437 protein-coding genes, 5 tRNA genes, 7 pseudogenes and 2 riboswitches are annotated in these 458,589 nt (G+C 63.5%); of the genes and pseudogenes, 183 read left to right on the forward strand and 266 right to left on the reverse strand.

The window, feature by feature from the left end:
• Positions 1-72: 72 nt before the first annotated feature.
• Positions 73-1,203 carry a GTP 3',8-cyclase MoaA gene (moaA, locus tag ABD884_RS15410; protein ID WP_345047451.1) on the forward strand — a complete coding sequence of 377 codons (1,131 nt, stop codon included), beginning with the start codon at positions 73-75 and terminating at the stop codon, positions 1,201-1,203.
• A gap of 4 nt (positions 1,204-1,207) precedes the next feature.
• A complete protein-coding gene (locus ABD884_RS15415; RefSeq protein ID WP_028266606.1) occupies positions 1,208-1,474 on the forward strand; it encodes a MoaD/ThiS family protein in 267 nt (88 codons plus the stop codon).
• Positions 1,475-1,501: 27 nt separating this feature from the next.
• Here the strand turns inward: ABD884_RS15415 and ABD884_RS15420 are convergent, their stop codons facing one another.
• The 9 genes and pseudogenes from ABD884_RS15420 to truB form a co-directional block, all read right to left on the reverse strand.
• A complete protein-coding gene (locus tag ABD884_RS15420) occupies positions 1,502-1,963 on the reverse strand; it encodes a DUF1579 family protein (protein ID WP_345047456.1) in 462 nt (153 codons plus the stop codon).
• Between the two features lie 278 nt (positions 1,964-2,241).
• Entirely contained in the window at positions 2,242-3,585 is a 1,344-nt protein-coding gene (locus ABD884_RS15425; protein WP_345047459.1) for a M16 family metallopeptidase, read from the reverse strand.
• A 153-nt stretch (positions 3,586-3,738) separates the two neighbouring features.
• Positions 3,739-5,991, reverse strand: a complete 2,253-nt coding sequence (locus tag ABD884_RS15430) for a polyribonucleotide nucleotidyltransferase (protein WP_345047462.1) — start codon at positions 5,989-5,991, stop codon at positions 3,739-3,741.
• Between the two features lie 254 nt (positions 5,992-6,245).
• Positions 6,246-6,515 carry a 30S ribosomal protein S15 gene (rpsO, locus tag ABD884_RS15435; protein ID WP_028266602.1) on the reverse strand — a complete coding sequence of 90 codons (270 nt, stop codon included), beginning with the start codon at positions 6,513-6,515 and terminating at the stop codon, positions 6,246-6,248.
• 286 nt (positions 6,516-6,801) lie between these two features.
• Positions 6,802-6,996, reverse strand: a pseudogene (locus tag ABD884_RS15440) (tryptophan 2,3-dioxygenase family protein); the annotation flags it as partial.
• A 26-nt stretch (positions 6,997-7,022) separates the two neighbouring features.
• Entirely contained in the window at positions 7,023-8,006 is a 984-nt protein-coding gene (locus ABD884_RS15445; RefSeq protein WP_345047470.1) for a bifunctional riboflavin kinase/FAD synthetase, read from the reverse strand.
• Positions 8,007-8,126: 120 nt separating this feature from the next.
• Positions 8,127-8,576, reverse strand: a complete 450-nt coding sequence (locus ABD884_RS15450) for a hypothetical protein (RefSeq protein WP_376953552.1) — start codon at positions 8,574-8,576, stop codon at positions 8,127-8,129.
• 2 nt (positions 8,577-8,578) lie between these two features.
• The gene (locus tag ABD884_RS15455; RefSeq protein WP_345047474.1) at positions 8,579-8,932 is read right to left on the reverse strand and encodes a hypothetical protein; all 354 of its coding nucleotides are present in this window, start codon (positions 8,930-8,932) and stop codon (positions 8,579-8,581) included.
• A gap of 2 nt (positions 8,933-8,934) precedes the next feature.
• Positions 8,935-9,855 carry a tRNA pseudouridine(55) synthase TruB gene (truB, locus tag ABD884_RS15460; protein WP_345047477.1) on the reverse strand — a complete coding sequence of 307 codons (921 nt, stop codon included), beginning with the start codon at positions 9,853-9,855 and terminating at the stop codon, positions 8,935-8,937.
• Between the two features lie 86 nt (positions 9,856-9,941).
• Between truB and ABD884_RS15465 the strand changes: the two genes are divergently transcribed.
• A complete protein-coding gene (locus tag ABD884_RS15465; protein WP_345047479.1) occupies positions 9,942-11,096 on the forward strand; it encodes a pyridoxal phosphate-dependent aminotransferase in 1,155 nt (384 codons plus the stop codon).
• Between the two features lie 30 nt (positions 11,097-11,126).
• On the opposite strand, the gene ABD884_RS15470 is transcribed toward ABD884_RS15465, so the two are convergent.
• From ABD884_RS15470 to rimP, 6 genes are all read right to left on the reverse strand, one after another.
• On the reverse strand, positions 11,127-11,612 hold the full coding sequence (locus tag ABD884_RS15470; protein WP_345047482.1) for a nucleoside deaminase: 486 nt from the start codon (positions 11,610-11,612) through the stop codon (positions 11,127-11,129).
• A gap of 115 nt (positions 11,613-11,727) precedes the next feature.
• Complete coding sequence (gene rbfA / locus ABD884_RS15475) at positions 11,728-12,237, reverse strand: 30S ribosome-binding factor RbfA (protein ID WP_345047484.1); 510 nt, start codon at positions 12,235-12,237, stop codon at positions 11,728-11,730.
• Between the two features lie 331 nt (positions 12,238-12,568).
• A complete protein-coding gene (infB, locus tag ABD884_RS15480) occupies positions 12,569-15,454 on the reverse strand; it encodes a translation initiation factor IF-2 (RefSeq protein ID WP_345047489.1) in 2,886 nt (961 codons plus the stop codon).
• A gap of 152 nt (positions 15,455-15,606) precedes the next feature.
• The gene (locus ABD884_RS15485; protein WP_345047491.1) at positions 15,607-15,918 is read right to left on the reverse strand and encodes a YlxR family protein; all 312 of its coding nucleotides are present in this window, start codon (positions 15,916-15,918) and stop codon (positions 15,607-15,609) included.
• Between the two features lie 271 nt (positions 15,919-16,189).
• A complete protein-coding gene (gene nusA, locus ABD884_RS15490; RefSeq protein ID WP_028266593.1) occupies positions 16,190-17,170 on the reverse strand; it encodes a transcription termination factor NusA in 981 nt (326 codons plus the stop codon).
• Entirely contained in the window at positions 17,170-17,793 is a 624-nt protein-coding gene (gene rimP, locus ABD884_RS15495) for a ribosome maturation factor RimP (RefSeq protein ID WP_345047494.1), read from the reverse strand. The genes nusA and rimP overlap by 1 nt, the downstream gene beginning before the upstream one ends.
• A gap of 30 nt (positions 17,794-17,823) precedes the next feature.
• On the opposite strand from rimP, the gene ABD884_RS15500 reads away from it, so the two are divergent.
• The 3 genes from ABD884_RS15500 to ABD884_RS15510 are packed head-to-tail and all read left to right on the forward strand — an operon-like array spanning position 17,824 to position 20,855.
• Positions 17,824-19,017: a ferritin-like domain-containing protein gene (locus ABD884_RS15500; protein WP_345047496.1), complete on the forward strand. Its 1,194-nt coding sequence runs from the start codon at positions 17,824-17,826 to the stop codon at positions 19,015-19,017.
• A 51-nt stretch (positions 19,018-19,068) separates the two neighbouring features.
• Positions 19,069-19,797 carry a VIT1/CCC1 transporter family protein gene (locus ABD884_RS15505; protein WP_028266590.1) on the forward strand — a complete coding sequence of 243 codons (729 nt, stop codon included), beginning with the start codon at positions 19,069-19,071 and terminating at the stop codon, positions 19,795-19,797.
• A 35-nt stretch (positions 19,798-19,832) separates the two neighbouring features.
• Positions 19,833-20,855, forward strand: coding sequence for an aminoglycoside phosphotransferase family protein (locus ABD884_RS15510; protein WP_345047499.1), 1,023 nt, complete (start codon positions 19,833-19,835; stop codon positions 20,853-20,855).
• A gap of 12 nt (positions 20,856-20,867) precedes the next feature.
• Here ABD884_RS15510 and ABD884_RS15515 read toward each other — a convergent pair whose 3' ends face one another.
• The gene (locus tag ABD884_RS15515) at positions 20,868-21,665 is read right to left on the reverse strand and encodes a sulfite exporter TauE/SafE family protein (protein WP_345047502.1); all 798 of its coding nucleotides are present in this window, start codon (positions 21,663-21,665) and stop codon (positions 20,868-20,870) included.
• A complete protein-coding gene (locus ABD884_RS15520; RefSeq protein ID WP_345047506.1) occupies positions 21,662-23,473 on the reverse strand; it encodes a proline--tRNA ligase in 1,812 nt (603 codons plus the stop codon). Before ABD884_RS15520 ends, ABD884_RS15515 begins: the two co-directional genes overlap by 4 nt.
• A gap of 636 nt (positions 23,474-24,109) precedes the next feature.
• On the opposite strand from ABD884_RS15520, the gene ABD884_RS15525 reads away from it, so the two are divergent.
• From ABD884_RS15525 to ABD884_RS15535, 3 genes are read left to right on the forward strand one after another with little or no spacing between them, the layout of a single operon-like run.
• Positions 24,110-24,901: an ABC transporter ATP-binding protein gene (locus ABD884_RS15525; protein WP_425548291.1), complete on the forward strand. Its 792-nt coding sequence runs from the start codon at positions 24,110-24,112 to the stop codon at positions 24,899-24,901.
• Between the two features lie 8 nt (positions 24,902-24,909).
• Positions 24,910-25,653, forward strand: a complete 744-nt coding sequence (locus ABD884_RS15530; protein ID WP_345054893.1) for an ABC transporter permease — start codon at positions 24,910-24,912, stop codon at positions 25,651-25,653.
• Positions 25,650-26,267: a TetR/AcrR family transcriptional regulator gene (locus tag ABD884_RS15535; protein ID WP_345047509.1), complete on the forward strand. Its 618-nt coding sequence runs from the start codon at positions 25,650-25,652 to the stop codon at positions 26,265-26,267. The genes ABD884_RS15530 and ABD884_RS15535 overlap by 4 nt, the downstream gene beginning before the upstream one ends.
• A 61-nt stretch (positions 26,268-26,328) precedes the next feature.
• Here ABD884_RS15535 and ABD884_RS15540 read toward each other — a convergent pair whose 3' ends face one another.
• From ABD884_RS15540 to dxr, 5 genes are all read right to left on the reverse strand, one after another.
• Positions 26,329-27,222 (reverse strand): GNAT family N-acetyltransferase, encoded by an 894-nt coding sequence (locus ABD884_RS15540; RefSeq protein WP_345054896.1) that lies wholly within the window; start codon positions 27,220-27,222, stop codon positions 26,329-26,331.
• Positions 27,185-28,351: a flavodoxin-dependent (E)-4-hydroxy-3-methylbut-2-enyl-diphosphate synthase gene (gene ispG / locus ABD884_RS15545; protein ID WP_028266582.1), complete on the reverse strand. Its 1,167-nt coding sequence runs from the start codon at positions 28,349-28,351 to the stop codon at positions 27,185-27,187. The genes ABD884_RS15540 and ispG overlap by 38 nt, the downstream gene beginning before the upstream one ends.
• 66 nt (positions 28,352-28,417) lie before the next feature.
• Positions 28,418-28,711 (reverse strand): YciI family protein, encoded by a 294-nt coding sequence (locus ABD884_RS15550; RefSeq protein ID WP_345047513.1) that lies wholly within the window; start codon positions 28,709-28,711, stop codon positions 28,418-28,420.
• An 84-nt stretch (positions 28,712-28,795) separates the two neighbouring features.
• Positions 28,796-30,127 carry a M50 family metallopeptidase gene (locus tag ABD884_RS15555; protein WP_345047516.1) on the reverse strand — a complete coding sequence of 444 codons (1,332 nt, stop codon included), beginning with the start codon at positions 30,125-30,127 and terminating at the stop codon, positions 28,796-28,798.
• Between the two features lie 17 nt (positions 30,128-30,144).
• Positions 30,145-31,329: a 1-deoxy-D-xylulose-5-phosphate reductoisomerase gene (gene dxr / locus ABD884_RS15560; protein ID WP_345047519.1), complete on the reverse strand. Its 1,185-nt coding sequence runs from the start codon at positions 31,327-31,329 to the stop codon at positions 30,145-30,147.
• Positions 31,330-31,367: 38 nt separating this feature from the next.
• Between dxr and ABD884_RS15565 the strand changes: the two genes are divergently transcribed.
• Complete coding sequence (locus ABD884_RS15565) at positions 31,368-32,837, forward strand: lipase maturation factor family protein (RefSeq protein ID WP_345047523.1); 1,470 nt, start codon at positions 31,368-31,370, stop codon at positions 32,835-32,837.
• A gap of 18 nt (positions 32,838-32,855) precedes the next feature.
• Here ABD884_RS15565 and ABD884_RS15570 read toward each other — a convergent pair whose 3' ends face one another.
• Genes ABD884_RS15570 through ABD884_RS15600 form a run of 7 tightly spaced genes read right to left on the reverse strand, consistent with a single transcriptional unit; the run spans position 32,856 to position 40,680 of the window.
• Positions 32,856-33,692 (reverse strand): HpcH/HpaI aldolase/citrate lyase family protein, encoded by an 837-nt coding sequence (locus tag ABD884_RS15570; RefSeq protein ID WP_345047526.1) that lies wholly within the window; start codon positions 33,690-33,692, stop codon positions 32,856-32,858.
• Positions 33,689-34,237, reverse strand: a complete 549-nt coding sequence (locus ABD884_RS15575) for a MaoC family dehydratase (RefSeq protein WP_345047530.1) — start codon at positions 34,235-34,237, stop codon at positions 33,689-33,691. The genes ABD884_RS15570 and ABD884_RS15575 overlap by 4 nt, the downstream gene beginning before the upstream one ends.
• Positions 34,234-34,986: a CoA transferase subunit B gene (locus tag ABD884_RS15580; RefSeq protein ID WP_345047533.1), complete on the reverse strand. Its 753-nt coding sequence runs from the start codon at positions 34,984-34,986 to the stop codon at positions 34,234-34,236. The genes ABD884_RS15575 and ABD884_RS15580 overlap by 4 nt, the downstream gene beginning before the upstream one ends.
• A 2-nt stretch (positions 34,987-34,988) precedes the next feature.
• Complete coding sequence (locus ABD884_RS15585) at positions 34,989-35,756, reverse strand: CoA transferase subunit A (protein ID WP_345047536.1); 768 nt, start codon at positions 35,754-35,756, stop codon at positions 34,989-34,991.
• Positions 35,757-35,775: 19 nt separating this feature from the next.
• A complete protein-coding gene (locus tag ABD884_RS15590) occupies positions 35,776-36,951 on the reverse strand; it encodes an acyl-CoA dehydrogenase family protein (RefSeq protein ID WP_345047540.1) in 1,176 nt (391 codons plus the stop codon).
• 2 nt (positions 36,952-36,953) lie between these two features.
• Positions 36,954-39,068, reverse strand: a complete 2,115-nt coding sequence (locus tag ABD884_RS15595; RefSeq protein WP_345047543.1) for an acetyl/propionyl/methylcrotonyl-CoA carboxylase subunit alpha — start codon at positions 39,066-39,068, stop codon at positions 36,954-36,956.
• Between the two features lie 4 nt (positions 39,069-39,072).
• On the reverse strand, positions 39,073-40,680 hold the full coding sequence (locus ABD884_RS15600) for a carboxyl transferase domain-containing protein (protein WP_345047547.1): 1,608 nt from the start codon (positions 40,678-40,680) through the stop codon (positions 39,073-39,075).
• Positions 40,681-40,833: 153 nt separating this feature from the next.
• Between ABD884_RS15600 and ABD884_RS15605 the strand changes: the two genes are divergently transcribed.
• Positions 40,834-41,463, forward strand: coding sequence for an SACE_7040 family transcriptional regulator (locus ABD884_RS15605; RefSeq protein ID WP_345047549.1), 630 nt, complete (start codon positions 40,834-40,836; stop codon positions 41,461-41,463).
• A gap of 76 nt (positions 41,464-41,539) precedes the next feature.
• Here ABD884_RS15605 and ABD884_RS15610 read toward each other — a convergent pair whose 3' ends face one another.
• From ABD884_RS15610 to pdhA (ABD884_RS15620), 3 genes are read right to left on the reverse strand one after another with little or no spacing between them, the layout of a single operon-like run.
• The gene (locus ABD884_RS15610) at positions 41,540-42,958 is read right to left on the reverse strand and encodes a dihydrolipoamide acetyltransferase family protein (protein WP_345047551.1); all 1,419 of its coding nucleotides are present in this window, start codon (positions 42,956-42,958) and stop codon (positions 41,540-41,542) included.
• Positions 42,955-43,965 carry an alpha-ketoacid dehydrogenase subunit beta gene (locus ABD884_RS15615; RefSeq protein WP_345047555.1) on the reverse strand — a complete coding sequence of 337 codons (1,011 nt, stop codon included), beginning with the start codon at positions 43,963-43,965 and terminating at the stop codon, positions 42,955-42,957. Before ABD884_RS15615 ends, ABD884_RS15610 begins: the two co-directional genes overlap by 4 nt.
• Entirely contained in the window at positions 43,965-45,131 is a 1,167-nt protein-coding gene (gene pdhA, locus ABD884_RS15620) for a pyruvate dehydrogenase (acetyl-transferring) E1 component subunit alpha (RefSeq protein WP_376953520.1), read from the reverse strand. The genes ABD884_RS15615 and pdhA (ABD884_RS15620) overlap by 1 nt, the downstream gene beginning before the upstream one ends.
• A gap of 194 nt (positions 45,132-45,325) precedes the next feature.
• On the opposite strand from pdhA (ABD884_RS15620), the gene ABD884_RS15625 reads away from it, so the two are divergent.
• The 3 genes from ABD884_RS15625 to ABD884_RS15635 all read left to right on the forward strand — a co-directional run bounded on the left by ABD884_RS15625 (position 45,326) and on the right by ABD884_RS15635 (position 46,994).
• Positions 45,326-45,805 (forward strand): Lrp/AsnC family transcriptional regulator, encoded by a 480-nt coding sequence (locus ABD884_RS15625; protein WP_345054902.1) that lies wholly within the window; start codon positions 45,326-45,328, stop codon positions 45,803-45,805.
• 168 nt (positions 45,806-45,973) lie between these two features.
• Positions 45,974-46,387, forward strand: a complete 414-nt coding sequence (locus ABD884_RS15630; protein ID WP_345047557.1) for a DUF4383 domain-containing protein — start codon at positions 45,974-45,976, stop codon at positions 46,385-46,387.
• Between the two features lie 28 nt (positions 46,388-46,415).
• Positions 46,416-46,994, forward strand: a complete 579-nt coding sequence (locus tag ABD884_RS15635; RefSeq protein ID WP_345047560.1) for a hypothetical protein — start codon at positions 46,416-46,418, stop codon at positions 46,992-46,994.
• A gap of 171 nt (positions 46,995-47,165) precedes the next feature.
• Here ABD884_RS15635 and ABD884_RS15640 read toward each other — a convergent pair whose 3' ends face one another.
• The 7 genes from ABD884_RS15640 to ABD884_RS15670 form a co-directional block, all read right to left on the reverse strand.
• Complete coding sequence (locus tag ABD884_RS15640) at positions 47,166-47,750, reverse strand: DivIVA domain-containing protein (RefSeq protein WP_345047563.1); 585 nt, start codon at positions 47,748-47,750, stop codon at positions 47,166-47,168.
• 21 nt (positions 47,751-47,771) lie between these two features.
• Positions 47,772-48,695: a phosphatidate cytidylyltransferase gene (locus ABD884_RS15645; protein ID WP_345047566.1), complete on the reverse strand. Its 924-nt coding sequence runs from the start codon at positions 48,693-48,695 to the stop codon at positions 47,772-47,774.
• Complete coding sequence (gene frr, locus ABD884_RS15650; protein WP_028266563.1) at positions 48,695-49,252, reverse strand: ribosome recycling factor; 558 nt, start codon at positions 49,250-49,252, stop codon at positions 48,695-48,697. Before frr ends, ABD884_RS15645 begins: the two co-directional genes overlap by 1 nt.
• Positions 49,253-49,354: 102 nt before the next feature.
• Positions 49,355-50,092, reverse strand: coding sequence for a UMP kinase (gene pyrH, locus ABD884_RS15655; RefSeq protein WP_028266562.1), 738 nt, complete (start codon positions 50,090-50,092; stop codon positions 49,355-49,357).
• 159 nt (positions 50,093-50,251) lie between these two features.
• Entirely contained in the window at positions 50,252-51,088 is an 837-nt protein-coding gene (gene tsf / locus ABD884_RS15660) for a translation elongation factor Ts (RefSeq protein ID WP_028266561.1), read from the reverse strand.
• Positions 51,089-51,209: 121 nt separating this feature from the next.
• Positions 51,210-52,073, reverse strand: coding sequence for a 30S ribosomal protein S2 (gene rpsB / locus ABD884_RS15665; protein ID WP_028266560.1), 864 nt, complete (start codon positions 52,071-52,073; stop codon positions 51,210-51,212).
• Positions 52,074-52,149: 76 nt separating this feature from the next.
• Positions 52,150-52,407, reverse strand: a complete 258-nt coding sequence (locus ABD884_RS15670) for a hypothetical protein (RefSeq protein ID WP_345047573.1) — start codon at positions 52,405-52,407, stop codon at positions 52,150-52,152.
• Positions 52,408-52,652: 245 nt separating this feature from the next.
• Between ABD884_RS15670 and ABD884_RS15675 the strand changes: the two are divergent.
• A pseudogene (locus ABD884_RS15675) lies at positions 52,653-52,913 on the forward strand (M23 family metallopeptidase); the annotation flags it as partial.
• Between the two features lie 117 nt (positions 52,914-53,030).
• On the opposite strand, the gene ABD884_RS15680 reads toward ABD884_RS15675, so the two are convergent.
• Positions 53,031-54,221 carry an acyl-CoA dehydrogenase family protein gene (locus ABD884_RS15680; RefSeq protein ID WP_345047576.1) on the reverse strand — a complete coding sequence of 397 codons (1,191 nt, stop codon included), beginning with the start codon at positions 54,219-54,221 and terminating at the stop codon, positions 53,031-53,033.
• A gap of 237 nt (positions 54,222-54,458) precedes the next feature.
• On the opposite strand from ABD884_RS15680, the gene ABD884_RS15685 reads away from it, so the two are divergent.
• The 3 genes from ABD884_RS15685 (at position 54,459) to ABD884_RS15695 (ending at position 56,992) form a co-directional block, all read left to right on the forward strand.
• Entirely contained in the window at positions 54,459-55,571 is a 1,113-nt protein-coding gene (locus ABD884_RS15685; protein WP_345047578.1) for a hypothetical protein, read from the forward strand.
• Between the two features lie 97 nt (positions 55,572-55,668).
• Positions 55,669-56,541, forward strand: coding sequence for an SGNH/GDSL hydrolase family protein (locus tag ABD884_RS15690; RefSeq protein WP_345047582.1), 873 nt, complete (start codon positions 55,669-55,671; stop codon positions 56,539-56,541).
• Positions 56,542-56,671: 130 nt separating this feature from the next.
• On the forward strand, positions 56,672-56,992 hold the full coding sequence (locus ABD884_RS15695) for a hypothetical protein (RefSeq protein ID WP_345047586.1): 321 nt from the start codon (positions 56,672-56,674) through the stop codon (positions 56,990-56,992).
• Positions 56,993-56,994: 2 nt separating this feature from the next.
• Here ABD884_RS15695 and ABD884_RS15700 read toward each other — a convergent pair whose 3' ends face one another.
• Both ABD884_RS15700 and ABD884_RS15705 read right to left on the reverse strand, forming a co-directional pair.
• On the reverse strand, positions 56,995-58,266 hold the full coding sequence (locus tag ABD884_RS15700; RefSeq protein ID WP_345047589.1) for an MFS transporter: 1,272 nt from the start codon (positions 58,264-58,266) through the stop codon (positions 56,995-56,997).
• Positions 58,263-58,721: a MarR family winged helix-turn-helix transcriptional regulator gene (locus tag ABD884_RS15705; RefSeq protein WP_345047591.1), complete on the reverse strand. Its 459-nt coding sequence runs from the start codon at positions 58,719-58,721 to the stop codon at positions 58,263-58,265. The genes ABD884_RS15700 and ABD884_RS15705 overlap by 4 nt, the downstream gene beginning before the upstream one ends.
• 287 nt (positions 58,722-59,008) lie before the next feature.
• On the opposite strand from ABD884_RS15705, the gene ABD884_RS15710 reads away from it, so the two are divergent.
• Positions 59,009-59,905 carry a prephenate dehydratase gene (locus tag ABD884_RS15710; protein ID WP_345047593.1) on the forward strand — a complete coding sequence of 299 codons (897 nt, stop codon included), beginning with the start codon at positions 59,009-59,011 and terminating at the stop codon, positions 59,903-59,905.
• 235 nt (positions 59,906-60,140) lie between these two features.
• Here ABD884_RS15710 and ABD884_RS15715 read toward each other — a convergent pair whose 3' ends face one another.
• A complete protein-coding gene (locus ABD884_RS15715; RefSeq protein ID WP_345047595.1) occupies positions 60,141-60,305 on the reverse strand; it encodes a hypothetical protein in 165 nt (54 codons plus the stop codon).
• Positions 60,306-60,396: 91 nt separating this feature from the next.
• Between ABD884_RS15715 and acsA the strand changes: the two genes are divergently transcribed.
• From acsA to ABD884_RS15740, 5 genes are read left to right on the forward strand one after another with little or no spacing between them, the layout of a single operon-like run.
• Positions 60,397-62,241 (forward strand): acetate--CoA ligase, encoded by a 1,845-nt coding sequence (gene acsA, locus ABD884_RS15720; RefSeq protein WP_345047598.1) that lies wholly within the window; start codon positions 60,397-60,399, stop codon positions 62,239-62,241.
• Positions 62,238-63,239: a pyruvate dehydrogenase (acetyl-transferring) E1 component subunit alpha gene (gene pdhA / locus ABD884_RS15725; RefSeq protein ID WP_345047601.1), complete on the forward strand. Its 1,002-nt coding sequence runs from the start codon at positions 62,238-62,240 to the stop codon at positions 63,237-63,239. Before acsA ends, pdhA (ABD884_RS15725) begins: the two co-directional genes overlap by 4 nt.
• On the forward strand, positions 63,236-64,216 hold the full coding sequence (locus tag ABD884_RS15730) for an alpha-ketoacid dehydrogenase subunit beta (RefSeq protein WP_345047605.1): 981 nt from the start codon (positions 63,236-63,238) through the stop codon (positions 64,214-64,216). The genes pdhA (ABD884_RS15725) and ABD884_RS15730 overlap by 4 nt, the downstream gene beginning before the upstream one ends.
• 7 nt (positions 64,217-64,223) lie before the next feature.
• On the forward strand, positions 64,224-65,588 hold the full coding sequence (locus ABD884_RS15735; protein ID WP_345047609.1) for a dihydrolipoamide acetyltransferase family protein: 1,365 nt from the start codon (positions 64,224-64,226) through the stop codon (positions 65,586-65,588).
• Complete coding sequence (locus ABD884_RS15740; RefSeq protein ID WP_028266550.1) at positions 65,585-65,827, forward strand: acyl carrier protein; 243 nt, start codon at positions 65,585-65,587, stop codon at positions 65,825-65,827. The genes ABD884_RS15735 and ABD884_RS15740 overlap by 4 nt, the downstream gene beginning before the upstream one ends.
• On the opposite strand, the gene ABD884_RS15745 is transcribed toward ABD884_RS15740, so the two are convergent.
• Positions 65,799-66,101, reverse strand: coding sequence for a hypothetical protein (locus tag ABD884_RS15745; protein ID WP_345047613.1), 303 nt, complete (start codon positions 66,099-66,101; stop codon positions 65,799-65,801). The two genes, ABD884_RS15740 and ABD884_RS15745, sit on opposite strands and share 29 nt — an antisense overlap.
• A gap of 285 nt (positions 66,102-66,386) precedes the next feature.
• Here ABD884_RS15745 and ABD884_RS15750 point away from each other — a divergent pair, with 285 nt between their 5' ends.
• Together ABD884_RS15750 and ABD884_RS15755 are read left to right on the forward strand one after the other, a co-directional pair.
• A complete protein-coding gene (locus tag ABD884_RS15750; RefSeq protein WP_345047615.1) occupies positions 66,387-67,175 on the forward strand; it encodes a TetR/AcrR family transcriptional regulator in 789 nt (262 codons plus the stop codon).
• Positions 67,176-67,216: 41 nt separating this feature from the next.
• Positions 67,217-68,041: a glucose 1-dehydrogenase gene (locus ABD884_RS15755; RefSeq protein ID WP_345047618.1), complete on the forward strand. Its 825-nt coding sequence runs from the start codon at positions 67,217-67,219 to the stop codon at positions 68,039-68,041.
• 426 nt (positions 68,042-68,467) lie between these two features.
• Here the strand turns inward: ABD884_RS15755 and ABD884_RS15760 are convergent, their stop codons facing one another.
• The 5 genes from ABD884_RS15760 to ABD884_RS15780 form a co-directional block, all read right to left on the reverse strand.
• Positions 68,468-69,826 (reverse strand): phosphoribosyltransferase family protein, encoded by a 1,359-nt coding sequence (locus ABD884_RS15760; RefSeq protein WP_345054907.1) that lies wholly within the window; start codon positions 69,824-69,826, stop codon positions 68,468-68,470.
• 84 nt (positions 69,827-69,910) lie between these two features.
• Positions 69,911-70,585, reverse strand: a complete 675-nt coding sequence (locus tag ABD884_RS15765) for a BON domain-containing protein (protein ID WP_345047624.1) — start codon at positions 70,583-70,585, stop codon at positions 69,911-69,913.
• A 104-nt stretch (positions 70,586-70,689) separates the two neighbouring features.
• The gene (locus ABD884_RS15770; protein ID WP_345047629.1) at positions 70,690-70,827 is read right to left on the reverse strand and encodes a hypothetical protein; all 138 of its coding nucleotides are present in this window, start codon (positions 70,825-70,827) and stop codon (positions 70,690-70,692) included.
• Between the two features lie 174 nt (positions 70,828-71,001).
• Positions 71,002-71,409: a DUF302 domain-containing protein gene (locus ABD884_RS15775; RefSeq protein ID WP_345047632.1), complete on the reverse strand. Its 408-nt coding sequence runs from the start codon at positions 71,407-71,409 to the stop codon at positions 71,002-71,004.
• 33 nt (positions 71,410-71,442) lie between these two features.
• Positions 71,443-71,700 (reverse strand): metal-sensitive transcriptional regulator, encoded by a 258-nt coding sequence (locus tag ABD884_RS15780; protein WP_345047634.1) that lies wholly within the window; start codon positions 71,698-71,700, stop codon positions 71,443-71,445.
• A 121-nt stretch (positions 71,701-71,821) separates the two neighbouring features.
• On the opposite strand from ABD884_RS15780, the gene ABD884_RS15785 reads away from it, so the two are divergent.
• The 7 genes and pseudogenes from ABD884_RS15785 to ABD884_RS15815 all read left to right on the forward strand — a co-directional run bounded on the left by ABD884_RS15785 (position 71,822) and on the right by ABD884_RS15815 (position 76,911).
• Entirely contained in the window at positions 71,822-72,439 is a 618-nt protein-coding gene (locus ABD884_RS15785; protein ID WP_345047637.1) for a rhodanese-like domain-containing protein, read from the forward strand.
• Positions 72,436-73,176 (forward strand): sulfite exporter TauE/SafE family protein, encoded by a 741-nt coding sequence (locus ABD884_RS15790; protein WP_345047642.1) that lies wholly within the window; start codon positions 72,436-72,438, stop codon positions 73,174-73,176. Before ABD884_RS15785 ends, ABD884_RS15790 begins: the two co-directional genes overlap by 4 nt.
• A 21-nt stretch (positions 73,177-73,197) precedes the next feature.
• A complete protein-coding gene (locus ABD884_RS15795; RefSeq protein WP_345047645.1) occupies positions 73,198-73,539 on the forward strand; it encodes a rhodanese-like domain-containing protein in 342 nt (113 codons plus the stop codon).
• A 32-nt stretch (positions 73,540-73,571) separates the two neighbouring features.
• Entirely contained in the window at positions 73,572-73,868 is a 297-nt protein-coding gene (locus ABD884_RS15800) for a rhodanese-like domain-containing protein (protein WP_345047648.1), read from the forward strand.
• Between the two features lie 40 nt (positions 73,869-73,908).
• Positions 73,909-74,037: pseudogene (locus ABD884_RS15805) on the forward strand (thiol reductase thioredoxin); the annotation flags it as partial.
• Positions 74,038-74,121: 84 nt separating this feature from the next.
• Positions 74,122-75,534: an MBL fold metallo-hydrolase gene (locus tag ABD884_RS15810; protein ID WP_345047653.1), complete on the forward strand. Its 1,413-nt coding sequence runs from the start codon at positions 74,122-74,124 to the stop codon at positions 75,532-75,534.
• Between the two features lie 108 nt (positions 75,535-75,642).
• A pseudogene (locus ABD884_RS15815) lies at positions 75,643-76,911 on the forward strand (MFS transporter).
• Positions 76,912-77,187: 276 nt separating this feature from the next.
• Here ABD884_RS15815 and ABD884_RS15820 read toward each other — a convergent pair.
• The 4 genes from ABD884_RS15820 to ABD884_RS15835 all read right to left on the reverse strand — a co-directional run bounded on the left by ABD884_RS15820 (position 77,188) and on the right by ABD884_RS15835 (position 82,229).
• Complete coding sequence (locus ABD884_RS15820) at positions 77,188-79,488, reverse strand: transglycosylase domain-containing protein (protein ID WP_345047660.1); 2,301 nt, start codon at positions 79,486-79,488, stop codon at positions 77,188-77,190.
• A 7-nt stretch (positions 79,489-79,495) separates the two neighbouring features.
• Positions 79,496-79,765: a hypothetical protein gene (locus ABD884_RS15825; RefSeq protein ID WP_345047666.1), complete on the reverse strand. Its 270-nt coding sequence runs from the start codon at positions 79,763-79,765 to the stop codon at positions 79,496-79,498.
• Positions 79,765-80,652: a prolipoprotein diacylglyceryl transferase gene (gene lgt, locus ABD884_RS15830; RefSeq protein WP_345047668.1), complete on the reverse strand. Its 888-nt coding sequence runs from the start codon at positions 80,650-80,652 to the stop codon at positions 79,765-79,767. Before lgt ends, ABD884_RS15825 begins: the two co-directional genes overlap by 1 nt.
• 62 nt (positions 80,653-80,714) lie before the next feature.
• On the reverse strand, positions 80,715-82,229 hold the full coding sequence (locus ABD884_RS15835; protein WP_345047673.1) for a DHA2 family efflux MFS transporter permease subunit: 1,515 nt from the start codon (positions 82,227-82,229) through the stop codon (positions 80,715-80,717).
• Positions 82,230-82,270: 41 nt separating this feature from the next.
• Between ABD884_RS15835 and ABD884_RS15840 the strand changes: the two genes are divergently transcribed.
• Entirely contained in the window at positions 82,271-82,804 is a 534-nt protein-coding gene (locus ABD884_RS15840) for a MarR family winged helix-turn-helix transcriptional regulator (RefSeq protein ID WP_345047677.1), read from the forward strand.
• Between the two features lie 49 nt (positions 82,805-82,853).
• On the opposite strand, the gene ABD884_RS15845 is transcribed toward ABD884_RS15840, so the two are convergent.
• Complete coding sequence (locus ABD884_RS15845) at positions 82,854-83,069, reverse strand: hypothetical protein (RefSeq protein ID WP_345047679.1); 216 nt, start codon at positions 83,067-83,069, stop codon at positions 82,854-82,856.
• Between ABD884_RS15845 and ABD884_RS15850 the strand changes: the two genes are divergently transcribed.
• Complete coding sequence (locus ABD884_RS15850) at positions 83,069-83,302, forward strand: hypothetical protein (protein WP_345047682.1); 234 nt, start codon at positions 83,069-83,071, stop codon at positions 83,300-83,302. The genes ABD884_RS15845 and ABD884_RS15850 overlap by 1 nt on opposite strands.
• Before the next feature lie 91 nt (positions 83,303-83,393).
• Here ABD884_RS15850 and ABD884_RS15855 read toward each other — a convergent pair.
• The 5 genes from ABD884_RS15855 to ABD884_RS15875 all read right to left on the reverse strand — a co-directional run bounded on the left by ABD884_RS15855 (position 83,394) and on the right by ABD884_RS15875 (position 87,292).
• Positions 83,394-83,467, reverse strand: a tRNA-Ile gene (locus tag ABD884_RS15855).
• A 90-nt stretch (positions 83,468-83,557) separates the two neighbouring features.
• Positions 83,558-84,754, reverse strand: a complete 1,197-nt coding sequence (locus ABD884_RS15860; RefSeq protein ID WP_345047685.1) for a glycosyltransferase — start codon at positions 84,752-84,754, stop codon at positions 83,558-83,560.
• Positions 84,755-84,864: 110 nt separating this feature from the next.
• A complete protein-coding gene (locus tag ABD884_RS15865; RefSeq protein ID WP_345047687.1) occupies positions 84,865-85,770 on the reverse strand; it encodes a DMT family transporter in 906 nt (301 codons plus the stop codon).
• On the reverse strand, positions 85,770-86,393 hold the full coding sequence (locus tag ABD884_RS15870; protein ID WP_028266538.1) for a CDP-alcohol phosphatidyltransferase family protein: 624 nt from the start codon (positions 86,391-86,393) through the stop codon (positions 85,770-85,772). Before ABD884_RS15870 ends, ABD884_RS15865 begins: the two co-directional genes overlap by 1 nt.
• Before the next feature lie 50 nt (positions 86,394-86,443).
• Positions 86,444-87,292 (reverse strand): phage holin family protein, encoded by an 849-nt coding sequence (locus ABD884_RS15875; RefSeq protein WP_345047692.1) that lies wholly within the window; start codon positions 87,290-87,292, stop codon positions 86,444-86,446.
• Positions 87,293-87,468: 176 nt separating this feature from the next.
• Between ABD884_RS15875 and ABD884_RS15880 the strand changes: the two genes are divergently transcribed.
• From ABD884_RS15880 to ABD884_RS15890, 3 genes are read left to right on the forward strand one after another with little or no spacing between them, the layout of a single operon-like run.
• Positions 87,469-88,698, forward strand: coding sequence for a multidrug effflux MFS transporter (locus ABD884_RS15880; RefSeq protein WP_345054911.1), 1,230 nt, complete (start codon positions 87,469-87,471; stop codon positions 88,696-88,698).
• Positions 88,699-88,741: 43 nt separating this feature from the next.
• The gene (locus ABD884_RS15885) at positions 88,742-88,921 is read left to right on the forward strand and encodes a hypothetical protein (protein ID WP_028266535.1); all 180 of its coding nucleotides are present in this window, start codon (positions 88,742-88,744) and stop codon (positions 88,919-88,921) included.
• Between the two features lie 59 nt (positions 88,922-88,980).
• Positions 88,981-89,388 carry a hypothetical protein gene (locus ABD884_RS15890; RefSeq protein WP_345047698.1) on the forward strand — a complete coding sequence of 136 codons (408 nt, stop codon included), beginning with the start codon at positions 88,981-88,983 and terminating at the stop codon, positions 89,386-89,388.
• Positions 89,389-89,436: 48 nt separating this feature from the next.
• On the opposite strand, the gene ABD884_RS15895 is transcribed toward ABD884_RS15890, so the two are convergent.
• Positions 89,437-89,509: transfer RNA gene (locus ABD884_RS15895), tRNA-Asn, on the reverse strand.
• A gap of 305 nt (positions 89,510-89,814) precedes the next feature.
• Here ABD884_RS15895 and ABD884_RS15900 point away from each other — a divergent pair.
• The gene (locus tag ABD884_RS15900) at positions 89,815-92,823 is read left to right on the forward strand and encodes a fibronectin type III domain-containing protein (RefSeq protein ID WP_345047704.1); all 3,009 of its coding nucleotides are present in this window, start codon (positions 89,815-89,817) and stop codon (positions 92,821-92,823) included.
• A 65-nt stretch (positions 92,824-92,888) separates the two neighbouring features.
• Here the strand turns inward: ABD884_RS15900 and ABD884_RS15905 are convergent.
• The 13 genes from ABD884_RS15905 to ABD884_RS15965 form a co-directional block, all read right to left on the reverse strand.
• A tRNA-Asn gene (locus ABD884_RS15905) sits at positions 92,889-92,961 on the reverse strand.
• A gap of 63 nt (positions 92,962-93,024) precedes the next feature.
• Positions 93,025-95,004, reverse strand: a complete 1,980-nt coding sequence (gene dnaG, locus ABD884_RS15910) for a DNA primase (protein ID WP_345047707.1) — start codon at positions 95,002-95,004, stop codon at positions 93,025-93,027.
• A gap of 55 nt (positions 95,005-95,059) precedes the next feature.
• The gene (locus tag ABD884_RS15915; RefSeq protein WP_345047709.1) at positions 95,060-96,370 is read right to left on the reverse strand and encodes a deoxyguanosinetriphosphate triphosphohydrolase; all 1,311 of its coding nucleotides are present in this window, start codon (positions 96,368-96,370) and stop codon (positions 95,060-95,062) included.
• A gap of 135 nt (positions 96,371-96,505) precedes the next feature.
• On the reverse strand, positions 96,506-97,687 hold the full coding sequence (dusB, locus tag ABD884_RS15920) for a tRNA dihydrouridine synthase DusB (protein ID WP_345047713.1): 1,182 nt from the start codon (positions 97,685-97,687) through the stop codon (positions 96,506-96,508).
• A gap of 46 nt (positions 97,688-97,733) precedes the next feature.
• Positions 97,734-98,345: a response regulator transcription factor gene (locus ABD884_RS15925; protein WP_345047717.1), complete on the reverse strand. Its 612-nt coding sequence runs from the start codon at positions 98,343-98,345 to the stop codon at positions 97,734-97,736.
• Positions 98,342-99,541, reverse strand: a complete 1,200-nt coding sequence (locus tag ABD884_RS15930) for a sensor histidine kinase (RefSeq protein ID WP_345047721.1) — start codon at positions 99,539-99,541, stop codon at positions 98,342-98,344. The genes ABD884_RS15925 and ABD884_RS15930 overlap by 4 nt, the downstream gene beginning before the upstream one ends.
• Positions 99,534-100,310: an ABC transporter permease gene (locus ABD884_RS15935; RefSeq protein ID WP_345047727.1), complete on the reverse strand. Its 777-nt coding sequence runs from the start codon at positions 100,308-100,310 to the stop codon at positions 99,534-99,536. The genes ABD884_RS15930 and ABD884_RS15935 overlap by 8 nt, the downstream gene beginning before the upstream one ends.
• On the reverse strand, positions 100,307-101,245 hold the full coding sequence (locus ABD884_RS15940) for an ABC transporter ATP-binding protein (RefSeq protein WP_345047729.1): 939 nt from the start codon (positions 101,243-101,245) through the stop codon (positions 100,307-100,309). Before ABD884_RS15940 ends, ABD884_RS15935 begins: the two co-directional genes overlap by 4 nt.
• Positions 101,246-101,349: 104 nt before the next feature.
• Complete coding sequence (locus tag ABD884_RS15945) at positions 101,350-102,774, reverse strand: YibE/F family protein (protein ID WP_345047733.1); 1,425 nt, start codon at positions 102,772-102,774, stop codon at positions 101,350-101,352.
• Positions 102,775-102,940: 166 nt separating this feature from the next.
• The gene (locus ABD884_RS15950; protein WP_345047736.1) at positions 102,941-104,314 is read right to left on the reverse strand and encodes an FAD-binding oxidoreductase; all 1,374 of its coding nucleotides are present in this window, start codon (positions 104,312-104,314) and stop codon (positions 102,941-102,943) included.
• 215 nt (positions 104,315-104,529) lie between these two features.
• Positions 104,530-105,504, reverse strand: a complete 975-nt coding sequence (locus tag ABD884_RS15955) for a GNAT family N-acetyltransferase (protein WP_345047739.1) — start codon at positions 105,502-105,504, stop codon at positions 104,530-104,532.
• A 2-nt stretch (positions 105,505-105,506) separates the two neighbouring features.
• Complete coding sequence (locus ABD884_RS15960; RefSeq protein ID WP_028266524.1) at positions 105,507-106,892, reverse strand: glycine--tRNA ligase; 1,386 nt, start codon at positions 106,890-106,892, stop codon at positions 105,507-105,509.
• 114 nt (positions 106,893-107,006) lie between these two features.
• Entirely contained in the window at positions 107,007-108,080 is a 1,074-nt protein-coding gene (locus tag ABD884_RS15965) for a DMT family transporter (protein ID WP_376953483.1), read from the reverse strand.
• A gap of 24 nt (positions 108,081-108,104) precedes the next feature.
• Here ABD884_RS15965 and ABD884_RS15970 point away from each other — a divergent pair, with 24 nt between their 5' ends.
• Positions 108,105-108,335 carry an RNA-binding S4 domain-containing protein gene (locus tag ABD884_RS15970; protein ID WP_345047751.1) on the forward strand — a complete coding sequence of 77 codons (231 nt, stop codon included), beginning with the start codon at positions 108,105-108,107 and terminating at the stop codon, positions 108,333-108,335.
• 65 nt (positions 108,336-108,400) lie between these two features.
• On the opposite strand, the gene ABD884_RS15975 is transcribed toward ABD884_RS15970, so the two are convergent.
• On the reverse strand, positions 108,401-109,069 hold the full coding sequence (locus ABD884_RS15975) for an alpha/beta hydrolase (RefSeq protein WP_345047753.1): 669 nt from the start codon (positions 109,067-109,069) through the stop codon (positions 108,401-108,403).
• 69 nt (positions 109,070-109,138) lie between these two features.
• On the opposite strand from ABD884_RS15975, the gene ABD884_RS15980 reads away from it, so the two are divergent.
• Together ABD884_RS15980 and ABD884_RS15985 are read left to right on the forward strand one after the other, a co-directional pair.
• Positions 109,139-109,981: an SGNH/GDSL hydrolase family protein gene (locus tag ABD884_RS15980; RefSeq protein ID WP_345047757.1), complete on the forward strand. Its 843-nt coding sequence runs from the start codon at positions 109,139-109,141 to the stop codon at positions 109,979-109,981.
• A 66-nt stretch (positions 109,982-110,047) separates the two neighbouring features.
• Positions 110,048-110,443, forward strand: a complete 396-nt coding sequence (locus tag ABD884_RS15985; protein WP_345047759.1) for a hypothetical protein — start codon at positions 110,048-110,050, stop codon at positions 110,441-110,443.
• Between the two features lies 1 nt (position 110,444).
• On the opposite strand, the gene metX is transcribed toward ABD884_RS15985, so the two are convergent.
• Entirely contained in the window at positions 110,445-111,566 is a 1,122-nt protein-coding gene (metX, locus tag ABD884_RS15990; RefSeq protein WP_345047763.1) for a homoserine O-acetyltransferase MetX, read from the reverse strand.
• A 13-nt stretch (positions 111,567-111,579) separates the two neighbouring features.
• Positions 111,580-111,695: riboswitch (SAM riboswitch) on the reverse strand.
• A 123-nt stretch (positions 111,696-111,818) separates the two neighbouring features.
• On the opposite strand from metX, the gene ABD884_RS15995 reads away from it, so the two are divergent.
• Complete coding sequence (locus ABD884_RS15995) at positions 111,819-114,269, forward strand: S8 family serine peptidase (protein WP_345047767.1); 2,451 nt, start codon at positions 111,819-111,821, stop codon at positions 114,267-114,269.
• 58 nt (positions 114,270-114,327) lie between these two features.
• Here the strand turns inward: ABD884_RS15995 and ABD884_RS16000 are convergent, their stop codons facing one another.
• Positions 114,328-115,644 carry a bifunctional o-acetylhomoserine/o-acetylserine sulfhydrylase gene (locus ABD884_RS16000; protein ID WP_345047770.1) on the reverse strand — a complete coding sequence of 439 codons (1,317 nt, stop codon included), beginning with the start codon at positions 115,642-115,644 and terminating at the stop codon, positions 114,328-114,330.
• Between the two features lie 246 nt (positions 115,645-115,890).
• Here ABD884_RS16000 and ABD884_RS16005 point away from each other — a divergent pair, with 246 nt between their 5' ends.
• Positions 115,891-116,529, forward strand: a complete 639-nt coding sequence (locus ABD884_RS16005; RefSeq protein ID WP_345047773.1) for a VOC family protein — start codon at positions 115,891-115,893, stop codon at positions 116,527-116,529.
• Between the two features lie 191 nt (positions 116,530-116,720).
• On the opposite strand, the gene ABD884_RS16010 is transcribed toward ABD884_RS16005, so the two are convergent.
• Positions 116,721-117,485, reverse strand: a complete 765-nt coding sequence (locus ABD884_RS16010) for a CPBP family intramembrane glutamic endopeptidase (RefSeq protein WP_028266516.1) — start codon at positions 117,483-117,485, stop codon at positions 116,721-116,723.
• Positions 117,486-117,656: 171 nt separating this feature from the next.
• Here ABD884_RS16010 and ABD884_RS16015 point away from each other — a divergent pair, with 171 nt between their 5' ends.
• On the forward strand, positions 117,657-118,337 hold the full coding sequence (locus ABD884_RS16015) for a histidine phosphatase family protein (RefSeq protein WP_345047777.1): 681 nt from the start codon (positions 117,657-117,659) through the stop codon (positions 118,335-118,337).
• A gap of 18 nt (positions 118,338-118,355) precedes the next feature.
• Here the strand turns inward: ABD884_RS16015 and ABD884_RS16020 are convergent, their stop codons facing one another.
• The 11 genes from ABD884_RS16020 to tdh all read right to left on the reverse strand — a co-directional run bounded on the left by ABD884_RS16020 (position 118,356) and on the right by tdh (position 129,754).
• A complete protein-coding gene (locus tag ABD884_RS16020) occupies positions 118,356-119,147 on the reverse strand; it encodes a DeoR/GlpR family DNA-binding transcription regulator (RefSeq protein ID WP_345047781.1) in 792 nt (263 codons plus the stop codon).
• A gap of 23 nt (positions 119,148-119,170) precedes the next feature.
• Complete coding sequence (locus ABD884_RS16025; RefSeq protein WP_345047783.1) at positions 119,171-120,010, reverse strand: class II fructose-bisphosphate aldolase; 840 nt, start codon at positions 120,008-120,010, stop codon at positions 119,171-119,173.
• Positions 120,007-120,960: a 1-phosphofructokinase family hexose kinase gene (locus ABD884_RS16030; RefSeq protein ID WP_345047786.1), complete on the reverse strand. Its 954-nt coding sequence runs from the start codon at positions 120,958-120,960 to the stop codon at positions 120,007-120,009. The genes ABD884_RS16025 and ABD884_RS16030 overlap by 4 nt, the downstream gene beginning before the upstream one ends.
• Positions 120,957-121,913, reverse strand: a complete 957-nt coding sequence (locus ABD884_RS16035; protein ID WP_345047789.1) for an ROK family protein — start codon at positions 121,911-121,913, stop codon at positions 120,957-120,959. The genes ABD884_RS16030 and ABD884_RS16035 overlap by 4 nt, the downstream gene beginning before the upstream one ends.
• A gap of 8 nt (positions 121,914-121,921) precedes the next feature.
• Complete coding sequence (locus ABD884_RS16040; RefSeq protein ID WP_345047792.1) at positions 121,922-122,869, reverse strand: SIS domain-containing protein; 948 nt, start codon at positions 122,867-122,869, stop codon at positions 121,922-121,924.
• A gap of 205 nt (positions 122,870-123,074) precedes the next feature.
• Positions 123,075-124,298: an imidazolonepropionase gene (hutI, locus tag ABD884_RS16045; protein ID WP_345047796.1), complete on the reverse strand. Its 1,224-nt coding sequence runs from the start codon at positions 124,296-124,298 to the stop codon at positions 123,075-123,077.
• Between the two features lie 11 nt (positions 124,299-124,309).
• On the reverse strand, positions 124,310-125,407 hold the full coding sequence (locus ABD884_RS16050; protein ID WP_345047799.1) for an NAD(P)/FAD-dependent oxidoreductase: 1,098 nt from the start codon (positions 125,405-125,407) through the stop codon (positions 124,310-124,312).
• An 80-nt stretch (positions 125,408-125,487) separates the two neighbouring features.
• On the reverse strand, positions 125,488-125,958 hold the full coding sequence (locus ABD884_RS16055; protein WP_035741678.1) for a pyridoxamine 5'-phosphate oxidase family protein: 471 nt from the start codon (positions 125,956-125,958) through the stop codon (positions 125,488-125,490).
• A gap of 80 nt (positions 125,959-126,038) precedes the next feature.
• The gene (locus ABD884_RS16060; RefSeq protein ID WP_345054915.1) at positions 126,039-127,439 is read right to left on the reverse strand and encodes a 6-phospho-beta-glucosidase; all 1,401 of its coding nucleotides are present in this window, start codon (positions 127,437-127,439) and stop codon (positions 126,039-126,041) included.
• A gap of 5 nt (positions 127,440-127,444) precedes the next feature.
• Complete coding sequence (locus ABD884_RS16065) at positions 127,445-128,653, reverse strand: glycine C-acetyltransferase (protein WP_345047807.1); 1,209 nt, start codon at positions 128,651-128,653, stop codon at positions 127,445-127,447.
• 54 nt (positions 128,654-128,707) lie between these two features.
• On the reverse strand, positions 128,708-129,754 hold the full coding sequence (gene tdh / locus ABD884_RS16070; protein WP_345047811.1) for an L-threonine 3-dehydrogenase: 1,047 nt from the start codon (positions 129,752-129,754) through the stop codon (positions 128,708-128,710).
• A gap of 114 nt (positions 129,755-129,868) precedes the next feature.
• On the opposite strand from tdh, the gene ABD884_RS16075 reads away from it, so the two are divergent.
• A complete protein-coding gene (locus tag ABD884_RS16075) occupies positions 129,869-130,801 on the forward strand; it encodes a LysR family transcriptional regulator (protein ID WP_345047814.1) in 933 nt (310 codons plus the stop codon).
• A gap of 84 nt (positions 130,802-130,885) precedes the next feature.
• Here ABD884_RS16075 and ABD884_RS16080 read toward each other — a convergent pair whose 3' ends face one another.
• The 5 genes from ABD884_RS16080 to ABD884_RS16100 form a co-directional block, all read right to left on the reverse strand.
• Positions 130,886-131,497, reverse strand: a complete 612-nt coding sequence (locus ABD884_RS16080) for a hypothetical protein (RefSeq protein ID WP_345047816.1) — start codon at positions 131,495-131,497, stop codon at positions 130,886-130,888.
• Positions 131,498-131,689: 192 nt separating this feature from the next.
• A complete protein-coding gene (gene gatB / locus ABD884_RS16085) occupies positions 131,690-133,198 on the reverse strand; it encodes an Asp-tRNA(Asn)/Glu-tRNA(Gln) amidotransferase subunit GatB (protein WP_345047819.1) in 1,509 nt (502 codons plus the stop codon).
• Entirely contained in the window at positions 133,198-134,793 is a 1,596-nt protein-coding gene (gatA, locus tag ABD884_RS16090; protein ID WP_345047825.1) for an Asp-tRNA(Asn)/Glu-tRNA(Gln) amidotransferase subunit GatA, read from the reverse strand. Before gatA ends, gatB begins: the two co-directional genes overlap by 1 nt.
• A gap of 4 nt (positions 134,794-134,797) precedes the next feature.
• Complete coding sequence (gene gatC / locus ABD884_RS16095) at positions 134,798-135,094, reverse strand: Asp-tRNA(Asn)/Glu-tRNA(Gln) amidotransferase subunit GatC (RefSeq protein WP_028266499.1); 297 nt, start codon at positions 135,092-135,094, stop codon at positions 134,798-134,800.
• A gap of 145 nt (positions 135,095-135,239) precedes the next feature.
• Positions 135,240-136,742, reverse strand: coding sequence for a CitMHS family transporter (locus tag ABD884_RS16100; protein WP_345047830.1), 1,503 nt, complete (start codon positions 136,740-136,742; stop codon positions 135,240-135,242).
• Positions 136,743-136,962: 220 nt separating this feature from the next.
• On the opposite strand from ABD884_RS16100, the gene ABD884_RS16105 reads away from it, so the two are divergent.
• Positions 136,963-138,762 carry a sensor histidine kinase gene (locus ABD884_RS16105; protein ID WP_345047838.1) on the forward strand — a complete coding sequence of 600 codons (1,800 nt, stop codon included), beginning with the start codon at positions 136,963-136,965 and terminating at the stop codon, positions 138,760-138,762.
• Complete coding sequence (locus ABD884_RS16110) at positions 138,759-139,433, forward strand: response regulator (RefSeq protein WP_345047843.1); 675 nt, start codon at positions 138,759-138,761, stop codon at positions 139,431-139,433. Before ABD884_RS16105 ends, ABD884_RS16110 begins: the two co-directional genes overlap by 4 nt.
• A gap of 51 nt (positions 139,434-139,484) precedes the next feature.
• Here the strand turns inward: ABD884_RS16110 and ABD884_RS16115 are convergent, their stop codons facing one another.
• Together ABD884_RS16115 and ABD884_RS16120 are read right to left on the reverse strand one after the other, a co-directional pair.
• Entirely contained in the window at positions 139,485-139,877 is a 393-nt protein-coding gene (locus ABD884_RS16115) for a RidA family protein (protein ID WP_345047846.1), read from the reverse strand.
• 64 nt (positions 139,878-139,941) lie between these two features.
• A complete protein-coding gene (locus tag ABD884_RS16120; protein WP_345047849.1) occupies positions 139,942-140,454 on the reverse strand; it encodes a GNAT family N-acetyltransferase in 513 nt (170 codons plus the stop codon).
• Between the two features lie 342 nt (positions 140,455-140,796).
• Between ABD884_RS16120 and ABD884_RS16125 the strand changes: the two genes are divergently transcribed.
• On the forward strand, positions 140,797-142,152 hold the full coding sequence (locus tag ABD884_RS16125; protein WP_345047854.1) for an LLM class flavin-dependent oxidoreductase: 1,356 nt from the start codon (positions 140,797-140,799) through the stop codon (positions 142,150-142,152).
• A gap of 35 nt (positions 142,153-142,187) precedes the next feature.
• Here ABD884_RS16125 and ABD884_RS16130 read toward each other — a convergent pair whose 3' ends face one another.
• From ABD884_RS16130 to ABD884_RS16175, 10 genes are all read right to left on the reverse strand, one after another.
• Entirely contained in the window at positions 142,188-143,345 is a 1,158-nt protein-coding gene (locus ABD884_RS16130) for an AAA family ATPase (RefSeq protein WP_345047858.1), read from the reverse strand.
• Positions 143,342-144,175, reverse strand: a complete 834-nt coding sequence (locus tag ABD884_RS16135; RefSeq protein ID WP_345047861.1) for an inositol monophosphatase family protein — start codon at positions 144,173-144,175, stop codon at positions 143,342-143,344. Before ABD884_RS16135 ends, ABD884_RS16130 begins: the two co-directional genes overlap by 4 nt.
• A complete protein-coding gene (gene ligA / locus ABD884_RS16140; RefSeq protein ID WP_376953458.1) occupies positions 144,172-146,433 on the reverse strand; it encodes an NAD-dependent DNA ligase LigA in 2,262 nt (753 codons plus the stop codon). The genes ABD884_RS16135 and ligA overlap by 4 nt, the downstream gene beginning before the upstream one ends.
• Positions 146,434-146,504: 71 nt before the next feature.
• Positions 146,505-147,164, reverse strand: a complete 660-nt coding sequence (locus tag ABD884_RS16145; protein ID WP_345047864.1) for a dihydrofolate reductase family protein — start codon at positions 147,162-147,164, stop codon at positions 146,505-146,507.
• A gap of 35 nt (positions 147,165-147,199) precedes the next feature.
• Positions 147,200-147,814, reverse strand: coding sequence for a hypothetical protein (locus ABD884_RS16150; protein WP_345047867.1), 615 nt, complete (start codon positions 147,812-147,814; stop codon positions 147,200-147,202).
• A gap of 91 nt (positions 147,815-147,905) precedes the next feature.
• A complete protein-coding gene (locus ABD884_RS16155; RefSeq protein WP_345047870.1) occupies positions 147,906-148,715 on the reverse strand; it encodes a PP2C family protein-serine/threonine phosphatase in 810 nt (269 codons plus the stop codon).
• 106 nt (positions 148,716-148,821) lie between these two features.
• A complete protein-coding gene (locus tag ABD884_RS16160; RefSeq protein ID WP_345047875.1) occupies positions 148,822-149,985 on the reverse strand; it encodes an adenylate/guanylate cyclase domain-containing protein in 1,164 nt (387 codons plus the stop codon).
• Positions 149,975-150,610, reverse strand: coding sequence for a PH domain-containing protein (locus ABD884_RS16165; RefSeq protein ID WP_345047881.1), 636 nt, complete (start codon positions 150,608-150,610; stop codon positions 149,975-149,977). Before ABD884_RS16165 ends, ABD884_RS16160 begins: the two co-directional genes overlap by 11 nt.
• Entirely contained in the window at positions 150,603-151,511 is a 909-nt protein-coding gene (locus tag ABD884_RS16170; RefSeq protein WP_345047886.1) for a biotin--[acetyl-CoA-carboxylase] ligase, read from the reverse strand. The genes ABD884_RS16165 and ABD884_RS16170 overlap by 8 nt, the downstream gene beginning before the upstream one ends.
• A gap of 47 nt (positions 151,512-151,558) precedes the next feature.
• Entirely contained in the window at positions 151,559-152,464 is a 906-nt protein-coding gene (locus ABD884_RS16175; protein ID WP_345047888.1) for an SDR family oxidoreductase, read from the reverse strand.
• Between the two features lie 211 nt (positions 152,465-152,675).
• On the opposite strand from ABD884_RS16175, the gene ABD884_RS16180 reads away from it, so the two are divergent.
• The 13 genes from ABD884_RS16180 (at position 152,676) to ABD884_RS16240 (ending at position 168,001) form a co-directional block, all read left to right on the forward strand.
• Positions 152,676-154,259 carry an acyl-CoA carboxylase subunit beta gene (locus ABD884_RS16180; RefSeq protein ID WP_345047893.1) on the forward strand — a complete coding sequence of 528 codons (1,584 nt, stop codon included), beginning with the start codon at positions 152,676-152,678 and terminating at the stop codon, positions 154,257-154,259.
• A complete protein-coding gene (locus ABD884_RS16185; protein WP_345047898.1) occupies positions 154,256-154,510 on the forward strand; it encodes an acyl-CoA carboxylase epsilon subunit in 255 nt (84 codons plus the stop codon). The genes ABD884_RS16180 and ABD884_RS16185 overlap by 4 nt, the downstream gene beginning before the upstream one ends.
• A 136-nt stretch (positions 154,511-154,646) precedes the next feature.
• Positions 154,647-156,332, forward strand: a complete 1,686-nt coding sequence (locus tag ABD884_RS16190) for a DUF885 domain-containing protein (RefSeq protein WP_345047900.1) — start codon at positions 154,647-154,649, stop codon at positions 156,330-156,332.
• A gap of 230 nt (positions 156,333-156,562) precedes the next feature.
• Complete coding sequence (locus ABD884_RS16195) at positions 156,563-157,981, forward strand: dicarboxylate/amino acid:cation symporter (RefSeq protein WP_345047903.1); 1,419 nt, start codon at positions 156,563-156,565, stop codon at positions 157,979-157,981.
• Between the two features lie 98 nt (positions 157,982-158,079).
• Positions 158,080-158,556: a YbjQ family protein gene (locus ABD884_RS16200; RefSeq protein ID WP_345047906.1), complete on the forward strand. Its 477-nt coding sequence runs from the start codon at positions 158,080-158,082 to the stop codon at positions 158,554-158,556.
• Between the two features lie 105 nt (positions 158,557-158,661).
• Positions 158,662-159,303, forward strand: coding sequence for a TetR family transcriptional regulator (locus ABD884_RS16205; RefSeq protein ID WP_345047908.1), 642 nt, complete (start codon positions 158,662-158,664; stop codon positions 159,301-159,303).
• A gap of 45 nt (positions 159,304-159,348) precedes the next feature.
• Complete coding sequence (locus ABD884_RS16210) at positions 159,349-161,871, forward strand: MMPL family transporter (RefSeq protein WP_345047910.1); 2,523 nt, start codon at positions 159,349-159,351, stop codon at positions 161,869-161,871.
• Between the two features lie 256 nt (positions 161,872-162,127).
• Complete coding sequence (locus ABD884_RS16215) at positions 162,128-162,799, forward strand: Maf family protein (RefSeq protein WP_345047913.1); 672 nt, start codon at positions 162,128-162,130, stop codon at positions 162,797-162,799.
• Positions 162,800-162,960: 161 nt separating this feature from the next.
• Complete coding sequence (locus tag ABD884_RS16220) at positions 162,961-164,607, forward strand: exosporium protein (protein WP_345047915.1); 1,647 nt, start codon at positions 162,961-162,963, stop codon at positions 164,605-164,607.
• Between the two features lie 3 nt (positions 164,608-164,610).
• Positions 164,611-165,048: a hypothetical protein gene (locus tag ABD884_RS16225; RefSeq protein ID WP_345047918.1), complete on the forward strand. Its 438-nt coding sequence runs from the start codon at positions 164,611-164,613 to the stop codon at positions 165,046-165,048.
• Positions 165,045-165,551, forward strand: coding sequence for a phage tail protein (locus ABD884_RS16230; protein WP_345047920.1), 507 nt, complete (start codon positions 165,045-165,047; stop codon positions 165,549-165,551). Before ABD884_RS16225 ends, ABD884_RS16230 begins: the two co-directional genes overlap by 4 nt.
• 11 nt (positions 165,552-165,562) lie before the next feature.
• The gene (locus tag ABD884_RS16235; RefSeq protein ID WP_345047923.1) at positions 165,563-166,054 is read left to right on the forward strand and encodes a GNAT family N-acetyltransferase; all 492 of its coding nucleotides are present in this window, start codon (positions 165,563-165,565) and stop codon (positions 166,052-166,054) included.
• 138 nt (positions 166,055-166,192) lie between these two features.
• Positions 166,193-168,001 carry an acetyl/propionyl/methylcrotonyl-CoA carboxylase subunit alpha gene (locus ABD884_RS16240; protein WP_345047927.1) on the forward strand — a complete coding sequence of 603 codons (1,809 nt, stop codon included), beginning with the start codon at positions 166,193-166,195 and terminating at the stop codon, positions 167,999-168,001.
• Positions 168,002-168,105: 104 nt separating this feature from the next.
• On the opposite strand, the gene ABD884_RS16245 is transcribed toward ABD884_RS16240, so the two are convergent.
• Positions 168,106-169,527 carry an MFS transporter gene (locus ABD884_RS16245; RefSeq protein ID WP_345054920.1) on the reverse strand — a complete coding sequence of 474 codons (1,422 nt, stop codon included), beginning with the start codon at positions 169,525-169,527 and terminating at the stop codon, positions 168,106-168,108.
• Positions 169,528-169,829: 302 nt separating this feature from the next.
• Between ABD884_RS16245 and ABD884_RS16250 the strand changes: the two genes are divergently transcribed.
• From ABD884_RS16250 to ABD884_RS16265, 4 genes are all read left to right on the forward strand, one after another.
• The gene (locus tag ABD884_RS16250) at positions 169,830-171,236 is read left to right on the forward strand and encodes an MFS transporter (protein WP_376954259.1); all 1,407 of its coding nucleotides are present in this window, start codon (positions 169,830-169,832) and stop codon (positions 171,234-171,236) included.
• Position 171,237: 1 nt separating this feature from the next.
• Complete coding sequence (locus tag ABD884_RS16255) at positions 171,238-173,466, forward strand: molybdopterin oxidoreductase family protein (RefSeq protein ID WP_345047929.1); 2,229 nt, start codon at positions 171,238-171,240, stop codon at positions 173,464-173,466.
• On the forward strand, positions 173,463-175,025 hold the full coding sequence (locus ABD884_RS16260; protein ID WP_345047931.1) for an FAD-dependent oxidoreductase: 1,563 nt from the start codon (positions 173,463-173,465) through the stop codon (positions 175,023-175,025). The genes ABD884_RS16255 and ABD884_RS16260 overlap by 4 nt, the downstream gene beginning before the upstream one ends.
• A 246-nt stretch (positions 175,026-175,271) precedes the next feature.
• On the forward strand, positions 175,272-175,418 hold the full coding sequence (locus tag ABD884_RS16265) for a lmo0937 family membrane protein (protein WP_155854367.1): 147 nt from the start codon (positions 175,272-175,274) through the stop codon (positions 175,416-175,418).
• Between the two features lie 111 nt (positions 175,419-175,529).
• On the opposite strand, the gene ABD884_RS16270 is transcribed toward ABD884_RS16265, so the two are convergent.
• Positions 175,530-176,945: an NAD(P)H-quinone dehydrogenase gene (locus ABD884_RS16270; RefSeq protein WP_028266470.1), complete on the reverse strand. Its 1,416-nt coding sequence runs from the start codon at positions 176,943-176,945 to the stop codon at positions 175,530-175,532.
• Positions 176,946-177,089: 144 nt separating this feature from the next.
• On the opposite strand from ABD884_RS16270, the gene ABD884_RS16275 reads away from it, so the two are divergent.
• From ABD884_RS16275 to ABD884_RS16290, 4 genes are all read left to right on the forward strand, one after another.
• Positions 177,090-177,890, forward strand: coding sequence for a purine-nucleoside phosphorylase (locus ABD884_RS16275; protein ID WP_376954264.1), 801 nt, complete (start codon positions 177,090-177,092; stop codon positions 177,888-177,890).
• Between the two features lie 104 nt (positions 177,891-177,994).
• Positions 177,995-178,603 (forward strand): hypothetical protein, encoded by a 609-nt coding sequence (locus tag ABD884_RS16280; RefSeq protein WP_345047940.1) that lies wholly within the window; start codon positions 177,995-177,997, stop codon positions 178,601-178,603.
• A 111-nt stretch (positions 178,604-178,714) separates the two neighbouring features.
• Positions 178,715-179,449 (forward strand): YcnI family copper-binding membrane protein, encoded by a 735-nt coding sequence (locus ABD884_RS16285; protein WP_345047943.1) that lies wholly within the window; start codon positions 178,715-178,717, stop codon positions 179,447-179,449.
• 143 nt (positions 179,450-179,592) lie between these two features.
• The gene (locus tag ABD884_RS16290; protein WP_345047946.1) at positions 179,593-181,359 is read left to right on the forward strand and encodes a phospho-sugar mutase; all 1,767 of its coding nucleotides are present in this window, start codon (positions 179,593-179,595) and stop codon (positions 181,357-181,359) included.
• Here ABD884_RS16290 and nirD read toward each other — a convergent pair.
• Positions 181,356-181,727, reverse strand: a complete 372-nt coding sequence (gene nirD, locus ABD884_RS16295) for a nitrite reductase small subunit NirD (RefSeq protein ID WP_345047948.1) — start codon at positions 181,725-181,727, stop codon at positions 181,356-181,358. The genes ABD884_RS16290 and nirD overlap by 4 nt on opposite strands.
• Before the next feature lie 292 nt (positions 181,728-182,019).
• On the opposite strand from nirD, the gene nirB reads away from it, so the two are divergent.
• From nirB to ABD884_RS16325, 6 genes are all read left to right on the forward strand, one after another.
• Positions 182,020-184,635: a nitrite reductase large subunit NirB gene (nirB, locus tag ABD884_RS16300; RefSeq protein ID WP_345047950.1), complete on the forward strand. Its 2,616-nt coding sequence runs from the start codon at positions 182,020-182,022 to the stop codon at positions 184,633-184,635.
• Between the two features lie 12 nt (positions 184,636-184,647).
• Complete coding sequence (gene cobA, locus ABD884_RS16305; protein WP_345047953.1) at positions 184,648-185,682, forward strand: uroporphyrinogen-III C-methyltransferase; 1,035 nt, start codon at positions 184,648-184,650, stop codon at positions 185,680-185,682.
• Positions 185,683-185,701: 19 nt separating this feature from the next.
• A complete protein-coding gene (locus ABD884_RS16310; protein WP_376953212.1) occupies positions 185,702-186,868 on the forward strand; it encodes a uroporphyrinogen-III synthase in 1,167 nt (388 codons plus the stop codon).
• A gap of 162 nt (positions 186,869-187,030) precedes the next feature.
• Entirely contained in the window at positions 187,031-187,933 is a 903-nt protein-coding gene (locus ABD884_RS16315; protein WP_345047958.1) for an FAD-dependent oxidoreductase, read from the forward strand.
• A 136-nt stretch (positions 187,934-188,069) separates the two neighbouring features.
• Positions 188,070-188,774 carry a deoxyribose-phosphate aldolase gene (gene deoC, locus ABD884_RS16320; protein ID WP_345047960.1) on the forward strand — a complete coding sequence of 235 codons (705 nt, stop codon included), beginning with the start codon at positions 188,070-188,072 and terminating at the stop codon, positions 188,772-188,774.
• Positions 188,775-188,842: 68 nt separating this feature from the next.
• Positions 188,843-189,070 carry a hypothetical protein gene (locus ABD884_RS16325; protein ID WP_028266460.1) on the forward strand — a complete coding sequence of 76 codons (228 nt, stop codon included), beginning with the start codon at positions 188,843-188,845 and terminating at the stop codon, positions 189,068-189,070.
• Between the two features lie 66 nt (positions 189,071-189,136).
• On the opposite strand, the gene ABD884_RS16330 is transcribed toward ABD884_RS16325, so the two are convergent.
• Together ABD884_RS16330 and mfd are read right to left on the reverse strand one after the other, a co-directional pair.
• A complete protein-coding gene (locus ABD884_RS16330; protein ID WP_345047963.1) occupies positions 189,137-189,949 on the reverse strand; it encodes a metal-dependent hydrolase in 813 nt (270 codons plus the stop codon).
• A 4-nt stretch (positions 189,950-189,953) separates the two neighbouring features.
• Entirely contained in the window at positions 189,954-193,694 is a 3,741-nt protein-coding gene (mfd, locus tag ABD884_RS16335) for a transcription-repair coupling factor (RefSeq protein WP_345047966.1), read from the reverse strand.
• 157 nt (positions 193,695-193,851) lie between these two features.
• On the opposite strand from mfd, the gene ABD884_RS16340 reads away from it, so the two are divergent.
• The 3 genes from ABD884_RS16340 to nhaA all read left to right on the forward strand — a co-directional run bounded on the left by ABD884_RS16340 (position 193,852) and on the right by nhaA (position 196,015).
• Positions 193,852-194,349 (forward strand): DUF2505 domain-containing protein, encoded by a 498-nt coding sequence (locus ABD884_RS16340; RefSeq protein WP_345047969.1) that lies wholly within the window; start codon positions 193,852-193,854, stop codon positions 194,347-194,349.
• A gap of 1 nt (position 194,350) precedes the next feature.
• The gene (locus ABD884_RS16345) at positions 194,351-194,572 is read left to right on the forward strand and encodes an SCO4848 family membrane protein (protein WP_345047973.1); all 222 of its coding nucleotides are present in this window, start codon (positions 194,351-194,353) and stop codon (positions 194,570-194,572) included.
• Positions 194,573-194,710: 138 nt separating this feature from the next.
• The gene (gene nhaA / locus ABD884_RS16350) at positions 194,711-196,015 is read left to right on the forward strand and encodes a Na+/H+ antiporter NhaA (protein ID WP_345047978.1); all 1,305 of its coding nucleotides are present in this window, start codon (positions 194,711-194,713) and stop codon (positions 196,013-196,015) included.
• 350 nt (positions 196,016-196,365) lie between these two features.
• On the opposite strand, the gene ABD884_RS16355 is transcribed toward nhaA, so the two are convergent.
• The 4 genes from ABD884_RS16355 to ABD884_RS16370 form a co-directional block, all read right to left on the reverse strand.
• Positions 196,366-196,494, reverse strand: coding sequence for a hypothetical protein (locus tag ABD884_RS16355; RefSeq protein ID WP_345047982.1), 129 nt, complete (start codon positions 196,492-196,494; stop codon positions 196,366-196,368).
• A 77-nt stretch (positions 196,495-196,571) separates the two neighbouring features.
• Entirely contained in the window at positions 196,572-197,069 is a 498-nt protein-coding gene (gene sufU / locus ABD884_RS16360; RefSeq protein ID WP_345047987.1) for a Fe-S cluster assembly sulfur transfer protein SufU, read from the reverse strand.
• Complete coding sequence (locus ABD884_RS16365) at positions 197,066-198,400, reverse strand: SufS family cysteine desulfurase (RefSeq protein WP_345047989.1); 1,335 nt, start codon at positions 198,398-198,400, stop codon at positions 197,066-197,068. Before ABD884_RS16365 ends, sufU begins: the two co-directional genes overlap by 4 nt.
• A 138-nt stretch (positions 198,401-198,538) precedes the next feature.
• Complete coding sequence (locus ABD884_RS16370) at positions 198,539-201,199, reverse strand: LuxR C-terminal-related transcriptional regulator (protein ID WP_345047994.1); 2,661 nt, start codon at positions 201,197-201,199, stop codon at positions 198,539-198,541.
• Positions 201,200-201,630: 431 nt separating this feature from the next.
• On the opposite strand from ABD884_RS16370, the gene ABD884_RS16375 reads away from it, so the two are divergent.
• Entirely contained in the window at positions 201,631-202,707 is a 1,077-nt protein-coding gene (locus ABD884_RS16375; RefSeq protein WP_345047998.1) for a hypothetical protein, read from the forward strand.
• A gap of 129 nt (positions 202,708-202,836) precedes the next feature.
• Here ABD884_RS16375 and ABD884_RS16380 read toward each other — a convergent pair whose 3' ends face one another.
• Together ABD884_RS16380 and ABD884_RS16385 are read right to left on the reverse strand one after the other, a co-directional pair.
• The gene (locus tag ABD884_RS16380) at positions 202,837-204,210 is read right to left on the reverse strand and encodes a glycosyltransferase family 2 protein (protein WP_345048001.1); all 1,374 of its coding nucleotides are present in this window, start codon (positions 204,208-204,210) and stop codon (positions 202,837-202,839) included.
• Positions 204,207-205,616 (reverse strand): polysaccharide deacetylase family protein, encoded by a 1,410-nt coding sequence (locus ABD884_RS16385; protein WP_345048005.1) that lies wholly within the window; start codon positions 205,614-205,616, stop codon positions 204,207-204,209. Before ABD884_RS16385 ends, ABD884_RS16380 begins: the two co-directional genes overlap by 4 nt.
• A 516-nt stretch (positions 205,617-206,132) precedes the next feature.
• Between ABD884_RS16385 and ABD884_RS16390 the strand changes: the two genes are divergently transcribed.
• The gene (locus ABD884_RS16390; protein WP_345048007.1) at positions 206,133-207,308 is read left to right on the forward strand and encodes a chitinase; all 1,176 of its coding nucleotides are present in this window, start codon (positions 206,133-206,135) and stop codon (positions 207,306-207,308) included.
• Positions 207,309-207,496: 188 nt separating this feature from the next.
• Here ABD884_RS16390 and ABD884_RS16395 read toward each other — a convergent pair whose 3' ends face one another.
• The 5 genes from ABD884_RS16395 to ABD884_RS16415 form a co-directional block, all read right to left on the reverse strand.
• The gene (locus ABD884_RS16395; RefSeq protein ID WP_345048011.1) at positions 207,497-208,117 is read right to left on the reverse strand and encodes a hypothetical protein; all 621 of its coding nucleotides are present in this window, start codon (positions 208,115-208,117) and stop codon (positions 207,497-207,499) included.
• A gap of 305 nt (positions 208,118-208,422) precedes the next feature.
• Positions 208,423-209,427 (reverse strand): dTDP-glucose 4,6-dehydratase, encoded by a 1,005-nt coding sequence (locus ABD884_RS16400; RefSeq protein ID WP_345048015.1) that lies wholly within the window; start codon positions 209,425-209,427, stop codon positions 208,423-208,425.
• A gap of 29 nt (positions 209,428-209,456) precedes the next feature.
• Positions 209,457-210,839 (reverse strand): nucleotide sugar dehydrogenase, encoded by a 1,383-nt coding sequence (locus tag ABD884_RS16405; protein ID WP_345048020.1) that lies wholly within the window; start codon positions 210,837-210,839, stop codon positions 209,457-209,459.
• Positions 210,840-211,329: 490 nt separating this feature from the next.
• On the reverse strand, positions 211,330-214,011 hold the full coding sequence (locus ABD884_RS16410; protein WP_345048024.1) for a helix-turn-helix transcriptional regulator: 2,682 nt from the start codon (positions 214,009-214,011) through the stop codon (positions 211,330-211,332).
• On the reverse strand, positions 214,008-216,584 hold the full coding sequence (locus ABD884_RS16415; RefSeq protein ID WP_345048028.1) for a LuxR C-terminal-related transcriptional regulator: 2,577 nt from the start codon (positions 216,582-216,584) through the stop codon (positions 214,008-214,010). The genes ABD884_RS16410 and ABD884_RS16415 overlap by 4 nt, the downstream gene beginning before the upstream one ends.
• Before the next feature lie 37 nt (positions 216,585-216,621).
• Between ABD884_RS16415 and ABD884_RS16420 the strand changes: the two genes are divergently transcribed.
• Positions 216,622-216,834, forward strand: coding sequence for a hypothetical protein (locus ABD884_RS16420; RefSeq protein ID WP_345048031.1), 213 nt, complete (start codon positions 216,622-216,624; stop codon positions 216,832-216,834).
• Positions 216,835-216,992: 158 nt separating this feature from the next.
• Here the strand turns inward: ABD884_RS16420 and ABD884_RS16425 are convergent, their stop codons facing one another.
• From ABD884_RS16425 to ABD884_RS16460, 8 genes are all read right to left on the reverse strand, one after another.
• A complete protein-coding gene (locus tag ABD884_RS16425; RefSeq protein WP_345048035.1) occupies positions 216,993-219,752 on the reverse strand; it encodes a helix-turn-helix transcriptional regulator in 2,760 nt (919 codons plus the stop codon).
• Positions 219,730-222,426 carry a helix-turn-helix transcriptional regulator gene (locus ABD884_RS16430; protein WP_345048039.1) on the reverse strand — a complete coding sequence of 899 codons (2,697 nt, stop codon included), beginning with the start codon at positions 222,424-222,426 and terminating at the stop codon, positions 219,730-219,732. Before ABD884_RS16430 ends, ABD884_RS16425 begins: the two co-directional genes overlap by 23 nt.
• 273 nt (positions 222,427-222,699) lie before the next feature.
• Complete coding sequence (gene pth, locus ABD884_RS16435; RefSeq protein ID WP_345048042.1) at positions 222,700-223,284, reverse strand: aminoacyl-tRNA hydrolase; 585 nt, start codon at positions 223,282-223,284, stop codon at positions 222,700-222,702.
• 118 nt (positions 223,285-223,402) lie between these two features.
• Positions 223,403-223,972, reverse strand: coding sequence for a 50S ribosomal protein L25/general stress protein Ctc (locus ABD884_RS16440; RefSeq protein WP_345048046.1), 570 nt, complete (start codon positions 223,970-223,972; stop codon positions 223,403-223,405).
• Positions 223,973-224,112: 140 nt separating this feature from the next.
• Positions 224,113-224,274, reverse strand: coding sequence for a hypothetical protein (locus tag ABD884_RS16445; RefSeq protein ID WP_345048050.1), 162 nt, complete (start codon positions 224,272-224,274; stop codon positions 224,113-224,115).
• A gap of 52 nt (positions 224,275-224,326) precedes the next feature.
• Entirely contained in the window at positions 224,327-225,307 is a 981-nt protein-coding gene (locus ABD884_RS16450; protein WP_345048052.1) for a ribose-phosphate diphosphokinase, read from the reverse strand.
• Positions 225,304-226,809: a bifunctional UDP-N-acetylglucosamine diphosphorylase/glucosamine-1-phosphate N-acetyltransferase GlmU gene (gene glmU, locus ABD884_RS16455; RefSeq protein WP_345048056.1), complete on the reverse strand. Its 1,506-nt coding sequence runs from the start codon at positions 226,807-226,809 to the stop codon at positions 225,304-225,306. The genes ABD884_RS16450 and glmU overlap by 4 nt, the downstream gene beginning before the upstream one ends.
• A 155-nt stretch (positions 226,810-226,964) precedes the next feature.
• Positions 226,965-227,036 (reverse strand) — tRNA-Gln (locus tag ABD884_RS16460).
• Between the two features lie 243 nt (positions 227,037-227,279).
• Between ABD884_RS16460 and ABD884_RS16465 the strand changes: the two genes are divergently transcribed.
• Positions 227,280-227,933, forward strand: a complete 654-nt coding sequence (locus ABD884_RS16465; RefSeq protein ID WP_051423334.1) for a TetR/AcrR family transcriptional regulator — start codon at positions 227,280-227,282, stop codon at positions 227,931-227,933.
• Positions 227,934-228,018: 85 nt separating this feature from the next.
• On the opposite strand, the gene ABD884_RS16470 is transcribed toward ABD884_RS16465, so the two are convergent.
• From ABD884_RS16470 to ABD884_RS16500, 7 genes are all read right to left on the reverse strand, one after another.
• Positions 228,019-229,854 (reverse strand): ABC-F family ATP-binding cassette domain-containing protein, encoded by a 1,836-nt coding sequence (locus ABD884_RS16470; RefSeq protein WP_345048060.1) that lies wholly within the window; start codon positions 229,852-229,854, stop codon positions 228,019-228,021.
• A 66-nt stretch (positions 229,855-229,920) separates the two neighbouring features.
• The gene (locus ABD884_RS16475) at positions 229,921-230,898 is read right to left on the reverse strand and encodes a 4-(cytidine 5'-diphospho)-2-C-methyl-D-erythritol kinase (RefSeq protein ID WP_345048062.1); all 978 of its coding nucleotides are present in this window, start codon (positions 230,896-230,898) and stop codon (positions 229,921-229,923) included.
• Positions 230,895-231,776, reverse strand: a complete 882-nt coding sequence (gene rsmA, locus ABD884_RS16480; protein ID WP_345048067.1) for a 16S rRNA (adenine(1518)-N(6)/adenine(1519)-N(6))-dimethyltransferase RsmA — start codon at positions 231,774-231,776, stop codon at positions 230,895-230,897. Before rsmA ends, ABD884_RS16475 begins: the two co-directional genes overlap by 4 nt.
• Positions 231,777-231,893: 117 nt before the next feature.
• Positions 231,894-232,700: an IS3 family transposase gene (locus ABD884_RS16485; protein ID WP_345048069.1), complete on the reverse strand. Its 807-nt coding sequence runs from the start codon at positions 232,698-232,700 to the stop codon at positions 231,894-231,896.
• Between the two features lie 44 nt (positions 232,701-232,744).
• Positions 232,745-233,233, reverse strand: coding sequence for a helix-turn-helix domain-containing protein (locus ABD884_RS16490; RefSeq protein WP_241711087.1), 489 nt, complete (start codon positions 233,231-233,233; stop codon positions 232,745-232,747).
• 92 nt (positions 233,234-233,325) lie between these two features.
• Positions 233,326-234,495, reverse strand: a complete 1,170-nt coding sequence (locus ABD884_RS16495; RefSeq protein WP_345048072.1) for a resuscitation-promoting factor — start codon at positions 234,493-234,495, stop codon at positions 233,326-233,328.
• 267 nt (positions 234,496-234,762) lie between these two features.
• The gene (locus ABD884_RS16500; RefSeq protein ID WP_345048075.1) at positions 234,763-235,665 is read right to left on the reverse strand and encodes a TatD family hydrolase; all 903 of its coding nucleotides are present in this window, start codon (positions 235,663-235,665) and stop codon (positions 234,763-234,765) included.
• A gap of 244 nt (positions 235,666-235,909) precedes the next feature.
• Here ABD884_RS16500 and ABD884_RS16505 point away from each other — a divergent pair, with 244 nt between their 5' ends.
• From ABD884_RS16505 to ABD884_RS16515, 3 genes are all read left to right on the forward strand, one after another.
• Positions 235,910-236,986 carry an AAA family ATPase gene (locus ABD884_RS16505; RefSeq protein WP_345048077.1) on the forward strand — a complete coding sequence of 359 codons (1,077 nt, stop codon included), beginning with the start codon at positions 235,910-235,912 and terminating at the stop codon, positions 236,984-236,986.
• A 22-nt stretch (positions 236,987-237,008) separates the two neighbouring features.
• A complete protein-coding gene (locus tag ABD884_RS16510; protein ID WP_345048081.1) occupies positions 237,009-238,427 on the forward strand; it encodes a DUF58 domain-containing protein in 1,419 nt (472 codons plus the stop codon).
• 134 nt (positions 238,428-238,561) lie between these two features.
• Positions 238,562-240,814 carry a transglutaminase TgpA family protein gene (locus tag ABD884_RS16515; protein WP_345048084.1) on the forward strand — a complete coding sequence of 751 codons (2,253 nt, stop codon included), beginning with the start codon at positions 238,562-238,564 and terminating at the stop codon, positions 240,812-240,814.
• A gap of 69 nt (positions 240,815-240,883) precedes the next feature.
• On the opposite strand, the gene ABD884_RS16520 is transcribed toward ABD884_RS16515, so the two are convergent.
• Together ABD884_RS16520 and rsmI are read right to left on the reverse strand one after the other, a co-directional pair.
• On the reverse strand, positions 240,884-242,365 hold the full coding sequence (locus ABD884_RS16520; protein ID WP_345048090.1) for an NAD-dependent succinate-semialdehyde dehydrogenase: 1,482 nt from the start codon (positions 242,363-242,365) through the stop codon (positions 240,884-240,886).
• 209 nt (positions 242,366-242,574) lie between these two features.
• Positions 242,575-243,420, reverse strand: a complete 846-nt coding sequence (rsmI, locus tag ABD884_RS16525; protein WP_345054930.1) for a 16S rRNA (cytidine(1402)-2'-O)-methyltransferase — start codon at positions 243,418-243,420, stop codon at positions 242,575-242,577.
• Between the two features lie 145 nt (positions 243,421-243,565).
• On the opposite strand from rsmI, the gene ABD884_RS16530 reads away from it, so the two are divergent.
• On the forward strand, positions 243,566-245,212 hold the full coding sequence (locus tag ABD884_RS16530; protein WP_345048096.1) for a dolichyl-phosphate-mannose--protein mannosyltransferase: 1,647 nt from the start codon (positions 243,566-243,568) through the stop codon (positions 245,210-245,212).
• Between the two features lie 37 nt (positions 245,213-245,249).
• Here ABD884_RS16530 and ABD884_RS16535 read toward each other — a convergent pair whose 3' ends face one another.
• Together ABD884_RS16535 and ABD884_RS16540 are read right to left on the reverse strand one after the other, a co-directional pair.
• Positions 245,250-246,413: a TIGR01906 family membrane protein gene (locus tag ABD884_RS16535; RefSeq protein ID WP_345048098.1), complete on the reverse strand. Its 1,164-nt coding sequence runs from the start codon at positions 246,411-246,413 to the stop codon at positions 245,250-245,252.
• A gap of 145 nt (positions 246,414-246,558) precedes the next feature.
• Positions 246,559-247,551: a stage II sporulation protein M gene (locus ABD884_RS16540; RefSeq protein WP_345048101.1), complete on the reverse strand. Its 993-nt coding sequence runs from the start codon at positions 247,549-247,551 to the stop codon at positions 246,559-246,561.
• A 140-nt stretch (positions 247,552-247,691) separates the two neighbouring features.
• Between ABD884_RS16540 and ABD884_RS16545 the strand changes: the two genes are divergently transcribed.
• Complete coding sequence (locus ABD884_RS16545; protein WP_345048103.1) at positions 247,692-248,492, forward strand: RDD family protein; 801 nt, start codon at positions 247,692-247,694, stop codon at positions 248,490-248,492.
• Positions 248,493-248,555: 63 nt separating this feature from the next.
• Here ABD884_RS16545 and ABD884_RS16550 read toward each other — a convergent pair whose 3' ends face one another.
• The 5 genes from ABD884_RS16550 to ABD884_RS16570 all read right to left on the reverse strand — a co-directional run bounded on the left by ABD884_RS16550 (position 248,556) and on the right by ABD884_RS16570 (position 253,572).
• Positions 248,556-249,788 carry a L,D-transpeptidase gene (locus ABD884_RS16550; protein WP_345048108.1) on the reverse strand — a complete coding sequence of 411 codons (1,233 nt, stop codon included), beginning with the start codon at positions 249,786-249,788 and terminating at the stop codon, positions 248,556-248,558.
• Positions 249,789-249,882: 94 nt separating this feature from the next.
• Positions 249,883-251,142, reverse strand: a complete 1,260-nt coding sequence (locus tag ABD884_RS16555) for a L,D-transpeptidase (RefSeq protein WP_376955029.1) — start codon at positions 251,140-251,142, stop codon at positions 249,883-249,885.
• 155 nt (positions 251,143-251,297) lie between these two features.
• Positions 251,298-252,779: an adenosylhomocysteinase gene (gene ahcY / locus ABD884_RS16560; RefSeq protein WP_345048116.1), complete on the reverse strand. Its 1,482-nt coding sequence runs from the start codon at positions 252,777-252,779 to the stop codon at positions 251,298-251,300.
• A gap of 42 nt (positions 252,780-252,821) precedes the next feature.
• The gene (locus ABD884_RS16565) at positions 252,822-253,025 is read right to left on the reverse strand and encodes a Trm112 family protein (RefSeq protein WP_345048119.1); all 204 of its coding nucleotides are present in this window, start codon (positions 253,023-253,025) and stop codon (positions 252,822-252,824) included.
• Between the two features lie 172 nt (positions 253,026-253,197).
• The gene (locus ABD884_RS16570) at positions 253,198-253,572 is read right to left on the reverse strand and encodes a DUF3499 domain-containing protein (RefSeq protein WP_345054937.1); all 375 of its coding nucleotides are present in this window, start codon (positions 253,570-253,572) and stop codon (positions 253,198-253,200) included.
• Positions 253,573-253,669: 97 nt separating this feature from the next.
• Here ABD884_RS16570 and ABD884_RS16575 point away from each other — a divergent pair, with 97 nt between their 5' ends.
• Positions 253,670-254,188, forward strand: a complete 519-nt coding sequence (locus ABD884_RS16575) for a metallopeptidase family protein (RefSeq protein ID WP_345048123.1) — start codon at positions 253,670-253,672, stop codon at positions 254,186-254,188.
• On the opposite strand, the gene ABD884_RS16580 is transcribed toward ABD884_RS16575, so the two are convergent.
• The 3 genes from ABD884_RS16580 to ABD884_RS16590 are packed head-to-tail and all read right to left on the reverse strand — an operon-like array spanning position 254,182 to position 259,713.
• The gene (locus ABD884_RS16580) at positions 254,182-255,837 is read right to left on the reverse strand and encodes a DUF5719 family protein (RefSeq protein ID WP_345048127.1); all 1,656 of its coding nucleotides are present in this window, start codon (positions 255,835-255,837) and stop codon (positions 254,182-254,184) included. The genes ABD884_RS16575 and ABD884_RS16580 overlap by 7 nt on opposite strands.
• A complete protein-coding gene (locus ABD884_RS16585) occupies positions 255,830-259,168 on the reverse strand; it encodes a glycosyltransferase (RefSeq protein WP_345054942.1) in 3,339 nt (1,112 codons plus the stop codon). Before ABD884_RS16585 ends, ABD884_RS16580 begins: the two co-directional genes overlap by 8 nt.
• Complete coding sequence (locus tag ABD884_RS16590; protein WP_345054947.1) at positions 259,168-259,713, reverse strand: WhiB family transcriptional regulator; 546 nt, start codon at positions 259,711-259,713, stop codon at positions 259,168-259,170. The genes ABD884_RS16585 and ABD884_RS16590 overlap by 1 nt, the downstream gene beginning before the upstream one ends.
• 364 nt (positions 259,714-260,077) lie before the next feature.
• Between ABD884_RS16590 and ABD884_RS16595 the strand changes: the two genes are divergently transcribed.
• Positions 260,078-260,776: a TIGR03089 family protein gene (locus ABD884_RS16595; RefSeq protein ID WP_345048129.1), complete on the forward strand. Its 699-nt coding sequence runs from the start codon at positions 260,078-260,080 to the stop codon at positions 260,774-260,776.
• Here ABD884_RS16595 and ABD884_RS16600 read toward each other — a convergent pair.
• Positions 260,763-261,317, reverse strand: a complete 555-nt coding sequence (locus ABD884_RS16600; RefSeq protein ID WP_345048132.1) for a GtrA family protein — start codon at positions 261,315-261,317, stop codon at positions 260,763-260,765. The two genes, ABD884_RS16595 and ABD884_RS16600, sit on opposite strands and share 14 nt — an antisense overlap.
• A gap of 197 nt (positions 261,318-261,514) precedes the next feature.
• Between ABD884_RS16600 and ABD884_RS16605 the strand changes: the two genes are divergently transcribed.
• The 4 genes from ABD884_RS16605 to ABD884_RS16620 are packed head-to-tail and all read left to right on the forward strand — an operon-like array spanning position 261,515 to position 265,509.
• Positions 261,515-262,702, forward strand: coding sequence for a 5-(carboxyamino)imidazole ribonucleotide synthase (locus ABD884_RS16605; protein ID WP_345048135.1), 1,188 nt, complete (start codon positions 261,515-261,517; stop codon positions 262,700-262,702).
• The gene (gene purE, locus ABD884_RS16610; protein ID WP_028266415.1) at positions 262,699-263,262 is read left to right on the forward strand and encodes a 5-(carboxyamino)imidazole ribonucleotide mutase; all 564 of its coding nucleotides are present in this window, start codon (positions 262,699-262,701) and stop codon (positions 263,260-263,262) included. Before ABD884_RS16605 ends, purE begins: the two co-directional genes overlap by 4 nt.
• Positions 263,263-263,319: 57 nt before the next feature.
• Positions 263,320-264,570, forward strand: a complete 1,251-nt coding sequence (gene manA / locus ABD884_RS16615) for a mannose-6-phosphate isomerase, class I (protein ID WP_345048141.1) — start codon at positions 263,320-263,322, stop codon at positions 264,568-264,570.
• A 3-nt stretch (positions 264,571-264,573) separates the two neighbouring features.
• On the forward strand, positions 264,574-265,509 hold the full coding sequence (locus ABD884_RS16620) for a lipid II:glycine glycyltransferase FemX (protein ID WP_345048146.1): 936 nt from the start codon (positions 264,574-264,576) through the stop codon (positions 265,507-265,509).
• Positions 265,510-265,550: 41 nt separating this feature from the next.
• Here ABD884_RS16620 and ABD884_RS16625 read toward each other — a convergent pair whose 3' ends face one another.
• Together ABD884_RS16625 and glpX are read right to left on the reverse strand one after the other, a co-directional pair.
• Positions 265,551-266,504, reverse strand: coding sequence for a hypothetical protein (locus ABD884_RS16625; RefSeq protein WP_345048149.1), 954 nt, complete (start codon positions 266,502-266,504; stop codon positions 265,551-265,553).
• Positions 266,505-266,651: 147 nt separating this feature from the next.
• Positions 266,652-267,671: a class II fructose-bisphosphatase gene (gene glpX / locus ABD884_RS16630; RefSeq protein WP_028266412.1), complete on the reverse strand. Its 1,020-nt coding sequence runs from the start codon at positions 267,669-267,671 to the stop codon at positions 266,652-266,654.
• Positions 267,672-267,872: 201 nt separating this feature from the next.
• Here glpX and ABD884_RS16635 point away from each other — a divergent pair, with 201 nt between their 5' ends.
• The 6 genes from ABD884_RS16635 (at position 267,873) to ABD884_RS16660 (ending at position 273,628) form a co-directional block, all read left to right on the forward strand.
• Positions 267,873-268,592: a DUF4245 domain-containing protein gene (locus tag ABD884_RS16635; RefSeq protein ID WP_345048151.1), complete on the forward strand. Its 720-nt coding sequence runs from the start codon at positions 267,873-267,875 to the stop codon at positions 268,590-268,592.
• 9 nt (positions 268,593-268,601) lie between these two features.
• Positions 268,602-269,216: a carbonic anhydrase gene (locus ABD884_RS16640; RefSeq protein WP_028266411.1), complete on the forward strand. Its 615-nt coding sequence runs from the start codon at positions 268,602-268,604 to the stop codon at positions 269,214-269,216.
• Positions 269,217-269,313: 97 nt separating this feature from the next.
• On the forward strand, positions 269,314-270,750 hold the full coding sequence (locus ABD884_RS16645) for a class II fumarate hydratase (protein ID WP_345048155.1): 1,437 nt from the start codon (positions 269,314-269,316) through the stop codon (positions 270,748-270,750).
• 125 nt (positions 270,751-270,875) lie between these two features.
• A complete protein-coding gene (locus ABD884_RS16650) occupies positions 270,876-271,577 on the forward strand; it encodes a TetR/AcrR family transcriptional regulator (protein ID WP_376955011.1) in 702 nt (233 codons plus the stop codon).
• Positions 271,574-273,295, forward strand: a complete 1,722-nt coding sequence (locus ABD884_RS16655; RefSeq protein WP_345048159.1) for an MDR family MFS transporter — start codon at positions 271,574-271,576, stop codon at positions 273,293-273,295. The genes ABD884_RS16650 and ABD884_RS16655 overlap by 4 nt, the downstream gene beginning before the upstream one ends.
• Before the next feature lie 132 nt (positions 273,296-273,427).
• Positions 273,428-273,628, forward strand: coding sequence for a hypothetical protein (locus tag ABD884_RS16660; RefSeq protein WP_345048161.1), 201 nt, complete (start codon positions 273,428-273,430; stop codon positions 273,626-273,628).
• Here ABD884_RS16660 and ABD884_RS16665 read toward each other — a convergent pair.
• Both ABD884_RS16665 and ABD884_RS16670 read right to left on the reverse strand, forming a co-directional pair.
• Positions 273,616-274,089 (reverse strand): NUDIX hydrolase, encoded by a 474-nt coding sequence (locus ABD884_RS16665; RefSeq protein WP_345048163.1) that lies wholly within the window; start codon positions 274,087-274,089, stop codon positions 273,616-273,618. The two genes, ABD884_RS16660 and ABD884_RS16665, sit on opposite strands and share 13 nt — an antisense overlap.
• Positions 274,090-274,204: 115 nt before the next feature.
• A complete protein-coding gene (locus ABD884_RS16670; RefSeq protein WP_345048166.1) occupies positions 274,205-274,786 on the reverse strand; it encodes a prepilin peptidase in 582 nt (193 codons plus the stop codon).
• A 59-nt stretch (positions 274,787-274,845) separates the two neighbouring features.
• Here ABD884_RS16670 and ABD884_RS16675 point away from each other — a divergent pair, with 59 nt between their 5' ends.
• The gene (locus ABD884_RS16675) at positions 274,846-275,616 is read left to right on the forward strand and encodes a hypothetical protein (protein ID WP_345048168.1); all 771 of its coding nucleotides are present in this window, start codon (positions 274,846-274,848) and stop codon (positions 275,614-275,616) included.
• A gap of 279 nt (positions 275,617-275,895) precedes the next feature.
• Here ABD884_RS16675 and phoH2 read toward each other — a convergent pair whose 3' ends face one another.
• Both phoH2 and ABD884_RS16685 read right to left on the reverse strand, forming a co-directional pair.
• The gene (gene phoH2 / locus ABD884_RS16680; protein WP_376955026.1) at positions 275,896-277,170 is read right to left on the reverse strand and encodes an RNA 5'-3' helicase PhoH2; all 1,275 of its coding nucleotides are present in this window, start codon (positions 277,168-277,170) and stop codon (positions 275,896-275,898) included.
• A 372-nt stretch (positions 277,171-277,542) separates the two neighbouring features.
• The gene (locus ABD884_RS16685; RefSeq protein ID WP_028266402.1) at positions 277,543-278,304 is read right to left on the reverse strand and encodes an isoprenyl transferase; all 762 of its coding nucleotides are present in this window, start codon (positions 278,302-278,304) and stop codon (positions 277,543-277,545) included.
• Positions 278,305-278,557: 253 nt separating this feature from the next.
• On the opposite strand from ABD884_RS16685, the gene trhA reads away from it, so the two are divergent.
• The gene (gene trhA, locus ABD884_RS16690) at positions 278,558-279,199 is read left to right on the forward strand and encodes a PAQR family membrane homeostasis protein TrhA (RefSeq protein ID WP_345054962.1); all 642 of its coding nucleotides are present in this window, start codon (positions 278,558-278,560) and stop codon (positions 279,197-279,199) included.
• A gap of 5 nt (positions 279,200-279,204) precedes the next feature.
• Here trhA and ABD884_RS16695 read toward each other — a convergent pair whose 3' ends face one another.
• The 3 genes from ABD884_RS16695 to mca form a co-directional block, all read right to left on the reverse strand.
• Positions 279,205-281,421 carry a thioredoxin domain-containing protein gene (locus ABD884_RS16695; RefSeq protein ID WP_345048174.1) on the reverse strand — a complete coding sequence of 739 codons (2,217 nt, stop codon included), beginning with the start codon at positions 281,419-281,421 and terminating at the stop codon, positions 279,205-279,207.
• A complete protein-coding gene (locus tag ABD884_RS16700; protein WP_345048177.1) occupies positions 281,399-281,752 on the reverse strand; it encodes a hypothetical protein in 354 nt (117 codons plus the stop codon). The genes ABD884_RS16695 and ABD884_RS16700 overlap by 23 nt, the downstream gene beginning before the upstream one ends.
• 70 nt (positions 281,753-281,822) lie before the next feature.
• Positions 281,823-282,728 (reverse strand): mycothiol conjugate amidase Mca, encoded by a 906-nt coding sequence (mca, locus tag ABD884_RS16705; RefSeq protein ID WP_345048182.1) that lies wholly within the window; start codon positions 282,726-282,728, stop codon positions 281,823-281,825.
• 114 nt (positions 282,729-282,842) lie between these two features.
• On the opposite strand from mca, the gene ABD884_RS16710 reads away from it, so the two are divergent.
• A complete protein-coding gene (locus ABD884_RS16710) occupies positions 282,843-283,301 on the forward strand; it encodes a DUF4307 domain-containing protein (RefSeq protein WP_345048185.1) in 459 nt (152 codons plus the stop codon).
• Positions 283,302-283,454: 153 nt separating this feature from the next.
• Positions 283,455-283,949: a transcription elongation factor GreA gene (gene greA / locus ABD884_RS16715; RefSeq protein WP_028266397.1), complete on the forward strand. Its 495-nt coding sequence runs from the start codon at positions 283,455-283,457 to the stop codon at positions 283,947-283,949.
• Between the two features lie 78 nt (positions 283,950-284,027).
• On the opposite strand, the gene ABD884_RS16720 is transcribed toward greA, so the two are convergent.
• Genes ABD884_RS16720 through ABD884_RS16735 form a run of 4 tightly spaced genes read right to left on the reverse strand, consistent with a single transcriptional unit; the run spans position 284,028 to position 288,236 of the window.
• The gene (locus ABD884_RS16720; protein ID WP_345048193.1) at positions 284,028-284,651 is read right to left on the reverse strand and encodes a rhomboid family intramembrane serine protease; all 624 of its coding nucleotides are present in this window, start codon (positions 284,649-284,651) and stop codon (positions 284,028-284,030) included.
• A gap of 10 nt (positions 284,652-284,661) precedes the next feature.
• Positions 284,662-285,900 (reverse strand): threonine ammonia-lyase, encoded by a 1,239-nt coding sequence (gene ilvA, locus ABD884_RS16725; RefSeq protein WP_345048196.1) that lies wholly within the window; start codon positions 285,898-285,900, stop codon positions 284,662-284,664.
• A 3-nt stretch (positions 285,901-285,903) separates the two neighbouring features.
• Positions 285,904-287,244: an AI-2E family transporter gene (locus tag ABD884_RS16730; RefSeq protein WP_345048199.1), complete on the reverse strand. Its 1,341-nt coding sequence runs from the start codon at positions 287,242-287,244 to the stop codon at positions 285,904-285,906.
• Positions 287,245-287,285: 41 nt separating this feature from the next.
• Positions 287,286-288,236, reverse strand: coding sequence for an aldose 1-epimerase family protein (locus tag ABD884_RS16735; protein WP_345048201.1), 951 nt, complete (start codon positions 288,234-288,236; stop codon positions 287,286-287,288).
• A gap of 101 nt (positions 288,237-288,337) precedes the next feature.
• Here ABD884_RS16735 and galT point away from each other — a divergent pair, with 101 nt between their 5' ends.
• From galT to ABD884_RS16750, 3 genes are read left to right on the forward strand one after another with little or no spacing between them, the layout of a single operon-like run.
• Positions 288,338-289,492: a galactose-1-phosphate uridylyltransferase gene (gene galT, locus ABD884_RS16740; protein ID WP_345048204.1), complete on the forward strand. Its 1,155-nt coding sequence runs from the start codon at positions 288,338-288,340 to the stop codon at positions 289,490-289,492.
• Positions 289,489-290,655: a galactokinase gene (gene galK / locus ABD884_RS16745; protein WP_345048207.1), complete on the forward strand. Its 1,167-nt coding sequence runs from the start codon at positions 289,489-289,491 to the stop codon at positions 290,653-290,655. The genes galT and galK overlap by 4 nt, the downstream gene beginning before the upstream one ends.
• A gap of 53 nt (positions 290,656-290,708) precedes the next feature.
• Positions 290,709-291,947: an acetyl-CoA C-acetyltransferase gene (locus tag ABD884_RS16750; RefSeq protein WP_345048209.1), complete on the forward strand. Its 1,239-nt coding sequence runs from the start codon at positions 290,709-290,711 to the stop codon at positions 291,945-291,947.
• A 16-nt stretch (positions 291,948-291,963) separates the two neighbouring features.
• On the opposite strand, the gene ABD884_RS16755 is transcribed toward ABD884_RS16750, so the two are convergent.
• From ABD884_RS16755 to ABD884_RS16895, 29 genes are all read right to left on the reverse strand, one after another.
• Complete coding sequence (locus tag ABD884_RS16755) at positions 291,964-292,851, reverse strand: Bax inhibitor-1/YccA family protein (RefSeq protein WP_345054967.1); 888 nt, start codon at positions 292,849-292,851, stop codon at positions 291,964-291,966.
• 133 nt (positions 292,852-292,984) lie between these two features.
• The gene (locus ABD884_RS16760; protein ID WP_028266388.1) at positions 292,985-293,698 is read right to left on the reverse strand and encodes an ABC transporter ATP-binding protein; all 714 of its coding nucleotides are present in this window, start codon (positions 293,696-293,698) and stop codon (positions 292,985-292,987) included.
• On the reverse strand, positions 293,685-294,572 hold the full coding sequence (locus ABD884_RS16765) for an ABC transporter ATP-binding protein (protein WP_345048216.1): 888 nt from the start codon (positions 294,570-294,572) through the stop codon (positions 293,685-293,687). The genes ABD884_RS16760 and ABD884_RS16765 overlap by 14 nt, the downstream gene beginning before the upstream one ends.
• On the reverse strand, positions 294,565-295,770 hold the full coding sequence (locus tag ABD884_RS16770) for a branched-chain amino acid ABC transporter permease (protein ID WP_345048220.1): 1,206 nt from the start codon (positions 295,768-295,770) through the stop codon (positions 294,565-294,567). The genes ABD884_RS16765 and ABD884_RS16770 overlap by 8 nt, the downstream gene beginning before the upstream one ends.
• Positions 295,767-296,786, reverse strand: a complete 1,020-nt coding sequence (locus ABD884_RS16775; RefSeq protein ID WP_345048224.1) for a branched-chain amino acid ABC transporter permease — start codon at positions 296,784-296,786, stop codon at positions 295,767-295,769. Before ABD884_RS16775 ends, ABD884_RS16770 begins: the two co-directional genes overlap by 4 nt.
• An 81-nt stretch (positions 296,787-296,867) precedes the next feature.
• Positions 296,868-298,097: a branched-chain amino acid ABC transporter substrate-binding protein gene (locus ABD884_RS16780; protein ID WP_028266384.1), complete on the reverse strand. Its 1,230-nt coding sequence runs from the start codon at positions 298,095-298,097 to the stop codon at positions 296,868-296,870.
• A gap of 243 nt (positions 298,098-298,340) precedes the next feature.
• A tRNA-Leu gene (locus ABD884_RS16785) sits at positions 298,341-298,414 on the reverse strand.
• Between the two features lie 40 nt (positions 298,415-298,454).
• A complete protein-coding gene (locus tag ABD884_RS16790) occupies positions 298,455-299,393 on the reverse strand; it encodes an N-acetyltransferase (RefSeq protein ID WP_345048227.1) in 939 nt (312 codons plus the stop codon).
• A gap of 123 nt (positions 299,394-299,516) precedes the next feature.
• Positions 299,517-300,956 carry an NAD(P)/FAD-dependent oxidoreductase gene (locus ABD884_RS16795; RefSeq protein WP_345048230.1) on the reverse strand — a complete coding sequence of 480 codons (1,440 nt, stop codon included), beginning with the start codon at positions 300,954-300,956 and terminating at the stop codon, positions 299,517-299,519.
• A gap of 70 nt (positions 300,957-301,026) precedes the next feature.
• Positions 301,027-302,403 carry a S8 family serine peptidase gene (locus ABD884_RS16800; RefSeq protein WP_345048232.1) on the reverse strand — a complete coding sequence of 459 codons (1,377 nt, stop codon included), beginning with the start codon at positions 302,401-302,403 and terminating at the stop codon, positions 301,027-301,029.
• Positions 302,403-303,350 (reverse strand): Ppx/GppA phosphatase family protein, encoded by a 948-nt coding sequence (locus tag ABD884_RS16805; RefSeq protein WP_345048235.1) that lies wholly within the window; start codon positions 303,348-303,350, stop codon positions 302,403-302,405. Before ABD884_RS16805 ends, ABD884_RS16800 begins: the two co-directional genes overlap by 1 nt.
• Positions 303,347-304,063, reverse strand: coding sequence for a DUF501 domain-containing protein (locus ABD884_RS16810; RefSeq protein ID WP_345048238.1), 717 nt, complete (start codon positions 304,061-304,063; stop codon positions 303,347-303,349). Before ABD884_RS16810 ends, ABD884_RS16805 begins: the two co-directional genes overlap by 4 nt.
• Positions 304,064-304,119: 56 nt before the next feature.
• Positions 304,120-304,806 (reverse strand): FtsB family cell division protein, encoded by a 687-nt coding sequence (locus ABD884_RS16815; RefSeq protein ID WP_345048240.1) that lies wholly within the window; start codon positions 304,804-304,806, stop codon positions 304,120-304,122.
• 156 nt (positions 304,807-304,962) lie between these two features.
• Positions 304,963-306,243 (reverse strand): phosphopyruvate hydratase, encoded by a 1,281-nt coding sequence (gene eno, locus ABD884_RS16820; protein ID WP_345048242.1) that lies wholly within the window; start codon positions 306,241-306,243, stop codon positions 304,963-304,965.
• Positions 306,244-306,336: 93 nt separating this feature from the next.
• The gene (locus tag ABD884_RS16825) at positions 306,337-306,975 is read right to left on the reverse strand and encodes a MazG nucleotide pyrophosphohydrolase domain-containing protein (protein WP_345054970.1); all 639 of its coding nucleotides are present in this window, start codon (positions 306,973-306,975) and stop codon (positions 306,337-306,339) included.
• An 85-nt stretch (positions 306,976-307,060) separates the two neighbouring features.
• Positions 307,061-308,179: an adenosine deaminase gene (locus tag ABD884_RS16830; RefSeq protein WP_345048244.1), complete on the reverse strand. Its 1,119-nt coding sequence runs from the start codon at positions 308,177-308,179 to the stop codon at positions 307,061-307,063.
• A gap of 28 nt (positions 308,180-308,207) precedes the next feature.
• A complete protein-coding gene (locus ABD884_RS16835; protein WP_345048246.1) occupies positions 308,208-308,915 on the reverse strand; it encodes a DedA family protein in 708 nt (235 codons plus the stop codon).
• A gap of 221 nt (positions 308,916-309,136) precedes the next feature.
• The gene (locus ABD884_RS16840; protein ID WP_345048249.1) at positions 309,137-309,787 is read right to left on the reverse strand and encodes a DedA family protein; all 651 of its coding nucleotides are present in this window, start codon (positions 309,785-309,787) and stop codon (positions 309,137-309,139) included.
• Positions 309,788-309,852: 65 nt separating this feature from the next.
• Entirely contained in the window at positions 309,853-311,163 is a 1,311-nt protein-coding gene (locus tag ABD884_RS16845) for a thymidine phosphorylase (RefSeq protein ID WP_345048252.1), read from the reverse strand.
• Positions 311,160-311,570 carry a cytidine deaminase gene (locus ABD884_RS16850; RefSeq protein WP_345048255.1) on the reverse strand — a complete coding sequence of 137 codons (411 nt, stop codon included), beginning with the start codon at positions 311,568-311,570 and terminating at the stop codon, positions 311,160-311,162. Before ABD884_RS16850 ends, ABD884_RS16845 begins: the two co-directional genes overlap by 4 nt.
• A 2-nt stretch (positions 311,571-311,572) precedes the next feature.
• Positions 311,573-313,084, reverse strand: a complete 1,512-nt coding sequence (locus tag ABD884_RS16855) for an ABC transporter permease (RefSeq protein ID WP_345048257.1) — start codon at positions 313,082-313,084, stop codon at positions 311,573-311,575.
• On the reverse strand, positions 313,081-314,454 hold the full coding sequence (locus ABD884_RS16860; RefSeq protein ID WP_345048261.1) for an ABC transporter permease: 1,374 nt from the start codon (positions 314,452-314,454) through the stop codon (positions 313,081-313,083). The genes ABD884_RS16855 and ABD884_RS16860 overlap by 4 nt, the downstream gene beginning before the upstream one ends.
• Positions 314,447-315,997 carry an ABC transporter ATP-binding protein gene (locus ABD884_RS16865; RefSeq protein WP_345048264.1) on the reverse strand — a complete coding sequence of 517 codons (1,551 nt, stop codon included), beginning with the start codon at positions 315,995-315,997 and terminating at the stop codon, positions 314,447-314,449. Before ABD884_RS16865 ends, ABD884_RS16860 begins: the two co-directional genes overlap by 8 nt.
• 164 nt (positions 315,998-316,161) lie before the next feature.
• On the reverse strand, positions 316,162-317,268 hold the full coding sequence (locus tag ABD884_RS16870) for a BMP family lipoprotein (RefSeq protein ID WP_345048269.1): 1,107 nt from the start codon (positions 317,266-317,268) through the stop codon (positions 316,162-316,164).
• Between the two features lie 275 nt (positions 317,269-317,543).
• A complete protein-coding gene (locus ABD884_RS16875) occupies positions 317,544-318,563 on the reverse strand; it encodes an NADP-dependent oxidoreductase (protein ID WP_345048271.1) in 1,020 nt (339 codons plus the stop codon).
• On the reverse strand, positions 318,560-318,991 hold the full coding sequence (locus ABD884_RS16880; RefSeq protein ID WP_345048274.1) for an organic hydroperoxide resistance protein: 432 nt from the start codon (positions 318,989-318,991) through the stop codon (positions 318,560-318,562). Before ABD884_RS16880 ends, ABD884_RS16875 begins: the two co-directional genes overlap by 4 nt.
• Positions 318,992-319,024: 33 nt before the next feature.
• Positions 319,025-319,459, reverse strand: coding sequence for a MarR family winged helix-turn-helix transcriptional regulator (locus ABD884_RS16885; RefSeq protein WP_345048277.1), 435 nt, complete (start codon positions 319,457-319,459; stop codon positions 319,025-319,027).
• 125 nt (positions 319,460-319,584) lie between these two features.
• On the reverse strand, positions 319,585-320,784 hold the full coding sequence (locus ABD884_RS16890; protein ID WP_345048278.1) for an amidohydrolase: 1,200 nt from the start codon (positions 320,782-320,784) through the stop codon (positions 319,585-319,587).
• An 89-nt stretch (positions 320,785-320,873) separates the two neighbouring features.
• On the reverse strand, positions 320,874-321,971 hold the full coding sequence (locus ABD884_RS16895; protein ID WP_155854443.1) for a mannose-1-phosphate guanylyltransferase: 1,098 nt from the start codon (positions 321,969-321,971) through the stop codon (positions 320,874-320,876).
• Between the two features lie 274 nt (positions 321,972-322,245).
• Here ABD884_RS16895 and sdhC point away from each other — a divergent pair, with 274 nt between their 5' ends.
• The 5 genes from sdhC (at position 322,246) to ABD884_RS16920 (ending at position 326,619) form a co-directional block, all read left to right on the forward strand.
• The gene (sdhC, locus tag ABD884_RS16900; protein WP_241709464.1) at positions 322,246-322,626 is read left to right on the forward strand and encodes a succinate dehydrogenase, cytochrome b556 subunit; all 381 of its coding nucleotides are present in this window, start codon (positions 322,246-322,248) and stop codon (positions 322,624-322,626) included.
• Between the two features lie 3 nt (positions 322,627-322,629).
• Entirely contained in the window at positions 322,630-323,094 is a 465-nt protein-coding gene (locus tag ABD884_RS16905) for a succinate dehydrogenase hydrophobic membrane anchor subunit (protein WP_345048282.1), read from the forward strand.
• A 93-nt stretch (positions 323,095-323,187) separates the two neighbouring features.
• Positions 323,188-324,987, forward strand: coding sequence for a succinate dehydrogenase flavoprotein subunit (sdhA, locus tag ABD884_RS16910; RefSeq protein WP_345048284.1), 1,800 nt, complete (start codon positions 323,188-323,190; stop codon positions 324,985-324,987).
• 1 nt (position 324,988) lies between these two features.
• On the forward strand, positions 324,989-325,771 hold the full coding sequence (locus ABD884_RS16915) for a succinate dehydrogenase iron-sulfur subunit (protein ID WP_028266362.1): 783 nt from the start codon (positions 324,989-324,991) through the stop codon (positions 325,769-325,771).
• Between the two features lie 83 nt (positions 325,772-325,854).
• Positions 325,855-326,619 carry an alpha/beta hydrolase gene (locus ABD884_RS16920; RefSeq protein ID WP_345048288.1) on the forward strand — a complete coding sequence of 255 codons (765 nt, stop codon included), beginning with the start codon at positions 325,855-325,857 and terminating at the stop codon, positions 326,617-326,619.
• Here the strand turns inward: ABD884_RS16920 and ABD884_RS16925 are convergent.
• The 13 genes from ABD884_RS16925 to glyA form a co-directional block, all read right to left on the reverse strand.
• Positions 326,616-327,578, reverse strand: coding sequence for a YihY/virulence factor BrkB family protein (locus tag ABD884_RS16925; RefSeq protein WP_376955021.1), 963 nt, complete (start codon positions 327,576-327,578; stop codon positions 326,616-326,618). The two genes, ABD884_RS16920 and ABD884_RS16925, sit on opposite strands and share 4 nt — an antisense overlap.
• Positions 327,579-327,678: 100 nt before the next feature.
• Complete coding sequence (locus tag ABD884_RS16930; RefSeq protein WP_345048290.1) at positions 327,679-328,353, reverse strand: 2'-5' RNA ligase family protein; 675 nt, start codon at positions 328,351-328,353, stop codon at positions 327,679-327,681.
• 4 nt (positions 328,354-328,357) lie between these two features.
• Complete coding sequence (gene trpS, locus ABD884_RS16935) at positions 328,358-329,401, reverse strand: tryptophan--tRNA ligase (RefSeq protein WP_345054979.1); 1,044 nt, start codon at positions 329,399-329,401, stop codon at positions 328,358-328,360.
• 60 nt (positions 329,402-329,461) lie between these two features.
• A complete protein-coding gene (locus ABD884_RS16940) occupies positions 329,462-330,295 on the reverse strand; it encodes an exodeoxyribonuclease III (protein ID WP_345048291.1) in 834 nt (277 codons plus the stop codon).
• Between the two features lie 9 nt (positions 330,296-330,304).
• Positions 330,305-330,877 carry a hypothetical protein gene (locus ABD884_RS16945; protein ID WP_345048294.1) on the reverse strand — a complete coding sequence of 191 codons (573 nt, stop codon included), beginning with the start codon at positions 330,875-330,877 and terminating at the stop codon, positions 330,305-330,307.
• A 67-nt stretch (positions 330,878-330,944) separates the two neighbouring features.
• Positions 330,945-331,778 (reverse strand): ABC transporter permease, encoded by an 834-nt coding sequence (locus ABD884_RS16950; RefSeq protein WP_345048296.1) that lies wholly within the window; start codon positions 331,776-331,778, stop codon positions 330,945-330,947.
• Positions 331,775-332,629, reverse strand: coding sequence for an ABC transporter permease (locus tag ABD884_RS16955; RefSeq protein WP_345048299.1), 855 nt, complete (start codon positions 332,627-332,629; stop codon positions 331,775-331,777). Before ABD884_RS16955 ends, ABD884_RS16950 begins: the two co-directional genes overlap by 4 nt.
• Positions 332,630-332,652: 23 nt before the next feature.
• Positions 332,653-333,582: an ABC transporter ATP-binding protein gene (locus tag ABD884_RS16960; RefSeq protein WP_345054984.1), complete on the reverse strand. Its 930-nt coding sequence runs from the start codon at positions 333,580-333,582 to the stop codon at positions 332,653-332,655.
• A 238-nt stretch (positions 333,583-333,820) separates the two neighbouring features.
• Positions 333,821-334,138 carry an SHOCT domain-containing protein gene (locus tag ABD884_RS16965; protein WP_345048302.1) on the reverse strand — a complete coding sequence of 106 codons (318 nt, stop codon included), beginning with the start codon at positions 334,136-334,138 and terminating at the stop codon, positions 333,821-333,823.
• Positions 334,139-334,252: 114 nt separating this feature from the next.
• On the reverse strand, positions 334,253-334,918 hold the full coding sequence (locus tag ABD884_RS16970) for a response regulator (RefSeq protein WP_345048306.1): 666 nt from the start codon (positions 334,916-334,918) through the stop codon (positions 334,253-334,255).
• Positions 334,915-336,060 carry a sensor histidine kinase gene (locus tag ABD884_RS16975; RefSeq protein ID WP_345048311.1) on the reverse strand — a complete coding sequence of 382 codons (1,146 nt, stop codon included), beginning with the start codon at positions 336,058-336,060 and terminating at the stop codon, positions 334,915-334,917. Before ABD884_RS16975 ends, ABD884_RS16970 begins: the two co-directional genes overlap by 4 nt.
• A gap of 100 nt (positions 336,061-336,160) precedes the next feature.
• Positions 336,161-337,057, reverse strand: a complete 897-nt coding sequence (locus ABD884_RS16980; protein WP_345048314.1) for a bifunctional methylenetetrahydrofolate dehydrogenase/methenyltetrahydrofolate cyclohydrolase — start codon at positions 337,055-337,057, stop codon at positions 336,161-336,163.
• 33 nt (positions 337,058-337,090) lie between these two features.
• Positions 337,091-338,386, reverse strand: a complete 1,296-nt coding sequence (gene glyA / locus ABD884_RS16985; RefSeq protein ID WP_345048319.1) for a serine hydroxymethyltransferase — start codon at positions 338,384-338,386, stop codon at positions 337,091-337,093.
• Between the two features lie 106 nt (positions 338,387-338,492).
• Positions 338,493-338,577: riboswitch (ZMP/ZTP riboswitch) on the reverse strand.
• Positions 338,578-338,612: 35 nt separating this feature from the next.
• Between glyA and purU the strand changes: the two genes are divergently transcribed.
• From purU to ABD884_RS17050, 13 genes are all read left to right on the forward strand, one after another.
• Complete coding sequence (purU, locus tag ABD884_RS16990) at positions 338,613-339,473, forward strand: formyltetrahydrofolate deformylase (protein ID WP_028266349.1); 861 nt, start codon at positions 338,613-338,615, stop codon at positions 339,471-339,473.
• A 74-nt stretch (positions 339,474-339,547) separates the two neighbouring features.
• Positions 339,548-340,135, forward strand: a complete 588-nt coding sequence (locus ABD884_RS16995) for a class I SAM-dependent methyltransferase (RefSeq protein ID WP_345048323.1) — start codon at positions 339,548-339,550, stop codon at positions 340,133-340,135.
• Between the two features lie 82 nt (positions 340,136-340,217).
• Positions 340,218-340,742 carry a gamma carbonic anhydrase family protein gene (locus tag ABD884_RS17000; RefSeq protein ID WP_345048327.1) on the forward strand — a complete coding sequence of 175 codons (525 nt, stop codon included), beginning with the start codon at positions 340,218-340,220 and terminating at the stop codon, positions 340,740-340,742.
• Positions 340,743-340,829: 87 nt separating this feature from the next.
• Positions 340,830-342,020: an ROK family transcriptional regulator gene (locus tag ABD884_RS17005; protein WP_345048329.1), complete on the forward strand. Its 1,191-nt coding sequence runs from the start codon at positions 340,830-340,832 to the stop codon at positions 342,018-342,020.
• A 160-nt stretch (positions 342,021-342,180) separates the two neighbouring features.
• On the forward strand, positions 342,181-343,737 hold the full coding sequence (gene mmsA, locus ABD884_RS17010) for a multiple monosaccharide ABC transporter ATP-binding protein (protein ID WP_345048332.1): 1,557 nt from the start codon (positions 342,181-342,183) through the stop codon (positions 343,735-343,737).
• A 44-nt stretch (positions 343,738-343,781) separates the two neighbouring features.
• Positions 343,782-345,050: a multiple monosaccharide ABC transporter permease gene (gene mmsB, locus ABD884_RS17015; protein ID WP_345048334.1), complete on the forward strand. Its 1,269-nt coding sequence runs from the start codon at positions 343,782-343,784 to the stop codon at positions 345,048-345,050.
• A 51-nt stretch (positions 345,051-345,101) separates the two neighbouring features.
• The gene (locus tag ABD884_RS17020; RefSeq protein WP_345048336.1) at positions 345,102-346,202 is read left to right on the forward strand and encodes a substrate-binding domain-containing protein; all 1,101 of its coding nucleotides are present in this window, start codon (positions 345,102-345,104) and stop codon (positions 346,200-346,202) included.
• Positions 346,203-346,402: 200 nt separating this feature from the next.
• On the forward strand, positions 346,403-347,851 hold the full coding sequence (locus ABD884_RS17025) for an ABC transporter permease (RefSeq protein WP_345048338.1): 1,449 nt from the start codon (positions 346,403-346,405) through the stop codon (positions 347,849-347,851).
• 2 nt (positions 347,852-347,853) lie between these two features.
• Positions 347,854-348,555 carry an ABC transporter ATP-binding protein gene (locus ABD884_RS17030; protein WP_345048341.1) on the forward strand — a complete coding sequence of 234 codons (702 nt, stop codon included), beginning with the start codon at positions 347,854-347,856 and terminating at the stop codon, positions 348,553-348,555.
• Positions 348,556-348,693: 138 nt separating this feature from the next.
• A complete protein-coding gene (locus ABD884_RS17035; protein WP_345048343.1) occupies positions 348,694-348,945 on the forward strand; it encodes a hypothetical protein in 252 nt (83 codons plus the stop codon).
• Between the two features lie 56 nt (positions 348,946-349,001).
• Positions 349,002-350,072, forward strand: coding sequence for a Gfo/Idh/MocA family protein (locus ABD884_RS17040; protein WP_345048346.1), 1,071 nt, complete (start codon positions 349,002-349,004; stop codon positions 350,070-350,072).
• A gap of 179 nt (positions 350,073-350,251) precedes the next feature.
• The gene (locus ABD884_RS17045; protein ID WP_345048349.1) at positions 350,252-351,046 is read left to right on the forward strand and encodes a hypothetical protein; all 795 of its coding nucleotides are present in this window, start codon (positions 350,252-350,254) and stop codon (positions 351,044-351,046) included.
• 125 nt (positions 351,047-351,171) lie between these two features.
• Positions 351,172-352,008 carry a hypothetical protein gene (locus ABD884_RS17050; protein WP_345048351.1) on the forward strand — a complete coding sequence of 279 codons (837 nt, stop codon included), beginning with the start codon at positions 351,172-351,174 and terminating at the stop codon, positions 352,006-352,008.
• A gap of 101 nt (positions 352,009-352,109) precedes the next feature.
• Here ABD884_RS17050 and ABD884_RS17055 read toward each other — a convergent pair whose 3' ends face one another.
• Positions 352,110-352,556, reverse strand: a complete 447-nt coding sequence (locus tag ABD884_RS17055; protein WP_345048353.1) for a DoxX family protein — start codon at positions 352,554-352,556, stop codon at positions 352,110-352,112.
• Between the two features lie 154 nt (positions 352,557-352,710).
• Entirely contained in the window at positions 352,711-354,930 is a 2,220-nt protein-coding gene (locus ABD884_RS17060; RefSeq protein WP_345048356.1) for an NADP-dependent isocitrate dehydrogenase, read from the reverse strand.
• A 210-nt stretch (positions 354,931-355,140) separates the two neighbouring features.
• Between ABD884_RS17060 and ABD884_RS17065 the strand changes: the two genes are divergently transcribed.
• From ABD884_RS17065 to ABD884_RS17075, 3 genes are all read left to right on the forward strand, one after another.
• Positions 355,141-356,073 (forward strand): trypsin-like serine peptidase, encoded by a 933-nt coding sequence (locus ABD884_RS17065; protein ID WP_345048358.1) that lies wholly within the window; start codon positions 355,141-355,143, stop codon positions 356,071-356,073.
• A gap of 236 nt (positions 356,074-356,309) precedes the next feature.
• Positions 356,310-357,326, forward strand: coding sequence for a trypsin-like serine peptidase (locus ABD884_RS17070; protein ID WP_345048360.1), 1,017 nt, complete (start codon positions 356,310-356,312; stop codon positions 357,324-357,326).
• A gap of 257 nt (positions 357,327-357,583) precedes the next feature.
• Positions 357,584-358,783, forward strand: a complete 1,200-nt coding sequence (locus ABD884_RS17075) for an IS110 family RNA-guided transposase (RefSeq protein WP_345054988.1) — start codon at positions 357,584-357,586, stop codon at positions 358,781-358,783.
• 132 nt (positions 358,784-358,915) lie between these two features.
• On the opposite strand, the gene purH is transcribed toward ABD884_RS17075, so the two are convergent.
• Positions 358,916-360,598, reverse strand: a complete 1,683-nt coding sequence (purH, locus tag ABD884_RS17080; RefSeq protein ID WP_345048363.1) for a bifunctional phosphoribosylaminoimidazolecarboxamide formyltransferase/IMP cyclohydrolase — start codon at positions 360,596-360,598, stop codon at positions 358,916-358,918.
• 120 nt (positions 360,599-360,718) lie between these two features.
• Between purH and ABD884_RS17085 the strand changes: the two genes are divergently transcribed.
• Both ABD884_RS17085 and murQ read left to right on the forward strand, forming a co-directional pair.
• Positions 360,719-361,645 (forward strand): N-acetylglucosamine kinase, encoded by a 927-nt coding sequence (locus ABD884_RS17085; RefSeq protein WP_345048366.1) that lies wholly within the window; start codon positions 360,719-360,721, stop codon positions 361,643-361,645.
• Positions 361,629-362,582 (forward strand): N-acetylmuramic acid 6-phosphate etherase, encoded by a 954-nt coding sequence (murQ, locus tag ABD884_RS17090; RefSeq protein ID WP_345048368.1) that lies wholly within the window; start codon positions 361,629-361,631, stop codon positions 362,580-362,582. The genes ABD884_RS17085 and murQ overlap by 17 nt, the downstream gene beginning before the upstream one ends.
• Positions 362,583-362,676: 94 nt before the next feature.
• Here the strand turns inward: murQ and purN are convergent, their stop codons facing one another.
• Complete coding sequence (purN, locus tag ABD884_RS17095; protein ID WP_345048371.1) at positions 362,677-363,249, reverse strand: phosphoribosylglycinamide formyltransferase; 573 nt, start codon at positions 363,247-363,249, stop codon at positions 362,677-362,679.
• Between the two features lie 38 nt (positions 363,250-363,287).
• Between purN and ABD884_RS17100 the strand changes: the two genes are divergently transcribed.
• Positions 363,288-363,710, forward strand: a complete 423-nt coding sequence (locus ABD884_RS17100; RefSeq protein ID WP_345048374.1) for a hypothetical protein — start codon at positions 363,288-363,290, stop codon at positions 363,708-363,710.
• 31 nt (positions 363,711-363,741) lie between these two features.
• On the opposite strand, the gene ABD884_RS17105 is transcribed toward ABD884_RS17100, so the two are convergent.
• Positions 363,742-365,073: a cell division protein PerM gene (locus ABD884_RS17105; protein WP_345048376.1), complete on the reverse strand. Its 1,332-nt coding sequence runs from the start codon at positions 365,071-365,073 to the stop codon at positions 363,742-363,744.
• A 331-nt stretch (positions 365,074-365,404) separates the two neighbouring features.
• Here ABD884_RS17105 and ABD884_RS17110 point away from each other — a divergent pair, with 331 nt between their 5' ends.
• A complete protein-coding gene (locus tag ABD884_RS17110) occupies positions 365,405-365,878 on the forward strand; it encodes a DUF4383 domain-containing protein (RefSeq protein WP_345048379.1) in 474 nt (157 codons plus the stop codon).
• A gap of 156 nt (positions 365,879-366,034) precedes the next feature.
• Here ABD884_RS17110 and ABD884_RS17115 read toward each other — a convergent pair whose 3' ends face one another.
• From ABD884_RS17115 to ABD884_RS17130, 4 genes are all read right to left on the reverse strand, one after another.
• On the reverse strand, positions 366,035-366,772 hold the full coding sequence (locus ABD884_RS17115) for a maleylpyruvate isomerase family mycothiol-dependent enzyme (protein ID WP_345048381.1): 738 nt from the start codon (positions 366,770-366,772) through the stop codon (positions 366,035-366,037).
• Complete coding sequence (locus tag ABD884_RS17120) at positions 366,772-367,596, reverse strand: fumarylacetoacetate hydrolase family protein (protein WP_345048384.1); 825 nt, start codon at positions 367,594-367,596, stop codon at positions 366,772-366,774. The genes ABD884_RS17115 and ABD884_RS17120 overlap by 1 nt, the downstream gene beginning before the upstream one ends.
• On the reverse strand, positions 367,593-368,723 hold the full coding sequence (locus tag ABD884_RS17125; RefSeq protein ID WP_345048386.1) for a cupin domain-containing protein: 1,131 nt from the start codon (positions 368,721-368,723) through the stop codon (positions 367,593-367,595). Before ABD884_RS17125 ends, ABD884_RS17120 begins: the two co-directional genes overlap by 4 nt.
• 187 nt (positions 368,724-368,910) lie before the next feature.
• Complete coding sequence (locus tag ABD884_RS17130) at positions 368,911-369,711, reverse strand: IclR family transcriptional regulator (RefSeq protein WP_028266322.1); 801 nt, start codon at positions 369,709-369,711, stop codon at positions 368,911-368,913.
• Between the two features lie 47 nt (positions 369,712-369,758).
• On the opposite strand from ABD884_RS17130, the gene ABD884_RS17135 reads away from it, so the two are divergent.
• The 4 genes from ABD884_RS17135 to ABD884_RS17150 all read left to right on the forward strand — a co-directional run bounded on the left by ABD884_RS17135 (position 369,759) and on the right by ABD884_RS17150 (position 374,112).
• Complete coding sequence (locus tag ABD884_RS17135; protein WP_345048389.1) at positions 369,759-371,066, forward strand: MFS transporter; 1,308 nt, start codon at positions 369,759-369,761, stop codon at positions 371,064-371,066.
• The gene (locus ABD884_RS17140; RefSeq protein WP_345048392.1) at positions 371,059-372,315 is read left to right on the forward strand and encodes an FAD-dependent oxidoreductase; all 1,257 of its coding nucleotides are present in this window, start codon (positions 371,059-371,061) and stop codon (positions 372,313-372,315) included. Before ABD884_RS17135 ends, ABD884_RS17140 begins: the two co-directional genes overlap by 8 nt.
• A gap of 109 nt (positions 372,316-372,424) precedes the next feature.
• A complete protein-coding gene (locus ABD884_RS17145; RefSeq protein WP_345048396.1) occupies positions 372,425-373,861 on the forward strand; it encodes a flotillin family protein in 1,437 nt (478 codons plus the stop codon).
• An 8-nt stretch (positions 373,862-373,869) separates the two neighbouring features.
• Positions 373,870-374,112 (forward strand): hypothetical protein, encoded by a 243-nt coding sequence (locus tag ABD884_RS17150; RefSeq protein WP_345048400.1) that lies wholly within the window; start codon positions 373,870-373,872, stop codon positions 374,110-374,112.
• A gap of 58 nt (positions 374,113-374,170) precedes the next feature.
• Here the strand turns inward: ABD884_RS17150 and ABD884_RS17155 are convergent, their stop codons facing one another.
• A complete protein-coding gene (locus ABD884_RS17155; RefSeq protein WP_345048402.1) occupies positions 374,171-376,063 on the reverse strand; it encodes a polysaccharide deacetylase family protein in 1,893 nt (630 codons plus the stop codon).
• Between the two features lie 372 nt (positions 376,064-376,435).
• On the opposite strand from ABD884_RS17155, the gene ABD884_RS17160 reads away from it, so the two are divergent.
• Complete coding sequence (locus ABD884_RS17160; RefSeq protein WP_345048406.1) at positions 376,436-377,650, forward strand: glycosyltransferase family 4 protein; 1,215 nt, start codon at positions 376,436-376,438, stop codon at positions 377,648-377,650.
• Positions 377,647-379,086: a UDP-glucose dehydrogenase family protein gene (locus ABD884_RS17165; protein ID WP_345048409.1), complete on the forward strand. Its 1,440-nt coding sequence runs from the start codon at positions 377,647-377,649 to the stop codon at positions 379,084-379,086. The genes ABD884_RS17160 and ABD884_RS17165 overlap by 4 nt, the downstream gene beginning before the upstream one ends.
• 23 nt (positions 379,087-379,109) lie before the next feature.
• Here the strand turns inward: ABD884_RS17165 and trxA are convergent, their stop codons facing one another.
• Positions 379,110-379,544 carry a thioredoxin gene (gene trxA / locus ABD884_RS17170; protein WP_345048412.1) on the reverse strand — a complete coding sequence of 145 codons (435 nt, stop codon included), beginning with the start codon at positions 379,542-379,544 and terminating at the stop codon, positions 379,110-379,112.
• A gap of 300 nt (positions 379,545-379,844) precedes the next feature.
• On the opposite strand from trxA, the gene ABD884_RS17175 reads away from it, so the two are divergent.
• A complete protein-coding gene (locus ABD884_RS17175) occupies positions 379,845-380,123 on the forward strand; it encodes an uberolysin/carnocyclin family circular bacteriocin (RefSeq protein ID WP_345048418.1) in 279 nt (92 codons plus the stop codon).
• Between the two features lie 130 nt (positions 380,124-380,253).
• Here the strand turns inward: ABD884_RS17175 and ABD884_RS17180 are convergent, their stop codons facing one another.
• Positions 380,254-380,526 (reverse strand): hypothetical protein, encoded by a 273-nt coding sequence (locus tag ABD884_RS17180; protein WP_345048421.1) that lies wholly within the window; start codon positions 380,524-380,526, stop codon positions 380,254-380,256.
• Between the two features lie 37 nt (positions 380,527-380,563).
• Here ABD884_RS17180 and ABD884_RS17185 point away from each other — a divergent pair, with 37 nt between their 5' ends.
• Genes ABD884_RS17185 through ABD884_RS17200 form a run of 4 tightly spaced genes read left to right on the forward strand, consistent with a single transcriptional unit; the run spans position 380,564 to position 383,606 of the window.
• A complete protein-coding gene (locus ABD884_RS17185; protein WP_345048424.1) occupies positions 380,564-381,031 on the forward strand; it encodes a hypothetical protein in 468 nt (155 codons plus the stop codon).
• Between the two features lie 35 nt (positions 381,032-381,066).
• Entirely contained in the window at positions 381,067-381,474 is a 408-nt protein-coding gene (locus ABD884_RS17190) for a hypothetical protein (RefSeq protein WP_345048426.1), read from the forward strand.
• Positions 381,475-381,480: 6 nt separating this feature from the next.
• Positions 381,481-383,010: a hypothetical protein gene (locus ABD884_RS17195; RefSeq protein ID WP_345048428.1), complete on the forward strand. Its 1,530-nt coding sequence runs from the start codon at positions 381,481-381,483 to the stop codon at positions 383,008-383,010.
• Positions 382,962-383,606, forward strand: coding sequence for an ABC transporter ATP-binding protein (locus ABD884_RS17200; protein ID WP_345048432.1), 645 nt, complete (start codon positions 382,962-382,964; stop codon positions 383,604-383,606). Before ABD884_RS17195 ends, ABD884_RS17200 begins: the two co-directional genes overlap by 49 nt.
• A gap of 21 nt (positions 383,607-383,627) precedes the next feature.
• Here the strand turns inward: ABD884_RS17200 and ABD884_RS17205 are convergent, their stop codons facing one another.
• Complete coding sequence (locus ABD884_RS17205) at positions 383,628-386,210, reverse strand: LuxR C-terminal-related transcriptional regulator (protein ID WP_345048435.1); 2,583 nt, start codon at positions 386,208-386,210, stop codon at positions 383,628-383,630.
• A 659-nt stretch (positions 386,211-386,869) separates the two neighbouring features.
• Here ABD884_RS17205 and ABD884_RS17210 point away from each other — a divergent pair.
• The gene (locus tag ABD884_RS17210) at positions 386,870-387,487 is read left to right on the forward strand and encodes a hypothetical protein (RefSeq protein WP_345048437.1); all 618 of its coding nucleotides are present in this window, start codon (positions 386,870-386,872) and stop codon (positions 387,485-387,487) included.
• Between the two features lie 3 nt (positions 387,488-387,490).
• On the opposite strand, the gene ABD884_RS17215 is transcribed toward ABD884_RS17210, so the two are convergent.
• From ABD884_RS17215 to cspE, 3 genes are all read right to left on the reverse strand, one after another.
• A complete protein-coding gene (locus tag ABD884_RS17215) occupies positions 387,491-387,637 on the reverse strand; it encodes a hypothetical protein (RefSeq protein ID WP_345048440.1) in 147 nt (48 codons plus the stop codon).
• Between the two features lie 95 nt (positions 387,638-387,732).
• The gene (locus ABD884_RS17220) at positions 387,733-387,894 is read right to left on the reverse strand and encodes a hypothetical protein (protein WP_345048442.1); all 162 of its coding nucleotides are present in this window, start codon (positions 387,892-387,894) and stop codon (positions 387,733-387,735) included.
• A gap of 98 nt (positions 387,895-387,992) precedes the next feature.
• Positions 387,993-388,196 (reverse strand): transcription antiterminator/RNA stability regulator CspE, encoded by a 204-nt coding sequence (cspE, locus tag ABD884_RS17225; protein ID WP_028266315.1) that lies wholly within the window; start codon positions 388,194-388,196, stop codon positions 387,993-387,995.
• Positions 388,197-388,530: 334 nt separating this feature from the next.
• Between cspE and ABD884_RS17230 the strand changes: the two genes are divergently transcribed.
• Both ABD884_RS17230 and ABD884_RS17235 read left to right on the forward strand, forming a co-directional pair.
• On the forward strand, positions 388,531-388,911 hold the full coding sequence (locus tag ABD884_RS17230; protein WP_345046359.1) for an ArsR/SmtB family transcription factor: 381 nt from the start codon (positions 388,531-388,533) through the stop codon (positions 388,909-388,911).
• The gene (locus ABD884_RS17235) at positions 388,908-390,581 is read left to right on the forward strand and encodes a SulP family inorganic anion transporter (RefSeq protein ID WP_345048446.1); all 1,674 of its coding nucleotides are present in this window, start codon (positions 388,908-388,910) and stop codon (positions 390,579-390,581) included. The genes ABD884_RS17230 and ABD884_RS17235 overlap by 4 nt, the downstream gene beginning before the upstream one ends.
• On the opposite strand, the gene ABD884_RS17240 is transcribed toward ABD884_RS17235, so the two are convergent.
• Entirely contained in the window at positions 390,547-391,395 is an 849-nt protein-coding gene (locus tag ABD884_RS17240) for a DUF427 domain-containing protein (RefSeq protein ID WP_345048449.1), read from the reverse strand. The two genes, ABD884_RS17235 and ABD884_RS17240, sit on opposite strands and share 35 nt — an antisense overlap.
• Here ABD884_RS17240 and ABD884_RS17245 point away from each other — a divergent pair.
• From ABD884_RS17245 to ABD884_RS17255, 3 genes are read left to right on the forward strand one after another with little or no spacing between them, the layout of a single operon-like run.
• Positions 391,388-391,594 (forward strand): hypothetical protein, encoded by a 207-nt coding sequence (locus tag ABD884_RS17245; RefSeq protein WP_345048450.1) that lies wholly within the window; start codon positions 391,388-391,390, stop codon positions 391,592-391,594. The genes ABD884_RS17240 and ABD884_RS17245 overlap by 8 nt on opposite strands.
• On the forward strand, positions 391,594-392,382 hold the full coding sequence (locus tag ABD884_RS17250; protein ID WP_345048454.1) for an ABC transporter ATP-binding protein: 789 nt from the start codon (positions 391,594-391,596) through the stop codon (positions 392,380-392,382). Before ABD884_RS17245 ends, ABD884_RS17250 begins: the two co-directional genes overlap by 1 nt.
• The gene (locus tag ABD884_RS17255) at positions 392,375-393,148 is read left to right on the forward strand and encodes an ABC transporter permease (protein WP_345048456.1); all 774 of its coding nucleotides are present in this window, start codon (positions 392,375-392,377) and stop codon (positions 393,146-393,148) included. The genes ABD884_RS17250 and ABD884_RS17255 overlap by 8 nt, the downstream gene beginning before the upstream one ends.
• Before the next feature lie 33 nt (positions 393,149-393,181).
• On the opposite strand, the gene ABD884_RS17260 is transcribed toward ABD884_RS17255, so the two are convergent.
• The 3 genes from ABD884_RS17260 to ABD884_RS17270 all read right to left on the reverse strand — a co-directional run bounded on the left by ABD884_RS17260 (position 393,182) and on the right by ABD884_RS17270 (position 396,174).
• Positions 393,182-394,129: a 3-hydroxyacyl-CoA dehydrogenase NAD-binding domain-containing protein gene (locus ABD884_RS17260; protein WP_345048460.1), complete on the reverse strand. Its 948-nt coding sequence runs from the start codon at positions 394,127-394,129 to the stop codon at positions 393,182-393,184.
• 1 nt (position 394,130) lies between these two features.
• The gene (locus tag ABD884_RS17265) at positions 394,131-395,429 is read right to left on the reverse strand and encodes an MFS transporter (protein WP_345048462.1); all 1,299 of its coding nucleotides are present in this window, start codon (positions 395,427-395,429) and stop codon (positions 394,131-394,133) included.
• A gap of 238 nt (positions 395,430-395,667) precedes the next feature.
• Entirely contained in the window at positions 395,668-396,174 is a 507-nt protein-coding gene (locus ABD884_RS17270; protein ID WP_345048465.1) for a MarR family winged helix-turn-helix transcriptional regulator, read from the reverse strand.
• Between the two features lie 85 nt (positions 396,175-396,259).
• Between ABD884_RS17270 and ABD884_RS17275 the strand changes: the two genes are divergently transcribed.
• Positions 396,260-397,513 carry an MFS transporter gene (locus ABD884_RS17275; protein ID WP_345048468.1) on the forward strand — a complete coding sequence of 418 codons (1,254 nt, stop codon included), beginning with the start codon at positions 396,260-396,262 and terminating at the stop codon, positions 397,511-397,513.
• A gap of 55 nt (positions 397,514-397,568) precedes the next feature.
• Here the strand turns inward: ABD884_RS17275 and ABD884_RS17280 are convergent, their stop codons facing one another.
• Both ABD884_RS17280 and ABD884_RS17285 read right to left on the reverse strand, forming a co-directional pair.
• Complete coding sequence (locus tag ABD884_RS17280; RefSeq protein ID WP_345048470.1) at positions 397,569-397,748, reverse strand: YegP family protein; 180 nt, start codon at positions 397,746-397,748, stop codon at positions 397,569-397,571.
• A complete protein-coding gene (locus tag ABD884_RS17285; RefSeq protein ID WP_345048472.1) occupies positions 397,748-398,149 on the reverse strand; it encodes a hypothetical protein in 402 nt (133 codons plus the stop codon). The genes ABD884_RS17280 and ABD884_RS17285 overlap by 1 nt, the downstream gene beginning before the upstream one ends.
• A gap of 176 nt (positions 398,150-398,325) precedes the next feature.
• On the opposite strand from ABD884_RS17285, the gene ABD884_RS17290 reads away from it, so the two are divergent.
• The 3 genes and pseudogenes from ABD884_RS17290 to ABD884_RS26220 all read left to right on the forward strand — a co-directional run.
• Entirely contained in the window at positions 398,326-398,781 is a 456-nt protein-coding gene (locus ABD884_RS17290; protein WP_345048474.1) for a hypothetical protein, read from the forward strand.
• Positions 398,778-399,557 (forward strand): GAF and ANTAR domain-containing protein, encoded by a 780-nt coding sequence (locus ABD884_RS17295; protein WP_345048476.1) that lies wholly within the window; start codon positions 398,778-398,780, stop codon positions 399,555-399,557. Before ABD884_RS17290 ends, ABD884_RS17295 begins: the two co-directional genes overlap by 4 nt.
• A gap of 16 nt (positions 399,558-399,573) precedes the next feature.
• A pseudogene (locus ABD884_RS26220) lies at positions 399,574-399,693 on the forward strand (ANTAR domain-containing protein); the annotation flags it as partial.
• A gap of 21 nt (positions 399,694-399,714) precedes the next feature.
• Here ABD884_RS26220 and mgtA read toward each other — a convergent pair.
• On the reverse strand, positions 399,715-402,402 hold the full coding sequence (gene mgtA / locus ABD884_RS17300; RefSeq protein WP_345048481.1) for a magnesium-translocating P-type ATPase: 2,688 nt from the start codon (positions 402,400-402,402) through the stop codon (positions 399,715-399,717).
• A gap of 268 nt (positions 402,403-402,670) precedes the next feature.
• Here mgtA and ABD884_RS17305 point away from each other — a divergent pair, with 268 nt between their 5' ends.
• From ABD884_RS17305 to ABD884_RS17315, 3 genes are all read left to right on the forward strand, one after another.
• Entirely contained in the window at positions 402,671-402,820 is a 150-nt protein-coding gene (locus ABD884_RS17305) for a hypothetical protein (protein WP_345048483.1), read from the forward strand.
• 155 nt (positions 402,821-402,975) lie between these two features.
• Positions 402,976-403,899, forward strand: coding sequence for a hypothetical protein (locus ABD884_RS17310; protein ID WP_345048485.1), 924 nt, complete (start codon positions 402,976-402,978; stop codon positions 403,897-403,899).
• A gap of 22 nt (positions 403,900-403,921) precedes the next feature.
• A complete protein-coding gene (locus tag ABD884_RS17315; RefSeq protein ID WP_345048487.1) occupies positions 403,922-404,152 on the forward strand; it encodes a hypothetical protein in 231 nt (76 codons plus the stop codon).
• Between the two features lie 47 nt (positions 404,153-404,199).
• Here the strand turns inward: ABD884_RS17315 and ABD884_RS17320 are convergent, their stop codons facing one another.
• Together ABD884_RS17320 and ABD884_RS17325 are read right to left on the reverse strand one after the other, a co-directional pair.
• On the reverse strand, positions 404,200-404,460 hold the full coding sequence (locus ABD884_RS17320) for a cation-transporting P-type ATPase (RefSeq protein ID WP_345048489.1): 261 nt from the start codon (positions 404,458-404,460) through the stop codon (positions 404,200-404,202).
• Positions 404,461-404,559: 99 nt separating this feature from the next.
• The gene (locus ABD884_RS17325) at positions 404,560-404,961 is read right to left on the reverse strand and encodes a hypothetical protein (protein WP_345048490.1); all 402 of its coding nucleotides are present in this window, start codon (positions 404,959-404,961) and stop codon (positions 404,560-404,562) included.
• Between the two features lie 305 nt (positions 404,962-405,266).
• On the opposite strand from ABD884_RS17325, the gene ABD884_RS17330 reads away from it, so the two are divergent.
• The 5 genes from ABD884_RS17330 to ABD884_RS17350 all read left to right on the forward strand — a co-directional run bounded on the left by ABD884_RS17330 (position 405,267) and on the right by ABD884_RS17350 (position 408,168).
• Positions 405,267-405,398 carry a hypothetical protein gene (locus tag ABD884_RS17330; protein ID WP_345048491.1) on the forward strand — a complete coding sequence of 44 codons (132 nt, stop codon included), beginning with the start codon at positions 405,267-405,269 and terminating at the stop codon, positions 405,396-405,398.
• Positions 405,399-405,438: 40 nt separating this feature from the next.
• Entirely contained in the window at positions 405,439-405,888 is a 450-nt protein-coding gene (locus ABD884_RS17335) for a hypothetical protein (RefSeq protein WP_345048493.1), read from the forward strand.
• A gap of 33 nt (positions 405,889-405,921) precedes the next feature.
• Positions 405,922-406,620, forward strand: a complete 699-nt coding sequence (locus ABD884_RS26345; protein WP_376954328.1) for a sporulation delaying protein family toxin — start codon at positions 405,922-405,924, stop codon at positions 406,618-406,620.
• 91 nt (positions 406,621-406,711) lie between these two features.
• Positions 406,712-407,224 (forward strand): SdpA family antimicrobial peptide system protein, encoded by a 513-nt coding sequence (locus tag ABD884_RS17345; protein ID WP_345048498.1) that lies wholly within the window; start codon positions 406,712-406,714, stop codon positions 407,222-407,224.
• A gap of 2 nt (positions 407,225-407,226) precedes the next feature.
• The gene (locus ABD884_RS17350) at positions 407,227-408,168 is read left to right on the forward strand and encodes a sporulation-delaying protein SdpB family protein (protein ID WP_345048501.1); all 942 of its coding nucleotides are present in this window, start codon (positions 407,227-407,229) and stop codon (positions 408,166-408,168) included.
• Between the two features lie 71 nt (positions 408,169-408,239).
• Here ABD884_RS17350 and ABD884_RS17355 read toward each other — a convergent pair whose 3' ends face one another.
• Positions 408,240-408,416: a hypothetical protein gene (locus ABD884_RS17355; protein ID WP_345048503.1), complete on the reverse strand. Its 177-nt coding sequence runs from the start codon at positions 408,414-408,416 to the stop codon at positions 408,240-408,242.
• A 385-nt stretch (positions 408,417-408,801) separates the two neighbouring features.
• Between ABD884_RS17355 and ABD884_RS17360 the strand changes: the two genes are divergently transcribed.
• Positions 408,802-409,230: an HNH endonuclease signature motif containing protein gene (locus ABD884_RS17360; protein ID WP_345048505.1), complete on the forward strand. Its 429-nt coding sequence runs from the start codon at positions 408,802-408,804 to the stop codon at positions 409,228-409,230.
• 134 nt (positions 409,231-409,364) lie between these two features.
• Here the strand turns inward: ABD884_RS17360 and ABD884_RS17365 are convergent, their stop codons facing one another.
• Positions 409,365-412,442 (reverse strand): DEAD/DEAH box helicase, encoded by a 3,078-nt coding sequence (locus ABD884_RS17365; RefSeq protein WP_345054991.1) that lies wholly within the window; start codon positions 412,440-412,442, stop codon positions 409,365-409,367.
• Positions 412,443-412,657: 215 nt separating this feature from the next.
• Between ABD884_RS17365 and ABD884_RS17370 the strand changes: the two genes are divergently transcribed.
• A protein-coding gene (locus ABD884_RS17370) for an IS3 family transposase (protein ID WP_345048507.1) occupies positions 412,658-413,805 on the forward strand; the annotation gives its coding sequence in 2 pieces (ribosomal slippage) (positions 412,658-412,931 and positions 412,931-413,805; 1,149 coding nt in all).
• A gap of 106 nt (positions 413,806-413,911) precedes the next feature.
• Here the strand turns inward: ABD884_RS17370 and ABD884_RS17375 are convergent.
• The 7 genes and pseudogenes from ABD884_RS17375 to ABD884_RS17405 form a co-directional block, all read right to left on the reverse strand.
• Positions 413,912-414,685, reverse strand: coding sequence for a nuclease-related domain-containing protein (locus tag ABD884_RS17375; RefSeq protein ID WP_345048510.1), 774 nt, complete (start codon positions 414,683-414,685; stop codon positions 413,912-413,914).
• A gap of 302 nt (positions 414,686-414,987) precedes the next feature.
• Positions 414,988-415,908 (reverse strand): 2-hydroxyacid dehydrogenase, encoded by a 921-nt coding sequence (locus ABD884_RS17380; protein WP_345048513.1) that lies wholly within the window; start codon positions 415,906-415,908, stop codon positions 414,988-414,990.
• Between the two features lie 100 nt (positions 415,909-416,008).
• Positions 416,009-416,281 (reverse strand): annotated as a pseudogene (locus ABD884_RS17385) (NAD(P)H-dependent oxidoreductase); the annotation flags it as partial.
• A 44-nt stretch (positions 416,282-416,325) separates the two neighbouring features.
• Complete coding sequence (locus tag ABD884_RS17390; RefSeq protein WP_345048516.1) at positions 416,326-417,327, reverse strand: alcohol dehydrogenase catalytic domain-containing protein; 1,002 nt, start codon at positions 417,325-417,327, stop codon at positions 416,326-416,328.
• A gap of 83 nt (positions 417,328-417,410) precedes the next feature.
• On the reverse strand, positions 417,411-418,088 hold the full coding sequence (locus tag ABD884_RS17395) for an NADPH-dependent F420 reductase (RefSeq protein ID WP_345048518.1): 678 nt from the start codon (positions 418,086-418,088) through the stop codon (positions 417,411-417,413).
• 43 nt (positions 418,089-418,131) lie between these two features.
• Positions 418,132-418,746 carry an NADPH-dependent F420 reductase gene (locus ABD884_RS17400; protein WP_345048521.1) on the reverse strand — a complete coding sequence of 205 codons (615 nt, stop codon included), beginning with the start codon at positions 418,744-418,746 and terminating at the stop codon, positions 418,132-418,134.
• 30 nt (positions 418,747-418,776) lie between these two features.
• A complete protein-coding gene (locus tag ABD884_RS17405; RefSeq protein ID WP_345048523.1) occupies positions 418,777-419,487 on the reverse strand; it encodes an SDR family oxidoreductase in 711 nt (236 codons plus the stop codon).
• A 130-nt stretch (positions 419,488-419,617) separates the two neighbouring features.
• On the opposite strand from ABD884_RS17405, the gene ABD884_RS17410 reads away from it, so the two are divergent.
• Positions 419,618-420,196 carry a TetR/AcrR family transcriptional regulator gene (locus tag ABD884_RS17410; RefSeq protein WP_345048526.1) on the forward strand — a complete coding sequence of 193 codons (579 nt, stop codon included), beginning with the start codon at positions 419,618-419,620 and terminating at the stop codon, positions 420,194-420,196.
• Between the two features lie 172 nt (positions 420,197-420,368).
• Positions 420,369-421,343, forward strand: a complete 975-nt coding sequence (locus ABD884_RS17415; protein WP_345048530.1) for an aldo/keto reductase — start codon at positions 420,369-420,371, stop codon at positions 421,341-421,343.
• A gap of 49 nt (positions 421,344-421,392) precedes the next feature.
• Here the strand turns inward: ABD884_RS17415 and ABD884_RS17420 are convergent, their stop codons facing one another.
• Together ABD884_RS17420 and ABD884_RS17425 are read right to left on the reverse strand one after the other, a co-directional pair.
• Positions 421,393-421,956 (reverse strand): YceI family protein, encoded by a 564-nt coding sequence (locus tag ABD884_RS17420; protein WP_345048533.1) that lies wholly within the window; start codon positions 421,954-421,956, stop codon positions 421,393-421,395.
• Between the two features lie 102 nt (positions 421,957-422,058).
• The gene (locus ABD884_RS17425) at positions 422,059-422,598 is read right to left on the reverse strand and encodes a flavodoxin domain-containing protein (protein WP_345048537.1); all 540 of its coding nucleotides are present in this window, start codon (positions 422,596-422,598) and stop codon (positions 422,059-422,061) included.
• A gap of 158 nt (positions 422,599-422,756) precedes the next feature.
• Here ABD884_RS17425 and ABD884_RS17430 point away from each other — a divergent pair, with 158 nt between their 5' ends.
• Positions 422,757-424,091 carry a DUF2254 domain-containing protein gene (locus ABD884_RS17430; RefSeq protein WP_345048540.1) on the forward strand — a complete coding sequence of 445 codons (1,335 nt, stop codon included), beginning with the start codon at positions 422,757-422,759 and terminating at the stop codon, positions 424,089-424,091.
• 20 nt (positions 424,092-424,111) lie between these two features.
• On the opposite strand, the gene ABD884_RS17435 is transcribed toward ABD884_RS17430, so the two are convergent.
• Positions 424,112-425,479, reverse strand: coding sequence for an MFS transporter (locus tag ABD884_RS17435; protein ID WP_345048544.1), 1,368 nt, complete (start codon positions 425,477-425,479; stop codon positions 424,112-424,114).
• Positions 425,480-425,548: 69 nt separating this feature from the next.
• Positions 425,549-426,469 (reverse strand): glycoside hydrolase family 25 domain-containing protein, encoded by a 921-nt coding sequence (locus tag ABD884_RS17440; protein ID WP_345048548.1) that lies wholly within the window; start codon positions 426,467-426,469, stop codon positions 425,549-425,551.
• Here ABD884_RS17440 and ABD884_RS17445 point away from each other — a divergent pair.
• Positions 426,450-426,596 carry a hypothetical protein gene (locus ABD884_RS17445; protein ID WP_345048550.1) on the forward strand — a complete coding sequence of 49 codons (147 nt, stop codon included), beginning with the start codon at positions 426,450-426,452 and terminating at the stop codon, positions 426,594-426,596. The genes ABD884_RS17440 and ABD884_RS17445 overlap by 20 nt on opposite strands.
• Before the next feature lie 45 nt (positions 426,597-426,641).
• On the opposite strand, the gene ABD884_RS17450 is transcribed toward ABD884_RS17445, so the two are convergent.
• On the reverse strand, positions 426,642-427,148 hold the full coding sequence (locus ABD884_RS17450) for a mycothiol transferase (RefSeq protein WP_345048554.1): 507 nt from the start codon (positions 427,146-427,148) through the stop codon (positions 426,642-426,644).
• 120 nt (positions 427,149-427,268) lie between these two features.
• On the opposite strand from ABD884_RS17450, the gene ABD884_RS17455 reads away from it, so the two are divergent.
• Positions 427,269-427,592: a hypothetical protein gene (locus tag ABD884_RS17455; RefSeq protein WP_345048556.1), complete on the forward strand. Its 324-nt coding sequence runs from the start codon at positions 427,269-427,271 to the stop codon at positions 427,590-427,592.
• Between the two features lie 732 nt (positions 427,593-428,324).
• On the opposite strand, the gene ABD884_RS17460 is transcribed toward ABD884_RS17455, so the two are convergent.
• From ABD884_RS17460 to ABD884_RS17470, 3 genes are all read right to left on the reverse strand, one after another.
• Positions 428,325-429,560 (reverse strand): SGNH/GDSL hydrolase family protein, encoded by a 1,236-nt coding sequence (locus ABD884_RS17460; RefSeq protein ID WP_345048559.1) that lies wholly within the window; start codon positions 429,558-429,560, stop codon positions 428,325-428,327.
• 265 nt (positions 429,561-429,825) lie between these two features.
• Entirely contained in the window at positions 429,826-430,140 is a 315-nt protein-coding gene (locus ABD884_RS17465; RefSeq protein ID WP_345048562.1) for a carboxymuconolactone decarboxylase family protein, read from the reverse strand.
• A gap of 123 nt (positions 430,141-430,263) precedes the next feature.
• Positions 430,264-430,965: an SDR family oxidoreductase gene (locus ABD884_RS17470; RefSeq protein ID WP_345048565.1), complete on the reverse strand. Its 702-nt coding sequence runs from the start codon at positions 430,963-430,965 to the stop codon at positions 430,264-430,266.
• A 171-nt stretch (positions 430,966-431,136) separates the two neighbouring features.
• Here ABD884_RS17470 and ABD884_RS17475 point away from each other — a divergent pair, with 171 nt between their 5' ends.
• On the forward strand, positions 431,137-431,892 hold the full coding sequence (locus tag ABD884_RS17475; RefSeq protein ID WP_345054994.1) for an ArsR/SmtB family transcription factor: 756 nt from the start codon (positions 431,137-431,139) through the stop codon (positions 431,890-431,892).
• Between the two features lie 48 nt (positions 431,893-431,940).
• Here the strand turns inward: ABD884_RS17475 and ABD884_RS17480 are convergent, their stop codons facing one another.
• The 3 genes from ABD884_RS17480 to ABD884_RS17490 all read right to left on the reverse strand — a co-directional run bounded on the left by ABD884_RS17480 (position 431,941) and on the right by ABD884_RS17490 (position 433,893).
• Positions 431,941-432,294, reverse strand: a complete 354-nt coding sequence (locus ABD884_RS17480) for a GNAT family N-acetyltransferase (protein ID WP_345048568.1) — start codon at positions 432,292-432,294, stop codon at positions 431,941-431,943.
• Between the two features lie 132 nt (positions 432,295-432,426).
• Positions 432,427-433,512, reverse strand: coding sequence for a Fic family protein (locus tag ABD884_RS17485; RefSeq protein ID WP_345048571.1), 1,086 nt, complete (start codon positions 433,510-433,512; stop codon positions 432,427-432,429).
• Between the two features lie 231 nt (positions 433,513-433,743).
• The gene (locus tag ABD884_RS17490) at positions 433,744-433,893 is read right to left on the reverse strand and encodes a hypothetical protein (protein ID WP_345048573.1); all 150 of its coding nucleotides are present in this window, start codon (positions 433,891-433,893) and stop codon (positions 433,744-433,746) included.
• Positions 433,894-433,977: 84 nt separating this feature from the next.
• On the opposite strand from ABD884_RS17490, the gene ABD884_RS17495 reads away from it, so the two are divergent.
• Entirely contained in the window at positions 433,978-435,213 is a 1,236-nt protein-coding gene (locus ABD884_RS17495; RefSeq protein ID WP_345054997.1) for an IS110 family RNA-guided transposase, read from the forward strand.
• 8 nt (positions 435,214-435,221) lie between these two features.
• On the opposite strand, the gene ABD884_RS17500 is transcribed toward ABD884_RS17495, so the two are convergent.
• The 9 genes from ABD884_RS17500 to ABD884_RS17540 all read right to left on the reverse strand — a co-directional run bounded on the left by ABD884_RS17500 (position 435,222) and on the right by ABD884_RS17540 (position 441,941).
• Positions 435,222-435,818 (reverse strand): universal stress protein, encoded by a 597-nt coding sequence (locus ABD884_RS17500; protein WP_345048577.1) that lies wholly within the window; start codon positions 435,816-435,818, stop codon positions 435,222-435,224.
• Entirely contained in the window at positions 435,808-436,368 is a 561-nt protein-coding gene (locus ABD884_RS17505) for an MFS transporter (protein WP_345048580.1), read from the reverse strand. Before ABD884_RS17505 ends, ABD884_RS17500 begins: the two co-directional genes overlap by 11 nt.
• Positions 436,329-437,009, reverse strand: a complete 681-nt coding sequence (locus tag ABD884_RS17510; RefSeq protein WP_345048583.1) for an MFS transporter — start codon at positions 437,007-437,009, stop codon at positions 436,329-436,331. Before ABD884_RS17510 ends, ABD884_RS17505 begins: the two co-directional genes overlap by 40 nt.
• Positions 437,010-437,012: 3 nt before the next feature.
• Positions 437,013-437,435, reverse strand: coding sequence for an arsenate-mycothiol transferase ArsC (locus ABD884_RS17515; protein ID WP_345048586.1), 423 nt, complete (start codon positions 437,433-437,435; stop codon positions 437,013-437,015).
• On the reverse strand, positions 437,432-438,109 hold the full coding sequence (locus ABD884_RS17520; RefSeq protein ID WP_345048588.1) for an arsenate reductase ArsC: 678 nt from the start codon (positions 438,107-438,109) through the stop codon (positions 437,432-437,434). Before ABD884_RS17520 ends, ABD884_RS17515 begins: the two co-directional genes overlap by 4 nt.
• A gap of 45 nt (positions 438,110-438,154) precedes the next feature.
• Positions 438,155-439,540: an FAD-dependent oxidoreductase gene (locus ABD884_RS17525; protein ID WP_345048591.1), complete on the reverse strand. Its 1,386-nt coding sequence runs from the start codon at positions 439,538-439,540 to the stop codon at positions 438,155-438,157.
• Between the two features lie 169 nt (positions 439,541-439,709).
• On the reverse strand, positions 439,710-440,684 hold the full coding sequence (gene trxB, locus ABD884_RS17530; protein WP_345048594.1) for a thioredoxin-disulfide reductase: 975 nt from the start codon (positions 440,682-440,684) through the stop codon (positions 439,710-439,712).
• 9 nt (positions 440,685-440,693) lie between these two features.
• The gene (locus ABD884_RS17535) at positions 440,694-441,116 is read right to left on the reverse strand and encodes an arsenate reductase ArsC (protein ID WP_345048598.1); all 423 of its coding nucleotides are present in this window, start codon (positions 441,114-441,116) and stop codon (positions 440,694-440,696) included.
• A gap of 150 nt (positions 441,117-441,266) precedes the next feature.
• Positions 441,267-441,941 (reverse strand): arsenate reductase/protein-tyrosine-phosphatase family protein, encoded by a 675-nt coding sequence (locus ABD884_RS17540; RefSeq protein ID WP_345048602.1) that lies wholly within the window; start codon positions 441,939-441,941, stop codon positions 441,267-441,269.
• A gap of 45 nt (positions 441,942-441,986) precedes the next feature.
• Between ABD884_RS17540 and ABD884_RS17545 the strand changes: the two genes are divergently transcribed.
• The 4 genes from ABD884_RS17545 to ABD884_RS17560 all read left to right on the forward strand — a co-directional run bounded on the left by ABD884_RS17545 (position 441,987) and on the right by ABD884_RS17560 (position 444,009).
• A complete protein-coding gene (locus ABD884_RS17545) occupies positions 441,987-442,727 on the forward strand; it encodes an aquaporin (protein ID WP_345048604.1) in 741 nt (246 codons plus the stop codon).
• A gap of 102 nt (positions 442,728-442,829) precedes the next feature.
• Entirely contained in the window at positions 442,830-443,180 is a 351-nt protein-coding gene (locus tag ABD884_RS17550) for an ArsR/SmtB family transcription factor (RefSeq protein ID WP_345048607.1), read from the forward strand.
• On the forward strand, positions 443,177-443,701 hold the full coding sequence (locus tag ABD884_RS17555; protein ID WP_345048610.1) for a GNAT family N-acetyltransferase: 525 nt from the start codon (positions 443,177-443,179) through the stop codon (positions 443,699-443,701). Before ABD884_RS17550 ends, ABD884_RS17555 begins: the two co-directional genes overlap by 4 nt.
• A 74-nt stretch (positions 443,702-443,775) precedes the next feature.
• Complete coding sequence (locus ABD884_RS17560) at positions 443,776-444,009, forward strand: hypothetical protein (protein ID WP_345048612.1); 234 nt, start codon at positions 443,776-443,778, stop codon at positions 444,007-444,009.
• Between the two features lie 49 nt (positions 444,010-444,058).
• Here ABD884_RS17560 and arsA read toward each other — a convergent pair whose 3' ends face one another.
• Positions 444,059-445,822 carry an arsenical pump-driving ATPase gene (arsA, locus tag ABD884_RS17565; RefSeq protein WP_345048616.1) on the reverse strand — a complete coding sequence of 588 codons (1,764 nt, stop codon included), beginning with the start codon at positions 445,820-445,822 and terminating at the stop codon, positions 444,059-444,061.
• Between the two features lie 8 nt (positions 445,823-445,830).
• The gene (arsD, locus tag ABD884_RS17570) at positions 445,831-446,223 is read right to left on the reverse strand and encodes an arsenite efflux transporter metallochaperone ArsD (RefSeq protein WP_345048620.1); all 393 of its coding nucleotides are present in this window, start codon (positions 446,221-446,223) and stop codon (positions 445,831-445,833) included.
• Positions 446,224-446,504: 281 nt separating this feature from the next.
• Between arsD and ABD884_RS17575 the strand changes: the two genes are divergently transcribed.
• Both ABD884_RS17575 and ABD884_RS17580 read left to right on the forward strand, forming a co-directional pair.
• Entirely contained in the window at positions 446,505-446,726 is a 222-nt protein-coding gene (locus ABD884_RS17575) for a three-helix bundle dimerization domain-containing protein (protein WP_345048622.1), read from the forward strand.
• Positions 446,727-446,995: 269 nt separating this feature from the next.
• On the forward strand, positions 446,996-447,577 hold the full coding sequence (locus tag ABD884_RS17580) for a recombinase family protein (protein WP_345048625.1): 582 nt from the start codon (positions 446,996-446,998) through the stop codon (positions 447,575-447,577).
• 49 nt (positions 447,578-447,626) lie between these two features.
• Here ABD884_RS17580 and ABD884_RS17585 read toward each other — a convergent pair.
• Positions 447,627-448,861, reverse strand: a pseudogene (locus tag ABD884_RS17585) (IS110 family RNA-guided transposase).
• Positions 448,862-448,945: 84 nt separating this feature from the next.
• On the opposite strand from ABD884_RS17585, the gene ABD884_RS17590 reads away from it, so the two are divergent.
• Entirely contained in the window at positions 448,946-449,095 is a 150-nt protein-coding gene (locus ABD884_RS17590; protein WP_345048573.1) for a hypothetical protein, read from the forward strand.
• Between the two features lie 203 nt (positions 449,096-449,298).
• Here ABD884_RS17590 and ABD884_RS17595 read toward each other — a convergent pair whose 3' ends face one another.
• The gene (locus ABD884_RS17595; protein ID WP_345048628.1) at positions 449,299-450,102 is read right to left on the reverse strand and encodes a pullulanase X25 domain-containing protein; all 804 of its coding nucleotides are present in this window, start codon (positions 450,100-450,102) and stop codon (positions 449,299-449,301) included.
• A gap of 285 nt (positions 450,103-450,387) precedes the next feature.
• Between ABD884_RS17595 and ABD884_RS26225 the strand changes: the two genes are divergently transcribed.
• The 3 genes from ABD884_RS26225 to ABD884_RS17605 are packed head-to-tail and all read left to right on the forward strand — an operon-like array spanning position 450,388 to position 452,014.
• Positions 450,388-450,777: a DUF6318 family protein gene (locus tag ABD884_RS26225; RefSeq protein WP_425548293.1), complete on the forward strand. Its 390-nt coding sequence runs from the start codon at positions 450,388-450,390 to the stop codon at positions 450,775-450,777.
• Positions 450,774-451,049 carry a hypothetical protein gene (locus ABD884_RS26230; protein ID WP_376953400.1) on the forward strand — a complete coding sequence of 92 codons (276 nt, stop codon included), beginning with the start codon at positions 450,774-450,776 and terminating at the stop codon, positions 451,047-451,049. Before ABD884_RS26225 ends, ABD884_RS26230 begins: the two co-directional genes overlap by 4 nt.
• A complete protein-coding gene (locus tag ABD884_RS17605; protein WP_345048630.1) occupies positions 451,046-452,014 on the forward strand; it encodes a hypothetical protein in 969 nt (322 codons plus the stop codon). The genes ABD884_RS26230 and ABD884_RS17605 overlap by 4 nt, the downstream gene beginning before the upstream one ends.
• 7 nt (positions 452,015-452,021) lie before the next feature.
• Here the strand turns inward: ABD884_RS17605 and ABD884_RS17610 are convergent, their stop codons facing one another.
• A complete protein-coding gene (locus tag ABD884_RS17610) occupies positions 452,022-453,047 on the reverse strand; it encodes an adenosine deaminase (protein WP_345048633.1) in 1,026 nt (341 codons plus the stop codon).
• A gap of 56 nt (positions 453,048-453,103) precedes the next feature.
• On the opposite strand from ABD884_RS17610, the gene ABD884_RS17615 reads away from it, so the two are divergent.
• A complete protein-coding gene (locus ABD884_RS17615; protein ID WP_051423108.1) occupies positions 453,104-453,340 on the forward strand; it encodes a PLDc N-terminal domain-containing protein in 237 nt (78 codons plus the stop codon).
• Positions 453,341-453,407: 67 nt separating this feature from the next.
• A complete protein-coding gene (locus ABD884_RS17620) occupies positions 453,408-454,313 on the forward strand; it encodes an MSMEG_6728 family protein (RefSeq protein ID WP_345048636.1) in 906 nt (301 codons plus the stop codon).
• A 372-nt stretch (positions 454,314-454,685) separates the two neighbouring features.
• Here ABD884_RS17620 and ABD884_RS17625 read toward each other — a convergent pair whose 3' ends face one another.
• Positions 454,686-457,073, reverse strand: a complete 2,388-nt coding sequence (locus ABD884_RS17625; protein WP_345048638.1) for a Tex family protein — start codon at positions 457,071-457,073, stop codon at positions 454,686-454,688.
• A gap of 115 nt (positions 457,074-457,188) precedes the next feature.
• Between ABD884_RS17625 and ABD884_RS17630 the strand changes: the two genes are divergently transcribed.
• Complete coding sequence (locus ABD884_RS17630; protein ID WP_345048641.1) at positions 457,189-457,485, forward strand: hypothetical protein; 297 nt, start codon at positions 457,189-457,191, stop codon at positions 457,483-457,485.
• Between the two features lie 69 nt (positions 457,486-457,554).
• On the opposite strand, the gene ABD884_RS17635 is transcribed toward ABD884_RS17630, so the two are convergent.
• The gene (locus ABD884_RS17635; protein WP_345048644.1) at positions 457,555-457,992 is read right to left on the reverse strand and encodes a CBS domain-containing protein; all 438 of its coding nucleotides are present in this window, start codon (positions 457,990-457,992) and stop codon (positions 457,555-457,557) included.
• 64 nt (positions 457,993-458,056) lie between these two features.
• Positions 458,057-458,515 carry a nucleoside deaminase gene (locus ABD884_RS17640; RefSeq protein WP_345048646.1) on the reverse strand — a complete coding sequence of 153 codons (459 nt, stop codon included), beginning with the start codon at positions 458,513-458,515 and terminating at the stop codon, positions 458,057-458,059.
• Between the last annotated feature and the right edge of the window lie 74 nt (positions 458,516-458,589).

Raw genomic sequence — 458,589 nt, forward strand, 5'->3', positions numbered from 1 at the left:
CGTTGAGCCCGCACACGGACATGAGCAGTGGTCGATATCACGCTTCGGGCCTGCCTGGCGTAGCCTGAATCCATGAGTGTTCAGCTAGGCATGCCGTTGCCCGCTCCGGGCGACGGGACGGGAACCAGCGTTTCTGCGCCCCCGCCGCGCCCTGCAGGAACTCCGGCGGGCCTGTTCGACCGTTACGGACGCCGCGCCACCGATATGCGTTTGTCCCTGACCGACAAATGCAATCTCCGGTGCACCTACTGCATGCCTGCCGAGGGCCTCGAATGGTTGTCCAAACAGGCCGTCATGACCGCCGCCGAGATCGTCCGGATTGTGCGAATCGGTGTCGAACAACTCGGCGTCCGCGAACTACGCCTGACTGGCGGTGAGCCCTTGGTCCGTGCCGACCTCGTAAACATCATTGCGGCCCTGCGCAAGGCGCACCCCGAGCTGCCGATCTCCATGACCACCAACGGCGTCGGACTCGACAAGAAGGCGGCAGCGCTCAAGGAAGCCGGGCTGACACGCATCAACGTCTCGCTCGACTCTTTGCACGAAGAAACGTTCAGCAAGCTGACCCGGCGGCCGTTTCTGGACAAGGTGCTGGCCGGCGTCGATGCGGCCTGGGCTGCGGGCTTGGGACCGGTCAAGATCAATGCCGTCCTCATGCGCGGGATCAACGACGCCGAGTCACCCGATCTCCTGGCCTGGGCTGTGGACCGCGGCTATGAGCTGCGTTTCATCGAACAAATGCCGCTGGACGCCGATCACGGTTGGACCCGGCGGAACATGATCACCGCGACAGAGATTCGGGAGCTGCTATCCCGCGACTTCGTGTTGGGTCCGGACCCGCGCGAACGCGACGGCGCTCCGGCGGAACGCTTCGAAGTACGACGCCGGGACGCCGCATCCGCTGAAGCCACGGGTCCGGTGCTGGGCACCGTCGGCATTATCGCCTCCGTCACCGAGCCGTTCTGTTCCGATTGCCGGCGCACACGGATTACCGCCGAAGGCAAGATCATGAGCTGCTTGTTTTCCCGCGAGGAATTCGACCTCCTCGGCTTGCTTCGGCAAGGAGCCAGCGACGACGAACTCGCCCAACGCTGGCAGGACGCCATGTGGATCAAGCCCAAGGCGCACGGCATGGACCACACCGGACTGGGCGCGCCGGACTTCGTCCAGCCCGACCGCAGCATGAGCGCAATCGGAGGCTAGGACTGTGCTCGTACGTTACTTCGCCGCCGCACGGGCCGCGGCAGGCCTTGAAGAGGAACACCACGACCTTCCGGAGGGAACCAGCCTGGAGGGGCTGCTCACCGTCCTGCTCGCCGTCGAACGTCCGGAACCCCCCGCGGGCACTCCGCCCCTGGCGCGGATCATTTCGCGCAGCAGCTTCCTGCGTAATGAGGTAGCCGTCCGCGACCGTTCGGCACCCCTTGGTGCGGACGACGTCGTCGACGTCCTCCCGCCGTTCGCCGGCGGCTGACGTAGGGCTGTTGTACCGGCTAGCGCACTAGACGCGCCGGCAAACGGAAATCATGAAGGGGCTGAATATTGCGGCATCCCCGAGCCTCACTTCCGCTATGTGCGTCAGCACGCCACCATCCACTTTGAAAGTGTGTCGCGCGGTCCCGCGAGGGCTACGGCGCTCAAGGCTCAACGTGCCGTCCTGCCAATGTCCCCGAGCCGGGGCTTCCGGTGGCCGGCCCATGCTGTCGACGTAGTACCACAAAGTGTCTCCATGCTCCGGGTCAACGGTGAAGACGCCATGCCCCTCGAAGTGTGTGCCGTCAGGCTCGACATGCCGGTAGCTCTGCACCAGCGCGTATCCTCCGGCAGCCCGCGAGAAGGTCACTTCGGCGACGGCGGTCCGGGCAGGGCCCCACGGGGAAGCGGCGAGCTCGGTACTCCCCCGCCAATGCCCCAGGAACGCCTCCAGCGCAGTGTGTGCATGACTTTTCAGTGGCTCGTTCATGGCGGCTCCCGCGCAACGACGATGGATACGTCACCATCATGTTCCCGATCGAGCAGACGCGTCCACCCTCCACCACTGGACATGCCCCCTCTTTCAAGGCAGGAATGGGCATATCAGGGTTATGTCCACTCCTAGGCTCGACCGGGGCGCATGTCCCATGGGAGCATCCAACGCGCACCACCGGACATGCCCCCAGTTCCAAGCCAGGAATGGGCATATCAGGGTTATGTCCATTCGTAGGTTCAAGCGGGGGGCATGTCCATGGGTGGGTGCTGCGTTCAGAGGCCGAACGTCTCAGTTTCGTCGAAGGGTCCGACGACGGTTACCGTGCGCGGAGCTACAGCGAGCACACGGGCGAGTTCCTGGACTTGCCCGGCTGTGACGGCCTTGATGCGGGCAAGGGTTTCGTCGATGTCCTGGAATTCGCCGGAGACGAGTTCGGCGCGGCCAAGGCGGGACATCCGGGAACCCGTGTCCTCAAGGGCCAGAACGATTCCACCGCACAGTTGGCCTACGGCCTTGCGCAGTTCTTCATCGGTGATCCCGTCAGAAGCAAGCTTGTCCAGTTCGGCGCCCAGGAGTTCCAGGACCTGTTTGACCTTCGACGGCGTGCAGCCGGCGTACATGCCGAAGTAACCTGCGTCCGCATAGGCGGAGGCAAAAGAGTAGGTCGAATACACGAGGCCCCGCTTTTCGCGGATCTCCTGGAAGAGCCGCGAGGACATGCCGCCACCCAGGACCGCGTTGAGGACGCTCATGACAAAGCGGCGGTCGTCGGTGGCAACGATGGACGGGCAACCCATGATGATGTTGGCCTGCTCCACGGGACGCTTGATCACATGTAACCCAGCGGTGCCCGTAATTTCGGCACGCTCGGTGGAGCGGCGTTCAACGGGGGCAACGGTGTCCTTCAGCTCCCAGCCGGCCGTCCGCAAGGCATCGAGCACCAGGCGACAGACGACGTCGTGGTCCAAGCCGCCGGCGGCAGTGATGACGATCTCGTCCGGACGGTAATAGCGCCGGTAGTGCTCCCACACCGAGTCGCGGGACACCGCCTTGATGGCGGCAGGGGTACCACCGATCGGGCGGCCAAGCGGATGCAGCCCGAGGACGGCGGCGACGAATTTTTCATGCGCGACGTCGGTGGGGTCGTCGCTGTCCATCGCGATTTCCTCGAGGATCACGTCGCGTTCCTGCTCGAGTTCTGCAGGATCCAGCACGGCGCCGGTGATCATGTCCGCAATGACGTCAATAGCCATGGGCAAGTCCGTATCCAGCACCCGCGCAAAGTAGCAAGTGCTTTCCTTCGCTGTGGCGGCATTCGATTCACCGCCCACCTCGTCGAAGGCAGAAGCGATCTCCAAGGCCGTCCGTCTCTTGGTGCCTTTGAACAAGAGATGTTCCAGGAAATGGGTGGAGCCATGTTGGCCGTCCGCTTCGTCCCGGGAACCGACACCCACCCAGAATCCGATGGTTGCCGAGCGCTGCCCCGGCATGGCCTCGGTGAGCACCCGAACGCCCCCCGGAAGCACTGAACGCCGGACAACGGAGCCGCCTTCGGCACCATGGATCAGTTCGCCGCCGGGCACGGTCTGCGCCAGGGGGAGGGGTACGACAGTCATCAAGACCTTTCAGTTCTGCGAGAATTCACGGGTGCCAAATCTGGCTGCAATCGTACCAGCGGGTTCATCGCCCTTGGGACGGGGTTTCGTTGTTAAGACCGGCAGGACCGGTAGACATGTCCACCGGTCCTGCCGCATGCGTGCCGTTTCAGGCTACTCTGCGGATACTTCAGCCTCTTCGACGGAAGCTTCCTCTGAAGCAGCGCCTTCTTCCTCGGCCACCACCGGGGAGAGGGAGAGCTTGCCACGGTCATCGATCTTGGTGATCTCGACCTGGATCTTCTGGCCCACGGAGACGACGTCATCAACGTTGTCCACGCGCTTGCCGCTCGCGAGCTTGCGAAGCTCGGAGATGTGCAGCAGGCCGTCCTTGCCCGGGGTCAGGGATACGAACGCGCCGAAGGTAGTGGTCTTGACGACTGTACCCAAGTAGCGCTCACCGATTTCCGGGATCTGCGGGTTGGCGATGGCGTTGACCGCGGCGCGTGCTGCCTCGGCAGACGGACCATTGGTAGCACCGATGTAGACCGTGCCGTCGTCCTCGATCGAGATGTCGGCGCCGGTGTCTTCCTGGATCTGGTTGATCATCTTGCCCTTCGGGCCGATGACCTCGCCGATCTTGTCAACGGGGATGTTGACGGCGATCACGCGCGGTGCGAACTCGGAAAGCTCGTCCGGAGTGTCGATGGCGGCGTTGATGACGTCCAGGATGTGGAGGCGGGCTTCGCGGGCCTGCTTCAGGGCTGCTGCCAGGACCGACGCCGGGATGCCGTCGAGCTTGGTGTCCAGCTGGATGGCCGTGACGAACTCGGACGTACCGGCAACTTTGAAGTCCATGTCGCCGAAGGCGTCTTCGGCGCCGAGGATGTCGGTCAGTGCAGCGTAGCGGGTCTGGCCATCAACCTGGTCGGAAACCAGGCCCATGGCGATACCGGCAACAGCGGCCTTCAGCGGCACACCTGCGTTGAGCAGGGACAGCGTTGAGGCACAGACGGAACCCATCGACGTCGAACCGTTGGAGCTAAGGGCCTCGGACACCTGGCGGATGGCGTACGGGAATTCCTCGCGGGACGGCAGCACCGGAACCAGGGCGCGCTCGGCGAGTGCACCGTGGCCGATTTCGCGGCGCTTCGGGGAACCGACGCGACCGGTCTCACCGGTGGAGTACGGCGGGAAGTTGTAGTTGTGCATGTAGCGCTTGCGGGTGACGGGAGACAGCGAGTCGATCTGCTGTTCCATCTTGAGCATGTTCAGCGTGGTGACACCCAGGATCTGGGTTTCGCCGCGCTCGAAGATGGCGGAGCCGTGAACGCGCGGCAGGACCTCCACCTCGGCGGTCAGCTGGCGGATGTCCGTCAGGCCACGGCCGTCGATGCGGATCTGGTCCTTGAGGATGCGCTGGCGCACAACCTGCTTGGTCAGGGAGCGGAAGGCTGCGGACAGTTCCTTCTCACGGCCCTCGAACTGGCCGGCGAGGGCACTGAGGACCTCGTCCTTGAGCTCGTCGGATGCGTTGTCGCGGTCCTGCTTGTCGGCAATCTGGAAGACAGCAGCAAGCTTCTCGGCGGCAGCGGCTTCAACGGCGGCGTAGGCATCGTCCTGGTAGTCCAGGAAGATCGGGAACTCAACCGTCGGCTTGGCAGCGCGGGCAGCCAGGTCGGCCTGGGCTTCGCACAGGGCCTTGATGAACGGCTTGGCGGCCTCGAGGCCCTCGGAGACGACCTCTTCGGTGGGAGCGGTTGCGCCCTGTTCCTTGATGAGGTTCCAGGAGTTGTCGGTGGCTTCGGCTTCAACCATCATGATGGCGACGTCGTCACCAGCAACACGCCCGGCGACGACCATGTTGAAGACGGCGTTCTGGAGCTGGGAGTGCTTCGGGAACGCAACCCATTCGCTGCCCTGTTCGTCGGCGACGAGGGCAACGCGGACGCCACCGATCGGGCCGGAGAACGGCAGTCCGGAAAGCTGGGTGGACATGGACGAAGCGTTGATGGCGACGACGTCGTAGAGCTCGTCCGGGTTGATCGCCAGCACAGTGACGACAATCTGGACCTCGTTGCGAAGGCCCTTGACGAAAGCCGGGCGCAAGGGGCGGTCCATGAGGCGACAAGCCAGGATGGCTTCGGTGGACGGGCGGCCTTCACGGCGGAAGAACGAGCCCGGGATGCGGCCGGCAGCGTACATGCGCTCCTCGACATCCACGGTCAGCGGGAAGAAGTCGAAACCTTCACGCGGAGACTTGCCCGCGGTGGTTGCGGACAGCAGTGCGGTGTCTTCGTCGATGTAGACCATCGCTGCGCCGGCTGCCTGCTTGGCAAGGCGGCCTGTTTCGAAGCGGATAACACGCTTGCCGAAGCGGCCATTATCGATGATGGCTTCTGAGAACTGGATTTCGGGACCCTCCATTGAGAGTCACCTCCGTTTCTTGTTGAGCGGAAGTCCTCCCGCATCGACCCAGGCCAGCGTCTGTTCCTGGCCTGTACGACACCCGGTCATCGATCGAGACCCACGGGCTGCGCCTTCGTCACAGAAGGCCGCTCCCGGAGATCACTACCGAGGACCGCGAATGCGCGATGCGGTTGAACTCCTGTTAAAAGTTGGATGTAGTTATGGAGAAAAGGCGGCCCGTTCCGCGGAGGATCGGGCCGCCCGAAGTCAAACTAGCGGCGCAGGCCGAGGCGCTCGATGAGCGCACGGTAGCGGGCAATGTCAGTCTTCTTGAGGTAGCCCAGCATGCGCTTGCGACGACCCACCATGGCCAGCAGGCCACGCTGGGTGTGGAAGTCGTGCTTGTGCTCCTTCATGTGCTCAGTCAGATCTTTGATCCGCTGAGTGAGGACTGCAATCTGGACCTCCGGCGAACCGGTGTCGCCCTTGGACGTTGCGTATGCCTCGATGATGGACTGCTTGACAGCGGCTTCAAGTGCCACGTGAACTCCTAGAGTTGTGCCGTGCGTCCCGATTCAGCGCCTCGCTGCCGGGTTGTTTGTGCCAAAGACTTCACACAAAACAGGTCCAGCCGCCACGGACTGCAGCCGGATCCATCCCCCAGTTTACCGGCAGCCCGGCGATGTTGTCGAAAGCTGCAGTGTGACCCTCCTCAAAGACCGGAGCGGATCACTGCCCGATCTCGGTGCGGACGGCGAACAGTTCCGGGACGAACGTCGGTTCAAGGGCCTTCTGAAAGAAGGAAACGCCGCTGGAACCTCCGGTTCCGGTCCGGAGTTCATGCAGGACCGGCTTCAGCCAGAGCTCGATGGTCTGGTGCTGGAGGATGAACAAAAGTTCGTCATGGTGCCCCGGCTGACTGACAGCTTGCTGGGCGCTGAGCAGCACAGGAAGCTTCAGGGAGGAGCCGTAGCTCATGCGTGAGCGGAAATCCTTGACGATACCGTCGCCAAGTGGCCTGATATTTCCCCAACGCTCACTTTACGCCGCTACTTATTCAACAAGAGATCGTGGGCCTGGATGACGTCCAGGCCCATCTGGTCGACAAGTGCCTCGGGTCCGCGGTAGGCCACCATGCCTCGGAGCCGCGCAGTAAATTCCACGACCACGGTCTGGCCGTATAGGTTGAAATCCTCCACGGCCTCTTCCGGACGGTCGATCACGTGGGCTTCCACTTGTCGGCTCACACCGTCGAACGTGGGGTTGGAGCCCACGGAAATCGCGGCGGGCCACCGGGTTCCGGACTCGTCAACAAGCCAGCCCGCGTAAATTCCATCCGCGGGAACATAGCCCGTTGCGCTATGGTCGAGGTTCGCCGTGGGAAAGCCAAGGGCGCGTCCGCGCGCGGCCCCATGGACCACTTCACCCCGCATTCGGTGCGGGCGTCCGAGGATGACGGCTGCGGTCTCGACGTCGCCTTCCGCGAGGGCCTCGCGTACCCAGGTGGAAGAACAGCGGCGGGGGGTGCCGCCGTCGTCGTGCACTGGAAAATCCTCCGCACCAAACTCATTGATGACCTGAACACCGAATCCCAGCTTCTTGCCGAGGGCCTGCATCGTGCCGACGTCGCCGGAGTTGCCTACGCCGAAACGGAGATCGTGGCCCACCACGACGTGCGCCGCGTGAAGCCCATCCAGCAGAACGGTCCCGACGAATTCCTCGGGGGTCATGCCGGCAAGTGCAAGATTGTACTTCATGACGAGGACGGCATCCAAGCCAGCGGCGGCCAAGGCATCGAGTTTGTCCTGCAACCCCATGATGAGCTCGGGCGCGGAGTCGGGTTGGTGGACTTGGGCGGGGTGCGGATCGAAAGTCACGACGACGGACCGGTTACCGTGCTGCCCTGCCGTGCGCAACAGCTGCGCCAGCACTTGCTGGTGTCCGCGATGGACGCCGTCAAAATTCCCGATGGTGACGACGCAGGGACCGAAATCCTCGGGGACTTCGGTGGGATCGTTCCAAATGTGCACCATCAACCTCGCCTTTTTGCTGCTGGTAATCGCTATGCTCTGGCGGCCTGTTCCGGCGCCGGAATTCTCTAAGGTTACCTGTTCTCCAGGGCTCTCCTGCCCGGGAGCCAAGGCCCGCCCTTCCTACTCCGTCAGCCGTGCCGGACGTCGGCGGTAGAGCCAAAGCAGGCCGAGAACCGGCAGGATCAACGGGACAAAGCCATATCCGCGGCCGAACAAGGACCACACGGTGTCGTGCGGGAAAGCCACGGGATCGAAAAGGCTGATGGCACCAACCACGATCACTCCGAGCAGCTCCACAAGGACGGCGGCCAACGAAACTTTGAACCAGGTGCGGCCCGGTTTCGCGAGTGAGACGGTCGCCACGATGTACACAACGGCTGCGAAGGCCGAGAGGATGTGGGCCAAGGGTGCGTCCGAGAACTTGGTCAGGATCTGGTAACCGGCACGGGCCGTGGCCGAGATCGCAAAAACCCCGTAGACCGCAATCAGCAGCCTCCCAGGGCCGGTGTTGCGGGTGTCCCGGTTCTTCTTCTGGGTGGTTTCAACAGTCACTTCGTGTGCTTCTTCCAATGTCAGTACCAGATCTGGTTCATGCGGGCCGCCATGACCAATGCGGTGACGCCCACGGCGCCCATGACGAAATTACTCCAACGGGTCCGTTCCAGGATGGACCAGTACACGGCAACCACGGGAAGCATGAGGGCCGTGATGATGTAGCCCCAGAACTCCCATGGCTCCCCCGCGATCTTTTCACCCATCGCCACGCGGATGATCGATCCCACGAGATAGACCAGCAGGACGAGTTCGACGGCGGCGACGGACAGGATGGTGACGTCATTCGGGGCCTTCTTCATGATGCCCGCCACGACGCAGATGATGCTCGACAGCAGGCCGACGATCAGGACTGCGTAAAAGTATCCGTCCATGGCTACTGCGCCCGCTTTTCGCTGTCGGGGGCGAATACGAGGACGGGCTTGGCGAAACTTCCCGCATCGGCCAGCAACGCCACCAGCTCCCCTGCCGGTGAGAACGCGGCAGCCGGGTTCTCGGCGGTGGCTGCCTCAGCCGTGCCGGTAGCGGGCCCCGCGGCGATCCTGCGGCCAAAGGAGATCTCGGTGGTTTCCGCGTCGCTCAGCTCCCGATTGGGCATGAGCGCCCGGGCCGCGGCGGACATGTCGAGGACTTCCAGTTCCTCGGCAAGCTGTTCAAGGGTCCTGGCCTGTTCAAGGGAGTATGGCCCCACCCGGGTGCGGCGCAGCGCCGTGAGATGGCCGCCGACGCCGAGTGCCTCGCCCAGGTCGCGCGCCAGGGCGCGGATGTAGGTGCCGGAGGAGCACTCAACCGTGACGTCGACGTCAACGACCCTGCCGCCGTCGACCCCGCGGATGGCGTGGATCTCGAACCGGTGGATCGTCACCGGGCGGGCGGCGAGTTTGACTTCTTCCCCCGAGCGGACGCGGGCATAAGACCGTTCGCCGTTGACTTTGATGGCGCTGACGCTGCTGGGAACCTGTTGGATCTCGCCGCTGAGCTGCGCGACGCCGGCACGAATGGCTTCGTCCGTGACTGCGCTGGCATTGCGGCTCTCCGTGATGTCGCCTTCGGCATCGTCGGTGATGGTGGATTCGCCGAGCCGGATGGTGGCGGAGTAAGTCTTGGAGGTGCCAACGATGTACGTCAATAGCCGCGTGGCTTTGTTGATGCCGAGAACGAGCACCCCTGTGGCCATGGGGTCCAGGGTCCCTGCATGGCCCACTTTCCGGGTACCGGCGAGTCGCCGCATCCGACCAACCACATCGTGGCTGGTCCATCCTTGCGGCTTATCAACGATTACCAGTCCAGAAAGCACGCCTCCCAGTATATCCGCGCGGGGGCATGCTTCCTGCGGCCGCCGGCTCCCCTGGACGCATGGGAGCCACGGCTAAGATGGCTCCCATGCCTGAGCTTGCCGCACACATCCGCGCAGTGCCCGTGAACCAGATCCGGGAGATCACCGAGGCCGCTTGGGGGACTCCCGGGGCGATCATCCTCAGTATCGGCGAGCCCGGCTTTGCGCTGCCCCGGCACATCCTGGAGGCGGGGATCGCCTGCTTGGACAGGGACGAGACGAACTACACTCCCAACGCCGGAATCCCGGCCCTGCGGGAAGCATTTGCCGAGCGTTTCCGGGCCCACAACCAGGTGGACATCGGCGCAGAGCGCGTGTACGTCGTCGACGGGGCCCAGCAGGGGCTGCACTTCGCCATGAGCCTGCTTCTCTCCCCTGGCGACGAGATCCTGATCCCCAACCCGGGCTACCCCACTTTTGCGATGACCAGCCACTTGCTCCAGGCCGTCCCTGTACGGTATCCGCTCTATCCCGAGCACGAGTTCCAGCCCCGTATCGAGGACATTGAGGTCCTGGTCACTCCGCGCACCAAGGTGTTGGTCCTGAATTCGCCGTCCAATCCCCTGGGCGCGGTGATCGGCGAGGAAGCCACGCGCCAGCTCGTGGAACTGGCGGTCAAGCATGATCTGTGGATCATCTCGGATGAATGCTACGAAGCCTTCACCTTCGATGTTCCGCACACGAGTCCTGCCCGTTTCGACAGCACTGTTCCCGGGGAAGCCCGGGTCTTCACGTCCCTGACCCTGTCCAAGACCTACGGACTCACGGGACTGCGGATCGGGGCCCTCATTTGTCCGCCGGGCCTGGAGCGGAAGATGAACAATGTCATGGAGGCAATCGTCTCCTGCGTGGCTTCGCCTTCCCAGTACGCCGCCGTCGCAGCCCTGACGGGCCCGCAGGACTATGTGGACACGGCACGGAAGCACTACCGCTCCAATCGTGACGCAGCCTCAGCGGTGCTGGCAAAGAAGGGCATTCCCTTCCTGGGTGCCCAGGGGGCCTTCTATTTATGGGCGGACGTCTCGCATGTTAGCGGCGGCAACGTCCGCGCCTGGGTGCGCCGCTTCCTCGCGGAATCGGGAGTGGCTGTGGCACCGGGAACCGCGTTCGGTTCCATCGGCGAGGGCTGGATCAGAATCGCGCTATGCGGGGATCACCAGCAGCTGCTCGACGGCGTCGGGCGGCTTCCCGAGCGTCCTTGAGGCGGCAGGCTTGGCTCGCCGCGGCCCGGTTCAATAAGCTGTCCGATTCTTGTTTTCCCGCCACGCGTCGAAGGGAGCTTCCGACGCCGCAACTTTGGTGTGCTGAATAGGCAGCAGTTCAGGCCGGGTGCCGTCGAAATATTCGTAGAACACGGCGTCGTCGAAACCGGCAGCCGCAGCGCCGCGCCGGTCCGCGGCAAAGTAGACGCGGCTTATTCGTCCCCACAAAGCTGCTGAGAGGCACAAAGGGCATGGTTCGCAGCTCGCGTACAGCACCGACCCGCTGAGATCGAAGCTTTTCAGTTCCCACGCCGCCCGCCGGATCGCGACCACTTCGGCGTGGGCCGTGGGGTCGTTGTCGCGGGTCACCCGGTTGACGCCGTCATGGAGCCGCCCGTCCGGCGTGACCACGACTGCACCGAACGGACCGCCGCCGTCGGCCACGTTTTGCACCGCGAGCCGCACGGCGTGTTCAAGGTAAGCTTCAGGACTCTGAGCTGGATCGGGCGCCACCATGCTCCGATCTTAGCGACGGCGTGCCACTTTGAGGCGGCTTTCATTATTAAACGGGGAAGACCGGATCAGGCAGTCTTCAGACTTGCGGATCCGGCCCTTCCCAGGATTGGGCGGCTTATTTGCCGCCGTCTTCGTCGATGTCTTCATCGGCGCGGAGGTCGATGTCTTCTTCGTCAAAATCGTCTTCGTCGATGTCCGCATCCTGCGTGGCATCGCTCTTGTAGGGATCTGCATCGCCTGCGTGCTTGGCGCCGGCGGCCAGTGCGGCCACCTCGGCGTCGCGCTCCTTGGCCGTGCGCAACAACGCCTCAAGGTTCGACGCATTGACCGGAATGAGGTCCGCGACGAACTCCAAGGTAGGAGTCAGGCGCACAGTGATATTGCGGCCCACCTCTTGGCGGAGGACCCCTTTCGCCTTCTCCAAAGCCCTGGCGGCGTCCGCCTGGGCAATCTCGTCACCGAAGACGGTGTAGTACACGGTGGCGTGCTGAAGATCGTTGGTGACGCGGGCATCGGTAATAGTGATGCCCTCAACCCGGGGATCCTTGATCCGCCGGCCTAGTGCTTCAGCAACAACAACCTTAATCCGCTGCGCCAACTTGGCAGCGCGTGCCGGATCAGCCATTTCAACTCCTAAAATTTTGCGTACGACGGCGCGTTGGCGGCTTACGTACTTAAGTTCGGTATGGTGCGACGCGCCCAAGGCAAGTCACCGACGGACCGCGAGGTCCCCACGGAGGCCCGTGGAGCCGATATGGGGGCCCGGGGGTGGCATCTAAGGTGGCAGCCGAGGGACCCGATGCGAGCTTGCGAGCATTGGGAAGGCTGCCACCGCTGCCGAAGCTGGGCGGCAAGGATCGCAGGTCCTTTGCCGCCAGCGTAGGGGCGGGGCCCCATGTCGGCGGAACGGGCCGGGGCCGCCAGGAAACCCGACGACCCCGCCCAAAACGGACACCTTAGACGCGCGGCTTTTCGCGCATCTCGAAGGTCTCGATGATGTCACCTTCGTTGATGTCGTTGTACGAGCCAAGACCGATACCACACTCGAAGTCCGTGCGGACCTCGGTGGCGTCGTCCTTGAAGCGCTTGAGCGTCTCAACGGTCAGGTTGTCGCCGATGATCTTGCCATCGCGGCTGACGCGTGCCTTCGTGTTTCGGCGGATGATGCCCGAGCGGACGATGGAACCGGCGATGTTTCCGAACTTGGAAGAACGGAAGACTTCGCGGACCTCGGCGGTACCGAGCTGGACTTCCTCGTACTCCGGCTTGAGCATGCCCTTGAGGGCCAGCTCGATGTCATCAATTGCCGAGTAGATGACGGAGTAGAAGCGCATGTCCACGCCTTCACGATCGGCCAGGTCGGCCACGCGCTCGGCGGGCTTGACGTTGAAGCCGATGATGATGGCGTTGTCCACCGTGGCGAGGTTGACGTCGTTCTGCGTGATGGCACCCACACCGCGGTGGATGACGCGCAACTGAACGTCGGTGCCGACGTCGATCTTGAGCAAGGCGTCTTCGAGGGCTTCGACGGCACCGGAAACGTCACCCTTGAGGATGAGGTTGAGGGTGTCGATCTTGCCGTCGGCCACTGCCTTGTCGAAGTCCTCGAGGCTGATGCGCTTGCGGCGCTTGGCCAGTGCCGCGTTGCGATCGGCTGCTTCGCGCTTTTCAGCGATCTGGCGGGCCGTACGCTCGTCGGAGGTCACCAGGAAGGTGTCACCGGCGCGCGGCACGTTGGACAGGCCCAGGACCTGGACCGGACGTGACGGAAGCGCGATGTCGAGGGCGTTGCCGTCTTCATCGAACATGGCACGGACGCGGCCGTGGGCTGTACCGGCCACGATCGTGTCACCGACGGCCAAGGTACCGGACTGGACCAGGACGGTAGCCACGGCTCCGCGGCCCTTGTCAAGGTTCGCTTCGATGGCGATGCCTCGAGCGTCCTTGTCCGGGTTGGCGCGCAGGTCCAGGGCGGCATCTGCGGTCAGCAGGACGGCGTCGATCAGTTCGTCGATGTTGATGTTCTGGCGGGCAGAAACCTCAACGAACATGGTGTCTCCACCGTATTCTTCGGGAACCAGGCCGTACTCGGTGAGCTGGCCCTTGACCTTGTCCGGGTTCGCGCCGTCCTTGTCGATCTTGTTGACCGCGACGACGATCGGCACGTTGGCCGCCTGTGCGTGGTTGAGTGCTTCCACCGTCTGCGGCATGACGCCGTCGTCGGCTGCGACAACCAGGATGGCGATGTCGGTGACCTTGGCACCACGGGCACGCATGGCGGTGAACGCCTCGTGACCGGGAGTGTCAATGAAGGTGATGTCGCGCGGAGTGCCTTCGTGGATGTGGCTGATCTGGTAGGCGCCGATGTGCTGCGTGATGCCGCCGTGTTCGCCGGCAACCACGTTGGTCTTCCGAATCGCGTCGAGCAGTCGGGTCTTACCGTGGTCAACGTGACCCATGACGGTGACCACCGGGGGACGCGCTTCGAGGACGTCGTCGCCTTCGGCTTCCAGTTCGGCATCGAGGTCGATGTCGAAGGAGTCGAGGAGCTCGCGCTCTTCGTCTTCCGGAGAGACAACCTGGACCTTGTAGCCGAGTTCGGCGCCGAGCAGGCCGAAGGTGTCTTCGTCCAGAGACTGGGTAGCCGTTGCCATTTCACCAAGGTGGAAGAGCACGGTCACCAGCGCTGCGGGGTTCGCCTCGATCTTGTCGGCGAAGTCCGTGATGGACGAGCCACGACGGAGCCGGACCACGGTGTTGCCGTCGCCGCGGGGTACGGATACGCCGCCCAGCGACGGAGCACTCATCTGCTCCAGTTCCTGACGCTTTGCACGCTTCGACTTGCGCTGCTTGCCGCGTCCTGCGCCACCCTTGCCGAAAGCACCCTGGGTGCCGCCGCGTCCACGGCCGCCCTTGCCGAAGCCACCGCCGGCGGGAGCTCCGCCGCCGGTGCCTGCGCCAGGAGCGCCACCCGGACGGCCGGGGCCGCCGCCACCGGGACGGCCTGCGCCACCCGGACGGCCTGCGCCACCGGGAGCGGGACGCTCGGTGCGGTTGGGCATCATGCCCGGGCTGGGACGGTTGCCTGCGGGACCACCTGCGGGCCGCGGAGCGCCCGGGCGGGGGGCACCGGGGCGGGGTGCACCCGGACGCGGTCCACCGGAACCGGCTGCGGGACGGGGACCGCCTGCACCGGCTGCGGGACGGGGACCGCCTGCACCGGCCGCGGGACGCGGACCTCCGGGACGTTCGCCGTCAGTGCGGCCACCGCTGCGGGGCATGCCCTGCGAGGTCGCAAAGGGGTTGTTGCCCGGGCGGGGAGGACGCTCGCCGTCGCCACGGCCGCGGGGCATGCCCTGCGAGGTCGCGAACGGGTTGTTGCCCGGACGCGGGCCGCCGGCGCGCGGAGCCTGGCTGCCCGGACGTGCGGGGGCAGGGGCTTCGGCCTTGGGGGCCGGACGGGCGCCCGGCTTGGCGGAAAAAGGACTTGCCGTTGCTGCCGGAGCCACAGGAGCTGCCGGGGCGGGGGCCTCAGCCTTGGGGGCGGGGACCGGAGCCTTGGGTGCTGCTGGTGCAGCAGGCCGGGATGCTGCGGGTGCAGCAGGGGCGGCAGCGCGGGGTGCTGCGGGTGCAGCAGGGGCGGCAGCGCGGGGTGCTGCCGGGGCAGCCGCCTTTGCGGCGCCGGCACCCGGGTAGGCGTCGCGAAGCTTCTTCACGACGGGGGCCTCAATTGTTGAAGAGGCGGAGCGAACGAATTCGCCCAATTCCTGCAGTTTTGTCACTGCATCTTTGGAAGTAATACCGAGCTCTTTAGCGAGCTCATGTACGCGGACCTTGGCCACATTTCTCCTGTCTCGGTCCGCACCGAGCCAGGCACGAACCGTCTACTTCTTACTGCGGGCCCCCGCCACGAATGCAGCGGAAAGACCCTGTGCAAAGCGCAACAAAGTTGTCATCGTTGCGCACTCATCGCTGGGAACTCATCGGGTTTCCATCAGTTTTCTAACCCGCTTTCAGATTTGGACGGTTTTCCTGCTTCCACGTGGTGGGTGTCGGCAGGGGGTATGACTGTCGCCAGGTAACGTTCGACGGCGGTGGCTTCGCTTGCGCCCGCGAGGGCCCTTGCGAAAGCACGCCGTTTGCTTGCCAGCGTCAGGCATGAGCTGCTGGGGTGCAGCCACGCACCCCGGCCAGCCATCCGGCGTCGTTCATCCACTAAGACGACGGGTGACCCGCCGCCTTCGGCGACAAGCCGGATCAACTCGCTCCGCTTGCCTTGTTTCCGGCATCCGATACAGGTGCGCACAGGCTGGCGCCTGGTCTGAAGCAGCTCAGTCACTGGGTGTATCAACCTGCCTCAGTGCCTTTACCTGTCTCTGCGATTCTGCTTTCATTGGCGGCCGCCCTTGACTCGTGGAGATTGTTGCCCCTACAAATCACGAGCACGCCAAAGCGCACGGATACCGGACATAGGCCCGGTTCCATCCATTCTAAGCCCCAGCAGGCCCGGCCACCGAATCCGCATGATATGGGGATCCGGGGCGGGGCTATCCGGGGCTATGTCGCGCTGGAAGGATCTAGTTGCCCTTGGCTGGAGTGGCGTCGGAGACGATGTCGATGCGCCAACCGGTCAGCTTGGCCGCAAGGCGGGCGTTCTGGCCTTCTTTGCCGATAGCAAGGGACAGTTGATAGTCGGGAACAACCACCCGGGCAGAGCGGGTGGCCTCATCGGTGATAGTGACGGAATTCACGCGAGATGGGGAAAGCGAGTTGGCGATGAATGTCGCTGGATCCTCGCTGAAATCGACAATGTCGATTTTCTCGTCGTTGAGTTCGGTCATGACGGCGCGCACGCGCGAGCCCATCTCGCCAATGCAAGCGCCCTTGGCGTTAATCCCGGGAGTATTGGCTTTGACGGCCATTTTGGTCCGGTGCCCAGCCTCGCGTGCCAGCGCCACGATCTCGACCGATCGGTCCGCGATCTCCGGAACCTCCAGTTCGAAGAGCTTCCGGACGAGGCCCGGATGTGAACGCGACAAGGTGATGGACGGTCCTTTGGTCCCGCGGTGGACGTCCACTACAAAGGCGCGCAGGCGATTGCCGTGTGTGTACTTCTCCCCCGGCACCTGCTCAGGAGGCGGCAGCAGGGCTTCCACGGACCCAAGATTCACTTGGATCATGTGGGGGTTGTTGCCCTGTTGGATCAAGCCCGCAACGAGTTCGCCCTCACGGCCCTTGAATTCGCCGAGGACGTTGTCGTCCTCAACGTCGCGCAAGCGCTGCAGGATGATCTGCCGCGCAGTGCTCGCCGCAATGCGGCCGAACCCGGCAGGGGTGTCCTCGAACTCGCCGATGGCTTCGCCGTCGTCGTCGATTTCCGTCGCCCAAATTGTCACGTGTCCGCTCTTGCGGTCAAGCTCCGCGCGGGCCTTCTCGAAAGCGCCCGGCGTCTTGTGGTAAGCCACCAGGAGCGCCTGCTCGATGGTGGGGATCAGGAGGTCCAGCGGGATTTCACGCTCACGCTCCAGGAGTCTCAGCGCACTCATGTCAATATCCATTAGGCCTCCTCGGAAGGTCCGTTGTACTCGTCTTCCAGCACGGCCTCGTGGAGGTGGCTGAACTCTATCTCGACTTTTCCTTGGCGGATCCTGTCGAAAGGAATCTTCACGGGGTCGCCCTGCTTGGGCTTCATCCCCTTCTTGACCTCTTGCTCGGGAACCAGAGTGACGCCGTCGTCGTCGACCGACTGGATTCGGCCCGTCAGGTTCTCGCCCTGGATGACGTTGACCTTGACCATGCGTCCGCGGGCCCGGTGCCAGTGCCGCGGCTCCGTCAGGGGCCGGCCGACGCCGGGCGAAGAGACCTCGAGATCGTACGGACGGCCGTCGGTGCGGGGATCGTTGTCCAGGATGTCCGAGAGCGCCCGGGAGATCTCGGCGATGACGTCCAGGCTGACGCCGCCGGTTTCCTCCTGGGGCAGGTCGATGACCACGTGGACTACCCGGTGCGAGCCTGCAACCTGGATGGCAACATCCTCAAGGTAGAGCCGGTTTGCCATTACGGCAGGCTCCAGAAGGGCCTTTAGCCTGCTCTCCTCGGGGTTGCGGACCTCGCGTTGTGCTGGATGGCTCGGATCCGTTCCAGCCTGGTCTGTTGAAGTCGTGGCTTCCGAATGACTCATTTGGCCAGCCGCCTCCCGATAGATGATGTTGTGACTACTAGCTTAACGATAATTACGGCGGCGTGGTGCACGGGGTGGCCCGAGAAGCGACGCAAGTTGTCACTGAGCGTGACACCATGGTCTGTTGTGAACCACAAGACTGCCGAGAAACCACGAAGCCATGGCTGGATGAGAGCCCTCCTCGTGGCTTTGCTTGCAGTTCTCGTGGTGGGAGTGGGCACCGTACTTGTCCCGCGGGACGCGGGAAAACCGCAAGCGGTGCCGTTTTCCGACACTGCCCGCGCGGAGGCCCTCTCTGCGAGCGAAACTCTTTTGGGTAGCGCATTGCTCCTGGAGGGCACGACGCCGGGCGGCGCCACAGCCGGGGAAACTTCCGCTGGCAACGACGTCGCGGACACTGTGATGTTGCTGACAAGTCAGGCGGAAGCGCTCCTGCCGCCTTCGAGCTCCTCGACATCGAGTGCCCCCTCCACGGCTTCCCCGAGCCCCGCCTCCAAGCAAGACCGCCCCACAACACGGGCCACTCTCGTCTCCTCGCTCTCCTCCAGTGCCTTCAGGCGATTGGCAGACGCCGCGAACGCCGACGGCGGCCTGGCACGGCTGCTTGCCGCCGTCGGGACCTCTCAACTGCTTGAGTCATCAAGGCTCGCCACGGCCTGGGGTCTGCCGGTACCGGAAACTACGGTCGTGACGACCACCGCCCCGACGGCGCCGACGAGTTGCCCCGCATTGCCTGGAGCGTCAGCCACGGCTTCCCCTCCTGATTCCACGCGAGCCGACCTCGCCGGAGCCCTCGCCGCCGTCGTCAGCTCCGAACAGGAAGCGATCTATGCGTACCAGGTGGCCCTCACAAAGCTGGATACGAAGGAATCCGCAACCGCCGCCACCTGGCTGGACCGCCACCAGGAGCTGCTCCGGGGAGCGGAAGCTCAAGGTCGCCTGCACTGTATTGCCACGCCTCCGCGGGAAGCTGGCTACCGCCTGCCTGATAGTTTCGCCGCCAAACCCGGAGCAGCACTGGGAAGCATGGAGGCCAGCTCGCTGACTGCCTACGCCGATCTCGTGGCGCTATCAGAGGGCCAGACCCGCCAGTGGGCCATCAATGGTCTCGTCGACGCCGCCAAACGCAGCCAAGCCTGGGGAACGCCGGTTGGCCCCTTCCCCGGACTTTTGATCGACAAGGCCTCCTTGCCGTCGCTCGCGTCCCCCACACGTTCTCCATAGGAAAGCCTTTCTTTGCTAGCGGCGGCCGTTCCCGAGTGATTGGGTTGTACCATGGCTTCCATTGAAACTGCAGCACTGCATGAGAACGAACCACACGCCAATGACCTGGCCCACCGGCTCAATTGGCTTCGAGCCGGCGTCCTAGGCGCCAATGACGGCATAGTTTCCGTTGCCGCCATCGTGGTCGGCGTTGCCGGAGCCACCACGAACTCAGGCGCCGTCCTCGCTGCCGGCGCGGCCGGACTCGTGGGTGGCGCCGTGTCTATGGCATTGGGCGAATACGTATCCGTCAGCAGCCAAAGCGACAGCCAGAAGGCACTCATCGAGAAAGAGCGCCGCGAGCTGGCCGAGCAGCCCGAAGAGGAACTGGCCGAACTCACCGCGATCTACGAATCCAAAGGCCTGCGGCCTGAAACCGCACGGAAAGTGGCCGTGGAATTGACGGAGCACGACGCTTTGGCCGCCCACCTTTCCGCTGAATTGAACATCAACGAAGACGACATCGTCAGCCCGTGGCATGCCGCCTTCGCCTCGGCCGTTGCGTTCATTCTGGGCGCTGTGCTGCCCTTGCTCGCGATCTTGCTTCCGCCCCCCGGTCTGCGCGTGCCGCTCACCTTCATTTCCGTGCTGCTCGCGCTGGCAATCACCGGCGCCCTTGGGGCATGGATCGGCGGTAGCTCGAAGGTCCGCGCGTCCGTACGCGTTGTCATCGGCGGGGCCCTCGCCCTCGCCGCGACATTCATCATCGGTAGCCTCCTGGGCTCCAGCGGAGTTGTCTGAACCACTCAAGGAGCGCCTTGGGTAGTCTGACGGTGATGACTGCTTTCGTTTCCATCCCTGGCGACCTCCAAGCACGCTACTCCCGCACCGCGGAGGGGCGGGCGTGGCTCTCGGCGCTGCCCGGGCTGATCAACAGCAGCTTGGAGCGTTGGCATCTGTCCCTTGATCTGGAACCAGGGGCGCAACCATGGAATGGCCATAGCGGGATCGTCATTCCGGTTCTCTACAACGGCGCCCGTTCGGTCCTCAAGATAGCGTTCCCGCACCCGGAAGCCCTCGTCGAGCGGCACGCGCTGGCCCTCTGGGGCGGTACCGGTGCCGTGCGGATGCTCGACGCCGATGCCGCCTCCTGCGCGATGGTGCTGGAGCGGCTCGACGCCGTCAGTTGCTTGCACAGCGCGCCATTGGACGAAGCCCGCGACGTCTGGGGAACGCTCGTGAGAGAACTCAGCATCGAGCCGGACGAGCGCCCGGAATGGCAAGACTTTGAGCACATAGCGGCCCAGGCCGAGCGCTGGAGCGACGAGTTGCCCGCGGAGTGGGATCGCCTCGGTCAGCCTTTCCCCCGGTGGCTCCTGGAAGCCGCCTTGGAGGTGTGCCAGACCCGGGGCGCTGTTGGACGCCGCGCGGGCAAGGACGTCCTCGTGCATTGTGATCTGCACTTCATGAATATCCTCGCGCATCTCGACGGTGCCCAGCCGATCGGAGAACGTACCTACGTCGCTATCGATCCGCAGCCGATGATCGGGGAGGCGGAGTTCGCCGTGGCCCCGATCTTGTGGAACCGCATCCGCGATCTCTCCACGACGGCACCGGAACTTGCACTCCTCGAGCGCTGCTCGGATTTCAGCAGCGCAGCTGGCCTGGACGGCGAGGCAGCCCGCGAATGGGGCCTGGTCCGCGAGGTCGAAAACGCCCTGTGGTATGCAGGAAGACCACGGCATGAAGGCGATCTGGCCCGCTCCATGTGGGTGGCCAGCACTCTCGCAGGACGGCCCTTGGACGGCCTGCCCGCCGCGCACGAGTTGCCGGAACCGGGCCGGATCAGCTCCACCTAGGAGCTCGGGCGCCTATCGGGCGAAGTAGTCGTGCCACACATCAATGCCGAGCTTGATGATCAACGCGGCAACCACGATCAGGAACACCACGCGCACGAAGCGGCTGCCTTGCTTCACGGCAGTCCGGGCGCCGAGGTAGCCGCCAGCCATGTTGGACAAGCCCAGGATGAGGCCTAAGCCCCACAGCAGCGATCCGTGAGGCAGGAAGAACAGGAGCGCCCCGGCGTTCGTGGCCATGTTGACGATCTTCGCTTTGGCGCTCGCCTCGAGGAAGGCATAGCCCATGGCGGAGACCAAGGCGATCACGAGGAACGAGCCGGTCCCGGGGCCGATCAGACCGTCGTAGAATCCGATCACGGCACCTATGGCGCAGGCCACGACGTAGTGCCTGTGGCCGTAGTGGCGCAGGGCGGTCAACTCACCGGCGTTGGGCCGCAGTGCCGTGAACAGCGCGACGGCGATCAGCGCCACGACGATGATGGGTTTGAAGACGCTCGCGGGAAGATTGGCGGCAAGGATGGCTCCGCCGAAGCTTCCGGCCAAGGCAATCACCGCCATCGGTATGGCGGTCTTGAGGTCGGGTCCCACGCGCCGGTAGTACGTGGTGGCGCTGGTTGTTGTCCCGAAGATCGAGCCCATCTTGTTGGTGGCCAGCGCCTGGACCGGGGTGATCCCCGGAACCAGGAGCAAGGCGGGGAGCTGGATCAGTCCCCCGCCACCCACCACCGCGTCAACCCAGCCGGCCCCGAATCCTGCCACCACGATCATGATGAGCGTGCCGAGCTGGATAGATTCGAAGCCGGAGATCACTTCTGGCGTACGGCGTTGACCACGTAATCGGCGGCCTTCTCGACAGCCACGTTTTCGGCCTGGCCGCTACGGCGGTCCTTGATCTCCACGACGCCGTCCACCAAGCCGCGTCCAACCGCCACGATGGTGGGGACGCCCACGAGTTCGGCGTCACCGAACTTCACGCCCGGGGAAACCTTGGGACGGTCGTCGTAAATCACGTCGAGGCCGGCGGCCTCGAGTTCCGCCGAGAGTTTCTCCGCCGCCGCGAAGATTTCCTCGCCGCGTCCGACGGCGACCACATGGACGTCCGCCGGGGCCACGGAGCGCGGCCAGATCAAGCCACGGTCGTCGTTGTTGGCTTCGGCCAGGGCGGCCACGGCACGTGTCACGCCGACACCATACGAGCCCATGGTGACCACAACCTGCTTGCCGTTCTGGTCAAGGACCTTCAAATCCAAGGCCTCGGCGTACTTGCGACCGAGTTGGAAGATGTGGCCCATTTCGATGCCACGAGCAGTCTCCAAGGGACCGGAGCCATCCGGGGCTTCGTCTCCCGCGCGAACCTCGGTGCATTCAATGACGCCATCCCAAGAGAAGTCGCGGCCGGCTACGAGACCGAAGACGTGCTTGCCGTCTTCGTTCGCTCCGGTGACCCAGCTGGTGCCGGAGACAATCCGCGGGTCCACAAGGAAGAGCAACTTGGACGTGCCTTCGAGGCCGAGCACAGCTTCGCCGAGGACCAAGCCGGGGCCCATGTAGCCCTTGACGAGTTCCGGGATCTTCTTGAGGTCTTCCTCATTCGCCGCCTCCAGTCCGATTTCTCCGGCAATCGGAAGGAAAGAACCGATGTTGGCCTCGACGCGCTTGAGGTCCACGGCGCGGTCGCCCGGCACCCCGATGACCACAATCTGGCGCACGCCCGTGGGCAGCGTGACGGCGAGGACCACATTCTTGAGGGTGTCGGCGGCAGTCCAGGCTCCGCCGTCGGAATCGCTGCGGGGAGCGAGCTGGTTGGCTGCGGCCACGAGGGTTTCGATGGTGGGCGTGTCCGGAGTGTCCAGGACGCGTGCGGCAGGAGCGTTGCTGAAGTCGATCTCGGCCGGAACCACAGTGGTCACGGCTTCGACGTTGGCCGCATAGCCGCCTGCCGAGCGCACGAACGTGTCCTCGCCGACTTCGGTGGGGTGCAGGAATTCCTCGCTCTTGGATCCACCCATGGCACCCGCTGTTGCGGCCACGGGGATGACCTCGAGTCCGAGGCGCTCGAAGATCTTCAGGTACGCGGCGCGGTGGGCAGCGTAGCTGGCATCCAGGCCGGCGTCGTCGACGTCGAAGGAATAGGAGTCCTTCATGATGAATTCACGGCCGCGGAGGAGGCCGGCACGGGGACGTGCTTCGTCACGGTACTTGTTTTGGATCTGGTACAGGCTCAGCGGCAGGTCCTTGTACGAGGAGTACAGATCCTTGACCAGGAGGGTAAACATCTCCTCGTGCGTGGGGGCGAGCAGGTAGTCCGCGCCCTTACGGTCCTGGAGGCGGAACAGCCCCTCGCCGTATTCGGTCCAGCGGTTGGTGGCCTCATAGGGCTCCCTGGGCAGCAATGCAGGGAAATGGACTTCTTGGGCGCCGATGGCGGCCATTTCCTCGCGGATGATCTCCTCGACCTTGCGCAGGACGCTCAATCCCAACGGCAGCCACGTATAGATGCCCGGTGCGGCGCGACGGATGTAGCCGGCGCGCACGAGGAGCTTATGGCTGGCGACTTCGGCGTCGACGGGATCTTCACGCAAGGTGCGCAGGAACAGCTGGGAGAGGCGAATGACCACGGGTCAGAATCCGTTTCTATGGCAAGAGCTGGCAAAAACTACTGTGTACCAATCTACCGGCTTCGAGCTGAGGAACCTGCCGGTCACCGGCTCCTTCCCGGACACAGACCCACCGCTGGCCCACAACGCAGATGAGCCACGCCACGGTCCGTGGAAGCCCCTGGCCGCTATACGGCTGGTCATCCGGCCATGGCGTGGCTCAGCGACCGGTCGGCCGCAGGCGATGCCCTGGGGGGTTTAGTCAGTCTTGCCTTCCAAGGCAACCAGAACGCCTGCGACTGCGAAGAACTTGTTGCTACCGAGTTCACGAATGGTCTTGATGCCCAGAGCTTCCTGCAATTTTTCAGCGGTTGCATCAGTAACACCCGCAAGTGCTGCCGGAGATGCGTCTAGAATCTCCTTAAGCGACTTGTCTTCAAATGCCTTGTCGAGTGCCTTCGAAAGATCAACGCTTACAGCCATTGGTTCTGTTTCCTCTCTGGAACCATCCGCGCTCCGACAACACGGCCACTCCGAACATATGTGATGGGTAGCACACTTTTCAAGGACTTGCCCACAGCAGTTTCGTTGACCCCGGCCGGTGATGGGTCTAGCTTTTATTCATCACCTGATGAATAAGTAACTTCGGAGGCCACGATGTTCCACAGCGCAGCAGTGAGCACCGCCCTAAGTATGACTCCGGCAGTCAAGGCAGTGGGCCTGCATGTCTCGCGCGGCCGCAAGAAGATCCTGCGCGGCTTGGACTTCGCCATCGAGCCGGGCCGCATCACGGGACTGCTCGGCCCCTCCGGAAGCGGCAAGACAACCCTCATGCGCAGCATCGTGGGTGTCCAACGCCTCACTGCCGGCACCATCGAGGTGTTGGGCCGCCCAGCCGGCACCCCGTCATTGCGGCACAACGTCGGATACGTCACCCAGGCGCCGAGCGTCTACACGGACCTCAGCGTCGAGGCGAACGTCAGATATTTCGGAGCCATGCACGGCGCGACGGCGGCGGATACCGCGGAGGCGATTGCCGCCGTCGGGCTCGAAGCACTGGTACGGCGGAAGGCAGCCGATCTGTCCGGAGGAGAATTCAGCAGAGTTTCCTTGGCCTGTGCGCTCGTCGCGCATCCGTCACTGCTGATCCTCGACGAACCGACAGTAGGCTTGGACCCGGTGTTGCGTGCCGAGCTGTGGGAACGGTTCGCCGCCTTGGCGGAATCAGGCACCACGCTGCTGGTATCCAGCCACGTCATGGAAGAAGCCTCACACTGCTCTTCCCTGCTCCTGCTCCGCGGCGGATTGCTGCTAGCGCAACTCAGCCCGGAGGAACTCAGCGAGCGTGGAAAGAGCCACGATCTGGAACGGGCCTTCCTGCACATCATTCAGGAAACGGACGATGCTCCGGCCCACCGAGGCGTAAGTGAAAGCCAGGTGGCGTCATGAATCCAAGGATGATGCTTGCCACAACCAGAAGGGTGCTGGATCAACTGCGGCACGACCACCGCAGCATCGCATTGATCCTGGTTGTTCCCGCGCTGCTGCTCACCGCCGTGTACTTCCTTTACGAGAACGAGACCTTGCCTCCTGGAGTCCCCCGCACCTTCGATCGCGTGGGACTCCAGATGCTGGCCATCTTCCCGTTCGTGGTGATGTTCCTGGTCACGTCCATCACGATGTTGCGGGAAAGAACATCCGGAACGTTGGAGCGGCTCCTGACAACGCCCATCCACAAGGCCGATCTGCTGTTCGGCTACGGACTCGCTTTCTCCCTCATGGCTGCCCTGCAATCCCTTGTAGCGACCGCAGTGGCCTACTGGATCTTCCATCTGGATATCAAGGGCGATCCAGGGTACGTGGTGATGATCGCCGTCATCAACGCCGTGCTGGGCGTCGCGCTGGGCCTGCTGTGCTCAGCCTTCGCTCGGACCGAATTCCAGGCAGTGCAGTTCATGCCGGTGGTGGTTATCCCACAGATCCTGCTGTGCGGGCTCTTCGTAGCCCGCGAACACATGAACGGCGTCCTGGAGAGCATCTCCAACGTGCTGCCGCTGACGTATTCGGTCGATGCACTCCAACAGATCGCGGGCAACGCCCAGGCGACGCAGGCCATGTGGCAGGATGCCGGGATCATGGCTGCGATTGTGGTGGGAGTATTGGTCCTGGCCTCGTTTACGCTCCGACGGCGGACCTCATGAGCGGCGGGTTGCCTCCCCAGCGGCGGGGACGCCGGAGCGGCGGCAGCGACTCGCGCGAACTCATCCTGGCCGCCGCCCGCCGGCTCTTCGCCGAGCGTGGTTTCGACGGCACCAGCCTGCGGCAAGTGGCCCGGGAAGCAGAGGTGGACCCAGCCATGATCCACCACTTCTTCAAGGGCAAGGACGAGCTCTTCGCCCAGAGCGTGGAACTCCCGGCAGATCCCGCACAGGTCCTTGCCGGCGTCGAATCGCTGGCTCCGGCGCAGCGCTCTGAAGCAATCGTCCGGGCCGTGTTGCGCCTGTGGGAAAGTCCGGCACAACACGGACTCGTGGCGTTCATCAGGGGAACTATCGGTTCCAAGGCCAAGACCGCTCTGCTGCGGGAGATGGTGGCCCGGACCATTCTCTCCAGGATCATCGCAGGGCTTCCCGGATCCCCTGAGGAAGCAAGGATGCGCGGGAACCTTATTGCCACCCAGATAGTCGGGCTCATGCTAATGCGCTACGTGGTCCGGCTGGAACCTTTGGCCTCGGCGTCCCCGGACGAGGTGGTCCGGCTCGTCGCCCCAAACGTCCAGCACTACCTCACGGGTGAACTCACCTTCCCCAACTAACTCGCATTTAGTGTCGTTTTGACGGCTCAAAACGACACTAAATGCGAGTTAGTTGGGCGCGTCAGTACAGGACGGTCGCAAACGTTCCGAGGCGCTGGAATCCAACCCGCTCATAAGTGGCGCGAGCCCTGGTGTTGTACTCATTGACGTACAGGCTCGTGACCGGGGCGAACCGCTGGGCCAACACCACCACTCCTGCCATATACCCGGCGCTGAGTCCTTGACCGCGGAACTCGGGATTCATCCAGACCCCTTGGACCTGGGTGGCCTGCGCCGTGACCGCCCCGAGTTCGGCTTTGAACTTCACGGTCCCGCCAGCCTCGATGTGCACCAAGGAGTGGCCCTGCCGGATGAGCCCGGCAACCCGGCGGCTGTAGAAGTCTTCGCTTCCGAGAAAGGGCGAATAACCCACTTCTTCCTCGAACATGGCTGCACATGCGGGCAGGATACGGTCGAAGTCCGCGATGTCTCCGAAGCCGAGTTGCGGATTAGCCTCGACAGCAGGTGGACCCGACATGGCCAGAAGGGGCTGGTCGGCACGTACCTCGTGGGCGAAATGACCCAGTTGCTCCAACCGCGAATGGAGTGCCAGCACGGCCTCCGCAGGCCCGAAGATCGAGGCGTAGCGGCGGCCAGCCCGGTGTGCAGCGGCAGCCACCCGGGGAGCCAGTTCCGGGTCCAGCTGCACCGGAACCAGATTGGCACCAGCCCAGCAGGCACCCACCAAGCTGTCGCCGTCGAACACTCCAAAGACGCTCGCACCACCCGAAGTGGGCGCTGCGCTCCCGGACGAGTCAAGGTGCGCCAAGATAAAGACGTTCGCTACCGGGTCTTCCATCGCGAGCGCGCGTAGGTCCGTGGTATCGGCAGCGCCGAGCACACGGACGGTGACCCCGTCCAGTCCGGCGCCAGTCTCGTTACGAGACGCTAACCACGGGGCTACCCTTGACAGCATCTTCGCCATCGGCCTCCCCCATCTCTTCAGCGATACGCATGGCCTCTTCAATCAGTGTCTCAACAATCTGGCTCTCGGGAACAGTCTTGATGACTTCACCCTTCACGAAGATCTGTCCCTTGCCGTTTCCGGAGGCTACGCCCAGATCGGCTTCACGTGCCTCACCCGGGCCGTTCACGACGCAACCCATGACGGCGACGCGCAGCGGAATCTCCATACCTTCAAGCCCGGCCGTCACCTGCTCGGCGAGCGTATAGACGTCTACCTGGGCGCGTCCGCACGAAGGGCAGGAGACGATTTCCAGTTTGCGCGGGCGTAGGTTGAGGGACTGCAGGATCTGGTTCCCGACCTTGATTTCCTCAACGGGCGGCGCGGAGAGGGACACGCGGATGGTGTCTCCAATGCCCCGGGAGAGCAGTGCACCGAAGGCCGTGGCGGACTTGATGGTGCCCTGGAATGCGGGTCCGGCCTCGGTCACGCCAAGGTGCAGGGGCCAGTCGCCCTTTTCGGCAAGCATCTCGTAGGCCGCCACCATGATGACGGGGTCGTTGTGCTTGACGGAGATCTTGAAGTCATGGAAGCCGTGTTCTTCGAACAGGGAGGCCTCCCAGACAGCGGACTCTACGAGCGCTTCCGGCGTGGCCTTGCCGTACTTCTTCAAAATGCCGGGCTCAAGGGATCCAGCGTTGATGCCGATCCTGATGGAGGTGCCGTGGTCCTTGGCGGCCTTGGCGATTTCCTTCACTTGATCGTCGAACTTGCGGATGTTGCCCGGGTTAACACGCACCGCGGCGCAGCCTGCCTCGATCGCGGCGAAGACGTACTTGGGCTGGAAGTGAATGTCCGCGATCACGGGGATCTGGGACTTCCGGGCGATGATCGGCAGTGCCTCGGCATCATCCGCGGAAGGGCACGCAACACGGACGATGTCACAGCCGGACGCCGTCAGTTCCGCAATCTGCTGCAGGGTGGCATTGATGTCCGTGGTGGGGGTGGTGGTCATCGATTGCACACTGATGGGTGAATCGGATCCGACGCCTACCGAACCCACCTTGATCTGGCGGGTCTTGCGGCGGGGCGCCAGAACGGGGGGCGGGGCTGACGGCATTCCCAGGCTGACCGAGGTCACGTGGACTCCTTGGATTGAAATGGGTAGATCATATGGCTGGGGTCCGTGCCCCGGCCGGTCATGCTGCTAGGAAGCGTGGACGGAAAGCACTCCGATAATAGGGTTCCACTCCGACGTCCGGATGCCTGCAATCCCTCGCGCTGCGGCGAACGGGTCCTCCTTCAGCGTAGCGTTGAGCTCGGACTCATCGGCGGCCTTAAGCAGCAGCAGCGCCCCTGCACCGTCGGTATAAGGGCCGCTTGCCAGCAAGGTCCCCTGCTCGGCAAGGCCGACGAGCCAAGCACGGTGAGCAGGGCGGTTCGCGTCGCGCACCTCGGCGGACTCTACGTCGTACACGTACTCAACAGCGAAAACAGTCATACGGATAGCCTATCCCCCCAATTCGGGGGCCGGCTGAATCGGGAGCGTCCAGCGCAGAGTCCGGCACTTCTCAGATCAGACAGATCAGCCGAAGAGGTTGACGGGCTTGACGATGTCCGCGTAGATCAGCAGGGCGCTCATGGCCATGAGCAGGGTGGCGACAACGTACGTGAGTGGCAGGAGCTTGGCGATGTCAAAGGCTCCCGGGTCCGGCTTGTGGAAGAGCTTGGCGATGCGACGCCGGGCTCCCTCGTAAAGCGCGCCCGCGACGTGTCCGCCGTCGAGCGGCAGCAGTGGAATCAGGTTGAAGATGGCGAGGGCGAAGTTCAAGCCCGCCAGTAGCCCGACGAGAGCGCCGACTCGCGATTGCAGTGGAACCTGTTCCATGGCCGCAACTTCGCCGGCCACCCGGCCGACGCCCACCACGCTGATGGGGCCGTTGGGATCGCGCGGCCCGGAGCCGAAGGCCGCTTGCGCCACGCCGACTACCCTTGCGGGCAGGTTGAGGATGACTCCGGCGATTTGCTTGATGTTGTCGCCTGCCATCGGAAGAACGCTCGACGCGGGTTGGGGCACCATGGCGGTCTGGGCGCCGATGCCGAGGAACCCGACTTCCTCATAAAGCGGTTTGCCGTCCGCTCCCTTGGCCTGCTGGCCGTTGTCACCAATGACGGGACGGGCGGAAAGGACCGGGGTTACTTCGGCGGTGATGATCTTGCCGTTACGCTCTACCGTGATTTGGACCGCCTTACCGGCGGAAGCCCGGATCCAGCTGCTCATGTCGGCCCAGCTCGTCACCTGCTTGCCATCGAAGCTGGTCACGACGTCATTGGGCTGAAGCTTGGCGGCTGCCGCCGGGGTCAGCTGGCAGTTCGGCGAGTTGGGGTCAACGGTTTCTCCGGCTTTGACCTGGCACTTGGACACATCAGCAATGGTGGTGGTGGCGGTGGACACGCCGAAGCCCATGAGCAGCACCGCGGTCAGAACGAGGCCGATGAGCAAGTTCATGGCCGGCCCGCCGAGCATGATGATGATCTTCTTCCAGACCGGGAGCTTGTAGAAGACTCTCTTTTCGTCGCCCGGGCCCACGTCCTCATGTGCCGCGGACCGGGCCTCGGTGGCAAGGGTCTGGAACATCCCGGTGCTGGAAGGCCGGACGCTGCCGTCTCCCTTGTTGGGCGGGTACATGCCGATCATGGCAACATAGCCACCCAGCGGGATGGCCTTGAATCCGTATTCGGTCTCGCCTTTCCGGGTAGACCAGAGGGTGGGGCCGAAACCGATCATGTACTTCGTGACGCGCACCTTGAAAAGCTTGGCGGGCAGAAGGTGTCCCACCTCGTGCAGCGCGATGGAGACGGCCACGCCGATCGCGACGAAGACGACTCCGAGAATGAACAGAATAACGGGATTCATGCCTTAAGTACTGCTTCCTAAAGGGTGCTGTTGGCTAAACGATCGTGGGTGCGTGTGCGTGCCCATCTCTCAGCATCCAATACCGAGTCCACCGTCAGCTCCAAGGATCCTGAATGTTCGCTGAGGACGGACTCGATCGTGTCCACGATATCCGTGAACCGGATCCTGCCTGCGTGGAAGGCCTCCACCGCTTCCTCGTTGGCAGCGTTGAAGACCGCCGGATAGGTACTTCCTTGTTTCGCGGCGTCCTTGGCCAGTTCCACTGCAGGGAAGGCGATCGAGTCGAGAGGCTCGAACGTCCAGCTGGTGGCTTGGGTCCAGTCGCAGGCCTTCGCGGCGCCAGGCACGCGGTCCGGCCATCCCAATCCGAGGGCAATGGGCAGCCGCATGTCGGGCGGAGATGCCTGGGCGATGATGGAGCCGTCGACGAACTCCACCATCGAGTGCACGATGGATTGCGGATGCACCACGACGTCGATCCTGTCCAAGGGGACGTCGAAGAGCAGGTGCGCTTCGATGACTTCCAGGCCTTTGTTGACCAGGCTGGCCGAGTTGGTGGTGACCATGAGGCCCATATCCCAGGTGGGGTGGGCCAGCGCCTCATCCGGGGTGACGTCGCGAAGTTGCTCGCGGCTGCGGCCGCGGAACGGGCCGCCGGAAGCCGTCAGGATGAGTCTTTCAACCTCGTTGTCGGTTCCGGCGCGGAGGCATTGGGCAATGGCCGAGTGCTCGGAATCGACGGGCACGATCTGGTCAATAGCCGCCGCGGCCTTCACCAGCGCGCCGCCCACGATCAGGGATTCCTTGTTCGCGAGGGCGAGGATAGCGCCGGACTTGAGGGCTGCGAGGGTCGGCGCCAGCCCAATGGATCCTGTGATGCCATTGAGCACGACGTCCGCTTCAATCGCAGCGATCTTGGTAGACGCATCCGGCCCGGTGATAATCGCCGGATCGTAGTTCCTGAGTCCGGCGGCTGAGGCGGCGGCGGCAATGAGTTTCCGGAGTTCGTGGGCTTCGCCGTACGCGATTCCGACGGCCTGGGCCCTGGTATGGACGGCCTGCCGTGCGATGAGTTCCAGGTTGCCGCCTCCCGCGCTCAGCGCCACTACCTCGAACAGGTGGGGAGCGGCGTCGACGACGTCAATCGCTTGTGTGCCAATGGAACCAGTGGACCCGAGGAGAATGATCTTGCGCGGCTGCATTGCTTAAGTATCCCGCACGCTAGGCGTAGCGTTGGTTTGTGGACTGGGTCTCGTGGTTCGAGGCGCCGGATTATGAGTTCGCCCGGCAGATGCTCCAGCGTGGCACGGCTGCGCTGTACTTCATCGCAATCCTGTCCAGTCTCAACCAGTTTCCGGCGCTCCTTGGCGAGCATGGGCTTCTGCCGGTGCCGAGGTACGTGGACGGTCAGAGGATCTTGCGCCGGCCCAGCCTGTTCCGCTGGAAATACTCGGACGCTTTGCTCCGCGCAGTGTGCGCCGCCGGACTTGCCGTGTCCTTGGCGCTCGTGGCCGGGCTGCCGCAGCTTGGGCCGCCGTGGCTTCCCTTGACAGCGTTCCTGGCTTTGTGGCTGCTCTACATGTCGATCGTCAACGTCGGCCAGACCTTCTACGGTTTTGGCTGGGAGATGCTGCTGCTGGAGATGGGTTTCACGGTTGCCTTCCTCGGTTCGGAACAGACTCCCCCACCCAAGACCATCCTCGTGCTACTGGTGTGGCTACTGTTCAGGCTGGAGTTCGGCGCAGGAATGATCAAGATCCACGGCGGAAGCGAATGGCGTGATCTAACCGCCCTGTACTACCACCACGAAACGCAGCCCATGCCCGGGCCGTTGAGCCGCCTAGCGCATCTCCTGCCCAAACCTCTTCATCGCATGGAAGTTCTCGGCAACCACTTCGCCCAGCTCGTGGTGCCGTTCTTCCTCTTCGCCCCGCAGCCGCTCGCCAGCATTGCCGCGGGGATTGTCGTCTTCACGCAGCTCTGGCTTGTGGGGAGCGGGAACTTCGCCTGGCTCAACTGGTCAGCGATCATCCTTGCTTTCGCTGCCGTGAGCGACCCCGTGGCCCACGCCGTGCTGCCGTTCATCCCGCTTCAGCGCAACCCGGCTGCCACCGCGGTTCCGCAAACCCCGGTCTGGTGGCTCGCCGTCGTCCTTGCGGTAACAGTGCTCCTCTTGGTACTCAGCTATTGGCCCATCCGCAATCTTCTCTCGCGGACGCAGCTCATGAACGCCAGCTTCAACCGATGGCAATTGGTGAACACGTACGGGGCGTTCGGGACGGTGACGCGGCACCGGGTGGAAATCGTGGTGGAAGGCACCCAGGCCGATGTTCCCGTCGACGAGGCCGATTGGCGCGAATATGGTTTCAAGGGCAAGCCCGGCGACGTCCGCCGGCTGCCCCGCCAATGGGCACCGTACCACCTGCGGCTCGACTGGCTGATGTGGTTCCTGCCTTTGCGCACGGTGCACGAGGAGTGGTTCTACGCGTTCCTGGGCAAACTGCTCGACGCCGATCCGCCCACCTTGCGCCTGTTGCGGCAAGACCCGTTCGACGGCGCACGTCCGCGCTGGGTGCGCGCGCGCAGCTTCCTGTATCGCTTCGCGACGAGGGCCGAGTTCCGCGAAACGGGTCAGCGCTGGATCCGGATGGAGCTCTACGAGGTCATCGCCCCATTGTCGCTGCCGAAGTCACGGCGGCACGGACACTAGTTTCCGGCAGACAGCCCTTCAGGAAATCCGGGCCCTGCGCAGCGTGGACTCGGCGTGTTTGAGGATGGGTCCGTCCACCATTTTGCCCTTGTACTGGAACACCCCGGTCCCGGCCGAAGCCGCAGCGTCAAGCAACTCGCGCGCCTCGGCGACAGCCCCGGGAGATGGAGCGTAGGCTTCGCGGACAACGGCAACCTGGTTCGGGTGGATGCAGGCCTTGGCACCGAATCCGCTGGCCACGGCGTCCGCGGATTCCACGCCCAGTCCGGCAAGGTCGGGAATATCGACGTAGACCGAGTCGATGGCTTCCTTGCCCGCGGCTTTGGCGGCCAGCAGCACGGTAGAGCGGGAGTGCGTCGCAACGGCCCGGTAGCCGCCGTCGGCCTTGCGGCTGGAGGTGCCACCCATGGAAGCAATAAGGTCCTCCGCACCCCACATGAGCCCGACGACGTTGGGAGCCTGGGCGATCTCGCTCGCATTGATGATCCCTTTGGCCGTCTCGCACAAGGCGATGACGTGGTACCCCTCGAGTGCTTTCAGCTGTTCGCCGGTCTCGGCCTTGGCCAGCATGACGGTCCGGTAAGGGGTGTGCGCGAGGCAGTGCATGTCCTTCTCGAACTCCGGGGTGCCCGCCGGGTTGACGCGGACGATCGTACGGCTCGGATCAAGCTCGGCCGTCTCGCCACCGGAGCCAAGCTGGGCCAGGATCGCCCCCCGGGCCCTTTTCTTATCCCCGGGCGCAACTGCGTCCTCCAAGTCGATGATGACGGCGTCGGAACGCTCAGCGGCCTTTTGGAACCGTTCCGGGCGGTCGGCGGGGCAGAACAGCAAAGCGGGGCCCATCGTGAAGGTCATATATTGATTGTCCCCTGTTGTGCCTCCAGATGCGCGGTCCGGGTCCACATGAGACATGCCCTCGTCGCCAGCGCCACCACCGTGCCGCCTTGGTTGCGGCCTGTGTGCTGCATGGTCACGACCCCCTGCCCGGGACGCGACGACGATGCCCGCTTCCCGGTGACGACAGTCTCCGTGTAGAGGGTGTCACCGTGGTACAGCGGGTGCGGGAACGAAACGTCCGTCAAGCCCAGCTGGGCAATGATGGTGCCCTGCGTCAACTGCGTGACGGACTGTCCCACCATCGTGGACAACGTGAACATCGAGTTCATGAGCCGCTGTCCAAACGGCTGGGTGGCACTCCACGCCGCGTCCAGGTGCAGGGCCTGGGTGTTCATGGTCAGCGTGGTGAACAGGACGTTGTCCGTTTCCGTCACGGTCCGCCCGGGCCGGTGGGCATAGACCACGTCTTCTTCGAGTTCCTCGAAGTAGAGGCCCCTCTGTTCAACAACACGGCGCTCAGGGACACTGCGCTCAGGGACACGGGGCTCAGGGCCGCCGGTCATACAGTCAGCTCCTGGTCCTCTTCGAAGAGTTCGACGCCGGTCGCGGCGGCCACGTCCTCGGCGGAGACGTTCGGTGCCAACTCGCGCAGCACAAGCCTCGATTCCCCGCCTTCGGAGACGACGTCGATCACAGCGAGGTCGGTGATGATCCTGTCCACGCAGGCCTTTCCCGTCAGGGGCAAGGAGCATTCCTTGACGATCTTGGGCTTCCCGTTGCGGTCCACGTGCTCCATCATGACAATCACTCGCTTGGCACCGAAGACAAGGTCCATGGCACCGCCCATGCCCTTGACCATCTTCCCCGGAACCATCCAATTGGCAAGGTCCCCGTTGGCCGCAACCTCCATGGCGCCCAGCACTGCGACGTCCACGTGGCCGCCACGGATCATGCCGAATGATGTTGCGGAGTCGAAGAACGCGGCGCCCGCGTTGACGGTGACCGTTTCCTTGCCGGCGTTGATCAGATCAGGATCCACAGCATCCTCCGCCGGGTACGGGCCCACCCCGAGGATGCCGTTCTCGGAATGCAGGATCACCTCGACCCCGTCAGGAATGTAGTTGGGAATGAGGGTGGGCATGCCGATCCCGAGGTTGACGTATTGTCCGTTGCTGAGTTCGCGGGCCACCCGGGCGGCAAGTTCGTTCCGCGTCCAGCCTTTGCCCTCGTGGTGTTCGACGTCGGCCCGGCGGTATTCGTGCCGGACCGCCTCGGGGCGCGGGGGTACATCCTGCGTGCTGGTGGAATCCATGGCTAAGCTCCTGCCTGCTCGGTCAAAGCGACCGTCCGCTTCTCGATGCGCTTCTCGGTGTCCGGCGCAAGCAGAACCCGTTGAACGAAGATGCCCGGTGTGTGGATGTGTTGTGGATCCAGTTCGCCGGGTTCCACGAGCTCTTCCACCTCGGCGATGGTGATCCGGGCCGCCATGGCACACAACGGATTGAAGTTCATGGCCGTCGCATGGAACACGAGGTTGCCGTGCCGGTCGCCCTTCCAGGCGTGGACCAGCCCAAAGTCGGGTGTCAGGGATTCCTCGAGGACATAGTCAGCCCCATTGAAGGTGCGCACTTCTTTAGGTGAGGACGCGATCGCCACGTTGCCGTCGGCGTCGTACTTCTGTGGAAGTCCGCCTTCCGAAACTTGTGTCCCGACCCCGGCAGCCGTGAAGAACGCGGGGATACCGGCGCCGCCGGCGCGCAGTTTCTCGGCCAGGGTGCCTTGCGGAGTGAGCACCACCTCGAGCTCGCCGGCAAGGTATTGCCGCGCGAACTCCTTGTTTTCACCGACGTAGGAGCTAATGGTCCGGCGGATGCGTCCGTCCCGGAGCAGGATGCCCAGGCCCCAGTCGTCCACGCCGCAGTTGTTGCTGACCGTTTCAAGGTCCGTGGTGCCTTGATCGTGCAGCGCGTCGATGAGCGCCACCGGGATACCGCACAAGCCGAAACCGCCGACCGCGAGCGAGGCGCCGTCGTGGATGTCCTTCACCGCTTCCGCGGCGCTGGCAACAACTTTGTCTATCATCGTTTACCTTCCCTGACGGTTAAAGGCCCAGCTCGCGGGCGATGAGCATCAACTGGACCTCGGTGGTGCCTTCCCCGACTTCCAGGATCTTGGAGTCGCGGTAATGGCGTGCCACCGTGAATTCGTTGATGAAGCCATAGCCACCAAACACCTGGGTGGCGTCCCGTGCGTTGTCCATGGCTGCCTCGCCTGCGACCATCTTAGCGATGGCCGCTTCGGTCTTGAACGGCCGGCCGGCAAGCATCCTCGCGGCCGCGTCGTAGTAGGCAAGCCGTGCGGTATGGGCCCGAGCCTGCATGCGGGCGATCTTGAACTGGATGGCCTGGTATTTGCCGATGTTCTTCCCGAAGGCCATGCGTTCCTTGGCATATTTCACGGACAAATCAACGCAACCCTGGGCTGCACCGGTGGCGAGCGCGGCGATGGCGATGCGGCCTTCGTCCAAGATGGACAGAAAATTGGCGTACCCCCGTCCACGGACACCGAGCAGGTTCTCTTCGGGCACGCGGACGTTGTTCAGTGTCAGCGGGTGGGTATCGGAGGCGTTCCAGCCCACCTTGTTGTAGGCCTTCTCCGCAGTGAAACCCGGAGTATCGGTAGGGATCAGGAGGGTGGAGATTTCCTTCTTGGTGCTCCCGTCCTTGCGTTCGTGCTGCCCAGTCACGGCGGTGACCGTGACGAGCCGGGTAATGTCGGTTCCGGAGTTGGTGATGAACTCCTTGTTGCCGTTGATGACCCAGTTTTTTGCGTCTCCGACGCCCTCGAGGTGCGCGTTGGTCTTGGTGCCGCCTGCGTCAGAACCCGCTTCCGGTTCGGTCAGCCCGAAGCCTGCGAGCGCTTCGGCGGAGGTCAGTTGCGGCAGCCAGTGTTCCTTTTGAGCCTGAGTGCCGAAGCGGTACACCGGCATGGCGCCGAGCGAGACGCCCGCTTCCAGGGTGATGGCCACGGACTGGTCCACCCGGCCCAGCTGCTCCAGCGCGAGGGCGAGGGCGAAGTAGTCCCCGCCCATGCCGCCGAACTCTTCAGGGAACGGCAAGCCGAAAAGGCCCATCTCCCCCATCTGCTTGACCACTTCGTAGGGGAAGCTGTGTTCCTCGTCGTGCTTGGTGGACACAGGGGCAACTACCTCGTCGGCGAATTCCCGGACGGAGTCGCTCAGGTCCTGGTATTCCTCACTGAGTTCAAAACTTGGCATGGCTAGGCTTCCTCGTCTTTCTGGTTTTCTGTCGGTTCCGCTGTGGCTTCAGGGGTTGCTTCCGTGGTGGATTCCGGAGCCACGTGGATGGTGGCGAGGACTTGGTCTGCCTTGACGAGGTCCCCGGTTTTGCTGCTGAGGTGCACGGTGCCGGAGACGGAGGCCACCAGTTGGTGTTCCATCTTCATCGCTTCCACTGAGAGGAGGACCTGGCCTGCATCGACATGATCCCCGTTATGCACGGAAACGGAGACGACGGTTCCCGGCATGGGAGACCGGACTTCCGGGTCCGCTGCGCCTTCTTCGCGCTGGATCCCCGCGAGGATGCGTTGGAGCCTGGCCTCGCGGTCCAGGATTTCCAGGCGGCAGGACCAACCGTCGCTGCCGAGCCAGAGCTCGCGTGTTCCACCCACCGGAGATGGCGAGCCGTGCGCAAAACGGTGCTCGACGCCGTCGAGCACCAGCACCGCCTCTCCCCCAGCCCCCTGCCGCATGGTGGTTGAGTGCTCGATGCCGTTATCCACGCGCGCGGTGAATCCCGGCCCGTTAGCGGCCAGCCCCACAATCGCCAGGCCACCGTCGGAACGCGCGATGGTGGTCTTCCACGGCGCGGGGGCGCCCAAGCGCCAGCCATCGGGGGTGTTCCACGGTGCTGCCGTTCCGGCAGCTACCGTCGTGGCCCGGCTGAGAAGGGCCGCGGCGATCAGCTCGACGTCGGTCACGTGACGGAAGTCCAGGGCCTCGAGCTTGCGTTCGATCAAGCCGGTGTCGAGGCGCCCGGCGCGGACGTCGTCGTCGTTGATCAGGAGCCGCAGGTATTCAACGTTCGTGTGCACGCCCAGCAGCGTGTAGTCCCCCAGCGCGTGGTCAAGGGTGTCCAGCGCCGCTTTGCGGTCCGGCCCCCAGGCAACGACCTTTGCGAGCATGGGATCGTAGTCGCCGGTGACGGACAGTCCCGGAAGCATGGCGGAGTCGACGCGGACGTGCGGATCGTTGCTTGCCCGTTCCCGGAGCGTCACGATCTCGCCGATGGAGGGCAGGAAACCGCGTTCGGGCACCTCAGCGTAGACGCGCGCCTCCACCGCGTGCCCGTCAAGCACGACGTCGGCCTGCGCCACCGTGAGGACCTCACCTGCGGCGATGCGCACCTGCCATTCGACAAGATCGACGCCCGTCACCATTTCGGTGACGGGGTGCTCCACTTGGAGTCGGGTGTTCATCTCCATGAAGAAGAAATGCTCCGGGTCCTGGTCCGAAACAAGGAACTCGACTGTGCCCGCACCGCTGTACTTGACACTTCGGGCAGCCTGGCAAGCGGCCTCGCCGATCCGGGCCCGGACCTCGGCACCGTGCGCCAGTGACTCCAGCAAGGGCGACGGTGCTTCCTCGATGACTTTCTGGTGGCGGCGCTGCAGGGAGCATTCGCGCTCGCCGAGGTGGATGACGTTGCCGTGGTTGTCGGCGAGGACCTGGACCTCGATATGCCGGGGCGATTGGATGAACTTTTCCAGGAACAGGGTGTCATCCCCGAAAGCACTCGCGGCGATGCGCCGGGCCGTCAATAGGGTGGCTGCCATATCCTCGCGCCGCTCCACGATATGCATTCCTTTGCCGCCGCCACCGGCCGAAGGCTTGATGAGCAGGGGGAAGCCGACGCCGGGCGCCGCTTCGATCAGTGCCTCGTCGCTCAAGCCCGGTTCGGCGATCCCAGGAACGCACGGAACGCCATAGGACACGACGTGGTTCTTGGAACGGATCTTGTCGCCCATGATCTCAATGGCATCAATGCCGGGGCCGATGAACGCGATACCGGCTGCGTCCAGCGCCTTGGCGAACTCCACGTTCTCGGCGAGGAATCCGTAGCCCGGGTGGACGGCTTGGGCGCCGCTTTGCAGGCATGCCTCGATGATGGCGTCTATCCGCAGGTAGCTGTCCGCCGCCGCGGCTGTGCCGATCCGGACGGCAGTGTCTGCCTCGCGCACGTGGCGCGCTCCGGCGTCGGCGTCTGAATACACCGCTACGGAGCGGATCCCCATGGCCTTGAGCGTGCGGATGACGCGGCAGGCGATCTCGCCGCGGTTGGCGATTAGCACGGTATTGAAAGAGGTGATTGTCATGGGGTCACATCCGGAAGAGGCCGAAGGAGGTTTCCGGCAGGGGTTGGCGGGACACAGTATCGAGGGCCATGCCCAGGACGCGCCGGGTGTCGGCCGGGTCGATGATCCCGTCGTCCCACAGCCGGGCGGTGGAGTAGTAGGGGCTGCCTTGGTCCTCGTATTGCTGTTTGATGGGGGCCTTGAAGGCTTCCTCGGCCTCGGCGGACCATTCCTCGCCGCGGGCCCCGTATTGATCCCGTTTGACGGTGGCCAGGACACTGGAGGCCTGGTTCCCGCCCATCACCGAAATCCGGCTGGCTGGCCACATCCACAGGAAGCGCGGCGAATAGGCCCGCCCGCACATCGAGTAGTTCCCGGCACCGAAGGAACCGCCGATCACCACCGTCAGCTTCGGCACGCGGGCGGTGGCGACGGCGGTGACCATCTTGGCACCGTTCTTGGCGATGCCACCCTGCTCGACGTCCTTGCCCACCATGAAGCCCGAGAGGTTCTGCAGGAAGACCAACGGGATGCCGCGCTGGTCGCAGAGCTCGATGAAGTGAGCGCCCTTGAGCGCGGACTCGCTGAACAGCACCCCGTTGTTGGCCACGATGCCCACCGGGTGGCCATGCAGCTTCGCGAAGCCGGTGACCAGGGTGGTGCCGTAGTTTTTCTTGAACTCGTGGAACCTGGAGCCGTCCACGAGCCGGGCGATGACTTCACGGACGTCGTACTGGGCATTGACGTCCGGGGGAACGGCACCATAGATCTCGCCCGGGTCCACCAGAGGCTCGACGGCGGTGTCCACGTCCCAGACGGGGGCCGCCGGCTTGGGCAGGGTGGAGACGATGTCGCGGACGATCTGCAGGGCATGCTCGTCGTTCTCGGCCAGGTGGTCCGTCACGCCCGAAATCCTTGAGTGGACATCGCCGCCGCCAAGCTCCTCCGCCGTGACGATCTCACCGATCGCGGCCTTCACCAACGGCGGACCACCCAGGAAAATAGTCCCCTGGTTCCGGACAATCACCGTCTCATCACTCATCGCCGGCACATAGGCACCCCCGGCGGTGCAGGAGCCCATCACCGAGGCAATCTGCGGGATCTTCGCCGCGGACAACTTCGCCTGGTTGAAGAAGATCCGGCCAAAGTGCTCCTTGTCCGGGAACACCTCGTCCTGCTTCGGCAGGAACGCACCCCCGGAATCCACCAGGTAGACGCACGGCAGCTTATTCTCCAAGGCAATTTCCTGCGCCCGGAGGTGCTTCTTCACCGTCATCGGGTAATACGTCCCACCCTTGACCGTGGCGTCATTGGAGACCACCATCACCTGACGGCCGTGCACCAAACCGATCCCCGCAATGATCCCGGCGCCGGGCGAATCATCGTTGTACATCCCATTGGCCGCCAACGGCGCAATCTCCAAAAAGGGGCTTCCCTCGTCCAACAAGTAATTGATGCGCTCCCGCGGCAACAACTTCCCCCGCGCAACATGCCGCTCCCGCGACTTCTCCGGACCACCCAGAGCCGCCACGGAAAGCCGCTTCTTCAACTCTTGCACCAGGGACAGCTGCGCCTCCGCGTTGGCCGCGAACTGATCGCTGCTGGTATCCAGCTGGCTGACGAGTGTCTCCATCGACTGCGTCCCATCCCGGCCCATGGCCATCTCAGTTAGTACCGCATAACTGGAATTTAGGTTAGTCTCTATTAACTGTGTTGTCCATCACCCCGGCACCGGACTTGGCTCGGTACCCGACGTGGAATTGGACGCTTGCAAAGAGGAGGAATTGTGGCCACCTTCCCGGGGAGCCCCAAGCAGGACAGCCAGGCACCGACCCAAAGAAGCCAGGCCAAGGAAACACGGCGCAAAGCGCTTCTCGCCGCCGCGGCCGGGCTGTTCGCTGCAGATGGCTTCAACCGTGTGTCGCTGGAGGACCTGGGTGCCGCCGCAGGAGTCAGCGGGCCGGCCGTGTACCGGCACTTCTCCGGAAAACAGGCCGTCCTCGCCGAGCTGCTGCTGAGCGTCAGCCGCAATCTGCTCGACGGCGGCCATACCGTGGTATCCGAAGCCTCCGACGCCCAGTCCGCATTGCGCGGACTCGTGGAATTCCATGTTGACTTCGCCCTCAGCAATCCCGATGTCATCAGGGTCCAGGACCGCGACTTCAGCAACCTCAGCGCATCCGACCAAGCCGAAGTCCGCACCCTCCAGCGCAACTACGTGGAACTGTGGGTGGGTGTGCTTGGCGAACTTCATCCAGACGCCGATCCCGGAGAGCTACGGGTCCGGGCCCACGCTGCCTTCGGCTTGATCAACTCGACCCCCCACTCGGTCCGGCATCACGGGCGCCGCATGGCGGTTAAAAGCGCCAGGCCCATCCTCGAACGCATGGCTCTGGCAGCCCTCACGGCTAACTAGAGGCCCAACTAACTCGCAGTTGTTGTCGTTTTGAGGGCTCATAACGACAACAACTGCGAGTTAGTTGGGTATGGGACTAGATCATGGTCATGACTGCTGCCGGGTCAGACAGAATCGCGCCCAGGTCGGCCAGGAATTTCGAGCCTTGTTCGCCGTCCACCAGCCGGTGGTCGAAAGCCAGGCTGAGCGACATCACCTGGCGCACCGCGAGTTCGTCGTTGTGCACCCAGGGAGCTTTGCGCACCGATCCCAGTGCCACGATGGCAGCCTCGCCCGGGTTCAGGATGGGGGTTCCGGCATCGATCCCGAAGACACCGATGTTCGTGATCGAGATGGTCCCGCCCGCCAGATCTGCCGGAGAGGTCCTGCCGGAACGCGCCGTGTCCGTGAGCTCGGACAGCGCCGTGGAAAGCTCCAGCAGCGTCATCTTGTCCGCATCCTTGATGTTCGGAACCGTCAGGCCCCGCGGCGTGGCTGCCGCGATGCCCAGGTTCACGTAGTTGAACTGCACGATCTCCTGTGCTGCGTCGTCCCATCGCGAGTTCAGGCTCGGGTTCCTGCGCAGGGAAATCAGGACTGCCTTGGCCGCGAGCGTCAACGGCGTGAGCTTGTAACCGGCGAACTCCCGGCTGGTCTTCAGCCTCGTCAGGAGCTCCATAGTGGGCGTGACATCGACAGTCAGGAACTCCGTCACATGCGGCGCCGTGAACGCACTCTGCACCATGGCAGCGGCCGTGAACTTGCGGACTCCCTTGATGGGAGTACGGGTCTCGCGTTCACCGGGCACGCCCGCGTAGATCGGGGCGGGCGCCGGGGTGACCGCAGACACAGAGACTTGCCTCTGGTCCACAGCGGCGAACTCCTGGACATCGGAACGGGTGATGAGCCCTCCCGACCCGGTCCCCTTGACCATCTCAAGGTCAATTCCGAGGTCCCTTGCCAGTTTGCGGACCGGAGGCGTGGATCGCGGACGTTCCTGTTCCGCCGTCGGCTCGCTTGGAACAGCCACTGGCACTTGGACAGGCTGCTCGGCGAGCGGTTCGTTCACGGGCTCGTGTTCGGTCACGCCTCCGTCAAAGTTCCGTTGGCGCCGGGCCGGGCGTCCGGACTTTTCGACGACGGCTCCGTAACCCACCAGGTTTGGCTCACGCTTGGCCAAGGCCTTTTCAAAGTCGGACGCCCCTTCGGAGTCGGACGCCCCGGGAGTGCCGGCATCGGAACCACCGGAAGGTGAGTCACCGGCGTCGTCGACTTCAAAGGAAACGATTGGCTTGCCGACCTCTACCACCGAACCGGCTTGTTCGTGTAAGGCCGCAACGGTTCCGGCGAAGGGTGAGGGCAACTCCACCACGGCCTTGGCCGTCTCGACCTCGGCAATGACCTGGTTCAAGGTCACGGTATCCCCCACCGCAACCTTCCAGCTCAGAATTTCCGACTCTGTGAGTCCTTCGCCGAGGTCAGGAAGCCTGAATTCCTTGATCATGGTGGCGCTCATCCTTCCAGGCCGCTCAGGGAGTTGCCGCGGCCAAGAGCCCGGTCCACGCCGTCAAGAATCCTGTCCAGATCCGGCAGATGGTGCATTTCGAGCTTTGAGTACGGGTACGGAATGTCGAATCCGGTGATCCGGACCGGCGCCGATTCAAGGTAGTTGAAGCAGCGTTCGGTGATGCTGGCGGCGATTTCCGCTCCAAGACCGCCTGACTGTGCAGCCTCATGGGTGATGACCAGCCTGCCGGTCTTACGGACGGAGGCTTCCACTACCGGGAAGTCGATCGGCGCGAGGGAGCGCAGGTCGATAACCTCCACGGAGATGCCTTCATCGGCGGCAGCCATGGCGGCGTCGCCCGCGGTTTTCACGAGCGGGCCGTACGTCACCAGCGTGACATCGCTTCCGGTGGTGACCACCCTGGCCTTTTCCATGGGAAGTGCCGTCAAAAGATCCGCGGTCTCATCGACTTCACCCTTGTCGTGGTAGCGGCGCTTGGGCTCGAAATACAGCACGGGATCGTCCGAGGCGATGGCTTGCTGGATCATGGTGTAGGCGTCCTGCGGATTAGAGACGCTGATGACGCGCAATCCCGAGGTGTGGGTGAAGTAGGCCTCCGGGGATTCGGAGTGATGCTCCGGTGAACCGATTCCCCCGCCGAAAGGAACGCGGATGGTGATCGGCATCTTGACGCGGCCCTGGGTCCGGTAGTGCATCTTCGCAACCTGGCTGACGATCTGGTCGAACGCCGGGTAGATGAAGCCGTCGAATTGGATTTCGCACACCGGACGATAACCACGGTAGGCCAGGCCGACGGCGGTCCCGATGATCGCGGATTCGGCCAAGGGGGTGTCAACTACGCGGTGTTTCCCGAAGTCCTTCTGGAGGCCGTCGGTCACGCGGAAAACGCCACCGAGTGAGCCGATGTCTTCACCCATGAGGACAACTTTGGGATCGTTTTCGAGGGCCTTGCGCAGGCCGGCGTTGATGGCGCGGGCGAATGTCAGCTTGCTCATCAGAGTGCCCCTTCCTGGGTGGATCCGCTGAAGCTTTCCAGATATCGGGAGTAGTGGTCCTTCTGGCGTTCGATCCAGGAGTTGGGCGTGCTGTAGACGTGGTTGAAAAGGTCTAGCGGGGCAGGATCCGGCATGTTGATGACGCCTGCCCGCAGCTCCCTCGCCACCTCGTCGGCTTTGGCCTGGGTCTTGGCTTCGACCTCTTCCGTCAGCAGTCCTTTGTTGCGAAGGAGCGTCTGGAGGCGGGCAATCGGATCCTTGGCCGCCCAGTCTTCAAGCTCGTTGGCGTCGCGGTAGCGGGTGGGATCGTCCGCCGTCGTGTGCGGGCCCATGCGATAGGTCACCGCTTCGATGAAGGTTGGCCCGCCGCCCTTGCGCGCCCGGTCCAGTGCAATGCGGGTGACCGCCAAGACGGCCAGGACGTCGTTTCCGTCGACACGCATGCTGGGGATTCCAAAGCCCGAGGCACGATCGGCGATCTGGATGTGGGACTGGATCCGGACGGGTTCGGAGATGGCCCAGTGGTTGTTCTGGCAAATGAAGACCACGGGCACTTGGAAGCTTGCGGCGAAGACCATCGCCTCGTTGACGTCGCCCTCGCTCGTGGCGCCATCACCGAAGTACGCAACCGCAACGGAGTCGGCGCCATCGTGCTGGATGCCCATGGCGTAGCCGGTCGCGTGCAATGACTGCGAGCCGATGATGATTTGCTGGGTGGCGATGTTGTGGCGGTACGGGTCCCAGCCGGAGGAAGCGTTACCTCGCCAGGCACGGACCAGGTCCGTTGCCTCGACACCGCGGCAGTAGGCCACGCCGTTGTCCCGATAGCTGGGGAAGACGAAGTCGTCATCCCGGAGGGCCCTGCCCGAACCGATCTGCGATGCTTCCTGGCCCAGCAGTGGCGGCCACAAGGCCAACTCCCCCTGACGCTGCAAGGCCGTGGCCTCGGCGTCGATGCGGCGGATGACCGTCATGTCCTCATACAGCGAGCACAGTTGCTCGTCCGTGACATCACTGACCCAGAGATCAAACTCCGGGTGGCTGATGCGTTCCCCCTCTGGGGAAATCAGTTGGACCAGGTTCCCGCCGGTCCGACGAGGGTTTTCTGCACTGATTCCGGGATTCGGAGCCTTGTAGGCGTCCTGGCCGACTTCGTCCGTCAACACAGTTGATCGCACCTTTCAGCTCGTGCTCGCAGGCCGAGGGTGGACTTGTGATCCAGCCGTGGGCCAGCACCCGGGCGTCGTCGCCTAGATTAATTGTGACCCTACTCACAATGCTCATTGGGTACAACCACCGTCGAAAATTCTGCGCATTCTGCCCTATCTGACTCGCTCTTACCGTGCTAACGTTGCGCATTATGCAAGCTTTGGATGGCACTGACACTCGCCTGCTTTCGGCCATGGCGAAGGACCCCCGCGGCACCGTGGTGGCCTTGGCACAGAAGCTGGGACTATCGCGAAATACGGTTCAGGCCCGGATGGCCCAGCTGGAGAAGAAACATGCGTTCCTCTCCTTCGAACGGCGCATCAATCCGGCCGCCCTCGGCTACCCGCTCATGGCGTTCATCTCCGTGCATGTGCAACAGCAAAAGCTCGGGCAGTTGGCCGCAGACCTCGCTGAAATCCCGGAAATCCTGGAGGGCTACGGGCTGACCGGATCGGCTGACCTCCTGCTGCGCGTGGTAGCGCTCGACGCCGAGGATCTGTTCCGTGTCAACGGCAAGATCCTTGCGTGCGATGGAGTGGAACGAACCGACACCGCCATGTCGATGGGCGAATTGATTCCCTTCCGGGTGCAACCGCTGTTGAACCGAAGTACCAAGAAGGCAATGGCTTGACGCCATCCGTCGTCAGTCCCAATCTGCCGCCGACGCCGACGCCGAAAAAAATTCGTGCCCTCCCACCCATCCATTTCCCCTCGTGGTCCGAATATCTGGTTGAGAGCCCCGTCCGGGGTTTCGAACACAGGCCGGATGCAAACCCGGCCATACCGGAAGGTTTGGACCATGCGCACTTCGCCCAACCGCCTGATCGCCACCGTCTTTGGAGCCGTCTACCTGCTCGTGGGTGTCATTGGATTCTTCGTCGCCTCGGGAATCGGATTCTTCGCTACCGAGGGTGCCAATCTGATCATCTTTGCGGTAAATCCCCTGCACAACATCATCCACCTCGCCATCGGCGCAGCTTTGCTGTATGCCGGGATGAACAGCGCCGCCCTGTCCAAGGCCGTGAACTCGACCGTGGGCGGCGTCTACCTGCTGGTTGGTATCCTCGGGCTGTTCCTCGTCGGCTCGGCCCTGAATATCATTGCCCTTAACGGCGCAGACAACGTGCTGCACCTGGCCAGCGCAGTGGTGCTGCTCGGCGTCGGCCTCTCGCAGGACAAGGTTCCGGCAAACACCGCCAGGGCCCACGTCTAGGAGAATCTGAACCCGGAAGGAGCCGTCCGTGTCAGCTCAAGCTGCGACGTCCGTGGGAGCTACGGCTGGGGCGTCCGTCACCCTGTTTTCGTGTTTCGCGGGAATGGGGGCGGGCCTCGTGGAGCTTTCGATCGCATCAAGCTACATTTCGAGCCGGGGATCGCTCATGTGGGCGGGCGGCATCTTTGCGGTCTGGGGCCTGGCGCTGCTCGCCAGCTCGATTGCCAGTCTCCAACGGGGGCGGCTCCGGTTCCGTAAACCGACAACCGTAGGCCTCTTCGTGGCCGTGCTCGTGCACGTCGCCGTGCTCGTGGCAGGTATTGTCCAAGGAGTACTCGACGGCGGCCATCTGGCAGCCCTTTTCCTGGTCCTCATGGCACTGGGATCCTCTGCGTGGCTCGCCCGAAGGTTCCGCGACGACGGCGGTGGAGACGACGACGGCGGAACGGCGACGGCGCCCCCACGGACGGGTGCGCTCTTGGCGGCTGCCTTCGCCGCCGCCGTCGTTGTCGCAACAGTGACGACGCCGGGACTCGCCGCTTCGGTGGCCGGTCAGCATGCTGTCCCGCATGGAGGGCATTCCCTGCCAAGCGGCCACAACCACTAGACGTCCCCAGCGACAGTTGCGGCGAGAATCCCTCCCGTTCCAATATTAATTCCCGGATGCTCGCTCAGCTATGAAGCCAAAAGACGGAACCCTCCTGCAGATCTGTGAATTGATCTGCAGGAGGGTTCCTCCCTTTGGCCGTATTTATGAGCGAGCGTTGGCTGTCTTTACTTAGTCGATCGCCGCCATGAGTTCGACAACCCGGTCCAGGAAGGCGTCAACCTGTGCCTCTTCGTAGCCGTCGTGCCCCTTGGCCGCAGAGAACGAAGCACGGCGGACACTATCGACACTCAGTGGTTTGTCGTTTTCGAGGTAACCGATAAGGGAAAGGCACAAGGCATCAACCTCGGCGATGTTGTAGCTACGCGCTCGCTTTTTCTCCGGCCGGCGGAAGCGTTCGCCGTCCGGCCGGTGCAAGCGGCCGCGCAAAACCCCGGAAAGTTTGCCGATTTTGAGCAGCCAGGCCTCCTCGCCTTCGGCGGCTATCAGCTCATCACGTTCACGGCGGGCAAAAGCGTCTTCGAGGCGGTCCAGCGCGGCGTCCACAGCAGCAGCGTCATAGCCGCCCTTGACGGGATCGAAAGAAACAGAACGGACATCGTTGCTGCCGATCTTCTCCGAGGTCTCGGCCTTGTTTTCGAACGACAGCCGGGCGAGCTGGAAGAACTGGTCAACTTGCTTTGCGTTGTAGCCGTATTTGCTATGCTCCACACGCTCAAATGCTGCGGGGATCTGGCGACGAATGTCCACTGCCACTGCTTTCCTTCTGGGTGGTTGTCAGGCGCCGCTCAACAGCGCGAAAAGAATAAATGCTGTGGGAGCCGCGAAGACGATCGAGTCTAGGCGGTCCATGACCCCGCCATGCCCGGGGAGGATGCTGCTCATGTCCTTGACGCCAAGCTCCCGCTTGACCATGGATTCAGCGAGGTCGCCGGCGGTGGCCGCCGCGACCATCCCAACGGCAAGAACCACGCCAACCCACCACGGCCGACCCAGGACGAAGATGCTGGCAAGGACACCGATGACCACGGCTCCGCCCACCGAGCCTCCGAAACCCTCCCAGGTCTTCTTGGGGCTGATCTTGGGAGCCATCGGGTGCTTGCCGAACAATGCGCCTACGAGATAACCAAAAGTGTCGTTGGATACCACCAGCAAGAACATCACGGCAATCTGCCAGGCGCCTGCCGGAACTTGTCCACCGGGCCAGGGACCCGCCGTCGTCGCTCCCCCGCCCGCGTGGAGGGGCAAGACGGCGAAGCTGATCAGGAAGGGGACCCAGGCAAGAGTGAAAATTCCCGCGAAGACGCTGCGGGGCGCGCCGGCGGCGCTTTCAAGCGAGCGCCACAGCAGGACGGCCGTGCTGCTGAGCACCATCGCAAAAAGCAGGCTTTCGGGACCGCCGAAGTAGGCTGCCAACGGCATGGCCACCGTGCCAACCAGCACGGGGACAATCGGCATCCGCGTTCCTTGGCCTTCCAGAGCCCGGAAAATCTCCCACACACCGAGCACCGCGAAGGCCGTGGTCAAGAGAACGAAGCCCAACGGCAGGAACAGAAGCCCCCCGAGAACCGCAACGAGCATGGCAAGCCCGACGCCGATAGCGGCCGGAAGATTCCGGCCGGCCTTGGGCGTCGGGTTGCCGCGTTGGCGCCTGGCGCGTGTGGGAATTCCCCGCGCGGGCGCCGGCTCAGCCTCGCTCATCAGACCTCGAGCAGCTCGGCTTCCTTGCGCTTGAGAAGCTCGTCGATACCGTCGACGTGTGCCTTGGTGAGGGCGTCGAGTTCCTTTTCGCCACGGGCACCTTCGTCTTCGCCGGCTTCCCCGTCCTTGACGAGCTTGTCCAGGGAGTCCTTGGCTTTGCGTCGGATGCTGCGGATGGTGACCTTTGCGTCTTCACCCTTGCCCTTGACGATCTTGACGTACTCCTTGCGGCGTTCCTGGGTCAGCTCCGGGATGGTGATCCGGATGACGTTGCCGTCGTTGGATGGGTTCGCACCCACCTCGGAATCGCTCAAGGCCCTTTCAATATCGCGCAGTGCGGTCTTGTCGTAAGGGGTGATGAGAATGGTCCTGGCGTCCGGAATTGCGAACGAGGCCAGCTGCTGCAGCGGTGTGGGGGTGCCGTAATATTCCACGATCACCTTGCTGTAGAGCCCGGGGTTGGCGCGACCAGTACGGATGGTCGCGAAATCCTCTTTGGCCACCTCAACCGCCTTGTCCATCTTTTCCCCGGCTTCGAGCAAGGTTTCTTCGATCACGGTTTCTCCTCAGAAATAGTCGCGCCCCGGTCCACGGGCCGCGATGCACAATAAATTTCCGCCCCTGCGGGCGGAAGAGTCCTAGAAATATCCTAGCCCTTGCTAGGGAGTGACCAGGGTGCCCAGTTTTTCGCCGAGGATGGCGCGGGTGACGTTCCCCTCGCCTTCCATACCGAAGACCACCATGGACAAATCGTTGTCCTTGCACATGGTCATGGCGGTCTGGTCCATGACGCGGATGTCACGGCGCAATGCGTCGTCGTAGCTGAGCCTTTCGAGCTTCTCGGCCGAGGGATCCTTCTTGGGATCCGCCGTGTACACGCCGTCCACACCGCTCTTTGCCATCAGGACGACGTCGGCGTGCACTTCGAGCGCGCGCTGGGCGGCAACGGTGTCAGTGGAGAAGTAAGGAAGACCTGCGCCCGCACCAAAGATAACGACGCGGCCCTTCTCCATGTGGCGGATGGCGCGGCGCGGAATGTAGGCCTCGGCCACCTGGCCCATGGTGATGGCGCTCTGGACGCGGGTCTCGACGCCCGCTTGCTCCAGGAAGTCCTGAAGGGCCAGACAGTTCATCACGGTGCCGAGCATGCCCATGTAGTCGGCTCGAGAGCGGTCCATGCCGCTCTGGGACAATTCGGCTCCTCGGAAGAAGTTGCCGCCGCCGACCACGATTGCCACCTCGACTTCGGAAACGGCTGCGGCGATCTGCTTGGCGATAGCGCGGACGGTTTCCGGGTCTACACCGAGCTTTCCGCCGCCAATGACCTCGCCGGACAGCTTCAGCAGCACGCGGCGTCGGGACTTCCCGGGCTGGATTGCAGTGTTCTCGGTTTCCATGGTGCCTTCCCGTTAATGGACTCTGGCTAGATTATCTTGCTGAGGGGCGCGGCAGAAAGCTGCTCACTGTAGATGCGCTCGGCGCGTGCCTGCCGGGCGCACGGGCCGTTGCATGCAAAAGGGGCGGCCACCGCGGTGGCCGCCCCTTTTTGAATCTGACTAGTTTCCGACGCGGAAGCGGGCAACTGCAGTTGCCTTGACGCCAGCCTCTTCCAGGACCTGTGCAACTGTCTTCTTGGAGTCCTTGGCGAATGCCTGGTCCAAGAGAACCTCACCCTTGTAGAAGCCCGTCACGCGGCCTTCCACGATCTTCGAAAGGGCGGCTTCCGGTTTACCTTCGGCCTTGGCGGTCTCTTCGGCGATGCGACGCTCGGACTCGACCAGTTCAGCCGGGACGTCTTCGCGGCTCAGGTAGTTCGGAGCCATGGCTGCAACGTGGACTGCGACGTCGTGGGCTGCGGTAGCAGCGGCGTCGCCCTCGCCCTCGACGGCGAACAGGACGCCGACCTGGGCCGGGAGGTCCTTGGAGGTCTTGTGCAGGTAAGCGTCAACCGTGCCGCCTTCAATGCGGGCGATGCGGCGGACAACAACCTTCTCGCCGAGGACGGCGCCTTCTTCGACGACAACCTCGGAAAGGGGCTTGCCGTCGACGTCGATGGCCAGCAGGGTCTCGAGGTCGGCAGCACCGGACTCGACAGCGACGGCCAGGACCTTGTCGGCCAGCTGGATGAACTTGTCAGCCTTCGCAACGAAGTCGGTCTCGCAGTTGACCTCGATCATTACGCCGACGCCACCCGTGACCTTGGCTGCAACCAGGCCTTCCGCGGTGGAGCGGCCTTCACGCTTTGTAGCGCCCTTGAGACCCTTGATGCGGATGATCTCGATGGCCTTCTCGGCGTCGCCGTTGGCCTCGTCAAGAGCCTTCTTGACGTCCATCATGCCGGCGCCGGTGCGCTCGCGCAGGGCCTTGATGTCAGCAGCAGTGTAGTTCGCCATGTGAACCCCTCTGTCTAGAAATTTATGTGTTTACGGACTGACAGGACGGCAGCCCACCGTGTGGGCCGCCATCCTGTCAGTAGCTCCCTGCGCCGATATCCGGTGCCGGGAAGGTCCGGATTTACTTGTCTGCTTCGGCTTCGCCGGCCGGTGCTTCAGCAGCAGCCGGAGCTTCGGCGGCCGGGGCTTCAGCAGCCTCGGCAGCCGGGGCTTCGGCCTTGCTGCCTTCGAGGAGCTCGCGCTCCCACTCAGCCAGCGGCTCTTCCGGTGCCTCTGCAGCCCCGGTTGCGCGCTGGTTACGAGCGATGAGGCCCTCAGCAACAGCGTCGGCAACCACGCGGGTCAGCAGGTTGACGGAGCGGATGGCGTCGTCGTTGCCCGGGATCGGGAAATCAACTTCGTCCGGATCGCAGTTGGTGTCCAGGATGGCAACAACCGGGATGTTCAGCTTCTTGGCTTCGTCAACAGCAAGGTGTTCCTTCTTTGTGTCGACAACCCACAGAACGGAAGGAGCCTTGGTCAGGTTACGGATACCACCGAGGTTGGTTTCCAGCTTTGTGAGTTCACGCTTGAGGAGCAGGAGCTCCTTCTTGGTGTAACCGGAGCCCGCAACGTCCTCGAAGTTGATTTCTTCGAGTTCCTTCATGCGCTGAATGCGCTTGGCAACGGTCTGGAAGTTGGTGAGCATACCGCCCAACCAGCGCTGGTTGACGTACGGCTGGCCGACTCGGGTAGCCTGCTCAGCAATTGCTTCCTGAGCCTGCTTCTTGGTGCCGACGAACAGGACGGTGCCGCCGTGGGCGACGGTAGCCTTGACGAACTCGAAAGCACGGTCGATGTAGGACAGCGACTGTTGAAGGTCGATGATGTAGATGCCGTTGCGCTCCGTGAAGATGAATCGCTTCATCTTCGGGTTCCAACGACGGGTCTGGTGTCCAAAGTGGACGCCGCTGTCAAGCAGCTGGCGCATAGTTACGACGGGCATGCCGACGCTCCTTCCGGCAGGTCATTCATGAGAGAGCCACACGGGCCGCTCTTACCCTGCCATAGTTGACGGTTAGTTAGCCGGACCCGAACGGGCCTTGGCTCCTGGCATCCATTGCACTTCCCATCCGGCCAATGACTCGCCGGACCGCAAGAGGCACAATCCTCCGCAGCGTTGAATCCGCGGGGATTCGCAATTGGAGGGTTGGATACGCGTAGTCAGCCTGGAGCCCCCGCGCAACTGAATGAGAAGCGCTTCTGAACAAGCTTGAGGGCACAGCAAACTGCTCCACCAAGTGTACTACAGCGCCTTCAGCCTCATGACCGCGATGCATGAGGCTTACCTTCGATGTTCCCGCTGTTTTCGCTCCGTTTTTCCACATAGCCAAACGTGCCACTTTCGGTACCCACGGAGCTGGCCAAGGCTTGATCCATGAGAATGGTAAACCTCCTAGGCCATCTACTCGTGGTTCTGGCGTTGGGTACAGCACCCGCCGGTGCTGCACCGAATTCCGGCTCAGCCGCTTCAGCCAGCACTCGCCCGGACTGGGTGTGGCCGCTATCCCCCAGGCCCACAGTCATGCGTAGTTTCGATCCACCGGACAAACCCTGGCAAAGCGGGCACCGCGGCGTGGATTTGCAAGCAGCCAACGACGGCGCCACGGTCGCCACTCCTTCCGGCGGAACCGTGAGCTTCGTGGGCTTCGTGGTGGATCGGCCCGTGATCACCATCGACCACGGAGGCGGGCTACGGAGCAGCTTTGAGCCCGTGAGCAGCGAGCTCAAAGAGGGCGCTACTGTCAACAAAGGTCAAGCGATCGGGGCGGTGAAAACGGGCCATTGCTCTGCGTCGCCGTGCATCCACTGGGGTGTGCGGCGCGGGGAGGACTACGTCAACCCGCTTGCCCTCGTCACGGATCTTCGGCCGTCGGTGTTGCTGCCAATAGAGCTGCTGTCGTCAGACGATGGCCGAAATCCCCGTGATGGCCCGCCCCGTGACGAGGGTGTTGATTTCGTGGGTGCCCTCGTAGGAATAGATCGCCTCGGCATCGGCGAAGATCTTGGCCATCTCATAGTCAGTGACGATACCGTTGCCGCCCAGGATGCCCCGGCCCAGTGCGACACTTTCTCGCATGCGCGCCGTGGTGAAGGCTTTCGCCAACGCGGATTGCTCATCCTTGGCCAGTCCGGCATCCTCAAGCTGGGCCAGGCGGACCATCATGCCCATGGAGCCGACTGTGTTGCCCAGGATCTGCACCAACTGTTGCTGCACCAGTTGGAACGAAGCCAGGGGCCTTCCAAACTGCTTCCGTTCAACGGCGTAGCGGCGAGCAACGTCGAACGCCGCAAGCTGCTGCCCCACGGCCTGCCACGCGACCGAGAGCCGCGTGGCTTTGAGGACCTTGTTGGTGTCCCTGAAGCTATTGGCGTTGGCCAGTTTGAAGAAGTCCGGGACCACCACGTTTTCGAGGGTGATGTCGGCGTTTTGGACGGTCCGCAGCGAAATCTTGTTCTCGATCTTGCTGGCTTTGAATCCCGACACGCTCGTGTCCACCAGGAAGCCCTTGACCTGGCTGTCTGCGAGGTCGCGAGCGAAAACCACTACCCAGTCAGAGAAGGTGGCATTGCCGATCCAGCGCTTGGCTCCATTGAGGATCCAGTTGTCTCCTTCGCGGCGCGCAGTGGTCCGGGTCCCCCCTGCGACGTCCGAGCCTCCCAAGGGCTCGGTAAGTCCAAAGGCGCCGAGCTTCTTGAGGGCATAAATGTCCGGCAGCCAGGCGTCCTGTTGCTCTTGAGATGCCAATGACTCGATGCAACCAGTGAACAAGCCGTCGTGAACGCCCATGAACGTGGCAATGGAGGCATCGGCGCGGGTTGCCTCAGCATGGACGAGGCCTGCGAACACATTGGAATAGCCTTGGCGCCTTACCGGGCTGACCAGATCGATCTCGGCCAGCTTGGGGATCAGGTCCATAGGGAACTCCCCACGGTTCCAGCAATCCACCGCAATCGGCTTGACCTCACGGGAAAGGAAAGCCCGAATCTCGACCAGCCGGTCATGCTCCTTGCCCGTGAGCAGCTGCTCAAAGCCATAGAAGTCGCCATCGGCGTACGGGAGGTTCTCGAGGTCGATTCCTACCTTGGACATGGCACTCCTTTGCGTAAGTTACTGGTGAGTAACATACAGCAATGTCTGCCCTTCCCACAAGAAACCAGATGCACCCAGGAATGGCAGAGGGCATCCTGGGAAGTGCCATCGTCCGCGGCTGAAACAACCCCCGTTAACCTCCGGGGTTCCGCGTGTTTGCCCTTTAGACGGCTCACTCCCAGCCCGCATCCGTAGCTTGGCAGGGACATCGTTTCCCCAATCTAAGGACGATTTTCAATGCCTGTTACACCCAACAAGCTCAAGCGCACCTCCGTGGTATTGGTGGGCGCGGCCTTTGCTGCCTCCACTCTTGCCTCCGTTGCCCTGCCGGCATCCGCTGTTGAGGAGAGCGAAGCACACGCCCCGGCCGCCGGATTCACTGTGAAGACGTTTTCCCCGGCCGGCGCTGAGTCAGCACCTGACGACATCACGCGCATGGGCGACTCCGTGTACGTCTCGTTCCAGAATGACGTTGGTCCCTTGGGCGAGGCCTCCGCAAACGGCGCCACAGCCAGCACCGTTCAGCAGTTCAGCCTCGACGGAAAGCCCGGCAAGTCCTGGCAAGTCACGGGCAAGGTTGATGGCCTTACGGCGGATCCGGAACACCACCGTCTTCTCCTCACCGCCAACGAGGATGGCAATTCGAGCTTCTCGACCCTCAGCCCGGACCAGGCGAAGCCGCTGACCACGTACACATATTCGGGCCTCACCCACGGTGGTGGCACCGACGCCGTATCTGTCGTGAACGGGAAGATCCTGGTCAGCGCTTCAGCGCCGGCTGATACTTCTGGCCCGGCCGCCTATTCCGTCGCGTTGGAAGGCACCACCGCCAAACTGACGCCCTTCTTCGGCGACAGCGCTACGGCTACCGCAGCCAATGGTCCCCAGGCTGGAAAGGCAACCACGCTTGGCCTCACGGACCCGGACTCCAACACCCAGGTTCCGGCGTCCGCTCCGCGGTTTAAGAACTCCTTCATGCTTGACGCGCAGGCGGACCAGCAGTTGATCTTCACCTCCAACCCGGGCAGCGGAAAGCAGGCTCTCCAAGTCCTGTCGGTTGCCCAGCCGCTGGATGACACCGTGTTCGCTGCCCACTCCGACCAGACTCTCCTGGTCACGGACCCGAAGGACAACAAGGTCTTCTCCATCACTGGCCCGTTCAAGGCAGGCGAAGCCGTCTCAGCGGTAGTACCCGACGCAGGCCCGTCGTATCTGGCAAACCTGGATCTGGGGACCGGCGCTCTCGCGGCGATCGAGGACCTTGCCTCCATCCAGCCCAAAGGCTTGATGTTCACCGGCGGTGACGAGGACAAGCAGGATTCGCAGGACGGCAAGCGGGCCGGCCAGTAACGTCACGCCGCTCCGGCAGGGTCAACCTGAACTCACCGTGCGACCCGCCCCGTCGCCCCCCATGGCGCGTTCGGCCGGGTAGGGTCACTATGGAGGGATGAACGCTCCCAGCGCCGATAGTCCGGCGGAGGGTGGCTCCGCTGGCTTCGGGGCCGGCCTGCACCCGTGGAGCCGTTATGTGGCCCTAGGGGATTCGTTCACGGAAGGGGTAGGCGACCCGGAACCGCGGAACCCGGGGGGTCTGCGGGGCTGGGCGGACCGGGTAGCGGAAGAACTGAGTGCCGGACACGAAGATTTCGCCTACGCGAACTTGGCGATCCGTGGACGGTTGCTCCACCAGATCCTCGATGAGCAGGTCGGCCCAGCCCTGGCACTGCAACCGGATCTGATCACTGTCAATGCCGGTGGCAATGACCTGATCTTCCACAGAAGCGATCCCGACAAACTTGCCGCCCGGATGGACGCCGGCGTGGAACTCCTGGCCTCTACCGGCGCAACCGTTGTGTTGTTCGCCGGCCCGGACTGGGGCGCTACGCCGGTGTTGGGACGGACCCGCACCAAGGTCGCCATCTTCAACGAGAACTTGCGCACGATCGCCGCGCGCCACGATGCGGTCATCGCCGATCTCTGGGCGCTGCGCCAACTCACCCACCCACGAATGTGGGATCCGGACCGGCTGCATTTCTCCCCACTGGGCCAGCACACCATCGCCATCATGGTGCTCGATACCCTCAACGTTCCCCACACCTTGGAGCCGATGACACCGAAAGACCTGGCCGGGCGCACCTGGCGCGAGGCAAGGGCCGATGACATTGTCTGGGCACGCGAGCACCTGTTCCCGTGGGTCCTGCAACGTATCAAGAAAGGGATCTCCGACGACGGGCGGCACGCAAAGCGGCCGGATCCAGGCCCTGTGTTTGGCACCTGGATGCCGCCCGGTACGTTCGTCGGAAACGATCCCGAAAGCTAATGGCGAGCTCTTCTGCGCGGCAAATCAACTTCCTCTCGCCGAAGAAGTCCTGTCATCTGCTTGACCTCAGGCGTAGTCTAAACAGAATTCACTTTCGGGAAGGCCATGCAGGAAGGCGGTATTCACCAGCGTGAGCATCAAGGACGAATGGGACCGGCTCGATTCCGGAACCCGAACATGGCTACTTGAAAATCCGGCATGCGTTGTCTTGCCGCCCGCCATGTCGGCCAAGTTCAGCAAGGGCGCGCACGGCGACATTGAGTGCGACCCGCGTGGTCAGGTTGTCGTCTCCCGGGACGACCACGATTTTATCCGCGAGAAAGCGGAGGCCGCGGGAACAATCCGTGTTCCCGCGGGCGAATATCGGTTCTTCGACACAGCGCCCTTACCTGTTATCAGGAAAGCCCCGCGTGGAATGCGCGCTGCAGCTTGGCCGGATAAAGCCCATTAACATCAGTTGCTGGCTTTTGCCGAGCCGCGTACCTTGCCAATGAATACCTTCCGGATTTGGCTCCGGAAGGTCAGGCTCCTGCTCCGGCTGACCACAATCACCGAGCACAAGGCAGTCAGCAGGACGACCGTTCCGCCCACTGCCACGGCCCAGCGCGCACCGAATTCAGTGCCGATCCACCCCATGAGAGGAGCCCCCACAGCAGTCCCGCCCTGCAAGACGGCCATATACAGCGCCAGCACGCGTCCCCGGAATTGTGGCTCGGCCGAGAGTTGGATGCTCGTATTGCAGCTGTTCAGGAAAGTCATCGATCCGACGCCGACCGGAATCAGGGACACCGCGTAGAACCAGAACGACGGGGACGCACTGCCAACGAGGGTGAAGAAGCCCAAACAGATGGCCCCGCCCAGCAGGAAGCGCATCCGCGGGCCGGACCTTCGGGCTGCCAGCAACGCCCCGGCGAGCGTCCCTATCGCCATGACGGAGCCCAACAGGCCGAACTCCCCCGGGCCCATGCCGAACTCCGTGGTGGACATGAGCGCATTGGTCACCGGGAAGTTCATGCCGAAGGCTCCCAGAATCCCGACCATGCAAAGGATGAGTACGAGATCCGGGCGCCTGCTGACGTAGCCGAAGCCCTCGAGAACCGGATGTTTCCCGTTGCCTGCCGGCACCGCCGGGAACAGGGCGGACGGCCGAATGCGCCACAAGGACACGATGACAGCGGCGAAACTGGCCGCGTTGAGCAGGAAGACCGGTCCCGTGCCGATCCAGGCAATCAGCACCCCGGCAATGGCCGGTCCGGTGAGCCGGGCGGTATTGAAGGAGGCAGAGTTGAGTGCCACGGCGTTTGCAACATGTTCCTGCCCCACAAGCTCGGAGACAAAGGCCTGGCGTGCCGGCCCGTCAATGGCGCCGGTCACCCCAAGGCACAAAGCAGCCACATAGACCTGCCACAACTGCGCCGAGCCGGTCAGGACCAGAAGCCCAACCAGCAATCCACACAAACCCATGACCAACTGCGTGCACCGCAAGATCACCAGCTTGCGGTATCGGTCCGCAAGCACACCCCCATACGGTCCGAGCAAAAGCATCGGGAGGAACTGCAGACCCGTCGTGACGCCGACCGCCGTACCGGAATGATCGGTCAGGACCGTCAGCACCAGCCAATCCTGAGCGACCCGCTGCATCCACGTGCCGATGTTGGACACCAATGCCCCGGACGCCCACAAGCGGTAGTTGCGATTCTCCAAAGCCTGGAACATGGCGCTCATCGTGCACTCAACTCCTGCAGAATGTGCGCCGCTCGGCTCAGCGTCAGGCGCTCGTCCTCGCTGAGTCCCGCAACCCGCTGAGCCAGCCAGGCGGTCCGCTGGCTCCGGGCCTCCTCCAGGACTTCCTCGCCGGCCGAAGTGATCCGGATCTGGATCTGGCGGCCATCCACGGGATCCGCCGAACGCGAAACAAATCCCTTGTCGGTCAGCGAATTGACGATCCGAGTCATCGACGGCGCCTGGACATGCTCCCGCTCCGCCAGCTGGCGGAGCGTCTGGGACCCGCTCCGAAGATGGGCCAGGACCGTGTACTGCCCCGGCGTCAGCACATCACCGCTGGCCTCGATCCGGAGCCGCCGGGATGTGCGCATCACGGCAGTCCGCAGCTCGATCGCTAGGACATCCGGGCGTATGCCTTCCCCGAGGTGAGTGGAATCCGCTTTGGCCTTGGTCATAGATCCTCCCTAGCCGCAAGACGCCATGGTTAGCGACGCTAATTAGCAATGCTAAACATATTCTAGTCTCTTCGTGAAAATCATGAAGATGGTTATGGAGGCCAAGACGGGTCGCCGACGGCCGAAGTGGCCCCAGCCCTGCCCTGATACCGGTACTCTCGAGAAGGTCGTGGGAAAGACTGGCCTGATCGCGGCCCCGAGGCGGAGCTCTGCCCGGTGACCCTGCCGTATTTGGTGCCAACCGCATCCTATTTCTGGCATACCAAGAGAGTGGAGGTATCTGATTTATGTCTCGTAAGGTCGCATACCAAGGAGAACCGGGCGCAAATTCAAACATCGCCTGCATGCAGATGTTCCCGGATCTGGAATCGGTGCCTTGCCCCAGCTTCGAGGACACCTTGGACTTGGTCAAGAGTGGAGAAGCGGATCTCGCGATGATTCCGATTGAAAATTCAATCGCAGGACGGGTCGCGGACATCCATGTCCTTCTCCCGGAATCCGGACTCCACATCATTGGTGAGCACTTCCTCCGCATCCGCTTCCACCTGTTGGGGATCCCCGGAAGCAAAATCGAACAGGCGCGTGAAGTTCACAGTCATGTGCACGCGCTGGGCCAGTGCCGAAAGCTGATTCGATCGATGGGGCTGAAACCCGTCGTGGCTGGCGACACCGCCGGTTCGGCGCGGGAGGTTCGCGATTGGAATGACCCTTCCAAGGTATCCCTGGCTCCTCCGCTCGCCGCGGACATCTACGGTCTTCAGGTGCTAGCGACAGACGTTGAGGACGACCCGAGTAACACGACCCGCTTCGTTGTCCTCTCGAAGGAACGCCGAGAACATTCCCCCGGAGAGAACCAGGGGCCGGTTATGACAAGTTTCCTCTTCCGGGTCAGAAACGTGCCTTCCGCCTTGTATAAAGCTCTGGGCGGCTTCGCTACGAACGGCGTGAACATGACGCGTCTTGAAAGCTACATGGTTGGAAATGAATTCGCCGCAACTACTTTCATGGCCGACGTTGAGGGGTCTCCGAGCGATGATTCAGTACGCCTAGCGCTTGAGGAACTCGAATTCTTCACCGACGAGCTGAGAATGCTCGGCGTCTATCCCGCTTCACCCTACCGGGCCAAGTCCCGCACCATTCCTGACGCCGGACGGACCAAGGGCAGTTCGGATTTCCTGTCCTGAAAAAGCCCCTGGGCGAACCGCCGCTGCCTTGCCGTGTCGCGAGATCGCGGCGAGCCTTTTGGACCGCCCGAATCTTCTGCGATCGTGTGGCTGACAGCAATCATCTAGAAGATTCTGACCCGTCCGGCTTCAAGTTGTCCAAGTGTGGGGCGCCGGCCCTTCAGCACGTCCATTGTGCCGCCTTCTTCGGTGTGCACAACCACGTGTTCCTGCACAAGCCCCGTGTGCCCGTATTTCAACCGAGTTCGAGGCTTCGTTGTCGACTATTCGAAGCATCCCGGTGGACAAGCGCACGGTCGAATCGATTTGCGGCGGAAACTGCCGAGCTCGCGGCGAGATCGGTGTAGAGTGCCGTCCGGTTCGGCGGCCTCGATGAGTTCCTCGAGCATAAGAACGCCACCGGCAAAACCTCTGGGCGAATCTTGCTCCGGGCCACCTGTGCGGGACTTTCGACTCTGGGCAGCACGGCAGGGCCGGAGTCCGATGTAACCATGACTGCAGGGACCGAACCATCCACCCGGTGGCCCACGATTTCCAAGGACATCTCCGGTTTTCCTGTTCCGCCGAACCTGGTGGATTACGAGGCGGCGTGCGCCGGTTTCTCTTGGGATCAAGCCCGGCGCACCATGACTGGGCTGCCGGGTGGACGGGGCATCAACATCGCCTACGAGACGGTGGACCGTCACGCCGCGGGTGAGCACGCCGGTCGCGAGGCACTTCGTTTCGTCCGTGCCGACGGCAGCACCCATTCCATCAGCTTCGCGGAGCTTGCGGGGCAGACCAACCGCTTCGCCGGCGTGCTGCGCAGCTTGGGAATCGGACGCGGGGAGCGCGTCTTCTCGCTGATCGGCAGAAGTCCGGCCCTTTACATAGCAGTGCTGGGCACATTCAAGAACGCCAGCGTTTTCTGTCCACTGTTCTCAGCGTTCGGCCCCGACCCGGTCCGTCAGCGGCTGCACTTGGGATCGGGCCGGGCTCTGGTCACGACGCGGCAGCTGTACCGCAGGAAGATCGCGCAGATTCGCGACTCGCTCCCGCAACTAGGGCATGTCCTGCTAACCGACGCCGACGGCGACCCGGAACCGGGCACCCTTGACCTCGCCGCCCTGATGCGGGAAGCCGCGCCGGACGGGGAGATTGCCGCGACGCAGGCCGAGGATATGGCCTTGCTGCACTTCACGAGTGGCACGACAGGGACACCCAAAGGTGCCATCCACGTGCACGACGCCGTCACCGCTCACTATGCGACCGGCAGCTTTGCATTGGACCTGCATCCCGGAGATGTCTACTGGTGCACGGCCGATCCCGGTTGGGTCACCGGCACCTCTTATGGTGTGATCGCGCCGCTCTCGCACGGGGTGACGAGCATCGTGGACGAGGAGGAGATGGACGCGGACCGGTGGTACCGGATCCTCGCGGAACAGCGTGTGACTGTCTGGTACACGGCCCCTACGGCTCTGCGCATGCTGATGAAGGCCGGTGCGGAGCGCGCCGAGGGCCACGATTTGTCTGCCCTGCGCTTCGTCGCCAGCGTGGGCGAACCGCTCAACCCGGAGGTCGTGGTGTGGGGGCAGGAGGCCTTCGGCCAACCGGTGCACGACAACTGGTGGCAGACCGAAACGGGCGGGATCATGATTTCCAACTTCGCATCCACGGAGATCCGGCCCGGTTCAATGGGACGGCCACTGCCCGGCGTCGAAGCTGCCTTGGTGGAGCGCGATGACCAGGACGAGCCGGTTGTCCGCGATGGCGAGGCGGTGCTCGTGACGGAGCCTGACGCGGTGGGCGAACTGGCACTCCGGCCCGGCTGGCCTTCGATGTTCCGGGGATACCTGCACGAGGACGAGCGCTACCGCCGTTGTTTCGTAGGAGGCTGGTACCTCACCGGGGACCTCGCGAAACGGGACGCCGACGGGTACTACTGGTTTGTCGGGCGGGGCGACGACGTGATCAAGTCCTCGGGGCATCTGATCGGCCCGTTTGAAGTGGAAAGTTCCCTGATGGAGCACGAGGCCGTGGCTGAGGCGGGAGTAATCGGCGTCCCCGATCCGGTGGCCGGAGAGGTTGTCAAGGCCTTCGTGGAACTCCGTCATGGCTGGGAACCTTCCGAAGCCACGCGAATGGACATCATTGGTTTCGCCCGCAAGCGACTGGGCCCGGCGGTGGCGCCGCGGTTGCTGGACTTCACTACCGCTCTGCCCAAGACTCGCAGCGGCAAGATCCTCCGACGCCTGCTCAAAGCCCGCGAACTTGGCCTTCCTGAGGGCGACACCTCAACCATAGAGTCCTCTCCCGAAGCCTCTCCTCAGAAGGCCTCACTTGAGGACCGGAAATGACCAGCCCCCTGTCCCCGGCGCACCACAGCCTGGATCCAGAGCACGGCCGCCACCTGCTGCTGCAGATGCTCCGGATACGCAAGCTAGAGGAAAAGTGCGTCGAGCTCTATAGTGCCGCGAAGATCCACGGGTTCCTGCATGTCTACATCGGAGAGGAAGCCGTGGCGGCGGGCGTCCTGGATACCCTGTCCCCGGAAGATGCCGTCGTCGCCACCTACCGGGAGCACGGCCATGCCTTGCTCCGCGGCGTCGAAGCGGGGGCGATCCTGGCTGAAATGTACGGCTGCCTGGAAGGTTGCTGCCGCGGCCGCGGCGGCTCGATGCACCTCTTCGACGCCGCCACGCACTTCTACGGAGGAAACGCGATCGTGGCGGGCGGGCTGCCCCTCGCCGTCGGGCTCGCCCTGGCGGACAAGATGGCCGGACGCTCCAACGTCACAGTGTGCTTCTTCGGCGATGGCGCCGTGGCGGAAGGCGAGTTCCACGAAAGCCTCAACCTTGCCGCACTCTGGCAGCTGCCAGTGCTGTTCTGTTGCGAAAACAACCTCTACGCCATGGGTACTGCCCTGGGCCGCTCGGAATCACAGACAGATATCGCCCTCAAGGCTGCCGGCTACGAGATCTCAGCCTGGGCCGTGGACGGAATGGACGTCCTCGCAGTCGAGGAAGCGGCCCGCCGCGCCGTGGACGCCGTCCGCTCAGGCGGCGGCCCGCACTTCCTGGAACTGCGCACTTACCGTTTCCGCGCCCACTCGATGTTCGACCCCGAACTGTACCGTGAGAAGGCCGAGGTCCTGAAGTGGCAGGAGCGGGACCCGATCACCCTGCTCCGCAGGAGCATGGAAGCGGCGGGCCAGCTTGCCGGGGAAGAGTGGGCGCAGCTGGAGTCGGCCGCCGACACGGAGGTCGCGGCCGCCGTCGACTTCGCCGAAACGGGGACGCTGGAGCCGATGGAGGAACTCACGCGCTTTGTCTACTGCGACCGGAGGACACCATGAAGTCCAGCTACCGGGAGGCCCTCCGGGCTGGGATCCGTGATGCGATGCAGCGTGACCCTGGCGTATTCCTGATGGGCGAAGACGTTGGGTCTTACGGCGGATCGTTCGCGGTGAGTCTGGGGTTGTTGGAGGAATTCGGCCCCGAGCGCATTCGGGACACCCCGCTGTCCGAGTCCGGCTTCGTCGGCGCCGGCATCGGCGCTGCGCTCGGTGGAATGCGGCCGATCGTGGAGATCATGACCGTCAACTTCAGCCTGCTCGCCCTGGATCAGATAGTGAACAATGCCGCGTGCTTGCTGCACATGTCCGGCGGGCAGTTCCACGTGCCGCTAGTCATCCGGATGACCACGGGGGCAGGCCGTCAGCTGGGTGCCCAGCATTCACACAGCCTTGAAGGCTGGTACGCGCACATCCCCGGGCTTCGCATCCTCGCCCCAGCCACCCTCGAGGACGCCCGCGGCATGTTGTGGACGGCACTTGAGGACCCTGATCCGGTACTGATCTTCGAGCACGGCTCGCTCTACAACGTCACCGGCGAACTCGACGACAACGCCGGCCCGGTGGACATCGACACCGCTGCGGTCCGGCGCACCGGTAATGACATTTCGCTGATCACCTATGGCGGGACGCTTCCCGTCGTTCTCGACGCAGCAGAGCAGCTCGCGGGCGAAGGCATCGACGCCGAGGTGTTGGACCTGCGCACGCTCCGGCCGCTGGACGAGGCCACGATCCTCCAATCAGTAGCGCGGGCGCACCGGGCAGTCGTGGTGGACGAAGGCTGGCGCAGCGGGAGCATCTCGGCGGAAATCAGCGCCCGGATCACCGAGAACGCGTTCTTCGACCTGGACGCCCCCGTGGGCCGGGTCTGCAGCGCCGAGGTGCCCATCCCCTATGCCAAGCACATGGAACTGGCCGCTCTGCCCTCCGTAGAGCGGATCGTTGCCGCGGCCCGGGAGGCGGTAGGAACCCGTGCCTGATTTCCTGATGCCTTCTCTCGGGGCCGACATGGAGCACGGCAAGCTCGTCGAATGGCTGGTCAAGCCCGGTGATTACGTCCGCCGCGGCGATCTGGTAGCCGTCGTAGACACCGACAAGACCATCATGGACGTGGAGTCCTTCCAGGAAGGCGTGGTCACGGACCTCCTGGTCGATATCGGCGAAACGGTCCCGGTGGGCACACCATTGGCCAGGATCACACAGACACCGGCAGAGACTGCTCCCCCAGCCCATGTAGCGCAGGTTGCCAAGGCCACGGCCAAGGCGGCCCTTTCGAAGGCGGCTGCGCCGATACCGACTGCCCGGGAAGCCGTTGAGCCACACCCGAAAGAAGCCGCTTCAATCGCACCACCGGTCCGGCACCTCGCGCACCGGCTGGGGGTTGAGACCGTGAAGATCCACGGCACCGGCCGGGACGGGGCAATTACCCGAGCGGACGTCGAACAGGCCGTCGCCGCCCCCTCCCGAAACCGTGTCCGGTCTTCCCCCCGCGCCCGTCGGCTCGCGGCCGAACTCGGCGTCGAACTGGCCGCCATCAGCGGCACCGGCCCGCAGGGCGCCATCACCGAGGCCGACGTCAACCGCGCCGAAGCCCCGGCGCCCGAGAGCCCTTCGCCCTCCACACAAGCGACCCCGAAGCCTGCATCGGAAGAACCGGCCGCGGGGAAGTCTTCGGATGCGGGCGAGCGTGTGGCCAGCCTCCGTCGCGCCATCGGCGCCCTGATGTCCCGCTCGAAAAAATCCATCCCGCACTACTATCTGAGTACCACCTTGGATTTGCGGGCTGCCGTCGACTGGATGCAGTCCGTTAACGCCGAGCGTCCTGTGGCCGCCAGGCTCGTCCCCTCTGCCCTCCTGCTCAAGGCCGCGGCCCTTGCGGCCAGGGAAGTACCGGAAATGAACGGTTTCTATGACGACGACGGGTTCCGGCCGAGCGACTCGGTTCACCTCGGCGTCGCGGTGGCACTTCGCCAGGGTGGCCTTGTGGCACCCGCAATCCACGACGCCGACACATTGCCCGTTGAGACGCTGATGGAGAAGCTGCGGGACCTCGTCAGCCGTGCGCGTTCGGGTCGCCTGCAGCGTGCCGAAATGGCCGATCCCACCCTCACCGTGACCAACCTCGGGGACCTCGGGGTCGAGAGCGTCTATGGCGTGATTTACCCCCCGCAAGTCGCGATGGTCGGCTTCGGCCGAGTGATGGAACAACCCTGGGCGCAGAACGGCATGCTCGGGGTGCGCCACGCGGTCATTGCCACCCTCTCTGCCGACCACCGGGTCAGCGACGGCATGCGCGGTGCCCGCTATCTCGCGCGCATCGAAGAACTCCTGCAGAAACCGGAGGAACTATGAACGAGCAGGAAGCCCGCATGGCGGCCCAAACCGCCATCGGCAAAGTCGCACCGGACGTTGACATGGCGGACGTGGACGAGGATTCCCGACTGCGGCAGGACCTTGAACTTGATTCCCTCGATTTCCTGCGGCTCGTGGAAACCATCGACACGGACACCGGAATCAACATTCCCGAGCGCGATTACCCCGCGGTGGCCACCATCAAAGGACTCATCGCATACCTTGCCGCCCACGGCTGAGCGCCGGGACGTCCCGCCCAACAACCGCCGGCCGTTGGCCTTGTTGGTCGTCCAGGTCCGGGCGGCCCTTTGGCTGCGGCTGAGCGCCGCGCCGGAGCCCTCGGGACGGACTCGGGCGGGGCTCCGTTTCCTCGTGTAGGGTCACTGTTCCCGCGGTGTCGCCACCGTCGATGACGAACTCGGCTCCCGTGACGAGCGAAGATTCGTTGGAGGACAGGTACCGGACGAGGTCCACGACTTCCCCCTGGGCGGCAGTCAATGTGGCGGCTGGCATGCCTCCGGGGTGGCCGAACCGCTGCCGAGGACGGGACGTGCAAGAGGGCCAACAGCGAAGCGATCTCCTTGGATTCGCGCCCGATGCACTGGACTGCGCTATCAAGAGCAACTCGCGATTTCCAGGCAAGGGGAAGCCCCGTCGCAGCCAGGTCGGCTCCTGTCCTTTCTCTTCCGCCGGCCAGCGTCATGTGGGCTGCAGAACAGGGCCTTTGTTCTCTGTCGAGGTACCACGACAGAGGATCTACTAAACACAACGGGAGATTTAGGTTCAAGATATGGCGGAGTGGACGTGGTTCTCATGGGCAAACTGATCCGGTTGCTGACCCGAACGGCAATGATGGCAGGGGACCAGATACGCACTCCCCCGTTATCCGGCGGACCCCAGGATGATGACAAGCGGGCGAGAGTTCTCGACACTGCGATAACCCATTTCGCGGCTACCGGCTTTGCTACCCCTGGCCTCGCGGAGATCGCCCGTACTGCAGGCGTCGCTACCGATGACATCCTTGCCCTCTTCGGAGACGAAGAAGGGCTGCGCCGGGCATGCGACGACCACGTGCTCGAGGCAGTGGTGGGGTGGGCCCGCGAAAAAGCCACACTGGAGGGCATGCGAGAAGTCATGCGTTCCTACCAGGCTGACCCCCGCAACTATCAGGCTCAGATGGCCTACCTCGGACGCGTCGTGGTGGAAAACACTCCAGCTGCCCCCCGGTTCATAGACGTGCTGGTCGATGAGAGCGAAGCGATCATCAGAGCCGGCATCCGCGATGGCACCATGCGCCCTTCCGATGACCCACGAGCGCTCGCCGTCCTGACAGCGACCACCGTACTGGGCTTGATAACCATGGCTCCGCACATCGAACGGGCTCTCGGGCTCCCCGCGTCACAGCAGCAGATGCTGCTCCGTCTGGCACTGCCGGCCCTGGAGATCTACACGCACGGCCTGTACACCAACGACTCTTACCTGACACTAGTCCGCGGCGCCGTCTCCGCCCTCCAGCAAACACAACAAGAGGAGCAAACACCCGGAACCGGATCCCCGAAGGCCCCATCCCAAGCAGACAGCAGCTGAGCGCACCGCCACTATCCGGCGCCAAACCGAAGGAGCATCATATGGAACGAGTCATTGACAAAGTAGCCTTGGTCAGCGGGGGTGCCCGCGGCATTGGAGCCGCCGTGGCATCGCGGCTGCACGGCGAAGGGGCAAAGGTCGTCATAGGCGACATCCTGGACGACGAGGGAAAGGAGACCGCAGAGCGCATGGGCTCCGGCGCGCGCTACGTTCATCTCGACGTGACCAGCCCGCAGGACTGGCAGACAGCGGTGAGCGCCGCCGTCGAAACCTTCGGAGGCCTGAACATCCTGGTGAACAATGCAGGAATCGTGAACTTCGCCTCCATCGAGGACTACACCCTGGAGCAATGGAATACCGTCATCGGCGTGAACCTGACCGGCACGTTCAACGGGATCAAGGCCGCGATCCCGGCCCTGAAACAATCCCGGGGCGGCTCGATCATCAACATATCCTCGATCGCCGGGATCCGCGGCTACGAGCAAATCCCCGGATACACAGCCTCGAAGTTCGGCGTACGCGGACTGACCAAGAGCGCCGCACTGGACCTGGGCCGCCATGGGATCAGGGTCAATTCCGTCCATCCCGGAGTCATCTCCACCCCGATGACGGCCGACATGCCGATGGACATGAGCCACGTGGCACTTGGCCGCATGGGCCACCCAGGAGAAGTCGCGGACCTCGTCCTGTACCTGTCCTCCAACGAATCATCCTTCGTCACCGGAACAGAATTCGTCATCGACGGCGGCGACACCGCAGGGACCGTAACCCCGCAGGAGGAAACAGGCGTCATGGGCAGCCTGCCGGAGGGCCAGCTCAAAGAGACCCCGCCCCTGGCCACACGACCGCCCGGCACATCATTCTGATACCTCCATATTTACGATGTTGGAAAGGTTCCAGAGTGCCCGGCCGCTGAACTATCGGATTACGACTATGCCGTAGATGAGGCCAACGGCCGGTCACCCCGCTGTCACGGCATGAAGGGTGCATGGCATCGGTTTGTTTGAACGTGGGCGTCGATCAAAGCTCATGGGCGGTACGGCGTGGCGCGTCCGGCATAGATGGGCGGGCCTGACCTCCAGGACGCCGCGGGAGCAGGAGGCCATGATGTCTTCTTCCTTCACGTCCTCGGGTAGGGGATGCTGCGGCTGAAGGACCCGTAGCGGAATTCGGACTAGGGCCCGCAGCATTCGGGCAAACCGAATGGTGTGCGCCCCGGCAGATAACGCGGATAGCCGTGGAGCGATCGTTATGCGGAAGCGCCCCTGCGGGGCCCGGGACTCCGGGGCAGGCTACTCGGCATCCCGACACGAAGGCGCGGTATGCCCTGGTGAAGACTCCTGTATCCGGGCAGGCAACAGATAGTGGACGAACCAGTTCGCGGCGAGTGTCCCGGCTTGGGCGAGTGTTCCAGGTTCTTCGAAGAGGTGTGTGGCTCGAGGGATGATCTCCAAGCGGGTCGGGGACTGCATCATGGCCATGGCCTGTCGGTTGAGGGCAAGGACCTCGGGATCGGCGGCACCTACGATCAGCAGGGTCGGTGCGCGCACGACGGCCAGCCGCGGGCCAGCCAGATCCGGACGGCCGCCTCTTGAAACAATGGCTGCTATTCGCGCATCCGGTTCGGCCGCGGCCCATAGCGCTGCGCCGGCGCCCGTGCTGGCGCCGAAATAGCCGATGCGGCTAGTCGAGGTGGCATCATTGCTGCCAAGCCACCGGGTTGCTGCCGTGAGCCGACGCGCAAGCAAGACGACGTCGAATACGTTCGCCCGGTTGACTTCTTCAGCGGGAGTCAGCAGATCCAAGAGGAGTGTGCCCAGTCCCGCGCCCTGAAGTACAGAGGCGACGAACCTGTTGCGGGGGCTGTGGCGCCCGCTTCCGCTGCCGTGGGCGAACACGACGACGCCGTCGCACCGGGCTGGCAGGTGCAGGGTTCCCCGGAGTCTGAGGGCACCGGAGGGGATTTCCACTTCCTGGTCGACGCCGGCATGCTCCGCTGTCCGGAGGGAAGGCAGCCGCTGCTCTGCGACGTCAAGCAGCTGCACCACCTCTTCGTCTTCGGTGGGGGAGAAATCGCGGTAGTGGCAGCCGACGGCTTGGAAGTCCTGCGCCGATACCAGGCAGACGACGTCGTCGGGCTCCGTCAGCGAGGGCAACAGCCCGGCGGGGGCCACCGGCACGGCCAGGATCACTCGGGCAGCGCCCAATTGCCGCGCAACCCGGCAGGCAACACGCGCTGTGGAACCGGTTGCGCAGCCATCATCCACCACGATTGCCGCGCACCCGCGAAGGTCCCTCCGGGGTCGCCCCTGGCGGTACCTCACAACCCGGGACTCCAACAAATCACGCTCGCGACGTTCGACCGCGCCCACGTCAGCATCGCTCACACCCGTGGCAGAGATGATGCGAGGGTCAAGTACACGGGCGTTTCCTTCGCCAATGGCTCCCATGGCTAGTTCCGGTTGGAACGGTACGCCAAGCTTGCGCACCACAATGACGTCCAAAGGCGCGTCGAGCACTTTTGCCACCTCGAACGCGACCGGAATTCCACCGCGGGGCAACCCCAGAACCACCACGTCCTGCCCCTTCAACGGGGCCAGTCGTTGTCCCAGTCTCCGGCCGGCATCCACCCGGTCCCGGAACTCATACATCACGATCACCATCCTGTCCGGATCCTCGCCTTCGCAGGGACGGGCGTTTGGCTAAGGTTCACTCGCTTGCGAAGCGTGGGCTTTCTATTCCGGGTGCACGTCAAGTTGGTTGTGGACTGCGCTCACGTGGGGTGAGGACCAGGCAGCCTTGCCCGCTGCTTTGCGTTCGTTCCAGCTCGCGACCCTGCCGGTGAGTGTCACTTCGGTCCCGTCGACCGTCACCACGATCCTTTCGGCGTCCAGTGCCGCCTGCCGGGCGATGGCGTTCTTGACCCGGGTCTTGGTATCGAGCGCCGAAGCACGGCCCTTGAGGGTGATGAGGTTCTGCACCGACCTGACGCCCCGGAGATGTTCGACGGCGTGGGCTGCTGCTTCGCGTTCGTAGTTCCAATCCACGTTTCCCGTCAGGGTGATGGCGTGGTTACGGACTTCCACGGTGACCGCTCCCTCGGGCACGACCGCGTTTCCCCGGAGAGCACTGAGGGCGGCTTCGGCGATGTCGGTGTCGGTCACCGGGCCGCCGAGGTAGTGGACGGTCAGTTCATCGGCGAGGGCCGTGACTCCACGCACCCGCAGGGCAGCCTTCCTGGCCGCCAGCCGGGCCGAGTAGGTAGGAACCTCGCCCGTCAGCGTCACGGCTCCCGAGGTGACCGCGACGCCGATGTGGGACGCATCGACCTCCGGTGTCCAGTCAAGCTCATTCAGAACGGCCTGCTGCAGATCATGATCCGAGCGGGGCGCATTGGCAGAAGTGGTCATGATGGATCTTTATCCTTTCGTCCCGGCAGGAAGCACTTCCAGGAACGGCTGACGGGGATGGGCTATCAGGCCTGGTACCCGCAAGCCGCTGGGGTACTTCCATTTCATTCCCAGATGCCGCGGGCCGGGTAGGGGCATAAGCCCCTACCCGGCGTTATCACCACCAAGGATTCCAGGGCCCCGGAATCGGCGTCCAGGACCTCCTTTGCCTGGTATACCCGTTGGGTCAGCGCCTCAGCCAAAATCGTTCAGACCGGTCGCTCAGGGTTTGAGTGCGGCGCGGGCATTGGCTGTACTGCGCAGGATACCGGCCAAAGTGTCCGGCTCAAGTGGACAGGCTGCATGGATGAGCAGACCCGGACCGTTCTCTTCTTGGGGCGCCGGGGCGCCGGCGTTGGCGGACGTTACGTTTTCCGTCAGCTGCTCAAGTCGGCGAGGGCTTTGTGCAGGCGATTGGCAGCGTCGTCGGCGACCTCTTTGACGGCCGGTGCGGAGCTAAGCTGGACCATGGTCTGCGGGTCAATGGCTTCGATGGTGGTGATTTCCGCGCCTTTGCCCCGCCGTACGACGACGTTGCAGGGCAGCAGCGCGCCGATTTCGGGTTCTGCGGCGATGGCTCGGCTGGCCAGGGCCGGGTTGCAGGCACCAAGGATGGTGTAGTCGCCGACGGCGTCAGCGGCTTCGGCTCCCAGCTTGGCTTCGAAGGTAGACCGCACGTCAATTTCGGTGAGGATTCCGAACCCTTGGGCTGAGAGTGCTTCCCGGGTGCGGTCCAGTGCTTCGGCCCACGGAAGATCGATGGTCGTGCTGAGGGTGTACGTCATTGGTTCTCCTTGGGTGACTAGAGAGTGGGGTGATCAGGCGAGGGAGAGGAAGAGCTTTTCCAGGTCTTTCCTGTCCATGCTGGCGTCCTTCTGGACAATGCACTGCTCCAGGCCGGTGGCGATGATGGCGAATCCTGCCCGGTCCAGGGCCTTGGAGACGGCCGCGAGCTGGGTGACGACGTCCTTGCAGTCCCGGCCTTCCTCCAGCATGCGGGTGACGGCGGCGAGCTGGCCCTGTGCGCGCTTGAGCCTGTTGATCACGGGTGTGAGTTCTTTGGGGTTAAGTTCCATGGGTTTCTCCAAAAGTCGGGCATCTCCACCCATGCTATACCCCCTAGGGTGTTTTGACTACCCCCGGGGGTATCTGTAATACTCGGTGGGGTATTCACGTTTACCTATCGAGAGGCCAGTAATGACTTCCCCTTCCACGGCTCCAGCCGTTACCGCCCTTGCCCCGGTGGCCCTGCGAACCTGGATCGCCGAGCACCAGGACCTGATGGTGATCGATGTGCGTTCGGCCGCCGAGTTCGAGTCCTTGCACATCAAGGGCTCATACAACGTGCCACTGCCTTTGCTTTCCGAGCACACCAACGAGCTCGCCGCGAAGCTGGGCTCTCGCGTGGTTCTGGTGTGCCAATCGGGAGCGCGCGCCGAACAGGCACGCCAGCGCCTCGGCAAATCAGGGATCGACGGCGCCTACGTCCTGAGGGGCGGTGTTCCCGGGTTCGCTGCCGCGGGCGGCGATGTTGTCAAGGGCAAGGACCGCTGGGACCTGGAGCGCCAGGTTCGCCTGGCTGCAGGTTCCTTGGTGGTACTGGGCCTGGCCGGGGGCAGGTTCGTCTCTCCCAAGGTGCGCATGCTGGCCGGGGCTATCGGAGCCGGCCTGACGTTCTCGGCCGCTACCAACACGTGCGCCATGGGCACAGTCCTCTCTGCCATGCCGTGGAACAAGACCGCCACGGAGCCCACCCGCGAAAGCGCCATCCTGCCGCTTCCCGCACCGACGCTTGAAGAGGACGCCGCGGCATGATTCCGGCCCTGGTTCTGGGGCTCGTCGTCGGGATCGTCCTGGGCGTGGTGGGCGGCGGCGGGTCGATCATCGCCGTTCCGGCCCTGGTGTACGGGGTGGGCATGAGCCCGGCCCAGGCCATTCCCACCTCGCTGCTGGTGGTGGGGGTGTCCTCGCTGGCCGCCCTGCTGCCCCGGGTCCGGGAGGGCCTGAATTGGCCGGTTATCGCACTGGTCGGGACTGCCGGCATTCCAGCAGCCTGGGGCGGAGCCGCCGTAGGCCGACTGTTGGACCCCAATATCCTGATGCTGGCCTTCGCCGTGATCATGGTGGCAGCAGGCATCCGAATGCTTAGCAGATCCCGCGAAACCGAGGGATCCTGCAGCACCGGCCCACATAGGTCCCTCCGGTCCTGCGCTCCAAAGGCGGTCGGGATAGGGCTGCTCGTGGGCTTCCTCATCACCCCCGCGCTGACCATCTTCCTGGGGCTGCGCATGAAGCAGGCCGTCGGAACGTCCCTGGCGATCATCGTCATCAATTCCGCTGCCGGATTCAGTGCCCACGCTGCCGGTTACACCATCGACTGGGACACCACCATGGCGTTCGCGGTCCCGGCCATTCTGGGCTCCCTCGTCGCCGCCAGGCTGGCCCGCCGCCTGAAGGACAAACACATCCGCATCTCATTCGCGGTACTCATCTTCGCCGTCGCGGTATGGGTCACCGCCGGCACCGTCACCGCCGGCACCGTCACCGCCTGACCACACCAAAAGGAGAACACCATGGGACTGATCGATTCCCTCAAAAAGGCCTTCAGCAAGCCCTACAGAACCATAAGCGTCGCCCAGGCCAAGGAGCTCCTGGCCTCGGGCGCCACACTGATCGATGTCAGGTCCGCCCAAGAATGGGGCACCGGACGCGCGCCCCAAGCCAAGCACGTCCCCCTGGACCGACTGCAGGCCAGCCAGGCGGGGATCCAGAAAACCCGGCCCGTGATCGCCGTGTGCGCCTCCGGAGTTCGGTCCGCTTTCGCGGCCCGGCTGCTCGCTGCGAAAGGCTACGAGGCCTACTCGCTGCGCGGCGGCATGGCGGCCTGGCGCCAGGCCGGCGAACCCGTCCGCTGACGACAGCCCACAATATTTCGAAGGAGAATCCAATGGCCGAAATCACCATCACCGAAGCCGAGCAGAGGCGCTCTACCGCCCGCATCCTCGATGTCCGCGAGGACTTTGAAGTCGCCGACGGCATGGTCCCCGGCGCCCTGCACATCCCCATGGGCCAGCTGCAGGAACGTCTCTCCGAACTGGACCCGGCAGTCCCCGTCATCGTGGTCTGCCGCAGCGGCAACCGCAGCGCCGCCGTGGCTGACGCCCTCAACGGCGCCGGCTTTTCGGCGGACACCATGGCCGGCGGCATGATCGTCTGGACCCGCGCCGGCCTCCCCACCACCTAAGCCTGCAATCCCGCCACCAACCACTAAAGACAACACCCGAAAGGACAACACGCTGGTCTTCTCCCAGCCCGGAGCCCTCAACGCCACCGGCCTGGAAGAGATCGCCCAGGCAGTAAAGAACCTGGACATGGACAAGCTCCGGGCTGATGAAGCCCAGCACCTCGCCTAACGCACGCACGGAGTACCGCGCACATATCCCTCTACGAGCACACCGAAGAATTTCCCTCCACCCCTATCCGAAGGAGAGCACCAGATGCTTATCGAGCGCATTTACGACGAAGACCTCGCCCAGGCCAGCTACCTGATTGGCTGCCAGGCCAAGGGTGAAGCGATTGTTGTCGATGGCCGCCGCGACATCGCGGTGTACCAGGATCTCGCCGCAAAGAACGGCATGAAAATCATTGCCGTCACCGAAACCCACATCCACGCCGACTACCTCTCCGGCACCCGTGAACTTGCCGCCGCCACCGGCGCGAAGATCTATGTCTCCGGTGAAGGCGGCCCGGACTGGCAGTACGCATTCGACGGCGAACGCCTCTACGACGGCGACACGATCACCTTGGGCAACATCAGCATCCAGGCCGTGCACACACCGGGCCACACCCCCGAGCACCTGTCCTTCCTGGTCACGGACGGCGCGTTCAGCGACCAGCCCGGCTACCTGCTCTCCGGCGACTTCGTCTTCTCCGGGGACCTGGGCCGTCCGGACTTGCTTGATGAGGCGGCCGGCGGTGTGGACACACGCTTCCTCGGCGCCAAGCAGCTCTTCGTCAGCCTGCAGGATAAGTTCCTGACCCTGCCGGACTATGTCCAGGTCCACCCGGCCCACGGCGCCGGCAGTGCCTGCGGCAAGGCCCTCGGTGCGATTCCGTCTTCCACGGTGGGCTACGAGCGGCTCTACGCCTGGTGGGCCCCCTACCTCGCCTCGAATGACGAGCAGGGCTTCATCGACGAACTCCTCGACGGCCAGCCCGACGCCCACGCTTACTTCGGGCGGATGAAGCGCGAAAACCGTGAAGGTCCGGCCGTCATGGGTGAGCGTATGCCCCTCACGGAGCTGGACACCGTCGACGTCGTGACGAATCTGGCCGCGGACACGGTCACGTTCATCGACACCCGTCCCAACAGCGAAGTCCATGAGGGAACCGTTACGGGCTCCCTGAACGTCCCCGCCGGAAAGTCCGTGGCCAGCTACGGCGCCTGGGTGGTGAACCCTGAGACGGACAAGAACCCGCTGGTGCTGCTGGCAGCAGACCAGGAGCAGGCCCAGGAGATGTGGGACCACATGGTCCGGGTCGGCATCGACAACGTCGCCGGCTACCTCACCAGCATTGACGGGCTGCCCACGACCACCCCGAAGCTGATCAAGCCCAAGGAACTCGACGGCTTCGATGCCGCCATGGTGCTGGATGTCCGCAACAAGACCGAACACACCGCCGGACACATCCCCGGCTCCCACCAGCTCAGCGGCGGACGCGTCATGTGGCATCTGGACCAGCTCCCGGCCGAAGGCACCATCGTGAGCTATTGCCAGTCCGGTGTCCGGAACTCCGTCGCGGCGAGCGCCCTGCGCCGCGCCGGGTACGACGTCGTCGAACTCGACGGCAGTTACGCAGCCTGGACCATGTGGCAGCAGACACAGCAGAACGCCGTCGCAGCAAATTAACCCCAAACTGTCCGGGCAGGTCCCCCCTCCGGCCCGGGCACCCAGCCCGGGCGCGTCCCCCATGCGCCCGGGCACCTTTATGACCCCACCATGAACGGAGCACCGCGAATGCCGGGAAGCACACTCCCTCGCCATAGCCCAGGATCCACGGGAGCCGTGCTGGGTCTTCGGCAGAATCTGGCGCAGTTCATGCTGCTGGTGGCAGTTAACGCCCTGGTGGGCGGGACCCTCGGGCAGGAACGCACTGTCCTGCCCCTGCTCGCTTCCCAGACATTCCACCTGGACTTATACACAAGCGGGCTGACCTACATTCTCGCCTTCGGTCTGTCCAAGGCCGCGACGAACTACTTCGCGGGAACCTTCTCTGACCGGTATGGCCGCAGACCGGTCCTCGTCGCAGGATGGCTTGTAGCAATCCCGGTACCGATCATGCTCATCTTCGGGCCGTCCTGGGGATGGATTATTGCGGCGAACGTGTTCCTGGGCATCAGCCAAGGCCTGACCTGGTCCGCGGCAGTGATCATGAAGATGGACCTCGTGGGACCGAAGCAACGCGGCTTAGCCATGGGCCTGAACGAAGCGGCAGGCTACCTTGGGGTCGCCGTCACTGCCCTGGCTACCGGTTACATTGCCTCCGCGTACGGCCTCCGCCCCGGCCCCTTCCTCCTCGGGGCCGTGTACATTGCCCTCGGTTTAGGGCTATCTGTCCTGATCGTGCGCGAAACCCACCACCACGCCAGGACTGAAGCCTCCCAGCACGTCAGTGCGCACGCCGGACTCACCACCGGCCAGGTGTTCGCGCTCACAAGTTTCAAGGATCGGTCACTCTCCGCTGCCAGCCAAGCTGGCCTGGTGAATAACCTCAACGACGGCCTCGCCTGGGGCCTCTTCCCGATCTTGTTCGTCAGCTCCGGGCTAAGCTTGAACCAGGTAGGCATCCTGGCTGCCGTCTACCCCGCGGTCTAGGGCGCCGGACAGCTTTTCGCCGGGGCCGCCTCAGACCGGTGGAGCCGCAAGTGGCTCATCGTGGCCGGTATGCTCGTGCAGGCCGTGGGACTCGGGATAGTCGCCGCAGCCCACAGCTTCGGACCCTGGCTCGTGGGCGCAGTCCTCCTGGGAATGGGAACGGCAATGGTCTACCCCGCACTCCTGGCCGCAATCGGAGACGTCTCACACCCCGCCTGGCGTGCACGCTCCGTCGGGGTCTACCGACTCTGGCGCGACGGTGGCTTCGCGGTCGGAGCCCTGTTGTCGGGAATCATCGCCGACGCCTTCGGCATCCCGGCCGCGGTCGCCGTCGTCGCCGTCCTCACGGCAGCATCCGGCATCCTCGTGGCCATCCGGATGCGCGGCACCGACCACGAAACGTCCATCTAGACCTGGACCAGGACTATGGCAAACAAAACGAGAAGGCTCGCGGCGGTCCCCAGTCCACAGGGCAGACGTCAAAACACTTTGCTCCGGGCATCTGGCGTGCAGCAAAAGCCCCGGGGCGATCTGTGCTTCGATTGCCGCATGCGAAGTCAGCCGGGGTGCAGCTTCAGCCTCCAGAATGCAGGGACCTTCAGGAGGTCGGCGATGAACCCACCGGCAGGGTCGCGATGATGACCATCAGGAACGGTGCCGCCGGGACCGGCGCCACCAACACCGGCATCAACCCTTCCCGTTTCCGTTGCCGGGCTTCGACAGGGCTGTCGAGGGCTGGGGCGCAGAACCGCCGATGAGGTTCTGCGGCGGGGCGTCGAAGTCACCGTGGTCGTAGAGACCGACGACCTGCTGCATGTACTGTGCCCACTGTGGTCCGGCGATGTAAGCGCCGTCGACCAGGGGGTAGTATCTGCCGTTGACCGTGATGTCGCGTCCGAGCCGCGAAGGACCGCCGTTGAAAGGGTCTCCGAAGAAGGACGCCGTTGCCAGGCCTTTCGTGTAGCCGAGGACCCAAGTCTGGTTGTTGTACTGGTTGGTGCCGGTCTTGGCGGCGTCCGGGACGCCGAGCTTCTGCGGGATGAGCAGGCCAGAGCCCTTGGTGAGGACGTCTTGGAGGACATTGGTGGTGGCCTTCGCGACATCCGGTTTCAGGGCGTTCGGCTGGCACGCGGACGTCTGCCCGCCGATTCTCTTGCCCGCGGCGTCGTCGACCTCGGCGATCGAGATGGGTGCGCAGTACGTGCCGTCCGCGGCGAATGTTGCGAAGGCGTTCGCCATCGTCAGGGGGGCGACGTTCTGGCTGCCCAGGATGTTGCCCAGGGTCGAGAGGTCGATCTTCTTGTCGTTCCCGTCGCCCAGGTGCAGGCCTATGGCGTCGGCGGCCCGCTGGACGTCGCAGAAGTCGTTCAGGCCGGCGAGGGACGCGAACGTCGCTGTGTTGATTGAATTGTAGATGCCCTCGCGGACGGACATGGGCCGGTACCAGCCGGGTTCGTCGTTCTGGAGGTCTGTAGAGGGTGGAAGAGTGCTGTCGAACCAGCCATGGACGGGGCCGCATGTCGTCTTCCACGGATAGTTGACGCCGTAGCGCCGCCTCGACGCATCGACAATCTGGTTCGTCGTTTTGCCCTCGCCGAGCCACGCCGCGAGGGTCACGGGCTTCATGGTCGAACCGGGCTGCATGCCGCCCACGCCGCCCAGGTCGTTGCCGTTGGCGTCCGCGCGGTCGACGTTGAAGTTGTAGGTCGAGACGAAGTCGGTGCCCTGGCCGGCGAGCGTGCGCGAGTTCTGCGCCATCGCGAGGACCTTGCCTGTGCCGGGCTGGACCGTCACGAGGGAGGCGCCCCATTTGTCCGGGTTCGCTCCTGTCGTGGCGTCGACCTGCGCCTGGGCGGGACCTTGGAGGCGCGGGTCCAAGGTGGTCTTGATGGTCAGGCCGCCGCGCATGATCTTCTGGATCCGGTCCTCCTGTGTCGCGCCATAGGCCGGGTCGTTCTGGATCTGGTGGAGGACGTAGTCGCAGAAATACTGAGCCTGGACGGCGTAGGCGCAGCCCTGCTTGGGCGGGTTGACCTTGAGCTGGATCGGGGTGTTGACGGCGTCGTCGTGTTGCTGCCGGTTGATGTAGCCGTGCTGGAGCATCGCGTCGAGCACCAGGTCCCGCCGCGTCCTGGACGCCTCGGGGTGCTGGGTCGGGTCGAACAGCGAGGGGCCGTTGACCAGGCCGGCGAGCAGGGCCGCCTGGGGCACGGTGAGGTCCTTGGCGTCGACGGAGAAGAAGTACTGGCTGGCGGCCTGGATGCCGTAGGCGTTGGCGTTGAAGCCGACGATGTTGAGGTAGCCTGCGAGGACCTGGTCCTTCGTGAACTGCTTCTCGAGGGCGATGGCGAGCTTCATCTCCCGGAGTTTGTCGTTGATGCTCTTCTGGCCGTTGAGCACGACCTGGGCGTCCTTGCCCTGGGCGATGAGGTTCTCGTTGAGCACGTTGGTCACGTACTGCTGGGTCAGCGTGGAGGCACCCTGCCGGGCCCCGCCGCTGTTCGTCACGAGGGCGCGCAGGATGCCGGTAGGGTCGATGCCCCCGTGCTGGTAGAAGCGGTAATCCTCGATCGCGACGATCGCGTTCTTGATGTTGGGGGACATCTGCTCGAGGGGAACCTGGGTCCGGTTCTCGTTGAACAGCGTCGCGATCTGGGATCCGTCTGCCGCGAGGACCCTCGTCACCTGCCCGGGAGGGGCCACGGTCAGCTCGCTGGGCAGTCCGTTGAAGAACTGGACCGAGCCGTTCGCCGCGATCCCGGCCACGGCCGCGGCGGGCACCATCAGGCCAGCCACAAGCACCCCGCAGACGGCGCTCACGCCGAGGAAGACCAGGATCCGGCCGAGCGTTGTTCCCGTGTCCACGAGCGGGTTCCTGCCGGAGGCCGCGGCAGCCGGCGCGGGGTTCCCGGCCGGATTGGACCCCGCACCGCGCGGGAGCACGCCTCGTCCACGGGGCCAACGCCGAATTCGTATCCGATTGAACATATCTTCCTCAGGTTCTCTGGCGATGGATCGTGTTGGTTATCGGGTCTGGTGCCCCGCACCTCTCAAGCGCCCGGGTTCCTAGGCTGGGCACATCCGGGGTGCTGGGACGCGGGAGCCCGACACGCCGCCCTGGGTAGCCTTCCCGGTCTCCCAGCCCCCTCGATGGCCTCAGCCGTACGGTGCCGAACGGGCAAGCCGGTGGAGGCATCGTGGCACAGACTGTGCCGGCCGCGACGAAGGCAAGGAACTTTCCCCAGAAGGTGCCTTTCATGAGCATCAAGACATTCCTTCGGTGAGCGTTGTCTGCGCGGCGGAGTCCCCGGGCACGGCCATCGAGCGTCTGCGCCGGAACAGCAGGGCAAACGCGACGGCACCCGCAAGGAAGATCAGGGCGGCAACCCAGGTGTTCACTCGGAGCCCCAGAATCAGGTTTGCATAGTCGGAGCGCATCAGTTCAAAAGCGAAGCGTCCCGCCGTGTATCCGGCAACATACAGGGAGAATACGCTTCCCGCCCCGAGAGTGAAGCGCCGGTCCACATACAAAAGAAGCAGCCCGACGACGACGCACCACAGCGATTCGTAGAGGAATGTTGGCTGGAAATAGCCCAGGACCACCGGAGCACCGGAGGGATCGGTCACCGCTGACCCAGTCGCAAGGTCCATCTGGTGGATCTGGAGTTTCCACGGCAGGGCCGTCGGATCCCCGTAGAGCTCGTTGTTGAACCAGTTGCCCCACCGGCCCAGGGCCTGGGCAAAAACCACCGCCGGTGCCACCGCGTCCAGGAACGCAACCAAAGATACCTGCGCCCTGCGGCAGCCGATCCACGCCCCCGCTACCCCCAGGGCCACGGCGCCCCAGATCCCCAGGCCGCCATCCCAGATGGCAAAGGCATTCCATGGATTCTTCCCCGGTAAGAAGTAAAGCTCAGGGTCGGTGATGACGTGGTAGATCCGGCCCCCGATGATCCCTGCGGGCACCGCCCAAAGGCAAATGTCCAGCACCTGCCCGGTCTGGCCGCCCCGGGCGGTCCAACGCCTCGAAGTGAGCCAGACGGCCAGACCGATCCCGGCGATGATGCACAGGGCGTAGAAATGGATCGTCAGGGGGCCCACGTGAAAGGCGCTCACCGTCGGGGACGGAATGAATGAATCACTGGAAGTCATGAAGGTTCGGGATCCTGTTCGGGAGGTTAGGGCAAAAACAGTCTTGCTCGGCAACCTTATGGTCAGCCGAGTTCCGGACGGCCTTCCGGATCCGGAACAGCCCTGGGGCGGGCGCGCCGTCCCAGGAATGACAGTACGGCTGCCACGGCACTCAGGACCGCGAAGAGTGCCACGGCCATCCGAAATCCGAGTCCGGGAAGCGGGGCCGCTCCCCCGCTGTTGCCCATGGCGTTAGCGAGGGAGTACGCGACGGCGCCCAGGGCGACGCCAAGGGAGGTTCCGACGCCCCTGGTCATGTTCAACACTCCACTGACCATGCCCGCCTGGTGGTCGTGTCCGGCCGCTGCCACGGACGCGTTGTTGGCCGGGGTGAATAGGCCCAGGCCAAGCCCCATGGCCGCGAGGGCGGCTGCCGTGACCCACAAATCGCGGGGGGAAAAGACCAGCACGGCCAGCGCGGCCGTGACCAGTCCCATGCCGGCCGATGCCGGCAACCGGGCCCCGAACCGGTCCGCGAGCAGGCCTGCAACGGGCGCGACGAGACCCAGCGCGACTGGCAGGACCGTCAGCAACAGTCCGGCCTGGGCAGGGGGAAGGGAATACTCGGACTCCAGATGGAGGGGCGTGACGAACAGGACCCCGAACAACACGAGATAGCCCAGCAGGCCCGTTGCCACGCCCCGGCTGAAGCTCCCCGACTTGAACAGCGACAGGTCCACCAAAGGGTGTCTTGCCCGGCGCTCCCGCATGACAAAGAAGGCGAAAAGAACCAGCGATGCCCCCAGCAGTCCGAGAGCAACGGAGTTGCCGAAGCCGAGCCTGGCCGCCTCCGACAAAGCCAGGAGCAGGGCGCCGACGGCCGGCATGAGGGCAACCAGCCCCAGCCAGTCCAGTCGGGCACGGGGGGCCTTGACGTGGGTGCGCGGCAGCAGGAACCAGCCCAGCAGCAACCCGATGACCCCTGCCGGGATATTGACGAAGAACACCCACCGCCACCCGCCCAGGCCGATGAGGAGTCCGCCGACCGAGGGGCCCATGGCCAGGCCGATGGCCTGGGCGGCGCCCTGGAGGCCGATGGCCTTGCCGAGTTTCCCTGCGGGCATGCTGGTCCGGATCAGGGCAACACTGTTGGCCTGCAGCATGGCCGCACCGACTGCCTGGACGGCCCTGGCGACCAGGAGCCAGGTGATGTCGGGGGCAAGCGCGCAACCCAGGGACGCGAGGGTGAACAGCGCGAACCCATAGGTGTAGAGCAGCTTCCGCCCCACCATGTCCGCCAGTCGGCCGACCGCAGAGATGCTTCCCACGAGCACCAGAAGATAGATCAACGCCACCCACTCCACCTGGGCGAGCGAGGCGTTCATGTCAGTCCTGATGGCCGGCACCGCCAAGGTCACGATGCTGGCATCCAGCTGGCCCATGAACGCGCCGATACACACCGTTGCCACGACCAACCACGGGGCACCGGGCCGTCGCCGGATCCAGTCAGGCCTGGCCGGTTCCCTCCACAGCTTCCCCCAGCCGGTGGGTGAAGCTGCAGTGAAAGGGGCCGCCCCTGAAGAAATTTGTTCGGTCACAGAACTATTCTATAAGGGGAATACCGGGATAGGCTAATGGCATGAACCCCGTCAATGCATCCGCCCCGGCCACCGACCCGACGGCCCCTGAGTACGCGGGCGCCGATGCCTGGTCCCTGACCGGCGTGATCACCCGCCTGCGGCGGGTCCTGCGCTCGAGCGTTCGGCAGGAGTTCCCTTGGGAATCGCTGCCCATGGCCCAGGTGGAGGTTCTTCAGCGTCTTGCCGATGAGCCCGGCATGGGCGTCAGTGATCTGGCTGACCGTCAACGGCTGGCGACCAACACGGTCAGCAGCCTCGTCCAGCAGATGGTGACCGCAGGGCTGCTCGAACGCACGCCCCGTCCGGGGGACCGCCGGGCCGTGAACTTGAGCCTGACGCAGACCGGTACGGAGATATTGGCAGCATGGCAGGCCGCCAACGACCGAAGACTCGGCCAAGCCCTGGAACGGCTCCCGGAGGCCTATCAGAACGTAATAGAAAACGCCGTCCCGGCCCTGGCTGCCCTCGCTGCCCTGCTGGAAACCGAAGACCAGACCCAGAACCGGGCCCGGCAAAACGGGACCCGGCCGTGACAGGCACTCCCGCGTCGGCAGATACTGGCCCGTTCTCCTGCTCGACGTCTCATAGGTCATCGTCCTTCTCGTCCTCGCCCTGACGCCACCCGCCGACCCCTGATGGTGGATCCTGACCGTCCTCTGGACCGCCGCCGCCTTCGATCACTGGGAGTCGCGCAGCCGCCAGTGGCTTCGATCCGCGCTTCACGCTGGCCAACACCGTGCGGCGCGGGAGCGGATCTGCGCCGACCTCGCTGCCACACACCAGAGGACCGAAGAGCAATGATTGACACCCTCGCCAACGAGGACATCGCCATGGGAGCAAGGAACGACGACGGCGGGCCGCCCGGTACCGGAAAGACCACCACCTTCCGCGGTCAGGGCGGGCGTGGGAAGCAGAGTTCGGAGTTGGCATTGTGGTCGGATTGGCGCCAGCGGGGGCGAGCGGCGACGTTCTTGGACGACGACGCACGAGGCACCCGACAACACCTCGCTGGGGAGGCATTCGGAAAGTAGCTCGATCCGTTTCCGGTGGATGGCTACCTCAGAACGCAAAACCAAAAGAGCCCCTGATCTGCGTTTCAGCACCTCAGGGGCTCTTTTCGGGTAGGGCTACTCGGACTTGAACCGAGGACCTTAGGATTATGAGTCCCGCGCTCTAACCAGCTGAGCTATAGCCCCGTAAAGTGTCTGGAAAGCTTCCTCATGAAGTTCCCCGGGCCAAGACACTCTAGCAATAATAGTCATCCCGAAGGCTCAGGCGCACACCGACTAGATGACCTTGTCCTCGTAAGACGCCCCGCGGTAGAGATCCTCGAACGTCTGCAGGGTGCCTTCGATGCTGTGCGGCTCCACCATGGCGCGGCTGGCCTTGCCCATGGCTTCGAGCTCGCCAGCCGGCAGACGAAAGAGCTCGGTGATCCTGGCTGCCAATTCCTTGCTGTCGCCAGGGGTGAAAAGATGCCCGTTCTCACCTTCGCGGACAAGATGCGGCAGGGCCATCGCATTGGCGAGGAGAACCGGCGTCGACGCCGACATTGCCTCAAGCGTCACGAGTGACTGCAGTTCCGCCGTTCCGGGCATGCAGAACAAGTCAGCGCGAATGTACGCCTGCCTCAGGTCCTCATCGCTCGCCAGGCCCAGGAACCTGACCCGCTCCCCCAGGCCCAGGCGCTTCGCTTGGGCCTCCAACGCACCACGGACCTCGCCGCCGCCGACAATTTCAAGATGCACATTGAGTTCGGCAGGTGTCTTGGAGACGGCGTCGATCAGGACATCCACGTGCTTCTCTTCGGCAAGGCGGCCGACGAAAAGAACGGTGGGGTTGGGATTCGGCTCGAGTTCTTCGCCCGGCTTCAGTTCATAAGCAGCCGCGTCAATACCGTTGGACAAAGGCAGGACCTTGCGAAGGAAAGCATGCTGGTGCATGGCCTTCGCTGCCAGCGGCGTGGGAGTGGTGACGACGTCGGCCTGGCCCATGACCTTGCCCATGTCTTTCCATGAGACTCGCCCGATAATGTCCTTGAACCACTGCGGGAACGGCAAGAACGGGTTCAGGTTTTCCGGCATGAAGTGGTTGGTGGCTATGATCCGGATGCCGCGCTTCTTCGCCTCGTAAAGAACGTGCTCGCCGATCATGTAATGGCTTTGGATATGAACGACGTCGGGCTGAACCTTGTCGAAGAGCAGCCGGATGTCGTTCTTGATTTCCCACGGGTAGCAGATGCGGAAGTACTCGTGCGTAAAGACTCCGTGGGACTTCAAGCGGTGCACCGTGCCTTCATCACAGAACTCGGCGAAGCTCTTGCCGTTGTCTGCCCGGCAGGCGAGCACGTGGACGTCGTGGCCCCGCGCCTTCATGCCTTTGGCAAGCCGGTAACCGAACTGAGCAGCACCGTTGACCTGCGGGCGGTAGGTCTCCGCCGCAATCAGGATGGTGAGGGGTTTGTTGGTTTCGGGAATGGTCACGTGGAGAACTCCTGATGGTCACGGTGCGAACATCGCAAAACGTCTGGCCTTGCGGTGTCTTCGCCGGTTGCCTGCCGCGGGTGTGCGGGGCACGGTTATCGAACTTTGCCCTAGGCCTTCCGGCTTGCTGCCGCCTTCGCGTCACGTTTCCGCTTGGTGACCTCGGGATGGTGCCGGCTCAGGGCAATAACCCCCACGATAGCAAGGGAAGCGGCCACAGCCATGCCGATTCCCACCACGGCGTGGACATCGGGACGAAGCTCACCCAAAATGGCGATCCCGATGGCGATCCCGACAATGGGGTCGACCACGGTCAGGCCTGCGATCACCAAATCGGGCGGCCCCCCGGAGTAGGCATTCTGCACGAACCACGAACCGAGCCCGCCTGCGGCCACAATGGCTACCACCGTGTACCACTGCACGTTGAGCAGAAAGTGCCCGTTCGGGTCCAGCAGGTGCCTGCCGATGATGCGCGTCAGCACCGCGACGAATCCGAACAGCACTCCGGCACCCAAAATGTACACAAATGCGCTCAAGCGGTGCCGGAACATGACAGCCAAAGTTCCAAAGAGCCCAACCGCGAGGGTCAATAGGAGCACGATGGTAATTTCGTCCTCGCCGCTGACGTGGTGGTTTTCCTGGGTGGCGTTGACGGCGAGCAGGACGAACATTGCCGAGCCCGTCACGCAAGCCGAAATGGCTACCACGGTGCCCCGATTGATGCTGAGCCCCTGGTCCTTCGCGTTGACCACGGTGGTGATGACCAACGCGATGGCACCGATGGGCTGCACCACCGTCAGGGGTGCCGACACCAGCGCGATAGCGTTCATTCCCATGCCCAAGCACAGCAACAGCAGGCCAAACATCCAGCGCGGATTCCGGAGAAGCCTCAGAAAGCCCTTGGAACTCAGGGTAAGGCCACCGGTGTCGGCTTTGACAGCGCTGCCCTGCCGCTGGGCGCCAATGGCAAGGCAAAAGGCGCCAAGCACCGCAAGAAGGACTGCAACCCAGACCATCAGGGACGACCGCCGTCGTTGGCTTTGAGCTCTTTGCCCTTGCGGAGGATCGCCCAGAAATAGTTGTAGGCAGCCACCCAATGCCCCGCGAGCCCCAGGCCCAGGCAGATCCAGGCGATCGCGAAGTATGCCCCGGCGAAGGGAACCTCGAGTCTGGAAAAGACCAGAAGCGGCGTACCCAGAAGGAGGAATGCCGTCCGGATCTTGCCGATCCTGCTCACCGGAAGGTCGGGATGGCTATGGAAATAGAACAACGATGCCGTGGCAAGGACGGCGTCGGGCACCACAAGGGCAGCCAGGTACCACCAATCCACCACCCCGGCGATGGCGAGCGTGACAGCGACGGTGATGAGTGCCAGGCGGTCCGCCACGGGATCGAGGATGCGGCCCAGCTTGGAGGCCTGATTGAAGCGCCGCGCGACGTAGCCGTCAACCCAGTCCGTGCCGCCCATGATCGCGAGGACCAGCACTGCGAAACCGTACTGCCGCTGCCACAGCACCAGCCAGACGAACAGCGGAACGCCCATGAAGCGCAACACCGTCAGGAAATTGGGGACGGTGAAGATGAGATCGTGGTCGATCTGCGGCTTACCGGGGCGCGCGCCCGCACCGATGAATTTCATCTGTCCCCCTTTCCGTCGTCCGCGGCTGACGTTGATGCTCGCCGTTCCGATTACTTCTTGAACAGCTTCCGCAGTCCCACTGCAGCCACCGTGGCAGAGGCGGCGAAGAGGAACAGATCCTTCCACCGCGCGGCGAGCCGCTTCGGAAGTCCGGCAGGAACCTTCTCGCCGAAATCTGCGAGCTTCTCGGCAGCAAACCGGCGTCCGTCGTGGAGCTTGTGCCCGGCAACGTCGAGGAAGGCCTTCCCCTGGGTCTTGACGTCGAGTTCGACACCGAGCTGATCGCGAACGTCGGCGAGGTGTTCGCGACGCTGCTCCAGCCGGCGGAGCAGCTCTGATTCGCTCGGGGCTGGGGGGTGCTCGGCTTTGTGTGCCTCGGCCTTGGCCGCTTTTTCGGCCTTGGCCTTTTCGGCTGCGGCGGCTTTCACTGCTTCCGCAGCTTTGTACGCCTCCGACGATGGGTCGAGGATGCTGGCGTCGAAAGCCGTGCCTTCCTTGACGATGCCCAGATCGTGTTTGATGCCGCGGATGGTCTTCTCAGGCACAAGCGGCATGGCCCCCTTGACCGTGCGGAACGCGATGAGCGCTCCGATGAGAATGATCAACAAGAACGCCGCAGCGACGGCCAGCGCTGCCAACCACGGGGGCATGACGGTGGCCAGGCCAAGGATAGCCGCCACCACCAAGGCGATGACGAGCAAGGAGAGAAAGATCAATGCAACGCCCGCAAATGCGCCGGCGACCCCCAGCTTTTTGCCTTTGCCCTTAAGCTCAAGCTTGGCCATGCTGATTTCATCGTTGAGCTGCCGCGGCGCCAGCCGGGCCGCAAGTTTCAGGGTATCCGGCAACGCCGACATTCCCTGGCGTTGGCCAGCCTGGCCGCTGTGACGTCCGCTCATAGGTTCCGCCTCACTGCTTCCTTCTTGCTCCTACCCGCCTCCGGCACGGAGACGAATACACCGCCCACGCACACCTGTCCACAAAACTACCATTCAGCTTCAGCCTCAACTTCCGGGAGGGTCCCGCGGCGCGCCCCCGCACACCTGATAAATATGATCTGCCACACATAGGATTGATAATCGTGAACACTCCCCCTGTCCCGGGCGAATTCCTGAGCCGACGCGAAAAACTCCTCTACATCGTGCTGCTTGGTGCATTGACCGCTCTGGGCCCGTTTACGGTGGACCTCTATCTGCCGGCGTTTCCCGCGCTTGAGCATCACTTCGACGTCTCAGCTGCTGCGATCCAACTCACATTGACAGGCACAACGGTGGGCTTTGCCATCGGGCAACTGATGGTGGGGCCGTTCAGCGACAAGTTCGGACGCCGCATGCCCTTGATCCTTGCAACGGCCCTGCACATCGGTTCCTCCCTCGGCGCAGCATTGTCTACGGACATCAACACGCTTGCCCTGTTCCGTGTCCTCATGGGCGTCGGTGCCGCTGGCGGCGGCGTAGTGGCCATGGCCATGGTCCGGGACCTCTTCGCGGGCTATGCCATGGTGCGGATGTTCTCCCGGATGTCGCTGGTGAACGGCCTCGCTCCGATCCTGGCCCCGATCATCGGTTCCCAACTGCTGTTGGTGATGCCTTGGCCCGGGATTTTCTACTTCTTGGCCACCTACGGAATCCTGGTGTTCGTCGCCGCGGTATTCCTTATACGGGAAACGTATCCTGCCGAGCTCCGTCGGCAAACGACGTCGACGGCGGGCCAACGCTACAGAGCGGTGTTGACCGACCGGGTTTTCGTGGGGATGCTGCTGGTCGGCGGATTCAACTTCGGTGGGCTGTTCGCATATCTCTCGGCGTCGACCTTCCTGTTCCAACAGGTCTACAACTTCTCCCCGCAGGAATACGGCCTGCTGTTCGGCGTCAACTCCTTGGGTATCGTCGCCGGCGTCCAGATCAGCTCCAGGGTCATCAAGCACGTGGCGCCCCAATGGATCCTGGCCTTTGCCACGGCATGGATGCTACTGATGGCCGCGCTGATTGTGGCGTTCGGCCTGTGGGGCTTCGGCCTGTGGGGCGTCATAGTCCCGCTATGGTTCTACATCTTCGCCACCGGGTTCATGTTCCCCTGTGTCCAGGTGATTGCCTTGGCCAACCACGGAGCGCAGGCCGGAACCGCCGCCTCCTTGCTGGGCGCCTCGAACTTCCTGATGGCCGGCATCATTCCCCCGGTGGTTGGCTCGCTGGGCGTCGGCTCCGCCATTCCCATGGGGGCCGTCCAGGCAGTCTGCCTCGCATGCGCTGTGGCGGCCCTCTGGCTTGTGGTGCGGCCTCGTTCCGTCCCCTCCATCCACTGATGCGCCAGGCCCCGGCTTCCGTGCGGGCAAGTAGGCTCAAACCATGACGCGCAAACCACACCGCAACGGCCGGGGACTTTTCCTCGGAGCGATACTGGGCGCCGTCGTCGGATTCTTCCTGGGCCGCGGGGCCGGAAACCCGGTGTTTGGAGCCCTGCTAGGTGCCGTCGTCGCCTCCGCGATCCTCTATCGGATCAATCCCGGACCATGGAAGCGGGACTAGGCAGCCCTCCGTGGGTTCGGGGCCTGTTGCCGGTCATAGCCCGGCGATAAAGTTGAGATGTGCCCCGTTGGCAGGAACTCCAACCTATTCCAGCCCCATGGCAGCGCAGGGATGACGGCATCCTCCCGCTGTGGTGGGACCGTCTGTGCACAGTGACGAGCCCGCAATCCGCAGCCCTCTATGCGGCCGGGCTTTTCACCGAGGACCGCCGCCGCCCGATTGCCCAATGGTTCAATCCGAGCAATGGAGCGGCCCTGCTCGTCGCTCCGGAGACCTCTCCCGAATGGCCAGTCCAACGCTTCGGAATCTTCTACGCACCCCCCGGCGGCGGATTCACCCGCGTCCACTCCGCAGCCCACGAATGGCACCCGCGGGAGCCCAGGACCCCGCCCACCGAGGATGATGCCTTCCAGTCCGCCGTGACCGAAGCGGCGAGATTCCTGCAAGTTGAGATGGACTTCGTCTAAGCAAAAAAGTAGGCCCCGCACCGATCATCCAGGTGCGGGGCCTTCGCGCTCCTCCGACTGGACTTGAACCAGTAACCCTTCGATTAACAGTCGAATGCTCTGCCAATTGAGCTACGGAGGAATGAAGCGGTTATGACTTTAGCAAAGGTTTTGCCTCAAGTGAAATCGAGACAAAGCCATGGCAGACACCCGGAAAATACCCCTCCAGGGTATCGCCCTTGCTACGGAGATTGCCGCTCCCAGACGACTGGGCGCTCAGGCCATCCTTCCGGGCCACGGACGGCGGTACGCGTATCCGGGCCTGAGTGAAGGGGCGGGAAGCCGGCCCAAAACAGGTACCACCCACTCTTAACCCGTTCCGCGCCTAGCCCATAGGCTCCGGATCTGGGGATTCTGACCCGGTCTGTTCAGATAAAGGGGAAGCCGATGCGGCTCCTGACCATACTGTCCCGGCGGCACCGGCGGCTATCTTCCGCGTGGCACTCGTCCGTTTGGCACTCGTCCATGTGGCACGGGACGACCCGTGAGATGCGCAAGCGGTGGTTCCGCTGGGCCGCCGCCGCATCCGTCCCTTTGTTGCTCGGGTACTCTGTTAGCTACGTCGCGACGCCGGCCCGGGCAGCAACTCCGAAGACCATCATCAGCCTGACGTTCGACGACGGCAATGACGATCAGCTCGCTGCCGAACAGGTACTGAAAGCCAACGGGCTGCACGGCACGTTCTTCATTACGACCAGCTGGATCGGTTCTCCGTCCTGGCTCACGCGAGCCAACCTGAACGCCATTGCCGCGGACGGCAACGAGATCGGTGGCCACACCATAACCCATCCGGACCTCACCACCCTGTCCACCTCCGCAGCCACCAACGAGGTTTGCGGTGGGCGGACCACGCTCGCCAGCTGGGGCTTCAACGCCACAGACTTCGCCTATCCCTTCGCCGCCGAAAACTCTTCGGTCGAACAAATCGTGAAGAATTGCGGTTTTGCCAGTGCCCGCAACTTGGGTGACATCCGCTCCCCGGCCAGCTGCTCGGGCTGTCCCTTCGCGGAAACCATTCCCCCGGCCAATCCGTACAACACCGCGGCCCCGGACGAAGTCGACAGCACCTGGACGCTCCAGAACCTGGAGAACCTGGTCACCAACGCCGAACCGGGAGGCGGATGGGTCCAATTCACCTTCCACCATATTGCCGTCGGGACAGACCCCACCCTGACCATCAGCCCCACCCTCTTCAACACCTTCATTACCTGGCTCGCAGCGAGAACGGCCAACGGAACAACGTCGGTCCAAACTGTCGCCCAGGCCCTGGGCAGTGCTTCAAACCCTCCGCCGGTGGCCGCCTTTACCTCCTCGACGGCGGCCCTGACCGCGACGTTTGACGGCTCAACTTCGTCGGATCCAGGCGGGTCCGTGGCGTCCTACAGCTGGGACTTCGGCGACGGTTCCCCGGCAGGCACCGGCGTGAAGCCATCGCACACTTACGCCGCGGCCGGAACGTACCAAGTGAAGCTCACGGTGACAGACAACACCGGCCTGACGGGGACAGTTACGCACGCGGTAACGCTCGCAGCGGCCGCGACGGCACCTGCTGCGCCAACCGGGGCGAGCGCGACGGCGGGCAACGCCTCCGCCGTCGTATCCTGGACCGCGCCGGCTAATGGCGGTTCTGCGATCACCTCGTACGCCGTCACTCCGTACGCCGGTACCACCGCCCTGGCACCTGTCACCGTCAGCGGCACTCCCCCCGCCACCAGCACCACCGTGACGGGGCTAAGCAACGGCACCGCCTACACCTTCACGGTCACGGCCAGCAACGCAATAGGCACCTCGCCGCCTTCCGCCGCCTCACCACCGGTCACCCCGACGGCTCCAACGGTTCCCGGGGCTCCCACGGGGGTGGGCGCGACGGCGGGCAACGCCTCCGCCGTCGTATCCTGGACCGCGCCGGCCAGTGGCGGCTCTGCGATTACCTCATATACCGTGACGCCTTCGTCTGGTGGCACGGCTTTGGCTCCGGTGACGGTCTCCGGAAGTCCGCCCTCAACGACGGCGACCGTCACCGGATTGAACAACGGCACGGTGTACACGTTTACCGTGACGGCGACCAACGCCGTCGGGACGTCTGCTGTGTCTGCGGCCTCGGCGCCTGTCACGCCTGCGGCGCCCGTTCCCGGCGTCACTAACGGTGGCTTCGAGTCCGGACTGACGGCCTGGACCACCGGCGGCGTGAGGGCACCCGTGGCATCCACCACTGCCCACACCGGCACCGGCTCTGCGCTCCTGGGCCTGGCATCCGGTGCTGAGCCCCTTGGCGACAGCAGTCTCGCCCAAACGATCACCGTGCCGGCTGCGGGGACCTCCACACTGTCCTTCTGGTACCAGCCCCACACCGCGGACGACACCTGCAACGGCACCACGTGCCGCTACGACTGGATGGAAGCCCAAGTGCGCACCACCAGCGGCACCACTTTGGCCAGCCTGTTCAAACTCAGCAGCAACACCGGCACTTGGACCCAGCTCAGCGCCAATCTCTCCGCCTATAGCGGCCAAACCATCGTGCTCTGGTTCAATGTCCATCTCGACGGTTCGAGCCCAGCGGACGATACCTGGATGTATCTCGACGACGTGGCCCTCGGCAACAGCCAAACAACGGCGACCGCACCATCGGCACCAACGGGAGTGACCGCGGCGGCGGGCAACGCCTCGGCATCCGTGTCCTGGACGGCACCGGCTAACGGCGGTTCCGCGATCACCTCGTACGCCGTGACTGCGCACGCAGGGGCAACTACCCTGGCCCCGGTCACCGTTTCCGGGAATCCACCCGCGACGACGGCGACCGTCACCGGGCTGACTAACGGCACCGCATACACCTTTACGGTGACTGCCACCAACGCCATCGGCACCTCGACGGCGTCGGCCGCATCGGCATCCGTCACTCCCTCAGGAACCACAACTACGTCAGGCATCACCAACGGCGGCTTCGAGTCCGGGCTGACGGCCTGGACAACCGGCGGCGTCAGGGCGCCCGTGGCATCCACCACCGCCCACACGGGCACCGGCTCGGCACTCCTGGGCCTGGCATCCGGCGCCGAACCCCTCGGGGACAGCAGTGTCGCCCAGACCATCCCCGTTCCTGCTACCGGGACCTCCACCCTGTCCTTCTGGTACCAGCCCCACTCCGCTGAGGACCCCTGCAGCGGAACCGCCTGCAAGTACGACTGGATGGAAGTCCAAGTCCGCAATACCAGCGGCACGGTCCTAGGCAGCCTACTCAAACTCTGCAACGACAACGGCACCTGGACACAGTTCAGCGCCAGTCTCTCTGCCTACAAAGGCCAGACCATCGTGCTCTGGTTCAACGTCCACCTTGACGGCTCCAGTCCGGCTGATGACACCTGGATGTACCTCGACGACGTCGCCCTCACCACCCAGTAACCGGGAAACTCCTCGGACGCCAAAAATCCCCGCCCTCATATGAGGACGGGGATTTTTGAGTAGCGCTCCTCCGACTGGACTTGAACCAGTAACCCTTCGATTAACAGTCGAATGCTCTGCCAATTGAGCTACGGAGGAATGAAGCGTGTATCAGCCTAACAAAGCCCCGGCGGGAAACGAAATCGGCACCGCAAGAGGCCCTTAGCTATCCATACGAAGGGCGCGGCGCTGCATTTCCAACTCCATGAGTTCCCGGTTGAGTCGTTGGAAATCCTCCGGCTGGGCTGAAGCATCCAGTCGCTGCAACTGTCCCATCTTGTCCGCTTTGACCCTGGTGATCTGCAGTTCGAACAGCCGGGCCAGGATGTCACGGCAGTACCGCTGCAGTGCTTCGGACGTGCTCGCGGGCAGAGGTACCACGGCTAGCTCGGATACCAGTGCCTGCAGCGGTTCCGGAACCTCCTGCCGGATCCCCTCGACCCAGGCAACGGGGTCGCCCACATGGGCCAGTCCGGCAGCCCGGACAGCCGTGTGCACTGCGGAGTAAGCCGGCGTGACAAAATGGCAGGCCTCAAACCGTTCCCAGGTTTCGCTACCAGGCACAGCTCCACCGCTCAGCGCAGCTTCGCCGCCCAGCACGGCGGGGTTCTGGATGACCACCTCGAGGGCCTGCCGTTCCATGGCGGCCACGGGATCCCGCGGATCCGGCCGCATGAAAGCGATGGAAGCGCCCGACGTCGGGGCTGCCGCCGGCTGGCCAGCCTGCGCCGGCGACGGGCCTTGCCCGGTCCCCGTGGCTCCTCCAGTTCCTGAAGTACCCGCCGCTGGCGCGCCGGAGGCAGCCCGTTTGGCGGCCAAACCGACTGCCCGGCTGACCTCTTCGATGGGCATGCCGAGCCAACCGGCCAGCTCACGGACGTAGGCCGGGCGGATGCCCGAATCGCGGATCTGGGCAACTACGGGGGCCGATTCCCGTAGCGCGGCCACCCGACCTTCCACGGTGTCCAGGTTGTGGCGTTTGAGGGAGGCCCGGATGGCGAATTCGAAGAGTGGGCGCCGGGTCCCGATCAAGTCGCGGACAGCGGCGTCCCCCTTGAGTTGGCGCAGATCACAGGGGTCGGCTCCGCTGGGCTCCACCGCTACATAAGTCTGCGCGACGAAGCGCTGGTCCTCCTCAAAGGCGCGCAGCGCAGCCTTCTGCCCAGCGGCGTCGCCGTCGAAGGTGAAGATGACTTCTCCCCCGGTGCCGTCGTCGGACAGCAAGCGTCGGGCGATCTTGATGTGGTCGGTGCCGAAAGCGGTGCCGCAAGTGGCCACAGCGGTACCGACTCCGGCAAGGTGGCAGGCCATGACGTCCGTGTAGCCTTCCACCACCACCAGTTGGCGTTCCTTGGCGATGTTCCGCTTGGCGAGGTCGATTCCGTAGAGGACCTGGGACTTCTTGTAGAGCACGGTCTCCGGAGTGTTCAGGTATTTCGGGCCGTTATCGTCCTCATAGAGCTTGCGGGCACCGAAGCCGATGGTGTCCCCGGCAATGTCCCGGATGGGCCAGATAAGCCGGCCGCGGAAGCGGTCGTAGATTCTCTGTTGGTTACCGGGTCCCCCGGCGGAAAACATCCCGGTCAGTTTCAATTCGGCATCAGTGAACCCCCGTCCGTGCAGGTGTTTCAGGAGCGAGTCCCAACCTTGCGGGGCATAACCGACGCCAAACTGTTCGGCTGCCCCCCGATCGAAGCCGCGGCCGTGAAGGAAGTTGCGGCCCTCGGCTGCCCCAGCCGTGAGTAGCTGGGAACGAAAGAATTCGTCGGCGATCTTGTGCGCATCCAGAAGCCGCTGGCGCTTGCCGACCTCTTCGCGGTTGGGCCCGGTGCCGCCATCTTCGTAGCGAAGCTCATAGCCGATCCTGGCCGCGAGCTTTTCCACCGCCTCGTGGAAGGAACTGTGGTCCATCTTCTGGACGAAGGAGATGGCATCGCCGTCCTCGCCACAGCCGAAGCAATGGTACCGGCCTACTTGCGGGCGGACAGTGAACGACGGCGAGCGCTCGTCGTGGAAGGGGCAGAGGCCTTTGAAGGTGCCCAGTCCGGCGCCCTTGAGGGTGACGTAGCCGTCCACCACTTCCTTGATATCGGTGCGCTGGCGTACTTCGTCGATATCTTCACGTTTGATCAGGCCAGCCACGTCACCATCCTAGTCGCTCCGTGCGATGGACCCCGGGCCGAGGGCAACCCGGCTCCTACCAGAGCGACGGCAAACTACCCACCAGGCGTTCGTACATCGCCAGCGCCGAAACGTCCGTCAGGGACGCCACCTGGTCGATGACGACGCGAAGCCGTGCGCCGTCGTCGGGGGCGTCCCGCCAGTCCGCAGCGAACATCGGTTCCAGATGCCGGTCCCCGCTCGCGTTGAGCACGCCGACCAGGGCGTGCAGGACTTCGCGCTGGCGTTCGTAGACGGGTTGCCGATGATCGGTGGAGATTACGAAGGTCGTGGCGAGGCCCTTCATGGCGGCAATCTCCGTGACGGTTTCCTCCGGGACCATGAGTTCCGCGCCGTAGCGGGTGAGGTGGTCCGGGCCGAAGCGGGCACGCGTGGTCTCCAAGGCGCTCTGGCAAAAACGGCCGATCAGCTGACTGGTCATGTCCTTCAGCGCAGCCATCGATTTGCGGCTGCCATCAGCCTCACGGACCCAGACGCTCGTGGCTTCAAGGCGGGCCAAGGCGGCGTCGATTTCGGCGGGATCATTGTGGGGCAGGTACCACTGTTTCGTGTACCCCACCACTCGGGCGCGGTGATCGGGATTGTCCAGCCACTTCAACTGGAAATGGCCGGCCACGATGGCGTCCTCCACGTCGTGGACCGAGTAGGAGATATCGTCAGCGAGGTCCATCACCTGCGCCTCGATGCAGGAGCGGTTGCCCGGTGCGCCGTCACGAAGCCAAGTAAACACGGGCAGGTCGTCCTCATACGCGCCGAACTTGCTGCTCCGCTGTCCGTGGATGACGGGAGCGTCGACGGCTGACCACGGGTATTTGGACGCGGCGTCAAGGCTGGCCCGGGTCAGGTTCAGGCCCGCGGGCCGCCCGTCGGCGGTGAGAACCTTGGGCTCCAGACGGGTCAGCAGGCGCAGGGTCTGAGCATTGCCCTCGAATCCACCGATTCCGTGGGCTACCTCGTTGAGGGCGGATTCACCGTTGTGGCCGAAGGGCGGGTGGCCAAGATCGTGGCTGAGACACGCAGTGTCCACAACATCCGGATCGCAACCGAGCGCACGTCCCAATTCGCGACCCACCTGGGCAACCTCAAGGCTGTGCGTCAGGCGGGTGCGGACGAAGTCGTCGGTGTCCGGGGCCACCACTTGGGTCTTCGCCCCGAGCCTCCGCAGGGCCGAGGAATGCAGCACCCTCGCCCGGTCCCTCTCGAAGTCGGAGCGGTAGGTGTTCTTCCGGGGCTCCTGGACCCAACGCGCTGAGTCGGATTCGACATAGCCGGCAATCCCGGTTGCGCTTTCGGCCGGGCCTGCTGCAGACATCGCTTCAGTTCCCATGGGTATCTGCCTCCTCCGCTTGCCGTGCACCGGCGTCTCTTCAGCCCGTGTCTATGCAGCCAGTTTTCCACGACTCGGGCCGTGAGCGTGCACGCGGCGACCCGGGCCTCGCTCTAGCCGCGTTCTAGACGCGCTCTAGCCGCCTGAAACGTCTAACTCTGCCGCGGCGATGTCGCGGGTCTGGTCAGCGTCCATTTGCCGGCTGAGCAGCCAGTCTTTGGGCAGGGCCGGCTTCTTGGGTGAACCGGCACGGCCGCGCGGGCCCTCCGAGTCGATGCCCGGGTACGGCAGATCCATGTCCAACTGGTCGAGCAGCTCGCGCAGAACCTCGAGGGTGGGCACGGTGGCCAGTTTGGCACGCAATTCTCCGCCCACGACGTAGCCCTTGAAGTACCACGCCATGTGTTTGCGGATCTCCCTCAGGGCCTTGTACTCGTCATTGCCGAAGGTCTCGATCATGAGTTCGGCGTGGCGATAGACGCCCTCGGCTACTTCGCGCAGACCCGGACGGTGGCGCTGCTCGCTTCCTTCAAACGCTGCCTGAAGGTCACCGAAGAGCCACGGGCGGCCTTGGCAGCCGCGGCCCACCACGACGCCGTCGATCCCGGTTTCGCGCACCATGCGTACTGCGTCTTCGGCGGACCAGATGTCGCCGTTGCCCAGGACGGGAATGTCCGGGAGGGCCTCCCGCAAGCGGGCAATCGCGGACCAGTCGGCCTGGCCGGAGTAGAACTGCGCGGCCGTGCGGCCGTGAAGCGCGACGGCGGCAACACCGGAATCGCGGGCGATGCGGCCGGCGTCGAGGTACGTGAGGTGGTCCTCGTCAATGCCCTTGCGCATCTTGATGGTCAGCGGGATATCGCCTTTGGAGGCTTCCTTGACCGCGGTCTGGACGATGGACGTGAAGAGGTCGATCTTCCACGGCAGGGCTGAACCCCCGCCGCGCCGGGTGACCTTGGGCACGGGGCAGCCGAAGTTGAGGTCGATGTGGTCCGCACGGTCTTCCTCGACCAGCATCCGCACGGCCTGGCCCACCGTCAAAGGATCAACCCCATACAACTGCACGGAGCGGACCTTCTCATCCTCGTCGTGGGAAATGATGCGCAGCGATTCCGGGGTGCGCTCCACCAGGGCACGGGAGGTTACCATCTCCGCGACGTACAGACCGCCACCGTATTCGCGGCACAGCCGACGGAAGGCCGAGTTGGTGATGCCGGCCATCGGGGCAAGGATCACGGGGGTGTCTACCGTGATCCGGCCGAGCTGCAGCGGTGGCAGTTCGAGCTTGGGCGAAGGGGGTGTTGCTACTACAGTCACCCGTCCATTGTCTCAAAGCGTGGCAAATCGACCGGACCAGCCGACGTTAGAGCAACCAGCCGTTGTCTTCGGCGATCCGCACGGCCTCCGCACGGGTCCGGCCGCCGGTCTTGGCCATTGCGGCGGAGAGATAGTTCCGGACGGTCCCTTCGGAAAGCATCGCCGACTTCGCGATATCGGCGACCGTTCCGCCGTCGGACGCTGCCTTGAGCACCTCTCCCTCGCGTTCGGTCAGCGGGCTGTCCCCCGCGGTCAATGATTCCGCGGCGAGGGCCGGGTCCACCACCCGGAGACCCTGGTGGACCCGACGCACGGCTTCAGCCAGTTGCCGCGCCGGGGTGTCCTTGACGACGAATCCGGAGGCCCCTGCCTGCATGGCGCGCTTGAGATAGCCTGGCCGCCCGAAGGTGGTGACCATGAGAACCCGGCATGATGGCGCCGCCCGCCGCACGGCCGCTGCCGCACTGATCCCGTCCAAGCCGGGCATCTCGACGTCGAGCATTGCAACATCGGCGGAGTGCTCGACGACGGCGGCCGCCACCCCCGTCCCGTCACCCAACTCCGCGACCACCTCGATATCCGGCTCCAGCCCCAACAAAGCCACCAATGCTCCGCGCACGAGCGCCTGGTCGTCTGCGATCACCAATCGAATGCTCATACTTTGACCGCCAATCTGAACCCTCCCAGGTCGCTCGAGCCGATACTCACCGATCCCCCGGCGGCACGCACGCGTTCGCGGATCCCAGCCAGTCCGTTCCCGGAGCGGTCCTCGGATTCGGGGCCGACGCCATCGTCCTCCACCAGAACGCTCGACGCCGTCAACCGGACGCGGCAGCGCGCAGCACCTGAATGCCGGACCACGTTGGTGATGCCTTCGCGAAGTACCCAGCCGAAGAGCTCCCTGTGCCTCGCGGGAACTTGTTCCACGGTTCCTGGCAATTCGGCGTCGATCCCGGCCGATTCCAATGCCGTCCGGGCGACGGCCAGCTCCGCCAGGACGTTGACGCCGCGGTAGCCAGCCACCGTGGCCCGGACGTCGGCGAGTGCACCGCGGGCCAGGTCCTGCACCGCGGCAATCTCGGCCGCGGCTTTGTCCCTGGCCGGGTCTCCGGGGACGGTGTCCAGCATCCTCCCGGCCAGCTCGGCTTTGACGGCGATCACCGTCAGGGAGTGCCCCAGGATGTCGTGCATGTCCCGGGCAACCCGGCTGCGTTCCGCGGCGACGGCGGCATCGGCCAGCTCTGTCTGCGCTTCCCGGAGCCGTGCGGTCTGCCGGATCAGCCGCGCGAAGGCGGACATCATGAGGCCCAGGGACAGGATGATCCCGGCCTGGAGCAAGGCCTGCTCCCCGTTGCCCGTCATCAACTGGGTGGAGAAGGAGACGAGGGACAAAGCGACGATGAGGAAGAAATCCGTGCGCAGCGGAAGGGATGTCATGGCGATGGCGCAAGCGAGGAACGTCCAGGTCCACAAGGCTTCCCTGCCGATGAGGAAAATGACCAGCCCGTTCAGCGCCAAGAGGATGCAGACCGACACGATGCCCGCCCGGACGCCAAGGCGCCAACTGATCTGGGGCAGGAAGACGTAGGCGGCGAAGAACACGATCAGGGACGCCGACGCCGCCGCTTTCCAAGCCAGCGGCTCATCCACGGACCACACGATGTTCCACGTCGGCCAGGCCCAGAGCAAGATGGAAAGTCCCGCACCGATGAACCAGCCTCGCGGCCCGGGACCCGCAAACACACTGCGCCGGAACATGGTGCCGGTCAACACCCTTCCGGAGACTACGTCCCTGAAGGAAGTGCCGTCCGGGTTGCTGGTCATGGTGCCCACCTTAGTAGCTTGTTCAGACACGTTTGGTGTCGCGCCGGAAGGCCATCGCGGCCCCGGCCACGAAGATCACGAGCCAGAGGACCACGTTGACGATCCACGCCCAGTCGAAGGTGCCGGTGATGGGACTCCGGGCCAGCTGTCCGATCCCGTACGCCGGCGTGAACTTGGCAATGTTCCCGAAAGTCTCGCCCATGACCTCGATCGGCATGAACAGTCCACCGAGCATCGCAAGGATGGCCAGCGCCGGGCCAAGGATCTGCATGACGTTCTGGCTCGGCATGAGGTACCCCACGAACAGTCCGAGGGCTGCGAAGACAAGGGAGCCCAGCCACGCCACCAAGCCCGCTGTCAGCCAAGTCTGTGCATCCATGGTGACACCCGCCAGGGCACCGATGACGAACTGGGCCACGACCGCCACGAGGGACAGCGTCAACGCGGCCATAGCCTTCACCGCGATATACGCACCGGGCAGGAGGGGCGTGAGCCGAAGCTGACGGCTCCAGCCTTGGGCCCGTTCCACGGCAACTTGACTTCCAGCGCCCGTCGCAGCAGTCATCGCTGCATAAACCGTGAGGCTGATGAGGATGTACTGGCCGTAGCTGTGCCCGTTGGGCAGGAGCTTGTCCTTGTTGGACAAGCCGAAAATAAAGAAGAAAACGGCGGGCATGAATACCGTGAAGATGATGGTCCGGCGGTTCCGGAGCATGCGCTTGATCTCGATCCAGAGGAACGTGCGGTTGACCCCGCCTGCGGACGGTTTCCGGTCCTGGATGACTGTTGCCGTGCTCATACGAGGTCTCCTTCAAAGTCGATGCTCACGGGTTCCGGAATGGCATCGTCGCCGGTGAGCGCCACGAAGGCCTCCTCAAGGTTGTTGGCCGCCACCTCGACGTCGTAGGCTCCCGTGCTGTTGAGCAAGTACCGGACGACGGCGTCCGAGTCGCCCGTACGGACGGTGAGGCGTCCGCCGTCGTACTCGACGCTCTCCGCAGGCGGCATCCCGGCCAGCAATCCACGCTCCGTTGCCGGAAGCGACGCTTTGACGGTGCGGCCTGAGGCAAGGTTCTTGATCTGGGCCGCAGTGCCGTCCGCAACGATGCTGCCTTGCCGGACCAGGACAATCCTGTCGGCGTAGGCATCGGCTTCTTCGAGGTAATGGGTGGCGAAGATGACGGTGCGTCCGCGCTGGGCGTCGGCCCTGATGGCAGTCCAGAAGTCGCGTCGCCCGGCAACGTCCATTCCCGTGGTGGGCTCGTCCAGGATGAGCAAACCGGGATCGGAGACAAGCGCCATCGCGAAGCGGAGGCGCTGCTGCTGGCCGCCCGAGCACTTCTCCACCTTCCGGTCTGCGATCTCCAGGATGCCGGCCCGCGCCAGGACCTCGTCCACGGGTCGGGAGGAATCGAACATCGCCGCGTTGAGCTGCACAGTCTCGCGGACGCTGATGTCCCGCAGCAAGCCGCCGGTCTGCATCACTGCTGCCACCTGGCCGCGGGCGATGGCACCCCGGGGGCTGTGGCCGAAAATGGAAACGCTGCCTTGGTCCGGCGCGCTCAGTCCGAGGATCATGTCGATGGTGGTGGTCTTGCCTGCGCCGTTGGGTCCGAGGAACGCCACCACCTCCCCCGGCTGCACGGTCAGGTCCAGGCCGCGGACGGCATGGACCTTCCCGAAGCTCTTGTGCAGTCCGGCGGCATGGACGGCCGGCACACTCGTTATTGTCATGACGCTCCTTGGCTTTGGTTTACTCTCCTACCATCCAAGCCGTCATCGGCCTCGGGCGCCCGGGCGTGTGTCACCAATGCGGGATGACAAATGTCATGTAGACACTACTGCCGGCGTTCGGCTTCCCTCCGTGCCCGCCTGGTCATCACGACGGCGGCAAGCTCGCCGGTGTCGAACGATTCGAAGGCATCCGCAGACTCTGCGGTTTCAAGCTCACGGAGGTTGCCGTCGTCGTGGGCTCTTTCCGAAGCCGCGGTGCCGGCAGCCGCACGTCCCTTGGAACCGGTCGCCTTGACCACCAACACCGCGATCAAGGTGGTCACCGGAATGGCCAATACCAAGCCGATGGAGCCCACCAAAGTACGGATGACTTCCTCGGACAGCTCCGCGCTAGTCAGGGCATCAACCAGCGGGCGATCGTAGAGCATGACGATGATGAGGATGGGCAGCGCCGCCCCGGCGTAGGCGAAAGCGATCGTGTAGACCGTGGAAGCTATGTGGTCACGGCCGATCCTCATGGCCGAAGTGAACAGATTGCGTGCGCCGGTCTCGGGTGCCAGTTCATAGAGCTCCCACACGGCCGCGGACTGGGTGATGGTGACATCGTTCAGGACGCCGAGCCCGGAGATGATGAGCCCACAGAGGATGATCCCGGAGAGGGAGATCTTGTCCGACATGTTCACCAGAGTGGCGCCTTCGCTGCTCCCGATCCCGGTCAGATTGGCCGCGTCCGTGGCCCAGGCCGCCAACAGCGCCGTAATCCCGAGCCCGAAGATCGTGCCCAGCAATGCGGTGGATGTCCTGGCCGAGAATCCGTGGGCGAAGTAGAGCACCCCTATCATGATGGCCGTGGACCCGACCAAAGCCACGAGCAACGGCGGCTTTCCTTCCACCAGCCCCGGAAGCATGAAACTGACAAGCACCACGTAGGCTCCGGCCAAGCCAAGCAGCGCCCTGAAGCCACGCCAGCGGGCGACTGCAATGACCACCACCGCGTAAAGGATCGCCAGCAGGGCCATGGGAACGTTCCGCACGAAGTCCAGGAAAACATACGACGGCGAGCCGTTGCCTGCCGCTGCGCCCTGCACGCGGGAGAGGTTCAGGTAGCGGATGCTGTCCCCGACTTTAACGCCGTGGGACTTGGCGACATCCGGGTTGATGACCACCTTCACGGGGCTTCCGCCGGTGTCCGGTTGCGTGGACGCGTAGGTGCACTGGGATCCTTGCTGTTGCACACCGTTGCCTTGGGCAGTAGCCGGAGCTTGGGTCCCTTGCGTACAACTCTCCACGGTGACGGCTTGGATCTTGCCGGTATCAAACGTCACACCCGCAGCGGCTTGGTAGGGGCTCGCGAACGTTATGCCTTCCTTGCTTCCCGACGGCCACATGAGGAACATGGCAACGATCGTGAGCACTGCAATGGGGGCCAACACGGCCACAAGGAGCCAGTTGGCCCGTTTGCGTGCCGCGAGCGCCTGCGGGCTTGGCTCCAAAGGCTCCGTGTGACCGTGTGAATGACCGTGACCCATCAGCTGCAAAACCTCATGCCGACTACCCTACGTGGGCCGGACGGGCATCTGCGACCCGGAACCCGCAGCGCCCGGAAACCCACCCAACTAGCTCGCATTTGTTGTCGTTATGAGGGCTCACAACGACATGTACTGCGAGTTAGTTGGGTCGCGCTCAGGCTGTGGTTCAGGCGGGTTTGATGTTCTGGTTCACATGAAAGAGGTTTCCCGGATCGTACTTGCCCTTGATGGCCTGAAGTCGCTCGTAATTGACCCCGTAGTTCTCAGTCACACGGTTCTGGTCCTCCGCATCCATGAAGTTGATGTAGCCGCTTGCGGCCGAATACGGCCGGAGCGCCTCTGCATAGTTGCGGGCCCAGGCAATATTGGCTTCGTTGTCTGCAGGGTCCTGCCACTGTGCCGCGATCACGGGGGCGAACTTCATGCCGCGGTTGACGAACGCTGTGTCTTGGACTCCAACCCGGGCCACAGCACCGTCAATTGGGTAAACGTGAACCGCAGTGTTGACGCTGGTAATCGTGGCACCGAATTCCGAGTGCGCACTGATGACACCATCGTTCAGCTCACTGATGAAATTGGCCTTCCAATACGCTTGCATGCCTTTCGGATTGAGCCCGTCAAACGCCACGTTGAGTGCCGGATAGGGCATCGGTGTGATCAGGGATCCGGCCACAGGTGCGACGTCGAGGAACGGCTGCCACCGGGATTCGCCCTCGGCCGAGTCTCCCGTCCACATCCCGACCACGACACACACGGGCTTGCCGTGCCATTCTTCGGGAAGGAACGGCACCGGTGGGCCTTGGTGGAACCCGAGGAACGCCCCGAACTCTTCGGGAGCAGAGTCCATGTAATCCCGGTAGAACTTGGCGACCGTCTCAGTGTTCTCCGCTCCGTAGATGACAATGCCGACGTGGACCATGTCCATCGGATGCAGCTTGTATTCCAGGGACGTCACGACGCCGAAGTTGCCCCCGCCTCCCCGCAATGCCCAGAAGAGGTCCTCGTTCTGGTTCTCGCTGGTGGTCAGGAACTTGCCCTCTGCCGTCACCACGTCTGCGGAGATCAAGTTGTCGCAGCTCAGGCCGTGTTTGCGGGCAAGATAGCCGATGCCGCCACCGAGGGTCAGTCCGGCGATACCGGTCGATCCCACAATCCCGCCCGTCGTTGCGAGTCCGAAAGCGTGGGTCGCGTGGTTGAAGTCTGCCCAGGTTGTTCCGGCCTCGGCACGGGCCGTGCCCGCTTCGGGGTCGACACGGACTCCGGTGCGGTTGACGAAGTCGATGACCAGAGCGTCGTCCCAGGTCCCGAAGCCGGGAGCGCTGTGGCCACCGCCCCGGATGGCCACAGGAAGGGAGTTGTCCCGGGCGAAGTTCACGCTCGCGATGACATCCGAAACTTGTGCCACCCGGACGATGCCTGCCGGGCGTTTGTCGATCATCCCGTTAAAGACGGCACGGGCTGAATCGTACTCAGGATCACGCGGGGTGACGAGTTGCCCGCGGAGCTGTTCGCGCAGTCCATCGAGCGCGTTTGCATTCATAGGTGTTACCGCCGATTCTCTTCATGAGACCGGATTAGTTCCACCCGCCGCTACCCCACCAGACCAACGGCCGGGGCTTACGTCGTCATGCCTACACCCACGCCACGGCATCGTCAAGGGTTCACCCAACTAACTCGCATTTGTGGTCGTTATGAGGGCTCATAACGACCACAAATGCGAGTTAGTTGGGTCAGCAGACAGCGTAGTGCCCGGTTCTACTCGCTGACCACCAGGGTGTCCGCACCGCGGAGCTTCGCTTTGCCCCGCTCCAGCAAAGGATCGACGACGGCGCGCAGGGCCGTCATCGAATCGTCCACTTCGAGGAGCACGGGGTGCTGGTAGGCAATGAGGGCCAGCAGGTCACGGATTGCCTCCTGCGCCTCGTCATCCCGCAAGCGTGGCTCGTGGCCCAGGAAGACTTCCGAAGGTTCATCCGAGCTGCCTTGGGCGTAGCTGATGGCGAAAGCCTGCAACTTGCCCTTGCGGGTGGCCGGAACTCCCGAGCCGAAAGCACTGGCCTTGGGCGCGCGCAACACGAGGGCACCATGTGCCCCCGTCAGATCGTCCAGGAACAGTCGCTGCACCGTCGGGATGGCCAACTCGCCCGGATTGTCCCAGTGGTGGACGGCGGTGTAGTACCGGCCGACGACGTCGCTCAGCTCCACCGATCCGGTGGCGAGGTCTTCCACCTGCTCGGAAGCCGCTTGCTCGGAACCGTCCCCGAACACCGGGAGCCGCAGTGGCTCGGGATCGACCACCACGAGTTGCGAACGCTGGATCGGTGCAAGCCCCGCCCACTCGGCGAACGCGGCACCGGACGTGCCGGGCTCCACCTTGCTGCGCAACTTGCTAACCCCCGACGGCGACTGTTCGGCTTCGCGCCGCAGCATGGTCAGGAGCGTGGCCCCTATCCCGCTCCGGCGGTGGTCCTTGGCAACCTCGATGTAGGCCCAGAGCCGTTCCGGATGCAGGGAGGCCTCGTGGACCACCCCGGCCGCAACAGGGATGCCGATGCCGTCAACGACGTCCTCCGCCACGATGCACCGGCGCCAAGGCTGGCCTTGACCGCTGTTGCTCGACGGTGCGAAGGCTGCACGGAACTGCTGGCCCGGCAGGGTTTCCGGCCCGCCCCACATTTCCAGGAGGGCAAGGTCGTCGCCCTCCCGCCATTCGCGGTACTCGATTCCCACGCTTAGGCGCCGATCAGTCGCGCGGCCAAGTAGCCCTCAACCTTGTCGAGTGAGACGCGTTCCTGGCTCATGGAGTCGCGCTCGCGGATGGTGACCGCCTGGTCATCCAGGGTGTCGAAATCCACGGTGATGCAGAAGGGCGTACCGATCTCGTCCTGGCGACGGTAACGGCGGCCGATGGCGCCGGCGTCGTCGAAGTCGATGTTCCAGTTCTTTCGAAGCTGCGCGCCCAGGGCCTTCGCCTTTGGGGACAGGTCCTCGTTGCGGCTCAGGGGCAGCACGGCTGCCTTCACGGGTGCGAGTCGCGGGTCGAGCTTCAGGACGGTACGGACGTCGACGCCGCCCTTGGCGTTGGGTGCCTCGTCTTCCGTATACGCGTCGATCAGGAAGGCCATGAAGGAGCGGGTCAGTCCGGCCGCGGGCTCGATCACGTAAGGCGTGTAGCGTTCGTTGGTGGCCTGGTTGAAGTAGCTGAGGTCAGTTCCCGATGCCTTCGAGTGCGTGGTCAGATCGAAGTCGGTGCGGTTGGCGATGCCTTCGAGCTCGCCCCACTCCGAGCCTTGGAAACCGAAGCGGTATTCGATGTCCGTGGTGCCCTTGGAGTAGTGGCTGAGCTTGTCCAGCGGGTGCTCGAAGAATCGCAGGTTCTCTTCCTTGATGCCCAGGCCGGTGTACCAGGACATGCGTTCCTTCATCCAGTACTGGTGCCACTCTTCATCCGTACCCGGCTCGACGAAGAATTCCATTTCCATCTGCTCGAACTCGCGGGTACGGAAGATGAAGTTGCCCGGCGTGATCTCGTTGCGGAACGACTTGCCGATTTGGCCGATGCCGAAAGGCGGCTTCTTGCGGGACGTGGTGAGCACGTTGCTGAAGTTGACGAAGATGCCCTGGGCGGTTTCCGGACGCAGGTAGTGCAGGCCTTCGTCGCTGGCCACGGGACCGAGGAACGTCTTGAGCAGGCCGGAGAATTCCTGTGGTTCGGTCCATTCGCCGCGGGTGCCACAGTTGGCGCAGGCGATGTCCTTGAGTCCGTTTTCGGCGGGACGGCCCTTCTTTTCCTCGTACTCTTCCAGGAGGTGGTCCGCACGGTAGCGCTTGTGGCAGGAAAGGCACTCGACCAGAGGGTCCGAGAACACCTCGACGTGACCGGACGCTTCCCAAACCTGGCGCGGCAGGATCACCGAAGAGTCCAGGCCTACGACGTCCTCGCGGCCACGGACCACGCTCTGCCACCACTGGCGCTTGATGTTTTCCTTCAGCTCGGCACCCAGGGGGCCGTAGTCCCATGCAGAACGGGAGCCACCATAGATTTCACCGGCCTGGAACACGAAACCCCTCCGCTTGGAGAGGGAAATGACCTGGTCGAGGACGGATTTTGCTGCCATGGGTACTCCAATGTTCTACAGGGCCGCTGGGTGCGGTCCGCGGTTATGCTCTACGGAAACAGTCGTTTGGGAAACGCTGTCTTGGGGGAAGTGCTGCGCAGGAAGCTGCGAGTCCTAGCCTACCGGCCTTTCGCCCCGGTCCTGCCTCCCGGACCCGACTGCCAACGCCCGGGCGCGGTTCCGGGAAGTCAGCGCACCCTTTGGCCAGGGCAAGGTGGCCACGATGATGGCGAAGAGCGTCAGCAGGGTGCCCAGGACCGTCGGCAAGGCAACCACTGTTCCGGGCGAGGGAAGGACGAGATCCAGCGTGAGGGATCCGAGCAACTGCCCCGCAATCATCCCCAGGCCGGTCACCAGCACGCCCAGGCTGCGGACGAGCAGGGCCGCCAGTCCGATGAAGACGCAGCCCATGGGGCCGCCGAGGTAATACCACCATTCCGCAGGCAGTCCGTGGCCGGGACCGGCCAACAGCAATTTGATGAGCCAGGCGATCCAAAGGATGACCGTGCCGGCCACAAAATTCACGACCGTAGCGGCGATGGGGCTGCCGTAGTGCACGGTTGCGGTGCCGTTCATGGCCTGCTGGAAACTCACGAGGCAACCCGCCACGACGGGCAGGAGGAGAGGGAGCAGTAAAGTCCCGACGTCGGCGGCCGCCCCGAGGCGAGGCGACACGGCCCAGACGACGGCGGCAATCGTCAGGACGCTGCCCAGGATCCGGACTCCGGTGATCGAGCGTCTGCCTCCGGGCCCCATGCCCGTCCGGTCGACCAGAAGCCCGCTGAGGGTCTGCCCGGTCACCGCGGCCACCGTGAACAAGGCCACCCCAAGCAAGCTAACCGTAAACGACTGGGCGAACACGAAAAGGGCGCCGATGCCGCCGGCCAGTACATAGAACCGTGGAAAGCTGCGTTGCTTGAGGGCAGGCAGGATCCTGCGCAACGCGGCGCGGCCCTTCGGCAGCGCCAAGCCGATCGCGGCGATCAGTACCAGCCCGGTGGTGAAACTCACGACGGCGGCCGCGATGCCGTCGTCGAGCTTGGCCCCCAGCGCGCCGTTAATCCGTCCCTGAAGAGGAATCACGAGTCCGGTGGCCACAGCCAGGATCAAGCCTGTGAGCAATGGAAGGGAGGCAGCGCGAGAGGTGGTTATGGACAGGGGGCGGGACGATTGCGGCACTTTCACCACCCTACTTCAGGCATCATTGATTGTATGAGCAACCCGGAAATTGAAGAGATCCCGATCCGCGACGACATGATCCGCCTCGGTCAGCTCCTGAAGCTCGCCAACCTGGTGGAGGACGGAGTCGAAGCCACCGAACTCATTAAGAACGGGCTGGTCAAAGTCAACGGCGAGATCGACGAACGGCGCGGACGTCAACTCCATGCCGGCGATACGGTGACCGTCAACGGACAAACGGTGCGAATCACAGCCACTTCCTAGCAACGCGGGGTCACTTACGGCCCATTAAGTGCCTCAGAATGGGCCGTAAGTGACCCCGCGTTGCTTTAGACGGACGTGAGCACCTTGTGTTCCAGGAATTCGCCCACATGGCCGATTTCCTGCTGGTTGATGCCATGCCACATACCCGTGTAGAGCACCTTGGTGACGTCCGTGTGCCGACGAGCCCACTCCATGGTGTATTCGATCTTGTCCGGGGTAATGACAGGATCCTGCTGGTCCCGTCCCCAGAAGAGTGGCACGGAACCGTCCAGTTCCGCGTCGCGGAACGACGGGTCCCCTTCCGCATCGACTGCGAAGCCTGAAAGTCCGACGACGGCGGCAAAGTCCGCCGGCCGCTGCCGGAGCAGCGAGGTGGCCATGGCCATGCCCATGGAGAATCCGAGGAGTGTCACGGAGCTGTGGTTGGACTTGCAGGAATCCAACCAGGAAAACACATATTCGGCCGCGGCCTTGACGGCGTCGAGCGAATAGTCGATGGACGCGGTGAGCGGGAACCACGTGAAGCCCGGACCCGTGGCGATCGGTGCGCGGAGCGAGGCCACCGCGAATTCCTGGGGCAGCAGGCCTGCAAGGCTGAAGAGGTCTTGCTCGTTGGATCCGTAACCGTGCAAGAGGACCAGCAACGGCTTTCCAGCCCGTTCTTCCTCTTCGTGGGACCACAAAACGACAGGATTCGGAAAAGCAGGGGCAGGAAAGGCGGAGGCTTGACTCATGGGACTATTCTTACAGTTACCCATGAGTAACAAGCTACGGGCGCGTGGCGTTGCAGCAAGAGGCAGGAAATGAACGTGAGTGACACTGATTCCACAGTGGGGGAAAATTCGGAAGAGCGGATTCATCCGTGGACCCGGTACGTGGCGTTAGGTGATTCGTTCACCGAAGGAATCGGCGACCCCGAACCGGACAATCCCGGCGGACATCGCGGCTGGGCCGACCGCGTAGCAGAGGAACTGAGCCGGGGACAGCGGGATTTCGCCTACGCCAACCTGGCTATCCGTGGGCGGCTTCTCCAGCAAATCCTGGACGAGCAACTTGGCCCATGCATGGACCTCAAGCCGGACCTTATCAGCATCTCCGCGGGCGGCAACGACCTCATCCGGCCCGGTGGCGATCCAGACGCCCTGGCCGAGAAGCTCGATGCCGCCGTACAGACCTTGGGCTCCGAGGGTGCCACTGTCATCCTGTTCAACGGCCCGGACACCCTGTCATCAGTACTTGGCCGGATCCGCGGCAAGGTGGCAATCTACAATGAGAACCTCCGCACAGTGGCCACCCGCCACGATGCCGTGGTGGCGGACATGTGGTCCTTGCGGCAACTTGCCAACCCACAGATGTGGAACGAAGACCGGCTGCATTTCTCGCCGCTCGGCCACCACACCATCGCCGCAATGGTCCTTGATTCGCTCAACGTGTCCCACAATCTCGAGCCGCTCCTCCCCAAGCCGCTCCCCCAGCGCACTTGGCGCGAAGCGCGCTCCAGCGACCTGGTGTGGGCACGGGAATATTTTGTCCCGTGGGTCATCCGCCGGCTCCGCCATCAGTCCTCAGGCGACGGAATCCTGCCAAAACGCCCGACGCCGGGACCTGTCTTGGGTCCGGCCGATATTGTTGTGCCCCGGAGCTGACCGGGGCCCCAACGGCTTGCCACAGGCGCGGGGACTAAGCTGGAGGAGGACAGGAAGGCCTCCACCGTGAACAATTTGATCTTCTGGATCATCGTCTGCTCTTGGCTGATTCCCATGGGGATCCGCATGTACAACCGATCGCGCCAACGCAGGATCCGGGACTTCCCTCCGCAGAACTACCCTGGACCGAACTACCCCGGACCGAACTACCCGGGTCCTCCCCAGAATTACCCCTACGGATACCCGGCACAGCCCCCGGTGACCATCCCGGCTGAGCCGCAGCCCCCGGTGGCGACACCCGCGCCGCAGGCCGCCCCGCCGTCGTCGGCTACTCCCTCAGCCAATGCCGCCTACCAAGGCTACCGGGCACGGAAACTTGCCGAACTGGACCAGCAGTACAGTGACGGGAAGATCCCCATGGAGGAATACATGAAACTCCGCCAGGAGATCATGAACGGCTGATTCAGCTGAAGAATGCCTCGCGCAGCTGGGGGCCTAGTTGGCCGATCTCGGTGAGGAAACCGTCGTGCCCGATCGGCGCTTCGATCACGTGGACAGGAACCTCTCCGGGCAACGCCTTGGCCAGCTCCTGGGATTGTTCGGGGAAGTAAAGGCGGTCCGAGTCCACCGAGGCAACAAAGAATTTCGCCGTCGCCACGGACAGCGCATCCTCCAACGAGCCGCGGCCGCGCGTGACGTCATGGCTCATGAGTGCCTCAGTGATGGCGATGTAGCTGTTGGCATCGAAACGCTGGACCAGCTTGCTTCCCTGATGGTCCAGGTAGCTTTCCACCTGGTAGCGGCCCCGCTCCCCCAAAGCGGAGGCGCGGAGCGGCGCTTCGCTGTCCTGGGCCTTCCTGCCGAAGCGGAAGTCCAGTTCATCTGCCGAACGGTAGGTGATATGTGCGATGCGCCGGGCGAGGGCCAAACCGGCCTCGGGCGCAGCCTGCCCATAGTAGTCGCCACCGTTGAAGGCGGCATCTTGCCGGATAGCGAGTGTCTGGGCCTGGGCGAAGGCGATCTGTTCGGCGGTGCTGTACGCACCGATCGAAATGACGGCGCATCGCTTGACACGGTCCGGGTAGCCGACGGCCCATTCCAGTGCACGCGCGCCGCCCAGGGACCCGCCCACCACTGTGTGCCAGCTGTGGATCCCGAGGGCGTCTGCCAGCCGGGCTTCGGCCACGGTACTGTCCCGCAGAGTCACGAGCGGGAAACGGGAACCCCACGGCTTGCCGTCCGGAGCGGTCGACGACGGCCCCGTGCTGCCGTTGCAACCTCCCACGATGTTGACGGAGACGACGAAGTAGCGCTCGGTGTCGATGGTGGCGCCGGGACCGACGAGCTCCTCCCACCAGCCTTCCTCGTCGCTCTCGCCACGGGCAACATGCGTGCTGCCCGTGAGGGCATGTTCCACCAGGACTGCGTTGGAAGCATCGGCATTGAGCCGCCCCCACGTCTCGTACGCAAGGACCACCTCGGGCAGGAAACCTCCGGCCTCCAGTTCGAGTCCGCCGATCGAAACATACTTCAAGGTTCCGTCCTGGGTACCGGAGCGGGGTATGGCTGTTGCAGCAATTGTCATTCGTTGACACCTCACATCGCGCTTGCCTGCCGCCAACACAGCGGAGGGCCAGGTCTTCACCCGGGGCACCCCGCCGCGAGAGGAGGGTTGCCGGCCAGCAAGCCGGGGCTGTCGCTGGCGCTCATGACCTATAGGAAGAGTCTAGGAAATCCGGACCCCTCCTGACGAAGATTATGACATCTTTGTGACACTTCGCCGCGTTTTGTTCGCTTACGCCAAAGGCTGTGAGCCTTGAAATTGAAGGGTCGGGTGATGCCTGTGTTACAGGAGATAGAATTGGGCGGCAGCCTGCATCCTTCGGATGCCTCCCCGGCACTGTCCGTCACAGGAAGATTGAAGCTCGTGAAAAAGCCTTTCGGCCTCGGTCCGATAGCCCTGTTCTTGCTCGCATCATGCTTCACTTTCGGAGTGCCGCTGCCGGCGCATGCCGACACGGGAACGGGCGAAGGCCGCTACGTTGTCCACTACGCCGAAGGCACGGACGTTGCCGGCAAGACCGCGGAGCTCCGCTCGCAGGGAGTCGCGGTGGACCAAACGTTCACGCATGCCCTCAAGGCCGCCGTCGTCACCGCGACGCCCGCCAAGGCCGCCGCGCTGGCGACGTCGAACCGGGTTGTCTCCGTGGACCGTGACACTCCGGTGCGGATTACGGATACCCAACAGCCGGCGCCCTCTTGGGGCCTTGACCGGATCGACCAGCGCACCCTTCCTCTGGATGGAAGCTACACGCCGCCGTCGAGCGGCGCGGGCGTCACCGTCTACGTGGTGGACACCGGGATCGCTTCCGCCAACACGGATTTCAGCGGCCGCGTCCTGCCCGGATTTGCCGGAGTCACCCCCGACGACGGGCATGGCACCGAGGACTGTAACGGCCACGGAACCCACGTTTCAGGAACCATCGCCGGAACAAAGTACGGTGTCGCCAAGTCAGCCAACATCGTCCCTGTCCGGGTGCTCGATTGTACTGGCTCAGGCACCGCATCCGATGTCATTGCCGGCTTGGATTGGATAGCCGCGAATCACCTAGCCGGAACTCCCGCGGTTGCCAACCTCAGCTTGAGCGCGGAGGCAATAGACACCACTCTCGACGCTGCCGTCCAAGGCGTCATCGATCACGGAATCAGCGTGACCTTGGCAGCGGGCAACCAAGGCCAAAACGGCTTACCCGCCGCCGACGCATGCAACAGTTCGCCCGGACGGGTTGCCGCCGCCTTGACCGTAGCGGCCAGCGACAGCACAGATCACCAAGCATCGTTCTCCAACTACGGCCCTTGCGTGGATCTCTACGCGCCAGGCGTCGGTATCGTTTCTGATTGGTATACCTCACCCACCGCGACGAACACCTTGGATGGAACATCCATGGCCTCTCCCCATGTGGCAGGGGCAGCAGCGATGCTCCTCTCCATGCATCCATCGTGGAGTCCCGCGCAGGTCTCAGCAACGTTGACTGTCGGCGCAACAGCCGGGATGGTCCAGTCGACTGGAAACTGCATGCCTAACCGGCTGCTTTACGTCAGCCCTTCGCTCTTCTCCCCATCGCAAGACCCTATGGGCGGTTTTGCGGCTACGACCCCTTGCAGGCAACTTGACACGCGGGACGGGACCGGTGGTGTCCACGGGCCGGTCGCCCCTGGACAGACCATCAGCGTCAAGGTTGCCGGACGCGGCGGCCTCCCCGCTTCCGGAGTTTCCGCTGTGGCGATGAACATCACGGTGGCCAGCCCGACGTCGAATGGCTTCATCACTGCCTATGCCGGTGGAACCAATCGGCCGGCGACCTCCAACCTGAATTTTGCTCCCGGGCAGATCGTCCCGAATTTCGCGATCACGCCGGTGGGGTCCGACGGAACGATTTCCTTCACGAATAGCTCCAACGGCACAGTCCAACTCATCGCCGACACCACCGGTTACTACCTTGCCGCTGGCGCATCGTCCGCTCCCGGGACGTTCTCCGCCCAGGCTCCGTTCCGGCAACTGGATACCCGGGACGGTACCGGCGCACCAAAACAAGCCGTCGCTCCCGGAAGTACCATCGTCGTCAAAGTCACCGGGCGCGGCGGCGTCCCGGCGTCGGGGGTTTCGGCTGTTGCGATGAACATCACGGTCGCCAACACCACGTCCAACGGCTTCATCACTGCCTATGCAGGCGGGAGCCCGCAACCGAACGCCTCGAACGTCAACTACGCACCAGGGCAGATCGTCCCCAACTTCGCCATCACCCCTCTATCCGCTGCCGGAACAATCTCCTTCACCAACACCTCCTCCGGCACCGTCGAACTCATCGCCGACACTTCCGGTTACTTCCTTGGCGGTGCGGCTACGGATGCCGGCGCGTTTTCCGTCCAGGCTCCGTTCCGGCAATTGGATACTCGTAATGGCACGGGAGGGTTCACCGGGCCCGTGCGACCGGGACAAACCATCAACGTCAAAGTCACGGGGCGCGGTGGCCTCCCTGGCTCGGGGGTTTCGGCCGTCGCGATGAACATCACCGTCGCCAACGCCACGTCCAACGGCTTCATCACCGCCTACGCGGGAGGAACCCCGCAGCCGAGCACCTCGAACGTGAACTACGCAACGGGACAGATCATCCCGAACTTCGCCATTACGCCCGTTGCTCCGGATGGCACAATTTCCTTCACCAATAACTCCGCCGGCACAGTGCAGCTCATCGCCGACACTTCCGGGTACTACATCGCGGGTTGACCCCGTGACGGGCGCCCATCCGAAGGGGCGCCCGTCACGGAACGAACCGGCAATGCGTCTAGGCGCTCTTGGCTGACCGGAATCCGGCCTCAAGGTCTGCGAGGATGTCGTCGATGTGCTCGATTCCGACAGAAAGGCGCACCAGGCCGGGGTTCACTCCTGCTACGGCCTGCTGTTCAGGCGTCAGCTGGCTGTGTGTCGTGGACGCAGGGTGGATGACCAAGGAGCGGACATCGCCGATATTTGCCACGTGGGAGTGCAGTTCCAAGGCGTCCACGAAGCGTTTGCCGGCGTCGATCCCGCCACGGATCGTGAAGGACACCACCGCTCCGGTGCCTCGCGGCCCGTACTTGCGGCCGCGTTCGAACCAAGGGCTGGAAGGCAGGCCCGCATAGGCGACCGACTCTACGTCGTCGCGCCCCTCGAGCCACGTGGCCACTTGCTTGGCGTTCTGCACATGGCGTTCCATCCGGAGGCTAAGGGTCTCGATTCCTTGAGCAATCAGGAAAGCGTTGAACGGCGACACAGCCGAGCCGAGATCGCGCAGGAGCTGCACCCGGGCCTTGAGGATGTAGGAGAGGTTGGCCCCGAGTGCACCGTCCTTGCCCAGGTCGCGGGCATAGACCAGGCCGTTGTAGCTGGGATCCGGGGTGTTGAAGTTGGGGAAGCGCTCAGGGTCCTTGCCGAAATCGAAGTTGCCCGAGTCCACGATGACGCCGGCAATGGCTGTTCCGTGCCCGCCCAGGTACTTGGTGGCCGAATGCACCACGATGTCCGCGCCCCATTCAACGGGCCGGATCAGGTAGGGCGTGGCCAGGGTGTTGTCCACGACGAGCGGGACTCCGGCCTCGTGGGCGGTCCGTGAGACGCCCTCGATGTCCAGAACGTCTTGACGCGGGTTGGAGACCACTTCGGCAAAGAACAGCTTGGTGTTTGGCTGCACGGCATCCCGCCACTGGTCCAGGTTGTCCGGGTCTTCGACGAAGGTGACGGATATCCCGAACTTCTTCAGCGTGTGGGCCAACAGATTGTAGGTCCCGCCGTAGAGGCTCGGGCTGGCGACAACATGGTCGCCGGCCTCTGCCACGTTGAGGATGGCGAACGTTTCCGCTGCCTGGCCGGAGCTCAGCAAGAGTGCAGCCAAGCCACCCTCAAGGCTCGCGACGCGCTGTTCCACCGCATCCTGCGTCGGGTTTCCGATTCGGGTGTAGATAGGCGCCAGCTCGGCCAGCGCAAAGCGGTTTGCCGCGCTTTCGGCACTGGGGAAGACAAACGAGGTGGTCTGGTAGATGGGGAGCGCCCTGGCGCCGGTTGCGGCGTCCGGCTCCTGTCCTGCGTGGATCTGGCGCGTTTCGAATGACCATCCTTGGGACATGCGGACTCCTGGTTGCTCGTGGCTCTGGGCCGTGGTTCAGTGTGCGGGCCCGCGGTTTTCAGCCCGCTGGCCACTATTGCCGCAAGTCTAGGCAGGGCTACGCACCTCCGGAAGCTTTGTGACGAACCCTGTAGTTTTCGGTCCTGGTACGACATGAGGTGACTTGGAGGGTCATCTTCGATACATCCCACCTTAGTAAGGGTTGACTTAGCTGAGAGGTCCATCACAAAGTGCCAAGATGAAGCCATGCGCATGGATCACGTCTCTTACGCTTGTGAACGAGATGGCCTACTGGCCACCACCGAGCGGATTTCCGCAGCATTGGGAGTGGACGCAGTCCGGGGCGGAGTGCATCCGCGCTTCGGTACCCGGAACATGATCATTCCCCTTGCTGACCACAAATACCTGGAGGTTGTCGAGGTCCTTAACCACCCGGCCTCCGACAAGGCACCCTTTGGACAAGCTGTCCGTGCACGCTCCGCTGCCGGAGGTGGCTGGATGGGCTGGTGCGTCGCTGTTGACGACCTGAGCCCCTTCGAACAACGCCTCGGACGCGCCGCTGTCCCCGGCAATCGCAAGTTTCCGGACGGCCGCGAACTCGTCTGGTCGCAAATCGGCATCCTGGGGCTCATCGCCGACCCCCAGGTCCCGTACTTGCTCCGTTGGGAGGGTGACCCCGCACTTCACCCGTCCCTCGTCTACCCGAGCAATGTCAAGATGTCCAGCCTTACCATTGCCGGCTCGGCCGAACGCGTCACCGAGTGGCTCGGAGAACCCGTGGAGAAGCCGCTGGAGGACGTTGCCGTCCAATGGATGGCCCCGCATGGAACGCCCGGAATCATGTCGGTAACGTTTGAAACCGCCAACGGAGCCGTCACCATCTGACGGACCACCGGACCAGGAAGGCCCGGAAGAACTTCGGCCGCCATATGCGGGTGCCAATGACGTCACCCGCAATGGCGGCCGAAACCTTTTAACCGGTCACATATTCGCCCAAGACTCGCAAACGGACGGAGGTCACGCCTATCCGGGTGTCGCCCGCGAATGTGGGTGTCCTTGGCGAATTTGTGTGTCGCCTACCCCAGCCCGATTGCCTTGCCGAAAACGCTGAAGCCCACGAACGCCACGATGTCCAGAATGGCGTGGGCCACCACCAGCGGCATGACTCTTTTGGTTTTGGTGTAAATCCAACCGAACACCAGGCCCATCACCGCGTTGCCAATGAACGGCCCAAAGCCTTGGTACAAGTGGTAGCTCCCGCGTAGGAGCGCGCTGAGCACAATCGCCAAGGGAGTGCTCCACCCGAACTTCCCGAACCGGTCCAGGAGGTAGCCCACCACGATGACTTCTTCGACGACGGCGTGCCGCATGGCCGACAGCACCAGCACCGGCACCGTCCACCAGTAGGAATCCAAGCCGCTCGGGATGATCGCGGTGGTAATCCCCAGTGCCCGGCCGGCCGCATAAAGACCCAGCGACGGGATCCCGATCAGGGCGGCGAGTCCCAGTCCCTGCAGCGCGTCGCGGCCCGGGCGGGCGAAGTTGAAGCCCAGCCGGGTGAATCCCGAGGGGCTCTCCGCCGTTTGGCGGTGCATCGACAGGAAATAGAACACCAACACCACCGGGACCAGGGCAAAAGCGATGTCCAGCAACTGGTAGGTGAGGTCGAAGTACTCGCGCGTGCTCTGGGAGCGATTAAGGGTTGACGTTGCCTGTGACAACGGCGCACTCGTCATCTTGTCCAATAGCTGCACCACGGAGTACACGGCCGATTGGCCCAGGGACAAGCCGAGGACAATCAGCACTTCGGCGCGCAGCCGGCGCGTTGAGGCAAGGAGCATGTTCCTATCTTGCCTGCATTTGCCTGATGTTTCCCGGGAGCCGGCCGCATTCGCCCGGCGCCCGCACAAACCGCCCGCACGAGCCGGGAGCCGGCCGCATTCGCCCGGCGCCCGCACGAGCCGGGTAGCGCCTGCATGGGTAGGGAAGGGATGGACCCTATGCTTGGGAGGATGAGCGCGCCAGGAAGAATCTTCATGATCCGGCACGGCCAATCCGCCGCCAATGCCGACACTTCCATCTACAACCGTGTGCCCGACTACCGCATCCCGCTGACCGAGCTTGGCCTAGAGCAGGCCAAGGCCGTAGGTGAGGAGTTGCGCAAGCAGCTCGACGGCGAGCCTGTGTGCGTCTACGTCTCGCCATACCTTCGGGCATACCAAACCCTCGAGGCACTGGATCTAGGGAGCCTGACAGAAAGGGTGATCGAGGAACCCCGGCTCCGCGAACAGGACTGGGCCAACTTCCAGATTGCCGGAGACATCGGGGACCAAAAGGAGCTTCGCAACCTCTACGGCCATTTCTTCTACCGATTCCGAGAGGGCGAATCAGGGTCCGATGTCTTCGACCGTATTTCGTCCTTCATGGAAACGCTGTACAGGCATTGGGAGAAGCCCGATTACGCGCCCAACACCCTGCTGGTGACCCATGGCCTGACGATGCGCCTCTTCTGCATGCGTTGGTTCCACTGGTCGGTGGAGTATTTCGAGTCCCTCAACAACCCGGAAAACGCCGCCCTCCGGACGCTCATCCGGAACGATCAGGGCAAGTATGATCTGGACACACCATTCAGCCAGTGGGTACAGCGAAGCACGGACGAAACAGTAATGAACGCTCCGCCGATGAACTTCTAGGGACGACGGCGCCCGAAGCTAGGCGCCCTTGGCCACGATCACTTCGGTGCCGCCGGCTTCGAATGCTTCCTTGTCCTCGGCGGTGATGCCGGAATCTGTGATGAGACGACGGAAATCGTACCCGGCCATGGCCGCGAAGGCACGCTTGCCGATCTTCGTGGAGTCGGCCAGGACATAGGAGTTGGTGGCGCGGCGCGCCATCGCGGTATTCACCATGGCTTCTCCCTCGTCGGTGATGGTGGGGCCGATCTTCGGATCGACGCCGTTGACGCCGATGAAGGCGATGTCCAGGGCAACCTTCTGCATGACGACATCGGTATAGGGTCCCACAAGTTCGTAGGAACGCGGGTTCAGGATGCCGCCTGTCACCATGATCTTGATGTTGGGCCGCACGGCAAGCTGGGCGGCGATGTTGATGGCGTTGGTGACCACCGTCAGCATGGGCCGGTTGGAAGGTGCGTTAAGGTCTTCCCGGGTGGACAGGACTTGTGCCAGCGCCGTGTTGGTGGTGCCCCCGCTGAGTCCGATTACGGCCCCGGGCATAATGAGTTCGGACGCAGCCAGGGCAATCTGTTGCTTGGCCTCCGCGTGGTCGTCCCTGTTGTAACGCCCGGGGAGTTCGTAGGCCACTGATCCCGTGGTCGCACCGCCGCGGGTACGGCTCAGGAGCCGCTGCTTGGCCAGGCTGTCCAGATCACGCCGTGCCGTGGCCGGTGAGACCGCTAGACGAGTCACGATGTCCTCGACCTCAACATGCCCTGACTCGGCGAGGAGATCAAGGATGGCTGTCAGTCGATCGTTGCGGGTCATCACAAACCTTCCGGAGATTGGAACTAGTTCACTTTCGCGAACAGCGTCAGCAAACGTGCGGTTTCCAACACGAGGGAATCCCGGCCGGCCTTGATGTACCTGCGGGAGTCCACCACAGAAGGGTTGGCATCCAGGTACTCACGGACTGCGCGGGTGAAGAACCCGTTCAAGTGTGTGGATACGTTGATCTTAGTCATACCGGCCCGGATTGCCGCGACAAGCGTCTCATCAGCCACGCCGGAGGACCCGTGAAGGACGAGCGGCATCTTCGCCGCCTTCTTGAGCCGGGCGATGAGGGCAAGATCGAGGGTGGCGTTCCGTTCGGTCATGGCATGCGAGGAACCGACGGCGACGGCGAGCGCGTCAACCCCGGTGGCGTCCACAAAGGAGCGGGCCTCGGCCGGATCGGTTCGGACCCCCGGAGCATGGGCGCCGTCCTTGCCTCCGACCTTTCCGAGTTCTGCTTCAACGTAGACGCCGCGCTTCCTCGCGTATTCGGCGACCCGACGCGTGACCTGAACGTTCCAGTCATACGGCAAGTGGGCGCCGTCGTACATCACGGACCCGAAACTGAGGTCGACGGCCTGAAGGGCCAGTTCTTCGGACTCTGCGTGGTCAAGGTGCAGGGCCACAGGAACCGAGGCGTCCCGGGCGATCGACATGGCACCCCGGGCGAGCGGCACGAGCCCACCATGGAAACGGACGCAGTTCTCGGAGATTTGCAGGATCAGGGGAACGCCCGCCGCTTCCGCCCCGGCCACCAGGCCTTCTGCGGTTTCGAGGTGGATGACGTTGAAGGCGCCCTGTCCGATTCCATGGGCTGCGGCGGCATCCATGAGTTCCCGTGTGTTGACGAGGGTCACGGGGTCTCCTTCCAGCTGAGAATGAGTTGGCTTTCGAGGTCGGTGTGGAGCGGCGAGATTTCTCCGGCGGCCGGCATGAGAACCGCGGCGGCGGACCAGGCTGTTGCCCGGCGGAGAATCCCGGGAATATCAGTGATGTCAGTCATCCCGTTCGCGAGGGCGACGGCGGCCGCCGCCACTGCGGCGTCGCCGGCTCCGGTGGGGTTGCCACTGAGCGGTTCCGGGAGGCGTGCGCTCCAATAGCCGCCGGGGGTGGCATGGTGGAAGGCGAGCATGCCTTCAGCGCCGGCACTGACCAGGACGGTCTTGGCGCCCAGAGCGATCAAGTGCCGTGCTGCGGACTCGAGGCTGCTTTCCCTTGTTGCGTCGAGGAGTTCGTGATTGTTGGGTTTGAGCAGATCCGCCCCGGCCCGCGCGGCGGCGATGATTCCGGGACCGGAGGTATCGACAACGGCCGGGATCCCGGCGTCGTGCGCCAGGCGTACCAGCGCCGGGTAGAAGTCCGCCGGCGCGCCGGGCGGCAGGCTGCCGGAGCCGACAAGCACTCCGGCGCCGTGCCCGTCGAGGGCCTCGACGACGGCGGCAGCCAGTGCCTGCCATTCGGCAGGCCGGAGGGGGTTCCCCTCTTCGTTGAAGATGGACGTCTCGCCGCCCACCGTATCCACGAGGGCGATGCTGCGCCGCGTTTCCGCTGCAACTGGAATCAGGCGATGGGGCACGCCACTGTTGCGGAACTCGGCAGCGAATTCCGCGCCGACCGCACCGCCCGTGGGAGCCAGTGCCAACACTGGATGGCCGAGCTGGTGCGCCACGCGGGCAACGTTGAGGCCTTTTCCCCCTGCGCGGCTGAGGGGCGTGCCGATGCGATGGCTCGAACCGGGAGTGATCCCGGCGACGTGGTAGCTAAGGTCGATCGCCGGATTGGGGGTGACGGTGATGACCGTTTTCATGACCTTGCCTGCGTGCCGGAGGCGGCCTTCGCAGCCGGGAGCAAGGCTCGCGCGCGCATGGCAGCCCCGAGCAATCCCGCGTCCTGGCCCAACTGGGCACGCATGATGACTGGCCGGCGTTGGAAGTCGAGCAGCTCGTCAAGGCGGGAACGGAGCGGCTGAAGGAGTCCCTCCCCCGCTTCCGCAAGACCGCCGCCCACCACCACTGCTTCCGTGCCGACGATGCTGACACATTGGCTCAGGCTGAAGGCGAGGGCGTCCACGGCGTCGGCCCAGATCCGCGCCGCCAGGGTATCGCCGTCCTTGGCCCTTTCCAGGACTTCGCGGGCACCGGCGAGTGGAATTCCGGCCTTTGCGCTGTAGCGCCGGGCGATCGCTCCTGCGGAACCAACGGCTTCGAGGATCGTGTGGCCGGAGGAGTCCGAATCCGGGTCCGGAACGAGGGCGTGGCCCAGTTCCGCGGCGAAACCACCCGCCCGGACCGGGTAGCCGTCGGAGATGACAGCGGCGGCGATCCCGGTGCCCACCACCATGACCACGATGTTTCGGAAATCCCGGGGTGCCCCGAAACGGAATTCTGCCTCGGCGGCAGCGCTGACGTCGTGCCCGAAGGCGACGGGCAGCCCGAGTCGCTGCGAGGCCTTCTCCCCGAAGGGAAAGTTCCGCCACCCCAGGTTCGCCGAGTAGATCCCCACACCGATATCGGAGTCGACGATTCCCGGAACCACAAGGCATGCAGCCTTCGCCGGGTGGCCGGGGAACTCGGCGGCAAACTCCGAGGCCAACGCTTCAACGGCGTCCAGGATCGCTTCGCCAGCCCGCAAGGGATCACGGGGCGTTGCGACGCGGCGCAGCCCAAGGATGTTCCCGCTTGCGTCGACAAGGCCTGCCTTCAGGTCCGTACCGCCGACGTCAAAGGCGAGGACCGCGGATTCAGCGGCTCCGAGAACCATGGGAAGACCTAGGCCGTGGCGTTCAGGACGACAGAGCGTGTGAGGTTGCGGGGCACATCCGGGTCGAGCCCACGGACGCGTGCCCGCTCAAGGGTGACCTTGTGGACCCGGGTCAGCTCGGCGAGCGGATGCTTGCCGGTGTTGACGTAGAGAGCGCCTGTTCGGGCCATGTCGGCGTCCAAACCCTCGGGCTGCGCACCGAAGAGCCAGGTGACCCGGCCAGGGGCTGCGATGGAAATGGGGCCGTGCCGGTATTCCATCGCCGGATAGGATTCCGTCCAGCCTTGGACCGCTTCGCGCATCTTGAGCCCGGCTTCGTGGGCCAGACCGACAGTCCAGCCGGTACCGAGGAAGGTGAACTGTTCGGCGTCGAGGAACTCCTGGGACACCGGCTCTGTGACTGCACCGCGGGCCTGCTCGATCGCGGTGTCGAATTCGATGCCCAAGCTCGCCAAAAGGTACACCAGCGCGGTGGTGGCGAAGCGGGTCTGCACCACCGATTTCTCGTCGGCGTAGGTCAGGCCTATGACGGAGTCGGACAGGGCGGTAATCGGTGAGTTCATATCGCCGATCACCGCAATGGTCCTGGGTTTTCCACCGACAGCCTTAGCGCGCAGTTCCTCCAGGAGCTCAAGAACCTCCGTGGTGGTGCCGGAGCGGGTGATGGCGATGACGGCGTCGTACTGGCGAGCGGCGCTGTTGTGGTTGAGGAAGGCCTCCGACGCTGCGAACGCGTCAGTCAGGCCTTTGCCCGCGGCTTCGCGGGCAGCAGCGTAGCTCTGCGCCATGAACCATGAGGTGCCACACCCGACGACTGCGATCCGCTCGCCGTCAGCGGGCAGCAGGTGCCCTGCCTTGGCTTGCTCAAGTTTGCATTGCTCGATGGCCCGCTGCCAGACCTCGGGCTGCGAAACAAGTTCTTCTTCCATGAAGGCCCCGAGAACATTGTTGCTCATCACACTTACCATCCCTGTCCACATTTCTTCGACGTGCACTTCAGTATTCAACTATTTGACGTTTTCTGATCTATAAAAACACTAAACGATCATTTTCAATCGCACAAGGATCGTGGGAGACTCTCGGATGCCGAAGGAAGAAAGCAGGGCCCCTCCCTACGGAGTGACCCTGCATTTGAGTACCGTCTTTTGCGGTATTGAGTTGCTAGAGCGCGCGGACTCCGGCCCGCCACACAGCGAACGTCAGCGGGATGCCGGGCCTGTACGCCAGGTGCGTTGCCGACGGCGCCCTGAGCATATGGAGATCGGCGCGGTGCCCGACGGCGATCGAACCCACCGCCCGTTCGCCGTCGACGTCGTTGCCCGACTCCCGCCCCAACGCCAGCGCACCGCCGTAACTCGCCGCCCGGACGGCCTCGTGGACGCTCAAGTGCATTTGCAGCACCGCAGTTGTGACACAAAAAGCCATCGAACTCGTGTATGAGGTGCCGGGGTTGCAGTTCGAGGCCAACGCAATCTGCACCCCGGCGTCGAGCAAAACCCTGCCCGGAGCGAGCGGCTGCCGCGTTGAGAGATCACAGGCCGGCAAGCACGTGGCCACTGTGCCGCGCGAACCCGATCCAGTGGACGCGTCCCAGCCGCTCCACGAGCCCGCGAGCGCCTGGATATCGGCCTCGCAAAGGTAGTTGACGTGGTCAACGCTCGCCGCGCCGAACTCGACAGCCAACTGGACACCGGGCCCTTCACCCAGCTGGTTGCCGTGGACACGAAGGCCCAGCCCCGCTTCACGGCAGGCCGACAAGACGCGGCGGGATTGCCCTTCGGTGAAAGCACCGCGCTCGCAGAACACATCGGCCCAACGCACGTACGGGCGGACGGCGTCGAGCATCGGGCCGCAGACGAGGTCCGTATATTCCTCGGGATCGACGCCGGCAGGGACCAGGTGCGCGCCCAGGTAGGTGACTTCGTCCACCGTGGCCGCGGCGATGCGTGCACTGCGGGCCTCGTTCTCAAGGTCCAAGCCGTAGCCGGTCTTGCTCTCGAGGTAGGTGGTGCCTTGGGAGACGGCTTCGTCCACGCGTCCGGCGGCGAGGCGCGTCAGTTCCTCGTCGCTCGCGGCACGGGTGGCGCCGGTGGTGACCGCGATGCCACCGGCGCTATAACTCTGGCCCGCCATCCTCGCCTCAAATTCGGCGGTGCGGTCCCCCGCGAAGATCAAGTGCGTGTGCGAATCCACCCATCCCGGGAGCACGGCGCGGCCTCCCGCGTCCACGCGCTCATCGGCCGAGGGAGCCTCCGAGGCGTGGCCGATCCACGAGATCCGCTCACCTTCGATCACCACGGCCGCATCCTGGAGGACACGATGCTCCGAGTCCTGGGTCATCAGTTCGCCGATGTTGCTAATCAGTGTGCTCGTCTGCCCGCTCATGAACCTATTGTTCAACGGCGGATGGACCAACGGGCGGCGGCGAGCGCCCCCGGTGTCCGGGATACGGGACTGGCCTCCGAACCATGGCAAAGGATTGCAGCTGCCGCGAGTTCGGCGATCGCGGAGGATGTCTGAAAACCGTAGCCGCTTTGGCCCGCGAGCCAGAAGAAACCAGGAGCCTCCGCGTCGAAGCCCACCACCGGTACGCCATCGGCAGCTTCCGTGCGCAGCCCGGTCCAGGCCGAGGCGACCGAATGGATGCCCAGCGAAGTCAGGGAATTCAACCGGGCCACGAGCTCTTCCACGTCGCCGGGCCGCGGCCGCGCGTCCTCGGCGCCGCTCGGCACCTTCTCCGACGGCGAGATCAGGACTTGTTCGCCTTCGCGCCGGAAATAATACGAATCGTCCGCCGCAGCCACCAAGGGGCTGCCAGGCGGAAGGGGGCGTTCGACGTCGACGATCGCCGCCGTCCGGCGGTACGGCTGCAATCCGAGCTTCTCCACCCCGCTAAGCACCGCAAGTTCGTCCGCCCAGGCACCGGCCGCATTGACGACGACGCCGGTCTGGAAGCCCTCCAGCCCGGCCCCCAGTTGCCATCCGGAGCCGAGTCGCTGGGCCGAGTGCACCCGCGCGCCGGTGATGATGTCCACTCCCCCGGCCTCGGCGCGTTCCTTGTGGTCCTCCAGCAGCACTGGTGCGTTACAGGCGAAGGATCCGGTATCCAGCCCCGCAGCCGTGAAAGACCCCGGATTCAGTGCCGGGCACAGTTCAAGGGCTTCGGCGTGCGTGATGGAATGCATGTGCCCGCTGGCTTCCGCGCGGACCGTCGCTTCGTCGCCCACCAACATGAACGAGCGCGGCTCCAACACCGGTACCGGCAACTCGGCGTCGCGGGCAGCCATGAGTTCCAGCGTGCGTACCGTGAGTTCCTGCACGACGGCCGGACCGAGGCTGGGGATTAACTGCCGCGCCGAGCGGGAGGACGCGTGGTAGGCGAGCGTTTGTTCGGCTTCCACGAGGGCCACCGAACATTGGCCGGCCAAAGCGGAAGCCAGCGACAACCCGGCGATGCCGCCACCGACAATCACCACATCATAATTTGCAGCCATCCCTCCATCCTGACAGCGCGGAAGCCTGGATGTAAGGGGACCGGTCGCGAAGTGATCGGTTTCGAAGGGCTTGGCTCGGGTTACTCCACCGACGACGGTTTGATGCCGCTGTAGGGAGTCCACCAGGTCAGGGGCGCCGTGACTGTGAAGCGCCGCCCTGAGATTGAGTCCGCGGGAATCCGCACGAAGTGGTCCTTCCTGCCCGCTTGCCAGGGAAAGAGCGGGAGGGCGAACGAGTCAACCACGTCCTCGGGCGCTTTCAGCGGGACAGCCTTGCCGTGGAGCACAACGCTCCAGGCGACGCCGGTGTCCTCATTGACACCGTCGACTTCCATGGCCACCGGGAATTCGCTCAGGGCGGCGTCCAGCTTTGTGCCTGTCCCCGTCCTGAAGACGACGGTCCCGTGGTCCACCGTGTAGTTGATGGGGAAAATGTCCGGGCGGTCGCCGAGCCATACGGCGAGTCTGCCAACACGCACGCTTCTCAGGAGATTCCAGCATTCCTGGGGATCCAACACCTCGGCGGGAGCTTGCACTGCATCATTATTCATAGTGCCGATCCTAGGCCCCGGATCCCGATCGGCACAGCAGGCCAGGTGCGGGTCAAGGGGCCAGGCAAGGGTCGGGGACTTTAGCGGAGGTACTGAAGCTGCTCGAAGTGATCGATGTAGGCGTCAAGGAGCTCTTGAGCCACCCTGACGGAATCCACCAGGGGGTTCATTGCCAGAGCCTTGTAGGCCGAACGCCGGGAGCCCGTCAGGGCAGCGTGGATGGTTGCGCGTTCCACTGCTTTGGCGTTGACGACGAGCCCTCGCGCGTAGTCCGGCAACGGCCGGGTGGGGAGGAGGCGGATTTGCCCGGCATCCACGAGGCAGGGTGCCTCGATGACGGCGTCGGCGTCGAGCTCGGCCAAGGTGCCCCTGTTGGGGACATTCAGGATCAGGCGGGCCGCCTCCCCTTGGCGGATGGCCCGCATGATGGCCAAGGCAACGGATTCGTATCCGCCGGTCACCAGGTCCTCGGGTGCCCGTTCGAAGGTTCCGGAGGCGTCCCTGTTGCTCTGCATATACGTCTCTTCGCGGTCCAGCTTGGTCTTTTCCCAGAGCCCGAGGGCTGCCTTCGACGTCGGACTCCGCAGGGCGGGCGCCGCTCCGCCGTCGTTCCCGTTCAGGAGGCCGTTGTAGAAGGACGATTGCTGCCGCGCCAAGTAGGCGCCGCGGGTGCTTTCGGCGCGGCGATCGGCGTCGAGCGCTTCCCGCCTGAAGTAGTAGTAGTGCAGATACTCATTGGGAACCGCTCCCAGCGCCTGGATCCACGAAGCGCCGAAGAGCCGGCCCTCCTCAAAGGACTCGATAGCGCCGGCGTCGGCCAGGAGGCGCGGCAGGACGTCCTCGCCGTCGACTACCAGTCCCCGTAGCCAGCCGAGGTGGTTGAGTCCGAAGTAGTCGATCTCCACGGAGCCATCGCGAAAGGCCGCCGCGCCGCGGTGGATTCCCGCTGCGAGGAGGCATCGCCTGGCCAGCCCGACCGGCGAATCGCAGATCCCCACCACCTTGGTGCCGAGGACTTCCGTCATGGCCTCGGTGATGACCCCGGCGGGGTTGGTGAAGTTGATGAACCAAGCCTCCGGCGCGTGCTTTTTCACGGCCTCGGCGATGTCCAGAACCACGGGGATGGTCCGCAAGGCGTAGGAAATCCCTCCTGCGCCCACCGTCTCTTGCCCGATGACGCCGTGTTCAAGGGCAATCCGTTCATCGGCGGCACGCCCCTCCAGCCCGCCCACCCTGATGGCCGAGAAGATGAAGTCGGTACCGGGCAATGCCTCCGACAACTCGGTGAACAACCGCACTATCGGCGCATCGGGCATTCCCTCGGCCAGCTCAGAGAGGACCCTGGCGACGACGCCCAGGCGCGCGGCGTCGGCATCAAACAGCCTGAGCTCGGTGACGCGGCCAGGTTCACGGTCCGCAAGCAGCGCCGAATAGACCAGCGGAACCCGGAATCCGCCGCCGCCCAGGATGGTGAGGATCATGGAACTCAGAGCCCCGCGGCGGCGCGGCTCTTCACGAAGGCCTGGACACACGCCTCGACGTCCTCCGAGCTGTGTGCTGCCGAGAGCTGCACCCGGATCCGGGCGGCGCCCTTGGGTACTACGGGATGGCTGAACGCCGTGACGAACACTCCGTGGTGGAGCATCTCGTCGGCCACCTTCGCCGCAACCACCGCGTCGCCGAACATCACCGGAATGATGGCGTGCTCGCCGTCGAGCAGCTCGAAGCCTTCCTCGCTCATGCGGCGCCGGAACAAGGCGGCGTTCTCGAAGAGTCTGGAGCGGAGTTCTCCTGAGCCTTGGACCAGTTCAATGGCCTTGATCGTGGCTGCAACGATGGCCGGTGCCAGCGAGTTGGAGAAAAGGTACGGACGGGCCTTCTGGCGCAGCATGGCGACGATTTCCCTGCGGCCGGAAACGTAGCCGCCGGAGGCGCCGCCGAGGGCTTTGCCGAACGTGCCGGTGTAGATATCCACCCTGCCGGAAACGCCCGCGTGTTCCGGAGTTCCCGCGCCCGTGGGGCCCATGAAGCCGACCGCGTGGGAGTCGTCCACCATGACCAGGGCATCGTGTTTTTCCGCGAGATCGCAGATGGCCTCGAGCGGGGCGAGGTAGCCGTCCATCGAGAACACGCCGTCGGTGACGACGATCTTGCGCCGGGCCGGCGCCTCGCCAGTTGAAGCCTCGATCAGCTTGGCTTCAAGGTCGGCCATGTCCTGGTTGGCATAACGGAAGCGCTTGGCTTTGCTCAGCCGGATGCCGTCGATAATGGAGGCGTGGTTCAGGGAATCGGAGATGATGGCGTCCTCGGGCCCGAACAGGGACTCGAAGACGCCCCCGTTGGCGTCGAAGCAGCTGGAGAACAGGATGGTGTCCTCGGTTCCCAGGAACTTTGAGACGTGGGCTTCGAGCTCAAGGTGCAGGTCCTGGGTGCCGCAGATGAAACGGACCGACGCCATGCCGAAGCCGCGCTCGTCCATGGCGGACTTGGCGGCCGCGATGATGTCAGGGTGGTCTGCGAGGCCCAGGTAGTTGTTGGCACAGAAGTTCAGGACAGTGTTCGCTGGCTCGCCGAGCTGGCCTGCGGCAATGTGGCTGGCTTGCGGCGAATCAATGTGACGTTCGGTCTTGAAGAGGCCTGCGGTGCGGATCTCGTCAAGCTCGCCCTGCAGCTGGTCTTTGATGCTTGAGTACATGGGTGGCTCCTGGTACTGGGGGTAGAGTGCTGGTTTGGCGGACTTTACGGCGTCTTAGAGTTCGGTCCAGTCGAGGACAACCTTGCCGCCCGTGCCGGCGCGGGCGATTTCGAAGCCCTCTTCCCAGTCGGTGGCGGACAGCTTGTCCGTGACGACGGCGGAAATGTTGCGGTGCAGAGCGGAGTTGGAGGACAACATGGCGCTCATGGCGTACCAGGTTTCGTACATCTCCCGGCCGTAGATGCCCTTGAGGGTCAGCATGTGGGTGACCACCTTGCCCCAGTCGATATCGATGGACTGGCTGGGCAAGCCGAGCATGGCGATGCGTCCGCCGTGGTTCATGTTGTTGATCATCTCAGGCAGGGCCGTGGGATGTCCCGACATTTCCAGGCCGATGTCGAATCCTTCACGCATGCCGAGTTCGAGCTGCGCATCCTTGACGCGCATCTTGGAAACATCGACAGCGAGGTCCACGCCCATCTTCCGGGCCAGTTCGAGGCGGGGGGCGGAGACGTCCGTGATGGCAATCTTGCGGGCCCCGGCGTGGCGAGCGACGGCGATTGCCATGAGCCCGATGGGTCCGGCACCCGTGATGAGCACGTCCTCGCCGACCAGCGGAAAGCTCAGGGCGGTGTGGACGGCGTTGCCGAAGGGGTCGAAGATGGCACCGAGCTCGGGAGTGACGGAGGGATCGTGGTGGACCCAGACGTTGGTCTCCGGGATGACAACGTACTCGGCGAAGGCGCCATCGCGCTGCACGCCAACGGACACTGTGTGGATGCACATCTGGCGGCGGCCGGCACGGCAATTGCGGCAGATTCCGCAGACCACGTGGCCTTCACCGGACACACGGTCACCGACCTTGACGTCGCGTACGTCCTCGCCCACGGCCACGACTTCGCCGTAGAACTCGTGGCCCGCAATCAGCGGCGCTTCGATGATGCCTTGCGCCCAGGCGTCCCAGGACTGGATGTGCAGATCCGTTCCGCAGATGCCCGTGGTCATGACACGGATCTTGACGTCGCCGGGACCTTCCTCCGGCTCGGGCCGTTCGACGAGTTCAAAACCAGCGTGCGGACCGGATTTGTAGAGAGCCTTCATGGGTCTTCCTCACTCAGGGATGGGGCGGTTTGTGTGCCGTTTCACTTCATTGAAACCTCACGAACGGTTTAGCACAACTAGGTTTTTCTCAATCAACGATTTAGCATTTGCTAAATGGAAGTGCATCAGCTCCAAATGCTCAGGGAACTAGGGGATCTAGGCAGTGTCAAGGCCGTGGCAGAGACCCTCATGGTCACTCCGTCCGCCGTCTCCCAGCAGCTCGCGCTCCTGCAGAAATCGGTGGATGTACCCCTCACCCGCAAGGAAGGCCGCGCCTTGGTGCTGACGGATGCGGGCCGGGTCCTCGCAGACGCCGGAGCCGCCGTCGTGAACGCCATGGCGGACGCCCGTGCCGCCATTGGCGCGTACCACGACTCGCCGGGCTCCACCGTGACCGTGAGCGCCTTCCACAGCGCGGGCCAGGCTCTCTTTGCGCCGCTTGCGGCCTTGCTGGCCGCCGCGCGCAGCACTGATCCGGAAAACAGCGTGCCCCAGGTGAAGCTCGCCGACGAGGACGTCGCCCAGGAAGACTTCCCGGGACTCGCCGCGCGGTACGACCTTGTGTTGGCGCACCGCATGGAGCACAGTCCCGAGTGGCCCACCGACAAGGTCGCGGTGATCCCCCTCGCCGACGAACCGCTCGACGTCGCGCTGCCTGCCGGGCACCCGCTCGCGGCGCGCCGCGAACTCAAGCCGGCCGACGTCGTCGGGCAGCCTTGGGTGACCAGCCGCGCCGGCTACTCCCCCGCGGACGTGCTGGCCGCCGTCGTCGCCGTCAACGGGCGTCCGGCCGATGTCCTGCACCGTATCAACGACTACTCCACGGTGGCCTCGCTCGTGGCGGCCGGTGGCGCAATCGGCTTGCTCCCCCGCTTCACCGCCCAGCGCGTGTTGGACGCGGGCGTGGTGTTGCGTCCGCTGGCGGGGGTGAATTCGGTGCGCAAGATCGACATCCTGGCGAGGCCGGAAACCCTGAAACGGAAATCGGTCATGACGGTCTGCGACGCACTGCAGACCGTCATGAGCGAACTTTCCGGGGCTTCTTAGCCCAACTGACTCGCATTTGTTGACGTTTTGGAGGCTCAAAACGACAAAAACTGCGAGTTACTTGGCTGCGGGAGGGGACGCCCTCTAAACGCTGCTCCCGTAACCCAGCCGCCGTCCGCCGTCGTTGGGTGACGAGGGCAGGGTACCCGCAATAATGCGGTTCGCTGTGACTGCACTGCCACTCTTGATGCCGGAGACCACAACGGTGTCTCCCGACTTCAGGTCAGTAGCCTTGATGCTTTGAAGCGACGGCCGCCGGCCTTGCGTTCCAGTTCCGGCCCCGGCGAGCTTGACGATGGTGGTAGACGATGTGATCGCGAAGCTCTGCGTGAAACCGTCATCGCTCTTCACGGAAATGCTCGAATCGCTGACGGACTGCACGGTGCCACGCTGTGTCACGAGCGTTGTGAATGTGCCGTCCTTGTTCTTGACCGTGAACTCACTGTGGATCCCTGGGCCTGCGAAACCGCGCGGAAGTACGGGGAATGGCCGGGCCTTGCCGGGCGAAGGGGCAGGGGGCGCGGTAGCGCCGGGAGAAGGGGTAGCGGGCGACGCGGTGCTCGTAGGCGAAGCGCCCACGTACGAGGGGATGATCTGGCCGGCAGCCCAGACTGCGGCCACACCACCGCCGCTCAAGACGACGGCGATACCGCCGGCGATGAGAGCTTTACGAAGCCCCGGAGTCATGGTGGACATGGCCTAATCCTTTCTCCGCTCCTCCCCGAGCCGGTAAGGGGCGGGCAGCAAAGAACTGATGACTCCATGATGAGCCTTGAAGCTGTGTTCCGGCTGTGGATCCAGACCCAACTAGCTCGCATTTGTTGTCGCTATGAGGGCTCAAAACGACGTTAACTGCGAGCTAGTTGGGTGTGGCGGGAGACGGTGCGGTTAGCCTTCGACGCCGAGCTTCTCGAGGATCAGCTCGCGCACGCGTCCGGCGTCGGCCTGGCCGCGGGTGGCCTTCATGACACCGCCGACGATCGCACCGATGGCCTGCACCTTGCCGCCGCGGATTTTCTCCGCAACGTCCGGCTGGGCCGCCAGTGCGGCGTCGATCGCTTCCAGCAACGGACCGTCGTCGGACACGACCGCGAGGCCGCGCTTCTGGACGATCTCTGCAGGGGTGCCTTCACCGGCGAGGACCCCGTCGAGCACCTGCGACGCCATCTTGTTGTTGATCTTGCCGCCCTCGACCAGCTTGTTCAGCTCCACGATGGTCGCCGGAGTGACGCCAAGCTCGGAGGGGTCGACGTCGGCCGTCTTGGCGCGTCCGACAATCTCGCCCATCCACCACTTACGTGCCACGGAAGCGCTGGCGCCGGCCGCGATGGTTTCCTCGATGGAGTCCATGACGTCGGCGTTCACGACGTCGCGGAACTCAAGGTCCGAATAACCCCAGTCGGCCTGGAGCCGCTTGCGGCGAGCCGCGGGCGGCTCGGGCAGCGTCGCGCGGAGCTCTTCCACCCATTCCCGGGATGCAAGGACCGGAACGAGGTCCGGCTCCGGGAAGTAGCGGTAGTCGTCAGCGTCGGACTTCGCCCGGCCCGACGTCGTCGTGCGCGTGTCCTCGTGCCAGTGGCGCGTTTCCTGAATAACCGGCTCACCGGAGTCCAGGACGGCGGCGTGGCGCTGGATTTCGTAGCGGACGGCGTGCTCGACGGCGCGCAGCGAGTTCACGTTCTTCGTCTCGGAACGAATGCCGAACCGTTCGCGCCCGTGCGGGCGGAGCGAGACGTTGGCATCGCAGCGGACGTTGCCGCGCTCCATTTTGGCGTCGGAGACTCCGAGGTTCTTGACGATCTCCCGAACGGCGGCAACGTACGCCTTGGCGAGCTCGGGCGCGCGGCTGCCCGCCCCCTCAATCGGCTTGGTGACGATTTCCACCAGCGGAACACCCGAACGGTTATAGTCCACCAGCGAGTAGTCGGCACCTTGGATGCGGCCCGTGGCGCCACCCATGTGGGTAAGCTTGCCGGCGTCTTCTTCCATGTGTGCGCGCTCGATCTCGACGCGGAAAACGGTGCCGTCCGAAAGCTCAATGTCCAGGTAGCCGTCATAGGCAATGGGCTCGTCGTACTGGGAGGTCTGGAAGTTCTTCGGAGTGTCCGGGTAGAAGTAGTTCTTCCGGGCGAAACGGCAGTACTCGGCGATCTTGCAGTTCAGGGCGAGGCCGATCTTGATGGAAGACTCCACCGCAGTCTTGTTCACGACCGGCAGGACACCTGGCATGCCAAGGTCCACCTCGTTGACGTTGGTGTTCGGCTCGTCGCCGAAGACGTTCGGGGCGGAGGAGAACATCTTGGTCTTGGTGTTGAGCTCCACGTGGACCTCGAAGCCAAGGACGGGATCGTACTTCTCCATGGCCTCTTCGAAGCTGAGGATGGCGTCGGTAGACATCAGTTGGAACCTCCGGCGGTGATGGAGCTGGAACCGAGAGCGGGTGCCTCCAGGGCAGGGGCCTGCAGTACGGGGGCGCGGTCCAACAACGGACCACCCCACTTCTCTTCGAGCAAGGATTCAAGGACGGCACCCACGCGGTACAGACGGGCGTCCTCGTGGGCGGGAGCCAGAAGTTGGATGCCGACGGGCAGACCGTCTTCGTCGGCCAGGCCGCCCGGCAAGGACAGTCCGGGGATGCCTGCCATGTTCGCCGGAATGGTCGCCACGTCGTTGAGGTACATGGCCAACGGATCGTCCAGCTTCTCACCCAGCTTGAAGGCCGTGGTGGGAGCCGTCGGCGAAATCAGAACATCGGCCTGCGCGAACGCGGCATCGAAATCACGCTGGATGAGCGTGCGGACCTTCTGCGCCGAGCCATAGTACGCGTCGTAGTAGCCTGCGCTCAGGGCATAGGTGCCCAGGATGATGCGGCGCTTGACCTCATCGCCAAAACCGGCGGCACGGGTCGCGGCCATGACGCGTTCGATCGTCATGGGGCCGTCCTCCGGCAGGACACGCAAGCCGTAGCGCACGCCGTCGAACTTGGCCAGGTTGCTCGAAACCTCGGACGGCATGATCAGGTAGTAGGCGCCCAAGGCGTATTTGAAGTTGGGGCAGGAAACCTCGACGATTTCCGCGCCGGCGCCCTTGAGCAGCTCGAGGGACTCGTTGAAACGGTTCTCGACGCCGGCCTGGTAGCCCTCGCCGTGGAGTTCCTTGATGATGCCGATCTTCATGCCCGTGATGTTGCCTGTCCTGGCTGCGGCAACAAGGGTATCGAACGGATCCGTCAGCGACGTGGAGTCGAACGGGTCGTGGCCGCCGATGACTTCCTGCAGCAGGGCCGAGTCCAGCACGGTCCGCGAGACCGGGCCGATCTGGTCCAACGACGACGCCATGGCGATGGCACCGTAGCGGGAAACAGCTCCGTAGGTCGGCTTCATGCCGACGGTGCCGGTGACTGCGCCGGGCTGACGGATGGATCCGCCGGTGTCCGTGCCGAGGGCTAGCGGAGCTTCGAAAGCTGCGACGGCGGCCGCGGAGCCACCACCGGAGCCGCCCGGAATGCGGTCCAGATCCCAAGGGTTGCGGGTGGGACCGTAGGCCGAGTGTTCAGTGGAGGAACCCATCGCGAATTCGTCCAGGTTGGTCTTGCCCAGAATGGGCATCTTCGCTGCGCGCAGCTTCTTGATGACGGTGGCGTCATAGGGGCTGTACCAGCCCTCGAGGATCTTCGAACCTGCCGTGGTGGGCTGTCCAACGGTCACAATGAGGTCCTTGACCGCGATGGGCACGCCGGCGAGTACGTGCAACGCTTCGGCCTCGGCACCGCCAGCCGCGCGGATCCCGTCCACCTCGGCGGCGACGGCGAGCGCTTCTTCAGTGTTGACGTGCAAGAACGCATGGATGCCAGCAGCCCCGCCGTCGACAAGGGCGATCCGGTCCAGGTACGCCTGGGTGACCTCGACGGATGTGATCTCGCGCGCGGCCAGCTTGGCGGCCAGTTGCGCTGCGGACAGGCGGATGAGTTCGGTGTTGTTCAATTCAGTCATTCGTTTAGTCCTCATCCAGGATTGCCGGAACCTTGAAACGGCCCTCGAAGGAATCCGGAGCCCCTGACAACGCCTGCTCGGCAGTGAATGTGTGGCCCACGACATCCTCACGGAACACATTGGTCAACGGAATCGGATGGGACGTGGCCGGGACATCGTCCCCGGCGGCTTCGCTGACGGACTTCACCGATTCCACGATGACGGCAAGCTCGCCGGCCATCCTGTCCAGCTCTTCGGCACTCATTTCAATGTGAGCCAGACGCGCAAGATGCGCGACGTCGTCACGGTTGATCGCAGCCATGGATCTCCCCTGCAAAGTTCAAATGGTTTTCCGGACTAGTCTACGTTGGTTGGACAACGAACGACGCGGGGTCACTTACGGCCCATCCGGAGGTCCGGATGGGCCGTAAGTGACCCCGCGTTGCTTGGTGCGGGCGATTGCTTTGTTACCCGATGCCGATGGCACCCGTCAGCATGCCCACCGCGAGCATGACGACCGAGATCACCGCGGTGCGCCAGAGGACCTTTTTGTGGTGGTCTCCCAGTTCCACCTTGGCGAGGGATACCAGGAGCAGGATCGCCGGGACCAAAGGGCTCTGGAGGTGGAATGGCTGGCCGGTGATGGAGGCGCGGGCCATTTCCGCGCCGCTGACGCCGTAGTGCGCGGCGGTTTCGCTCAGGACCGGCAGGACGCCGAAGTAGAAGGCGTCGTTGCTCATGAAGAACGTCATGGGGATGCTGAGCAGACCGGTAATGACGGCCATGAACGGACCCATCTCGGCGGGGATGATGTGGACCAGCCACGCGGACATCTCCTTGACCATGCCGGTGCCGTTGAGGACGCCCGTGAGGACGGCCGCTGCCATGACCATGCTGACCACGGCCACGATGGACGGCGCGTGGGCCACCAACTGTGCGCCCTGTTCCTTGACCTTGGGGAAGTTCACCAGCAGGGCAATGGCGGAACCCACCATGAAGACGTAGGGCAGGGGCACCAGGTTGGCCACGAGCATGACCATCACGGCGACCGTCAGGCCGAGGTTGAACCAGAAGAGCTTGGGTCGCAGGGTCTTGCGCTGGGGATCCAGCGCGGTGTCGGTCAGGCCCGTGTCGGCGAGGTCAACCGGCGTTTCGCTGCGTTCGAGGACGCCGACGCCGGCGCTTCCGCCGGTGCCAGGCTTGGCGGCGGTGCGGCTCGAGCCCGACCCGCCGCCCGCAGACCCGCCTCCCGCAGACCCGCCGCCCGCAGACCCGCCGCCCGTGCCGCCGTCGTGCGTGCCGCCGTCGAACACGTCACCGGCGTCGGAGGCGTCGCCCCAGATCTCGGGGGCCGCGGCGCGAAGGCGGTTGCGTTCCTGCAGGCCCAACAGCCAAGAGAACACGAAGACGACCACGAGGCCCACGATGAGGGAGGGGACCATGGGAACAAAGACGTCGTTGACGTCGATCTTGAGGGCGGTGGCTGCGCGGGCCGTTGGGCCACCCCACGGCAGGATGTTCATGGTGCCGTTCGCCAGGCCAGCCACGCAGGTCAGGACCACGGGGCTCATCTTCAAGCGGAGGTAGACGGGCAGCATCGCGGCCGTGGTGAGGATGAAGGTGGTGGAGCCGTCGCCGTCGAGCGATACGGCGGCGGCCAGGATGGCGGTGCCGAGCACCACTTTGGCGGGGTCGTTGCCGAGCTTGCGGAGAATGAACTTCACGAGCGGGTCGAACAGCCCCACATCGATCATCAGTCCGAAGTACACGATCGCGAACATCAGGAGGGCGGCCGTCGACGTCATTGACTTCATCGAGTCCATCACCATGCTTCCGATGCCAAGGCCGGCACCGGCAAACAGTCCGAAGATGGTGGGGACGATGATCAGCGCCAGAACGGGCGTCAACTTCTTAGTCATGATCAGGACCATGAACACCGCAATCATTGCGAATCCAAGCAATACCAGCACAGCCGGCTCCTTACATCAGTGAATGGCACCACCTCGATGTGATGCGCGATACAGAACGTATAGTGGCCGCGCTCACAACAAGGCGTTTGCGGGATTTGATGGACATACTGCTGATTGAGAGCATTTTGCTCATTGTGCTCAGTGCTTCAATGGAGAGATAGCCCTCGAGAAACAGCGCCGCCGCCCCTCCGGCCGCCCGATCCCCGCCGAAGGAGGCAGGATGCCCAAGCTTGCCCCGCGCTTCTCGACGCAGACCCTGCTCCTCCAGCTCGGCGTCGTCCTCTTGGTGGTGCTGCTCAGTGGTACGGTCCACGCGTGGCTCGTCTACGGCCGCATCGGTGCAGAAGCGGAAAGGCACGCACTGACGTTGGCGCGAACTGTGGCCTCGGACCCCGTGATCCGTTCCGAAGTCCAAGCCATCAGCAGGGAACCGGGAACCCCGCCGGCCGCGGAACTCGCAGCGGGACCCATCCAGGCCACCGCCGAGGCTGCAAGGGGGCGCACGGGAGCGTTGTTCGTGGTCGTCACGGACGAGACGGGCCTGCGGTTGGCCCACCCGGACCGGGCCAGGCTTGGCGAACGGGTCAGTACGGATCCCTCGGATGCCCTGGCCGGAAAGGAAGTCACCACACGAAACACCGGCACCCTGGGGCCGTCCGCCGGTGCGAAGGTTCCGGTCTATGCACCAGGCTCCGCCACCTCCGTAGTGGGCGAAGTCAGTGTGGGCTACTCGATGGAATCGCTCGGCCAAAGCCTCGGCGAGGACATCGTCCCCATTGCCCTCACGGCGGCAGGCTCCCTGGCTGTCGGCGCCCTTGCATCGTTCCTCATGCGTCGACGCTTGCAACGGCTGACCCTGGGGCTCGAACCCGAAGAGATCAGCACCCTGGTGCATGATCAAGTGGCCGTGCTGCAAGGCGTCGACGACGGCGTGATCGGGATTTCCGCCGACGGCCGCATTACGGTCTTCAACGCTGCGGCGAGGCGACTGCTAGACATCCCGGACGCACCGGCAACCCCGAGCTCCCCCGCCCACAGTGACGCCTCCCGGAATGGCTCCACCAACGGACATGTCCTGACGGGCAGCAGCTGGGCGGATGCTGACGTGCCGGCACAATTGAAGGCCCTTACCCAGCCCTCGGCGCACGACGCCGAAGCCGTCGAAATCGTCGCCGGTGGCCGGGTCCTGGTTGCCAACGCCCGCAAGGCGCTGCACCGTCAAGAGGATCTCGGCTGGGTCGTCATGCTCCGCGACCGCACCGAACTGCAGCAGTTGACCCGCCAGCTCGACGCTGTCGGCACCATGTCGGCCGCATTGCGAGCCCAGCGTCACGAGTTCGCGAACCAGCTTCACACGATCGCCGGCTTCTTGAGCATCGGCCAACACGGCCAGGCCAAAGACTATCTCGCCAGGATCTCAGCCACCGGTCCGCTGAAGTTTCCGGTGCAGCAAGCCGAGCTCCTCCAGGATCCCTATCTGCAGGCTTTCGTCGGAGCGAAGGGCGTGGAGGCGGACGAGCGAGGCGTGGCTTTGCGGATCGGTCCGGAGACTCTCGTGCGCGGCCATGTCACCGAGCCGCAGGACGTCACCACGGTTCTCGGCAACCTGATCGACAACGCCGTCAACGCCGCCGTGGCCGGCTCTTCCACGCAACGCTGGGTAGAGCTTGAGCTGCTCGACGAACCGGGGCCCGACGGCGGCACGCTGCACATCGTCGTCGCGGACTCCGGCGACGGTCTGCGCGGCATCGAGCGCGAAAGGGTGTTCGTGGAAGGATTCACGACGGCGGAGCCCACTGGCGGCGGAATGGCCAGCGCGGGTGGCCAGGGACTGGGCCTCGCATTGGTCCGGCAACTCGCCCGGCGTCGCAGTGGCGACGTGCGCGTCCTGGAACCCGGCTCCCCCGGTGGTCCTGGCGCCGTCTTCATGGCCACCATGCCCAGAGTCACCGGAACTCCGGACGACGCCGCGCCAGCCGCCCTCTCCACCTCGGCCGAACCCACGGAAGGACAACAATGAGCGAAGACTTCAGGGTCTTGATTGTGGATGATGACTTCCACGTCGCCAAGCTCCACGCCGCCTATGTGGATTCAGTGGCCGGCTTCCTTGCCTTGGCTCCGGCGGGATCCACCACACAGGCGTTGCAGGCGGTGCACAGCCTCCGGCCGGACCTCGTGTTGCTGGACGTTTACCTGCCGGACGGTTCAGGCCTGGATCTTCTGGGCCAACTCGATGTGGATGCCATGATGCTGACCGCGGCTTCGGATGCTGCGTCCATCCGGACGGCCCTGCGCCGCGGGGCTTTGGCGTATCTCCTGAAGCCGTTCACTGCCGAGTCGCTGTCGCAGCAGCTGCGTTCCTATGCCAGATTCCGGCGGATCCTCGGCAAGCAGCATGCCGTGGACCAGGAAACTATCGAGCGGGCCAAGCGGTCGCTCATCGCCGGTGACGTGGCGCCGTCGGGCAAGCCGCGCTCGGCGACCGAAGCGTCCGTGTTGGATTCGTTGGCCCCGGGGGCGCAATATTCCGCGGTGGAAGTGGCAGAACGGGTGGGTGTCTCACGGGCCACGGCACAACGGTACCTCTCCTCGCTGGCCGATGATGGCGCCGTCGAGATCCAATTGAGGTACGGCGCCACGGGCCGCCCGGAACATCGCTATGGCGTCCCCTCCCCAACTAACTCGCAATAGATGTCGTTCTGAGGCGTCAAAACGACAACAACTGCGAGTTAGTTGGGCTACTCAGGCGCTCTTCTGGGCTACCAGCTCGATTTCGACCAGCATTTCCGGATCAAGGAACGGCAGGACGTGGACCAACGAGAGGGTGGGCCGGATCTCGCCGAAGATCTCGCCGTGTGCGCGGCCGGCATCTTCCCACTTGCTAATGTCGGTCAGGTACAACTTGGACTGCACCACGTCCTCATAGGAGAATCCGGCATCGGCCAGGACGGTTTCGAGCTTCTCGAGGATGTACTTGGTCTGCGAGTAGAAGTCATCCCCCACAATCGCGTTCTTGCCATCAACGGTTCCGGACGCCGCCGTGGCCGAAATGAAGAGGGTATTGTCCACCTGGACTGCCCGGGAGTATCCAAGGGTCTGCTCCCAGACCGATCCCGTGCCGAATGTCTTACGCATGCTGCGCCTTTCTCAGTTTCCGCACCCATCTGCCTTCAAGAGCGATCGGGTTTACCAAGAAACTCTATGGCTGACGGACATCCTGTCGGTAAACAAACAGCTTTATGTCAGTTCCAGGAACAAACCAGTCGCGCTCCGGTTTCCGCACAAAACCGGTCTTGGCGTAGAGTGCATTGGCGCTTTCCCATGTGGCCCCAGTGGTGAGGGAAACGGCGTTGATGCCCTCCGTGATCCGGGCCTGCTCGACTACTGCCTGCACGAGCGCCCGGCCTGCTCCGGAGCGCTGAACATCCGGGTCAACCACCAAGGTGCGCATTTCGAGTTCGTCCGGGAGGCCAATGTCCGAAAAGTCGCCGCCTGCCTTGACTGATGTGACGGAACCAATGACTTGTCCATCGCGCTCGGCGACGAAAACATCGGCATGCCGGGCACGGCCGGCCACATCTCGGAGCTTCTCCAAATATGGGTGATCCGGGCTGCCGTAGTATCCGGCGGTCACATAAGACGACATCGTGATGCGGGCTACGGCGTCGTAGTCTTTGGGCAGGGCGGGACGGACGGTAATCTGCGAATGCACTGATCCATGGTAGTCGCGTCCGCGGGGCCAAGGGCGCCAAAGGGTCGTTTCCGTGACCGAGCTATCACCCCGAGGCTCACCCAGATATGCGCCGGCGTTCGTTGGCGGGTTCAGATATAGGTGAAGGAGCGTCGAGGAATTACCCCGCATAGGTGAGCGTGCGTCAGGGACGGCTCACCAATATTGCCCTCGGCTAACATTGCTTTCCATTGCGCCAGATTGAGCCTGGTTGCTGGCCATGAAGCCCGGTTTCCTGCTGTTGCGGAAAGGTTTCGCCGTGCTGGCGCGCCCAGCTTGTTGCGTGGTTGATTGGCAGCCAAGACAACTTGAAAGGACCCACACATGAGCCCGCAGCAACGCACGCTCCACCTCAACGCATTCCTCATGAGCACAGGCCATCACGAGGCGTCATGGCGGCTGCCCGAAAGCAACCCGCTCGCCAGCACGGACATCCGGCACTACCAGAACCTCGCACGGATTGCGGAGCGCGGCACTTTTGACTCGATCTTCTTCGCCGACTCCCCCGTGATCTTCGGCGACGTCGGACGCCGCCCCGCGGGCAAGCTGGAACCAACCGTGCTGCTCACGGCCATTGCGGCCGCGACGGAAAGGATCGGCCTCATCGCCACCGCGTCCACCACGTACAACGACCCCTTCAACCTGGCCCGGCGCTTCGCCTCGGTGGACTTCGTCAGCGGCGGAAGGGCTGGCTGGAACGTGGTCACCACAGCAGGCCCGGAAGCCGCACGAAACTTTGGTATCGATGACCAGCCCGCCCACGCCACGCGTTATGAACGGGCAGCAGAATTCCTCGATGTTGCCGCCAAGCTGTGGGACAGCTGGGATGACGACGCCGTGCTGGCAGACAAGGAAGCAGGCGTCTGGGCAGACTCAGCCAAGGTCCGGCCGATCAATCACGTTGGCAAGCACTTCCGGGTCCGCGGCCCGCTCAATGTACCGCGCTCGCCCCAAGGCCACCCCCTGATTGTCCAAGCCGGCTCCTCCGAGAACGGCAAAGGCCTGGCGGCAAGGTACGCCGAAGCCGTATTCACCGCCCAGCAAACATTGGGGGATGCACAGGCATTTTACGCAGACCTGAAGGCCCGGACCGTAGCGCTTGGCCGGCTGGCTGACAGCATCAAGATCCTCCCGGGCATTGTCCCCGTGATCGCCTCTACGCAGGCTGAAGCGTTGCGCCTGGAACGGGAGTTGGACGAACTCATTCGGCCCGAATACGCGAAGGCCGAACTGGCCAAGACCCTCCGCGTGAAGCCGGAGGACTTACCGTTGGACCGCCCGCTTCCGGCCGATCTTCCGGACGAGGACTCAATCGAAGGCGCCAAGAGCCGCTACACACTCATTGTGGAGCTTGCCCGCCGGGAAAGCCTCACCGTCCGCCAACTGATCGGCAGGCTGGGAGGCGGCCGCGGCCACCTGACTTTCGCCGGAACGCCGGAGCAAGTGGCCGATGCAATTCAATTGTGGTTCGAAAACGGCGCCGCCGATGGCTTCAACATCATGCCGCCCGTGCTGCCGACAGGTCTCGAAACCTTTGTTGAGCAAGTGGTGCCAGTGCTGCGCCAGCGGGGCCTGTTCCGCAATGAATACACCGGCAGCACACTCCGCGAACACTACGGCTTGGATCGTCCCACCGCTCGGTTCTCGGAGGTGGAGCCGCTTACCGGAGGCCTAGCCTGATGAATCCGGGACAGGAGTCAGCGACTGGGCCAATACTAGGGCGGCCCTTCCAAAGCGCCCAGGTCCTTGATCTTGGTCTCGCCCACGTCCTTGTAAAGCTCGTGTTGGTGCGCGCGTCCGCTTTTCCTCAGGGCGGCGATCAGCGATGCAGAATGCGAGACCACAATCATCTGGCTGCTTTCGCTGGCCTGGACAATGAGCCGGGCCAGCGCCGGAATCAGCTCTGTGTGCAGGCTGGTTTCGGGCTCGTTGAGCACCATGAGTTCCGGCGGCCGCGGTGTCAGCAAGGCTGCAACGAGCATGAGGTAGCGAAGGGTGCCATCCGATAGTTCGGAGGCCGCCATTGGCCGCAGCATGCCCGGCTGTTGGAGTTCGACGCTGAAGCGGCCTTCGACGACGGCGATACGGAGCTTACTGCCCGGGAAAGCGCTGCAAATCGCGTCCTCGAGCAGACCGCTCTGGCCCGTCTCGTGGAGCGTCTGCAAGGCCGCCGCAAGGTCCCACCCGGAATGGTGGAGTACGGGAGTCCTTGTACCGATTTGGGCCTGGCGGGCCGGAGCTTCATGGTCGGTGCGGAAATGGTCGTAGAACCGCCAGGACCGCACCATGTCCCGGACCCTGAGCACTTCGGGGGCCCTGTCCTGGTCGGAGAGTTCAGTGAGCATGCTTTCGTAAGCATGCAGGCGCCGGGAGAGCTCCGTCCACTCACCCTTGGCGCCTCGCAGGCGGGCGATGGCCCCCTTGCGCTCCACCAGCACCGACCCGGGTCTGGCTACGGGGCCGGAAAAAACCTGTTCGCGCTTGATCTCCGGGTCGAGGTTGAACGCCGACTCCGCTCCTGGAGCCGGGAGCCCGAGGTCGACCAGATAGCCGAAGTCGTCCCCGGCAAAACCCAGTTTCAGGTTCACGGACTCCTTCCGGACAGTTCCCTGCACCGGTACTTCGCCTCGCCGCATGGCTTCACTGATGGTTTCAGGTCCGGCCCAAAGCGTTGAGTTGAGTCCTCCGTCGCGGGCCAGTGACCCCACCACACCCCCTGAGTCGCTCCCGGCACACTCGGACAAGAGCCGCAAGGCACGGTACAGCGAGGATTTGCCACTGCCGTTGGAACCGGTGACCAGGTCCAGGCCATGCAACTCCATGGTCAGGTCCCGGATGGAGCGGTAATTGGAAATGGCCAGTGTCCTTATCACGGAAGGGTCCACAACTTGCCCGACAGTTCCAAGGTCCCAGCGCAGGTCCAGGCTTCCAGCCGCTCAGCGTCCGTTGGACCGCCATCCAGCGGGCTGGTCAATCGCGGACGGCGGACCCAGCAGCCGGCTTCCTCTGCGATCAAAGCGCCCGCCGCGTAGTCGTGCTCGTTGAGCCCACGCTCCCCGAAAGCGTCGTGCGTTCCGTCGGCGACGAGACAGAGGTCCAGCGCGGCAGAGCCGAGACGACGGAGATCCGCGAAGCCTTCCATGAGGTTCCCGAGCCCGGCGAACTGCTCAGCCCTTGTGCCGGGATCGTAGCTGAACCCGGAGGCAACGATCAGCCCGGTGCGGCCAGCGAGCGGTCCGCTCAGTTGGGTGCGTTGGCCATTTTCCTCGAGCCAGGCTCCGTGGCCGCGGGCGGCCGAGTAGACACGCCCCAGTGCCGGGGCGTTGACGACGCCGGCCAGCCAGTCGCCGTCGGCATCGGCAACCGCCACGGACGTGGCGTAGTAGACGATGTTGCGGATGAAGTTGGTGGTCCCGTCCAACGGGTCGATCGACCAGCGATAGCCGCTGGGCTGCTCGGGCCGGGTCGTCCCGTGCTCTTCCCCGGTAATGGTGTCGTGCGGGCGTTCGGCGGTAATGGCCTCCCGCACGGCGTTCTCGGCCGCGACGTCGAAAGCCGTCACCCAGTCGCCGGCGTCGCCCTTGTTCACGACGCCGAGGCTCCCCGCCGTGTTGGGGCCCGAGGGCCGGCCGGCCAGTACCTGTGCACCGGCTGCAGCCGCCGCCCGGGCAACGGCGAGAAGATTCAAAACCTCGGCGGTCATTCGGAGTCCTCCATTTCAGCCAGGGCAACACTTTCGCCCGCGGCAACAGCTGCGTCTTCGTCGTCTGGGCCGGCCCCGCCGGCAGGTTCCAGCACGCCGTCGAGCAATGCCTTGAAACCGTCCTCGTCCAGCACCCGGATACCGAGCTGTTCAGCCTTATCCAGCTTGGTGCCTGCATTCTCTCCCGCCACGACGTAACTGGTGTTCTTGGACACCGAGCCCGCCGCCTTGCCGCCCCGGATGATGATGGCTTCCTTGGCTTCGTCCCGGCTCAAGGTGGGCAGGGAGCCCGTCACCACGATGGTGAGGCCCTCCAGGTTCCGCTGGACACCGGCGTCGCGTTCGTCAACCATGCGGACGCCGGCGGCGGCCCAGCTGTCCACGATCTCCCGGTGCCAGTCCACGGCAAACCATTCCTTGAGCGCCGCGGCGATGGTCGGCCCTACCCCGTCAACGTTGGCTAGTTCCTCCTCGGAGGCGGCTCTGATGGCGTCCATGCTCCCCAGGGCAGTGGCCAAGGCCCTTGACGCGGTGGGCCCGACGTGCCGGATGGACAGGGCAACAAGGACGCGCCAAAGGGGCTGCGTCTTGGCTTTCTCGAGTTCTTTGAACAGTTTTTCCGTAGTGGCCGTGGGTTTCGAGGGAGTCTTGGCAGTGGCCTTGGAGTAGAAGTACGGCACGAGTTCGAAGGTGCCCGTGCCCACGCCCTTCGAACGCTTCTCGCGGCGGATGCGCACGTCGGCGAGGTCTTCCGGCCTGAGGCTGAACAAGGCCGCCTCGTTGCGCAGGGGCGGAGTTTCCGGTTCCTCGGGTTGCGTGAGCGCGATGGCTGCTTCCCAGCCCAAAGCCTCGATGTCGAACGCGCCACGGCTCGCCACATGGAAGACACGCTCACGCAGTTGCGATGGGCAGGACTTCGCGTTGGGACAGCGGATGTCGACATCGCCTTCCTTGGCTGGAGCCAGGGGTGTGTGGCAGGACGGGCATTCCGTGGGCATCACGAACTCGCGCACGGGAGGATCCTGCTGGTCACGCAACGCCAGCACCGGCCCGACAATCTCCGGGATGACATCGCCGGCCTTGCGCAGCACCACGATGTCGCCGATCATCACGCCCTTGGCCTTCACCACATCCTGGTTGTGCAGGGTGGCCATCTCCACGGTGGATCCGGCGACCTTGACGGGTTCCATCACCCCGTAGGGAGTCACGCGGCCGGTGCGGCCGACGTTGACTTGGATGTCCAGCAGCTTGGTGTGGACTTCCTCCGGCGGGTATTTGTAGGCAACGGCCCAACGCGGCACCCGCGAGGTATAACCGAGCGCACGCTGCGTAGCGAAATCGTCGATCTTGACCACGATGCCGTCGATCTCGTGCAGGAGGTCGTGCCGATGCTCGCCGAAATGCTTGATGAAGTCCAGGACTTCCTCAAGGGAGCCCAGGACCTTCAGGTACGGGCTGATCGGAAGGCCCCATTCCCCCAGCAGTTTGTACGTTTCGGACTGACTCACGGAAGCGAGGCCTTCGCGCGCGCCGATGCCATGGACGAACATCCGCAACGGACGCTTGGCCGTTTCTGCGGGGTCCTTTTGGCGCAACGAACCTGCCGCGGCATTGCGGGGATTGGCAAGTGGCGCCTTACCGGCCTGGATGAGCGCCTCGTTGAATTCGGCGAAAGCCTTGGACGGAATGAAGACTTCACCGCGGATTTCCACCTCGGAGGGAAATCCGCCGCCGCTCAGTTGGCGCGGGATTTCCTTGATGGTGAGCACGTTGTGGGTGATGTCCTCGCCTGTGGTTCCGTCTCCGCGCGTGGCGGCGCGCACCAGCTTGCCGTCGCGGTAGAGCAGGTTCACGGCCAAGCCGTCGATCTTCAGCTCCGTCAGCCACGCGACGCGGGAAGCCGTGGTGCCCAGCTTTTCGACCGAAGCCTCAGCCCGGCGGACCCACGTTTCCAACTCGTCGAGCGAGAAGACATCCTCCAGGCTGTACATCCTCTGAAGGTGCGGGACGGCGGCAAATGCCGCGGCGACCTCGCCGCCCACTTCCTGCGTAGGAGAGTCGTTGGAAACGAGCTCGGGATGCAGGGCTTCGAGTTCCTCGAGGCGGCGATACAGGGAGTCGAACTCGGCATCCGAGACCGTCGGGGCATCTTCCTGGTAGTACGCGTAGCGGTACTTGCGGACGAGATCCGCCAAGTTTTCGTACTCTTCCCGTACGGATTCGGTTGGAACTGCGGTTTCGCTCTCTGCTGTGCTCACGTACCTATCTTGCCGCAATCCACGGCCTCCATGGCGGATGACGTGCCTGCCGTTGCGGCTCCCAGGTAGGCCTACCCTGCCGTGCGGCGAGTGAAGACCAGATGGAGAACTCCATGGGGAGAAGGGGTCGCTTCGATTTCAAAGCGTTGTTCGAGTCCTTCGAGTCCATCCCAGAGGCGTTCGCCCCGGCCCAGGACGATTGGCACGACCACGATGTGCATGTGGTCGATCAGATCGGCGTCGAGGAACTGTCGAATCGTGCTGACGCCGCCACCGATCCGGACGTCGAGGTCGCCGGCCAGGGCGCGGGCCTGCTTAAGCGCGGAGACGGGGTCGGCGTCAACGAAGTGGAAGGTTGTTCCGCCTGCCATCTCGAGTACCGGCCGAGGATGGTGTGTCAGAACAACCACAGGGGTGTGGAAGACAGGGTCGTCGCCCCACCATCCCTTCCATTCCTCGTCCTCCCAGGGACCGCGTTGAGGGCCGAATTTGTTGCGCCCCATGATCTCCACGCCGATCCCGGGCCCCCATCTGCTGGCGAACGCGTCGTCTACGCCGAAGGATCCCTCCGACTCCCCGTGGATGCCCATCTCGCGGAAGGTGCGCGTCCCGAAAGCCCACTCCATGAGCCGTGAGCCTGCGTGACCGAATGGAGCGTCGAGTTGCTGGCCCTCGCCAGTGCCGAAGCCGTCGAGGGAGACTGAGAAGTTATGCACACGGACGAGGGACATGTCATCTCCTGAAGTGCTTGCCTTTTGCAATCACCTTAGTGCGAGAACCGGTGCCGGCTCCATAAAGCGAAAGCAATGCCGCCTGCCGCCACCAAGAGCACGCCGCCCATGATGGCAACCACCGCGAACATGTCCGAACCCGGCCCGGAAGTGCCGCTCACCGAGGCCGCTTGGGTGGCGTTGAGTCCGTCCTGGATGGGGGTGTTCCAGTTGGACGAAGCCGACGGCGAGGCGCTGCTCGTCGTCGGGCTGTCCGACGGGGTCGCCGGGCTGGAGGCCACAGGAGCCTCCGACGTCGCCACGCTGGGTTCCGGTTCCACCGTCACCTGTGTCATGGGTACGGGCGCGGCGGGCACCGGCACCACGAGGGCGGGTTGAACCGGCTCGACGACCGGTGCAGGCGGGACCGGCGTGCTGGGCGCTGGCGTCGACTGGGCAGGCACGGGAGCAGGGCTCGGAGCCGGTGGCGCCTCGGGCGACTGCGAAACTTGTCCTTGGCCGGGAGGGCCGACGGTCTCGGCGTGGGCCGAAAGCAACGGGAATGCACACATCATCATGGCCATGGCCATGCCCGTGAGGGCAACGGAGAACGGGCGACGCACGGCAGCACGGGGCGCGCCGCCAAGGCGCGCGGAAGAACGTTGGGTCATGTTTACCTCTGCAGGGCGGCACAGGCCGCCCGGAGTTGGGGTGGTATTGACCGGAATCTTCCTACAAAGTCCGGGCGTGTCGCAAATCCCGTCACCCTCGGCGCTCGTGAGATGAGCGAGTACCGGTACTTTTGGAGTCGCTGATCGTGAGCCTGGCATCCACCACGATCGCGGTGACGTTGTCGCGTCCGCCGCCGCGCAGCGCAGCCTCAATCAGAGCATCCGCAGCCGCTTGGGGGTCGGCCACCGTCCCAAGAATCCGGGACAGGTGTTCGTCGTCCAGTTCTCCGCTGAGACCGTCCGAACACACCAAAATCCGGTCCCCGTCCAGGATGGGCAGCAACCAGAAATCGGCCTCGGTAGCGTCTCCGGTACCTAATCCCCGCGTGATGACATGGCGACGCGGGTAAACGGCGGCCTCTTCCTGCGTAAGGCTTCCGGTTTCCACGAGTTCCTGGACCTCCGAGTGGTCCACGCTGATCTGGGTGAACAGGCCTTGGCTCAGCCGGTAGGTCCGGGAATCTCCAATGTTCATCACCAGCCAGTAGGGGACGCCGAACTGCTCGACGACGACCACGCCGGACAGCGTCGTTCCCGCCCGGCCACCGGTAGCATTCCGGATCCGGGCGTCGGCGGCCAAGATGCACTCTTGCAGGGCAACCGCGGTGGAGGATCGGACGCCCGCCGCCAACGGGGGCATGTGGCGGAGCGTCTTCACACATAATTCGCTGGCGACCTCGCCTGCCTCGTGTCCGCCCATGCCATCAGCCACCGCGAAGACCGGGTCCGCCGCAAGGAGGGAGTCTTCGTTGAGCTCCCTAACGAGGCCGCGGTCTGTCCGGCAGCCAAAGGCCAGTGTCAATCCCGGCTCGGGTGCGGTTGCTGCGGACGGCGAATTCATTCTTGTCCTCGGTGGATGGAACGGTTGCCCAAGCGGTCCCCTGGGCTGCGGAGACGACTATGCCACGATCCGGGAGTCATCCCCAAGGCCTGTGTCCCTTCGGGGATCAGTCGAGAACAAGGCCCTTGCCAAGACCGCGCTCCAACCGGACGGGGAGGATTTCCCCGAAACCGCGGACGTTTTCAGCCCTCTGCGGCACCAGAACGAACCGTTCGTCCTGGCCCAGGGCCCCCGCCGTCATCTCATCGACCAGAACCGTTCCTGGCTCCGCCAAGGCTGTGAGGCGCGCCGCGAGGTTCACCGTGGGCCCGTAGATATCGCCGAGCCGGGAAAGGATGCGCCCCCAAACCATGGCCACGCGGGCTTCCGGGAGGATTTCGTCCTCGGTGAAAGCTTGGGCGAGCGCCAAGGAGATTTCGGCACCGGCCGCCGGTGTTTCGGCAATGTAGAGCACTTCATCGCCAACGGTTTTGACGAGGCGTCCGCCGCCGATGGAAATGATCTCCGCACATTTGTTCTCGAAACGCTGGACCAACTGCGCCAGGGTCTTCTCGTTCATGCGGCGCGACAGGCTCGTGTAGGAGACAAGGTCGGCAAAACCGACGGCGCGGGCCAACGGCAAGGGCGCATCGTCTTCGTCCCCTTCGCGGCCTGCCTCGCTGGCCTGCAGGCCGGCCTCGGCACGGACGGCCAGCCGCTGCACGCCGGCGTTCATCTGACGGCGCCACGAGTACAACAGGATCTCTTCCATGGCATCGACGAGGTTGGGCAGTTCATTGACCAGCTGTTTGCGGGCAACGGCGTCGGGAATGCCTTGCTGCACCACCATGTCCTCGATCAGCGCTTCAACTTGCCACACCACCATCCGGTCGGTCATTTGCCCGATGGCGCGCGTCACGGAAATGGCAGCTTCCTCAGTGAGCTTTCCGGCGCGGACGAGGTCAAGGATGGTCGAAAGGGCCGCGAGGTCCCGCTCGGTGAACGCCACATCCTGGTCACCGAAGTTAGGGAATCCAAGTGCTCGCCAAAGTTTGCGGGCTGACAACAACGAGACGCCTGCTCCAGCAGCCACTTCGCGTCGCCGGAGTTTGCGTTCGCCGCCCAGCAGCCTGCTTTCAAGGGCCTTGATGGCAACACGTTCAGCAGACAAGGCGCCGGTTGGCGCAGAGACGACCGGGAGGGCCCCCGTTACTGCTTGGTCCACGGAAGGTTCGGACACGGCGTCGGGCTCGTGGTCCATGTACTCAGGCTCCTGCTCGTCAACGCTCATCTCTTCCACCTTCTCTCATATGCCAGGGCAACGCGGCATCCGGATAGCCGGTTGGCCCACTAAAGTCGCCATCATCGCCGGTTCCCGTCGCGCGGCCGGACTCAAAGCGGACACTCGCTGGAAGCTCGGCCATGGCGTCCAGAATGAAGCTCCTGAACGTGCCGACCTCCGGGACATCCGTCAGGACGGCATCGCCGGGGTGCCCGGTATCCAAGGATATATTCCCGGAGCGCAATATCCGTTGGAGCAGCGATTGTTTGATCCCCACGCTACGCACCGCAGCCAGAGGCACCTGCCAGTCGCCCCTGCGAAGCATTCCAAAACGGGCAACTATTCGCCCGCTTGTCAGAATGTAACGTATGCCGCGCCAGCGGATGAAGGCAGGGAGGCTGTAGCCGAGCAGCACTATCGCAACAACAGCCAGGCACGCACCCACCAGCCATTGGTTCCACTCACTCGTGATCACGGGAAGTAGCTTGCCCGGTCCGCCCTTGACTATCCAGGCACACGCGAACGCCGATGCAGCCGGGACAAGGATGAATGCCAGGACGGGACCAATGAGCATCCTTGGCTGTTGCCGCGTGATCACGATGACTTGCTCCCCACGCAGGAGCTCTTTACGCATAGCCGCTTTCGGTAGCCCTGAGATGGACGACGTCGCCGGCGGTCACCACGTGCTCGTGGCCACCATGGTCCACCACCAAAAGGGACCCGTACTCATCCAGCCGGGAGGCGTGTCCCACCAATTCGTGATCGCCCGGCAAATGCGCTTTCACTTCGCGTCCCAAAGTGACCATGACAGCTTCAACCCGTTTGTGGAGGGAAGAGCCGCCTGCCAGTCCTGCCGTGGGGTCGCCGTCGGCATTGCAGAAACTGCGGTAGAGCGCTGCGAAACGGGACAAATAGTTCTGGAGAAGTACGGTGCGGTCCGTGGTGGAGGCGCCTTCGAGCAGGAGAGACGTCGCGGTCGGAACGGGCAATTCGTCCTGCTCGAGCGTCACGTTGAGGCCGGTACCCAGGATCACGGCGGGGACCGAACCATCCCCCATCGGTCCCATTTGGGCAAGGATGCCGGCGATCTTCTTGCCCCTGACCAGGACGTCGTTGGGCCACTTGATTTCGGCGGGCAGGCTTGCGGTTTCCAGGAGGGTCTCACGCAGGGCCAGCGCGCCCAGCAGGGAAAGCCAGGAGTAGCTCTGGGTCGGGACCGGCAGGCCTTGGGCGTTGACGGGACGCAGGACGATCGAAACGGAAATCGCCGAACGTGCGGGAGATTCCCAGTGGCGGTCGAGCCTGCCCCGCGCCGCTGTTTGGTGCTCCGCGGTAAGCACGGCGAGGTCGGCCCATTCCTTGGGCTCTGTGGTGACGGCGCGAAGCAGGTCAGCGTTGGTGGAGCCGGTGGTCTCCACGATCTTCAGCTGCGGAATACCAGCGGCCGCGAGGAAACCGGGGTGAAGCAGGGCGTCGCGGTCCAGGCCCGGGCGCGGGGCACGTGGTTCACTGCTGGCGGGCTGTTCGACATCCATAGAGAGAATCCTATCGAGCCAAGCAGGTCCCGGAAGAAGTTGTCCGCTTAGAGGAAGATGTCCGGCACCAGCTTCGCCTCCGGGGCTCCCAAGCTATAGGGTCTGAAGTCTTCAACTCCCGCGGCCTTCAATACTTGTTCGTCGGTGTAGAAGTTGCCCGTATCACTTGCTGAACCGCCGTTCGGATTGGACCCGGCCAAGTGCGAGCCGGTCAGAACGGCGTGGGCCGCGTCGGCCATGATTCGGGGACCCCTGGCGGCTTGGACAATCTGTTCCCCGCCAGGCATGTTTCGAATGGCGGCGGTGTCGATCAGGGTGCAAGGCCACAGGGAGTTGACCGCCACGCCGTCGTTCTTGAGCTCTTCGGCCAGGCCCAAGGTGGTCAGGCTCATGCCGTATTTGGCCATGGTGTAGGCCAGGTGCATGCCTGCCCACTTCGGGTCGAGGTTCAGGGGCGGGGAAAGGGTCAGAATATGGGCGTTGCCGGATTTCCGCAGGGCGGGCAGCGCCAGCTTGGACAGCAGGAAGGTGCCGCGGACGTTGATGTCCTGCATGAGGTCGTAGCGCTTCATGTCGATCGCGTCAGTTCGGGAGAGATCGATGGCCGAGGCGTTGTTGACGACGATGTCGATTCCGCCGAAGCGTTCAACGGCGGCGGCAACCGCCGCGGCGACGTCGTCGTCGTTACGGACATCCCCGACGAGCGGTAGCGCCTGTCCGCCGGCTGCTTCCAGTTGCTCAGCGGCCGTGAAGACCGTTCCTTGCAGCTTGGGGTGGGGTTTCCCGGTTTTGGCCAGGAGAACGATGTTGGCGCCGTCGCGGGCTGCGCGGGTGGCGATTGCCAGGCCGATGCCGCGGCTTCCGCCGGACATCAGGAGGGTGCGGCCCTCCAGTGATTCACGCGCCTGATAGGGAAGGGCAGGGCTTGCAGAAGCATCGTTGCTTGAGGTCATGAGGATACTGTAGCCCAGCTATGTTACTAGTGAGTAACATAGCTCGATGCTCGACTTGAAGTCGGAAAATTGTAGGGTTTCTACAGCGGTCCGGGGCTTTTGCGTCATTAGACTAGCCAACAGGGCCAGCACGTTGTACGGATGCTACTTAAGAGCGCATGCCTAACGAAGCAGTGCCAGCATAAATCAGCTACAGAGCCGGAGACATTTAATGAGCCACGATCTGACAACGACAGCGGGAAAGATTGCCGACTTCCGCGACCGCCAGGCCCGTGCAGAACAACCCTCCGGCCCCGAAGCCATCGAGAAGCAGCATGCCCGCGGCAAGAACACCGCCCGCGAACGCATCGACATGCTCCTTGACGAGGGCTCGTTCGTCGAGTTCGACGCCTTGGCCGTCCACCGCTCCACCGCATTCGGCATGGAGAAGAAGAAGCCCCTCGGCGATGGGGTGGTCTCAGGCTACGGCACCGTGGATGGCCGGCTGGTAGCCATCTACAGCCAGGAGTTCAGCGTCTACGGCGGCTCCCTGAGTCAGGTCAACGGCGAGAAGATCGTCAAGGTCCAGGAGTTCGCCCTCCGCAACGGCTGCCCCATGGTCGGAATCAACGACGGCGGGGGCGCCCGTATCCAGGAAGGCGTCGCCTCGCTGGCCATGTTCGCGGATATCTTCCGCAACAACGTCCATTCCTCCGGCGTCGTTCCCCAGATTTCCCTCATCATGGGCCCCTGCGCGGGTGGCGCCGCCTACTCCCCCGCCCTCACCGACTATGTGGTGATGGTGGACAAGACATCGCATATGTTCATCACCGGCCCCGACGTCATCAAGACCGTGACCGGCGAAGACGTAGACATGGAAACCCTCGGCGGCGCCCGCCAGCACAACGCCACCACCGGCACCTCCACCTACCTCGCCAGCGACGAAGCCGACGCGATCGAGTTCGTCCGCGAACTCCTCGACTTCCTCCCGTCCAACAACCTCTCCGAGGCCCCCGTCCTGGAGCACGAGCAGGAACTGGAGCTCGACGACGACGACCTCACCCTGGACACTCTCATCCCGGACTCGGCCAACCACCCCTACGACATGCGCAAGGTCATCGAGCAGATTGTCGATGACGCCCATTTCCTTGAGATGCAGTCGCTCTACGCCCCCAACGTGATCATCGGCTACGGCCGGGTTGAAGGCCACACCGTTGGCATCGTGGCGAACCAACCCATGCAGTTCGCGGGCACGCTGGACATCGCCGCTTCGGAAAAGGCAGCCCGCTTTGTCCGCCACTGTGACGCCTTCAACGTTCCCATCATCACCCTGGTGGACGTCCCCGGCTTCCTACCCGGTAAGGACCAGGAGTTCCAGGGCATCATCCGCCGCGGAGCCAAGCTGCTTTACGCCTACGCCGAGGCTACCGTGCCCAAGCTGACGGTTATCACCCGCAAAGCCTACGGCGGAGCGTACATCGTGATGGGATCCAAGAAGCTCGGCGCCGACCTCAACCTGGCCTGGCCCACGGCACAGATCGGCGTCATGGGCGCCCAGGGTGCCGTCAACATCCTGTACCGCCGCGATCTTGCCGCCGTCGCCGAGGCCGGCGGCGACGTCGAGGGCAAGCGGGCCGAAATCATCCGCCAGTACGAGGAAGAACTCCTCAACCCCTACCAGGCTGCCGAGCTTGGCTACGTCGACGCCGTCATCGCGCCGTCGGAAACCCGCCTGCAGATCATCAAGGGCCTCCGGGCGCTCCGCGACAAGCGCGCCAGCCTGCCCACCAAGAAGCACGGAAATATCCCGCTGTGAGCGCCGAACAAAACATCCCCGACTCCGGGCCTGATTCCACCGAAGTGGGGCCGGCCAAGCCGTTGCTTTCGGTGGTCAAGGGAGACCCGACGCCGGAAGAGCTCGCGGCGCTTGCCGCCGTCGTCGCCTCCCTCGGAGCGCCGGAACAAACCGAGACCCCCAGACCCAGTGCGCGGCACTGGCTGCGGCGGCAGCAATTGCGCATGGAGCCCACTCCGGGACCGGGCGCCTGGAAGCGCAGCCGGGGCTGAAGCGGCGCGCTGACCCAACTGACTCGCATTTGTTGTCGTTTTGAAGGCTCACAACGACGTCAAGTGCCAGCCAGTTGGGTTGCCGAAGAGTGCAACAACTCTTTCACAAATAACCGGGCGCGGTTAAGCTCTTGGGGTGACTACTCCTAACACAGCTCCGGCACGGCTCCAGACTGCCATCGATGCGGTCGCCGACGCCTACACTGACACCCTCCTTGCCCTCAACCCGAGCCTCGCCACCACCCTCGGCCTGCCCGGACACGAGACCGAATACCAGGACTTCTCGCCCGCCGGCGCAGCCGCCTTCGCCAAAGCAGCCCGTGGCGCGCTCGACGAACTGGCCACCCTCGAACCCGTGGACGCCTCCGATGTTGTCACCCTTGACGCGATGCGCGAACGGCTTGGCCTGGCACTCGAGATCCACGAGTCCGGCTGGGACGCCGCGGACCTGAACAACATCGAGTCCCCTGCCCAGACCATCCGGGCGATCTTCGACCTTATGCCCACCGACACGGCCGAACACTGGGTGCACATCGCGGGCCGCGCTGCCAACGTTCCGCATGCGATCGATGGCTATATCGATTCCCTTCGTTCCGCCAAGGAAGAGGGAAAGGTGTCCGCCGTCCGACAGGTCAGGGTCGTCATCGAACAGGCCGGCAAATATTCGGCCGAGGACGGATTCTTCGCCAAGCTCGCCTCCGGGGCCACCATCGACGGCCGGCCGCTGCCGGCGGAACTGCAGGAAAAGCTCGACGCCGGTGCCGCCGTCGCGCGTTCCGCTTACGCGCGCTTAGCCGACTTCCTCGAAGCCGAGCTCCTGCCCTTCGCCCCGGCAAAAGACGCTGTGGGCCGCGAACGTTATGCACTTGCCTCGCGTTCCTTCCTCGGTGCAACCGTGGACCTGGAGGAAACGTACGCGTGGGGCGTGCAGGAACTTGACAGGCTCATCTCCGAACAGGAGCGCGTGGCCGAGCACATCAAGCCCGGCGCTTCCATCGACGAAGCCAAGGCCATTCTCAACAGCGATCCAGAGCGGCAAATCAAGGGAACCGACGCCCTCAAGGCCTGGATGCAGGAGCTCTCCGACCGTGCAGTATCCGAACTTGCCGACGTCCATTTCGACATCCCGGACATCATGAAAACGCTCGAGTGCCGCATCGCGCCAACGGATGAAGGCGGCATCTACTACACCGGCCCGTCGGACGACTTCTCCCGTCCCGGCCGGATGTGGTGGTCCGTTCCCGCCGGCGAGGACACCTTCACCACTTGGGCAGAAACCACCACAGTGTTCCACGAAGGCGTACCCGGCCATCACCTCCAGGTGGCAACCGCCGTCTACCGCCGCGAGCTCCTCAACAACTGGCGACGCAATGTCTGCTGGGTTTCCGGACACGGCGAAGGCTGGGCACTCTACGCCGAGAAGCTCATGCTGGAGCTTGGCTACCTCAAGGACCCGGGCGACCACATGGGCATGCTGGACATGCAGCGCATGCGTGCGGCCCGCGTGGTATTCGATATCGGCGTCCACCTTGAACTGCAGGTTCCCGAGCGTTGGGGCAGCGGCACCTGGACCTCCGAGAAGGGCTTCGAATTCCTCAAGTCCAACCTTCCCATTAGCGCGGGCCAGCTCGAGTTCGAATTTACCCGGTACCTTGGCTGGCCGGGGCAGGCTCCGTCGTACAAGGTAGGGCAGCGGCTGTGGGAGGAAATCCGCACTGAACTTGAACGGCGTCCGAGTTTCGACTTGAAGTCCTTCCACACTGATGCGCTGAACATCGGCTCCGTCGGGCTGGACACGCTTCGCCGGGCGTTGCTGCAGTAGCCCAACTAACTCGCATTTGTTGTCGTTATGAGGGCTCAAAACGACAACAAATGCGAGCTAGTTGGGCTGGGCTGCACGAGATGTTTCCCACATTCTGTCCGGGAATAACTTCATAAATGGGTGGATTGACAGTGAATTCGCGGCATTTTCGGTTCGCTGATTGAAATTTTGGACGTAACATTTCTCAACGTCGGATCGCAGTGGTATCAGCCGAGGCCTAGCGTGTTCCGGTGAGCAATTCATCCAACACTCTGACTCCCGCCGGAAAGACCTCGTCCCGGCTTCCCCAGTGGGCAACCTCCTTTGGCGTCCAGATCATCGCCGCCCTCGTGATTGGCTTGGCACTCGGTCTCCTGGCCAAGGTCACCGGCAGCACCACAAAGGCTCCGAACGGGCTCGGTGCCACGCTGCAGACCATCGGCTCGAGCTACGTCTCGCTGCTGCAGACCGCGGTCGTGCCCTTGATCTTCACCGCCGTGGTGAGCTCCATCGCGAACCTCCGCCAAGTATCCAATGCGGCGAAACTTGCGTGGAACACCCTGCTTTGGTTCGCCATTACCTCGCTCATCGCCGTGCTGATCGGCATCGGACTGGGCGTGCTCCTGCAACCCGGTGCTGGCACGGGCATCACCAAGAAGGCGGAGTACGCCGGAAAGACCGGCGATTGGTGGGCATTCCTCACCGGCCTCTTCCCCAAGAACTTCCTAGGCCTGGGCGCCAGCACCTCCGTCACTGACGGCGTCGCCAGCACCTCCATCAGTTTCAACGTGCTCCAGATCCTGGTGATCGCCATTGCCGTAGGAGTCGCCGCCCTCAAGGTCGGCAAGCAGGCCGAACCGTTCCTGAACCTCAACGCTTCCGCCCTTGCCGTCATCCAGAAGGTCCTTTGGTGGATCATCCGCATCGCACCGTTGGGCACCATTGGACTGATCGGCAACGCCGTGGCCGTCTACGGTTGGGACACGATCGGCTCGCTCGGCAAGTTCACCCTGGCCATCTACGCGGGCCTCGTCTTGGTGCTGTTCGTGGTCTACCCCATCTTGGTGAAAACCCACGGACTGTCCATTAAGCAGTACTACTCGGGCGTCTGGCCTGCCGTTCAGCTCGCGTTCGTCTCGCGCTCCTCGATCGGTACGCTGCCGCTCACGCAGCGCGTCACCGAGCGCAACCTCGGAGTCCCGCAGGGCTACGCTTCCTTCGCCGTGCCGCTCGGCGCCACCACCAAGATGGACGGTTGCGCCGCCATCTACCCGGCCGTCGCCGCGATCTTCGTGGCCCAGTTCTTCGGCATCAACCTGGACATCAGCCAGTACCTGCTGATCGTGGTGGTTTCGGTTCTTGGATCCGCGGCAACCGCAGGTACCACCGGCGCCGTCGTCATGCTCACGCTGACCCTCTCCACGCTGGGACTGCCGCTCGCCGGCGTCGGGCTCCTCTTGGCGATCGACCCTATCCTGGACATGGGCCGCACGGCCGTCAACGTCGCCGGACAAGCGCTGGTGCCGGCGATTGTCGCCAAACGGCAGGGAATCCTGGACGAATCCCTCTACAACGCGCCTCGCAAGGGAACGGCCTTCGCCGACGACGACCACGCCGTCTCTCCGGAAACGGCAAGCGAGGCTCGCGAGCTCGCCGGTGCCACGGCCTGACGGCGGTTCACCATCGCAAGGACAGATCCTTGGGGAATGCCCCGGGGATTTTTCCTTATATACGGTGAGAAACGATGAATTCTGGATAGGCTCTGTCCATGTTGATCGTTACCTCAAACAAGATTCCGGGCCACAGGATCGACGCGGTCTTTGGCGAAGTCATGGGCCTCACCGTCCGCTCACGGGACATCGGAGCCCAGGTGTTGGCCGGTTTCCGCTCCCTCGGCGGCGGCGAACTGCCCGAAATGACCAAGGCCCTGTATGAAAGCCGCCAGGAAGTCATGGCCCGCATGGTCAATGAGGCACAACAACGGGGCGCCAACGCCATCGTGGCCATGCGTTTCGACACCTCTGAAATGGGCGGCAACTGGACCGAAGTCTGCGCCTACGGGACGGCCGTGTTCGCCATCCCCCTTGCCGAAGGCGAGCCCGGTGCCACAGGTCAGTCGATCTACCTGACCAGCGCCGCAGCCCAGCAGTGCACGACTCCGGCAACAGCACCGGGACAAACGGCACCGCCGGCGCCCGGGCAGTTCCCCGATTCGCACTCTCCCCAACGGCCTTTCCAGCAATAAGGCAGGCGACAACGGCCGACGACGCAAGAGCGTCGCCGGCCGTTCGTTTTGGTGAACCGAAGACTTAACTTGCTCAGAGTGCAAAGTTGCACTTAGTGTAAGCGCATGAGTGCTCCCGAAACCGCAGCCTTCCCCTCACGCCGGGAACAGAACAAGCTGGCTACCCGGCGAGCGATCGCGGACGCAGCTCTCGCCGTGCTGCGGAACAGGGGCGTTGGAAGTTTCACCGTGGAGGACATCGCGGAAGAGGCCGGCGTGTCCCGGCGCACGTTCTTCAACTATTTCCCCACCCTCGAAGCCGCTTTGGCCTCCGTGACCGAAGGCTTCCTGGACCACGCCCTGGAACAGTTCCGTTTGCGGCCGTCCGACGAACCCATCCTCGATTCCGCCCGGGCCGCCCTTATGGCGTTGGCGGACCCCATGACGGTCTCCCCCATGGCCGAGCTCTTCAGCTTGACCCAGGACAACCGAACGTTGGCGCGTTCCGAACTTGAAGCCTGGGACCACTGCACCACGCAGATCATCGACGCTGCCCGGCATCGCCTCGGTCCGGATGCCGATGAACTCTATTTGCGGGCCTTGGCCGGGTCCATCATTTCCTGCGGCAAGGCAGCCATGAGCGTCTGGTTCGAAGAGCGCGGCCCGGATCTTTCCCCTGAATCCTTGGCCAGCCTGCGGCAGCACTTGATCGACGCAATGGGTCTGCTCGGTTCAGGCTTCACGGCAACCGCCCCTCGCGGCGCATAGCACCCACCCTTCGGCATCACCACACACCGACAGAACGGTTCCGATATGGCACTCCTGCTCTACCGTCTTGGCAAGTTCTCCTACCGCCACCGCTGGTTGGTGATTTCGCTCTGGCTGGCAGTATTGGTGGCCGTGGGTGGCTCCGCGGCAGCGTTCCACGGCACCATGTCCAACAACTTCCAGATTCCGGGCACCGAAACCCAGCAGATGCTGGACAAACTCAAGAAGGACCTTCCTGCGTCCTCCGGTGGCTCCGCGGGAATCGTCTTCGAAGCGGGCGACGCCGGATTCAACCAAGCCGGCAGGGACGCCATTGCGTCGGCCCTCGCCCAGCTCGAAAAACTGCCGGATGTGCAGTCCACGGTCAATCCGTTCACAACCCAAGCCGCCTTGGACAAAGCACCGTCCGATCTTGCGGCGGGCGAGCAAAAAGCCGCCGCCGGGCAAGCTGAGCTGGACAAGGCCCGGGCCACCTTGGATGCCGGGGACGCCCAAGTCAAGGCCGCAGAGCAACAAATGACCGCGGCCGGTGTGCCCGCTGCGCAGATCCAGGCCCAGCTTGCGCCGCAGAAGGCTGAACTTCTGACCGGGCGCCAAAAGCTCGATGACGGACAGAAGCAAGCCACTGATGGCGCCGCCGCCCTTGCATTGGCCAAACGCCAGCTGACAGCGTCCCAAGGCATGCGGTTCGTCTCCGAAGACGGAAAAGCCGCGATCGCGCAGGTCCAGTTCAAGACCTCCATCAATGGCCTGACCCCTGCGGTCCGGCAGCAAGTCCAGGACATTGTCCACGGCGTCTCCTCAGCAGGTGTCACGGCCCTGGCCAGCAAGGAAATCACGGAGGACGTCTCGCAGTTATTCGGGGTCTCCGAAGTCATCGGAATCGCCGTGGCCGCCATCGCCCTCATCGTGATGCTGGGAACCCTCGTCGCCGCCGGCTTGCCGCTCCTCATGGCGATCATTGGCGTGGCAGTGGGTGTTGGGGGTACCTTCGCCCTGACCGGCGTCATCGATATGAGCTCCATTTCGCCGATGCTCGCACTCATGCTGGGACTCGCTGTCGGGATCGACTACTCCCTCTTCATCGTCAACCGGCACCGGGGGCAATTGCTTTCGGGGATGGACGCCGAAGAATCAGTGGCACTCGCCACCGGAACCTCCGGCAACGCCGTCCTTTTCGCCGGTCTCACCGTGGTCATCGCCCTTGCCGCTCTCGTCGTTCCGGGACTCCCGTTCCTTGCCGTCATGGGCCTGTCGGCCGCCGCGACGGTGGCAGTCGCCGTCGTCGTCTCCCTGACGCTGACCCCGGCAGTCCTCTCCCTGGTGGGCCGGAAACTGATTTCGAAGCGTGCGTGGGCCAAGGCCGAACGCCACAACGCCGAACCGGACCACGCTTCTGCCGACCGCGCCGAAGACCAGCGGCGGAGCAGCCGGGGCTGGGGTGGGCTCGTGACCCGCCACCCGGTGGTCGCGCTGCTTGCCGGCGTGATGTTGCTCGGGGTGCTGGCTCTTCCCGCTTCCCAGCTGCGTCTCGCGTTGCCCGACGGCGGTTCGGAACCGGTCGATTCGCAAGCGTTCAAGGCCTACGACCTCACCCGCACGAGTTTCGGCGAGGGCATGACCGGTCCCATCGTGGTGGTCGGCACGTTCCCGGACGGCCTCGGCGACCAGCAGGCGAAGGCCAAGCAGTTCGATGTAGCGGACAAGCTGCGCAGTGTCGACAACGTCGTGGCGGCCGTTCCCGTGGCCCTGAGCCCCGACCATCGCACCGCGGTTTTCCAGGTCATCCCCAAGGACGGACCTGCCAGTGCCAGCACCGTCCAAGTGGTCTCGGAGCTGCGCGCGAAAGGTTCCGAAATCCAGCAAGCCACAGGCGCCACGATCGGACTGACAGGGCAGACAGCCGGCAACATCGACGTCTCCGCGAAGCTCGGTGCCGCGTTGCCCCCATACCTGGCGATCGTCGTCGGGCTTTCACTGATCCTCCTTTTGCTGGTTTTCCGCTCCATCGTGGTGCCGTTGCTCGCCACCGGAGGCTTCCTGCTTTCCCTCGCAGCGGCGTTCGGCGCCGTCGTGGCGGTGTACCAGTGGGGTTGGCTCGGAACCGTGTTCGACGTCGCCAATCCCGGAGCCGTGCTGAGCTTCCTGCCGATCATCCTGATTGGCGTGCTGTTCGGCCTGGCCATGGACTACCAGGTATTCATTACCTCGGGGATGCGCGAATCGTTCATGCACGGTGAAAACGCGAAGCAGGCGGTCCGGAGCGGGTTCAGTCACGCCTCCGCCGTGGTCACTGCCGCCGCCATCATCATGGTCAGCGTGTTTGCAGGATTCATCTTCAGCCACTTGACCATGGTCCGCCCGCTCGGCTTCGCCATGGCGTTCGGTGTGCTGGTGGACGCGTTCGTGGTCCGGATGACCATTGTTCCGGCTGTGATGTACCTCTTGGGCGAGAAGGCCTGGTGGCTGCCGCGCTGGCTGTCCCGGATCCTTCCCGATGTCGACGTCGAAGGCGCCAAGCTGCAGCGCACGACGGCGGCAGGCGGGGCCAAGGAATTGGTCCACTAGGCGTCTGGTTGCGTTAGCGTCTGGTTGCGTTAGCGGACTGAGCGGGCGTCGGTTCTGTGTCCGGAGCCGACGCCCGCTCACCTATAAGCACCCTTTCCCAAACGCCCCCTCACCTAAATTCCAGGAACATGTCCACCTTGGGTCATATCCGAAGGAGGGTTGCCCGGATGGGCCACATAAGGGAGCGAGCGCCGGGGGAACCCCCCTTAAAGGTGAACGGGCGTCGGGGGCGAGGCGAGCGTACTACGCTTGAGCGGTGACCCGATTGATCCTGGCTTCCCAGTCCCCTGCCCGCACCAAACTCCTCAAAGAGGCCGGCATCTACCACGAGGTACTCGTCTCGGATGTGGACGAGGACGCGGTGCAAGCCCGGTACGGCTTGACCGACGCGCATGACACAGCGCTCCTCCTGGCCCGCGCCAAGGCCGAAGCCGTCGCCTCCCTGCCCGACGCCGAGGGGGCCTTGGTCATCGGCTGCGATTCGGTATTCGAGTTCGACGGCGAATCCCACGGCAAGCCCTACACTGTGGACGTCGCCAAGGAACGGATGTTGCGCATGAGCGGCTCCCAGGGCGTCCTCCACACCGGGCATTGGCTGGTGGACTGCCGCGAAACCGCGGCGGACGTGGACGACGGCGAGACGGCCGACGGCACCGGCGCAACAGTCGGCGCCGTATCCAGCGCAGAAGTCCACTTTACGGAGATGAGCGAACAGGATATCGACGCCTACATCGCAACGGGAGAGCCCTTGCACTGCGCCGGGTCCTTCACGATCGACGGCTTGGGCGGGGCCTTCATCCGCAAGGTCGACGGCGACCCGCACGCCGTCGTCGGGCTCTCCATCTCGACCCTCCGCGATCTCCTCGGGCAAGCGAACGTTGGAATCACCGAACTTTGGACTCAAGACGCCTCTGAAAGAGAATCGTAATAGTGCGGTAATACAGCGAGAATTGCTCCGAAAAAGAACATTTCTCCATGATATTGTTCACGAGGACTGGGTTTCGAGGGATTGCAGAATGGCAGCCAGTCACCTGCCGGTAAATGGGGCAGAATTCCTCGTTACAACATGGTCTCAAGGGGGGGTCCAGGATGAGTCCTGGTATTTTGGCATCCAGTTCGCAGGGCCGGCTTTCGCCGTTGTCCCGCAAGATTCATCTTTCAGCGTTGGGTTTGCTGCTGGCCGTCGCCGCGACTGGATGCACAGCGTCTGACAGCAGCACGAGTCCCGGCACTTTCAGCGCCTGCCTCAACACACAACAGGGAACCATCAGCTCGGTTACCCAAGGTAATGCACAGAAAACCTGCGGCGAAGGCGCCGTGGCAGTTTCGTGGGGCAAGGACGCCAACGTCTCAAGTGCGGGCGCTCCGGGTCCGACCGGAGCCGCTGGAGCGCAAGGGCCGGCCGGACCGACTGGCGCCGCAGGAGCAAAGGGACAACAGGGCGCTACCGGCGCTCAGGGCGCAACCGGCGTACAAGGCATCAAGGGCGACACCGGAGCCCAAGGAGCTACCGGTGCGCAGGGCGCAGTCGGCGCACAAGGTGCCAAGGGCGACACCGGAGCTGCAGGCCCGACCGGCGCACAAGGTGCCAAGGGCGACACCGGAGCAACCGGCGCTCAGGGCGCAACCGGCGTACAAGGTGCCAAGGGCGACACCGGAGCAACCGGCGCTCAGGGCGCAACCGGCGCACAAGGTGCCAAGGGCGACACCGGAGCAACCGGCGCTCAGGGCGCAACCGGCGCACAAGGTGCCAAGGGCGACACCGGAGCAACCGGCGCTCAGGGCGCAACCGGCGTACAAGGTGCCAAGGGCGACACCGGAGCAACCGGCGCTCAGGGCGCAACCGGCGCTCAGGGCGCAACCGGCGTACAAGGTGCCAAGGGCGACACCGGAGCAACCGGCGCTCAGGGCGCAACCGGCGTACAAGGTGCCAAGGGCGACACCGGAGCAACCGGCGCTCAGGGCGCAACCGGCGCTCAGGGCGCAACCGGCGCTCAGGGCGCAACCGGCGCACAAGGCATCAAGGGCGACACCGGAGCCACTGGCGCCAATGGGCTCCCCGGAACCGACGGCAACAGCGTCCTAAGTGGCGTCCTCGCACCGACCGCCGGCGTCGGCAAGGACGGGGATTTTTACCTCAACCTTTCTGATTACAGGATGTACGGACCTAAGTTCCTGGGCACATGGCCAGGAACTGGGCAATCTCTGATCGGGCCGGCCGGTCCGATAGGACCCCAAGGGCCTCCCGGCTTGATGGGTCCCCCAGGCTTAACGGGTGCCCCAGGCGGACCTGGAGTCCCAGGGCCCGCCGGTTTGAACGGCGCTCCGGGTGCTACAGGCGCCCAGGGCGTTGCCGGCCTAGATGGGCCGCCTCCTGTCTTCACCGGATCCGTGCGATTCATCGATCCCGCAGATACCGTCGGGTACCTGTCCCTTTCCGGCAGCTCGGGCATAGCGGCAGCCGAATCCGACGCCGCGATCGTCATGCCCCGGGCCGGAACAATCAAGGGGCTGGCTGCGAACGTCACCAGCGGCCCGGCCGTGACCATCACTGTCATGGTGAACGGATCAGCCTCGACGCTGACTTGCTCAATAGCTGCCGCGACCACCTCGTGCAGCGACGGCTCGGACACTGGCGCCGTGGCTGCCGGGCAGAGCGTCAGCATCAAGGTAACCCATGCAAACGGCGTCGCGGTGCGGAACCTCCGGTTCTCGCTCGGCTTCAACGCAGGCTGACAAATGGAGACCTCATTCAAGCTCAACCGCAGAACGCTCTTGATCGGCGGGGCCGGGGCCGTGGTCCTGGCTGTAGCGGGTCAGCTCACGTCCCAAGCGGCTGAACCGGATGTGTTCACTCTTGCCAGTTGGACGCCACTGGTTGGCCAACAGCTGAAGGCGGGCACCGCCGTCGTTCGCTTAGACAGTGCGGAGGATCTTAGGCGTGCGCCGCGCCCGGGGGAGCACGCGGATCCCGCGGAGCGATTCCGGCTCGGCTTCAGCCTGGTCAATGGAGCGTACCCTCCGGACACAATCGCCATCGGCCATCCCCGGAGCGGGGCGGTCAGTCTCTTCATTACCCACAGCGACGGCAAAGCCTTCGCTATCATCGACAGGCGGGGCGCCACGCTGTTGCCGCCAACAGCCGCAGCCCCCGGAAGCAAAGGACCGAACTCATGACCGATCCATTTATCGGCGAGATCAGGCTCGTCGGATTCAACTTCGCGCCAACTAACTGGGCATTGTGCAATGGCCAACTCCTGTCAATCCAGCAGAACATAGCCCTCTTTTCCTTGCTGGGCACAACGTACGGCGGCAACGGAACTACAAACTTTGCCCTGCCCGACCTACGGGGTCGTGCGGCGCTGCACAACGGCCAGGGCCCGGGTCTTTCCAACTACTTCATCGGCGAGGTCACCGGCTCGGAAACGACAACCCTGATCACCTCGAATCTTCCGCCGCACACCCACCCCGGAATGTATGCCTCGACTACCGAGACGACGGACCGGCCTTCAGCGGGAATGGCGCCCGCCCCTGGCGGTTCCTATGGAGCACCGGACTCCGGAGTGGCATTGGCCTCAACCCAGCAGGCCGGAGGCGGGCAACCTTTCTACAATCTTCCGCCCTCCTTGGTTCTCAACTATGTGATCTCGCTGGTGGGGATCTTCCCATCGAGAGGCTAGGCAGAGCGGCAATGCCGGGGGTACCGGCGCTTCGATTCCGTGCCCCTGAGGACCGCGACGCCGGTTTCCTCCGGGATCTCTTCACATCTGCGGCGCCGGGACGGGATTTGCTCCCACCCGCCTTGCTGGAGATGCAACAGCAGGCGCAGCATCAGCAATGGTCGGAGCTGTGGGGCGGCAACGGAAACGTAGTTGTGGAGTTCGACGACGTGCCGGCCGGCAGGATCTGGACCGCGTGGCGAACGCGTGACGTCCGCGTCCTGGACATCGCCCTGCTGCCGGAGTTTCGGGGTGCCGGCCTGGGTGGCCGGCTGCTCGGCGACGTCTGCGAGGCGGCCGACCTCGCAGGACTGGACGTTCGGCTGAATGTCGCGCGGGACAACATTGCAGCCTTGGCCTTGTATCAGCGGAACGGCTTCGTGACAGAGGAGGCCGGCGCCGTCTTCCTGTCGTTACTCAGATGGCACGAATCGGCCCGTGCGCGAGGGCACCGGCCCAGCTGAGCAGTGCTGGCAAATCCATCAATCACATTTTGTAGCAACCCTACAAAGACTGGCCGCCTCACACACGGAATCCCCCATGAATATGGGGGAACCCTCAAAATAACGCTAGGCTCCCTGAAGGACAGAAGGAGTCAAAACTTGTCAGCTAATCCGGCGCAGCCCATTTCCAGCCCTCTCACCAAGGTCTTGATTGCCAACCGAGGCGAAATCGCGGTCCGTGTTATCCGCGCAGCCCGGGACGAAGGCATCGCCTCCGTGGCGGTCTACGCGGATCCCGATCGCGATGCCCTGCACGTCCGGCTGGCAGATGAGGCGTACGCGCTGGGTGGCAACACTGCTGCAGAGTCGTACCTCGTCATGGACAAGTTGATCGAGGTCGCCCGGCAATCCGGTGCGGACGCCATTCACCCCGGTTATGGTTTCCTCGCCGAAAACGCCGAGTTTGCCGCCAAGGTCATCGACGCCGGCATCACGTGGATCGGCCCGTCCCCCGAAGCCATTTCCGCACTGGGCGACAAAGTGCAAGCACGCCACATCGCCGAAAAGGTTGGCGCTCCCCTGGTTCCGGGCACGGCCGATCCTGTGGAATCTGCTGCCGAAATCCTTGCCTTCGCCGAAGAGTTCGGCCTCCCGATCGCCATCAAGGCGGCCTACGGCGGTGGCGGTCGCGGCATCAAGGTGGCCCGGACCATTGAGGAAATCCCCGAACTTTTCGAGTCAGCCGTGCGCGAGGCCGTTGCCGCCTTCGGCCGCGGCGAGTGCTTCATCGAGCGATTCCTCGACTCCCCCCGCCACGTCGAGACCCAGTGCCTTGCCGATGCCTACGGCAACGTTGTTGTGGTCTCCACGCGCGACTGCTCCCTCCAGCGCCGCAACCAGAAACTCGTTGAAGAAGCCCCGGCACCATTCCTGAGCGCGGAGCAGAACGAGCGGCTGTACGAGTCGTCCAAGGCCATCCTGAAGGAAGCCGGCTACCTGGGCGCGGGAACGTGCGAATTCCTGGTGGGCCAGGACGGCATCATCTCCTTCCTTGAGGTGAACACCCGGCTTCAAGTGGAGCACTGTGTTTCAGAGGAAGTCACGGGCCTCGACCTGGTCCGCGAGCAATTCCGCATCGCCCGCGGCGAAAAACTCGGCTACGGCGATCCTGAAGTCCGCGGCCACTCCTTCGAATTCCGCATCACCGGTGAAGATCCGGGCCGTAACTTCATGCCCGCGCCGGGAACGGTCACCACTCTGAAGAACCCCACAGGACCAGGAGTCCGGATCGACTCAGGTATTGAGCAGGGCGACGTCATCAGTGGGAACTTCGACTCCATGCTCTCCAAACTGATCGTGACCGGCGCAAGCCGCGAACAAGCCCTTCAGCGCTCCCGCCGGGCCCTTGAGGAAATGGTGGTGGAAGGCATTCCCACCGTCATTCCCTTCGACCTCGCAGTGGTCACCGATCCCGCGTTCGCCCCCGCAGAGGGCCCTTTCACGGTCCACACGCGCTGGATCGAGACCGAATTCGTTAACAATCTTCCCGCGTGGACGCCCAGCGGAACCGGAACGGAAGCCCCCGACGCCGGTGAGCGCCAGCGCGTTGTCGTCGAGGTTGGCGGCAAGCGACTGGAAGTTGTCCTTCCTGCGAGCCTGGGCGCGGTCTCCTCTGCCTCCGGCGCGGCCACCAAGGGCGCGAAGAGCAAGAAGCGTTCCCGCTCGGCGGGCGCAACAGCTGCCGTGGCCGGCGGTAACGCCCTCACCTCGCCGATGCAGGGCACCATCGTCAAGGTCGCAGTGACCGACGGCGATGTGGTCGCCGAAGGTGACCTGATCGTGGTCCTCGAAGCCATGAAGATGGAACAGCCCCTCACCGCCCACCGGGCCGGCACCATTCACGGCTTGCTGACCAGCGCCGGCGAAACTGTCTCCGCCGGCGCCGTGATCGCGACGATCGAGGACTAAGCGGCAGGTTAGCCAGCAGCGCTTAAACGGCCCCGGCCCCGCACGCTGAGTGCGGGGCCGGGACTGTTTATGGAGCTGTTGAGCGTGAACCTGCTAATGCAAGGTCAGGCCACGTTGTTCGCATAGTCCATGTCCTTTGTTTCCTTGGACAGGAAGAGGGCCACGAGCGTCAGTACTGCCATGGCGCTCAGGTAGATGCCCACGAGGACCGTGCTGCCCTTGGCCGATTCCCAGAGCCACACCGCGATGAACGGAGCCACCGCCGCACCCAGGATGCTCGACATGTTGTAGCTGATGGCGGATCCGGTGTAGCGGACGTTGGTGGGGAACAGCTCCGGGAGGAGCGCGCCCATGGGTCCGAAGGTCAGGCCCATGAGCGTGAACCCGAGGATCAGCAACGCCATGGTCCCCACGAAGCCGCCGCTGAACAGTGGAACGAACAGCAAACCGAAGAGCAAGATGCCCGCTGTCACTGCGAGGAGCATCTTTCGGCGGCCGTACTTTTCGGCCAGCGGGCCGGCCACCAGGGTGAAAATGCCGAAGAAAACGACGCCGGCAATCAGCATCCAGAGGAAGTCGTTCCGGCTGAAGCCCAGGCCTGGGACAAACGCCGCGGCGGCCGCGTCGGTCATGGGCTTTCCGGCCTTCGCGGCGGCGGCTTGCGCGCCTGCCAGGGTGGGCTTGGTGCCATAGGTCAGCGTGAAGGTGGTCATCAGGTAGAACAGCACGTAGGTCGCAAGCATGATGAAGGTGCCAAGGATCAGAGGGCGCCAGCTGGTTTTGAACACGCGCCCGACGGGCAGCTTGGCCACCTCGTTGGATTCCAGCACCTTGGTGAAGGCGGGGGTTTCAATGAGCTTGAGGCGTACGTAGAGGCCGAGGATCACCATGACGGCGCTGAGCAGGAACGGCACGCGCCAGCCCCAGGCCGCGAAGGCTTCGGGAGTCAGGGTGTAGCTGAAGACAAGGAAGATGATGTTGGCCAGGATGAAGCCAATCGGCGCGCCCATCTGTGGGAATGTTCCGTAGATCGCGCGTTTGTTGGCCGGAGCGTTCTCCGTCGCGAGCAGCGCGGCGCCGCTCCACTCACCACCGAGGGCCAGGCCTTGGGCGAAGCGCAGGACTACCAGCAGGGTGGGAGCCAGGAAGGTCCAGCCGGGAACCTGGGCGGTGGGGAGGCAACCAATGAGGAACGTGGCGATACCCATGGTTAGCAGCGACGCAACCAGCGTTCCCTTGCGACCGAACTTGTCACCGAAGTGTCCGAAAATGATCGAGCCAAGCGGCCTGGCGACAAAGGCGACGCCGAACACTGCGAAGGAGCTCAGCAGCTGGGTGGTCTCGTCCGCCGTCGGGAAGAACAATTTGGGAAAGACGAGCACTGCGGCCGTGGCGTAGACGTAGAAGTCGTAGAACTCGATGGATGTGCCGATGAGGCTGGCGAAGATCACCCGTCCCCGCGAGTTCACCGATCTATTTTCCGGCTTAACCGAGTCGCTTTCCTTGGATTCAGCGATGGAAGACATGTAGTGGTTGCTTTCGTTCACGCCGGCACAGCGTTCGTGGGCGTGCCGACAAAAATTATTGAGAGTTCAATAATAGTTCCCGGCATCCAACAAATGGACAATCTAGTCCAATATACGGACACTTTGAAAAGTCTCATTCCGTGGTCCGCACCACACTGAGCTCAAACAACCTCACCGTCGCCTCACGCACCGGTGACCCCCTCCGATAGGCAAATGTCACAGCACGTTTACAAACCGCGACGGTCCGCGAAACGCGCCCTCCCTAACGTGGAAGTACAACGTCCCCCCAAAGGAGGCACTCCGTGACAGTTGACCGCAGCACCGAAATCCTCACCAACGAGCAGGCGCCCACCGCCCTCGTCCCCGAGCTCGAACACCGCCCTGGCCGGTGGATAGCCAATTGGGACGCAGAGAACAAAGAACAGTGGGAAGCTGCCGGCCGTTCCATCGCCAAGCGCAACCTGTACTGGTCCATCTTCGCCGAGTTCCTCGGCTTCGTCGTGTGGCAGCTCTGGTCGATCGTGGTCGTCCAGCTGCCGGCCGCAGGCTTTAAGTTCGACACGAACCAGATCTTCTGGCTCATCTCGATCCCCAGCTTGGTTGGTGCCACACTGCGCATCCCCTACACCTTCATGGTTCCGAGGTTCGGCGGCCGCAACTGGACCATTGTCTCGGCCATGCTTCTGCTGATCCCGACCGCGGGCCTGGCCCTCTGTGTCTCGAATCCCGGCACGCCGTTTGGCGTCATGCTGCTTGTAGCGGGCCTTGCCGGCTTCGGCGGAGGCAACTTTGCCAGCTCAATGGCCAACATCACCTTCTTCTACCCGGCCCGTGAAAAGGGCTGGGCGCTGGGCCTGAACGCCGCAGGCGGGAACCTCGGTGCCGCGATCGCACAGCTCGTCGTTCCCATCGCCGTCACCCTCCTGGCCGCCGGCACCGTCAACCTGCCCATGGCCGGCCTCATCTGGATTCCGCTCATCCTTCTCGCCGCGTTCGGTGCTTGGAAGTACATGAACAACCTCACCAGCGCCAAGGGTGACGTGGCAGGCTCCATCGCCGCACTGAAGGAACCCCACCTCTGGATCATGGCTTTCCTCTACATCGGCACCTTCGGCTCGTTCATCGGATTCTCCGGCGTCTTCCCCAAACTCATCAAGGACTACTTCCCGGCTTTCTCCGCCCTGCACCTCGGCGCGGTTGCCCTCTCGCTCGCCTTCCTCGGCCCTTTGGTTGGCTCCCTGGCCCGGCCGTACGGCGGACGCATGGCAGACCGCATGGGCGGAGCCCGGATGACGGTTACAGCGTTCGCAGCGATGGCGATCATCACCCTGACCATGATCTGGACCCTTCCGCTCAAGAACTTCTGGCTCTTCCTGGTCTTGTTCCTGTTCCTTTTCACGGCAAGCGGCTTTGGAAACGGCGCCACCTACCGCATGATTCCGGTCATCTTTGCCACCTCCAGCCGGGCAGCCCGCTCCGGGGTGAGCGCCGCCAGCACCGCACGCCTCGCGTCCTCCTCCCTCGGGCTGATCTCGGCGATCGGCGCCTATGGCGGATTCGTCATCCCCCAGGTGCTCAACGCATCGAGCGCTTCCGGCTCCTACACCCCCGCGTTCTATGGCTTCGTCGGCGCCTACGTCCTGATGCTCATCGTCTGCTGGGTCTGCTACCTCCGCAAGGCCAACCGCAACTCGATGGGACACATCTAATATGCCCAATGGCGCCGAGACTCACTGCCCGTATTGTGCGCTGCAGTGCGCCATGACCCTGACCCCGGCAGCGCCTTCCGCGCAGCCGGGGTCAGACCCGGCGCCCGCGGCAAAGGCACTTCCCCTCCTGGACGTGTCCGGCCGCGACTTCCCCACCAACCGGGGCGGATTGTGCCGCAAGGGCTGGACATCGGCGTCGTTGTTGAACCACAGCGGACGCGTCACGGAACCCATGCTCAAAGGCTCCGACGGCGTCCATCGGCCCGTCGCCTGGGACCAGGCGCTCATGCTGGTTACCGGAGCCGTGAAACAGACCCGCGAGCGCTACGGAGCCGACGCCGTCGGCGTCTTCGGCGGCGGCGGACTCACCAATGAGAAGGCCTACCAATTGGGCAAGTTCGCGCGCCTGGCGCTGGGAACCTCGCGCATCGACTACAACGGACGTTTTTGCATGTCCTCCGCGGCGGCAGCCGGAAACCGCGCTTTCGGCGTGGACCGCGGTCTCCCGTTCCCCGTGGAGGACCTGGATTCTTCCAGCGTCATCTTCCTTCTCGGCTCCAACGTGGCCGAGACCATGCCGCCCTTCGTCCAGCACCTGCAAGGTGCGCGTGACTCCGGCGGGTTGATCGTGGCCGATCCCCGCCGTTCGGCGACGGCCGAATTCACCGGCGACGGCGGTGGCCTCCACTTGCAGCCGACCCCGGGAACAGACCTCGCCCTGCTGCTGGGTGTCTCCCACGTAGTGGTCCACGAAGGCCTTGCCGACGTCGGCTACCTCCAGAACCGCACCACCGGATACCCGGCGATCGTTCGCAGCCTCGCCGGATTCTGGCCAGAGCGTGTGCAGTCGATCACCGGCGTTCCCGCCACGCTCATCCGCGACACTGCCCGCCGCCTCGCCGACGGCGCCCGGCGGGGCGGCAGCTACATCCTCACCGGCCGCGGAGTCGAACAACACGTCGACGGCACCGACACCGCCACGGCCGCCATCAACCTCAGCCTCCTTCTGGGCCTGCCGGGATCCGCCCGTGGCGGCTACGGCACGCTGACCGGCCAAGGGAATGGCCAGGGTGGTCGCGAGCACGGACAAAAAGCCGATCAGCTCCCCGGCTACCGCAAGATCACCGATCCGGCCGCCCGCGCCCACGTCGCCAAAGTGTGGGGCGTGGATGAATCGCTCATCCCCGGACCCGGCCTTCCGGCAGTGGAGCTGTTGAAGACTTTGGGACAGCCCGACGGCGTCCGTTGCCTTTTCGTGCACGGCGCCAATGTGGCGGTGTCCGCCCCCGACGCCGGTGCGGTGATCGCGGGCCTGCGGAGCCTGGACTTCCTGGTGGTCTGCGATTTCTTCATGTCCGAGACCGCGCTGGAGGCCGATCTCGTGCTTCCGGTCACCCAATGGGCCGAGGAAGAAGGCACCTTGACCAACCTCGAGGGCCGCGTGCTCCGCCGTCGGAAGGCCCTCACGCCTCCCCTGGGTGTCCGCAGCGAATTGTGGCTCATGGCCCGGCTCGCCGAATCGCTCGACGCACCGTCCATGTTCAGTGACGATCCCGAGACCGTCTTCGAGGAACTCCGGCTCGCCTCGGCAGGCGGCTTGGCCGACTACTCCGGAATCGACTACGCCCTGCTTGACCGCGGAGAAGCGGCCTACTGGCCTTATCCGAGCGGCAGCTCGGGAACGCCGCGGCTCTTCCTGGACCGCTTCGCGCACACCGACGGGCGCGCCGTGATGGTCCCGGTGGTGCCACAGAAGCGTTCGCAGCGCTCCGCCGTCGTCGGCCCTGATCCCGATCCGCTCACGCTCGTCACCGGGCGGCTGCTGGAACATTACCAATCGGGGGCGCAGACCCGCCGCGTGGCCGAACTCGTAACAGCGCAACCGGAAGCTCTCCTACAGATCCACCCCGCGACGGCGGCCGTCCGGGAAATCGCCGACGGTGACTTTGTCAATGTCTCCAACGAGCGCGGCGAGGTCCTGTGCAGGGTGGAGCTCAGCAACAGCATCCGGACGGACACCGTCTTCCTGCCCTTCCATTTCCCTGGACTGGGCAGCGCCAACCGTCTCACTGAGGCGGTCACGGATTCTATTTCCGGCATGCCCGAGTTCAAGAAGAGCAAGGTCTGGGTCCGTAAGGCCGCACTGCCGACTTTCGGATCAGCGTTGGCTGGCCAGTTGACTGTGTCAGTGACGTCAGGCTTGTCAATGCACGTCAAGGAGGCATCGTGAGCGAGCGAATAGTGGTGATCGGATTCGGACCGGTCGCGGCCCGGCTGGTCGACGAATTGTTGCCCTCCGTGCGCAGCGGTCTTGTCCAGCTGCTCGTCGTCGGACAGGAAACCGAAGCCGCGTACAACCGCGTCATGGTGGCTGAACTCGGCGTGGGGCGCACCACCGCGGAGGCAATCTCGATGGCCGACGCCAACGATTTGACGGCCGACGGGGTGGAAGTCCGGCTGGGCGTCACGGTCAAACGCATCGACCGGGCCCGGCAGCGAGTGGTCCTCTCGGACGGAACCGCGCCCGGCTTCGACCGGCTGGTATTCGCCACTGGCTCGCGGCCCGTCATTCCCAATCTCACCGGAATCAACCCTGACCCTTCGCACCCGGTACTCCCCTTGGGGGTAACCGCACTTCGTGACCTCCGCGACGCCGCGCAACTGCGCGACGCCGTGGCTGCTCGCCAGCGCGTGATCGTCCTCGGTGGCGGCGTGCTGGGGCTTGAAACAGCCCTGGCCGCGGCGGAAGAAGGCGCCCAAACCACTGTGGTGCACAATGGTTCCTTTCCGTTGGGCCGCAATATCGACCGCGGCGGCGGAGCCGTTCTCGCAGCGAGCCTGCGCAACAGCGGAATCACCATGGTGGGCAACGCCCGTTCCACCGCTGTGGAGCACAACGGCCCGGACGGAATGTTCTCCGCCCTGGTGCTCAACGACGGCTCAAGGATCGAAGGCGAGCTGCTGGTTCTCTCTTGCGGTGTGCGCCCCAGGATTGAACTGGCTGAAGGCTGCGGCCTGCCGGCCGCCACCGGCATCCTGGTGGATCACCATCTGCGCACCTACCACGAGCCGCACATGTTTGCGATCGGCGACTGCGCCGAAGTCCGCTGCGCCGAGGCCGAATGCCCCGAATGCCGCACGGCGCCGGGCCCTTCCGGTCTGGTGGGTCCGGGCTGGCGCCAGGCCGAGTGGCTTGCCGAGTACCTGATCCTCCTCGCCGAGGGTGGCCAGGATGCCGCAGACACCTTGTCACCCCTGCCGCAGGAGAAACCCGGAGTGGTGGTCCTGAAGGCGCGAGGCATCAACCTCGCCGTCGCTGGCGACAACGCAGCCGAACCATGGGATGAGGAACTCCTCAGCACGGGGGCTTCAGAGGGGAAACCTCGTCGGCACGTGGCCCAATGGGCCGATCCCGAGCACGGCCGCTACGTCAAGATGACTACACGGGGCGGCACCCTCGAAGGACTCGTGGCCGTGGGCACGCCGCGCACGGCCGCGGAGCTCGTGATGCTGTTCGAACGCGGCTCCGAGCTGCCCGCCGACCGTTCGCTCCTCCTTCGCCTTGACGGCCCGGACCAGTTGGAATCCTCAGGTGCCGCCCATGACCCACAGCGTACGGTCTGCCGTTGCGCAGGGGTCAGCGTAGTGAGCATCGAGGAAGCAGTGCTGGATGGCTGCTCTTCGGTGCCCGAGGTTTCCAAGGCGACCCGCGCGGGGACGGGATGCGGCGGATGCCATGGAGACATCAAGGGGATGATCGAGAAGCACTTCCAAGGGGTTGCAGCGTAAGGGAGCTTCCCGGCGTCACGGTCCAAACCGGATGGCAACTATCGGTTATTCTCTTGCCGTTTTCAGGAACCCGATCCTGACATAGTGTGAAGCACACCACACGATACCCGCGTGGGCCTTCGGCAGGAATCACTAGCTTGGATCGATATCGTGGCTCCAGAAGAGAACAGGATTGATAACAAGTACGCAGAGCAGCCGAGGCGCAGAATCAGCATTTCCATCCACAGACAAACAAGGGAGACTCACATGTTGCTTTGGATAGCCATTATTATCGCTGTTCTCTGGCTTCTCGGCCTGATCGGTAACATCGGCGGCGGGTTCATCCACCTGCTTTTGGTAATTGCCGTGATCCTTCTGATCTTCCACTTCATCCGTGGCAGGTCCCGCGCGTAAATTCGAAAGCTGCCTCCCGCCGCTGGCCGCACCGGGCGGCGGAAATCCCGCCGCCCGGCACTGCCGAGCGGCGGGTCCGCACATGAGGCAACCGGCTTCGAACCGCTGTTGCTACATATGCACGTGCAACCGGCGCGCCGCTTCCGAGATGGACCCGGTCAGCGAGGGGTACACGGTAAAAGTGCTCGCTAGATCGTCGACGTGTAGTTTCTGCTTCACCGCAACGGCGATCGGGAAGATGAGCTCGGAGGCGTTGGGGCCAATGACCACGCCGCCGATCACCGTTCCCGAGCCCTTGCGCGCGATGATCTTGACGAATCCCTCTTTGGTGTTGCGCATCTTGGCGCGGGCGTTGCTCAGCAAGGACAGCATGACCACGTCACCTTGGTACTTGCCTGATTCAAGGTCCGCTTCGGAGACGCCCACGGAGGCGATTTCCGGTGACGTGAAAACGTTCGAGGCCACTTGGTGGAGCTTGATCGGCATCACTCCGTCGCCCATGAAGTGGGCCACGGCAATGCGGCCTTGCATCGCCGCGACAGAAGCGAGGGCCAGGATTCCCGTGCAGTCGCCCGCGGCGTAAATGTTCGATGCCGTGGTGCGGGAAACGCCGTCAACCTTGATGTGGCCGGACTCCGTGACAGCCACGCCGGCCTCTTCCAATCCGATTCCGGCGGTGTTGGGGATTGACCCCACGCAGACGAGGCAGTGGCTGCCGGTCACGACGGAACCGTCCCCCAAGGTGACCTGCACTCCAGCATCGGTGCGCTCCACGGCTTCGGCCCGCGAGCGGGACAGAACGCGCACGCCGCGGCGCTTGAAGACGCCTTCAAGGACTTGGGCCGCGTCCGTGTCCGAACCCGGCAGCACCTGGTCGCGGCTCGAAATGAGGGTGACATTGGAGCCAAGGCCGTTATAGGCGGAGGCAAACTCGGCCCCGGTGACCCCGGAACCCACAACGATCAGGTCCTTGGGAAGTTCATCGAGGTTGTAGATCTGTGCCCAGTTCAGGATGCGTTCACCGTCGGGCTTGGCTGTGGGCAGCTCGCGGGGGTGTGCACCCACGGCCAGGAGGATGGCGTCAGCGGTAATCGTCTTGATGCCGTCGGAGGTGATGACCTCGATCGTGTGGTTGTCCAGGAGCTTCCCGGATCCCATCAGGATCTCCACTCCGAGCTGCTCCAGGCCTACCCGGATGTCGTCGGACTGCTCCCGTGCGAGGTGCAGGACGCGGTCGTTGATGTGGCCCAGATCGGCGCGCATGCCGGGCGCTACATCGCTGCCGTCGACGGCGAACTTGACTCCCAGCTCCCCCGCTTCGCCGACGCGGGTCATGAGATCCGCCGTCGCGATCAGGGTTTTGGAAGGTACGACGTCGGTGAGGACGGCGGAGCCGCCGAGACCGGCGCGTTCAATGAGGGTGACCCGCGCTCCCAAATGCGCCGCGACCATGGCCGCTTCATATCCGCCTGGACCTCCGCCCAGGATAGCGATTCGTGGTGAGCTGAAGTCAGGATGCATGGTCACAATTTTCCATTGTTACTTATTGGCGCCGTACCTGCCACTAAGCCCCACCTGAGAACGACCGAATCGGCACCTTGGCACCGCCCAAGCGCCTGTTCAACGGCGCGGGCAACACTGTAGTTTGTACCAGTGAGTAACACAGAGCTGATGAAAACGGAGCCCTTCGAAGCCGCCAAAGCCGCGGCCGACTACATCGCGGCGGAGACCGGCGTCGAATCCCACGACGTAGCGCTCGTGCTCGGCTCAGGCTGGGGCGCGGCTGCGGATCTCATTGGCGAAACGACGGCGACCCTGACGGCGTCGGAAGTTCCCGGCTTCCACGCTCCTGCCGTCGAGGGGCATGTTGGCACCATCCGCTCGGTCCGGACGAAGGAGGGAAAGCGGGCCCTCGTCCTGGGTGCGCGCACCCACTACTACGAAGGCAAAGGCGTCCGCTCGGTGGTCCATGGGGTTCGCACCGCGGCGGCAGCAGGCTGTAAGACCTTGGTGGTAACCAACGGCTGCGGGGGCCTGAACGAATCTTGGACCCCCGGTACTCCCGTGCTGATCAGAGACCACATCAACTTGACCGCAGCTTCTCCTCTTGAGGGCGCTACGTTCGTCGACCTCACGGACCTGTACTCGGCGCGTATCCGCGGCCTGGCACGTGAGGTGGATCCCACGCTCGACGAAGGCGTCTACGCCCAATTCACCGGCCCGCACTACGAAACTCCGGCCGAGGTCCAGTATGCCAAGCGGATCGGCGCCGATCTGGTGGGCATGTCCACCGCTCTGGAGGCCATAGCCGCACGGCACGCAGGAATGGAAGTCTTCGGCATCTCCTTGGTCACCAACCTCGCGGCCGGCATCAGCCCGGCGCCCCTGAGCCACCAGGAAGTCATCGAGGCGGGGCAAACTGCGAGTGCACGAATTTCCCGTCTTCTGGCGGACATCATCGCCAAACTCTGATCCGAAACGGCTAGGAGGCGGAAAGCGCTGCGAAATCTTGCATCCGGTGGCCGTACAATTTGAGTGATTCTCCGTCTTGGCTCAGCAACCGGAAAGGACTGCCGATGAAGACATCCGCGCCTTTCCGGTTCTTGCGCACTGGCCTGATCGGTTCAATCATCCTGGGCTTGGCTGCCGGCGGACACTTGGCCGGAGGCGGAAGCCTTCCGGCACCAGTCATTCTGACGGCGCTTTGTGCCCTGACGATCCTCCCGGTCGCCGTGCTGACGCGCGCCCGCCTTTCGCTGCCCGTCTTCGCAGGGCTGCTGGGGGCCGGGCAACTGTGCCTGCACTGGGCTTTTTGCGCGCTTTCGCCCGGAGCTCCCAGCGCGGCACCTCTGGTGTCCGGGCATGCCGGACATGTTCTTTGGACGCAGGCACCAGAAGCCCTGGGGGCCGTCGCCGCAGCCCACACCGCCGCAGACGACTGGCAAATGTTCGCCACCCATGCGGTGGCCACGTTGGGTACCGCATTGGTGCTCGCCCGCGGCGAACAGGCGCTGTGGGCGCTGGCGGCATGGCTGCGCCCCCTTGTGCAGCTGCCGGTTCCTGGAACTATCGAAGCGACGAGAACCCCCGGACCGTACATGGTCTCTGCGATTACTCCCGCGGGCTGGGACTCCAGTCGCTTTCCCTCCCGGCGAGGCCCACCAGCACTGGTGCGCGCCGCCTGAGACCCACCTTCACAAGGATGAGGACCCGGCGGCAGATGGCTACTCTCGCCTGCCGGATCATGTCCGCCAGGGGTCCGCACCGATTCTTCCTTTGTGAAAGGCACCATTGCCATGAAGACCACCCACCGCCGTACGCTCAAAACCGCCTCCGCCGCCATGATGGCCGTCGGAATGCTCGCTTTCGGCGTCTCCGCCGCCTCCGCACATGTCAATGTGGCTCCGGACGACCCGGCAGCCGGAGGCTACACCCACCTGACCTTCAACGTCCCCAATGAGTCCCCCACGGCCAAAACCAACAAGCTCGAAGTATCACTTCCCACAGACTTCCCGTTCAATTCGGTGTCAGTGAAACCGGTCGAAGGCTGGAAAGCCGAACTCGTGACGACTACTCTTCCCAAGCCCGTCACTGTCGCAGGAGCCACGGTGACCAAGGCGGTCACGTCTGTGGTGTGGACGGCAGATGCGGAGCATCAGCTCGGGGAAAATGAGTACCAGGCATTCTCGCTCTCCGTGGGTGTCCTGCCCGACGCCGGCACCACCATTACGCTGCCGGCCACCCAAACATATACCGACGGCTCCGTCGTGAAGTGGGACCAGAAGACCGTCGATGGTCAGCCCGAGCCGGAACACCCGGCTCCCTCGTTCGTGACCACGGCCAGTGATTCGGCGGCATCGGCTGGGCCTACGTCGTCTCCGTCCGTGACACCTGTCCCGGCAACGGCGGCGTCAACTTCTTCCAACGATGCAGGATCCACCGCTGGCTGGTTTGGCCTTGCGGCGGGGCTCATCGGCCTGGCTGCGGGCGTCACCGCATTGCTGCGAACCCGCCCCGCAAAGGCCAGCTAGCCCCAACTGACTCGCACTAGTTGTCGTTTTGACGCCTCATAACGACAACAAGTGCGAGTTAGTTGCGTGGGGTGGCCGGACTGTGACGGCTGACACAGCGCTGCGCCTCGGCATCCATCCCCTTTGACGATAGCTTTATCCCTATGACATCAAGCGATGCCGAATTAGAAAAGCTGATATCCGACGCCGGCAAGTGGGCCGCCCAGGACCCAGACCCGGTCACTGCGGCAGCATTGTCCGAGCTGGCCGGACTCGCCTCCACTGGCGTCGCCGCAGCCCGCCAACAGCTCGAAGACAGCTTCAACGGGACGCTTCAGTTCGGTACCGCAGGACTTCGCGCCGCCCTCGGCCCTGGCCCCAACAGGATGAACCGCGTGGTGGTGCGGCGGGCGGCCGCAGGTCTCGCGGCATTCCTCAAGGACGCCGTGGCGGCAACCTCCCCTGGGATGCGGCCGCGCGCCGTCGTCGGATATGACGCGAGGCACAACTCGGATGTCTTCGCGGCGGAGTCTGCCGCGATCCTTACCGCGGCAGGAATCGACACGTTCCTGATGCCTTCCGCACTTCCTACCCCCCTACTGGCTTACGCGGTCCGCACCCTTGATTGCGACGGCGGAGTCATGGTCACCGCGAGCCACAACCCGCCGCAGGACAACGGATACAAGGTCTACCTAGGCGGACGGGCCGTCGCGGAAAACGGCCGCGGGTCCCAGATCGTGGCGCCCTACGACACGCAGATTGCCGCAAGCATCGAAGCTGTTGGCTCCTTGGACTCCATTGCTCTGGCTGAATCCGGCTGGACTGTGCTGTCCGGCTCGATCACGGACGAGTACGAGGCCGCAATGGCCGGATTGGCCGACTCTGCGGCCTTTCCCGCACGTGAGCTAAAGATCGTTCTTACCCCCATGCATGGGGTGGGCGGTGAAACGGCGGTATCTGTTCTTAACGCAGCAGGCTTCAGGGACGTCACGCTGGTGGAAGAGCAAGCGGAGCCGGATCCGGACTTTCCCACGGTCAGTTTCCCCAACCCGGAAGAACCTGGCGCCCTGGATCTGGCCTTGGCGGCGGCGGCACGTCTGGATGCCGACATTGTTTTGGCCAACGACCCCGACGCCGATCGGGCGGCTGTCGCGGCAAAGGACCCAGACACGGGTGCTTGGCGGATGTTGCGGGGAGACGAAGTGGGCGCTTTACTTGGCGCCCATGTGGTGGCCCGCCTCGCCGCCGAGGGCCGGCACAGCGACGGGACTCCAGGCCTTGTCGCAAAGAAGGGCGTCTTTGCCAATTCGATCGTCTCGTCCCGATTGCTCTCCCGCATCGCGGCGGCAGCTGGGTTCGCCCACGAGGAAACACTGACCGGATTCAAGTGGATCTCGCGCGTCCCGGGACTCGTCTATGGATACGAGGAAGCCCTGGGGTACTGCGTGGCACCCGAGCTGGTGAGGGACAAGGACGGCATTTCCGCGTCCCTGCTTGTCGCCGAATTGGCGGCGGCGGCCAAGGCTGAGGGAAAGACAATCTTCGACACCCTGGATGAGATTTACCTGGTGCACGGGCTGCATGCAAGTGACCAGCTCAGTATCCGGGTGGCGGATCTTGGCCTGTTGGATGCGATGATGAACCGGCTCCGTGCGGATCCGCCGGAATCCTTCGGCGGGTCAACCATCGAGACCTTCGTGGATCTGGCCGAGGGAAGTGAATACCTGCCGCCCACGGACGGCCTCCTCTACCTGACCAAGGACCTCAGCCGCGTCATCATCCGCCCCAGCGGCACCGAGCCAAAGCTCAAGTGCTACCTGGAAGTCATCAAGTCGGTCGGTTCAGCGGCGGAACTCGCAGAAACCCGGCAGGCTGCTCGGAGCACTTTGGACCACATACTGGCCGATGTCCGCGAGGCATTGGGGCTCTAGACTTCGACTTCGATGAAGCCATCAACCGTGCGGGTCTTGAAAGCCGGCAGCCAAAGCGCGGGGTTTGAATAGCACTCACCGGTCTGGAGGTCGTAGACCTCCTTGTGAAGCGGCGAGGCGATGGTGGGACGGCTGCCCCGGGAACCAGTGATACCGCGGGCCATGACGTTAGCCAAGGTGGCAGGATCCTGCTGCGCAACTGCGTAAACCTTCTCGGAGTCGACCCGGAAGATCGCCACCTGGACGCCTTCTATCAAGGCTGCCTCGCCCCACGCCGGCTCCAGCTCGTCCAACGGGCAGACGCGATGCCAGCCGGACGCCATCGGCGCGTTCGTCAGTTGTTCTTCCCGCTCCAGAATGACGGTCATGTCAGCCCCTCTCGCTCTTGACTGCGGCGGACGAATGATGTCCTTGCCTCTGTCCTTGCCTTTTAGGCGACTGCCGCCAAGCAGCCATACCTTCACGGTAGGCCCGTCATGTTTCGCCGGAATGCAATCGATGTGTCCGGTGCGTAAAAGAGACCTCACACGGAACGACATCCAATCGTGATCCAGAAGTTAAGACCACGAAACAAAAGGGAAACTGAAGGGAAACTGCCCGTCCGTAGTCTGAAGTGACAAGTTGCGGAGTACGTTCTGCGGCGTATGCGAAAGGCCACCAGTGACCGGACACACTTCCAACCCCGAAAGCCAGCGCCGTGTTGTTGTGGCAGGCGGAGGCCCTGCGGCCCATCGTTTTGCCGATGCCATGCATACGCGCGGTCTTGAGGGCTGGCACGTCACGGTCCTCACCGAAGAAGCGCATCTTCCCTATGACCGGGTCACGCTGAGCAAGGCCCTCATCGAGGTGGATCACGACCTCACTTTGGGGGACATGTCCATGTGGGAGCACGATGCCCTGGACCTGCGCACGGGCGAGCGGGTGGTGAAGATCAACGCCGCAGCCAAGTCCGTGGAAACCGCGGCGGGCAACAGCTACGAATACGACGCCCTCGTGGTCGCCACCGGCTCGGATGCGGCGCCGCTTCCCTTCCCCGGCGGCGAGCTCGCGCATGTCTACCGCACGCTCGAAGACGTCTGGGCCATTAACGAGGCCATCACCCGGCTCACGAAGAAACTGGGCCGCAAGGTCAAGACCGTCACCATCGGCGGCGGTCTCCTCGGCCTCGAAGCGGCAGCAGGCACCATGGAGCTCGGCGCGCATGCCACCGTCATCAACGGTTCACCCTGGCTCATGAATGCCCAGCTGGATGAAGGCGCAGGCCAGGCGCTGGGCCGCCTCGTCAAAGACAAAGGACTTGAAGTCCTCACCGGAACCTACCCGTCCGAAGTATTGACCGACGACGACGGCCAGGTCACCGGCGTCCTCATGGCCGACGGCCGGATCATCGACGCCGACATCGTGATCGCCGCGATCGGAGTGAGGCCGCGCGATGAACTCTTCCGTGCCGCGGAAGGCGAGGAACAGGTCTTCACGCTCGGCCAGCGCGGCGGTGTTGTCATTTCCGATAGTTGCGCCACGACAGTCCCCGGTATCTTCGCCATCGGTGAAGTCGCGAACTTCGGCGGGATGTGCCTGGGGCTCGTGGCGCCGGCGAACACGATGGCCGAGATCGTCGCCGACCGCCTGCACGGCGGACACGCGACCTTCCCCGGTTTCGACACCGCCACCAAACTCAAACTCTCCGGCGTGGACGTCGCCAGCTTCGGCGACGCGTTCGCCACCACCAAACACGCCCTGGAAATCGTCTACGCCGACCCCGCCCGCGGCGTCTACCAGAAAATCGTCACCACCGACGACGCCAAAACCCTCCTCGGCGGGATCTTCGTCGGCGACGCCACCCCCTACATGAGCCTGCGCCCCCTGCTCGGCCGGAAACTCCCCGCCGAACCCGGCGCCTACCTCACCGCCGCAGGAAGCACGGACGCCCCCGACACCGAACTACCCGACGACGCAATCCTATGCTCCTGCAACAACATCCCCGCCGGGACCATCCGCGAAGCCATCAACGCCTGCGGCGCCTGCGACGGCAACACCCCCGTCCAGGAACTGGGCGAACTCAAAACCTGCACCCGCGCAGGCACCCAATGCGGCTCCTGCGTGCCCATGCTCAAAAAACTCCTCGAAACCGAACTGAGCAAATCCGGCATCGAAGTCTCCAAAGCCCTCTGCGAGCACTTCAGCCTCTCCCGCCAAGAACTCTTCGACGCCATCCGCGTCCTGGAACTGGACTCCTTCGAAGACATCCTGGCCACCTACGGCACCGGCGCCGGCTGCGACATCTGCAAACCCACCATCGCCTCCATCCTCGCCTCCCAGCATTCCGCATACGTCCTCGACGCCGGCCGCGGGACCCTGCAAGACACCAACGACCGCGCCCTGGCCAACATGCAAAAAGACGGCACCTACTCCGTGGTCCCCCGCATCCCCGGCGGCGAAATCACCCCCCACGGACTGGGCATCATCGCCGCCGTCGCCCAGAAATACGGCCTCTACACGAAAATCACCGGCGGCCAACGCATCGACATGTTCGGCGCCCGCCTCGAACAACTCCCCGAAATCTGGAAAGAACTCGTCGACGCCGGCTTCGAATCCGGCCAGGCCTACGGCAAAAGCCTGCGCACCGTGAAATCCTGCGTCGGCTCCACCTGGTGCCGCTACGGCGTCCAAGACTCCGTCGCCATGGCCATCAACCTCGAACTGCGCTACCGCGGACTACGCAGCCCCCACAAACTCAAAATGGGCGTCTCCGGCTGCGCCCGCGAATGCGCCGAAGCCCGCGGCAAAGACGTCGGCATCATCGCCACCGACAAAGGCTGGAACCTCTACGTCGGCGGCAACGGCGGCGCGAACCCCGCCCACGCACAACTCCTCGCCCAAGACCTGGACAACGACACCCTCATCAAATACATCGACCGCTACCTCATGTACTACATCCGCACCGCCGACCGCCTCCAACGCACCGCCCACTGGCAAGAAGAACTCGACGGCGGCCTCCAACACGTACGCCAAGTCATCATCCACGACTCACTCGGCATCGCAGGCGACCTCGAAACCGCCATGGCCCGGCACGTCGAAAACTACCAGGACGAATGGGCCCAAACCCTCAAAGACCCCGAACGCCTCCGCCGCTTCCGCTCCTTCGTCAACGCCCCCGAACAAAAAGACGAAACCATCACCTTCACCCCCGAACGCGGCCAAATCCGCCCCGCCACCAACAAAGAAAAAGGCGGCGTCCTCATCGCCAGCACAATCCCCGTCCGCAGCCAGGGCTAAGGAGCAAAAGCCATGCAGCTCACCATCGACCTCACGGGCCGCGACATTCTGGTCACCGGTTCTACCCATGCCGCGCGGCAAGCCGTCCGGCGCTACCAAGCCGCGGGCGCCGTCGTGCACCGGCTGAGCACCCCCAACGGCGCCGACACTGACGGAACCCTGCCCGAACGCCCTTTCCTGGTTGCGGCCGTTGACGACGGCCAGCCCGGCTGGGGACCGCTGCTCGAGCGGTGTCGCGAAGCCGGGATCCCTGTTGCCAGCGAACCGCCTGCAGGCGAGTCAGGCCAGGTCACCCTGGTCGGCGGCGGTCCCGGAACCCTCGATCTGCTGACCATAGGCGCGGTCTACGCGCTGCGGGACGCCGACGTCGTCTTCTACGACCGGCTCGCCCCCTACGCGGAGCTGAAGCAACTCACTTCGGCGGAACTGGTGGATGTCGGCAAGCGCCCAGGGCACCACAAAGTAGCCCAATGCGACATAGAAAAACGCATGGTCGACGCCGCCCTGACCGGCAAGAACGTGGTCCGGCTCAAAGGCGGTGACCCCTATGTGTTCGGCCGCGGCGGGGAAGAAGTCGCCGCCTGTGTCCAAGCCGGCGTGCCCGTCCGGGTCATCTCGGGGGTCACGAGCGCCATCTCCGTCCCCGCCGCCGCAGGGATCCCGGTCACCCACCGCGAGGTCAGCCACCTGTTCACGGTGGTCTCGGGCCACGCACCGCTGACGGAAAAGGAACACACGCATCTGACCGGGCTCGGTGGCACCATCGTGGTCCTCATGGGCATCGGCACACTCCCCCAGCTGGCCGCGGGACTCCGCCGCGCCGGGATGGACCCCGCCATGCCCATGGCCGTTATCGAACGCGGATACCGCCCCGGGCAACGCACCACCATCGCCGAGCTCGGCACCATCGAAACGGCAGCCGCCGGCTGCACCAACCCGGCTGTCCTTGTCATTGGCGAAGTGGTCCGGGTCGCCGAAGCCAACCGTATCCACGCCGAAGCCACCGCAGATCTGGACCTCCTCGCAGCTTCCCTCCTTGAAGCCTGAAAGTTCGCACATGACTACTCTGAATGCCCTTGACTCCGTCGATTCAGCCTCGCCGCTGGCCACGCCTGGACCCAACGACGATGCTCCGTTGGACGGTTTCCGCATCGGAGTGACTTCACACAGGCGTTCGCGTGACCTGATCGAAGCCCTGGAACGGCGCGGCGCCTCCGTGTTGCACGCTCCTGCGTTGAAGATCGCGCCGGTCCAGGAAGACCTCACCCTTATCGAGGACACGAAGAAGATCATCTCGGCCAAGCCGGATATCTGCATCGCCACCACCGCCTACGGCATGCGGCGCTGGTGCGAGGCCGCCGACTCCTTCGGCATCGGCGAGCAACTTCTCGACGCCCTGGCTGCTTGCCGCATGTTCGTGCGCGGGCCAAAAGCCCGCGGCGCCGTCCGCGCGGCCGGCCTTGCCGACGTCGGGATCAGCAGCGACGAAACCACCGCCACACTGGTGGACATGCTCCTCCAAGAAGGCGTGCGGGGGAAGACGGTTGCCGTGCAATTGCACGGCTACACCGATGTCCGCCAGCTTGAGCGGCTCCGGATGTCCGGCGCCACCGTCCTCACGGTCACCCCGTACCGCTGGGTAAAGCCCGACGGCGAAGATAAACTGCCGCGCCTGATCGAAGCCGCCTGCAGTGGAGACTTGGACGTGCTCACCTTTACGAGCGCGCCGGCGGTGGATGCCATGTGGAGTACGGCCCACGAAATGGGCCTGTACCGCCCGTTGATCGAGGCCCTCAAGACTCAGGTGACCGTTGCCGCCGTCGGGCCCGTCACGGCACAGCCGCTGATCGACGCCGGGCTGACCCCCCTCATCCCGGACCGCTACCGCATGGGTGCACTCATTCGGCTCGTCACGGAGCACCTGGCGCTGAACCACGTGCGACGGCTCGACACTCCTTCGGGAAACATCGAGCTGCGCGGCCGCTGCCTGAGGATCAACGGCTCGGCGGTGGAACTGGCCCCGGCTCCGTTGCTTCTGCTGCGCGCCCTTCTGGGAGCCGGCGGCGCAGTGCTCTCGCGCGAGGCCCTTTCCGAGCTGCTGGAATTGCGTGGATCCGTCCACGCCTTGGACATGACGGTGAGCCGATTGCGGTCCTCGCTGCCGGACGGAAAGCTCGTGGAAACCGTGGTCAAACGGGGTTACCGGCTCCGCGTCCAGCCCTTTGACGCGTAGCCACTCCCTGATGTGATGCACCTCATTACCGGCCGGTAACCATCAGGGAACGGGAGGCCGCGAAACGGCAACAAGTGGGAAACACCACCGAAAAACCCCACGCCTACGCTGGGCACAGGCACATCCACCACAGCTCAGTTCAGTTCAGCGAAGGGACCCACCATGTCCACCACCCCGTCCGCCGACACCATCCATCTCGTCATAGCTGGAGCCGGGCCCGCGGCCCAGGCCCTCGTCCGTCGGCTGGCGGGGACCGGCGAAACGTCACGGCAGCCGGGAGCCGCAGCATTCAACGGGACCATCACCGTCCTGAGCAACCGGGACGAGTGCCCCGAGACGCTCCTGGAGCTGGCTGCCCTCCCCGAGGTCTCCGTCCGTTTAGGCCAGGCTGCAAGCTTCATCGATGCCCAGGCCCGTACGGTCACCACCAGCGAAGGCTTGGAGTTCCCCTACGACCAGCTGGTGATTGCCACTGGTTCCGCGCCGATGTCTCCGCCGGTCCAGGGAGCTTCCCGCAGCCTGAGCTACTCCACGATCGACGACGCCGAGCAGATCGGGACCGCGGTCACGGACATCACCCGCGTCCTGGGCCGTCGACCCCTGGGAATTTTGGTAGGCACAGGCCAGGCAGCTGGCCAGGCCGAAGCCGTACTCCGTGCCCGAGGCGTCCGCCCCATCCGTACCACCGTTCGTCCCGCCGCTGTCATACCCTCGGCCGCAGGTTCGGCACGGCCAGCTACCGGGATCGTGTTCGAGGATGGCAGCAGCATGAACGGCGATCTGGTGGTGCTGGCCGAGGAACGCCTCCCCCGCAACGGGCTCGCAGAAACCGCCGGCCTGCAAACAGCTTCCGACGGCGGCATCCGGGTTGGACGCGACTTCGCCACCTCCGTGGCAGGCATCTGGGCGATCGGCGACGCCGCCTCCCGGGACGGCCTGCGACCGGGCCTCGTCTTGTCCTCCGACGCCGCAGCGGCGCACTGCGCCGCCCGCCTTGAGGAAGACGCGAGGCACCGCATCCCTCGGCCGGCACAACCGGCGCAGTCCACCATCGCCGCCGCCTGAGCAGGTCCGGCGGCGAGGCCGCCCCACCCTCTTCGGGGGAGCCTCCACGGCGGCGGGCCGGTGTGGCAAAATGGTCATTTGACGAGCCGCGACCCTTGGGGCGCGAAGCCACCGGGCCCGCCACGGAAGGATCTCCATGAGCAACGAAGCCTCCACCGCACTGGACAACAGCGCAAGCATCGCTTCCTACATCGATCACACTCTTCTCAAGCCAGAGGCCAGCGAGGCCGAAGTGCGCCAGATCTGCGCGGAAGCGGCCGAGTACAAGTTCAAGTCGGTGTGCGTCAATCCGCTGTGGGTCAAGACCGTCACGAAGGCCCTCAAGGGTTCCGGGGTGCTCACGTGCTCGGTGGTTGGCTTCCCTCTGGGTGCAACACCCAGCGACGTCAAGGCATTTGAAGCCCGGGGGGCCGTTCTGGACGGTGCGGATGAAATAGACATGGTGATCAACATCGCCGCAGCGCGCGCCGGAGACAAAGGCGCGCTGGTGGATGACATCACGACGGTCGCTGAAGCAGTCCACGCCGGCGGAGCGATCCTGAAGGTCATCATCGAGACCTCCCTTCTGAATGACGAACAGAAAATCTTGGCTTGCGCGGCATCGGTAGAGGCGGGAGCAGACTTCGTCAAGACGTCAACCGGGTTCAATGGTGGGGGCGCCACGGTTGAAGACGTGGCCCTCATGCGCAAGACAGTTGGCCCTGACCTGGGCGTCAAAGCCTCCGGTGGAGTGCGTTCCTTGGCCGACGCACAGGCTATGATTGCTGCTGGTGCAACACGTATCGGTGCGAGCTCCGGAATTGCCATCGTCAAGGGTGAACAAGGTTCATCCGCGTACTGAATTTACCCAGTACTGACCGGCCCGGCAGCCGCCATAGTTTTTGAGCCCCCCGGGGCCGAGGAGGAAACATGTCCCAGAACGACGTCAGCAAGCCTGTCGAAAGAGAAAATCCCTTGGGCCAAAGCATTTTGATCTTCGTGATCATCATGGTCCTCTTCCTCGGCGGCATCTATTCGCTGTCCTTCCTGACGCTCGAAAACACGTGGCCGATGGCCATCTGCCTGGGGCTTGTTGGCCTCGCCTTCTGGATCCCGCAGACCATCCTCGGCCGCTCCAACTCGATCGGCGAAAGCTAAGACTTGGCTCAACAGCTGTGGCCCCGGACTCTGGTCCGGGGCCACAGCTGTTTAAGGATGGCTGCCCTAACGAGCCTGAATGAGACTACCCACCGCGGAGAAGACCGCCGGCCAGTTGTTCCTGATCAGCGCCCAGGCCGCTAGCCCGAGTCCAACCATGGCATAGCCGCCCACCGGTATGAGGACGAGCCATTCCCGCCGCGAGCCGGCCTTACCGAGCAAGGGGATGGAGAATGCGCCATTGGCCCGCCAGATCCCGCTGACCAGGGGCAGCTTGCGCCAGAACTTCGGCGGCTTGATGACGATGGGCCACAGCAGCGGCACTCCCCCGGTGGTAATCATGTCACCCACAATGTGGACAGCGACGCCGGTCAGCATGGCCAAGGGCAGCCAGCTCCATTGATGCGGGGCGAACCACGTCACCAGCCCTGCCATCGCAAGGGCAAAAACCCAATTCACGATCCACCCGGTATTCGGGAACAGCTTGAGGGCCTTGGCGGCCAGGTTGATCATGAACATGCACAACAGCCCGGCGCCCACTGACAAACGGCCCACCGGAGTATCCAGCTGGAATTGGGCAGCCATGGCCGCGAGTACCACGAAGGCCGAGGCGCCCAACAATGAGTGGGTGCCCTGCCGGTGCCCTCCGCTGGCCTTCTCGATCCCGACGGCGATCACGTTGGACAGCGGCGGCAGCGAGTGGGCAATGGTGCTCGAACGGTGGTCCCAATCGCACACCAAAGCAGTTCCCGCCGTCGTCATCGCTCCGATGAGGATTCCGGTGGCGTCCAAGGGATACCATCCCAAGGCGTACGGGCCGGTTGATGCAATAGCCACCCACGCCGCTGCCCCGGACGCGGCGTGGTGTCCTCCCATCATCGGTTCAGCCTGCGGTCTGCGAAGCGGGCGAAACCGGCGAAGTCGGCGAAGTCGGCGAAGCCACAAAAATTGCCTCGATCACGGTGTTGGCCCACTCCAGGATCTCGGCGTCCTGCAGGTCCCGGCCGCCGATCCTTGCCGTTTTCGGCTTGGGGATCAGCACGGCGTCGAGGGCTGGCTTGACCTGCGAGCCGGGGAACATGCGGTTCAGCCGCATGACCTTGGACTCAGGCAGCTGCGCGGGCGAGAAACGGATGAAGTTGCCCTGGAGCGCGACATCGGACAGCCCGGCTTCGCGCGCTCCCACCCGGAAGCGGGCGACGGCGATCAGGTTCTTCGCGGGCAGCGGCAGCTCGCCGTAGCGGTCCACAAGCTCGGCCAACACCTCGTCGATGGCCTCGTTGGTGATGGCCGCGGCCAGCTTCCGGTAGGCCTCAAGCCGCAGCCGTTCACCTGGCACGTAGTCGTGTGGCAAGTGAGCATTGACGGGCAGCTCGATTTTCATCTCAGCGGCCTTCTCTTCGGCCTCGCCACGGTATTCGGCCACAGCTTCACCCACAAGTCGGATGTACAGATCGAAGCCGACGCCTTGGATGTGCCCGGACTGTTCCCCGCCCAGCAGGTTGCCGGCACCGCGGATTTCAAGGTCCTTCAGGGCCAACTGCATGCCTGCGCCGAGCTCGTTATGGGCCGCGACGGCTTTGAGCCGTTCGAGCGCCACTTCGCCCAAGGGCTTCTCGGAGGGATACAGGAAGTAGGCGTAGGCGCGTTCGCGGCCACGGCCCACGCGGCCACGCAGCTGGTGGAGTTGGGAGAGTCCGTATTTGTCCGCGCCGTCCACAATCAGAGTGTTTGCATTGGAAATATCCAGGCCTGTTTCGATGATGGTGGTGCAGACCAGGACGTCAAAGCGCTTCTCCCAGAAGTCCACGATGATCTTTTCCAGGCGACTCTCGGACATTTGCCCATGCGCCACTTCAACGCGGGCCTCCGGGACGAGTTCCCGGATCTGGGCGGCGATGCGCTCAATCGAGGACACGCGGTTGTGGACGAAGAACACCTGTCCTTCGCGCATGAGTTCACGCCGGATCGCGGCGGAGGTCTGCTTGTTGGTGAACGGTCCAACGTACGTCAGCACGGGGTGCCGCTCTTCCGGCGGGGTAGCCAGCGTGGACGTTTCGCGGATGCCGGTGAGGGACATTTCCAGGGTACGCGGGATGGGCGTCGCGCTCATGGCGAGGACGTCCACGTTGGTGCGCATCTTCTTGAGCGCTTCTTTGTGCTCCACACCGAAGCGCTGCTCCTCATCGACGATCACCAGCCCAAGATCCTTGAACTCGAAATCCTTGGACAGCAGGCGGTGTGTACCAATGACCACGTCCACGGAACCGTTCTTGACTCCCTCCATGGTCTCCTTGGCTTCCTTCGCGCCCTGGAACCGGGACAAAGGCTTGACTCGCAAGGGGAATCCGGAAAAGCGCTCGGTGAACGTTTCGTAGTGCTGCTGGGCGAGGAGGGTGGTGGGGACCAGCACCGCGACCTGCTTGCCGTCCTGCACCGCCTTGAACGCGGCACGGACGGCAATCTCGGTCTTTCCGTAGCCGACGTCGCCCGAAACCAGGCGGTCCATGGGGATCTCGCGTTCCATGTCGGCCTTGACCTCGTTGATGGTGGTGAGCTGGTCCGGCGTCTCCACATACGGGAAAGCTTCCTCCAGCTCCCGCTGCCACGGCGTGTCCGGTGCGAAAGCATGTCCGCGCGATGCCATGCGTGCCGAGTACAGCCGAATGAGCTCGCCCGCGATTTCCTTGACGGCCTTGCGGGCCTTGGACTTGGTGCTCGCCCAGTCCGCTCCGCCCATCTTGCTCAACGACGGCGTGTCGCCGCCAACATACCGCGTCACCTGGTCCAGCTGGTCGGTCGGGACGAAAAGCCGGTCGCCGGGGGCGCCGCGTTTGGACGCCGCGTACTCGAGCACGAGGTACTCGCGAAGACCGGCGTCGCCCCCGGAGGGACCCGCAGAAGAGCCAACGACCTTGCGTTGGATCAGCTCCACGAACTTCCCGATCCCGTGTTGTTCGTGCACCACGAAGTCACCGGCGTGCAGTTGGAGGGGGTCGACGGCGTTGCGCCGCTTGGAGGGCATCCGCCGCATGTCCTTCGTGGACCCGGCCGATGTGCGGCCCAGGAGGTCCGCTTCCGTGAGCAGCCCCAGCTTGAGGCCGTCCAGGACAAACCCGCGTCCGACGGCGGCCGTCGTCACCTCGATGATCCCGGCCTGCGGCTTGTGGTCAAGCGATTCGACGCGGGAACAGGGAATCTCAGCATCATGGAACAACTCGGCGAGGCGTTGGGCCGGCCCCGGCCCGTCCGTTGCCACCACAATGCGCCATTGGTCCCGTACGTGGGATCCGATGAATTCGAGCATCTCCGCTACGTCGCCCTGGTACCCGCGCGGTTCGCGGGCATGCAGGTTCAAGACGTCGATGTCGAGGACCAGTTCTTCGTCTGTTGCCAATGACGTGATGGACCACCAGGAAACCCCGTGGGCCAACGCGGCGCTTCGGGTGTCGGTCAAGGATTGGAAGCTGGCGGCATGCAGGGCCGCTGTGGTTTGGGAGCCCAAAACCGTATCCAAATCCAATGGTGCGGCCCCGCCGTCGGACGCGGTGGACCACGCCGCCTCCAGGAACTCCTCGTTGGTTGCCGCGAGGTCGTGGGCGCGGGTGCGGACCTTCTCCGGTTCGATGACGACGCCAATCGAACCGGCAGGCAACTGGTCCACGAAAGGCACCATGGCGTCCACCAGCACAGGAGCCAGGGACTCCATGCCTTCGACGGCGATGCCTCCCGCGATCTTTTCCAGCATGTCTGCAGCGGCGGGCAGGTCCGCCTTGAGCTTCGCCGCCCGGGACATGACCGACGGCGTAATGAGGATTTCCCGACACGGCGGGGCGTGCAGCTCGGTGGGATGGTGCACCGACGGACCGGAGAGCGAACGCTGGTCGGCCACCGCGAACCAACGCATCTGGTCTACCTCGTCACCGAAGAATTCCACCCTGATCGGGTGGTCTTCGGTGGGTGGGAAAACGTCCAGAATACCGCCCCTGACGGCGAATTCACCCCGGTGGGTAACCATGTCCACGCGCGAATAGGCGGCGTCGGCAAGGCGGCGCACCACGTCGCTGAAGGGCATTTCCTGCCCCACCGTCAACGTCACCGGGACCAATTCCCCCAAGCCCGCCACCACGGGCTGGACCACAGCGCGAACCGGCGCCACGACCACCCGGAGGGCACCCGCCGTCGAGCTCTCCGGATGGGCCAAGCGGCGAAGGACCGAGAGCCGGCGGCCCACCGTGTCCGAGCGCGGCGAGAGTCTTTCGTGCGGCAGTGTTTCCCAACTGGGGAAGGTCGCCACCGAGTCCGCAGACAGATAGGCCGCCAGGGCCGCCGTCAGGTCCTCGGCCTCCCGGCCCGTGGCCGTGACGGCCAATACCACTGCACCGGTGTCGACTTGCGCGGCAAGCCCGTCGGCCATTTCCGCCAGCAGCGCCGCCCTCAAGCCCGCAGGGGCGCTGATCTGGTAGTCGCTGCTGCGTTCATCGAACGTGCGCGTTGCCTCGGGCCTGACCCGAGCGAAGGTCCGGTCCTCGCCCAAGGCACGCCGCAATCCGTCAAGGGACGCGGCAGTGTCGACGTGGCTGATTCCGGAGTTGACCGCGGACGGCTGGCCTTTGGGGCTCATGGATGGCACTCCTCGGAAGAGGGAAGTCGGATGGGGGAAGGCAACACGAAAACCCGAAATTCTCTCGAATTCCGGGGCGTTCCTAGCCTACCCCGCCCACACCGTAGGATGTTTGGGAGCCGCAAGAGCTTTCAACCGAGATATTCACGGAGGACCCATGGCCCTGAACGCATCCACCACCCTGCCCTACGACGTCGACCGCGTAGCGGCTACTTTCATTGACGAAGACTTCCTGCGCCACACGAGCGAGTATGTCGGCGGCACTTTGGAATCATTCCAGATCGACGGCGATACCTCCGGCGCTTTCAACACCGTCACGGTCCGCACTCTGCCCACTACGCGCCTCCCGGAGATCGCCCGCAAGTTCGTGGGCGAGAAGCTCACTGTCACCCAGACCGAGAAGTGGGATGCCCCGACGGCCGATGGCTCCCGGACCAGCAACATCTCCCTGAAGATCTCCGGCGCCCCGCTTGATGTCACCGCGGTGCAGCGCTTGGTGGCCGACGGCGGCAACACCCGCGTGGAGCTCGACGGTGCCGTCACGTCGTCGGTTCCGTTCCTCGGCGGCAAAATCGCCGAGGCGGCCGAGCCGATGGTGGGCAAGGCCTTGAACATCCAGTCCCAGCAGGCCCAGGCCTGGCTCGAAAGCCACTAGCGTGAAGCTGGCAGCGGGCCTATACATTGTGCTGATCGTCGCGGGGGCATGGTCCCTGATCGTGTGGCCGCAGTTCCTGCGCCGCGTGATGGCAGACTCCCGTGCCCGCGACGCCAACGGAAAGGCCACGAAGTTCCTCACGGTCCACGTCGTGCTGGTCACCATCTCCATGGTGCTCGGACTCGCGACGGCGGTCATCGGCATCGCGGGGTTGCTCACCTAAGCTCCCCCCCAGTTGGGGCCCCGGCGGAGTAGGTGCCGTTCGGCTAAAATGGAACTTCCGCTAAAATGAAACACAGGTGCGCCGGGAAGACTGGTCGGCAATGGTATTGTCGAACCCCAAAACTCCCCGAGGAATCCCATGGCGAATCGCCCGCACCCCGCTGCCACCAGGGTTTTCAGCCGCTCCACCTTCCCTGAGTACCAACGGATTCTTGCGATCCTGCGCACCGAAACCGTCGGCGGCGCGCTCTTGCTCGCCGCCACGGTGGCCGCCCTCGTCTGGGCCAATTCTCCCCTCGCGGAAGGCTACTTCGCGCTGCGCGATGTGAAGATCGGCTACGCTCCGTGGCACCTGGAACTGTCCTTGGGCCACTGGGCCTCCGACGGACTCCTTGCCTTGTTCTTCTTCATCGCCGGGCTGGAGCTGAAGCGCGAATTCGTGGCCGGCGAGTTGCGAAAACCCGCAAAAGCGATCGTCCCGGTGGCGGCAGCAGTGGGCGGAGTGGCCCTTCCCGCGCTCATCTACGTCGTCTTCAACCTCGGATCAGGCGCGGAAACGCTCAGGGGTTGGGCCATCCCCACGGCGACGGACATAGCCTTCGCCCTGGCCGTCCTGGCTGTCATCAACACGCATCTGCCTGCTGCGTTGCGGACCTTCCTGCTGACACTGGCCGTGGTCGATGACCTTATTGCCATCGGCATCATCGCCTTCTTCTACTCAAGCGGCCTCGAACCCTTCTTGCTGCTGGCCGCCGCCGCGCCATTTGCCCTCTTTGCCTTCCTCGTGCAGAAGCGCATCCGCAGCTGGTACTTGTTGCTCCCCTTGGCCGCGGCCACCTGGGCCTTAGTCCATGCTTCGGGAATCCACGCCACCGTGGCCGGCGTCCTGCTCGGCTTCGCCGTACCCGTCGCGGCGTCAGGCAAGAAGGGCGAGCCCGCGGCGGGACTCGCCGAAAGCTTCGAACACCGGCTGCGTCCCTTGTCTGCCGGCTTTGCCGTACCCGTCTTCGCTTTCTTCTCCGCCGGGGTGGCCATCGGCGGCACGGAAGGGCTGGGCGCCGCCTTGGGCGATCCGGTAGCCGTGGGCATCGTGTTTGCACTGGTGGCAGGAAAAACGATGGGAGTCTTCGGCACCACGTTCCTCATCACCAAGACCACCCGCGCCCGCCTGGACGACGGCCTCGCGTGGATCGACGTCGCAGGGTTGGCCATGCTTGCCGGCGTCGGCTTCACGGTTTCCCTCCTGATCGCCGAGCTGGGCTTCGGCCCCGCTTCCCCGCATGATGACCACGCGAAACTGGCCATCCTCGCCGGTTCCCTTGCCGCCGCGCTCCTTGCCGCCGTCGTGCTCAAGTCCCGCAACCGGCACTACCGCCGCGTCGCGACGGAGGAGCAAAGGGACGACGACGGCGATGGAGTACCTGACGTTTTTACGCGTGCCTGAGGCACTAGTAACTCATACGAGTAGCCGACAATTCACATGGAGTAATGGCCACGCGCAATTGGGGTGGTCGGCACGCTGTTTGGGCCGTATCGGCAGGAATACCTTGCTGATATGGACGCGAATAGTATGGAACGGGTGTGGCACGGGAGCCACAGAAAAGCACCGACAAAGAATTGGTCGCTAATCTTTGTCTGGGCGATTCTCGGGCTCATGTCGATTTCGGTGCTCATCGCAGCAATACCTATGCGATGACTAAGCCAACGGTACAAAGAAGCTCGGACCGCTTTCCCGGGTCCGAGCTTTTCTTTGTCCCAGCCGTTTTTTAATGGCTCGGTTCCAGCTTCACGCCTTCAGCGCATCAGTCCAGCAACAGCGGCAAGAATTGTTACTGCAACAAGGGCAATCAGCATTCCCACAATCGCAAATTCCGCCCGGCGCACCCGATGCTGACTCTGGCGCCATTCCCGCCTGCTCTCCAAGGTAATCATGCTTAAGGCTAGATCCGGCGGCGGGGTTTAAATAGAGTAAACGCTACTCGTCTCAGGGGGCCGCCGAATTAGAGAGCCCGGATCACTTCGTAGCCGGACTCGGCTTGACGGAGCGCGTCCTCGGCAGCCACCCAAGCGAGCATTGCGCACTTTACCCGGGCAGGGTACTTCGCCACCCCTGCCAGGGCAGCAGCGTCCTGGAGCAGTTCCTCATCCGCGTCCATCTTGCCACGCGAACGCATCAGTTCGCGGAAGTGATCGATCGTCCGGCGGAGGTACGCCACGGACATTCCGGGGGCCATTTCACTAAGTATCGATGCGGACGCCATGGAAATGGCACAGCCATCACCATCCCAATGGATTTCAGTGACCGTCGGTCCGTCTCCGCCAGTGCCGACGTTGAGCCGCAGGGTGATTTCGTCCCCGCAGACCGGATTGAGCTGGTGGCTCTGGCCCATGCCCGCCGTGCCCGTTTCAACGGCAGGAAGATCAGCCAGGTCTCCGCCGCTGCGGGCTTTGGAGTGCTCCAGGATCAGCTGTTGGTACAAGGAGTCCAGGCCGCTCATGCTGTGGCTCCCGAAGCCGTTGCCCCGAAGTAGGGCCTCACCTTGGCAACGGAATCCACCAGGAAGTCGACTTCATCGGACGTGGTGTAGAGGTAGGTACTGGCCCTCGTGGAGGCGGTCAGGCCCAATCTGCGGTGCAGGGGTTGGGCACAATGGTGACCCACCCGGACAGCGATGCCCAGATTGTCGAGGTACTGCCCGACGTCGTGAGCGTGCACTCCGGCGACGTCGAATGCGGCAAGCCCGGTCCGTTCTTCCCCTGGACCCGGGCCCAGAACGCGCACGCCATCGATGGCGCTGAGGCCCGCGACGAGCCTTTGGCCAAGCTCGGCCTCACGAAGGGCGATCCGGTGCATTCCTGTTTCGCTGAGGTAGTTCGCCGCGGCCGCGAGGGCCACAGCCTGCGAAATCGGCTGCGTGCCGGCCTCGAAGCGCTGGGGTGCGGGCAGGTAACGGGCTTGTTCCATGGTCACCGTGGTGATCATGGAACCACCGGTCAGGAACGGCGGCATGGCGTTGAGCAGTTCACTACGGCCATAGACGGCCCCGATTCCCGTAGGCCCCAGCATCTTATGGCCGGAAAATACGGCGAAGTCCACGTCCAAGGCCTTGAAGTCCAAGGGCAGGTGCGGCGCGGACTGGCAGGCGTCCAAGACTACCAAGGCGCCCACTTCCCGGGCCATCCCTACCAACAAGCCTACGGGGTTGATGTTGCCGAGCACGTTGGAGGTGTGAGTGAAGGCCAGGACTTTGGTGCGTGCGGTCACCAGGCGCGCTGCTTCCTCAAGCCGCAGCGCACCGGCGTCGTCAACGGGAATGAATGTGAGGGTGGCGCCGGTCCGCCGGCACAGTTCCTGCCATGGGATCAAGTTGGCGTGGTGTTCCATTTCGGTGACGAGCACTTCGTCGCCCGGCTTCAAGGCAAAACGCTCGGCGCCCGCGACTGGCCGGCCCACACTGGCGTTCGAGAACGAATATGCCAGGAGGTTCAACCCGGCAGTGGCATTGGCGGTCCAGACCAGCTCGTCATCCTGCACGCCCACGAAACGTGCCACGGTGGCACGTGCGTCTTCGAAGGCATCCGTGGCTTCTACGGCAAGAGAATGCGCGCCGCGATGCACCGCGGAGTTGCGCTGCTCATAGAACTCCTGCTCGGCCTCCAAAACGCTTCGAGGGTTCTGGGAGGTGGCACCAGAATCCAGATAGACCAAAGGCTTGCCGTTGATTTCCTGCTCAAGGACAGGGAAATCATTGCGGATGCGACGGACTTCGTCGTCATCGAGTGCGGAAACCTGGGCATCTCCCCACGCGGGGGTGGAAACCATTGTCAAAACCGGAGCTCCTTGTTAGGAATACGTGTTGTTACGACTACGTGGCAATCGCCAGCGGCTGACCGCCAGATGTGGCGGCGTCACCTAGTAATTGTCCCACCAATTAGCTTCGCGGCCGCCATCCGCGGTACTACGGCACTACTCCTCCGGCTTCGCCAACTCGTCCCACAGCTCGGAGAGCTTCTGCCTGCGCGACACTCCGAGCTTGCCGTAAACCCGCTGGAGGTGGGCGTTGACCGTGTTGACGGCGATGCCTAACCTCGCGGCCACTTCCGCGCTGCTCAGCCCGGAAGCGACCAACGCAGTCACTTCGCGTTCGCGCTGGGAGAGCTTGACAATCCCGGGAAGAACGGAGGAGCCGGTCTCCGGACTTTCCTGGTGGGCTTCGTCATGTTCAAACCCCTCTTCCTGCCCGAACGCCCATTCTTGCTGAGGCTCACCTGTGCGTGGCTGTCCTGTTCCCATTTCCTGCCCCGTTTCCTGTCCCGATGGCATGCCGGACTCGACGCTCCACACCACCTCCGATACCCCCGCTCCCGGGCGCCGGTAGCCACGGCTACCGGTACGGGCGGCCAGGCCGAGGTTCAACATTTCGAGCGCCCGATGCCCTTTCTTGGCGGCGGAACCCGCGAGTTGAAGAAGCTTCCGGTGTGAATGTTCTGCCCCGATCAGCACTGAACGTGCTGCGGATGAATAGCTTTCGGCCAGCTGCGAGGCCAGATAGTTCCCGCCGCTGCGGCGCGAATCGTAGGCCGCGAGGGCGCGACGCACCTGGCCGACATCGCCCAGCAACCACGCGGCTGCGGCAAGTCCCCCAAGGGCCGGTGGCAGAAGCCCCTCCGGGTCAGCTTCGTCCAGCCGGGCCCTGGCTTGGCGGAATTGCTCACAAGCCAGTTCCAGGCTGCCCTGCCTGGCAAGCACAAGCGCCCTGTAGAGGTGGGCCGCCCCGCCGAAATAGCTCGTCCGGTTGCTGTAGCTGGAACTGCCGGCGCAGAACATCTCGGAACCGCCCCATTGACCGCGCCAGATCAAATTCGACCCGTGGATGGTCAACACAGTGGAATGGAAGTCCACGGGGCACCGGGGCAACCGCCCCAGGGCTTCCAGTGCCAGAGTGGAAAGGGCGACGGCGTCGGCGAACCGCCCGCTGACAGCCAGCCCTTGGGAGACGAGCGCCATCAGGAGCACGCCGGCCTGGGTGGGAGGTGGTGGATGGCGCTCCGAACGCAGTCCCGGGTCGATCAATTGGCTGTGGCAAAGCCTTTGGAAAAGCTCGCCGCCGGATGACGGCCAGCTACCGTTCTGGGCATCGAGATACAGCTGGAGAACGTCCAGCTCGTCCCGGACAACCGATAGGTCAAGAAACGCCGGATCGCCCGGCTGGATCCCGACGGCGGCAGTCTCCACCCGCCGTCGTGCGTCCTGAAGCGCAGCCTGCAGCACATTCGATCCGGGAGATGTTGGCAGAAGTGCGTGCAGCAGCATCCATACGGCGTGGGCGAAGTCCACCGTCAGGACGTCCTGGGTGTTTGCCACCAAACCTTTCAGGACTGTCACAGCCCCGGAAAAATCTCTCGTTTGATAAAGGGCCCGCGCCAGCTCCACGCCTGCAAGCAGTGCTAATTCCGGCGCCCGCACCGCTTCCGCAGACCGGCGGGCCCTTCGATTGTCGTGAATGTCGTTCGCGGCGATGGCCACGGCCAGAAGATCCGCGTCGGACACGGGCAAACCGCTTGCCTGTTCGAGGTCCACGCGGCGGAACAACGCCCACACGGAGTCATCGGCAACCGGTTCGGACGCCTGGTATATGTTCCTCCGAAGTTCAAGGATCCTGGCAGGTCCCAGCTGCTGCCGGGCCAGCCTGCCCTCGATTGCGTGGCTGAGCGATGCTACCTCCTGGTTGTTGAGCTGGACACGGATCGTTCCGTCGCCCCGAAGCGCATCGACGGAACGCTTCTGGACCAGCTGTTCAAGGACGGCCAGTGGTATCGGCTCCCCCACGGCCAGCAGGTCGACAACCTGCCGCTGCGGCACGGAATATCCCTCAAGGCGGTGCCGCGTCAGCTCGAACGCCTGGGAACCGTCCAAGCGGATCGGTCCGGACAGCATCCAGGAATCAGCCTGCTCCACGATCTCTCCACGCGCGGCGGCTTCATCCAGAAGCAACTTCGCGGTCTGCAGGTTTCCTCCCGTCAGGGCATGGATGTCACGGACCATACTGAGCGCCACGCGTCCGCTGAGACGGTCTTCAAGGAATTCACGAAGCTGCTCTTGCGTGAGATCGTCCAATGTCACGACCGACAGCTGCCGCGAAACCACGGACTCCATCAGCTCCATCCGCAAGGGCCGGTCTGAGCGGTGGGTGGCAATCATGCGGATGTCCGGTTCAATAAGCAGCTGGTTCAGAAGCCACAACGACATGTCGTCCAGGAAGTCGATGTTGTCCAGAACCAGCAACGCCGAGGTCCCCGGAGTCGCGGCGCCCCGCACTGCCTTGCGGCAAGCCGCCACGATGGAACCCGGCCACACCTTGGACCTGGCTGGGAGGTCCGGAACCAGTGCCATGGCGATTCCACAAGGAATGTCCGCGAAAGACTCGGAGACGTTGTGGGCGATCACGCTGAAGGACCCGCGCAGAACCGAAGCGGCGGCGTCCAAGAGGGTGGTCATGCCCGAGCCGCCCGGACCTGAAATGACTATCCCGGCTGGTTCCGGCCCTGACAAAGCAATAACAATCTCTTGAAGCTCGGCTGCCCGAATGATCGGGGGCGAGGTGTGGGTCCCTTCAGTATCGTCCATGGTCCTGTCTCATCTTTGGGCCGCCGGACACGTGTTCCTGACGGCCGCGGCATGGACCGGTGTCTTTTCCAAACGTTACCTGCGGGTTTCTATCCTGGATTGAGTGGTAACTACTTGGTTTTCCGGGGCTACTTGCACCAGGCATCCGCGCTCCACGGAGCGCCTGGGAGAGGCCCGGCGGCGACGGCACGGCCCCGGATTTATAGCCGCTGTTACCGTCCTGTGATCTCACTGTGTATGCTGGTCCCGCAAGAGTAAGTTCCGGCTGGCTACTTCTGGGGAGTTGAAGCGCAGCCGATTTCCGTAACGACTCTGTCGTACACACGACCATTTGGCCGTGTACGACGCTGCGGCATTTTTGCCTGCAGATAGCGCTTTTCATTGCCTAGGTCTCGTATGTCTATGTCCCCAACAGATATGTCACCCAAAATATGAAACACCTGTTCACCGCACTCATAGCCGTGGCGCTTCTGGCCTTCGGCGGGCTAGCTACCATCTCCGCCGTCCAGTCGTCACACAAGTCCTCCTACCAGGCAGGCGACCGGACGTCAGCGCGCCCCAGTCCCTCGGCTTCCCCCTCCTCCACGCGCACTTCGACGCCGACGCCGACTTCGAGCAAGGTTCCGGTTGCGACGCCCTCAAGCCCGCCCGCCGCGGCCACGCCGGCACCGGCACCGGCACCGGCACCCGCCACCGCAGCCCCCACTACGCCCGTCGCGGCACCCGCTCCCGCGCCGGCCACGGGAACCTACCCGCTGCACACCAACATCGTGAGCACCACTTTCTGGGTCGGCGAAATCTTCAATGCAAACCTCTCGGATGGTTCGCAAGTCTGCTCCACTTTCAACGGCCAGTGGGCCCTCCAGCACACCGGAGTCAACCTCGGAACCACCCCTGCCGGGGCGAGTGGCTGCCCGGGTAGCCCCTACGGTGGTTGCGATGGCGTGAGTTCCGGAACCGGCACGAGTTTCAAGTGCGCCACCGAACAGCGGGTCGCCAGCAACGGGTACTTCCCGTTGCACCAGCCCAAGCCGTTGCAAAACCCGTTCTACCTGGATCTGCCCTACGACGATGTCAATGACAGCGTCGCTTTTGCAGAGCGTTGCAAAGTGATCCCGTGGGCCGCCGCAGACAACGCCAAGACAGGCGTCAACCATTGCGCGGACTCGAACTACAGCTACATGAAGAACGCTTGGGTCCAGATCACGGGCCCCAACGGCGGCGTCTGCTACGGACAGGTTGAAGACGCGGGTCCCTCCAGCGGTTCCCTCTACCACGACTCCGCCTACGTCTTCGGGGCGAACAACGCCCGTCCCGTCAGCAAGCAATTCTCCGGCGACCCGAGCCAAGGCGCCGGCATGGATGTCTCCCCGGCACTGAACGGCTGCCTCGGTTTCGCCGAGTTGAATGGCGACAACGACCACGTGTCGTGGCGTTTCGTTGACCGTGCCAGCGTGCCGGCCGGTCCGTGGCTCACTGTTGTCACCACTTCGGGAGTGACCAACTAGAACCACGCGCGTTCCTTTGACCTAAGGGTCATTTCCCGGGAGCTACACGGACGCCCATGTCCCGGCCATCACAGGCTGCGGGCATGGGCGTCCGTGTGTCCGGGGCCGGTTGTCCGGACACACGGACCCCTAGCCGGTCCTCACGACGGACCGTTCGGGTACGTTGATCCCCTGAGGGGTGCGTTGAACCCTCCGAACCGGGCTGACCCAAACCCCCGACGAGCGCGACGAATATGCCTTAGGCAGTACTTGGAGGCAGATGACGGCATCCAGGATCCGCATGAACGGAAACAAGGGAGCCAGCAACAAGAAGCGCGGGCTGCGCATGGAAACAGCGGCAAGCACTGTCAAGACAAGGTCCGGCAGGAAGACTCCGATCAGGACGTCCTGCGGCCGCAGGACGCCGGAGAGGAAGACAAAGACGTCCGATCGATTCCCAAAGATCCAGACCTCGACGGCGGCGACGGACGACAGGAGGAACGCGGGCACCAACAGCACAAAGAAGATGCAGCTTGCAACGAGCTCAACGATGTAAAGGCCCAGGACAAACCAGAACTTGCTGAATTGCAGGCCGTGCCGTCTGACGGTCTGCCAGAAGCCAAGGATCCAACGGCGCACCTGCTTGATGTAGTCCTTCAGATTGTCCGGATCCTGCGTATAGGCGACAGCTGCCCCTGGATGGAACGCAATTCGCCCCAGCTTCTTCGCGTGGATTTCGAATGTCATGTTGAAGTCTTCGATCACCAAGCCGGGCGCCAAGACCTCGATCTTTGCGAGCGCGCTGGTTCTGTACATACTGGCGAATCCGGGAACGATGGAGACAACATTCGCCCCGCGGGATGCCTGGCCGTATTTGAGCAGCAATTGAACCACGATGTACAAACGCTCCCGGTAAGCCACCAGGAAGCGGCCCATGGCCGTTGGGGGTGGGGGGCTCATGATCGACTTGGCACGTCCCGCGACGGCGACCACCGTGGGATCGGAAAACAGCGGCAAGCCGGTTTCGAGGTAGTCCGGAGTCGGGCGGGTGTCGGCGTCCAAGAGCATGACCACCTTGAACCGCTTGCACAGATCAAAATGGGCGATGCCTGCCGCGAGCGCACCGGCCTTGCCGCGATTCGGTTCGAGCTCAAGGACCTTTACCCCGGCTGCCCGCGCAATAGCGGCGGTGTCGTCGGTGGACATGTCCGATATGACGTGGATGTTGCGTCGGGGAACCAAAGCTGACGCGGCAAGGATTGTTTCCTTGATGACGAGGGCCTCATTGTGGGCGGCCACGAGGACTGCGACGTTCGAAGGATAGATCCGCACTCCTTTTGAGCGGTGGCGTGCCCGTCGTGGGATCGGTGCCTTGCCGCCAAACTGCAGATGGATCCAGCCGCTGGCCCGCCTGGACAATTCCCGGACGCGCCACCACCGCTCCCCCACCAAGCGCACGAGCCCGGCCAGAGACCAGAAAATCGTGCTGATCCCCAGAACCAAAACGATGGAAAGAAGTATCACGGCGACGGAGCTCCAATTGTGTCGTACATCTCGTAGTCATCGGTAGCAAGCTGGCCATCGCTGAAGAGGTTCAAGCCAAAGCTGACTGCCTCAGCGCCGGTAGGAACCGGCGGGGTCTGCCAGATCGCTTGTTCGTAGCTGGTGTTTGCTGCAAACCAAGGACTGGCCGTCCAGTAGGTCCACGTACCGAGCTTGTTCCGGTAATACACTTCAAATTGGGTCTTCGCGGTGGACTGATACCACGCACGAAGTGAATAGCTATGGCCGGCACTCACGCTCGGGGCACATGCTCCAAGATCGAGGACGGGAAGCAATTTCGCGTCACCGGACGCATATTCCGTCATGTCCAGGCGTCGGGCAACCTCACCGCTGTGCCCCGGCGTCAAGGTGCTGAGCACGGCGGCATTCTTGCCGTAAGACGAAACCTGCCAGCATTGGGGCAAGCCATACTTACCGATGGTTTCCAGTCCCGGATTCCGAATGGCGTTTTTGCCCGGTGCCGCCGGTGCAGGCACCGGGCCGTTCACCACAGGTTGCGCCACGCCACCGATCACATCATGTACCGTGCGCACGGCCATTGTCCCTGTTCCGGTCGTCGCTGCCAGCCAGGTGGCGAACTGTTCGAACAAGGCCGGGCTGACGGAGCGGGGACTGCCGCTGTTGTCAATGTCGTAGAAGGTCAGCTGCAACCAGCCTCCGGCCTTTTCCGCTTGCTCTACCGTCGCCTCAAGGTTTGCCAAGGTCCAAGCGCTGCCGACCTCTGATGCTGCCCGTGTTCGGAAAAGGTCGGCGGGCCGGACGCTTTCTGCGGCAGCGCAGCCCGCACAGTCAAGGGGTGTGTGGATTTCGCCGAGACCCCGGGCGCTGTTGTAGCCGCATCCAGCGACGATTCCTTCCGCGGGAGCCGATGAGGCCGCGAACGGGTAGGCGAAGGACGTGACCTTAAAGCCCCAATCCGTCAGGTTCACCCGATCGTCGCAGATCTGCCGTGACGCTTCGTCAGGCTCTACCGAGGTCACATCGGCAAGCGTGACGGTATGACCACCGATCTCATTCTGGTCCGCCGCCAGGCTGTGTAGGTTGTCCATGGTCATATAGCCAGGAGCACCAACAAAGCCCGAGTCGATGAAAAAGGTGCCGCGGAGGCCGTGGTCCTTCAAGATCCGGGCTGCTTCCATCTGGCTTGCCCTGCCGGCATCGAACGTCAGGCTGACAGACGACAGCGGCGCGGAAGGCGTGGGGCTACCGTTCCCGGCCCCATCTACGGGAGCACGGCTTCCATTGAGAAGCGGGGCAGTACCCGTTAACAGGAGCAGCACCGACACCCATGAGACCGCCCAGAGGCCCACCCGTTTCCGGGAAGTGCGGACCGGGCCGGATAGGCGGTCCTTCCCTTCGGAACTCATCGCAGACCCTCGTTCGGCAGATTCCTGAAGGGGCCGGTGGCGACTGGGGGAAGCCTCGGTCTCAAAGGCTTATTCACCACCGGCCCCCGTTCAGGGGCCCTCTCTGCGAGGGCGTGCTGCCATGGGGCAACACTGTCAATTGGCGATGGAATTTGGCGAGGAACAGCACGGAGTGCCCCCAGGACGGACTCGAACTCAAGCCAGGCGCCTCCCAGGATCAATCCGCTTCGTCCAGATGCCGCTCGGACCAGAGCGTCCGTTTCCATTGTGAGACCTGTCTTTCCCCCGTTGCCCTCAACCAACTGACATCATCAGCGTATGAAGTCAAGCCTCGGCGGACACGAGTAGGCTCTACCCGTCTTTCACTCAGCATTGGCCCCCAGGACCGCGCCACTACTCGTGCGCTACGTACCAAGGCAAGCGGAATACGGCCCGGGGCGCAGTCAGCGCGAATCAAGTCTGTTCGTGGTGAAATGGTGCATCAGGACATTCGGAGTCTAGGGATGGCGGAGGAGCGTGTCCAAGAAACAGGGAAGTGACGCCTCGGTTGCGGCTGAAGGAGGCAACGCACGGGGCGTCCGTGGCCCGTTCGCCGAAGCCAATGGTCATCGCTCCGACAGACGCCGCCCGCTGTCAACCCGCGCCAGGGCGTGGATCGCCGTCGCCCTGGTGGTGGCAGGGATCGGAGGTCTTCTCGTGTGGCGGGTGACGACGGATGCAAACGGCTCGCTCCAACCAGCCTGGTTTTCCGGATACGTTGATGTCACCGTGGTGCCGCAGTACCCTTTTGAGACGCCAACGGGAGACGGCACGAGGAATGTCACGTTGGCGTTTGTCGTGGCATTGGCTGGACAGCCCTGCACGCCCAGTTGGGGCAGCACTTACAGCCTTGATGCTGCGAAGACTTCGCTCAACCTCGAGGAACGGATCGCCAAGCTTCGGTCAAACGGCGGGGCGTTCGCAGTGTCCTTCGGGGGCTCGGTGAACAGTGAGCTTGCCAACTCCTGCCAGAGTGCGGCGGATCTGGAAACCGCCTACGGGGCCGTCCTGCGGCGTTACAACCCCGGAACCATCGACTTTGATATTGAAGGCGACAATCTCCTGGACAGCGCCGCGTGGCAGCGCCGTGCAGCAGCTGTCGGGGCCCTCCAGAAGGAACGAAGCAAGGAAGGACAAGCCCTCTCTGTGTGGTTGACTCTCCCTGTTACCCCTCAAGGATTGACCGACGCCGGAACCTCCGCCGTCGACCAGATGCTCGCCGCTGGTGTCCAGTTGTCCGGCGTCAACATCATGACGATGAACTACGGTTCGAGCCGGAGGGACTCCCAGACCATGCTCGATGCCGGAACCTCAGCAGCGCAGGCCACCCACGAACAACTCAGCATCATCTATCAACGAGCGGGCATGGACCTCAGCAGCGAGCAGATCTGGCGGAAGATGGGCTTGACCCCCATGATCGGCTTGAACGACCTCCCCGGCGAAGTGTTCGACCTGGATGCAGCACGCGGGTTGAACTCGTTCGCCGTCAGCAACGGCGTGGAACGAGTGTCCATGTGGTCCTTGAATCGGGACATGCAGTGCCCGCAGAACGCTCCAGAAGGTCCGGCCAGCCACGTCTGCAGCGGCATCGACCAAGGGACGCAGCGCTTCTCGGACCTGTTGGGTGCGGGATTCCAGGGCAAGCTGCCCTGAGCCCGCCACCCAGGACGGGATCATGCCAGGCCCGCACGATCCGTTCTGTCCCGGTTCTTGGCTTCGGCCGGACGGGCAAGGTGCCGGCCCCTGCCGTGCCTAAACAACTTCTTGAACCACAGCATGGATACCTCCAGTTTTCGAGGGATTGCTTGTACCTGATATCGGCTGGCCAGGCACTGGGGGGCCTACTGCACTTGGCTGACCGTGACGATGCTCAACCACGGCCCGGCAGGAACCTGGTCGCGTGCCACGAACTGCCAGTCGACCTTGTCCGACTCTCCATCAAGCTCGGAAAAACCGAGACATCCGTTGAGGGCGGGCGAGACATCCATGCCAGCGCCGTTGAAATTCTTATTTACTGGGCGGGCATCGTTGGAGCCGAAGACGTAGTCCTTGTCGTGGTACTGGCCGGGGCCGGCGTCTTCGATCTGTCCGTAGCATTCACGGCCGTCCTTGCGGATTCTGACCCACTGGTTCTTCATGTAGCTGAATGAACGGTTTTGGGCGTTGCCCGCGAATCCGGGGTCGTTGGCCCAGGGGATGACGCTGGCCCGTTCGGCGAACGCAGTGGCATCGTTGACGTCGTCAAAGGGAAGATCCAGATAGAACGGGTTCTCCTTGGGGGTCATGGCGGTCGGCGCATATCCCTTGGCTTGCGTTCGCGCCTCGGTTTGGCAGCCATTCGTGTTAACGCCGTCGCAGCCTCCATAACTCCGCATCCACTGGGAATCGTAAGTGGACATGACCTGGCTGCCGTCTGCTGCGTTGGGATCAAAGATCTCGCCGACCCAAAAGGTCGTGGACACGATCCCGGTGTGCCATGGGTATTGCCTTGCGGCCGTGGTTCCTTGGCTCGGAGTCGGTCCAGGCCCCGGCCCGGGCCCCGTACACGCTGCCGTGAGCAGGGCGAGACAAAATGCGACACCAACAGATACGCGTTTCCGACGCTTGGCGGTGGACGTCGCTGTATTCACCATTCACTCCCTTGAGACTTAACGAGGTGCTTGTTCGCAGTGTACGTGGCCGTGGGCGGTCGATCCCCGCACATCGCCGGAGACCGGCCACCCACTGTTTCCCTCTGGACCAGCTACCGCCGTCAGCCCTGGGGGAATCAAGAAGCCATGGTGATTTTCCAACCCGCGGGATCCAGGACTTTTACCGGTTTGTAGTCTGCCGCGACGTTGAGGATGATTTCATCCAGGGTGGTCTTCGGGTCGAAGCCGACAAGGCCGAACGACTTGCTGTTGTCCGGAACGCGCCGCCGCATGTCCTCGTACCCTTCCGAGTAGGCCTGCTCATAGGGAACCAGCGAAATGGGGCTGTCACTTCCGAGGAGTTCAACGATCCGTTCGGCCAGTGTCAGGATGGATATCTCGTAGCTGCCACCGAGGTTGTACGCATTCCCGTAGGCGAGTGGTTCCTCGGAAATGCGAGTGATGGCCGGAACGATGTCACCGACGTAGGAGAAGCATCTGGTCTGCTTGCCGTCGCCGTACACCGTCAGAGGCTCACCGAGGAGCGCTTGGCGCACGAGTCGCGGAACAACCATTCCGTAGCGGCCTGTCTGCCGCGGCCCCACCGTGTTGAAGAGCCGCACAATGGCAACCGGGAGTCCGAACTGGCGCCAGTACGCATGAGCAAATGCTTCATCGATGCCCTTGGCCGCCGCATATGTCCACCTGGACTTGAGCGCGGATCCCAAGATGCGGTCTGCTTCCTCCGAGAGGCTGTCCGAGGCGTTTTTGCCATAGATCTCGCTGGTGGATGCCAACAACAGCGAGGCTCCTGACTCCAGCACCGAGTCCAGAACCACTTCGGTGCCATGGATATTCGTGCGTAGGCTCTCCAGCGGGTGGTCAACAATCAGGTTCACGCCTACGGCGGCAGCCAAATGGAAGACCCTATCGGCACCCGCCACCACCTTGTCCACGGCGTCCCGGTCGAGGATGGTGCCCTCGACGAAGTGGAACTCCCGGTGGCCGATGACGCCTTTGAGATTCTCAAGGCGTCCCGTCGACAAATTGTCCAGGACGGCGACTTCGTCTCCGGCCGCCAGCAGATGCTCAACAAGATGGCTTCCTATGAATCCGGCACCGCCGGTAATTGCTGTTTTCATTACTCCTGCTTCCTCGAAACCTGATGGATCTAGAGCCGGGTTACGTTGTCGGCTTTGGTCAAGCGGTACGTCGTATCAAGGACTGCTGCTGCTTCGGCCAGCCAGTCAAGGTCCATTTGGCTGTGCCTCGTGTGCAGGATCACCAGATCTGCACCCCACTCAGCCGGCGACGCCTCCGAGTGGAGAACCCCTCCGTGCCCGTCGGGCGCCGTCTGGCACCAAGGATCGGAGTATGCCACTTCGGCCCCATCGGCGATCAAGGCTGCGATGATCTCCAACGCCGGGGATTCCCGAAGGTCTTCGACGTCGGGCTTGTATGCGACCCCAAGAACCATGACCCGGGCGCCGGAAACACCGTGGTTGCGGTCCGACAGGATCCGCCGGGCCTTTTCCACCACTTGGTGGGGCCTGCCGGCAATCCCGGCCATCGCTTGCTCGATCACCGGCGCAGTGAGGCGGGCCTTCCGCAATTGCCACAACAAGTAATGGGGGTCGCAGGGGATGCAGTGTCCGCCGACTCCGGGCCCAGGGGTAAACGGCATGAATCCGTAGGGTTTGGTGGAAGCCGCATCGATGACGTCCATGACCTCCATGTTGAGTTCGTGGCAGATATCAGCGAACTCGTTCGCCAAGGCGATATTGACGGCCCGGAAGGTGTTCTCCACGAGCTTGGTCATTTCAGCGACGTCGGCCGACGGGACGACGTGTACCAGCTTTGTGCTCGCGCTCAGAAGGCGTTCGGCCGCTTCCCCGCAAGCCGGGGTTACGCCGCCGACGACCCGGGGCACATCTTCGTGCGAGAACGAGTCAACGCCAGGGTTGATGCGCTCCGGCGAAAATGCGACGAAAACGTCGCGGCCCGGGATGAGCCCCTTGGCAGCCAGGGGCAAGGCCAGAAGGTCCCGGGTGGATCCCACATACGTCGTAGAGGTAAGCATCAGAAGTTGGCCCGCGGTGGCAAAATCGACCACGGAGGCGCAGGCCGCTCGAAGAATACCGAGGTCCGGGACCAAATACTCGTCGACCGGGGTGGGAACGCAAACAACCACTGCCGCCGCACGGGCAAGCAACGACAAATCGCTGCTCAGCATGAACGTAGGGTCCAGCAGTGCGTTGCTGAGGCGCTCTTTGTCGGAGTCCAGAAGGTCTGCCCGCTGCTCGCGGATCACCGCGAGCCGGCCGTCGGACACATCCAGGCCCAGCACCCGCCGGCCCGAGGCGTTGATTGCCAGGGCGGTTGGCAGGCCCACATAGCCCATGCCCACGATTGCCACGTCGAAGCTGAATGCCTGGTCTTGCGTGGTGGTCCTTGCTGTCGTGCCCTCCGGCCATGCCGGTGCAGGCGCGTGCAAGGACTGTGAGCTTCCGTTGAGCTCTGTCTTGAGGGTCTTTACCTTCGTGTTCGGTGCCATGGTCAGTCGACCTCCCGGTGCCTGTTGTCTCCAGTGTGAAAAAAAGCCGGCGACGAAACGGGTTGTGCCCTGGTCTCAGAGGGCGCGTGTCCGCGCGTCGCCGGCTCGCTTGTGGGGGTACCCGCAGAATGCGGGAGACCGGTCGCATTGGAGCTGATTTCTCGCCGGATTACCGGTTGGTTTTCCTGTAGCAAAGAATTCTTCCTGCGTTTCATCTCGAGACCCACTTATCCCCAATTGAGTGGCGGTTGCCATCAAGAAGAGCGTATTAACCAACCCCTACGGCGGGCGCGAGTGGGCTCTACCCGTCTTTGGATGCGTTGTCCCGCAAGCCACCGTTGACTACCCGTTCAAGCACTTTTAACCACTCGATTCAGTACTCGTTTTTGGCTCTCGCGCCCTTTGCGTGCCTTTTGCAGCGCACGACGGCGGAAGCCGGCTTCCGGGAATCGGTCACCTCATGGGAGTGGGAAGTCAGTTGCGCGTGCGGTTAGCCCTGGCCCTGCGTGCCTTGGACTCCGTTTATGAGGTCCTCACGGTGGCTGATGCCAAGCTTGGCAAACATCCGGTAGAGATGGCCTTCAACGGTGCGCAGGGATAGGCCCAAGCCAAGCGCAATGTCCTTGTTGCTGGATCCCGATTGCACGAGCGTTGCGATTTCCTGCTCTCGCCTGGTCAGCTTATGAAGGTCAGGTGAACTCCCGTCAACAACCGGGTTCGCCTTGTCGAGGGCGGCGGTGCGCCGCTTGAGAAGCCGTTGTCCCTCAAGCTGGCGCGCCTTGTCCCCTCTGCTTTCCAAGATCCGGAGGGCGTGGCTGGCACAATCAGCCGCAGCAAGCTCTAAGCCATCCCTCGCGGCCGAATCACTGAGCTCGATCAGGCGATCCGCGTCCTTGTGCACCAAGGCCAGTCCGACGCTCAGGGCGAACTCGGCGGTGCGGCCTTCGCTGCCTTCGGCTACCGCTATCAGCCGGCGCGCCACACTCGCATCTCCCAGTCTCAGCACCAACATGAGGATGTCGATCTCCGCACCGATCGCACCGTTCGCCGCCGCCGAATCCGAAAGCGACATGAGTCTCGCGATGGCTGTCTGCGATCCGCTCTGATCTGCCCTGGCAACTGCCGCATGGCCTTGGGCCAGAAGGGACGGATGCACACCTTCCCGGATCAATGCGTCGTATTCGTTTGAGTACGTCATGGCAGTGTCCCGGCGTTTCAGGATCGACGCAGCGTACGCGGCGGCAGCTACGGCGTCGGGAAGCTCGTTTCCCATATCCGAGACACGCAGCATGCTGACCGCCTGGCGAAGCCGTGGAAGCGCCACGCCCAGATCGCCTCTGCGCAAGTCCACCATCCCTGCCGCCAGATGGAGCATCCCGCCCGAATAGATGAGAGAGTTCGGCGCCTGTGAGACATGATTCCTCAGGAACGTCTCAAGAACGGCAAACTCGCCTGCTTGTTGCAGGGCAAGGATGTAAGTGCGCATCACAAAGCCCGCGTATTGGAGGCTCCAATCGCCGCTCGAAGCGACCATCTCCTGGATCCCCATCAGAATCTGGAGGGCAGAAACCGGCCGGCCAGTGACCGCCATCGCCTCGGAAAGCAAGGTGGCCGCCACGACTCGGGACTCGTCGTCGTCCGTTTCTTTCCAAATCTGGCGGAGTTCACGTTCCGTTTCGACGTAGTGGCCTTCGGTTTGCAGGCCTTGGAGCGAAAGGAGCCTGCTTCCCAGCTTTCCGCGTTCCAGCTCGGCGGGGTCGATCCCCGGGGAAGACTCGGCAAGCCTGGCGAGGGCCGCTTCCCATTCGTAGGCGGCTTGTTTGACGGCGTTCGGCCCAAGGCCTTGGCGCCCGGCGAGTTGGGCCGCCAACATCGAAGCCTGCCGGATAGTCCGAGGATCACGCGTCCGATCCACCACTCCCGCAAGCGATGACACCGATCCCCTGATATCGCCCCGGTACCACTTGGCCCGCGCTACCTCCACTTGGGCGGCAAGTCTGAGGGCAGGATCCTTGATCGCGCCGACCACCCTCTCCACATAGCTCGGGATGAACAGCCGGTTGGCCAGCTGGGCTGCTTCAAGGATGTCGGAGTCCGGGACCTCAGTGCCCGATTCCAGTCCCCAGGAGACGAACCTCAGGAGGCCGTCCATGGTCTGTGGCTTGGCCTCCATGAGCTCTACGATGCGCCGTCGGATCGTCATGCTGTGGGCAGTGGGGACCAATTGACGGATCACTTCCCCCACCAGCGGCTGAGCGAGCCGGACATGCCGGGCAGGGTCGGACGCGATGTCAATGAAGTGCAGCTCCTGCAGCTCGTCGACGGCGTTGGAGTTGCTGGCCTGCTGCACTACGCTCAGCGGGACGGGCTCGGCCAAGGCCACGGTCTCCAAGGTCTCCCGCTGTTCGGCTCCGAGCATGAGGATCTGGTTCCTCACAAGGTCCATTAACCGGACGCTGGTTCCCCGAAGTTCTCCCGAAAGCATCCATGAATCGTTGCGGCAGACCAACTGGCCGAGCGACTTGGCATGCCCGATGAGTTCCAGGAGGAACATGGGGTTTCCCCCGGAATACTTGCAGAGGACAGCGCTGGAGCTTTGTACGACAGGTGCGTCCAGGGTCTGGGCGCACAATTGGTTGACTTCCTGTTCGTTGAGTGGCTGCAGGTCGAATCGATCCACGAGCCCCTCGGACCACATCGAGAAAACTTCTGCTGGCGGCGCAGGGTACGGGCGGCACAAGAACACGACTTTGGCGGCTTCCGCAGCCGCCAACTGTGCCAGGACAGCCACACTGCTGTCATCGAGGTGGTGTGCGTCTTCCACGATCAGGACGGCGGGCGCCGGATGCGGCTGGCCCGCCGGATTCAAGGCCGCTACGACCGTCCTGAGGACTGACAATGGTTCACTGATCTGGCCCGGCGTCAATCCGGTCAGGAGCGGTGCCAAAGCCGCAAAGGGAACCGAGGCCAGAGTGGGTCCGGCAAAGACCCTGAAGGGGCGCACGCGTTGCCCGAGTTCGCGGACCACTTCGTTAATCAATGCTGTCTTTCCGATTCCGGCGTCGCCGAAAAGCAGGACCCCGGGGCCGTTGACATCGAGGAGGCAGTCCACGACCGCGGCCATGACGCCGAACCGTCCGACCAGCGGCTCGGTCGAAACCACCTCGGTCATTGCGCACCGCCTTCGACGCTGCCAAGCGCGAAGCTCAGTTCGGAGCGTTCCACGATCTTCAGCTTGCCGAAAATCTGGTAGAGGTGCCCTTCCACCGTGCGTACCGAGACGTGGAGCTTCTCGGCGATGCCCTTGTTGCTTTCCCGCTTCGCCGCCAACCTGGCAATCTCCAGCTCACGCGCGGTCAGCTTGAGCCCCTCGTGGTTGCCGCTTTGAGGTGTGCGCAAACGCTGTCGGCACGTTTCTGCGAGGTGCCGGGCCCTCCTGAGTGCCGTCTTGTCCAACTGGAACTGATCCACGTGCAACACGGTCTCGGCGATATCGAAAGCGAACCTGTCGTTCTGCATGTCTTCTGCCAATTGTGCTGCTTCAAGAAGACGCTCTGCGCTGCCCGCTATCGTCGCCCGAGCGTACGCGGCACACAATTCGGCGAATCGGCCCTGGCAATGGAGTGCCGAGTCGAGCAGCCGCGGAGCAGCCGCCACCGCCCCGAGCCGGACCGCCGAACTGAGGCAGAATATCTCGTGGCCGGGGGCACCTTCGTCCCTGTCGACGTCGGCCAGTCTGAGGAGTGCCTCGACGGCGGCCTCCGGACCCTCGAGTCGCTCCCGGGCCAGCGCGACGAAGTACTTCTTCGTCCGCTCTTTCCGCCACGTTGGCCGACGCAGCTGGGTGGACGCTTCCTTCAGGTACCTCAAGGCCTGATCTTGCTCTCCTTGCAGGGCCGAGGCGTAGGCCGCTGCTGTACAGGCGACATCCAGCATGCCTTCGTTGTCCTGTACTCGCAGCTGGCTTATCACCGGAAGGAGCGCTTCCATGCCATCTTGGCCCCGTCCCTGGAGGCAACGGAAGATTGCTTTAGGAAGATCGATCGCAGTCGGGAGTGCCTCGGCCGGGGAACCCAGGAGGTCTTCGCCGGGCTGGACCATTTCCGCGGCATGGTCCCACCGCCCGGCAAGCACGAAGGCGAATCTCAGGCGCGATGAAGCGCGTCGGGCCGCGGCGATCGAAACAGCTGAATCATGGCAAGCGGCAATCAGCTGTTCCGCCATGTCCGCTGCCTCGGATTCCCGTCCGGTCAGGGCCCATGCCTCGCACAGCCAGCTTCCGGCAAGAAGCCGGAATTCCACCCCGTGCGACTCAAAATCCTGAAGTACCTCTTCCAGCTTTGCTGCCATATCGGCATAGGAACCGGAATAGCTGGCCGCCTGCGATTCGGCCAGGACGAGGTCCTCCCATAGCTCGGGGACGTCCCGTCCTTCACCGGCCGACGCGGTTTCGTGTTCCAGCCGCCCGCGGATTCGTGCCAGCGTCTCGCGAGCCTGAGCCGTGGTTTCGGCTCGGGCCAAAAGGACTGAGCACTCGGCCAACTTGAGCCGGACCCATTCCGAAAGGGTGGCTTCATCACCGGATTCATCCGCGGAAAACGTCAAGACTTCTTGGGCTCCGGCCAGGTCGCCCAGCGTCATCAAACCACGGGCTTCCTCGGCTACCGCCCCGGGCATCGTGGAATGGCTGGGGATGGACCGGACAAGGCGCAGGGCCAGGCGCGCATCAAGTTGCCGGTTGGCCATCGCGGCAGCTTCAATCACTTCGTCCGTGCCCAGCTTGGCTCCGCAGTCCAACGCCCACGCGGCCATGGAGAGCACCATCGAGGGTTGGCCAAGGGACGGATCCATCGCCTCAAGGAGCTCGCCCCGAAGTTCATTGCTTCGGCCAGGGGGAACGTTCGCCCGGACCACGTCGCCCACAAGCTGGCTTTGCAACCGGGCAATCCTCGGCAGCGAATCGTCGACGACGAGGATGCCCCTCTTCTCAAGGGAGTCCACATCATCCGCTGATGCGAGCGCCAGCAGGGATTCCAAGGGGGCGGCCTTGGCAAGGGAGAGGACCTCCAAGACCTTGCGCTCACCGCTGCCCATCCGGCCAAGCCGTGTAGTGATGAGATCGGTGATTGCCCGGCCGTGCACCTCGCTTCGTGACGTCAGGACCCAGACCCCGTCGCTTTTCAGGAGCGCCCCGGATTCAGCGAGTTCCGCGGCGAGCATCTTGAGGTAGTGCGGGTTACCCCCGCTGGCCGTCCACAGGGCATGGGCGCCGGACGGCGAGACTTTTGCGCCCAACCCGGACTCGAGCCAAGCGTGGGACTCTTGAAAAGTCAGTTGCTTGAGGTCTATGCGGTGCAGGAATCCGTCGCCACAGAGCCGGGTGATCTCGCCACAGAGCCGCTGCGGGTCCGTGCAGGTCAGGACAAGCTGGGCAGTGCCGTTCCTCGCGAGTTGTGCCACCGTCATGGCCCCCAGTTCGTCAAGCTCGGTGGCATTTTCTATGACCAGGTACACCGGCTTTCCCTCGGCTCGCTCACGGAGCAGATTGGTCAGCGCCGACAGCACCAGGACCGGATGGGCCAAGTACCCGGCGTCTAGGTCGCTCAAGAGAATATTCAGGGCGCCATACGGTGATTTCGCCAGCGCTGCGCTGCCGCGGATCACGACGACGAACGAGCGGCTGCGTAGTTCGTTCACCGCGCGTGTGGTCAGGTAGCTCTTGCCACTCCCCGACGGTCCCGTCACCAGCACGCCTCCCCTGGCGGTTGCTAGCGCGAGCGAGATGTCTTCAACTGCGGCCCTGTGTCCAATCGGCGGCCACGCCGTCGAAATTATCGACTTTCCTTCGGCTCCCTCAGGCGAAGAGGCCGGGGCCGCGTGGAATGCCTGGTACCGGGGCGCTCCCCCGGACCGAATGGCATGGACCGTAGATGCACTGCCTGTTGTCAACATGAGCGAGACCCCCAGTGATCGAGTGGTGACACCCCCCAATTAACCAGCTCGCCGTCAGCCCTACACCAGTAGTGAGTACTCGACTTTCATCCTGCCCGATACTCGTATGCGGGTGTAAGTACCCCTGCTGCGTGGGACGGGTACTCGACGTCGACAGTAGCGCTCGTCGAATCGAGAGTTCACTACTAGTTATTTTGTGGCCTAGCCGGGCTCCGATGGGCCCCGCGCAGCGGCCGCGGCACCGGCAAGTGCGTCCCTGCCGGTGATTCCCAGTTTCGAGTAGCACCTGTACAGATGCCCCTCCACAGTGCGGACCGAGATGAGCAGCGTGTCCGCAATCTGCCGGTCGCTGAGGCCCCTGACCGCCAGATTGACAATGTCCCATTCCCGCTTGGTCAGCTTAGGGAGCACAGATTCGTGCTGCGATTCCTCGCCTCCGTGGCCCAGCTCTTCGTTGCAGCGCGCCAGGCCCGCGCGCGCAGCCGCCGTGAGCTCTTTGGTGCGGCTGCGATCCGAGGCTCCCAGCGCAAAGCCGTAGGCCTTCGCGGCCAGATGGTAGACAGAAGCAGCGTGAAGCTTCTCCCCGGCGGAGAAGTAGCGGTCAGCACCCCCGAATTTGAGTGCGAGCCCATATTCTGCGAGGGCTTGCGCCCAGTTTCCCTCGGTTGCAGCCGCAGTCTCACAGAACCGGTCCAGCCTGCTGGTGTCTCCCAGGCCAAGCGCAAGCTCCAGCGCATGAAGTTCAAGGAAGGTGGCATCTTCCTTGGCTGCTTCGTCAGCGTTGAGGTGCAATGCTTCGACGCCGGAGCCGTCGCCTTTGAGGAGTTCAAGTGCGGCTTCGAAGAAGTTGCTGGCCTGGGCCTCGAGGAGATGCATGCCATGCTGCCCCCGGGCCTTGAAGTCCGCCCTGAAACGATCAGCTTCCGGTAACCCGGTACCGGCTGCGGCATAGAAGGCCATGGCCGCACACAGCCCGAAGAGGTTTTGCGGATCGCTGTCTCTCAAGGCTTCGAGGCCAGCAGTCAGCAGCGGCAAGGCGTCTCCGGTTTTTCCCTGCCTGATGGCAACGTACCCGAGCAGTAGGTAAGCAGCCCCACCGAAGGAGGCCATGGCTACACCCGAGGATTCGTAGTAGCGATCGAGGAACTCTTGGGCTTCGCCCCAGTCGCCGGCAGCAAGAGCGCACATGACATGGCGCGCTGCGATGAATTCGGGGAGGAAGAAGACGTCGTTCTCTGGAGGCTGGGCCAAAGCGGCAGCTTCAATAGCCAGCAGCCTTCCCTGGATCGCGGCGCCCAGGGCGCACAACCTCTCTGACTCCAGGGACAGCGCCAAGGCCTTGGAGAGCACCGACGAAGGTCCTTCCACGGAGCCGATCTGAAGGAGGACGCGCTCCAGTCCGGCCCCCATCCGCTCGTAGTCTCCTTCCAAGGAACCAGCAACCAGCTCCATCAGGGTCACGGCGATGGGCACCGCAGCTTTCGCCGCCGGTGTCTGCTGGCCGTGGAGGCCCGGCAGCTGCTCGCCCCATTCGCGGAGGACCCCGGCATCCGCAAGGATGAGGGCGGCGGATTGTCCGACGGCGGCACGGGTGACCGCGTGAAGCAGGCTGCCCGATACGATCTGGGAAGGTCCGGTGTCTCCGCCCAATGTTGCCTGGGCCAGGACCGCCGCTGCTTCGTCGCGGCGGCCAAGATTGAAATAGGACCGGGCCATGACCGCTTGGGCAATCGCTTGCCACTGCGTCTCCTGCACTGCGGCAGCCATGCGCAATGCCGTCTCGCTCTGCTGTAGTTTGGCGGCGAGGACCGCCGCCCGGATCAAGAGACGGTCCGGCACGTCCGAACCGCAGTCAAGTGACCAGGTGACCATCCGCAGAAGGGAATCGGGATTGTCCTCCAAGACATCCATCCGGGAAATCAGTTGCCTGTGCAGCTGGAGACTCTGCGCGGCGGGGACGATGCTTCGAAGCACCTCTCCGTACACCGGATTGACGAGCCGGAGGGTTGTCATTCCTTGTCCAGCGGGCTGAATCAAATGCTGTTCCAACAATTCCTGGACGGCGGTTTCTCCGACGACGGCGTTGATCAACGATTCATCGACCGGCTCAGCCAAGGCAATCAAGTTCAAGGCGTCCCGGCCTGCGGCCGAAATGCGCATCAGCTGGAGTTTGACCACGGCTTCCAGCTTCACGGTGTGGACCGGCGTCGCGGCTGTCTTGAGCCACACGCCATGTCTCTGGACAAGGGTCCCGGAACTCTCGGCTTCGCGCACCAGGGTCTTCAGGAGCAGGGTGTTGCCGCCAGCCTCTATCCAGAATCCATGGCTTGTGCCGTTCAGGACGATGCCGCCCAGCAATGCCTCGCACAATTCGTGGGCTTGCTCAGCTGTCAGGGGCTCCAAATCAAACCACTCGGCAGTTCCCTCGTGCCACAATCGCAAGAGGGGCTCGGGAACTCCTGGTCGCGGGACGCATGCGGCGACGATTTTCGCCCATTCTGCCTGGACAAGCTCGGTAAGCATCGCACAGGTGGCATCGTCCAGGTAATGCGCATCGTCGACCAGCAGCAATGCTGGACCGGTACCGATACGGATTCCTTCAAGGTAATCCCAGAGGGCCCGCAGCACGGCGACGCGCGAGGAAATGTCGGAAACCGAAAGGTGGGCAAGGTAGGGGGCCAGAACTCCATAGGGGACCGAGGTCAGGGATGGACTTCCATGAATCGGAACAATCGCAAGGTCCTCGCGAAAGACGCTGCCGAGCTGGGCCAGTAGGGATGACGCGCCAAGTCCGGAATCCCCCACGATGAAGACTGCAGAACAGTCGTCCGCGCGGATTGCAGCCGTGATTCCAGGGAGCAAATGCCCATAGTCCAGCCATGGTTCAGGCGGTCTTGTAATGCTTCCTCCGACAGGACCATGCACCGCCGCAGCGTTGTCATGCCTGCGCGGTTCCTTCAAGCTCGCTCCTCGATGAGATTCCCATTTTCGTGAAGATCTGGTACAGGTGGCCTTCAACCGTGCGGACCGAAACCTGCAACTGGTTAGCTACCTCTTTGTTACTCAACCCCTGACTAGCCATCTTTGCAACCTGCCGCTCCCTTTCGGTCAATTCTGGTCCAAAAGTGTGCGGTGTCAGGGGCAGTACAGGTACGGTACCGACCAAGCGGTCCAGCCGTTGCTGGGCCAACCTGGCGGAAGCCGAGTCGCCGGCTTCCCGTGCTGTGTCCAAGGCCAGGACCGCACAGCGCGACTCCACCGCATCCAATTTCAGTTCCTGGGCCACCGAGGCGGCAAGCAGCAGGGTCTTCGGGTCCTTCTTGCGAGTGCCTTCCGCTACCATCCGGTTTACAGCCGCCATCTTCCCTTGGCGACGCGACGAAACCTCCTCCAAGAGCAATAATTCATCCTCGGTACCGTGGACGGTGGCTCCGAAGAGGCTGATGGATGCCGTTGTTGTCCGGCCCTTGGCCAAGTCCCGGTTTGCCGACTCGATGAGGCTCTGCTTCGCCCCGGGATCCTTCAACCAGCGGCGTGCCATCTTGACGCAGAACTCAGCCATCCACGCAGGGAACCACGCTGTCTCGCCCTGCGCTTTTTCGGCCAAATCCAGGAATGTCCGCGCTTCCTTCACATCCCCGGCCTGCGCATAAGCGAAGGCCAGCGCGGAGTAGGCCAGGGAAGGCCCGTAGTAATTCCGCCTGATCTCCAGTTGCGCCTGGGCTCCCAAGAGCGTGTCAATCGCTACGGAGGCCCGGCCCGCATATGTGTAAGCAACGCCAAGCGCAAGCTCGGCAGCACCGCCCAGGTAGTGGATATTCTTCGGCTGCTGATCGAGGGTCGCCGTAAGCATCCGGGCTAGTTCTTCCCACTGTCCACTGCACAGCAGGGCCGCAAATAGGCCTTCGGACAACCAATTGTGCAACCGCGGCTGAGCTTTTGCGCGCTGCATTTTGTGCCTCAGCTCGCGCGCCAGCTCGATTGCCTCCATTTCCCTGCCAAGTACTGCCCAAGCCATGGTCAAGAGGCTCCCGCAACTCAGCTTTTGTTGGAGGTCGCTGCCGTCCCGGTACTCTTTCTCCAAGGCCTCTGCAACCTCGGAATACTCGCCCTGATGAACGTGAAGCTCGAAGCTGGCTAGCCTGAGCATTCCGCCGGCCCGGGTAAGTTCGGCAGCATCGGAACCAGCCTCTTGTGACCGACGGGCAAGCTCCTCGTGGCCCTTGGCGACGAGGCCAGGTATCCGAACGTGGCCGCCGGGGACCCACAACAACGCGCTGCAGAGTTCCTGGACATAGTCCGCGTACTCATACGCGGTCAGCCGTCGAAGTTGCTCGGGCGTCACATCCTCCAAAGCTGCGACGGCAGCCTCGTGCTCGGCAAGAATGACGTGGGACACGCAGCGCTGTTGTGCAGCCGCGACCCATTCCTTGTCCGTCCGTCCGATCTGCCGGGCGCATTCCAACGCGAACCACGGATCGAATTGCCGGTTCGCGGCCGCCGCCGCGGCCAAGGCGACTCCGGGTTCAAGCGTTTCGCGGACATTCAACGTCGACGAGGCAAAACCCAAGAGGGCCTCGGCGTCGAGGTCACGGGAAATGCTGCCAATCACGCCGGCCGCAAGCTGGCGTAGTTCGTTCCTTCGCGGGAGGTCCATCCAGCCCCGGATGACCTCGCCCATGTATTCGTCCCGCAGCGCCACCCGCCGGGCGTCCGTCGCTTCGATGCGCAAGTAACCGGCCCACTCCATCTCCGCGACCACTTCGGGATCGAGGACGTCCAGGAGCACCGCGAGCGGGGCCGTTCGAATCAGCGCAAGCAGTTCCAGCGCTTCCTGGACTGCAGGGCTCTCCCGCGCGAGGCGTGAACGGACAAGGTCAGTCAGAACGTCCGCGGATGAAAGGCGGATCTCGCCTTTCATGGCCCAAACCTGCCCGGCCAGATGCAAGTTGCCTGAGCGAAGCTGCTCCGTGACGATGGCTTGGAGCACCAACGGATTTCCACCGCTGGATGCATGCAAGGCGCTTGCAGCCGTCGCGGTCACTCGCCTTCCCAAGACCGCGGTGAGCAGTTTGGCCACTTCGGCCCGGGAAAAGGCCTGAAGCAGGACCTCGTCCAACAAACCGTCTTTCAGCAGTCTGACCAAGTCTTCCGGCATGTCCGTCGCTTGGCGGACAGTCACGAGGACTTTAGCTGTGCCACTAATTAACAAATGCACGAGCAGTGCGGTGCTCATGCTGTCCAAAGCAGGAAGTTCCGAGAGTACTAACAGCACGTTGCGTCCTGCGGCGTCCGAACTTATCAATTGGGATATGCCGTGGATGATCGTGGCCGGGGAATCTGCGGCGTCTACGGGCAGTCTGGCGAGCAGATGTGCCAGCGCCCCGAAAGGAGTGTTGATGTCCGTGGAGCCGTGGAGATGGAGTACATGCGTCGTGGGAGCGAGACGGGCCTCTACCGAACGGGCAAACGTCGCCTTCCCAACGCCCGGCGCGCCAACCACCACGACTCCGTACAAAGATGGCTCACCGAGGGCGCCAACAACCGCATTCTGAAGATCCTGCCTCACCAGCGACGACCATTTTCGTCGCTCCGCGGCACCGAGTGCTTGCCGCTCCGATGCGGGTCGACCCATTTCAGATTCCGGTGTTGCTCGCAATATTAGATCACGCTACCTTCGTAGCTCTGGCGGACGTGACGTTCAGCGGGTCGTTTGTTGGGTAATTTCCTCTTCAGCCCCGGCAGTGATTTGCAAAGTATCATAGGGATCTCCCCGAATCAATTAGTCAGCCAGCCCATCATCAGGCTACTTGTTAATGACTCGAATGAGTACGTGCGAACCACCGGTTCAGAGCATGAATCCCGGCGCGGTAGCTCAGCCAGGACCGCATCTTTCTCATCCGCGGGGCTAGGCCTTGACCGGGTGGAACTTCTGCTGGGCAGCAAGCAAACCCTCAGTCACCAATAGTTCAACGGCATCCGCCGCCTCATCCAAGAGAAAGGGCAGCTCTTTCTTTTCGGCGGGTCCAAAATCCCTGAGGACGTAATCCGCGGTGTCCATTCTCCCCGGTGGCCTGCCGACGCCCACGCGGACGCGCAAGTAGTCCTTGGTCGCCAAAGCCTTGGAGATATCCCGCAGGCCGTTGTGCCCGCCTTCCCCTCCGCCGATCTTCAACCTAATGGTGTTGAATGGGATGTCAATTTCGTCATGGACGGCAATCACGTGATCCGGGGAGATATCAAAGAACTTGGCCAAGCCGGAAACGGGGCCCCCGGAAACATTCATGTAGCTCATCGGCTTCGCGAGAACCACACGCGGGCCGCCGATCCCGAGCCTTCCCTCGACAACCTGGGCCCGGGCTTTGTGGGCTTTGAAGCTTCCACCCACGCGCGAGGCAAGTTCGTCCAGCGCCATTTGGCCGACGTTGTGGCGATTGTGGCTGTATTCAGCGCCGGGATTGCCAAGGCCTACGATCAGCCAGGTGTCAGTCATGGAGTCATCCTAGGGAATCAAGGGGGTGGAAGGAAAAAGAAGTGGCCGGGACCCCTCAGGGACCCGGCCACTTGCAGGCTGATGCCGCTAGTAGTCGGAATGACTACTAGACAGAAGACTACTCAGCAGGAGCTGCCTCTGCCTCGGCTTCCGAGGTGGCCTCCGAGATATGGATGATGAGCGTCTCGGGATCGGTCAGCAGCTCGGAGCCGCTCGGCAGGACGATGTCCGAGGCGTGGACGTGCTCGCCGGCCTTGCGGCCTTCGATGCTGATTTCGACGAAGGTCGGCAGGTGCGTGGCCTCGGCTTCGAGGGAAACCGTGGTGGCTTCCTGGTTGGCGACCGCGCCAATGGCAGCTTCGCCGATCACGTGGACGGCCACGTCAACGGTAACCTTCTCGCCTGTGCGGACGGTCAGGAGGTCGATGTGCTCGATGATCTGCTTGATCGGGTCGCGCTGGATGTCCTTCACCAGGGCCAGGTGTTCTTCGCCGTTGATGTCAAGGGACAACAGGGCGTTGGAAACACGGACGGCCAGGGTGGTGGCGCGGCCCGGGAGGTTGATGTGGATCGGCTCTGCACCGTGACCGTAGATGACGGCCGGGATCTGGCCGGCTGCACGGGCCCGGCGGGCGAAACCCTTGCCGAATTCGGTGCGCAGTTCCGCTACGAGCTTCTGCTCAGACATGTGTACTCCTTGATTACTGTGGCGCCGGCACGATGCAGGCAAGTCGATCAGCAAGGGCGGAGGTCTGTGGTGACCTTCCACGCCCGACGGAGCGCCGCCCGCTAGAGCAGCCGGTCCAGTCCGCCTTCGTTGAAGGAGATTCAGACCCAGTCGATAACGGAGACCCGCAATCCGGTATTAGCCCGGATGTGCTCTCCCTCGCCAAGGTATCCCCAAGAGTTTAGCAGCCACGTCCCGTCAAAGGGAAAACGGTCCCGCTCCGGCCCAAGTAGCTCGCAATTGTTGTCGTTATGGGGCGTCATAACGACAACAACTGCCAGTCAGTTGGGTTGGGACCCGGCGGCTGTGTGGAGACTAGGCGTTGCCGTCGAAGAGGCTCGTGACGGAACCGTCGTCGAACACTTCGCGGATGGCGCGCGCAATCAACGGTGCGATCGACAGCACAGTGAGCTGCGGGAAGCGCTTGTCGGCCGGAATCGGCAGCGTATTGGTGACAACAACCTCGCGGGCACCCGAATCGGCCAAGCGCTGCGCCGCCGGTTCGGAGAACACCGCATGGGTGCACGCGATGATGACGTCCTTGGCACCGGCATTCTTGAGGACCTGGACGGCGCCGGAGATCGTTCCGCCGGTGTCGATCATGTCGTCGATCAGGACGCACGTGCGGCCTTCGATCTGCCCGACGACGGTCTTCGAGACAGCCTGGTTCGGCACCGTGAGGTCGCGGCTCTTGTGGACGAAGGCCAAAGGCGCGCCGCCCAGGCGCTCGGCCCACTGCTCCGCCACGCGGACGCGGCCGGTATCCGGCGAAACAACGGTGATATTGTCGGCTTCAACCCTGGTCCGAATGTAATCGGCAAGCAGCGGAATGGCCATGAGGTGGTCCACCGGTCCGTCGAAGAACCCCTGGATCTGGGATGTATGCAGGTCCACAGACATGATGCGGTCAGCGCCGGCTGTCTTGTAGAGGTCCGCCACCAATCGGGCCGAGATCGGCTCGCGGCCGCGGCCCTTCTTGTCCTGACGGGAGTAGGGGTAAAACGGCGAAACAACCGTGATCCGCTTTGCCGAGGCCCGCTTCAGGGAGTCGATCATGATCAATTGCTCCATGAGCCAGTTATTCAACGGGGCCGGGTGCGCCTGGATAACGAACGCGTCGGTGCCCCGGACGCTCTCCGCCGAGCGAACGTAAATTTCCCCGTTGGCGAAGTCGTAGGCGTCAATAGGCAGGAGTTCTGTTTCCAGTTCCTTGGCGATTTCCTGCGCCAGCTCGGGGTGCGCCCGTCCGGCGGCGAGAACTAGTTTCTTCTCGCCGTGTGCGGTGATTTCGCTCATGCCTGTGTGCCCTGTTCTGTGGTTGCCGGAATACTTGGGGAATCGGGGGTGGCAGAGCGTTGCGCGGCTTGCGCAGCCTGCGCCAGCTGGGCAGAGTTGCTGCCCTGGCGGTTGGCAACGACCCAGCCTTCGGAATTGCGCTGGGGGGCGATACTCAGGGTGAGGGCTCCGGCGGGAACGTCCTTGCGGATGATGGCGCCGGCACCGCTGTACGCGCCGTCGCCCACCGTCACGGGGGCAACAAAGACGGTGTTGGAACCGGTCCGCACCCCGGAGCCGATCACCGTGCGGTGCTTCTTCTCGCCGTCGTAGTTGGCCGTGATGTTGCCGCAGCCGATGTTGGTGTCCTCGCCGATCTCGGCGTCGCCGGCGTAGCCGAGGTGGGACAACTTGGAGCCACGGCCGATCGTCACGTTCTTGGTTTCGTAGAAGGCCCCGATCTTGCCGGTATCCCCCAGGACCGTACCCGGGCGCAGGTAGGTGAACGGACCCACGCTGGCCCTGGCCCCGATGGTGGACCCTGAGCCGTGCGTCCGGGTCACTTTCGCGCCTTCGCCCACCGATACATCGGTGAGGGTCGTGTCAGGGCCGACGACGGCGTCCCGGGCCACGGTAGTGGCGCCGTGAAGCTGCGTGTTGGGCAGGAGGCGGACGTCTTCGTCCAGGGTGACTGTGGAATCGATCCAGGTGGTGGCCGGGTCGACGACCGTGACGCCGGCACGCATCCAGGCTTCGACGATGCGGCGATTGTGCTCGGCGCCGAGCGCGGCGAGCTGGATCCGGTCGTTAGCGCCTTCCACTTGCCAGCGGTCCTCGGTAACGACGGCGGAAACCCGGCCTCCGGCGTCGCGCGCCAAGGCGAGGACGTCGGTCAGGTACTTTTCGCGCTGGATGTTCTCGGTAGTCACTTTGCGCAGCTGGGAACGGAGTACTCCCGCCTCAAAAGCGTAGATACCTGAGTTAACCTCGCGGATGGAACGCTCGGCGTCGCTCGCGTCTTTGTGTTCGCGGATGCCCAGCACGGTGCCGTCTTCGGCACGAAGGATGCGGCCGTAGCCATTGGCATCATCGAGGATCGCGGTCAAGACCGTCACGGCATTGCCTTCGGATTCGTGCGTGGCGACGAGTTCGGACAGCAGGGAGCCGGTAAGCAAGGGCACATCGCCGTACGTGACAACCACTGTGCCACTGAGCTCGGCCTTGGCGTCCAAGGCGTCAAGGGCGACCTCCACGGCGCGCCCGGTTCCGGGAACATCGTCCTGGTCCACGATGACGGCCTCGGGATCGATCAGTTCGATGTGCGCGGCGACGAGGTCCCGCTCGTGGCGAACCACCAAGGCAAGCTGCTGGGGATCGATGGAACGCGCAGCGAGGAGGGCATGCGCCACCATCGAGCGTCCTCCGATTTCGTGGAGAATTTTGGGAGTCCGCGACTTCATGCGCGTACCGGCTCCGGCGGCTAGGACGATCACTGCGGCGGGGCCAGTAGTATCGGGGCTCACGAAGTCGCTCTCCTTGCTCGGTAACGTCCGGGCTAACCCGGCTGCGGCATCTGCTCTATCCTACTCTGGCCGATTCATGGTCTTCCCCAGCAGCCGGTGGACAGCTTCGGGAGAGACAGTGCCGTCAGAGGCAGTGCCGGCAGATCACCGACAAGTTCCGCCCATAGGATTCGAACCTATACTCCACGGCTCCAAAGGCCGGGGTGCTGCCATTACACCAGAGCGGACCGTGTGGACGAGGCCCAAGCGGACCCTGGCCCGCGGGGCTCCCGAGTGACCGGGTCGCACACACAAGAAACTAGTTTGCCATGACCGCCGCGGTGTTCGCGACTTGGCGGACCGCCGAGTCGTTTCAGCCGCACTTTTTGCCGCACCTATTGCCGTACTGACAAGTCCTCCGAAGCCGTTTCAGGCTTGAGGTAAGGCATGATAGATGCGTGAGCAACAGCACAGGACTTCCCCGGCGTTCGATGGGTTCCCGGGTGATTAACCACCCACCCGCAGGCCAGGTTGTCCGTGCCCGGATGACAGGCTCCCAGCGCCGCTCCCAACTTATCGAGATAGGCCGGGGCCTCTTCGCCGCCCGAGGCCTGGACGCCACCACTATTGACGAAATCGCGGCCGCCGCCGGAGTGTCCAAGCCGGTAATTTACGAACACTTCGGATCGAAGGAAGGCCTCTACACCCAGGTCGTGGAGCTCGAATTCCGGATCCTGCTGGAGGCCATCAACGCGTCCCTGGCCGCTGAAGCCAAACCTCGCGTCCTCGTTGAACAGGCGGCCCTTGCGTTGCTCGGTTACATCGAAGAGCGGAGCGACGGTTTCCGTATCCTCATGCGGGACGCCCCGCCTTCCCGACCCGAAGGCGCCTTCTCCACCTTGCTCTCCCACGTGGCGGACCGGGTGGAAGGCCTGCTTGCCGACGAATTCTCCCGGCGCGGCTTCAGCGCTGCGGACGGAGCCATGTATGCCCAAATGCTGGTAGGCATGGTGGCCATGACCGGCCAATGGTGGCTGGACCACCGTGAACCCGACAAACGCGTGGTGGCCGCCCACCTGGTCAACCTAGCGTGGAACGGCCTGACGGGCCTGCAGAAGGATCCGGAGCTCCGGAGCGAGGGCTAAGATCCCGTCGACACGGAAAATCCCTGTCGACACCGGAATCCGCGCATCGATTTCCTCGATCTGTGTCGCCGGAACATTTGCGCGCCTACTCCCCCAGAGTCTCTGCCGCTTCGAGCCATTCGAGTTCAAGGCCTTCTTTTTCCTCAAGGAGTTCCTGCAGCTTGGTGTTCAGTTCGCCGAGGGCGTCGAAATCACCCGATTGCGACTTGGCCGCCATCTGGACGTGGAGTTTCTCTTCTTGCTGCGCGATCTTGCCCAGCTGGCGGTCTATCCTGTTCAGGTCCTTGCGGGCTTCGCGTTTCTCTGCCTCACTCGGCCCGGAGATGACGGCGCCGGAGCCGCTTGCCGCCGTCGGGCTGCTGCTCCCGCTCGACGTCCCGCCGAACACTGCACCGCTCGCAAGCGCCGCTTCCCGCAATTCCAGGTACTGGTCAACGCCACCCGGGAGCCCTCGCAGCTTGCCGTCGCCCAGAAGCGCCATCTGGGAATCCGTCACGCGTTCCAGGAGGTAGCGGTCGTGGCTGACCACAATCAGGGTGCCTGGCCAGCCGTCCAGGACGTCTTCGACGGCGGCAAGAGTGTCGGTATCGAGGTCGTTGGTAGGTTCGTCGAGCATCAGGACGTTGGGTTCGCCCACCAACAGGCGCAGCAGTTGCAAGCGGCGCCGCTCCCCACCGGAAAGGTCGGTGACCGGCGTCCACTGCTTTTCCTTCGTGAACCCGAGCTGCTCCACGAGCTGGCCGGCCGTGAATTCCTTGCCGCCCACGCTGAACGAACGCTTCTCGCGCTCGATGACCTCGATTACGCGAAGGTCCGAGACGTCGTCGAGCTCTTTGACGTCCTGGCTGAGCACGGCGGTGACAACAGTCTTGCCGCGCTTGACCTTGCCGGAACTCGGCGCGATCTCGCCGTTAAGGAGCCGCAGCAGCGTGGACTTTCCGGCGCCGTTGACACCCACGAGTCCGAGCCGCTGCCCCGGCGCCAGGCGCAGGGTGATGTCGTCGAAGAGCTTCCTGCCGGCACCGTCGCCCAGGAAATCCAGGGAGACGCCTTCAAGGTCCAGCACATCCTTGCCGAGCCGGGCCGTGGCCATCTTACTCAGGGCCACCGAGTCGCGCGGATCGGGAACATCGGCGATCAGCTCGTTGGCGGCTTCGATGCGGAACTTGGGCTTGGATGTGCGCGCCGGGGCGCCCCGGCGGAGCCACGCCAGCTCTTTCTTGACCAGCTGTTGCCGCTTGCTTTCGACGACGGATGCGCTTCGGTCACGCTCGGCGCGGGCCAATACGTAGGCCGCGTAGCCGCCGTCGAACGGGTCCACCATCGCATCATGCACTTCCCAGGTCCGGTTGCAGACTTCGTCCAGGAACCATCGATCGTGGGTCACCACAAGGAACGCCCCTTGGTTTGGCCGCCAGCGCGTCTTCAAGTGCCGGGAGAGCCAGGCGACGCCTTCCACGTCGAGGTGGTTGGTGGGCTCGTCAAGCATGATGACGTCATGGTCTTCGATGAGCAGCTTGGCCAGGGCCACCCGACGCTTCTGCCCGCCCGAGAGCGCATGCACGTTGGCGTGCCAGTCGACGTCGGCAACGAGCCCTCCCATGATTTCGCGGATCTTGGGGTTCGCGGCCCATTCGTGGTCGGCCTGGTCGCCGACAATCGCGGCACCCACTGTGAGGTCGCCGTCGAGCACGTCGGACTGGTCGAGGTAGCCGACGTTCACGTCGCCGCGTTTGGTCACACGGCCGGAATCCGGCGTCGAACGCAAAGCCAGCAAGCGCATCAGCGTGGACTTGCCGTCACCGTTGCGCCCGACCATGCCGATCCTGTCGCCGTCCTCCAAACCAAGGGTGACGCCGTCGAGGATGGTGCGGGTTGCGAACGAAACGGTGAGGTTTTCACCGCCGAGCAGGTGGGCCACTAGGTACTACTTTCTGGTGTGAATCGTTGGGAAGATCGCTACTGGTTGAATCGCTACTGCGAGCTGTCATAGGAGGGTATCTGAGATGATCCGGGCACCGGGAACAGGGCCGTGCACAGCAAGGGCGTTGTGCCCCAGATGGCGAAGCTCCTCGGCCAGCTCCTCCGCCGCGCGAGGGTTGGGCGCGAGCAAAGCCACGGTGGGGCCGGAACCGGAAACGATCCCGGCGAGGGCACCGCTGGACTCCCCGAGTCCGATAGTGTCACGCAATTCCGGGGCCAGCTCGATCGAGGCTCGCTGGAGGTCGTTGATGAGGACTTTACTCAGGGCATCTGGATCGCCTTTGCGCAGCGACTGAAGGATCTTGGCATCGACCTCCAGCGGCTCGGGGATGACGAGTCCCTCGGCGTCACGGAGCCTGTCCAGCGCGTGGAAGACCTCGGGCGTGGAGAGTCCGTAGTCGGCGCAGACCAGGACCCAGTCCATCTGCGCTTTCGCGAGAGCCGGTGACAGTTCGTCGCCGATGCCAAGCCCGACGGCGGTCCCTCCCAACAGCGAGAACGGCACGTCCGCGCCCAACTCGGCTGCAAGGTGGGCCAGTTCTTCGCGTGACAAGCCGCTGTTCCAGAGGGCATCGCAGGCCAGGAGGGTCGCCGCGGCGTCGGCGGACCCGCCGCCCATGCCCCCGGCGACCGGGACGCGCTTGGTGATTTCCAAATGCACGCCCGTGGAGTCCTCCGAGACATCCCTCATGATGGCGGCGGCCTTGTAGGCCAGGTTCCGCTCGTCCAGGGGGATGTCCACCCCGTCGAGGTCCAACGTGCTTGCGGGACCGATGCTGACCGTGATCCCGGGCTCCTCGGTGCTCGTGGCGGCTACTTCCTCGTACAAGGACACCGCCAGGTAGACGCTGGCGACGGAGTGGTAGCCGTCGGGCCGCAAGGGTCCGACGTTGAGGGACACGTTTACCTTGCCGGGTGCCCGGACACGCACCGTCCTTGCGACGAAGCGGCCGCGATTCGCGCCGCTGATTGCCGGATTCATGCGTCCAGGGGGTGGCGTGCCTCGGCGATGCGGACGAACGCGTTGATATCGAGAACCTCTCCACGCGCGGTCGGGTCAACGCCTGCGGCCACGATGTATCGTTCGGCCTCTGCCGCGCTCCCTGCCCACGATGCCAAGGCCGCGCGAAGCGTCTTGCGGCGCTGTGCAAACGCGGCATCGATGACCGCGAAGACCTGTTCACGGGTGGCGTGCGTCGCGGGCGGTGTGCCGCGGGTGAAGGAGACGAGCCCGGAATGGATCTTTGGCGCTGGCCAGAAGACATTCATGCCGATGACTCCGGCCTTGCGCATGTGGCCATACCACGCGGCCTTGACCGAGGGGACGCCGTAGATCTTGGAACCGGGACCTGCGGCCAGCCGGTCGGCCACCTCGTCCTGGACCATGACGAGCCCGTGTTGCAGGCTCGGGAAATGTTGGAGCAGGTGCAGGACCACGGGAACAGCCACGTTGTACGGCAGGTTGGCCACGAGGGCGGTCGGCGGCACGGGAAGTTCGGTGACCTTCATGGCGTCGGAAACGACGAGGTGGAAATCATCCGCCGCCTCCGGGCGCCACGTGCGCACTGTTTCGGGCAATTTGCCGGCCAATACAGGATCGATTTCCACGGCGACCACTGTTTTGGCGGCGTCAAGCAGGCCGAGCGTCAACGAACCCAGCCCTGGCCCGACCTCCAGCACGGTTTCCTCAGGATCAATACCGGCGGCCGCAACGATCCTGCGGATCGTGTTGCCGTCAATGACGAAGTTCTGGCCCAGGGTCTTGGTGGGGCGGACACCGATTTCCTCGGCGAGCCGTCGGATGTCGGCAGCTCCCAGGAGGGGCGCGACGGCGGCGTGTTCGGAATTCGGTTCAGTCACCTAGGTATCGTATCGTCTGCCCGACCGGCGGGAGCGCCCGCCTGTCAGCTGCGTGACGCGAAAAGGCCGGGCCCGAACTGAACTGGTCCCCGAAAGTTGGACTGGCTAAGTAAGATCCTAAGCCGCGAGGGCCTGGGAACGGTATTGCGCCGGGCTCAGGCCCTCGAGCTTTGTCGAGATCCGTTCGGTGTTGTACCAGCGGATGTACTCGTGCAGTGCCGCTGTCAGTGCGTCGGTGCTGATGAACCGGACACGATGGAAGAGTTCTTCTTTGAGATGACCGAAGAAGTTTTCCATCACGGCATTGTCGTAGCAGTTGGCCTTGCGTGACATTGATTGGACCGCTCCGGCAACGCTGAGGAGAGTCCGCCAGGAGTGATGCTGGTACTGGAATCCCTGGTCGGAATGCACCAGCGGTTTCTCACCGTCCTTGAGGGTCGTCAGCGCCTTACTCAGCGATGTGTTGGTGAGCTCCAGGTTCGGCGAGATGCCGAGGGTGTACGAGATGATCTGCCGGTCGAAGAGGTCCATGACCGGTGAGAGGTAGAGCTTGCGATCGCCGACGCTGAATTCGGTCACGTCCGTCACCCACTTCTGGTTCGGGGCGGTCGCTTCGAAATCCCGGTTGAGCACGTTCGGAGCGACGGCGCCTTGTTCGCCGCGGTAGGAGTTGTAGCGCTTCTTCCGCCGGACCTTGCAGACCAGCCCGAGTGTCCGCATCAGCTTCAGCACGGTCTTCTTCGCGGTCCTCCAGCCTTGCCTGGCCAGCTCGATGTGGACGCGTCGGTGCCCGTACCTGCCATGGTTCTTCTTAAAGATCTCCGTGACCGCGCTCTTGAGAGCCTCTTGCGGATCGGGGGCCTGGAGCCGGGCCTGGTGATAGAAGAACGTCGAGCGGGCAATGCCAGCGATGTCCAGGAGCAATTCCAGGCGGTGTTGGGCCTTGAGAGCGATGACGGCGCGGACCTTTACCGCGGATCCTCGTCCCTCAAGGCCTGCACTTTTCCCAGGAACGCCACCTCTGCCCGCAAGCGCTCGTTCTCACGGCGCAACCTTTGCAGTTCTGACTCAGGCTGCGACGGCGCCTCGAAAGGCGACTTCGGGCGGCCCCTGGGCTTCGGACGCAGTCCGTCTTCGCCTTCATTCCGATACAGGCTTGCCCACTTCTTGATCAGAAGCGGGGACGACAGCTGGAACTCCTGCGCCAAGGCCACCTGGGTCTCTCCAGCCAGAAACCGCTGCACAACAGCGAGTTTGAACTCAAACGAAAACTGCCGCTTGGTTGGCTTGGCCACTAGCGTTGTACCTCCGCGAACTCTCCACCGGTCATATAACCGGCCTATGGCCCGCTTGCTCACCCCGAGCTTTGTGGCAACGGACTTCGCGCCCCAACCGGTCTCAAACAACGCTACCGCGGCCGCGCGCTGCTCCTCGGACAACGAACTGCTTTTTAACATGAAACTGCTCCCCGTAAGTCAGAACTGAATTCTCAGTCCAACTTTCGGGGAGCAGTTCAAACATTCCGGACCCGGCCAATTTCATCGATGCTTTAGCTGGACGCTGCCCAGCCGCAGCCCCACGGCGAGAGGCCGCGCTGCGCGTAGACGCGGTTCGCGATGTCGATCTGCTGGGCCTTGCTGGCGGCCGCGGCGTTCGGAGCGTAGGCGCCACCGCCGGAACCGATCCAGGTCTGGACGTCGAACTGCAGGCCACCGTAGTAACCGTTACCGGTGTTGATAGCCCAGTTCCCACCGGACTCACACTGGGCAACCTTGTCCCACATTGCTTCGTTCGGCGCGCCAGTAGGACCGGAAGCGCCGGAAGCGCCGGATGCAACAGTCGCGGCAGGGGTCGGCTTGGGGCGTTCCTTGGTTCCGACAGTCACTTTCGCGAGGACCGGCTTGACGGTGACATCGGAGGAGACTAGAGTCCGGGTCGCTTCGCGACCATCCACCAGGACGAGCTTGAACGTCTTGCTGAGCAGCCCGAGGACACCCTCCTGGGTCACGGTCTTCTGGTCACTGAACTGGGTGGAGTCTTCCGTGGTGACGGTGTCGAAAGGAACGTTTTCCGTTTCCGTGGCGGTCTTGCTCGTGTCCACCCGGGAAACCTTGATCACCATGTTCGGGACCACGGGAGCCGAGTTCGGCTGGGAAACGCGATCGTTCGGGCCGAGCGCGACTCCGGCATCGCTGAGGACGGTGCCGACGTCGGCCGCCGTCGTCGTCTTGGAGGAGCTCTGACCGTCCACGATCAGGCTAATCGTCTTGGGGGTCATGATCGAGACGAAGGATCCGGAAACGGCGAGCTGGGTGTCTTTGGGCTGGGAAACAGCCGATGCGCTCGCGACGCCGAGCTCGGAGACGAGTCCCTCGACGTTGGGCGCCGTGGTGTTGACCGTCCGCTGGGCACCGTCAAGGCTGACGGTAACGGCTTTGGCCAGGTTGACGTTGATGATGGAACCGTTCTGCACCGAGGCGTCCAAGGCCGGGGAAACCCGGTCTTCAGCCTTCAGATCAACCTTGGCTGCCTTGACCACTTGGTCAACGGTACTGCCGAAGGTCTGGACGGAACTCACTTTGCCGTCGACGTTGAGGGTGACTGACTTGTTGTTGCCCGTAAAAGCAACCACTCCCAGTACCAGTGCCGAGAGCACCAGCAACTGCGCACCTACCTTGACGAAGCTGAACTTACCGCCCGTGGTGAAGAACTTAACCATGTTTGCCCGTAACTTTTGGACCATCCGGGCACGGGGAAAAGCGCACAGGGCTCTCCGGCCGCGGTCCTGGGATGCAGGCCGAAGCCATGCAAAAGGACTGCAGCGGAGTTGTGCGCCGCCACACTCAATTCAACTGAAACACCAATTGCGAACGGAGTAAGTTATCCGAAGGCCTTCCCCGACCCCGGCTACTGGTTACCCACTGTAACCGAAGCGTTATATAGTGACCAAGATTTTTACATACCGGGTATGTATCGGGACGTCCGTTCAATCCCACGAACCGTATGTTGCCACGGTGTTTGCGGCCAGTTGCGAGCACAGCGTGGAAAGCTCGGTTCCAGTCACTTCAGCCATGGAACGAACGGTGTAGGGCACCATATAGCTCGCGTTGGGACGACCCCTATAGGGGTGCGGCGTCAGGAAAGGCGAATCGGTTTCGACGAGCACCAGTTCGGGATCTGCGATGGTCAGGGCATCCCTCAGATTTGCCGCGTTCTTGAAGGTCATGGTGCCCGCAAAGGACATGTACCAGCCGTTCGTGTTGCAGATCCTTGCCAGTTCTTCATCGCCCGAGAAGCAGTGGAACACCACCCGCTCCGGGGCGCCTTCCTCGCGGAGAACCTGGACCACGGCGTCATGCGCGTCACGGTCGTGGATCTGGAGGGTCAGGTCGAGCCTCTTCGCGATATCGATGTGGCGACGGAACGAATGCCGCTGGTGCACCAGGCCGTCGCCGTGGGTGCGGAAGAAATCCAGCCCGGTTTCCCCGATTGCGCGGACCCTCGGATGGGCCGCGAGGTTCTCGATCTCCGCGAGCGCCGATTCCAGCTCTCCGCGGCCTGCGTAGACGGGAGCATCGTTGGGGTGGATGGCGACGGCCCCGAGGAGCCGCCTGTCCGCCTCGAGGGCCTGGACCGTGAACCTCGAGGACTCAAGGTCGCACCCCACTTGCACCGCACCTTGGACACCTACCGCTTCGGCCTCGTCCAAAGCATCGGAGACCGCGACTTCCAGCAGGCCGTGCCGGAAATCGAGATGGGTGTGGTTGTCCATCACTGGGACCGGTAGCGGCTCGGGAGCAGGCGGGTATTCCTTGCGTGAATCGCCGTTCGCGGGCGCACGATGGGAAACTGCCGCCCGGTATGAGGCCGGCGGGAGGGAAGTGCACATGTTTCCACCCTATCTTTTCCGCCCGTGCGCTTCCTGATCCATTGCCCGTGCGCTTCCTGATCCATTGCCCGTGCGCTTCCTGATCCATCCCTGAGCCCTTCCTGATCCGTTACTGATCCGTTCCTCCGGAACGTACCTCTGTCTGCAGTAGGCCCGGTCTGGGTAGTCTGGTACAAAAGGCGGTAAATCCCGGCCAGGGCACCGCGGCCCCGGCTGCGGAGCTGTCATGGCTGAGGGGTTGTCCATGGATTCAAAGCGACACGGTGCCGTTGATGAGCCATTGTTGCGGGACGAGGCCGTTGTTGCCTTGCCAACCGAACGAGAATCCTTCAACGGCCACAAGCTGGCGGTCATGGATACCGGGCAATTCCACACCGCCAGTGAGAAGATCCTGGTGGCCATCAACAAAGTCATCGATGGCAAAGCCGAAGCCGCCACGCTTGCCCTCACAGTGCTCCTCGCCCAAGGCCACCTGCTCGTCGAGGACGTCCCCGGGGTCGGTAAGACGCTGCTCGCCAAAGCCCTCGCCCGCACCATCGATTGCAAGGTCAGCCGCATCCAGTTCACACCGGACCTCCTGCCTTCGGATGTCACGGGCGTCTCCATCTACAACCAGTCGTCTCGGCAATTCGAGTTCCGGAGGGGCGCGGTCTTCGCCAACATCGTGATCGGCGACGAAATCAACCGCGCCTCGGCGAAGACCCAGTCCGCCCTGCTCGAATGCATGGAAGAGCACCAAGTGACGGTGGATGGCCATTCGTACCAGCTGGCGGAGCCGTTCATGGTGGTTGCGACGCAGAACCCCATCGAGATGGAAGGCACCTATCCGCTGCCGGAGGCCCAGCGGGACCGTTTCATGGCCCGAATCTCCATGGGCTACCCGGACAAACTTTCCGAGATCGAAATGCTCGAGACGCATCAAGCGTTTTCGCCCCTCGCCAAAGCCGCCCCCGTGGTCACGTCCGCGGATGTCGCCGCGATGATCGCCACGGTGCAGCAGGTCTTCGTCTCCCAAGCCGTGAAGGAATACACGGTTGCCCTGGGCCGGGCCACCCGGGACAGCGCGCGCCTACGACTCGGAGCCAGCCCCCGCTCGCTGCTGCAGCTGCTGCGCGCGGCCAAAGCGACGGCGGCTCTTGACGGCAGGGATTTCGTCCTTCCCGACGACGTCATTTCCGTCGCCGAATCGGTCTTGGCGCACCGCATTATCCTTGACCGCAAGGCCGCCAGTTCCGGTGACACTCCACAGAGCATCATCCGAGCCATCCTGGCCTCTCTCCCGGTGAACCAAGACGCCGGCGCGGAACGCCGCGGCAGCTAACGGAACGAATTCGGGGGCACGCATGGCACTGATGGATCTACTTCCGAAACACGTGTTCACCACGCGCGGTTGGGGCTTGCTGGCCAGCGGAGTCGGCTCCCTGTTGCTCGCCCAGGTCATGGGGAGACGTGATCTGCTGGCACTTGGGATCCTGCTGTTGGTCCTGCCGCTGGTATCCCTTGCAGGGATTCGTATCCTCAAGCCGCGCTTTCAAGTGTTCAGGGAATTCCACCCGGCTTCGGTGGAGGCGGCTTCCACCGCAACGGTGCGGCTTGCGGTTGCGAGGACCGGCGCATCCACCGGCCCGGTGATCATGGAAGAACAGTTGCCGCCGCGTTTCGGCGAGCCTCCGGCCTTTCGTTTTCCCGCACTCGCCGCTTCGGGCGGCACCAGCCGGTATGAATACCATTTGCGCTCAGGCAAGCGCGGCCAATTCAGGATCGGTCCGGTCACGGCCGAGTTCTGCGATCCCTTCGGCTTGTCGTTGCACCGGCACGCGATCGACGACGGCGACCTCCTCACCGTGACGCCCGCCGCCGTCGAACTCCCCGCCACGGGCCTCGCCGGCGCACGCGGAAACGACGGCGTGACCGCCACCCGGATCCGCGCCAATCCCAGCGACGACGACGTGATGACCCGCGAATACCGGCACGGCGATCCCATGCGGCGCGTCCATTGGGCCGCGACAGCGCGGCATGGGGAGCTCATGGTGCGGCAGGAGGAATCCGTCACCACACCGGAGGCGACCATCATCATGGACCAGCGCTATTCCGCTTTCGTGTCGGGCTCTGGAACCGTGTTCGGTGCGGCCCACGAGGACTCCTTTGAGCTGGTCAGCAGCGAGAACTTCGAGTGGGTCGTGACGGCGGCCATGTCGATCAGCGCCCACCTTGCCGATCGCAACTATTCGCTGCGTTTCCTCGACGCCGCGGGGTATCCCGCGTTTCGCGGATCCCGTTCCGCGCCCTCTCCGGAAGCGGAGGAATACAGTGGCCTGGGCGGGATGCAATCCATTGCCGAAAGCCTCGCCGCCATTCAGCTCAGCGGCCCGCGGCATGTCCATGGCGAGCGTGGCCGCAAAGAAGCCGCCGTCGTCGATGGTGCCGAGGCGCCCTTCGACGACCACCTGATGGACAAGCTGGCGGCACATCGTCTCCGCGGGCCCGTCCTCGCACTGTTGGGCAACATGACACCCTCCGAGGCCCGTGCGCTGGCGCCTGCAGCCGGCTATGGCGCGAACGCTTTCGCCCTGATGGTCACCGACCACCCCCGCCATGTCCAGCCGATCATCGAAGCCTTGAAGCTAGGCGGTTGGCGCGCCGTCGCCGTAAGTTCCAGAACGGACCTTCCCGCCGCGTGGTCCGGTTTCGATCAAGGGGAGATCCTCGCAGCGGCTGCAGCCGCGATGGATGTCCGGCGTGGCGCGGCGGTGCCGCGATGACAACTACCTCCAGGCACGGCCCTCCGGGACGAAGCCCGCACCCGGAGCCGGCAAACTCTGGCGATGTTTCGTCCGGTGGCCCAGGACGGACGCCCCGAACGCGGAGCCTAAAGCCAGGGGCTTACCCGTGGGCGATGGCGGCGGCCATCGCCATCGCCGTGCTCGGAGCATCGCTTGCGCTCAATGGAGTCTTCAGGGGCTGGGTGTGGTTGGTTCCTGCGATCACCACGGTGTGTATCGTCGCGTTGGTCTTGGCCGTCCTGCGCACCTTGCGGGCGCCGTCGCTGCTCACGGCTTTGGGCGGCCTCGTCGCTTTGGTGTTCATCCTCGATTTCACCTTCTTCCGGCAGCAGAGCCTGGCGGGATTCATACCGTCCGGAGCAACCTTTGACACGCTGGGACAATTCCTCCGACGTGCCGGTGACACCGTCGTTTCGGAAACCGCCCCGGTCGCGCCGAACGCCGGAATCGTGTTTGTCGCTTGCGCGAGCCTAGGCCTCGTGGTTGTCCTCATGGATGCCTTGGCGGTTCCGCTGGGCATGCCTGCGACGAGTGGTGTGGGCCTGCTGGCCATCCTCGTTTTCCCGGCGACCATCAAGCCACAGGGCGCGGGGCTGCTTGGATTCCTTGCCGCGGCGCTCGGTTTCATCGTGATTCTTGGTTGCAGCCAGTGGTTCGCGCCGGATTCCCGGTTGCAGTCCGACAACGCCCGCGGCACAGGGCAGCTTAAACGATCCGTGGTGATCGGTGCGGCGGCTCTTGCTCTCGGGTTGCTGTTGCCGTTGGCGATTCCGGGATTCGAGCGCGGAACGTTTCCAGTGGGCTCGCGGCTGAACCCTTGGGGGGTGTCCAACGGTTTGAACCCCATGATCACGCTGGGCAACAGCCTGCGGAATCCCACCGGCGACGGCCGCTTCACCTATGCCACGAGCTCCACCGCTCCTGTGTACCTGCGTTCAGTCACCATCGACAAGTTCGACGGCGATACCTGGGCACCGGACGATCGCGAAGCCTCCCGGCGGATCGGACCGGGCCGCATGGCGCCGGACTACCCGCTCCCCTCCGAGCTGGTGCGCCAATTGACGGTGGTCGACACCGGACAGTTCACCAGTCCGTACCTGCCGGTCCCCTATGCTCCAACAGCCGTCAACGGGCTGAGCGGACGTTGGTCCTGGGATCCCGCAACACTGAGCATCCGCGGCGAAGACAGCACCACGAGGAACCAGCAATACACGGTATATTCGGCCCTGCCGGCTCTGACATCAGCGGCGTTGGCCCAGGCCAACGCCCGGCCCACGTCCATTTCGCAGGATTTCATCCAGTTGCCAAGCAATGTTCCGGACATTGTAAAGAACACGGCGAACACGGTCACGGCCGGCGCCAATGGCAACTATGCCAAGGCGATGGCGATACAGGACTATTTGCGCTCGTCCCAGTTCAGCTACTCGCTGCAGGCTCCGGTCCAAGGCGGTTATGACGGCAATGGCATGTCTGTCCTGGCTGATTTCCTGCAGCAGAAGAGCGGCTATTGCGTCCACTTCGCCTCTGCCATGGCCGTTATGGCCAGGCTGAAGGGAATCCCGAGCCGCATCGCCGTGGGCTACGCGCCGGGCCACGCCACCGGGGCGACCGTCGCCGTGGCCGGGCAGGAACCGCTTCCGGAGTTCGCAGTGGATGCACGGGACGCCCATGCCTGGCCCGAGCTGTATTTCGAGGGTGTCGGCTGGGTTGCCTTTGAACCGACCCCTTCACGCGGAGTGGTCCCGAGCTACGCTTCGGATCCTGTTGCTCCGGGCGGCCCGAGCACCAAGCTGCATGAGGAGAACCTGACCCCTGGTGCCGCGACTCCCGCCCCGAGCGTTCCTGCCGTACCGCAGCTTGCCGGGCCGGGCGCTGGATCGGGCTCGGGCGCCGGCTCCTGGACCGTGCTGTACGTCGTCGCCGGTGCCTTGCTTCTCGCGGCGTTGGCGGCTTCACCGAGGATGTTCCGCTCGGGTATCCGGGGGCGGCGCCTCAGGCCGGCACCGTCCCGCGATAGTGCGGCCTTGGCATGGGCCGAGCTCCAGGACCTCGCCACCGATTACGGTGTACCACCCGACCCTAGCGAAACTCCGAGGCGTTTTGCCGAACGATTGCGCAACTCAGTTGCGCTCGGAGCCTCCGACGACGTCGGGCAACACGCGGTAGCATCACTCGCCGGCGATTTCGAACGGCAGCGTTACGGTCCCCCGGACGGTCCCGCAAGGAAGAGCGCAGAGCAAGGGGACCGGACCGCGGCTGTCCGGATCGCTGCTGTCCGCACCACGTTTCGTCGCAATGCTTCTTGGTTCGCGGCTTTCCGCGCGGAGTGGCTCCCGCCATCCCTGATGTCCAGGCGGCGGCGTTGACCCCCAACTGACTGACAGTTGATGTCGTTTTGAGCGCTTATTACGACAACTACTGCCAGTCCGTTGGGATTAGTCTGCGTACGGATCGGCGATGCCGACGTACTGGGTGGTGAGGTATTCCTCGATGCCTTCGAAGCCGCCTTCACGGCCCAGGCCGGACTGCTTGACGCCGCCGAAAGGTGCCGCCGCGTTGGAAATGACTCCGGCATTGAGGCCCAACATGCCCGTTTCGATCCTTTCGCTGACCCGCAGTCCGCGGTTCAGGTCCTTGGTGTAGACATAGGCGACCAACCCATACTCGGTGTTGTTGGCAAGGTTAATGGCCTCATCTTCGCTCTTGAAGGTGATGATCGGGGCCACCGGGCCAAAGATTTCTTCCTTCAGGATCCGGGCGTCCGCGGACACGTTCTTGAGGACCGTGGGCTGGTAGAAGTAGCCCGGGCCATCCACCGGGGCACCGCCGGTGACGGCAACTGCGCCGTTGGCAACGGCGTCGGCCACGAGGGCGTGCACGCCGTTGCGTGCCTTGCCATCGATCAAGGGGCCCACGGTGGAGTCCGGCTCGGTGCCCCGCGCGGGGTTGAGCGCGGAGATCTTGGCGGCGAACTTCTCGGCGAAGGTATCGGCGATGGAGTCATGCACAATGAAGCGGTTCGCAGCTGTGCAGGCCTCGCCCATGTTGCGCATCTTGGCTGCGACGGCGCCTTCGACGGCCTTGTCCAGATCGGCGTCTTCGAAGACGACGAACGGCGCGTTACCGCCAAGCTCCATGGAGCTGCGCAGGACCTTATCCGCGGCTTCGCGCATCAGGGACTGCCCGACGGCGGTGGAACCGGTGAAGGAAATCTTCCGCAGGCGGTCGTCCTTGATGAGGGGCCCGGTAACTGCCCCCGCTGTGGAGGTCTGGATGACGTTAAGGACGCCTGCGGGAAGGCCGGCTTCCTGCATGACCTGGGCGAAAAGCAGGCTGGTCAGGGGGGTGAGGTTGGCGGGCTTGAGCACCATGGTGCAGCCGGCGGCGACCGCGGGAGCAATCTTGCGGGTGGCCATGGCCAGCGGGAAGTTCCACGGGGTAATCAAAAGGCAGGGCCCAACCGGCTTCTTCTGGACCAGGATGCGGTTCTTGCCGTCCGGGGCTGCAGAGTAGCGGCCGCTGACGCGGACGGCTTCCTCGGAGAACCAGCGGAGGAATTCGGCACCGTAGGCTACTTCGCCGCGGGCTTCGGCCAAGGGCTTGCCCATTTCCAGGGTCATGAGAAGCGCGAAGTCCTCAGCTCGTGCCGTGACCAGCTCGAATGCGCGGCGCAGGATTTCGCCACGCTCACGGGGAGCGGTCCGGGCCCAGGAAGCCTGGGCGGCAACGGCAGCGTCCAGCGCGGCGGCGCCGTCCTCCGGGCCGGCGTCAGAGATGTTGATGAGCACCTTGCCCGTGGCAGGATCCTCGACGTCGAACGTCTTGCCGGATGCCGCAGGCAGCCACTGGCCGTTGATGAGCAACCCGGTGGGAACGGATGCGAGAAGTTCGCTTTCGCGATCGGCGGTAACAGTCACAGTGACTCCTTCGTCAGTCAGCGCAGCTTGTAGAGATGCACCAACACTTGATTTTGTGGAATTACTGCCACCGTACTGCCCGCCGCGAAGCAGTGTCTACGCCTTCGCGCACTGCCGCGGGAACAACAGATTGTGCAGTTGCACAGCCCGGGGTTGGAGCGCCTGCTAGCGCGCCGCGAGCACAGCCCTAACGCGCCGCGAGCACAGCCCTAACGCGCCGCGAGCACAGCAGAGTACAGCTCGCGCTTGCTGATGCGTGCGTCCTCCGCGACGGCGGCCACCGCTTCCTTGAGCCTGACGCCCTTGCCGACGAGTTCATTGACGGCGGCAACATGGTCCTCAGGTTTGCCCGGCTCCTGTTCGGGCGCGCCGGCCACCACCACGGCGATCTCACCGCGAACCTCGTTGTTTTCTGCCCATTCGAGGAGTTCCCGGACGGTTCCCCGGATGACCTCCTCGTAAGTCTTGGTCAATTCGCGGCATACGGCGATGCGCCGGTCCGCCCCGAAGCGCTCGTGCAAAGCACGGAGCATGGGCTCAAGACGATGCGGTGCCTCGAAGAACACCATCGTTCGGCGTTCGCTCCCAAGGTCCGCAAGCCGCGAGCTGCGTTCGCCCGCTTTGCGCGGCAGGAATCCCTCGAAGCAGAAACGGTCCGTCGGCAGCCCCGAGAGCGCCAGGGCAGTCAGCACCGCCGACGGTCCCGGAAAGGCAGTGACGAAGAGACCTGCCGCCACGGCTCCCTCCACGAGGCGGAAGCCTGGGTCGGACACCGCGGGCATGCCGGCGTCGCTCACCATGATGATGGTCTTGCCGGCCCTGACGTAATCCAGCAGTTCCTCGGTCTTGGCTGCCTCGTTGTGCTCGTGATAGCTGATGACCCGACCGGTCACGGTGATGCCGAGGGACTGGACCAGACGATGCAGGCGCCGGGTGTCCTCGGCAGCGACGATGTCGGCCGTCTGCAGCAATTCAATGAGCCTGCTGGAGGCATCCCCCACGTTCCCGATGGGAGTGGCAGCCAGAACTATCCGGCCCACGCCCTCAGCAAGCATAGGAAGCGCCTGTGCCTCGAGGGACTCCGCCGAGTCAGGAACGGTGGTTTCATCCGGGGAGCTCAGCTGTTCAGTCACCCAACAAGCCTAATGCCCCGGCTGCGGCTTTCAGTGAGCTACGGAGGCAAAAGGTAGCATGGGCTGAGTGACCGATACCTCCGTGCGCCCCACCCCGCAAACCTGGCTGATACGGCCCCGCGAGGCTTTCACGGCCCAGGCCCTGCGGACGCGGCTCATTGGTAGCATCCAGAGCTGGCGCGATTATCCGCCGTCGTTGCGGCTGTGGTTCTGGCTGATCCCCACCATCACAGCCGTGATCGGCGGGATCCTGCGTTTTGTCCGCCTCGATGCCCCGCACAGCCTCGTGTTCGATGAGACCTACTACGTCAAGGACGCTTACTCCCTCCTGGTCAGCGGCTACGAACGGAGCTGGCCGGACAAGGCCAACGACGCTTTCAACGCGGGTAACCCCAACGTCCTCCTCGACTCCCCCGAGTACGTAGTGCATCCACCGGTCGGAAAATGGATGATCGCCTTCGGGATGTGGCTTTTCGGTTCGGACAATTCCTTCGGTTGGCGATTTTCCGCGGCCCTGACTGGCACCCTTTCCATCTTCCTCATTGCCCTGATTGCGCTGAAGCTCTTCCGTTCCCACATTCTGGGCGCGGCCGCCGGACTGCTGCTAGCCGTCGACGGTCACCATTTGGTCATGTCGCGGACTTCCCTGCTGGACATCTTCCTGATGTTTTGGTTGCTCGCGGCCTTTGGTGCCTTGCTGATGGATCGCGACGACGGCCGGCGCCGTTTGGCGGCACGGCTCGCTGCGCTGGCGGGCGCGTCGAAGGACGGCCGGCCAACGGCGTTGCAACTCGCCTCGGGGCCGTGGCTGGGATTTCGCTGGTGGCGACTGGCAGCCGGCGTTTGCCTCGGCCTGGCCGTCGGCACCAAGTGGTCGGCATTGTTCTTCGTGGCCGGCTTTGGCTTGATGACCGTCTTCTGGGACATGAGCGCGCGGCGTATTGCGGGTATCCGGAGTTGGCCGAGCGCCGGGATCATCAAGGACGGCGTGCCGGCATTCTTCACCATGATCCCGGTGGCTGGAGCCGTGTATTTGTCCACGTGGACCGGCTGGTTCCTTTCCAAGGACGCCTACTACCGGAATTGGGCGGATACGAATCCCTCCGCCACGTGGGGATGGATTCCCGGGCCGTTGCGATCCCTTGCCTACTACCACATGGAGGCCTACAACTTCCATCAAAGCCTCAGCTCGCCGCATCCGTATTCGGCGAGCCCGTGGACCTGGTTGGTGATGGGACGGCCCACCTCCTTCTACTATGAGTCTCCCAAGCAAGGAACGCCCGGTTGCGATCTGCAGAGCTGTACCTCCGCGATCCTCTCGGTCGGAAACCCGGTCGTCTGGTGGGGAGCCACGATTGCGCTCTTCGTGGTGTTGTTCTGGTGGGCGGGGCGGCGCGATTGGCGGGCTGGGGCCATCCTGGCCGGCGTCGCGGCCGGGTACTTGCCGTGGTTCATGTACCCGGACCGGACCATGTTCTACTTCTATGCCCTGTCCTTCGAGCCTTTCTTGGTCCTGGCCCTCGTCTACGGATTGGGGCTCGCCTTGGGCAGGAGCGACGCTCCCCCGTGGCGCCGACGCTCAGGGCTCTACGTCGTGGGCCTGGTGGTGGTTCTCGCCGTGCTGTTGTCAGCGTTCTTCTATCCGGTGTGGACGGCGGAAGTCATCAGCTACCAAGACTGGCGCATGCGTATGTGGATGCCATCCTGGATCTGATCCTCGCCAAAGCCGCCAGCAGCTAGGCTCGCCGCCGCTATTTTTCCAATGTGACGGCCTCGGTATCCGCATCAGGCCGGGAATCGTCCGCGACGGCCTCATTCTTGGGAGGTAGTCCGCGACGACGGCGGGTAGGCCACGTAAAGATGAGCGTCAGCAAGGCCGCGACAAAGACCAAAGCGCCGATCGCAATTCCGGCGTCCATCCAGAACTGTCCGGGGAACAAGCGGATCAACGTGTCATCCAATGAGAATGTCCATGTCCCGTTGGCGAAGAAAATCCGGTGGAACTCCGTGAAGAACTGCTGCCAGCCCATCGCCGCGAGTGTGCCGAGTCCCACGATGAGCACCAGTGTGGCGATCGAACCGGCGAACAGGCCACGGCGAATTCCGCCCTTGCTGCGTTTGCGCAGGTACAGCATCGCGATGATGCCGATGATGACCATGAGGGCGCCGGCACCAAAGGCCGAAAGCATCACGGTCTTGACGTCGGCCATGTGGGAGACTTCGCCCTCCTTGAACAGCTTCTCGCCGTTCCGGTTGACAAGATCGCCCAAGTACCGGGGCCCCGACCAGTTGCTGAGATAGTCCACGGCGTAGGAACCGTAGGTCATCCGGTCATCGGCGTTGAATCCGTAACCGTCACCGGGGAATCCAGGCCGGTAGTACTCCACCCAGAGGAACAGCGGGCTCGTCACTGCGCGGATTGCCAGCACCAAGAGGACCACCGGGTAGAAGACGGCCAGGATGACCTGGAAGATGCGCGGTGCCACGGGCTTGGCGTTGGCAGCCTGCTCGCGCTCGTGGTAGCGACGTTCCACTTCAGCTTCCGCGGGCCGCACCTGAAGGGCCGACGTCGGCAAAGGCTCGGCGAAGAGCGCCGGTTCTGCCCCGGCGTCCGCAGCTTCGGCAGCTTTACGGTCCGCACGGCTCTCGGGCTGCTGCCCGGTCACCGGCTGTCCGGTCACCGGCTGTCCGGTCACCGGCTGTCCGGTCACCGGCTGGACGGAGGCGGAATCCGACGTCGACTTGGCGTCGGGCACGCGCTTCGTGGAAGAGTCCTCGGCAATGTCAGCGCGCGCCGGTTGTGCGTCCTCGGCCATGGACTTGGGGGCAGGTTTCATCCAGTCGAAAGCCGGCTCATCACCGTCGTCGTGGATATCCGCGTCCTGGTCTTTGGGGATCGGGCTCTTCTCGGTCACTTCGATTTCACTTCCGTAGGATTCACATGCCGGAGCAGGAACGGGCCGCTGGCAATCTTCTCTGCCTTCGAGCCTACAGTCAGCCCTCGCGGAGAGACGAGGAGCCACCCCGGCGAAGCCGGATTGAGACCTGAGCCGAGTGCCGTCAGGCGGCTATTTCCCGGTAGCCGGCATCGTTGATGTCCAAGTCACCTGTGGCGCCTGCACGGATCGCCCGTCCGCCCAGCGCCAGGGCATAGACCCAGTATGCAACGAGAACGAACGAACCGATCAGGATCTTGGCCCACACCGGAAGCGCGCTGGGCGTCACGAAAGCCTCCACGAGTCCGGACACGAACAGGACAAATACCAGCCCCAGCGCCACTGTGATCAGTGAGCGCCCCTCGTCCGCCACGGCCTGCATCCTGCGCCGCGGCCCGGGGGAAACCAAAGCCCAGAAAATCCGGAGACCGGCCGCGGAGGCGATGAACACGGCCGTCAGCTCCATAAGGCCGTGGGGAAGGATGTAGCTGAAGAACACATCCATCTTCCCTGTCGCCGCAAAGACACCAGCAGCGACCCCCAGGCCCTGTGCATTCATGAAAAGCATGGCGGGCACCCAGAAACCCGTGATCCCTAAAGCCACGGCCTGCGCCCCGATCCAGGCATTGTTGGTCCATACAGCCCCCGCGAAGGACGCGGCGGGGTTTTCCGAGTAGTAGCCAACAAAGTCTTGGTCGACGTACTGCTTCACGGCACCACTGCTTCCCAGTGCCCTCAACGCCTCCGGGGACGTCGCGATCCAGAGTGTATAGCCCGCGGCCACGAGGCAGAAGAACACACCGCACCACACCGTCAGCCATCGCAAACGGAAGAACGCGGCTGGCAGGGACACCACGAAAAAGCGCGCAAGGTCTTCCATGAAATTTGATCGGGCTCCGGTAAACCGGGTGCGCGCCTGGGCCAGGGCCGCCGACAACGATGCGGAAAGTGCGCTCTCAGGGGCCACGGAGCGGATGAGGGACAAATGTGAAGACACCACTTGGTACAAGCGCAAAAGCTCATCGGCATCGCCGCCGTCCAGGCGCCGTTTGCGCGCGAGTTCGTGCAGCCTTGACCATTTTGGCCCGTTAACGACGGAGAAGGCATCCATGTCCACGGCTCTACCCTAGTACTGCCCTTAGTACTGCCCTTCCGAAAGCAGTCCCGACCCCCGCTCCCCACCCTTGTCCGCGGTTAGACTCGATCCAGCGGGAGCCATCCGGTCCTGCGACGGCGTGGCAGTTTTTGGGGGCCGGTTTGAGTTCGATCATTACTGGTGAGGCCGTAGTCCTTGAACTGCGGCCGGCATCGTTCGGGGCCAGGGCCCTCGGGCTCATGCTCGATGTCCTGGTTCATGTGGTGTTGCTCTTCGTTTTGCTGTTCCTGCTCGGCATGGTGGCGCCGGACCTGGACGGCGCAGCCGCCCGTGCCATGGCCCTGTCCAGCGTGGTGCTGTGCCTCGTGGTCGTTCCCGTGGCGGTGGAAACGTTGAGCCGAGGCCGTTCGCTGGGCAAGCTGGCTACCGGGCTCAGGATCGTGCGCGACGACGGCGGATCCATCCGCTTCCGGCATGCGGTGATCCGGGGGCTGATCGGCTTCCTGGAGATCTACGCGACGTTCGGGGGACTAGCCATCGCCGTGGCGCTGTTCAACGACAAGTCGAAAAGGCTCGGAGACGTCGTCGCAGGAACCTACTCGCTCAGGCAGCGTGTTCCATCCGAACCCACCGTCCTGCCCTACGCTCCTCCGCACCTGCAGGCTTGGGTGGGACGCGCGGATATCGGCAGGGTGCCCGACGGTACAGCGCGTCGGGCTTCACAATTCATCCAACAGGCCTCCCGGATGGCCCCGGAATCGCGCTCCAGCCTGGCCGTAGCCCTGGCAACTGAACTGGCAGCGTACGTCGCCCCGCCTCCGCCGCCCGGAACGACGCCGGAAGGCTATCTGCACGCCGTGCTGGGCGAGCGGCGGAACCGGGACCTGGAACGCCTGCGCCGCGCGGAACAACGCAGCGCCATTGTCGGGGATCGGCTCAACAGGCTCCCGTTCACTCGTTAGCCAAGCGCGGGACGCAAGGTGCGTCCCGCCGTCGGGCATAACTGCCGCATGTCCCGGCAGCGCTCAGCGCTTCGCGTAGCCAGCCCAGGCGATGTTCCAGTCACCGAAGCCTTCAAGTGGTTCGACCACCGGAGCGCCGGTGTTGAGGACCTGCACCACATCCCCGGGCGCCATGTTGTTGAAGAACCAGGCGGCGTCGGCCGGGAGCAAACCCACGCAGCCGTGGGAGACGTTGTAGGAGCCGACGGCTTCGTAGGCGGACGGGAGCGCCTGGTGCACATAGACCCCCGAGTTCGTCAGCCGGTTCGCATGCTCCACGACCAGCGGTGCGTAGTAGCCCTTGTCGCCGGGCTTTAGCCCGATGGTGCCGGCGTTGAACTTGGAGTGGCGCTCCTGCTCCATGATCACGGCGTAGCCGCTGGGCGAGAGCCAATCCGGGCCGCCGAGGGTGACGGGAGCGGTCTTGACGAGTGCGCCGTCGAAATACACCTTCATGGTCTTGGTGGTGTCGTCCACCACCGCGATCCGTTGCGGACCGGTCCGGAACGTGGCCTTGACATTGGAGTTCCCAATCATCCCGTTGCCAAAATCCCTGCCGAACAAGGGCATGTCCACAGTGACGCTCGTGTTCGCTGCCCAGAACTCTTTCGGACGGATACGCACCTTTCGGTCCGAGTACCAGCGCCAGGCTACTTCCTGGCCGGAGGAAACACTGATTTTCACGGTTTCTTCCATGGCAGCCTTGTCCGCCACCGGCTCGCTGAAGTTGATGTCGATGGGCTGCCCCGAACCGACGGTGGACCCATGTTGGGGGAACACGGTGGCATCGGCCTCGTTGGGCGTGGACACTGTGGTGAAGGTTTGGGTCTTCCGGAGTTCCCGTCCTGCGCCGTCAACAACGGTGAACCTGTAGCGGTACCCAGTGTTGAATGCCAAGGGATCCAGCGCGGACCAAGTGCTGCCGTCAGCGCTCATGGTTCCTTTGATTGCCTTGCCGCCCGTGACCGGGACCAGTTCAACATCCTTCAGCGTGCCGTGCACGGCCTTCACGGAAGGCCCGACGGCGGGATTCACTTCGCGGGCTCCGTCAAGGGGCGTGATACCCAGTTCCACTGCCTTGACGACGGGGGACGCCAGTCCGGCGTCGGAGCGCTGCGGTGATCCTGATTCGGATTCCACCCCCGTGCTCAGCCAGGCAGGAGCGGTGGCCACACCGATACCTCCGGCAGCAATACCGGCACACATCCCCATGATTCCGAGAATCTTCCCGGTCTTGCGTTTCCCCTGCAGCGCCATAGTGCAACTCCACATCCCCCAGCAGATCGCCAGCCCCAAGACTGACCGCCAATTCTACCCGGGGTACTGATGCGTCCCGGGCAGCGGCGGCCTATCAGTTGGCGTACTGCGCCCAGGGAATGTTCCAGTCGCCGAATCCGTCGTCGAAATTGGCATAGTCACCCTGGGTATTGACGACTTGGACGACGTCTCCGGTTGTCATGTTGTCGAACACCCATTTCGCCCCGTCCGGTCCCAATCCAACGCAACCGTGGGAGAGGTTCGTGACGCCGATGTACGGCAAGGCGGAGTCCGTTGCCTGGTGGATAAACTCACCGCTGGGTGTCAGGCGCGTGGCGTAGTTGACGTCAAGCTGTCCGTAGTAGGCCGGATCCCCTGGCTTGAGGCCGATGGTGGAGGCATCCATATGTTCCACCCGGTACTTCTCCATCAGCACCAAGTAGCCGCGCGCGGAAGGGAACCTGGTGTCGCCCATGGTGTCCGGCCACTCGCCCACTTGTTGGTCGTTGACACTGACCGTGAACGTATGGGCGACTGCGTCGGCCACCGCCACCTTCTTGTCACCGATCTTGAAGGTGTTCGTCTTATTGAAGTTGCCGATCTGGCCGTTGCCGAAGTCCACCCCGAAAAGCTTGAGGTCCACCGTGACGGTGCTGTTCGCTGCCCAGAAGTTCTCCGGACGGTAGCGCACCATGGTGTCGCTGAACCAATGGAAGGCCCCCACTTGGCCCGAAGTGGACGTGACCTTGATGGCCTTCTCCACAGCGGCCTTGTTGACCACTGGTTCGCTGAACGTGAGCTGGAGCGGCTGCGCCACACCTACTTTGGAGCCGTCCAGCGGGTACATGGCGGCGTCCGCTTCGTTCTGCGTGGAGACCGTCGCGAAAGAACCGGTCTTCGACGTTGCGCGGCCGGCAGCGTCTGTCACCGTGTAGTTGAACGTGTAGGAGGAGTTGAATTCGAGGGGCGTTGTCGCGGTCCAGCTGAGGCCGTCCGGAGTCAACGCGCCGTCGACCGTCTTTCCTTGGGTACTCGTCAAGGAGACCCTGTCCAGCGTTCCGTCCTTGACGGCGATCGTGACGGGCGCAGCGGGATTCACTTGTTTGGCCCCGCTCGCGGGCGAAGCAACCACGGTGGCCGGCCTCACGACCGGCAGCACGGCAGCCGCTTCGCTGCGCTCACCGGACGATCCCTCGGACTCGATCGCCGCACTGGCCGCATGCGGGGCCACGGCAGCGAACGTGCCGCTCAGCGCAGCAACGAGGCAGACCACCACGATCCAGGCCGCTTTCCGGAACCTGCTTCGCTTCGCATCGGCGGTGACAATAGTGTGCACCGCGCCCTCGCTTTCCATGGCGTCTGCATGCTCGCCGTCAGGATAAAGACCCATGTTTGATTTCTCCAAAAACTCACGTCCCCCAAAAAACTCACGCCCCACAGCCGCATCTTAAGGGGCGTGGCTTGACATTGGCTGGGAACCGCCATCCCGCGTGTTCCCAGCCGACGTTCTTAGTACCGGTAGTGCTCCGGCTTGTACGGCCCGGCAACATCAAGATCCAGGTATTCGGCCTGTTCCTTGCTGAGCTCGGTCAATTCCACGCCCAGTGCATCCAGGTGCAAGCGCGCAACCTTCTCATCGAGGATCTTGGGCAGGACGTAGACCTGGTTCGAGTATTCACGCTCGGCCTCGGGTTGGTCCTTCTTGGTCCATAGCTCGATCTGCGCGATCGTCTGGTTGGCGAAGGAGTTGCTCATGACGAACGAGGGGTGCCCGGTCGCGTTGCCCAAGTTCAAGAGGCGCCCCTCGGAAAGCACGATGATCGACCGCTCGTGGCGGCCATCGGCTGCGGCGAACACCCACTCGTGCACCTGAGGCTTGATGTCGACCTTTTGGACGCCGGGGACCTTTGCCAGTCCGGCCATGTCAATCTCATTGTCGAAGTGGCCGATGTTGCCCACGATCGCTTTGTTCTTCATCCGCAGCATGTCGGAGGCCATGATGACGTCCTTGTTGCCTGTGGTGGTGATGAAGATGTCGCCTTGTTCCACTACCGAGTCCAGCTTGGCCACCTGGTAGCCGTCCATGGCTGCCTGCAGTGCGCAGATGGGGTCGATTTCCGTCACGATCACGCGCGAACCCTGGCCGCGGAGCGCCTCCGCGGCGCCCTTGCCGACGTCGCCGTAACCGCAGACTACAGCGACTTTGCCGCCCATGAGGACGTCCGTGGCCCGGTTGATACCGTCCGGAAGCGAATGGCGGATGCCGTACTTGTTGTCGAATTTGCTCTTGGTCACCGAGTCGTTGACGTTAATGGCCGGGAAGAGAAGCTTGCCTTGTTCGGCGAGTTGGTAGAGGCGATGCACGCCTGTAGTGGTTTCCTCGCTCACGCCGCGAATGCCGGCGGCGACGCGCGTCCACTTCTTCGGGTCCGCGGCAAGGCTCTTGCGCAGGACATCCAGGATAAAGGCATACTCTTCGGGGTCGTCTTCCGTGGCGACGGGCACGGCACCTGCGGCTTCGAACTCGACACCCCGGTGGACCAACAGCGTAGCGTCGCCGCCGTCGTCGAGGATCATGTTGGGGCCCAACTCCGGGTTGGCGTCCGCGCCCGGCCAGCTGAGGATCCGCTCGGCCGTCCACCAGTATTCCTCAACAGTCTCGCCCTTCCAGGCGAACACCGGAACACCTTGGGGATCCTCGGCAGTTCCCTTGCCGACCACGACCGCGGCAGCGGCCTCGTCCTGCGTGGAGAAGATGTTGCAGGAGGCCCACCGGACCTCTGCGCCGAGCGCCGTCAGCGTCTCGATAAGCACCGCGGTCTGCACCGTCATGTGCAGAGACCCGGCAATGCGTGCACCCTTGAGCGGCTGGCTCGGACCGAACTCGGCGCGTAGCGACATGAGGCCCGGCATTTCGTGCTCGGCCAGGCGGATCTGGTGCCGCCCGGCTTCAGCCAGGGAGATGTCGGCAACCTTGTAGTCGAAAGTCATGGAAATCCTTAGAAATACCGAATGGTTGAAGTCAGTGAGGGCTCAAGCGTGCTGGTCAGGACCGTTGACGGCGGCCCGCAGTTCAGGGGGCAGAAGCAAGGGGATTCCGTCCTGGATGGCGTAGCGGAGCTTTTCACCGGAGGCGGCCGCCGCCGTCGAGACAAGTTCCTCGCCGTCCTGCTCCAGCGGCGACCCGGTCACCGGGCAACGCAGGATGGACAACAATTCAGGACTGACCTTTGGCATGGTTGGAGCTCCCTGGATGGCACCATCACGGGCGCCGCTTTGGACTGATATGCAGCTTCCAGAGTACAACCCGGCGGCGCTGGGAACCTTGTCACAAGAGTCGGACGGCGACACATGGGGTCAGCCGCCGTGATTCCCGGTGGTCCAGGCTGTCATGAAGGGTCAGGACGGGTCAGGAAGGGTCACGCAAGATGCGCAGGTGACGCCTGGTTCCTTCCACGGGGCTTGGCCCGTCAAAGGGGGTCCGGAGCGTACGGTGCTCCGGCGCCGCAGGCGCCGATGCGGCTTCGCGCACAGCGTTGGCCAGAGCAAGGAGATCGTCAGGTCCGGGCTGCGGCGGCGAGGACGGCATGGCGAGCCGCATGACTTCCCAGCCCCTCGGCACCGTCAGCGACTCCGCATGCTGCGCGCACAGATCATAGGAGTGAGGCTCGGCATAAGTGGCCAACGGACCTAGCACTGCCGTGGACTCGGCGTACACGTACGTCAAAGTAGCCACCGCGGATTGGCGGCAGGCGGACCTGGAACACTGACGAATTACACCCACAACATCCCAGATTAGCCGCTCTTCGCCGCGGCGCGGTGCATTGCCTCTTGGCAAGCATTATGTCGCGTTGGCCGAATCACGGGTCTAAAGTCGATATATGCAGTCACAGCACCACGTCCCGGGCTTCACAGTCCATTTGTCCGACACCGCGGACAGCCAGGAAACCACGAGCGAGGCCACGTCCGCACGCGGCTTCAGGGAGCGCCGCAGAAACCGCCACGGGCGGGGGTTGCGTGGTGAAATCATGCTTCCCAACGTCCCCGGTTACCGGACGCGCGCGGAACGGTTCGATGACCTCGTGCTGGACTCTGCGGAACGCCTGCAGGATATGTGGGGCAAACGGCTCGACGGCGTTTCGTTCGCCGTCGACGAGATCCCGCCAAACCTTGAGCAGTTGGTGGCTGAGGGCACCGCGGCGCCGCTCGGCTCGTACACTCCGGCAGGCCATGGTGCCGGACCCGTCATTACCATCTACCGGCGCGTCGTCGAGCACACCACCGGGGGCCGCGAGGACCTCCAAGACCTGGTGCACGACGTCGTCGTCGAGTACACCGCCGAAATGCTCGGCGTGCCGCCGGAGACGCTGGACCCGGTGTACCGCCGTCGTTATCAGTAGCCCAGGGTGACCTGTACTTTTTCGTGACCGGCCGCGCCATCTTGGATGGCCAGCACCGAGACCCCGTTTTGATCGGCCTGGCCGAGGACGAGCGCGCCGTAGGCCGCGTCCCCTGCCGCCGACACGATATAGCCGGAGACCGCGGCGCCGTCGGACTTGTCCGGAATCCCAATGACCGAGGTGGTCCCCCCGGCAATCTCCACCGTTTCCGTTTTGTGGACCTTGCCGTCCGAAGTGACCGGTGTGTAGCTAACGGTAGCGCGCCCCGCCGGAACACCGAAGCTCAGGAACCGGGTGCCACCTTGAGGCACGGCCATCACATGCTGGCTGCCCAAACGGACCGCTGCCGGAGACCAGGCAAAGTCAACGGGATCCTCAGCCTTGAGTCCCCGTGTCACGCGGGTGGACGCTGCGAAGGACGCATCCGAGGTAGCGCTGACGGTGTACCTGCCGGCTGGGACCCCCGTAAGAGGGACTTGGGTGACCGAGCCCGCTTTGGCAGTCACAGCTCCGCCGCCGGGCAAAGCGCGCTGGCCGTTCGGTCCGAACAAACGCACATCCACCACGGCGTCGACGGGACCGGGGACCACAATCTGCAACGCCGGAACGGCGTCGGAAAAACCTGCTTTGTCCCCGAGTGACTTCGCGGCGGTGGGATCCTGGATGTCCACTCCGGTCATGACCTGGGCATCAGCGGCGGCAACGCCGGGGGTAATGAGCTCGACGCCACCGGCTGTCAGTCCTCGGAGAACGCTTTGCTGGATGCTTGCTGCCACCGGCCCGCCGCTGCTGCGCAAGTGCACTGAGAGCTGGCCCTCATTCGGGACCAATCCGGCCAAGTTAATGGACCGGGTGGTTCCTGGCCCTACCAACAAGCCACGGCTGCCCGAGGCTTGGACCTGGCCACGGGAACCGTAGAGTTCTAGATTGACAGTTGCCGGCGTGCCCGAGGCGTTGCTGATGTTCAAGATCGCGGTCCGACCCAACGCCGTGCTGGCACCCACGAGCCAAGCATCGTTGCCCGGCTGCTGGCAAGGTGCCGCCGCGAGGCCGCGGAGATCCCCGTCGCCGGCGGTGTAGCTCATCAAGCCCGCGACGGCGGCCCGCTGGCTGCTGATGGGATCGGCACCAACCACCATGACATCGCCCGCCGGACGCTGGGCCACGACGCCGGCATTGAGCACGGGAGGCCCTGGGACTGGAGTCGCGGCCGGGGCAGGAGGCTTGGCAATGTCGGCAATCGCGGCACCGCCTAAGGAGGCGAGGTTGCTTCCCGGAACGGATCCGCTGGAGTCACTGAGCACGACGGCATCCAGGAAGCTTTTGGCCGAACGCGAAACGGGGCTGAATTGGGTGTCCGTGCCCGCGTCGGTTCCCTCAGGGAGACGAGGCGGCGCCGGACACACTGCGGCGACCCTGCCGGCCGGAACATCAGCGAGGGACAAGTCCAAAGCTCTGCTTCCCGCAGGCCCGGGCACTATGGATGCCGCAGAGACCACGCCCGCCCCGGCCGCAAGCAGCAGCGTAGCCGAGAGCACGCCCAACACGATGCCCTGGCTCTTCCGGCCCTGCCGGTTCCCGGCTTTGCGCTGCCCGCGCTTTCCCGACTCCCCGCGTCCCTTGGGTTCGGGGTCTTGGTTGTCAGACACTGCTGTACTCCTTACGGAGGGATTTTTGTTCCTTCAGCAGGCCGGTCTTCGGCCTGCGGGCGGGCATGGGAATGGCCAACAGGATCGTCAATCCAATCACTACGGCCTGCAGAATGCTGAGCCAAGGCTCCCAGAGAGTGGTGTAGCGGATCTCGATCGCGCCGCCCGAGGACGGCAAGGTAAATGCTTGGGCCCATCCAGACGTTGTTGGAGTCAGCGCGCGGCCGTCCAACCAAGCACTCCACCCGGTATCTGCGCGCTCAGCGAGCACCACCAGACGCCCATCCCCGCCTGCCGGGATGTTGCCCTCGGCAGACGTTCCGAGGGATGGCAAAAGGGCAACCACCGCGCCCTTGGCATCAACGACCCTGACCCGGTGGGCCGTCTCGGCGTCGGCGGCCGCAGCCTTGTCCAGTGGCGTGACACGCCATAACCATCCGGAATCCGTCTTGCCCACAGCCACCAGTCCGGGAACGGAATCTATCCGGTTGGCCGTCAGCTGGGCAGCGGAATCGACGGACTTCAGGACGACGTATCCGGCGCCGAGTTGTTCAAGGCCGGGCCGGGGATCCACGCCGGCCCCCGCAACGATGGTCGCCACGGCGTTCCGCACGGACGCCGTGGCGTCGTCGTCGGCTACAAGGCGTTCCTGTCCGGGTGATCCCGCGATGGAACTGGCGGCGGCGACCGTGGAGAGCGAATCCATCGTGGTACCGGATCCACGCATCAGCGATGAGGTGTAGCCACCATTGTCGTCGGCCGTGATGACCAGCGTGCGGGTCTGTTCGGGCCCCTGGCCGTGATCGACGGCTGTAGCCGGGAGCGTGCCCTGCCCTGCCGGCTGGACCAGCCGTGGTGTGCCGAGGGCGCCGCCGGCCGAAGATACGGTAGCTGCGTTGGACAAGGCGTTCTGCGTGGCCCATACGCCCATGCTGGCCAGCGGGCCGGCAATCAGGAGGAGGGATGTGACAGCAGAAACGGTACGCATAGCCACACGCCGGACCGGACGGCCATCTTGTGCGTTAGTCCTGAGGTGAAAGAGGTTTTCGGCTCCGATCAATGCGGCTCCCAGGACCGCGAACCCTGCAGCGGACACAGCCGGACCAGTGAAAGGTGTCACCAGAAGGTCGCCGTTGGCGCCTGTTGCCACATGTCCGGCGAGCCAAGCCCAGGCCAGGAACACGAAGGCTGCGGCCCACAGGAAGCGTGCGACGCGTGAGCGCCGGCCAGGCGAAAACAGTGCAACGACGGACAGAAGCAGGACCGGCGCGCCGAGCAGCAGAGCAAAGAGCAGCGCCCACGGGATGCTGGAGGGGCCGAAGAGTGCCAACCCGGCCAAGCCGCCGTCGAGGTCGAATTTCAGGGGTTGTCCCAGCAGTTGCTGCCACACCGGTGCGGCCTGGAAACCCAATGGAAGGCCTGGATCGGCAAGCATGGCACGGGGCCGTTCCAAGACAGAGAGCGCGAAAGGTGCGAACAGTGCGGCGCTCGGCAGCAGTGACCACCAAATGGTCCGTCCACGCCGTCCCAGGGCAATACCGCAAAATACAATAAGGACGGCAAAAGGGAGTAGCAGGGACGGCGCAGATGCGGTCACGACACCCAGCGCCAGGCCGGCAGCGGCGGCAGCCGTCCACGAGGGCGTCCCGTTGATGCCCGGCTTGCCCGGCACCGGCTTGGCTGCGATTGCTCCGGATGGCTGGCTCTGGTTCTGGCTTATTGCAGCACCGCGGCCGAGGGCTGATCCGGTGGCTCGCAAGAGAGCCAAAACCAGGAGAGGCATCGCCATGTGGGCCACGAGGGCGCCGACCCGTCCTTGGTTCAAGGCGACTTGGAGTGCGGGAGCTCCGGCCCAGATGAGCGCCGCGATGAAGCGGTAACGGCGCAGCCTCGTCATTGCGCCCGCGGCAAACCAGGCGCCCAGGCCGGACAGTGGCATGGCCAACAACAACAGCCACACCATGGCGGTATTGGAGTCGCCTCCACCGAGCATTGACACAAGCCACAGAACGTAGCCGAATGGATCCCCGTGCCCGGGCAAGCCGGCGCCCAGGCTGATCCACCAGCTGGAAGCCGATCGCCAGATATCACCGACTGCGGACAGCGGCAGGAGGCCGCCGCCCGTTACCACGCTTGCACCGAAGAGTCCCAAGAGCCCCACGAAGGAGGCCGCCAAGGCAGCAAACGCGGCCGCCAAGGCGCCTGTGCCGATCCAGCCCCGCTCATTCGTTGCGAGGGCCGCGAAGTCGTCACCGGCGTCGCCACTCGGTTCAGGAGCCAGGGAATCCGTGGTCTCCTGAAATTCCTCCGCGCCAATCGCCTCGACGAGAGAGCGGCGGTGAGCCCACACCTCGCGCCGCGGAGTCTGCAGGCCCTTGACCATGGATCGTCGCACGCGCCGGGTTCGGGCGGCGTTTCGCCTGGCACGCCAGATCGCCCGTGGGCGGCCGATGGCCGCAAGGGTGGCGCCAAGCTGGGAAATCCCGTAACCCGGCTCTTTGACAAGAATGCTCAAGACAAGCCTGAACAGGCTTCCGAGCAAGGCGCCGAGCGCGTGAAGGGGAACCTTCCACGGCGAAGCGTGGGTGAGCCTCAAATGGATCTGGCTTTTGCGGGCGGCAGCTGGTGTCCCCAGCGCGTGGGGGCGGTGCTCCACATGGAACATACGCGCAGCCGGAACCACTACCACCCTGTTGCCCGCGAGCCAGTTACGCCAGCAGAAATCGATGTCATCCCCCACACCCGGAAGCGCCGGGTCAAATCCGCGCAGCTGCTCCCATGCGTCGCGCCGGATCAGCATGCCGGCGGAATTCACCGCGAAAGTGTCCGTGCGTCCGTCGTATTGGCCTTGATCAAGTTCGTCGGCTTCGATGAGCGTCAGCCGTTCGGCCCAGCGGCTCGTGGACAGGCCGGCGTCGATGAGTTTACGTTCCGCATTCCAGGCCAACTGCTTGCATCCGGCCACGGTGACCGAGGGAGCCCGCTCGACTGCCTGAAGCAGTTCGGCGAGCGCATCCGGGGCCGGAGCGGCGTCGTCGTGCAACAACCAGATCCATTCCGCGACCCCCGGCTCCTTCAAAGGAGCCGAACGGGCCAGGCCAGCCAGAACTGCCGCGCCGAAGCCGGTTTTCGCCTCGCCTGTGGTGGTGACATTGGCCTCGCCGAACGCCCGTCGCAGCAGGACTACGGACTTGTCCCGGGAGCCCGTATCAATGCCGATGGCGGCATCTGCCGGACGCGTCTGGTCCAGCAGGGCGGCCAGGGTTCTGGGGAGATAGTTACCGCCGTCGTGCGAGACGACGACGGCGGTAACGTGTACTGCCTTGAGAATCAGACCGCTCGCTTCCTCAGCCTGCGGCGTTCACGCTCGGAGAGCCCGCCCCAGATACCGAAACGTTCATCGTTGGCGAGTGCGTATTCAAGGCACTGCGAACGTACATTGCATGCACCGCAGACCTTCTTGGCATCCCGCGTTGAACCGCCCTTTTCGGGGAAGAACGCCTCGGGGTCCGTCTGGGCGCACAGGGCGTCCGTCTGCCATCCGAGTTCGCCTTCGTCGTCGAAGTCCCGCTGGCCGGGAAGCCCGATCCACACCGGCTGCGCCGGGTTGTCGAGCGGACGGCGCAGCTCCATGGGAGGATCGTCGAGGTCATCCTCCGGATCTGCCGGCGTGTCCCCTACAAGAGCCTCGTGGGCGGCAAGAAGGCCTGTCGCCCGGTCTTCCAGCGACGCCCGAGTGCTCTCGATGTATCGGTCCGCCGCCTGCGGATCCGCCGGGTCAACATACCAATCCCCCGGAACTTCCCGCGCCCGGTACTTGACCGACGCAAATTCCGCGACGACTGCATCTTCCTGGACACGCAACGCTTGCCCCATGGCGTCCCTCCTGATGTTTGCAGCTGATGCCGTGCTCATTCGGTACTCGGTGATGTACCCGATACTCCCGCAGCGGCGTTCGATACCTAATTACACGTGTGTAACTACCAAGCCGTCAAGCCGCGCCGCGATAATAATCAACTTTCCGCACAAACACCTGCCGCGCCACGCCCGGGATTTTTTCGCCCCTTCGGCGCGCCCCGGCGAAAAATGGAAGCCTCACATCACTTAGGATGTATTTTCGTTGAATTTCAGGGAAATCATTCGGAAGCCGGCGAAGCATCCCCCCTCCGCCCCATGGCGCAACGTGGCGCAATTCACATGCTCCGGAGCCTGCCGGGGCGCCCCGTGGCAAGATGTAGCCATGAGCACCCCCGCGATGAACTTGATGGCAGCCTTGCGTTCCGGACACGCCACGTCACCCCGCCTGACCTGGTATGGGCCTGATTCCGAACGCGTGGAGCTCTCAGGCCGGGTACTGGACAATTGGGTGGCCAAGACCAGCAACCTGCTCCAGGACGAGTTCGATGCCGAGCCCGGCATGAGCCTCCGCCTGGACCTACCGGCCCATTGGAAGTCCCTGGTGTGGGCACTGGCCGGTTGGCAACTCGGCATGGAATTGGTGCTCGACGGCGGCAGTGCGGATCTGCTTGTCACGGACACCCCCGACGTCGGTGCTGGCGCCGACTTTGATGCGGTCGTCGCCGTGCCGCTCGCGGCACTGGCAATGCGCTGGCCCGGGGAACTGCCGGCCGGCGTCGTCGATTACGCGGCAGAAGTCCGATCGCATGGCGATGTGTTCATGGCCCACGCCGAGCCGGACGCCGCACTGCCGGCACTGCGCCGCCCCGAAGCCGAACATCCGCACAGTGAACTGCTGGACGGTTTCGCCAGGGAACATGAGGCAGGCGTCCGACTGCTGGTCCGCGCAGTGGACGGCTTGGAATCAGCCCTCGCCGACGCGCTGGGCGCATGGAACAGCGACGGTTCAGTGGTCCTGGTTCATCCGGACGTTGACATCACCCAGCACCTGCTGGACAACGAGCGCGTCAGCGGCGCTTGACCGCGTCCTCGCCTTCACCGGAGCCAGCCTCTGTTTGGGCCTCGGCCCTGCGGTGGGCTTCGATGAGCTCGTGGTCATGCGAGAAGGCCGGCTCTTCGTCCAGTTCCTTGTTGAACACCAGGAATCGGTAAGCGAAGAAGCGCACAACGGTGGCCACAAGGATGCCGACCACACCCGCCGAGAAGAGGATGTCCTTGTCTTGGATGTTCATGCCGTACTTTGCGATGGCGGTAAAACCGGTCGAAATGCCGATTCCAATGCCGTTGATCACGATGAACATCACAAACTCGCGCACCACATTGTCCTGGCGGCGGTGACGGAAGGTCCAAAAGCGGTTTGCGATCCAGGAGAACACGGTGGCCACGGTGGCTCCGACGAACCGGGCCTTGGCCTCGCTGTCCGACATCACACCGTGCATGAGATAGTAGGTCAGGCCGTTATCTATGACGAACGCAACACCGCCGACAGCGCCAAACTTGGCTACTTCGCGCCAAAAGAGCGAGGCAAGTCCGCGGATGCGATCTGCAAGTGTGTTGATCATGACCCTCCATGGCCGTTGTTCCTAGGGGGTGTTCCTAGGGGGGTGTTTCTATGGGGCCGATGGGCCGAAGTCTACATTTTAGCCCGGATTCCTTGGAGCTTGCCGAAAATCCGTGCGACGGAACTCACTCGAACCGCACGGGCCCCCGCCGGCAGAAGAGTCAAGGAACCAGTCACCGGTTCGGTAGGCTGAACCTTGTGAATTTTCCTGTAATTGGCGTAGTGGGCGGCGGCCAGCTCGCACGAATGATGGCACCAGCCGCAACCGCCCTTGGTTTTGAACTCCGAGTCCTCGCTGAAGGCGAGGACGTTTCTGCGGTCCCGGCCGTGGCAACGGCTCCCGTTGGCGACTATAAGGATTTGGCGGCCCTGCTCACGTTCTCCGAAGGCTTGGACGTCATGACGTTCGACCACGAACACGTTCCCACGGAGCACCTTCGGGCCCTGATTGAGGCGGGCGTGAACGTCCAGCCCGGACCCGATGCCCTCGTGCACGCACAGGACAAACTCGTGATGCGCGCCGCGATTGATCGCTTGGGGCTTCCGAACCCGGTATGGGCTGCGGTCCACGGCGTGGAGGACCTTATCGCTTTTGGCGAGCAGACCGGCTGGCCGATCGTCTTGAAGACCCCCCGTGGGGGCTATGACGGCAAGGGCGTGCGGATCATTTATTCCGCGGAGGACGCCCGGAGCACTGCGGACTGGTTCGAAACCATGAGTCCGCTGTTGGCCGAAGAGAAGGTCGACTTCAGCCGCGAACTGTCCGCGCTCGTGGCGAGGACGCCCAGTGGCGAATCCCGCGCCTGGCCGGTTGTCCACACCGTCCAGGTGAACGGCGTCTGCGACGAAGTGATTGCGCCGGCCCAGGACATCCACGTGGAGGTCGCCGCCGCGGCCGAAGAGGCGGCGCTGCGCATCGCGGGCGAGCTCGGAGTCACCGGTGTCATGGCGGCAGAGCTCTTCGAAACGCCCGGAGTCGGGGTCGGCTTCCTAGTCAACGAACTGGCCATGCGGCCGCACAACACCGGCCACTGGACGCAGGACGGCTCGGTCACCAGCCAGTTTGAACAACACCTGCGCGCCGTACTCAACCTGCCGCTCGGAGCCACCGACGCGCTGGGTGCTGTGGCGGTCATGAAGAACTTCCTCGGTGGCGCCAACCAGGACCTCTACAGCGCCTATCCCCAGGCCCTCGCTTACGAACCCGCCGCAAAGGTCCACTGCTACGGCAAGTCGGTGCGCGTCGGCCGGAAGATCGGCCACGTGAACCTCGTCGGCGCCTCCGCGGCAGACGTGGATACCCTCCGCCGCCGCGCCACCGTGGTGGCCGACATTATCCGTGACGGCCGTATCCCGGCCGAGACCAGCGCCGAGGAGACCGCATGAGCGAAGAAAACACCGCCCCGATCGTAGGCCTTGTCATGGGATCCGACTCGGACTGGCCCGTCATGGAAGCCGCAGCGGACGCGCTGGCCGAATTCGGCATCCCTTTCGAGGCGGACGTCGTCTCCGCCCATCGCATGCCGACGGAGATGATCCGCTACGGCCAGGGGGCGCATGAACGCGGCATCCGCGTCATCATCGCCGGAGCGGGCGGAGCTGCCCATTTGCCGGGCATGCTTGCTTCAGTCACCCCGCTGCCTGTCATCGGTGTCCCTGTCCCCTTGAAGACCTTGGACGGCATGGACTCCTTGCTGTCCATCGTGCAGATGCCGGCCGGCGTTCCCGTAGCCACTGTGTCGATCGGCGGTGCCCGCAATGCAGGCCTCCTGGCCGTACGTATTCTTGCTTCCGGGACCGACGAGATGGCCGTCCGGCTCCGCGGCGATATGCTCGAATTCGCCCGGCAGCTCAACAACACCGCCACCGAAAAAGGGGCCAGGCTCCGCGACAAGGTCGCCGAAGTCTTCTCCTCGGCCAACGTCTCCGCCCGGAGCACCCACTAAGAGGGCGTTGCCTGGCACATCCAGCGAACCGCCCCAAAACGACAAGGATCCCCTGCCGTGTACCAGCTTGAGAACCTTCTGCGTCCCTATGCATGGGGATCGACGACGGCGATCGCCGCTCTGCTGGGAAGGCCCGCCTCGGGCGGCCCCGAGGCTGAGTTATGGATCGGAGCGCATCCGGGCTCGCCGTCTCTGGCCACCCGCCCGGACGGGTCCTCCGTTGCCCTGGACGCACTCATCGGCGTGGATCCCGCCCACTTCCTCGGTGGATCGAGCCTGGCCGAATTCGGTCCGCGCTTGCCGTTCCTTACGAAGCTCCTCGCCGCTGACAAGCCACTGTCCTTGCAAGTCCACCCCGGCTTGCAGCAAGCCCGGGAAGGCTTCGCGAAGGAAAATGCCGCAGGCTTGGCTGCGGACGCACCCGAGCGAAACTATCGCGACGACAACCACAAGCCCGAAATGCTCTTCGCGCTGACGCCGTTCGAAGCCCTGTGCGGCTTCCGTCCGGCCACCGACTCGAAGCGCGTCTTCGAGCACCTCGCAAGCCTCATGGACCTGGCCGCCGTGGACGTTCCGGACATCATCACCGGAGTCATTGCGGACTTGTCCGATGCCGATGAGGCCGCGGCACTCAAAGCCTCATTCACCCGCCTGATTACCGGCGGGGATTCCGTCTCCGAAGCCACGGATCAGGTGGTCGCCGTCCTGACGTCCGGCGCGCCGATGGGCCAGTACGCCGCGGAACTCTCCGCGGTCCTGCGCATCAACGCCGAGTTCCCCGGAGATCCCGGCGTCCTGATTTCATTGCTCCTGAATCTTGTCTTCCTGGCGCCAGGCGAATCCGTATACTTGCCGGGCGGGAACGTCCACGCTTACCTCAAAGGCCTTGGCGTGGAAGTGATGGCGGCCTCGGACAACGTGCTTCGCGGTGGTCTTACCCCCAAGCACATTGATGTTCCCGAGCTCCTGAAGACCATCGAATTCGCTGCCCTCGGCGTGCCCCGCATCGAGCCCAGGACCTCCAGGTTTGGCCAGGACCTGTATGTGCCGCCGTTCCGGGAGTTCCAGCTCCAGCGCATCGAGTTGGCTCCGGGCGCGGAACCGGTGCCGATGGCGCAGGCCGGTCCCGCCGTCGTCGTTGTCGTCTCAGGCTCCGTGGTGCTCGACTCGCCCAAGAGTGAACTCGCCTTGGCGCGCGGCGGGAGTGCGTTCATCCCGGCATACGAAGAACCCGTCATGGTGCACCCGGTTGCCGGGACAACAGAGACCAGCGTTGCATTTGCCGTCACGACAGGCTTGGGGAACTAAACGGTGGAGTACTTTCTGCAGATGCCCGTCTGGGCATCCTTCCAGCGTTCCCTCGGCCGCACCGTGCACGAGGAGTCGGGTCCGGGATGGCGGTTCCTCGCTGTGGAGGAAAAGAACCCTGCGGGCAAGGTGATCTATACGCCCTACGGACCCGTCGCCGATTCTCTGGAGGCCTTCGACGACGCTGTGTCCGCACTCGTGGCGATCGCGCGCCGCAGCCGGGCCGTGTGCGTTCGGATGGAACCGGTCGCTGCCGGATTCCAAGCCGTCGACGCCGCTGCGGTACTGGGCGCGCGTGGCCTGCAGCCGGCACCGTCCAACCAGCAGCCGGAATTGAGCTGGATTGTGGATTTGGAGGGCGATTTCAAGGACGTCCTTGCGGGCATGAAACCCACCAACCGGAATCTGTACCGCAACATCCACAAAAAGGGTGTCACCTTTCGGTCTTCGCAGGATCCAGAGGAGATCTCGGTGCTTCTCAACTTCTTGCACATGACCGCGGCCCGCAACGGCTTCAAACCCCAAAGCGACGGCTATCTGAGCGCGGTGGCCCGCTCCCTCATGCCGGCCGGTGCCGGCACCCTGTTCATCGCCGAACTCGAGGGTGAGCCCATTGCGGCTGCGCTCGCGTACGACTCCGCCGACACCCGTACCTACGCCCACGCCGCACTAGACGATACGCACCGCAAGCTCAGCGCCGGCATCCCGTTGCTCGTCACGCTCATGGCGGATGCGAAGGACAAGGGGCTCAAGCACGTCGACCTGTGGGGCGTGGCTCCGGAGAACGAACCCGACCATAAGTGGGCCGGATTCACGGCCTTCAAGAAGTCCTTCGGGGGCCGCGAAATCGCCTACCCGGGCACGTGGGACCTTCCCGTCAACAAGCTCCGCTACGGCGCCTACCAGTTGACCCGGAAGCTACGCGAAAAGCTCCGCTGAGCCCACCCCCTCCCCCTCGCGCGAACTGGCAGCAGATACCCTCAAACTCCGATTTTCCGGGCATCTGGTGCCAGTTCGCGGCGGGTAGACCGCGCCCGTCGAACCTTGTCTACCACTTCCGGCCGGGGCCCGAGCAGATCCTCATGGTGAACCCGGACTTCACGCCAACCCAAGCGCTCCGTCAACGTCTGGCGCTTGATGTCCCTTTGGTATTGCACGGCTTCCCCGTGATGACGGCCGTCGTACTGGAGGGCAATACGTTCCTTCACGTAGGCGGCATCGGGCCACACAGCGGCAGCGCCCCATTCGTTAAGGATGACGTGGTTCAGCGTAGGTTCAGGCAACCCTGCATGCAGCAATGTGAGGCGCATTTGCGTTTCCTGTGGCGAATCCGCGCCGACTCGAACCAAGTCCAGGGCCAGCCGAGCCTTGCGGACGCCTCGCATGCCGGGATGGGCTGCCACCATCGCCCTTAAATCGTCAATGGTTGCCAGTGCCCTGCGTGGCCTGGGATGGTTTTCGCCGTGTTCGACGACGATCGAGTCGCCCGCCGCGACAACGTCGCCGATGCTCATCAATTGGGCCAAGTCCAGCCACGTCCGCGCGGGCGAGGTGAGCCGGACGCCGTCGAGCTCCATCACCTCACCCGGTTTGAACGTTAGTTGGTGCCCGACGACGTTCCGCCTCCGCGGTTTCCACCTCTCGCCCGAGCGGGCAAGGTGGATTCGCCAGTCCTCTTCAAGGGCTACGGACAAACTGATGCCGTGGATCCGTGCCGCCGAGCCATGGCTAAGACAGCAATCGGGGTCGAGCTCCGCGTAACCCCGCAAGTGTTCCGCGACCGTCCCCTTACTGTGCAACGGCAGGCGCAGTCCCCGCGACAGCGTGACAATTCCGGCGCGGCGCAATTGCTTCTGGCTCAGTCCAAGGGTCTCAGCGGCCGACGCCGGAAAGGAACCGTTTGGGAGCTGCGGGGGCATCGGAGTCCGGGACATGCTCAATTCTTGCCCGGCCTCGAGCCCTAAATTGGGTTATCCACAGGTAGGATTCCGGCGTTAAAAACGAACTGGCAGCACACGCCTCCAAAATTCGATTCAGAGGGCAAGTGCTGCCAGTTCGCGCGGATCGGTGGGAGGACGAGCCTACTTGCGGGCGTAGCCTTCCCATTTGCTGGCCTGGTGCTCGCCCTCGACGAAGCGGATGGTGCCGGACTTGGAGCGCATCACGATGGACTGCGTCAGGACCTTGTCCTTGGAGTAGCGCACGCCCTTGAGGAGATCGCCGTCGGTGATGCCCGTGGCCGCGAAGTAGCAGTTGTCGCTCGTGACGAGGTCGTTAGTGGACAGCACGCGCTCGAGGTCGTGTCCGGCGTCGATAGCCTTTTGCTTCTCTTCGTCACTGGTGGGCCACAAGCGGCCCTGGATGACGCCGCCGAGGGACTTGATGGCACACGCGGCAACAATCCCCTCCGGGGTACCGCCGATACCCATCAGGGCGTCGACGCCGGTGCCGGAGCGTGCGGCGGCAATGGCGCCTGCGACGTCACCGTCCATGATGAACTTGGTGCGGGCGCCCGCCTGGCGGATTTCTTCCACGAGCGGACGGTGGCGGTCGCGGTCCAGGATCATGACGTTGAGCTGGTTGACCTTGACGCCCTTGGCCTTGGCGATCAGGTGCAGGTTCTGCTTCACCGGCAGGCGCAGGTCCACCATGTCAGCCGCCTCGGGACCCGTGACGAGCTTCTCCATGTAGAACACGGCGGACGGATCGAACATGGCGCCGCGTTCGGCCACTGCCAGCACGGCGAGGGCGTTGTTGATGCCCAGGGCGGTCAGGCGGGTCCCGTCGATCGGGTCGACGGCGACGTCGCACTCCGGCCCCGTGCCGTCACCGACGTGCTCGCCGTTGAAGAGCATGGGGGCTTCGTCCTTCTCACCCTCGCCAATGACAACGACGCCGTTGAAGTGGACGGTGTGGAGGAACGAGCGCATGGCGTCAACGGCGGCACCATCAGCTTTGTTCTTGTCGCCGAAGCCAACCCAGTGACCTCCCGCAATGGCCGCGGCTTCAGTGACGCGGACAAGTTCGAGGGCCAGGTTGCGGTCCGGCTCATCGGTCCCGACTGCGAGTGCGGGCGAGATCGTGGAATACTTCTGGGACATTGGCGCTGGAGACACGTGAACCTCTTCTTCGATGCGATTCGTGGGACCAGGAGTGGCCACACTTGACGGCCTGGATGATTCCTCTACCAGTGATCATAGTCGCGGCCGAGCAGCATGGTCATGGGATGACCGGCTCTCAATACGTGCCTTGCGTGTGCCGGCCGTTGTGTATTAGCCGCTTGGATAAGGGACTATTGAAGCGTGAGTGATACGCAAGACAAAGCAACAGCCGCCACCCCCTTAAGCGATGACGGCCCCGGCCCCGTGAGCATCGACGACGGCAATCAACCGGCCGTCAAGCCCGTCATCGCGGCGAAAGCAGCCAAACGGGCGAACGCGTCAGTGATCGGCATGCTCATCGCGTTGCTGCTCTGCGTACTGGCATTCCTGCCGGTCGTCCTCATGAACCCCGCGCCGAAGAGCAACGGCTACAAGCCCAACGTGGATGTTGCCGGCAGTGCCGCCAACGCCAAAGATGTGGCAGGTTTCACACCTGTTGCGCCGGATACCGGCGACACATTCAGCCCAAACTACGCGCGCTGGATGTCTGGCACCGGCAACGGGGTGCCCACTTGGGAAGTCGGATACCTCACTCCCAAGCAAGCGTTCATCGGCATTGTCCAAACTCGCAAGGCCAATCCCACCTGGATCTTTCAGCAGACCGGTAATGCTCCGGTGACAGGCACTCGCAGCGCCGGCGGCCATGACTGGGAACTCCATGACACGGCCAAGGGCACCCGCAGCATGGTCCTGAACTATCGCGGAACCACAATCATCCTGAGCGGCACGGCAGGACTCGACGAATTCTCCACCTTGGCCGCGGCCGTGGTGAAGGCCGTGGACGCAGCCCCGATCCCTTCCCCGGATGCAAGCACGAAGCCCGGCGCAACAGTTTCGCAGACTGCTACCCCGACGCCGTAAAGTAGCGGCGTGGCCACTTATCTGACTCCTGCCCTTGCCTGGCGCCGTTTGCGCGAAGGAAATGAACGCTTCGTCGCCGGGGAATCCCTGCATCCCAACCAGGATGCCTCGCGCCGGAACTCCTTGGTGGAGGATCAGCATCCATTTGCGGTGATTTTCGGCTGCTCGGATTCCCGCCTGGCCGCGGAAATCATTTTTGATCTCGGCCTCGGCGATGCCTTCGTGGTCCGCACGGCCGGGCAGGTGATCGACGACGCGGTCCTTGGTTCGCTTGAGTACAGCATCTCGGAGCTTCACGTTCCGCTCATCGTGATCCTTGGCCACGACAGCTGCGGCGCCGTGACAGCGACCAAGAGCGCCGTCGAGACCGGTGAAATGCCCGCAGGTTTCATCCGTTCCCTAGTGGAGCGCATCACCCCTTCCGTCCTCACGGCAATGCGCAACGAGCAGACGGACGTCAACGAGATGGTAGTGGAACACGTCAAGCAGACGGCCCGCCGCTTGGCGGACAGTTCCCGTGTGATTTCCGCCGCGATCGACGACGGCCGGGCCGCCGTCGTCGGGCTGTCCTACAAGCTGGACGAAGGCCGTGCGGCGCTGGTTTCCGGGATCGGCGAGCTCTAAAACGAAAGCCGGAACCGCCCGGGACGGACGGTCATCAGCGGCCGTTGCTTTGCAAGCCGGTTTTCGGTCAAGCGGCCACCCGCCATAAGCTAGCCCCATGACTTCCACTCAAGAATCCAACGCGGCCGAGTTCCGTATTGAACATGACACGATGGGCGAAGTTCGCGTCCCCGTGAACGCACTGTACCGCGCACAGACGCAGCGCGCCGTGGAGAACTTCCCGATCTCCGGCAAGACGCTTGAGCGCGCACACATCGAGGCCTTGGCACGCGTCAAAAAGGCTGCGGCCTTGGCAAACGCGGAACTGGGAGTGCTCGACGGCGAGCTCGCCGAGGCCATTGCCAACGCTGCCGATGAGGTTGCCGCCGGAAAGTACGACGGCGACTTCCCCATCGACGTCTTCCAGACCGGTTCGGGTACGTCCTCCAACATGAACACCAACGAGGTCATTGCGGAGCTGGCAACGCGCGCCCTCGCCGCCGCCGGGAGCGACAAGGTTGTCCACCCGAACGACCACGTCAACGCTTCCCAGTCCTCCAACGACGTCTTCCCTACGTCGGTCCACGTCGCCGCGACATCGGCCCTGATCAACGACCTGATCCCGGCCCTCGAATACCTGTCTGCTTCCCTTGACCGCAAGGCCTTGGAGTTCAAGGACGTCGTCAAGTCCGGCCGCACCCACCTCATGGACGCCACTCCAGTGACCTTGGGCCAGGAGTTCGGCGGCTACGCAGCGCAGGTCCGCTACGGCATTGAGCGCATCAACGCCGCCCTCCCCCGCGTTGCCGAGGTCCCCTTGGGCGGCACCGCCGTCGGCACCGGCATCAACACTCCGGAAGGCTTCCCGGAGCGCGTCATCGAGCTGCTGGCCGCGGACACCGGCCTGCCGCTGACCGAGGCACGCGACCACTTCGAGGCGCAAGCCAACCGCGACGGACTGATCGAGGGCTCCAGCCAGCTGCGCAACATCGCGATCTCGTTCATGAAGATCAATAACGACCTCCGCTGGATGGGTTCCGGTCCCAACACGGGCTTGGGCGAGATCTCCATCCCGGACCTGCAGCCCGGCTCCTCGATCATGCCCGGCAAGGTCAACCCCGTCATTTGCGAGGCATCCATCATGGTCTGCGCCCAGGTCATCGGCAACGACACCGCCATTGCATGGTCCGGTACCAACGGCGCCTTCGAGCTCAACGTCGGCATCCCCGTGATGGCCGCCAACCTGCTCGAATCCATCCGGCTGCTGGCCAACACCAGCCGGGTCATGGCGGACAAGATGATCGACGGCATCACGGCAAACGTGGAGCGCGCCCGCTTCCTGGCTGAGGCTTCCCCGTCCATCGTGACGCCGTTGAACAAGTTCATCGGTTACGAGGCCGCAGCAAAGATCGCCAAGAAGGCCGTCGCCGAAGGCTTGACCATCCGCGAGGCCGTGGTCTCCCTCGGTTACCTCGAGCGCGGCGAACTGAGCGAAGAGCAGCTCGACAAGGCTCTCGACGTCACCACCATGACACGCCCGGCCCACAAGGCCTAGCCTCCCGCTAGCCAACAAGCCAGCCCGACGGCGGCCGGCACCTTCCGCGCGGAAGGTGCCGGCCGCCGTCGTCGTATCGGGAGCATGCGTGTTCCGCCGATTTCCACTTATTGCACTTTCAATAAATGAGTGCAAAACTTTACTTTGTGGAAAATAGTGCAAATATCGACGGCGGACTCCGGGAGCGCAAGCGCGCACAGACCCGCGCGGCGATCACCGCCGTCGCACGCTCCCTGACCGCCCAGCGCGGCCTCAACGGTTTCACGGTCGAGGAAGCCTGCGATCAAGCCGGGATCTCGCGCCGGACGTTCTTCAACTACTTCCATACGAAGGAAGACGCGGTGATCGGCTCGTTCTCCGACGAGCTTCCGGAAGATGCTTTGGATGCCTTCAACCGCAAACCCGCGCGGGCCACCGGCACAATCCCTGCCACCATCTCCGACTCGTTGCTGGCCGCCCTGCGCCACTTCACCCTGGCAGTCCTCGAGCGGTCCACCGTCAGCCCGTCGGAGATCCGCCAACTCATCGCCGCCGTCACGGCCGAACCCCAGCTCCTGGGGCGGCTGACACGCGCAGGCGAAGTCCGCGAGCGCCAGTTCGCCGAACTCATCGCCGCACGGGAAGGCCTCACAGCAGACCACCCAGAGGTCATCATGGCCGCCGCGGTCTTCGGCGCGGTCACCAAGAAGACAAGCCAACAGTTCTTTTCCGAAGAGAACACCCGGGCCTACCGCGCACTGCTCGACCAAAACCTCAACGCGGCCCGCACGCTCTTCGCCCAAGCGCTGGACACCAACCCCGTCGAACCCCAGAAGGACCCATCGTGAGCACCACTCCCAAGACCAAGGCGGCAGCGGAACCGCTCCTCCTGACCCAGAAACGGATCTGGATCATTTTCTCCGCGCTGATCGCCGGAATGCTGCTCTCCAGCCTGGACCAGACCATCGTGTCCACGGCCATGCCCACCATCGTCGGCAAGCTCGGCGGCGTCGAGAACCAAGCCTGGATCACCACGGCCTACCTGCTGGCCACCACCATCGTCATGCCGATCTACGGCAAGTTCGGTGACATCCTGGGCCGGCGGAACCTCTTCCTGACCGCCATCGGCTTGTTCACGGCAGCCTCCATCGCTTGTGCCTTCGCCACCGATTTTTGGAGCTTCGTGGTCTTCCGCGCCGTCCAGGGCCTCGGTGGCGGCGGTCTGATTATCCTGTCCCAGGCCATCATCGCCGACATTGTCCCGGCCAAGGAGCGCGGCAAGTACATGGGTCCCCTCGGCGCCATCTTCGGCCTGTCCGCCGTTGCCGGTCCCCTTCTGGGTGGCTTCTTCGTCGATCACCTGACGTGGGAATGGGCTTTCTACATCAACATCCCGGTCGGCATCGCAGCCTTCACCATCGCTTGGTTCACGCTCACCCTGCCGAACAAGAAGGCCGAAAAGCGCATCGATCTCCTGGGCGTACTGCTGCTGTCCGCCGCCACGGCCTGCCTGATCTTCTTCACCGACTTCGGCGGCAAGAAGGACCAGGGCTGGGATTCCCTGCTCACCTGGGCCTTCGGCGCCGGCATGGTGCTTGCCGCCTTCCTCTTCGTCTTGGTGGAGCGCAAGGCCGAAGACCCCATCATTCCGCTGAGCCTGTTCAAGAACCGGATCTTCATCAACGCAACGGCCATCGGCTTCACCTTGGGGCTTGGCATGTTCGCGGCCATCGCCTTCGTGCCGACGTTCCTGCAGATGTCCTCCGGAACCTCGGCCGCCGTCTCGGGCCTGCTCATGCTGCCGATGATGGTGGGCCTGATGGGTACCTCCATCTACTCGGGAATCCGGATCTCCAAGACCGGTAAGTACAAGATGTTCCCGATCCTCGGAGCGAGCCTCACGATCGTTGCCATGCTGTGGCTCACCACGCTCACAGCGGCAACCCCGGTCTGGGTCATCTGCATCCAGCTGTTCATCTTCGGTGCAGGCCTGGGCTTGATCATGCAGGTCATCGTCCTGGTGGTCCAGAACGCGGTTCCGGCCGAGCAGATCGGCACGGCGACCAGCACCAACAACTACTTCCGCGAGGTCGGGGCCTCGTTGGGCGTGGCCGTCTTCGGCTCGATCTTCACCACGCGGCTGGCCGAGTCACTCACAAAGGCCTTCACAGGGGCCGGCGCTTCGGCCTCACAAGCTTCGCAATCCACCAGCAAGCTCGATCCACAGACTCTCGCCCAGCTGCCGGCCCAGGTCAAGGACGCCATCGTCAACGCCTACGCCGATTCGCTGGCACCGGTGTTCTGGTACCTGATCCCGTTCATCGCCGTCGCACTCCTGCTCGCCATCACGCTCAAGCAGATCCCGCTGTCCGACACCGCCGGAATGGTGGCCCGGGGTGAGGCCGTGGGAGGGCAGGAAGCCGAGCGCCTTGAAGCCGCTCGCCTGCTTGGCACGGCGAAGGGCACCGCCGACGCAGACGCGGAGCCGGATTCGGATTCGGAGCCGGATTCGGATTCGGATTCGGGGAGCGTAGAGGACAACGACAGCGAGCTCGCCCTGCGCTGAAGCTAGGGACATGCCCGGCCTTGGCTCGGACCAGTGGACATATGGGGAATATGCCCAGTGCTCGGATGCAAGGCCGGGCATGTCCACTGGGCCGAACGGCGCACCTGACGCTTCTGGCCTAGGCTGGAACCCATGAGTTCAGAACCCGAAGAATCCGCGACCATCAGCCCGGCCGTTCGATGGGGATTAGGGGCAGTCCTTTTCAGCCTTCTGGCCGTCTCCATGGTCTCCGCCAAGGGCGAGTGGTGGACCATCGTGGGCGCTATTGCCTGCGGTACTGCCGCATGCCTCTTCGCTGCCCGCGCTATCCTCGCAGCCCGTCAATCGCGCTGATACGCGACGGCGGAGCCTGGCTCCAGCGCAAGCCGGATGGTTTCGCGGTGGCCGGGGCTGATGTCCGGCAAGTCGTCCAGGGCAAACCAAGCCACCGCGATTGATTCGTCGTCGTTGACACGTGCCTCTCCCGAGATATAACGGCATTTGAAGGCAATATCCAGGAAGTCGCAGACATCTCCGTTCGGATACGTGACCGGGCCGATCACACCCACCGCCAGAATGCGCTCAGTTTCGGCCACCACGGCAGTCTCCTCGAAGATCTCCCGGATCAATCCGGGGGCCGGGTGCTCCCCCGGTTCCAGCATTCCCGTAATCAGGGTCCAGCGGCGGTTGTCGGCCCGTTGGCACAAAAGGACCCGGTCCTCGTCGTCCAACACCACGCCGCGAACGCCGGGCAGCCACAAAGGGTCATTGCCGATCTTCTCGCGGATTTTCAGGATGAACTCGGGGATCGCCACTGCCTTAGCCCGCTTTCGTCGAAACAGCCAAACCAACAGTAGAGCGAGTATCCCATCAGGGACGCCCGAAGGACAGCGGTGGGGCTGCTCCCACTGGTGCCTTCCGCCGCCGTCGTCAAGCAGGCAGCGCAAGCATCGCCGCCGCGGCGCCGGCAAGCATGAACGGCCCGAATGGAATAGAGGATTTCAGGGTTCCCCGCCGGGCAGCCAGGATTCCCAGGCTCCACAGCCCGCCGAAGAGGAACGCCGCAAACGTCCCGGCAAAGACGTGCGCCCAACCCAAATAGCCAAGGTAAAGACCGAGCACGCCCGCCAGTTTAACGTCGCCGAAGCCCATTCCCGGCGGATACGCCAAACGGAGGATGAAATAGAACACCCAAAGGACAGCTCCCCCGGCCACGATCCCCAAGGCCGGCACCCCCAGGAAGGAGGCACCGCCGTCGGGCGTGTTCCCTGCCGCTCCGCCGGCGAGCCCTCCTGCGGCTCCGCCAGCCAGGGTGACGGCGATCGCAGCCCCGAGCAGCAACACCCCGGCGATCGCATACGAAGGGAACACGATCCGGTTTGGCAACAGGTGGTGACGGACGTCAATGACTGTGAGGCGGGCAGCCATGATCGCAAAGTACACACATGCTGCGAGCAGCAGCCAGAAGGCCGGGAAGCTGGTCCCCCACAATTCGCCGAGTCGTCGGATCACCCTCGGATGCTATCGGTTTTTCGAAACCCGCGCCGGTCACGCGCGCCTAGACTGTGGATATGGGGTCCTACAGTGCAGAAATCCAAGGCAGCCCGGACGCCGACATGTCCTCCGTCTTCCGAAATCTCTGCCGTTCCTCACCGTGGAAATGGACCAGTTTGAGGTTCGAATACTTGGACCGGCCGGGCAACGCAGGAGACACCGTGCGCGCTTGGCTGCGCAGGCCGGGTGCCCTCCGGCTTGAAACCATGGAAGGGACGTTGCTGCACAGCACCACCGGCATCAACGACTCCCGCGACGGGCTATACCTTGGTTCCAAGCGCAAGTCGTGGCTCTTGCCGGCCCATTTGGTGACCCCGGTGTACGACTCGGGAGGGCTCGTCCGCAGACGCCCCGAGGCGGCGTACGGCGAACCATCCTTCGGCAACGGGAGGCTGGCGGCCGCCCTCGACCCCGTGGAACTCTCCGGAAATGCGCCGGTGCCCATGGAATTTCCGGAATCCAACCGGGTGGCCCTCGGTCCCATCCGAGAAGTGGATCACGAGGGTCGTCCGGCGCTGGAAACCATCGCGACGCCGGGACACAGTTACGTGGCAGCCGATCCGGGCAGGCCGCTCTGTTTTCCCGGGCGCACGCTCTTGCGGGTGGATTTGGGAACAGGAGTGTGCGTTTACAGCCAGTCGCTCGACGGCGACACTGCGGGCCAGGGGCATTGGATGCGGGTCCTGGGTGTGGACGAATACATGCTCGATGATTTATTCCTCGCTGAATCGATGAACCTCACCGACGTCCGGAAGCACATCAGCTGGGACCTCGGCCCCCACGCTTGAACACCGGCTAGGTGACCAGGTGCCAACAGGAACGCTCGCTCACCTATACGCCCTTTTCGCCAAACGCTCGCTCACCTATACGCCCCTTTCGCCAAACGCTCGCTCACCTTCGGGGCCTTCCCTCTACGTGAGCGTGCGTCAGCAGGAAACCCCACATAGATGAGCGTGCGTCAGCAGGAAACCCCACATACGTGAGCGAGCGTCAGCAGGGAAGGCACAATGAGCGGTGGAGGGCCGTGGCCCGGCGAACCCGGACACGGCCCTCCGCACAGTGGAGCCTTAGATCTCAGCCCCTTCAAGCAGTTCCGTCACGAGTGCCGCGATCGGCGACCGCTCGGAGCGGGTCAGGGTGATGTGTCCGAACAGCGGGTGCCCCTTGAGGGTCTCGACGACGGCTGCCACGCCGTCGTGCCGACCGACACGGAGGTTGTCGCGCTGGGCGACGTCGTGGGTCAGGACGATCTTCGAGTTTTGGCCGATGCGGCTCATGACCGTGAGGAGCACGTTCTTTTCGAGCGACTGGGCCTCGTCCACGATCACAAAGGCGTCGTGCAGCGAACGTCCGCGGATGTGGGTCAGCGGCATGACTTCGAGCATGCCGCGGTCCATGACTTCTTCCACGACTTCCTGGCTGACGAGAGCACCGAGGGTATCGAAGACCGCCTGCGCCCAGGGGTTCATCTTCTCTGCCTCGGAACCAGGCAGGTAGCCAAGTTCCTGTCCACCTACCGCAAACAGGGGACGGAAGACGATCACTTTGCGATGCTCCCGACGTTCCAGGACCGCTTCAAGCCCGGCACACAAGGCAAGGGCCGACTTTCCTGTGCCGGCCCGGCCGCCGATGGAAACGATTCCAACGCTCGGGTCCATCAGCAGGTCGATCGCCAGCCGCTGCTCCGCTGACCGGCCATGCAGCCCAAAGACATCGCGATCGCCCTTGACCAGTCTCACCTGTTTGTCCGCGCCTACGCGGCCCAGCGCGGAGCCTCGGTTCGAGAGCAGAACCAGGCCGGTATTGACCGGAAGCTCTGCGGCTGCCGGGATGAAGACCGGTTCGTGACCGTACAACGTGTTGATTTCGTCTTCGCCGGCCTCGATCTCTGCCATGCCGGTCCATCCCGAGTCCTTGACGAGTTCGTTGCGGTATTCGTCCGCGAACAAACCCATGGCGGATGCCTTGACGCGCATCGGAAGGTCCTTCGAGACAACTGTGACGTTGTGGCCTTCATTGGCGAGGTTCTTGGCGACCGCCAGAATACGGCTGTCATTGTCGGCACCCCGGAATCCGGCTGGCAGCACTTCGGTGGACACGTGGTTCATCTCAACGCGCAGCGTGCCGCCGTCAGCGCCGATCGGGATGGACTGGTTCAACCCGCCATGCTCAATCCGCAGGTCATCAAGGAGCCTGAGGGCTTTTCGGGCGAAGTAGCCCAACTCGGGATCGTGGCGCTTGCCTTCCAATTCGGTGATGACCACGATCGGGACAATGACTTCGTGCTCCGCAAAGCGCAACAAAGCGTGTGGATCCGAAAGCAAAACAGAAGTGTCAATCACATAGCTTCGGCCAGTCGGGGTGTTGGACTTTGCAGTACGACCACCGTTGGCCCGCTTGGTGCGAGAGGTAGCTGAACTTTCCCCGTCGGAAACGACTACGGGCAGTTGCTCAGAAATAGCCACATCGACTCCAGCCCCGGGCGAACCCGGCTTATTCGTGAGGCGGCTCGGCCGGAAGGCCGGGCGCGGCCCCCCACGTAACTGGTGCGATGATTCGCTCCATCTACTGGCCTCCCCGATCAGCAGGCGGTTTGCCTACTGATGGGATTAACGTATTCCCGTGCGATTACATTTCCGGTTAGCCCAAACGGCGATTCGCGTAGACAAGATGTGAACTTCCCGTAAACGGGACCGCACCGGGATGTCACCATGTCAGGAACCGAAGCGGCGCTGCCGGCCAGCATAGTCCCGCAGGGCCCGTAGGAAATCGACCTTGCGGAACGCGGGCCAAAGTGCCTCGCAAAAGTAGAACTCGCTGTAGGCGCTTTGCCACATGAGGAAGCCGGATAAGCGCTGCTCGCCTGACGTGCGGATGACCAGATCGGGGTCCGGCTGACCGCGCGTGTAGAGGAAACGCGAGATGTCGTCCACTGTAAGTTCATCGGCCAGCTCGGTAATATCCCGGCCGTGCGCGACGGCGTCATGCAGCAGTTCCCGGACGGCATCGACGATTTCGCGCCGACCGCCGTAGCCCACGGCGACATTCACGTGCAAGCGCTCGCGGATCGGCGTACGGGCCGTCAGCTTGTTGAGCCGTTCAGCGAGGTAGTCCGGAAGGAGCTCAGGCGCACCCATGGCATGGACTGAAATATCGGCGTCCTCATCGAGCCGATCCAAAGTGTTGGCGATGATTCCCATGAGCAGCTCGAGCTCTTCGCCGGAGCGGTTCATGTTGTCAGTCGAAAGCATGTACAGCGTGACGACTTTGACTCCCAGTTCCTGGCACCAGCCGAGGAATTCGTGGATTTTGTCCGCGCCTGCCTGGTGGCCTTCGCTGGTGGGGGCGTTGAATTGCCGCGCCCAACGACGGTTGCCATCCACCATGACCCCGATGTGCCCGGGAATCTTTTCCTGCTCGAGCGAACGGAGCAGTTTGCGCTCGTAGAAGCCGTAGAGGAAGCCGGGCCACTCCATCCGGACACTCACCTGACTTCCTTTGAACAGGGCTGACAACGAATTAAACAACGACTTAAACAACGACGGCGGCGGGCCGGATGGGCAGCCGGCCCGTAGCCAAACCACTATCGGCACCCGCGGACTGCTGCCGCAGGTGCACCACCAAGGCTACCTTCCCAAGCTGGCCGGTCCGCACACCGGAGCCACGAGGATCGACGACAAAACTCATTACTCCGCAGTAACTTACCCGGATGCGGGTTACGCTTTAACGATGTCGGAGCTGCTCACAATCAAGCCAAGGTGGCGCGGCTGGATACATGCTGTGGCCATTCCTTTCGCCGCCGCCGCAGGGATCACTTTGGTGATGTTGGCGCCTACGACCGACCGCAAAATTGTCTCGGCGATCTACGCTTTCACGGGTGTCCTGCTCTTCGGCGTGTCCGCGATCTACCACCGCGGCAATTGGGAACCGAAAACCAGGATGGTCCTGAAGCGCTTTGACCACACCAACATCATGCTGGTGATCGCCGGCAGCTACACACCACTCGCTTGGTCGCTGCTGGAGCGCCCCAAAGCCGTGCTCCTCCTGTGGGTGATCTGGTCCGGGGCCTCGTTGGGGGTACTGTTCCGCGTTCTCTGGACTGGCGCTCCCCGGTGGCTCTACGTGCCTATCTACGTTGCGCTGGGCTGTGGGGCTTTGTTCTACCTGCCGGATTTCTTCGCGGCAAACGTTCCGGCCGCGGTCCTGATCTGCGTGGGCGGGGCGCTGTATATCGCCGGCGCGGTGTTCTACGGGATCAAAAAGCCCAACTTCAGCCCGCTGAACTTCGGTTTCCACGAACTCTTCCACGCTCTGACGGTGCTGGCCTTCGCGGCCCATTTCGCCGCCATCATGATTGCAGTGCTGAGCTAGCCGCGTCAGCCCGCGGTCATCGCCGCGAGCCGCTGCCCGAGTTCCTCGACCGAGCGAAGCGGCAGGTCACAGACCATCCCACGGCATAAGTACACCTGCGGTGAGCCGTCCGCAGCAGCCACTCGATCCGAAAGTAGTGGCACCTCCGGTTCCTCGACGCCGGACCCCGGCAGCGCGCCGTCGTCGGCGGCCTTCGCACGCTGCACGGCCACCACCAACCCCGGACTCGGCGAGGCCAACAGCGCGCGGTGCAGTTCCCGCTGCATCGAACCGGCAGGGCCGGACACCGCGGCCTCTACAGGCCCTGCCACGGCCGCCTGGGCGATCGCCAGCAGCCATCCAGCAACCCTTGGTGCCCGCCCGGCTATCGGCGGCGGGAGGGACAAAATACTACCCGCCATGAGCCTGTGCTCGTGTGAGCCGGAGTACGCCGCATAGCTAAGCAACACTCCGGCGAAGGCAGCTGCCCCACTGGGTGCCGCGTTGTCGAAGGGATCCAGCCCGGCGTGCTGGCCCTGTGCGTTGAATACCTGGGCCGACTCACCCACGGAGTCGGACAACCTGCCGTCGACCACAAAGCGTTCACAGGCTCCGCTGATCAACTGCTCCGCGAACCTGTACCAGCGCCGGCGGCCGGTGACGGCGTAGAGAGCCAGGAAGCCTTCGGCACAAAACGCGTAGTCTTCCAGCAGGCCGCCGATCCCCCGGGCAACCCCATCGTGCGAGACGCGGATCAGCACCGGCTCGGCCGCCGTGAGCGCACCGGGCTTGGAGGCAGGACGCCAATGCACTCGCACCAGGTAGTCGGCGAGGCTTTGCGCAGCGGAAACCAGTTCCGGCCTGTCCAGGACCGTTCCGGCTTCGGCGAGCGCAGCGATCGCGAGGCCGTTCCAGCCCGCCACGACCTTGTCGTCTCGAGCAGGTTGCGGGCGAGCGTCGCGTGCGTTGCGCAGGGCGGGCCGGACGCGGTTCCACAACCGTGATTCTGTCCCTGACAACTGGCGTCTAGGATGCAACGGGGAGCCAAGCTCCGAGACCGTGCCCGAGGCGCCGATGTTCATGAGGCGCGCCGCGGCGGCACCATCCCCTGAACCGAGCGCAGCTTCCAGGCTTTCGGGAGTCCAGAGGTACGACGCCCCTTCGTGGTGCACTCCGTCCACCACGGTGTCGGCGTCGAGCGAGGAGGCGAGTCCGTCCGGAGCTCCCGGATCTCCCATGCCGAGCGAGTCCAGGATCCAATCCGCCGCCCGCGAAGCCACCATTGCGGCCTCGTCGGCGGGCAGGACCCCGTCGCCGCGCAGCCGGACCCAGTGGACATAGACGCGGAGCAGCTGGGCATTGTCGTAGAGCATCTTCTCGAAATGCGGCACCGACCAATCGGCGGTCACCGAGTACCGGGCGAAGCCGCCGTCGAGCTGGTCGCACAGAGCGGAACGGGCCATGGCGGCGAGCGTACGGCCAGCCATGTCGCGGGCGGAGTCGGATGTGTCGGACGGCACGGCGGCGTGCCGGATCAAGAACTCAAGAACCGCCGACGGCGGGAACTTGGGAGCGCCGCCAAAGCCGCCGCCGTCGGGGTCTTCCGAGCGGGCGAGGAGCCGCACGGCTTCCGACAGCAGGCTGTCATCCAGGCTTTCAGGCGGCCTGTCGAGGAACACCGCGGCGGCGAGTTGGGCATCGGCCATGCCGGCGGCGAGCCCCCGGGCGTTCTGTTCGACGGCGTCCCGGCGTTCCAGCCACGCCTCGTGTACCGCTTCCAACACCTGGCGGAAGGACGGCCTTCCCGGCTGGGGCGTCGGCGGGAAATAGGTGCCTGCATGGAAGGCCAGGCCCTCGGGCGTGAGGAAGACGGACATTGGCCAGCCGCCCTCGCCGCTGATGGCCTGCGTGGCTGCCATGTATATCGAGTCAACGTCCGGACGTTCTTCGCGGTCCACCTTGATGGGCACGAAATGGTCGTTCAGATAGTCGGCGGTGTCCTGGTCTTCGAAGGATTCGTGGGCCATGACGTGGCACCAATGGCAGGCGGCATAGCCAATGGAGAGAAAGACGGGAACATCGCGAGCTGCCGCGAAGGCGAATGCCTCATCGCCGAAAGGCCGCCAATGCACCGGGTTGTCCGCGTGCTGGCGCAAATAGGCGGACGGTTCCGAGCCAAGGGCGTTGAACGCCCCCGGCCATTCCCGGGCGCTACCCGGGTCAGCGGGCTCCGGTACCGGCATCGCCGTCGGAGTCTTCTACACCCTGCTTGCCGGAGACGACGCCTTCGGCATCAGTGCCGTCGGTAGCGAAGCCTTCGGGCTCAGGACCTTCGGGATCAGGGCCGTCAGTCTCGGGGCCAAACTGGGCTTCTTCAGCCTGGGCACGGTAGCGGACCCGCCGGATCCGCCGGACCATATCCACGATCAGGAAGGTCGTGAGCACCACGATGAAGGCCGTCAGGACGAAGCCCCAGGTTCCCGGGGTCACCTGGTCTTCGGACAGGCCGGGACGTAGCGACGGGGTCGGGGAAGGCGACGGAGTCGTGGCCAGGGCGATGAGAAAGTGGTGCACGGTTCAAACCTTCTATGGGAGTTTCCAGCCGGGTGGCGACTTCTACGCATGATAGAAATCACCGGCGATCCTATCTTAGCCCTGCGAACAGGTCCTTTTCCGGCAGATCCGCCGGGATCCGGGAGTGGATCAGCGTGTAGTCTTCCCACGGCCAGGCCCTTCGCTGCATCTCCGGGGACACGGCGAAAAAGAACCCGAGCGGATCAACCTGGGTCCTGTGCGCCCGGAGGGCGTTGTCACGGGCTTCGAAATAGTCCCCGCAATCCACCTGTGTGGTGGTCTGGTGGACCGGCCGCGGCGGAGTGTGGCCTTCCGCATCGGCTTCGAGCCAGGTAGCCAGACGTTCGGCATAGGGCGATTGCAGGCCGGCCTCTTCGAGCGCGAAATGCAAGGCCCGGAAGCGGTCAGGACTAAAGGCACGGTCGTAGTACAGCTTTCTGGGTGCCCAGCTTTCCCCGGTCCCCGGATAGCGTGCCGGGTCGCCGGCAGCATCGAAAGCTTCGACGGCAACCTTGTGGGCCATAATGTGGTCCGGATGCGGGTAGCCGCCGTTTTCGTCGTAGCTCACCATGACGTGCGGCTTGAAGTCACGAACCAGCCGGACCAACGGCGCCGATGCCCTTTCAAGGGGCTGAAGCGCGAAGCAACCAGCAGGCAGTGGTGGCAACGGGTCTCCTTCGGGCAGCCCGGAATCCACCCAACCCAGCCAGCGCTGCTTGACTCCCAAAACCGCGGCCGCTTGGTTCATTTCCAGGCGGCGCGCGCCTGCCATGTCCCGCTTCGGGTGCGGAGCCGACTCCATCGCCGGATTCTGGATGTCGCCCCTGGAACCATCCGTACACGTGGCCACCATGACCTCGACGCCGGAAGCCGCGTACATCGCCATGGTTGCCGCGCCTTTGCTTGACTCGTCATCCGGATGTGCGTGGACGGCGAGCAGCCGGAGCTGCGTGTCGGGGCTGGTGGATGTGCTCATCCGGTACGGTTCCTCTTTCTGGGGTAATGCTCTTCTGGGATCGTGCTGGTGGCCATATGAAGCCGTGGGTCGGCGGTGTGCATCGAGGTGCCGAAAGCCCACTAAACTAGGTGGGTGACTTCGGAGGACCCATCGGGTACGGCGCTGCCGGCAACTACCAGCCTAGCCAATCGCTACGGCAGCCAAAAGCGCGCCTTCGGCGGGAAAACCAAACGGAACATCGTGATCGCCGTACTCCTCGTTGCCGTCGGGTTCTTGTTTTGGGCCACCACGTCTTCCTCGCAATCGTCTGTTTCGTTTAAGGACGTCGGCTATAGCGCCACCGACTCCACCCAGTCCGACGTAGATTTCCAGGTCACCAAGAGCCCGGATGCCACGGCAAAATGCGCCATCAAGGCCATGGATTCCAAGTTCGCTGTGGTCGGCTGGAAAGTGGTCGAGATCGGCCCCAACGCCCCCAAGGACGGCGCCGACGGCGGCCAAACAACTGCCCAGAGGACCATCCTCCGGACTGAGTCCGCGGCGGTGTCCGCCGTCGTCGACAACTGCTGGATTGTCCCCAACAGCAAATAACAAGGGTGTGATCGACGACTCAGTCGGCTTGGGTTTGTCCACAGGATTGACTACACTAGATCAATACCTTAACCCCGCTGAGTTGGTTGCTGAGTTCCACGAGTGGCCTGCACCGGCGGGGTCTTTGCTTGTCAGATCCATAAGGAGAAGTCCGTGTCGACCACCAACAGCGCGCCTGCAGCTTGGCTTACCCAGGACGCATTTGACCGCTTGAAGGCAGAGCTGGACCACCTTTCCGGCCCTGGCCGTGCGGAGATCGTACAGAAGATCGAAGCCGCCCGTCAGGAAGGCGACCTCAAGGAAAACGGTGGCTACCACGCCGCGAAGGAAGAGCAGGGCAAGATCGAGGCCCGCATCCGCCAACTGACCGCGCTCCTGCGCGACGCCCAGGTGGGCGAAGCCCCGGCGGATGACGGAATCGTCGAGCCCGGCATGCTCGTCGTCGCACGAATCGCAGGCGACGAAGAGACCTTCCTGCTCGGATCCCGTGAAATCGCCGGCGATTCAGATCTCAATGTCTTCAGCGAGAAGTCCCCGCTGGGCGTGGCAATCATGGGCCACAAGGAAGGCGACAAGATCAGCTATGTCGCCCCGAATGGCAAGGAAATCCCTGTGGAGATTGTTTCCGCAAAGCCGTTCGCCGGCTGATAGCTCCGCAAGACTTGTTTTCCCAACTAACTCGCATTTGTTGTCGTTATGAGGGCTCATAACGACAACAAATGCGAGTTAGTTGGGCTGGGGGACAGCACCGGGGCGCGGACGCAGCAGCACCGCGGCCAGCACTCCCCCGATAGCCCCACCAAGGTGTGCCTGCCACGAGACGAAGCCCATCACCGTGGGCAACATTCCGAACAGGATGCTGCCATAGGCCAGGAAGAGCACCACGGAGAGCAGGATCTGCCACCAGCTGCGATTAAAGAAGCCGCGCACCAACAGGAACGCAAAGAGCCCAAAAACCAGGCCCGAAGCGCCGATGGTCACGCCTCCACCCCCAATGAGCCATACGGCGAGCCCGGAACCTAGCCAGCTGAACGCCAATGCCGTCAGGAATATCCGGAGACCGGACAGGAACACCAGGAACCCAAAGATGACCAGCGGCAGCGCATTGGACAGGAGATGGCCGAAATTGGCGTGGAGCAGCGGAAACGTCAGGATGTCGAAAACCCCGTCCATGCTCCGGGAACGCAGCCCGAACAAGCCGTTGAGGCTGTGCGACATCAACGTGTTGACCAACTCGATCACCGCCAGGAGTCCCACAAAGCCACCCATGAACAGCAGTCCGCCCCGGGCGCGGTTGGCCAAAGAGTCCTTGGCCGGTACTGGCCCGTCGCCGTTGTTGTAAAGCGCCATGATCAACCCGTCAGTGCACCACGATCGGGTGGAAGCCTTCGGCGCGAAGGGCTGCCAGAACTTGCTCGCTGTGTTCGTGGCCCTTGGTCTCCAGATTGACGGTGATGGAAACGTCGCCCATGCTGATCGCGCCGCCCACCCTGGTGTGGTCCAGGCCGGTCACATTGGCGTCGTTTTCGGCGATGATGCGGGCGATGGTGGCCAGGGAACCAGGCCGGTCATCCAGCATCATGCGGACGGTCATGTAGCGTCCGGCTGCGGAGAGGCCGCGCTGGATCACCTTGAGCATCAGCATCGGATCGATGTTGCCGCCGGACAGGATGACGGCAGTGGTGCCCGGGTTTTCAATCTTGCCGTCCATGAGGGCAGCCACGCCGACTGCACCAGCCGGTTCAACCACCATCTTGGCCCGTTCGAGCAGGAAGATCAGGGCCCGTGCCAAGGAGTCTTCGCTCACGGTCACGACGTCGTCAACGAGTTCGCGGATGATGCTGAATGGCAGCTGGCCGGGGCGCCCGACGGCGATGCCGTCCGCCATCGTGGAAACCTTCTTGAGCGGCACCAAAGCGTCAGCAGCGAGCGACGGCGGGTAGGCCGCGGCATTCTCGGCCTGCACACCGATGATCCGGATCTCCCGGCCCAGCTCCCTGGCCCTCGCTTTGATCGCGACGGCGACACCGGCCAGGAGACCGCCGCCACCAACGCCCATGAGGACTGTGTCGACGTTGGGGATCTGGTCCAGGATTTCCAGTCCGACCGTGCCTTGCCCAGCCACGACGTCAACGTTGTCGAAGGGGTGGACGAAGACGGCGCCTGTTTCATTCGCGTAGCGCTCCGCCTCGGCCAGGGCCTCATCAACGTTGTGTCCGTGCAGGACAACCTCGGCTCCGTGGCTGCGGGTCGCTGCAAGTTTCGGAAGCGCCACACCGAGAGGCATGTAGATGCGCGCCTTGATTCCCAGGCTTTTCGCGGCCACCGCGACACCTTGTGCGTGGTTGCCTGCCGATGCCGCGACGACGCCGCGCTTTTTCTCTTCAGGAGACAACCGCGCCATCCGCACGTAGGCCCCGCGGACCTTGAAGGAACCCGCCCGCTGGAGGTTCTCGCATTTGAAGAAGACCTCACCGCCTACCATCGCTCCGAGAGCCCGTGAGGACTCGATCGGCGTCTTGGTAATAATGCCCTCGAGCAGCTCCTGCGCCTGAAGGACATCGTCCAGGGTGACGGGCAGGGTATCGAGGGTATTCACGGGCTATTCTCCTTTGTTGATGTCGTCTGCGGCATCCTTGGGGGATGTCCGTTCCGCAGCCGGGTTCTGAGCTGCGGCTCCTTTGCCGCGATTGGACTGTGCAGCGGCGATGGCGCCGGGAAGGTGCATCTTCTTGAAGTTGGGGTCCTCATCGGAGTCCCGCGATGCGTTCCCTGCGCCAGCGTACGCCGTCATCAGTCCTTCATCATGTTCCCACGTCCGCGCGGCAATGTAGCGAACCGCCGTATTTGCTACGGCAAGGAGCGGAACAGCGAAGAGCGCTCCCGGGATTCCGGCCAGGTACGAACCGGCTGCGACCGATAGGATCACGGCTACGGGATGCAGCGATACGGCCTTGCCCATGATGAGCGGCTGGAGGATGTGGCTTTCAATCTGCTGCACGAACAACACGATGGCCACCATGATGAGCGCGTTGACCAGACCATTGGCCACCAAGGCCAGGAGCACTGCGATAGCTCCGGTCACGAGGGCGCCCACTACCGGGATGAAAGAGCCGATAAACACCAGGACGGCCAAGGGCAAGGCGAGGGGAACCTGGATGATCGCGGCGCCGACACCGATTCCGAAGGCGTCGACGAACGCCACGAACATCTGGATCCGGACGTAGCTGACCATGGAAGACCATCCTCGCCGCCCCGCGCCGTCGGCTGCAGCTCGGGCAGTCCGGGGCAGGAGCCCGACAATGAACCGCCAGATCCTGGACCCCTCCAAAAGGAAAAAGATGAGGATGAAGAGTGCCAGGACCATGCCCGCGGCAAAATGCCCTGCAGTGCTGCCGAAGGACAACGCACCGCTGAGGATGCTGCTGCTGTTGTTCTGGAGGGCAGCCGTGGCGTCTTGGACATACTTGTCGATCTGGTCCGCCGTCAGTTGCAGCGGGCCGTTAGCAAGCCACGCCTGGACTTGTTGGATGCCGGCGAGCGCTTCCTGCCAGAGCTCGCCGAACCCCACGGCGAGTTGCCTCCCCACCAACGTCAAGGCTCCCCCAATGACACCCAGGAACCCCAGAACCGTGATCGCGACAGCCACTCCTTGCGGCATCCCCAGTTTCCTGAGCCACCCGGTGACCGGGTAGAGCAAACCGGCAAGAAGGGAGGCCACCATAAGCGGAATCACCAGGAAACTGACCTTGCCCAGCAACCAAACCAGGGCTCCCACGACCACCATGATGAGTCCCACCCGCCAGGACCAGGCCGCGGCGATCCGCACTCCATACGGGATGTCCTGCTCGATGCGGCACTCCGGGAGCGGCCCGGGTCCAGCAGAAACCGGTCCAGCAGAAATGCGGTCAGCCGTTGGCGTGGCGTCCTGTCCTGGCGTCATTCCCCCATAATTCCCCAGGGAGCACTGGATGGGAAACCCATCTAGAGCGCTCCCGCAATTCCCCACTTCATGGTGAAGACCTCCCCCGGCTCAAGCCAGCGCAGCCCGTCACCGGAGTTGAAGGCGTTCGCCGGGCCTGTCATGGGTTCTATCGCGACGGCTTTTGATCGACCAGGGAAGGTATCCGTAACGAAGACATGGACGTAGGCGCAGTTTTCATCCTGTTCCAGGGAGACGCTCCGGCCATCGGGCGCCGACAGCGTGTGGCGGGCGATGCCGCCGTCGAATTCCAGATCGGTGTAAGCCACGTCGATGTCGAGGCTGCCCACAGTCCGGCCCCCGCCGAGATCAAAATCGCCGTCGACAGGCACCGAGCTACGCGGGATGAGCCGTTCGTCGGCCACGAGCCGCTTGCCTGCGTGACCCGTCAATACCGTCTCTTCCGGCGGAACATCGCCCACGCGCAAATATGGGTGCGCCCCGAGCACGAAAGGTGCGGGGGCAGCCGAGTCATTGATGAAACTCTGGGAGACCCGCAATGCGAGCGCGGCATCGATCTCGTACCGGACCCGGTGACGGGCCACGAACGGGTAGCCGTGCTGCGGGAAGATGGCGGCTTCGAGGGTCACGGAGAATTCGTCTTCATCCACGAGGGCATAGGAAGAGTTGCGCAGGAGCCCGTGGCTGGCGTTGTTGCGGGACACTTCGGTGATGTCCAGTTGCTGCTTCTTGCCATCGAGGTACCAGACCCCGTCCTCCACCCGGTTGGCCCAAGGAGCCAAGGTTATTCCGGTGGCGCCGGGTGGAAGTTGCTCGTCACCATAGCTCTCGGTGAGCTGGACGCCGTCGCGGCTGAACAACCGCAAGCCGGCGGCGAGCTCCGTGACGACGGCGAGCGCGTCACCTCGGCGGATCTCGAATTGGCGGCCGCTGGCAAAGCGGCGGGCTACGGTCTCTTCATCCGGTACGGAAGGCGGCGTTGTGGGAGGCATGGCACCACCGTACTGCATTAGTGTGACGTTTGCCTTGCGCCTAAATGTTTCTTTTTGTTAGATATTTTGTCTTTTTGATCACTCCGTGGCACCATGAATCCATGACTCGCCTTACCAGCACACGCCTCGCCGATGGTCGGGAGCTGATCTACTTCGACGACGCCGGCTCACCCGAGCGCGAGCCCTCGTTGCTGGAAGATCATCGGGATCTGCCGCCACGTGCTGAACCGGGCGAGGTTCGTTACGACACGCTCAGCGGCGAATGGGTCGCTGTCGCGGCGCACCGCCAAAGCCGCACCCACTTGCCGCCTGCGGAACAATGCCCCATCTGCCCCACCACGTCCAGGAACGCTTCGGAAATCCCCGCGCCGGACTACGACGTCGTGGTTTTCGAGAACCGTTTCCCTTCGCTGGGGCCGGCGGTCGGTAGGATCCCCGCCGCACCGGCTTGGGGAACTGCGGGACCTGCCTATGGCCGCTGCGAAGTCGTCTCGTTCACCCCCAGCCACACCGGATCCTTCGCCGAGCTCGGCGAAACCAGGGCACGCACGGTTATTGAGGCCTGGTCGCACCGGACTGAGGCCCTCAGCGCCCTCCCGGGAATCCAGCAGGTATTTCCGTTCGAAAACCGGGGTGCGGACATTGGGGTAACTCTCCACCACCCGCACGGACAGATCTATGCCTACCCTTACGTCACGCCGCGGGCGGCAAGCCTTGGCGCCGCGGCCAGCCGGCACTTCGACGCCTCCAAGGGCCGGGAATCGTTGACGTCCTCGATCCTCAATGCCGAACGGCAGGACGGCAGCCGCATGGTGCTCGAGTCCGGACACTTCAGTGCCTACGTACCGTTCGCCGCGCGCTGGCCGTTGGAGGTGCACCTCGTTCCGCATCGCCAAGTTCCGGACCTCGCCGCCTTGAGCGGCGAAGAACGCGACGAACTGGCCCACGTCTACCTCGAGTTGCTCAAGCGCGTGGACGCCCTGTACCCTACGCCTACGCCGTACATTTCAGCCTGGCACCAGGCACCGCTCGACGCAGCCTTGCGGCCGTCCGGCCATCTTCATCTGCAGTTGACCTCCCCGCGCCGTGCCGCCGACAAGCTCAAGTACCTTGCCGGATCCGAGGCCGCCATGGGAGCCTTCATCAACGACGCCACGCCTGAATCCGCGGCCGAACGGCTGCGCGCCGTCGCCGGCGATTCCGTAACTCGTGGCCGAGAAACCGCCCACACGCTTCCGGAAGGGGCCTCAACATGACCGCAACGCCCGCCCCCGCGCTCAGCGCCGTGTCCGGGCAGTTCGAGTCGATCTTCGGTTCAGCCCCCGACGGCGTCTGGCAGGCACCGGGACGTGTAAACCTGATCGGCGAGCACACCGACTATAACGAGGGCTTCGTGCTGCCGTTCGCGATCGACAAGGCTGCGAAGGTTGCGGTCCGGCTCCGCGGCGATTCATGTGTCCGGCTGCTGTCCACTTTCGGCAAACAAGGCTTGGTGGAGACCGAAACCACCACCTTGGCCCCCGGGTCAGCCAAAGGATGGACCAAGTATCCCCTCGGCGTTGTCTGGGCCCTCGGACAGCTCGGGCTCGACGTCCCCGGCTTTGATTTGCTCATGGATTCCGACGTCCCCCTCGGCGCCGGTCTGTCTTCCTCACACGCCATCGAATGCGCAGTCATCATGGCACTCAACGACCTCACGGGCGCGGGACTGGGCCTCGAAGACATGGTCCTCGCAACCCAAAGGGCCGAGAACGACTTCGTGGGCGCCCCCACCGGCATCATGGACCAGTCGGCTTCGCTACGGGGGTCAAAGGGACACGCCGTTTTCCTTGACTGCCGCAACCAAAGCGTACAACTGATCCCGTTCGACCCCCGGGAAGCCGGACTCGTCCTCCTGGTCATCGACACCAAGGTCTCGCATTCGCATGCGGACGGTGGCTACGCCTCCCGCCGGGAGTCCTGCGAAGTGGGCGCCCAAGTACTGGGAGTGACCGCCCTTCGCGACGTCGGCATCGGCGATCTGGAGGAAGCCAGCGGGCTCCTGGACAGCGCGACTTTCCGAAGGGTGCGGCACATCGTCACGGAAAATGACCGCGTCTTGCAGACCGTGGAACGCCTCACCACGGACGGACCGGCCCATATCGGCCTGCTGCTGGATGCGAGCCATGCATCCATGCGGGACGACTTTGAGATTTCGTGCCCGGAACTGGATCTTGCAGTGGAAACCTCGCGTGCCCACGGCGCTATCGGCGCCCGGATGACGGGGGGCGGTTTCGGCGGCTCAGCCATCGCCCTCACCCCGGTGGGCCATGAGCAGGAGGTGCGCGACGCCGTCGTACGCGCCTTCGCGGCGGCCGGATTCACGACGCCGGACGTCTTCCCCGTGACCCCCGCTGCAGGAGCCGCACGCCTCGCCTGACGTCGGCGCATTCGCCCGCGTTTGGCGGGCGAGCCCCGGCGTAAGCTGGGGACATGCCTGAGGCCGTCATCGTTTCCACCGCCAGAAGCCCCATTGGACGCGCTTTCAAGGGGTCCCTCAAGGATGAACGTCCTGATGACCTCGCGGCGGCGATGGTGACCGCGGCACTAGCCAAAATTCCGGCTTTCGATCCGGGAGCGCTGGACGGCCGCGGCCTCGATGACCTCTACCTTGGCTGCGCCGAACCGAGCGGAGAAGCCGGCTCGAACATGGCCCGAGTGGTGACGGTGTTGGCTGGCCTCGACACCGTCCCGGCGGCCACGATCAACCGCTTCTGTGCCTCGAGCCTGCAGACCCTTCGGATGGCCTTCCATGCGATCACCGCCGGAGAAGGCCATGCCTTTGTCTCGGCCGGGGTCGAGTCCGTTTCGCGCTACCAGAACTGGGTGGGCGCTGGGGAAACGGACACGAGCCACCACAACCCCCTGTTCCAGGCCGCCCGCGCCCGCACCGCCTCCCGCGCCGCGTCGAACACCCCCTGGACGGATCCCCGTCTGGGTGGGCGAATGCCGGACGTCTACATCGCAATGGGACAGACCGCAGAAAATATCGCCACGAGCCATAGAATCAGCCGGGCGGAACAGGATCTATGGGCAGTCCAGAGCCAGAACCGTGCCGAGGCGGCCCTTGCCTCCGGTTTCTACGCCCGGGAAATCACGCCATATGCACGTAAAGACGGCACCGTCGTAGATCGCGACGATTCGCCCCGCGCCGGTGTCACCTTGGAAGCCGTCAGCGCCTTGGAGCCCGTCTTCCGCAAGGAAGGAACAGTGACCGCAGGGAACGCATGCCCGCTCAACGACGGCGCCGCCGCCGCCGTGGTCATGAGTGATTTGAGGGCCCGGGAGCTTGGCCTCGAACCGCTGGCACGGATCGTCTCAACGGGAGTCAGCGCCCTTTCGCCGGAACTCATGGGGATGGGGCCCGTAGAGTCCTCACGCCGGGCCCTGGCCCTCGCCGGACTGAGCATGGCGGACATCGACCTCGTGGAGCTCAACGAGGCCTTCGCCGTGCAGGTGGTGGCGAGTGCACGCGAACTCGGCATCGATCCGGAGAAGCTCAACGTGCATGGGGGGGCCATAGCCCTCGGCCACCCGTTCGGCATGACGGGCGCCCGCATGACCACCACCCTGCTCAACGGGCTACGCGAACGCGACTGCACGTTGGGGCTGGCAACGCTCTGCGTCGGCGGCGGCCAAGGCATGGCGGTGGTCCTCGAGCGGCTGTCCTAGCCCTTCGCAAAGGGAGTTAGTCGTCGCCCCGCAGGATCGCCAGCAAGCGGATGATCTCCACGTAGAGCCACACGAGCGTGACGGTCAGGCCGAAAGCAGCCGTCCAGGAGTATTTCTCCGGTGCGCCCTGCAGTACACCCTGCTCGATGCTCGTGAAGTCCATGACCAGCGAGAAAGCGGCCAGGCCAATAGCCAAGATGCCGATGAACACGCCCAGCGGGATGCCGAAGATGTGCACGCTGCTGCTCAGACCGAACGGAGACTGGACGGCGCCGGTCCATACCAGAACCATGTTGATTACGGCGAAGACGAGGTATCCGAGCATGGCGATCATGAAGAAGCGCATCGCCTTGGGAGTGGCGCGCACCTTGCCGCTCTTGAAGAGGGCCAGCGTCACACCGAACACGGCAAGCGTGCCGATGACTGCCTGCAGGCCGACTCCCGGGAACATACCATCCAGAAGGCGTGTCAGCCCGCCGAGGAACAAGCCCTCCAGACCGGCATAAGTCAGGATCAGCGCCGGCGACGGCTGCTTCTTGAAAGTATTGACCATGGCCAACACGAAGCCGCCCAACGCGCCGACCACCATGAGGAGGCTTGCGGTGCCCGGGGCCACGAACAGCGTGATGGCTGCGCCGAGCAACAGTAAGGCGAGGCAGGCCGCAGTCTTGACGATGACGTCATCGAAAGTCATGCGGCCGGTCTCGGCCGGACCGGCTGATGGCTGGTTGTACATCTGCTGCAGCTGATCGCTGGTCATCTGCGGCTGTGCTGCCCAGCCTGGCCGGCCGTACTGGTTCTGGCCGTACTGGTTCTGGCCCTGGGAGTAGCTGGGAACAGGCGGAGCCTGGGTGGCTCCACGGAAATTCTTTCCGTTGAAGATCGGGTTGCCGCCGAGTGCCATGGTGGACGTCCTTTGTCTTAAGGGTGCGAAGTGATAGTTCACGCTACCAATTCCCACGCTTGGTGTGCAGGGAAAGTTCCACCGGCCCCCGACGCCAGCACCCCGCTTGCGCTCGAGGTGCCGGCGGACGCGACTATCCGACGCCCAAGTACGCTTCCTTGACCGCCGGGTTGGCGAGCAATTCCTTGCCCGTGCCGCGGTGCGTAATTGATCCGGTTTCAAGGACAAAGGCACGATGCGCCCGGGCCAACGCCTGGTTGGCGTTCTGCTCCACCAGAAGCACGGTGGTTCCCTGGTTGTTGATCTCGGTGACAATCTTGAAGATCTGTCGGATGAATTGCGGGGCAAGCCCCATGGAAGGTTCATCCAGCAGCAGCAACTTGGGATTGGACATCAGGGCCCGGCCAATGGCAAGCATTTGTTGTTCGCCGCCGCTCATGGTGCCGCCCAGCTGCTTGATACGCTCCTTCAAACGCGGAAAAAGGTCGAAGACGCGCTCCAAATCATCACCCACCTTCGTCCGGTCCTTGCGGCCGTAGGAACCCATGTCGAGGTTCTCCATTACCGTCATGCCCGGGAAGATTCCCCGGCCCTCCGGCGCCTGTGAAATACCCCGGACGACCCGAATGTGCGCCTTCATCCTGGTGATGTCCTTGCCGGCGAAAGTGATGGAGCCAGCTGACGGACTCAGCAATCCCGAGATGGTCCTCATGGTGGTGGTCTTGCCAGCACCGTTGGCGCCAATAAGCGAGACGATTTCACCCTCTTCGACGCTGAATGACATGTCGGAAATGGCTTGGATCCGGCCATAGTGGACGGATATGTTCTTCAGCTCAAGCAACGTCATCTTCAGGCTCCCCGAGATAGGCGGAAATAACTTTCGGGTCATCGCGAATGATCTTCGGAATTGCGTCGGCGATCTTTTTCCCGAACTCCAGGACCACGATCCGGTCTGTTACGCCCATGACCAGCTTCATGTCGTGCTCAATGAGCAGTACCGTGTAGCCGTCATCCCGGATGGTGCGGATCAGGGCCATGAGCTCTTCCTTTTCAGCGGGATTGAACCCGGCCGCCGGCTCATCCAGGCACAGAACTTTGGGATCGGTGGCTAGTGCCCGCGCAATTTCCAAACGGCGCTGGTACCCGTAAGGCAGGTGCCGCGACAGGAAATGCGCGTGATCGGCGATCCCCACGAACTCAAGCAGCGCCATGCCTCGTTCAATGGCGGTCTTCTCTTCCCGGACGTGGGTCGGCAAGCGCAGGAGCGCGCCGCCAACACTTGTTCGGTGACGCGCATCGAGGCCGACGACGACATTTTCCAAGGCTGTCATCTCACCAAAAAGGCGGATGTTCTGGAATGTCCGCGCCAAACCTCGGCGGGTAATCTTGTGCTGCGGCAATCCGTTGAGCGACTGGCCTTCCAGCAAGACCTTTCCCGACGTTGGCTTGTACACACCGGTCATGGCGTTGAAGCAGGTGGTTTTGCCGGCCCCGTTAGGCCCGATCAAACCCAGGATTTCGCCACGGTTGATATCGAACGTGACATTGTCCAGGGCCGTCAGGCCACCAAACTTGACGGTGAGGTTTTGGACCTGGACCAAGGCTTCGCCAACCTTGGTGACGATATCCCTCTCGGGGGCCACCCTCTCGGCAACTTCAAGGTCCACGCCCTGTTCCTTGAGCGCGTCGACGTCAATGTCCGGTTCGATCGCTTCACTCATTGCCAGCCTCCTTGCCCGGTTGCGTCACTAATTTGCCCGAAGCGGGGCTACCGCCCACCGCGAAGCCCTTGAGCTTGTTGTAAGCCAAACGTCCGTACGCGAGGAGACTCTGGCGTGCCGGGAGCAGGCCGCCGGGGCGGAAGATCATGATGATCACCAACGCCGCACCAAAGATCAAATACTTGAACTCGGCAATCGCTGTGAATCGGAGCGGAATATATGCCACGAGCGAGCCGCCAAGTAGCGCTCCGACCTTGTTTCCGGTGCCGCCCATGACAACAGCGGCAACGAAAAGGATCGAGGTGGCGATATCGAACTTCTGATTGTTGACGAAGCCAACTTGGCCGGCAAACAAAGCCCCGGAGAGTCCGCCCACGGAAGCACCAATGGCGAAAGCCCACACCTTGTACTTGAAGGTGGGAACGCCCATGATTTCCGCGGCATCTTCATCCTCACGGATGGCAATCCACGCGCGTCCCACCCGGCTGCGCTCCAGGTTTCCGGCGGCCAGGAGCACCACGATGATGATGGTCAGCGTCAGCCAATACCACGGAGTTCCGTTCGAGTTCTGGAAGATCGTTTGGCCGCTTGAATCCGTTCCAGGAGGATGGCCGACGTTCTGAAAACCAACCTGGCCTTTCATTGCGGGAATGATAGTGGCCAAAATGCGCACGATCTCGCCAAAGCCGAGAGTGACGATGGCCAAGTAGTCTCCGCGCAGGCGCAGCGTGGGGACACCCAGGACCACTCCAAAGAACATGGCCACAGCCATCGCCAGCGGAAGCGTCCACAAGTAGGGGATATGCACATATGGCGAGTCCGGGCTGGTTAACATCGCTGCGGTATAGGAACCCAGGGCAAAGAAGGCCACGTAGCCCAAGTCCAGAAGGCCCGCGTAGCCGACCACGACGTTCAGGCCCACGGCCACCAGGGCATAGACCGACATTTGCGCGAGCGCAATTTGCCAGTTGTTTCCCGGTTCAGTGGTGATCAACGGCGGATTGAGGATGGGGAGCAAGTAGGCGATGACAACGACGACGATCAGGATCAGCCATTGGGTCTGGCGTGGGAGGGCATTCCATCTATCACCGAGCCCCGGGAACCAACCTCGGCGGGGCCGCATCCTGGCTTCACGGTCGGCAATTGCCTGCGCCGCTGCATCATCCGGAATAAGCGTGGGGCCGTCTGTGGTGCTCATGCCTTACTCTTTCCTAGCGAGCTACCCAAGATACCTTCGGGTCGCACGATCAATACCAACACCAGGACCACGAAGGCAACAACGTCAGTCCATTGTGAGCTACCCAAAAGCACCTGGCCGTAATTTCCGATCAAACCGATCAGCAAACCGCCCAGCAGGGCACCGCGCACGTTGCCGATGCCCCCGAGAACAGCTGCCGCAAAGGCCTTGACCCCGAGGATGAATCCGCCGTTGTACTGCACTCCCGACGGGATCTTCATGACGTAAAACAAAGCCGCTGCTCCGGCCAAAATACCGCCGATAATGAAGGTTGTCACGATGATTTTTTCCTTGTTGACACCCATCAAAGTTGCGGTGTCCGGGTCCTGCGCGACAGCACGAATTCCTCGTCCGGTCCGGGATCGCCTAATGAACTGATCGGTGGCAATCATCAGGATAATCGCAGCGATGACAATGACCACTTGCTGTGAGTCGACAATTGTCCCGAAGACATCGAAAATCGGCAGTGGTCGGAACATAGTCAAGGCGGCCTCGGGGCTAGGTCCGCGCCACCAGTAGATCGTGTACTGAATGGCGAAGGAAACACCAATGGCGGTGATCAAGAATGCCAAGCGGGGCGCCTTGCGCTGGCGCAATGGTTTATAAGCCACGCGTTCCACGATGACCGCCATCAATGCCGAGGCAATAATCGCCACGACAAGGGCGAGAACGAGGTTCCCGACAATTGCCCAAAAAGCCAGTCGTGGAGCGGAAGGTCCAAAATTGAGGGCGCTGAGGGTGAAGAACACCCCATAACAGCCCACGATAAAGACTTCCGAATGGGCGAAGTTGATGAGGTTGAGAACGCCGTAGACGAGGGTATAGCCAAGGGCAACGAGCGCGTAAATTGCGCCAAAGGTCAACCCGTCAAAGGTGGAACTCCAGAAGTTCTGGGCAAAGGAGTTTACGTCGAAGGTGATCCACGTGTCGTCCATGGGGACGGAGTGGAGCAGGGCCGGAATTACTTCGCTGATCATGGGCACTTCCTGATGTGATCAAAAGAAATGCTGGGGGTCGGCATGGATGCTAACCCCCAGCATTCACCTGGGCTTCCGTTGTTATTTTCCGATGACGCCGATGGGAACGATCTTGCCGTTCTCAACCTTGTAACCGTAAACATCCGGGGTTGCCAGTTCGCCGGTTGAATCCCACTTGTAGTGCTTGGACAGGCCGTCTGCATCGTAGGACTTGACCCAGGAGAGCAGGTCCGCACGGGACTGCTTGCCCTTGTCGATACCCGAAAGGAGGACGGTGGCTGCGTCGTAACCTTCAATGGAGTAGGTTCCAGGCTCAGCGTTGGCCAGCTTCTTGTACTCGGACTCGAAGCTCGGGATCAGCTCGCCGGGGATGCAGGGGCAGGTGAAGTACGAGTTGGACGAGGCATCGCCGGCTTGCTTGATGAACTGGTCATCCTTCACTCCGTCCGGGCCCACGAAGGAACCGGTGAATCCCTTTCCGACCAGCTGCTGGTCGAAGGGGGCGCCTTCTGCGTAATAGCCGGCGTAGTAGACGGTGTCTGCCTTGGCGTTCATGATCTTGGAAATCACGGCCGAGAAGTCCTTCTGACCGGTGACGACCTTATCGGACCCCACCATCGCGGAGCCAAGGGCCTGGGACGTGGTGGTTCCCAATCCGATGCCGTAGTCAGAGTCGTCCTGAACCAGATACACCTTCTTCGCCTGCAGCTTGTCCGTGAGGAACTTCGCCGCAGCCGGGCCCTGGACGGCGTCATTGCCGAGGGCCCGGAAGAAAGTGGTCCAGCCGTTCTTGGTCAGGCTCGGATTGGTGGCGGAAGGCGTGATGTGGACCAGGCCCTTCTGCTCGAAGATGTTTCCTGTGGCCTTGGACTCTCCGGAGAAGGGCAAACCCACCACTCCGATGATGTCCGGCTCGGAAACGATCTGTGTCACCGGTCCAGTGGCCTTGTTCGGGTCGCCTTCAGTGTCGAATTTCTTGAACTGGACCTGGCAGCCAGGGTTCGCGGTGTTGTGCTGGTTGACGGCCAGTTGGATACCGTTGAAGATATTGATGCCCAGCTGGGCGTTGGGTCCTGTCTCGGCACCGGCATACGCAATGGTGGTGGTAGACGGGCATGTTCCCTTGCCATCGCCCGCAGGCAAAACTGCCCCGGCAGGAACGTCGACTTTGGAGATTGCAGGGATGTTGATCCTGCCGCTGGTCCCCGAAGTGTCCGTGCCGCTAGGAGCGGTCTGGTTCGCACAGCCAGCCACTAGCATGCCAAGGGTGGCCGCCGCTGCAATCGCCGAAATGACTTGCTTCCTGTACATAAATAGCCTCCGCGGTGCGTATGATTCGTGGTCATTCGCCCGAAGTCACTTTCACTTCGAACATGTTCCATGAGAGTACTACCAAATATGTGTCCTAGAACACATATATGCAGGTCAGGATCTAATAACGGTGGATCACCGCCGCGCGCGGACAAACTCCTCGTATGTACGGAAAGTTAATTTCCCGTCACGGTGCAGCCTGGGGAAATCAAGAGGGGCGGCACGGATCGCATTTCGCGTGCGTGCCCCAGGTGGGACTCGAACCCACAACACGCGGATTTTAAGTCCGCTGCCTCTGCCAATTGGGCTACTGGGGCGCCCGGATAATGGTAACCCAACGCACGCCCATGTTTGGCCCTAGGGAGTTTGGAACGGCGTTGCATAGCGGAAGGTGCCGCTGGCGCCGTCGGGCCATGCTTTGAGGGGCAACAGCTGGAAATGGTCTCCCCACGCGGCCTCGGGCGCACTCACCCCCAGCTCGCGGGCGGGAAGGTATCCGAAGTGCGGATAGTACTCAGTGCTGCCCAACAGCGCGATTCCCGGCTCACCCGCGTTCTCGGCTCGGCGGGCGGTTTCCCGCAGGAGCGCAGACCCGATGCCGCGTCGCTGCAGGTGCGGCTGCACACTGATCGGACCCAGTCCCAAGAGCGGGAGATCGCCGTCCCTGCCTGGGCTACTGATCCAACCGCGGGTGCTGATGACGTGCCCGACGATCTCCCCGCCGATCTCGGCCACGATGCTGAACTCCGGGAGGTACGCATCGCAGTGGAACAGTTCCTGCAGCAGCTTTACCTCCGCCGGGATCCCTTCGACCGGCAGTCCGGTGACCGGGCTGATCGAGAATGCACTGGCTGTCAGCTCCAATACTTCCCCACGGTCGGCCGGCGTTTCCGTCCGCAACATGACGCCTTGGCCCAGCAGTTCCAGGACCTGCATCGCGTTCCCACGCTCTGCCGAAGGAACCAAGAGGTGGTCGTGATGGAATCCGGCCAGGACATTGCAGCTGATACCGGCTGCCGTGAGGGCGGAACTGACGGCGGCGGTGAGTCCCACTGCTTCCAGCGCAGAATGAACCTGAAGAGTGATCCATGCAGCGACGAAATCGTAGGACAACCCCAAGCGCTCGGCTTCCTCGCGGCGCAACACCACAGTGAGGCCCTCCGCTTCCCGGACAGCGGCTTCGACGCCCCCCTCAAGGGCCTTGCCGTGTGGCCATAGCGCGTAGACGTAGTCACCGTCGCGTGCTATGGGGTGCATGGATCTCAGGAGGGTCGTCAGATCGCTTTCGCCAGCCATGCTGCCAAGTCTAAGACACCCCCTCGCGGCCGGGCCGGCAGCTAGACTCCGGCAATTAAATGCCGACGGCGGCCGCCCCCTGCGTGGGAAGCGGCCGCCGTCGGCGGGGGTGCTTGGCGTTTGCTACTTGGCGTCAGCCGTGACCGGAGCCTTGGCCGGCTCAGCGGCCGGGGCGGGTGCGGCAGCCGGCTTGGGGGCCGGGGTGGCCGCGGCCACGAAGGCTCCGCGCGGGTTGTCGAGATCCAGCAGTTGGGTGGTGTCGCGGCCCATGATCATGCCGAGGAGCCAGTTGAAGATCACGCGGACCTTGCGCTCACCGGTCGGAATGGCCAGGCCGTGGTAACCGCGGTGCGCCAACCAGGCGAGGCCGCCCTTGAGGCCGATACGGCCCAGGATGTTGATGTTGGCAACACCCTTCCATTCACCGAAGCCGGCAACCGCACCGAGGTTCTTGTGCTTGTAGTCGGACATGGGCTTGTCCCAGCGGGAGGCCCACAGGTTCTTTGCAAGGCGCTTGGCCTGGCGCAGTGCGTGCTGTGCGTTCGGGACGCAAGTACCGTCGGGCAGGCCACTTCCGGTGAGGTCCGGAACGGCAGCAATGTCGCCGGCCGCCCAGGCGTTGTCGATGATGCCCTCGTCACCTGCGATACGCAGGTCCGGGAGAACACGGACCCGGCCGCGGGGCTCAAGCGGGAAGTCGGTGGAGCGGATCATCGGGTTGGCTTGCACGCCTGCAGTCCACACGAGGGTGTCGGCTTCGAATTCCTGTGCAGGGGTCTTGTCCGGCAGGTTGATGAGCTTGAGGGTACCCTCGGCGTTGTCCAAGGAGGTGTTGAGGAGGACCTCGATGCCACGGCTGCGCAGGTGTCCGACAACCCACTCGGCTTGGGTTGCAGTGACCTCGGGCATGATGCGGCCCATGGCCTCGACAAGGACGAAGCGGACTTCTTCCTGGCGGATGCGCGAGTTGTTCTTCACGGCGGCGCGGGCAAGGTCTTCCATCTCGGTGATGCACTCGATACCGGCGAATCCGCCACCTACAACCACGAAGGTCAGGGCCTTGGCGCGCTCAGCGGCGTCCGTCATGGTGGACGCGACCTCGATGCGTTCAAGGACCTTGTTGCGCAGGGCTACTGCTTCTTCGATGGTCTTCAGACCGATGCCTTCGTCAGCCAGGCCCTTGATGGGGAAGGTGCGGGTAATGGCGCCGGCGGCAACCACGACGTCGAAGTAAGGGATCTCGAAGGGATCTCCGCCGTCGGCCGGAGCAACAACGGCGGTGCGGTTCTGGTGGTCGATGCCGGTAACGCGGCCCTGGATGAGTTCCGTCTGCTTGAGGTGCTGGCGATGGGAGACGACGGCGTGGCGTGCCTCGATGTTGCCGCCGGCCACTTCGGGAAGGAAGGGCTGGTACGTCATGTAGGGAAGGGGATCGACGACGGTAACGATTCCGCCGGCATTAGCGATCTTCTTCTGCAGCTTGAGTGCTACGTACAGGCCGACGTATCCGCCGCCGACAACGAGAACACGGGGACGGTCAATGAGCTCAGGGGTGGTTGCCATAAGACTAGGGTACAGCACCTTGTGAAAATCTTCACTAACTAGATTCCGAGGCCTCCCACAGTGTGGGAGGCTACTTTCTGGTACTCGGATCGACAACCTCGACACCGCCGGTCCGGGGTTCCTCACGAAGCCCCCGGGAAATCCGGTAAGCGCGCGTCAAGTGGATCGAGGCACCCGCAACAATCCCCGCGAACAGCAAAGCAAAACCCAGGACTACTGTTGCCGGAACGGCCGTATCGGCCTCGGTTGGCGTCTTCGCGACAGGAACCGTGGGGTCCGCCAACGCGGCCGGGGGGCTGCTCGGTTTGGCGCTTGGACCAGGTGTGGGGCTGCTGAGGTCGCCGCGACGATGGACCCGGATCCAGTCCGCGATGGATCCCTCCGGGTTGCTCGTGGCCTCCGGCACATCGGCCGTGAGCGCCGCCTCGGCGTTGAGGATCCCGTAGCCGTAAATGGGATCCTTTCCAGGCACCCCTGCATCCTCCGCGGTGGACACAATCCTGTTGATGACCTGCTTGGCGCTCATATCCGGCCATTTCGACCGGATGAGTGCCGCAACTCCCGAGACAATCGGCGCGGAGCCGGACGTGCCGGCCCAATCTTCGTAGCTTCCCCCGGGGAGTCCACCCACCAGCTTTTCCGCCGGGGCCGAAACGCCGATGCTGATCCCCTGCGAAGAAGCGTCGACGCTGGCCGTACGGTTCCGGTCAAGACCTGCCACGGTCAAGACCCCCGGAATGGTGGCAGGTGCGCCCACTTGGACATTTCCGCCGATCCGATTGCCCGCAGCGGCCACGATCACCACGTCCTTCTGTTCGGCATAGAGGAACGCCGCGTCCCAGCTCTGGGGCCAATCAGGGGAAGTACTGCCGAGGGAAATATTGATGACCTTGGCCCCATTGTCCACCGCCCATCGAACGGCTTCGGGAATCTGTTCCTGGTCCGTCTTTCCCGCCGGGTTCGGCGAGCCGAGCCAAGCGGAAACGGACAAAATCTCGGCTTCGGGGGCAACACCGACGATTCCGTCCGGACCAACACCGGAAGCGGGCGAGGGAGAAGCCGACACTGATGCGTCGGCTGAAGCGTGTCCGCGCCCGGCCAACAGCGTGGCGACGAGGGTCCCGTGTTCTGGTTTGGCCCCGATGCTCTTTTGTCCGTTCGGATCGCCCGCGCCGGAAGCGTCAGTTCCGCCGACCACCGCACCCTTGAGATCCGGGTGTTGCCCATCCACCCCGCTGTCGATGATGGCCACTTTCACGCCCGCGCCCTTGGATACCTGCCAGGCGGCGGAAATACCGTACTCGTTGAGCCAGTATTCCTTGTCCCGCCAGGAGTCTGCGGACGCCGCGGGCGCAGTGAGCAGGGTCCCTGCCAAGCCTCCCCCGGCGAGCACGGCAGCCAGCGCGGCCGACACTGCACAGCGGTGCCAGCGGTGTTGCAGCGTCATCAGCGAATACTCAGGGCGATGCCGTCGAGGATGTCATGTTCGCTGGAAACAGCCTCGCTGATGGAGCCATCTCCGAGCTCAGCCACGCGCTGAAGGATGCGGCGCCACACGAGTGCTCCGGCCCCGATGACATCGACACGCCCCGGATGCATGTAGGGCAGCCGGGCACGCTCTTCGCGGCTCATTTCCAGCAGGCACGTGGCCGCGTCGCTGATGGTCGCCAGGTCAAGGCTGGCACCGTGGATCAGCGCGGGATCGTACTCATTCAGGCCCAGGGCATGCGCCGTGATCGTGGTGATGGAGCCCGCAACTCCCACGACGGCGGTGGCCTGGCCAAGCGGGACCGTGCGGCTGGCGAGGTCAATGGCTGCGTCGACGTCGGCTTCCGCTGCGGCGATCTGCTCCGGCGTCGGAGGATCGTTGCGGAGGTGCCGTTCGGTCAGTCGAACGCACCCGATATCAACGGATTTGGCGGCGATGACCCCGTCGGAGTCTCCCAGGACGAACTCAGTGCTTCCGCCTCCAAGGTCCACGACAAGCACCGGGTCCTTGCCGCGCGACGGCAACACGCTGCTTGCGCCCGCGAAGGATAAAGCGGCTTCCTCGTCGCCGGAAATGACCTCGGGTTCGACGCCCAGCAGATCCCGGATTCCGTCAACAAAGACGTCCCGGTTGCGGGCGTCGCGGCTCGCGGAGGTGGCCACGAAGCGGACCCTCCCGGCTCCATGATGGCGGATCAACTCGGCGTAGTCGCTGGTGGCCGCAAAGGTGCGCTCAAGGGCCTCCGGGGCGAGCTCGCCCGTCGCGTCCACTCCCTGTCCCAGGCGCACCACGCGCATCTCACGGACAACGTCGTGCAATGGGGATCCTGCATCGACACCGTTGGAATCCGCGATCAGGAGGCGGATCGAATTGGTGCCACAATCGATGGCAGCTACCCGGCTCATGCGTCGCGCTCCCCCACGATTGATTCATCCAGCGGCTGTGTTGCCGAAGAGGCCTTGGATTTGCGGACCGGCGCGGGACGGCCCACGATGTCCGGCAGGCCCTGCGGCCCGTGACGGCTGAGGTCCTTGGACGGTGCCTCTCCAGCACTGTCCCACGCACCGTCGCAGTAGCAGCGGTCCGCGGTCCACCATTCGCTGATCGCCTCGATGGCCTCGTCGCCGAGCGGATTGACCCCGGGGCCAGAGGCCAAGGAATGGCCAACCAGGACGTGCAGGCATTTGACGCGGGTGGGCATGCCACCGGCAGAGACGCCTGCGATCTCGGGAACTTCTCCGGTTCCGGCACGTCCGGCGATCTCGTCACGCGCCCGGAGATAGGCTTCGTGGGCGTCCCGGTACGCCGCTGCCAACGGCTCGTCGGCCGTGAGTCGTTCGTTCATCTCATTCATGAGCCCTCCGGCTTCAAGCCTTGACACGGCGGCGGTGATGACGGGGTGGGTCAAGTAGAACGTCGTGGGAAACGGGGTGCCGTTGCTCAGCCGAGGCGCGGTGGCGGCGACAATCGGGTTGCCACACACACAGCGCGCCGGGATTTCGACGACGTCGCGCACCGGCCGTCCCAGCTGCCGGCTAAGGATTTCAAGATCGTGTGCTGATGGCTTGCGGGACTCCTGCGATGCAGGTGCCGAGGTGTTCTCCACTGGCGCTGCCATCCTTCCTGCCCTATTTGGCCGCACCTTTCCGGGCGCGACGGCGGCGGGCACCGTGTCTAGTCTGTTGCCGAGCGCCTGATGGATTCCCACAGCCCATCTACCCAAGGCAGATTGCTCGGGCTTCCGGAAGCTCCTGAGCCGGTGCTTCCGCCCGGTGTGCCGGCGGGAACATCTCCACCAAACACCCAGTAGCCTGCTTCACCCGGCATAACCATGTTAATGCGGTCCCGGGCCTGTTGTTTCACATAGTTGGGATCCTGCCACCGTGTGATCTGCTTCTCGAGGCTGGTTTGCTCGGTCTTTTTGCTTGCGATGTCGGCTTCCAGTCCGGAGATTTCCGCCTTTTTCTCCAACCAGATTTTGACCGTGGGCGCGAGCATGATGGTGATCGCGATCATCACCACGGCGAGGGCAAGCATGCGGCCGGAGAAGGCCTTTGCCGGTACAGGGCGGGCGCTTTTGTGGCTGTCGCCCTGATTCGAATGTCCTGGCTTCGGCGCCGGAGATCCGGCCTTAGCGCCAGGCTGTCCTTTGTTTTGCGCGCCGCCGTTCCGTGTGCTGTCTTCGGCGCTGGCATTGGACGCCGAGCTGGAGCCCGTGTGGACCGGAGTCTCCTGCTGCGCGCGGGTTGCCTTGCGGGGTTCACCGAAGTCGGCACGGATAACGTGGCCGCCGTCGGGGTTCTTTTGGGGCGAGCGGCCCAGGGCATCTGCCCGGGGGACCTTGGGTCGGCGGGTGGCCATGACACTCCTGTAATGCCTGGTGCTTGCCTGGCGGGTTGCTGCGCGTTGCGTACCTCACGGAGCCTGCGGTTGCCGAAGTGCTCGCACATTTCGTTAAACAGAACCGGCGGCTATGGTCTTTCCACCATAGCCACCGGTCAGCTGTTTCAGCGGATACTAGCCCTTGAAACGCGGGAAAGCGCTGCGGCCGGCGTAGCGTGCGGCGTCGTCGAGTTCTTCTTCGATGCGCAGCAGCTGGTTGTACTTGGCAACACGCTCGGAGCGGGCCGGGGCACCGGTCTTGATCTGGCCGGCGTTGGTGGCAACGGCGATGTCAGCAATGGTGGTGTCCTCGGTTTCGCCGGAGCGGTGCGAGGTGATAGTGGTGTAGCCGGAGCGCTGGGCCAAGGAAACGGCGTCCAGGGTTTCGGTCAGCGAACCGATCTGGTTGACCTTGACGAGCAAGGAGTTGGCCGTGGCCGAGTCGATGCCCTGCTGCAGCCGGATCGGGTTGGTCACGAAGAGGTCGTCGCCAACCAGCTGGACCTTGTCGCCGATGGAGTCGGTGAGGGTCTTCCAGCCTTCCCAGTCGTTTTCGTCCAGCGGGTCTTCGATGGAGACCAGCGGGTAGTCGGCAACGAGTTCGGCGTAATAGGCGCTCATCTCGGTGGCCGAGAGTGCCTTGCCTTCGAACTGGTAGGCGCCGTCCTTGTAGAACTCGGAGGAGGCGACGTCCAGTGCCAGGGCGATGTCCTTGCCCGGGGTGTAGCCGGCGTTCTTGATGGCTTCCTGGATCAGGTCCAGTGCGGCGCGGTTGGACGGCAGGTTCGGGGCGAAGCCACCCTCGTCACCGAGACCGGTGGAAAGGCCCTTGGCCTGTAGGACGGACTTGAGGTTGTGGTACACCTCAACGCCCCAGCGCAGGCCTTCAGAGAAGGTCTCGGCACCGATCGGGACGATCATGAATTCCTGGATGTCCACGTCGGAGTCGGCGTGGGAGCCACCGTTGAGGATGTTCATCAGCGGGACGGGCAGGACGTGGGCGTTCGGACCACCCAGGTACTTGTACAGGGGCAGGTCCGCGGACGCAGCAGCTGCGTTCGCCACGGCGAGGGAAACGCCGAGGATGGCGTTGGCGCCGAGCTTGGCCTTGTTCGGGGTGCCATCGAGGTCGATCATGGCCTGGTCGATGCTGCGCTGGTCCGTAGCGTCGAAGCCGATCAGGGCCGGGGCGATTTCATCGATAACGGCGTCAACGGCCTTCTGGACGCCCTTGCCAAGGTAACGGCCCTTGTCGCCGTCGCGCAGTTCAACGGCTTCGTGCTCGCCGGTGGAAGCGCCGGAGGGAACTGCCGCGCGGCCGATCTGGCCATCGGAAAGCAGAACTTCAACTTCTACTGTCGGGTTTCCGCGGGAGTCAAGGATCTCGCGGGCGTGGATGGCATCGATAAGCGCCATGGACTGCTCCTTATGGTGAAGCGATTTACTGGGAATCTTGAGGGAAATTCTCGACGTCCTCGTCGCCACTAGCCTAGTCGAGACCGGCCAACGTTACGGAACAGCGTCGGGTTCCTCACGTTTTGTGGCTTCGCCGTCGCGTCCCTGGTAGCGGCGGACGGCGCCGCGCAAGGCCCGTTCGGCGTCGAACCCCTTCTCCTTCGAGCCCGCGACGACGGCAAGCAGCAAGTCTCCAAGCGCGGCTTCCGAGTCGGGAACCTCCGCCGCGGCAACCGGGCGACCACCACGTTCCGCACCACCCGAGCGCGCCGCGCGCTCGGCACGGTCAAGGGACTTTTGCGCCAGGGCGAGGGCAGGCAGATGGGGTGGAATGCCTGCGAAGGGATCCTCGCGTTCAGGCTTTTCGGCCTTCTTCACGGCATCCCACTTTTCAACGATCTCCTCCACGGTGGCCGGGAAGGAATCCTGCAAGGTTCCGTCCGGCCTGAAGACGTGCGGATTGCGCCGCACCATCTTCTCCGTGATGGTGCGGGCAACGTCGTCGAAGGTGAACTGTCCGTGTTCCGCGGCGAGCCGGGCGTGCAGCACCACTTGAAGCAGCACGTCGCCCAGCTCGCCACGGAGTTCGTCGGCAGTATCGGAACCGGACGCGCCGGCCTCGATTGAGTCGACCACCTCGTACGCTTCCTCGATCAGGTACTCCACCAAGGATTCGTGGGTCAGCGCACCCATCCACGGACAGTGCTCCCGCAACGAGGCAATCTTTTGCACGAGCACCGCGACGGGACCTCCGGAAGGTCCGCCCACAGGAGTCTGCTTAGCCAAGGTTGGCGTAGGCGTCGTTGATGTACTCCACCAAGGCTTCCTTTTCGTCGAGCGGCAGGAACGAAGACTCGGCCGCGTTCAGGGTCAGCTCGAGGAGATCGTCGAGATCGTAGTCGAAGGTCTCCACGAGAAGTTCGAACTCGTCGGTGAGCGTCACGCCGCTCATGAGCCGGTTGTCCGTATTGATGGTGACGTTGAAGCCGAGCTGGTAGAGCATGTCCAGCGGATGGTTCTCGATGCCTTCGCCGAAGTTAGCGATCGCTCCGGTCTGCAGATTGGACGAGGGGCAGATTTCCAGCGCAATTCCGCGATCGCGGACCCAGCCGGCCACCTCACCCAACGTGACCATGCCAACGGTGTCCTCGAAGTCCACGGTGATGTCCTCCGCGATGCGCACGCCGTGGCCCAAGCGCAGGGCACGTCCGTCAACCAGGGCGGACTGGATGCTTTCCAGGCCTGCTGCCTCGCCGGCATGCACGGTAGCCGGGAAGTTGTGCTCGGCCAGGTAGGTGAACGCGTCCTTGAAACGGGAGGGCAGGAAGCCGTCTTCGGCTCCGGCGATGTCGAAGCCGACCGCCCCGTTGTAGCGGTGACGCACGGCGAGCTCAGCGATTTCCTGGCCGCGGTCAGCGTGGCGCATCGCCGTGATGAGCTGACCCACCTGGATCTGGCGGCCGGACTCCTCCACGGCGTCCACGCCGGCGTCGAGCCCTTCCTGGACGGCATCCACAACCTCGTCCAGGGTGAGACCCTTCTGGAGGTGCTGCTCAGGTGCCCAACGGATCTCGCCGTACACGACGCCGTCGTCGGCAAGGTCCTCAACGAACTCCTTGGCAACCCGCGCCAGGCCTTCCTTGGTCTGCATGACGGCAATCGTGTGATCAAAGGTTTCGAGGTAGCGGACCAAAGAACCAGAGTCGGCCGACTCACGGAACCACTGGCCCAGCGCTACGGGATCCGTCGAAGGCAGTGTGTGGCCGACGGCCTCCGCCAGCTCGATGATGGTAGCCGGGCGAAGTCCCCCGTCCAGGTGGTCGTGAAGGGAAACCTTCGGCAGGCTCTTCAGGTCGAAGTCAAGGGCAGGGGCGGCATCAACAATGGGGTCAGTCACCCCTCAACTCTAGGGGGACGGAAGGTGCTTAGCCAGCGCGCTTCGAGCGCTCGACGCCGCCCGTCGCGTTGACGGCGGCATCTGCATCTTCCGCGGTTGCTCCCGCGGGAGCCGCTTCCTTCTTTTCGGCGTCTTTCTTTTCGAGGTGCTTGTGCCACCAACGCAGCGTGTGGTCGACGATCACACCGAGCACCACAGCGAATGCCACGGCAATTCCGACTCCCAGGAGCGGATTGTTGTGCACCCAGTGGCCGGCTAGTGAGCCGACCCCGATCGAATACCCCACCCAGGTGAAGCAGGCGAAGGCATCCAGCAAGAAGAAGGTCCTGTGGCGAAATCCTGTCTGTCCAGCCACATAGTTCACCGCCACACGGCCCCAGGGGATATACCGTGCGGTGAAGATAAGGACTGCGCCGCGCTTGTCCAGTTCGTAGTGGGCCCAAGCGAACATCTTCTGGACCTTCGGCTTGCGCATCCATTTCCAACGGTCCAAACCGATCTTGCGACCGAGGATGTAGGCCATGTTGTCACCGGCCATGGCCCCGACAAGCGCGGTAGCGCCGAGGAGCCACAGATTGGGCTCGCCCCGGTGCATTGCCAGGGCCGAGAGCCCGACGATCGCGGTTTCACTCGGAAGGATCGTGGCAAAGCCGTCAATGAAGAAGAAGACCAGGAGGACCGGATAGATCCACGGTTGCCCGGCGGCGTGCTCGAGCATGTGGTTCATGAATTCCACGCAGGCATTGCTCCTCAAGGAAAGTCACACGGTTTGGTGACATAGGTCGCTATCCAGTGTCCCACGGCCGGAGCGTCGTTCGCTACGCCCCGGCCGGAGAGGAACACAACTTAACGCTAGTCCGGAAGACCCGGCCAAGGCATCCTCCCCGGGATGGATCTTCCGGTACGGACGGTTCATACCCAGGGAGGAGACATCCCGCCCCAAGTTTGCGATCCCGCCTACTGGACTGGTTCCCCTTCAGGTTCGCCCGCTTCTGCATCCACTTCCGTGGCGGTCGTTGCGCCGCGGACTTTGCTGATGATCCGGTCCACGACGATTCCCAGGATGACGGCCGCGACGATCGCGATGATCGCCCCCAGAAGGTGATTGTGTTCGAACCATTGGCCGAAGAACAAACCGATAGCGACGGAGTAACTGGCCCATAGGACGGCAGACATGGCCGTGAGCGCCACGAACATGCCGTGCGAGAAATGCGTGGCGCCAGCCGTGAGATTGACCGCCACGCGGCCGATGGGAATGAAACGGGCCACGATGATCAGTGACGCGGCCCGGCGTCGAAGTTCCCGTCCAGCCCACCGGAAGGCACCTTGCATCCTTTGGGAACGCATCCATCGCCAGCGCCGGACACCTATTCGGCGGCCGATCATGTAGGCGATGTTGTCCCCTATGAAGGCCCCCAGCGCGCCCACGAGGATCAGCAGCCATGCACTCGGCACCCCGGTGGTCGCGGAAACGGCCGCGAGCCCCACCACCACCGACTCGCTGGGGATAGGCGGGAAGAAACCGTCGATCACGCAGCAGGCAAAGACCAGAAGCAAGACCCAGGGCTGCCCGGCTGCGGCGAGGATGAAGTCGTTGATGGCTTGCACGGTCTTCCCAACGAACGGCAGTGGGGATTGTCTCCCGGACGTCCGAAAATGCGCGGGAGACCAGCCTAGGAGATCCGGTCGATGATGAGCCGTTGCGCTGGCCGTGAGCCTTCCGGCGCGATGAGCACGGCTCCTTCCAAGGCTTCCTTGGCTCTTTCGAATCTTTCCGGCGTGTCGCTCAGCAGAGTCATGAGCGGCTCCCCCGCCCGCACCAAGGCGCCCGGCTTGACATGCATCCGCACCCCCGCACCGGCCTGGACGATATCTTCCTTCCGGGCCCGTCCCGCACCGAGGCGCCACGCAGCCACACCCACGGACAAAGCGTCGAGCTCCACAAGGACGCCGTCGGCCGGAACCGGGATGATCTCGGATTCCCTGGCCACAGGCAGGGCGGCACGCGGATCGCCCCCTTGGGCTGTGATCATGCGGTTCCAGACGTCCATCGCGCGGCCATCCTGGAGGGCGGCCGCGGGATCGGCGTCGTGCACTCCAGCGCAGGCGAGCATCTCCTCGGCGAGCCTGATGGTCAGTTCGACGACGTCTTCCGGACCGCCGCCGGCCAGCACCTCTACCGATTCCTCCACCTCGATGGCATTGCCCGCGGTCAGGCCCAACGGAGTGCTCATATTGGTCAGGAGGGCCACCGTGTTGACACCCGCATCCTTGCCCAGCGCCACCATGGTTTCCGCCAGTTCGCGGGCGCGGGCTTCGTCCTTCATGAACGCCCCCGAGCCCACCTTCACGTCAAGCACCAAGGATCCCGTGCCTTCGGCGATCTTCTTGCTCATGATGGACGAGGCAATCAGCGGGATGGCTTCCACCGTGCCCGTCACGTCCCGGAGGGCGTAAAGCTTCTTGTCCGCCGGAGCCAAGCCAGTGCCGGCAGCGCAGATCACCGCCCCCACGTCCTGCAGCTGCGCGAGGATTTCCGCATTGCTCAGGTTCGCCCGCCAACCGGGAATCGATTCGAGCTTGTCGAGGGTGCCCCCGGTGTGGCCCAGTCCCCTGCCGGAAAGCTGGGGAACCGCCACACCGAAGACGGCTACCAAGGGCGCCAGTGGAAGCGTGATCTTGTCCCCGACGCCCCCGGTGGAGTGCTTGTCGGTGGTGGCTTTCACGCCGCCGTCAGGCCGCTGAAGGCCGGAGAAGTCCATCCGCTCACCCGAGGCGATCATCGCCGCGGTCCAGCGCGAGATCTCGGCACGGTCCATCCCATTGAGCAGGATGGCCATGGTCAGGGCCGCCATCTGCTCGTCGGCGATGACACCACGGGTGTAGGCATCGATGGTCCAGTCGATCTGTTCCGGGGTCAGGGTGCCCTTGTCCCGCTTGATGCTGATGATCTGAACGGCATCAAACGCCTCAGTCTGTGTCACCGGTTCTCCTTCAGGTTGTCGGGACCGAAGGCATCGGGCAGCACTTGGTCCATGGTCTTGATGCCTTGCGTTGTCATGAGCTGCATGCCGGGTGCCCGGAATTCATACAGCAATTGCCTGCAGCGTCCACACGGCATGAGAACATTGCCCTTCGCGTCGACGCAATAGAACGCCCGTAGCCTGCCGCCGCCACCCATATGGAGATCTCCCACCAGAGCGCACTCGGCGCACAGCGTGAGACCATAGCTGGCGTTCTCCACGTTGCAGCCACTGACGATCCGGCCGTCCTCGGTGAGGGCTGCAGCCCCCACCGGGAACTTCGAATACGGAGCGTAGGCCTTCTCCATGGCGGCAACCGCGGCAGCCTCAAGGGCAGCCCAGTCCACGTCGGTATCCGTGACGGCCACAGTCAACCCTTGACGTACGGTATGCCGCTTGCCGCCGGTGGACGGGACCTACCCACCAGTCCAGCGACGGCGAAGACCGTCAGCGCGTAGGGCAGCATGGCCATGAACTGGCTCGGCACGGGAGATCCGATGATGGTGATGACGCTCTGGAGGTTGTCCGCGAAGCCGAACAACAATGCGGCCAGGAAGGCGCCGATAGGGTTCCAGCGTCCGAAGATCAACGCCGCCAGGGCGATATACCCGCGACCACCGGACATGTCCTTGCTGAATGCATCCACGGATACCAGCGTGAAGAACGAACCGCCAATGCCCGCGATGGCGCCGCCCATGAGCACGTTCCAGAAACGGGTCCGGTTGACGTTGATGCCCACGGTGTCCGCTGCCTGCGGGTGCTCACCGACGGCTCTCACTCGAAGCCCCCACTTCGTGTGGAAAAGGCCGAGGTAAACCACGATCACGGCGACGTACATCAAGTAGCCCACCAGGGATTGGTGGAACAGGATCGGTCCGATGATGGGGATATCGGACAGGAAGGGAATATCGACCGGAGGCAGGCGGCCGGGCTTGTTCAGTCCGTCCGGGTTGGCGGTCAGCAGCGTCGAAAAGAGGAAGCTCGTCAGGCCGCTGATCAGCACATTGAGCACGACGCCGACGATGATCTGGTTGACAAGGTACTTGATGCTCACCACAGCCAGGACCAAGGAAACAAGGGCTCCGGCAACGGCCGCCGCGACCAGTCCGGCGTAAACGTTTTGTGTCACCGTGGCAACGACCGCAGCGGAGAACGCTCCCAGCAGGAGCTGGCCTTCAATGGCGATGTTCACTACGCCGACGCGTTCGCACAGGACGCCGGAAAGGGAGCCGAAGACCAGCGGCACGGCCAAGGTGACGGAGCCGGCGATCAGCCCGGCGAGGGATATCGACGGAGCGTCGCCATTTCCACCGGCCACGATCCAGACCATGAACCCAATGAGGAACACTGCTGCAAAGGTACCTCCCACCCAGCGCGGCGTGGCCTTCTTCGCCTGCGTGCGGTAGACGGAGTAGCCAGCCAAGCCCAGGAGAACCACCGCGCTGATCCAGCCGATGGCGGCGGAAGGAAGCGTGATCTTCGCAACCTTCGCGACTCCCAGCGCAGCAAGGCCCAGAACCGCAACGGCGGCGACCGTGGAGGCGGGCAGCCAACGCGGTACTGTGCCTCCCCCCGGCGTGAGGCCAGCACGACGGCGGACGAACCACAAGTAGCCGAGCCACGCCGAAAGCAGGAGGGCCAGGACCAGCGTGACCCACGCAGCTACGTTGGAGGCCGCTTCGTTGGCCGCCTCGGCGATGCCGAAGCCTGCGGACTTCGAATCGGACATGAAGCCGAACAGCACGGTTCCCAGGATGGCGAGCAGGGACAGGCCGATTCCGGCTTTCCAGCTCACCAGCTCGCTGGAACCCGTCTTAGCGGAGCGCGCAGGTGCGCGGCCGGCGGGCTTACCACTACCGGACTGGGTTGTTGTGGTGCTCATGCTGTCGCAGCTCCGCTCTCGATTTTTCCGGAGGTGACGGATCCGGAGCCAGGGCCGCCCGTGGCCTTCTTCTTTTTCCGGGGGTTGAGTCCGAAGATCGCGCGCACCAGCGGCGGTGCCGCAATGAACAGGACGATCAAGGACTGGATGACCAAGACGATGTCGATGGGCGTCTGGGTCTCGGCCTGCATCGCGACGCCTCCCGCACGGAACGCACCGAAGAGCAGACCGGCGAAGAAGGTTCCCCACGGCGTCGAACGTCCCAGCAGCGCAACAGTGATTGCATCGAATCCGATGGAAGCCGCTACGCCTCCCGAGAGGTATTTTTCCGTTCCGGATACCTGCGCGATGCCTGCCAGTCCGGCAAGGGCACCCGCAATCGCCATCACCAGTATCACGGCGCGCGGCACGTTGATGCCGGCTGTGCGTGCTGCGTTCTGGTTCGCACCGACGGCCCGGAATTCAAAGCCGAGCGTGGAGCGTTTCAGGAGCCACCAGACGAAGACCGTTGCCAGCACTGCCAAGAGGAATCCGGCGTGGAGCCTGAACTGGGGCCCCAGGAGCTCTGGAAAAAGTGCCGACTGGTCCAGGAAGGGCGAAATCGGGTTGGTAGAGCCCTTGCGCTGGAAAGCCGGAGTGGTCAGGAGGAACAGGAGCAGGAAATTGGCGATGTAGTTGAGCATGATGGTCACGATGACCTCGTGCGCACCGGTCCGGGCCTTCAGGAGTCCTACGACGCCGCCCCACACCGCGCCGCCAACGAATCCGGCAACGATGACAAGCAGCAGGTGAACCAAGAACGGCAAATGCCAGGTGAAGCCGACGTATGCGCCGAACAGGGCGCCGAAGATGATTTGCCCTTGAGCGCCGATGTTGAACAGCCCCGCGCGGAAGGCCAGGGCCACGCCGAGTCCTGCCAAAATCAAGGGCGTGGAAACCGTGAGTGTCTCGGTGATCGGGTACAGCTGGGCTGCGGCGTCGGCCCCGGCCCAGTTGAACAGCGAGCCTTGGACCAGTGCCACGTAGGGCTTGAAGACCTCAGTGAGCATGTCCCCCGGCTGTGCGAAGAAATATCCCGCAGTTTCGGCCACTCTGGGGTTTGTCACAGCCATCAGGATTCCGCCGAGCACAATCGCGAGAACAACGGACAACACCGACACCATGGCGTTTCCCGTCACGATCTGACGGAAGAGAGAACCACTTGGGGCATGCGGGATCCGGCCACCCTGGCTAGTGGCCGGAATCGCAGACGGCGCCATGGCACCGTCCGCGGTGTCCAAGGCGACATCCAGGACGACCTCATCGCTCAGTGTTTCCGGGCGCTCCGGCTCGACGCCGTTTTCTTGCCGAGGGATGTTGGACTCAGACATGTGTTCCTCCCTCGAGGGTTTTGTGCGCGGCCAGTTCAGCCTCATGTTCCGGAACGCCGGCCATCATCAAGCCGAGCACATCGCGGGAGGCGCCGGCGGGAACAATTCCAACCAGCTTTCCGCGGTAGAGAACGGCGATCCTGTCAGCGAGCTCAAGAACTTCATCGAGCTCCGTTGACACGATCATCACCGGAGTTCCGTTGTCCCGTTCGGCAATGACCCGTTTGTGCACGAATTCTATGGAGCCGACGTCGAGGCCACGCGTGGGCTGGGACGCGATGAAGAGCCTCAATGGCCTGGACAGCTCCCTCGCCAGCACCACCTTTTGCTGGTTACCGCCGGAGAGCGTGCCCACGGCGGCATCGATCGACGGCGTCCGAACATCGAACTCCTCGACTTTTCTCGCCGCATGGGAAGCAATCAGGGCCGGTTTCATGCCGATCCCCTGGGCAAAGGGCGGCTTGTCATAGAGGTCCAGGATCATATTCTCGGAAATGGAGAACGTACCTACCAGGCCATCGATCTTGCGGTCCTCGGGGACGAATCCAACGCCGGCGGAGAGAACCTCTTTGACGCTCTTGCCGAGCAGTTCGACCCCGTCGAGGGTGATGGACCCGGTCACGTGGGGTTGGGTGCCGAGGATGGCCTCCGTCAGCTCCGTCTGGCCGTTGCCTTGGACACCGGCGATGGCGAGCACTTCCCCCTTGGCGATGTCGAAGCTCAGCCCGTCCACGACGTGTTGGCCATTGTGGTCGACGACGGTGAGGTCCCGGACCTTGAAGGTCAGCTCACCCGGTTGCGCGGGTTTCTTCTCCAGGGTCAGGTTGACCGCCCGGCCCACCATCGCCGAAGCGAGCTCCGTCGGGGAGGCTGAAGGATCCGCCGAGCCCACCACTTTCCCCCGACGGATGACGGTGATGATGTCCGAAATTTCCTTCACCTCACGCAGTTTGTGCGAAATGAAGACAATTGATTTTCCGTCCGCTTTGAGCTGTCGGATGATATCCAGGAGTTCATCGGTTTCCTGCGGAGTGAGAACGGCTGTCGGCTCATCGAGGATGAGGACTTCGGCGTCGCGTACCAGCGCCTTGATGATCTCAACCCGTTGCTGCACGCCCACGGGAAGGTCCTCCACGAGAGCATCGGGGTTGACGTGGAACCCGTACTGCTTGGAAATCTCGGAGATCTTGCGGCGCGTTTCATCCAGGTTCAGGAAACCGCCTGCCTTGGTGGCTTCATTTCCCAACGCGACATTTTCGGCCACGGTGAATACCGGAATAAGCATGAAATGCTGGTGGACCATACCGATTCCGGCCGCCATGGCATCCCCTGGGCCCTTGAAGACGACCGGCTTGCCGTCGATCAGGATTTCACCGTCGCTGGGGTCATAGAGTCCATAAAGGACATTCATCAGGGTGGATTTTCCGGCACCGTTTTCGCCCAAGAGGCAATGGACTTGGCCGGGTTCAACCACGAGGTCGATGTGGTCATTGGCTACAAGGGATCCGAAGCGCTTCGTGATCCCTTTCAGTTCGAGTTTCAAAACTCCAACCCATCTATAAAGGATGGCTCCTCGTCATCACCGTGCTCTCAGCATAGTGCCCGGCCAATGAGTGTCGAAGAGCAAAATTGAAGGCAACACAGAACACGCTGCCCTTCTGCCAAAACTCGGCTAAAGGGCAGCGCGACGTGGTTTAGCCCAGATTCCTACTTCGGGCTGGACTTTGATTCGACTTTGACTGCGCCGGAGATAATGTCCTTCTTCAGCTGGTCAAGATCGCTCTTCATGTCAGCCGGCACTGCGGAGTCGAGATCGTGGAACGGGGCAAGCGCCACGCCCCCGTTATCGAGCGTGCCAACGTACGGGCTGGGGTCGAACTTGCCGTCCTTGTCCGCCTTGATGACCGTTTCGACGGCGGTTGCCATGGTCTTCTGGACGGAAGTCAGGATGACCGACTTGTAGGCGGGTGCGGTCAGGTAGCCGTCAGAGTCGACCCAGATCAGCTTGGCGTCCGTGCCCTTTGCCTTGGCGTCGAGGATCGCACTGCCGGCGCCTGCGCCTACCGGCCCTGCGACAGGAAGGACAACGTCGGCGCCTTGGTCCAGGAATCCCTGGGTGAGGACCTTGCCCTTGTCGACCTGCTTGAAGTCGCCAACGAACGTCCCGTCCTGCTTGTCCTTGTCCCAGCCAAGCAGTTGGACGGACTTGCCCTTCTTCTGGTTGTAGTACTTCACGCCATCGGCGAAGCCGTCCATGAAGATGCTCACGGTGGGGATGTTGAGTCCGCCGAAAGTGGCGACCTTGCCGGTCTTGGAGGTACCAGCGGCCAGGTAACCGGCCAGGAAGGCAGCCTGGGCCGTGTCATAGACAATCGGCTTGACGTTCTTCGGAAAGGTGGGGTCCGAGTAGTCGATGATGGCGAAGTGGTTGTTCGGGTTTGCCGTGGCGATGTTCTTGGTGGCGTCGCCCAGGAGGAAGCCGACGGTGACCGTCAGCTTGCAGCCCTGCTGGACCATCGAACGGAGGTTGGGATCGTAGTCCGTGTCGGCCTTGGACTGGACGTGCTTTTCCTGGATGTTCAGGTCCTTCGCTGCCGCCTGAAGTCCCTCATAGCCCGACTGGTTGAACGACTTGTCATCGAAGCCACCGGAATCGGAAACCATGCACGCGGTGTAGTCCGATTTGGTGGCGCTGCCCGAACTGGACGCAGACGGTGCGCTGCCGCAGCCTGCCAGCAAAAGAGCAGCGGCACCCGCAGTTGCGACGCCCGCAAATGAACCGCGCTTGAGGGTGCCACGCAGTGATTGCTTCAATTTTCCTCCAGGAAGAAAGTGATTGATGCTACGACAGTCGGTCAATGAGTGTCCGTTTCGAAAACTCGAGGTTGAAATTCTGTTTTCACTGATGCTTCGCAGCACTGCGCCGAGGCGCACTGATGGCACAACTTTAGTGGGATGGAACACACCCCGCTAACACAAAAGCTCAACAATCCGAAGATTGTTGAGCTTTTGTTACCAAGCAGTAGAGGAACTCCCAGCTAACGGTCGTAAGATCCGGCCCCGCGCTTTGGCACTCAGGCCGCCGGCACTCAGGGCAGGCGGACCAGCATCTTGCCCGTGTTGGCCCCATCCAGGAGATCGATAAAGGCCTGCGGGGCGTTTTCCAGCCCGTCAACGATCGTCTCGTCATAGCGGACCGTTCCGTCGGCCAGCCATCCGGCCATCCGCCCGGCGAACTCGGCGGCGTGCTGGCGCTGCCCGCTCACCAGGAAGCCCCGGAGGGTCAGTTGCTTTCCGATGGCCACCGCCAGGTTCCGAGGGGCAGGACTTGGCTCCGTGGAGTTGTACTGCGAGATCGCACCGCACATTGCCACGCGACCGCCTACCGTGAGGACTGAGAGGGCCGCCTCGAGGTGTTCGCCGCCCACGTTGTCGAAGTAGACATCGATGCCCCGCTCCCCAGCCGCCTCACGGAGTTTCTCCGCTACGGGACCGTCGTGGTAGTCGAAAGCGGCATCGAAGCCGAGTTCCAACAAGCGCGCCACCTTTTCCGGCGAGCCAGCGCTGCCGATGACTTTGGGGGCACCCATGGCTTTGGCGATCTGCCCAACCATCGAGCCGACGGCGCCTGCAGCACCGGAAACGAAGACGACGTCCCCGGCTTTGAACTCGGCCACCTTGAGCAAGCCGGCGTACGCCGTCAGGCCCGTCATGCCGAGCGCGCCGAGGAATGCCGAAGTCGGCGCCATGCCGGCCGGGACCGGCGTCGCGCTTGCGGCGTCCACCACGGAGAAATCGCGCCATCCGAGCTGGTGCACGACGACGTCGCCCACCTTGAGCGCGTCGGAACGGGACGCGATCACCTCGCCGACCGCACCGCCGTCGAGCGCTGTATCGAGGCGGAAGGGTGCGGAGTAGGACTTCACGTCATTCATGCGGCCGCGCATGTAGGGATCGACCGACATGAACTCATTGCGGACCAGGACCTGGCCGTCCTTAAGCTCCGGCAGATCGGTCTCGGCCAGCCGGAAGTTCTCCTGGACAGGGCGTCCCTGCGGGCGGGACGCCAGCTGTATTTCGCGGGTGCTGCGGGGAAGTGCGGTGCTCATGCGGCCACCTCCACAACCTTGATGTCGACGGCGATGTTGCCGCGGGTCGCGTTGGAATACGGGCAGATCTGGTGGGCCTTGGCCACGAGCTGCTCGGCCGTCTCGCGGTCTACGGCGGGAAGGGCGATTTCAAGTTCGGCGGCGAGACCGTAGCCTTCGCGGTCTTCCAGGGCGCCGAAGCGGATCTTCGCTGCGACCGCGGAATCGCTCAGATCCACCCGGGCCTTTCGCCCCACCAGCCTGAGTGCGGAGTGGAAGCATGCGGCGTAACCGGCGGCGAAAAGTTGCTCCGGGTTGGTACCCAGGCCGTTTCCGCCCAGTTCCACCGGGCTGGCAAGAGCCACATCCAGCTTGCCGTCGTTGCTGCGTGCGTTGCCGTCGCGGCCTTCGCCGGAGGCCAGCGCCTCGGCCGTGTACAAAGTCTTCACTGTTGGTCCTGTTCCTTTGGAGGGGATGGGTGATCAGATGGCTGAATGGAGGGCGGCCGTGAGCCGGCCAAGGGTGTCGTGAAGCTGCGCAAGCTCAGAGGCACTCAAGCCGGCGGAGTCGGCTAGCCGTTGCGGCACCGTCTTCGCCCGACTGCTGAGGGCCCGGCCCGCATTGCTAAGGTGGACCTCGACGCGACGCTCATCCTCGGCCGAACGCCGGCGCTCCACGAGGCCCACGGATTCAAGCCTCTTGAGCAGCGGAGACAGGGTACCCGAGTCGAGTCCCAATTCCACGCCCAGTTCGCGGACGCTTCGTGGCTCGCTTTCCCAGAGGACCAGCATCACGAGGTACTGCGGATACGTCAGCCCAAGCTCGTCCAGCACCGGCCGGTAGACCGCCGTCGCCGCCTTCGAAGCGGAGTAGAGGGCGAAACAAACCTGGCGGTTGAGACGGGGGGTTTCACTCATAAGACAAACGATAGCCAACAATTAAATTGTGCACAACCCAAATCGCATAAAATAAGCGCGAACTGGCAGCAGATGACCGCAAAATCGCGGCAAAGGGGCATCTACTGCCAGCTCGCGCCGAGGTTTTAGAGATCCCTGATGGTGCGTAGCGCGGCGGCGGCCAGGACTTGAATCGCGAAGCCGAGCGCACGCTCGTCCACGATGAAGTCACCCCGGTGGAGATCGTATTCTTCACCGCCTGGCGTGTGGGTTCCGAGCCGCATCATGGCGCCGGGCAGGTCAGCCAGGAACCAGGCGAAATCCTCACCACCCATGGACTGCGGCGTCAAGACGACGGCATGCTCGCCGAGTTCGGCACGTGCCGCGGCCTCAATGAGGGCGGTTTCGTGTTCCGAGTTGACCACGGGCGGGACGCCGCGCGTGTGCTCAAGGTGGACATCCACCCCGTACGGCGCAGCAACTTGCTGGACGACATCGTCCAACAACTCCCCCGCACTGTGCCAAGCGTCACGGTCCAGGCACCGCATGGTACCCGCCATGTAGCCGCTGGCGGGGATGGCGTTGGGCGCCGAACCTGCAGTGATCTGGCCCCAGACCACCGAGACGCCGCTGCGTACATCCACGCGACGCGACAGCACGGCCGGGACATTGACCGCGATCTGGGCCAGCGCGAAGACGAGGTCCTCAGTCAGGTGCGGACGGGACGTGTGACCACCCCGCCCTGTCAGTTCAATCTTGATGGTGTCCGACGCCGAGGTGATGGCGCCGATGCGCGTGCCGATCTTGCCCACGTTGATACGCGGATCACAGTGGAGTGCCAGGATCCGCGGAACACCCTGAAGGACCCCCTGTTCGATGCAGGACAACGCCCCGCCGGGCATGGTTTCCTCCGCCGGCTGGAAGATGATGCGGACCGTGCCGCCCAGCGGGGACTCCTGGTGCATGGCCTGCAGCACCAAGGCGATGCCAAGCATGCTGGTGGTGTGGACGTCGTGCCCGCACGCGTGGGTGACACCGTGGTTCTTCGACGCGAAGGGAAGCCCGGTCTCCTCGATGATGGGGAGGGCGTCAATGTCTCCGCGCAGCGCGGTGGCGATGGGTCCGTCGCCGACGTCGACCGTCAGCCCTGAGCCTTCGAGCCTGCGGGGCTTCAGCCCCGCAGCTTCGAGCCGTTCTGCCAGTTTTTCCGTCGTTCGGAATTCCTTGAAGGAAAGTTCCGGGTGCGCATGCAAGTCCCTCCGGAATTCGATGAGTTCCGGCAGGAGGTCTTCAAGCCACGGCTTCACCACGGGGGTCGGCTCGGTTTCAGTAGTGAAATTGCGCACCCCACAACTCTAGTCATCCGCGCCCCCCGAGTAACGAAAGAGGTCTCTTGGTTACGGACGACGCCCCCAGCACTTGGGCTAGAGCCGAGCTAGAGAACGTCAGTGTCCCCGCTTGCCTTGAGCGCGTCCACCGCGCCCTTGACCCGCTGCGCATGCTCCTTGGTGGTGACCAGCAAAGCATCCGGCGTGTCCACGATCACAACGTCCTTGATGCCGATGAGCGCGATCACGCGCTTGGTATCGGAAACAACCACGCCGCTCGCGTTCTCGGTGAAGACGCGCGCACCTTCGCCGAGAACCGTCACTTCGTCGACGTCGCCGGCGTTGTTGAGGCGACCGATCGCGGCGAAGTCTCCGACGTCATCCCACCGGAAAGTACCGGGCACGACGGCGACATCCCCCGCCGCCGCGGCGGGTTCTGCCACCGCATAATCAATGGCGATCTTAGGCAGGGTAGGCCACACCCGGGCCGTTACCTCGTCGCGTTCCGGAGTGTCCCAGGCATCCGCGATTTCCTGCAGCCCGGCAAACAGGACCGGCTGGTTCGCTTCAAGGTGCTTGAGCATGAGGGCAACGGGCGCGACAAACATTCCGGCATTCCAGACGTAGTCGCCGGTCTCCAGGTACTTCTTGGCGATGTCCTCGCTTGGCTTCTCGACGAATTCCACGACGGCATGCGCGTTCGGTGCATCGTCGATATTGAGCAAATTGCCGGTGCGGATGTAGCCGAACCCGGTGGAGGGATGCGTGGGCTTGATGCCGATCGTAACTATCTTTCCCGCGGCCGCGGTGTGGATAGCCTCTCGCACCGTCTCCTGGAACAGGTTGTCCGGGCTGATGACATGGTCCGCGGCGAAGGAACCCATGATGGTGTCCGGGTCGCGACGGTGCAGGATGGCGGCGGCGAGACCGATGGCCGCTCCTGAGTCTTTGGGTTCGCTTTCGAGGACCAGCTCATCGTCGCCCACTTCGGGAAGCTGACGGCAGACGGCTGCACGATGCGCCACACCTGTGACCACCAGGACCCGATTGCCGGCCAACGGCTCCAAGCGGTCATACGTCGCCCGGAGAAGGGTGCTCCCCGAACCCGTGAGGTCGTGCAGGAATTTGGGCGCAGCGGCACGCGACAGCGGCCATAGGCGCGTGCCCACTCCGCCGGCCGGAATGACCGCGTGGAAGTGGCGCATTGGCGATTCGCGGCTTACCGCGTTGTCTATACTCACCGCAACACCATATCGGACACCCGCGCAAGTCCCACTTTGTGGTCTTCGTCTCACCCTTGCGGCGAAAAGCGCGGAATTCAGGCAAACACCCGCCATCTCGTTACGGGAAGGCGGGTGTAAATTGAATAAGCTGTGAGCGAAGCCTAGATTTAGGCTGAGCTACGAGTGCTCTCGCAGCTGGCGTTTCCCCCGCATGGATCCCGTGCCAGCGCCGCTGTGTTGCAGGAAGGTTTATTCAGTGCCGACAAAACCAGCTGGCACCTTGTACCGCGGCCGTGAAGGCATGTGGTCCTGGGTTGGACACCGCATTACCGGTGTTGTGATCTTTTTCTTCTTGTTGGTCCATGTGCTGGACACCTCATTGGTGCGTGTGTCCCCGGAGGCCTACACGGCTGTTATCGGCGCCTACAAGAACCCCCTCATGGCCCTGGGCGAAACGGGCCTCGTCGCAGCGATCGTCTTCCACGCCTTCAATGGCCTGCGAGTGATCGCCATTGACTTCTGGAAGAAGGGCGCCAAGTACCAGCGTCAATTGCTGTGGACCGTCCTCGTATTGTGGCTGGTCGTTTTCGGGGCCTTCGCCATCCGCCACCTGTCCCTCGCTCTGGGAGGCCACTAAGCCATGAGTACTGAGATTCAGAACCCACGCAGTGGAAAGATCGCGCCCAAGTACCGTCGCGGCGCGGGTTCCAAGGGCAACTTCGAAATGTTCGCCTGGCTGTTCATGCGGCTCTCCGGCGTCGTGCTGGTGGTGCTGATCTTCGGCCACCTCTTCGTTAACCTGATGGTGGGCGAGGGCATCCACGGCATCGACTTCGGCTTCGTGGCCGGCAAATGGGCCGATCCGTTCTGGCAGTTCTGGGATCTGGCCATGTTGTGGCTCGCCATGTTGCACGGCACCAACGGCGTCCGCACCATCATCAACGACTACGCCGAGAAGGACGCCACGCGATTGTGGCTCAAGGTGGTCCTGTACGCGGCCTCGGTCGTCATCATCGTTCTGGGCACCCTGGTGATCTTCACGTTCAACCCGTGCCCCGTCGTCAACGGCGTTCAGCTGCCGGGCGGGTTCTGCCCGTTGCCGTAGCGGCTTCGCTGCACCACCGGGAATCTCCGGCGGTGCGTAACACGCGGAGCAGGCTCCGCCGACCATCTGACTTAGAGAGAAAGAGCATCTGGTATGCAGGTCCATAAGTACGACGTCGTTATTGTCGGTGCCGGCGGCGCCGGCATGCGCGCCGCGATCGAATCCGGTCAGCGCGCACGCACTGCAGTACTGACCAAGCTCTACCCCACCCGTTCCCACACAGGCGCGGCCCAAGGCGGCATGTGTGCAGCTTTGGCCAACGTCGAAGAGGACAACTGGGAGTGGCACACGTTCGACACCATCAAGGGCGGCGACTACCTGGTTGACCAGGATGCAGCCGAGGTCATGGCAAAAGAAGCCATCGACGCCGTGCTGGACTTGGAAAAGATGGGACTGCCGTTCAACCGGACCCCCGAAGGCCGCATTGACCAGCGCCGTTTCGGTGGCCACACCCGTGACCACGGCAAGGCTCCCGTCCGTCGCGCCTGCTACGCAGCAGACCGCACTGGGCACATGATCCTGCAGACGCTGTACCAAAACTGCGTCAAGCACAATGTTGAGTTCTACAACGAGTACTACGTCCTGGACCTGCTGACCGTCGAAGAAGACGCCGTCCGCGAAGACGGCACACCGTACAAGCAGAAGCGCGTTGCCGGCGTCGTGTCCTACGACCTGGCCTCGGGCGAATTGCACGTGTTCCACGCAAAGTCCGTGGTATTCGCCTCGGGAGGCGCAGGAAAGGTCTTCAAGACGACTTCCAACGCCCACACCCTGACCGGTGACGGCATGGGCATCGCCTTCCGCCGCGGAATTCCGCTGGAGGACATGGAATTCTTCCAGTTCCACCCGACCGGCTTGGCAGGCTTGGGCATCCTCCTTTCGGAAGCTGCCCGCGGTGAAGGCGCGATCCTCCGGAACTCGGAGGGTGAACGCTTCATGGAACGCTACGCCCCCACTATCAAGGACCTCGCGCCCCGCGACATCGTGGCCCGCTCCATGGCAAACGAAGTCCGTGAAGGACGCGGCTGCGGGCCGAACAAGGACTACGTCCTTCTTGACCTGACGCACCTCGAGCCAGCTCACATTGACGCGAAGCTTCCGGACATTACCGAATTCGCACGCACTTACCTCGGCGTCGAGCCGTACACGGAACCGGTTCCCGTGTTCCCGACGGCGCACTACGCCATGGGCGGCATACCAACCAACATCACCACGGAGGTCCTGCAGGACAACGACACGATCGTGCCGGGCCTGTACGCGGCCGGTGAGGTTGCTTGCGTCTCCGTGCACGGTTCCAACCGCCTGGGTACCAACTCACTGCTGGACATCAACGTCTTCGGCAAGCGCGCCGGCATCGCCGCTGCCGAATACGCCAAGACTGCTGACTTCGTGGAACTCCCGGAAGACCCGGAGGCATACACGCTGGATCTGCTGAACCACGTCCGCACTGCCGACGGCGGCGAAAGGGTTGCCGCGATCCGCAAGGAACTTCAGGACACCATGGATGCCAACATGCAGGTGTTCCGTACGGCGGACACCCTGAACCAGGTGCTCAAGGACATCGCGTCCCTCGAAGAGCGCTACCAGCGCATCAGCGTCCAGGACAAGGGAAAGCGTTTCAACCTTGACTTGCTCGAAGCGGTGGAGCTGGGCTTCCTGCTGGAACTGGCCAAGGTCATGACAGTTGCTGCCCTGCACCGGGAGGAGTCCCGTGGAGGCCACTTCCGGGAGGACTTCCCGGAGCGCGACGACGAAAAATTCATGAAGCACTCCATGGCGTATAAGGATGAGCACGCCCCAGCGGACGGATCTGCGGAAGCAATCGCGGGCATCCGACTTGGCACCAAGCCTGTCGTCTTTACGCGCTACGAGCCGATGGTGAGGAAGTACTAAGATGTCTGCTGAACTTGCTGAGCCAGCATCCAAGATCGAGCTGCCCGCGCACATTGGTGGTGGTGGGGAAATTCCCACCTTCAACATCACCTTGCGAGTACGGCGCTACAATCCCGAGGTCTCGGAAGAGCCCGTATGGGAAGACCACCAGCTCACGATGTACGGCACCGACCGCGTGCTGGACGCCCTGCACAAGGTCAAGTGGGAAATCGACGGCTCGCTGTCCTTCCGCCGTTCCTGTGCACACGGTGTGTGCGGCTCCGACGCTATGCGCATCAACGGCCGTAACCGCCTCGCCTGCAAGACCCTGCTGAAGGACTTGGACACGTCCAAGCCCATCACCGTTGAACCGATCAAGGGCCTCCCGGTGGAGAAGGACCTGATCGTGGACATGGAGCCGTTCTTCCAGTCCTTCCGCGAGGTCATGCCCTTCCTGATCAACAAGGGCCACGAGCCCACCAAGGAACGCCTGCAGTCCGTCGAGGACCGTGAACGCTTTGACGACACCACCAAGTGCATCCTGTGCGCTGCGTGCACCTCGTCGTGCCCTGTGTTCTGGACCGACGGGCAGTACTTCGGGCCGGCCGCCATTGTGAACGCGCACCGCTTCATCTTCGATTCCCGCGACGATGCCGGCGACATGCGCTTGGAGATCCTCAACGACAAGGAAGGCGTGTGGCGCTGCCGCACCACCTTCAACTGCACGGAGGCTTGCCCGCGTGGCATCCAGGTGACCCAGGCCATCGCCGAAGTCAAGCAAGCCATCCTGGCACGCAAGATCTAGTTTCCGAAGTTAAAGCACGACGACGGCGCCGCCCACCGCTTTGGTAGGGGGCGCCGTCGTCGTTTGAAGTGGAAGGCAAGCACATGACAACGTCCGTTAAGGTCAACTTCGAGGGCACCACCGGGGAAATGCTCTCGGGGTTGCTGGACGTGCCTGAAGGCCCGGTCCGCGGCTGGGGTGTGTTCTCCCACGGTTTCACCCTGGGGAAGGACAGTCCGGCCGCCGCGCGGATCTGCAAGGGCTTGGCAGCTGCCGGCGTAGGGATGCTCCGCTTCGACAACGTCGGGCTGGGCGGCTCGGGCGGGGAATGGTCTCAAGGGTCGTTCAGCCATAAGGTTGCCGACACCGTGCGCGCCACCGAGTTCATGCGGTCCGAAGGCAAGACGATTTCCCTGCTTGTCGGCCATTCCTTCGGCGGAGCGGCCGTCTTGGCCGCCGCGCGGGACATCCCGGAACTCCATGCGGTGGCGACCGTCGGCGCGCCCTTCTCGCCCAAGCACGTTGAGCACGTCTTTGACTCAGCAATGGACAAGATCCTCAGCGAAGGAAGCGCGGAGGTCGATTTGGGCGGCAAGCGCGTCGAGATCCGCCGCCACTTCGTGGAAGATCTCCAGAACGCGGACCTCAGCGATTGCATCCGGACCCTGCACAAGCCCCTCATGGTGCTGCACTCCCCCACCGACAACACGGTGGGCATCGAAAACGCCAGCACCATCTTTCAAACGGCCCGGCACCCGCGCAGCTTCGTGTCACTCGAAGGCAGCGATCACCTGTTGACAGGCAAGGGCCAGGCGGCACGGGTAGCCAAAATCATTTCGGCGTGGGCAGGTCAGTACCTCGGCGACTAGGCCTTATGTGCCTTTGGCGGGGAAGGTTTCGTGGGGAAGGAATGGGGCGCAGGGTGCCGTGATCCGAGAGCCGGCTTGCGATGTGGCCCTTGCCCCTCATCTGATTCCCTGATGGCCGCCCATGCAGCGGAGACCAAGTAGACCTGGCTGACCAGGTTGAACCAAATGAGAAGACCGATGATGATGGCAAATGAGGCCAGAAGGGGATTCCGTCCGGCATTCGCCAGCAACTCGGTGCTGAAAATCTGGAGAATGGTGGTCCCGATACCGGCCAGCACTGTCCCTTCGAATAACGCTCGACGGCGAAGCTTCAGCCGGCCTGCGAAGCGGAACATGATAACCGCCGTCGCCCAATTGAGGACCAGTGGAACGGCCGTGCGGACGAGCCAAGTGACGGGGCCGCCCACGGCGTCAGCCAAGCCGAGCCGTTCGATGATCCATCCGGTCGCCGTCCCGAACACCAGCGAAACACCGGCACTGACCACCAAGGCGACGCCCAGCAGCAGGAGGGTACCGGCGTCGCGGGCCTTCATCAGCAGCGGGTTCTCTTGGAGGGGGTCCAGCCCCAAAACGCCGCGAAGACCTTGCCGGATTCCGGCGATCCAGCCGAGCGCGGAAAACACCGTCACGACGGCGGCAATGGCAGCTGTCCAGCCAAGGCCTGTGGGATTCAAGAGATCATGCGGATCTACCAGTCCGTTGCCTCCTCTGGTTTTCAGGAGCCCGGGAGCCGATGTAGCGACGCTCGAGACAATTGAATCAACCAGTTGGGGTTGCCCGCTGAGAACCAAGCCGGCCACGGCGAATCCCGTGGCCAGCAGACCTGTGATGGAGAAGAACATCGTGAAGCCTATGCCCGCGCTCAACAGCGGGCCATTGTGCAGGTTATAAAGATTAAACGCCCGCATGGGCCGGAAATTGCTCAGCCGGGCGAGGGCAAGGTTGATGAATGCCGGTATTTTGGCGCCACCATTGCCTGAGCGGCGAGCCTTTCCCCATTCCACCTGCCGCTGAATGAGCTGCAGCCTGAGCTGCGCCCCTTCAGTGGGTAGGGGCGGTCTAGCCGCTTGCTGCCGATCGGGGTGCGTTGCTTTCACGTGGTTGGTCTGTGTCGCCGCCAAAGTCGAGCTCTTCCCGTAGCTGCCAGATGCCATTGTCGTCGTGCTCGTAAAGTCCCATGCTAACCACAGGGAAGGTGGCGGTGTAGTTCTTGAGCGCCGTTTCGGCTTCGTCAAGACTTTCGGGTGCGACGTCGTGGGCTACCGTCACGTGCGGGTGGTAGGGGAACGGAAGATCGCGTGCCAACGGGCCGCTTTGCAACTGTTCGTGCAATCCCACGCACTCGGCAAATCCATCTTCGACGTTCACGAATACCACCGGTGACACCGGCCGGAAGGAACCTGTACCGGAAATCGTGATCTTGAATGGTGCCTGCCGGCGGGCAACGTCCCGGACATGCTCCCGCGTGGCTTCCCAGTCCCGGGCGGGCGTAGTGGTGACGAGGGTGATATGGGCAGGAATGACCTCGGCCATAGGGTCCCCAAAGGAGGCACGCCATTGTTGTAGTTCCCGGGCCACCTCCTGGGGGAAGCCCAGGATGACGCCCACGCACAGGCTGTCGCTGCTCGCGCTGTCGGCCTCGTGTGCAGCCGAATCCGTGCGGGCATCAGTGACCTGGCCAGCGCCCCTTGGAAGGGAGCCGACCCGGACGCTGAGCTTGCCAGCAGCGCACATGTGCTTAGCGGATCCCTGTCCGCCCGGCAAGGGCAAGGAAGCCCATCCGTTTGTAGACCTCGCTCAAGGTCACGGAAGCAACTTCCCGGGCCCTCGCAGCCCCCTTGGCCAGGAGACGGTCAAGCTCAGCGGGATCGCCCATGAGTTCGGCCGTTCGGTCCCGCAACGGAGTGATGAAATCAACCATCACGTCGGCCAGGTCCACCTTCAGGTGACCGTACATCTTGCCTTGGTACTCCCCTTCGAGGTCCGCAATCGTCTTGCCCGTCAGGCTGGAGTAGATCGTCAGGAGATTGGACACACCAGGCTTGGCGTCGCGATCAAAGCGAATCACAGTGTCGTCGTCCGTCACGGCCGACTTGATGCGCTTGGCTGCGATCTTCGGGTCCTCCAGCAATTGGATGGAACCGTTGGGCGATTCGCCGGTCTTGGACATCTTGGAAGTGGGGTTCTGAAGGTCGTAGATCTTGGCGCTGCTCTTCAGGATAGTGGCCTCGGGCACCGTGAAGGTCTTACCGAAACGGGTGTTGAATCTCTGAGCCAGGTTTCTGGTGAGTTCAAGGTGCTGGCGCTGGTCTTCCCCCACAGGAACCAAATCCGCCTGGTAAAGCAGGATATCCGCGGCCATGAGCGTGGGATAAGCGAACAGGCCCACCGTGGCGGCGTCCGCCCCGGATTTCTGCGTTTTGTCCTTGAATTGCGTCATACGTGACGCCTCGCCGAATCCTGTGATGCAGTTCAGCGCCCAGGCGAGCTCGGCGTGCTCAGGCACGTGGGACTGCACGAAGAAGATGCACTTCTCGGGATCGATACCGGCGGCGATGTATTGGGCGGCGACTGTCCGGGTGCGCTTGGCCAGCTCTTCGGGTTCGAAGTCGACCGTGATGGCGTGCAGGTCCGGAATGAAAAAGACTGCGTCGTACTCGGACTGCATGTCCACCCAGTTGCGGACGGCGCCAATGTAGTTTCCCAAGTGCAGCGAGTCCGCCGTGGGCTTGGCGCCTGAGAGGATCCGCTTCTTGGGCTCGGTTTTGGTAGTTGCTGCCATGGTTGCAGCAGCAGCGGGTTCAGTTGTGGTGGAGCTGGTCATGTGGAAACTTTCGAAAGCCTAGAGCCGGTAGTCGACTACCAGCGGTGCATGGTCGGAGAAGCGGGTGTCCCATGACGGTGCCCGGTCAACGACGGCCGACAGAGCGGCTGCCGCGAGTCCGGGAGTGGCCATGTGGTAGTCGATGCGCCAGCCCGTGTCAGTATCAAAGGCCTTACCGCGCTGGGACCACCAGGTGTAGGGGCCATCGACTTTTCCTGCCAAGCCCCTGTGGACATCCCTCCATCCGATCTCGTCGCCGAAGAAGCGGTCGAAGTACTCCCGCTCCTCAGGAAGGAAGCCTGCACGCTTGGTGTTGCCCTTCCAATTCTTGATGTCGAGCTCAGTGTGGCCCACGTTGAGGTCACCCACCACCAAGGCGTGCTCGCTGTGTTTGGCGAGTTCCGGAAGCCTGGTGCTCATGACATCCAGGAAGCGGTATTTGTCCACCTGTTTGGGCGTGTCCACTTCGCCGGAATGCACGTAGGCGCTGACGACGGTCAGGGTGGTGTCCTCGCCACCGCTCGTCTTCACGGCATAGTCGGCCTCGACCCAGCGACCGGTGGTGGCAAAATAGTCGTCGCCGATTCCCACGCGGGTAGCGTCGGGCTCCTGCCGCGAGGCGATGGCTACGCCCGCGCGCCCCTTGGCCTCGGCTTCGGCGTGCAGGATGTGCCAGCCTTCGCCGATGAGCTGGTGGACCACCTCATCTGGCGCGCGGACCTCCTGCAGACACAGGATGTCGACGTCGCGCGGCTCAAGCCACTCCGCCATGCCCTTCTTGTAGGCGGCGCGAATGCCGTTGACGTTGACGGTTGCGATGCGAAGGAAGTCCTTCTTCAATGCCGAGCTCACCCGCCTACTCTAGTCGATGATGGTGCCCGAAACGGGCTCGTCGGTGCCGCCGGAGGACTTGATCATGTCCCGGGCGTTGCTTGAGGTAATTGCTATGGTCTCCAAAGCGCGGGTGATGGTGTCCTGATCTGCGGACTCACCCTTCGCCCGTTCGTCCTCCACGACGCGAACCTGCACCTGGACAATCTTGAACGAATGGTCCAGTTTGAGGTCCCGCATTTCATCCGCTTCGCTGCGTTCCGAGACCACCCGTGTGCCGCCATGGTCAGCGCTCGACGACGACGGCGCCCGGCCGGTGGCCGCGTTGAAGGCGTTTTGTGCCTCAGCGAGTTTTTCTCCAGCCCGTTTAGCGGCCCTCTGGATACTGAAAACGACGAAAGCGGCAAGAGCGAGCCAGCCGAAGGAAACAACGGCGACAATCCAACCGACGACGTCGTTCTGGTTGGCCGCGAAGATCACGGCCACCAGGAACGCGATGAGCACTACCGTCATGCCCAGCCCGCCGACGCGGAAGCCTTTAAAGGGGCTCTTCGCGGAAGCGGATGGGGGAACAGATGACGGGGAGTCGCCGAGAGATCGCATGCACTAATTGTCGCAAACTCCGGACGGCGCACCGGCCGCTTCCACCCCGGGCGAACAGCACGAACCGCTATTTCAGAAAGAGCTTGCGCAACCTTCCGGTGGTGAGCATGATGCCAAGCACGATCATCACGAGGTAGTAGCCGACGTGAACTGCCGTGGCCGGGCTAAAGGAAGCAATGCTGATCTGCCGCAGAAGCTCTACGCCGTGCCACAGGGGAAGCGCTTGGATAAGCCACTGGATGTATTGGGGATAGACGCTCAGGGGGTAGAAAGTGGCGCTGAACAGGAACATCGGCAGCATGAAGAAGTTGATCCAGTCCATCTGCTGGAAAGTCTTCATGAAGCTCGTGATGCCCATCCCGAAGCTCGCGAAGCCGAAAGCGATCAGTACGGACGCAGGGATGACCAGGAGGGCCCACGGGGTAGTGATGAGCCCCATGACGGCCATGACGGCCGTGAATCCTGTGGCGTAGAGGAGTCCGCGCAGCAGGGCCAGGAAGATCTCCCCGATGGCTACGTCCAATGGACCGAGTGATGTGTAGAGCATGCCTTGGTACAACTTGGCGAAGTTCATCTTGAAGAAGACGTTCCAGGTGGAGTCGTACACGGCGCCGTTCATGGCGGACACGGCAAGGAGTGCCGGCGCGATATAGGCCGCATAGCTGATTTCCTGCCCGCCCGGTCCCGTCACGCTCCCGACAATCGAGCCCAGTCCTACGCCCATGGAAATCAAGTACAGCACCGGCTCGAAGAACCCGGACACCAGGATCAACCACGTGCTGCTTTTCGCCGCCATGAGGCCCCGGGCCACAACGGCGAGCGCGTTGCGGGAGTACAGCGGACCGAACGTCCGCTCACGGGCAGCGTCCGTGGCGCTATGCGGTCCAGTCAAAATGCTCATGTTCCCATCCTCCTGACGAACTGGCGCCGCGTCAGCATCCAACCTGCCGCGGCCGCGCCCACAAGGAACACGACGTGCGTCACCGTCAGCAAGGGGTTTTCCTCAAGTCCGTAGGTGAAGACGCGCCCCAACTGCGTACCGTGCCAGACCGGGGAGATCCAGCCGATCCAGCGCACTCCAAGCGGCAGCGAATCCAGCGGGAAGAAGGTTCCCGAAAACAGGAACAGCGGCACCACGATGAATCGCTGCACCAAGGCGAACTGCCCGGAATCTTTGGTGATGCTCGAGGCATAGGCCATGAGCGGCAGCCCGAAGGAGAGCCCGGCCACCGTGGCAACCACCGCCGACACCCAGCCCCACGGACTGGGTGAGGCACCGAACAGGGCCACGATGAGGAAGTAGAGCAGCGATTGCGCAAGGAACTTCAAGGTACTGGCCATGATGTGGCCCGCAGCGATCTGCTGCGGAACCAGCGGAGAAGCATGCGGGCCATAGAACACGCGGCGCCACTTGAAGCCGTCCATGATCGGGTAGGAGAAGTCCCCGGATGCTGTCATGACCGCGGAGGAGACCAGCAGCGCAGGCGCGATGAAAGTCAGGTAGCTCACTCCGCCGAACACCGAAGCGCCATTCGCATCCACCAGGCTCGCCAAGCCGATGCCCATCGCGAACAAGTACGCCACCGGCTGGCCCACGCTGTACAAGAACACCGACCAGCCATAGCCACGCATCACCCTGAGGACCTGTTCGGCATAGAAGAACGACCCCCAACGCCGAGCCCGGCTGGCCGAGACGCCCGGCGAGTGTGCGCGCAAGGGGCGATCCGCCGTCGGGAGCTGAACGTCAGCCATGGGTCCTCCTACTCAGCTGTCCCCTAATCAACGAGGCTCCGTCCGGTCAACCGAAGGAAGACGTCCTCCAAGGAAGAGCGCCGCACGAGGGACGTCAAGGGCCGGAGGCGGCGTGCGGAGACTTGCTCGAGGGCCGATTCGCCGTCGTTAGCGTAGATGAGCACCCGGTCCGGAAGCGTCTCGACGCGTTCGCCGATGCCGGCGAGTTCGCTTCCGATGGTCGCGTTGCGTTCCGAACCGAAGCGGAGTTCCAGGACCTCGCGCGTGGAGTATTCCCGGATCAGGCTTGCAGGCGAGCCTTCGGCCATGATCCGGCCCTTGTCCACCACGATCAACCGGTCACAGAGCTGTTCGGCTTCGTCCATGTAATGCGTGGTGAGGATCAGCGTGACGCCTTGTTCCTTGAGCCTGAACAACCGGTCCCAGAGGATATGCCGGGCCTGCGGGTCCAACCCCGTGGTGGGTTCGTCCAAGAGCAGGATCTTGGGTTCGTTGATCAGCGAGCGGGCAATCGTCAGACGCCGTTTCATGCCGCCCGAGAGGGCGTCCACCCTGGATTTGGCTTTGTCTGTCAGCTGGGCGAACTCGAGCAGTTCGTCGGCCTTCGGGCGCAAATAGCTCATGGGCAGGCCGAAGTAGCGGCCATAGACAATCAGGTTTTCGCGGACCTTCAGTTCCTCGTCGAGGTTGTCCTGCTGCGGCACTACGCCAAGGTGCGCGCGAACTTCGGGCCCGTGGGTTTCGGGGTCGAGGCCCATGATGCTGAGCTTCCCGGAGGTGCGCTGGGTGACGCCGCCGATCATCTTCATGGTGGTGGACTTACCCGCTCCGTTGGGACCCAGAAGCCCGAAGGACTCCCCCGCCGGAACCTCGAAGGAGATCCCGTCGACGGCGGTGAGCTCGCCGTAGCTCTTGGTGAGTTTTTCGGCTGTGATGACTGCAGGTGGGTTCATCTGGAAGCTGGCTGAAGTGGAGAAGGAGCGTGTGGCTTCATTGTGCACCCCAGCAGACTAGTAGAGCCAAGGAATACGTGAAAGAGGTATTGCGCAATTTTCTGGAATAACCCCTATGGAACGCTGCCCCTTGTGACATTCTGCTGGATCATTCCGCGCATCAAGCCCCGGAAACCGCGTGGTTCCGGGGCTCGATGGTTGAGTCAGAGCGAATGATCCAGCAGAATCCGCCGATTCCTCACTTTGTCGGATGTGCCCGCAGCACTTCCAGCCGCTGGCGGTACTCGGTCTCGTCGATTTCGCCACGCGCATAACGCTCCCTCAGCACACTCTCGGCCCCCTGGGTTGCTGCCCAATCGTGCTTACGACGCCACATCTGGCGACCGAAGAGAATGAAGAATCCGATGACCAGGATCCAGAACAACGGGATCAGGAGGAAAAACGGCCAGAAGACGAATCCGCCCCGGGTCCATGGACGACGTCGGTGGGCAGCTGGGCGGCCGCGGCGCCGAGGGTGGTGCTCAGTGATGTCAACATGTCCAGTCCAAACTCTCAACAGGCCGTATCTCGGCTCTGGTTCCAGTCTGGTTTTCCGCCCCTCCAAACGCGTCGGCCACCGGGAGTCACTTGCAGCCGGCCACCTACTCCCCCGGGAGACTGCGCGGACGCGCTAGCTGCTCCAGCCCGGTCGGACCAGACCGGATTCGTACGCGAGAACCACCAATTGCGCCCGGTCCCGGACACGGAGCTTGGTCATGATGCGGGAAACGTGGGTCTTGGCCGTCAAGGGAGTGATGAACAACCGCTCGGCGATCTCGGCATTGTTCAGGCCTTCGCCCACCAGCGCCAGGACCTCCCGTTCGCGTTCGGTGATCTGGTCCAGCGGTACGGCCTTCGACGCCGCCCTGCTGTGCACGGCGAGCTGGGCCATGATGCGGCGCGTCACCGACGGCGAAAGGAGGGCGTCGCCGTCGTGCACCACCCGCACGGCGCGGATCAGTTCCTCCGGCTCGGTGTCCTTGACGAGGAAGCCGGCGGCACCGGCGCGCACCGCTTCGGCGATGTATTCGTCCAGCTCGAAGGTGGTGAGGATGATGATCCGGGTGTTCGTGAGTCGGGGGTTGGCCAGGATCTGCCGGGTTGCGGCCAAGCCGTCGCCGTCCGGCATGCGGATGTCCATCAGGACGACGTCGGGCACCTGGCTTTCGGCCAGCCTGACCGTCTCGCGGCCGGTGCCGGCCTCCGCCACTACCTCCATGTCCGGTTCGGCGTCCAGGAGCGCCCGGAATCCCGCCCGGATGAGGGTCTGGTCGTCGGCAAGGAGCAGGCGGATCATGGCTGGTCCCCTCGCCTGTTAGGGTCCGGCGGGAGCATCGCTTCCACGCGCAGTCCAGGTTCCAGCGGCGTCAGGCGAAGCGTGCCGCCGAGGGCCTCGACGCGCTCGCGCATGCCTCTCAGCCCGTTACCTGCGGGGGCTCCGCGAAGGCCTGCGCCGTCGTCGTCGATCCTCACCTTCAGTGCGTTCCCCGCCCATTCCAAAAGTACGACGGCGGACGCCGCGCCCGAGTGCCTGCGGACGTTGCTTAGCGCTTCCTGGACTACCCGATAGGCCGTTTCCTGCTGTGCCGTTTCCTGCTGTGCCGTTCCTACTGGTTCATGGGCCACGGAGTTTTCAAGCCGCACATCCAGGCCGCCGCGCCGTGCGTCTTCCACGAGTTCCGGGATCCGCGCGAGACTTGGCGGGGCCGGCGGGCTCAACGGGGCATCGTCGCGGAGCACACCGAGAAGCTGACGGACTTCGGTCAAGGACTCCTTGCTCGCGGCCTTGATGGCTTCGAGTGCCGGCCGGAGCTTCTCCGGATCGTTTGTGCCTAAATGGAGCGCCACCGAGGCCTGGACGTTGATCATCGAAAGGGAGTGTGCCACCACATCGTGGATATCGCGGGCGAGCGTGAGCCGGTACTCGTCCCGTTCGGCCTGTTTCGCGGCCTCGCGCCGGCGTCGGTATTCGGCCATCCGCTCGCCCCGCCGTCGGAAGCCTTCACCGATCAGGACGAGGATCGCCGTCCAGGCAACACCGGCGGAGGCTCGAATAAGCGCGGGATCATTGCCGGCGAAAACGGCGGTCAGCACGATGGCGGCGGCGCAGAATCCAGCCCCCAGCCAGGCCTCCCAGCGCAGCCCGGCGGCTGCCGTCAGGATGATCGACACCGCCAAGGACAGCACAATCGGGCCCCATGCGTAGCCGAGGAGCACGTAGCTGAACGTGGCCGCGAGGGTGATCGGCAGCATGACCGCGGGCTTGCGGGTCCGGAAAGCCAGGGCGGCGGGCCCTGCGAAGAGCAGCATGAAGGCGAGGGGATCCAAGGGGCGCAGAGTTCCCTGGTGGTTTGCCGAAAACACGGTTCCCAGCACTTGAATCAGGGCCACCGCGATCACGATGAAGCTCGTGGGGGGACCCTGGAAACGCCGCTGCATGTTCCGAGCCTAGCCGCGCACGGCTCCGGCGTCGTCGTGTTAAAGGCGTAGGGGACCTACTCCCGCGGGAGTAGGTCCCCTACGCCGTTCACGTCCGCTGCTAGGCGATGCCTGCGTGCCGTTCGGCGGTCTCCACCACATTGGCGAGCAGCATGGCGCGGGTCATCGGGCCCACACCGCCCGGATTCGGCGACAGCCAGGACGCAACGCCGGCAGCGGCCGGGTCCACGTCCCCGGTGACAACGGCCTTACCGTTGCCGTCGTCCACACGGCTCACGCCGACGTCGAGCACGATGGCGCCCGGCTTGAGGTCCCCGGCTTTGATCATGTGCGGCACCCCGGCAGCTGCAATCACGACGTCGGCCAGCTTGAGTTCGGCGGGCAGGTCCACGGTGCCCGTGTGCGCCAGGGTGACCGTGGCGTTGACGTCCTTGCGGGTGAGCAGGAGCCCGATGGGACGGCCGATGGTGACGCCACGGCCGACCACCAGGACCCGCTTGCCCTTGAGTTCGATGCCATGACGACGGAGCAGTTCCACGCAGCCCTTGGGGGTGCAGGGCAGCGGGGACTTCATGACACCGCTGACGTTGGCCACGAGCCGGCCAAGGTTCATGGGATGCAGGCCGTCGGCGTCCTTTTCGGGGTCCATGGCCTCCAGGATCACGTCCTGATCGATGTGCTTGGGGAGCGGCAACTGCACGATGTACCCGGTGCATTCCGGGTTTTCGTTGAGTTCACGGACCACCTCGAGGAGCGCTTCCTGGCTGACGTCTTCAGGCAGGTCACGCCGGATTGACGTGATGCCGACCTCGGCGCAGTCCTTGTGCTTGCCAGCCACGTACCATGTGCTGCCCGGATCCGAGCCCACCAGGATGGTGCCGAGTCCCGGCACCACTCCCTTTTCGCGGAGGGCGGCTACACGGATCTTCAGTTCGGACTTGATGGCGGAGGCGGTGGCCTTGCCGTCAAGAACTTGTGCGGTGGACTGGTATGTCATTCCATCAGCTCTTTCTCGTGGGTGGCCTGCGGCTTACCACTGCTCGTGTTGCGGATAGAGCGGGAAGTCCGCGGCGAGCTTGTCGACGCGGGCCTGCAGGGCTTCGACGTTAGCGGCTGATCCGGACTTCAGTGCCGAAGCGATGATCTCGGCAACCTCGGTGAATTCGTTGGCACCAAAGCCTCGGGTGGCCAGGGCCGGGGTGCCGATGCGCAGTCCGGAGGTGACCATCGGCGGGCGGGGATCGAACGGAACAGCATTGCGGTTGACGGTGATGCCCACCGAGTGCAGGAGGTCCTCTGCCTGCTGGCCGTCCAGCTGCGAGTTTCGCAGGTCAACGAGAACCAGGTGGACATCGGTGCCGCCGGTCAGGACGGACACGCCTGCTTCGGCCACGTCCGCTTGGTTGAGGCGGTCGGCGATGATCTTGGCGCCTTCCAGGACGCGCTCCTGGCGTTCCTTGAATTCCTCGCCCGCTGCGATTTTGAAGGCAACGGCCTTGGCAGCGATTACGTGCATGAGGGGACCGCCCTGCTGGCCCGGGAAGACATTGGAGTTGAGCTTCTTCGCCCATTCTTCCTTGGCCAGGATCACGCCGGAGCGAGGCCCCGCGAGCGTCTTGTGCACCGTAGAGGTGACGACGTCGGAGTGCGGCACCGGGCTCGGGTGCAGGCCTGCCGCCACGAGGCCGGCGAAGTGCGCCATGTCCGTCCAGAGGAGAGCGCCGACTTCGTCTGCGATGGAGCGGAAAGCTGCGAAGTCGAGGTGGCGTGGGTAGGCCGACCAACCGGCGATGATGACCTGCGGTTTCTCGGCAATGGCCTGTTCGCGGAGCTTGTCCATGTCCACACGGAAGGTGTCGTGCTCCACCTGGTAAGCAGCCACGTTGTAGAGCTTGCCGGAGAAGTTGAGCTTCATGCCGTGAGTCAGGTGGCCACCGTGCGCCAAGGACAGGCCCAGGATCTTGTCGCCCGGTGTGATCATGGCGGACAGGGCCGCGGCATTGGCCTGCGCACCGGAGTGCGGCTGCACGTTGGCGTACTCGGCATCGAAGAGGGCTTTCACGCGGTCAATGGCCAATTGCTCGGCGATGTCCACGTATTCGCAGCCGCCGTAGTAGCGCTTGCCCGGGTAGCCTTCGGCGTACTTGTTGGTCAGCACGGAGCCTTGGGCCTCCATGACGGCACGGGGCGCAAAGTTCTCGGAAGCGATCATTTCCAGGGTGCCGCGTTGGCGGCCGAGTTCCTGGTCCAGAACCGCTGCGATCTCGGGGTCGAGTTCGGAAAGCGGCTGGTTGCTGATGGTCGCGGAGGTGATGGTGGTGGTCACGAAGATCTCCTGGATAGGCAACGGGTATTTCTACAGGTCAGGCTACCGGCTGGGTTTTTTCCATGCCCGTTGATGACGGGACGGGGCACAGCGACAGTAAAACGTGACCCTCGGCCCAGGCGTACGATCCGTGGTCTTCAAAATGCCGCTCCCTGGTGGTACACCACCCAACGCCAGTCGCGACGACTTAAACAGTACAACAGGTGCGCAACGGTAGGCTTTGCGTGTGACTGACTCCACCCTGCCTACGTCTTTTGTTGTAACCCTGTCCTGCCCGGACCGGCCCGGGATCGTGCACGCTGTTGCAGGCGCCTTGCTGGAGGCGGGCTGTAACATCGCCGACTCTCAGCAATATGGCAGTCCCAGCACGGGAAACTTCTTCATGCGCGTGGAAGCCACGACGTCCTCGACCCAAGCAGAACTGAGTTCGGCGCTGGCCCCCGTGGCCGAAGCATTCGGCATGAAGTGGCAGATCAACCCGGTGGGCCAGAAGGTCCGTACCCTCATCCTGTGTTCCAAGGACGCCCATTGCCTCAATGATCTGCTATTCCAGCAACGCACGGGGACCCTTCCCATCGAGGTGCCGGCCATTGTGTCCAACCACCGGGATCTCGAAGGCCTGGCCGAGTTCTACGGCATTCCTTTCCACTACATCCCCGTCACGCCGGACACCAAGGCCGAAGCGGAGGCGAAACTCCTCGCGCTCATCCACGAGCACGGCATCGAACTGACTGTCCTGGCGCGTTACATGCAGGTCCTCTCCAACGATCTCTGCACCGAGCTCAACGGCAGGGCCATCAACATCCATCACTCCTTCCTGCCCTCCTTCAAGGGTGCCAAGCCCTACCACCAGGCCCACGCCCGCGGTGTGAAGATCATCGGCGCCACGGCCCACTACGTGACGGCCGACCTCGACGAGGGCCCGATCATCGAGCAGGAAGTCATCCGTGTGGACCACGCACGCACGGCCGAACAATTCGTGCAGATGGGTCGCGATGTCGAGGGCCGCACCCTTACCCAGGCCGTGCAGTGGCATGCCGAACACCGCGTCCTGCTCGACGGCACCCGCACAGTGGTCTTCAACTAGCTCGCATTTCTTGTCGTTATGAGCCCTCATAACGACATCTACTGCTAGTTAGTTGTGTGCTCTACGCTGGGGACATGACGCCGCGCCTGACGGAATGCCGCGATTGGTTCATCCGTCTGCTCAAAGAGGAACACAGGCACTCGCTATTCGAACTAGGCTGTGCGACCGGCGTCGAAGGATTGGAATTCGTGCGGGCGGGCCTGCACTACACCGGTGTCGACCTGTCCGAGGAAAGCATCCACCTCGCCCGGGCGAAGGGCTTGGACGCCAGTGTGGCCAACGGCCGGTCTCTGCCCTTCGCAGATGCCTCGTTCCCCGCCGTGTGGACTATGGACACCCTCATGCACGTCCGCAACACTCGAATCAACGACGTCGTCAGCGAACTTGTGCGGGTCAGCGCGGCTGGCGCGCCGATCGCCGTCGGGCTCTGGTCAGGTGACGATGAAGAAGTCCTCAACCAAGACGACGAAGACGAGCCGCGGCGGTTCTTCAGCCGGCGGAGCGACGCAACCGTGCTGCGGATCTTCGGGGCGCACGGCGTCGTCGAGCACTTTGAGACCTGGCCCGAAGGCACGGGAATTGAGTCCGGGCCGGGAGCCGGGCAATGGGTGCAGCATTACCAGTTCTTGGTCCTTCGGACGTCTCCGGGACCAACCAGCTAACAGTTGTTGCCGTTATGAAGGCTCAAAACGACACCTACTGCTAGCTAGTTGAGTTGGGGCCCGGGTGATCTAGGCTTGCCGCATGACTCCCATTTACACCTTTGCCGGGGATACCCCGGTCATCCATGAAACCGCCTTCGTGGCGCCCACGGCATCGATCATCGGCAAGGCTACCCTCGGCGAGGACTCCAGTGCCTTCTACGGGGTGTCGGTCCGTGCAGACACTGCCACCATCAGCGTCGGCGTCGGCTCGAACCTCCAGGACAATGTGGTCCTGCATGCCGATCCAGGTTTCCCCTGCACCGTCGGCGACCGTGTCAGCGTGGGACACAGTGCAGTGGTGCACGGATGCACGGTGGAGGACGACTGCCTCATCGGCATGAGCGCCACCATCCTGAACGGCGCCGTCATCGGCACCGGTTCTCTCGTGGCGGCGGGCGCTGTCGTGCTCGAGGGAACTGTCATCCCGCCGCGCTCCTTGGTTGCCGGCGTGCCCGCCAAAGTGCGCCGCGAACTGAGCGAAGACGAGCTCGACGGCGTGAGGCACAACGCGGCCCACTACCGGGAGTTGGCGGCGGCGCACCGCGAGATGCACGCGCAGGGCTAACGCGGGCGGGTCCATGGTCTCGACACAAGTCCGCCCCGTTGCGTTAACTTCTTGACTGCAAGCGTGATTTGAGGCACGCTTCATGTCATGCCCGCAACCTCCCGCTCGACGAAGAGTCACCGCAAGAACCCTGGCTCCCAGTCCGCGTTGCGCCACTTGAACCAACAGCGGCTCATCGAATGCCTGTTGAGCGGCCCCTCCACCCAAGCCGAACTCGCAAGGCAAACGGGACTTTCCACGGCCACAGTGTCCAACATCGTCAAGATCATGCAGGACGCCGGGCTTGTCTCAACCGAACCGATAACCAGCTCCGGACGCCGGGCACTGAACGTCAGGCTCAACAGCAACGGTGCCGTGGCAGTCGGAATCGACTTTGGCCGCCGCCATCTGCGGGTGGTCCTGGCATCGCTTGGCTATCACATCATCGTCGAGGAAACCGTGACCCTACCCCTTGGCCACCACGCCGAACAGGGTATCAGTGCCGCGGTCTCACTCCTCGACAAACTGCTGGTAGAAAGCGGCGTTGACCGAAGCGCCGTAGTGGGCGCGGGGGCCGGCATCGCCGGCCCCATCGACCGCCGTTCCGGCACCGTGGCGCAAGGCGCCATCCTGCCGGAATGGGTGGGGATCCAGATTCTCGAACGACTGGAGGAAGCCCTCAATCTGCCCGTCTACGTTGATAACGACGCCAATCTGGGTGCCCTGTCCGAGGTGACGTGGGGGCCGCACAGCGGAATCAGCAACCTCATGTTCCTCAAGATCGGTTCCGGCATCGGCGCAGGCCTCATTATCAATGGCGCGCCGTACTACGGGGCGGTGGGAATCACGGGAGAAATCGGCCATGCAACCATCCACGAATACGGCGCCATCTGCCGCTGCGGCAATCGCGGCTGCTTGGAAACGATGGCCTCAACCACCACCATGATCGAGCTCCTCGGCAAAGGGTCGGGCCTGCACCTCGAACCCGAAGATATCGTGCGCAACGCCCTGGCCAGGGACTCAGCGACCCTCCGCGTGGTGGACGACGCAGGACTCGCGGTGGGGCGGGCGTTGGGCAATGTGGCGAATCTCATAAACCCCGAAGTCATCGTGGTGGGCGGCCCCCTGGCCAGCCTCGGCGACATCCTCCTGGACCCAATCAGGCGCGGCCTCGTCCGCCACGCAGTGCCCGTGATCGGCGAGACGACGCACTTGGCGATGTCCTCGCTCGGCGCCCGGGCGGAAGCGCTTGGCGCGGCCGCTTTGGTGTTCCAGCACGCCGGTATCAAGCAGTCCTGAGTATTTCGTTACCACGCTGTTATCCCCGTCTTGCGTTAAAGTCTTGACGACAACCGGTGTGATCCAGTTTACTTTCTCATCAGATACTCATCAGATACTCATCAGATAGGTTCGCCATCCCCGAGCCGACAACGACGTCAACCATTGGAGGCGCGAGGGTATGTCAACCCCCACAACGAACCCGGACCCGATCCTTCTCGAGATGCGGTCCATCACTAAGGAATTCCCCGGAGTGAAGGCTCTCTCGAACGTCAGCCTCCGGGTCAAGGTGGGCGAAATCCACGCCATCTGCGGCGAAAACGGTGCAGGAAAGTCCACGTTGATGAAGGTGCTCTCCGGGGTGTACCCCTACGGCAGCTACGACGGCGACATCGTTTACCAGGCTGAAGTCCAGCAATTCAAGGACATCCGGGCGAGCGAGCAAGCTGGAATCGTGATCATCCACCAGGAACTCGCGCTGATCCCGGAACTGTCCATCACTGAAAACATCTTCCTCGGCAACGAGCCCGTCCGCCGCGGCATCATCGACTGGGGTGAGGCACGCAAGCGGTCCATCGAATTGCTCGCGAGGGTTGGCCTGCGCGAGGACCCCGATACCCCCATCAAGGAAATCGGCGTCGGCAAGCAGCAACTGGTGGAAATCGCCAAGGCCTTGAACAAGTCCGTGAAGCTGCTCATTTTGGACGAGCCCACAGCCGCCCTCAACGAATCGGACTCCCAGCACCTGTTGGACCTCATCCTGGGCCTCAAAGGCCGGGGTATCACGTCCATCATGATTTCCCACAAGCTCAACGAAATTGAGCAGATCGCGGACGAGATCACCATCATTCGCGATGGCAAGTCCATCGAGACGCTCAACGTGAAGAAAGACGGCGTCGACGAGGACCGGATCATCAAGGGCATGGTTGGGCGGACGCTCGAGTCCCGCTTCCCCGACTACACGCCCAAGATCGGCGACGTGTTCTTCGAAGTCAAGAACTGGAACGTCGGCCATCCCCAGATTCAGGACCGCCTGGTCTGCAAGAACTCCAACTTCCACGTGCGCCGCGGCGAAATCGTGGGGTTCGCAGGCCTGATGGGCGCTGGCCGCACCGAGCTTGCCCGTTCAGTTTTCGGCCACTCCTACGGCCGGTTCATCTCTGGGCAGGTGTACAAGGACGGCAAGCCCATCAACATGCGGAACGTCCGCCAAGCGATCGACGCCGGTCTTGGCTACGTCACCGAGGACCGGAAGAGCCTGGGCTTGAACCTCCTGGACGACATCAAGACCACCACGGTGTCCGCCAACCTGAAGAAGGTCAGCCGGGGAATCGTCGTGGACACCAACAAAGAGTTCATGGTGGCCGAGCAATACCGGAAGTCGCTGCGCACCAAGACTCCCTCGGTGGAAGAAGGTGTCTCGAAGCTCTCCGGTGGCAACCAGCAAAAGGTGGTTCTCGCCAAGTGGATGTTCACCGATCCGGACCTTCTCATCCTTGATGAACCCACCCGCGGAATCGACGTCGGGGCCAAGTATGAGATCTACGGAATCATCCAGCAGCTGGCCAACCAAGGGAAGGGCGTGATTGTGATTTCCTCCGAACTTCCCGAACTACTGGGGCTCTCCGACCGGATCTACACCATTTTCGAAGGTTCCATCACTGGCGTACTCAACAAGGACGAAGCCAGCCAGGAAAGCCTCATGAAGCTTATGACATCCAGCCGCAAAGCCGCCTGACCCCGGTCATCTCCAGAAACACACGGACACAAGGACCCAAAACAATGAACGCGCTCAAGAAGCTATTCGGTGGCAACACCCGCCAATTCGGCATGATTTTCGCCCTGGTTGCACTCGTCATCTTCTTCCAGATCTTCACCGAGGGGCGCACGCTCACCCCCGGCAACGTCATCAACCTCTTCAACGGCAACTCCTACATCCTGATTCTGGCCATCGGTATGGTCTTGGTCATCATCGCCGGCCACATCGACCTTTCCGTAGGTTCGGTAGCGGCCTTCGTCGGCATCTCGGTGGCCCTGGCCATCAGGGACTGGCACCTACCGTGGTACGCGGCCGTGCTCTTCGGACTCCTGCTCGGCGCCCTCATCGGCGCATGGCAAGGATTCTGGACGGCATACGTCGGCATTCCGGCGTTCATCGTGACCCTGGCCGGCATGCTGCTGTTCCGCGGTTTCAACCAGTTCGTCGGCAAGTCCAACACCGTTCCGGTGCCCGAAGACTTCCAGTACCTGGGCTCCGGGTACCTGCCCGAGGTCGGGCCGAAGACGGGGTATAACAACCTGACGCTCCTGCTGGGCCTTATCGCCGTCGCATTCGTTATTTTCAGTGCGATTCGTTCCCGCCGCACCGCACAGGCATTGGGCGCCGAAGTACAAGAAGGCTGGGTCATGGTCACCAAGCTCGTGCTGGTGAACGCCGCCATCCTCTACGCGACATACCTCTTCGCCACGGGCCGCCCCGGCACCTCTTTCCCGATCCCGGGACTTATCCTCGCCGTCCTGGTCCTGATCTACGGATTCATTTCCGCCAAGACGGTCATCGGCCGCCACATCTACGCTGTCGGCGGCAACCGCCACGCAGCCGAGCTCTCCGGCGTCCAGTCCAAGAAGGTCAACTTCATGGTCATGATGAACATGTCCATCCTGGCAGGACTCGCCGGCATGATTTTCGTTGGCCGCTCCACCGCTTCGGGCCCGTTCGACGGCGTCGGCTGGGAACTTGACGCCATTGCAGCCGTGTTCATCGGTGGCGCGGCTGTCACCGGTGGCGTGGGCACCGTGATCGGCTCGATCGTCGGTGGTCTTGTCATGGCTGTGCTCAACAACGGCCTGCAGCTCCTCGGCGTCGGCGCCGACCTCACCCAGATCATCAAGGGCCTCGTGCTGCTGGCAGCGGTCGCCTTCGATGTCTACAACAAGACCCAGGGCAAGAAATCGATCATCGGAATGATGATGAAGAACTTCGGCCGGAGCAGCGAAAACGCTCCGGACGAGACGACCTCAACCAGGGAAACCATCTCGAGGGAAGCCTGATCGGCTTCACAGCAACTTGTTCCATCCACAACAAAGAAAGCGAACCAAGTTATGCGAATGTTTGGTAAAGCAGGGAAGGCAGCAGCAGTAGCTGCGATCGCGGCACTGGCGCTGACGGCCTGCGGCCGTACGGACAGCGGCAGCTCCGGTGGTTCGTCGAGCGGCAGCGAGGCGTTCCCCAAGGGTTCCTCGATCGGCGTCGCGCTCCCCCAGAAGACCAGTGAGAACTGGGTCCTGGCGGAAAAGCTCTTCAACGACGGGCTTACGAGCGCAGGCTTCAAGCCCGATGTGCAGTTCGCCAACGGCGGCGTTTCGGAGCAGCAGAACCAGATCAGCGCCATGATCACCAAGGGTGACAAACTCATCATCGTCGGTGCCATTGACGGCGCTCAGCTGGGCACGCAACTCAAGCAAGCCAAGGACGCCGGAGCTACGGTCATCGCGTATGACCGCCTGTTGCTGAACACCGCCAACGTGGACTACTACGTGGCTTACGACAACTTCAAGGTCGGCGTGCTGCAGGGCCAGGCCCTGCTGGACGGTCTCAAGTCCAAGAAGCCGAACGGCCCGTACAACATCGAACTGTTCGCTGGTTCCCCCGATGACGCCAACGCGAAGGTCTTCTTCGACGGCGCCATGAGCATCCTGCAGCCGAAGATTACTGACGGTACCCTCAAGGTGGTTTCCGGCCAGACGTCATTCGAACAGGCCGTCACCCAGGGCTGGAAAGCAGAAAACGCCCAGAAGCGCATGGACACCCTGCTGGCAGGTACCTACACCAGCGCGTCGCTGGACGGTGTCCTGTCACCGAACGACACCCTGGCCCGCGCCATTCTGACGTCGGTCAAGGCCGCCGGGAAGCCGCTGCCGATCGTCACCGGCCAGGACTCCGAAGTTGAGTCCGTCAAGTCGATCCTTGCGGGTGAGCAGTACTCAACCATCAACAAGGACACCCGCAAGCTGGTTGAGCACGCCATCACCATGGTCCAGGACGTCCAGTCCGGCAAGACCCCGGAAATCAACGACACCAAGTCCTACAACAATGGCGTCAAGACCGTTCCGGCATACTTGCTGCCTCCGGTTATCGTGACCCTCGCCAACGTGAAGACTGCCTACGTGGACGATCCGATCCTCGGCCCGATCACCAAGTAGTTTCCGCTTCAAGTACCACAGCGACGGCGGCCATCCCCACTTGCGGGGGTGGCCGCCGTCGTCGTCTCCGGGTCCATCCGCCGCTTGGACACTGCTTCACAGGCCCCGCATAGCAACAGCTGCACAGTCGCACAGCCGCAGTGAGCACTGTTAGGTGAGCAGGCGCGCCGCTGGGGCGGGCCAGGTCCAAAAGGAGAATCGTGAGCGTCCTCGCCCGGAGTGTAGGCAATGCTTTCCGCAACAAGATAAGAACCGCGGCTGTGGTGGCAGTGCTCGCTGTCGCGATCGGGCTGGCGCTGGCCATGCTCGTGGCCAACCAAGCCGTCGCCGGCAAAGTCCAGGAGCTCAACGCCTCCGTGGGCACGGTCCTGACCGTGAACCCCGCCGGTGCGCAGGGCTTCGACGGCGGCGGCGAGCCGCTGACCACGGCACAGACCGCGACGGCGGCAGCCGTACCGAACGTCGTCTCCGTGGTGGGCACCAAGGCTCTGCGACTGGAGACCGCAACGGCGGCCTCCACCTCAACCACGGGTACCACCGCGCAGCAGGCCGGACCGGGTGGTGGCGGTCCTGGCGGCGGCACCAGCGTTACCACGAACCTTCAGGCAGCCATCGACGCCGGGACCCTCGGCAATCGCAACAACGCCAGCGGCAGCACCGGCAGCGGAACCGCAGGTGCCGGAAGTACCGGAAGTACCGGAACCACGCCAAGCTTCTCGCTGCCCATCACGGCCACCGGCATCGGCGCCGAGGTGGACACTGCTGGCAAAGCCCTAAACATCACAAGCGGCACCGGCCTCGGCGACTACACCGTGGCCAGCACCAAGGCCCTGGTAGGGACCACGCTCGCGACAAAGAACAACCTCAAGGCCGGCTCAACCTTCACCATCGCCGGCAAGACGTTCACGGTGGCAGGCATCTTCGACGCCGGCACCACTTTCGGCAACAACGCCGTCTACACGACCCTCGCGGAAGCCCAGGCCCTCGCTGCCACACCGGGCGAGCTCTCCAGCATGGTGGTGACCGTCAATAGCATGGCGAACGTGGACGCGGCCAAGACGGCGCTGCAGACTGCCCTCGGCTCCGGCAAGGCGGACGTGACACAGGGCCAGCGGAACCTCGAGACCGCAGTCAGTTCCCTGGACAGCGTCAAGAACATTTCGCTCGTGGCCTTCATCGCAGCGCTTGGCACCGCCGGACTGATCATCCTGCTCATCATGGTCATGCTGGTCCGCGAGCGCCGTCGTGAGATCGGAGTCCTGAAGGCCATCGGCGCCCGCAACCGCACCATTGGTCTGCAGTTCGTGCTCGAAGCCTTGGTCCTCGTGGCGCTCGGCAGCATCGTAGGTGCCGCCATCGCGTCCTTCGCGAGCGGCAGTATCGCATCGGCGCTGATCAGTTCGAACAGTTCGACGGCGGCCACGGGCCAGCGCGGCCCCGGTGGCGGAGGCTTCGGGGGCGCTGGTTTTCCCGGCGGGAGCCCCTTCGGCGGCGCTTCCCAGCTCCTCACCTCCGTCACCGCGAGCGCCTCCCCTGATGTGATCGCCTTGGGCATCGCGGCAGTCTTCGGCGTCGCCGTCGTCGGCGCCTTGGTACCCGCGCTGCTCACAGCCCGTATCCGCCCCATTGAAGTCCTGCGAGGAGAATAACCATGATTGAAGTCAAAGACCTGGTCCGCCAGTTCACGTCCGGTGACCGCACCATCAAGCCCGTCAACGGAGTGAGCTTCGAACTCGAAAAGGGTACACTCGCCTCGATCGTGGGCAAGAGCGGTAGCGGCAAGAGCACCCTGCTCTCCCTTCTGGGCGCCTTGGACAAACCCACCAGCGGAGACGTCGTGGTGGATGGAATCAGCCTCGCCGGCCTTCGTGCCAGCAAACTCACTGAATACCGACGCCGGGACATCGGCTTCGTCTTCCAGCAGTTCAACCTGATCCCCAACCTCTCGGCCGTGGACAACGTCATGCTTCCCATGGAGTTTGCCGGAATGCGGAAGGCCGCCCGATTGGAGCGGGCGCGGTCCCTCCTGGAGCAGGTGCAGCTGGATCCGGAGAAGCAGTCGCGCCGCATCAACAAGCTCTCAGGCGGTGAGCAGCAGAGGGTTGCCATTGCCCGGGCGCTGGCGAATGAGCCCAAGCTCATCCTGGCCGACGAACCTACCGGCAACCTCGATGAGCAGACCGGCGAACACATCATCGAACTGCTGAGTTCTTTGAGCCGTGACCACAACACCACCATTCTGGTGGTGACGCACGACCGGAGCCTGGCTCAGAAGACCGAACGCCGCTTCCGGCTACAGCAAGGCAAATTGAGCGAGGAAACCGTGCGGCCACGGGTTGCTGCCGGGGCCTGATCTCCCAGGAATCGGCCGCCTACGGTAGGGCCGGGAACCGCATGGTTCCCGGCCCGGGGAGGCCGGGAGTCCTTCAAAAGCGAATCGCGTCAATGACCTTGACCCGTACAGCCACCAGCGCCGGAACAGCCCCGGCCAATGCACCCAACAGCACCGCGGTTCCGAAACAGCCAGCGCGGGCGCGGCCATCCCGACGCCGCCGGTTCCGCTCCCGCCGGTGGTGGCTCCGGCGTCGACGGCGTTATTCTTCAAGGTCACCGCGGGACATGCGAATGGAGCCGGGCCGCCCGCCAAGGAGATCTGCGCCGAGCCCGGCTTTGCGAGAAGCCCGTATCCACAAAGGCGATCTTCACCAGCGAAACAGAGATCACTGTGAGCAAACAGACATGACTCATGGTTCGATCGCGTCCTGCCAAGCGCATGCGGGGAATGAGAGGATAGGCCGCATGAGTCTGCATATCGCCAAGCCTTGGTTGTTCAGCCAGCCGAACCAGGATCCCCGGGCAGCCACCGGCAAGGCCCTGAACTGGGGCATTGTGGCCACCGGGGGGATCGCCAGAACTGTGGTTGGCGAGCTCACCCAGCTTGAAGATGCAAAGCTGCATGCCGTGAGTTCGCGACGCCGGGAATCCGCGGAGGCCTTTGCTGCCGCGCATGGCGTCACGAAAGCTTATGGGGACGACGGCGACGTTCCCGGGTACCAGCGGTTGCTCGCCGATGACGCCGTCGATGTTGTCTACGTGGCCACCCCGCACGCTCAGCATTTCAGCATCGTCAGGGATGCCCTCAATGCCGGCAAACACGTCCTGTGCGAGAAGGCCATGACCATCAACGGCCGTGAGGCGGCTGAGCTGGTCGGCTTGGCCCGGGATCGGAACCTGTTCCTCATGGAGGCGGTGTGGAGTCGTTTCCTACCGAGTATCCAGCGGGCGTTCGCTATTGCCGCGTCGGGTGAACTGGGCGACATCAAGTGGGTCAGCGCAGACTTGGGATTCCCCGCGCCCTACGATCCCTCAGCCCGGATCTGGGCCCCTGCGGCCGGTGGCGGGGCACTTCTGGACCTCACGGTGTACGCCCTGTTGTGGCCCTTGGGCACCCTCGGCTTCCCGCAATCAGTCAGCGCGGTGGGCACTTTGACGGACGACGGCGTCGACTCCCAGAACGCGCTCACGCTGGCTTACGACGGCGGCGCTATCGCCCAGCTGACCTCCTCCTTGCTGGCCCATGGGCCGCGCTGCGCCTCCGTCGCCGGCTCCCAGGGTTTTCTGCAGACGCAAGGATCCATCAACAATCCACGCGAGCTTCTGATTCGAACCGGCTGGGACGAGCCGCGCATTGAGCGCTTTGATTCGGTCGGCATCGGCTACACCTACGAATTGCGAGAGGTCACCCGCTGCGTCCAGCAAGGACTGACCGAGAGTCCCGTCATGCCCTTGGACGATTCGCTCAACACGATGCGCCTCTTCGACGGGGTCCGCTCCCAACTCGGAGTCAGGTACGCCAACGACGCCCGGTGAGCCGACTCAGTGGTGATCATTGCTTCTGGACTAGTTAACTAGTTCAGGCCTACGATGAGGGAGATCGTCAATCCAACCGGACGCTGGGGGGTGTCGAGATGGAAGCTGTGCGAAGTAAGCTGCGCGTTCTTCATGTTCTCCGCTCCGTCATGCTGGCTGGCGCCGGTGCGGTCGTTTGGATGGCACTGTCCTCCACTGCAGCCAATGCTGATTCGGGTGACAGCAACCATCATTCCTTATTGGGCGGTGCAGGCTCGGCGGTGACAAACGTTGTCCACGACGCCACGGCTCCAACCCCGGCGGTTGTTGCGCACCCACTGCCACGACTGACCAGGGCAATCGACCAAGGTGTGGCCAGCACGCCCGTCGTCAACGGCGTCGTCCCCGAGGGCATGCTTGCTACTGTGCCTGCTCCCGTCGTGTCCACCACAACAGGCGCCGTAGACGGGGTTGGAACGGGCTTCGGTACCGTAGCCAGCCGGGTTGTGTCCCCGGTTCTTGGCACCGTTGGATCTACCGCGGGTGCACTTCCAGTCAGCATCCCGGGCATAGCCGTGGGGCTTCCCACGGCCCAGCTCGATGCGACCCTTCCCGGGCCGTCCGCCGCCCTCGCGCCCACGACCCACGCGAGCTCACCCTTGGCGGAAGATGTCGCGGCCCCCGCGGTCAGCCCCGCTGACCCCTTTGACCCGCCGGGCGTGGGCATATCTCCTTGGAACACGATGGTCTGGGCCACCGCTTCCGAGGATCCTTCGGTGCCTCCGTCCGGCGGGACGCCCTCTGCCGACGCGCCGAGCGGGGCCGTTGCCGGAGGCGCCGCAGCAGCCCTTACAAGCAATCCTTCGGGAACGACTGCCGGGTGGCTTCCAGGCATCAACCTGCTTCCCCCTTTCGCCGGCATCCTTATCTCCGCAACTACAGCCGGCAGAACTCCGGCTCCAGTGTCGTTCGACCCAGGTTCTTCCCCTGATTAGTTCCAAGCCCCGCCGCCTCCCCAGAAGTCGATTCTGGCCGGTGGCAGATGGCCGGTCCGGGCGCTCCCGCGGTTTCCTGCGGGCTGCCGCGCCTGGTGGAACTACTCATTCAGGAGAAAGACAACATGCACAGCATTATTCGCAAGGGGTTGCTTGGCACCCTCTTTGCCGGTGGATTGATAGCCCTCGGCGCAACTGCCGCGAATGCGGCAGACACCTCTACAAGTGCACAAGGCACTCCCTCAGGCACTCAAATTGTTGCACCGGTGTCCATACCGGTGAACATCGGGTCGACGACGCTCACAGTACTGGGAACTTCGAGCGTCGCGACCGACACCCCCGCACCCGCCCCGGCTCCGACCCCGGCGGACAATTCCGGCGGAACAACTGTCCCGTCCGGAACCCAGGCGGTGGCTCCGATATCGGTCCCTGTTAATGTCGGAGCCACCTCCCTGGCAGTTCTGAACAATTCGGGCCCAGGCAGAACGTCTGGCAGCCCCGTCACTCCACCGGTCGCCGTTGGCGACACGACCGTCAACCTGCTCAGCACCACGCCAACAAGCGGTTCAACAGGCACCAGTCCTACGACGCCGCCAGACAGCGCCACAGGCACCGGCGTCTTGGGTACGGGACTCACCGCCCCGTTGAACCTGCCGTTGACGGTCGGCATCGCTTCGGTTGATCTGGGTCTGTCTTCCGGAGTCGCCAACACTCCCGCCGGGAGCACCCCCGCAATCAACGCACCAGTCGCCGACCCGTCGCTTGTTGCTCCTCCATCAGGGGCTGCAGCGCCAGCCGGCGCAGCCACCACCATTACGGCGGTGGTTGCCGGCCCCGGAACGACTGCTCTGGCTAGCACTGGCTTCAATGGGCGAGGGGTGCTGTTCGCGGCGTTCCTGCTACTGGGTGGATTCATCGTGATGGCGGGCCGTCGGAAGATCCGGGCAAGCAAGCCCGCATAGTCACCGGCTCGGGCTGTTCTACCGCAATGGGGCCGCAGCCCGGTTCCCCGGCTCCTCCGCAGGGCAAATAGCCCCGCGGAGGAGTCCGTACGGGGGTTTGCCTAGTGGCCTGACTTCCGGGCTGGCTTCCCGGCGAACAGTTTCCGGTCCAGCGAGGCCGCTCCCGAACCGATAAAGGCAAACGCCAATGCCAATGCGATATACAGAATGAGAAGCTCGGCGTTGACTCCGGGACGATCACTCAACAACGGCTTACCCGCTTCTGTAACAAACCAGATCCCGGCATACATAAGAGCTGCCAGGAAACCGGCCACCCTGGTCAGGGCGCCGAGTACCAAGAGTGCGCCCAATCCGTTCTCACCGCAAATAACCAGCCAGGACATCAGCTCCGCTCTTTGAACCCCCATTGCGGTGATGGTGGCCTCAAACACCGGCTGTCCAGCCAGCAGCTTCTGGACGCCATGTAGCAGCAAAAGGCCGCCGAACACGACCCGCAGAAACGCAATGCCGCGAGATGACGAGGTCTGAGAAGGAAAGAGGAACTTCACTCGATCCAATCTTCCATGCAGATCGCTCAGCTCAAAACGGCAATCAGGCCGTGTCCGGGCGACCCGTCAGTTAAACGCAACTAGCTCGCAGTTGTTGACGTTATTACCTCTCAAAACGACAACAACTGCGAGCTAGTTGTGCGGGGCGGGGCGCTTAGTTCAGCGTGGCCACAACTTCGTTGAGCTTTGCGGAGGGACGCATCACGGCTTCTGCCTTCGCGGCGTCGGGGCGGTAGTAGCCGCCGAGGTCGACGGGCGAGCCCTGGACACCGAGCATCTCGGCAACGATGGTTTCCTCGTTGGACCTCAGGGCCTCGGCGACGGCGGAGAAGGCCGCGGCGAGCTCGGCGTCGTCGTTCTGCTTGGCTAGTTCCTGAGCCCAGTACTTGGCGAGGTAGTAGTGGCTGCCTCGGTTATCGAGTTCGCCGACCTTACGCTTCGGGGACTTGTTGTCCAGCAGGAACGTGCCTGTGGCGCGGTCAAGCGTATCGGCGAGGACCTGCGCCCGGGCGTTGCCGGTGGTGGTGGCAAGGTGCTCGAAGCTCACAGCCAAGGCAAGGAACTCGCCCAAGCTGTCCCAGCGCAAGTGGTTTTCCTGCAGGAGCTGCTGGACGTGCTTCGGGGCGGAACCGCCTGCACCGGTCTCGAACAGTCCGCCACCGTTGATCAACGGAACCACCGAAAGCATCTTGGCGCTGGTGCCGAGTTCGAGGATCGGGAACAGGTCTGTCAGGTAGTCACGCAGCACGTTGCCGGTGACTGAGATGGTGTCTTCGCCCTTGCGAATCCGCTCCAGCGTGAAAGCCGTGGCCTTCTCCGGGGACATGATTTCGATCTGCAGGCCGTCAGTGTCGTGGTCCTTCAGGTATTCCTTGACCTTGGCGATCAGCTGGGCGTCGTGGGCACGGGTCTCATCGAGCCAGAACACGGCCGGCATCTTCGAGGCGCGGGCACGGGTGACAGCAAGCTTGACCCAGTCCCGGATCGGCACGTCCTTGGTCTGGCAAGCGCGCCAGATGTCACCCGGGGAGACCTGGTGTTCGATCAGCACGCTCCCGGAGGAGTCCACGACCTGGATGGTACCGGCGTTCTCGGCCTCGAACGTCTTGTTGTGGCTGCCGTATTCCTCGGCCGCCTGTGCCATGAGGCCCACATTGGGGACCGTACCCATGGTGGTGGGATCGAAGGCGCCGTGGGCACGGCAGTCATCGATGACCACCTGGTAGACGTCCGCATAGCAGCTGTCCGGGATGACCGCGAGTGTATCGGCTGCCTTGCCATCCGGGCCCCACATGTGGCCGGAGCTGCGGATCATTGCCGGCATCGAAGCGTCAACGATGATGTCGCTGGGAACATGCAGGTTGGTAATGCCCTTGTCGGAGTCAACCATGGCCAGCGGCGGGCCGTCTGCCAAGCCCTTCTTGATGGCCGTCTGGATGCCTTCGCGGACGTCCTCAGGAAGTTCGTCGAGGCCGTTGAGGATGGAGGCCAAGCCGTTGTTGGCGCTCAGGCCCGCGGCAGCGATCTGCTTGCCGTAGGTGTCGAAAAGCTCGGAGAAGTACGCCTTGACGACGTGGCCGAAGATGATGGGGTCCGAGACCTTCATCATGGTGGCTTTCAGGTGTGCGGAGAAGAGCACCCCTTCTTCCTTGGCACGAATTACCTGGGCAGCCAGAAACTCGTCCAAGGCCGCTGCGCGAAGCACGGTGCCGTCGACTACTTCGCCGGCGAGGACAGGGAAGGCGGGCTTGAGGACCTTGACGGTGCCGTCTTCTCGAACGATCTGGATCTTGATGGTGTCATCAGCCGGGATGACCACGGACTTCTCATTGGAGCGGAAGTCGTCCTCCGTCATGTGCGAAACGTTGGTCTTGGAATCGGCGCTCCAGGCACCCATGGAATGTGGGTTCTGGCGAGCGTAGTTCTTCACCGACAGGGGCGCACGGCGGTCCGAGTTGCCTTCGCGCAGGACCGGGTTGACGGCCGAACCCTTGATCTTGTCATAGCGCGAGCGGATGTCCGTCTCATCGTCAGAGGAGGGGTTGTCCGGGTAGTCCGGGAGCCCGTACCCTTGGCTCTGGAGTTCTGCGATGGCGGCCTTCAGCTGAGGGACGGATGCGCTGATGTTGGGGAGCTTAATGATGTTTGCTTCGGGCTTCTTGGCCAGTTCACCGAGTTCGGCCAATGCGTCGCTGATCCGCTGCTCTTCAGTCAGGTAGTCACCGAAGACGGCAATGATTCGGGCAGCCAGCGAAATGTCGCGAGTCTCGACCTCCACGCCGGCCGTCGAGGCGAAAGCTTCCACAATCGGCAGGAACGAGTAAGTCGCCAGCATCGGCGCTTCGTCAGTGTGGGTATAGATAATCTTTGCCATTGGCGGGGCATCTCCCTGAAAGTCTGCAGATTTCAACATCTCTAACTTACCTGAGGGGGCCGCGTTGACGCCTACCGGGACGGCCACGCGCCGCGTATGCAACGTCATACCCAGACCAACCTTATGTACCAACGCGCCAAATGGGAGTAGTTTCAATGGGTCAAGCTGTGGCCGATAACACATAGCCACCCGTCGATTGGCAGGACAATCATGACAAAGAAATCACTCCCCATCACCGGTCTCCTGAGCCTCCTTACCTTCGCCTTTCTGACCCTCTGTGCCGCTGGAGGGGCGGCAGCCGCAACACCTCTTCATGCGGTTTCGAGCTTCGCGGCGCCTGGGACGCCTCAGCTCGTCAGTCTGGCAACTGCAAACACCGATCCCGCGGCCTACTGGACCCCGGAACGAATGCGAACGGCAATTCCCGGCGACGTCCTCGCCGGGAAAGCCATCGCGAGGGGTGCCGCTTCCGGCACTGCCAATGGCGCTGTCGAAGCTGGCCCGCCCGTGAAAATCGCGAGCCCTGCCAAAGGCGGCAGCTCGAGCCTGCATCAAGACGAAGACCCCATTGACCACGTCGGCAAAGTCTTCTTCACCATGGGAGCCTTCGCTTATGTCTGCTCCGGCAACGCCGTCGTGTCTGATAACGACAGCACGGTGGCCACAGCAGGACACTGCGTCAACGAAGGACCTGGGGCATTTGTCCAGAACTTCGTTTTCGTTCCCGCTTACCTCAACGGAACCGCCCCCTACGGCATCTGGCCCGCCAAAGCCCTCTACACCACTCCCCAGTGGCGCACTGCCGGCGATATCCGCTATGACACCGGATTCGCAGTCACTGCTACCGTGCACGGCCGGCACCTGGCCGACGTCGTTGGCGCCTCAGGGGTGGAGTTCAACGCAGACCGCGGACTGAGCTACCAAGCTTTCGGTTACCCTGCCGCTCCGCCTTTCGACGGTCAATCACTGAAGAGCTGTTCGGGCGACGCCACCAAGGATCCCATCAATCCACAGTTCAAGGCACAGGGCATTCCCTGCGACATGACCGGAGGTTCCTCGGGCGGTCCTTGGATGGTCGACTCCGAGCGGGACTCCTTCCAAAACTCCATTACGAGCTACGGCTACCCCGGGGCCCGGCCTTGATCTATGGGCCATACTGGGGATCTGTTATCCGGGATGCCTACGAAACAGCATCCCGATCCTAGTTCGCCTGAGCATCGGGAAATCCACAATATTCACTATTTGTCACAAGCGAAAGCTCAATCTCAGAAAATTTGACTAATCTATTTACAATCTTGTCACAGGGCGCGTAGTTTCAGTTCCGTCAGTGGGTGGCCACCACAACCCGGCCGCCTTCACCCTCGATAGCTAGGACAACTGTGACGAGAACCAAAACACTGGCCACAAGCCTGCTCAGTCTGACTACCGCCGGAGTGCTCGCGCTGGGATCCGGCGGCGGAGCCACCGCGGCTCCGTCCGTCGACCGCGGCACTGACGCGTCGACCGTCAGCAGCCTTTCGACGTCGGACAGTAACACCGCCGACTACTGGACTCCTGAGCGCATGAAGAACGCCGTCGCCGGCGACGTTCTCGCAGACAAAGCGCTCTCGCGCGGACAAGCCAAAGTGGACCTCGGCGCTCTCCATGTTTCACCCGGGCCGGACCGCACCCTGACAATCCAAGGCCAGAAGGCGAGCAGCGCGGCACCCCAGTCCCCCACCGTCGATCGCAAAGCCAACGCCAGCGAGGCCCCTGTTCCGCACATCGGAAAAGTGTTCTTCACCCTCGGCGGGGTGAACTATGTCTGCTCCGGCAACTCCGTCACCTCGACCAACCAAAGCACGGTGTCCACTGCGGGTCACTGCGTCAACGAGGGCCCCGGGGCGTTCTCAACCAAGTTCACGTTCGTTCCTGCTTACTCGAACGGCGCCGCCCCCTATGGCAAATGGACGGCCAAGGCGCTGTACACCACCAACCAGTGGTCCTCGAGTGGAGACATGCAGTACGACACAGGTTTTGCCGTCATGAACCCCCTCAATGGCCAGAAGCTCTCAGCCGTAGTGGGCGCATCGGGAGTCCAGTTCAACGGGGCCCGAGGGCTGGTCTACAAGTCGTTCGGCTATCCTGCAGCACCCCCCTTCGATGGCGAGTCGCTCAAGAGCTGCTCCGGCACGGCTACCGATGATCCAAAGGACCCGCAGGACAACACCCAGGGGATCCCGTGCAACATGACCGGCGGTTCTTCCGGTGGCCCGTGGTTCATCGGCACCAGCTCCGGCGGGTACCAGAACTCGGTGAGCAGCTATGGCTACGGGAGCAACTCCACCACGATGTACGGCCCGTACTGGGGCACCGTCATCCACGGCACGTACCAGGCCGCATCCACGGCACCGTAACGCACAGCACCGCAACAAGGGACATGCCCCGTTACATTTATTGGGTCCCCGAGAGCCGGGGATTTGGTCGCTGGACCCGGTATGACTTTCTTGCCCTGTCACTGATGATCCGGGGGGTGTTGTCGCCGGTTCCGGAGACACGCGTTGACTGCTGATAGGGACAGGGCCAGCCCCTTTGGGAGGGGCGAGGTCTCTTTGTAACGTGGGTGCCAGCATCGGGTGTCGTGACTGCGGCCAGAGGACGCGAAGGGGCGCGTATGGACGAGGAAATCGCTGTTTTCTGCGGGCTGGATGTCGGGAAATCCGAACATCACGCGACCGCCCTGGACCGCTCGGGCGAGCGGATTTTCGACAAGCCCTTGCCCCAGGACGAGGCCCGGCTCCGTGAGTTGTTCACAGGCCTGCAGCAACACGGCAGAGTGCTGGTTATCGTTGACCAGCCCAACACCATCGGCGCACTGCCGATAGCCGTGGCTCGGGACTGCGGAGCCACGGTGGCCTACCTGCCCGGATTGGCCATGCGCAAGGCCGCGGACCTGTACCCGGGCAAGTCCAAAACCGATGCCCGGGACGCCTTCATCATCGCGGACACGGCACGCTCTATGCCCCACACCCTGCGGTCCGTGGACCGGGACAGCGAAGTGCTGGCCGCGTTGAAGGTACTCTCCGGTTTCGACGCTGACCTGACCCACGAATGCACACGGGCGATCAACCGGCTGCGGTCCTTGCTGCTGCAGATCTTCCCCGCCCTGGAGCGAGTCTTCCCGGGCACCGTCCTGACCAGGACCCTGGTGCTGGAGCTGTTCATCAAATACGCCGGGCCGACCGGGCTCCGGGCCGCCGGGCGTGGAAACGTGCTGCGCTGGGCCAGGAACCACAGCCGGAAAGACCCCGCCAAGCTCATCGACGCAGTCTTCACAGCCCTGGACGAGCAGACCGTCACCGTGATCGGCACCGACGCCGTCGAACTCGTGATTCCACGCGTCGCAGCCCAGATCAAGGAACTCAAAGAGCAGCGGGCCATCGTTGCCGCCGAAGTGGAAAAGCTCCTGGATGACTTCCCTCTTTCCACGGTCTTGATGTCCATGCCGGGAGTCGGCATCAAGACCGCCGCGACCATACTCCTGAGCATCGGCGACGCCAGCACCTTCACCTCCGCAGGCCACCTGGCCGCGTATGCCGGCATCGCACCCGTCACCCGGCGTTCCGGCACCTCGATCCGCGGGGAGTTCCCCGCCCGTTCCGGCAACAAACAGCTCAAGAACGCGCTCTTCAGATCCGCCTGGATCGCCAGCTGCCACCACCCGGCGTCCAAGGACTACTACGAAAAGAAACGGGCCCAGGGAAAGAAACACAACGCCGCAGTCATCTGCCTGGCCCGCCGACGCTGCGACGTCATCTTCTCCATGCTCAAACACGGCACCCTCTACGAAGACAAACCGGCCCGGACCGCTTGACGAAAAACATAGGGACACCCGCCCGTTCCTAGGACTGGACATATTAGCTTCATGCCCAGTCCTGACCACGAACAATGGACATGTCCTCCCGGGAAGGGAGGACATGTCCATTGTTCGGTGGAGCGTGTGGACTTAGTGGAAGAAGTGCCGCGCACCTGTGAAGTACATCGTGATGCCTGCAGCATTGGCCGCGGCAATCACTTCCTCATCACGGACGGAGCCACCTGGCTGGACGACGGCGCGGACACCGGCATCGATCAGGATCTGCAAGCCATCGGCGAACGGGAAGAACGCATCGGAAGCAGCCACGGCCCCGCGGGCCCGCTCGGGTGCGCCAGTCGCGGAGGCGTTGGAGGCACCGCCAGGGGCATCGCCGCCAACAGCGACGTTGGACTCCATCTGAACGCCCAGAGTGTTGGCACGCTCGACGGCCAGTTTGCAGGAGTCCAGACGGTTGACCTGGCCCATGCCGATACCCACTGCGGCGCCGTTGTCGGCAAGGAGGATTGCGTTGGACTTGGCGGCGCGGCAAGCGGTCCAAGCGAACGCGAGGTCGGCCAGCGTGGCGTCGTCGGCGGCTTCGCCCGCGGCGAGGGTCCAGTTGGCGGGGTTGTCGCCGTCGGCGTCCACCTTGTCGGCTTGCTGGACAAGGACGCCGCCCGAGACCTGGCGGATCTCCGTCGGGTAGCGGCCGTAGCCGTCCGGCAGCGCCAGCAGGCGGATGTTCTTCTTCTTGGACAGGATGTCAACCGCTTCCGGCTCGAAGCCCGGGGCGATGACAACCTCGGTGAAGATCCCGGCCACGGTGCGTGCCATGCCCGCTGTCACAATGCTGTTGGCCGCGATGACGCCGCCGAAGGCGGACACGGGATCGCAAGCGTGGGCCTTGGCGTGGGCGTCGGCAATGGGGTCCTCGGCATCCGCGGAGCCAACGGCCACGCCGCACGGATTGGCGTGCTTGATGATGGCAACAGCCGGCTCGGAGAAATCGAAGGCTGCGCGCAAGGCGGCATCGGCGTCGACGAAGTTGTTATAGCTCATGGCCTTGCCGTGCAGCTGGTCTGCCTGGGCGATACCGGCGGGCGCGGCCTTGTCCACGTAGAGGGCCGCCTGCTGGTGTGGGTTCTCGCCGTACCGCAGCACTTCGGAGCGTTCCAAGGCCAAGCCCGCATAGGCGGGCCAGTCGATGATGCCGTCGCCGTCCTCGTCGAGGAACTGGCTGGCGGTCCAGGTGGCAACGGCGGTGTCATACGTTGCGGTGTGGGCGAAGGCCTTTGCTGCGAGGCGGCGGCGGGTCTTCAGGTCGAAACCTCCGGCAGCGGCGGCTTCCACTACGGCGCCGTAGTAGGTGGGGTCAACCACGATCGCGACGGCGGCGTGGTTCTTCGCGGCCGAACGCACCATGGCGGGGCCCCCGATGTCGATCTGTTCGACGACGTCGTCCTGGGCTGCGCCGGAGCGGACAGTCTCCACGAACGGGTAAAGGTTCACCACCACCAGGTCGAACGGTTCGATGTCCATGCGGGCGAGCGTTTCCATGTGGGCGGGAACCCGACGATCGGCCAGGATGCCGCCGTGAACGCGCGGGTGCAGGGTCTTCACGCGGCCGTCGAGCATCTCCGGGGAACCGGTGACTTCTTCGACTTCCTTGACCGGAATACCGGCGGCGGCGATCCTCTTTGCGGTGGAGCCGGTGGAGACGATGGCGACTCCTGCTGCGTGCAGGCCCTTCGCGAGCTCCTCCAGCCCCGTCTTGTCGTAAACCGAGATCAGTGCACGGCGGATGGGAACACGGTCAAGCTGCGTCAAGCTCACAAAAGTCTCCGTCTTATGTCGCGGGATTCCACGGTTGCTGGGGATACGGGCAAGTTTATCGTGTTGTGGCTCCACTTCGATTTTCGAGACGCGGCACTGCCCGCAACATAAGGTGGGGCTATGGGTTCCGAGGATGTGATTTTGGTGGCCGACGTCGGCAAGAGCCGGTGCCGGGTTGAACTCAGGCAGGGCGATAAAGTCTTGGGTTCGGCGGACCAGCATGGTTTCCCCGGCTTGGGGATGGATCACGGAGCCCGGTTCGCATTCGAGCTGCTCGCGGACACCGCCGCCATGCTGCCGGCCGGGGTCCCGAGCGATTCCTTGTGGGGAATCGGCGCCGCCGTAGCCGGGGTTGAGGCCTCCGCGGAGAACTCCCGTGAGCTCGCGGCCCTGCTTTCCAAACGTTTCCGGGTGCCCGCTGCAGTCCTCTCGGATGCCACAGCCGCCCACCTTGGCGCCCTCCAGGGCGCACCGGGAACCGTGCTGATTGTGGGTACTGGCGCCGTAGCCTTCCGCTTTGACGACGCCGGTAACCTCCACCGTGCCGACGGTTGGGGGCCGCTGCTGGGTGATCGCGAAAGCGGTCGCTGGATCGGCCAGCAAGGACTTCAGGCCGCATTGCAAGCGCACGACGGCGGCCCGGCAACTTCGCTGCTCGCCTCCGCCGCCGCGTTGGCTGGCTCGCCGGGTCACCTTCCGGCGTGGCTCGCCGAGTCCGACAACCCGGCCCGGACAATGGCGCGGTTCACGCCCGAGGTACTGCACGCGGCGGAGGCTGGAGACGCCGTCGCACGCTCCCTCCTGGACGAAGCGTGCAGGCTTCTCGTGAACACGGTGACCCTTGCCTCAGACGACTCGAAGCGGGTGGCGCTCCTTGGCGGGGTAGTGAAATCGGAGTTCTTTGCCGGGCTCTTGCACAACGCCCTCGCTTCGGCTGGGATTGAGGTGGTTGCGCCGCTCGGCGATGGGATGGACGGTGCCGCCCTCGCAGCGAACCGCCGCGGGCTCCTTCAGGAAAGGTATATTCACCGTGACGGAACAGTCTGACGCAGCTCCCCCCGAAGACGAGCTCAAGGAACTCCGCTCCGAGCTCGCGGACCTCCAAACCGAAGCCGCATTGCCCGCGCTGGGTGAATTGGACACGATGGGAACGGCCGAGCTCGTCTCCGCCATGAACGAGCAGAACCGGGGAGTCCCGGCCGCCGTCGAACGCGCCAGCGGGCAGATCGCCGCGGTGGTCGACGCCGTAGCGGAACGCCTCGCGCACGGTGGGCGGCTGATCTATGTGGGCGCCGGAACGGCGGGGCGGCTCGGTGTCCTGGACGCGAGCGAATGCCCGCCCACCTTCGGCACTCCCCCGGGTCTCGTCGTCGGGATCATCGCCGGCGGCACCCAGGCCGTCCAGAAACCAGTGGAGTACGCCGAGGACAACGCCACGGCCGGAGCCCGGGACCTGCACGACATCAGCGTGACTGAGGCGGACGCCGTCGTCGGGATTTCGGCGTCGGGACGCACACCCTACGTGATCGGCGCGCTTGAGGAAGCCCGCAGCCGTGGGGCATTTACGGCATCGCTTGCCTGCAACCACGACTCCCCCATCAGCAAACTGGCGGACGTGGCGATCGACGTCGTGGTCGGTCCGGAGTTCATTGCCGGTTCCACGCGGCTCAAGGCGGGCACAGCCCAAAAGCTCGTCCTCAATATGATCAGCACGCTCGCCATGGTCAAGCTCGGCAAGACCTATGGAAACCTGATGGTAGATCTGCGCGCCACTAACAAGAAGCTCCTTGCGAGGTCCCAGCGGACCGTCCAACATGCCACGGGAGTGGATGCGGAGACAGCGATTCGCGCCCTGGATTCGGTGGGTGGTTCGGCGAAGGCGGCCATCCTGGTGGTGCTGACAGGTATCGATCCCGGGCAGGCGAAGAGTGCTTTGGACGCGGCCGGAGGCTTCCTGCGGAGGGCGATCCGGGACCACGGATAGAGAGCCTTCCCCATCCCCAACTAACACGCATTAGATGTCGTTTTGAGCCGTCATAGCGACAACAACTGCGAGTCAGTGGGGGGGTGCACGAGACTCAGGCGTGCTTTCGCGCCGCAAGCTCTGCGAGGGTCCGGACCAAGAGCCTGCGTTCCACTACCTTGATGCGTTCGTGCAGGGTGTCCTCGGTGTCCTCCGGGGCGATCGCGACAGCTTCCTGGGCGATGATAGGGCCGGTGTCCACGCCGGCGTCGGCCCAGTGGACAGTGCAGCCCGTGACCTTCACTCCATAGGCCATCGCATCGCGGACTCCGTGAGCCCCCGGAAAGGCCGGCAACAGCGCCGGGTGGGTGTTCAGATATTTGCCGCCGAACGCATCGATGAATTCCGGGCTGACAATCCGCATGAACCCCGAGGAAACCACCACGTCCGGGTGGTACGCGGCAACAGCCGTGGTCAGCGCGGCGTTCCAATCGGCCCGGTCAGCATAGTCCTTGAAGTCCACCACGAAGGTATCCAGCCCTGCCTCGGCGGAACGTTCCACGCCGTAAGTGCCCGGCCTGTCGGCACCTACGGCTGCGATCTCAACGTCCAGCTCGCCCGCTTTCACGGCGTCGATAACTGACTGGAGATTGGAACCGGTGCCGGAGACGAGGACAACAATGCGCATTGCACTAGCTTATGGGTGGCTCGCGTAGGCTGGAAAACATGAATTCCGGCGTTGGACCCAGCCCTCAGCAGCATCCACAAAACGAAGCTGCCAAATCAGCGCTTGCAGTTACCCAAACGTTGTTCAGGTCATTCCTGCTCACTGTGCTTGGCGCCATCTTCGTCTACGTCCTGAACATCAGCTACGTCTGGCTCAGTGCCGTCCTCACCGTCATCGCGGGGGTGCTTGGCGTGGTGGTTCTCGTCCGCACCATCAGGTTCAAGCAGCCGCGCGTCGTGTTACTCGGCACCATCTCCGGGCTGGTAGTCACGGCCATCATGTGCGTGCTGGTGCTGACTGCAGTCGTCTTCTTCCAACAAATCCGCACCTTGCAGGACTGCGCGCGGAGCGCGCTGACGCTCCAGGCCCAAAACTCCTGCCAGGTGGACTTCCAAAAGTCCGTTCCCTCCGGGTTGCGCTAGCCCAGCCACAAGCCAAGGCGCGGTAGGCACCTTAGCCGCGGTCGCCGTCGTACGCGGGAGCGTCAAGGTCCGCTTCGCGGAGCTTCTGCCGCCGCTCGAGCCACGGCCCTACCGAGTAACCGATCACGACGCCGATCCCCACCTCCGCGGCGATCCAGCTTGCCGTCCACAGGGGGTCGGGGCCGATCGCGGTGAGGCGTCCGATTCCAGCGGAACCGCGCGCCAGCCAGGCCAGGACGCCCGCCAGGGCACCTGCAACCACGCCGATGAGCGCACCCAGGAACAGTGTGGAAACAGTAACGGTGAACCATCGCGCCCTGATCTTGATGGAGAGCCATTCGTCGAAATGGTTCTCGCCCGCCCGCAGGAACCACCAGCCCGCCAACAGGCCGGCGATCACCGGAAGCGCAAGTGCCGCGGTGCCGAAGTCAAGCTGTCCGGTGGGCAACGCCCCGAAGATGGGAATGGCAGGAAGGGGTCCGACGGCGGTACCCAGCGGCCCGGCGTGCGAGCCTATGCCAAGATCGAACCCGGCGCCGGAGGACCAAGCCAGGGTGAAAACCGCCAGGTTGGGCAGGTAGCCGAGCTGGGCGATCGTCAGGACGCCACCGCCCAGGGCACCGGCTTTCAGGCCTTCGTAGACGGCAATGATGTCCGTCCAATGGATGACGAGATCGACGGCAAGCAACGAGGCTGCAAGTGTCAGGGCACCCATGGTCGCAACGAACCCGGCTATGATGGCGGAGCCGAAATAGGACCCGGCCCAACGGGAATGTTGGCTGGTGCGTGCGAGCCAATCGACGGCGTCGACGCCAATGAGCCTGCTCCAGGAGCCGGACTCGCGCCGGGCACCTACCACCATGCCGAGGCCGAACGGGATGAGCGGCAGCAATGCAGCGAACCAGATGTTGATGACAACATCCCCGGTGCGGCAGATGAATCCGGTGGCCGCGCCAAATGCTCCGTAGACAAGCAACGCCCCGAAGAAGGCCTGCCAGAGCTGGTCTGTGTAGGATGCCCGGGCTAGTCGGCGCCCGGCGCGCCATGCAAGGAGGAAGGGAACCAGGGTCAGCCCGAGGGGGATGAGCGACAACATGCCGGAGCCCGGGAGGCCCGCGGTTCCTATGTTGACCGTGGCAAGCTGAAGAGGGACCCCATGGACCAGCAGCCAGGTTTGACCAGCCAAGCGTGCCAGGAAATCGATGCTGTGGTCCTGGAAGCCATCGGTGGCCCAGACACCCACGAGCGGCAGGACCACCACGAGCGCCGAGATGATGACGGCCTGGACCGACTCAAGGGCACCCTGCAACCACAAAGGCATGGGCAGGCCACGGTTACCAGTCTGATCAGCGCGGAGTTTCATCGTGTCCTATCGTGCCACGGCGTGCCCCACTCCCCCGGCAGGCGCCCGCAGATCCCGCCAATCCCCTCAACGCTCCCTCACCTTTGCCGCATCTCCGAGCGACGCTCGCTCACCTTTAACCCCCGAAAGCGAAACGCTCCTGCACACCCGCCGTCGCGCCGTCGCATAAATGAGCGAGCGTCCGGGAAAACCCGCGAACAAGTGCAGGAGGATCGCCGGAAAACCAGCCAAAAGTGAGCGAGCGTCCGGGGATGCCAAGCCGCCCCCGAGCGCTTTTTGCATAAGTCAGACGTAAAATTGGAGTGTTCGCAAGAGGTGGATGGAGGGCATAATGACTACCGCAACCCCACATGCGCACGGTATTCACTTCGGACGCACAGACGTCCAGAACATCGGCATGGGTGTGGGTATTCTGATGGCGCTGGTGGGCCTTCTCGGATTCATTCCGGGCATCACCATGCGGTACGGGGAATTGCAGTTCTTCGGACCAAATTCGCACGCAATGCTCCTGGGTGTGTTCCAGGTGTCGCTGCTGCTCAACATTGTGCAGCTGATCATTGGCGGAACCAGTTGGGCGATGTCCCGCTCGGGCGGTCTTGGCGCGCGCAATATCCTCATGAGTTTCGGCGCCTTGTACATCGTACTCAGTGTGTACGGATTGAGTGTCGGAGTCGATTCGGCGGCTAACTTCCTGTCGCTGAACACTCTCGACAACTGGACGTTCACGGTTCTGGGCATCCTGATGATCGCCGCAGGCTGGATGTTTTCACGGCATTTAGCTGACGACGCTGACGACTCAAAATAGATCTCTTCACAAGCCCGGATTGAGCTAGCCCGGGACTACAGGAGCCGCCAATGGGTAGGATCTACAGCCACATCTGAATAGTCAAACAAGCGGTTGGTACAGTTCCTGCGGTGAAGAAGCCGGGAGCTGTACCAACCCTCTTTGTGTCCGACGCCGTCAGATCCACTTGGGTGCGGCCGGCACCTGTCCAGCAGTCCCGTCAGCGCCCACGCCGTGGGTGCCGCGCCCCGTGGCCCACTGCACGACGGCGGGGAGCGGCCCGGTGATCACGACGGCGGCGTCCGGGTCCCCGAACGTGAGGTCGCTGTCCGTCACGCGGACCTGCAGGCCTTTGTCGGTGCCGCGGGTGTGCCAGGCGCCGGTGATGTCTTTCAGGAGCCGTTCCAGTACCGGTTCCGGGATGTCGGCAAAGGTTGCCCCGTTGTCCAGGTCCACGGCGTGGACCCAGACTTCGCGTGAGCGCATCCAGACCGTTTCGGAGGCGGGGACGTCGCGGCCTTGGACGGTCCGGACGGTGTGGTGCCAGGCGTCGTCGGGCAAGTCGCGCCATTCCACGCTCAGGTGCACGGCGGAGTGGTCGAAGAGGTTCCGCAGCGCGATGGGGGAAAGGGTGGCGCCGAACTCGATCTCCTCGTCCCGCACCGCGACGGAGGGGTACATCGGTGTCTCGACGCCGGTGGCGGCCCACTCGATCAGCCGGGCGATCGCACGGGCGTTGTAGCCGATGTGCGCGGCGATGTGGCGGCGGCTCCAGCCGGGAAGCAGGGAGTCGCCGTCGAGCTGGGCGTCGGTGAGTTCGTTGAGCTTGCGGGCGAAGAACGCGGTCCCGCGCCGGGCCTGCAGGAGTTGGGCCTGCAGGCCCGGATCGGTGGTGAGGTCGTGGCGGGCGACCATCAGGCTTCCTTGACCACGCGGTTGTTCAGCTGGCCCAGGCCCTCGATGGTGGTGACCAGGAGCTGGCCTTCCTGCAGGTACCGCTTGGGATCCTGGGCGTGGCCCACTCCGCCGGGGGTGCCGGTGGCAATGACATCGCCGGGGTTCAGGGTGATGATCGTGGAGATGTAGGAGACCAAGAATTCCGGGGTGAACACGAGGTCCCCGGTGGGGGTGCTCTGCTGGACCTCACCGTCCACGGCGGAGGTCATGAGCGGTCCTGCCGTGAATTCGTCCGTGGTGACCAGGGCCGGGCCGAAGGGGGTGGACTTTTCCCAGGTCTTGCCTTGGAGCCACTGGATGGTGCGGAACTGGTAGTCGCGCATGGACACGTCGTTCAGCACGGAGTACCCGGCGATGTAGTCCTTGGCGTCGGCTTCGCTGATGCGCCGGCCCTTCTTGCCGATCACCACCGCGAGCTCGGCTTCCCAGTCAACCGCGTCGGACTCCTGCGGCAGCGCGAGGTCGTCGTTGGGCCCGATCAGGGATTCCTGGTATTTGGCGAACAAGGTGGGGTACTCGGGGATTTCCCGGCCCATTTCCTTGATGTGGTTGCGGTAGTTGTGCCCGACGCAGATGATCTTCCCCGGTGCGGGCACGACGGCGGCGAGGTCAGCGCCGTCGTACGCGTGGGTTGCGCCGTTGGCTGCCCGCGCGATGGACGCCCAAGCGGGGTCCTGCAGGAGGGCCCCGACATCGGAGAAGCCGTCGATCTCGGTCAGGGTGTTCCCGTCCTGACGGACCGCCGTCGTGCCTTCAGTGGTACGGAGGGTGAGGAGTCTCATTTGTTGCGTCCTTCGATGTACGTGCGGTTGAAGTTCAGTCGTTCGAAAATGGGGGCGTCGCTGAAGCGGAACAAGTCAAACGAAGTTTCGGCCTGCAGCGACCATGCGGTCCAGGACGGGACCACGAACAGGTCGCCCTTCGCCAGGGTCTTGGTCTCCCCGTTCAGCACCACGGTGCCGGTTCCTTCGAAGACCTGCCAGACGCTTGAGCCGACCTCGCGCAGTGACTCGGTGGAGGCCCCGGCGCGCAGGCGGTGGAACTCGGCCCGGATGGTGGGCATGACGTCCCCGCCCGTGGTCGGGTTGGTGTAGCGCACGGCGGCGTGGCCCTGGGAGACGGTGGCTGGGTGGCCTTCGTCTTCAAGGAGCAATTGCTCGCGGAGGGCGGCGTCGGTGTACTTCCAGCGGTATGCCGCGATGGGTGAGTTGGTGGTGTCATCCAGCCCGGAGAGCGGGCGCAGGCCCGGGTGCGCCCAGAGCCGCTCGGAACGGGAGATGTCCGGGGTGGCCTCGTCCGTGACGCGCTCGGTGCCGAACTCGAAGAACCCGGCATCCGCGTAGTGCACGAACGGGATGTCCAGGCCGTCGATCCAGGCCATCGGCTGATCGGTGTCGTTGTGGTGGCCATGGAAGTTCCAACCCGGCGTGAGCAGGAAATCGCCGCGGGACATCCGTACCGGGTCCCCGTTCACCACGGTCCACACGCCTTCGCCCTCGACCACGAAGCGGAAGGCGTTCTGCGAGTGGCGGTGCTCCGGGGCCGTTTCCCGGCCGCCGAGGTACTGGATGGCAGCCCACAGCGTTGGGGTCGCGTAAGGAGTGCCGCCCAGACCCGGGTTCGCCAACGCGATGGCACGCCGTTCCCCGCCACGGCCCACGGGAACCAGGTCCCCGGCGCGGGCCGCCAGCGGGTACAGATCGTTCCAGCGCCACACATGCGGCACGGCTTTCGGGGAAGGAACCATCGGCATCAAGTCCGCGATCTCGGTCCAGAGCGGGATCAGGTTCTCTTTGTCGAAATCCTTATACAGCTGCTTGAGCTGGGCAGCCTCTTCGGGCGTCGGTTCCGGAACCGCGTGCGCGGCGGCAACCGACTCGTGGGTTGTGTTATCGGCGCTGATGGACACAGGGGCCTCCTCGGGGTAACGAACAGTTTTGGCGTACTCCAGACCCTAGAGAGACTGGACGGTGATCTCCAACATATTCTGCACAACAGAATCTTTGCCCCACCCAGTCCCCACCGGCCCAACTAGCTCGCAGTAGATGTCGTTTTGAATGCTCATAACGACGTCTACTGCGAGCTAGTTGGGGAGGTTACGGCTCGGGTTCGGCCGGATTGGCAGCGATATCGATCTCCAATTGGCGCCGGGTTTCCCGCATGATGCCCACCAGGCCGCCGTCGAAGAGCCGGCGGAACCTAGCCACGGGGGTCGCTACGCTCAAGGCGCCTACTGCAACCCCGTGCCTGTTGTGGAGGGCCATGCCCAAGGCGCTGATCCCTTCCTCAGTGCCTTCGAAATTCGCCGCAAATCCGTTGCTGCGGATGCTCTCAAGCTCACGGAGGAAAGCAGGATACTCCGCGTCCGGAATCATGTCCCCGCCAATCTCCGCGTTCTGGCTGCGGAACAATTGCTCAATCATCGCGGGCTCCAGCTCAGCCAAAATTGCCTTGCCGCCAGATGCTTTGTTTGCTGGCAACACGGTTCCCTGCCTGTCCCCCACGCGCAAGGCATTGGTGCCTTCCACCGTGGCCAGAAACCTCACCTTGGTGCCGACCCGAACCATGAGGTTGACGGTCTCGTTGATCCTGCCGCTCAAGAGCTCCATGTGGGGTTGTGCCAGCGAGCGCAGCAGCCGGGTCCAGCTAAGTCCGGCCGGACCAACTCCCATGGCCGGCCCGGGAACGTATCGCCGGGTCTCGTCCTGGACCGCGAATCCCCGGTACACCAACATGGCCAGCAACCTGTGGGCGGTGGAGGGTGCGACCTCCAGTTCGGCGGCTGCGTCCTTGAGCCGAAGGCTGCCGCCGTCGCGCAAGAGCTGGAGGAGTTGCAGGGCGTTGTCTACCGCTTCAATGGAGTAGGCCGGCTTCTTGCGAGCTGGAAGATTCTGCACGACAGAATTCTATTGGAGTCGCGGGTCGGCGGCCACACAGTGGTGGGATGAATCACACATCTTCCGCTGCGACGCCGGAGCGGACCGAACAAGGCGTTCAACACCCCACCGAGGCGGCGGCCCGGTTCTCCAAGCGTTCCGCGGCCGCCGCGCTCGTCTGCTGGTTGCTGGTGGTTTTCGACGGCTATGACCTCATCGTCTATGGCACCGTTCAGTCGTCCCTCATTACCGACACAGGCTGGGGGCTCACCAAGGCCACCGCCGGCACTGTTGGTTCGATGGCGTTCCTCGGCATGATGATCGGAGCGATCTTCGCCGGCCGGATGTCGGACACATGGGGACGCCGCCGGACCATCATCGCCTGTGCTGCACTGTTTTCGATCTTCACCATCTTGTGCGCCTTCGCGCCGAACGCCTTCGTCTTCGGCGGCTTGCGCTTGCTGGCCGGCATTGGCCTCGGCGGACTGGTCCCGTCCGCGAATGCCCTGGTTGCCGAGCTGGTCCCCGCCAAATGGCGGTCAACCATTGCCACGTTGATGATGTCCGGTGTTCCGATCGGCGGCACGATTGCCGCACTAGCCGGTATCCCGCTGATTCCCGCTTTCGGCTGGCCAGTCATGTTCCTGGTCGCTGCGGTGGCACTCCTCGTGGTGGTACCGCTGGGGATGCGCTTCCTCCCGGAGACCCTGCCGGCGGCAAAGAATGCCCGGCAAACAGAGTCCGCAGGCTTCAAGTCTCTGCTCCGGGCACCTTACCTCGGCATGAGCGTCCTTTTCGCGGTCTCCACCCTCGCGACCCTCTTCGCCTGGTATGGCCTGGGCACCTGGCTGCCGAACCTCATGCAACTGGCCGGATACAACCTTGGCTCCGCCCTGACGTTCGCGCTGGCACTCAACCTTGGTGCCGTCGTCGGCTCGGTGGCCACCGCGTGGGCGGGAACCCGCTTCGGTCCGGTCCCGACGGCGATTGCGGCAGCCGCCGTCGCCGCCGTCGCGCTAGCCGTCCTGGTGGCGGGGCCACCGGTCGGGATCGTCTACGTCATGTTGGTGCTGGCCGGTATCGGCACCCACGGAACCCAGTGCCTCATCATCGCGGCAGTGGCCAGCCACTACCCTGCGCACTTGCGGGGCACCGCTCTGGGGTGGGCCCTCGGCGTCGGCCGCATTGGCGCGGTCGCCGCACCCCAGGTGGGCGGTCTGCTTCTTGCGGCCGGCCTGGGTGTCAACTCCAACTTCCTGGCATTCGCCGGAGCGGCCGCCATCGCAGCCGTCCTGATTGGAGCCATCAGCGCCAAAATCAAGACCATTAAGAGCACTTCCCAAAACACCATCTCTGTAGGAGCTAGCAATGTCTGACCGTAAACCGTCCACTGAAGTCCTCGTCGTCGGCGGAGGAATGGCCGGCTTGGCCGGTGCCCTGGCCCTCCGCGCAAACGGCGCCGACGTCACGCTGGTTGAGCGGGCACCCGAATTCGGCGAAGTGGGAGCCGGCCTGCAGATGGCTCCCAACGCCTCCCGCGTGCTGAAGCGCTGGGGCCTCTTGGAGAAGGCGCTCGAAATCGGCGTCCAGCCCAAGCATTTGGTATTCCGCGACGCCCTGACCGGCGAGGAACTCACCCGCCAGACCCTCGGGCAGGCATTCGAAGAGCGCTACGGCGCCCCGTACGTGGTGATTCACCGCAGCGACCTGCACCGGATCCTGCTGGAGGCCTGCCAGGAGGCAGGCGTCCGCTTGGTGAACGACGTCTTCGTAGAAACCGTGGAGACCGTGAATGGCCGCGGCGTAGCCCACACCGCGAGCGGTGAGGTGTACGAGGCCGACGTCGTGATCGGGGCGGACGGGCTCAAGTCCACCCTCCGCGAGGCTGTTGCCCATGACGGTCCAGTGTCGTCGTCGTACGTCGCCTATCGCGGAACCGTGCCCATCACGCCCGATATCCCGGCGAACGATCTCGAAGACGTCATCGTCTACCTCGGGCCTGACTGCCACCTGGTGCAGTACCCGCTCCGCAAGGGCGAACTGCTCAACACGGTAGCTGTCTTCAAGTCGCCTTCCTTCGAGCGCGGGGAAGAGCAATACGGTGGCGTGGACGAACTCCAGGCCGCATACAAGGACTGCATTCCTGCAGTTCAGGCCGCGCTGGGGAACCTTGCCACCGGCATCCGCTGGCCCATGTACGATCGAGATCCCATCGAGAACTGGATCGATGGTCGCCTGGTCCTGATGGGCGATGCCGCCCATCCCATGCTCCAGTACTTGGCCCAAGGCGCCTGCCAGGCGCTCGAAGACGCCGCAGTGCTGCAGGACTCCACCGTTGGTTCGGTCTTTACCGACGACGGCGTGGACACGGGTGCTTGGGACCGGGCCATCGGCGATTTCAACTCAGCCCGCGCAGCGCGCACGGCCCGCGTCCAGCGCACGGCGCGCGTCTGGGGCGAGTCGTGGCATGTGTCAGGCCTCGCCCGCACCTTGCGAAACCTGCTGTTCAAGAGCCGCAAGGACGGCGACTTCCAGTACAACGACTGGCTGTACGGTCAAGCCGGCGACGGCGTTCCGGCGGTAAGTGCCAAGGTGGCGGAACCCCTGGCGGGAACGCGCGCATAGGAGCATACGTTGGGTCAATTGTAAGCAAACAAATTGCTGGACTCCTGAAGCAGTCGGCAGCAGACTGACTACACGAGCCGCCTGAGTGCTTGCCGTTGAAAGGACAGTCATGTTCGACCTCGTTGCTTATATCCCCCTTCTTGTCACGGTATTTGGGGTCATCGTCGCCGTTGCGGTCATTAGGCTGCTCATCAAATTAATGTGGAAGGTGGCTGAACCAAACGAGGCATTGATCATTTCCGGGCTGACCCGCGGAAGTTTGGACACCAGGGACGGAATGGATTTCAAAATCGTCACTGGAAAGGGCGCCTTGGTGGTTCCCGGTCTCCAGACGGTCAGGACGTTGTCTTTGACGCTGAATGAGACGGAACTCCAGGTATCCTGCGTGACCTCCCAAGGAATCCAAGTGATTGTGGAGGGCGTGGTTATTTACAAAATTGGAGATGCCGCGCCCTTCATTGCAAACGCCGCGAGGAGGTTTCTCGGTCAGCAGCCCAAAATGGAAAGCCAGGTCTATAACGTCTTCGAAGGGCACCTTCGCTCAATCATCGGCAGCATGACCATGGAAGAGATCATTCGGGAGCGCGACAAACTCGCTTCGTTGGTCCGCAGTGCCAGCGGTATCGAAATGGAAAAGCTCGGCCTGGTGGTTGATTCCTTGCAAATCAAAGACCTCGAAGATCCAACGGGCTATATCCAGAACCTGGCGAAGCCGCATATTGCCCAGGTCAAAATGGAGGCCCGCATCGCCGAGGCCACCAGGAACCGCGAAGCCGCGGAAAAGGAAGCCGAGGCGGCGGCCCAGATTGCCGATGCCCAGAGCATCTCGGCGATCAAGCAATCGGCGGCCCAGGCCAATGCCGAAACTGCGCGGGCCAACGCCGCGCAGGCTGGTCCGTTGGCCGATGCCACGGCGCGTCAGCAAGTGGTGGTCCAGGAAACCGAAGTCGCCAAGCTGGAGGCGGACCGCGAGGAGCAAAAACTCCAGACGTCCATCCGCAAGCCAGCCGATGCCAAGGCCTACGCCCAACGCACGGAGGCGGAGGCCCAGAAGGCCGCCGACATCAGCGCGTCCGAAGCACGGGCACGGCGCACGGAACTCGAAGCCCAGGCCAACGCCCGCAAGGTGGAGGTCGAAGCGCAGGCCAATGCCACGGCTGCGGCCGCCATTGCGGGGGCGACGAGGATCACCGGTGAAGCCGAAGCTGCGGCCACCCGGGCCCGTGGTGATGCTGCGGCCTCCGCCATCAAGGCCAAGTCCTTGGCGGAAGCGGACGGCATCAAGGCCCGGGGCGAGGCGCTCGGAACCAATCAAGAGGCCGTCATCTCGCAACAACTTGCGGAGAACATGCCTGCGATTGTGGCAGCCGCGGCGGAACCGTTTGCCCACGTTGGCCAGTTGACTGTCCTCAACGGCGGCGAGGGCCTCAACAACATGGTGGGCGGGATCCTGGCCCAGGTGGGCAATTTCCTGCCATCGATCACGGGGGCGCTCAAGAACGGCAAGGAACCGCCGAAGCGGCCTGCCAAAGCCCCTGACGCGTAGGGAAGCCGATGCACAAAGAGGTTGATCGGAGCCTGACCGGCAAGATCGGGAGGGTTACGGGCCGTATTGGACCGGGCACTGTGGGAGAAGTCATGCTGCCGTTCCACGGCGGCACGAACGCTTTCCACGCCCATCCTTTCGACAAGACCAGTATTTTCGACGTGGGTGATGAGGTTCTTGTCATTTACTACGAACCGCCCGGGACGGTGTTCGTCGACGTGCTGCCGGACGTGCTGAGGCCGGCTAAATAGACAATTGAGGGCGGCTGGATAGCCGCCCTCAATTGTTCGTTTCACTTGATGCAGGAACTCAGCCGAGCGGCGGAGCGCCCACGGTGTCGTACATGGAGTAGTCATCCGTGGTGACTGAGCCGTTGCTGAACAAGCTCAGCCCGAAACTGATGGCAGTGGCCCCGGCAGGGAGTGCCGGCGTCGTGAAGCTTGCCTGCGTGTAGGCGCTAGCGGCAGCCAGCCACGGTCCGGAAGTCCAATACACCCAGTTATTTGAGGCGTCACGGTAATACAAAGCGAACTGCGTGACGGCCGTGGAGGTGTACCAAACACGCACCGAGTAAGTGTGTCCTGCGACGCCCGCAGGTGGGCAGGTACTCGTGTCCATGGTGGGAAGCAGCTTCGCGTCACCGCTGGAATAGCCGGTGATGGTGAGCTTCTCGGCCTTGGTGCCGGTGTGTGCGGTGGCTACCGTGCTGAACGTTGCGGTGTTGGTGCCGTATCCACCGGCCTGCCAGCACTGTGGGAACGAACCCGTACCGGCCGTTTCAAGGCTGGGGTTTTGTACCAGGTTGCCGCCGGCTGGTGGCGGCGGCGGAGGCGGTGGCGGCGTGCCGACGTCGAACATCTCGTAGTCATCGGTAGTGAGCGTGCCGTTGCTGAACAGGTTCAACCCGAAGCTGATGCCGCTCGCACCGGTCGGCAGTGGAGGCGTTGTCCACGTGGCCTTTTGAAAGGTCGTGGCCGCTGAGAACCAGGGACTTGATGTCCAGTACTTCCACGTGCCGATGCCGCTCCGGTAATAGAGCTCGAACTGGGTGTTGGTGGTGGACTTGTACCAGGCACCTATGGAATAGGAGTTCCCAGCTGTGGCCGTGGGTGAGCACCCTCCCAGGTCAAGGGTGGGCAGCAACTTGGCGTCGCCGTCCACGTAGTTGGTGACCACCAGCTTTTCAGCCACGTTCCCTGTGTGCCCGGGTTTGACCGTGGAGAAGGTTGCGGTGTTGGTACCGTAGCCTCCGGCTGCCCAACATTGCGGCACACCGCTGGTGAGGGTTTCAAGGCTTGGGTTCTTGATCAGGTTGCCAGTACCCTCCGGCGGTGCCGGCGGTCCCGAGACGAGCGGCTTGACGGTTCCGCCTATGACTTGGTTCACCGTTTTGACCGTGGTGGTCGCGGGGCGGCTCTTGAGCCACGTAGCGAACTGGTTGAACAAGGTGGGGGTGACGTTCAGCGGATCAGTACTGGTGCTCGAAATGTGGTGGAAGGTGAGTTGGACCCACCCACCGACGGGCTCAGCCTGGGTGACTGATTTCTGCAGGTCGGCTAGCGTCCAGGTGTTGTCCACTTCGTCCGGAGCGGCCGTGTCGTAGGCGTTTGCGGGCGGAATGGTCTCTGATACCGGGCAACCGGCGCAACTGAACCGCGTCTTGATATCGCCGAGTCCCCTGGCGCTGTTGTAGCCACAGTTCTTGACTATGGTTTCGACGGATGCGTTCTCGGCGGCGAACGGGTAGGCAAAGTCGGTGACGGTGAAGCCCAAGTTGCTGAGGTTCACCCTGTCGTTGCAAATCTGGCGAGTTGCCTCAGCGGACGTCACGGTGGTCAGGTCCGGGTGCGTAACGGTGTGGCCGGCAATCTCATTGCCGTTTGCCACAAGGCCCTGCATGTCCGCTGTGCTCAGGTACCCGGGGTTGTTGATGAATCCGGACGGCGTGAAGAAAGTACCCGTCAGCCCCAGGGTCTGCATGGTCTGGGCGGCGGTGAGTTGATCGGCATTTGCATCGTCAAAGGTCAGGGTGACGACCGTGGGGTTGGCAGCTTGGGCTGCCGGTGCGGTAATGCCGGTTGTGACACCGGCGAATGCGAGTACCACCAGAACGGTGGAGAACCAGGTGAACCATTTACCGGGGAGCGTCCTTTTGAACGTCCGGTGCTGGTCAACCTGGAGAGTACGGTTGAAGAGTTTCATAGAGTCTGGCTCGATTCTAGGCAACGGCCTGGCCGGACGTACGGGCGGCGCGGAGTGACATCACCCCGCGTTGTTCAGCATGCGGGGGCGTGCCGCCCAGTCATCGCCCTCTTGCCGAAACACCCCGGTGCCCGGGACAAGCCCCAGTCATGGCCACGAGGTTCACTATGGTGTCACCGTAAGTCGGGCCGATATTGGGGAATAAGAGTAACTTCTACCCGTCTTTCAGCTCCGTAATTACCTAGATTGGCGATTTTTCCGGCGCTACGGATCCTCTACTCGGGGAATCAACATCAGTTTGTTAACCAAACCTTCCCCCTAGCGTCACGCCCATTCCCCCGCTTCGCCAACCTCCGGGCACACCGTGGAGGAGTGAGGATAGCTATCGTTGCCGAGTCATTCCTGCCGCTCATGAACGGGGTCACCCACTCCATCCTGCGGGTGCTGGAGCATCTGGAAGAGCGCGGCGACGAAGTGATGGTGATTGCGCCGTCGACGTCGGACACTGCCGTACCGGACGTCGTGAACGGCGCCTTTGTGTACCGGCTCCCCTCCATGCCCCTGGCCGGGTACACCAATGTGCGGGTGGCGTTGGGCGGTGTGAGCCGGGTCAAGAGAATCCTTGCCGACTACGCACCGGACGTGGTCCACCTTGCATCCCCTTTCGTCCTCGGATGGCGGGCTGTGCAGGCTGCGCACCAACTCGGCATTCCCACGGTGGCCATCTATCAAACCGAGGTCCCCAGCTATGCCGCCCGGTATGGCCTCCCCATGCTGGAGAACTGGGCATGGGGACGGGTGGACAACATCCATCTTCTTGCAGACCGGACACTGGTCCCGTCCACGTTCGCGCTCAACCAGTTGCGCGGCCGCGGGATCCTGAGGGTGGGCATGTGGCGGCGCGGTGTGGATACCGCGCGGTTCTCCCCCACCAAGCGCTCGGAGGCGTGGCGCGCCTCCATAGCGCCAAACGGCGAGCGCATCATCGGCTACGTCGGCAGACTCGCGATCGAGAAGCAAGTGGAAGACCTCGCCGTTCTGCGCGATCTGCCGGGAACCAGACTTGTCATTGTGGGCGACGGTCCACAACGCTCCGCCCTCGAAGCGGCCTTGCCGAACGCCGTCTTCACCGGGTTCCTGGGCGGCGAGGAGCTGGCCAAGGCGGTGGCGGGCTTTGACCTTTTCGTTCATCCTGGCGAGCTTGAGACCTTCTGCCAGACCATCCAGGAGGCCATGGCTTCCGGCGTTCCGGTCGTTGCCACCGGCCGGGGCGGTCCCCTGGACCTCGTCGAAAACTCGCGCACCGGCTGGCTTTACGAACCGGGAGACCTCGCCCAGTTGCGCGGGTACGTCCAGGATCTGATGGGCGACGACGCGAAGCGCCGCGCCTTCGGAACGGCGGCGCTCGCTTCGGTCCAGGGCCGGACGTGGCCGGCGCTGAGCGCCCAACTCGTGCGGCACTACGAAGCAGTAGCGGCCGGCGAGGCGTTGCTTGAGCCAGTAGCCGAACATGTCCACCCGGCAAGGCTGGGTGCGGCCCAGCCCACCACAATTTCCGCGACTTCCAACAAAGGACTCCCAGCATGAAAATCTCCGTCGTAGGCTGCGGCTACCTCGGCGCGGTACACGCTGCCACGCTTGCGTCGATGGGCCACACCGTAGTGGGCATCGACGTCGACGCCCAGAAGGTCGCCCACCTGAACAAGGGCTTCGCACCCTTCCACGAACCCGGTCTCGATGAACTTCTTCGCGACGGATTCGCCACCAAGCGACTCAGCTTCTCCACGGACTTCGCCGATGCCGCCGACGCCCAAGCGCACTTCCTGTGCGTGGGCACCCCACAGTCCAAGACGTCGGATACAGCCGACCTCTCCTACGTGATCGCAGCCACGAAGAGCCTCCTCCCCCATCTGGCGAGGGGGGCCGCCGTCGTCGGCAAGTCCACCGTTCCCGTGGGAACAGTGGACATGCTCCGCGGAATCCTTGCCCGCAGACCGGATGTCCTGCTCGGCTGGAACCCTGAGTTCTTGCGCCAGAGCACGGCAGTAAAGGACTCGTTGGTGCCGGATCGGCTGGTGTATGGAGTGCCGGGCGGCAAGGATTCTGCCGCGGGCGTCCCGGTGACAGCAGTGCTCGACGCCGTGTACGAACCGCTGGTGTCTGCCGGTATCCCCCGGCTGGTATGCAACTTTGCGACGGCCGAGCTCATCAAGTCCGCGTCGAATGCCTACCTGGCCACGAAACTCAGCTTCATCAATGCCGTGGCCGAACTGTGCGATGCTTCGGGGGCCGACGTCACCGAGCTCAGCGAGGCGATGGGATTGGATCCTCGGATCGGCAACAGGTACCTGCACGCCGGCCTCGGCTTCGGCGGGGGCTGCTTGCCGAAGGACATCCGCTCGTTCCGCGCGCAGGCGCAGGCGCTTTCAGTACCCTCCCTTGACGAGTGGATGGGCGTCGTGGACTCCGTGAATCTGGGCCAGCGCGCCCGCGCCGTGGACGTCGCACGTGACATGTGCAAGGGCTTCCTGTCCGGCCGCACTGTCACCGTGCTGGGCGCGGCCTTCAAGCCGGACACGGATGACATCCGCGATTCCCCTGCCTTGGACGTCGCACTCCAGCTCGCCGCGGCCGGCGCCCACGTGACCGTTACAGACCCAAAGGCCATCAACAACGCCTGGATGCGCTACCCCCAGCTCCGCTTCGAAGCGTCTACGACCCGCGCGTTGGAAGGCGCCGAGTTGGTGCTGCTGCTGACAGAGTGGGACGAGTACCGTGCCCTGTCACCTGCCGCTGCCGGTTCGCTCGTACGACGCCGGATGGTGCTGGACGCGCGGAACGTGCTGGACGCCGGGGTGTGGCAGGCGCAAGGTTGGACGGTGCGCGGGCTCGGAACGGGTTCTTGCGCCGAGCCTTTGGAGCCGATCGCTGTAGTGAAGCAGGCAGCCCTTCCCGTCGAACCGGTCAACACACGGCCTTTCATTGTGGGTTCGCCGGGAAAGGCGCCGTCGAGGCGGGGGTGAGCCTGGCTTTGCGGCGGCGGTTTCTAGCTCACCCGAGCAATCGCCCCGTCCAGCCACGAACGTAACACTTGCGCCGGGGCAGCGCCGGCTTGCCGGGCCACGATCTTTCCGTCGATGAGGACCATCAAGGTGGGGATGGCCTGAATGCCGAAGCGGGAAGACAACCGGGGTGCCTGATCCACATCAACTCGGACCAGTTTCAGATCCCCTGCACGTTCGTGCGCCAGCTGGTCCAGCACCGGGCTCACCATACGGCAGGGACCGCACCAAACAGCCCAGAAATCAACGAGGACCGGGACAGTAGACTCTTCGGCCACGAGTCGGAAGTCCTCGTCGCCGGCGTCGACGATCCAGGGCAACCAGTGGCGACAGTTCCCGCACCGAGGCTTGCCCTTCGAGGCCGCCGGAACCCGATTTGACGTGCCGCAATTCGGACAAACGATAATCGCCTTATTCATGGGGTTTTGGCTCCTTCCAGAAGCTTTAACACCACAGTACGGCCATGGGGACCCGTCCGGGGGCTCGCGGCACATGGGTTCGGAGAGCGCTCATCCACACGTAGATGGCCCGATCCGTCCACCTGAATCGGCCCAATTCACACGTAGAAACCGCTCAGGCACACTGGTTCTGCCCTCTTTTACACGTAGAAGCCCTGTTTCATGGAGAGAATCTGAACCGGGGACGACTTCCTTTGAGGTAGGGCCCACTATTCACGACGAGCGACACGTTGGCCGAACTTCTCGAGAAATGGGGTTGAAGTGAAATCGACAATGACGAAAGGCACCGGGCTTCAAGCTGCGGCCGCGGCAGCGCTGGCTGTGGTTGGCATCTTCGGCGCGAGCTTGGCTGTTTCATGGATCGCGGGGTCCCTTGGCATCTCTGCCGCGGCGGCGTCCCAGATCATGCACGCCATCGAGGTCGGAGGCTGGGCTCTCGTTGTCATTGGCACGGTGTTCGGCGCGGGAATCACTGGTGCCTTGATCGCAACAGCTCGAAGCATCCTCTTTCGCATAGGCCGGGCGCAAGCGGTCGCCTAAATCGATGCTTGCTAAGACGGCACGCGTGCTTGGGAGCATCCCTGGATGGTTGCTCCCAAGCACGGGAATGGCCATGGCGGCCATAGCCGTCTTCGGCTACTCGGCCGTGGACTTGTCCTGGATTCGGGACTCAAGGGCTATGGGTGGAAGTCCCCTCTACAGCAAGGACTTCCTCCAGATCCTTGGGCGGAACGTCGGTGCAGCCTTGGTGCTCTATTCCGGGGTCGCGACCCTTGGGCTCACTACGCTCCTCGGTGCCGGAATCCTGGCCCTCTATGTCGGGGCGACGGTATCCCTCGGCTTGCATTCCGTCGGCGGTGCAGGCCTGGTTGCGGACGTTATTTGGTACGTCCCGTTCGAGTTCTTCGGCCTGGTGATGGCGGCGAGCGCCATGGCTCTCCACGTCGCGGGCCCTGTGGATCGCGGGCTACGTTCTGCTCATGGCCCTGGTGGCTCTGCGGCTGCCCCTGACCAGAAAGTATCTCAACGCAAACGTTCCGGCGGACGTGGTCTCGGAAATCGGGGACGATCGCCTGCTGAGCCTCTCGATGACGGTCGGCACCGTTTTGTTCTTCCTTGTCTACGCCGTGATCATCGCTTTGTACTTCTCGCTCGCCGCGCTCCTGGACAAACGGGTGATCCCTGGAAAGTCGGTGCTTGCGGGTCGCTTCAATATCGGGGCCTTCTTTGTGATCGCCATTCTCGTCACGATCCCCGTGAATCTCTTCAGCGTGGTCTTCGGTGTCATCCAACCGCGGGATGTCCCCGGGTACTGGGCCTATTTCCCCGCGATGGCCGTTCTTTCCCTGGCGATCTTCCACCGGCATTGGCGGGGGTTTTCCACAGGCAGGAAATTCCTCGTTGTGCTTTCAGCCATTGATCTGTCAACATTTGTCGCCATCGGCTGATGTCCCTCAACTTTCATCCACGGACAGAAATTTCAATGACCACTCAGCTCTACAGCCTTCTTCTACGAATCGTGGGCCTCATGGTCGCTGCATTCTCCGGGATTTCCCTCGGCCTCATTTGGGCTTCTCCTTCCCCGGAAGGCCTCCGCAATATTGATCCGCTCGCTGTGAAGAACACGACGCTCGCCATACTTCTCGTCCTCGGCGTGGCCGCACCCCTGATTGCGGCCTTCAGTCCGGCGCGGAAGTGGCTACCGCTCAAGGCGGCCGTTTTCGCCGTCGCCGGCTTTGCGAACGCGGCGGCCCTCAGCCCGGTAATAGTTGTCCCGTTCCAGGGAACGACGTCGGCCGTCGCCGTCGTCTGCGCCCTCGCACTTGCGGTCCTCACCATCGTGGCCTTCATGGACTCAGTCCAGAAGAAGAGTCCGCAGAGCAAGTTCTAAACGCTGATGGGGACCAAGGTCGCTCCCGCCGACATGGCAGGCCAGGTTTCGAACGCCGGGGGTACTGCCGCGTCGGTCCGGCGGTCCGATTTCCGAGTCCTGCGGGACTTCCGGGCCTTCGAAATCGTCAATGCGATGCGTTTGCCGTTCACGCTGGATGGCTTCAGGGCCCTCGCGATTTTCGGATCGATAGCCTTGATGGTGCTCGGAACACTGGTGTTCGCGTCCACACTGTCTGTTCTCCGCGACGGCCCGCTCCGCCATGACACCGCCGTCGTACTCGGTTGGGGCTTCCTCGGGATCCTCTACTCCGCTGTCGGGACGGTCCTCACCGAGGTTGTTTCAAGCCGACGGCTGGCAGTCTCCGGCACTCCGCACTTGGAGCTCTTCCGGGCGATGGAACTTCCTCTCCCGCAGGTTGTGGTGAGATATGGCCTGGCCCCGATGCTCCGCCGCATAGGCATCCTTTGGTATTCGGCTGCGATATTCTTCATGGTCTTTTTCGAAGAAGCGTCCAGCTACTTCAACGTCGTGGTGGCTTCGGTCTCCGTGCTGACTTTTGCCTCTTCGGCGAGCTTCTACTGCGTTCTCCATTTCGCTTCGACGCCCGCACGACGGAAAGGCCTCCATTGGCTGCGCTGCCTCTTGGTTTTCATCCTTGGGGTATTACTCGGGGCTGCCACCGGTTTTCTCCTGCCTCAGCTCTCTCGGCTCGACGGCCCTGCCGAGGGCCCCTCACGCTTTCTTCCGGCGTTGTGTTTGCTTGCGGGGGCTGTGTCAGGGATATTGATCCTCCTCAGCATCCGGGCGTGGCGCGGCCTCAGCTATCGCAAGATTTCCTTCAGCACCGAACGGGGCAGCGGGCAACGACCGGTGACAAATTTTGGGCAATTCGTTGTCACAGATCTGTTGAGCAGCAAACAGGGCTCGGTAATCACCACGATCTTCCTTGCCTGGATCGCCGTCGTTGGCATCCTTCTGGGAGCGCGGGGCATCCTCCCCCTCAACTCGGCTCCCGGCGGCTGGGAACTTCACAAATCCTTGGCTGGTATCGCCGTGCTCCTGAGCTTGGGGGTCACGGAACCGATGCTCAACCGAATCGGGCCCACGGCGAAGCTGTACCACTACCGTTTTGCCTGGGAGAACGGTTTCTCCGCCACTGCGATCATCACCCTGCTCGTCGGGATCTACTTTATGGCGGGGACGACCATCGGTGGATTTGTCTACCTTGGGGCACTTCTCGCCTTCGACATTCCGGCTCCCGGTGCTGTCCTCGCGGGCTTGATCGTCGCCGCGGCCGGAGTCGTTGCAGAATCTCTCTCCCAGCCGCCACCCACCACTGACGGCACCAAATCCAATGATGTGGTGGACGCCCTTTTCACGCTCCTCCTGATCTCTCCGTGCTCGCTCGTCCTCGTTGTCAGCCCAGAGTTCAGCACCGTGCTGTTGTTGGGCTATTCCATCCTCGTAACCTTGGGAGCCGCCATATGCCTGCATCAACGTCTTTTGCGACTTCGATCGAAATTGATTCCGTAACCGCCGGTTACCGGCAAGGCTCCCCGGTCCTCGACGGGCTCAGTCTCAGCATGAACGAGCCGGGGCTCTACCGGGTGGCTGGCAGCAATGGCAGCGGGAAATCGACCTTCCTGGAGCTCATCAGCGGCTTCCTTCAACCTTGGGCCGGAAGCGTTCGCCTGTGCGGTATCGACGCCGGCTCCCCCGATGCGCGCCACCTACGGAGCGTTTGCCGTACGACGCCGGCACTCTACCCTTCCATGACCGTTCACGATCACCTCGCTCTTGCGGCCCGCAGCCGTCAGCTCGGCCCGGAAGCCGGGCTCGCCCGACTGGCCAGATACGGATTGCAGGACTGGGCGGAGCAGCCCGTCTCCATACTGTCGACTGGCAATATCCGCAAACTCTGGCTGCTCATGTGCACTGTCGCCGACACCCCTGTGGTCGCCATCGATGAACCTTTCAACGGCATGGACGTTCAAGGCATCGAGGCCCTGATCGACGAGCTCGGCGAGTGGGCACAGCACAAGGTAGTTGTCCTCATCTCCCACACAGTTCCGGACCAACTGCCAATTAGCCATTCCTTCGTCTTCGAGCAGGCACGAGAAACGTTGTAGACCTCAGCCCGCGACGCCGGCTCACTCGGAAAGCCGCTTCTCACGGAACGGGGACGTCTCCCTGACCAGGTCAAAGAGGGCTGCGCGCGACGGGGTTCCCGTCTTTCGGAGCGCGTTGGAAATGTGGCTTTCCACCGTCCTGATACTGATTCCCAGGTGCTCGGCGATCTCGGGGTTGGAACGATGACCGGCCAGGGCGGCTATCTCAATTTCCCGGACTGTAAGAGGCGAGTAGCTTCCCGAATTAAAGGCTAGGGGCTCGTCTGCGGACGGAAATCGTGTGGCAAACATGGCATAGGCCCGCTCCATCGCGGCTGCCCCTATGGTGTCGTCCACGAATGCATACCGTTTGAACGCACCCCGGAGCAGCATCCGTACCTGGTAGAAGTCTGCGTCGGGTTCATATTGTTGGAGCAGCGCCCCGAGCAATGGGTGGTCTTCCTCCACCACCGCGGCGGCAATGGCCACGAGTTGATCGTGTGATGTTGCGGCATGCTCCTTCAAGGTCCGGCGAAGGAGCTCAAGAGTCCTACGGCCGGGTAGCAGGCAACTGAAGAGCATCGCAGAATGCACTGCCTCGAGGACGTAGCCACGCTCCAGCTGCTGTTGAACGAGGTGCGCCGCTTTTCGATCGAAAACTGCCGGGAGAAGGGGACGACCGGCAACGAGCTGGTAAACACCTTTTGCAGTCCCCGGGAGTGGGCCGACGTCTTCGGTTTCGCGCCGGGCCTGGGTTGCAAGGGTCGCTGTGGGCGAGATCGCGGTGGTCGCCGTCCGCAATCCGGCGAGCCGCAGCATGGCGTCATGGAGTGAATTCACCAGAAGCCCCGGGCGCCCCAAGGCAAAGACACTACCCATGAGGTAATCCGCCTCGTCGAAGTGGCCACGGTATACAAGGGCCTGGGCAGCGATATACGTGCTGGAAACCATACCGAGTTGATCCAAATTGCGGCGGGCCTCCGTGCGTTGGCCGAGGGCATAGACAATTGACTCCTCAATCCGCCCCGAGCTGAACAACGCGAGTCCCCGGATGAATGATTCGACCCGTGGGAGGCCCTTGAAACCTGCCGTGGAGTCGATGGCTTTGAGTGCTTCAGAGGGGTTCAAGCGGTAAAGCTCCAGAATGCCACGGATGCAGGCTATGACCGCGCTGTGAGGATGACCCTCCTGGAGCCGAGCGAAGATCTCGTCAAGATTCTGGGGCATTCGATCGTGTGACGCCACGAGGAAAAGTTCGGCAGCTTCACCCTCCGCAGACCATTCGGGGCATTCCTTCGCGAAGATCCTGAGGGCAGCGGCGGCTAGATCCAATCCTTTGCCGGAATAGAGCGCCCAAAGCGCCTTTGTCACCGCCAAGAACAGCAGTTCGGACGGGTCTCCTTCCGAGGTCGTGGTCCGGGAAAAAACACGCTCAATTCTTGATGGGTCAAGAGGTGAACCCCAATAGACACTCAGCAGTCGCACCGCGTTCGATATGGTCTTCTCGGCCTCCCATGCTTCGTAACGGTGCCGCTCCAGGGCCGAGATTTGTTCATGGAAATGGCGTGCGGTGGCTGCGTCGTCGGAACTCCGTTCGAGGCGAAGCGCAGACAGAGCCCTCGTCAGCGAATCGGCAGGGGTGCTCGCAACGTGGTCTTCCTGTGGCGCTGCACTCAAGGTCCTTGTGATTCGATTCTTAAGGACCCGCCGGCTGGTGAGCACTCTTTGGCCACGAAAATAGTCTGCAAGGACAGGTGGGGTCATCGCAGCGCAGACATTGTTGTGCACATCCTCGATGACTGAAACGAACCCGCGCTGTTCGAGCCTGTCCAGGACATCGGAGTGAACTACTTGCTGCAGCACATCCAGAGGCGCAGTGCCCGCGATGGCCATGGTTTGAAGACCGGTGAGCTCGTCAGCTTCAAGTCCTTCAAGGAGGGACTCCACGGTGCCATCGAGGTGCTCGTTCCACAAGGTGTCGCCGGTCATGTGCCATTGACCATGATGGAGGGCAATCAGGTCACTGAGGGAAGCCGTTTCGGCAAGCCGAACCACGAGGTGGGGGTTTCCCGCGGATTTCGTGAGGATGCAGGCAGTAGTGTCCGCGTCTGCCGGAGCTCCCAGTATCTCGGTGAGGAGTTCGTTCACTTGCTCGTAGCGAAGCGGATTCAACTGAACCCTTGCTTCCGGGCCGGGGCTGAGGACCGGGGGCTTCCTCTTCGAGTAGAGGGAAGATTCGCTCATGGTCACGATCATGGGCCGCTTCGTCCTGCGCCGAACCGAATCCAGCACCGCTAAGGTTTCCGGGTCAATGAACTCGGGGTCGTCGACGACGAGCACGCGCTCCCCCGGCCTGGAAAGCCGGCCCGTCAGCGTGTCCGCGACACCCAGTACGCCCAATTGACCTATTCGAATATCCAGGCTCAAGCTATGTATTCCGCCAAACGGAATTCCGCGATGGGATCGTAGACCCGAAATGGAATAGACCGTGGCACCGGTTCTCTCCAGCTCGGCGATGACCTTCTGCACGACGCTAGTGCGGCCGGAACCAGGCGCACCCACGATCCGAACCATCATTCCGCGGGCAACGTAGTCTAGCGTTCGCCGAACTTCCTGTTCGAACAATCGCGATCCAACTTTCTCTGACGCGCTAATCCAGCATCCTCCTGCCCCTAGGTGGTGCTAAGTCCAAACGAGTCGACCTCATGAAGCCTCCCCAAGCTGTTTTGCGAACCTCTTTCCAAGGGCAACGGTAGATTCAGGAACCGGCGTCTGCGTGGTGATTTGGGGAAACTCAGTGTTTGCGGAAGGGTGCCTCCGTGCATCCACATGGGGTTTTGTTCTCCATCTCCGTGTGCGTCCGCGAAGCCTACGTGTTGCCCGGAGTCCGGGAAGGTGCGTTTTGGCGATGGCAGGTTCATCACGGTTCTCCTAGCGATGGTCTCGTGATTTAGACGCTACGGGGACTTCTCGACCGCCTCTAGGTAGAACCTCGCACATGTGGATATTTATTCGAAGAAGATTTACGGAAATCGAATATATATTCGAAATCGAAGTTCTCACCCTCCCTCCTTTACCCAAGTCAAGGGGTCTCTTCGCCCATGTGGACAAACCTTACTTTTCCCGCATTTCAAATGCTAGAATCTGCTGACATTCGCATCAAAAGCAATTTTACGGGGGCATAAATGAATACTCGCGCGCCTAAAAACACCAGGGCCACAAAGCACGCGTCGCACGACTTTCCGAAATCTCGGAAAACAACTTTCCGCCTTTTCGCCGCAATCATGTCAGTGGCTGCAGCACTTTCACTCTCGGCTTGCGGCGGGGCCAGCCCGACAGTCTCGCAAGCGGGCGCGACGCAATCGGCTTCCGTTTCGGCATCGCCGACCGCAACGCCGACTGCGCCGAAGTCAGTTTCCTGCGTAACGGAGAACGCCACAGAAAACTACCCGCCCAGGGAGTTCATTTGCACCAAGTCGGATGCGGGAACACTGCTCTGGATGGAAAGCTCAGAGTCCAAGAAAGTAACAGACGCGCGTGCGGCAGCCGCAGCAGCTGCCGCAGCGAAGGCCACAGCGGACCAGGCGGCCGCCGATAGAGCAGCGGCCGACAAGGCAGCGGCTGACGCCGCAGCGGCGCAGGCCCAGGCCCAGGCCCAGGCGAAGGCGAAGGCGGCCGCCCAAGCGGCCGCAGCCCAGGCCGCCGCCAAACAGGCGGCTCCCGCCGCGCCGTCGGGCTGTGACCCCAACTATGCCTGGGCATGCGTTCCCATTGCTTCAGATGTTGACTGCGCGGGAGGAAAAGGCAACGGACCAGCCTACGTGCGTGGGCCGGTCAAAGTGATCGGGACTGACATCTACGGACTCGACAGCGATGGCGACGGCATCGGCTGCGAGAAATAGGGGTCACAGGACAAAACGCGTGCATGTGCGTGCTTGCGGCGTCGATTCTGCTGGATCATCCCACACCTCAACGGCGCCCGCCGCGTGATTCCGGGGCACCGGGACCTGGGAATACCGATGATCCAGCAGAATCGCGCGTTCCCCCTGCATGCGCGGTCCCGACCTTCTTTGGCTTGGGCAAGCACTCACGAAACGGCCCACCCCTTCCCGAGGGATCGAACACTGGCCCGCCGCTCAGGCCGAGGTCACCCGGCGGCGTCGATTCTGCTGGAACATCCCACACCTCTACGGTGGCCGCCGCGAGATTCCGGGGGCACCGGGACGCGGGAATGCCGATGATCCAGCAGAATCGCGCGTTCGCCGATACATACACCTTCAAACAGGATCAGGACGTTGTGCATGCTCATGACGCACCCGGGATTTACACACGTTTAGTCCTACCCAGAAAAACGCACAAAAAAGCAGGGCCGGTCAATGACCAGCCCTGCTTTTTGAAATCCGAAGCTTAGAGAGCCTGGATGTTTACTGCCTGGGGACCCTTGGGGCCCTGCTCGACGTCGAAGGAAACCTTCTGGTTCTCTTCGAGGGAGCGGTAGCCACCCGAGTTAATTGCAGAGTAGTGAGCGAAAACGTCCTGGCTGCCATCTTCCGGGGAGATGAAGCCGAAGCCCTTTTCGGAGTTAAACCATTTGACGATACCTGTAGCCATTTTTTCAGTTTCCTTACTGAAGGTGGAGGTTGTCCCGACTGTCGGGCCTCCGGTGTGGGGTGTTCTCCACCGTTACTTCAGAAGGTCGTAGTTGATGAACCACGGGAACTGCCTGAACTACCAAATGCCAAACACAACAACAGCTACAAGCATACAGGGCTTTCGCCGGATGGCTACTATTTGCCAAAATTCTTCCTGCCTTTGTTTCCAGCTGCGCCTGGAAGGTAGCCAGCCACGCGGCGAAACCCTGTCGTTGCTACACTGGATGATGGATCCATAAATTAGTCAAGCAAGGGATCGTCAAGCAGGGATTGTGTTGGGCAGGGAGGCAGGCATGGAAGAGTTCGCGGATTTCCGGGCACCGTTGTACGAGGTGAAGGCCAATCTGTTCAAAGGGCTGGCCCACCCCGTGAGGATCCGGGTACTGGAGCTGCTGTCAGCGGCCCCCGAGGTGTCCGTGACGGAGCTTCTGGCCGCAACGGGACTGGAGGCCTCGCACCTGTCCCAGCACCTGGCGGTGCTGCGCCGGTATCACCTGGTCAAGGGAGAACGGCGGGCGCTGCAGATGTTCTACACCCTGGCGTACCCGCAGGTCGCAGAACTCCTCTCCGTGGCAAGACTGCTGCTCAAGGACATGCTGCACACCACCCGGGCCCAGCTTGAGTCCTCGGAAGCGACCGCGCCCGCGTCAGCCGCAGCGGGCAGCACCCGGTGAAGGCCCTGACCGCGGCCCGGGCCTTGCTACCCGGCCGGCAGGACTACGCACTGTTGCCGCGTACCTGGAAAGGAGACCTGGTCGCCGGGATCACCGTCGGCATCGTCGCGCTGCCGCTGGCCCTGGCATTCGGTGTCAGCTCCGGCGCGGGCGCGGCCAGCGGACTGATCACCGCGGTGATCGCCGGCGTGATCGCGGCCGTCTTCGGTGGCTCCAACATCCAGGTCTCCGGACCCACCGGAGCCATGGTGGTGGTCCTGGGCCCGGTCATCGCCGCCCACGGGCTCGGCGCACTAGCCGCAGTCTCGGTCCTTGCCGGGGTGATCGTGGTCACCGCCGGACTCCTCAAACTCGGGCGGGTCGTCACGCTCCTGCCCTGGCCGGTGATCGAAGGCTTCACCGTCGGAATCGCCGCGATCATCTTCCTGCAACAAGTCCCCGCCGCGTTCGGCACCAAACCCGGGCCCGCCAGCAACGCCGTCCTCTCAGCCATCCAAGCCCTCGGCACCGCGTCCCCGACCTCGCTCATCGCCCCGCTCGCCCTCGTAGCACTCGTGGCAGTAATCATGATTGCCGCGCCGCGGATCCACCCCCGCATCCCAGGCTCCCTCATCGCGATCATCATCGCCAGCGTGGCCGCGCAACTACTTGACCTGCCGGTGACACGGATCGGGACCCTGCCCGATTCCCTACCAGCCCCGACGATGCCCTCCCTGGACCCGGCAACGATCACCGCCCTGGCCGGATCCGCAGCCACGATCGCGGCCCTTGCCGCGATCGAGTCACTGCTCTCGGCACGCGTCGCCTCCTCGATCTCCGATACCGGCCCCTACGACGCGGACCGCGAACTCCTGGGCCAAGGCCTCGCATCCGTCGCGTCCGGATTCTTCGGCGGCATGCCCGCCACCGGCGCCATCGCCCGCACCGCGGTGAACATCCGCTCCGGCGGCCAGACCCGCTTGGCCGCCATCACCCACGCACTGGTCCTGCTCGCCGTCGTCTACCTCGCCACCGGCCCGGTCTCCCGCATCCCCCTCGCCGCCCTCGCCGGAGTACTCATGATCACCGCCACACGCATGGTCTCCCTCAAAACGCTACGCAGCGTGATCGGATCAACCCGGGCCGACACGATCGTGTTCTTCGTCACCGCACTCATCACCGTGTCCTTCGACCTGATCCAGGCCGTGGAAATCGGAATCGCCGCCGCCGCCTTCTTCGCCCTGCGCGCCCTGGTCCGCTCGAGCGGCGTCCACCGCGAAGAAATCCCCGGCCCCGTCCACGAAGGCGACGAACACATCGCCGTATTCCGACTCGACGGGGCCCTGTTCTTCGCCGCCGCCGAACGCGTCCTGGAACGAGTCAACGCCATCCGCAACGTCGACGTCGTCATCATCCGCATGTCACAACTACAAATCCTGGACGCAACCGGAGCCAAAACCATCACAGACATCATCCAAACCCTCGAACGCCGCGGAATCACCGTCCTCATCAAAGGAATCCAGGAACGCCACCTCCGACTCGTCACCCAAGTCGGCGTCCTGGACTCCCTACGCCACCACAAACACCTCTTCACCGAACTAGCCCCCGCCATCGAACACGCCCGAAGCCACGTAACCCGCGCCACCACCACCCGCGCTAAGCACGGGCCTGGGGCCGCGACCAAGGCGTAACCGGCCGGGGCTGCAAGACGCCATCGACGGTCAGGTCCACCCTTTCATTGAAGAAGCTGATCAAGCCGTGGATCTGCGCGGCGTCGCGGAAACGCCTATCGTAGCTCCATGCGACGTTTCTGCCGCTCTCGCTGCCGGGGTACGTCCAGTAGCGGGCTTCCCCCTTGTATGGGCACACGGTCCTCGTGCGGCTTTCCTCCATGAGGTCCAGTCGCACGTCCCCGGGCGGGATGTAGTAGCGGACGGGGAGGAACGTCTCGTACAGGAGTTGCGCACCGTTCGTGCTGGCGAGCGTGACCCCCTCGAGGGAGACCTCCACGTCCAGGGATGACGCCCGGATATCGACGCGATGGAACGGGTCGCGGGGGTGGCCGATAATCTCTTCGTCGTCTTCCCGCCATTGAAAGGCGGCGAAATCCAGCACGACATACCCTGCTAGCTCAGGGTCGTCCAGACGGAATGCCGCCCCCGGAGCAGTCGTCGTGCCCGTCACAACATCGAGCTGTTCGCCGGTGGTGGTGTGCCGCCCGAACCCCGTGCGCGGATCCAGCGACGGAGGGGAATCCGCCGATAGCTTGACGGGGAGCTCCGCGACATCGGCTGTGGGGCCGCCGGCCGGAACGAGCTCTGCTCGCAGTTCAGCCTCCGGCACCGCAAAAATCGGCGTAATGCGCCTCGGCTCCCAGACCAGTCGGGCGTGAATCGTGTCGACGACGGTGTTCCCGCCCAGGCTCGCGCGGACCCGCTTGGCGGTGGGTTCGTAGCGCAGTTGAGGGAAGGCCCCGAGGATCACTTCGGATAGTTTGATGGCCATGCTCCAAGACTGGGCGCGGGGCCGTGCCGCGTCAATGCTTTCGTCTACGACGTCCCGCAACGCGACTGGGCGACAGCACGACGTCGGACGCCATGCTGATGACGCCGCTTCGCCGCGCGACTCGGACCGCGGGATAGACTCGGCTCAATGGTGCCCCGCAGGTGGCGGGCTCGGCCACCCTGAGGGAATTGCGACTTGATGAGTGAAGTGAATGCGCCGGCACAAGCGGCGGTTTTGGACATCAGCGACTTGCGCGTCGCGTATGGCGAGCGGACCGTCGTCGACGGGGTCGGTTTCCAGATTCATCGCGGTGAGATCTTCGGCCTGCTGGGCCCGAACGGCGCCGGGAAGACCAGCACACTCAGTGCCATCGAGGGCTTGGTCAGGCCCAAATCCGGGCGGCTGCTGGTGGACGGAATCGATGTACAACGAGCCCCTCTGGACGCGAAAGCGCGCCTCGGGGTGCAACTGCAGTCCTCCAGTTTCCAGGCCGAACTGACCATTCAGGAGATTGCCCGACTCTACGGCGGGCTCTACGGGGTGAAGCTCTCGCGGGGGCAGATCCGTTCGAGCATGCAGGCGATCGGCCTTGAACAGGAACTCGGCAAACGTTTCAAGCAATTGTCGGGCGGCCAACAGCAACGGCTCGCCCTGTTCATTGCCACCGTCCACAACCCCCTTCTGTTGCTGCTGGATGAGCCGACGGCCGGGCTGGACCCGCAGTCGCGGCGTGGACTGTGGCGCCGCATCGAGGAGCTCCGGGGTGAAGGCAGCAGCATTCTTCTCACTACCCACTCGATGGAGGAGGCGCAGGCCGTGTGTGACCGGGTGGCGATCATTGACCACGGGGTGCTGCTCACGATCGGAAAACCATCGGAGCTGATCGACAAACACCGGGAAGACCCGCGGGTACTTTCGGTAGCCCACGGCGCACCCACTTTGGAAGACGTCTTCATCGGACTGACAGGAAGTGAGATCCGTGACTAATACCGGCGTCGCCACCACCCGCCCACCGCTCGGTCTGGCCATCGGCTCGCTGCTTCGCGCCGATTCCATTGTGATGCTCAACAGCAGAACGTCGCTTTTCTTGAGCACCCTGCTTCCGGTCGCGGTACTGGTGGTCACCACCTTTGGCAAAGCGCAATCACGGCTCGGAGGATCCACGCTCCTCATTGGCTTGGCCTTGACCCTGGGCCTGCTCACTTCGTGCTTGCTCGGTTACACCCTGGCCCTGGCCCACGACCGGGACGTCGGAGTACTGCAAAGGCTCCAGGTCACACCGGCGCCGAACTGGATGATCATCACCAGCCGCCTCATTGTGCAGGTGGCCACAAATCTGATCGCTTCCGTCATCGTGGTAGTCGTCGGTGCGATCGCGCACGGCCTGACCCTGGATGTTAGCCAGTACGTCCTGGTCCTCGCCGTCGCGGTTCTTGGCGCGGCGGTGTTCCTGTCGATCGGGCAGGCCTTGGTCGGTCTGGTCCAATCGACGAGCGCCATCAGTGCGATCGGCCGGCTGCTGATGATTCTCCTGATACTTCTCGGCACCCTGGGCGGAAGCGGCATTCTCGGCGACACGATCAAGACGATCGCCGATTGGTCTCCCGTAGGAGCCCTCATGACGCTCTTCTCGGATGTGCTGAACCAATCTGCCTGGAGCGGTCAGGACGCCGGCTCGCTTCTGGCGTCCTTCGCATACATCATCGTGTTCGCCTTCATCGGAATCCGATGGTTTCGATGGGACGCCCGGTAGCCCGGAGAAAGCTGGCCACCCCGGGCTTGGTTGTTATGGCAGCTGGGGCGCCTGCTTCTTGGCCCCGATCAACTCGATCAGGAGCCGGTCACGGGTGCGGAGGGTCTCGGCGAAGTCGTACCCTTCCAATTCCTCGTCCACACCGGATGCCATGAGCCCGATGTAGTCGTCGGTTTCCGGGTACTCCCCCAGGTCGCGGGCCCATTCGCGCTGGGCGGGCCCGATGTGCTCAAGAACGTGGGTGATGCCACCCTCGCCGCCGGAAGCATGCAGGTTCAGGAACGGCCCCAGCAAGGCCCACCGAAGTCCCGGTCCCTGCGAGATCGCGGTGTCGATGTCGGCGACCGATACGACGCCGTTTTCGACGAGTGAGAAGGCCTCGCGCCAGAGGGCCACCTGCAGGCGATTGGCAACGTGGCCCTTGACTTCCTTGTTGATCCGGATGGGGCGCTTGCCGACGCTTGTGTAGAAGTCGAGCGCCTTCTGCACGTTCTCTTCGCTCGTCTGGGTGCCGCCCAGGACCTCGACCAGCGGGATCAGGTGGGGCGGGTTGAACGGGTGGCCGAGCACGATCCGCTCGGGATGCTTGGCGCCGGCCTGCGCCTCGCTGATGAGCAGCCCTGACGACGACGTTGCAATGATGGCGTCGGCCGGGGCCGCAGCCTCGATTGCGGCGAGGATGGCCCGCTTGATCTCCAGCCGCTCGGGTCCGTTTTCCTGGATGAACACAGCGCCTGTTACGGCGTCGGCCACGTCGCTGCTGAAGCTCAAGTTGTCGCGGGATGCGCCATCGGCGAGCCCGAGCGTCTCCAGGGCGGGCCAGAACCCGTCAACCCATTCGCGCAGCCGGCCTTCGGCGCCCTCAGCGGGATCGGATGCCGTAACCGTGAAACCCTGGGCCAGGTAGTAGGCCGCCCAGCTGGCACCAATGACACCGGTGCCGACGACGGCGATCTTTTGCTTTGATCGGAGCTCAGTCATTTTAGTTTTCTTCCTTTGCATCGTTGGGGGTGAACTTGTCTTCCAGGGATTTGGTGCCCCGGGTCATCAACGCGCCGCCGATCACGGCCAGAATGCTCGTGAAGGCGAAGACAATCAGCGCCGCAGTCCAGCTGCCCGTCGCCGAGAAGAGTGCACCGCCCAGCAGGGGGCCGAGGGTGCCGAACAGGTAGCCGATGCCCATGGCGAAGCCGGCGATGGCGGCAGAGCCCTGTGCGGTCCGGGTGCGCTTGTTGAACATGGTGATGGCCAGCGGGAAAGCGCCACCTCCGATGCCCATGATGAAGGCCCAGAGCAACGCCAGGTTCGGGGCGGTGATCATGCCGATATAACCGACGGGGAATACCAGGGCCAGGACGATCGCGATCGGCGTGACGTTCTTCAGCTTGGTTGCCAGGATCGGGGTGATGAGCGCCATCGGCAGGGTGAGGAACGTGAACACCGAGAAGGCAGCGGCAGCGGCAGCCTGATTCATGCCGCCGGACTGGAAGATGGTGGGCATCCAGGCAAGCATGCCGTAGGTGTTCAGCGACGCCATGGCGTAGAACAGCGCCGTGCCGACGGCGATGGGGCTCTTGATGAGCTGGCCTACGCCCAGATTCAATCCGGTTGCGCCTGCTGACGATCCCGGAGCCACGGATGCGGCGGACTTCTTCTTGCCTGCCTTGACCAGTTGCACGATCCATGGCAGCGCCGCGAGCAGCGACAAAATCGACCAGGAAGCGATCGAGATCCGCCAGCCGGCGGCATCCGCGATCGGGACCGCCGTCATCGCGGGCAGGCTGGCACCGGCTTGCATCAGCAGTGCGAAGACGGTCAGCATCGACGCCTGGCGATCAGGGAAGTACTTCTTCACAAGAGGTGCGCCTACGACGTTGCCGAAGCCCATACCGAACAGTGCAACGGCGCTGAGGACAAAGAAGAGCGGAACGTTGTGGGTCATGGCACGTCCGGCGGTTCCGGCTGCGGCCAGGAGCATCGCCAGCGCGGCGGTCAGCTCCGGGCTCCAGCGGCGGATCAGCACCGGCGCCAGGAAGCCGGCGGTTCCGAAGCTGAGGGTGGGCAGCATTCCAAGGAAGCTTGCACCGGCAACGCCAATGCCCATTTCGGTCCGGAGGGTGGTCAGCAATGGTGACATGCCGGTAATCGCGTAACGCAGGGTGATGCCCAGCAGCACGATGCCGACGATCAACCCGACGCGCCCGCGCCACAGGCTGACGGGAGGGCGGTCCGCCCCGTCGTCTTGGGACGGGGTAGCCGGAGAGGTAGTTGTTGCAGTCATTTCACAGACGCCTTCGATTCTTGAAAGTGGCCTGGGAGGGTTGCCTGCGAAGGCCAAACTTATTTACCAGTAAAATATATCAGCTACTTCACCGGTAAATTACATTGCATCTACATTAAGAAGGTGAGGTCCGTCTCGTTGCCAGCAGATGGGGCGCCGGATAGCAACACTCCCCACGCCCGACGGCGGTGCTGCCGCCCAAGGCAATCCCCGCCGCGAACCTCCCGCCCCCAGTCGGTTAGGCCCGCTCTGCGTTTTCGGAGACCCTGCGCAGTAGTGTGGCCAACGCAGCTTGCTCGTCGTTACTCAGGCCTTGCAGCAGTTGTTGATCAGCCTCCAGGCAGCGGGGGAACTGCGTCTCCACGAGGCTTCTACCGGCGGGGGTCAGTTCCAGCAGGACGCCCCGCCCGTCGCGTTCAAGACGTTCCCGGCTGATCAGACCGACCGCCTGCAGACGCGCCGTCAGCTTGGTTGTTGCCGCGCCGCTAAGCATGGTCTGCGCGGTGACCTCATTGGCGCGCAAGGGCCGCTCACTGCGGGCCAAGGCGCAGAGCACATCGAACTCCGAGCGCGACACTCCACTTGGGGCAAGAACGCGGTCAAGCTGCTGGATCGACTGGGAAGCAATGCGGTTGATGCGTCCCACCAGTTCAATGGAGGTCGTATCGAGTCGCGGCATCGCCCGCTTCCAGCTGGCCCTGAGCCGAGTGATGAAGTCGCTGTCCTGGTATTCGGAAGTAGTCACTCCTCCATTATAGGATACGCGTAATTTACTAGTAGTTTACTAGTATACTATTGAGACAGCCCATCCTTTTGATTGGAGAACTCCCATGGCCCTACCCGCAAATGGCAAGGTATTGACGGAAGCCGGGGCGGTGAAATCATCGCTGTTCCGCCAACCCCCGGCCGTGTGGGCGGTGGCATTCGCGTCGATGGTGACCTTCATGGGCATCGGGCTGGTGGGGCCGATCCTGCCCACGATCTCCCAAGCGATGAACGCCACACCAACGCAGACCTCATTTCTCTTCACCAGCTATCTGGTCGTCACGGCCGTGGTCATGTTCTTCACAAGCTGGCTCTCCTCCCGCATCGGAACGCGCAGCACCATGTTGATCGGTCTCGCGGTCATCGCCGCCGCGGCCGTCGGCTGCGCCCTGTCATCGGACATTGGCGGCATCATCGCTTTCCGAGCGCTCTGGGGGCTGGGCAACGCGCTGTTCCTATCCACCGCACTTGCCTCCATCATTTCGGCCAGCGGCGGGACCGCAGGACAGGCCGTCATTCTCTACGAGGCCGCCCTCGGCCTTGGTCTGGCCGTCGGTCCGCTCGTTGGCGGTCTACTCGGCGATATTTCATGGATGGTCCCGTTCTGGGGCACGGCCACGCTGCTGGCGATCGGGTTTGTCGCACTCCTGGTCTTCGTCCGTGGTTCAGGCAAGCCAGCGGAGAAAAGCCATGTCACAGCACCGTTCAAGGCCCTCGCAACCCCGTCCATCCTGGTGCTGAGTATCGTGGCGTTCTTCTACAACTCCTCGTTTTTCGTCACCCTGGCCTACGTCCCGTATCCGCTCGGAATGTCAGCGGTCGGCATCGGTCTGGTCATGACCGGCTTCGGCATCGGCTTGGCGTTGACCAGCGTTGTCATCGCACCGCGCCTGACCCATCGGTTCTCCCCGATCCGTGTGCTCGCTGCCACTCTCGTCGTCTTTGCCGCCACCCACATCGCGGCCTCCCAATTAGCCGGGAGTACTCCTTGGCTGGTCGTATGCGTCGTCTTGCTCGGCTTTGAGATCGGCGCCGCGAACACTGTGCTGACCGAAGCAGTCATGGAGGCCAGCAACCTGCCCCGTGCGGTCGCCTCCTCCGCATACTCCGGGATCCGCTTCTTCGGCGGCGCGATCGGCGCCCCCGTGGGCACCGGGCTCGCCGTCCTCGGTACGGGAGTACCGTTCCTCTTCGCTGCCGCAACCGCCGTCGTCGGCGCCCTCCTGTTGGCCGTCTTCCGCCGCATCCTCACCCCGGCCGATCACCCCGTCCACGAGACGGGCGAATTCGAAGCCGCCGCCATCACCGCCGGCGAATAGGGACCTGCAAGGCATCACATCTGACCGCGCCGATAGGGGTGGAGCGGCTCAGAACCTAAGTGTGGTCTTCAACCAGTCCGCTCGCCGCGATTTCACGGAAGGTGTAGATCGCACGGGCTGCAGCGTCGGTGTCGCGGAAGGGGGCGGAGAACGCAAGCACTTTTCCGAAGTTGTCAACAAGCCTTACCCTGCAGCTGCCGCCGTTGTCAGTGAACACTTCAAAATGTCCCGCCATCAGAGAAGTTCTCCATGACGGCGTCCGGGGGAACGCTTGGACAGTCCACCCACCGGAGTAGTGCTGGACGGTTGATGATTTCCTTCGCGCCGCCGCTCCAGCTCGCCCGTCACGAGGTCAAGCAACGCCCGGGCCGGTTCGGAGAGTCGGTGAGTTGCGGCCGGGTGGGCTAGTTCGTCGCAGTGAAGCAGCACGCGACGGATGCGTTCCAGTTCGCGTGAAGGCACGGATGGCCACCGCCGAAATAGTTCTTGAATCGCGCTTTGCCGGGGTAGGTACCCCCGCCACGGTTCGCTGGCGGGGTCCTGTGTCCACTTTGCGCCGCGCTGTGCAGCACGAACATCGAGGTGGCCGGCCCTCAGACCATGAAAGCGGGGGTGGTTGCGTTGAATCGGTGCCATGACGGACTTCCTCATTCGAAATCGAGAAAGCCAGCTGCTTGACTGATACCAGCATATAGAATGTGACTTACGTCATGTCAATCTTTGCGTCTTTGTTTCGACGAGTAAGCGGACCGGTGGACGCCCTGCGTGCAAAGTTCCCGCGAGGGCGTAATGTCGGCTTAGGAGATTTCGGGATGGTCGTTCGGATCCGGGGATTAAATATCAGGGCGGTGCAGCGTGCGAACAAGCATGGCCTGAGGCTCAAGGCGGGAATCCTGGGCACCCCTTGGAATCGAGGCTGCATGGCCAGCAACGACGCAGTACCCACCACAGAACAATTGCAGGATCTTCTGCTTGAAAGTCCGGGTTTCACCGAATTTCTCCTGGGCCCGGCCACCATTTCGGCATCGATGCTGGACGGCCGGGAGCCTCTGTTGTGCGCCATCACAGTCGAGTTGGACGAGGGCCCTTCAACGGTGGCCAGCAGCACCGCTGCGGCGCAGCGATTGGACGAAAAGCAATACGCGCTGGCAGTACCCATCCAAACAGACTCATCGTCGCGGGCGGCCTTGAATTGCCCGCCATCCCAAATGAATCTCCTGGCGTTGGCGATGCAGGAATTGGATACCGAGAGGATGGCAGACTCGTGACCACTTCAGAGCCGTGGCAAGCCCACAACGCGTTGACTGGAAGGGTCGCTCACCCGAAGCAGGACCTTGGCACCACACTCCAGGATCTTGTCTTGGAGTGCGTCGGCGTTGAGGACTTCCTCGCTCACTTGGCTACCTTGGCTGCGGCCGCTCTTTCAACTGCCTCCAACGATGTCTCCTGCGGGGTCGCCCTCAAGACGAGGAAGAACGGGGTTGCCACTGCTGGCAGCGATGAAAGAGTGCATGCGCTCGATGAATTGCAGATTGATTTCAGCGATGGTCCTTGCCTCACGGCCTTCCGGAGCCATTCGGTGATTCTTGTAGCCGATACCCGCAATGAAAGACGGTGGCGTGACTATGTGGAGGTTGTTTGGCAGAACGGCATTGGATCGATCCTGGCTGTGCCGCTTGACGTGGTTGGTGAAGCCGAAGCCGTCATGAAGTTCTACTCAACCGCCCGGCGCGGGTTTTCGGCTCCGGATATTACTGCCGCAGAAGAATTTGCCGACAGTGCGTCCAAGTCGCTGTGCCTGGCATTGACGATCTCCCAGCTGCGTCACGCCCGGGACGATCTCACGACGGCCATGCAGTCCCGTTCGACGATCGATACGGCTGTCGGCATTGTCATGGCGCAAAATCGATGCGGACGCGATACTGCTATCAAGGTGTTGACCCGGGCGTCGAACAGTCGAAACGTCAAACTCAGGGATATAGCCGCAACCGTCATCGCCTCGGTTTCGGGCGAGACAGACTCAGCAGCATACTTCGACGAATAGTGCCCGTGCCATCAATATGACCTGGGCCCGGGCCTGCCGCGTACTGATGCAGCGCCACTCACTGACCGTTGACATGGCCTTTGCTGAACTGATGCGCCAGAGCCGGCGGCAGAACAGCACATTGGGTCAGATCAGTGCCGATCTCGTCGTCGGAATCCTAGGCCGCTGCCTTCCGTCGCCTGCGAACTGGACTCCCCGGGACAACCGCGACGATCGGCACGCTGAAGCGCGCAGCGCGGCGGGAGATGTGGTGGGTATCCAGACGACGGCGGACCGGCGCCGTGAGGGGTGGTGCTTGCTGCGCCGTCCGGGAGAAGAACCAGCTCTTGGCGAGTTCCACCAGGACCATGTACAAGACCACCATTCCCAGTAGTGCCAGGAAGAACGGCACGGGCAAAGGATCGAAGCCCAGCAGCCCGGCCAGCGGTGACAACGGCAGGAAGATACCCGCGGCTACCACTCCCAAAGATGCACTCAGCAGGCCAAGCGATGGCCGGCTGCGCAAGAATGGAACCCGCCGGGTCCTGATAGCGAAAATGATGAGGGTCTGCGTCGCAATGGATTCGATGAACCAACCCGCCCGGAACTCCCCCGGGACCGCGTTGAAGACGAACAGCATGAGCCCGAAGGTCGCAAAATCGAAGACTGAGCTGATCGGCCCGAAAAGGAACATGAAGCGTCGGATGAAGGCGATGTTCCAATGCGATGGTGCCAGCAGTTGTTCCTTGTCCACGCGGTCGCCCGGGATGGCCAACTGGCCGCTGTCGTACAGCAGGTTGTTGAGCAGGATCTGTCCCGGCAGCATGGGCAGGAAGCTCAGCACCACGGACGCCGTGGCCGCGCTAAACATGTTGCCGAAGTTGCTCGACGTTCCCATGAGCACGTATTTGATGGTGTTCGCGAAGATCCTCCGGCCCTCCATCACGCCTTCGGCCAGCACGCCGAGGTCCTTTTCCAAAAGCACAATGTCGGCCGCGTCCTTGGCGACGTCGGTAGCGCTGTCCACGGAGATCCCGATGTCCGCTTTGTGAAGGGCAAGGGCGTCGTTGACGCCGTCGCCCATGAAGCCCACTGCCCCGCCGCTCTGGCGCAGCAAGCTGATGATGCGAGCCTTTTGCTCGGGCGAGACGCGGGCGAAGATGGTGGCTTTCCGGGCGGTGGCGGCCAGCTCGGCATCGGACAGTGCGTCAACGTCCGCGCCGGTGAGGGTTCCGCCCGAAATCACGCCGAGTTCGGAACACACTTTTTCGGCGACTTTGGCGTTGTCCCCGGTGGCGATCTTCACGGCGATACCCAGCGCGGCAAGCTGGTCCAGGGACGCTTTCGCGTTTGCCTTGGGCCGGTCGAGGAAGACGAGGAAACCCGCCAGGACGAGCCCTTTTTCGTCGTCGGGCGTGATGCTGCTGAGCCCCGCGGCTGGGCGGGTTGCTACCGCCACCACCCGCGATCCGGCGTCGAACTGTTCATCCAGCAAGGCCTGCACGCTAGGCGAGGTTGGCCCGCAGAGGGCGAGGATGTTTTCCGGGGCGCCTTTGGTGACCAGCCGTGCCGGGCGGCCGTCTTCGCGCACCAGCACGCTGGTGCGCCGGCGCTGGTGGTCAAAGTCAATCAGGTCGAGGCGTTCAAAGCGGGCGGGATCGAAGGCGGCGCCGCCGCTTTCCCACAGTGCGGCGTCCAGCGGGTTCTGCCCGGCCGTGGATTTTTTGGCTTCGGCGTAGTCGGTTTCGGTGGCCAGCAGGCCCAGGGTGAGGAGTTCGACGTCGGACACGCCCGGTGAGGCGGGCAGCGCGCCGGTGAAGCTGATGCGCCCCTCGGTGAGGGTGCCGGTTTTGTCGGTGACCAGGATGTCCATGTCGCCGAGGTCCTCGATGCAGACGAGTCGTTTGACGAGGACTTTGCGGCGGGCCAGTTGGCGGGTGCCGGTGGCGAGGCTGGTGCTTACGACGGCGGGCAGCAGCTGCGGCGTGATGCCGACGGCGATTGCCAGGGAGAACAGCAGCGACTCGATCAGCGGGCGGTGCAGCAGGAGGTTCGCGATGAAGATCAGCGTGGTGAGCGCGATGGCCACCTGTAGAAGAAGGAAGGAGAACCGTTTCAGTCCGAGCTGGAATTCGGTTTGGGGCTGCCGTTCTCCCAGGCCCAGCGCAATCCGGCCGAATTCAGCGCGGCCGCCGGTGGCCACCACTACGCCGGTGCAGCCGCCGGATTGGATGACGGTTCCCATGAAGACGCAGGATGCGAGGTCGCCCAGCGCCGCTCCGTACGCCACCGGCGCGGGATCCTTGCCGGCGGGTAGGGACTCCCCCGTCAGGATGCTTTCGTCGCAGAGGAGGTTTTTGGTGCTCAGGAGGCGGATGTCGGCGGGAACGATCGCGCCCAGACTCAGGTGTACGACGTCGCCGGGCACCAGGTCTGTGACGTTCACGTCCTGCGTGGTTCCGTCGCGGAGCACGACGGCGCGGTGAGTCACCCGGGAATGCAAGGCTTCGGAAGCGCGTTCGGCGCGGAATTCGTTGGTGAAGCCCAAGCCCACGCTGACCAGGAGGATGACGCCGATCACGATCGAGTTCGTGGCATCGCCCAGGAAGAGGGACAGCCCGGCGGTGATGATCAGCAGGATCAGGATGGGGCTGGCGAACTGCCGGCCCAACACCGCCCAACCGTTGGCCCGGTGCGTCCGCACGGCGTTCGGGCCGAGTTCTGCCAGGCGTTCCGAGGCTTCTTCGTTTGTCAGGCCGGCTGGGCTGGAGCCCAGGTGATCCAGTACTTGGTCCGGCTGAAGGCACGCGGCCTCGGTGATTGGCAGCTGTGTGGAGTGCCGCTCCTGGAGTTTGAGATCTGACATGCCGTATCCGTTCGAATGCAAGCCTGAGGGAGTCTGCTCCCCTGGATAAGAGTACGGCTTGGGGGTGGGTGCTTGGGGCGTGCGAAAGGGTGTCGTTGCTTGGGTTACGGGGGTGGCTGGGAGCGGGCGACGGCGGACTCGGCTTTACGGAGGAGCTCGCCTGTGAGCACTGAGTTTGCTTCCATTCGTACGGAGTTTCGATCGAATGCCACTGAGATCGGGCATATCGCACACTTAGACGTGATGAGTTGGTCTTATTTTGCTGTTGATGAAACTACTCACTCTCTCCGCGGCAGTCACCTCCTTGCTCGTCGCCGTCATCGCGTCCTTCAGCAACCTGGCTATGGGGGTGCTGTCCGTGACCGCGGCTGGAGCAAGCCTTGCGAGGTGGTTCGTCTACAGGAAGCAGGCGAAGTGACAGTGGAGCACTGGGGAAGACGTGGTGATATCGCAGGCGCGGCTGGCGGGTAGTTCCAAACAAGATGAACAACTGCACTATCTAAAAAATATGAATCAATTCGAGCCATTTGGGGGAACGAAATGAAGTTCAGGGGAAAACTGCCATCGACCGCGATGCTTGTAGCTGCAGGGCTTTTGGGTTCCGCTCTTCCTTCCACGGCGGCCGAGCTGCCTTCGGATCAATCGGCGAGAGCGCTCAGTGCTTTGGAACGAGCCGTCCAGCATTCCGAGATCGCGCACTCAAACTCAAACCTGAGCTCGGCAGCTCGCTCATCTTTCCAAGGGAAACTCGAAGTCGACTCGCAGTCGTTTCAGGAGCGCTCAGTTCGTCTTGTTGATCGAGGCACGGAAGCCGATCTGTCGGGTGCCACGCTGCAGATCCGCTTCCGCGATGATTCGGTTCGGGAAGCCGAGGCCGGCAGCGGGACCCTGACCGTATTCGGGTCAAAAACTTCGGACTACAACTACGCGGCAGGTTCCGTGGACGGTCGGCTCGCGGGCTATACAATCATCAATTCTACCAATAAAAGCAGCTTCGAATACGAATTCCTGATTAACGGAGCTCCAGCAGTCCTCGAGCCGCGGAGCAATGGTGGTGTCGCGGTCTACTCCGCCGACGGCACACTGGTCAACGCGATACTCCCAGCCTGGGCTGTGGATGCCACTGGCAAGAAACTGCCAACGTCATACTCAATCAAAGGAAACATCCTCCTACAGGACGTCAATTTGCAGGGAGCGACCTTCCCGGTGGTTGCCGACCCACAGACGGCCTGCGACTCCTGGTTCTGCACAACGGAATTCAATAAATCCGAAACCAAGACCATCGCGGACAATGGATGGCAGGCAACAGGGGTCATCTCCATCGGGTGCGGGCTGCTGAATCCGGGAATGGCCGTGCTGTGCGGGGCCATCGGAGGTGCTGTCACAATTACTGCGTCGCAAGCTCATAACCAAGGCGAATGCGTGGGCATCCGAACACCTCGGTTTGCTGGTCAGGTTTCCTTCCCTGTCATCTACAATGGCAGCAATTGCAGGTAAACAGTGGCCTAGGAGCCGAGAAATGATCACTGCAGAACAATCCCGCCACGTGATGCTTCACGGTTGGAGCGGCTTGCTGACACTCGCAATCGTGCTCTTGGGCGTGGCCATGATTTTCATTGGCCCCGTTCGCGAGTTGCTTGGACCGCTGTGGACCGGGTACCCGGTCATAGCTTTCGCCTACATTTTTCTTGGCGTCCCGGCAATTCACCGTTACCGGTCAGGAAAGGCCCGCCAAAGCGGCTCTCTTTAGGGTCTTTCAGTGGCGCCACTCCAGAGTAATCCGCTGGCTCTTCGCAATTAGGCATGGTTGGGCGGGTTTTCCGGCCCTTCGTTCGGCGCGGAATTCGCGAACAGCCAGCCCAACACCGCCCATCCGTTGGCCCGGTGCGTGCGCACGGCGTCCGGGCCGAGTTGCGTTAGGCGCGCGGCGGCTTCTTGGTTTGTCAGGCCCGCTGGACTGGAGCCCAGTTGTTCCAGCACTTGGTCCGGATGAAGGCACGCGGCCTCGGTGATCGGCAGCTGCATGGAACGCCGCTCCTGGAGTTTGAGATCTGACATGCCGTATCCGTTCGAATGCAAGCCTGAGGGAGTCTGCTCCCCTCGATAAGAGTACGGCTTGGGGGTGGGTGCTTGGGTTCGTGACTTGTGGTGCGCGGCCTACTTCTCGTCAACGGTCTGCGGGGTGCGCCTGTTTCCTCCACGTGTCCAGGCCAGTCCACCAATTGCAGCTGCTGCACCCGCCGAAACAAGGTCGGTCCACCACGGCCACTTTGAATCTGACACCGAAGCCAAGGCCATAAGGATCAGCAAAGTCGAGACCCCGGTAATCACGGCGGCCACAGCCTTTTCAAGGTCACCGCGAATTCTGCCCAGCCGACAAGCCCAAAAGGTCAATACGGCAATGATGCAACCCGACACAGCACCTACCATCGCCCCGCCGAGCCCGCTGAGTATCGCCAATCCGGGGCCGCCAGACCCGTTCAAGAGCAGTACCGCCAGCGCAGAGGCACACCCGAACCCAGCCCCGAACAACAATCCCCTGCTTGCTGATCTGTTCAAAGTTTCCTCCGTCTCTGGCGGGCGTCCAGAATACTGCAAATAGTCAAAGTCTATTGCTTCGACGATAATTCGGTTCAGATTGCTAATGAAAGCAGCGGGACCCTAACCGTATTCGGGCCTTCGGAATACAGGACGCTGGGGTTTATCGCGCGGTGGGAAACGGACGATGGCGGACTCGGCTTCACGGAGGAGCCCACCACAGCGCACGGAGTTTGGCTCGTTTCGCACGGAGTTTTGCTGAAATGACACTGAGATCCGGCATATTGCACACGTAGACGCCCTCGGTCGGGCTTATTTTGCTGTTGATGAAATTTCTCACTCTCTCAGCCGCAGTCACCTCCTTGGCCGTCGCCGTCATAGCGTCCTTCAGCAACCTGGCCATGGGGTTGCTGTCCGTGACCGCGGCTGGAGCGAGCCTTGCGACGTGGTTCGTCTAGAGGAAGCAGGCGAAGTGACGGTGGAGCACTGGGGGAAGACATGGTGATATCGCAGGCCCGGCTGGCGGGTAGTTCCCAGCGCTTGATCTGGGGAATTGTGGGTGCTTCAGTCATAGTTTTACTCGTGTCTGCCTTGGCCGCGGGCATCCTCCTGCCCGGGCTCCTCGTGGCCGCCGGCATCGTTGCCGTTACCTGGACGATTGTTCGGATGACCGTCTCCATCGCGACAGCTGAAGAGAAAATCGTCGTGCGCTGCGCGCCGTTCTATTCAACAGAGATTCCGATCTCAGAAGTTTCGGCGGTAACTACGGCCCGGGATACATCCCTTTCAGAGGGATACGGCATCCGCATCCTTGAAAAGAAAACTCGAGGGGTACTGGTGGGCGGTCCAGCGATCTCCTTGGAAACGGTCAATCGGCGATGGATCATCTCAACTGCACATCCGGAGGAAGTCGCGTCAACAATTCGCGATCACATGAGCGGCAAGTGAATAACTGCACTATCCAATGAGAAAGGAGACATCATGAAGAAAGCCTTCAGCACTGGCCTAATTTCGGTCTTACTGCTATCTAGCGTGCCAGCCGGAACACCAGTATTCGCGGCACCCAACCCATCTGATTCGATTCAATCCGTCAAGAAGAACGATGAAGCAAGGCCACGTTCCCTATTTCAGGCTATATGGTTCGCCACTGGAGATCAGGTGGCCGGGCTCAGCGAGAACGTCCGAAGCCAAACTTTTCAAACATATCTGAAAAAACATGCCAGCCAGGAAACAGATATCCAGCAAATGGCTAACGTCGTGGCTGACACTCTTGAAGAATCGCAACCCGGATACCTCTCAACACTCCACAAGAACCTAACCTCCGGCGACGCCTACCAGGTCGAATCCGCTCTGGCGGCCACAAGCACGGATGTCCTTCAAACCGTGCGGGAAAAGTATGACTTCAAAGGAGCATCCGTGAACAAGGATGGCGGAGCATCCGGCAACTGCCTATGGGTCGTCGCAGTCGCCGCCGTGGCGGTTTGGAGCGGAGCAGTCGTGGTCAATTACGCGGGGGTCGTGAATGTTGCCGGAGCAGTTAACGCAGTTGGCTGGTTCAACGCGTCAGTGTCAGTGAATGTCAGCGGAGCATCGAGTATTCAGACGGTAGCTGCGACGGACGAGCATCGGGCAGCCACCGAAGATACTGTAGCGGCATTGACTACGGCACTCGCGACGTAGAGACCTTGTGGGACTGAACCGCATGGGGTCTATCTCTCGCCGACAGCGACCCCGCCCAGGGCCTCTTCCTAATTTGCATAGGATGCCGCCGATGTTCTTGGTTCTCATCGTCCTGGCCTATTCCATCTTCGCCGTATCACCCCATTCGACTTTCCACCTTCCGGGTACTGGTGCAATTAGGGAAGATCTGTCAAAGGCTGTTCCCCAAGGCTGGGGCTTCTTCACAAAGTCTCCACGGGATCCGTTCCTGCTGGTCTATGCGAATGATGGCGTCGGCGGCCATCAGGAAATAATGCAACTGCCGACAGTCAAGGTCGAGAATTATTTCGGCGTAGGTCGCTTCGACCGTGGGCAGCCCGTTGAACTCGCAAATATCGTCAACCGAGTTTCTTCCCAGAGTTGGAACAACTGTGGTCCCACCATTAATTCGTGTCTCGACGCGCCATTGACGGCCGTCGAAGTGCACAATGAGAAGCCCGAACCGAGTCTCTGTGGCCAGATGAAAGTGGTGGAGGTCGCTCCCGTTCCATGGGCCTACCGACACCTGACTGATGCTCGATTCCAAGCTCAGAAGGCGATGACTTTGGCGGCCACGTGCTCCTGAGGATGTTTCAACCCCGAATCAGGCAAATCGAGCCTGTTGCTTGGTCGCCGGTTATTGGAGTGGTCCGAGCTATTTTGGCCTTCGCGAGTCTCCTCACCCTGAGCGCGACGCCAACGGACAGCCTCTTCCAGCCGCTTTGGGGAATCGGCCCCCAACCGGTGTGCAAGGGAATTAACGCATTCAACCTCTTCTGTGCCTTCGGACCTGACAATCTCGAACTGTCGAAATTAGTCACGGCTGCCGCACTCCTATTAATCATCTCAGGGTATCTTCCGCAGATCACTTCTTTGTTGCATTACTGGATTTCGTTCTCTCTTTTCAATGGGATCGCAATTCCCGACGGAGGAGATCAGATCACCGTTGTGTTGACCTTCCTATTAATACCAATCTGCATAACCGATTCTCGACGGAACCATTGGTCGTCCTGGTCAGGTTCCTCGCCCCCGGCAGGATGGCGGTGCGGATGGGCCGTCGCCTGCTTGATAGGCATCAAGATCCAGGTATCGATCGTGTATTTGCAATCGTGCATCGAAAAGACCGCACAGACCGAGTGGGCCACCGGGAACAACCTCTATTACACAGCCTCAGGCGTGTTCGGCTTCTCCAATCCCGTGAGAGCTCTATTGGCACCGCTCCTTGAGAATGAAGCCACAGTTAGCTTGCTAACGTGGTCGGTTCTGGCTCTTGAGTTCGTCATTGCGGTGACGCTGTTGACGCCTGCCGTTTGGCGTCCATTTCTATTCCTATCAGCGGCACTTTTCCACGGCGGAATCGCGTTCCTAATGGGATTGTGGAGTTTCGCTCTTGCCATGATCGCCGCCGACCTCATTCTGACCCTTCCTCTTGCCGGCGTTGCATTCAGCTCGGGATTCTCACTGATCGCCAACAAGCCTGATTCAGGATCGGTCAAAGAGGAGCAGCCTACCGAAGGAAAACCGTTTTGAAGATCATGGCGCTGTGATTTGTCCTCAAGATGAAATCACAGTCAGTCTGCCCGACATAGCGGCTGCGATTTCTAGGTGGAGATCGGAGCCGGACTATTGGTCAAACATAGATTGCTGAGGCCAAGGACTTTGCGAGGACGGCTGTACCTTGTTGCGACCTCGGCGGGAGGGCTGTGGGCCGCGCAGTGGATCGCCTTCTGGGCCACGTCAGGAAGGACACCCAGCCCGACAATCGCCAGTCTACTCATGTTCAGCATCATCTTTCTTTTCTTCGTCCTTGGCATCAAGCCAGGGGTCCTTGGTTTCCGCCAAAGAAAGACTAGCCAGTTCCGGCCGTGCCCTACTTACGGGCCGCGCTGACGGTGCCACAGATACTCACCCCAGATCTGCCGTAAGGCTGAGTTCTTAGCTAGGATCTGGCTGGACCGGGCGCGTCGCATGCGGCCCGGAATTGAGAGACTCTTGGGGGCACGATGTTGGAATTGAAGCGCATCTACTGGACTCGGCAAACGCTCCGACTCGTCATGTTCGGCTCAGTTATCTGGCTCTTTGCCGCCTGCATCCTCGCTGTCGCGCGCCCTGGGAGTAACCAGCGACCCACTTCGGCTATCGACGTCATGCGTCCGATGTTCAATGCCATCCTTGCTGCGGCTTCGACGCCGGGCTTGCTCATCATCGCCGTCGTTGTCGTTGCCGTCATCATTCGCGGTAGGGATCTGCGACGGCGCGACCCTCTGCGTCGCTTCACGCGCCAACAACGCCGGGAGGGGATGGCGCTGGCCAACGGGCAGTGCGAAATGGAGGCTGGCTTTCGCCGGCCGCTGCTCCCGCCCGGCGGAACACGGCGATCATTTCTACCCGTGGTCGAAGGGCGGTGCGACGTCGCTGCAGAACTTCGTTGCGGCCTGCAGCAGGTGCAACCGTGCGAAGGGTGCCCAGATACCGTCACCGAGCCAGCAGAAGAGATTGGAACGGCGGCGGCTCGGGTACGTCAATGCGAGAGAACTCGTGAGGGTGGGCGAACGGAGGGGGCTGCCTAGCGTGTTCAAGAATCTCTCCTAAAACGTCGGAGCCCGGCCATAACGTGTACAAATCAGATTACCGAAACTAAGAGCAAAGGTCCCTTCAACGTTCGCACTCGCGGCCCTGCCTGCAAGCACGACCGAAGGAGCCAACTAATTGCACGACTGCGGGTGTCACTGCGCCACCGCAGCCGCAGCCGCATAGACATCAGCCGGCATCGGCCGGTGCAGCTTCCAAGTGATTGCGATCGGTTTCTCACCCGAATGCTGCACGTAGTCAACCTGGCCCAGGCACTGGTACGGAACTGTCAGACCTGTCTCGTCCTCTGAAGTCTCGCGAGTGAAAATCAGGATCTTCGAACCGTGCGAAGCCCTGTCCAGGTACCGCCGACCCGTCGGGCTTCCGGGTGACGTCGCGTTCTGCGATTCCCAATGGAACAGCTCCGGGCTGATCGCATAGTCCTTGTACATCGTTGTCGCCGAATGCTTCTTGTCGTCCTTATTGAGCGTGACAAAGAAGGTGTCCGTGGACGTCGCCGGGCACCAGGCCACTCCCTCCCGGTGCTGAACGTTCTTGCCAAGCTCCAGCGAACCGTACTGCAGGGCCGCCAGAATTTCCTCGCGTCGGTAGGTCGCGTGCGATAGGAGAGGAATGTGCTGCAGCCCCGCTCCGAGCCCCTTAGCTGCATGTTTGGAAGCCGCAACCCCGAGCTTCACGATCTGACGAATCTCGTTGCACACAAACTGGTAGCCGCGCAGATAGTCCAGGCCAGCGTCGTACGACTGGAAACCGCCGCCGTCGTCCCAAAGCGTGTAGAACAGCATTCTCGCGAAAGTCTGCTCCCGCATGCCGAGCGCGGCATAGCGGGGCGCGTCGGGGCTTACCAGCATCGAGTACGCCTGTGCACGTTCCGGATCGTCCACGTGGATGAGCGCTGCCATACGGCCAAGGAGCCTTCTCTCGTCGGCATCTGAGAGTTCGTGGACCCTCCCCTTGAGGACTGCCTCCAACGGCGAGAACCCCTCGATCAGCCCCGCCTGGCGAAGATAGCCAGTCCACGAATCCCTCGTGGACCGGTAGATCGACTTCACGTCGTTCCCGGAGTGCTTCAGGTACGCCTCCAGCTCGGTCTCAGCATACGAGGCGATGTCCCGAACAAGCTGTGCCCGGTTGAACCGCAGCTGTGCCTTGATGTTGTCCAGCACCAACTTCTGCGCCACCCGATCTAACACGATCTGCGACCCCGAGGGAAGATACGGAAACTCATGCTCGACGGCCTTCTCCAGCTCCTTGCGCCCGTAGCCAGTCAGCGCCCGGTAGCGCAGGTCGAAGCGGAACTCGCGGCGTTGCTGGCCGATGAAATCCATAACTGTCAGCACCGCCTTGCCCTCGGCACGGCGCAGCCCGCGCCCCAGCTGCTGGAGGAAAATCGTGGCGCTCTGCGTAGGCCGGAGCATCAGGATGGTGTCCACCTGCGGGAGATCCAGACCTTCGTTGAAGAGGTCGACGGCGAAGATGCAATTGATCTCCTGGCGACGGAGCCGCTCTAGAGCCGCCGCCCGGTCGGCGTCGTCGGTGCTCCCGTCGACCGCAGTGGAGGCGATCCCGGCACGGTTGAAGACCTCGGCCATGTAGTGGGCGTGCTGGACCGAGACGCAGAACCCGATGGCCCGCATCTGGTCGGTGCTGGTGACTTTGTCTCGAAGTTCGCGGATCACCTTGGCGGCGCGGGCGTCGTTGCCGGTGTAGAGGTTGTTCAGCTGGGCAGCATCGTAATTGCCGCGCTTCCAGTCCAGTTGGCTCAAATCGACGTCGTCCGAGACGCCGAAATAGTGGAACGGCACCAGCAGATCGGCGTCGAGAGCGTCCCAGAGTCGCAGCTCCGACGCCGTTCGGCCGTCGAAGAACTGTTTGGCGACGTCGACTCCGTCGCCGCGTTCCGGCGTCGCGGTCAGTCCGAGGAGCTGCTGCGGTTGGAGGTGGTCCAGTAACCGGCGGTAGGTGGGCGCCATGGCGTGGTGGAATTCGTCGATGACCACGACGTCGAAGAAGTCCGGTTCCAGCTGTTCAATGCCGAGGGACGAAAGGGTCTGTACCGACGCGAAGATGTGCTTCCACTCCTCCGGTTTATGTGCCCCGACGTAGAGTTCACCGAAAGCGCCGTCCTGCATAACGTCACGGTAGGTGCGCATCGCCTGTTTGAGGATTTCCTGGCGATGCGCAACGAAGAGCAGCTTCAGATCACGGCCGGCGGCCTCGCACAGTCTTTTGTAGTCGAGTGCGGCGATCACCGTCTTTCCGGTGCCCGTTGCTGCAACGACGAGGTTGTGGTTGAAGCCCTTGAGCCGCTCGGCTTCGATGTCTTCAAGCATCTCCTCCTGGTGAAGGAAGGGCTGGACTTCCAGGCCCGTGACTGCCTCCGGGGCTGCCGTGCGTCGTCCGCCGTTGCGCTCCAGTGCGGCGTCGAGCTTTTCTCCGTCACGCTCCGGGTCGTAGCTTTGAAAAGCCCGCTGTGCCCAGTAGCTGTCGAAGGTGACTTGGAACTTGTTCAGGAGTGCCGGCGTTCCGACGGAACTAAGCCTGACGTTCCATTCGAGGCCATCGAGGAGGGCCGCTTGGCTGAGATTGGAGCTACCGACATAGGCGGTATCGAATCCTGAGTTCCTGCGGAATAGCCAGGCCTTCGCATGGAGGCGCGTGGCCTGGGTTTCGTAGCTGATCTTCACCTCGGCCCCGTACCGGGTCACCAGCTCGTCGATCGCGCGGCGCTCGGTTGCGCCCATGTACGTGGTGGTGATGACTCTCAGGCGAGCACCGCGTTCCTTCAGTTGCTCGAGTGCGGGCTGGAGCAATCGGAGGCCGGTCCAGCGCACAAACGCGCAGAGGAGATCGACCGTATCGGCCGATTCAATCTCAGTTCGGAGCTCGGCTGCGAGGTTCGGGTCGTCTTTGCTATTGGTTAGGAGGGCCGAGTCTGATAGCGGCGTGGTGGGGCGGCGCAGTTGCCGGCGTTTCAGTGCGTCCGGGCGGTGCAGGGAGCGGAGCTGGGTGGGGCCCTGTGAGATACGATCCGCGCTCTGCACTTCCTGAAGGAGTGTGTTTGCGAGAGCCACGCGCTCGGCGGGTTGGACTGCAGCCAGAGCTTGGCGGACGGCGTCGGCGACGTGGCGGGACAGTACATCCGCACTATCTTCGTCGTCGACGGTTCCAAAATTCGGCGTTAGCTGAGGGAAGTTTGAGAGGCTTGTCATCAGCCTTTCGGTTTTGAGCAGTTCATATAGACCTTCGGGCAATTGTCCAATTGCCGATCCCCCATTGGATGTATTCACTGCGCCAGGCTATTTGCTAGAGCTGACAATAACCAACACCCCATGATTCTGGGGTGTTGGTTGGGTCCCCGAGTAGGAGTCCAGTGTTTGTGTGAGTTTCGTGTCCGAGAATGGACGCAGGAGGAATTTCACGAATCATGGCACGCAGACACACCCCCGAGCAGGTCATCGCCAAGGTCCGGCAGGGCCAGAAGATGCTCAATGACGGACGCCCGATGGTCGAAGTCATCAAGGAGCTCCAGATCACCGAAGCGACCTGGTACCGCTGGCTGAACCAGTACGGTTCCGAGAAGAACGCCGAGGCCTCCAGGCGGACCAGGGAGCTGGAGAAGGAGAACGCCCGGCTCAAGCGGCTGCTGGCGGAGAAGGAACTGGCCATCGACATCCTGAACGAGGTGGCGAAGGGAAAATTCTGAGCCCCGAACCCCGCCGCCGTGCCGTGCGCATGGCGGTGGAGAAGTTCGGGGCGTCCGAGCGCCTTGCCTGCAAAGTCCTGGGGCAGAACCGGTCCGCGTTCCGCAAGAAGAAACCTGACATGGGATTCCAGGAGGCCCAGCTGCGTGCGGACCTGAGGGCCGTGGCCGTAAAGCATCCCGCGTGGGGCTGGCGGAAGGCCCGCTGGCACCTGCTGGCCCAGCCTGCATGGGACGGGGTGGCGCTGAATAGGAAGCGGGCGCGCCGGCTCTGGCGTGACGAAGGCCTGGCCTGTAAAGCCAGGGCGCGGAAGAGGCGCAGGACCGGGCCCGGCGCCGGGGAACAGAAGCGGCTCACAGCCGAGTATCCGATGCACGTGGTCAGCTTCGACTTCCAGTCCGACGTGACCTCCTGCGGCCGGCACATCCGGTTCTTCAATGTCATCGACGAATACACCCGCACCGCCCTGGCAGTCATTCCGCGCCGGTCCTTCAAGGCCACCGACGTGGTCGCGGTGCTGGAGGACATCATCGCCGAGACCGGCACCGCACCGACCTACGTCCGCTGCGACAACGGACCGGAATTCACCGCCGCGGCACTGATTGACTGGTGCAACACCGCCGGCGTCGATACCGCGTTCATCGACCCGGGATCACCCTGGCAGAACGGCTTCATCGAATCCTTCAACGCCCAATTCAGAAGGGAACAGCTCACCGGAGAAATCATGGACACCATGGCCGAGGCAAGGTATTTGGCCGAGGAATGGAAAGCTATCTACAATCATGAACGGCCCCACGGATCCCTGGACGGCATGACGCCGAAACGCTACTGGGAGAACTGGACGCAGGAAAATCAACTAGCTATCGCATAGACGCTGGACTGCCAACGGGGGCCCAACCAGTGTCATTTGGCATAGGCCAATGACCATCTCTGCGGGGAAATCTCGGAAATCGAGACATTCGAACGCTCACCTGACGTCACGCAGACTTGAACCGCGAGGCCACTGACTCACATGTAGCGGCGACATCAACATCGCCGGCTGTCTGCTCTGCAAGCAGTTTGGCCAGCCGTTTCGGCCAAAGCACGTGAACGCCACGAGTCGAGAACGCGCCCCCGATCAGGGGCCAGTCGGCGTCGACGAAGCACAGCGCCCCGGCGACCGGCACATCTCCGAGGAGGTCGCGTAAGAGCCCGATCTGTTTAAGCACCCCATCGACCAGGTTCGTGCAGTCGCGCCGGCCGACAATAAGCTTCTCGACGCGTGGCCGAAGGATGCCACCCTCGATCTTTAGTTCAGGCCGGCCCTTGTACCGCTTGGCATCGATCACCCAGATTCCACCGGGAGTGATGGCTATGTGGTCGATGTTGGCCATCGAGCCGGGGATCCGGCGGTCGTGAAGGACCGCGATGTCGTCGGTCGCCAGGGAGTCGAGCCGGGCCCCGAGGCGTTCCTCGCCGATTGCACCCTGGTCCCAGGCCTTGGTGCTTTGCCGCTCGTCGGAGAGCGCGACGGCAAGGCCACCCAATCGGCCCCATTTCGCCCGGAGCCTCTCCTCATCCTTGGCCTTGCGGCGCTCGTATTCACGTCGCGCCGACGACCCGGCTACTCCGGACTCCGTGGGCGATGAATGTTCACCGAGTGGTCCGAGATCCGGGGACTTAGCCTCGGGGACGCACTCCAGGCAGCGGACGGTCTTCGTCTCGCTCTCATAAATCGCTTCCGTCCCGGCGGGAAGAGAGGCATCGCACATCCGACACGCTCCGGCGTACCGGAGCCTCATCTGCTTCATGAGGATGCACTCCGGATCACCGGCACGAAACCAGTCTGCTTGTAGATCACGGCGGTTATGCTGCGGATGCGCTTTGCCATGGCTCAATCTTCACCCACAGCAGGACCCTTTTCGGGGTGCCGCGCGTAGCGGCATTCAAAGAGGTAACCGCCATGCTGATCGACGTATAGGACACCAGTGGGTCGACCGTTCCTGCTGGAAGCCTAGGTGATGGCGCTCACGAAGTAGCGCCATCACCATCACCGGTAAATTAGTCCCTACCCTTACCCCAGCACCACATTCACCGGCTTCTCACCAGCCAGCATCAACGAAATCTGTTTCTTGATCAGCCGGACCATACGAGGGAACATGGCCGAGCTTGCCCCGCCCACATGCGGCGTGATCAGCACACCGGAGACCGTCCACAAAGGATGGTCGGCGGGCAGCGGCTCCGGGTCGGTCACGTCCAAGGCAGCACGCAACCGTCCCGAAGAAGTCTCCCGCAACAAGGCTTCCGTGTCCGCCACGGGACCCCGAGCCACGTTGACCAACAACGCGCCGTCCGGCATCGCCGCGAGGAACCGGGCGTCCACCAGCCCACGGGTGGCCTCGGATAAAGGTACGGTGACCACCACGATCTCGTGCAGCGGCAACTGTTCGTACAGTGAGTCGACGCCGTAGATCCGGCCGCGTTCATCGTCCCGTTCGCGGCTTGCCATTCGCGTGACGTGCGTTTCGAACGGCAACAGCCTGGCTTCAATGGCCTTCCCCACTCCCCCGTAGCCAACCAGGAGAACGCGGCGGTCCGCCAGGCTGGGACGCTGGCCGGCACCCCACGCACCGGACGACTGGTTCCGCACAAACTCCGGAATCCCACGCTGGCTGGCGATCATGATCCCCAAGGCGAGTTCCGCCGTCGACGTCTCATGGACGTCCGCCGCGTTGGCGAAAACGCAACCCGACGGCAAGACGTCAGCGACGCCGTCGTACCCTATCGACTGGCTCTGCACCAACCCAACCGTCACGCCATCCAGCGCCGCGAGCGCATCTGGCCGGCCCATGTAGGGCGGCACCAGCAGGTCGAAGCCGTCCGCAGGTGCGGGACCAGTCAGGTCCCACACCAGGAACTCGACCTCGGCGGAAGGTTCCATCGCGTCCAGGAGTTTCTGATCGGGCAGGCACACACGCAGCGCGGTTCCGTTCATTTCCCTGTTCCTGCTTCCCTTTTGCGGGTGGTCTTTGCGGGACGACATGTCGCCCAACACCAATTTACTTTCCGCAAACCTCGCTGAGCCTTTGAGCCGCTCAGCGCGTACCAACGGGCACAGCCAAAAGCATCTCTCGGTAGTGCCCCGCGTGCGTCGCCAGTTCCTCGTCCTTCACACGGGGCGCAGAATGCAGGACCAGGGGTTCTTCCATCTCCAGACCGCAGAGGTGCGCAGTTGCTTCCAGGGGGCGGAAGAGTTCGGCCATGGTGAAGCGGTTGTAGCCTTCAGGTGCGTAGGACGATTCCGGACCGCCGGTTAAGATGACCAGACGCAGCCGCTTTCCGTGCAGCGCGTCTCCGCCGGGACCGTAGGCGAAACCATAGCCGAGGTGGAGTCATGGAAGGTTTATCTGTCTCAGTCGTTAGTCAGGACCACGCGGAAGCGTGCACGTCCGGACATCATGCGATCGAAGCCTTCTGCCGCCTTCTCCAGCGGGTAGGTCTCGACCATCGGGCGCACGCCGGTCAGGGCCGCGAAGCGGAGGGTGTCCTCGGAGTCTTTCGCTGTGCCCGAGGCATGCCCGGCGACGGAACTGCTGCCCATGACGAGGGCCGCCGCGCTGACAGAGAGGGGCTCGTGAGGAACACCGACGACCACGAGCCGCCCGCGGGCCGCGAGCCCCGAAATGGTCACCGACATGGCCTGCGCGTCGGTAACGGTGGCCAGGACCACGCTGGCTCCGCCTAGCCGCTTCAGCTCTGCCGCGACATCGGTGGTGGTGCTATCGATGTAATGGTGCGCGCCGAGCTCGCGGGCGAACGATTCCTTCTCGGCGCCGCGTGCAATCGCAACGGTTTCGAAGCCCATCTTGGCAGCGAATTGGACTCCGAGGTGGCCCAAACCGCCCAGTCCGACGACGGCGACAAGGTCACCGGGGCGCGCGCCGCTGTGGCGCAGTCCGTTGAACGTTGTGACGCCGGCGCACATCAACGGAGCGGCCTCCGCGAAGCTGAGCGCATCGGGGATCGCGGCGAGGGCGTCCGCCGGCGCCAGGAGGTACTCGGCGTAGCCCCCGTCGGCGGTCAACCCGGTGACCTTCCCGACTTGGCATGAGACGAAGTCGCCGCGCCTGCATGATTCGCACTCAAAGCATGCTCCGCCGAACCATCCGACGCCCACGCGCTGGCCCTGAGTCCATTGCGTCACCCCTTCGCCGAGGGTCTCGATGGTTCCGGCGATCTCGTGACCGGGGGTGCGGGGGTAAGAGGACGCCATGCCCGCGGCGGGCATCGAGTCGCTGTGGCAGATGCCGTTGGCGGCGACCTTTACCAGGACGTGCCCGCGGGGCACGTCGGGAATATCGCGCTCAACGATCTGAAGGGATGCGCCGGGTGCGGCGAATTGGACAGCTTTCATGACGGGGGTGCCTTTCGTGGGCAGGGGTGGGCGGTGGTCCGCACGTATCTGATGTTGGAGCCGGGGGGCCCGTACCGCAAGGGTCAGCGGACAATCTTGAAGTTGAAGTCCGGAGTGCCGAGTGCGCCCCAGAGACGGAGCCAAACCGGCAGGAGCATTTCGGTGCCGCGAGCGGTAGTGATGTCGCCGAGGTCGATCACGTCCTGGTGGCCGAATTCTTTCAGGAGCCCGGTAACGGTGTCCTTGGCGTCGGAGTCGTTCCCGGAAACGAACACGCTGCCCGCCTCGGTCAGCCGGTCCGGATGAGCCATAAGGGCGGCGTTCATCGTGTTGAGGGACTTGACCACCCGGGCGGCGGGAAATGCGCGTTGGATCTGCTCGCCGAGGGAGTCGGTGTCCTTGACGAACAGCGTCGGCGGCATGCCGGTGCTGAAATCGAGGGGGTTGGCGATGTCCAGGATGACCTTGCCATCGAGGCTTTCGGCTCCGGCCTGAGTCAGCACGTCCAGGGACGCGGCGCCGTTGGTGGCATTGACCACGAGTTCGGCCCCGGCCGCGGCCTCGGCGAACCCTGCCAAAGCGATGCCGGTATTCTCCGCGGCCCAAGCGGCGAACGGCGGGGTACCCATGGCGTCGGGCTCGGTGCGGGAAAGGGTGGCCTCCGGGTCGCGGGTGCCGATGGTGACGGTGTGGCCAAGTTCGGCGAGACGGGCTGCGATAGTGCGGCCAACAGTGCCGGTGCCGAGGATTGCTGTCTTCATGGATGGATCTCCGTATTCGGTGTGAAGTCGAGTGGATGAACGGTCAGCGGGTAAGGATTTTGAATCCGAGTTCCCGGCCCATGCCCTGGCCGATGGCGAGGGAGAACCAGAGGGCGACGAAATCGTCCACAATCTTGGCCTTGTCGTTATCCCCAACGCGGATCGGACGCAGCCCGGTGGACTCTATGAGGTTTTCGGCGACTGCCTGGGTGGGACCGGTGGGGCCGGTGTAGAGGAGGTCGCCGTTGAGCTCGCCATAGCGCGGGTTGGCGAAGTTCTCCCAGCCGAGGCTGTTGAACGCCCGGTACGCGTGGGCGGTAGGAGCGTATTCGGTAATCAGGGCCAAGCTATTCATGCTCGGGGCGCCGATGTTGTTGGTGGCGTCGATAACCACCTTGTCGGCCAGATGCTGGCCGTAGGCGGGGATAGCGTCTGCCATGGCACTGCCGTTGATCGCCCACACTACCGCTTCGGCTGAGTGGATGGCGTCCTCGATGCTCGTGAGGCTGGCCCCGGCACGGCGTGCGAGCTCAACAAGGTCATCCCGTTGAGGGTTGCGCGTGCCCATGGTGACGATGTGCCCTGCCTGCACGAAGCGGGCGGCAAGCGTTTGGCCGATAATGCCGGTGCCGATAACTGCTACGCGGATGGTATCCATGAGGGATTCCTCTCTGTTGTGGCGGATCAATTAGACGAGCTGCACGCCGCCGTCGACGTCCAGGACGGTACCCGTGACGAAAGTGTTGCCCATGAGGAACACGGCTGCAGTCGCGACATCCGAGGGCAGCCCGGCGCGGCCGGCGGGCACGCTCGCAGCGTAGCCGTCGAGCATGCCTTGGCGCATCTGCTCCGGCATTCCCGCGTAGGCCGGGGTGTCGACCAGGCCAGGGGCGATCACGTTCACCCGGATGGGGGCGAGATCGATTGCGTTGGCCTTGCCGAACGCCTCAAGCGCCGCGTTGATTGCGGCCATCATCGGGCGTCCCGGCGCATGCTTTCGGCTAGCGGCCCCGCCCACGAGGGTGATGGATCCGTCCTTGGCGATCCGGTCCGCTGCCGCGCGGACTGCCTCGTAGTAACCCCAGAACTTAGTGTCCATGAACGGCCGCGCTTCATCCGTGGACAGGTCCCGGACGCCACCCATGGCGCCGGGCCCGGCTGAGAGCACCAGGTGGTCAAAGGCCCCGGTCCGCTCAAACAAGGACTCGACGGAAGCGGTGGAGGTGAGATCCACGCGCTCTAGCGCCACCCCGTCGGGGAGGCTGACATCCTCGGTGGTGCGTGCGGCTGCCGTGACTCGGGCGCCTTCTGCTGCCGCGTGCTCGACGACGGCGCGTCCGATGCCGGATGTGCCCCCGATGACAAGGACGTGCTTACCGGCGAAGTTGTAAGGGCTCATGGGGTTCTCCCGTAAGTAGGACGTCGATCAGATGTGACGGATCGTTCTCGAACAGTTTGTGACGGAACGATCCGTCTGTCAAACTGGATGCAGGAAACAACAGAAGACGTTCAAAAGGAGTGTGTTTTTCGTGGCCCGCAAGAGTGGCGAGGAGAACCGGCGCAACGTGCTCGAGGTGGCGACACGCCTGTTCTATGAACGCGGCATTCGCGCAGTCGGGATGGACACCGTGGTCAAAGAGTGCGGCGTCGGCAATGCCACCATCTACCGCCAGTTCCCCACCAAGGATGCCCTCGCCACAGCCTATGTGCAAGGGCGCGCCGACGCCTGGTTCGAGCGCATGGAACAAGCCGCCGGGGAATCCCCCTCCCCCGAGGGCAAGCTAGTGGCAGTTTTTGAAGTGCTCGCCGGGGACACTGCCGGCGCCTCCTATCGAGGGTGCCCGATGCTGAACACCAACACCGAGTTCCCCGAGGGCAACCACCCGGCGCACCTCGTGTCCGTGGAACACAAGCAGCAGGTACGGGACTGGTTCCGCTCTCTCGCCGAACAGGCCGGCGCCCGGGACCCTGAAGAGCTCGCCGATGAACTGCTTCTCGTCCTCAACGGCGCCTACGCGACCGCCGCCGTGCTCGACGGCGCCACGTACGGTAGCCGCGCCCTCCGCCTTGCCCGGTTCCTCATCGAGGACGCCTGCCCGGACTCGTAGCGGCGTCGGGGTCCAGCCCGGGCACGCCCGAGCGCTCCGCTACCCGCTGGCCGTTGTCCCGCCTCCATCAACGTGCCTATAGTGGCGTCCATCGCACCCTTCTCTGAGCACCGTCCTGCCGTCCGGCACATCCTGCCGCCCGGCACGTTCTGCCACCTACAGGAGAGAACCTATGGAAAACCGCACGCTTGGTTCACTGACCGTCTCAGCCCTCGGCCTCGGCTGCATGGGCATGAGTGAGTTCTACGGCGAAGGGGACGAACGCGAATCCCTCGCCACCATCAACGCCTTCCTCGACGCCGGCGGCAGCCTGTTGGACACCGCCGACATGTACGGGCCTTTTACCAACGAAAAACTCGTGGGCAAGGCCATCGCCGGGCGCCGCGAGGACGCAGTGATTGCCACGAAGTTCGGAAACGAACGGCGCGACGACGGATCCTGGGTGGGCATCAACGGCAAGCCCGAATACGTTCGTTCCGCGTGCGACGCCAGCCTGCAGCGCCTCGGCGTGGACCATATCGACCTGTACTACCAGCACCGGGTGGACAAGACCGTCCCCATTGAAGACACCGTGGGCGCCATGGCCGAACTGGTCCAGGCCGGAAAGGTCCGGCACCTGGGACTCTCGGAGGCCGCACCGGAAACGATCCGCCGCGCCCACGCCGTGCACCGGATCACTGCATTGCAGACCGAGTACTCCCTGTGGGAGCGGGAGCCCGAAACGAAGGTCTTCCCGGTCCTGGAGGAGCTGGGCATCGGATTCGTTCCCTACAGCCCTCTCGGTCGCGGCTTCCTGACCGGGCAACTGCGCAGCGAGGAAGACTTCGCGGAGAACGACTTCCGCCGGCACTCACCCCGGTTCCAAGGCGAGAACTTCAAGCGCAACCTGGAACTGGTGGACCGGGTGAAAGAACTCGCCGACCAGAAGCAATGCACGCCAGGACAGTTGGCCCTCGCCTGGCTACTGGCACAGGGCAACCACATCGTCCCGATCCCCGGCACCAAGAAGCGCGAACGCCTGGCAGAGAACCTGGGGGCCACCGCCGTCGTACTTTCCGAACAGGACCTCAAACGGCTCGATGAACTCGCGCCGGCTGGTTCAACAGCAGGAGCCCGCTACCCCAACATGTCCAGCATCGACACCTAAGTCGAGGCTGTTCCGGGGGTAGCGGGCTCCGCTGGACTAACTATTGGGATTATTCGGCGGCAGTAGGCTCCGCCTGCTTGACCAAGGCAGCCTCAAGGTTGATTTTCACCTTGTCGCTGACCAGGAAACCACCGGTTTCCAGCGCCGCGTTCCACGTCAGCCCGAAGTCCTTACGGCTGATCTCGGTTTCGGCGGAGAACCCGGCGCGCGTCGCGCCGAAAGGATCAACAGCGACGCCGGTGAACTCGACTTCCAGCTCCACCGGCTTGGTGATCCCGCGGATGGTGAGATCGCCCGTGAGCGTGTAGTCCTCGCCGTCGCCCTCGGCGCGGGTAGCCCGGAAGGTCATCTCCGGGAACTTCTCGACGTCGAAGAAATCGGCGCCGCGGACGTGTGCGTCGCGGTTGGCATCACCGGAATCGAAGCTCGCCGTCTTGACGGATGCGTGGAGGGACGCATCGGCCAAGGAGTCGCGCACCCTAGCCTCTGCCGTGGCATCCGTGAAACGTCCACGGACCTTGCTGATGCCTGCGTGCCTGACGCTGAAGCCAATTTCACTGTGGGACATGTCCAGCAACCAAACGCCGGAAGTAAGACCTGAGGGAAGAGTCATGGTGGATCTCCTGATTTGCAAGAATTCGCGTGGATCGGTCCTCTCCACCCTTGTGGAGCCGGAACTTGAAGTCAAGGATTCCCGTGAGATTCGGCCCCCGTTCTAAGCCACGGGAGTAGCTAATCCGGCCACGAAGTCCTCAGCAAACCGCCTCACCCCGTCCCACTCGGTGTAGACATAGTCGCGCGAGGTGTCCGTATCCAGGCTCTCTTTGTCGCGCGCGATCATCTTCATCAGGTGGCGTTTGATGAACCCGTAGTGGGTGTAGAGCAGGGCGCCGCCAAAGAGCCCCACGTGCTTCGGACGCCACCCCGTCTCAGTCTCGAACTTCTCCACATAGCCCTCCGCGTTTTCCTCATCGCCGCGGGCTGCGAGGCTGACTGAGAAAAATGCGGAGGGGATGCGCTCAAGCACGTTGATGTTGTTCCGCACAAAGTCCCGGATGTAGACCTCGTGCTTGCCCATATGGACGGAAGCGCCCACGACGACGGCGTCGTACCCGTCCGGCAGGGGGCCTCCGGCGTCCTTGATATCCACCGTGTGCACCTCGTGGCCGTGGCCGCGAGCGACGTCGGCAATGAATTCCGCGATCTGGCCCGTCTGTCCTTCAACGGTCCCGTAAGCAATATAGATGTTGGCCATAGGGCAGTCTGACCCGCCCGCGCCCAGTCCGTGTAGGGTCCAAGGTCCTCCGGGTGCTTCCGTGGATGGAGGCCTCGGCGAGCGACCCGCCGCCCGATAGTCCACTTTTCCCCAGCCACCACTTGACTGGCGAGGATCGGCGGCCGAGAGTGTCACATGTGAGGCGTGAGGCCGTTCGGGAATATCTTGCGAGTGCCCTGTGGGCGATGCCGACAGGCGCCGTCGTCCTCGCGATCATCGCAGGGGCGGGCCTCTCTGCGGTGCAGCTCGGTCCGGAGTCGCCCCTCGCCGTCCTCCTCTTCCAAGGGACGTCCGATGACGCGCGGAACCTGCTCATCGGGATCGCGAGCACAATGGTCACGGTCATCGCTGTCGTGCTTGGGCTCACCGTTGTGGCCCTGCAGCTCGCCTCGACGCAGTTCAGCCCGCGGCTGCTGCGGAACTTCCTGCGCGACATCCCCAACCAGGTGACGCTCAGCGCCTTCGTTGCCACGTTCGCGTACAGCACGGCGGGCCTCTACACCGTCGGCATCGCCGGTGGACAGCGCACCCAGGACTACCCGCGCCTTGCGGTGAGCGGCGCACTGCTGCTGCTGTTCGTGAGCATGGTCATGCTCGTCTTCTTCGCCCACCATCTCTCGCATTCGATCCAGGTGGACCAAGTCATGAAGGGTGTCGAGAGGGCTACGCTCAAGGTGATCGAGCGGTCATTCGTCCCGGGCGATCCCGGTATTCACATGCCAAACCCGCCGCCTGGCGCCACAGCCTTGCCGGTACCGCAGTCAGGATATGTCCAGGCCCTCCATGTCGAACCGCTCATCGGGGTCCTCGCGCGCCGAGGCCTCACCGCCCGGATGGTGCCTATGGTCGGCCGGCACGTCATCGCCGGGTCCCCGCTCGCCTGGGTGTGGGAGAGCAACCGCGACGGCGAACGTCCCCTGGCCCCCGACGCCGGCACCGAACTGCGCCGGGCACTGGCACAATGCGTGCGGATCGGTTACGAACGGACCCTTGAGCAGGACGTCGCCTTCGGGATCCGGCAACTCGCCGACGTCGCGTCCAAGGCGCTTTCGCCCGCCATCAACGACCCCTACACCGCGAACCAGGCGGTGGACCATCTCGGCTCGATCCTCGCGGCCCTCTCACTCCGACAGCACGGCCCGCAAGCGGTGGCGGACGCGCAAGGTACGGTGAGGCTGCACGTACCGGCCCGCGATTTCGCCTATCTCATGGACCTGGCCCTCGGACAAGTGCGGCGGTACGGCGCAAACGAGCCTCGCGTCGTCCGGGCCCTGCTGCGGGTGTGCCGTGATCTCGTGTGGTTCGGCGACACGGCCCACCACGCCGCCGTGCGGCAGTATGTCGAGACCCTCATGAGCGACGTGACGCGGCTCGTGGCCCAGCCAGCCGATCGCGAACCCCTTCTCGCGGAGGGGGCGGCGGTGCTTGAGGCCTTCGACGCCGCGGACGGAGCGAGCGATGCCGCCAGCTAGGAGCGCAGGCGGGAGATTTGCTAACCCACGGCCCCCGGCCTCCGCCACATTGCCGCAAGCACGAACACCACCGCACTCAGCCCCAGCATCACCAGCACCATGAGCCCCCAGTTTGCTTGGTTCACCCCGGGCCCATAGAGCACACCGATCAGCACTGTCGCCGTAATGGCCCCGAGGTAACGGCACGTTTGGAAGATCCCGGCGGCCACTCCCCTGTCCTCCGGCCGCGCGGACACATACAGGCCTTGATTGGACGCCGTGCTGACCACGCCGTACGGCACGCCCATCAGCGCCGTAAGCACCAGCACCAGCGGAGGCCAGAAAGACAGCGTCAGCAGCCCCAACGCCCCGGAAGCAAGCGCCAAAAGCAAGACTCCCACGATCATCACGGACCGCACGCCGAACCGTTCCATGAATCGCACCGTCACTGGAGTCATGAAGACCGACATGGCAGCAAGGGGAAGCATGAGCAGGCCGACCACGCCGGCGTCGTACTTTGCCGCCTGCTGCAGCAACTGCGGAAGCCCAAAGAACGAAAAATAATAGACAGCGCTGAACACGGCGAAACCCAGGTACAAGAGCAGGAGCGGCCGGTTCCGGCCGAGCAGCCGCAGGTCCAGGAACGGCGGGCTGAACCGCAACTCGCGCAAAGCAAATAGCCCAGCCAGGACCACCGCGACGGTCAGGAACCACCAGCGGTAGGACGGCATCACGTTAAGCAGCGCCATCATGGCCAGCGTCAGCGAGGCGATGAAAGCCAGGATGCCCGGAATGTCGGAATCGCGCAGGAGGACCGAGAGCTTGCCGCTTTCGCGTGCGACGTCGGCCGGCGCCACCCGCCGGACCACCACCAAAGCGAGGAGGGAGATCGGCACGTTGATCGCGAACAGCGCCTGCCAGCCGACCAGGCTCACTAGGAGACCCCCGACGACGGGTCCCACCGCGGCTGCCGAGGTGTTCGCCATCTGGATTCGCCCCAGGGGCCGGGTGGAGCTGAGGTTCGCCTGCCGGCTGAGCGTCGAGACCATGACGACGGCGCACGGGTACGCCGTCGCGGTCCCTACCGCCATGAGCGCCCGGGCCACGCAGACTAGCGCGAAGTTCGGCGAGAACGGCGCCAACGCACAGGAAATAGCCACCACCGCCATACCGAAAGTGAACAACCGCCGGGGACCGAAACGATCCGCGAGCCTGCCCATCAGCGGCTGGCCCGCGGCCGAGGCAAGATAGAAGGACGTGATCACCCAGGTGACCGTAGCGACGTCAAGCGCGAAGTCCTCGCGCAGCACCACCAGGGCCACCGCAATCATGGACGAGTTCAGCGGATTCAGCGCTGTCCCCAGGCTGAGTGCAGCGATCGCTAGGCCAGGGCGGGGTTTGTTGCTCACGCCCCTAAGTCTGGTCCATGGTTGCCTCGGGTCACGAAACGACGCGTCTTGAACGTCTGCGGCGAGCCGTCAGCTCTGCGCTATCGACAGCAGCGGCTTCCGCTTACCGCTGGCGTCTGTAGTCAGCGTCGGGACCGGGGGCTTCGGCGGGGCCACTACCGGAGCAGGTGGCGGGGGTGGTGGCGGTGCCGGCGGAATGCAGGAGTAGTTGTAATCCAAGTCAGTGGTGAATTGGGTGAGTGCAACCACGCCGCCGGCCGTCAGGGGCGGGGCCGAGCAGAGTTCCATTGCCGACTCCGTAGACGTTGCTCCTGCAAGCCAGCTCTTGAGCCCGTTCAGATTGCTGTCGGGATGAAGCTGCCCGGCGATTACTCCGAACTGGTACGAGGTTGAATAGATGCCCACCGCCGCTCCAATGCTTTGCAGGTAGGCGGCCATGCCTTCAATATCGGCGGCGTTGGCCGCGGTGTCCCAGGACCACGCGTTCCCGGTCTCCACGTCCAGCCACCACATGTGCTTGGCGGGGTCGGGTACGCCGTAATGATTGACGTCGTCGAACGCGATGCCGTAACCGTAGAGGTAGGCGCACGCCGCCGAAGCCGTCCCGTCGCAGCTCCCGTACGGGTTTGGACGGCTCATGCCCACATCCGCATCGGATGCCGGCCACCACCCGCCGTACTCCGCGGGATTGGCGGTATTGACGTACAAGGCGACTGGCGACTGGCTGGTCCCGCCCACCGAGCCCTCAGCCCACTGAAGCTGCTCGGCCAAGCAGGGGTTCGCCGTTTCCGGCCTCCCCCCGTTCACGCCGACGATCCCGAACGCCTGGCCCGAAGGTAGCCCACCTCCGCATTGAGGCCACGAAATGTCGCTGCCCAAGGCTGCTGCCGGATCCGGAGACCCCATGGGTTCAGCATTCGCGGCGGAGAACGGTGTGGCTATCCAAGCAAACATAAGGCAAGCGACGGCCATGAGTTTTGCGGTTTTCATGATGAGCGTCCTTGGCATGGTTGAGGCCCTGCCGGGTTTGGTACTGCCATTGCTTCCCGGAAGCAATGGCAGCGAGCCTTCTTCGGCTCACAACGAAGCCTACGGACGCAAAACCGCGCAGCCTTGAGTGATCCCTACTGGACTTAGTTAACGAATCTGCGAGTGCCGGTGGTTAGGCACTTGCCCCCAAGCCTTTGACATACGCTGCCTGCCCCACATGCTGGAGGCAATCGGCGATGGTGCTGATAATCCGCACACCTAAAGTCACGGGCGGATCCCAGCGGGTGTCCACGATGCTATCCAGGTCCGTGTCATCGAGGGTTTTCAGGAACCCTGCCGTCTGCCGGTGAACGGCGTCATAGTATTCGAGCAGCAGCTCGGGCGGCGCCTCCACCGCGTCGACTTTCTCGCTCGTGTGGCCGTAGCCTGTATCCCGTTCGGGAAGGGGTAGGTTGAAACGTATGGCAAATCCCTGCGAGGTCCACACCTGTTCCAGGCCGGCCGCGGAGGCGAGCTGTACGTCCTCCACCCGGCTGAGATGCCAGATCAACCACGCGATCGAGTTTCCCGTGCCTGAAGGCCGATGGACCAGGGACTCGCCGTCGAGCCCTGCAAGGGTGGCCGCGACGATGTCACGGATCCGGCCAAAGGCATCCAGCAGCAGTTCGTTGGATTTCATCGAGTCCCCTAGCTGTGCGTTGTGCGTGAACCCATTTTTCCACGGAAGCCACACCTCATCCGGGGATCAGCAGGCATAAGCTACAAACAGGACGTCTCTTCCACCGCCGGGGGGCTCATCATGGACACTGAATTCGCTGATGTCATCGATCATGATGTCACCACCATCACGTGCATCTGCAGCAACACTGTCAGCAAGGACGGACTGATACAGGCCGACTCAAAAGGCATCCCGGTCTACGTTGGACGGGACACGTCCGTCCCCGCCGGGCTGGCCCCATGGCCCGAAGACGAGGACCTCTACACCCTTTGTCCATCATGCGGCCGCGTGTACCGGGATGCGGTCATCGAAGAGACCGGCACGGCTCCCGTTGCTTTCCGGGTCGATGTCACCACTGGCCCGGTCGCTAAGGCAATCCAAGCTCATTGGGACCTCAACACCTAGGGAGTGCCCGGGACACCTAGGGAGTGCCCGGGGTTCGGTCGGCGTTGAGTTAGACGTCCGGCTCCGCGCCGTCATTTACTCTGCCGGAATCGTGCAGCAGATTGTCGTTGTTTCAGAGACCGCCCGTGGTTCCACCCTGGAAGTCCCAAATGGGGTGATGAATTTCACTCAAAGAAATCCATATTTGGAGTGGCCGCATCTTTGCCGCAAGAATATTACAGTGTCAATTATATTGTTCTTAATCTGCATCCGGAGTTGTTTAATCCAACGCCTCCGCACAGCCGCAGGCCAGTCGGCTTGCACCTCTTGAACACAAGATTTCCTGGGCACAGTCTAGACACGGAAACCCCGCGCCGGCCTTCCAGGGGGCGGACGCGGGGCTTCAATTACTCCCGAAGAGTGGAGTGGCTCTTTCCTTTGGGGCTCAGATCAGCCCAAGCGCACGGGCAACGTATGTGATGAGAGAGGTTGCCCACCCCATAACAACGGGTCCAAATATGGTGACCAACTGTGAAATGATGGCTTCGATCCTAATCAGCTCCTTGTTGTTTCAAAACAGCCGGAAATCGGCCGCCTTGGTTGGTGACATAAATGTATCTTACAAAGTAGTTAAATAACAACACTTGTCGCGCATATTTACAGATCGGTCAATTTTTCGGCACAACATTTGTCATTCGGTAGGCTCGCGACTGCATCCCCCGGGGCGACGGACCCGAGTGCAGATCGGGCATATCAACTGAGGGTGACCACGGGTTCGCCTGCAGCCGTCAGCCCGGTCCCGGCGGTGCAGCTCCCTGAGCGGACATCGCCGTCGTTGTAGATTTGCCGGAGGCAACTCCGCAGCGCCAGCTGACCCCAGTAATTGGGGTGCAGTGATTCCTGGATGTAGTAGTCGCTGAATATGGCGCTCGCCGTCCGGACTTCACTGATCCACTCACTGACGTCGACTGCACCCGGGGCTCGCCAGCCGGCCAACGGGGTGTTGTTGAGCTTCTCTGTAGTGGAGGCGCACAGTTCGTGGCCGCTGAAGAGGGTGGACACATCAACCGTTTGCACATTGGCCACTTTGGACGCTGCGATGCCGGAGGCAATGGTGGAGTTGATGGCAGGCAGGGCAGTCCCGGTGGCCCAGTCAAGGTCAGCGTTCCAGAATCCGCAGCCGTACATGCTTTGACGGCTGAATCCGCCCTCCGGGTAGGAAATATTCGTGCTACGGGGCAGCGGTGAAACGTAGTTCTGAACCACCAGGCCGTAGTCACCTGCGGAGTAGCCCGCATTGGTCATGGCTTTGGCGACATTGGCCAGCGCGGTGCCTATCCGCGACGCCACGGCTGCCCGGTTGCTCGCAGAGAAGTTACCGGCCACCGCGGCGGAGTCCTTGCAGTGGCTCGGAAACCGCGAAGGGCTGGTCAGGAACATGGAGACGCAGGTTGCGATGATTTCCGGGAAACCGAGATCGTTCCCGCCGATGGATACAGCCACCATTTTCACCCGGTTAGCCGAGGCGAAGGTCTGCAAGGCCAGAGCCTGTCCGAGGTTCCCGGCGCCGTCGTCATAAAAATCCAGTCCGGGCTTGAACTTTCCGAAGGCGTTCCACGCCGTCGCGGTCCCGGCCGCGGAGCAGGACAGGTTGAGTGCATTGGCCTGTCCGATCCTGATCTCCGCCGACGACGAGCGGTGGCAGCCGGCAATTCTCTCTGTGTTACCGGCGTCGAGATAGGCGGCACCGCCCAACGCGTCAGTCTGCGCCGGGTCACTCGAGTTGCCTGCCCAGCGGCCAGCCTCGCCCGAAATATAGGAGTCCCCGACACTCACCACCCACGAGTCTCCGGCGGGAAGGGCCGCCTGAACAGGGCCGGCGGTCAACCCGGACAAAACAACGCCGAGGGCCAGCGATGCGCCGAGCGCCCCTTTGCCAAAAATCCAGCGCCGATCGGCCAATAGCGCTGGTACACGGAATAATTTCATTGGTCATCCTTTTTCCTGCCCGCGGCAAATGCTGCGATGGACAGGTTGCCGGCACCCGGCCGCCTCCAGCCCGACGCCGTAATCAGCAGGAAAAAGTCTGATCCGAACGGAACCGCCCTGCGGATCGAATCCAGCGGACGGCTTGGGGGCGAGTCTACGGTCTAGTTACCGGCCAGTAAAGTAGAGCGAACCCATCAAAGGTGGGGCCGCCCGCGGCGGGACGCCCGCCGTCGTCGATGGCTGACGCGCGCCAGGGATGGCGCCGCTACTCGGCAAAAACCTGCTTGGCGATCGCCGTCGCGGACATAGCCTTTGGCCAGCCCGCGTAGAAGGCCAGATGCGTGATCGCCTCGCTGAGTTCGACCTCGCTCAGCCCATTCGCCTTCGCCAAGCGCAAGTGCCCTACCAGCTGTTCGGTGCTGCCGCTCGTGACCAGGCAGGCAACGGTGATGAGGCTCCGATCGCGTTTGGCCAACTCGAGTCGTTCCCAGACGTCTGCGAAGAGGACGTCGTCCGTGAGCGAGGCCAATTTGGGCGCGATATCCCCAACGAGTTGCTGGGCGCGGGATTGTTCGGTCATGTCGTTCTCCTTGTAGATGTTGGGGAATGCACTATGTCTTGCGCTGTTTCGGTGTCTCGGTAGGAAACCAGCTGTTGAGCGGTTGGAGCCCTTCCCACGACCGGGAGCCGGGGCGGTCCCGATTCAGGCCTGGCCTGCGGGGCGCAACAAGATCTCGTTGATGGTGAGGTGCCGCGGGCGGGTCACAGCGAACGCGATGACCTCTGCGATGTCTTCGGCTGTGACAACCACTTGGCTGTACAGCGCCTCGGCGCCGGCCCGGGTCTGCTCGTGCGTGATGTGGCTCGGCAGCTCCGTGGCAACCGCCCCCGGCTCGATGACGGTCACGCGGATCCCTGGCTGAAGTTCTTGCCGGAGCGATTCCGACCAGCCGTTGATCCCCCACTTGGTCGCGGCGTACACGCCATTGCCGGGACGGGCTGTCCTCCCGGCGACAGACGAGATGTTCACCAGGTCGCCGCCACCGTCGCGGAGCTGGTCCAGGAAGATTTCCGTCGCGGTGATCGCCCCGATGAGGTTCACTTCGATCATCTGGCGGTAGTCGTCCTTCTGCTCCGTGGAGAACGGACCCAGCAACATCATTCCGGCGTTATTCACCAAAATATCGGTTCCGCCGAATTCCGCCTTGACCCGTTCCGCAGCCGCGACCAGGGAAGCGCGGTCGGTGACATCCGCTTCAACGGCAAGGGCGCCATCCCCGAGCTCATCCGCCAGCGCCTGAATCCGGTCAACCCTCCGTGCGAGCAACGCTACCCTGTACCCATTGACAGCCAGGGCCCGCGCCGTGGCGGCCCCGATTCCTGACGACGCGCCGGATGACGGCAACCCGGCCTGCTCCAGTACTCATGGTTCTGTCCCTTTTTCAGTGAGAGTTTTGGCTACATTCCCATCGTAGAAACGCACGGCTGAACGAGGCAGGGACCGCTATTACCTGTTTTCCACGGGGCGGCCTCAAATCCATTGACATGTGACTAAATGGTCACCTATTCTGGATCTATGGACGCCGTCTTCAAGGCACTCTCCGACCCCACCCGCCGGGACCTGCTCGATGAGCTCTTCCGCGAGGACGGCCAGACGCTGAGCGCTCTTGAAGCTCGGTTCGACATGACCCGCTTCGGGATCATGAAGCACCTCAAGATCCTTGAGGACGCCGGACTGGTTGTGACCCGCCGTCGTGGTCGCGAGAAGCTCCATTTCCTGAATCCGGTACCCATCAGGCTCGTCCACGACCGCTGGGTGAGCAAATATGCAGAACCATGGGCCGCTGCATTGAGCGACCTCAAAACCAGATTGGAAAATCCCGTGGAAAAAATCTTCGAAATCTACATCAAGACCACCCCGGAGCGGCTGTGGGAAGCCATCACGGACAGCAACATCCGCAGCAAATACCAGTTCGGCAACACCCACGTCGCGGACTGGACACCCGGCGGTCACTACGAAATGCACAACCCCAAAGCCAACGGAATGGTCCTCGGCGAAGGCGAAAATGTGGAGGTCGATCCCCCGCGCCGGCTTGTCCAGACCATGCGCGCGCTCTGGGGCGAGGACGTCAAGGCCGAGGGCACGTCACGCGTCACCTGGGAGATCGAACCCGTGGGCGATTCCTGCCACCTCACCGTCACCCACAGCGACTTGCGCGAAGGCGGCAACGACCAGATCTACGGCGGTTGGCCGATGATCCTCTCCGGCCTGAAGACGTGGCTTGAGACAGGTGAGGTCCTCACCACTCCGGGCTCGCTGATGTACTCCTAAGGGTCGACGGCGGCGCGCCCGGGCGGCCTGCCAGGAACCGGCGGTCCGTCAGGCCTTGGCGGCCGGGGCGAGAGCCGCATTGAGGTAATCCAGGTGCGCGGGTGTCGGGGACGTCGTGTTCGCGGCGTATTCCGGGTGCTTGGTGAGAAACGCCTGAATGAAAGGGCACACCGGCACAATCCGCAGTCCTTCACTCACCGTTTCACTCAGAGCCACCTGGGCGAGCCTGCCGGCAAGACCTTGTCCGCCGTACTCCTCGTTGATCACGGTGTGGTAGAAGATCCGCTGCGGGGACCCGCCGTCGTCGTACGTCTTGTACGCGGCCTTGCCGATCACGCCGCCGTCAGCCAGCACTTCAAAACGCTCGCGGTCAACGTTGTGGCGGAAGGTGGCATCAGTCATCGTTAGCTCCTTGATGGGGTTCTCTGACCAACCTTAACCTCGGAGGCGGGACCTTGTTCCGCTGCCACCTTGTCGGGTAACTCCAAGTTTTCTCCAAGTCCAAATTTGGACTTGGAGAAAACTTGGCGGAACCTATTTCCTCGCAAGTTTCGCCGCCAGCTGCGGAGGGGCCTTCCAGACGAACGCCTTGCTTACACGGCTCTTGTGAAGATACCCGCGGCTTACGAGATCGTTCAGGTCCGCCCTGGCCGTTTCATCCGAGACACGATTCCTCGCGGCGTCGGAACGAACGGTAACGGCTTTATCCCCGTCGCGCACCAAGTGCTCCAAAACATCGATCTGGCGACGATTGAGATCGATACCGGAGTCAAGTGCCGTTCGCACTTCAAGCATCTCTTCAGCTTTCGCTGCCAAATACTGATCGAGTTCATTGAGGGCGCGAATGAACACGTCGAGTTGATAGTGGATGAAATAAGTGAGATCGCCTTCATCATCTTCCGTGTACAGGTATGCATGCGCATAGGCAGATGGCGCCGTCTTGAGTATTTTCGAGATGGTCACATATTCACTGAGCCAATAGCCCTGGTTGAGCATCGTCCAATAGAAGAGCGCGCGGGCGGTTCGGCCGTTTCCGTCGGCAAAATAGTGGTCATAACCCACCATGAAGTGGACGACGACGGCGCGAACCACGGGGGGAATGTACGCCGAACCGCTACCGCCATTTGCGAAACGGCAAAGTGCAGCCAGGCGCTCGGGAAGCTGAACGGCGGGCGGAGGGGCATGGAGCTTGACGTCATTGTCCCAGACAGCGACTCGTGTATGATCCGGCGTCTCAAGCCGTCCGGCATCGGCGGGATCCTCCAAAGTGTCCTCGGTAAGGAACCGGTGTAGTTCGAGGACGAATTCCGGAGTCAAAGGAGATTGTGCCGCGTCCCGGATGCGCTGCATCGCCACATAGTTGTTCACGATCATGATTTCGGATTTGTCTTCAGGCTCCCTGCCCGATTCCAGCAGCTCTTTGGCAACCCGCCGTGGCGTTGAAGCCCCCTCCAACTGACTGGAGGTTATCGCCTCCTCAACAAGGGACTTTGCGATGTATTCATTGCGTCCCTTGGAACCCACAACATGTTCCTGGGACTTGATGCTTCCACTCGCGCGCCGCGCGATTTCCTCGGATCCCTGAAGCAGGGTGTCGGTCATCGAAAACCAGAAGGGCACCCCGTTTTGATCGTTGAGTTCAACAACCCTTGGCTGGAGGGTGCGCCGCAGCTTGAGAGCTAGCCACCATTCGTTCAGCGTCCAACCCGGCGGAGGCTGCTTGTAACGCAATTCATCCCAATGCAGGTATCGAGAATCATCCACACTCTCCGCGAGGAGGGCGGATTGTCATTTTCAGCGGTCCAGGGGCGCTGCCGCGCCGTGGGGGGTCGAAAATAGGGGGCGGTCGGCTTAGAGGGTGTAGCTCGAAGGCGCGGACGGCTGCATGATGTTAACGTCTGCTGCGGTGAACGCCGTGACTTCTTGGTGCCGTAGTTGAGCCCGCTTTTCAGCGTGGTGTGGAGGGCTTCCACGGGAACCGTGGATTGTTGCTTCGAGCACGAGTGCTAGATTCCTGATTTGCTCCCTGCCCTCCCCGCGGCAGTCACATGGCCCTATCCCTTCAATTCAGAAAGTGCCACGGCAATGGACATCGTCCATGAGCGGTCCGTCGGGATGGATATATCCAAACGCGACGCAAAAGTCTGTATCAGGGTCCCGGGCAAGCGCCGGGGCCAGTTCACTTCGACAATCACCACCTGGGGCTCCACCACCAACCAGATTCTTGAGTTACGGAGGTTTTTGGAAGGACAGAACGTCACTGTCGTGGTGATGGAGGCGACCAGCGATTACTGGAAGCCGTTCTACTATCTGCTCGAGGAGTCCCTCCCGGTCATGCTGGTCAACGCCAGACATGCGAGGAACCTGCCCGGGCGCAAGACAGATGTTTCCGACTCGGCATGGCTGGCGCAGCTTGGCGCACACGGGCTGTTGCGGGCCTCGTTCGTTCCGCCCGGCCCTGTCCGCGAACTGCGGGATCTGACGCGTGCCCGTGCCGTCACCGTCCAAGACCGGACCCGGGAGCTCCAGCGCCTGGAGAAGTTCCTCGAGAGCACAGGAATCAAGCTTTCTGGCATGGTCAGTGAACTCACCGGGGTATCGTCCCGGGCGATGCTCGAGGCATTGATCCGTGGGGAACGGGATCCGCAGGTGCTCGCGCAGTTTGCCCGGGCCAGCATGAGGTCAAAGATCCCGGCACTAGCCGAAGCGCTCACCGGCATGTTTGGCAAGCACCATGCCTTTATGGTCCGGCTGCATCTGGACCGCATCGATCAGCTTGCCCGGACTATCACCGTGCTGACGGAGCAGATCGACACGGTCATGGAGCCCTTTCGAGCGGCCCGGGAAGCACTGACCACGATCCCTGGCGTCTCGACGCTCGTCGCTGACGTGATCATCGCCGAGACAGGTGGCGACATGAGCGTATTTCCAACGGCCGCGCACTTAGCGTCATGGGCCGGTGTCTGCCCGGGATCCAACGAATCCGCCGGCAGGATCAAATCAACAAGAATCATGCCTGGCAACAAACATCTCAAGGGCGCACTGGGCATCGCAGCGATGTCCGCGTCACGCGGCAAAAACACCTACCTCAGCGTCAAATACAAACGGGTCGCCTTCCGGCGCGGCCGGGTCAAAGCCATCGTCGCCATCGAACACGTCATCCTGACCGCGACCTGGCACATGCTCGCGAACGGTGAGGTTTACACGGATCCCGGCGCGGGCTTCTACCTGAAGCGGGAACCAGAACAGACCAAAAACAGGGCCATCCGGCAACTCCAAACCCTCGGTTACGATGTCAGCCTCACACCGGCAGGTGCATGACCGAGCGTCTATTTTCGTACTAGAAGCCGTCTGCACCGGATGTCAGAAGTCCTCTGCACTGGCACCTCGCTGGAGGTCCCGTAGGTCAGACGAGGGATTTTGGGCCGAATCTCGACCGCCCGATTATCCCCCCTGTTGTCGGGGACAACGAGGACCGGGCGGTGCTGACTTCGGATCAGGGACCCGGAAACGGATCCTTCGAGGAACCTGTCCAATCGTGCCAGGGGCCCTGGCCGGTCGGCGCCGACAACGAGCAGGGAGGCATCTGTGTTCTCTGCCAGGCGGCTGAGGGCCTTGGGGACGTCGCCGTTCAGCACGCGGAAGGACCACGTCTCTCCGGCCTGTCCGAGAATGGATTCCAGCTTTCGTTGCAGTTGCCGGGATGGAAATTCGGCCTCTTCATTGACGATCGGGTCCAGTGAAAGCGCTGTCCGTTGGCCCTCCGGTTCCCATTCCGTCAGGTAACTGGCTGGATCCACGAAGGCGCAGACGAGATGCTGTCCCAGGGCTACCGCGAGGGTCGCGGCGGTGCGGATCAGGTGCTGGGAAAACGTCCACCCGACTCCGAGCACGATTGGGCCGTCCGGCCATCCTTCATCCGGCATGGGAACCTCTGGAGAGGCGCGCGACGACGGCGATGAATGCGGCGGTCCCGGTGGCGACCGCCATGGCGTAGGTCATGGCGGTGTAGGTGCCGAGCCAGGCTGCGATTACCGGGCCGACTGCCGGCGCGAGGGCGGTAATCGCTGTCAGCGGGGCCACGAAGATGCCTTGCAGGGTGCCCAGGTTCTGGCTTCCCCACCGGTCGCCTACGATCGTGGCCTGCAGCAGGGTCTGGCACCCGCGGACCGCCCCGGCGAGCATTCCGGCCGAGATCAGCAGCGGGACCGGGCCGGGCAGGGCCGCCAATAGAAGGACGGCGCAGGCAGCCGTCCCTGCAACGACCGGCAGCTGGGCGCCGGGCGGGATGCCGCCGAACAGCAGGCGGCCGCCGACTTGTCCGGCTCCGATGAGTCCGAGCCCGACCGCGGCTGTGGTGTAGTCGGAACCTTTTTCCATCAGCAGGGGGATGATGTTCAGCGTCACGGTGTAGAGGCCGAGGCAGAGCAGGACCATCAGCGGCTGCAGGCCGAGGAATTCCGGGCTTCGCCGCACGGCCCGCACCATCGCCCGGTGGTCTGTCGCGGGGCTGCCGGGGCCCACTTCCGGTTCAGGTATCGGGCGTGCAGGGGCAGGGTGATGAGTCCCATGAGCCCGGCGAGGACGATGAAGGCGCCTCGCCAGCCGATCGCCGACGTCAGGGCGGCGGTGAGTGGGGCGAAGATGGTGGATGCGAACCCGGCGACGAGGGTCAGGATGGTCAAGGGTCGGATGCGGGCGGGTCCGTACCAGCGGCTGACCACCGTGAAGGCCGGTTGGTACAGCACGGCGGCCTGCGCTGCGCCGGCGACCAGCCAGGCCGCAAAGAACACTGGCAGAGTTGGAGCCGTCGCCACCATGACCAGAGCCAGTATTCCGACGAGGGATCCGCCGATCATCAGCATGCGCGGGCCGGTCCGGTCGAGGATCCTGCCCACGAAGATGCCGGCCGCCGCGGAGACCAGCAGCCCGGCCGAAAAGGCTCCTGTCACGAGCGCCGGGTCCCAGCCGGTGTCCTCGCTGACGGGGCGGACCGCCGCGATCAATGCGTAGTAGAGCACGCCCCACCCGGTCGTCTGGGTGATGCACAGCGCGGCGAGTCCGCCGCGCGGTGCACCCTCCGCGACCAATGTCCGGGATAGCGCCGGGGCAGGCACGGTCTAGTTCCCGGTGAGCTCCGCATGCAGCTTCTGGACCCGGGCCTTGATGTCATCCCGGACCAGGCGCATGCGTTCCATGCCTTCGATGCCGCGCTCGGAGGGCTCGTCCGTATCCCAGACCTCGAGCCGCTTGCCTTCGGGGGCTTCGACTTTTGCCTCGTTGCCCAGGACGATCACGACGTCGACCGCATCCAGTACTTCGTCGGTAACGGGTTTGGGGTGCTCGCCGGTGATGTCGATGCCAAGTTCTGCCAGGGAATCCACGGCCTGGGGGTTCAGTGACTTCCCGGGTTTGGTTCCGGCGGAGTAGACGGTGACGGCCCCGTTTGCGAGCTGATTCATCAGTCCCGCGGCGAGCTGGGATTTTCCGCCGTTCTTGCTGCAGACGAACAGGACTCCGGGTGTTTTCGTGGTCTCGTTCATGCGTTGGATTCTTCCTTGTCTGAGCTGGGGTTGTGGAGCAGTGATGCGGCGAGTGCCTTCACCCGGTCGTGGATCTCGTCCCGGATGATCCGCACGGCCGCCACGGGAAGGCCGGCCGGATCTGCCAGTTCCCAGTCTTCGTAGCGTTTGCCGGGGTAGATCGGGCAGGAGTCCCCGCACCCCATCGTGATCACCACGTCCGAGGCGCGCACGACGTCGTCGGTGAGGGGTTTGGGGTAGTCCCTGGTCAGGTCCAGGCCCATTTCGGACATCGCCGCGACGACGGCGGGGTCCAGCTCGGCGGCCGGCAGGGAGCCGGCGGACCGGACTCGGATCCTGCCCTTGGCCTCGACATTCAGGAGTGCTGCGGCCATCTGGGAGCGGCCGGCATTCTGCACGCAGACGAACAGCACCTCCGGGACATCGCTGGTGACGGCGCCCTTGGATTTGGCCAGGGCGTTGAGCCGGTCGTTGGCGAAGTGCTCGGTGGTGGAGGGCAGGTGCGTTTTGATCTTCGCGGTCCGGGCCAGGGCGGTGTAGGACTCGAAGACGTAGCGTTCGACCGTCTCTGCGGCAAAGATGCCGGCGAACCGGTCGGCCAGCCGCGCGCTGATCCGGTGCAGGAGTTCGGTGTTGTCCTGCAGGCCCAGGCCGTGTTCAGGGTGGTCAGTCATGTCAGCACTCCAATGTGGTCAGTGGACGAAGCCAGGTGAACGTGGTCAGTTTTCGCCGGAGCGGCCGTGGGCCAGCCCGGTGGGGAACCCGACGAGGACCGGTTCGCGGACTCCGCAGCAGCCGCCGGAGGTTTCGGCCACAAACCCTGCGGGTACGGCCGCGGGAACTTCGCAGCTGGTGCCGATGTCCGAGGAGCAGACACCGGTCTCGGGGAGTTCGAGCTGGACGGTCTCGGCCGCTTCCCGGTCCCCGGCCAGGGCGGCGGCGACGGAGCGGACCTGCTCGTAGCCGGTGGCGAGCAGGAAGGTCGGGGCCCGGCCGTAGGACTTCATGCCGACGATGTAGAAGTCCTGCTCGGGGTGGGCGAGCATCTTGGCTCCGTGCGGCTCGACGGTGCCGCAGGAGTGGAATTCGGGGTCGATCAGCGGGCCGAGGGCACGCGGGGCCTCGACGCCCGGGTCCAGTTCCAGCCGGAGTTCCCGGAGGATGTCCAGGTCGGGACGGAACCCGGCGGCCGGAACGACGACGTCGGCCTCGAGGCTGCGGCCGTCCGTGGAAGTCAGGGTGACGGCTCCGTCGGACGCTGCGAGGGAGGCGATCCCGAAGCCGGTGTGGAGTTCCACGGCGCCGGACTCGACGAGGCTGCGGAGCCGGCTGCCGAGCTGGCCGCGGGCGGCAAGCCCATCGCTGTCGCCACCGCCATAGACCTTGGCAGCGGAGGATCCACGGATCGCCCAGGCGATCTTCGTCCCGGGCACCTGGGCTGCGAGCTCGGCGAGGTTGAGCAGCGTGTTGGCGGCCGAGTGGCCCGCGCCGACAACAAGTGCTGTGCGGCCCCCGAACGTCTCACGGTCGCGGCCCAGGACGTCCGGCAGCGGTGAGGAAATCCTCTTGGCCGCCTCTGCTTCGCCGACGGCGGGCAGGCCGGAGGTTCCGAGCGTGTTGCGCGTGGACCAGGTGCCGGAGGCGTCGATGACGGCGGCGGCCTGGTAGTCGCGGACATCGCCGTCGGTGTGTTCGACCCGGACCACGAAGGGGGTGGTGGCACGGTTCCGGCTGTGGGTCTTGTCCATCCCGAGGCGGGTTACCGCGATGACGCGGGCGCCGGTGTGCAGGCGGGACGCGATCGCGGGCAGTGCAGCCAGCGGGGTGAGGTACTGGTCGATGAGGTCCCCACCGGTCGGCAGCGCCGTCGGCTCAGGCGACACCCAGCCGGTCGCGGCGAGCAGGCGGACGGCGGCGGCGTCGGTGTTGTACTGCCACGGGGAGAACAGCCGGATGTGGCGCCACTGCTCGATGGCCGCGGCCGGGGTCGGCCCGGCCTCGAGGATCAGCGGTTCGATGCCGCGTTCGATCAGGTGGGCCGCGGCGGCCAAGCCCACGGGGCCGGCGCCGATCACGGCAACGGGGAGGTTCTTCGCTGAATCCATGGTGTCCTCTGTTTCATCCGTAGGTGTGGCGGTTTTGTTAGGAGGTGCCTGCCGGTCCCTTGCGGGGCCGGCAGGCGGGAGGGTGTTAGCAGCAGTCCTGATCGTGGTCGCAGCAACCGTCGCTGCAGCATCCTGTCGTCATTCAGCTCACCCCCTCTCCGTTCTCAGGTCAGGCGTGGGTGCGTTCTTCCACCAGGGCGGTGGCGATGCTGTCCGCGTCGTCGAGCGCGGCGAGGTAGCGTTCGGCGTCGAGGGCGGCGGCGCAGCCGGTGCCGGCGGCGGTGATGGCCTGGCGGTAGCGGTGGTCCACGGCGTCCCCGCACGCGAAGACGCCGGTCAGGTTGGTGACGGTGGTGGGCGCGTCGACCTTGATGTAGCCCTCGGCGTCGAGCTCAACCTGGCCATGCAGCAGCTCGGTGCGCGGGACGTGTCCGATTGCGACGAAGATGCCGGTGGTGGCCTGTTCGCGGGTTTCGCCGGTGCGGGTGTCGGTCAGGGTGACGCCGGTGACCTTGCCGTCGCCGTGGATCTTGGTGATGGCGGAGTTCCAGGCGAAGCTGATTTTGGGGTTGTCCTTGGCGCGCTGCGCCATGATGCGTGAGGCCCGCAGTTCGCCCTTGCGGACGACCACGGTCACGGTCCTGGCGAAGCGGGTCAGGAAGGTTGCTTCCTCCATGGCGGAGTCGCCGCCGCCGACGACGATGATGTCTTGGTCGCGGAAGAAGAAGCCGTCGCAGGTGGCGCACCAGGAGAGGCCGTGCCCGCTGAGTTTCTTCTCCTCGGGCAGCCCGAGCTCCTTGTAGGCGGACCCGGTGGCGAGGATGACCGCGTTAGCCTCGAACGTCTCCCTGCCGGCGGTTGTCACGCGCTTAATGTGGCCGGCAAGGTCGACCTCGGTGACATCGTCAAAGATAATCTCCGCACCGAAGCGTTCGGCCTGCTGCTGGAGCCCGTCCATCAGCTCCGGTCCCTGGACGCCTTCCGGGAAGCCGGGGAAGTTTTCCACTTCAGTGGTGTTCATCAGGGCGCCCCCCGCGGTGACGGCCCCGGCGATGACCAGCGGCTTAAGCCCTGCGCGGGCGGCGTAGATCGCGGCGGTGTAGCCGGCGGGGCCGGAGCCGATAATGACGAGCTGCTTAGGCATGGCTGTCTCCTACTTTCCGACGGGAAGGAGTTCAGAAATCAGGGATTCGATGCGCGTCTTGATGTCGTCGCGGATGGGCCGGACGGCGTCAACGCCCTGACCGGCGGGGTCTTCGAGTTCCCAGTCCTCGTAGCGCTTACCCGGGAAGATCGGGCAGGTGTCGCCGCAACCCATGGTGATCACCACGTCCGATTCCTTCACGGCCTCGGTGGTGAGGACCTTCGGGATCTCGGCGGACATGTCGATGCCAAGTTCCGCCATTGCCTCCACGGCGGCCGGGTTGACCTTGTCCGCAGGCTGGGAACCGGCCGAGCGGACCTCGATGCCGCCCTGGGACAGGGTGGTCAGGAAGGCGGCGGCCATCTGGGAACGGCCGGCGTTGTGGACGCAGACGAACAGGACGGAGGGCTTCTTGGCGGTTTCGGTGCTCACGGGTTTTCTCCTGGGATCAGTTGGGTGTGGATCGGATTTCATTGGGTCGTTGTCCCCGCACCGCTTTACCGACGAGACATTGATGCTTGTCGATGTATGCAGTATCGAACAGTAGATCGATACTTGTCAATATGAGCGGGTTGTTGGGTTTTAGGCGGCGTGCAGGCGGGGTGCGAGGTCGCTGATGCGGCGGGCGATGTCAGCGAAGGCGCCTTCGAAGGCGTCCTCGGTGTTCAGCCGGAGCGGATCCGGAACGGACCAGTGGATCCCGCTGAGGTGGGGGATTTCCTCGTGGGCGTTATCGCACACGGTCACCACGAAATCTTCATGGTCCGCCACTTCATCCAGCCTGCGCGGGGGAAGGTCCGCGAGGGCGACACCGTGGCGGCGGGCGACCTCGATGGCGCCTGGGGCGATGCGGTCCGCGGGGTGCGTCCCTGCCGAGGTCGAGGGGATTTCGCTGACCTGGTTCCAGAGTGCGACGGCCAATTGGGACCGGGCGCTGTTCCGGGTGCAGACGAAGAGGACGCGGCGGGCGCCCTGTTCAGCCCCGGGCACCAGGCCTTCCAGTGCCCCGGCGGTGAGCCGGATGTAGCTGCGGCGCTTATCCGCCTCCGAGCGGTGCCGGGTGGTCAGACCCGCGCCTTCCAGCGCCCGCAGGTGGTGGGAGAGCAGGTTTGACGGCATCCCGAGTTCGGCCTGCAGCTCCGTGGGGGAAAGGTCTCCCAGGGTCAGCAGGTCCACGATGCGCAACCGCGCGGGATCCGCGAGGGCCGCGTGCTTGGCGACCCGCGCCCGAAAGACTTCAACTGGGCCAGTATTCATTGGTTCAATTTTGACTGAGTAAATATCTTGAGTCAAGCTGTTGGCATGACTTCTCAACAACCGCCGCTGTGGCGCCGTGCCGTCGCCGAGCTGCTCGGCACCAGTTTGCTCGTGATGATCGTCGTCGGCTCCGGGATCGCTGCCGCGCAGCTTTCCCCCAACGACGTCGGCCTGCAGTTGCTCCAGAACAGCACCGCCACGGTGCTGGGTCTGACGGTCCTGATCCTCGTATTCGGTCCCGTGAGCGGCGCGCACTTCAACCCCGTGGTCTCCCTCGTGGACTGGATCCTGGGCCGGCGCAGCGGCGCCGGACTGACCCTGCCGGAACTTGGCACCTACATCGTTGCGCAGACCGTGGGTGCAATCAGCGGCAGCGTTGCGGCGAACGCCATGTTTGACGTGGGCACCTCCATTTCGACCAAGGACCGGGCAACCACCGGGCATCTCCTCGGCGAGGTCGTCGCCACCGCAGGTCTCGTTCTGCTGATCTTTGCCCTGGCCGCCACCAACCGGGGCGTCCTCGCGGCTCCCGCGGTGGGCGCCTACATCGGCGCCGCGTACTGGTTCACGTCCTCGACGTCGTTCGCGAACCCCGCCGTTACAATCGGCCGCATCTTCACTGACACCTTCGCCGGCATCGCCCCGGCGTCCGTTCCCGGCTTCGTGGTAGCGCAACTGATCGGCGCGGCCGTAGGCGTGGGCCTACTCCTCGTCTTGTTCCCCTCCGCGGCCAAGACCGCGGATGACGTCGTCCTCCCTCACAGCTCAGAACCGGCCAACTCGTAGCATCAGCCAGCGGCTGGAGGAGCAACCATCTGCGCCCGCGCCCGAACATGGCCCGGTACGGCTTTATATTGATGACTGTCAATATCGAGGCATAATGGGTATATGAACTCGCTCTCTATCCTCGAACCGGCCACGGATGAATCCTGCTGCGCCCCGGCGGGAACGCCTGCCCTGGGCGCTGAAGAGGCGAAGCAGAAGGCCTTGGTCTTTAAGGCCCTCGCTGATCCGAACCGGCTGCGTCTGCTCTCCATCGTCAAGGCCGAAGCCTCCGGCGAATCCTGCGTCTGCGATCTCACCGAGCCGCTGGGCCTGGGCCAGCCGACCGTGTCCCATCACTTGAAGATCCTGGTTGACGCCGGGCTGCTGCATCGCGAGAAGCGCGGCACGTGGGCCTACTACTCCCTCGTTCCGGGCGCCCTGGAGCAGACGGCCGGCCTGCTGGCGTCCCTGTGAATCAGAGTTCGGCGCCTGACGTCATTGTCCGGCCGTTGCGGGAATCCGACTGGCCCGAGGTCCGGCGGATCTACCATGAGGGAATCGCGACCGGTCAGGCCACGTTCGAAGCCGAGGCACCGGACTGGCGCCGTTTCGACGATTCGCGGCTTGCTTCCCACCGCCTTGTGGCCGAGGCGTCCACCGGCGGGATTCTTGGCTGGGCAGCGGTTTCCGCCGTTTCCGGCCGACCGGTGTACTCCGGCGTCGTGGAACACTCCATCTACGTTTCCGGGGCAGCCCGCGGCCGGCGGATAGGAACACTCCTGCTTCAGGCGTTGGTCGACTCGACGGAAAGCGGGGGCATCTGGACCATCCAGGCGAGCGTTTTTCCGGAGAACGAGCCGAGCATGAGACTCCACCTTGCCCACGGCTTCAGGGTGGTGGGACGGCGGGAAAAGATTGCCCGGATGGCCCACGGCCCTGCTGCCGGCCAATGGATGGACACCGTGCTGATCGAACGGCGCACGCGGGTCCTTTAGTTCTTGCGTTGCCAGCGCGGCGGCGAAGGTCGTCCCTGGGAGCTGACGCCGCGGCCGCAACCAAGGAGGACACCATGAATGCCGAAACTCCCACCACCGAGGACCGGTTGCGCGCGATGCTGGAGAACATCAGGACGGCAACCACCAACACGCGCCAGGCAATGGACTCACCGGGCGACGAGGACTGGGTGCAGGACGGCGAGTCGGATGCCGAGTACCTGCGGTCGATCCAACGCGACACGATCGCCAGACTGGAAGCCGCTGTCCGGGACATCGAAGCCCTGCTGGCTGAGCGCCAGGGCGGCTAGCCGAACGCGTCGCAGCCCCCGCCACACGTCGGCGGGGGCTGCATCGCCCTCAGGCGGGCTGGGCGCTGAGTGCGGTCAGGGCCGACAGTTTCTCTTCACCGGTGGGTTCTTCGGGCAGCAGCGGAATGAGCGCGACTCGGTCCGTCAGGGTGTGTACCTTCGTGATCTGTTCGATTTCGCTCGCGGCGCGGGCCTGCAGGAACGGCGTCTGCGGGTGCGCGGCGGCGATCGAGTTGTTGATGACCCAGGCCCACGGATGGATTCCGGCCCTCTTCAGGTCACCCTGCAGTTCTTCGGCTTCGAGCACGGGCGTCGTTTCGGCCAGCGTGACGAGAACGACCTTGGTCTGGGCCGGGTCCTGCAGCCGCATCAGGGGCGTCACGAACCCCATGGTGTCGCCGACCTGGCGGGCGATCTCCCGGTGGTACGACCCCGTGGCGTCCAGGAGCAGCAGCGTATGCCCGGTCGGTGCCGTATCGATCACCACGAAGTGCCGGCGGGACTCCTGGACCACCTTGGAGAACTGCCGGAACACGGCCACCTCGTCGGTGCACGGGGACAACAGGTCCTCGGCGAGGGCCGCGCGCCCGTCATCGTCCAGGTTCCGGCCCTTGGTCTCCATCACGTGGCTTCGATATTCCTCGATGGCCGCTTCAGGATCGATGCGGGAGACCGTCAGGCCTGGGATGGAACCATGGAGTGTTTCGGTGAGGTGCGCTGCGGGATCGGTCGTGGTAAGGTGCACCGCATGTCCGCGTTTGGCCAGGGCGACCGCGATGGCGGCAGCGACGGTGGTCTTCCCGACCCCGCCCTTGCCCATGCACATCACGAGGCCATGGCCGTCGAGCTCCACTTCGTTCACCAGGGCCGCAAGCGGGGCGTCCTCAACTTCGGGGACCGCCGCGGCGTCATCAGTGATGTCGGCGCCGGAAGTGGCCGCGAACAGTGACTCGAGTGCCGGAATGCCGACCATGTTGCCCGGCTTCAGATCCAACTTGTCGCGCGGAAGTGAGGCGACCGCCTCGGGAATGGCCGCGATGGCGGCAGCCTCCCGGGCCCGCAATGCCTGTGCCAGATCCTCATCGCCGGCGGCGGGCGGGAGGACGCCGTTGACGACGACGTAACCGCCGCCGATACCGATCTGGTTGAGTTCGAGATAGGTCCGCTCAATTTCGCTCAGCGACGAGGTCTGCGCGCGGCTGACCAGGACAAGCCGGGTCCTCGTCGGGTCCGTCAGTGCCTGGACTGCTTTGGCGTACACCTGCTTGTGCTTCTCCAGTCCTGACAACGGGCCCAGGCAGGACGGGTCCCCCTTGCCGGCGGCCAGGAAATCGGTCCACGAACCGGGCAGCTGAAGAAGCCGGATGGTGTGGCCCGTCGGGGCGGTGTCGAAGACGATGTGGTCATACTCCCCATAGGAACTGTCGTCGGCGAGCAGGTTGGTGAACTCATCGAACGAGGCGATCTCCGTGGTGCAGGAGCCCGAGAGACTCTCAGCGATGCCGGCCAGCTCAGACTCGGGCAGGAGACCGCGGACGGGGGCGATGATCCTCTCCCGGTATGCCTCGGCGGCCTGCTCCGGATCAATCTCCAAGGCTGAAAGACCAGGCGCGTCCTGGATGGGCGTGACGGTGTTCCCGATGGTCACGCCAAAGACCTGCCCGACATTGGATGCGGGGTCAGTGCTGACCAGCAAGACCTTCTTACCGGACTTGGCGAGGGTGAGCGCTGTTGCGCACGCCACTGAGGTCTTGCCTACACCGCCCTTGCCGGTGAAGAACAGGAACCGGGGCGCGCTCTGAAGAAACTTCACGCCGGGGCCTAGCCGCAGCTCGCTGAGCCGCCGCAGCAGCCGCCGGCCTTTTCGCTCAGGCCAAGTTCCGGGCGGGACTGCGGTTCAACAGCGGCTTCGTCCAGTCCGGCGAACGTCAGCAGCTGCCCCCTGCTGGGGTAGGTTCCGGTGGCGACCGTAACTCCGTCGACGATAGTGAGCGGAAGGCCCTTGGAGCCGACCAGATGCATGAATCCACGGACCGTTTCGTCCTCCGCGAAAGCAGTAGGTTCGCTGGCGAGGTTGTGGCGCGCAATGTCGGCTCCGAGGGTCTGGAGGTGGCGCACATCCGCGGTTACATCCACCAGGGACTGGTCCACGTCAGGACCGCAGACCCCGGTGTCGCAGCAGAGGGCGGATTCGTAAATTCGGATAGCAGGCATGTTGTTCTCCTCGGCTTTCGGGGTGGTTCGATTCGATACCGAAACACGGAGCCCCACTCATTCAGGTGGTCATCCGGCACGGACGTCACCAGCGTGATTGCGACTCTCTTCTCAGTATATTGACAATCATCGATACACAAAAGAGTGGGAGAGGTGACGTTGACGACGGTCGACAGTTTTCGAAGAAGGGTCGGTTCGCTACGCGGGCGACGCTCCGTGCCATACACATCGTTGTCAACGAGCTGATAGACGCCTCCGCCGGCCGGCGTCACACTGACTTCATGGACGACGCGGAAAAGCAGGACACCATCGAGGCCGTCACAGCCCGGATTATCGCCCGGCACCCGGACGCTTCCCGCACCTTGGTCGCCAGAGCCGTGGCGGAAGAGTATGACCAACTGGCTTCTGGCCGCATCCGGACCTATATCCCCACTCTGATCGAACGCGGGGCATGGAACAGAATCAACCGGGAGTCCGCCGCCCGGCCCGTAGACGAACCCTGAAGTCTTCCCGCGGATATTGGCGACTCGCCCCTGCTCATCCAACCGCACCGCCCCCCCGACACTGTGATTCTCAAAAACGAAGGATTTCAAGAACAGGTTGATTTGAGAATCGTGGTGTTCGCAGCGAGCTGTTGCAAACGGGCATCTTTCTGCGGAAAACCGCCGTTGGGACGAAAACCCGACCCCAGAGCCGGTCGTTCTCACAAATAGTTCTCAAAACGGTACAGTCGAACCAACGCACCGGACTGAGTTTTGAGAAGAGAACACCCATGACCGCACACCGAATCGGCTACGCCCGAGTCTCCACCCGGGAACAGAACCTGGGCTTGCAGATCGACGCCCTGAAGAAGGCCGGCTGCGACAAAATCTACGAAGACACGATCAGCGGCACCAAGTCTCACCGCCCCGGACTCGACCAGGCGCTGGACACCCTGCGCGACGGTGACACCCTGGTGGTGTGGAAGCTAGACCGCCTGGGCCGGAGCGTGAAAGACCTCCTGGACTTCGCCGGCGGCCTAAACAACCGCGGCGTAGGCTTCGTCAGCCTCACCGACGCGATCGATACCACCACGGCCTCCGGGCGCTTTTTCTTCAACGTGATGGCATCCCTGGCCCAGATGGAACGGGAGCTCATGGTCGAACGCACCCAAGCCGGGCTGCTGGCGGCGCGCGAACAGGGACGGGTCGGCGGCCGCAAACGCATCATGACGCAAGCCAAGATCCGCTCAGCCCGCAAACTACTCAACCAGGGAACACCGCCCCGGGAAGTGGCCACGAGCCTCGGCGTCTCCGTCCCGACGCTCTACCGGTGGGTCCCGGCAGCAGGCGCGACGGGGCCTTCGACGCAATAGTCGCTGCTGTTTGGTGCAGGCGACTTCTAGTACGAAAATAGACGCTCGGTCATGCACCTGCCGGTGTGAGGCTGACATCGTAACCGAGGGTTTGGAGTTGCCGGATGGCCCTGTTTTGGTCTGTTCTGGTTCCCGCTTCAGGTAGAAGCCCGCGCCGGGATCCGTGTAAACCTCACCGTTCGCGAGCATGTGCCAGGTCGCGGTCAGGATGACGTGTTCGATGGCGACGATGGCTTTGACCCGGCCGCGCCGGAAGGCGACCCGTTTGTATTTGACGCTGAGGTAGGTGTTTTTGCCGCGTGACGCGGACATCGCTGCGATGCCCAGTGCGCCCTTGAGATGTTTGTTGCCAGGCATGATTCTTGTTGATTTGATCCTGCCGGCGGATTCGTTGGATCCCGGGCAGACACCGGCCCATGACGCTAAGTGCGCGGCCGTTGGAAATACGCTCATGTCGCCACCTGTCTCGGCGATGATCACGTCAGCGACGAGCGTCGAGACGCCAGGGATCGTGGTCAGTGCTTCCCGGGCCGCTCGAAAGGGCTCCATGACCGTGTCGATCTGCTCCGTCAGCACGGTGATAGTCCGGGCAAGCTGATCGATGCGGTCCAGATGCAGCCGGACCATAAAGGCATGGTGCTTGCCAAACATGCCGGTGAGCGCTTCGGCTAATGCCGGGATCTTTGACCTCATGCTGGCCCGGGCAAACTGCGCGAGCACCTGCGGATCCCGTTCCCCACGGATCAATGCCTCGAGCATCGCCCGGGACGATACCCCGGTGAGTTCACTGACCATGCCAGAAAGCTTGATTCCTGTGCTCTCGAGGAACTTCTCCAGGCGCTGGAGCTCCCGGGTCCGGTCTTGGACGGTGACGGCACGGGCACGCGTCAGATCCCGCAGTTCGCGGACAGGGCCGGGCGGAACGAACGAGGCCCGCAACAGCCCGTGTGCGCCAAGCTGCGCCAGCCATGCCGAGTCGGAAACATCTGTCTTGCGCCCGGGCAGGTTCCTCGCATGTCTGGCGTTGACCAGCATGACCGGGAGGGACTCCTCGAGCAGATAGTAGAACGGCTTCCAGTAATCGCTGGTCGCCTCCATCACCACGACAGTGACGTTCTGTCCTTCCAAAAACCTCCGTAACTCAAGAATCTGGTTGGTGGTGGAGCCCCAGGTGGTGATTGTCGAAGTGAACTGGCCCCGGCGCTTGCCCGGGACCCTGATACAGACTTTTGCGTCGCGTTTGGATATATCCATCCCGACGGACCGCTCATGGACGATGTCCATTGCCGTGGCACTTTCTGAATTGAAGGGATAGGGCCATGTGACTGCCGCGGGGAGGGCAGGGAGCAAATCAGGAATCTAGCACTCGTGCTCGAAGCAACAATCCACGGTTCCCGTGGAAGCCCTCCACACCACGCTGAAAAGCGGGCTCAACTACGGCACCAAGAAGTCACGGCGTTCACCGCAGCAGACGTTAACATCATGCAGCCGTCCGCGCCTTCGAGCTACACCCTCTAAGCCGACCGCCCCCTATTTTCGACCCCCCACGGCGCGGCAGCGCCCCTGGACCGCTGAAAACGACACGGATAGCCGCTCAGGACTCTTCTCGATGATCGATGTGAAGAGTTCGGAGTAGCGCGGCGATGGCATGGGCAGCTTCACAGGGACTCCAAGTTTTCTCCAAGTTGCGATCTGGACTTGGAGAAAACTTGGAGTTACAGCTAGCCGAGGACGATGTCGCGCGTGGCGTGGTCGTACGTGAAGGTGACCTTGCCGCCGTCGTGGTTTAGCTCGTGGTTGGCACCATCACGCACGCCGAACGCGCCGTAGTTCTCGTCCCACGAGCGGTTCAGTGCGATCTTGTAGGTGTAGAAACCGGCCGGCAGCGTCGCGGCGAGAGTCCAGACTTTGCGTCGGGTGTTGAACTTCATCTGGACCTCGTCGTACTGCGGGGCCCAATCCTCGGGGGCGCCGAGAACCGTGTTGAAGTCACCGGCAATCGCGACGGCGGACGGCTGCTCGAGCTTCTCGACGGCGGCAGTCTCTTTGGGTGCGGCAGCCTTCTTGGGGGCCGCTTTCGCAGCGGGCGCCTTCTTGGCTGCTGGTTTCCGGGCGGGGGCCTTCTTGGCAGGCGCGGTCGGAAGAGGGGTATCTGCCGGGACGGGGGTACCCTCGGCCAGGGCTGTCGCGAACTCCTCTGGTTTGGCGAATGCGACCGTTGCGCGAAGGCCGTCGTCGGTGATGGTCCAGCCCGAGCGGCCCTTGAGCAGCCAGCCGGCCTTGACCAGTTTCGCGGTCTCGGCGGTCAGATTCTTGTGGCCGCGCGGAATGCCTCCGCTGAGGAGCTCGCTCTCGCGCGTATCCAGCGGGACGCGGACAATCGCTTCAGCCAGGATCTCGCCGGCATTCAACGACTTCTCTGACCACGTTCCTTCAGCCAAGACGTCAAGGACTGTCTTGAGGCGGACACTGCTTTTTTCGACGGCGGACTTGGCTGCCAATGGATCTCCTTCAACGGCGAACATTCCTCCAGCAGTCTGCCAATGTTCTGTAAATTCTGGCCACTGTTCTTGGTAAACACCGTGTGTCGTGACCCACTATTACGTCCAAACGATGGCAAGTGATTGAGGAGTCTCACTTACTGATGGGTAGTAAGAGGTCTGGGTGCGGACCTCTTAGTGCGCCTGCCTCGGGCGTGATGTGCCTCGAACCGGGGTTATCCACATACGCACGATGAGACAAGACGGCGCAGTGCTGGCTTCGTTACCCTTGGAACCAGTTCTGGCAATCTATCGGGGGAAGTAGAGACCATGACCTATCCCATTTCGGCGTCCTCGCGCCGAGCAAGCCGCGACGAAAGCCGTTTGCGGCGGGTCTTCGCGCCGCTCGCATCGATCGTTTTGCTCGCGTTGACATTGGTCGGGTGCATTGGATCCCCGGCTCCTTCGCCGCCAACGAGCTCTCCTCCCAACCCCACTGTCTCCCCCACCCCAAGTTACAAACCAGCGGACCACAAGGGCAAAGCGCAAAACGTTCCCCTGCCCGTGATGCCGGCGGAAGCCAAAGCACACACCAAAGAAGGCCTCCAGGCTTTCATGAAGCATTGGGTGGGGCTGCTCTCGTACGCATACGAAACGGGCGACACAGGGCCGCTGTTCGAGGTGACGGGGGCGGGTGCACCACGTGTAAGAATGTCGTGAATGTGATCAAAAATGCCTTTGCAGATGGCAAATGGATAGCCGGTGGTCAGGTTGACTTTGTTGCTGCCGACTCTGCCATGCAACCGAATCAATATGGTCAGGTCTCGGGCTATGTCCGGATGAATCAACAAAAAATGGACTTCATCAACGCAGACGGAACAGTTCGTAGCTCAAGTGCCGAGCCAGGCCCGAAACCCCTGCTCTTCCTCGTGGTCAAGCGAGACGAGGCTTGGGAACTCGGCGACATTGGGACTCCGGAAGGTTCCAAATGAGACTGGCCCGTCACGGCAATTGCCAGTTCAATGTCTGGATCTTTGTCGTCGTAACCACTTTGGTGGCCGGAGGCTGGTCTTTTGCCGTGACTCCCTCAGCGAATGCCGTGACTTGCCCGGACGGCAAAACGATTGTCGATACCGCTCTCTTCGATTCGACCGCGGCTCTGAGCGTCAAATGCGCTGCCGCCGCCGGTTCCAGAGTGGACAACCCGAGCCAAGACTCCCCCGGCGTCGCAGTCCCCGTTGTTGAAAGCAAGGACCTCCCCGATCAATATGAGGAAGTCCGTAAGGCCTGTCTCAATGACCGGTCACTAGGCGCGGATCCCCTCTGCAGCGTTCCGGATTCGTGTCCCAAGGATCAGTCGCTGGTCCAGACCTACATGGTCTTCAGCAAGACGGGACGGGCGGTCCCGCTCGATTCGCCGCGCTGCGAGCCGAATCCGCAAGGTGCCAACAACCAGCCCTTCCCCGGCGTCTCGCTGGCAGATTTCCAAAAGCTCCCTATCGCCGGAGCAACCCTCGGGATTCAGCCGAGTCCGCACACGCTCATTGGTGCCGAGACCAATGTGTTCGCGGAAGCCGCCACCCAGGAGATCCCTGCCACAGTCCTTGGTACCGCTCTGACCGTCCGGGCGACCCCCACCGACTACACCTTCAACTACGGCGACGGAACGGTGGTTGGACCCCAAATGTTCGCTGGGGGATATCTCCCGGAAGACCGCTGGGGCGAGAAAACGAGGACTAGCCACGCCTACCAAGCGACGGGCGACTTCCCGGTGTCGGTCACCACGTTCTACAACGGCGAGTACCGCATCGGAAACGGCGCTTGGACTCCCATCACGGGCCAAGCACAGATTGCAAGCCCCAACCAGATCGTCAAAGTCTGGCGTTCCCAGGTCAAGCGCTATGCAGACAACTGCATCGTCAACCCAAACGGCGACGGCTGCCCCGGTGCCGTATAACCGCCGCTCAGTTGATGGAAGCTTTCTCCCAATCGGCAACCTCCGCCAACAGCTCGGCCTTCCGGTCATCGTCCGCGAACGATGAACGCACCGAGTTCGCGGCCAGCCGTGCCCGATCCCCCACAGACAACCCGTGCACAGCAACGAGCTGCTCGAAGTTGTCGTCAAGGTATCCGCCAAAGTACGCAGGGTCATCCGAGTTCACGCTGACATTCAGCCCGGCGGCCAACATCGCTGGGAGTGGGTGATCCGCCAAAGTATCCACGGCACGCAACCGAACGTTGGACAGTGGGCACACGGTCAACGGAACCTGCTCGGCAACCAACCGCTCCACCAGCGCAGTATCCTCCATACAACGGATGCCGTGATCGATCCTCTCGGCACCAAGCAGGTCCAAAGCCTCGTACACATACGACGCCGGGCCCTCCTCGCCAGCATGCGCGATCCGTCGCAATCCAGCCTCAGCCGCGCGGCGGTACAGGCGTTTAAACTTCGACGGCGGATTGCCCACCTCGGCCGAATCCAGGCCGATCCCGGCAATCGGAGCCTTCATCGCAAGGAGTTGCTCCAAGACGTCAAGCGCGGACTCTTCAGAGAGGTCCCTCAAGAAAGCGGCAATCAGGAGCGTCGAGACGCCGAACTCCTCCACCGACGTCGCGAGTGCGGACGCCACCCCATTCACGCATGTCTCCAGGGCTACCCCTCGGGAGATGTGCGCCTGCGGATCCATCATGATCTCAACGTGACGCACTCCACCGGCCGCGGCGCGTGCCAAATAAGCCCGGGTCATGTCCGCAAAGTCCTGTTCGGTGCGCAACACAGCCATGTTGGCGTAGTACAGCTCCAGGAACGACTGCAGATCCGTGAACTCGTACCGCGCACGCAACTCGTCCAAATCCGCGTACGGAAGCTCAATCCCGTTCCGCTCAGCGAGCGCGAAAATCAGCTCGGGCTGAAGCGTCCCCTCGATGTGCAGGTGCAGTTCGGCAACCGGAGGTGCCGCCGTCGTCGTCGATTCGCCAATAGTTTCCACCCGACAAGAGTAAGTCGAATACTCAACGCTCCCCATCTCCGGCGCATACTGATCCTATGGACAGCTCCCTCGCCACATGGCTCCCCGTGCTGGTCCTTACTGCCTGTCTCGGCATCTGGACATACAGCCTGGTGGACTTCAGCCGGACCGACGGACGGGACATGCGAACCTTCTCCAAAGAGGTATGGATCGTGATCCTCATACTGGGAAGCGTCGCCGGCGGAATTGCCTGGCTCGTGGGCGGAAGGCCCCACCCGCCGGGCGTCCAACGGCGCTCATCACGGCCCCGATAGTACGACTCAAGGGAAGTCCACACCGCGCCAACTTGGTTCTGCGTCCTCCGGCCCTCAAACTGAAAGGATGCAGACCTTCCTCCCGTTCCCCGATTTCAAGCAAAGTGCTGCCGTCTTGGACACCGCAAGGCTTGGCAAGCAGCGTGTCGAAGCACTGCAGATCCTCCGCGCACTGGTGATTCCCGAGTTCGGCCGGCCCTCCCACCCCGCTATTCGCATGTGGATGGGTTACGTTCCCGCGCTCACTCTCTACGGCCTGGCCATGGTGGACGAATGGGTCGCCCGCGGCAACCCAGACAACACCCGCGCCAGCATCACCGAGTTCGCACCCCAGGCAGCACACCCGGACTACGTCTCGAAGATTCCGATGCCGCCATGGCTGGGCGATCCCGATTTCCACCTGAGCCAGCGCTCCAAGCTGCTCCAAAAGGACCCTCGCTTCTACGCCGAGCTATTCCCCGACACTCCGACGGACTTGGAATACCTCTGGCCGGAACCTCGCCACGAGTTCATTCCCGAAGACCCTTATGACGACTTCATCTGGGTCCTTCGCGCCCCGGTGGGCGAGGTTGACCCCGAAAAGATCGAGCAGGTGGGCATGCCGGCCGCAGGCAAGGCCAAGGCCGCCAGCAGCGACGGCGACGGATACCAATTCGTGTACGCTTCCGAAACGTCCCGCCGCCCGGGCAAGACTGCCCGGAAGGCACCAAAGCGACTCGAAAAGAAGCCCACCCGCAACCGCCAGCGCCAGGACGAGGCCTTCAGGACACTTCCCGGCAACACGCCGGTCCTCATCCCCATCGAGGGCGGCGCCAAGTTCGCCATGGGCAAGATCCACGGACGGCCGATCACCCTGGAAGACGGCCGTTTCGGCCGCAACTTCGAGGTCACCAAAATCATCGATCGCTCGGACTTCGACTACCCCGCCTTGTTGCAGGATCCACGGGCGTTCTTCCCGATCCCCGCGCCGTAATCCAGGCACCGTGGTCCCGGCACCGTAGCGGGTCGACGTCAACGCGAACGGCAGCTGAGCCCGACGCTCGCTCACCTTTAAGGCACTACCGACGCACGCTCCTGCACATAAGAACTGACCCTTAGAGTCCGAAGTGACACTTGTGCAGGAGCGTTCGCCATCCGGCCACCAAAAGTGCAGGAGCGTTCGCCATCCGGCCACCAAAAGTGCAGGAGCGTTCGCCATCCGGCCACCAAAAGTGCAGGAGCGTTCGCCATCCGGCCACCAAAAGTGCAGGAGCGTTCGCCATCCGGCCACCAAAAGTGCAGGAGCGTTCGCCATCCGGCCACCAAAGATGCAGGAGCGTCGGCTCTAGGAGGCTCCGACCCTGAGCTACTTTCCCAGCCCGGCCCGGCGGAGGGCTTCAGCCATGGCTGTGTTGACCGGCGCCTGAGGAGCCGTCTTCGCAGGAGCCGCCTTCCGAACTGGCGCAACCTGCGGCGCCGGGCGCCGCTCGCCGCCCTCACGGCCGCCGCCCCGCGAACCGGACCCGCCCGCGGTGCCGGGTTCGTCGTCGAGCCTTAGCGTGAGGGAAATCCGCTTCCGCTCCGGGTCAGCGTCCAGGACCTTCACGCGCACCACTTGTCCGGATTTCACGATCTCACGGGGATCAGACACGAACTTGTTCGCCAGCGCTGACACGTGCACCAAGCCGTCCTGGTGCACTCCGACATCCACGAAAGCACCGAACGCCGCCACGTTGGTAACAGTGCCTTCCAGGATCATGCCGGGCAAGAGGTCCGAGATCTTCTCGATGCCCTCGGAGAATGTCGCCGCTGCGAAGGCGGGACGGGGATCGCGGCCGGGCTTTTCGAGCTCGGACATGATGTCGCGGACAGTGGGCAGGCCGAACGTCCCATCCACGAACGCCTGAGGATCCAGCAAGGAGACGGCAGCTCCGCGCGCAGCGGCCACGATCTTCCGGGCCACCGAGTACGCTTCGGGGTGCACACTGGAGGCATCCAGGGGTTCCGCTCCCCCGGTGATCCGCAGGAAGCCCGCGCACTGCTCAAACGCCTTCGCGCCCAACCGCGGCACCTTCTTGAGGTCGGCTCGCTTGGCGAACGGGCCGTTCTCGTTGCGGTACGCCACGATGTTTTCACTCAGGAGCGGCCCGACGCCGGCCACTCTGGCCAGCAGCGCGGGCGACGCCGTGTTCACGTCTACGCCCACCGCGTTCACGCAGTCCTCGACGACGGCATCCAGAGAACGGTCCAGCTTCGCCGCAGTGACATCGTGCTGGTACTGCCCCACACCGATCGACTTGGGCTCGATCTTCACCAATTCCGCCAGCGGATCCTGCAAGCGCCGGGCGATGGACACGGCACCGCGCAGGGACACGTCCATGCCGGGCAGTTCCGCGGCGGCAAGCGCGGAAGCCGAGTACACCGAGGCGCCCGCCTCCGACACCACGAGTTTCTGCAGCGTAGGGCCACCGGACGCGGAGAGCGCCTTGATGAGCTGAACGGCGAGCTTGTCCGTCTCGCGCGATGCCGTTCCATTGCCAATGGCCACGAGCTCGACGCCGTGCTGCCGCGCCAGGCGCTCCAGCGTCACCAAGGCCTCGTCCCACTTCCTGGCCGGAGCGTGCGGATAGACGGTATCGGTGGCCACGACCTTGCCGGTGCCATCAACCACGGCCACCTTCACACCCGTCCGCAGTCCCGGATCCAGGCCCAGCGTGGCGCGGTTTCCGGCCGGGGCGGCGAGGAGCACGTCGCGGAGGTTGGCCGCGAACACGCGGACGGCTTCGTCCTCGGCCTGTGCGAACATCCGGCCGCGAAGGTCGTTACTCAGCCGGTCCAGGATCCGCGAGCGCCACGCGATTTGTGCGGTCTGGACGAGCCATGAATCGGCGGGCCGGCCACGCTCGGCGACCCCGAGGCACTTGGCCACAGCGTTCTCGTACCGGCCTCGCGCGGCGGCCAGGGCGTCGTCGTCGGCTGGTTCTGCCTCGGCGAGATCCAGCTCAAGGACGCCGTCGTTCTCACCGCGCAAGAGCGCGAGCACGCGGTGGCCGGGCATGCCGGAAGGCACCTGGGAGAACTCGAAATAGTCCTTGAACTTCTGTCCTTCGGTTTCCTGGCCCTTCTTCACCCGCGATACCATCCGGCCCTGTGTCCACAACCGCTCCCGCAGGGTTTCCGCCAGATCGGGATCCTGGGAAACCCGCTCCACCAGGATCGAGCGGGCGCCGGCGAGAGCCGCGGAGGCGTCGTCAATAGAATGCTCGGCGTTCAGGTACTTGGCGGCCTCGCGCTCCGGATCGAGCTGCGGATTGACCAGCAGCGCGTCGGCAAGCGGCTCAAGGCCCGCCTCGCGCGCGATCTGCGCTTTAGTGCGGCGCTTTGACTTGAAGGGCAGGTAGATGTCCTCCAGCCGGGATTTGGTATCGGCGCCGACGACGGCGGCTTCCAGCTCCGGAGTCAGCTTGCCTTGGGCGGCAATCGCCTCAAGAACCGTTCGACGGCGGTCCTCCAGGTCCCGCAGGTACCTCAGCCGCTCCTCGAGCTCGCGCAGCTGGGTGTCGTCAAGCGTCCCGGTGACCTCTTTGCGGTACCGGGCGATGAAGGGGACGGTGGATCCGGCGTCGAGCAAATCAACGGCGGCCTTGACCTGCCAGGACTTCACTCCGAGCTCTTCGGCGATCAGGGCGTGAATAGCGGCTTCTGCTGACTGGTGCTGCCGAACTGGCTGGGGCTGGGGAAGTTGGGTCACCATGCCATTTTGCCTTACGGATTTGCCCTAGCTGAAGACGGCGGCGAGTGCTGTAGTGGAAAGAGCTGCCACTCGCACGGCCGCCGGTCAGGAATGCTACTCACGGAAGAGGCGCATCATGCAAGAACTGCTCATCATCCTGCAGGACGGTTTCGACTCGGATGACGTAGAAGTCACGGTCAATCACAAAGAGGCCCACCACGAGCGCGATGTGTCGACCAGGGAGATGCTGGGCATGGCTGCGGAGATCTCCGTGGAGTTGCCGGCAAAGGGGTCCACTGTGGGCGTCGAGGTCACCAGCCGGAAGCTAAGCGCAAGCAAGAAACTCCATGGAAAAGCAAAGTGCCTGCTGGTGTCGATCGAGGACGGGGAATTGGTGCTTCGGGAAGGCACCGGCCGGGAGGCGTTCCTCTAGTTTGTGGGTCCCATCAACGGCGAAGCGCCACGGCCGGAGGGCCGTGACGCTTGGTGTGGAAAGTTGCAGTCAGCCCAGTTGCGCCATGGGAGATTTGGCGGAGATGTGCTCTACCAATTCACCGACGCGCTCCTCGGTGTAGTTACGGGCGATGTCGCCCTGACTGATGATGCCTACCAATTTGTGGTCGGTGATGACCGGAAGGCGCCGGACCTGGTGCTTCTCCATCAGGTCGATGGCGGCGTCGATGCTGGCATCGGCATCGATCCAGATCGGCGTCCCTTGGGCGAGATCTGCCGCGGTCTTGCGGTCAACATCCCATCCACCGGCAACGCACTTGACCACAATGTCGCGGTCAGTGATGAATCCTTTGAGCTTTCCATCGCTGCCGCAAATCGGCAGGGAACCGACGTCCAGATCGCGCATCATGATGGCCGCGTCGCGAAGCGACTGGCCTTCTTTCACGCACTGGACATTGGTGGTCATGAATTCGCGCACAACACTCATGAGTCCTCCTTGATCGATTGGTTATCGACGCGGACCCCCCGGCACCGACGCCGATGCTGTCAGCCTACTCCGCAATATCCTCGGCCCACAGCTCCGGATTCTTTTCCTGGAAAGTGCGCATCATGTCCACGCACCGCTGGTCGTCCAGGACCACCACCTCCACGCCCCGTGACCGGAGAAGCTCGAACTCACCCTCGAACGTGCGGGCCTCCCCCACCACCACGCGCGGGATCTTGAACTGGATGATGGTGCCGGTGCACATGGCACACGGCGCAAGGGTCGTATACAGCGTGGTGTCCCGGTAGCTCCTCTGCCGTCCGGCAGCACGGAGGGCCGCCATTTCTCCGTGCGCGATCGGATCGCCGTTCTGGACTCGCTCGTTGTGCCCGCTCGCGATCACCACACCGTCACGGGCAAGCGCTGCACCGATGGGAATGCCGCCTTCGCCAAGGCTCTTCCGGGCGGCTTGGTAAGCCGCTTCGAAGGCGGCATCTTGGGAGGATTGCGTCTCAGACCGGGTCATTCGGAGCCTGCTTTCCAGGTAGAGGGATCGACGTTGCCGCCTATCCCCAATTGTTCTATAACTTATAGAATAAA

The sequence above is a fragment of the Arthrobacter methylotrophus genome (assembly GCF_039539965.1).
GTDB classification, from domain to species: domain Bacteria; phylum Actinomycetota; class Actinomycetes; order Actinomycetales; family Micrococcaceae; genus Arthrobacter; species Arthrobacter methylotrophus.

Coding starts and splice junctions, on each gene's coding strand:
- ABD884_RS15470 (WP_345047482.1), bottom strand. CDS start 11,612: ATGGTGGCGCCCGATCCAGCTCAGAGTCCTGAAGCTTACCTTGAACAC.
- ABD884_RS17085 (WP_345048366.1), top strand. CDS start 360,719: ATGGGTTCCGAGGATGTGATTTTGGTGGCCGACGTCGGCAAGAGCCGG.
- ABD884_RS16930 (WP_345048290.1), bottom strand. CDS start 328,353: ATGTGCGCTGCTGGCAAGCTCAGCGTCCGGGTCGGCTCCCTTCCAAGG.
- ABD884_RS16970 (WP_345048306.1), bottom strand. CDS start 334,918: ATGATCCGCCTGCTCCTTGCCGACGACCAGACCCTCATCCGGGCGGGA.
- ABD884_RS17020 (WP_345048336.1), top strand. CDS start 345,102: ATGCGAATGTTTGGTAAAGCAGGGAAGGCAGCAGCAGTAGCTGCGATC.
- ABD884_RS16765 (WP_345048216.1), bottom strand. CDS start 294,572: ATGAGTGAAGCGATCGAACCGGACATTGACGTCGACGCGCTCAAGGAA.
- ABD884_RS17285 (WP_345048472.1), bottom strand. CDS start 398,149: ATGGCACCGATTCAACGCAACCACCCCCGCTTTCATGGTCTGAGGGCC.
- ABD884_RS16325 (WP_028266460.1), top strand. CDS start 188,843: ATGTCCCAGAACGACGTCAGCAAGCCTGTCGAAAGAGAAAATCCCTTG.
- ABD884_RS16600 (WP_345048132.1), bottom strand. CDS start 261,317: ATGATCAACACACTTGCAGATCGCATCCGCGGACTTGCCTCGCTCTTT.
- ABD884_RS16200 (WP_345047906.1), top strand. CDS start 158,080: ATGTTGATCGTTACCTCAAACAAGATTCCGGGCCACAGGATCGACGCG.
- ABD884_RS16105 (WP_345047838.1), top strand. CDS start 136,963: ATGCCCAAGCTTGCCCCGCGCTTCTCGACGCAGACCCTGCTCCTCCAG.
- ABD884_RS17550 (WP_345048607.1), top strand. CDS start 442,830: ATGAACTCGCTCTCTATCCTCGAACCGGCCACGGATGAATCCTGCTGC.
- ABD884_RS15925 (WP_345047717.1), bottom strand. CDS start 98,345: ATGAGCATTCGATTGGTGATCGCAGACGACCAGGCGCTCGTGCGCGGA.
- ABD884_RS16115 (WP_345047846.1), bottom strand. CDS start 139,877: ATGCGTAAGACATTCGGCACGGGATCGGTCTGGGAGCAGACCCTTGGA.
- nusA (WP_028266593.1), bottom strand. CDS start 17,170: ATGGATATTGACATGAGTGCGCTGAGACTCCTGGAGCGTGAGCGTGAA.
- ABD884_RS17495 (WP_345054997.1), top strand. CDS start 433,978: ATGGACATCGTCCATGAGCGGTCCGTCGGGATGGATATATCCAAACGC.
- ABD884_RS15810 (WP_345047653.1), top strand. CDS start 74,122: ATGCTTATCGAGCGCATTTACGACGAAGACCTCGCCCAGGCCAGCTAC.
- ABD884_RS16020 (WP_345047781.1), bottom strand. CDS start 119,147: ATGACCCGCAACGATCGACTGACAGCCATCCTTGATCTCCTCGCCGAG.
- ABD884_RS16760 (WP_028266388.1), bottom strand. CDS start 293,698: ATGACGTTGCTTGAGCTGAAGAACATATCCGTCCACTATGGCCGGATC.
- ABD884_RS17615 (WP_051423108.1), top strand. CDS start 453,104: ATGGACAGCTCCCTCGCCACATGGCTCCCCGTGCTGGTCCTTACTGCC.
- eno (WP_345048242.1), bottom strand. CDS start 306,243: ATGGCGCTTATCGATGCCATCCACGCCCGCGAGATCCTTGACTCCCGC.
- mmsA (WP_345048332.1), top strand. CDS start 342,181: ATGTCAACCCCCACAACGAACCCGGACCCGATCCTTCTCGAGATGCGG.
- ABD884_RS15870 (WP_028266538.1), bottom strand. CDS start 86,393: ATGAAATTCATCGGTGCGGGCGCGCGCCCCGGTAAGCCGCAGATCGAC.
- ABD884_RS16550 (WP_345048108.1), bottom strand. CDS start 249,788: ATGGCGCTGCAGGGGAAACGCAAGACCGGGAAGATTCTCGGAATCATG.
- ABD884_RS16565 (WP_345048119.1), bottom strand. CDS start 253,025: ATGCCAAAGGTCAGTCCTGAATTGTTGTCCATCCTGCGTTGCCCGGTG.
- nhaA (WP_345047978.1), top strand. CDS start 194,711: ATGGCGAATCGCCCGCACCCCGCTGCCACCAGGGTTTTCAGCCGCTCC.
- ABD884_RS15840 (WP_345047677.1), top strand. CDS start 82,271: ATGAACCCCGTCAATGCATCCGCCCCGGCCACCGACCCGACGGCCCCT.
- ABD884_RS15820 (WP_345047660.1), bottom strand. CDS start 79,488: ATGTTCAATCGGATACGAATTCGGCGTTGGCCCCGTGGACGAGGCGTG.
- ABD884_RS15935 (WP_345047727.1), bottom strand. CDS start 100,310: ATGAGCACGGCAACAGTCATCCAGGACCGGAAACCGTCCGCAGGCGGG.
- ABD884_RS16160 (WP_345047875.1), bottom strand. CDS start 149,985: ATGAGCGTTGACGAGCAGGAGCCTGAGTACATGGACCACGAGCCCGAC.
- ABD884_RS17440 (WP_345048548.1), bottom strand. CDS start 426,469: ATGAAAACCGCAAAACTCATGGCCGTCGCTTGCCTTATGTTTGCTTGG.
- ABD884_RS15700 (WP_345047589.1), bottom strand. CDS start 58,266: ATGAGCGCCATGTTCCAGGCTTTGGAGAATCGCAACTACCGCTTGTGG.
- ABD884_RS16175 (WP_345047888.1), bottom strand. CDS start 152,464: ATGACCTCAAGCAACGATGCTTCTGCAAGCCCTGCCCTTCCCTATCAG.
- ABD884_RS26225 (WP_425548293.1), top strand. CDS start 450,388: ATGACCTATCCCATTTCGGCGTCCTCGCGCCGAGCAAGCCGCGACGAA.
- ABD884_RS15430 (WP_345047462.1), bottom strand. CDS start 5,991: ATGGAGGGTCCCGAAATCCAGTTCTCAGAAGCCATCATCGATAATGGC.
- ABD884_RS16245 (WP_345054920.1), bottom strand. CDS start 169,527: ATGTCTTCCATCGCTGAATCCAAGGAAAGCGACTCGGTTAAGCCGGAA.
- ABD884_RS16675 (WP_345048168.1), top strand. CDS start 274,846: ATGGGGTCCTACAGTGCAGAAATCCAAGGCAGCCCGGACGCCGACATG.
- ABD884_RS15615 (WP_345047555.1), bottom strand. CDS start 43,965: ATGAGCAAGCTGACATTCGCCCGCGCCATCAACGCCGGCCTGCGCAAG.
- purE (WP_028266415.1), top strand. CDS start 262,699: ATGAGCGAAGAAAACACCGCCCCGATCGTAGGCCTTGTCATGGGATCC.
- ABD884_RS16775 (WP_345048224.1), bottom strand. CDS start 296,786: ATGATCAGCGAAGTAATTCCGGCCCTGCTCCACTCCGTCCCCATGGAC.
- ABD884_RS16805 (WP_345048235.1), bottom strand. CDS start 303,350: ATGAGCCGGGTAGCTGCCATCGATTGTGGCACCAATTCGATCCGCCTC.
- ABD884_RS16500 (WP_345048075.1), bottom strand. CDS start 235,665: ATGTGCACTTCCCTCCCGCCGGCCTCATACCGGGCGGCAGTTTCCCAT.
- metX (WP_345047763.1), bottom strand. CDS start 111,566: ATGACAATTGCTGCAACAGCCATACCCCGCTCCGGTACCCAGGACGGA.
- ABD884_RS17395 (WP_345048518.1), bottom strand. CDS start 418,088: ATGAAGACAGCAATCCTCGGCACCGGCACTGTTGGCCGCACTATCGCA.
- ABD884_RS15585 (WP_345047536.1), bottom strand. CDS start 35,756: ATGATAGACAAAGTTGTTGCCAGCGCCGCGGAAGCGGTGAAGGACATC.
- ABD884_RS17330 (WP_345048491.1), top strand. CDS start 405,267: ATGAAATTTCTCACTCTCTCAGCCGCAGTCACCTCCTTGGCCGTCGCC.
- ABD884_RS17350 (WP_345048501.1), top strand. CDS start 407,227: ATGTTTCAACCCCGAATCAGGCAAATCGAGCCTGTTGCTTGGTCGCCG.
- mca (WP_345048182.1), bottom strand. CDS start 282,728: ATGAGCACATCCACCAGCCCCGACACGCAGCTCCGGCTGCTCGCCGTC.
- ABD884_RS17540 (WP_345048602.1), bottom strand. CDS start 441,941: ATGAATACTGGCCCAGTTGAAGTCTTTCGGGCGCGGGTCGCCAAGCAC.
- ABD884_RS16285 (WP_345047943.1), top strand. CDS start 178,715: ATGAAGACCACCCACCGCCGTACGCTCAAAACCGCCTCCGCCGCCATG.
- ABD884_RS16505 (WP_345048077.1), top strand. CDS start 235,910: ATGGATTCAAAGCGACACGGTGCCGTTGATGAGCCATTGTTGCGGGAC.
- ABD884_RS16510 (WP_345048081.1), top strand. CDS start 237,009: ATGGCACTGATGGATCTACTTCCGAAACACGTGTTCACCACGCGCGGT.
- ABD884_RS15510 (WP_345047499.1), top strand. CDS start 19,833: ATGACTGCTTTCGTTTCCATCCCTGGCGACCTCCAAGCACGCTACTCC.
- ABD884_RS16825 (WP_345054970.1), bottom strand. CDS start 306,975: ATGGGTGCGCTGACCCACGAATCCTTGGTGGAGTACCTGATCGAGGAA.
- ABD884_RS16650 (WP_376955011.1), top strand. CDS start 270,876: ATGAGTGCAAAACTTTACTTTGTGGAAAATAGTGCAAATATCGACGGC.
- ABD884_RS15970 (WP_345047751.1), top strand. CDS start 108,105: ATGAGCAACCCGGAAATTGAAGAGATCCCGATCCGCGACGACATGATC.
- ABD884_RS16065 (WP_345047807.1), bottom strand. CDS start 128,653: ATGTACTCAAGCATCAAAGACCAGCTGCAGGGCGAGCTTGACGAGATC.
- ABD884_RS15630 (WP_345047557.1), top strand. CDS start 45,974: ATGCGCACTTCGCCCAACCGCCTGATCGCCACCGTCTTTGGAGCCGTC.
- ABD884_RS17050 (WP_345048351.1), top strand. CDS start 351,172: ATGCACAGCATTATTCGCAAGGGGTTGCTTGGCACCCTCTTTGCCGGT.
- ABD884_RS16920 (WP_345048288.1), top strand. CDS start 325,855: ATGACAACGTCCGTTAAGGTCAACTTCGAGGGCACCACCGGGGAAATG.
- ABD884_RS16795 (WP_345048230.1), bottom strand. CDS start 300,956: ATGGCAACCACCCCTGAGCTCATTGACCGTCCCCGTGTTCTCGTTGTC.
- ABD884_RS15800 (WP_345047648.1), top strand. CDS start 73,572: ATGGCCGAAATCACCATCACCGAAGCCGAGCAGAGGCGCTCTACCGCC.
- ABD884_RS15760 (WP_345054907.1), bottom strand. CDS start 69,826: ATGTATGAGTTCCGGGACCGGGTGGATGCCGGCCGGAGACTGGGACAA.
- ABD884_RS15595 (WP_345047543.1), bottom strand. CDS start 39,068: ATGACAATCACCTCTTTCAATACCGTGCTAATCGCCAACCGCGGCGAG.
- ABD884_RS16055 (WP_035741678.1), bottom strand. CDS start 125,958: ATGAATAATGATGCAGTGCAAGCTCCCGCCGAGGTGTTGGATCCCCAG.
- ABD884_RS15505 (WP_028266590.1), top strand. CDS start 19,069: ATGGCTTCCATTGAAACTGCAGCACTGCATGAGAACGAACCACACGCC.
- ABD884_RS16575 (WP_345048123.1), top strand. CDS start 253,670: ATGCAGTCACAGCACCACGTCCCGGGCTTCACAGTCCATTTGTCCGAC.
- ABD884_RS17365 (WP_345054991.1), bottom strand. CDS start 412,442: ATGACAAGCCTCTCAAACTTCCCTCAGCTAACGCCGAATTTTGGAACC.
- ABD884_RS16050 (WP_345047799.1), bottom strand. CDS start 125,407: ATGGCTGCAAATTATGATGTGGTGATTGTCGGTGGCGGCATCGCCGGG.
- ABD884_RS16735 (WP_345048201.1), bottom strand. CDS start 288,236: ATGCCTCCCACAACGCCGCCTTCCGTACCGGATGAAGAGACCGTAGCC.
- rimP (WP_345047494.1), bottom strand. CDS start 17,793: ATGAGTCATTCGGAAGCCACGACTTCAACAGACCAGGCTGGAACGGAT.
- ABD884_RS17465 (WP_345048562.1), bottom strand. CDS start 430,140: ATGACCGAACAATCCCGCGCCCAGCAACTCGTTGGGGATATCGCGCCC.
- ABD884_RS17280 (WP_345048470.1), bottom strand. CDS start 397,748: ATGGCGGGACATTTTGAAGTGTTCACTGACAACGGCGGCAGCTGCAGG.
- ABD884_RS16980 (WP_345048314.1), bottom strand. CDS start 337,057: ATGACATACCAGTCCACCGCACAAGTTCTTGACGGCAAGGCCACCGCC.
- ABD884_RS15465 (WP_345047479.1), top strand. CDS start 9,942: ATGCCTGAGCTTGCCGCACACATCCGCGCAGTGCCCGTGAACCAGATC.
- ABD884_RS17240 (WP_345048449.1), bottom strand. CDS start 391,395: ATGGCCATCAAACTATCCGAAGTGATCCTCGGGGCCTTCCCTCAACTG.
- ABD884_RS16315 (WP_345047958.1), top strand. CDS start 187,031: ATGTCCACCACCCCGTCCGCCGACACCATCCATCTCGTCATAGCTGGA.
- ABD884_RS16975 (WP_345048311.1), bottom strand. CDS start 336,060: ATGCAGCGGCGTTTCCAGGGTCCCCCCACGAGCTTCATCGTGATCGCG.
- ABD884_RS17075 (WP_345054988.1), top strand. CDS start 357,584: ATGGACGAGGAAATCGCTGTTTTCTGCGGGCTGGATGTCGGGAAATCC.
- ABD884_RS16645 (WP_345048155.1), top strand. CDS start 269,314: ATGACTTCCACTCAAGAATCCAACGCGGCCGAGTTCCGTATTGAACAT.
- ABD884_RS16430 (WP_345048039.1), bottom strand. CDS start 222,426: ATGGGTCGACCCGCATCGGAGCGGCAAGCACTCGGTGCCGCGGAGCGA.
- ABD884_RS16995 (WP_345048323.1), top strand. CDS start 339,548: ATGACGCCGCGCCTGACGGAATGCCGCGATTGGTTCATCCGTCTGCTC.
- ABD884_RS17005 (WP_345048329.1), top strand. CDS start 340,830: ATGCCCGCAACCTCCCGCTCGACGAAGAGTCACCGCAAGAACCCTGGC.
- ABD884_RS16280 (WP_345047940.1), top strand. CDS start 177,995: ATGAAGACATCCGCGCCTTTCCGGTTCTTGCGCACTGGCCTGATCGGT.
- gatB (WP_345047819.1), bottom strand. CDS start 133,198: ATGTCTACCGACGCCATCCTCAGCTTCGAAGAGGCCATGGAGAAGTAC.
- ABD884_RS16730 (WP_345048199.1), bottom strand. CDS start 287,244: ATGACGCCAGGACAGGACGCCACGCCAACGGCTGACCGCATTTCTGCT.
- ABD884_RS15550 (WP_345047513.1), bottom strand. CDS start 28,711: ATGACTGTTTTCGCTGTTGAGTACGTGTACGACGTAGAGTCCGCCGAG.
- ABD884_RS17630 (WP_345048641.1), top strand. CDS start 457,189: ATGCAAGAACTGCTCATCATCCTGCAGGACGGTTTCGACTCGGATGAC.
- ABD884_RS15915 (WP_345047709.1), bottom strand. CDS start 96,370: ATGGGAACTGAAGCGATGTCTGCAGCAGGCCCGGCCGAAAGCGCAACC.
- ABD884_RS15540 (WP_345054896.1), bottom strand. CDS start 27,222: ATGCTGTCAAGGGTAGCCCCGTGGTTAGCGTCTCGTAACGAGACTGGC.
- ABD884_RS15745 (WP_345047613.1), bottom strand. CDS start 66,101: ATGCCAGCCGCCACATTGACTGCCGCCCAGGGGGAAGTCGTGGACCTC.
- ABD884_RS15420 (WP_345047456.1), bottom strand. CDS start 1,963: ATGAACGAGCCACTGAAAAGTCATGCACACACTGCGCTGGAGGCGTTC.
- ABD884_RS17425 (WP_345048537.1), bottom strand. CDS start 422,598: ATGGCCAACATCTATATTGCTTACGGGACCGTTGAAGGACAGACGGGC.
- purN (WP_345048371.1), bottom strand. CDS start 363,249: ATGCGCATTGTTGTCCTCGTCTCCGGCACCGGTTCCAATCTCCAGTCA.
- ABD884_RS17480 (WP_345048568.1), bottom strand. CDS start 432,294: ATGACTGATGCCACCTTCCGCCACAACGTTGACCGCGAGCGTTTTGAA.
- gatA (WP_345047825.1), bottom strand. CDS start 134,793: ATGACTGAATTGAACAACACCGAACTCATCCGCCTGTCCGCAGCGCAA.
- ABD884_RS16385 (WP_345048005.1), bottom strand. CDS start 205,616: ATGAGTTCCGAAGGGAAGGACCGCCTATCCGGCCCGGTCCGCACTTCC.
- ABD884_RS15425 (WP_345047459.1), bottom strand. CDS start 3,585: ATGACTGTCGTACCCCTCCCCCTGGCGCAGACCGTGCCCGGCGGCGAA.
- ABD884_RS16860 (WP_345048261.1), bottom strand. CDS start 314,454: ATGTCTGAGTCCAACATCCCTCGGCAAGAAAACGGCGTCGAGCCGGAG.
- ABD884_RS16340 (WP_345047969.1), top strand. CDS start 193,852: ATGGCCCTGAACGCATCCACCACCCTGCCCTACGACGTCGACCGCGTA.
- ABD884_RS17320 (WP_345048489.1), bottom strand. CDS start 404,460: ATGTCAGATCTCAAACTCCAGGAGCGGCGTTCCATGCAGCTGCCGATC.
- ABD884_RS15875 (WP_345047692.1), bottom strand. CDS start 87,292: ATGAGCGGACGTCACAGCGGCCAGGCTGGCCAACGCCAGGGAATGTCG.
- ABD884_RS15600 (WP_345047547.1), bottom strand. CDS start 40,680: ATGGAGACACTCGTCAGCCAGCTGGATACCAGCAGCGATCAGTTCGCG.
- ABD884_RS17335 (WP_345048493.1), top strand. CDS start 405,439: ATGGTGATATCGCAGGCCCGGCTGGCGGGTAGTTCCCAGCGCTTGATC.
- cspE (WP_028266315.1), bottom strand. CDS start 388,196: ATGGCTACAGGTATCGTCAAATGGTTTAACTCCGAAAAGGGCTTCGGC.
- ABD884_RS17165 (WP_345048409.1), top strand. CDS start 377,647: ATGAAAATCTCCGTCGTAGGCTGCGGCTACCTCGGCGCGGTACACGCT.
- ABD884_RS17575 (WP_345048622.1), top strand. CDS start 446,505: ATGGACGACGCGGAAAAGCAGGACACCATCGAGGCCGTCACAGCCCGG.
- ABD884_RS16450 (WP_345048052.1), bottom strand. CDS start 225,307: ATGAGCGAAATCACCGCACACGGCGAGAAGAAACTAGTTCTCGCCGCC.
- ABD884_RS17100 (WP_345048374.1), top strand. CDS start 363,288: ATGAATTCCGGCGTTGGACCCAGCCCTCAGCAGCATCCACAAAACGAA.
- ABD884_RS16755 (WP_345054967.1), bottom strand. CDS start 292,851: ATGGCACTCGGCGGCAACCCGATCTTCAACGGAAAGAATTTCCGTGGA.
- trxA (WP_345048412.1), bottom strand. CDS start 379,544: ATGAATAAGGCGATTATCGTTTGTCCGAATTGCGGCACGTCAAATCGG.
- ABD884_RS16030 (WP_345047786.1), bottom strand. CDS start 120,960: ATGAAAACGGTCATCACCGTCACCCCCAATCCGGCGATCGACCTTAGC.
- ABD884_RS17035 (WP_345048343.1), top strand. CDS start 348,694: ATGCACCCAACAGCACCGCGGTTCCGAAACAGCCAGCGCGGGCGCGGC.
- ABD884_RS15740 (WP_028266550.1), top strand. CDS start 65,585: ATGAACGAGCAGGAAGCCCGCATGGCGGCCCAAACCGCCATCGGCAAA.
- ABD884_RS15645 (WP_345047566.1), bottom strand. CDS start 48,695: ATGAGCGAGGCTGAGCCGGCGCCCGCGCGGGGAATTCCCACACGCGCC.
- ABD884_RS16750 (WP_345048209.1), top strand. CDS start 290,709: ATGCCTGAGGCCGTCATCGTTTCCACCGCCAGAAGCCCCATTGGACGC.
- ABD884_RS17620 (WP_345048636.1), top strand. CDS start 453,408: ATGCAGACCTTCCTCCCGTTCCCCGATTTCAAGCAAAGTGCTGCCGTC.
- ABD884_RS17375 (WP_345048510.1), bottom strand. CDS start 414,685: ATGTGCGATGCCTCTCTTCCCGCCGGGACGGAAGCGATTTATGAGAGC.
- ABD884_RS15850 (WP_345047682.1), top strand. CDS start 83,069: ATGATTGACACCCTCGCCAACGAGGACATCGCCATGGGAGCAAGGAAC.
- ABD884_RS15975 (WP_345047753.1), bottom strand. CDS start 109,069: ATGAGTCAAGCCTCCGCCTTTCCTGCCCCTGCTTTTCCGAATCCTGTC.
- ABD884_RS17040 (WP_345048346.1), top strand. CDS start 349,002: ATGAGTCTGCATATCGCCAAGCCTTGGTTGTTCAGCCAGCCGAACCAG.
- ABD884_RS16780 (WP_028266384.1), bottom strand. CDS start 298,097: ATGTACAGGAAGCAAGTCATTTCGGCGATTGCAGCGGCGGCCACCCTT.
- ABD884_RS15455 (WP_345047474.1), bottom strand. CDS start 8,932: ATGGACGGATACTTTTACGCAGTCCTGATCGTCGGCCTGCTGTCGAGC.
- ABD884_RS15950 (WP_345047736.1), bottom strand. CDS start 104,314: ATGAATGCAAACGCGCTCGATGGACTGCGCGAACAGCTCCGCGGGCAA.
- ABD884_RS15670 (WP_345047573.1), bottom strand. CDS start 52,407: ATGCATCGCGGTCATGAGGCTGAAGGCGCTGTAGTACACTTGGTGGAG.
- ABD884_RS16475 (WP_345048062.1), bottom strand. CDS start 230,898: ATGAATCCGGCAATCAGCGGCGCGAATCGCGGCCGCTTCGTCGCAAGG.
- ABD884_RS15795 (WP_345047645.1), top strand. CDS start 73,198: ATGGGACTGATCGATTCCCTCAAAAAGGCCTTCAGCAAGCCCTACAGA.
- ABD884_RS16800 (WP_345048232.1), bottom strand. CDS start 302,403: ATGACGCTGCAACACCGCTGGCACCGCTGTGCAGTGTCGGCCGCGCTG.
- ABD884_RS16410 (WP_345048024.1), bottom strand. CDS start 214,011: ATGACCGAGGTGGTTTCGACCGAGCCGCTGGTCGGACGGTTCGGCGTC.
- moaA (WP_345047451.1), top strand. CDS start 73: ATGAGTGTTCAGCTAGGCATGCCGTTGCCCGCTCCGGGCGACGGGACG.
- ABD884_RS17220 (WP_345048442.1), bottom strand. CDS start 387,894: ATGAGCATGCACAACGTCCTGATCCTGTTTGAAGGTGTATGTATCGGC.
- ABD884_RS15865 (WP_345047687.1), bottom strand. CDS start 85,770: ATGGTCTGGGTTGCAGTCCTTCTTGCGGTGCTTGGCGCCTTTTGCCTT.
- ABD884_RS17315 (WP_345048487.1), top strand. CDS start 403,922: ATGATCACTGCAGAACAATCCCGCCACGTGATGCTTCACGGTTGGAGC.
- rsmI (WP_345054930.1), bottom strand. CDS start 243,420: ATGCTTGCTGAGGGCGTGGGCCGGATAGTTCTGGCTGCCACTCCCATC.
- ABD884_RS17460 (WP_345048559.1), bottom strand. CDS start 429,560: ATGAAATTATTCCGTGTACCAGCGCTATTGGCCGATCGGCGCTGGATT.
- ABD884_RS17275 (WP_345048468.1), top strand. CDS start 396,260: ATGGCCCTACCCGCAAATGGCAAGGTATTGACGGAAGCCGGGGCGGTG.
- galT (WP_345048204.1), top strand. CDS start 288,338: ATGACTCGCCTTACCAGCACACGCCTCGCCGATGGTCGGGAGCTGATC.
- ABD884_RS17045 (WP_345048349.1), top strand. CDS start 350,252: ATGGCACTGTCCTCCACTGCAGCCAATGCTGATTCGGGTGACAGCAAC.
- ABD884_RS15570 (WP_345047526.1), bottom strand. CDS start 33,692: ATGACCTTCACGATGGGCCCCGCTTTGCTGTTCTGCCCCGCCGACCGC.
- ABD884_RS16230 (WP_345047920.1), top strand. CDS start 165,045: ATGACCGATCCATTTATCGGCGAGATCAGGCTCGTCGGATTCAACTTC.
- ABD884_RS15960 (WP_028266524.1), bottom strand. CDS start 106,892: ATGGCAGCAAAATCCGTCCTCGACCAGGTCATTTCCCTCTCCAAGCGG.
- ABD884_RS17415 (WP_345048530.1), top strand. CDS start 420,369: ATGGAAAACCGCACGCTTGGTTCACTGACCGTCTCAGCCCTCGGCCTC.
- ABD884_RS15885 (WP_028266535.1), top strand. CDS start 88,742: ATGACGCGCAAACCACACCGCAACGGCCGGGGACTTTTCCTCGGAGCG.
- ABD884_RS16010 (WP_028266516.1), bottom strand. CDS start 117,485: ATGCTCCTTGCCTCAACGCGCCGGCTGCGCGCCGAAGTGCTGATTGTC.
- ABD884_RS16955 (WP_345048299.1), bottom strand. CDS start 332,629: ATGGCTGACGTTCAGCTCCCGACGGCGGATCGCCCCTTGCGCGCACAC.
- nirD (WP_345047948.1), bottom strand. CDS start 181,727: ATGACCGTCATTCTGGAGCGGGAAGAACAACTGACGAACGCGCCGATG.
- ABD884_RS15755 (WP_345047618.1), top strand. CDS start 67,217: ATGGAACGAGTCATTGACAAAGTAGCCTTGGTCAGCGGGGGTGCCCGC.
- ABD884_RS17265 (WP_345048462.1), bottom strand. CDS start 395,429: ATGACTGCAACAACTACCTCTCCGGCTACCCCGTCCCAAGACGACGGG.
- trpS (WP_345054979.1), bottom strand. CDS start 329,401: ATGGCAGCAACTACCAAAACCGAGCCCAAGAAGCGGATCCTCTCAGGC.
- ABD884_RS15555 (WP_345047516.1), bottom strand. CDS start 30,127: ATGAATCCCGTTATTCTGTTCATTCTCGGAGTCGTCTTCGTCGCGATC.
- ABD884_RS17150 (WP_345048400.1), top strand. CDS start 373,870: ATGCACAAAGAGGTTGATCGGAGCCTGACCGGCAAGATCGGGAGGGTT.
- ABD884_RS16375 (WP_345047998.1), top strand. CDS start 201,631: ATGAAACACCTGTTCACCGCACTCATAGCCGTGGCGCTTCTGGCCTTC.
- ABD884_RS15775 (WP_345047632.1), bottom strand. CDS start 71,409: ATGACGTACACCCTCAGCACGACCATCGATCTTCCGTGGGCCGAAGCA.
- ABD884_RS15575 (WP_345047530.1), bottom strand. CDS start 34,237: ATGACCGGCGGCCCTGAGCCCCGTGTCCCTGAGCGCAGTGTCCCTGAG.
- ABD884_RS15445 (WP_345047470.1), bottom strand. CDS start 8,006: ATGGTGCACATTTGGAACGATCCCACCGAAGTCCCCGAGGATTTCGGT.
- ABD884_RS16205 (WP_345047908.1), top strand. CDS start 158,662: ATGAGTGCTCCCGAAACCGCAGCCTTCCCCTCACGCCGGGAACAGAAC.
- ABD884_RS17420 (WP_345048533.1), bottom strand. CDS start 421,956: ATGACTCTTCCCTCAGGTCTTACTTCCGGCGTTTGGTTGCTGGACATG.
- ABD884_RS16180 (WP_345047893.1), top strand. CDS start 152,676: ATGAGCCACGATCTGACAACGACAGCGGGAAAGATTGCCGACTTCCGC.
- cobA (WP_345047953.1), top strand. CDS start 184,648: ATGCAGCTCACCATCGACCTCACGGGCCGCGACATTCTGGTCACCGGT.
- pdhA (WP_345047601.1), top strand. CDS start 62,238: ATGACCAGCCCCCTGTCCCCGGCGCACCACAGCCTGGATCCAGAGCAC.
- glpX (WP_028266412.1), bottom strand. CDS start 267,671: ATGTCCCAGAAGTATTCCACGATCTCGCCCGCACTCGCAGTCGGGACC.
- ABD884_RS16720 (WP_345048193.1), bottom strand. CDS start 284,651: ATGGCGCTTTACAACAACGGCGACGGGCCAGTACCGGCCAAGGACTCT.
- ABD884_RS16660 (WP_345048161.1), top strand. CDS start 273,428: ATGAGTTCAGAACCCGAAGAATCCGCGACCATCAGCCCGGCCGTTCGA.
- ABD884_RS17640 (WP_345048646.1), bottom strand. CDS start 458,515: ATGACCCGGTCTGAGACGCAATCCTCCCAAGATGCCGCCTTCGAAGCG.
- ABD884_RS15625 (WP_345054902.1), top strand. CDS start 45,326: ATGCAAGCTTTGGATGGCACTGACACTCGCCTGCTTTCGGCCATGGCG.
- ABD884_RS16040 (WP_345047792.1), bottom strand. CDS start 122,869: ATGAGCAACAATGTTCTCGGGGCCTTCATGGAAGAAGAACTTGTTTCG.
- ABD884_RS16275 (WP_376954264.1), top strand. CDS start 177,090: ATGAAAACGGAGCCCTTCGAAGCCGCCAAAGCCGCGGCCGACTACATC.
- ABD884_RS17520 (WP_345048588.1), bottom strand. CDS start 438,109: ATGACTGACCACCCTGAACACGGCCTGGGCCTGCAGGACAACACCGAA.
- ABD884_RS17185 (WP_345048424.1), top strand. CDS start 380,564: ATGGCCCTGGTGGCTCTGCGGCTGCCCCTGACCAGAAAGTATCTCAAC.
- hutI (WP_345047796.1), bottom strand. CDS start 124,298: ATGAGCGGGCAGACGAGCACACTGATTAGCAACATCGGCGAACTGATG.
- ABD884_RS16895 (WP_155854443.1), bottom strand. CDS start 321,971: ATGCGCCACTTCCACGCGGTCATTCCGGCCGGCGGAGTGGGCACGCGC.
- ABD884_RS16015 (WP_345047777.1), top strand. CDS start 117,657: ATGAGCGCGCCAGGAAGAATCTTCATGATCCGGCACGGCCAATCCGCC.
- ABD884_RS17635 (WP_345048644.1), bottom strand. CDS start 457,992: ATGAGTGTTGTGCGCGAATTCATGACCACCAATGTCCAGTGCGTGAAA.
- ABD884_RS17195 (WP_345048428.1), top strand. CDS start 381,481: ATGGGGACCAAGGTCGCTCCCGCCGACATGGCAGGCCAGGTTTCGAAC.
- ABD884_RS17190 (WP_345048426.1), top strand. CDS start 381,067: ATGACCACTCAGCTCTACAGCCTTCTTCTACGAATCGTGGGCCTCATG.
- ABD884_RS16080 (WP_345047816.1), bottom strand. CDS start 131,497: ATGTCCACCATGACTCCGGGGCTTCGTAAAGCTCTCATCGCCGGCGGT.
- ABD884_RS16400 (WP_345048015.1), bottom strand. CDS start 209,427: ATGAAAACAGCAATTACCGGCGGTGCCGGATTCATAGGAAGCCATCTT.
- ABD884_RS17405 (WP_345048523.1), bottom strand. CDS start 419,487: ATGAGCCCTTACAACTTCGCCGGTAAGCACGTCCTTGTCATCGGGGGC.
- ABD884_RS16005 (WP_345047773.1), top strand. CDS start 115,891: ATGCGCATGGATCACGTCTCTTACGCTTGTGAACGAGATGGCCTACTG.
- ABD884_RS16915 (WP_028266362.1), top strand. CDS start 324,989: ATGTCTGCTGAACTTGCTGAGCCAGCATCCAAGATCGAGCTGCCCGCG.
- mgtA (WP_345048481.1), bottom strand. CDS start 402,402: ATGTCAGATCTCAAACTCCAGGAGCGGCACTCCACACAGCTGCCAATC.
- tdh (WP_345047811.1), bottom strand. CDS start 129,754: ATGAAGGCTCTCTACAAATCCGGTCCGCACGCTGGTTTTGAACTCGTC.
- ABD884_RS15940 (WP_345047729.1), bottom strand. CDS start 101,245: ATGACAATAACGAGTGTGCCGGCCGTCCATGCCGCCGGACTGCACAAG.
- ABD884_RS17475 (WP_345054994.1), top strand. CDS start 431,137: ATGGACGCCGTCTTCAAGGCACTCTCCGACCCCACCCGCCGGGACCTG.
- ABD884_RS16515 (WP_345048084.1), top strand. CDS start 238,562: ATGGCGGCGGCCATCGCCATCGCCGTGCTCGGAGCATCGCTTGCGCTC.
- ABD884_RS16685 (WP_028266402.1), bottom strand. CDS start 278,304: ATGGAGTGGCCCGGCTTCCTCTACGGCTTCTACGAGCGCAAACTGCTC.
- ABD884_RS17545 (WP_345048604.1), top strand. CDS start 441,987: ATGACTTCTCAACAACCGCCGCTGTGGCGCCGTGCCGTCGCCGAGCTG.
- ABD884_RS16370 (WP_345047994.1), bottom strand. CDS start 201,199: ATGGACGATACTGAAGGGACCCACACCTCGCCCCCGATCATTCGGGCA.
- ABD884_RS15690 (WP_345047582.1), top strand. CDS start 55,669: ATGAACGCTCCCAGCGCCGATAGTCCGGCGGAGGGTGGCTCCGCTGGC.
- ABD884_RS16590 (WP_345054947.1), bottom strand. CDS start 259,713: ATGGGGCAAGCGTTGCGTGTCCAGGAAGATGCAGTCGTCGCGGAATTT.
- ABD884_RS17260 (WP_345048460.1), bottom strand. CDS start 394,129: ATGACTGAGCTCCGATCAAAGCAAAAGATCGCCGTCGTCGGCACCGGT.
- ABD884_RS16905 (WP_345048282.1), top strand. CDS start 322,630: ATGAGTACTGAGATTCAGAACCCACGCAGTGGAAAGATCGCGCCCAAG.
- ABD884_RS16035 (WP_345047789.1), bottom strand. CDS start 121,913: ATGGTTCTCGGAGCCGCTGAATCCGCGGTCCTCGCCTTTGACGTCGGC.
- ABD884_RS17305 (WP_345048483.1), top strand. CDS start 402,671: ATGAAACTACTCACTCTCTCCGCGGCAGTCACCTCCTTGCTCGTCGCC.
- ABD884_RS16490 (WP_241711087.1), bottom strand. CDS start 233,233: ATGTTAAAAAGCAGTTCGTTGTCCGAGGAGCAGCGCGCGGCCGCGGTA.
- ABD884_RS15685 (WP_345047578.1), top strand. CDS start 54,459: ATGCCTGTTACACCCAACAAGCTCAAGCGCACCTCCGTGGTATTGGTG.
- ABD884_RS17120 (WP_345048384.1), bottom strand. CDS start 367,596: ATGAGACTCCTCACCCTCCGTACCACTGAAGGCACGACGGCGGTCCGT.
- ABD884_RS26345 (WP_376954328.1), top strand. CDS start 405,922: ATGAAGAAAGCCTTCAGCACTGGCCTAATTTCGGTCTTACTGCTATCT.
- pyrH (WP_028266562.1), bottom strand. CDS start 50,092: ATGGAAACCGAGAACACTGCAATCCAGCCCGGGAAGTCCCGACGCCGC.
- ABD884_RS15610 (WP_345047551.1), bottom strand. CDS start 42,958: ATGAGCGCCACCATGATCAAGGAATTCAGGCTTCCTGACCTCGGCGAA.
- trhA (WP_345054962.1), top strand. CDS start 278,558: ATGTCGGAGCTGCTCACAATCAAGCCAAGGTGGCGCGGCTGGATACAT.
- ABD884_RS16815 (WP_345048240.1), bottom strand. CDS start 304,806: ATGGCCACCCGCCGACCCAAGGTCCCCCGGGCAGATGCCCTGGGCCGC.
- ABD884_RS17030 (WP_345048341.1), top strand. CDS start 347,854: ATGATTGAAGTCAAAGACCTGGTCCGCCAGTTCACGTCCGGTGACCGC.
- ABD884_RS16555 (WP_376955029.1), bottom strand. CDS start 251,142: ATGGAAAGCGAGGGCGCGGTGCACACTATTGTCACCGCCGATGCGAAG.
- galK (WP_345048207.1), top strand. CDS start 289,489: ATGACCGCAACGCCCGCCCCCGCGCTCAGCGCCGTGTCCGGGCAGTTC.
- ABD884_RS17445 (WP_345048550.1), top strand. CDS start 426,450: ATGAGTTTTGCGGTTTTCATGATGAGCGTCCTTGGCATGGTTGAGGCC.
- ABD884_RS16125 (WP_345047854.1), top strand. CDS start 140,797: ATGAGCCCGCAGCAACGCACGCTCCACCTCAACGCATTCCTCATGAGC.
- dxr (WP_345047519.1), bottom strand. CDS start 31,329: ATGCAGCCGCGCAAGATCATTCTCCTCGGGTCCACTGGTTCCATTGGC.
- ABD884_RS17355 (WP_345048503.1), bottom strand. CDS start 408,416: ATGAGTAGACTGGCGATTGTCGGGCTGGGTGTCCTTCCTGACGTGGCC.
- ABD884_RS15590 (WP_345047540.1), bottom strand. CDS start 36,951: ATGCCAAGTTTTGAACTCAGTGAGGAATACCAGGACCTGAGCGACTCC.
- mfd (WP_345047966.1), bottom strand. CDS start 193,694: ATGAGCCCCAAAGGCCAGCCGTCCGCGGTCAACTCCGGAATCAGCCAC.
- ABD884_RS16155 (WP_345047870.1), bottom strand. CDS start 148,715: ATGAATTCGCCGTCCGCAGCAACCGCACCCGAGCCGGGATTGACACTG.
- ABD884_RS16960 (WP_345054984.1), bottom strand. CDS start 333,582: ATGAACCCACCTGCAGTCATCACAGCCGAAAAACTCACCAAGAGCTAC.
- ABD884_RS15765 (WP_345047624.1), bottom strand. CDS start 70,585: ATGACCACTTCTGCCAATGCGCCCCGCTCGGATCATGATCTGCAGCAG.
- ABD884_RS17380 (WP_345048513.1), bottom strand. CDS start 415,908: ATGAACGGAACCGCGCTGCGTGTGTGCCTGCCCGATCAGAAACTCCTG.
- ABD884_RS16695 (WP_345048174.1), bottom strand. CDS start 281,421: ATGCCGGTACCGGAGCCCGCTGACCCGGGTAGCGCCCGGGAATGGCCG.
- ABD884_RS16595 (WP_345048129.1), top strand. CDS start 260,078: ATGAGCACCCCCGCGATGAACTTGATGGCAGCCTTGCGTTCCGGACAC.
- ABD884_RS17455 (WP_345048556.1), top strand. CDS start 427,269: ATGGACACTGAATTCGCTGATGTCATCGATCATGATGTCACCACCATC.
- ABD884_RS17500 (WP_345048577.1), bottom strand. CDS start 435,818: ATGCCGGATGAAGGATGGCCGGACGGCCCAATCGTGCTCGGAGTCGGG.
- ABD884_RS16950 (WP_345048296.1), bottom strand. CDS start 331,778: ATGAGCATTTTGACTGGACCGCATAGCGCCACGGACGCTGCCCGTGAG.
- ABD884_RS16000 (WP_345047770.1), bottom strand. CDS start 115,644: ATGTCCCAAGGATGGTCATTCGAAACGCGCCAGATCCACGCAGGACAG.
- ABD884_RS17110 (WP_345048379.1), top strand. CDS start 365,405: ATGACTACCGCAACCCCACATGCGCACGGTATTCACTTCGGACGCACA.
- ABD884_RS17060 (WP_345048356.1), bottom strand. CDS start 354,930: ATGGCAAAGATTATCTATACCCACACTGACGAAGCGCCGATGCTGGCG.
- ABD884_RS16210 (WP_345047910.1), top strand. CDS start 159,349: ATGGCACTCCTGCTCTACCGTCTTGGCAAGTTCTCCTACCGCCACCGC.
- pth (WP_345048042.1), bottom strand. CDS start 223,284: ATGACTGACACCTGGCTGATCGTAGGCCTTGGCAATCCCGGCGCTGAA.
- ABD884_RS16225 (WP_345047918.1), top strand. CDS start 164,611: ATGGAGACCTCATTCAAGCTCAACCGCAGAACGCTCTTGATCGGCGGG.
- ABD884_RS17360 (WP_345048505.1), top strand. CDS start 408,802: ATGCCATCCTTGCTGCGGCTTCGACGCCGGGCTTGCTCATCATCGCCG.
- ahcY (WP_345048116.1), bottom strand. CDS start 252,779: ATGACTTTCGACTACAAGGTTGCCGACATCTCCCTGGCTGAAGCCGGG.
- ABD884_RS17245 (WP_345048450.1), top strand. CDS start 391,388: ATGGCCATGCTCCAAGACTGGGCGCGGGGCCGTGCCGCGTCAATGCTT.
- ABD884_RS17000 (WP_345048327.1), top strand. CDS start 340,218: ATGACTCCCATTTACACCTTTGCCGGGGATACCCCGGTCATCCATGAA.
- ABD884_RS17450 (WP_345048554.1), bottom strand. CDS start 427,148: ATGAAATCCAACGAACTGCTGCTGGATGCCTTTGGCCGGATCCGTGAC.
- ABD884_RS16770 (WP_345048220.1), bottom strand. CDS start 295,770: ATGAGCACCACAGACGGCCCCACGCTTATTCCGGATGATGCAGCGGCG.
- ABD884_RS15980 (WP_345047757.1), top strand. CDS start 109,139: ATGAACGTGAGTGACACTGATTCCACAGTGGGGGAAAATTCGGAAGAG.
- ABD884_RS15945 (WP_345047733.1), bottom strand. CDS start 102,774: ATGGGTCACGGTCATTCACACGGTCACACGGAGCCTTTGGAGCCAAGC.
- acsA (WP_345047598.1), top strand. CDS start 60,397: ATGACTGCAGGGACCGAACCATCCACCCGGTGGCCCACGATTTCCAAG.
- sdhA (WP_345048284.1), top strand. CDS start 323,188: ATGCAGGTCCATAAGTACGACGTCGTTATTGTCGGTGCCGGCGGCGCC.
- ABD884_RS17605 (WP_345048630.1), top strand. CDS start 451,046: ATGAGACTGGCCCGTCACGGCAATTGCCAGTTCAATGTCTGGATCTTT.
- ABD884_RS17135 (WP_345048389.1), top strand. CDS start 369,759: ATGAATCACACATCTTCCGCTGCGACGCCGGAGCGGACCGAACAAGGC.
- ABD884_RS17345 (WP_345048498.1), top strand. CDS start 406,712: ATGTTCTTGGTTCTCATCGTCCTGGCCTATTCCATCTTCGCCGTATCA.
- ABD884_RS16110 (WP_345047843.1), top strand. CDS start 138,759: ATGAGCGAAGACTTCAGGGTCTTGATTGTGGATGATGACTTCCACGTC.
- ABD884_RS16220 (WP_345047915.1), top strand. CDS start 162,961: ATGAGTCCTGGTATTTTGGCATCCAGTTCGCAGGGCCGGCTTTCGCCG.
- ABD884_RS17390 (WP_345048516.1), bottom strand. CDS start 417,327: ATGAAAGCTGTCCAATTCGCCGCACCCGGCGCATCCCTTCAGATCGTT.
- ABD884_RS15790 (WP_345047642.1), top strand. CDS start 72,436: ATGATTCCGGCCCTGGTTCTGGGGCTCGTCGTCGGGATCGTCCTGGGC.
- ABD884_RS16060 (WP_345054915.1), bottom strand. CDS start 127,439: ATGATCCTCACCATCCTGGGCGGCGGCGGATTCCGGGTTCCGCTGGTC.
- ABD884_RS17580 (WP_345048625.1), top strand. CDS start 446,996: ATGACCGCACACCGAATCGGCTACGCCCGAGTCTCCACCCGGGAACAG.
- ABD884_RS16495 (WP_345048072.1), bottom strand. CDS start 234,495: ATGGTTAAGTTCTTCACCACGGGCGGTAAGTTCAGCTTCGTCAAGGTA.
- ABD884_RS17210 (WP_345048437.1), top strand. CDS start 386,870: ATGTCAGTGGCTGCAGCACTTTCACTCTCGGCTTGCGGCGGGGCCAGC.
- ABD884_RS16330 (WP_345047963.1), bottom strand. CDS start 189,949: ATGATGGGAGGACACCACGCCGCGTCCGGGGCAGCGGCGTGGGTGGCT.
- ABD884_RS16235 (WP_345047923.1), top strand. CDS start 165,563: ATGCCGGGGGTACCGGCGCTTCGATTCCGTGCCCCTGAGGACCGCGAC.
- ABD884_RS15730 (WP_345047605.1), top strand. CDS start 63,236: ATGAAGTCCAGCTACCGGGAGGCCCTCCGGGCTGGGATCCGTGATGCG.
- ABD884_RS17290 (WP_345048474.1), top strand. CDS start 398,326: ATGGTCGTTCGGATCCGGGGATTAAATATCAGGGCGGTGCAGCGTGCG.
- ABD884_RS16810 (WP_345048238.1), bottom strand. CDS start 304,063: ATGGCAGCGCCAGTGGAGAACACCTCGGCACCTGCATCGCAGGAGTCC.
- deoC (WP_345047960.1), top strand. CDS start 188,070: ATGAGCAACGAAGCCTCCACCGCACTGGACAACAGCGCAAGCATCGCT.
- trxB (WP_345048594.1), bottom strand. CDS start 440,684: ATGCCTAAGCAGCTCGTCATTATCGGCTCCGGCCCCGCCGGCTACACC.
- ABD884_RS15535 (WP_345047509.1), top strand. CDS start 25,650: ATGAGCGGCGGGTTGCCTCCCCAGCGGCGGGGACGCCGGAGCGGCGGC.
- ABD884_RS17215 (WP_345048440.1), bottom strand. CDS start 387,637: ATGCAGGGGGAACGCGCGATTCTGCTGGATCATCGGTATTCCCAGGTC.
- sufU (WP_345047987.1), bottom strand. CDS start 197,069: ATGAGCGGCCTGGACTCCTTGTACCAACAGCTGATCCTGGAGCACTCC.
- ABD884_RS17310 (WP_345048485.1), top strand. CDS start 402,976: ATGCTTGTAGCTGCAGGGCTTTTGGGTTCCGCTCTTCCTTCCACGGCG.
- ABD884_RS17400 (WP_345048521.1), bottom strand. CDS start 418,746: ATGGATACCATCCGCGTAGCAGTTATCGGCACCGGCATTATCGGCCAA.
- ABD884_RS16265 (WP_155854367.1), top strand. CDS start 175,272: ATGTTGCTTTGGATAGCCATTATTATCGCTGTTCTCTGGCTTCTCGGC.
- ABD884_RS16625 (WP_345048149.1), bottom strand. CDS start 266,504: ATGTCCCGGACTCCGATGCCCCCGCAGCTCCCAAACGGTTCCTTTCCG.
- arsD (WP_345048620.1), bottom strand. CDS start 446,223: ATGCCTGCTATCCGAATTTACGAATCCGCCCTCTGCTGCGACACCGGG.
- ABD884_RS17145 (WP_345048396.1), top strand. CDS start 372,425: ATGTTCGACCTCGTTGCTTATATCCCCCTTCTTGTCACGGTATTTGGG.
- ABD884_RS17200 (WP_345048432.1), top strand. CDS start 382,962: ATGCCTGCATCAACGTCTTTTGCGACTTCGATCGAAATTGATTCCGTA.
- ABD884_RS16075 (WP_345047814.1), top strand. CDS start 129,869: ATGGAAGTGCATCAGCTCCAAATGCTCAGGGAACTAGGGGATCTAGGC.
- ABD884_RS16945 (WP_345048294.1), bottom strand. CDS start 330,877: ATGCGATCTCTCGGCGACTCCCCGTCATCTGTTCCCCCATCCGCTTCC.
- ABD884_RS16405 (WP_345048020.1), bottom strand. CDS start 210,839: ATGGCACCGAACACGAAGGTAAAGACCCTCAAGACAGAGCTCAACGGA.
- ABD884_RS17065 (WP_345048358.1), top strand. CDS start 355,141: ATGACAAAGAAATCACTCCCCATCACCGGTCTCCTGAGCCTCCTTACC.
- ABD884_RS16145 (WP_345047864.1), bottom strand. CDS start 147,164: ATGTCCCTCGTCCGTGTGCATAACTTCTCAGTCTCCCTCGACGGCTTC.
- ABD884_RS16150 (WP_345047867.1), bottom strand. CDS start 147,814: ATGACCCAACGTTCTTCCGCGCGCCTTGGCGGCGCGCCCCGTGCTGCC.
- ABD884_RS17105 (WP_345048376.1), bottom strand. CDS start 365,073: ATGAAACTCCGCGCTGATCAGACTGGTAACCGTGGCCTGCCCATGCCT.
- ABD884_RS16290 (WP_345047946.1), top strand. CDS start 179,593: ATGACATCAAGCGATGCCGAATTAGAAAAGCTGATATCCGACGCCGGC.
- ABD884_RS17250 (WP_345048454.1), top strand. CDS start 391,594: ATGAGTGAAGTGAATGCGCCGGCACAAGCGGCGGTTTTGGACATCAGC.
- ABD884_RS16420 (WP_345048031.1), top strand. CDS start 216,622: ATGTCTTCAACTGCGGCCCTGTGTCCAATCGGCGGCCACGCCGTCGAA.
- ABD884_RS16885 (WP_345048277.1), bottom strand. CDS start 319,459: ATGAGTGAAACCCCCCGTCTCAACCGCCAGGTTTGTTTCGCCCTCTAC.
- ABD884_RS15900 (WP_345047704.1), top strand. CDS start 89,815: ATGCGGCTCCTGACCATACTGTCCCGGCGGCACCGGCGGCTATCTTCC.
- ABD884_RS17560 (WP_345048612.1), top strand. CDS start 443,776: ATGAATGCCGAAACTCCCACCACCGAGGACCGGTTGCGCGCGATGCTG.
- ABD884_RS16465 (WP_051423334.1), top strand. CDS start 227,280: ATGGGTTCCCGGGTGATTAACCACCCACCCGCAGGCCAGGTTGTCCGT.
- ABD884_RS15580 (WP_345047533.1), bottom strand. CDS start 34,986: ATGGATTCCACCAGCACGCAGGATGTACCCCCGCGCCCCGAGGCGGTC.
- ABD884_RS15780 (WP_345047634.1), bottom strand. CDS start 71,700: ATGGAACTTAACCCCAAAGAACTCACACCCGTGATCAACAGGCTCAAG.
- ABD884_RS17140 (WP_345048392.1), top strand. CDS start 371,059: ATGTCTGACCGTAAACCGTCCACTGAAGTCCTCGTCGTCGGCGGAGGA.
- ABD884_RS17595 (WP_345048628.1), bottom strand. CDS start 450,102: ATGTTCGCCGTTGAAGGAGATCCATTGGCAGCCAAGTCCGCCGTCGAA.
- ABD884_RS17230 (WP_345046359.1), top strand. CDS start 388,531: ATGGAAGAGTTCGCGGATTTCCGGGCACCGTTGTACGAGGTGAAGGCC.
- rbfA (WP_345047484.1), bottom strand. CDS start 12,237: ATGGCTGATCCGGCACGCGCTGCCAAGTTGGCGCAGCGGATTAAGGTT.
- ABD884_RS15825 (WP_345047666.1), bottom strand. CDS start 79,765: ATGCTCATGAAAGGCACCTTCTGGGGAAAGTTCCTTGCCTTCGTCGCG.
- ABD884_RS15530 (WP_345054893.1), top strand. CDS start 24,910: ATGATGCTTGCCACAACCAGAAGGGTGCTGGATCAACTGCGGCACGAC.
- ABD884_RS16165 (WP_345047881.1), bottom strand. CDS start 150,610: ATGCGTAAAGAGCTCCTGCGTGGGGAGCAAGTCATCGTGATCACGCGG.
- lgt (WP_345047668.1), bottom strand. CDS start 80,652: ATGACTTCCAGTGATTCATTCATTCCGTCCCCGACGGTGAGCGCCTTT.
- ABD884_RS15995 (WP_345047767.1), top strand. CDS start 111,819: ATGCCTGTGTTACAGGAGATAGAATTGGGCGGCAGCCTGCATCCTTCG.
- ABD884_RS15705 (WP_345047591.1), bottom strand. CDS start 58,721: ATGACCAAGGCCAAAGCGGATTCCACTCACCTCGGGGAAGGCATACGC.
- ABD884_RS16135 (WP_345047861.1), bottom strand. CDS start 144,175: ATGACCGCCGAGGTTTTGAATCTTCTCGCCGTTGCCCGGGCGGCGGCT.
- ABD884_RS16875 (WP_345048271.1), bottom strand. CDS start 318,563: ATGAGCACCGCACTTCCCCGCAGCACCCGCGAAATACAGCTGGCGTCC.
- gatC (WP_028266499.1), bottom strand. CDS start 135,094: ATGGCTGCGATCAACCGTGACGACGTCGCGCATCTTGCGCGTCTGGCT.
- ABD884_RS17525 (WP_345048591.1), bottom strand. CDS start 439,540: ATGGATTCAGCGAAGAACCTCCCCGTTGCCGTGATCGGCGCCGGCCCC.
- ABD884_RS17115 (WP_345048381.1), bottom strand. CDS start 366,772: ATGGTCGCCCGCCACGACCTCACCACCGATCCGGGCCTGCAGGCCCAA.
- ABD884_RS16440 (WP_345048046.1), bottom strand. CDS start 223,972: ATGTCTGAGCAGAAGCTCGTAGCGGAACTGCGCACCGAATTCGGCAAG.
- rpsB (WP_028266560.1), bottom strand. CDS start 52,073: ATGCCCGTCGTAACTATGCGCCAGCTGCTTGACAGCGGCGTCCACTTT.
- ABD884_RS16170 (WP_345047886.1), bottom strand. CDS start 151,511: ATGGATGTCGAACAGCCCGCCAGCAGTGAACCACGTGCCCCGCGCCCG.
- ABD884_RS16855 (WP_345048257.1), bottom strand. CDS start 313,084: ATGAGCACCACAACAACCCAGTCCGGTAGTGGTAAGCCCGCCGGCCGC.
- ABD884_RS15735 (WP_345047609.1), top strand. CDS start 64,224: ATGCCTTCTCTCGGGGCCGACATGGAGCACGGCAAGCTCGTCGAATGG.
- ABD884_RS16255 (WP_345047929.1), top strand. CDS start 171,238: ATGCCCAATGGCGCCGAGACTCACTGCCCGTATTGTGCGCTGCAGTGC.
- ABD884_RS15785 (WP_345047637.1), top strand. CDS start 71,822: ATGACTTCCCCTTCCACGGCTCCAGCCGTTACCGCCCTTGCCCCGGTG.
- ABD884_RS15710 (WP_345047593.1), top strand. CDS start 59,009: ATGTCTCGTAAGGTCGCATACCAAGGAGAACCGGGCGCAAATTCAAAC.
- ABD884_RS15680 (WP_345047576.1), bottom strand. CDS start 54,221: ATGTCCAAGGTAGGAATCGACCTCGAGAACCTCCCGTACGCCGATGGC.
- ABD884_RS17625 (WP_345048638.1), bottom strand. CDS start 457,073: ATGGTGACCCAACTTCCCCAGCCCCAGCCAGTTCGGCAGCACCAGTCA.
- ABD884_RS15525 (WP_425548291.1), top strand. CDS start 24,110: ATGTTCCACAGCGCAGCAGTGAGCACCGCCCTAAGTATGACTCCGGCA.
- mmsB (WP_345048334.1), top strand. CDS start 343,782: ATGAACGCGCTCAAGAAGCTATTCGGTGGCAACACCCGCCAATTCGGC.
- tsf (WP_028266561.1), bottom strand. CDS start 51,088: ATGGCGAACTACACTGCTGCTGACATCAAGGCCCTGCGCGAGCGCACC.
- ABD884_RS17155 (WP_345048402.1), bottom strand. CDS start 376,063: ATGAAACTCTTCAACCGTACTCTCCAGGTTGACCAGCACCGGACGTTC.
- ABD884_RS17515 (WP_345048586.1), bottom strand. CDS start 437,435: ATGAACGAGACCACGAAAACACCCGGAGTCCTGTTCGTCTGCAGCAAG.
- ABD884_RS16790 (WP_345048227.1), bottom strand. CDS start 299,393: ATGGCTGGCGAAAGCGATCTGACGACCCTCCTGAGATCCATGCACCCC.
- ABD884_RS16445 (WP_345048050.1), bottom strand. CDS start 224,274: ATGACGCCCCATAACGACAACAATTGCGAGCTACTTGGGCCGGAGCGG.